The 461,373-nt window shown below is 36.4% G+C and carries 417 protein-coding genes, 16 tRNA genes, 3 rRNA genes, 1 other RNA gene, 13 pseudogenes, 5 riboswitches and 4 other annotated features (2 of these 459 only partly in view); of the genes and pseudogenes, 85 read left to right on the top strand and 365 right to left on the bottom strand.

Going from position 1 to position 461,373, the window contains the following annotated elements; all coding sequences use genetic code 11:
- On the bottom strand, window positions 1-612 hold the 5' portion of the coding sequence (locus IGJ34_RS07585; RefSeq protein ID WP_069653120.1) for a thiamine pyrophosphate-dependent dehydrogenase E1 component subunit alpha. The gene continues 387 nt to the left of window position 1, outside the view; the window shows 612 of its 999 coding nt (coding positions 1-612); its start codon is at window positions 610-612; the stop codon falls past the left edge of the window.
- Window positions 613-806: 194 nt separating this feature from the next.
- Here IGJ34_RS07585 and IGJ34_RS07580 point away from each other — a divergent pair, with 194 nt between their 5' ends.
- The 4 genes from IGJ34_RS07580 to yidA all read left to right on the top strand — a co-directional run bounded on the left by IGJ34_RS07580 (window position 807) and on the right by yidA (window position 4,334).
- Window positions 807-1,166 carry a hypothetical protein gene (locus IGJ34_RS07580; RefSeq protein WP_430598495.1) on the top strand — a complete coding sequence of 120 codons (360 nt, stop codon included), beginning with the start codon at window positions 807-809 and terminating at the stop codon, window positions 1,164-1,166.
- Window positions 1,159-2,007, top strand: a complete 849-nt coding sequence (locus IGJ34_RS07575; RefSeq protein WP_069653118.1) for a lipoate--protein ligase family protein — start codon at window positions 1,159-1,161, stop codon at window positions 2,005-2,007. Before IGJ34_RS07580 ends, IGJ34_RS07575 begins: the two co-directional genes overlap by 8 nt.
- Window positions 2,008-2,133: 126 nt before the next feature.
- Window positions 2,134-3,504, top strand: coding sequence for an HD domain-containing protein (locus IGJ34_RS07570; protein ID WP_069653117.1), 1,371 nt, complete (start codon window positions 2,134-2,136; stop codon window positions 3,502-3,504).
- Window positions 3,505-3,527: 23 nt separating this feature from the next.
- Window positions 3,528-4,334 carry a sugar-phosphatase gene (yidA, locus tag IGJ34_RS07565; RefSeq protein ID WP_430598494.1) on the top strand — a complete coding sequence of 269 codons (807 nt, stop codon included), beginning with the start codon at window positions 3,528-3,530 and terminating at the stop codon, window positions 4,332-4,334.
- Between the two features lie 73 nt (window positions 4,335-4,407).
- Here the strand turns inward: yidA and IGJ34_RS07560 are convergent, their stop codons facing one another.
- Together IGJ34_RS07560 and IGJ34_RS07555 are read right to left on the bottom strand one after the other, a co-directional pair.
- Entirely contained in the window at window positions 4,408-4,866 is a 459-nt protein-coding gene (locus IGJ34_RS07560; RefSeq protein WP_206838573.1) for a PTS sugar transporter subunit IIA, read from the bottom strand.
- Between the two features lie 381 nt (window positions 4,867-5,247).
- Complete coding sequence (locus IGJ34_RS07555; protein WP_206838571.1) at window positions 5,248-5,691, bottom strand: NUDIX hydrolase; 444 nt, start codon at window positions 5,689-5,691, stop codon at window positions 5,248-5,250.
- A gap of 174 nt (window positions 5,692-5,865) precedes the next feature.
- Between IGJ34_RS07555 and gloA the strand changes: the two genes are divergently transcribed.
- Both gloA and IGJ34_RS07545 read left to right on the top strand, forming a co-directional pair.
- The gene (gene gloA / locus IGJ34_RS07550; protein WP_111247214.1) at window positions 5,866-6,240 is read left to right on the top strand and encodes a lactoylglutathione lyase; all 375 of its coding nucleotides are present in this window, start codon (window positions 5,866-5,868) and stop codon (window positions 6,238-6,240) included.
- A 171-nt stretch (window positions 6,241-6,411) separates the two neighbouring features.
- Window positions 6,412-7,131: a gamma-glutamyl-gamma-aminobutyrate hydrolase family protein gene (locus IGJ34_RS07545; RefSeq protein WP_111247215.1), complete on the top strand. Its 720-nt coding sequence runs from the start codon at window positions 6,412-6,414 to the stop codon at window positions 7,129-7,131.
- Between the two features lie 48 nt (window positions 7,132-7,179).
- Here the strand turns inward: IGJ34_RS07545 and IGJ34_RS07540 are convergent, their stop codons facing one another.
- The 3 genes from IGJ34_RS07540 to IGJ34_RS07530 all read right to left on the bottom strand — a co-directional run bounded on the left by IGJ34_RS07540 (window position 7,180) and on the right by IGJ34_RS07530 (window position 10,312).
- Entirely contained in the window at window positions 7,180-8,004 is an 825-nt protein-coding gene (locus tag IGJ34_RS07540) for an aldo/keto reductase (RefSeq protein WP_111247216.1), read from the bottom strand.
- A 126-nt stretch (window positions 8,005-8,130) separates the two neighbouring features.
- Window positions 8,131-9,114 carry a glucosaminidase domain-containing protein gene (locus tag IGJ34_RS07535; RefSeq protein ID WP_430598493.1) on the bottom strand — a complete coding sequence of 328 codons (984 nt, stop codon included), beginning with the start codon at window positions 9,112-9,114 and terminating at the stop codon, window positions 8,131-8,133.
- A gap of 181 nt (window positions 9,115-9,295) precedes the next feature.
- On the bottom strand, window positions 9,296-10,312 hold the full coding sequence (locus IGJ34_RS07530; protein ID WP_206850607.1) for a branched-chain amino acid aminotransferase: 1,017 nt from the start codon (window positions 10,310-10,312) through the stop codon (window positions 9,296-9,298).
- A gap of 141 nt (window positions 10,313-10,453) precedes the next feature.
- Here IGJ34_RS07530 and IGJ34_RS07525 point away from each other — a divergent pair, with 141 nt between their 5' ends.
- Window positions 10,454-11,386, top strand: a complete 933-nt coding sequence (locus IGJ34_RS07525) for a mechanosensitive ion channel family protein (RefSeq protein ID WP_430598492.1) — start codon at window positions 10,454-10,456, stop codon at window positions 11,384-11,386.
- 234 nt (window positions 11,387-11,620) lie between these two features.
- Here IGJ34_RS07525 and IGJ34_RS07520 read toward each other — a convergent pair whose 3' ends face one another.
- From IGJ34_RS07520 to racE, 9 genes are all read right to left on the bottom strand, one after another.
- The gene (locus IGJ34_RS07520; protein ID WP_430598491.1) at window positions 11,621-12,748 is read right to left on the bottom strand and encodes an N-acetyldiaminopimelate deacetylase; all 1,128 of its coding nucleotides are present in this window, start codon (window positions 12,746-12,748) and stop codon (window positions 11,621-11,623) included.
- Between the two features lie 119 nt (window positions 12,749-12,867).
- Window positions 12,868-14,073, bottom strand: coding sequence for an ABC transporter permease (locus IGJ34_RS07515; protein WP_430598490.1), 1,206 nt, complete (start codon window positions 14,071-14,073; stop codon window positions 12,868-12,870).
- Window positions 14,070-14,750 (bottom strand): ABC transporter ATP-binding protein, encoded by a 681-nt coding sequence (locus IGJ34_RS07510; protein WP_111248675.1) that lies wholly within the window; start codon window positions 14,748-14,750, stop codon window positions 14,070-14,072. Before IGJ34_RS07510 ends, IGJ34_RS07515 begins: the two co-directional genes overlap by 4 nt.
- On the bottom strand, window positions 14,743-15,894 hold the full coding sequence (locus IGJ34_RS07505; protein ID WP_111248676.1) for an efflux RND transporter periplasmic adaptor subunit: 1,152 nt from the start codon (window positions 15,892-15,894) through the stop codon (window positions 14,743-14,745). Before IGJ34_RS07505 ends, IGJ34_RS07510 begins: the two co-directional genes overlap by 8 nt.
- Before the next feature lie 189 nt (window positions 15,895-16,083).
- On the bottom strand, window positions 16,084-16,785 hold the full coding sequence (dapD, locus tag IGJ34_RS07500; RefSeq protein ID WP_111248677.1) for a 2,3,4,5-tetrahydropyridine-2,6-dicarboxylate N-acetyltransferase: 702 nt from the start codon (window positions 16,783-16,785) through the stop codon (window positions 16,084-16,086).
- A 193-nt stretch (window positions 16,786-16,978) separates the two neighbouring features.
- The gene (gene cbpB, locus IGJ34_RS07495) at window positions 16,979-17,476 is read right to left on the bottom strand and encodes a cyclic-di-AMP-binding protein CbpB (protein WP_069653103.1); all 498 of its coding nucleotides are present in this window, start codon (window positions 17,474-17,476) and stop codon (window positions 16,979-16,981) included.
- Window positions 17,477-17,677: 201 nt separating this feature from the next.
- Entirely contained in the window at window positions 17,678-18,193 is a 516-nt protein-coding gene (locus IGJ34_RS07490) for a metallophosphoesterase (protein ID WP_069653102.1), read from the bottom strand.
- Window positions 18,194-18,203: 10 nt separating this feature from the next.
- Window positions 18,204-19,553 (bottom strand): ribonuclease PH, encoded by a 1,350-nt coding sequence (gene rph, locus IGJ34_RS07485; protein WP_430598489.1) that lies wholly within the window; start codon window positions 19,551-19,553, stop codon window positions 18,204-18,206.
- Window positions 19,554-20,381, bottom strand: coding sequence for a glutamate racemase (gene racE / locus IGJ34_RS07480; RefSeq protein ID WP_206837690.1), 828 nt, complete (start codon window positions 20,379-20,381; stop codon window positions 19,554-19,556).
- Between the two features lie 457 nt (window positions 20,382-20,838).
- Here racE and IGJ34_RS07475 point away from each other — a divergent pair, with 457 nt between their 5' ends.
- The 4 genes from IGJ34_RS07475 to IGJ34_RS07460 are packed head-to-tail and all read left to right on the top strand — an operon-like array spanning window position 20,839 to window position 23,839.
- A complete protein-coding gene (locus IGJ34_RS07475; protein ID WP_069653099.1) occupies window positions 20,839-21,567 on the top strand; it encodes an amino acid ABC transporter ATP-binding protein in 729 nt (242 codons plus the stop codon).
- A gap of 33 nt (window positions 21,568-21,600) precedes the next feature.
- Window positions 21,601-22,425 carry a transporter substrate-binding domain-containing protein gene (locus IGJ34_RS07470; protein ID WP_430598488.1) on the top strand — a complete coding sequence of 275 codons (825 nt, stop codon included), beginning with the start codon at window positions 21,601-21,603 and terminating at the stop codon, window positions 22,423-22,425.
- Between the two features lie 46 nt (window positions 22,426-22,471).
- Window positions 22,472-23,170: an amino acid ABC transporter permease gene (locus tag IGJ34_RS07465; protein WP_069653097.1), complete on the top strand. Its 699-nt coding sequence runs from the start codon at window positions 22,472-22,474 to the stop codon at window positions 23,168-23,170.
- Between the two features lie 12 nt (window positions 23,171-23,182).
- Entirely contained in the window at window positions 23,183-23,839 is a 657-nt protein-coding gene (locus IGJ34_RS07460; protein WP_206848640.1) for an amino acid ABC transporter permease, read from the top strand.
- 55 nt (window positions 23,840-23,894) lie between these two features.
- On the opposite strand, the gene pheT is transcribed toward IGJ34_RS07460, so the two are convergent.
- From pheT to lepB, 6 genes are all read right to left on the bottom strand, one after another.
- Window positions 23,895-26,318, bottom strand: a complete 2,424-nt coding sequence (gene pheT / locus IGJ34_RS07455; RefSeq protein ID WP_430598487.1) for a phenylalanine--tRNA ligase subunit beta — start codon at window positions 26,316-26,318, stop codon at window positions 23,895-23,897.
- Between the two features lie 6 nt (window positions 26,319-26,324).
- Complete coding sequence (gene pheS, locus IGJ34_RS07450) at window positions 26,325-27,371, bottom strand: phenylalanine--tRNA ligase subunit alpha (RefSeq protein WP_430598486.1); 1,047 nt, start codon at window positions 27,369-27,371, stop codon at window positions 26,325-26,327.
- A gap of 112 nt (window positions 27,372-27,483) precedes the next feature.
- Window positions 27,484-27,693 (bottom strand) — a binding site (T-box leader).
- Window positions 27,694-27,735: 42 nt separating this feature from the next.
- The gene (locus IGJ34_RS07445; protein ID WP_069653094.1) at window positions 27,736-28,080 is read right to left on the bottom strand and encodes a winged helix-turn-helix transcriptional regulator; all 345 of its coding nucleotides are present in this window, start codon (window positions 28,078-28,080) and stop codon (window positions 27,736-27,738) included.
- A 63-nt stretch (window positions 28,081-28,143) separates the two neighbouring features.
- A complete protein-coding gene (addA, locus tag IGJ34_RS07440; RefSeq protein WP_430598484.1) occupies window positions 28,144-31,941 on the bottom strand; it encodes a helicase-exonuclease AddAB subunit AddA in 3,798 nt (1,265 codons plus the stop codon).
- Entirely contained in the window at window positions 31,934-35,512 is a 3,579-nt protein-coding gene (locus IGJ34_RS07435) for a PD-(D/E)XK nuclease family protein (RefSeq protein ID WP_430598483.1), read from the bottom strand. The genes addA and IGJ34_RS07435 overlap by 8 nt, the downstream gene beginning before the upstream one ends.
- 138 nt (window positions 35,513-35,650) lie before the next feature.
- Entirely contained in the window at window positions 35,651-36,196 is a 546-nt protein-coding gene (gene lepB / locus IGJ34_RS07430) for a signal peptidase I (RefSeq protein ID WP_069653091.1), read from the bottom strand.
- Window positions 36,197-36,459: 263 nt separating this feature from the next.
- Between lepB and IGJ34_RS07425 the strand changes: the two genes are divergently transcribed.
- On the top strand, window positions 36,460-36,795 hold the full coding sequence (locus IGJ34_RS07425; protein WP_111248687.1) for a hypothetical protein: 336 nt from the start codon (window positions 36,460-36,462) through the stop codon (window positions 36,793-36,795).
- 65 nt (window positions 36,796-36,860) lie between these two features.
- On the opposite strand, the gene IGJ34_RS07420 is transcribed toward IGJ34_RS07425, so the two are convergent.
- Both IGJ34_RS07420 and gdhA read right to left on the bottom strand, forming a co-directional pair.
- The gene (locus IGJ34_RS07420) at window positions 36,861-38,210 is read right to left on the bottom strand and encodes a glucose-6-phosphate isomerase (protein WP_430598482.1); all 1,350 of its coding nucleotides are present in this window, start codon (window positions 38,208-38,210) and stop codon (window positions 36,861-36,863) included.
- 247 nt (window positions 38,211-38,457) lie between these two features.
- Window positions 38,458-39,804 carry an NADP-specific glutamate dehydrogenase gene (gdhA, locus tag IGJ34_RS07415; protein ID WP_069653088.1) on the bottom strand — a complete coding sequence of 449 codons (1,347 nt, stop codon included), beginning with the start codon at window positions 39,802-39,804 and terminating at the stop codon, window positions 38,458-38,460.
- 138 nt (window positions 39,805-39,942) lie between these two features.
- Between gdhA and IGJ34_RS07410 the strand changes: the two genes are divergently transcribed.
- Together IGJ34_RS07410 and IGJ34_RS07405 are read left to right on the top strand one after the other, a co-directional pair.
- Window positions 39,943-41,232 (top strand): NAD(P)/FAD-dependent oxidoreductase, encoded by a 1,290-nt coding sequence (locus IGJ34_RS07410; protein WP_430598481.1) that lies wholly within the window; start codon window positions 39,943-39,945, stop codon window positions 41,230-41,232.
- A gap of 156 nt (window positions 41,233-41,388) precedes the next feature.
- Window positions 41,389-41,826 (top strand): hypothetical protein, encoded by a 438-nt coding sequence (locus IGJ34_RS07405; protein WP_069653086.1) that lies wholly within the window; start codon window positions 41,389-41,391, stop codon window positions 41,824-41,826.
- A gap of 69 nt (window positions 41,827-41,895) precedes the next feature.
- On the opposite strand, the gene IGJ34_RS07400 is transcribed toward IGJ34_RS07405, so the two are convergent.
- Window positions 41,896-43,290: a 6-phospho-beta-glucosidase gene (locus tag IGJ34_RS07400; RefSeq protein ID WP_069653085.1), complete on the bottom strand. Its 1,395-nt coding sequence runs from the start codon at window positions 43,288-43,290 to the stop codon at window positions 41,896-41,898.
- Between the two features lie 161 nt (window positions 43,291-43,451).
- On the opposite strand from IGJ34_RS07400, the gene IGJ34_RS07395 reads away from it, so the two are divergent.
- Window positions 43,452-44,450, top strand: coding sequence for a LacI family DNA-binding transcriptional regulator (locus tag IGJ34_RS07395; RefSeq protein ID WP_069653084.1), 999 nt, complete (start codon window positions 43,452-43,454; stop codon window positions 44,448-44,450).
- Window positions 44,451-44,578: 128 nt separating this feature from the next.
- Here the strand turns inward: IGJ34_RS07395 and IGJ34_RS07390 are convergent, their stop codons facing one another.
- From IGJ34_RS07390 to IGJ34_RS07215, 36 genes are all read right to left on the bottom strand, one after another.
- Window positions 44,579-45,847, bottom strand: coding sequence for an ABC transporter permease (locus IGJ34_RS07390; protein WP_430598480.1), 1,269 nt, complete (start codon window positions 45,845-45,847; stop codon window positions 44,579-44,581).
- The gene (locus tag IGJ34_RS07385; protein ID WP_430598479.1) at window positions 45,840-46,739 is read right to left on the bottom strand and encodes an ABC transporter ATP-binding protein; all 900 of its coding nucleotides are present in this window, start codon (window positions 46,737-46,739) and stop codon (window positions 45,840-45,842) included. The genes IGJ34_RS07390 and IGJ34_RS07385 overlap by 8 nt, the downstream gene beginning before the upstream one ends.
- Window positions 46,740-46,857: 118 nt before the next feature.
- Window positions 46,858-47,469, bottom strand: a complete 612-nt coding sequence (locus IGJ34_RS07380; protein ID WP_430598478.1) for a DUF2812 domain-containing protein — start codon at window positions 47,467-47,469, stop codon at window positions 46,858-46,860.
- Window positions 47,470-47,525: 56 nt separating this feature from the next.
- Window positions 47,526-47,846 (bottom strand): PadR family transcriptional regulator, encoded by a 321-nt coding sequence (locus IGJ34_RS07375; RefSeq protein WP_430598477.1) that lies wholly within the window; start codon window positions 47,844-47,846, stop codon window positions 47,526-47,528.
- A 175-nt stretch (window positions 47,847-48,021) separates the two neighbouring features.
- Window positions 48,022-49,821: an excinuclease ABC subunit UvrC gene (gene uvrC / locus IGJ34_RS07370; RefSeq protein ID WP_430598476.1), complete on the bottom strand. Its 1,800-nt coding sequence runs from the start codon at window positions 49,819-49,821 to the stop codon at window positions 48,022-48,024.
- 101 nt (window positions 49,822-49,922) lie between these two features.
- Window positions 49,923-50,237: a thioredoxin gene (trxA, locus tag IGJ34_RS07365; RefSeq protein WP_430598475.1), complete on the bottom strand. Its 315-nt coding sequence runs from the start codon at window positions 50,235-50,237 to the stop codon at window positions 49,923-49,925.
- Between the two features lie 207 nt (window positions 50,238-50,444).
- The gene (locus tag IGJ34_RS07360; RefSeq protein WP_069653078.1) at window positions 50,445-52,811 is read right to left on the bottom strand and encodes an endonuclease MutS2; all 2,367 of its coding nucleotides are present in this window, start codon (window positions 52,809-52,811) and stop codon (window positions 50,445-50,447) included.
- A 42-nt stretch (window positions 52,812-52,853) separates the two neighbouring features.
- A complete protein-coding gene (locus tag IGJ34_RS07355; protein WP_111248696.1) occupies window positions 52,854-53,402 on the bottom strand; it encodes a CvpA family protein in 549 nt (182 codons plus the stop codon).
- Between the two features lie 17 nt (window positions 53,403-53,419).
- Complete coding sequence (zapA, locus tag IGJ34_RS07350) at window positions 53,420-53,863, bottom strand: cell division protein ZapA (protein WP_069653076.1); 444 nt, start codon at window positions 53,861-53,863, stop codon at window positions 53,420-53,422.
- Between the two features lie 501 nt (window positions 53,864-54,364).
- Window positions 54,365-58,336 (bottom strand): pectate lyase-like adhesive domain-containing protein, encoded by a 3,972-nt coding sequence (locus IGJ34_RS07345; RefSeq protein WP_430598474.1) that lies wholly within the window; start codon window positions 58,334-58,336, stop codon window positions 54,365-54,367.
- Window positions 58,337-58,354: 18 nt separating this feature from the next.
- Window positions 58,355-58,945 carry a hypothetical protein gene (locus IGJ34_RS07340; RefSeq protein WP_206837644.1) on the bottom strand — a complete coding sequence of 197 codons (591 nt, stop codon included), beginning with the start codon at window positions 58,943-58,945 and terminating at the stop codon, window positions 58,355-58,357.
- Window positions 58,946-59,581, bottom strand: coding sequence for a hypothetical protein (locus IGJ34_RS07335; protein WP_069653073.1), 636 nt, complete (start codon window positions 59,579-59,581; stop codon window positions 58,946-58,948). It lies immediately after the preceding gene.
- A gap of 6 nt (window positions 59,582-59,587) precedes the next feature.
- Window positions 59,588-60,628, bottom strand: coding sequence for a type IV pilus biogenesis protein PilM (pilM, locus tag IGJ34_RS07330; protein ID WP_430598473.1), 1,041 nt, complete (start codon window positions 60,626-60,628; stop codon window positions 59,588-59,590).
- 11 nt (window positions 60,629-60,639) lie between these two features.
- Complete coding sequence (locus IGJ34_RS07325; RefSeq protein ID WP_206837650.1) at window positions 60,640-61,443, bottom strand: prepilin peptidase; 804 nt, start codon at window positions 61,441-61,443, stop codon at window positions 60,640-60,642.
- 72 nt (window positions 61,444-61,515) lie between these two features.
- The gene (locus tag IGJ34_RS07320) at window positions 61,516-61,977 is read right to left on the bottom strand and encodes a type IV pilin protein (RefSeq protein WP_242596265.1); all 462 of its coding nucleotides are present in this window, start codon (window positions 61,975-61,977) and stop codon (window positions 61,516-61,518) included.
- An 85-nt stretch (window positions 61,978-62,062) separates the two neighbouring features.
- Window positions 62,063-63,274 carry a type II secretion system F family protein gene (locus tag IGJ34_RS07315; protein WP_430598472.1) on the bottom strand — a complete coding sequence of 404 codons (1,212 nt, stop codon included), beginning with the start codon at window positions 63,272-63,274 and terminating at the stop codon, window positions 62,063-62,065.
- A 2-nt stretch (window positions 63,275-63,276) separates the two neighbouring features.
- A complete protein-coding gene (locus IGJ34_RS07310) occupies window positions 63,277-64,407 on the bottom strand; it encodes a type IV pilus twitching motility protein PilT (protein WP_430598471.1) in 1,131 nt (376 codons plus the stop codon).
- Between the two features lie 24 nt (window positions 64,408-64,431).
- Window positions 64,432-66,189 (bottom strand): GspE/PulE family protein, encoded by a 1,758-nt coding sequence (locus IGJ34_RS07305; protein WP_083241706.1) that lies wholly within the window; start codon window positions 66,187-66,189, stop codon window positions 64,432-64,434.
- A 35-nt stretch (window positions 66,190-66,224) separates the two neighbouring features.
- Complete coding sequence (locus tag IGJ34_RS07300; protein ID WP_430598470.1) at window positions 66,225-68,258, bottom strand: hypothetical protein; 2,034 nt, start codon at window positions 68,256-68,258, stop codon at window positions 66,225-66,227.
- The gene (locus tag IGJ34_RS07295; RefSeq protein ID WP_069653067.1) at window positions 68,242-68,970 is read right to left on the bottom strand and encodes a prepilin-type N-terminal cleavage/methylation domain-containing protein; all 729 of its coding nucleotides are present in this window, start codon (window positions 68,968-68,970) and stop codon (window positions 68,242-68,244) included. Before IGJ34_RS07295 ends, IGJ34_RS07300 begins: the two co-directional genes overlap by 17 nt.
- Window positions 68,971-68,991: 21 nt before the next feature.
- Window positions 68,992-69,666 (bottom strand): type II secretion system protein, encoded by a 675-nt coding sequence (locus IGJ34_RS07290; RefSeq protein WP_069653066.1) that lies wholly within the window; start codon window positions 69,664-69,666, stop codon window positions 68,992-68,994.
- A gap of 560 nt (window positions 69,667-70,226) precedes the next feature.
- Entirely contained in the window at window positions 70,227-74,579 is a 4,353-nt protein-coding gene (locus IGJ34_RS07285) for a PolC-type DNA polymerase III (RefSeq protein WP_430598467.1), read from the bottom strand.
- Between the two features lie 470 nt (window positions 74,580-75,049).
- Window positions 75,050-76,762 (bottom strand): proline--tRNA ligase, encoded by a 1,713-nt coding sequence (locus IGJ34_RS07280; RefSeq protein WP_206838524.1) that lies wholly within the window; start codon window positions 76,760-76,762, stop codon window positions 75,050-75,052.
- Between the two features lie 72 nt (window positions 76,763-76,834).
- Entirely contained in the window at window positions 76,835-78,103 is a 1,269-nt protein-coding gene (rseP, locus tag IGJ34_RS07275) for an RIP metalloprotease RseP (RefSeq protein ID WP_069653063.1), read from the bottom strand.
- Window positions 78,100-79,260, bottom strand: a complete 1,161-nt coding sequence (locus IGJ34_RS07270) for a 1-deoxy-D-xylulose-5-phosphate reductoisomerase (protein WP_206838530.1) — start codon at window positions 79,258-79,260, stop codon at window positions 78,100-78,102. Before IGJ34_RS07270 ends, rseP begins: the two co-directional genes overlap by 4 nt.
- A 59-nt stretch (window positions 79,261-79,319) precedes the next feature.
- Window positions 79,320-80,120 carry a phosphatidate cytidylyltransferase gene (locus tag IGJ34_RS07265; RefSeq protein WP_111248709.1) on the bottom strand — a complete coding sequence of 267 codons (801 nt, stop codon included), beginning with the start codon at window positions 80,118-80,120 and terminating at the stop codon, window positions 79,320-79,322.
- Window positions 80,117-80,920, bottom strand: coding sequence for an isoprenyl transferase (locus IGJ34_RS07260; RefSeq protein ID WP_430598466.1), 804 nt, complete (start codon window positions 80,918-80,920; stop codon window positions 80,117-80,119). The genes IGJ34_RS07265 and IGJ34_RS07260 overlap by 4 nt, the downstream gene beginning before the upstream one ends.
- Window positions 80,921-81,165: 245 nt before the next feature.
- A complete protein-coding gene (locus IGJ34_RS07255; protein ID WP_430598465.1) occupies window positions 81,166-82,749 on the bottom strand; it encodes a PASTA domain-containing protein in 1,584 nt (527 codons plus the stop codon).
- Window positions 82,742-83,416 carry an ABC transporter ATP-binding protein gene (locus tag IGJ34_RS07250; protein WP_069653059.1) on the bottom strand — a complete coding sequence of 225 codons (675 nt, stop codon included), beginning with the start codon at window positions 83,414-83,416 and terminating at the stop codon, window positions 82,742-82,744. Before IGJ34_RS07250 ends, IGJ34_RS07255 begins: the two co-directional genes overlap by 8 nt.
- A 12-nt stretch (window positions 83,417-83,428) precedes the next feature.
- Window positions 83,429-84,895: an ABC transporter permease gene (locus tag IGJ34_RS07245; protein ID WP_430598464.1), complete on the bottom strand. Its 1,467-nt coding sequence runs from the start codon at window positions 84,893-84,895 to the stop codon at window positions 83,429-83,431.
- Between the two features lie 198 nt (window positions 84,896-85,093).
- On the bottom strand, window positions 85,094-85,651 hold the full coding sequence (gene frr / locus IGJ34_RS07240) for a ribosome recycling factor (protein ID WP_069653057.1): 558 nt from the start codon (window positions 85,649-85,651) through the stop codon (window positions 85,094-85,096).
- Between the two features lie 3 nt (window positions 85,652-85,654).
- Window positions 85,655-86,377, bottom strand: coding sequence for a UMP kinase (gene pyrH / locus IGJ34_RS07235; RefSeq protein WP_069653056.1), 723 nt, complete (start codon window positions 86,375-86,377; stop codon window positions 85,655-85,657).
- 135 nt (window positions 86,378-86,512) lie between these two features.
- Complete coding sequence (gene tsf / locus IGJ34_RS07230) at window positions 86,513-87,394, bottom strand: translation elongation factor Ts (RefSeq protein WP_069653055.1); 882 nt, start codon at window positions 87,392-87,394, stop codon at window positions 86,513-86,515.
- A 347-nt stretch (window positions 87,395-87,741) separates the two neighbouring features.
- On the bottom strand, window positions 87,742-88,530 hold the full coding sequence (rpsB, locus tag IGJ34_RS07225) for a 30S ribosomal protein S2 (protein WP_069653054.1): 789 nt from the start codon (window positions 88,528-88,530) through the stop codon (window positions 87,742-87,744).
- Between the two features lie 212 nt (window positions 88,531-88,742).
- The gene (locus tag IGJ34_RS07220; RefSeq protein ID WP_430598463.1) at window positions 88,743-89,504 is read right to left on the bottom strand and encodes a carbonic anhydrase; all 762 of its coding nucleotides are present in this window, start codon (window positions 89,502-89,504) and stop codon (window positions 88,743-88,745) included.
- A 224-nt stretch (window positions 89,505-89,728) separates the two neighbouring features.
- A complete protein-coding gene (locus IGJ34_RS07215) occupies window positions 89,729-90,502 on the bottom strand; it encodes a TrmH family RNA methyltransferase (protein WP_430598462.1) in 774 nt (257 codons plus the stop codon).
- Window positions 90,503-90,621: 119 nt separating this feature from the next.
- On the opposite strand from IGJ34_RS07215, the gene IGJ34_RS07210 reads away from it, so the two are divergent.
- Entirely contained in the window at window positions 90,622-90,897 is a 276-nt protein-coding gene (locus IGJ34_RS07210; RefSeq protein WP_206838545.1) for an acylphosphatase, read from the top strand.
- A gap of 119 nt (window positions 90,898-91,016) precedes the next feature.
- On the top strand, window positions 91,017-91,946 hold the full coding sequence (gene yidC / locus IGJ34_RS07205; RefSeq protein WP_069653050.1) for a membrane protein insertase YidC: 930 nt from the start codon (window positions 91,017-91,019) through the stop codon (window positions 91,944-91,946).
- Window positions 91,947-91,991: 45 nt separating this feature from the next.
- Here yidC and IGJ34_RS07200 read toward each other — a convergent pair whose 3' ends face one another.
- From IGJ34_RS07200 to IGJ34_RS07125, 16 genes and pseudogenes are all read right to left on the bottom strand, one after another.
- Entirely contained in the window at window positions 91,992-92,561 is a 570-nt protein-coding gene (locus tag IGJ34_RS07200) for a TetR/AcrR family transcriptional regulator (RefSeq protein WP_069653049.1), read from the bottom strand.
- Window positions 92,562-92,623: 62 nt separating this feature from the next.
- Window positions 92,624-93,430 carry a tryptophan-rich sensory protein gene (locus IGJ34_RS07195; RefSeq protein ID WP_430598461.1) on the bottom strand — a complete coding sequence of 269 codons (807 nt, stop codon included), beginning with the start codon at window positions 93,428-93,430 and terminating at the stop codon, window positions 92,624-92,626.
- A 210-nt stretch (window positions 93,431-93,640) separates the two neighbouring features.
- Window positions 93,641-93,763 (bottom strand): annotated as a pseudogene (locus tag IGJ34_RS07190) (DUF2177 family protein); the annotation flags it as partial.
- Between the two features lie 186 nt (window positions 93,764-93,949).
- Window positions 93,950-96,031 carry a glycine--tRNA ligase subunit beta gene (glyS, locus tag IGJ34_RS07185; RefSeq protein WP_430598460.1) on the bottom strand — a complete coding sequence of 694 codons (2,082 nt, stop codon included), beginning with the start codon at window positions 96,029-96,031 and terminating at the stop codon, window positions 93,950-93,952.
- A gap of 1 nt (window position 96,032) precedes the next feature.
- Window positions 96,033-96,941, bottom strand: a complete 909-nt coding sequence (gene glyQ, locus IGJ34_RS07180; protein ID WP_069653046.1) for a glycine--tRNA ligase subunit alpha — start codon at window positions 96,939-96,941, stop codon at window positions 96,033-96,035.
- Window positions 96,942-97,044: 103 nt separating this feature from the next.
- A complete protein-coding gene (locus IGJ34_RS07175; protein WP_069653045.1) occupies window positions 97,045-97,287 on the bottom strand; it encodes a hypothetical protein in 243 nt (80 codons plus the stop codon).
- Window positions 97,288-97,357: 70 nt separating this feature from the next.
- Window positions 97,358-97,524, bottom strand: a binding site (T-box leader).
- Between the two features lie 460 nt (window positions 97,525-97,984).
- Entirely contained in the window at window positions 97,985-98,776 is a 792-nt protein-coding gene (gene recO / locus IGJ34_RS07170) for a DNA repair protein RecO (protein ID WP_430598459.1), read from the bottom strand.
- Between the two features lie 92 nt (window positions 98,777-98,868).
- A complete protein-coding gene (gene era / locus IGJ34_RS07165) occupies window positions 98,869-99,771 on the bottom strand; it encodes a GTPase Era (RefSeq protein WP_069653043.1) in 903 nt (300 codons plus the stop codon).
- 12 nt (window positions 99,772-99,783) lie between these two features.
- Window positions 99,784-100,185, bottom strand: coding sequence for a diacylglycerol kinase family protein (locus IGJ34_RS07160; RefSeq protein WP_430598526.1), 402 nt, complete (start codon window positions 100,183-100,185; stop codon window positions 99,784-99,786).
- Window positions 100,169-100,645 carry an rRNA maturation RNase YbeY gene (gene ybeY, locus IGJ34_RS07155; RefSeq protein ID WP_069653041.1) on the bottom strand — a complete coding sequence of 159 codons (477 nt, stop codon included), beginning with the start codon at window positions 100,643-100,645 and terminating at the stop codon, window positions 100,169-100,171. The genes IGJ34_RS07160 and ybeY overlap by 17 nt, the downstream gene beginning before the upstream one ends.
- The gene (locus tag IGJ34_RS07150; RefSeq protein WP_069653040.1) at window positions 100,645-102,843 is read right to left on the bottom strand and encodes an HD family phosphohydrolase; all 2,199 of its coding nucleotides are present in this window, start codon (window positions 102,841-102,843) and stop codon (window positions 100,645-100,647) included. Before IGJ34_RS07150 ends, ybeY begins: the two co-directional genes overlap by 1 nt.
- 32 nt (window positions 102,844-102,875) lie before the next feature.
- On the bottom strand, window positions 102,876-103,844 hold the full coding sequence (locus IGJ34_RS07145; protein ID WP_069653201.1) for a PhoH family protein: 969 nt from the start codon (window positions 103,842-103,844) through the stop codon (window positions 102,876-102,878).
- A 57-nt stretch (window positions 103,845-103,901) separates the two neighbouring features.
- Window positions 103,902-104,027: a hypothetical protein gene (locus IGJ34_RS07140; RefSeq protein WP_258379373.1), complete on the bottom strand. Its 126-nt coding sequence runs from the start codon at window positions 104,025-104,027 to the stop codon at window positions 103,902-103,904.
- 5 nt (window positions 104,028-104,032) lie between these two features.
- Window positions 104,033-104,482 (bottom strand): GatB/YqeY domain-containing protein, encoded by a 450-nt coding sequence (locus IGJ34_RS07135; protein ID WP_069653039.1) that lies wholly within the window; start codon window positions 104,480-104,482, stop codon window positions 104,033-104,035.
- 25 nt (window positions 104,483-104,507) lie between these two features.
- Window positions 104,508-104,684: a 30S ribosomal protein S21 gene (gene rpsU, locus IGJ34_RS07130; RefSeq protein WP_002356740.1), complete on the bottom strand. Its 177-nt coding sequence runs from the start codon at window positions 104,682-104,684 to the stop codon at window positions 104,508-104,510.
- A 207-nt stretch (window positions 104,685-104,891) separates the two neighbouring features.
- Entirely contained in the window at window positions 104,892-105,320 is a 429-nt protein-coding gene (locus IGJ34_RS07125; protein WP_069653038.1) for a Fur family transcriptional regulator, read from the bottom strand.
- A 99-nt stretch (window positions 105,321-105,419) separates the two neighbouring features.
- Between IGJ34_RS07125 and IGJ34_RS07120 the strand changes: the two genes are divergently transcribed.
- Window positions 105,420-106,277: a pyruvate, water dikinase regulatory protein gene (locus IGJ34_RS07120; protein ID WP_069653037.1), complete on the top strand. Its 858-nt coding sequence runs from the start codon at window positions 105,420-105,422 to the stop codon at window positions 106,275-106,277.
- A gap of 60 nt (window positions 106,278-106,337) precedes the next feature.
- Here IGJ34_RS07120 and thrB read toward each other — a convergent pair whose 3' ends face one another.
- The 8 genes from thrB to IGJ34_RS07080 form a co-directional block, all read right to left on the bottom strand.
- A complete protein-coding gene (gene thrB, locus IGJ34_RS07115) occupies window positions 106,338-107,201 on the bottom strand; it encodes a homoserine kinase (RefSeq protein ID WP_069653036.1) in 864 nt (287 codons plus the stop codon).
- Complete coding sequence (thrC, locus tag IGJ34_RS07110; protein WP_111248719.1) at window positions 107,198-108,256, bottom strand: threonine synthase; 1,059 nt, start codon at window positions 108,254-108,256, stop codon at window positions 107,198-107,200. The genes thrB and thrC overlap by 4 nt, the downstream gene beginning before the upstream one ends.
- Before the next feature lie 3 nt (window positions 108,257-108,259).
- Window positions 108,260-109,549, bottom strand: coding sequence for a homoserine dehydrogenase (locus IGJ34_RS07105; RefSeq protein ID WP_430598458.1), 1,290 nt, complete (start codon window positions 109,547-109,549; stop codon window positions 108,260-108,262).
- 134 nt (window positions 109,550-109,683) lie between these two features.
- The gene (locus tag IGJ34_RS07100) at window positions 109,684-109,971 is read right to left on the bottom strand and encodes an ArsR/SmtB family transcription factor (protein ID WP_069653033.1); all 288 of its coding nucleotides are present in this window, start codon (window positions 109,969-109,971) and stop codon (window positions 109,684-109,686) included.
- A 143-nt stretch (window positions 109,972-110,114) separates the two neighbouring features.
- The gene (gene proC / locus IGJ34_RS07095) at window positions 110,115-110,891 is read right to left on the bottom strand and encodes a pyrroline-5-carboxylate reductase (protein ID WP_430598457.1); all 777 of its coding nucleotides are present in this window, start codon (window positions 110,889-110,891) and stop codon (window positions 110,115-110,117) included.
- A gap of 191 nt (window positions 110,892-111,082) precedes the next feature.
- Complete coding sequence (locus tag IGJ34_RS07090; RefSeq protein WP_430598456.1) at window positions 111,083-112,807, bottom strand: phospho-sugar mutase; 1,725 nt, start codon at window positions 112,805-112,807, stop codon at window positions 111,083-111,085.
- Window positions 112,808-112,924: 117 nt separating this feature from the next.
- Window positions 112,925-113,650, bottom strand: coding sequence for a nitroreductase family protein (locus tag IGJ34_RS07085; RefSeq protein WP_111248723.1), 726 nt, complete (start codon window positions 113,648-113,650; stop codon window positions 112,925-112,927).
- A 38-nt stretch (window positions 113,651-113,688) separates the two neighbouring features.
- Complete coding sequence (locus tag IGJ34_RS07080) at window positions 113,689-115,122, bottom strand: PLP-dependent aminotransferase family protein (RefSeq protein WP_430598455.1); 1,434 nt, start codon at window positions 115,120-115,122, stop codon at window positions 113,689-113,691.
- A gap of 459 nt (window positions 115,123-115,581) precedes the next feature.
- On the opposite strand from IGJ34_RS07080, the gene thiD reads away from it, so the two are divergent.
- Both thiD and IGJ34_RS07070 read left to right on the top strand, forming a co-directional pair.
- Window positions 115,582-116,412: a bifunctional hydroxymethylpyrimidine kinase/phosphomethylpyrimidine kinase gene (thiD, locus tag IGJ34_RS07075; RefSeq protein WP_111248725.1), complete on the top strand. Its 831-nt coding sequence runs from the start codon at window positions 115,582-115,584 to the stop codon at window positions 116,410-116,412.
- Between the two features lie 4 nt (window positions 116,413-116,416).
- A complete protein-coding gene (locus IGJ34_RS07070; protein ID WP_430598454.1) occupies window positions 116,417-116,965 on the top strand; it encodes an ECF transporter S component in 549 nt (182 codons plus the stop codon).
- A gap of 54 nt (window positions 116,966-117,019) precedes the next feature.
- On the opposite strand, the gene IGJ34_RS07065 is transcribed toward IGJ34_RS07070, so the two are convergent.
- The 6 genes from IGJ34_RS07065 to IGJ34_RS07040 all read right to left on the bottom strand — a co-directional run bounded on the left by IGJ34_RS07065 (window position 117,020) and on the right by IGJ34_RS07040 (window position 122,942).
- A complete protein-coding gene (locus IGJ34_RS07065; protein ID WP_206837475.1) occupies window positions 117,020-118,003 on the bottom strand; it encodes a permease prefix domain 1-containing protein in 984 nt (327 codons plus the stop codon).
- Window positions 118,003-118,332, bottom strand: coding sequence for a PadR family transcriptional regulator (locus tag IGJ34_RS07060; RefSeq protein ID WP_069653025.1), 330 nt, complete (start codon window positions 118,330-118,332; stop codon window positions 118,003-118,005). The genes IGJ34_RS07065 and IGJ34_RS07060 overlap by 1 nt, the downstream gene beginning before the upstream one ends.
- 140 nt (window positions 118,333-118,472) lie before the next feature.
- Window positions 118,473-119,450, bottom strand: coding sequence for a GMP reductase (gene guaC / locus IGJ34_RS07055; protein ID WP_069653024.1), 978 nt, complete (start codon window positions 119,448-119,450; stop codon window positions 118,473-118,475).
- A gap of 193 nt (window positions 119,451-119,643) precedes the next feature.
- Window positions 119,644-121,014, bottom strand: coding sequence for a uracil-xanthine permease family protein (locus IGJ34_RS07050; RefSeq protein WP_430598453.1), 1,371 nt, complete (start codon window positions 121,012-121,014; stop codon window positions 119,644-119,646).
- A gap of 1 nt (window position 121,015) precedes the next feature.
- On the bottom strand, window positions 121,016-122,392 hold the full coding sequence (gene guaD, locus IGJ34_RS07045) for a guanine deaminase (protein WP_430598452.1): 1,377 nt from the start codon (window positions 122,390-122,392) through the stop codon (window positions 121,016-121,018).
- Between the two features lie 190 nt (window positions 122,393-122,582).
- A complete protein-coding gene (locus tag IGJ34_RS07040) occupies window positions 122,583-122,942 on the bottom strand; it encodes a hypothetical protein (protein ID WP_083241704.1) in 360 nt (119 codons plus the stop codon).
- Window positions 122,943-123,156: 214 nt separating this feature from the next.
- On the opposite strand from IGJ34_RS07040, the gene IGJ34_RS07035 reads away from it, so the two are divergent.
- The 3 genes from IGJ34_RS07035 to IGJ34_RS07025 all read left to right on the top strand — a co-directional run bounded on the left by IGJ34_RS07035 (window position 123,157) and on the right by IGJ34_RS07025 (window position 124,811).
- Window positions 123,157-123,783: an MBL fold metallo-hydrolase gene (locus tag IGJ34_RS07035; protein ID WP_069653021.1), complete on the top strand. Its 627-nt coding sequence runs from the start codon at window positions 123,157-123,159 to the stop codon at window positions 123,781-123,783.
- Window positions 123,784-123,826: 43 nt separating this feature from the next.
- Window positions 123,827-124,528: a histidine phosphatase family protein gene (locus IGJ34_RS07030; RefSeq protein ID WP_430598451.1), complete on the top strand. Its 702-nt coding sequence runs from the start codon at window positions 123,827-123,829 to the stop codon at window positions 124,526-124,528.
- 88 nt (window positions 124,529-124,616) lie between these two features.
- A complete protein-coding gene (locus IGJ34_RS07025; RefSeq protein ID WP_141706515.1) occupies window positions 124,617-124,811 on the top strand; it encodes a transposase in 195 nt (64 codons plus the stop codon).
- Here IGJ34_RS07025 and IGJ34_RS07020 read toward each other — a convergent pair.
- From IGJ34_RS07020 to IGJ34_RS07005, 4 genes are all read right to left on the bottom strand, one after another.
- On the bottom strand, window positions 124,758-124,877 hold the full coding sequence (locus IGJ34_RS07020; protein WP_240485833.1) for a hypothetical protein: 120 nt from the start codon (window positions 124,875-124,877) through the stop codon (window positions 124,758-124,760). The genes IGJ34_RS07025 and IGJ34_RS07020 overlap by 54 nt on opposite strands.
- A gap of 174 nt (window positions 124,878-125,051) precedes the next feature.
- Window positions 125,052-125,297, bottom strand: coding sequence for a hypothetical protein (locus tag IGJ34_RS07015; RefSeq protein WP_069653019.1), 246 nt, complete (start codon window positions 125,295-125,297; stop codon window positions 125,052-125,054).
- A 111-nt stretch (window positions 125,298-125,408) separates the two neighbouring features.
- Window positions 125,409-125,564 carry a MupG family TIM beta-alpha barrel fold protein gene (locus IGJ34_RS07010; RefSeq protein ID WP_167351491.1) on the bottom strand — a complete coding sequence of 52 codons (156 nt, stop codon included), beginning with the start codon at window positions 125,562-125,564 and terminating at the stop codon, window positions 125,409-125,411.
- 209 nt (window positions 125,565-125,773) lie between these two features.
- Window positions 125,774-126,265 carry a PTS sugar transporter subunit IIA gene (locus IGJ34_RS07005; RefSeq protein ID WP_069653018.1) on the bottom strand — a complete coding sequence of 164 codons (492 nt, stop codon included), beginning with the start codon at window positions 126,263-126,265 and terminating at the stop codon, window positions 125,774-125,776.
- 178 nt (window positions 126,266-126,443) lie between these two features.
- Between IGJ34_RS07005 and IGJ34_RS07000 the strand changes: the two genes are divergently transcribed.
- Both IGJ34_RS07000 and IGJ34_RS06995 read left to right on the top strand, forming a co-directional pair.
- Complete coding sequence (locus tag IGJ34_RS07000) at window positions 126,444-127,274, top strand: undecaprenyl-diphosphate phosphatase (RefSeq protein ID WP_069653017.1); 831 nt, start codon at window positions 126,444-126,446, stop codon at window positions 127,272-127,274.
- A gap of 314 nt (window positions 127,275-127,588) precedes the next feature.
- Complete coding sequence (locus tag IGJ34_RS06995) at window positions 127,589-129,502, top strand: heavy metal translocating P-type ATPase (protein WP_430598450.1); 1,914 nt, start codon at window positions 127,589-127,591, stop codon at window positions 129,500-129,502.
- 52 nt (window positions 129,503-129,554) lie between these two features.
- Here IGJ34_RS06995 and IGJ34_RS06990 read toward each other — a convergent pair whose 3' ends face one another.
- The 3 genes from IGJ34_RS06990 to IGJ34_RS06980 all read right to left on the bottom strand — a co-directional run bounded on the left by IGJ34_RS06990 (window position 129,555) and on the right by IGJ34_RS06980 (window position 131,878).
- Window positions 129,555-130,193: an HD domain-containing protein gene (locus tag IGJ34_RS06990; RefSeq protein WP_430598449.1), complete on the bottom strand. Its 639-nt coding sequence runs from the start codon at window positions 130,191-130,193 to the stop codon at window positions 129,555-129,557.
- A 71-nt stretch (window positions 130,194-130,264) separates the two neighbouring features.
- Window positions 130,265-130,888: a DUF47 domain-containing protein gene (locus tag IGJ34_RS06985; protein WP_206833992.1), complete on the bottom strand. Its 624-nt coding sequence runs from the start codon at window positions 130,886-130,888 to the stop codon at window positions 130,265-130,267.
- A gap of 12 nt (window positions 130,889-130,900) precedes the next feature.
- Window positions 130,901-131,878 carry an inorganic phosphate transporter gene (locus tag IGJ34_RS06980; RefSeq protein WP_430598525.1) on the bottom strand — a complete coding sequence of 326 codons (978 nt, stop codon included), beginning with the start codon at window positions 131,876-131,878 and terminating at the stop codon, window positions 130,901-130,903.
- Between the two features lie 278 nt (window positions 131,879-132,156).
- Here IGJ34_RS06980 and rpsT point away from each other — a divergent pair, with 278 nt between their 5' ends.
- Window positions 132,157-132,411, top strand: coding sequence for a 30S ribosomal protein S20 (rpsT, locus tag IGJ34_RS06975; RefSeq protein WP_010764753.1), 255 nt, complete (start codon window positions 132,157-132,159; stop codon window positions 132,409-132,411).
- A 160-nt stretch (window positions 132,412-132,571) separates the two neighbouring features.
- Here the strand turns inward: rpsT and holA are convergent, their stop codons facing one another.
- The 17 genes from holA to dnaE all read right to left on the bottom strand — a co-directional run bounded on the left by holA (window position 132,572) and on the right by dnaE (window position 154,656).
- Window positions 132,572-133,603, bottom strand: a complete 1,032-nt coding sequence (holA, locus tag IGJ34_RS06970) for a DNA polymerase III subunit delta (protein ID WP_430598448.1) — start codon at window positions 133,601-133,603, stop codon at window positions 132,572-132,574.
- A 49-nt stretch (window positions 133,604-133,652) separates the two neighbouring features.
- On the bottom strand, window positions 133,653-135,929 hold the full coding sequence (locus IGJ34_RS06965; protein ID WP_430598524.1) for a DNA internalization-related competence protein ComEC/Rec2: 2,277 nt from the start codon (window positions 135,927-135,929) through the stop codon (window positions 133,653-133,655).
- A gap of 28 nt (window positions 135,930-135,957) precedes the next feature.
- The gene (locus IGJ34_RS06960; RefSeq protein ID WP_111248739.1) at window positions 135,958-136,467 is read right to left on the bottom strand and encodes a ComE operon protein 2; all 510 of its coding nucleotides are present in this window, start codon (window positions 136,465-136,467) and stop codon (window positions 135,958-135,960) included.
- Window positions 136,468-136,632: 165 nt separating this feature from the next.
- A complete protein-coding gene (locus IGJ34_RS06955) occupies window positions 136,633-137,256 on the bottom strand; it encodes a helix-hairpin-helix domain-containing protein (RefSeq protein ID WP_206833990.1) in 624 nt (207 codons plus the stop codon).
- A 149-nt stretch (window positions 137,257-137,405) separates the two neighbouring features.
- On the bottom strand, window positions 137,406-138,467 hold the full coding sequence (locus IGJ34_RS06950) for a SepM family pheromone-processing serine protease (RefSeq protein ID WP_069653008.1): 1,062 nt from the start codon (window positions 138,465-138,467) through the stop codon (window positions 137,406-137,408).
- Window positions 138,457-138,960 carry a pantetheine-phosphate adenylyltransferase gene (gene coaD, locus IGJ34_RS06945; RefSeq protein ID WP_430598447.1) on the bottom strand — a complete coding sequence of 168 codons (504 nt, stop codon included), beginning with the start codon at window positions 138,958-138,960 and terminating at the stop codon, window positions 138,457-138,459. The genes IGJ34_RS06950 and coaD overlap by 11 nt, the downstream gene beginning before the upstream one ends.
- Window positions 138,953-139,516 carry a 16S rRNA (guanine(966)-N(2))-methyltransferase RsmD gene (gene rsmD / locus IGJ34_RS06940; RefSeq protein ID WP_069653006.1) on the bottom strand — a complete coding sequence of 188 codons (564 nt, stop codon included), beginning with the start codon at window positions 139,514-139,516 and terminating at the stop codon, window positions 138,953-138,955. The genes coaD and rsmD overlap by 8 nt, the downstream gene beginning before the upstream one ends.
- 104 nt (window positions 139,517-139,620) lie before the next feature.
- Window positions 139,621-139,971 (bottom strand): YlbG family protein, encoded by a 351-nt coding sequence (locus tag IGJ34_RS06935; RefSeq protein ID WP_069653005.1) that lies wholly within the window; start codon window positions 139,969-139,971, stop codon window positions 139,621-139,623.
- Window positions 139,961-140,392: a YlbF family regulator gene (locus tag IGJ34_RS06930; protein WP_069653004.1), complete on the bottom strand. Its 432-nt coding sequence runs from the start codon at window positions 140,390-140,392 to the stop codon at window positions 139,961-139,963. Before IGJ34_RS06930 ends, IGJ34_RS06935 begins: the two co-directional genes overlap by 11 nt.
- A gap of 2 nt (window positions 140,393-140,394) precedes the next feature.
- The gene (locus IGJ34_RS06925) at window positions 140,395-141,516 is read right to left on the bottom strand and encodes a CAP-associated domain-containing protein (RefSeq protein ID WP_430598446.1); all 1,122 of its coding nucleotides are present in this window, start codon (window positions 141,514-141,516) and stop codon (window positions 140,395-140,397) included.
- Between the two features lie 19 nt (window positions 141,517-141,535).
- Window positions 141,536-144,964: a pyruvate carboxylase gene (locus IGJ34_RS06920; protein ID WP_430598445.1), complete on the bottom strand. Its 3,429-nt coding sequence runs from the start codon at window positions 144,962-144,964 to the stop codon at window positions 141,536-141,538.
- 36 nt (window positions 144,965-145,000) lie between these two features.
- Window positions 145,001-146,191 carry an FtsW/RodA/SpoVE family cell cycle protein gene (locus tag IGJ34_RS06915; protein ID WP_111248744.1) on the bottom strand — a complete coding sequence of 397 codons (1,191 nt, stop codon included), beginning with the start codon at window positions 146,189-146,191 and terminating at the stop codon, window positions 145,001-145,003.
- A 3-nt stretch (window positions 146,192-146,194) separates the two neighbouring features.
- Window positions 146,195-146,497, bottom strand: coding sequence for a YlaN family protein (locus tag IGJ34_RS06910; protein WP_069653000.1), 303 nt, complete (start codon window positions 146,495-146,497; stop codon window positions 146,195-146,197).
- 629 nt (window positions 146,498-147,126) lie between these two features.
- Complete coding sequence (gene adhP / locus IGJ34_RS06905) at window positions 147,127-148,146, bottom strand: alcohol dehydrogenase AdhP (RefSeq protein WP_069652999.1); 1,020 nt, start codon at window positions 148,144-148,146, stop codon at window positions 147,127-147,129.
- Between the two features lie 188 nt (window positions 148,147-148,334).
- A complete protein-coding gene (pyk, locus tag IGJ34_RS06900) occupies window positions 148,335-150,092 on the bottom strand; it encodes a pyruvate kinase (protein ID WP_430598444.1) in 1,758 nt (585 codons plus the stop codon).
- Window positions 150,093-150,189: 97 nt separating this feature from the next.
- Window positions 150,190-151,152, bottom strand: coding sequence for a 6-phosphofructokinase (gene pfkA, locus IGJ34_RS06895; RefSeq protein ID WP_069652997.1), 963 nt, complete (start codon window positions 151,150-151,152; stop codon window positions 150,190-150,192).
- 171 nt (window positions 151,153-151,323) lie between these two features.
- A complete protein-coding gene (gene dnaE, locus IGJ34_RS06890) occupies window positions 151,324-154,656 on the bottom strand; it encodes a DNA polymerase III subunit alpha (protein WP_430598442.1) in 3,333 nt (1,110 codons plus the stop codon).
- A gap of 108 nt (window positions 154,657-154,764) precedes the next feature.
- On the opposite strand from dnaE, the gene IGJ34_RS06885 reads away from it, so the two are divergent.
- A complete protein-coding gene (locus IGJ34_RS06885; RefSeq protein ID WP_069652995.1) occupies window positions 154,765-154,956 on the top strand; it encodes a YjzD family protein in 192 nt (63 codons plus the stop codon).
- A 128-nt stretch (window positions 154,957-155,084) separates the two neighbouring features.
- Here the strand turns inward: IGJ34_RS06885 and IGJ34_RS06880 are convergent, their stop codons facing one another.
- The 4 genes from IGJ34_RS06880 to IGJ34_RS06865 all read right to left on the bottom strand — a co-directional run bounded on the left by IGJ34_RS06880 (window position 155,085) and on the right by IGJ34_RS06865 (window position 161,046).
- A complete protein-coding gene (locus IGJ34_RS06880) occupies window positions 155,085-156,281 on the bottom strand; it encodes a multidrug efflux MFS transporter (protein WP_206833984.1) in 1,197 nt (398 codons plus the stop codon).
- Between the two features lie 135 nt (window positions 156,282-156,416).
- Window positions 156,417-157,823 carry an NCS2 family permease gene (locus IGJ34_RS06875; RefSeq protein WP_430598441.1) on the bottom strand — a complete coding sequence of 469 codons (1,407 nt, stop codon included), beginning with the start codon at window positions 157,821-157,823 and terminating at the stop codon, window positions 156,417-156,419.
- Between the two features lie 284 nt (window positions 157,824-158,107).
- Complete coding sequence (locus tag IGJ34_RS06870; protein WP_430598440.1) at window positions 158,108-160,372, bottom strand: 5'-nucleotidase C-terminal domain-containing protein; 2,265 nt, start codon at window positions 160,370-160,372, stop codon at window positions 158,108-158,110.
- An 80-nt stretch (window positions 160,373-160,452) separates the two neighbouring features.
- Entirely contained in the window at window positions 160,453-161,046 is a 594-nt protein-coding gene (locus tag IGJ34_RS06865; protein WP_430598523.1) for a DUF1361 domain-containing protein, read from the bottom strand.
- Between the two features lie 185 nt (window positions 161,047-161,231).
- Here IGJ34_RS06865 and IGJ34_RS06860 point away from each other — a divergent pair, with 185 nt between their 5' ends.
- From IGJ34_RS06860 to IGJ34_RS06850, 3 genes are all read left to right on the top strand, one after another.
- A complete protein-coding gene (locus tag IGJ34_RS06860; protein WP_430598439.1) occupies window positions 161,232-162,044 on the top strand; it encodes a Cof-type HAD-IIB family hydrolase in 813 nt (270 codons plus the stop codon).
- 131 nt (window positions 162,045-162,175) lie between these two features.
- Window positions 162,176-163,489, top strand: coding sequence for a putative DNA modification/repair radical SAM protein (locus IGJ34_RS06855; protein ID WP_430598438.1), 1,314 nt, complete (start codon window positions 162,176-162,178; stop codon window positions 163,487-163,489).
- A complete protein-coding gene (locus IGJ34_RS06850; RefSeq protein WP_069652989.1) occupies window positions 163,479-164,228 on the top strand; it encodes a TIGR03915 family putative DNA repair protein in 750 nt (249 codons plus the stop codon). The genes IGJ34_RS06855 and IGJ34_RS06850 overlap by 11 nt, the downstream gene beginning before the upstream one ends.
- 86 nt (window positions 164,229-164,314) lie before the next feature.
- Here the strand turns inward: IGJ34_RS06850 and IGJ34_RS06845 are convergent, their stop codons facing one another.
- The 3 genes from IGJ34_RS06845 to IGJ34_RS06835 all read right to left on the bottom strand — a co-directional run bounded on the left by IGJ34_RS06845 (window position 164,315) and on the right by IGJ34_RS06835 (window position 167,057).
- Window positions 164,315-164,809 (bottom strand): type II toxin-antitoxin system Phd/YefM family antitoxin, encoded by a 495-nt coding sequence (locus IGJ34_RS06845; protein WP_430598437.1) that lies wholly within the window; start codon window positions 164,807-164,809, stop codon window positions 164,315-164,317.
- Between the two features lie 168 nt (window positions 164,810-164,977).
- Window positions 164,978-166,126, bottom strand: a complete 1,149-nt coding sequence (nagA, locus tag IGJ34_RS06840) for an N-acetylglucosamine-6-phosphate deacetylase (RefSeq protein WP_430598436.1) — start codon at window positions 166,124-166,126, stop codon at window positions 164,978-164,980.
- Between the two features lie 103 nt (window positions 166,127-166,229).
- Window positions 166,230-167,057: a helix-turn-helix domain-containing protein gene (locus tag IGJ34_RS06835; protein WP_069652986.1), complete on the bottom strand. Its 828-nt coding sequence runs from the start codon at window positions 167,055-167,057 to the stop codon at window positions 166,230-166,232.
- Between the two features lie 195 nt (window positions 167,058-167,252).
- Between IGJ34_RS06835 and IGJ34_RS06830 the strand changes: the two genes are divergently transcribed.
- Window positions 167,253-167,429 (top strand): hypothetical protein, encoded by a 177-nt coding sequence (locus tag IGJ34_RS06830; protein ID WP_167351490.1) that lies wholly within the window; start codon window positions 167,253-167,255, stop codon window positions 167,427-167,429.
- Between the two features lie 104 nt (window positions 167,430-167,533).
- On the opposite strand, the gene IGJ34_RS06825 is transcribed toward IGJ34_RS06830, so the two are convergent.
- From IGJ34_RS06825 to IGJ34_RS06790, 8 genes and pseudogenes are all read right to left on the bottom strand, one after another.
- Entirely contained in the window at window positions 167,534-168,751 is a 1,218-nt protein-coding gene (locus IGJ34_RS06825; protein ID WP_111247743.1) for a pyridoxal phosphate-dependent aminotransferase, read from the bottom strand.
- Window positions 168,752-168,923: 172 nt separating this feature from the next.
- Window positions 168,924-169,492 (bottom strand): annotated as a pseudogene (locus IGJ34_RS06820) (hypothetical protein).
- A gap of 430 nt (window positions 169,493-169,922) precedes the next feature.
- A pseudogene (tnpA, locus tag IGJ34_RS06815) lies at window positions 169,923-170,396 on the bottom strand (IS200/IS605 family transposase).
- Between the two features lie 178 nt (window positions 170,397-170,574).
- A tRNA-Leu gene (locus IGJ34_RS06810) sits at window positions 170,575-170,657 on the bottom strand.
- Window positions 170,658-170,741: 84 nt separating this feature from the next.
- The gene (locus tag IGJ34_RS06805) at window positions 170,742-171,467 is read right to left on the bottom strand and encodes a YdcF family protein (RefSeq protein WP_206849508.1); all 726 of its coding nucleotides are present in this window, start codon (window positions 171,465-171,467) and stop codon (window positions 170,742-170,744) included.
- Between the two features lie 79 nt (window positions 171,468-171,546).
- Complete coding sequence (locus IGJ34_RS06800; protein WP_430598435.1) at window positions 171,547-172,044, bottom strand: SprT family protein; 498 nt, start codon at window positions 172,042-172,044, stop codon at window positions 171,547-171,549.
- A 2-nt stretch (window positions 172,045-172,046) separates the two neighbouring features.
- Window positions 172,047-174,239: a Tex family protein gene (locus IGJ34_RS06795; protein WP_430598434.1), complete on the bottom strand. Its 2,193-nt coding sequence runs from the start codon at window positions 174,237-174,239 to the stop codon at window positions 172,047-172,049.
- 116 nt (window positions 174,240-174,355) lie between these two features.
- Window positions 174,356-175,090, bottom strand: a complete 735-nt coding sequence (locus IGJ34_RS06790) for a metallophosphoesterase (protein ID WP_430598433.1) — start codon at window positions 175,088-175,090, stop codon at window positions 174,356-174,358.
- Window positions 175,091-175,297: 207 nt separating this feature from the next.
- Here IGJ34_RS06790 and IGJ34_RS06785 point away from each other — a divergent pair, with 207 nt between their 5' ends.
- The 3 genes from IGJ34_RS06785 to IGJ34_RS06775 are packed head-to-tail and all read left to right on the top strand — an operon-like array spanning window position 175,298 to window position 178,102.
- Entirely contained in the window at window positions 175,298-176,158 is an 861-nt protein-coding gene (locus tag IGJ34_RS06785) for an efflux RND transporter periplasmic adaptor subunit (protein ID WP_430598432.1), read from the top strand.
- A gap of 12 nt (window positions 176,159-176,170) precedes the next feature.
- Window positions 176,171-176,863, top strand: a complete 693-nt coding sequence (locus IGJ34_RS06780; RefSeq protein ID WP_069652979.1) for an ABC transporter ATP-binding protein — start codon at window positions 176,171-176,173, stop codon at window positions 176,861-176,863.
- A 15-nt stretch (window positions 176,864-176,878) separates the two neighbouring features.
- Window positions 176,879-178,102: an ABC transporter permease gene (locus IGJ34_RS06775; protein WP_430598431.1), complete on the top strand. Its 1,224-nt coding sequence runs from the start codon at window positions 176,879-176,881 to the stop codon at window positions 178,100-178,102.
- Between the two features lie 165 nt (window positions 178,103-178,267).
- Here IGJ34_RS06775 and IGJ34_RS06770 read toward each other — a convergent pair whose 3' ends face one another.
- The 22 genes and pseudogenes from IGJ34_RS06770 to rimP all read right to left on the bottom strand — a co-directional run bounded on the left by IGJ34_RS06770 (window position 178,268) and on the right by rimP (window position 202,502).
- The gene (locus tag IGJ34_RS06770; protein WP_430598430.1) at window positions 178,268-178,570 is read right to left on the bottom strand and encodes an EVE domain-containing protein; all 303 of its coding nucleotides are present in this window, start codon (window positions 178,568-178,570) and stop codon (window positions 178,268-178,270) included.
- A gap of 706 nt (window positions 178,571-179,276) precedes the next feature.
- The gene (locus tag IGJ34_RS06765) at window positions 179,277-179,651 is read right to left on the bottom strand and encodes a DUF4430 domain-containing protein (RefSeq protein ID WP_430598429.1); all 375 of its coding nucleotides are present in this window, start codon (window positions 179,649-179,651) and stop codon (window positions 179,277-179,279) included.
- A 24-nt stretch (window positions 179,652-179,675) separates the two neighbouring features.
- Window positions 179,676-180,362: an ECF transporter S component gene (locus IGJ34_RS06760; protein ID WP_430598428.1), complete on the bottom strand. Its 687-nt coding sequence runs from the start codon at window positions 180,360-180,362 to the stop codon at window positions 179,676-179,678.
- Window positions 180,355-182,031 carry an ABC transporter ATP-binding protein gene (locus IGJ34_RS06755; protein ID WP_430598427.1) on the bottom strand — a complete coding sequence of 559 codons (1,677 nt, stop codon included), beginning with the start codon at window positions 182,029-182,031 and terminating at the stop codon, window positions 180,355-180,357. Before IGJ34_RS06755 ends, IGJ34_RS06760 begins: the two co-directional genes overlap by 8 nt.
- Window positions 182,004-182,891, bottom strand: coding sequence for an energy-coupling factor transporter transmembrane component T (locus IGJ34_RS06750; RefSeq protein WP_111247067.1), 888 nt, complete (start codon window positions 182,889-182,891; stop codon window positions 182,004-182,006). Before IGJ34_RS06750 ends, IGJ34_RS06755 begins: the two co-directional genes overlap by 28 nt.
- A gap of 406 nt (window positions 182,892-183,297) precedes the next feature.
- Window positions 183,298-183,647: pseudogene (locus IGJ34_RS06745) on the bottom strand (ethanolamine utilization protein EutQ).
- Between the two features lie 79 nt (window positions 183,648-183,726).
- Window positions 183,727-183,822: pseudogene (locus IGJ34_RS06740) on the bottom strand (propanediol utilization protein); the annotation flags it as partial.
- Between the two features lie 848 nt (window positions 183,823-184,670).
- Window positions 184,671-185,837, bottom strand: a complete 1,167-nt coding sequence (gene dnaJ, locus IGJ34_RS06735) for a molecular chaperone DnaJ (protein ID WP_430598426.1) — start codon at window positions 185,835-185,837, stop codon at window positions 184,671-184,673.
- A 194-nt stretch (window positions 185,838-186,031) separates the two neighbouring features.
- Complete coding sequence (gene dnaK, locus IGJ34_RS06730) at window positions 186,032-187,861, bottom strand: molecular chaperone DnaK (RefSeq protein WP_430598425.1); 1,830 nt, start codon at window positions 187,859-187,861, stop codon at window positions 186,032-186,034.
- 66 nt (window positions 187,862-187,927) lie between these two features.
- Complete coding sequence (grpE, locus tag IGJ34_RS06725) at window positions 187,928-188,470, bottom strand: nucleotide exchange factor GrpE (protein ID WP_430598424.1); 543 nt, start codon at window positions 188,468-188,470, stop codon at window positions 187,928-187,930.
- A gap of 62 nt (window positions 188,471-188,532) precedes the next feature.
- Complete coding sequence (gene hrcA, locus IGJ34_RS06720; RefSeq protein WP_111247062.1) at window positions 188,533-189,576, bottom strand: heat-inducible transcriptional repressor HrcA; 1,044 nt, start codon at window positions 189,574-189,576, stop codon at window positions 188,533-188,535.
- A gap of 249 nt (window positions 189,577-189,825) precedes the next feature.
- A complete protein-coding gene (gene hemW / locus IGJ34_RS06715; RefSeq protein WP_206833946.1) occupies window positions 189,826-190,977 on the bottom strand; it encodes a radical SAM family heme chaperone HemW in 1,152 nt (383 codons plus the stop codon).
- Window positions 190,978-191,591: 614 nt separating this feature from the next.
- Window positions 191,592-193,382: a glycerophosphodiester phosphodiesterase family protein gene (locus IGJ34_RS06710; RefSeq protein WP_430598422.1), complete on the bottom strand. Its 1,791-nt coding sequence runs from the start codon at window positions 193,380-193,382 to the stop codon at window positions 191,592-191,594.
- A gap of 221 nt (window positions 193,383-193,603) precedes the next feature.
- On the bottom strand, window positions 193,604-194,551 hold the full coding sequence (ribF, locus tag IGJ34_RS06705; protein WP_206833944.1) for a riboflavin biosynthesis protein RibF: 948 nt from the start codon (window positions 194,549-194,551) through the stop codon (window positions 193,604-193,606).
- Window positions 194,552-194,568: 17 nt separating this feature from the next.
- Entirely contained in the window at window positions 194,569-195,489 is a 921-nt protein-coding gene (truB, locus tag IGJ34_RS06700) for a tRNA pseudouridine(55) synthase TruB (protein ID WP_430598421.1), read from the bottom strand.
- A 240-nt stretch (window positions 195,490-195,729) separates the two neighbouring features.
- Window positions 195,730-196,983 (bottom strand): PcsB-like coiled-coil domain-containing protein, encoded by a 1,254-nt coding sequence (locus tag IGJ34_RS06695; protein WP_430598420.1) that lies wholly within the window; start codon window positions 196,981-196,983, stop codon window positions 195,730-195,732.
- A 195-nt stretch (window positions 196,984-197,178) separates the two neighbouring features.
- On the bottom strand, window positions 197,179-197,529 hold the full coding sequence (gene rbfA / locus IGJ34_RS06690) for a 30S ribosome-binding factor RbfA (protein WP_069652965.1): 351 nt from the start codon (window positions 197,527-197,529) through the stop codon (window positions 197,179-197,181).
- A 33-nt stretch (window positions 197,530-197,562) separates the two neighbouring features.
- Entirely contained in the window at window positions 197,563-200,100 is a 2,538-nt protein-coding gene (gene infB, locus IGJ34_RS06685; protein WP_430598418.1) for a translation initiation factor IF-2, read from the bottom strand.
- Window positions 200,101-200,112: 12 nt separating this feature from the next.
- The gene (locus IGJ34_RS06680) at window positions 200,113-200,415 is read right to left on the bottom strand and encodes a YlxQ-related RNA-binding protein (RefSeq protein ID WP_069652963.1); all 303 of its coding nucleotides are present in this window, start codon (window positions 200,413-200,415) and stop codon (window positions 200,113-200,115) included.
- A complete protein-coding gene (gene rnpM / locus IGJ34_RS06675) occupies window positions 200,408-200,704 on the bottom strand; it encodes an RNase P modulator RnpM (protein ID WP_069652962.1) in 297 nt (98 codons plus the stop codon). Before rnpM ends, IGJ34_RS06680 begins: the two co-directional genes overlap by 8 nt.
- An 18-nt stretch (window positions 200,705-200,722) precedes the next feature.
- Window positions 200,723-201,904: a transcription termination factor NusA gene (gene nusA, locus IGJ34_RS06670; RefSeq protein ID WP_069652961.1), complete on the bottom strand. Its 1,182-nt coding sequence runs from the start codon at window positions 201,902-201,904 to the stop codon at window positions 200,723-200,725.
- 124 nt (window positions 201,905-202,028) lie between these two features.
- Window positions 202,029-202,502, bottom strand: coding sequence for a ribosome maturation factor RimP (gene rimP, locus IGJ34_RS06665; protein WP_206833941.1), 474 nt, complete (start codon window positions 202,500-202,502; stop codon window positions 202,029-202,031).
- A 358-nt stretch (window positions 202,503-202,860) separates the two neighbouring features.
- Here rimP and rnhC point away from each other — a divergent pair, with 358 nt between their 5' ends.
- Entirely contained in the window at window positions 202,861-203,799 is a 939-nt protein-coding gene (gene rnhC / locus IGJ34_RS06660; protein ID WP_206833940.1) for a ribonuclease HIII, read from the top strand.
- 100 nt (window positions 203,800-203,899) lie between these two features.
- On the opposite strand, the gene budA is transcribed toward rnhC, so the two are convergent.
- Window positions 203,900-204,613, bottom strand: a complete 714-nt coding sequence (gene budA, locus IGJ34_RS06655; RefSeq protein ID WP_430598417.1) for an acetolactate decarboxylase — start codon at window positions 204,611-204,613, stop codon at window positions 203,900-203,902.
- Window positions 204,614-204,626: 13 nt separating this feature from the next.
- On the bottom strand, window positions 204,627-206,288 hold the full coding sequence (gene alsS / locus IGJ34_RS06650) for an acetolactate synthase AlsS (protein WP_430598416.1): 1,662 nt from the start codon (window positions 206,286-206,288) through the stop codon (window positions 204,627-204,629).
- A gap of 446 nt (window positions 206,289-206,734) precedes the next feature.
- Window positions 206,735-206,904: riboswitch (M-box (ykoK) riboswitch) on the top strand.
- 291 nt (window positions 206,905-207,195) lie between these two features.
- Between alsS and IGJ34_RS06645 the strand changes: the two genes are divergently transcribed.
- The 3 genes from IGJ34_RS06645 to IGJ34_RS06635 are packed head-to-tail and all read left to right on the top strand — an operon-like array spanning window position 207,196 to window position 210,466.
- Window positions 207,196-208,122, top strand: coding sequence for an LCP family protein (locus IGJ34_RS06645; protein WP_206833938.1), 927 nt, complete (start codon window positions 207,196-207,198; stop codon window positions 208,120-208,122).
- A complete protein-coding gene (locus IGJ34_RS06640) occupies window positions 208,119-209,300 on the top strand; it encodes an FtsW/RodA/SpoVE family cell cycle protein (protein WP_430598415.1) in 1,182 nt (393 codons plus the stop codon). Before IGJ34_RS06645 ends, IGJ34_RS06640 begins: the two co-directional genes overlap by 4 nt.
- On the top strand, window positions 209,297-210,466 hold the full coding sequence (locus tag IGJ34_RS06635) for an FtsW/RodA/SpoVE family cell cycle protein (RefSeq protein WP_111247461.1): 1,170 nt from the start codon (window positions 209,297-209,299) through the stop codon (window positions 210,464-210,466). Before IGJ34_RS06640 ends, IGJ34_RS06635 begins: the two co-directional genes overlap by 4 nt.
- Window positions 210,467-210,545: 79 nt before the next feature.
- Here the strand turns inward: IGJ34_RS06635 and IGJ34_RS06630 are convergent, their stop codons facing one another.
- Complete coding sequence (locus IGJ34_RS06630) at window positions 210,546-211,013, bottom strand: hypothetical protein (RefSeq protein ID WP_430598414.1); 468 nt, start codon at window positions 211,011-211,013, stop codon at window positions 210,546-210,548.
- Window positions 211,014-211,602: 589 nt separating this feature from the next.
- Here IGJ34_RS06630 and IGJ34_RS06625 point away from each other — a divergent pair.
- Complete coding sequence (locus IGJ34_RS06625) at window positions 211,603-211,866, top strand: hypothetical protein (RefSeq protein ID WP_206833935.1); 264 nt, start codon at window positions 211,603-211,605, stop codon at window positions 211,864-211,866.
- 324 nt (window positions 211,867-212,190) lie between these two features.
- Here IGJ34_RS06625 and IGJ34_RS06620 read toward each other — a convergent pair.
- The 3 genes and pseudogenes from IGJ34_RS06620 to IGJ34_RS06610 form a co-directional block, all read right to left on the bottom strand.
- Window positions 212,191-212,856, bottom strand: a pseudogene (locus tag IGJ34_RS06620) (DUF6731 family protein).
- Window positions 212,857-213,035: 179 nt separating this feature from the next.
- Window positions 213,036-213,371 (bottom strand): SOS response-associated peptidase family protein, encoded by a 336-nt coding sequence (locus tag IGJ34_RS06615; protein ID WP_430598413.1) that lies wholly within the window; start codon window positions 213,369-213,371, stop codon window positions 213,036-213,038.
- 20 nt (window positions 213,372-213,391) lie between these two features.
- Window positions 213,392-213,598: a hypothetical protein gene (locus tag IGJ34_RS06610; protein ID WP_430598412.1), complete on the bottom strand. Its 207-nt coding sequence runs from the start codon at window positions 213,596-213,598 to the stop codon at window positions 213,392-213,394.
- Between the two features lie 173 nt (window positions 213,599-213,771).
- On the opposite strand from IGJ34_RS06610, the gene IGJ34_RS06605 reads away from it, so the two are divergent.
- The 3 genes and pseudogenes from IGJ34_RS06605 to IGJ34_RS06595 all read left to right on the top strand — a co-directional run bounded on the left by IGJ34_RS06605 (window position 213,772) and on the right by IGJ34_RS06595 (window position 215,872).
- Complete coding sequence (locus IGJ34_RS06605; RefSeq protein WP_430598411.1) at window positions 213,772-214,224, top strand: hypothetical protein; 453 nt, start codon at window positions 213,772-213,774, stop codon at window positions 214,222-214,224.
- 23 nt (window positions 214,225-214,247) lie between these two features.
- Entirely contained in the window at window positions 214,248-214,577 is a 330-nt protein-coding gene (locus tag IGJ34_RS06600; protein ID WP_111247467.1) for a hypothetical protein, read from the top strand.
- A 154-nt stretch (window positions 214,578-214,731) separates the two neighbouring features.
- Window positions 214,732-215,872, top strand: a pseudogene (locus tag IGJ34_RS06595) (tyrosine-type recombinase/integrase).
- A gap of 84 nt (window positions 215,873-215,956) precedes the next feature.
- Here the strand turns inward: IGJ34_RS06595 and IGJ34_RS06590 are convergent.
- The 9 genes from IGJ34_RS06590 to IGJ34_RS06550 form a co-directional block, all read right to left on the bottom strand.
- Window positions 215,957-216,265: a DUF1292 domain-containing protein gene (locus IGJ34_RS06590; protein WP_010760984.1), complete on the bottom strand. Its 309-nt coding sequence runs from the start codon at window positions 216,263-216,265 to the stop codon at window positions 215,957-215,959.
- A gap of 45 nt (window positions 216,266-216,310) precedes the next feature.
- Window positions 216,311-216,739 (bottom strand): Holliday junction resolvase RuvX, encoded by a 429-nt coding sequence (gene ruvX / locus IGJ34_RS06585; protein ID WP_069654418.1) that lies wholly within the window; start codon window positions 216,737-216,739, stop codon window positions 216,311-216,313.
- Window positions 216,736-217,005, bottom strand: coding sequence for an IreB family regulatory phosphoprotein (locus IGJ34_RS06580; RefSeq protein WP_069634732.1), 270 nt, complete (start codon window positions 217,003-217,005; stop codon window positions 216,736-216,738). Before IGJ34_RS06580 ends, ruvX begins: the two co-directional genes overlap by 4 nt.
- A gap of 244 nt (window positions 217,006-217,249) precedes the next feature.
- A complete protein-coding gene (gene argF, locus IGJ34_RS06575; RefSeq protein WP_069654419.1) occupies window positions 217,250-218,182 on the bottom strand; it encodes an ornithine carbamoyltransferase in 933 nt (310 codons plus the stop codon).
- A complete protein-coding gene (locus IGJ34_RS06570; RefSeq protein WP_430598410.1) occupies window positions 218,179-219,366 on the bottom strand; it encodes an acetylornithine transaminase in 1,188 nt (395 codons plus the stop codon). The genes argF and IGJ34_RS06570 overlap by 4 nt, the downstream gene beginning before the upstream one ends.
- Window positions 219,363-220,115, bottom strand: coding sequence for an acetylglutamate kinase (gene argB / locus IGJ34_RS06565; protein ID WP_430598409.1), 753 nt, complete (start codon window positions 220,113-220,115; stop codon window positions 219,363-219,365). The genes IGJ34_RS06570 and argB overlap by 4 nt, the downstream gene beginning before the upstream one ends.
- 52 nt (window positions 220,116-220,167) lie before the next feature.
- Window positions 220,168-221,199 carry an N-acetyl-gamma-glutamyl-phosphate reductase gene (argC, locus tag IGJ34_RS06560; RefSeq protein WP_069654434.1) on the bottom strand — a complete coding sequence of 344 codons (1,032 nt, stop codon included), beginning with the start codon at window positions 221,197-221,199 and terminating at the stop codon, window positions 220,168-220,170.
- 229 nt (window positions 221,200-221,428) lie between these two features.
- Window positions 221,429-221,818: a GyrI-like domain-containing protein gene (locus tag IGJ34_RS06555; protein WP_206833926.1), complete on the bottom strand. Its 390-nt coding sequence runs from the start codon at window positions 221,816-221,818 to the stop codon at window positions 221,429-221,431.
- A 97-nt stretch (window positions 221,819-221,915) separates the two neighbouring features.
- Window positions 221,916-222,614 carry a DUF554 domain-containing protein gene (locus IGJ34_RS06550; RefSeq protein ID WP_069654423.1) on the bottom strand — a complete coding sequence of 233 codons (699 nt, stop codon included), beginning with the start codon at window positions 222,612-222,614 and terminating at the stop codon, window positions 221,916-221,918.
- A 231-nt stretch (window positions 222,615-222,845) separates the two neighbouring features.
- On the opposite strand from IGJ34_RS06550, the gene IGJ34_RS06545 reads away from it, so the two are divergent.
- The 4 genes from IGJ34_RS06545 to IGJ34_RS06530 all read left to right on the top strand — a co-directional run bounded on the left by IGJ34_RS06545 (window position 222,846) and on the right by IGJ34_RS06530 (window position 226,004).
- Window positions 222,846-223,598 carry a threonine/serine exporter family protein gene (locus IGJ34_RS06545; protein ID WP_069654424.1) on the top strand — a complete coding sequence of 251 codons (753 nt, stop codon included), beginning with the start codon at window positions 222,846-222,848 and terminating at the stop codon, window positions 223,596-223,598.
- A 41-nt stretch (window positions 223,599-223,639) separates the two neighbouring features.
- Window positions 223,640-224,122 carry a threonine/serine exporter family protein gene (locus tag IGJ34_RS06540; protein WP_069654425.1) on the top strand — a complete coding sequence of 161 codons (483 nt, stop codon included), beginning with the start codon at window positions 223,640-223,642 and terminating at the stop codon, window positions 224,120-224,122.
- A 22-nt stretch (window positions 224,123-224,144) separates the two neighbouring features.
- A complete protein-coding gene (locus tag IGJ34_RS06535) occupies window positions 224,145-224,573 on the top strand; it encodes a GNAT family N-acetyltransferase (protein ID WP_069654426.1) in 429 nt (142 codons plus the stop codon).
- Between the two features lie 126 nt (window positions 224,574-224,699).
- Window positions 224,700-226,004, top strand: a complete 1,305-nt coding sequence (locus tag IGJ34_RS06530) for an ISL3 family transposase (protein ID WP_430598408.1) — start codon at window positions 224,700-224,702, stop codon at window positions 226,002-226,004.
- Between the two features lie 118 nt (window positions 226,005-226,122).
- Here the strand turns inward: IGJ34_RS06530 and IGJ34_RS06525 are convergent.
- The 22 genes from IGJ34_RS06525 to IGJ34_RS06420 all read right to left on the bottom strand — a co-directional run bounded on the left by IGJ34_RS06525 (window position 226,123) and on the right by IGJ34_RS06420 (window position 237,790).
- Window positions 226,123-226,206, bottom strand: a tRNA-Leu gene (locus IGJ34_RS06525).
- A 15-nt stretch (window positions 226,207-226,221) separates the two neighbouring features.
- Window positions 226,222-226,292: transfer RNA gene (locus IGJ34_RS06520), tRNA-Cys, on the bottom strand.
- A gap of 34 nt (window positions 226,293-226,326) precedes the next feature.
- Window positions 226,327-226,398, bottom strand: a tRNA-Gln gene (locus IGJ34_RS06515).
- A 21-nt stretch (window positions 226,399-226,419) separates the two neighbouring features.
- Window positions 226,420-226,492, bottom strand: a tRNA-His gene (locus IGJ34_RS06510).
- Between the two features lie 32 nt (window positions 226,493-226,524).
- A tRNA-His gene (locus tag IGJ34_RS06505) sits at window positions 226,525-226,597 on the bottom strand.
- 13 nt (window positions 226,598-226,610) lie between these two features.
- Window positions 226,611-226,681 (bottom strand) — tRNA-Trp (locus IGJ34_RS06500).
- 9 nt (window positions 226,682-226,690) lie between these two features.
- A tRNA-Tyr gene (locus IGJ34_RS06495) sits at window positions 226,691-226,771 on the bottom strand.
- A gap of 3 nt (window positions 226,772-226,774) precedes the next feature.
- Window positions 226,775-226,847: transfer RNA gene (locus IGJ34_RS06490), tRNA-Phe, on the bottom strand.
- Window positions 226,848-226,863: 16 nt separating this feature from the next.
- A tRNA-Asp gene (locus IGJ34_RS06485) sits at window positions 226,864-226,937 on the bottom strand.
- Between the two features lie 9 nt (window positions 226,938-226,946).
- Window positions 226,947-227,019, bottom strand: a tRNA-Val gene (locus IGJ34_RS06480).
- A 12-nt stretch (window positions 227,020-227,031) separates the two neighbouring features.
- Window positions 227,032-227,103: transfer RNA gene (locus IGJ34_RS06475), tRNA-Glu, on the bottom strand.
- Window positions 227,104-227,117: 14 nt separating this feature from the next.
- Window positions 227,118-227,206 (bottom strand) — tRNA-Ser (locus IGJ34_RS06470).
- Between the two features lie 47 nt (window positions 227,207-227,253).
- Window positions 227,254-227,327: transfer RNA gene (locus tag IGJ34_RS06465), tRNA-Asn, on the bottom strand.
- Window positions 227,328-227,334: 7 nt separating this feature from the next.
- A 5S ribosomal RNA gene (gene rrf, locus IGJ34_RS06460) occupies window positions 227,335-227,450 on the bottom strand.
- Window positions 227,451-227,545: 95 nt separating this feature from the next.
- Window positions 227,546-230,457 (bottom strand): 23S ribosomal RNA (locus IGJ34_RS06455).
- A gap of 185 nt (window positions 230,458-230,642) precedes the next feature.
- Window positions 230,643-230,715, bottom strand: a tRNA-Ala gene (locus IGJ34_RS06450).
- An 82-nt stretch (window positions 230,716-230,797) separates the two neighbouring features.
- Window positions 230,798-232,358 (bottom strand): 16S ribosomal RNA (locus IGJ34_RS06445).
- The 16S, 23S and 5S rRNA genes sit together here with 14 tRNA genes alongside, the layout of an rRNA operon.
- Before the next feature lie 617 nt (window positions 232,359-232,975).
- Complete coding sequence (locus IGJ34_RS06440; RefSeq protein WP_430598522.1) at window positions 232,976-234,475, bottom strand: HAMP domain-containing sensor histidine kinase; 1,500 nt, start codon at window positions 234,473-234,475, stop codon at window positions 232,976-232,978.
- Between the two features lie 5 nt (window positions 234,476-234,480).
- Complete coding sequence (locus IGJ34_RS06435) at window positions 234,481-235,167, bottom strand: response regulator transcription factor (RefSeq protein ID WP_010765234.1); 687 nt, start codon at window positions 235,165-235,167, stop codon at window positions 234,481-234,483.
- Between the two features lie 149 nt (window positions 235,168-235,316).
- The gene (gndA, locus tag IGJ34_RS06430; protein WP_069654470.1) at window positions 235,317-236,738 is read right to left on the bottom strand and encodes an NADP-dependent phosphogluconate dehydrogenase; all 1,422 of its coding nucleotides are present in this window, start codon (window positions 236,736-236,738) and stop codon (window positions 235,317-235,319) included.
- 246 nt (window positions 236,739-236,984) lie between these two features.
- On the bottom strand, window positions 236,985-237,164 hold the full coding sequence (rpmF, locus tag IGJ34_RS06425) for a 50S ribosomal protein L32 (protein WP_010763436.1): 180 nt from the start codon (window positions 237,162-237,164) through the stop codon (window positions 236,985-236,987).
- Between the two features lie 56 nt (window positions 237,165-237,220).
- The gene (locus IGJ34_RS06420; protein ID WP_430598407.1) at window positions 237,221-237,790 is read right to left on the bottom strand and encodes a YceD family protein; all 570 of its coding nucleotides are present in this window, start codon (window positions 237,788-237,790) and stop codon (window positions 237,221-237,223) included.
- A gap of 158 nt (window positions 237,791-237,948) precedes the next feature.
- Here IGJ34_RS06420 and IGJ34_RS06415 point away from each other — a divergent pair, with 158 nt between their 5' ends.
- On the top strand, window positions 237,949-238,728 hold the full coding sequence (locus tag IGJ34_RS06415; protein ID WP_430598406.1) for an ABC transporter ATP-binding protein: 780 nt from the start codon (window positions 237,949-237,951) through the stop codon (window positions 238,726-238,728).
- A gap of 53 nt (window positions 238,729-238,781) precedes the next feature.
- Here the strand turns inward: IGJ34_RS06415 and recQ are convergent, their stop codons facing one another.
- From recQ to IGJ34_RS06390, 5 genes are all read right to left on the bottom strand, one after another.
- On the bottom strand, window positions 238,782-240,569 hold the full coding sequence (gene recQ, locus IGJ34_RS06410; protein WP_206834274.1) for a DNA helicase RecQ: 1,788 nt from the start codon (window positions 240,567-240,569) through the stop codon (window positions 238,782-238,784).
- 253 nt (window positions 240,570-240,822) lie between these two features.
- Complete coding sequence (gene typA / locus IGJ34_RS06405) at window positions 240,823-242,649, bottom strand: translational GTPase TypA (protein ID WP_069654474.1); 1,827 nt, start codon at window positions 242,647-242,649, stop codon at window positions 240,823-240,825.
- Between the two features lie 222 nt (window positions 242,650-242,871).
- Entirely contained in the window at window positions 242,872-243,645 is a 774-nt protein-coding gene (locus IGJ34_RS06400) for an inositol monophosphatase family protein (protein ID WP_069654475.1), read from the bottom strand.
- Window position 243,646: 1 nt separating this feature from the next.
- The gene (locus tag IGJ34_RS06395; protein WP_069654476.1) at window positions 243,647-243,925 is read right to left on the bottom strand and encodes a UPF0223 family protein; all 279 of its coding nucleotides are present in this window, start codon (window positions 243,923-243,925) and stop codon (window positions 243,647-243,649) included.
- A 52-nt stretch (window positions 243,926-243,977) separates the two neighbouring features.
- Entirely contained in the window at window positions 243,978-245,249 is a 1,272-nt protein-coding gene (locus tag IGJ34_RS06390; RefSeq protein WP_069654477.1) for a voltage-gated chloride channel family protein, read from the bottom strand.
- A 317-nt stretch (window positions 245,250-245,566) separates the two neighbouring features.
- On the opposite strand from IGJ34_RS06390, the pseudogene IGJ34_RS06385 reads away from it, so the two are divergent.
- Window positions 245,567-246,935 (top strand): annotated as a pseudogene (locus IGJ34_RS06385) (MATE family efflux transporter).
- Window positions 246,936-246,989: 54 nt separating this feature from the next.
- Here the strand turns inward: IGJ34_RS06385 and IGJ34_RS06380 are convergent.
- Window positions 246,990-247,493: an HD domain-containing protein gene (locus tag IGJ34_RS06380; protein ID WP_069654479.1), complete on the bottom strand. Its 504-nt coding sequence runs from the start codon at window positions 247,491-247,493 to the stop codon at window positions 246,990-246,992.
- A gap of 140 nt (window positions 247,494-247,633) precedes the next feature.
- Window positions 247,634-248,593, bottom strand: coding sequence for an aromatic acid exporter family protein (locus tag IGJ34_RS06375; RefSeq protein ID WP_069654480.1), 960 nt, complete (start codon window positions 248,591-248,593; stop codon window positions 247,634-247,636).
- A gap of 115 nt (window positions 248,594-248,708) precedes the next feature.
- On the opposite strand from IGJ34_RS06375, the gene IGJ34_RS06370 reads away from it, so the two are divergent.
- Window positions 248,709-249,317: an FUSC family protein gene (locus tag IGJ34_RS06370; RefSeq protein ID WP_206834278.1), complete on the top strand. Its 609-nt coding sequence runs from the start codon at window positions 248,709-248,711 to the stop codon at window positions 249,315-249,317.
- 41 nt (window positions 249,318-249,358) lie between these two features.
- Here the strand turns inward: IGJ34_RS06370 and IGJ34_RS06365 are convergent, their stop codons facing one another.
- From IGJ34_RS06365 to IGJ34_RS06350, 4 genes are all read right to left on the bottom strand, one after another.
- Window positions 249,359-250,837, bottom strand: a complete 1,479-nt coding sequence (locus tag IGJ34_RS06365; RefSeq protein WP_069654482.1) for a flotillin family protein — start codon at window positions 250,835-250,837, stop codon at window positions 249,359-249,361.
- A 20-nt stretch (window positions 250,838-250,857) separates the two neighbouring features.
- On the bottom strand, window positions 250,858-251,382 hold the full coding sequence (locus tag IGJ34_RS06360) for a hypothetical protein (RefSeq protein WP_069654483.1): 525 nt from the start codon (window positions 251,380-251,382) through the stop codon (window positions 250,858-250,860).
- A 235-nt stretch (window positions 251,383-251,617) separates the two neighbouring features.
- A complete protein-coding gene (locus IGJ34_RS06355; RefSeq protein ID WP_430598405.1) occupies window positions 251,618-255,052 on the bottom strand; it encodes an FtsX-like permease family protein in 3,435 nt (1,144 codons plus the stop codon).
- On the bottom strand, window positions 255,053-255,754 hold the full coding sequence (locus IGJ34_RS06350) for an ABC transporter ATP-binding protein (RefSeq protein ID WP_069654485.1): 702 nt from the start codon (window positions 255,752-255,754) through the stop codon (window positions 255,053-255,055).
- Window positions 255,755-255,953: 199 nt separating this feature from the next.
- Here IGJ34_RS06350 and IGJ34_RS06345 point away from each other — a divergent pair, with 199 nt between their 5' ends.
- On the top strand, window positions 255,954-256,622 hold the full coding sequence (locus IGJ34_RS06345) for a DNA/RNA non-specific endonuclease (protein ID WP_430598404.1): 669 nt from the start codon (window positions 255,954-255,956) through the stop codon (window positions 256,620-256,622).
- Window positions 256,623-256,717: 95 nt separating this feature from the next.
- Window positions 256,718-257,101, top strand: a complete 384-nt coding sequence (locus IGJ34_RS06340; RefSeq protein WP_069654487.1) for a hypothetical protein — start codon at window positions 256,718-256,720, stop codon at window positions 257,099-257,101.
- 85 nt (window positions 257,102-257,186) lie between these two features.
- Here IGJ34_RS06340 and purD read toward each other — a convergent pair whose 3' ends face one another.
- From purD to purC, 9 genes are read right to left on the bottom strand one after another with little or no spacing between them, the layout of a single operon-like run.
- Entirely contained in the window at window positions 257,187-258,452 is a 1,266-nt protein-coding gene (purD, locus tag IGJ34_RS06335) for a phosphoribosylamine--glycine ligase (RefSeq protein ID WP_206834284.1), read from the bottom strand.
- Window positions 258,453-258,466: 14 nt separating this feature from the next.
- Window positions 258,467-260,008: a bifunctional phosphoribosylaminoimidazolecarboxamide formyltransferase/IMP cyclohydrolase gene (gene purH, locus IGJ34_RS06330; RefSeq protein WP_430598402.1), complete on the bottom strand. Its 1,542-nt coding sequence runs from the start codon at window positions 260,006-260,008 to the stop codon at window positions 258,467-258,469.
- Window positions 260,008-260,589 carry a phosphoribosylglycinamide formyltransferase gene (gene purN / locus IGJ34_RS06325; protein WP_111247439.1) on the bottom strand — a complete coding sequence of 194 codons (582 nt, stop codon included), beginning with the start codon at window positions 260,587-260,589 and terminating at the stop codon, window positions 260,008-260,010. Before purN ends, purH begins: the two co-directional genes overlap by 1 nt.
- 2 nt (window positions 260,590-260,591) lie before the next feature.
- Complete coding sequence (gene purM, locus IGJ34_RS06320; protein WP_430598401.1) at window positions 260,592-261,632, bottom strand: phosphoribosylformylglycinamidine cyclo-ligase; 1,041 nt, start codon at window positions 261,630-261,632, stop codon at window positions 260,592-260,594.
- A 47-nt stretch (window positions 261,633-261,679) separates the two neighbouring features.
- Window positions 261,680-263,128, bottom strand: coding sequence for an amidophosphoribosyltransferase (gene purF, locus IGJ34_RS06315; RefSeq protein WP_430598399.1), 1,449 nt, complete (start codon window positions 263,126-263,128; stop codon window positions 261,680-261,682).
- Window positions 263,113-265,335, bottom strand: a complete 2,223-nt coding sequence (purL, locus tag IGJ34_RS06310) for a phosphoribosylformylglycinamidine synthase subunit PurL (RefSeq protein WP_430598398.1) — start codon at window positions 265,333-265,335, stop codon at window positions 263,113-263,115. Before purL ends, purF begins: the two co-directional genes overlap by 16 nt.
- A complete protein-coding gene (gene purQ, locus IGJ34_RS06305) occupies window positions 265,332-266,015 on the bottom strand; it encodes a phosphoribosylformylglycinamidine synthase subunit PurQ (RefSeq protein ID WP_430598396.1) in 684 nt (227 codons plus the stop codon). Before purQ ends, purL begins: the two co-directional genes overlap by 4 nt.
- Before the next feature lies 1 nt (window position 266,016).
- Window positions 266,017-266,265, bottom strand: coding sequence for a phosphoribosylformylglycinamidine synthase subunit PurS (gene purS / locus IGJ34_RS06300; RefSeq protein WP_069654495.1), 249 nt, complete (start codon window positions 266,263-266,265; stop codon window positions 266,017-266,019).
- 17 nt (window positions 266,266-266,282) lie between these two features.
- Window positions 266,283-266,999: a phosphoribosylaminoimidazolesuccinocarboxamide synthase gene (gene purC / locus IGJ34_RS06295; protein WP_430598395.1), complete on the bottom strand. Its 717-nt coding sequence runs from the start codon at window positions 266,997-266,999 to the stop codon at window positions 266,283-266,285.
- Window positions 267,000-267,297: 298 nt separating this feature from the next.
- Between purC and IGJ34_RS06290 the strand changes: the two genes are divergently transcribed.
- A complete protein-coding gene (locus IGJ34_RS06290) occupies window positions 267,298-267,684 on the top strand; it encodes a hypothetical protein (RefSeq protein ID WP_430598394.1) in 387 nt (128 codons plus the stop codon).
- Between the two features lie 278 nt (window positions 267,685-267,962).
- On the opposite strand, the gene purB is transcribed toward IGJ34_RS06290, so the two are convergent.
- From purB to IGJ34_RS06235, 11 genes and pseudogenes are all read right to left on the bottom strand, one after another.
- A complete protein-coding gene (purB, locus tag IGJ34_RS06285; RefSeq protein ID WP_069654498.1) occupies window positions 267,963-269,258 on the bottom strand; it encodes an adenylosuccinate lyase in 1,296 nt (431 codons plus the stop codon).
- Window positions 269,259-269,276: 18 nt separating this feature from the next.
- Window positions 269,277-270,407, bottom strand: a complete 1,131-nt coding sequence (purK, locus tag IGJ34_RS06280; protein WP_206834297.1) for a 5-(carboxyamino)imidazole ribonucleotide synthase — start codon at window positions 270,405-270,407, stop codon at window positions 269,277-269,279.
- Window positions 270,391-270,879: a 5-(carboxyamino)imidazole ribonucleotide mutase gene (purE, locus tag IGJ34_RS06275; protein WP_430598393.1), complete on the bottom strand. Its 489-nt coding sequence runs from the start codon at window positions 270,877-270,879 to the stop codon at window positions 270,391-270,393. Before purE ends, purK begins: the two co-directional genes overlap by 17 nt.
- A 155-nt stretch (window positions 270,880-271,034) precedes the next feature.
- Window positions 271,035-272,363 (bottom strand): nucleobase:cation symporter-2 family protein, encoded by a 1,329-nt coding sequence (locus IGJ34_RS06270; protein ID WP_430598392.1) that lies wholly within the window; start codon window positions 272,361-272,363, stop codon window positions 271,035-271,037.
- A 2-nt stretch (window positions 272,364-272,365) separates the two neighbouring features.
- Window positions 272,366-272,947, bottom strand: a complete 582-nt coding sequence (locus tag IGJ34_RS06265) for a xanthine phosphoribosyltransferase (RefSeq protein ID WP_069654689.1) — start codon at window positions 272,945-272,947, stop codon at window positions 272,366-272,368.
- A gap of 83 nt (window positions 272,948-273,030) precedes the next feature.
- Window positions 273,031-273,128, bottom strand: a riboswitch (purine riboswitch).
- Window positions 273,129-273,243: 115 nt separating this feature from the next.
- Window positions 273,244-273,726 (bottom strand): hypothetical protein, encoded by a 483-nt coding sequence (locus IGJ34_RS06260; RefSeq protein WP_240485871.1) that lies wholly within the window; start codon window positions 273,724-273,726, stop codon window positions 273,244-273,246.
- Window positions 273,724-274,032: pseudogene (locus IGJ34_RS06255) on the bottom strand (C40 family peptidase); the annotation flags it as partial. The pseudogene IGJ34_RS06255 and the gene IGJ34_RS06260, both read right to left, overlap by 3 nt.
- Window positions 274,033-274,507: 475 nt before the next feature.
- Window positions 274,508-275,191: a hydrolase gene (locus IGJ34_RS06250; protein WP_206848825.1), complete on the bottom strand. Its 684-nt coding sequence runs from the start codon at window positions 275,189-275,191 to the stop codon at window positions 274,508-274,510.
- A 27-nt stretch (window positions 275,192-275,218) separates the two neighbouring features.
- Window positions 275,219-275,842, bottom strand: coding sequence for a glycoside hydrolase family 73 protein (locus tag IGJ34_RS06245; protein ID WP_111247429.1), 624 nt, complete (start codon window positions 275,840-275,842; stop codon window positions 275,219-275,221).
- Between the two features lie 92 nt (window positions 275,843-275,934).
- Window positions 275,935-276,135: a hypothetical protein gene (locus IGJ34_RS06240; protein ID WP_111247428.1), complete on the bottom strand. Its 201-nt coding sequence runs from the start codon at window positions 276,133-276,135 to the stop codon at window positions 275,935-275,937.
- 20 nt (window positions 276,136-276,155) lie between these two features.
- The gene (locus IGJ34_RS06235) at window positions 276,156-276,677 is read right to left on the bottom strand and encodes a hypothetical protein (protein WP_206834303.1); all 522 of its coding nucleotides are present in this window, start codon (window positions 276,675-276,677) and stop codon (window positions 276,156-276,158) included.
- 345 nt (window positions 276,678-277,022) lie between these two features.
- Here IGJ34_RS06235 and IGJ34_RS06230 point away from each other — a divergent pair, with 345 nt between their 5' ends.
- Window positions 277,023-277,976, top strand: a complete 954-nt coding sequence (locus IGJ34_RS06230) for a Gfo/Idh/MocA family protein (protein WP_430598391.1) — start codon at window positions 277,023-277,025, stop codon at window positions 277,974-277,976.
- 85 nt (window positions 277,977-278,061) lie between these two features.
- Here IGJ34_RS06230 and argS read toward each other — a convergent pair whose 3' ends face one another.
- The 6 genes and pseudogenes from argS to IGJ34_RS06200 all read right to left on the bottom strand — a co-directional run bounded on the left by argS (window position 278,062) and on the right by IGJ34_RS06200 (window position 285,209).
- On the bottom strand, window positions 278,062-279,753 hold the full coding sequence (gene argS, locus IGJ34_RS06225) for an arginine--tRNA ligase (protein WP_206834307.1): 1,692 nt from the start codon (window positions 279,751-279,753) through the stop codon (window positions 278,062-278,064).
- A 267-nt stretch (window positions 279,754-280,020) separates the two neighbouring features.
- Window positions 280,021-280,226 (bottom strand) — a binding site (T-box leader).
- A 66-nt stretch (window positions 280,227-280,292) separates the two neighbouring features.
- On the bottom strand, window positions 280,293-281,327 hold the full coding sequence (tsaD, locus tag IGJ34_RS06220) for a tRNA (adenosine(37)-N6)-threonylcarbamoyltransferase complex transferase subunit TsaD (protein ID WP_430598521.1): 1,035 nt from the start codon (window positions 281,325-281,327) through the stop codon (window positions 280,293-280,295).
- A 39-nt stretch (window positions 281,328-281,366) separates the two neighbouring features.
- Window positions 281,367-281,789: pseudogene (rimI, locus tag IGJ34_RS06215) on the bottom strand (ribosomal protein S18-alanine N-acetyltransferase); the annotation flags it as partial.
- Between the two features lie 4 nt (window positions 281,790-281,793).
- Window positions 281,794-282,342, bottom strand: a complete 549-nt coding sequence (rimI, locus tag IGJ34_RS06210; RefSeq protein WP_069654510.1) for a ribosomal protein S18-alanine N-acetyltransferase — start codon at window positions 282,340-282,342, stop codon at window positions 281,794-281,796.
- Window positions 282,326-283,045: a tRNA (adenosine(37)-N6)-threonylcarbamoyltransferase complex dimerization subunit type 1 TsaB gene (gene tsaB / locus IGJ34_RS06205; RefSeq protein ID WP_430598390.1), complete on the bottom strand. Its 720-nt coding sequence runs from the start codon at window positions 283,043-283,045 to the stop codon at window positions 282,326-282,328. The genes rimI (IGJ34_RS06210) and tsaB overlap by 17 nt, the downstream gene beginning before the upstream one ends.
- 127 nt (window positions 283,046-283,172) lie before the next feature.
- A complete protein-coding gene (locus IGJ34_RS06200; RefSeq protein ID WP_069654511.1) occupies window positions 283,173-285,209 on the bottom strand; it encodes a penicillin-binding transpeptidase domain-containing protein in 2,037 nt (678 codons plus the stop codon).
- A gap of 295 nt (window positions 285,210-285,504) precedes the next feature.
- Here IGJ34_RS06200 and IGJ34_RS06195 point away from each other — a divergent pair, with 295 nt between their 5' ends.
- The 4 genes from IGJ34_RS06195 to IGJ34_RS06180 all read left to right on the top strand — a co-directional run bounded on the left by IGJ34_RS06195 (window position 285,505) and on the right by IGJ34_RS06180 (window position 289,643).
- Entirely contained in the window at window positions 285,505-286,737 is a 1,233-nt protein-coding gene (locus IGJ34_RS06195) for an SPFH domain-containing protein (RefSeq protein ID WP_430598389.1), read from the top strand.
- A gap of 176 nt (window positions 286,738-286,913) precedes the next feature.
- The gene (locus IGJ34_RS06190) at window positions 286,914-288,086 is read left to right on the top strand and encodes a TFIIB-type zinc ribbon-containing protein (protein ID WP_430598388.1); all 1,173 of its coding nucleotides are present in this window, start codon (window positions 286,914-286,916) and stop codon (window positions 288,084-288,086) included.
- Complete coding sequence (locus tag IGJ34_RS06185) at window positions 288,083-288,883, top strand: TPM domain-containing protein (RefSeq protein WP_430598387.1); 801 nt, start codon at window positions 288,083-288,085, stop codon at window positions 288,881-288,883. Before IGJ34_RS06190 ends, IGJ34_RS06185 begins: the two co-directional genes overlap by 4 nt.
- A gap of 214 nt (window positions 288,884-289,097) precedes the next feature.
- Window positions 289,098-289,643, top strand: coding sequence for a DUF5067 domain-containing protein (locus tag IGJ34_RS06180; protein WP_206834348.1), 546 nt, complete (start codon window positions 289,098-289,100; stop codon window positions 289,641-289,643).
- 291 nt (window positions 289,644-289,934) lie between these two features.
- Here the strand turns inward: IGJ34_RS06180 and IGJ34_RS06175 are convergent, their stop codons facing one another.
- The 3 genes from IGJ34_RS06175 to tadA form a co-directional block, all read right to left on the bottom strand.
- Window positions 289,935-291,182: an acyltransferase family protein gene (locus tag IGJ34_RS06175; RefSeq protein ID WP_069654516.1), complete on the bottom strand. Its 1,248-nt coding sequence runs from the start codon at window positions 291,180-291,182 to the stop codon at window positions 289,935-289,937.
- 596 nt (window positions 291,183-291,778) lie between these two features.
- Window positions 291,779-291,865: signal recognition particle sRNA small type (gene ffs / locus IGJ34_RS06170), an RNA gene on the bottom strand.
- Window positions 291,866-291,904: 39 nt separating this feature from the next.
- Entirely contained in the window at window positions 291,905-292,417 is a 513-nt protein-coding gene (gene tadA / locus IGJ34_RS06165) for a tRNA adenosine(34) deaminase TadA (RefSeq protein ID WP_430598386.1), read from the bottom strand.
- 69 nt (window positions 292,418-292,486) lie between these two features.
- On the opposite strand from tadA, the gene IGJ34_RS06160 reads away from it, so the two are divergent.
- Window positions 292,487-293,341 carry a helix-turn-helix domain-containing protein gene (locus IGJ34_RS06160; RefSeq protein WP_430598385.1) on the top strand — a complete coding sequence of 285 codons (855 nt, stop codon included), beginning with the start codon at window positions 292,487-292,489 and terminating at the stop codon, window positions 293,339-293,341.
- Window positions 293,342-293,381: 40 nt separating this feature from the next.
- Here the strand turns inward: IGJ34_RS06160 and IGJ34_RS06155 are convergent, their stop codons facing one another.
- Both IGJ34_RS06155 and IGJ34_RS06150 read right to left on the bottom strand, forming a co-directional pair.
- A complete protein-coding gene (locus tag IGJ34_RS06155; protein WP_069654518.1) occupies window positions 293,382-293,717 on the bottom strand; it encodes a hypothetical protein in 336 nt (111 codons plus the stop codon).
- A gap of 81 nt (window positions 293,718-293,798) precedes the next feature.
- Window positions 293,799-294,503 (bottom strand): zinc metallopeptidase, encoded by a 705-nt coding sequence (locus IGJ34_RS06150; protein ID WP_430598384.1) that lies wholly within the window; start codon window positions 294,501-294,503, stop codon window positions 293,799-293,801.
- A 182-nt stretch (window positions 294,504-294,685) separates the two neighbouring features.
- Here IGJ34_RS06150 and IGJ34_RS06145 point away from each other — a divergent pair, with 182 nt between their 5' ends.
- Window positions 294,686-295,039, top strand: coding sequence for a YxeA family protein (locus IGJ34_RS06145; protein ID WP_069654520.1), 354 nt, complete (start codon window positions 294,686-294,688; stop codon window positions 295,037-295,039).
- A gap of 55 nt (window positions 295,040-295,094) precedes the next feature.
- On the opposite strand, the gene IGJ34_RS06140 is transcribed toward IGJ34_RS06145, so the two are convergent.
- Together IGJ34_RS06140 and treP are read right to left on the bottom strand one after the other, a co-directional pair.
- Window positions 295,095-296,099, bottom strand: coding sequence for a nucleoid-associated protein (locus IGJ34_RS06140; protein ID WP_010761098.1), 1,005 nt, complete (start codon window positions 296,097-296,099; stop codon window positions 295,095-295,097).
- Between the two features lie 191 nt (window positions 296,100-296,290).
- Window positions 296,291-297,757 carry a PTS system trehalose-specific EIIBC component gene (treP, locus tag IGJ34_RS06135; RefSeq protein WP_430598383.1) on the bottom strand — a complete coding sequence of 489 codons (1,467 nt, stop codon included), beginning with the start codon at window positions 297,755-297,757 and terminating at the stop codon, window positions 296,291-296,293.
- 271 nt (window positions 297,758-298,028) lie between these two features.
- On the opposite strand from treP, the gene IGJ34_RS06130 reads away from it, so the two are divergent.
- Window positions 298,029-299,393: a TrkH family potassium uptake protein gene (locus IGJ34_RS06130; protein ID WP_430598382.1), complete on the top strand. Its 1,365-nt coding sequence runs from the start codon at window positions 298,029-298,031 to the stop codon at window positions 299,391-299,393.
- Between the two features lie 565 nt (window positions 299,394-299,958).
- On the opposite strand, the gene IGJ34_RS06125 is transcribed toward IGJ34_RS06130, so the two are convergent.
- The 4 genes from IGJ34_RS06125 to IGJ34_RS06110 form a co-directional block, all read right to left on the bottom strand.
- Window positions 299,959-300,159, bottom strand: coding sequence for a cold-shock protein (locus IGJ34_RS06125; protein ID WP_010772775.1), 201 nt, complete (start codon window positions 300,157-300,159; stop codon window positions 299,959-299,961).
- Window positions 300,160-300,490: 331 nt separating this feature from the next.
- Window positions 300,491-301,468 carry a DUF3829 domain-containing protein gene (locus tag IGJ34_RS06120; protein WP_430598381.1) on the bottom strand — a complete coding sequence of 326 codons (978 nt, stop codon included), beginning with the start codon at window positions 301,466-301,468 and terminating at the stop codon, window positions 300,491-300,493.
- Window positions 301,469-301,522: 54 nt separating this feature from the next.
- Window positions 301,523-302,026, bottom strand: coding sequence for an LURP-one-related/scramblase family protein (locus tag IGJ34_RS06115; protein WP_069654524.1), 504 nt, complete (start codon window positions 302,024-302,026; stop codon window positions 301,523-301,525).
- Between the two features lie 40 nt (window positions 302,027-302,066).
- Window positions 302,067-302,972 (bottom strand): DUF5067 domain-containing protein, encoded by a 906-nt coding sequence (locus tag IGJ34_RS06110; RefSeq protein ID WP_430598380.1) that lies wholly within the window; start codon window positions 302,970-302,972, stop codon window positions 302,067-302,069.
- Between the two features lie 190 nt (window positions 302,973-303,162).
- Here IGJ34_RS06110 and IGJ34_RS06105 point away from each other — a divergent pair, with 190 nt between their 5' ends.
- Together IGJ34_RS06105 and IGJ34_RS06100 are read left to right on the top strand one after the other, a co-directional pair.
- Window positions 303,163-303,537 carry a BlaI/MecI/CopY family transcriptional regulator gene (locus IGJ34_RS06105; RefSeq protein ID WP_069654526.1) on the top strand — a complete coding sequence of 125 codons (375 nt, stop codon included), beginning with the start codon at window positions 303,163-303,165 and terminating at the stop codon, window positions 303,535-303,537.
- Entirely contained in the window at window positions 303,534-304,652 is a 1,119-nt protein-coding gene (locus tag IGJ34_RS06100) for a M56 family metallopeptidase (RefSeq protein WP_430598379.1), read from the top strand. The genes IGJ34_RS06105 and IGJ34_RS06100 overlap by 4 nt, the downstream gene beginning before the upstream one ends.
- A gap of 72 nt (window positions 304,653-304,724) precedes the next feature.
- Here the strand turns inward: IGJ34_RS06100 and lepA are convergent, their stop codons facing one another.
- Window positions 304,725-306,560 (bottom strand): translation elongation factor 4, encoded by a 1,836-nt coding sequence (lepA, locus tag IGJ34_RS06095; RefSeq protein WP_069654528.1) that lies wholly within the window; start codon window positions 306,558-306,560, stop codon window positions 304,725-304,727.
- Window positions 306,561-306,885: 325 nt separating this feature from the next.
- Here lepA and IGJ34_RS06090 point away from each other — a divergent pair, with 325 nt between their 5' ends.
- The 4 genes from IGJ34_RS06090 to IGJ34_RS06075 are packed head-to-tail and all read left to right on the top strand — an operon-like array spanning window position 306,886 to window position 309,583.
- Window positions 306,886-308,106, top strand: a complete 1,221-nt coding sequence (locus tag IGJ34_RS06090) for a GNAT family N-acetyltransferase (RefSeq protein ID WP_069654529.1) — start codon at window positions 306,886-306,888, stop codon at window positions 308,104-308,106.
- A gap of 35 nt (window positions 308,107-308,141) precedes the next feature.
- Window positions 308,142-308,378, top strand: a complete 237-nt coding sequence (locus IGJ34_RS06085; RefSeq protein ID WP_206848796.1) for a DUF7662 domain-containing protein — start codon at window positions 308,142-308,144, stop codon at window positions 308,376-308,378.
- Window positions 308,379-308,406: 28 nt separating this feature from the next.
- Complete coding sequence (locus IGJ34_RS06080; RefSeq protein WP_111247408.1) at window positions 308,407-308,886, top strand: nucleoside 2-deoxyribosyltransferase; 480 nt, start codon at window positions 308,407-308,409, stop codon at window positions 308,884-308,886.
- 19 nt (window positions 308,887-308,905) lie between these two features.
- Window positions 308,906-309,583: a hypothetical protein gene (locus IGJ34_RS06075; protein WP_430598378.1), complete on the top strand. Its 678-nt coding sequence runs from the start codon at window positions 308,906-308,908 to the stop codon at window positions 309,581-309,583.
- Between the two features lie 54 nt (window positions 309,584-309,637).
- On the opposite strand, the gene IGJ34_RS06070 is transcribed toward IGJ34_RS06075, so the two are convergent.
- From IGJ34_RS06070 to IGJ34_RS05980, 19 genes and pseudogenes are all read right to left on the bottom strand, one after another.
- Window positions 309,638-310,042, bottom strand: a complete 405-nt coding sequence (locus IGJ34_RS06070) for an organic hydroperoxide resistance protein (protein ID WP_069654533.1) — start codon at window positions 310,040-310,042, stop codon at window positions 309,638-309,640.
- Window positions 310,043-310,216: 174 nt separating this feature from the next.
- Window positions 310,217-310,657, bottom strand: a complete 441-nt coding sequence (locus tag IGJ34_RS06065) for a MarR family winged helix-turn-helix transcriptional regulator (protein WP_111247407.1) — start codon at window positions 310,655-310,657, stop codon at window positions 310,217-310,219.
- Between the two features lie 126 nt (window positions 310,658-310,783).
- Complete coding sequence (clpB, locus tag IGJ34_RS06060; RefSeq protein ID WP_430598377.1) at window positions 310,784-313,387, bottom strand: ATP-dependent chaperone ClpB; 2,604 nt, start codon at window positions 313,385-313,387, stop codon at window positions 310,784-310,786.
- 876 nt (window positions 313,388-314,263) lie between these two features.
- Window positions 314,264-316,924, bottom strand: a complete 2,661-nt coding sequence (gene mgtA / locus IGJ34_RS06055; protein ID WP_430598376.1) for a magnesium-translocating P-type ATPase — start codon at window positions 316,922-316,924, stop codon at window positions 314,264-314,266.
- A gap of 235 nt (window positions 316,925-317,159) precedes the next feature.
- On the bottom strand, window positions 317,160-317,660 hold the full coding sequence (locus IGJ34_RS06050) for a GNAT family N-acetyltransferase (protein WP_430598375.1): 501 nt from the start codon (window positions 317,658-317,660) through the stop codon (window positions 317,160-317,162).
- 29 nt (window positions 317,661-317,689) lie between these two features.
- Window positions 317,690-318,544 carry an MgtC/SapB family protein gene (locus IGJ34_RS06045; RefSeq protein ID WP_430598374.1) on the bottom strand — a complete coding sequence of 285 codons (855 nt, stop codon included), beginning with the start codon at window positions 318,542-318,544 and terminating at the stop codon, window positions 317,690-317,692.
- A 265-nt stretch (window positions 318,545-318,809) separates the two neighbouring features.
- Window positions 318,810-318,980, bottom strand: a riboswitch (M-box (ykoK) riboswitch).
- A 128-nt stretch (window positions 318,981-319,108) separates the two neighbouring features.
- A pseudogene (locus IGJ34_RS06040) lies at window positions 319,109-319,300 on the bottom strand (hypothetical protein).
- Window positions 319,301-319,321: 21 nt separating this feature from the next.
- On the bottom strand, window positions 319,322-319,792 hold the full coding sequence (locus IGJ34_RS06035; RefSeq protein WP_430598373.1) for a hypothetical protein: 471 nt from the start codon (window positions 319,790-319,792) through the stop codon (window positions 319,322-319,324).
- A 156-nt stretch (window positions 319,793-319,948) separates the two neighbouring features.
- Window positions 319,949-320,878, bottom strand: coding sequence for a primosomal protein DnaI (gene dnaI / locus IGJ34_RS06030; protein ID WP_111247323.1), 930 nt, complete (start codon window positions 320,876-320,878; stop codon window positions 319,949-319,951).
- Window positions 320,878-322,284 (bottom strand): replication initiation and membrane attachment family protein, encoded by a 1,407-nt coding sequence (locus IGJ34_RS06025; protein WP_430598372.1) that lies wholly within the window; start codon window positions 322,282-322,284, stop codon window positions 320,878-320,880. The genes dnaI and IGJ34_RS06025 overlap by 1 nt, the downstream gene beginning before the upstream one ends.
- A 12-nt stretch (window positions 322,285-322,296) precedes the next feature.
- Window positions 322,297-322,782, bottom strand: a complete 486-nt coding sequence (nrdR, locus tag IGJ34_RS06020; RefSeq protein WP_069654539.1) for a transcriptional regulator NrdR — start codon at window positions 322,780-322,782, stop codon at window positions 322,297-322,299.
- Window positions 322,783-323,072: 290 nt separating this feature from the next.
- Window positions 323,073-324,701, bottom strand: coding sequence for a glycosyltransferase (locus IGJ34_RS06015; protein WP_430598371.1), 1,629 nt, complete (start codon window positions 324,699-324,701; stop codon window positions 323,073-323,075).
- A gap of 50 nt (window positions 324,702-324,751) precedes the next feature.
- On the bottom strand, window positions 324,752-325,312 hold the full coding sequence (locus IGJ34_RS06010) for a pectate lyase-like adhesive domain-containing protein (RefSeq protein WP_069654541.1): 561 nt from the start codon (window positions 325,310-325,312) through the stop codon (window positions 324,752-324,754).
- Between the two features lie 46 nt (window positions 325,313-325,358).
- Window positions 325,359-326,588 carry a nucleotide sugar dehydrogenase gene (locus tag IGJ34_RS06005; RefSeq protein WP_069654542.1) on the bottom strand — a complete coding sequence of 410 codons (1,230 nt, stop codon included), beginning with the start codon at window positions 326,586-326,588 and terminating at the stop codon, window positions 325,359-325,361.
- Window positions 326,589-326,838: 250 nt separating this feature from the next.
- Window positions 326,839-327,435, bottom strand: a complete 597-nt coding sequence (gene coaE, locus IGJ34_RS06000; protein WP_111247320.1) for a dephospho-CoA kinase — start codon at window positions 327,433-327,435, stop codon at window positions 326,839-326,841.
- Window positions 327,436-327,438: 3 nt separating this feature from the next.
- Window positions 327,439-328,275, bottom strand: coding sequence for a DNA-formamidopyrimidine glycosylase (gene mutM / locus IGJ34_RS05995; protein WP_430598370.1), 837 nt, complete (start codon window positions 328,273-328,275; stop codon window positions 327,439-327,441).
- Window positions 328,276-328,373: 98 nt separating this feature from the next.
- Window positions 328,374-331,019, bottom strand: coding sequence for a DNA polymerase I (gene polA / locus IGJ34_RS05990; RefSeq protein WP_430598369.1), 2,646 nt, complete (start codon window positions 331,017-331,019; stop codon window positions 328,374-328,376).
- A 661-nt stretch (window positions 331,020-331,680) separates the two neighbouring features.
- Window positions 331,681-335,322, bottom strand: a complete 3,642-nt coding sequence (locus IGJ34_RS05985; protein ID WP_430598368.1) for a VaFE repeat-containing surface-anchored protein — start codon at window positions 335,320-335,322, stop codon at window positions 331,681-331,683.
- A 378-nt stretch (window positions 335,323-335,700) separates the two neighbouring features.
- Window positions 335,701-336,075 (bottom strand): hypothetical protein, encoded by a 375-nt coding sequence (locus IGJ34_RS05980; protein ID WP_069654546.1) that lies wholly within the window; start codon window positions 336,073-336,075, stop codon window positions 335,701-335,703.
- 738 nt (window positions 336,076-336,813) lie between these two features.
- Between IGJ34_RS05980 and IGJ34_RS05975 the strand changes: the two genes are divergently transcribed.
- On the top strand, window positions 336,814-337,704 hold the full coding sequence (locus IGJ34_RS05975) for a helix-turn-helix domain-containing protein (protein ID WP_206834492.1): 891 nt from the start codon (window positions 336,814-336,816) through the stop codon (window positions 337,702-337,704).
- 136 nt (window positions 337,705-337,840) lie between these two features.
- On the opposite strand, the gene IGJ34_RS05970 is transcribed toward IGJ34_RS05975, so the two are convergent.
- The 4 genes from IGJ34_RS05970 to IGJ34_RS05955 all read right to left on the bottom strand — a co-directional run bounded on the left by IGJ34_RS05970 (window position 337,841) and on the right by IGJ34_RS05955 (window position 343,227).
- A complete protein-coding gene (locus tag IGJ34_RS05970) occupies window positions 337,841-338,752 on the bottom strand; it encodes an aldo/keto reductase (RefSeq protein WP_069654548.1) in 912 nt (303 codons plus the stop codon).
- 60 nt (window positions 338,753-338,812) lie between these two features.
- A complete protein-coding gene (locus tag IGJ34_RS05965; RefSeq protein WP_430598366.1) occupies window positions 338,813-340,291 on the bottom strand; it encodes a helix-turn-helix domain-containing protein in 1,479 nt (492 codons plus the stop codon).
- A 120-nt stretch (window positions 340,292-340,411) separates the two neighbouring features.
- On the bottom strand, window positions 340,412-342,478 hold the full coding sequence (locus IGJ34_RS05960) for a heavy metal translocating P-type ATPase (RefSeq protein WP_430598365.1): 2,067 nt from the start codon (window positions 342,476-342,478) through the stop codon (window positions 340,412-340,414).
- 185 nt (window positions 342,479-342,663) lie between these two features.
- Window positions 342,664-343,227, bottom strand: coding sequence for a hypothetical protein (locus tag IGJ34_RS05955; RefSeq protein WP_111247316.1), 564 nt, complete (start codon window positions 343,225-343,227; stop codon window positions 342,664-342,666).
- Between the two features lie 348 nt (window positions 343,228-343,575).
- Here IGJ34_RS05955 and IGJ34_RS05950 point away from each other — a divergent pair, with 348 nt between their 5' ends.
- The 3 genes from IGJ34_RS05950 to IGJ34_RS05940 all read left to right on the top strand — a co-directional run bounded on the left by IGJ34_RS05950 (window position 343,576) and on the right by IGJ34_RS05940 (window position 346,573).
- Complete coding sequence (locus IGJ34_RS05950; RefSeq protein WP_206834509.1) at window positions 343,576-344,367, top strand: helix-turn-helix domain-containing protein; 792 nt, start codon at window positions 343,576-343,578, stop codon at window positions 344,365-344,367.
- 265 nt (window positions 344,368-344,632) lie between these two features.
- Window positions 344,633-345,919, top strand: coding sequence for a murein hydrolase activator EnvC family protein (locus IGJ34_RS05945; protein ID WP_430598364.1), 1,287 nt, complete (start codon window positions 344,633-344,635; stop codon window positions 345,917-345,919).
- Window positions 345,920-346,138: 219 nt separating this feature from the next.
- Window positions 346,139-346,573: a universal stress protein gene (locus tag IGJ34_RS05940; protein WP_206834513.1), complete on the top strand. Its 435-nt coding sequence runs from the start codon at window positions 346,139-346,141 to the stop codon at window positions 346,571-346,573.
- A 192-nt stretch (window positions 346,574-346,765) separates the two neighbouring features.
- Here the strand turns inward: IGJ34_RS05940 and IGJ34_RS05935 are convergent, their stop codons facing one another.
- The 12 genes from IGJ34_RS05935 to IGJ34_RS05880 form a co-directional block, all read right to left on the bottom strand.
- Window positions 346,766-348,037: a glycoside hydrolase family 125 protein gene (locus tag IGJ34_RS05935; protein WP_430598363.1), complete on the bottom strand. Its 1,272-nt coding sequence runs from the start codon at window positions 348,035-348,037 to the stop codon at window positions 346,766-346,768.
- 14 nt (window positions 348,038-348,051) lie between these two features.
- Window positions 348,052-348,849 carry a MurR/RpiR family transcriptional regulator gene (locus IGJ34_RS05930; RefSeq protein WP_430598362.1) on the bottom strand — a complete coding sequence of 266 codons (798 nt, stop codon included), beginning with the start codon at window positions 348,847-348,849 and terminating at the stop codon, window positions 348,052-348,054.
- A 338-nt stretch (window positions 348,850-349,187) separates the two neighbouring features.
- Window positions 349,188-350,510: a PTS sugar transporter subunit IIC gene (locus IGJ34_RS05925; RefSeq protein WP_206834517.1), complete on the bottom strand. Its 1,323-nt coding sequence runs from the start codon at window positions 350,508-350,510 to the stop codon at window positions 349,188-349,190.
- A gap of 21 nt (window positions 350,511-350,531) precedes the next feature.
- On the bottom strand, window positions 350,532-353,159 hold the full coding sequence (locus IGJ34_RS05920; RefSeq protein ID WP_430598361.1) for a glycoside hydrolase family 38 C-terminal domain-containing protein: 2,628 nt from the start codon (window positions 353,157-353,159) through the stop codon (window positions 350,532-350,534).
- Between the two features lie 182 nt (window positions 353,160-353,341).
- The gene (locus IGJ34_RS05915) at window positions 353,342-353,677 is read right to left on the bottom strand and encodes an antibiotic biosynthesis monooxygenase (RefSeq protein ID WP_430598360.1); all 336 of its coding nucleotides are present in this window, start codon (window positions 353,675-353,677) and stop codon (window positions 353,342-353,344) included.
- A gap of 13 nt (window positions 353,678-353,690) precedes the next feature.
- Window positions 353,691-355,118 (bottom strand): ABC transporter ATP-binding protein, encoded by a 1,428-nt coding sequence (locus IGJ34_RS05910; RefSeq protein ID WP_430598359.1) that lies wholly within the window; start codon window positions 355,116-355,118, stop codon window positions 353,691-353,693.
- Window positions 355,115-355,813 (bottom strand): energy-coupling factor transporter transmembrane component T, encoded by a 699-nt coding sequence (locus IGJ34_RS05905; RefSeq protein WP_206834524.1) that lies wholly within the window; start codon window positions 355,811-355,813, stop codon window positions 355,115-355,117. The genes IGJ34_RS05910 and IGJ34_RS05905 overlap by 4 nt, the downstream gene beginning before the upstream one ends.
- Window positions 355,788-356,405, bottom strand: a complete 618-nt coding sequence (locus IGJ34_RS05900; protein ID WP_111247305.1) for an MptD family putative ECF transporter S component — start codon at window positions 356,403-356,405, stop codon at window positions 355,788-355,790. The genes IGJ34_RS05905 and IGJ34_RS05900 overlap by 26 nt, the downstream gene beginning before the upstream one ends.
- A gap of 8 nt (window positions 356,406-356,413) precedes the next feature.
- The gene (locus IGJ34_RS05895; RefSeq protein ID WP_430598358.1) at window positions 356,414-357,574 is read right to left on the bottom strand and encodes a hypothetical protein; all 1,161 of its coding nucleotides are present in this window, start codon (window positions 357,572-357,574) and stop codon (window positions 356,414-356,416) included.
- Between the two features lie 173 nt (window positions 357,575-357,747).
- Window positions 357,748-358,392, bottom strand: a complete 645-nt coding sequence (gene pcp, locus IGJ34_RS05890; protein WP_069654564.1) for a pyroglutamyl-peptidase I — start codon at window positions 358,390-358,392, stop codon at window positions 357,748-357,750.
- A 112-nt stretch (window positions 358,393-358,504) separates the two neighbouring features.
- Window positions 358,505-359,449 carry a DUF979 domain-containing protein gene (locus IGJ34_RS05885; RefSeq protein WP_111247303.1) on the bottom strand — a complete coding sequence of 315 codons (945 nt, stop codon included), beginning with the start codon at window positions 359,447-359,449 and terminating at the stop codon, window positions 358,505-358,507.
- Window positions 359,450-359,451: 2 nt separating this feature from the next.
- Window positions 359,452-360,147, bottom strand: a complete 696-nt coding sequence (locus tag IGJ34_RS05880; protein ID WP_430598357.1) for a DUF969 domain-containing protein — start codon at window positions 360,145-360,147, stop codon at window positions 359,452-359,454.
- 544 nt (window positions 360,148-360,691) lie between these two features.
- On the opposite strand from IGJ34_RS05880, the gene IGJ34_RS05875 reads away from it, so the two are divergent.
- Window positions 360,692-361,969, top strand: coding sequence for an ISL3 family transposase (locus IGJ34_RS05875; RefSeq protein ID WP_430597274.1), 1,278 nt, complete (start codon window positions 360,692-360,694; stop codon window positions 361,967-361,969).
- Window positions 361,970-362,012: 43 nt separating this feature from the next.
- On the opposite strand, the gene IGJ34_RS05870 is transcribed toward IGJ34_RS05875, so the two are convergent.
- Window positions 362,013-363,554, bottom strand: coding sequence for an Lsa family ABC-F type ribosomal protection protein (locus IGJ34_RS05870; RefSeq protein ID WP_430598356.1), 1,542 nt, complete (start codon window positions 363,552-363,554; stop codon window positions 362,013-362,015).
- Window positions 363,555-364,107: 553 nt separating this feature from the next.
- On the opposite strand from IGJ34_RS05870, the gene IGJ34_RS05865 reads away from it, so the two are divergent.
- From IGJ34_RS05865 to IGJ34_RS05855, 3 genes are all read left to right on the top strand, one after another.
- Window positions 364,108-364,491, top strand: coding sequence for a VOC family protein (locus IGJ34_RS05865; protein WP_430598355.1), 384 nt, complete (start codon window positions 364,108-364,110; stop codon window positions 364,489-364,491).
- Window positions 364,492-364,517: 26 nt separating this feature from the next.
- A complete protein-coding gene (locus IGJ34_RS05860) occupies window positions 364,518-365,357 on the top strand; it encodes a Cof-type HAD-IIB family hydrolase (protein WP_430598354.1) in 840 nt (279 codons plus the stop codon).
- Between the two features lie 108 nt (window positions 365,358-365,465).
- On the top strand, window positions 365,466-366,308 hold the full coding sequence (locus tag IGJ34_RS05855; RefSeq protein ID WP_240485868.1) for a MurR/RpiR family transcriptional regulator: 843 nt from the start codon (window positions 365,466-365,468) through the stop codon (window positions 366,306-366,308).
- A 62-nt stretch (window positions 366,309-366,370) separates the two neighbouring features.
- On the opposite strand, the gene IGJ34_RS05850 is transcribed toward IGJ34_RS05855, so the two are convergent.
- The gene (locus IGJ34_RS05850; RefSeq protein WP_069654571.1) at window positions 366,371-367,567 is read right to left on the bottom strand and encodes a glycoside hydrolase family 3 protein; all 1,197 of its coding nucleotides are present in this window, start codon (window positions 367,565-367,567) and stop codon (window positions 366,371-366,373) included.
- 191 nt (window positions 367,568-367,758) lie between these two features.
- Here IGJ34_RS05850 and IGJ34_RS05845 point away from each other — a divergent pair, with 191 nt between their 5' ends.
- Entirely contained in the window at window positions 367,759-368,157 is a 399-nt protein-coding gene (locus tag IGJ34_RS05845; RefSeq protein WP_069654572.1) for a VOC family protein, read from the top strand.
- A 310-nt stretch (window positions 368,158-368,467) separates the two neighbouring features.
- Here IGJ34_RS05845 and thiT read toward each other — a convergent pair whose 3' ends face one another.
- Complete coding sequence (gene thiT / locus IGJ34_RS05840; RefSeq protein ID WP_206834561.1) at window positions 368,468-369,052, bottom strand: energy-coupled thiamine transporter ThiT; 585 nt, start codon at window positions 369,050-369,052, stop codon at window positions 368,468-368,470.
- A gap of 54 nt (window positions 369,053-369,106) precedes the next feature.
- Window positions 369,107-369,204: riboswitch (TPP riboswitch) on the bottom strand.
- A gap of 23 nt (window positions 369,205-369,227) precedes the next feature.
- Window positions 369,228-369,452, bottom strand: coding sequence for a hypothetical protein (locus tag IGJ34_RS05835; protein WP_430598353.1), 225 nt, complete (start codon window positions 369,450-369,452; stop codon window positions 369,228-369,230).
- 426 nt (window positions 369,453-369,878) lie between these two features.
- On the opposite strand from IGJ34_RS05835, the gene IGJ34_RS05830 reads away from it, so the two are divergent.
- Entirely contained in the window at window positions 369,879-370,280 is a 402-nt protein-coding gene (locus IGJ34_RS05830) for a DUF2871 domain-containing protein (RefSeq protein WP_069654575.1), read from the top strand.
- A 224-nt stretch (window positions 370,281-370,504) separates the two neighbouring features.
- Here the strand turns inward: IGJ34_RS05830 and IGJ34_RS05825 are convergent, their stop codons facing one another.
- The 29 genes from IGJ34_RS05825 to IGJ34_RS05685 form a co-directional block, all read right to left on the bottom strand.
- Window positions 370,505-372,067, bottom strand: coding sequence for a phosphatase PAP2/LCP family protein (locus IGJ34_RS05825; protein ID WP_069654576.1), 1,563 nt, complete (start codon window positions 372,065-372,067; stop codon window positions 370,505-370,507).
- A 165-nt stretch (window positions 372,068-372,232) separates the two neighbouring features.
- Window positions 372,233-372,400: riboswitch (M-box (ykoK) riboswitch) on the bottom strand.
- Between the two features lie 206 nt (window positions 372,401-372,606).
- Window positions 372,607-374,448 carry an ABC transporter ATP-binding protein gene (locus IGJ34_RS05820; protein ID WP_069654577.1) on the bottom strand — a complete coding sequence of 614 codons (1,842 nt, stop codon included), beginning with the start codon at window positions 374,446-374,448 and terminating at the stop codon, window positions 372,607-372,609.
- Between the two features lie 16 nt (window positions 374,449-374,464).
- A complete protein-coding gene (locus tag IGJ34_RS05815; protein ID WP_430598352.1) occupies window positions 374,465-376,846 on the bottom strand; it encodes an ATP-binding cassette domain-containing protein in 2,382 nt (793 codons plus the stop codon).
- Window positions 376,846-377,292 (bottom strand): MarR family winged helix-turn-helix transcriptional regulator, encoded by a 447-nt coding sequence (locus IGJ34_RS05810; RefSeq protein WP_069654579.1) that lies wholly within the window; start codon window positions 377,290-377,292, stop codon window positions 376,846-376,848. Before IGJ34_RS05810 ends, IGJ34_RS05815 begins: the two co-directional genes overlap by 1 nt.
- A gap of 375 nt (window positions 377,293-377,667) precedes the next feature.
- Entirely contained in the window at window positions 377,668-378,999 is a 1,332-nt protein-coding gene (nox, locus tag IGJ34_RS05805; RefSeq protein WP_430598351.1) for a H2O-forming NADH oxidase, read from the bottom strand.
- A gap of 78 nt (window positions 379,000-379,077) precedes the next feature.
- Window positions 379,078-379,359, bottom strand: a complete 282-nt coding sequence (eutM, locus tag IGJ34_RS05800; RefSeq protein WP_069654581.1) for an ethanolamine utilization microcompartment protein EutM — start codon at window positions 379,357-379,359, stop codon at window positions 379,078-379,080.
- 20 nt (window positions 379,360-379,379) lie between these two features.
- On the bottom strand, window positions 379,380-380,051 hold the full coding sequence (locus tag IGJ34_RS05795) for a phosphate propanoyltransferase (RefSeq protein ID WP_430598350.1): 672 nt from the start codon (window positions 380,049-380,051) through the stop codon (window positions 379,380-379,382).
- Window positions 380,052-380,062: 11 nt separating this feature from the next.
- Window positions 380,063-381,565, bottom strand: coding sequence for an acetaldehyde dehydrogenase (acetylating) (locus tag IGJ34_RS05790; protein ID WP_430598349.1), 1,503 nt, complete (start codon window positions 381,563-381,565; stop codon window positions 380,063-380,065).
- A gap of 10 nt (window positions 381,566-381,575) precedes the next feature.
- Window positions 381,576-382,100, bottom strand: a complete 525-nt coding sequence (locus tag IGJ34_RS05785) for a BMC domain-containing protein (RefSeq protein ID WP_430598348.1) — start codon at window positions 382,098-382,100, stop codon at window positions 381,576-381,578.
- A 3-nt stretch (window positions 382,101-382,103) separates the two neighbouring features.
- Window positions 382,104-382,712 carry a cupin domain-containing protein gene (locus IGJ34_RS05780; protein WP_206834590.1) on the bottom strand — a complete coding sequence of 203 codons (609 nt, stop codon included), beginning with the start codon at window positions 382,710-382,712 and terminating at the stop codon, window positions 382,104-382,106.
- A gap of 15 nt (window positions 382,713-382,727) precedes the next feature.
- Window positions 382,728-382,991 (bottom strand): EutN/CcmL family microcompartment protein, encoded by a 264-nt coding sequence (locus IGJ34_RS05775; protein WP_069654584.1) that lies wholly within the window; start codon window positions 382,989-382,991, stop codon window positions 382,728-382,730.
- Entirely contained in the window at window positions 382,985-383,278 is a 294-nt protein-coding gene (locus IGJ34_RS05770) for a BMC domain-containing protein (protein WP_010765381.1), read from the bottom strand. Before IGJ34_RS05770 ends, IGJ34_RS05775 begins: the two co-directional genes overlap by 7 nt.
- Window positions 383,279-383,593: 315 nt before the next feature.
- Window positions 383,594-384,433 carry an ethanolamine utilization protein EutJ gene (gene eutJ, locus IGJ34_RS05765; protein WP_430598347.1) on the bottom strand — a complete coding sequence of 280 codons (840 nt, stop codon included), beginning with the start codon at window positions 384,431-384,433 and terminating at the stop codon, window positions 383,594-383,596.
- Window positions 384,405-384,968 (bottom strand): hypothetical protein, encoded by a 564-nt coding sequence (locus tag IGJ34_RS05760; protein ID WP_430598346.1) that lies wholly within the window; start codon window positions 384,966-384,968, stop codon window positions 384,405-384,407. Before IGJ34_RS05760 ends, eutJ begins: the two co-directional genes overlap by 29 nt.
- On the bottom strand, window positions 384,968-386,110 hold the full coding sequence (locus tag IGJ34_RS05755; protein ID WP_430598345.1) for a 1-propanol dehydrogenase PduQ: 1,143 nt from the start codon (window positions 386,108-386,110) through the stop codon (window positions 384,968-384,970). Before IGJ34_RS05755 ends, IGJ34_RS05760 begins: the two co-directional genes overlap by 1 nt.
- A 2-nt stretch (window positions 386,111-386,112) precedes the next feature.
- A complete protein-coding gene (locus IGJ34_RS05750; RefSeq protein ID WP_206848756.1) occupies window positions 386,113-386,556 on the bottom strand; it encodes a EutP/PduV family microcompartment system protein in 444 nt (147 codons plus the stop codon).
- Window positions 386,553-386,897, bottom strand: coding sequence for a BMC domain-containing protein (locus tag IGJ34_RS05745; RefSeq protein ID WP_069654589.1), 345 nt, complete (start codon window positions 386,895-386,897; stop codon window positions 386,553-386,555). The genes IGJ34_RS05750 and IGJ34_RS05745 overlap by 4 nt, the downstream gene beginning before the upstream one ends.
- 15 nt (window positions 386,898-386,912) lie before the next feature.
- Window positions 386,913-387,863, bottom strand: a complete 951-nt coding sequence (gene cutD, locus IGJ34_RS05740; RefSeq protein WP_430598344.1) for a choline TMA-lyase-activating enzyme — start codon at window positions 387,861-387,863, stop codon at window positions 386,913-386,915.
- A 16-nt stretch (window positions 387,864-387,879) separates the two neighbouring features.
- Window positions 387,880-390,420: a choline trimethylamine-lyase gene (gene cutC / locus IGJ34_RS05735; RefSeq protein WP_430598343.1), complete on the bottom strand. Its 2,541-nt coding sequence runs from the start codon at window positions 390,418-390,420 to the stop codon at window positions 387,880-387,882.
- 25 nt (window positions 390,421-390,445) lie between these two features.
- Complete coding sequence (locus tag IGJ34_RS05730) at window positions 390,446-391,882, bottom strand: aldehyde dehydrogenase family protein (protein ID WP_430598342.1); 1,437 nt, start codon at window positions 391,880-391,882, stop codon at window positions 390,446-390,448.
- The gene (locus IGJ34_RS05725; protein WP_069654593.1) at window positions 391,883-392,206 is read right to left on the bottom strand and encodes a BMC domain-containing protein; all 324 of its coding nucleotides are present in this window, start codon (window positions 392,204-392,206) and stop codon (window positions 391,883-391,885) included.
- A 17-nt stretch (window positions 392,207-392,223) separates the two neighbouring features.
- On the bottom strand, window positions 392,224-392,520 hold the full coding sequence (locus tag IGJ34_RS05720) for a BMC domain-containing protein (protein ID WP_430598341.1): 297 nt from the start codon (window positions 392,518-392,520) through the stop codon (window positions 392,224-392,226).
- Between the two features lie 12 nt (window positions 392,521-392,532).
- Window positions 392,533-392,817, bottom strand: a complete 285-nt coding sequence (locus IGJ34_RS05715) for a hypothetical protein (protein ID WP_430598340.1) — start codon at window positions 392,815-392,817, stop codon at window positions 392,533-392,535.
- A gap of 1 nt (window position 392,818) precedes the next feature.
- The gene (locus tag IGJ34_RS05710) at window positions 392,819-393,823 is read right to left on the bottom strand and encodes a DMT family transporter (protein WP_069654596.1); all 1,005 of its coding nucleotides are present in this window, start codon (window positions 393,821-393,823) and stop codon (window positions 392,819-392,821) included.
- Window positions 393,824-393,852: 29 nt separating this feature from the next.
- Window positions 393,853-394,128 carry a BMC domain-containing protein gene (locus IGJ34_RS05705; protein ID WP_069654597.1) on the bottom strand — a complete coding sequence of 92 codons (276 nt, stop codon included), beginning with the start codon at window positions 394,126-394,128 and terminating at the stop codon, window positions 393,853-393,855.
- Window positions 394,129-394,638: 510 nt separating this feature from the next.
- Window positions 394,639-395,496 (bottom strand): MerR family transcriptional regulator, encoded by an 858-nt coding sequence (locus tag IGJ34_RS05700; RefSeq protein WP_430598339.1) that lies wholly within the window; start codon window positions 395,494-395,496, stop codon window positions 394,639-394,641.
- A 717-nt stretch (window positions 395,497-396,213) separates the two neighbouring features.
- Complete coding sequence (locus IGJ34_RS05695) at window positions 396,214-397,518, bottom strand: peptidoglycan amidohydrolase family protein (protein WP_430598338.1); 1,305 nt, start codon at window positions 397,516-397,518, stop codon at window positions 396,214-396,216.
- A 583-nt stretch (window positions 397,519-398,101) separates the two neighbouring features.
- On the bottom strand, window positions 398,102-398,632 hold the full coding sequence (locus IGJ34_RS05690) for an alpha/beta fold hydrolase (protein WP_430598337.1): 531 nt from the start codon (window positions 398,630-398,632) through the stop codon (window positions 398,102-398,104).
- Window positions 398,633-398,650: 18 nt separating this feature from the next.
- A complete protein-coding gene (locus IGJ34_RS05685) occupies window positions 398,651-399,109 on the bottom strand; it encodes a hypothetical protein (RefSeq protein ID WP_430598336.1) in 459 nt (152 codons plus the stop codon).
- 704 nt (window positions 399,110-399,813) lie between these two features.
- On the opposite strand from IGJ34_RS05685, the gene IGJ34_RS05680 reads away from it, so the two are divergent.
- Entirely contained in the window at window positions 399,814-400,338 is a 525-nt protein-coding gene (locus tag IGJ34_RS05680; RefSeq protein WP_430598335.1) for a hypothetical protein, read from the top strand.
- A 163-nt stretch (window positions 400,339-400,501) separates the two neighbouring features.
- Here IGJ34_RS05680 and IGJ34_RS05675 read toward each other — a convergent pair whose 3' ends face one another.
- The 16 genes from IGJ34_RS05675 to IGJ34_RS05600 all read right to left on the bottom strand — a co-directional run bounded on the left by IGJ34_RS05675 (window position 400,502) and on the right by IGJ34_RS05600 (window position 410,836).
- Window positions 400,502-402,460: a phage tail spike protein gene (locus IGJ34_RS05675; protein ID WP_430598334.1), complete on the bottom strand. Its 1,959-nt coding sequence runs from the start codon at window positions 402,458-402,460 to the stop codon at window positions 400,502-400,504.
- 16 nt (window positions 402,461-402,476) lie between these two features.
- Window positions 402,477-403,520 (bottom strand): hypothetical protein, encoded by a 1,044-nt coding sequence (locus IGJ34_RS05670; RefSeq protein ID WP_430598333.1) that lies wholly within the window; start codon window positions 403,518-403,520, stop codon window positions 402,477-402,479.
- 21 nt (window positions 403,521-403,541) lie between these two features.
- A complete protein-coding gene (locus tag IGJ34_RS05665; protein ID WP_430598332.1) occupies window positions 403,542-403,775 on the bottom strand; it encodes a hypothetical protein in 234 nt (77 codons plus the stop codon).
- Between the two features lie 75 nt (window positions 403,776-403,850).
- The gene (locus tag IGJ34_RS05660) at window positions 403,851-404,375 is read right to left on the bottom strand and encodes a hypothetical protein (protein WP_430598331.1); all 525 of its coding nucleotides are present in this window, start codon (window positions 404,373-404,375) and stop codon (window positions 403,851-403,853) included.
- Between the two features lie 227 nt (window positions 404,376-404,602).
- The gene (locus tag IGJ34_RS05655; protein WP_430598330.1) at window positions 404,603-404,869 is read right to left on the bottom strand and encodes a hypothetical protein; all 267 of its coding nucleotides are present in this window, start codon (window positions 404,867-404,869) and stop codon (window positions 404,603-404,605) included.
- 122 nt (window positions 404,870-404,991) lie between these two features.
- Window positions 404,992-405,138, bottom strand: a complete 147-nt coding sequence (locus IGJ34_RS05650; RefSeq protein WP_430598329.1) for a hypothetical protein — start codon at window positions 405,136-405,138, stop codon at window positions 404,992-404,994.
- 158 nt (window positions 405,139-405,296) lie between these two features.
- Window positions 405,297-405,623, bottom strand: a complete 327-nt coding sequence (locus IGJ34_RS05645; protein WP_430598328.1) for an HTH domain-containing protein — start codon at window positions 405,621-405,623, stop codon at window positions 405,297-405,299.
- Window positions 405,620-405,814, bottom strand: coding sequence for a hypothetical protein (locus IGJ34_RS05640; protein ID WP_430598327.1), 195 nt, complete (start codon window positions 405,812-405,814; stop codon window positions 405,620-405,622). The genes IGJ34_RS05645 and IGJ34_RS05640 overlap by 4 nt, the downstream gene beginning before the upstream one ends.
- Window positions 405,815-406,102: 288 nt before the next feature.
- Window positions 406,103-407,653 carry a DNA primase family protein gene (locus IGJ34_RS05635; RefSeq protein ID WP_430598326.1) on the bottom strand — a complete coding sequence of 517 codons (1,551 nt, stop codon included), beginning with the start codon at window positions 407,651-407,653 and terminating at the stop codon, window positions 406,103-406,105.
- Complete coding sequence (locus IGJ34_RS05630; RefSeq protein WP_430598325.1) at window positions 407,650-408,462, bottom strand: bifunctional DNA primase/polymerase; 813 nt, start codon at window positions 408,460-408,462, stop codon at window positions 407,650-407,652. Before IGJ34_RS05630 ends, IGJ34_RS05635 begins: the two co-directional genes overlap by 4 nt.
- The gene (locus tag IGJ34_RS05625) at window positions 408,459-408,680 is read right to left on the bottom strand and encodes a hypothetical protein (protein ID WP_430598324.1); all 222 of its coding nucleotides are present in this window, start codon (window positions 408,678-408,680) and stop codon (window positions 408,459-408,461) included. Before IGJ34_RS05625 ends, IGJ34_RS05630 begins: the two co-directional genes overlap by 4 nt.
- Before the next feature lie 150 nt (window positions 408,681-408,830).
- Window positions 408,831-409,418 carry a hypothetical protein gene (locus IGJ34_RS05620; RefSeq protein WP_430598323.1) on the bottom strand — a complete coding sequence of 196 codons (588 nt, stop codon included), beginning with the start codon at window positions 409,416-409,418 and terminating at the stop codon, window positions 408,831-408,833.
- A gap of 10 nt (window positions 409,419-409,428) precedes the next feature.
- Window positions 409,429-409,581 (bottom strand): hypothetical protein, encoded by a 153-nt coding sequence (locus tag IGJ34_RS05615; protein ID WP_430598322.1) that lies wholly within the window; start codon window positions 409,579-409,581, stop codon window positions 409,429-409,431.
- Window positions 409,578-410,267 carry a Rha family transcriptional regulator gene (locus IGJ34_RS05610; protein ID WP_430598321.1) on the bottom strand — a complete coding sequence of 230 codons (690 nt, stop codon included), beginning with the start codon at window positions 410,265-410,267 and terminating at the stop codon, window positions 409,578-409,580. The genes IGJ34_RS05615 and IGJ34_RS05610 overlap by 4 nt, the downstream gene beginning before the upstream one ends.
- Before the next feature lie 50 nt (window positions 410,268-410,317).
- Window positions 410,318-410,650, bottom strand: a complete 333-nt coding sequence (locus tag IGJ34_RS05605) for a hypothetical protein (RefSeq protein ID WP_430598320.1) — start codon at window positions 410,648-410,650, stop codon at window positions 410,318-410,320.
- Window positions 410,651-410,836, bottom strand: coding sequence for a hypothetical protein (locus tag IGJ34_RS05600; RefSeq protein WP_430598319.1), 186 nt, complete (start codon window positions 410,834-410,836; stop codon window positions 410,651-410,653).
- 129 nt (window positions 410,837-410,965) lie between these two features.
- On the opposite strand from IGJ34_RS05600, the gene IGJ34_RS05595 reads away from it, so the two are divergent.
- A complete protein-coding gene (locus IGJ34_RS05595) occupies window positions 410,966-411,586 on the top strand; it encodes a helix-turn-helix domain-containing protein (protein ID WP_430598318.1) in 621 nt (206 codons plus the stop codon).
- Between the two features lie 118 nt (window positions 411,587-411,704).
- Complete coding sequence (locus IGJ34_RS05590) at window positions 411,705-412,850, top strand: tyrosine-type recombinase/integrase (protein WP_430598317.1); 1,146 nt, start codon at window positions 411,705-411,707, stop codon at window positions 412,848-412,850.
- Window positions 412,851-412,947: 97 nt separating this feature from the next.
- Here IGJ34_RS05590 and sufB read toward each other — a convergent pair whose 3' ends face one another.
- The 11 genes from sufB to IGJ34_RS05535 form a co-directional block, all read right to left on the bottom strand.
- Entirely contained in the window at window positions 412,948-414,342 is a 1,395-nt protein-coding gene (gene sufB / locus IGJ34_RS05585; RefSeq protein ID WP_010772886.1) for a Fe-S cluster assembly protein SufB, read from the bottom strand.
- Window positions 414,343-414,537: 195 nt separating this feature from the next.
- The gene (sufU, locus tag IGJ34_RS05580; RefSeq protein ID WP_430598316.1) at window positions 414,538-415,005 is read right to left on the bottom strand and encodes a Fe-S cluster assembly sulfur transfer protein SufU; all 468 of its coding nucleotides are present in this window, start codon (window positions 415,003-415,005) and stop codon (window positions 414,538-414,540) included.
- Window positions 414,992-416,227 (bottom strand): cysteine desulfurase, encoded by a 1,236-nt coding sequence (locus tag IGJ34_RS05575; protein ID WP_430598315.1) that lies wholly within the window; start codon window positions 416,225-416,227, stop codon window positions 414,992-414,994. Before IGJ34_RS05575 ends, sufU begins: the two co-directional genes overlap by 14 nt.
- On the bottom strand, window positions 416,224-417,510 hold the full coding sequence (sufD, locus tag IGJ34_RS05570; protein ID WP_430598314.1) for a Fe-S cluster assembly protein SufD: 1,287 nt from the start codon (window positions 417,508-417,510) through the stop codon (window positions 416,224-416,226). Before sufD ends, IGJ34_RS05575 begins: the two co-directional genes overlap by 4 nt.
- A gap of 14 nt (window positions 417,511-417,524) precedes the next feature.
- Window positions 417,525-418,295, bottom strand: a complete 771-nt coding sequence (gene sufC / locus IGJ34_RS05565; RefSeq protein ID WP_069654614.1) for a Fe-S cluster assembly ATPase SufC — start codon at window positions 418,293-418,295, stop codon at window positions 417,525-417,527.
- A gap of 306 nt (window positions 418,296-418,601) precedes the next feature.
- Entirely contained in the window at window positions 418,602-419,453 is an 852-nt protein-coding gene (locus tag IGJ34_RS05560) for a MetQ/NlpA family ABC transporter substrate-binding protein (protein ID WP_069654615.1), read from the bottom strand.
- A 35-nt stretch (window positions 419,454-419,488) separates the two neighbouring features.
- Window positions 419,489-420,118, bottom strand: a complete 630-nt coding sequence (locus IGJ34_RS05555) for a methionine ABC transporter permease (protein ID WP_181429516.1) — start codon at window positions 420,116-420,118, stop codon at window positions 419,489-419,491.
- Between the two features lie 49 nt (window positions 420,119-420,167).
- Entirely contained in the window at window positions 420,168-421,205 is a 1,038-nt protein-coding gene (locus tag IGJ34_RS05550; RefSeq protein WP_430598313.1) for a methionine ABC transporter ATP-binding protein, read from the bottom strand.
- A gap of 634 nt (window positions 421,206-421,839) precedes the next feature.
- Window positions 421,840-422,084: a binding site (T-box leader), on the bottom strand.
- A gap of 45 nt (window positions 422,085-422,129) precedes the next feature.
- Window positions 422,130-422,465 (bottom strand): glycine cleavage system protein H, encoded by a 336-nt coding sequence (locus IGJ34_RS05545; protein WP_206836936.1) that lies wholly within the window; start codon window positions 422,463-422,465, stop codon window positions 422,130-422,132.
- Complete coding sequence (locus IGJ34_RS05540) at window positions 422,465-422,821, bottom strand: arsenate reductase family protein (protein ID WP_069654698.1); 357 nt, start codon at window positions 422,819-422,821, stop codon at window positions 422,465-422,467. Before IGJ34_RS05540 ends, IGJ34_RS05545 begins: the two co-directional genes overlap by 1 nt.
- Before the next feature lie 18 nt (window positions 422,822-422,839).
- Window positions 422,840-424,024, bottom strand: coding sequence for an FtsW/RodA/SpoVE family cell cycle protein (locus IGJ34_RS05535; RefSeq protein WP_069654618.1), 1,185 nt, complete (start codon window positions 424,022-424,024; stop codon window positions 422,840-422,842).
- Between the two features lie 236 nt (window positions 424,025-424,260).
- Between IGJ34_RS05535 and IGJ34_RS05530 the strand changes: the two genes are divergently transcribed.
- Window positions 424,261-425,010: a hypothetical protein gene (locus IGJ34_RS05530; RefSeq protein WP_069654619.1), complete on the top strand. Its 750-nt coding sequence runs from the start codon at window positions 424,261-424,263 to the stop codon at window positions 425,008-425,010.
- Window positions 425,011-425,149: 139 nt separating this feature from the next.
- On the opposite strand, the gene IGJ34_RS05525 is transcribed toward IGJ34_RS05530, so the two are convergent.
- Complete coding sequence (locus IGJ34_RS05525; protein ID WP_069654620.1) at window positions 425,150-425,335, bottom strand: hypothetical protein; 186 nt, start codon at window positions 425,333-425,335, stop codon at window positions 425,150-425,152.
- 143 nt (window positions 425,336-425,478) lie between these two features.
- Window positions 425,479-425,551 (bottom strand) — tRNA-Thr (locus IGJ34_RS05520).
- A 137-nt stretch (window positions 425,552-425,688) separates the two neighbouring features.
- On the opposite strand from IGJ34_RS05520, the gene IGJ34_RS05515 reads away from it, so the two are divergent.
- Window positions 425,689-425,955, top strand: a complete 267-nt coding sequence (locus IGJ34_RS05515) for a hypothetical protein (protein WP_430598312.1) — start codon at window positions 425,689-425,691, stop codon at window positions 425,953-425,955.
- A 75-nt stretch (window positions 425,956-426,030) separates the two neighbouring features.
- Here the strand turns inward: IGJ34_RS05515 and upp are convergent, their stop codons facing one another.
- From upp to IGJ34_RS05450, 13 genes and pseudogenes are all read right to left on the bottom strand, one after another.
- On the bottom strand, window positions 426,031-426,660 hold the full coding sequence (gene upp, locus IGJ34_RS05510) for a uracil phosphoribosyltransferase (RefSeq protein WP_069645130.1): 630 nt from the start codon (window positions 426,658-426,660) through the stop codon (window positions 426,031-426,033).
- Window positions 426,661-426,739: 79 nt separating this feature from the next.
- Window positions 426,740-427,978 carry a serine hydroxymethyltransferase gene (gene glyA, locus IGJ34_RS05505; protein ID WP_111248838.1) on the bottom strand — a complete coding sequence of 413 codons (1,239 nt, stop codon included), beginning with the start codon at window positions 427,976-427,978 and terminating at the stop codon, window positions 426,740-426,742.
- Between the two features lie 55 nt (window positions 427,979-428,033).
- The gene (locus tag IGJ34_RS05500; protein WP_206837539.1) at window positions 428,034-429,071 is read right to left on the bottom strand and encodes an L-threonylcarbamoyladenylate synthase; all 1,038 of its coding nucleotides are present in this window, start codon (window positions 429,069-429,071) and stop codon (window positions 428,034-428,036) included.
- A gap of 3 nt (window positions 429,072-429,074) precedes the next feature.
- Window positions 429,075-429,926, bottom strand: coding sequence for a peptide chain release factor N(5)-glutamine methyltransferase (gene prmC / locus IGJ34_RS05495; RefSeq protein ID WP_069654624.1), 852 nt, complete (start codon window positions 429,924-429,926; stop codon window positions 429,075-429,077).
- Entirely contained in the window at window positions 429,919-430,992 is a 1,074-nt protein-coding gene (gene prfA / locus IGJ34_RS05490; protein WP_069654625.1) for a peptide chain release factor 1, read from the bottom strand. The genes prmC and prfA overlap by 8 nt, the downstream gene beginning before the upstream one ends.
- 59 nt (window positions 430,993-431,051) lie before the next feature.
- Entirely contained in the window at window positions 431,052-431,645 is a 594-nt protein-coding gene (locus IGJ34_RS05485) for a thymidine kinase (RefSeq protein WP_069654626.1), read from the bottom strand.
- Between the two features lie 283 nt (window positions 431,646-431,928).
- Window positions 431,929-432,177: a hypothetical protein gene (locus IGJ34_RS05480; protein ID WP_141706557.1), complete on the bottom strand. Its 249-nt coding sequence runs from the start codon at window positions 432,175-432,177 to the stop codon at window positions 431,929-431,931.
- Window positions 432,178-432,205: 28 nt separating this feature from the next.
- Window positions 432,206-432,577 carry a hypothetical protein gene (locus IGJ34_RS05475; protein ID WP_430598311.1) on the bottom strand — a complete coding sequence of 124 codons (372 nt, stop codon included), beginning with the start codon at window positions 432,575-432,577 and terminating at the stop codon, window positions 432,206-432,208.
- A gap of 6 nt (window positions 432,578-432,583) precedes the next feature.
- On the bottom strand, window positions 432,584-432,931 hold the full coding sequence (locus IGJ34_RS05470; RefSeq protein ID WP_430598310.1) for a hypothetical protein: 348 nt from the start codon (window positions 432,929-432,931) through the stop codon (window positions 432,584-432,586).
- Window positions 432,932-433,261: 330 nt separating this feature from the next.
- Window positions 433,262-433,837, bottom strand: coding sequence for a hypothetical protein (locus IGJ34_RS05465; protein ID WP_430598309.1), 576 nt, complete (start codon window positions 433,835-433,837; stop codon window positions 433,262-433,264).
- The gene (locus IGJ34_RS05460; RefSeq protein ID WP_430598308.1) at window positions 433,830-434,591 is read right to left on the bottom strand and encodes a tandem-type lipoprotein; all 762 of its coding nucleotides are present in this window, start codon (window positions 434,589-434,591) and stop codon (window positions 433,830-433,832) included. Before IGJ34_RS05460 ends, IGJ34_RS05465 begins: the two co-directional genes overlap by 8 nt.
- Before the next feature lie 714 nt (window positions 434,592-435,305).
- A pseudogene (locus IGJ34_RS05455) lies at window positions 435,306-435,497 on the bottom strand (hypothetical protein).
- Between the two features lie 64 nt (window positions 435,498-435,561).
- A complete protein-coding gene (locus IGJ34_RS05450; RefSeq protein WP_430598307.1) occupies window positions 435,562-437,079 on the bottom strand; it encodes a flavocytochrome c in 1,518 nt (505 codons plus the stop codon).
- 313 nt (window positions 437,080-437,392) lie between these two features.
- On the opposite strand from IGJ34_RS05450, the gene IGJ34_RS05445 reads away from it, so the two are divergent.
- Entirely contained in the window at window positions 437,393-438,793 is a 1,401-nt protein-coding gene (locus IGJ34_RS05445; RefSeq protein WP_430598306.1) for a TrkH family potassium uptake protein, read from the top strand.
- Window positions 438,794-438,843: 50 nt separating this feature from the next.
- On the opposite strand, the gene IGJ34_RS05440 is transcribed toward IGJ34_RS05445, so the two are convergent.
- Window positions 438,844-440,118 carry an NCS2 family permease gene (locus IGJ34_RS05440; protein ID WP_430598305.1) on the bottom strand — a complete coding sequence of 425 codons (1,275 nt, stop codon included), beginning with the start codon at window positions 440,116-440,118 and terminating at the stop codon, window positions 438,844-438,846.
- A gap of 375 nt (window positions 440,119-440,493) precedes the next feature.
- Here IGJ34_RS05440 and IGJ34_RS05435 point away from each other — a divergent pair, with 375 nt between their 5' ends.
- Window positions 440,494-441,831 (top strand): Mur ligase family protein, encoded by a 1,338-nt coding sequence (locus IGJ34_RS05435; protein WP_206836148.1) that lies wholly within the window; start codon window positions 440,494-440,496, stop codon window positions 441,829-441,831.
- 104 nt (window positions 441,832-441,935) lie between these two features.
- Window positions 441,936-442,631: a type 1 glutamine amidotransferase gene (locus tag IGJ34_RS05430; RefSeq protein WP_430598304.1), complete on the top strand. Its 696-nt coding sequence runs from the start codon at window positions 441,936-441,938 to the stop codon at window positions 442,629-442,631.
- Window positions 442,632-442,792: 161 nt separating this feature from the next.
- On the opposite strand, the gene manA is transcribed toward IGJ34_RS05430, so the two are convergent.
- The 7 genes from manA to licT all read right to left on the bottom strand — a co-directional run bounded on the left by manA (window position 442,793) and on the right by licT (window position 451,477).
- Complete coding sequence (gene manA / locus IGJ34_RS05425) at window positions 442,793-443,767, bottom strand: mannose-6-phosphate isomerase, class I (protein WP_206836151.1); 975 nt, start codon at window positions 443,765-443,767, stop codon at window positions 442,793-442,795.
- Between the two features lie 42 nt (window positions 443,768-443,809).
- The gene (locus IGJ34_RS05420; RefSeq protein WP_206836154.1) at window positions 443,810-444,847 is read right to left on the bottom strand and encodes a serine hydrolase domain-containing protein; all 1,038 of its coding nucleotides are present in this window, start codon (window positions 444,845-444,847) and stop codon (window positions 443,810-443,812) included.
- A gap of 39 nt (window positions 444,848-444,886) precedes the next feature.
- Complete coding sequence (locus tag IGJ34_RS05415; RefSeq protein ID WP_206836158.1) at window positions 444,887-445,723, bottom strand: VOC family protein; 837 nt, start codon at window positions 445,721-445,723, stop codon at window positions 444,887-444,889.
- Between the two features lie 343 nt (window positions 445,724-446,066).
- Entirely contained in the window at window positions 446,067-446,648 is a 582-nt protein-coding gene (locus IGJ34_RS05410; RefSeq protein ID WP_430598303.1) for a guanylate kinase, read from the bottom strand.
- A gap of 155 nt (window positions 446,649-446,803) precedes the next feature.
- Entirely contained in the window at window positions 446,804-448,252 is a 1,449-nt protein-coding gene (locus tag IGJ34_RS05405) for a glycoside hydrolase family 1 protein (protein ID WP_430598302.1), read from the bottom strand.
- A gap of 335 nt (window positions 448,253-448,587) precedes the next feature.
- Window positions 448,588-450,456 (bottom strand): beta-glucoside-specific PTS transporter subunit IIABC, encoded by a 1,869-nt coding sequence (locus IGJ34_RS05400; RefSeq protein ID WP_206836168.1) that lies wholly within the window; start codon window positions 450,454-450,456, stop codon window positions 448,588-448,590.
- A gap of 178 nt (window positions 450,457-450,634) precedes the next feature.
- Window positions 450,635-451,477: a BglG family transcription antiterminator LicT gene (licT, locus tag IGJ34_RS05395; RefSeq protein ID WP_430598301.1), complete on the bottom strand. Its 843-nt coding sequence runs from the start codon at window positions 451,475-451,477 to the stop codon at window positions 450,635-450,637.
- Window positions 451,478-452,042: 565 nt separating this feature from the next.
- Between licT and IGJ34_RS05390 the strand changes: the two genes are divergently transcribed.
- On the top strand, window positions 452,043-452,663 hold the full coding sequence (locus tag IGJ34_RS05390; RefSeq protein WP_430598300.1) for an FMN-dependent NADH-azoreductase: 621 nt from the start codon (window positions 452,043-452,045) through the stop codon (window positions 452,661-452,663).
- Window positions 452,664-452,783: 120 nt separating this feature from the next.
- Here the strand turns inward: IGJ34_RS05390 and IGJ34_RS05385 are convergent, their stop codons facing one another.
- The 10 genes and pseudogenes from IGJ34_RS05385 to atpA all read right to left on the bottom strand — a co-directional run.
- On the bottom strand, window positions 452,784-453,950 hold the full coding sequence (locus IGJ34_RS05385; protein ID WP_069654645.1) for an AI-2E family transporter: 1,167 nt from the start codon (window positions 453,948-453,950) through the stop codon (window positions 452,784-452,786).
- A 4-nt stretch (window positions 453,951-453,954) separates the two neighbouring features.
- Window positions 453,955-454,317 (bottom strand): PTS glucitol/sorbitol transporter subunit IIA, encoded by a 363-nt coding sequence (locus tag IGJ34_RS05380; protein ID WP_069654646.1) that lies wholly within the window; start codon window positions 454,315-454,317, stop codon window positions 453,955-453,957.
- Between the two features lie 169 nt (window positions 454,318-454,486).
- A pseudogene (locus tag IGJ34_RS05375) lies at window positions 454,487-455,008 on the bottom strand (3D domain-containing protein).
- A 369-nt stretch (window positions 455,009-455,377) separates the two neighbouring features.
- Complete coding sequence (locus IGJ34_RS05370) at window positions 455,378-455,554, bottom strand: DNA-directed RNA polymerase subunit beta (RefSeq protein ID WP_069654647.1); 177 nt, start codon at window positions 455,552-455,554, stop codon at window positions 455,378-455,380.
- A 14-nt stretch (window positions 455,555-455,568) separates the two neighbouring features.
- A complete protein-coding gene (murA, locus tag IGJ34_RS05365; protein ID WP_069654648.1) occupies window positions 455,569-456,867 on the bottom strand; it encodes a UDP-N-acetylglucosamine 1-carboxyvinyltransferase in 1,299 nt (432 codons plus the stop codon).
- A gap of 106 nt (window positions 456,868-456,973) precedes the next feature.
- On the bottom strand, window positions 456,974-457,210 hold the full coding sequence (locus tag IGJ34_RS05360; protein WP_069654649.1) for a DUF1146 family protein: 237 nt from the start codon (window positions 457,208-457,210) through the stop codon (window positions 456,974-456,976).
- A 274-nt stretch (window positions 457,211-457,484) separates the two neighbouring features.
- Window positions 457,485-457,904 (bottom strand): F0F1 ATP synthase subunit epsilon, encoded by a 420-nt coding sequence (locus tag IGJ34_RS05355; RefSeq protein ID WP_069654650.1) that lies wholly within the window; start codon window positions 457,902-457,904, stop codon window positions 457,485-457,487.
- A 17-nt stretch (window positions 457,905-457,921) separates the two neighbouring features.
- The gene (atpD, locus tag IGJ34_RS05350; RefSeq protein ID WP_069654651.1) at window positions 457,922-459,328 is read right to left on the bottom strand and encodes a F0F1 ATP synthase subunit beta; all 1,407 of its coding nucleotides are present in this window, start codon (window positions 459,326-459,328) and stop codon (window positions 457,922-457,924) included.
- A gap of 142 nt (window positions 459,329-459,470) precedes the next feature.
- Window positions 459,471-460,391, bottom strand: a complete 921-nt coding sequence (locus IGJ34_RS05345) for a F0F1 ATP synthase subunit gamma (protein ID WP_069654652.1) — start codon at window positions 460,389-460,391, stop codon at window positions 459,471-459,473.
- Between the two features lie 15 nt (window positions 460,392-460,406).
- On the bottom strand, window positions 460,407-461,373 hold the 3' portion of the coding sequence (gene atpA / locus IGJ34_RS05340) for a F0F1 ATP synthase subunit alpha (RefSeq protein ID WP_111247974.1). It continues 590 nt past the right edge of the window; 967 of the gene's 1,557 nt are visible here — the last part of the coding sequence; its start codon lies off the right edge, out of view; it ends in the stop codon at window positions 460,407-460,409.

Below are 461,373 nucleotides of genomic sequence, written 5' to 3'. Positions count from 1 at the left end.
TTTGCTTCGATCAGAAAGCTTCTGGATGTTGACCATTTGTTCAATAGAACTACTCATTCCATACTGGTTATTTTCAATGAAATAAATAACTGGTAACTGCCAAATAGAAGCCAAGTTCAATGCTTCATGGAAACTGCCTTCATTGGTGGCACCGTCTCCAGCGTAACATAATACAACTTGCTTCGTTCCTTGCATTTGCGCACTTAAAGCAGCTCCAGCTGCAATTGGAAAGCCCGCTCCGACAATGCCGTTTGATCCCAGATTTCCCATATCCAAATCAGCAATGTGCATACTCCCACCTTTGCCTTCATTTGTTCCAGTTTTCTTTCCGAGCATTTCAGCAAACATACTTCTGATATCTGTTCCTTTTGCGATACAATGACCATGGTTTCTATGTGTCGAAACAATCCAGTCACTTTGGTCTAAAATGCCCGCTCCACCAACAGCCGTTGCTTCTTGTCCAATACAAAGGTGCATCGTACCATGCAATTCTCCTGCATCAAAAAGCTCTTGGATTGTTTCTTCAAAGATGCGAATTTCCCACATCTTTTTCAGAGCTTCTAGATCATCAATCACATTGAATTGTCGATACGCGCTCGTCTTTTGATTCATTTCCACACTCCCTTTTACATTTGTTCCGCTTCGTATCATATGTAAATATTCTATAGTTTTCTTAGATTGATAGCAAGATTTTCTCTCCGTTTTTTTGATTTACTTTAAAAATATCTACTTTCCTTGTTATTTCTACATGGATAAGCATGATTTTTTGTCTAAATCGTATATAATAGAATATGGAGGTGGAACAAATGTTATTTCACGATAAACAAGCAATGTTGTTTTGTATGCACTGCCAACAAGAAACACTCCACGACATTCAATATATGAATGACATTATTTCCAGTATAGAATGTACAGAGTGTCATAATCAGATGAGTATCGATATTGATGCAATGAATCAGTTTTATCATTATCTTTATGAGCGTTTGATTTCTAAGCCTGGTCGTTTAACTGAAGAAGCCAGACTAGATTTCAATAAATTTTTAGCCACCATGCCGATGAGGATTATCAGTAAACCTATGCGTTTTACGAGTGAATATAATCAAATGAATAAAGAAGTAAAGGATTACGTTTCCCGCGTAAAACAGGATGAAGACCAAGATGACTAATTTAAAACAACTATTTACAAAGAATACAGTCTTTTTATACGATCAACTCTGTTTGACCGAAAAAGACTACTTTCTTCCATTTGCTTTGACAGATACTTTCACCACTTTCTCTGGAATCAATCAACAGCCATTCATTCATTTCTGGCAGCTTGACCAAGCGATGATTCTTGGGATGAAAGATACGCGAGTTACTGATTTAAGCAAGGGATTAACGTCTTTACGACAAGATGGCTACAAGGTCGTGATCCGCAATGCTGGTGGACTTGGCGTAATTGCGGATGTCGGGGTACTGAACGTTTCATTGATTTTGCCCAATTTAGGCGATAAAAAAATGAGTATCGACGAAGCTTATACTTATATGTGGCAATGGATCAAGTGCGCATTTGAGGACTCTGATCATAAGATAGAAGCTTTCGAAATCACTGAATCTTATTGTCCCGGTACATTCGATTTAAGTATCCATGGAAAAAAATTTGCTGGCATTGCGCAACGTCGTGTGAAGGACGGCACAGCCATCATGATTTATTTGAGCATCAATGGGGATCAACAAAAACGTGGTGAAAGTGTCCGGCGTTTTTACGAAGCAAGTCTTCAAGAAGATTTCGGTAAAAATGGGTACCCTCCTGTTGATCCAACTGTTATGGCAAATTTAGAAGATCTCCTTCAAAAAAAAATAACAGTAGATGACGTGAAAAAACGATTAATTAGCGTATTATTAGATAACGCCCCAATTACTATGGATAGTCGAACAGTACCTGAATTATTAAATTCAAAATGGTTTACAACAGAAATAGAAAAGCAACGAAATAAAATGAAGCAACGAAATCAGTTATTAGATTAATTCCGCTTCAACAGAATAGTAAAGAACAGTATCCGTTCATGATTAAAGTGTTTAGCAGCAAAAGGAAAAATGTTGTTTTGCTTAAACACTAGAAACAACGAACCACTAATCAAAAGGAGTGAATCTATGTCAATCCCTTATAAATATCAAATTTTGCCAATTGAAAAAGTCTTTCGAGATCCTGTTCACAATTATATCCACGTACAACATCAAGTGATTTTGGATTTGATCAATTCAGCAGAAGTTCAAAGGCTTCGGAGAATCAAGCAATTAGGTACCTCTTCTTTTACTTTTCATGGGGCAGAACATAGCCGTTTTGCTCATTCTCTAGGTGTCTATGAAATAACACGGCGTATTTGCGATATTTTTCAACGCAATTATTCCAGTGAACATTTAGGTGACGAAGGCTGGAATGATAATGAGCGGTTAGTAACACTTTGTGCAGCTTTACTCCATGATGTCGGTCATGGACCTTATTCTCATACCTTTGAACATATTTTTAATACAGATCACGAAGCAATCACAGTGCAAATCATCACTTCACCAGAAACAGAAGTTTTTCAAATATTGAATCGTGTTTCTGCTGATTTTCCTGATAAGGTTGCAAGTGTCATTACGAAAGAATACCCTAATCCTCAGGTAGTCCAGATGATTTCTAGTCAAATTGACGCTGACCGTATGGATTATTTATTGCGCGATGCCTATTTTACTGGAACAGAATATGGAACTTTTGATTTAACTAGAATATTACGGGTGATCCGACCGTACAAAGATGGTTTAGCTTTTGCTATGAACGGAATGCATGCGGTAGAAGATTATATTGTAAGTCGATATCAAATGTATGTTCAAGTCTACTTCCACCCTGTTTCTCGTGGAATGGAAGTGATTTTGGATCACTTACTACACCGAGCAAAAGAATTATATGAACAACAACCAGAAGATTATCAATTACATTCTCAACTTTTAGTCCCCTTCTTCAAAGGGAATTTCTCATTACAGGAATATTTAAAATTAGATGATGGTGTATTAAATACCTATTTCACTCAATGGACTTCTTTACCAGATCCGATTCTTAATGATCTCGCAAATCGCTTTTTAATACGCAGACCCCTTAAATCTGCAACGTTCTCTGGCGATCGAGACTCTGTAACTATCCGTCATCTGCAAGCATTGATTGAAAAAGTAGGATATAATCCAAAATATTATACTGCTATCAATTCAAGTTACGACTTACCTTACGATTTTTATCGTCCAGAAAAAAATAGCCACCGTACGCAAATCGAGATCATGCAAAAAGATGGTACCTTGATCGAATTATCCAAAATCAGTCACCTAGTGGCGGCACTAGCTGGTCAAACACAGATCGATGAACGCTTTTATTTTCCCAAAGAAATGGTTGATCCGAAAAGACAGCAGCATTATGATCTCTTTGATGATACCTATCGAGAATTTGCAGCTTACATTCATAACGGTGCATTAGTCGAAGAGAAAAATTAAAGAAAAGATATTAGGAGGAACTTATGTCAGTCAAATTAGTTGCAATAGATATTGATGGAACATTACTTGATTCAAACAGAAAAATCAGCCCCAAAGTGAAAGACACTTTAAAAAGAGCCAACGAAAGTGGTATGTATATCGTTTTATGCACGGGGCGCCCTTTACCTGGTGTAAAAGAACAGTTAGCAGAGTTAGAGCTATATGGTGAAAATGACTATGTAATTACTTACAATGGTTCTTTGGTACAAGCAACCAAATCGAATGAAATCATTTCGCAATATACTTTTAGTTATAACGACTTTTTAGAAATCGAACTAATGGCCCGAAAAGTGGGAGCTCATCTACACACGATCGATGATAAAGCGATTTATACGGCTAATCGGGATATCGGTAAGTATACTGTGCATGAAGCTTATCTTGTTGATATGCCATTGAAATATCGTGCAGTTGATGAGATGACTCCAGATATGTCCATCATTAAAATGATGATGATCGATGAGCCAGACGTTTTGGACAACGCTATTCGACAACTTCCAAAAGAATTTAGTAATAAATATACAACAGTTAAAAGTACAGATTTTTACTACGAAATTTTAAACAAAGAAGCGAGTAAAGGCAATGCGCTCGCAAAACTTGCGGAACATTTAGGGATTTCTCAATCTGAGACAATGGCGATTGGAGATAACGAAAATGACCTTTCAATGATTGAATATGCTGGTATCGGTGTTGCTATGGGAAATGCTACTGAAAACGTCAAGCGTGCTGCAGATATTCAAACAACCAGTAATGATGAAGACGGTGTTGCTGAAGTATTGTTGAACTATATTTAATGGTGAAATTAAAAAGCAGTTTGCGAATTAGCTGCAAACTGCTTTTTAGCGTTTCGCCTACTAATTTCAACTTTCAACCTAATAATGTTTCTTTTACAGATAAATAATCATAAATCTCATTTGGATCTTGACTAGTATCTAGCAAATAGTAAAATTGAGGATCATCTAATAAGCATACTAACTCTGCCATGGCATTTAAATGACGATTATTTTCTGTTGCTGCCAAGCAAAATACATATTTAACTGGATCATTTTCTTTGCTACCAAATTCAATAGGGTTCTTTAATACGTTAATACTCATTCCCAATCTTTCCACACCATCAACTGGTCTTGCATGTGGCAACGCAACATGTTTGGTGATGACAATATATGGACCTAATTCTTTGGTTGTTTCAATCATTTTTTCGATATAACCAGAGGTGATTTTGCCACCTAGAAGTAAAGGTTCAGCAGATTGACGAATCGCATCTTCCCAATCGGTTACCTCAAGTTCAAGTTGAATAAATTCTTCTTTTATCATTTCACTTAACAATATGCAACACCCCTTTTAGATTTTTACCAAGCGTACGACTTGTTGGTTCCTTTTCAATATAATCTGTTTGTGAAACGTTTTCAATCTCTTTTGTCGCCTTATTTTGTCTACCTATTAAACAAAAAGTGGTCCTATAGAATCGGTGAAGTTCAACAAAAATCGCTCTCTGATAAAATGTTTTCAGAAAATGTAAAGTATCTAAATCAAATCGGTTTTTAATCCCATTTATTCATACCACTAAATGAATCGACAGCAAACAAATACTATACTAAACTCTTTGTTCCCAGGAAAACTAATGTAATTTCTTATGATTATTTCAATACTCATTCAGTCAATAAAAAAAAACAAATCATGTTCGATTTGCTTTCTTTGACTTTCTTTTTATTTATTGTCTCTCCATCTATGTACCGCCCACTTATGACTACCACGTTTCAATAAATTAACTCCCTCATCGATTGATACCCAACGAATTGTGTTCGTTTTTTCCAGAGGTTCACTTATTTCTCTCCAACTGTCTGCAACAAAGAAATAGCCTGGATTATGATAATCTGTATTTCGATGTCTTGAATGAAAATACTCATCCGCTTGCCCTAGATAGTCACCGATAACTACTTCAAAACCAAGTTCCTCGATCATTTCCCGATGAATCGCAGTTTCCTTCGTTTCTCCGAGTTCAATTTCTCCGCCTGGTAAAAAATATGCACCATTCGGCGCTTGAATTAGCACTATTTCTGTGCCATTATTTTTTGATATGATAATGTAAGCACCTAGTCTTTTCTTATAGACCAACATTTCCGATTTTTCACCGAATGACGGTGTTTCCATAAAAACAACTCCCTTTTCTTTTAAACTAATTTTACATGAGAATTTTCTCATGAACAAGTAATATCTAATCATTTCACTCACAATTCTGTTAAAGTCTATGCTACTATAAAAATGTCAGCAGTTTGTTGGATTCGATCTGCGATAATATTCACTTTTGAAAGGAAGATGACTCATATGAAAATGGCTCACACTTGTGTCCGTGTCAAAGATTTGGAAGCGTCGCTGGAATTTTATCAAAAGGCATTTAATTTTGAAGAAAGCCGCCGTCGTGATTTTCCAGAACATAAATTTACTTTAGTTTACCTAACATTACCTGGTGATGGTTATGAACTAGAGCTAACGTACAATTACGATCATGAAGCATACAACTTAGGCGATGGTTATGGCCATATTGCGATCAGCACAGACGAAATCGAAAAATTACATGAGGAACAAAAAAATGCTGGTTTTACTGTTACTGACATGAAAGGTTTACCAGGAACGCCACCATCTTATTACTTTATTACGGATCCAGATGGATATAAAATCGAAGTCATTCGTAATCGATAATAAAAAAATGCAGTTGATCACTTTTTAGGTCATACCTAATGTGTGATCAACTGTTTTTACTACTTTTTCTGAAAGTTTCTAGATTTAATTACAATTCAGCTCTTTTTATAACCTTATTTTATAAAAAAGTGATACACTGTTACTCTACCTATTAATCAAGGACGTGATCAAATGACAACGATTATCGGCATAGCTGGAAATCAAATTATTCAATCTGTTGATATTTTCAACGGTAACCATGTAAGTTATACACCTCAAGCATTCGTAACTGCAATTCAAAAAGCAGGCGGATTACCGATTGTTTTACCCATTGGTGAAGAAGAACATGCTGCGGCTTATGTTTCTCAAATCGATAAATTATTATTGGCAGGAGGACAAGATATTTCTCCTGATTATTTTGGTGAAGAACCTCATCCAAAACTTGAAGAAACAAATCGCAATCGTGATATTTTTGAACTGGCTTTAATCAAAGAAGCAATCAAGCAAAGTAAACCTATTTTTGCAGTTTGTCGTGGTATGCAGTTGCTTAATGTTGCTTTAGGAGGAACCTTATATCAAGATCTTTCTCTATATCCTGAGTGGAAAGTACAACATGGACAAGAGCCTACCCAACCACAATTTGCAACCCACGGAATTCAAATAGAAAAAGACAGTGCTCTGTACGACTTACTTGGAGAAACATATCGCGTTAATTCTTATCACCATCAAGCAATCAATACATTAGCATCTTCTTTGAAAATCACCGCTAAATCCACTGATGGAATTGTTGAAGCTATTGAATCAGCTGATAAAAGCCAAAATATATTAGGTGTCCAATGGCATCCTGAACTTCGTTTTGATGTCGATACAAAAGAATTTACATTATTTGACTATTTTGTGAATCAACTATAAAAATAGTAGGAAATTGGTTTTAACCAGTTTCCCACTATTTTTTTCTTATTAAAAATCAAAATTATCTGGATCTGGACCTAAACGTTCATTTGTATTTAGTTCATCAATTCGTTTGATATCGTCGTCTGTCAATTCAAAATCAAACACATCAAAATTTTGTTTGATACGTTCTTCATGAACTGATTTTGGAATAACGATGCTATCGCTTTGTAAATGCCAACGAATAATGACTTGTGCTGCTGTTTTGTTATATTTCTTTCCGATTTCAACTAAAATAGGCTCTTCTAAAATTTTACCTTGCCCTAACGGAGACCATGCTTCTACAGCAATTTTGTTAGCCGCTAAGAACTTACGTAATGGTTCTTGTGTCAACGTTGGATGAAGCTCGATTTGATCAACCATTGGTACGACTTTTGCTTCTTTTAATAAATCTTTAATATGATGTTCATGGAAGTTAGAAACCCCGATTGCTTTAGCACGACCACTTTGATAAATTTCTTCCATCGCACGCCAAGAATCTTTGTACTTCCCTTCAACTGGCCAATGGATCAAGTATAAATCAATATAATCTAAACCAAGTTTAGCTAAACTCTCATCAAATGCTTTTAGAGTTGAATCATATCCTTGATCCGCATTCCATAATTTAGTCGTAACAAAAATCTTTTCACGAGGCACGCCCGAAGCACGAATACCTTCGCCTACACTGGCTTCATTTTTATAAGCTGCCGCAGTGTCAATCAAACGATATCCAGCTTGTAGTGCCCACTTCACTGAATTAACTGCTTCCTCCCCATCTTGCACTTTCCAAACCCCTAAACCTAAACGAGGAATAATAGAACCATTCGCTAGCTCTTTTGTTTTTTCTAAAGACATATTTTTTCCATTCCTTTCTTTGAAAAGGTGAATACAATTTTAGTATACTCCTTAAAGTAGGAGATGGAAAATAACTGGATTGTCTATCGTTGCATTTCATTTTCGTCAGCTAATAAAGAAATCTACCTACTTATTTTCGAAGATTAGGATTCGTTTACCTATTTTTTCACTAATAGTATAAATTTTATCAATATAAGAAGTTACGTTTTCCACAAAATCTCTGATTCGTTTCTTCTTTGACTTATTCGTTACTAATCTTCGTACGTTTTTTATTTTTTTAACTGTCGCCATAGTTTCTTTCACGTTTCTATTTGACAGATTTTCTGGTTGAATAGTGTTGTTTTCTTGGAATTCATCATAAGCAGATAACTCATAAATAAAGATCAGCTGATCTAACTTTTCAGCATATTGACTATCCGTTGCGTACCTTCCAGTCAGAAAAGCTGTTGCTTCTTGATAATTCATAGTTTCACTCTTCCAAGCGCCTTTATAGAATTCAGGATTTCCCACTAACCCATTTTTTAATAAACAAGCATAATCTTCTAAGCACTCCTTAAGCGAAGAATATTTTCTGAATTCAGAATTAATAGTGTACAGCGCTCCTTCACCATCTTCTTCTTGTGTTTTCATCACAACTGTCATGCCGTTATAGTCTCCCTTAATGCCAAATAAATTATAATTAGGTGCTGTGGCTAGAGTACTACTGCCGGATGCAGACTCTAAAATAGCCTGTGCAATCATCACCGAAGCATATAAATCATAATCACATGCGATTTTTCGAGCTAACTCTCTAACTTCTTCGATGAAATTTTCTGTTGTTTGATTTTTTATGATCATCATCTCTTGTAAAATTGGAATGCTCCTATTTTGCTCTTCTTCAGAATTCTCAGATAGATCGTTTGCAGATTCTGAAATAGTCTGAGTATCTTCACGAGGTTGCAATGCCTCTTGTTTTTGGTTGATTTCTGAACTGTTTCTCTCAACCTTATCCTCTCTTGACTCTTCTCGTCGTTCGAAATCTATCAGTGATTCAGCCTTAGCTAACACTGGTGAAATCATTAAGCTAATCATTAATTCTATTACTATACTAACTAGTATCTTTTCTTTCATATAAATTATCTCCTTCTTGATCATTATTCCTATAATAGTAATACGCAATTATTTTAGTTTATGATCAAAAAGTTGTTAAAATAACGATTTTATACTCTATATAAAAGTAAAAAAGAAAACAACGAACCTTGTTCGTCATTTTCTTTATACTATGCTATTCGCCAATCTTCTTTTAATAATGTTATATTTTTATGTTTCTAATCCAGCCATTTGGTGCAGGTAAATCACCAAATTGAATCCCAGTTAGTTCATCATAAAGTTTTTGTGTTACCGGCCCAACTTCTGTTTCACTATAAAATACATGGAAATCATCATATGTTTGAATACCACCAATAGGTGAAATTACCGCTGCCGTTCCGCACGCTCCAGCCTCTTTAAATTGATCCAATGAATCAACGTAAACATCTTCTTCTACGGCTTCCATTCCAAGTTTATGCTCAGCTAAATGAAGCAGTGAATATTTCGTTATGCTTGGTAAAATTGATGGTGACAATGGTGTGACAAAACGATTATCCTTAGTGATCCCAAAGAAATTAGCGGAGCCAACCTCTTCGATTTTAGTATGTGTTGCTGGATCAAGATAAATACAATCAGAAAAGTGTTTCTCTTTGGCCTCTTCACCAGGTAATAAGCTCGCAGCGTAGTTTCCACCGACTTTAATTGCCCCTGTCCCCTGCGGTGCTGCACGATCATAATCAGAAACTATGAAGTTTGTCGGAGTTAATCCGCCTTTAAAGTACGCACCTACAGGCATACAAAAAACAGTAAACAGAAACTCTGGAGCTGAATGTACACCGATCCCTTCCCCAACACCGATCAGAAGTGGACGTATGTACAATGTACCACCACAACCATAAGGAGGAATAAATTCCGCATTCGCCTTTACCACTTCTTCAATTGCATGGATAAATTTGTCTTCTGGCACTTCGGCCATCAATAGTCGCTTAGCACTGCGATTCATTCGTTTAGAATTCTCATCGACTCTAAATAGATTAATCGATCCATCCTTACAACGATAAGCCTTCAAACCTTCAAAACATTGCTGTCCATAATGCAACGCTGCTGATCCTTCGTTGATATGCACTATATTATCTTCTGTTAGTTTACCCTCGTCCCAATGACCATCTTTCCAAGTAGAAATGTATCTAAATGGTGTCTTTATATAATCAAAACCTAAGTTATCCCAATCTATTGTCATACGATCACTCCTTATTTTCAGAATATTGTAACACATTTCAAATGAATTTGTTAAGCTTTTTATAGAAATAATGACATCTTTTTTCAAATTCTAGTATAATAATAAAGTAATCATAGATTAAAAAAGAAAGTTGGGATATGCTTGTTTATTCTTGGGCAACCACTATCCAGTAAAACACTTGAAAGCACAATGGATTCGACACTTGATTTAAAAACCGCTACAGAAAATAAAGTCAATGCTTTTCAGCGCTTTTGGAATGGCATTAATTGGGATCAGATCATTGCAACTTTAATTGAAAAAACGATTTATCTCTTATTTTTGATTCTTCTTTTCGCTTTTCTAAATCGTATAGGGAAAGCTCTTATCGATAAAACATACGGGAATTATAGCAAAAAACAATCGTTCAGTGAAAGTCGTTTAAAAACACTTCATACCTTGATTAACAACGCCTTTCAATATACACTTTTTTTCTTTTTTGTTTATTCTCTACTAACAGTTGTAGGCGTTCCAGTTGGCTCTCTTCTTGCGGGAGCTGGTATTGCGGGTGTCGCAATCGGTTTAGGTGCACAAGGCTTTATGAATGATATCATTACTGGTTTTTTCATTATTTTAGAACAACAAATGGATGTTGGGGACTATGTTCGTTTAACCGCTCTTGGTATTGAAGGAACCGTGACAGCAGTGGGGCTTAGAACCACTCAAATGAAAGCTTTAGATGGAACAATTCATTTTATCCCAAATAGAAATATCACAACGATAAGTAATCTTTCTCGCTCAAATATGCAAGTTTTGATCGACGTTCGGATCATTCCGGATGAAGGATACGACAAAATCATAGCTATCATTGATCAAGTCAATCTTGAATTGAAGGAAAAGTATTCAGAAAGTATTCAAACAGGACCAACATTTTTTGGCATGGTTGATCTTGGAAATGGAAATTTCGCTGTTCGCACAACAATGTACGTCTTGAATGGAAAACAAGCCCCTATCAGAGAAGAATTTTTGGCTCAATATGTTAAAAAATTATCTGAAGCGAACTTTACTATTCCAAATACCCCCATCACATTAACTTAAAAAAACGAGCCTGGGACATAACTAAAAAGGTTATGTTTCAGGCTCTTAGTAATCGAATAAACGGTGGGCGCAGAAGCAACTCCTTCGGAAATAAGCCGAAATTGCTGTAAAACACAACAAGGAACAAGTTGATGTTGCACAGTACCTACTTGGTCACAAAAAATTTGAAGAGCAATTTTCGTAAATTCCTTCTTATTTCTCGGAGTTAAACACTTTTGTCCCAACCTCGTTCTTTTAGTTATCTAATGATTTTAAAAAATTACTAACATGCTCTACAGCAAATGGAATCGCATCTTCTTTAGGCTCAAATTTTGCAGAATGTAATCCATACTTACTATCGACTCCTAACCAAAACATCGTTCCAGGTACTTTCGATAATAAATAGCCAAAATCTTCACCCGTCATAGCCACTTCTGCCTCTTCAAATAGAACATCTGCTTCATGTTCCATAAATGACATAAGGTTTTCTGTTGTTTGCTTATTATTAACGACAGGAACGTATCCTTTTTGATCTAAAGATACCTCTACCATACAATTAAATGACTTCGCGATCCCTTCACCGATTTCTCTGATTCTGATTTGCGTCAATTGATTCATCTCTTCTGTCAACGTTCGAATCGTACCCGAAATCGTTGCTTCTCCAGCAATTACATTTGTCGCGGACCCTGCATTAAATGTTCCAAACGTGACAACCGCCCCTTCAACTGGATTAACATTTCGGCTGACAATGGTTTGTGCTTGTTGTACAAGACTCATTCCAGCTACAATCATATCGTTAGACGCGTGAGGAAATGCTGCGTGTCCACCTTTACCCGTTAATCTGATTTGAACTTCGCAAGTCGCTGCAAAAAGAGTCCCTACTTTAGTTGTAATCTTACCAACAGGGAGCTCAGGATTTACATGAAGTCCGTAAAATTCATCCGGAAGCCAAGATCCAAATGCATCATCTTCATACATTAACATTCCACCTGCCTCGTTTTCTTCTGCAGGTTGAAACAAAAATAAATAGTTATTTTCAGGTTGTTCTTTGGTCATTTGATCCAACAAACCTAAGCCAATCGTCATATGAAAATCATGCCCACATGCATGCATATAGCCATTATGTATAGACTGAAAATCAGAAATGACTTCCTCTGTTATCGGTAACCCATCAATGTCAGCGCGCCAACCGATCGTTTTTTTAGGATTTTTCCCATGAACGAACACTAAAATCCCCGTCTGCCAGGTTTTATATTCTATAAAAACTTTATTGATCGATTGTATAATTTCTAATAAGTATTTTTGAGTTTTTACTTCTTCTAACCCAATTTCTGGTATTTGGTGCAGTTGTCTACGAATCTCAATTAACTGTTCTTTGATCACTATTCATCTGCCTCTTTTCTATTTCACTATATCTATTGTTGAATAAAAAGAGTCTTCTGTCAATCCTTCATCAAGAAAATTTTTGGATTTTCTGCAGTTCATGAAACAGATTACTTTTACTACTTCATAATATCGATTAAGTCTTTTTTAGACGCCGCTGATGCTGGCATATAGCTAAAGACAACTCCTATTAATACAGAAATACCTACAGCCAAACCAATTGTAAACAAATCTGGTCGTACCGAGAAAGGTAAAAATATAGAAGCAAGTAACCCAAGAATCATTCCTAATAAATAACCAATTAAACCGCCCAGTAATGTCAATGTCAGTCCTTCTGTTAAAAATTGCTTTCTAATATCTTTCTCTGTCGCCCCTAAGGCACGTCGGATTCCGATTTCTTTTGTCCGTTCTGAAACAGAAATATACATCATATTCATGACACCTACTCCAGCAATAAACAACGAGATACCTGCTACAGCCGAAATAAATAGTGTAAGATTATCCAAAATGCTTCCCATCTGCTCTATATCAGACTTTGGATTATAGGTTTCATATTCTCCAACATTTCTCATACTACCATTAAAATTAAGTTGTTTTAACACTTCTTTCAATATCTCTTCTTGATTTTCTCCCACTTCTGTTTCGATATTCAAGATTGATTGACTTTCAGCTTTATTGAAGTAATGATCGTAACTTTTTATTGGAAAGTAAGCCAATGCTGCTTGGTTTTCCATAGATAACGTCCCATTACTACTTGCGATAACGCCCACTACTGTAAAGAGTTCATTCATCACTTCGAATCCTTTTCCAACAGCTTTCTCAGGATCATCATAAAGTTTTTGTGCTAATATCTCATCAATGACAACCACTTTATTTAAGGTTTCGTTGTCATTGGGATCAATTTGACGCCCTACCAGCAAAGGTTCAGAGGTCTGTTCAACACGTTCTATTTTTTTTGTTAATTTTTTACCGCGAACATTTAATTCTACTTGCCGTTCGGTCAATTTTTGTTTTGGCTTATAAAAATCGACTTTCCTAATCCCTTTTAGATTCTTAATCAAGTCAAGGTCACTTTTTTTAAAAACGTCACTTTCGGTCAATGCATTAGACACATCATAGTAGTTAAACGTAATATTGCTAACATTTTCATTTGTATTTACCATTGACATTTTATCGATCATATCCCGTTTAAATCCGTTACCGATAGAAACAATCGTAATCACCGAGGCAATTCCAATAATGATACCAAACATTGTTAAAAAGCTGCGTTTTTTATTTTTTAAAATTGATTTTAGAGCGGTCTTCCAAATGACATAATTATTCATTTAATCAGCTCCTCTTCCACAATAACACCATCTTTAACGCGAATTAAACGTCCGCAATAATGGATCATATCTGGATTGTGAGTGACTAAAATAATCGTTACTCCTTCATCTTTATTTAAATCTTGGAATAATTGCATGATATCTTCCGACGTTTTCGAATCTAGAGCCCCTGTCGGTTCATCAGCAATGATAAAATTTGGTGCATTCACGATTGCTCTTGCTATAGCGACTCGCTGTTGCTGCCCACCAGAAAGTTGTTTTGGGTACTTGTTTCCTTTATCAACTAAGCCGACCTTTTCTAGTACTTCTTGTACTCTTGCCTTGGTATTTGTATAAGCTGAACCATTGTATAATAATGGCAACTCAACATTTTCAAAAACAGTATTATTTTCAATTAGACTAAAGTTTTGAAAAACAAAGCCGACTGATTTATTTCTAATAGCAGAAAGCTCCTGATCAGAAAAATCTGTAATCTCTTTACCTTCAAATAAGTATTTTCCGTCAAATTTTTTATCAATGAACCCTATTAGATTGATCAAGGTCGATTTTCCTGAACCAGATGGCCCCATCACCGCCACAAATTCTTTTTCTTTGATTTCAAAGTTAACATCTTTTAAAACATGGAGTTTTTCTTCTTCCAAAGAATAAAATTTGTTGATTTGTTCAAGTTTAATCATTTTCAACCACCTGCACTTCTGCATTATCTTTTAAGTTATCATCTGGATTTCCAATGATTTTTGTTCCTTTTGACACACCGGACTCCACATTTTTTGTTCCATTTACTTCTGAAACCTTAACAGTTGTTTTCGTTGCTCGACCGTTTTTATAAACATATACAAACGTTTCATTATCTCTTTTTACAATCGACTTATCTGGCAAGACTAATTGTGTTTGTGGTAATGAAACTTGAGTAGATGACCCGTACGCCCATGGGAAATCACCATCCACAATAAATTCATAAGTCGGAATCTCTGAATCATTCCCGCTTGTCGATTTAGGCAACTGGTTAATGCTGTTAATTTTCCCTTTAGCAGTTTGATTGGAACCAATTGAAGTCACACTGACTTCTTGGCCCGTTTTTAGTTTATTTAGATCATACTCTGTAACGATTCCTTTAATTTGCTTCGTCTTGCTTAACACTTGGATTATAGGTTGTTCCAATGATTTCTTTCCTGCTTCATTGACCATCGCTACCCCATCGATTGAAGCTTTAACAGATGACGTTACTTTTCCTTGTTCTGATTCTAAAGATGCAGATTCATCATTCACATCTACATAAGCTAAATCTAACGCTTGCTGCGCTTGGATCACTTCATTGTTAGTACTAATCGCCCCTGCTTTTAATTGTTCAACCCTTCCTTTTAACTCCTCTTTTTTCTCAGGATCTATTTCTTGATTATAGTCAGTATTTGCTTGATTAACGTTGGCTTGAGCCTCATTATAACGTGCTTGTGCCAAGCTTAAATTTTGAGCTGCCTGTTGCGCTGATAAGCTACTTTTATTTACAGATCGTTGTTGTTGGTCAACTCGCGTCTGCGCCTCACCATTTAAATAATTAAGTACAATATCTCCATTTTTGACTTCTTGTTCATTTTTTACTGGAATATTGTTAACTGTTCCTAAAGTCTGGTCATAAAAAATATCTTCTGTTTGAGATGCTTTAACTTCCCCTTTTAAAATAAGTGGGTCCATTGCTTTTAACGTAAACACATTATAACTTGGTTCAACCTTTTTTTTACCTGAAAAAAATAGCAAATAACTGCCCAAACAGACACCAATTAGAATACCACCAATAACCAATTTCTTTTTTTTGCTTTTCATAATACTTGTTCCTCCTATTTTATCTTATATACTCGATTATAAGCAGTAACAAACGATTAGAGAATTGAATAAGCAAACATTTATCTTACATATTTGAAAGTTTAATATAACAAAAAAATGAGGCTGGACATAACTCTGCGAGTTACATTCCAACCTCATTTTCCAAAATCAATTGTATTATGTTTTTGTTTATAATTTACGTAGCTCTTCCATCATGTTCGTTTTGCTTTTCGTTTTTGCATCTATATCTTTTATCTTTTTAGCTGGTACTCCTGCAACGACAGTATAAGGTGCAACATCATCAACTACAATAGCCCCAGCTGCAACAACAGCGCCTTCGCCTACTCGAATTCCTTCTAACACAACAGCATTTGCGCCGATCAAGACATTGTCTTCAATGACGACAGGTTCTGCACTCGGTGGTTCAATTACACCGGCTAAAACAGTTCCCGCACCAATATGACAATTTTTACCGACAGTTGCACGTCCACCTAAAATTGCACCCATATCGATCATTGTACCTTCACCAATCACAGCTCCGATATTAATAACGGCACCCATCATGATTACAGCATTGTCCCCAATTTCCACTTGATCTCTAATTGTTGTTCCTGGCTCGATTCGTGCGTTGATTTCTTTGATATCCAACATAGGTATCGCTGAATTGCGTGAATCATTTTCAATCACATAATCTATAATGTTCTCTTTATTATTTTCCAAAAATTCTTTGATTACTTTCCATTCACCAAATAAAGTCCCGGTTTTACAATTCGTGAATGCTTGAATTTCATCTGGAAAAGTTACTTCTTTCAGTTTCCCTTTCAAAGTAACTTTTACCGGTGTCTTTTTCTCAGCATTCCCGATATAATTAATAATTTCATATGCGTCCATCAAATTAACTCCCTTCAAATTAAGAGTGTTGCACAAAAGTATACGATTTGACCATTCTCAGCCTATTGCAACGTATCAACTATAAAATAGATACACTCCAAATTCGCTGTTCCTTTTGAACCACTATTTAAACTCTTTTCATTGTTTAGCTTATCAAATAATCAGATAAATGTGAATAGTTAATTTCAGATACTCAAATCACTTTCATTTCTATAGACTCTCCATCGGATTTAGGTAAAATAACATTTTTCCGTTCTAACTCATGAGCCATATGATTAATTGCTTTTAGGAGTTCTTTGCGTGTAATGATCCCTTTAAAGCATTGATTGTCATCTACTACAGGCAGAAATGCTGCATCGACTAACAAATGAAGAACATCCTCTAATTCCCACTGTTCACCAATCACTGGAATGTTGACTTCCATCACATCGGCTACCGTAAAACTAGTTAATTTTTCAAAATCAACAGAACTAATATCGAACATTTTATCCACTACATCAGATAAGCTGATCAATCCGACAAAACGATCACCTTTATCTAGAACAGGGATTTTTGAATATTTCACTTGGGATAGAACCAATAGAGCATGACTTAGCGGATTCAAACACATTACGTTTGCCACATTTTCCGCTGGTATTAAAAATGTTTCTTGTTTTTCTAATAATAATTCTTTTACAGCAGTTCCAATCATTGGAGTGCCTCCATTTCATTTTCTTTGCCACAACTATCATTGTACAGAAAACGGATGCAAATGTCTTCAAATTCAAACTTTTTTCATAACTCTTAAAAAAAATTAAGGTTTAAACTGATTTTCTTCACATTTAGCGATTAAACGGCGGGAGCAGAAGCAATCCCTTCGGAAATAAGTTTCTGTCCCAGCCTCATCTAAAAGCTATTTTTTATTAAAAATAAAATGCAGTTCTTTATACGGATTGTGATCCCGACCATAATACTGAACAATAAATTGATCTGGTGTGCTCTCAACAATTGCGTAAGATTTAAGTTGGATCGGCCCTCTAGGTAAACTGATACTCCCTGGATTCAAATAAAGAACATTTGCCCGGACTTCGCAACCAATCTCATGTGTATGACCAAATAATGCCACATTGGCTTTGGCTCCTTCAGCTTGCAATGCTAAACTTGTCAAACCTGAGCGGACATTGGCTAGATGACCATGTGTCATAAAAATAGTATCTGATCCACTTTTTTCAACGATTGTGTTGGGAAAATCAGGATCATAATCACAATTGCCTTTTACAACTATAAAATCATCCCACAACTCATCAGTAGGCGCTAATTCTGAATCCCCACAATGAAACATTTTATCCACTTTCCCTCGATAAGCTTGTGCTAAATCAACTAACACATCACGATCACCATGATTATCACTTACTACTAGATATTTCATGTACAACCTCCTAGTTTTCCAACCATTCTACCCATTGATTTTTTAGTTTTGCCACAGCTTGACCTCTATGACTGACTTCATTTTTTTGTTCATCTGAAAGTTCAGCCGCTGTTTTTTGCTCTTCTGGTACGAAAAACAAAGGATCATAGCCAAAGCCATTTTCGCCTCTTGGAATCGTTCCAATTTCTCCTGACCAATTCCCTTCAACAACTAAACTTTTTTTATTCGGGGCAGCGAACACGAGCGTACAATGAAAGGTAGCCGTTCGTTTTTCCTTCGGTACTCCCGTTAATTCATGTAGTAATTTAGCATTGTTCGCAGCATCATTCGTGGGCTCTCCAGCAAAACGTGCGGAGTAAATCCCTGGTCTGCCACCTAATGCATCAACAATCAATCCTGAATCATCCGCCAAAACTGGTTGTTTTAAATGATCCGCAATCGTTTCTGCTTTTAAACGAGCATTTTCTTCAAACGTCTTCCCAGTTTCTTCAACATCCGGTATTTCTGGGTAATCCAATAATGTTTTGACCTGATAGCCTTTTTCAGCAAACATTTTTTTGAATTCTTTCGCTTTTCCAGAATTTCTCGTCGCAATCACGATAGTTTGTTCTTCTGAAGTAAACGTTTTTTCATTTACTTGAGTCATTAACGCTTCTTTCTGATAGGCAATCAAATGTTCAATGCCGGTTTTGCCATAGAATAGGAGTGCATTCAACTCATCTCCTGAAAAAGTTGCTTCTTCTCCCGTTCCTTGGAGTTCAACAAAGTTACCAGATTCGGTCATTACTAAATTCATATCTACAGCAGCAGCAGAGTCTTCTAAATAATTTAAATCAAGAACACAATTTCCATCACTTAAAATCCCAGCACTAACAGCCGCTAAATACTCTTTGATTGGATTTTCTTGTAATTCTCCTCTTTTAATCATTTTATCTACTGCGATCTTCATAGCGACAAAAGCACCTGTAATACTAGCAGTTCTAGTTCCGCCATCTGCTTGTACAACATCACAATCCACGATGATACTTCTTTCTCCCAGTTTCTTTAAATCGATTACAGCACGTAATGAACGCCCAATCAAGCGTTGAATTTCCATTGTTCGTCCAGTCAACTTACCTTTAGCACTTTCACGGATATTTCTTGTGTTAGTGGCTCTTGGCAACATACTATACTCAGCTGTCACCCAACCAGTTCCTTCACCTCTTAAAAATGGTGGGACTTTTTCTTCCACCGTCGCAGAACAAATTACTTTTGTATCGCCAAACGAAATTACTACTGATCCTTCAGGATGTTTATAAACATTCGTCTCAATGGTAATTTTTCTTAATTCTTTCGCTTGTCTTCCATCATGTCTAATCATTTATCTTCCTCCACATGTCTTCGTCGATAATCGCACCTGCTCAACGTTTAATACCTCAATATCTAACCAGTCATTAGCAATCGAGTGAAACATTTTCGCAGAGCCCGTTGTATAAAATTCATTTGGTTCATTTTGGTGTTGTGGGGTATTCGCTATATCAAAGTAGTCCAATAGCATACTAACTTCACTCACTGTTTCGGCCCCAGAGTCAATCAATTTTACTTGGTCTCCCATAACGTTTTGAATCAAAGGGCGTAATAATGGATAATGAGTGCAACCTAATACTAAGGTATCTAAGTTCTTTAATTGTAATGGGTTTAACGTTTCTGATACAACTTTTTTTGCTACAGATGAGTGAAACTCATTACTTTCGACGATTGGAACAAACTTTGGGCAAGCCAAACTTGAAACAAATGTTTTGGGTGCTTTACTTAATAATGCCTCTTCATAAGCGCGACTTTTGATTGTTCCAACAGTGCCGATAATACCGATGCGACTATTTTTCGTTGCTTTTAATGCAGCCCTTGTTCCTGGCATAATCACACCTACAACAGGGATATCTAATTTCGCCTTGATTTCTTCTAATGCAACTGCTGTCGCAGTATTGCAGGCGATCACTAACATTTTAATATTTTTTTCTAAAAGAAAATTGGTCATTTCCCAAGTAAATTCGATTACTTGTTCAGCTGGTCTCGGCCCATAAGGACAGCGTGCTGTATCTCCAAGGTAAATCAAACGTTCATTTGGTAGTTGCCTTAATGCCTCTTTCACTACCGTCAGTCCTCCGACACCGGAATCTATAAAACCTATTGCTTCATGAATCTTCAAGTCAATCAAACCTTTACAGTATTTTTTCAACACTCTTATTCTCTACTTTTTACTACTTTTTTTCAAGCTTCAACATCAATTGCTTCTATTATATCATTCTTTATACGGGAATTTTATTTCTTGTGTGCTTTTTAAGGACTTTTATTTTTAAGTAAAAAAAACTAGCAATCTCATTTTCCATATGTTATAATTTCTAACATTAACGAATGAATAGATTTATGATGATAGGATTAAATAAAAAAGAAAACTGTTTTTATAAAAAGAACATTATATAACTACTGTGTTCCATACTATTCTTAACACATTGGATAAGTAGTTTTATAAAAGAATCTTACCGTATTCTCAGTTTAATATAATATCAATCGTTATTTTAAAGTATTCAATCATTTATTTGTTCACTATCGCATCGCTTATTTTAAAAATGATGTGACAATTCTATACATAAAGGAGAATGACCATGATTTCGTTGGAACATGTAAATAAGTTTTTTGGGGAACATCACGTATTAAAGGACGTTTCTTTAAAAGTCAACGAAGGAGAAAAGATCGTAATCATCGGCCCTTCCGGCTCTGGTAAAAGTACTTTGATTCGTTGTATCAATCGGTTAGAAAAAGTCACGGATGGACACATATTTGTTGATGGAATCGACATTACCGAACCGAAAGCTCCCGTTCAAAAGGTTCGCCAAAAAGTGGCCATGGTTTTTCAAAGTTTTAATCTGTATGCACACAAAACAATCATCCAAAACCTTACGCTAGCACCCATTAAAGTCAAAGGCGTTAGTAAAGAAGAAGCAACCAAGACTGGCATGGAATACTTAGAGAGAGTCGGGTTAGCTGATAAAGCGAATGCATACCCTGCTCAACTTTCTGGAGGACAACAGCAACGAGTAGCTATCGCACGAGCATTGAATATGCATCCAGAGATCATTCTATTCGATGAACCGACTTCGGCACTTGATCCTGAAATGATCCAAGAAGTTTTGGATGTTATGGTTGATTTATCCAAACAAAACATCACGATGATTTGTGTAACCCACGAAATGGGCTTTGCTCGCCAAGTAGCTGATAAAGTCATTTTCATGGATGACGGTCAAATTATCGAAACAGGAACACCCGAACATTTTTTCACTAATACTCAAAATGAACGTGCGAAAGAGTTCCTAAGCAAAATTATTCATAATTAATACACAAAATCAATTACAAGGAGGAATTTTAAAATGAAAAAGACAAAAAAATTAGTGGCAGCATTATCCCTTACTCTATTACTCGGTTTAATTGTAGGTTGTGGTAACAGTGGAGATGATAAGAATTCTGCTGATTCTGGCAGTAAAGGAACTACTACTCTTCAAAAAATCAAAGATGCTGGTGTTATTAAAGTTGGTGTAAAAGAAGATGTCCCTAATTTCGGCTATATGAATCCAGACACAAATAAAAACGAGGGAATGGAACCAGACATCGCTCGTCTAATCGCAAAAGAATTAACAGGCAGCGAGGATAATGTTGAGTTTGTTGGTGTAACAGCTAAAACTCGTGGTCCTTTATTAGATAATGGTGAATTGGATATGGTCATCGCGACGTTTACCATTACCGATGAGCGAAAAGAAACGTATAATTTCACAACACCTTATTATAAAGACGAAGTTGGTTTCTTAGTTAGAAAGGCAGATAAATTCACTGATACTGCTAGTTTAGATGGAAAAACTATTGGCGTCGTTCAATCAGCGACTACAAAAGAAGCCATTGAAAAACAAGCGAAAGAATTAGGTGTATCCTTTAAATACCAAGAACTTGGTTCTTATCCGGAACTAAAAACTGCCTTAACTTCAAAACGAATCGATGCTTTTTCAGTTGATAAATCGATTTTGACAGGATATGGCGACGCTAGTACAGAAATCCTTAAAGATGGTTTCTCACCACAAGAATATGGCATCGCAACGAAAAAAGCCAATACTGAATTGAATGATCAGTTGAATAAATCCATTGAAAAATGGGAAAAAGATGGTACCTTGGAAAAAATTTACAAAACGTGGAATCTAGACTAGCACTTCGCGGTTCTATGCAATTTATTAGAATTTAGGAGGAAAATACATGTTCATTATAGCGAATGCAGGTCCTTTTGCACTCTATCGTTGGGAAGCATTATTTAAAGACTGGAAACTTTTTGGCGATGCTTTCCTCTATACTATTTTATTGGCTATTGGCTCACTGATTGTTGCTATGCTATTAGGAATTTTTTTCGGTAGTCTATCCGCTATGCAGAATAAATTTTTAAATGTAATCAGTCGAATTTATGTTGAGTTTTTTCAAAATACCCCTTTGTTGATTCAATTTATCGTAGTCTATTATGGGTTTCCTTTAATTAGTCCGATGTTGACTTTTTCAACCACGACTATCGCTATTATTTGCGTTGGTCTATACCATGGTGCTTATATTTCAGAGGTTGTTCGCTCTGGAATTGGTGCTGTTCCAAAAGGTCAATTTGAAGCAGCTTATTCTCAAGGTTTTTCTTATGGAAAAACTATGCGCTACGTTGTCTTACCACAAGCATGGCGAATTATGTTACCACCGCTTACGAATCAAATCGTCAACTTGATAAAAAATACGTCGACCGTTGCGATTATATCCGGAGCAGATGTAATGTTCACTGCGAATAGTTGGTCTTCAATTAATTTGAATTATATTCCAGCGTTTACTGTAGCAGGATTACTTTACTTTATCCTTTGTTTCCCACTCGCTAATTTAGCTAGGAAACTTGAAGAAAATAACAAGAAAGCTTATACCAGATAGGAGGATGCAAACATGTCTTTTTCAGATCAAATGAGCCAACTTCTGACCGGCAATAATTTGCGCTTTTTATTCGATGGTTTGAAGCTTACTCTTTATATCTCTTTTGTTTCAATCGTTTTAAGTACAATCTTTGGAACCCTTTTAGCCGTATTGAGAAACAAAAAAAGTGGATTTCTAAAATTTTTAGCTAGTTTATATATCGAAATTGTCCGGAATATTCCTAATTTATTATGGATATATGTCATTTTCTTGATTTTTAAAATCAAATCTACTCCAGCTGGTATTGTCAGTTTCACTGTTTTCACTACTGCTGCATTAGCTGAAATTATCCGTGGTGGGTTGAACGGTGTAGATAAAGGACAAAAAGAAGCTGCCCGTTCACAAGGGTTTAGTAATATTCAAATTCTGTTGCATATCGTCTTACCTCAAGCGATTCGAAATGTATTGCCAGCTATCGTTTCTCAATTTGTGACCGTGATCAAAGATACTAGTTTCTTGTACTCGGTCATTGCATTACAAGAACTATTTGGTAAATCTTATATTTTAATGGGACGTTACGCGCAAACTGAACAAGTCTTTGCTATTTATGGTCTTGTGGCTTTAATGTATTTCGTCATCAACTTTTCAATTTCCCAATTTTCAAGATGGCTTTCGAGAAATTGGGCATAAAAATAAAAAGCGTATCGCAAAACTATTGATAGATTTGCGATACACTTTTATTTTTTTATCGAATCGTTACATCAAATTCCTCTACTAATGCTTTTTCCACTTTTTCCATTGAAAAAGTGATTTCTTCATCTACTAACGTTGCTTCTGCATTTACAAACGTTAAGCTATACGCCATTGATTTTTTTCCTTCAGCGATATTCTCTCCTTGGTAAACATCAAATAAATGAACAGATTGCAGGAATTTACCAGCATGTTTTGAAATGATGGCAACTAAGTCTTGGTTTGTAACAGTTTCATCCACTAATAACGCAATGTCTCTTGAAATTGCTGGGAATTTGGAAATTTGCTGATAAACTAACGCATCGTTTTCTTCTTCTATAAGTGCTTGAAGATTTAATTCAGCTGCATATGTTTCAGGAATCTCATATTCTTTCGCGACTGTTGGATGAACTTGTCCGATAAAACCGATCACTTTATCATTTAATTTTACTAAAGCACTTCTACCTGGATGTAAGTCTTGATTACCTTTTGTTGCTTCGTAAACGATCTTGTCAGAAATTCCTACAGAATCGAATAACACTTCAAGCATTCCCTTAATTGTATAAAAATCAACGGGCACTTCTTTTGTTTGCCAATCTTTCACTGCACTACTTCCTGATAATACGATCCCTAAATGATTTTCTTCATATGGTAATTCCTTTTTAGGGTCATTATCCTGATAGAACACTCGCCCAACGTCATAAAGAGCAACATTGTTGTTTTTACGTGCAACATTATAGGCTACATCGTCTAATAAACCTGAAATCAAATTCATTCTTAAAACAGACCGCTCTTCACTCATTGGCCATTGTAAACTTGTTGTTATACTTTCTCTCATCATAAATTGACGAGATTTTTCCTCGGTTGTTAAAGCATAACTGATGGCTTCACTGGCCCCACAGCCTTCTAACAAACTTTTGATTTTACGAATTGCTAGTTGACCGCTCGTTAAACTGCCAGCTACTGTTTCTCCTTTTGGTAACGTCGATGGCAAATTATCATAGCCATAAATACGTGCAACTTCTTCGATCAAGTCTGCTTCAATTGAAATATCCCAACGTCTTGGTGGAATTGTCACAATGTATTTATCTTGATCACGTTCGTACGAAAATCCTAACGCATCAAAAATTTCACTAACGGTTGCTTGATCCATTTCAGTACCTAGATATTCATTGATTCGTGAAATCGTGACACTTACTACTACATCTTCAAGAGTTAATTCAGAGCCAATCACTTTTCCAGAAACGACCGTCCCGCCCGCTAATTTAGCAATCATCGCTGCCGCTACATCACCAGCTTCGCCAATCGTTGCATGATTGATTCCTTTTTCAAATCTACTTGAAGATTCACTACGTAAATTAAACTCTTTTGATGTTTTACGGATAGATAGAGAATCAAATAACGCTGATTCTAAGGCAACAGTAGTTGTTCCATCAGTGATTTCTGAATTCGCACCACCCATTACACCAGCTAAAGCCACTGGAACTTTTCCGTTTGTAATGACGATATTTTCCTCAGATATTTTTCTTGTTTCACCATCCAAAGTAACAATTTCTTCGTTCAATTTGCCACGTCTTACTAAAATCGTTTGACTCTCTAACTTATCATAATCAAACGCATGTAACGGCTGACCAAATAGTAAAAGAATGTAGTTTGTTACATCCACTACGTTATTGATTGGACGAATGCCTTCATTCATCAAGCGCGTTTGCAACCACAATGGACTTTCAGCAATTTTTACATCTTTAATGATTCTGATCTGATACGCTGGTACATTTTTTTTATCTTCCACTTCAACAGAAAGATAGTTTTCTGCTGTTTCGCTAGTATCTTCATCTACATAATCATCATTGAATTTAGGTGTTTGGCGGTAAATAGCCCCTACTTCGTATGCAACGCCACGCATACTTAAAGCATCAGCACGGTTAGGTGTAATGGATAATTCGATAATCTGATCATCCATATCTAAATAAGAAAAGACATCCTCCCCGTTAACTGCATCTTCTGGCATATAATAAATTCCATCAGAATATGCTTTAGGAATCACATTATCAGAATAGCCTAATTCTTGTAATGAACAAATCATGCCATTTGATACTTCACCGCGCATTTTACCTTTTTTGATTTTTTGGTTCCCAGTGATACGAGAACCTGGTAAAGCTACGATCACTTTAATGCCCGTTTTGACATTTGGTGCACCACAAACGATTTGCGACAATTCTTCTTCACCGATGTCAACTTGACAGATCGATAAATGATCTGAATTTGGATGAGGTACACATTCTTTGACTTCACCCACGACAATTTTTTTCAAACCTTCTTCTGGTACTTCAACGCCTTCGACTTCGATTCCAGTCAAAGACATTTGATCAGATAATTCTTTTGCAGAAATTTTTGAAAGATCTAAATACTCACTTAACCATTTATAAGAAACTAACATCGTCGACTACTCCTTTACCTTGAACTGATTTAAGAAACGTAAATCATTTTGATAGAAATTACGAATATCATTAACACCGTAACGCAACATTGCTACACGATCTGGACCTATGCCAAAAGCAAAACCGGTATATTCATTTGGATCGATTCCTGACATTGATAAGACATCTGGATGAACCATCCCTGCACCTAAAATTTCGATCCAACCTGTTTGTTTGCAGACATTACAGCCAGCACCACCGCACTTAAAGCAACTAACATCAACTTCCACTGAAGGTTCAGTAAATGGGAAATAACTTGGACGTAGACGGATTTTACGATCTTCCCCAAACATTTTTTTCATAACAACTTCCAGTGTTCCTTTGAGGTCGCCCATTGTAATATTTTTATCGATAACTAAGCCTTCGATTTGATGGAATTGGTGACTATGTGTCGCATCATCAGTGTCTCTGCGGAATACTTTCCCTGGAGAAATCATACGCAATGCGCCTTTTGAAAAATCATGTTTTTCCATAGTTCTAGCTTGTACAGGTGATGTATGTGTACGAATCAAAATTTCGTCAGAAATATAAAATGTATCTTGCATGTCACGGGCTGGGTGATCTTTAGGTAAGTTCATACGCTCAAAATTGTAATGATCTGACTCAACTTCATATCCTTCTACAACTTGATACCCCATGCCAACGAAAATATCTTCGATTTCTTCCATTACTTGAGATAGCACATGACGAGTACCATGAGCCATTTGTTTACCAGGTAACGTTACATCGATTTTTTCTTGGTCTAAAGCTGCATTTAATGCCTCAGTCTCTAAAATTTCTTTCCGTGTTTCTAAAGCTTCAGTCAATAGATCACGAATTTCATTCGCAAAACTTCCAACTACTGGACGTTCTTCCGCTGATAGATCTTTCATCCCTCTCAACACTTCGGTGATGGGGCCTTTTTTCCCTAATGTTTCTACTCTGATTTGGTTTAGCGCTTTAAGATCAGTAACATGTTGGATATTATTCAATGTTTCATCTCGTAAAGCTTCTAATTGAGCTTTTAATGTCATGTCTCTATTCCTTTCTATTGTTTGATAATTGAACTGAGTTCCAGGCTGTAGACATTATGTACACATGCCTCTAAAGCATGAATCAAATAAAAAACGATAGCCCGCTCCTCTTAAAAGGAACGAGCTATCGTGTTACCATCCTACTTCATGACAAAAAATCATGCACTCAATTCTTATAACGGCTTTCACCGGTTTGTTCTCTTTGGAACAAACAAACTCCGGAAGTGAACTTCATTTTCCGATTACGCAACCTGTTTCCAGTCTATGACAGGTTTTCCCTTTCCGTATCTACAAAACTACTCTTTTCCATCACTGTTTTTTTGTTATTCAATTGATTACAGTTTACAAGAAATTAAGTCTAAGGTCAACAGCATTCTTCTGAAGTAACCCATTTTTCTGCCCAACTCTGAATTTGTTCCATTGCTTGTTGTAAGTCCTTGCCTTTATTCGTGAGAAAATACTCTAGACGGCTACTCTCATCACAGCGAACTGCTTTTGAGATAATTCCTTCGCCTTCCAATTCTTTTAAGCGCTCCACCAAAACCCGATCGCTTAGTTCAGGGATTTTTTGTCTTAACTCACCAAATCGTTGAGGACCGTTCTCCAACAAGACATCAATGATCAAACCGTTCCATTTTTTCCCTAAAATCGCAAATGCTTTCTCGAATTTAGGACATAATGAAAACTCGGTTGTTTTTACTTGCTCCATCTTCCTCACCTCGTGAACTGAGTATAGCATACAACTTACAATTTGTAAGTAGGTTTGCTTTCATTAATTCATTTTTTCAACAATCTCTTCTTTGTCCATATCAATAATAATTCTGGCAGACAATAATACGAGCAACACCTGCTTGACATCCTTATTAGTTGCTTGAGCTAATGCTTTTCGATATAAATTCAATTGGCCTCTATATCGCAAGATAATTTTTTTGATTTCTGCACTATTGTCAATGTCTTGAACAAAATCAGTTTTATAATCATAAAGAATACAGTTGTCCTCTTGTTCAAGATAGCCATCGATCATTCCATGAATCAATAAATCATCTTGGGTCTCCTTCGGATAATCTTTGATGAGTTCTTCCGCTTTCAACAACATTGAAAATGGTTGTTCACGAACAACTTTGTCCGGATTTTCTAATAATTGTTGACCTAAACTCGTTTGGTAGAATGAAAGAATTTCATCACTACTGATTTGTTTTGCCACATTATCTTGAATGATATTCGTTTCAACTAATTCATTGATCAATTGAACAATACTGTCTTTCGTCGGTTCTTCATTTAAATCCAAAAGCTGCAATAAATAGTGTGTTGCAGTACCAATTTCTGCTGCAGATGGTTTTCTAATCGTTTCAATAAATCTAGGTTTACCTAACTCGCCTTCACTCATTCGATGAACAATCATAGGTGTTGGCTGCATTGTATTTTTTTCGTCTACTTCAATTTTAGCGATTTCTTTATTATCTGGGTCCTCGAATACTCGTTTAATTTCAGATACTGATTGGTAATTCGTCGTTTTGGTTGACAATTGATATGGATAGTCATAATTTAATCGGCGAAGACCTTTTTCTATAATGTTTGAATCACTTTTTTCAATACATTCTCGTTTTTCAGAACTTGTCTCAACAAATTGGAGTGTGGCAAACTGTTCTTGGATGTCTTTTTCAGTCATAAACCCAATAGTAAAACCAGCAGAATGGTTGGTGATTCCAGGAATTTTCTCCACAACGAACTCCGTTTGAAATTCAGCCATTTTTTGATGGCGAATCAAACTCATCCCGACCCAGTTCATCAAGCTACTTTTTCCCTGTAAACGATTTTCACTAGGCAAGACTTTCGTCTGAACATCTCCCACTTTTAACCATTCTTTAAAAGCCGCTTCTTTGTTATTATATGATCCTACTAAATAAAGTTTTTGCTCTGCTCTGGTCAAAGCTACATATAATTTTCGCATTTCTTCTGATAGTAATTTTTTTAGTTTTGCCTGTTTGATTGCTAGAAATGGTAAAGTTTCATAAAGCATTCGATCTGTTTGGTCAAGATAACGTATTCCCACACCTAAACGATCATCGAAAATATAGCGTTCATTCAAGTCTCCAAGATTAAACTCTTTAGTCATATCTAGAATAAATACTACTGGAAATTCCAACCCTTTACTCGCGTGAATGGTCATCACTCGAACTGCATTTTCTTCGCTCAAAATCACAGGTTCAGCTAAGTCTTTATCTTTTTCCTGCATTTTTTCAATAAAACGAACAAATTGAAACAATCCTCGGAAGCTTGTTTGTTCATAACTGGCTGCTCGATCAACTAACGCGAATAAATTTGCCTGTCTTTGTTTACCAGCCGGCATGCCACCAACATAATCCAAATACGCAGTATCTTGATAAATTTGCCAAATCAATGTTGACAATTGGTTCCGTCTAGCAATTTCTCGCCATTGTTCTAACCAGTCAGCAAATTTCGTTGTTTTTCCTTTTAATATCTGTTGCTCTTTTTCAACAGCTTCGTTTTGATTAAATGTCAAAAACGCTTCGTAATACGAACTTTTTTTAGCTGCCAAACGGATCATCACTAACTCGTTTTCTTTCAACCCAACAATGGGCGAACGTAAAACGGCTGCTAGCGGTATATCTTGATACGGATTATCAATAATTTGCAAGAGTGCGACCATCGTCTGAACTTCTGTCGCTTGGAAATAATTTTGCGCATCATTCACTTGAATAGGGATTCCAGCTAGTTTGAATATTTCTAAAATCGTTAAATTGTTTTTCTTCGTTGGTGTCAACAACACTATATCTTTATAGGTCAGTGGTCGATTTTCTTTAGTCGATTTATCATAGATCAAAAATTTCTTGTCGATCAACTCTCTGATTTTCAGCGCTGTCATATGCAGTTCGCCTTCAGTTTTGTCTTCTAAAATCAATTGAGTATCATCTAGTTTAAATGTGTCTTCCAACTGCTCCGATTTCTTTTCATAAATCAATAGTTCTGTATCATAATTTTCAGCTTCAGCAAATTGGTCAAAACCATGTACAAGTTTTGCTGCCTCATCGTATGCAATTTGACCCACCCGTTCATCCATCAACTGTTCAAACACTAAGTTGGTAAAATCTAAAACATTTTTCCTAGAACGGAAATTCTCAGCTAAAACAATCCGTTTTCCATCCTTATTTTGCCCATATTGATTATATTTTTCAATAAATAGTGTTGGATCAGCTAAACGGAAAGAGTAAATTGATTGCTTCACATCACCAACCATAAACAGGTTGCCTTCCTCAGCAGTTGGTCGCCTTAACCAATAAAGAATCGTTTCTTGTAATCGATTGATATCTTGGTATTCATCGACTAATACTTCATCGAATTTCTCTCGATAATACTTAGATGCTTCCGTCGCAAGCCATGTGCCTGCTTCTTTTTTTGCTAAGATTGCCAATGTAAAATGTTCTAAATCATTGAAATCAACGAGACCTTTTCTTAATTTCTGTTTGCTGTATGTCTCTATAAATGCTTTTCCTACTTTAGCCATTTCTTGCACAAGCGGCTGTGATTGTTCTAAAATTTCCTTCATTTGTTCTGGAGACAACGTAAAGAGATTACTTAAAATGTCGTTGATAGCTTTTTTATTTTGCTCACGCAAGTTTTTCGCCTGGGCTGCTATTTCTTTCAACTCTTCATCACGCACTGTAGGATAACGGTCAAAGGTAATTGTTTTTGAAATGTCAAATCCTGACTCTAGATCATTATCTGCTAATTGACTAGTAAAGGTTTCAACGAACTCTTTTTCATTTCTAGCGAGAATAGCGATTTTTTCTAACTTTTCTTCGCCTTCCGACATACGAATCATCTCTTCATAACGATCCACACAACGCAATAGACTTTCCATAACTTGCGGTTTTAAATACTTTTGGAATAACGCTGAATCACCTAAACTTCCAACAACTTGATAACTATCTGCTAGATGAATCAGCCATTCGTCTGGATCTGGATTAGCACGTGCAAACTCGTATAGTGAAAAGATCAATTTCGTTAAACCATCATCACTACGATCATTAGAAAAATTACTCGTCAGCTGATAAAAAGTTTCTTCGTTTTCAGCATAGAATTTTTCTCTAAGTTCATCCCACACATCCTCTTTTAACAGTAACATTTCGGTCTCATCCGTCAACAATCGAAAGACAGGATCCATTTCGATCAAATAGTAAAAGCGTCGAATCACAGTTAAACAAAAAGCATGTAATGTACTGATATTCGCAGTCGGAAGTAAGGTCAATTGTCTCATAAAATGTTGTTTTCTATCTTGCTCACTTTCGTTTGTTATTGCCTTTTGTAAAGCGACTTGAATTCGCTCTTTCATTTCTTTTGCTGCCGCTTCCGTATACGTTACAATCAACATTCGATCAATATCAACGCCACTTTTGAGTTTTTCGATTACTCTACGAACAAGGACCGTTGTTTTTCCAGAACCAGCAGAAGCAGAGACTAAAATATTTTCATCTCCATCAAAAACAGCTTGCCATTGGTTATCGGTAAATTGTTCATTTTCTGGACGTAATGGAATAACTTTACTCATCACTCGTTTCTCCTTCCTGCTCGTTTTCAATCAACCGATCCATCACTTCTTTTTTAGATAAGGTTTCAATTCGATTATAATTGTTTTCCTTCAACATAACATCAAAATTACACACACTTCTAAATGGGCAAAAACGACATGCGATGCGTTCTTTTCCTTGATAGGCTGGATTTAAATCGATTTCACCACTCGTCACCTTGTTACCAGCCTCAATAAATTTACTACGGTTGTGAGTCAATAATACTTCCAATTCAGGTTCTGTTACAAATTTATCTTCTTGACGACGCCCAGGTTTGATCAATTCCTTGGCTGATTCCTCAATTGGGAAAATCAATGAACTTTGTTTGGCTTGCAAACTTCTATCTAGATTCTCAAGCAAGACTGGGTCATTCAATAACAAGCCATCAAATTGGAATTTCTTTAACAGCTGCTGCTCTTTTTTATCTTCGGTTTCATATGGAAGAATGGGATTGTGAACATGCAGATAGAATGATCCGGCTGCTTTAGCTGATTGACCAACCAAACTCACAGCATCCATCAAAGCAACATCTAAGTAGGTTAGCATCTGCATCGCTAAGCCATAATAAGCTTCTGTAATATTAAATTTCTTATGACTAGATTTATAATCAACGACTCCTAAGTATAGAGAATCTGGTGTCACTAACTGATCTAAACGATCGATTTTCCCCCGAACACTGATATTACCGCCATTTTTCAATGGTAATTCTAGGCCTCTAATTCCTTTTTGGCTTGCAATTTGTCCAAATAGAACTTCCGTTTGAATCGTCGTCATCCCACTACGTTCACTTTGACGTTTTAATGCCCAACTCACTTTTTTGATTGTTTGGCCAAGTTGATAACGGATATAATTCATTCGACTAGATGTATCAAGAATCGAAAATTTAATCTCACCAAATACAGTATTCAAGATTTGTTCTGTAAACTCATTCACTTCTCTATCTGTCAGCTCAGATAATTGCTTGTTCTGCATAATCAATAATTTAAAGAACTGATCTAATGCTTCATGGAAAAAGTCTCCAGTTGCAGCTGGCGATAAACCAAAAACATCTCTTTCTTTTAATCCTAATCCAAAACGTGAAAAATATTGATACTGACAACGATAGAAACTCTCCATTCTAGAGACTGACGTATAAATAGTCTTAGTATATAACTCATCTGCCAACTGTTCCTCTAGATTTTCTGGTAAATTTTGATGTCCAAGACTTTCAAAAACGTGGGTTGCCAGTGCTGCTTGTGACTGTTTCATTAATTCACGTTCTAATACAAGCCAGAAAGACAACATTCCTTCTTGCGTTTCCTTCTTTTGTCGTTTTAGATTGGTTAAATCACTGATTAATGTTCGGTATGTCCCGATATGTTCAAGACTGACTTGTTCATTATCTAAAATTGTGAGTCCATTTCTTTGTTGCATCCGAATCCCTAAGTCAATTTGAATATTGATTAAATAAGGTGATACTTTTACGTCTTTAGCGGTATCTTTCACAGTAGGATAAGAAAAATACAAACGATTCGTCGCCGACGTAAACATGATATACGCGTTAAAGGGTTCCTTGGCTATGCTTTTTCTCGTATCATTCAATAAAAATTGCCCATCGTCTAAATGTCCATTGACGTATTCTCTCTCCTCATCAGATAATAAGGTCTTATTATCAAATTTTTGCGGCAATACTTGATCCGTCAAACCAATAGCAAAAACAATTTTAGCTTGTCCTGGTCGAGCAAGATCCATTGATCGAACTTGTACCTGATCAATTGCAGTCGGAACTTTATTATAGCGTAGACCTTCTAAACCACTAGAAAAAATTTCTTCAAAAAGCGTTAAATCAAAGGAATCATTTCCGTAAATTGTCACATACTCATCTAGTAACGTCATTAATGCTTCCCACGTTTGTTCATGATTACGAGCGTCATCCAATTGACCTTTCTCGATTGCTTGATTGCGCCACATCATTAATTGTTTTTCGACCCCATTATTCACTAAAAAACGATAAAAATAGTCTGCTGCTTCGATTCCTGTTTTCGTTTCTTGAATTTGTTCAAAAAACGTTGGGACAGTTTGTTGGATCATATTTCGTACAGCATTCGAATCTTTTTCAATTAATTCAGTATCATCCTGCTGCTCTGTTTCGAAATCATAACGGATAAAGTGCCAATCCTTCTTTTTCACCCAATGATATCCTTCATATCCATAGGCTAAAACAACATTCTCAGCTACATCTATTTTACGACGCCATTCATTTCGCTGTATTTGCCAGTCTTCAACTGAGGTTTGATCCTCAATTGGAAAAAATAATTCTGTTCTTAAAAAACGCAATACATCACGGTAACGATAATGGTAGGCATGTATCGCAAACAAAGACTGAATAAATTCAACTAGAGGATGCTGTTCCATTGCCATATCACGATCCAAATAAACGGGAATTTCATGCATCGAAAATAACGGTTCGATCAGTGTTTCGTAACTATCCAGTTCTCTTGTTAACAGCTGAATATCTTTATACCGATAATGTTCTTCCACAACTAATCTTCTAATTTCTTTCGCAATGTGATTGAGTTCTTCCTTAGGATTTTCTGCACACCAAAATTGCACATGGTCATCCGTGATTCCTCGTTTGCCTTTTTTCGGATGACTTTCTTGAGCCTCGATCCAATACTTTTCAAGAGTTTGTAAACTACCGTTTGCAATCAATTTCTTCTTTTTTTCCACGTAATCCGGCAATATCGCTACATTGGCGTTTCTAGCTATTTGATACAATTTTTGATAGGTCGTCCCTGTCTCATAAAATAAGTTCATTGGCGATGGTAACTCATTCGGATATTTTTTATCCAACACTAAAGAAACTTTAACCTCGCCTCCGCGACGCATCAATGTTTCAATCAATTTCAATTCCCTTGCGGAAAAATTATGGTACCCATTGATTACGAATAAAACATTGTGTAAGTCTTTTGTTTCTAGATATTCTGTCAAATAATTAATAATTTCTGCTGATTTGATTCCGTATTGAGTCATTGTTTCTTCAAATTTTGAAAATACTAATTTAATATCTTGAATCTTTAATTGTAAATCCTGTTCTTTACTATCTGAATTTGTTCCCGATAATTGACCAAATAACTCATCTAAAACAATATTGCCTTCTTTCATTTCCTGATACAAGTCAAATAACTGCTGAATAAATCCTGATTTATTGACTTCCCCACGAAAGACTTTTAGTGATTCTTCATTTTCTGATAAGATCTTTCTGAAGACCATTGCGGCTCCTGCTTCAGAAAGGATTTCAGAGCCATAATATTGTGTATGCTGTAAAAAGTACCATGCCAATCGATAAAAACTAAACACTTGAAAGCGCATCGTTGCAATCGAATCACTATGATTCTCTTGGATTTCTTTTATTCGTTTAAGTGCATTGATCTCTTGCTCAAATTTCATGTGGTTCGGTACTAAATAAAAAACTTCATGTGACCCTTCATCAGATAACCACTGGACAGACGCTTGTAAAAGTGCTTCTTCTAAATCCATCTCAGCAGTTCCACGGATAAATTGTAGACTCATTTTTTTCACATCCTTTATAAATGTTTCCTCTTCTTAGTTTATCATAATTCCAGTGTGGATATCATTTTTACTATTTAACAAAAAAAGCCTCTTACTTAAAAGAGAACTTTCTTATATTGTCATTGAATGGTTATTTCATTAAATCGTTCCAAATCGATCAAGGGGCCACAAAACAAATTTCACATCCCCTAATATTTTATCCTTATTGATAAAACCGATCATGCGTCCGTCTTTGGAATTCCGACGATTATCACCCATTACAAAATATTCACCTTCTGGAACTTTCTTCTCACCAGTAACTTCCGACAGCGTAAAATCAAGAGTCAATGGTAATCCGTCTTTGACTTCTCCCTTGAATTCATCAAGGTAAGGTTCTTTCACTTCTTTATCGTTGATATACAACACATCATTCTTATACTCGATCGTGTCACCCGGCAAACCAATCACACGCTTGATGTAATTCTTATCAGGTTCATCTGGTGCTGGAAATGTTACAATATCGAAGCGTTTGATTTCCGTATTTTTTAAAGCAATTACTCTTTCACCATCTGCTAAAGTCGGATCCATCGAATGCCCTTTGACAACAACTGGCGTGAACACAAATTGTCTTAATAAAAATAGTAAAGCTGCTAAACCAACAAAAAATAATATTGTATGTAATAACTCTTTAGACTTCAAATTCATTCCTCCAAAAAACTTGCTTTCTACATTTTACCACAAACAATCCAATACCTACAGAATTCTTGTCTTTTTAAATAAATTTTTAAGTCATTGCTGGATTCTTTCTGTCTAACTGCTCCATTTTAAACATTTTCTCTATTTGTTATTTTCTATTCTACTACTATTCTGCTTCATTTTAATTATGAATATATAAGAAAATAGATGACTGTACGCGCAACATTTGATAAACTGAAGTGGAATAGGAAAGATAAAGGAGGTTTACCATCATGTTTATTTCATTTGGCATGTTTATTGGTTTAATTATAATAACAATTATAATGATTGCGTTGATTATTTATTTAACATTCACTGGTGGTAATCACAAATCACACCATGACAATACTCAAAAAGCAGTAGAAGCAGCGAAAGAACGGTTAGCACAGAATAATCTTACTGCCTCACAACCAGCAATCGATTCAACTCAAAACGAATCTGCTTATCCTAACGATTTTACACAAGAAACTGAAAATCATTATTATCAAGAATCAACTTATGAAGAAACTATCGAGGACGACTACTCCTTGCATGTTCTACCCTATCCGAAAGATGATAATTTTAAATGAATGTAACATTAAAAAACGCCAACAAGGAAGTTAAAATCCTGTTGACGCTTTTTTATTCATTTATATTACAGACGTGCATTCAATTCTTTCGCTAAATCTTCAAATCCTGGTTTACCAAGTAGGGCAAACATATTCTTTTTATACGCCTCCACACCTTCTTGGTCAAATGGATTTACACCATTTAAGTAACCTGAAATTCCTACGGCAATTTCAAAGAAGTACATAACATAACCTAAAGAATAAGCATCCATTGCTGGAATTTTAACAATCATATTTGGCACTCCACCATCTGTATGAGCCAATAATGTTCCTTCAAATGCTTTTGTATTCACAAAATCAATTTCTTTCCCTTGTAAATAGCCTAATCCATCTAAATCTTCAGCAAGCTCAGGGATAGAAACAACATGACGTGGCGTGTCTACTTTAACAACCGTTTCGAATAAGTTACGCATTCCATCTTGAACGTATTGACCCATTGAATGCAAATCAGTAGAGAAATCGGCTGCTGCAGGAAAAATTCCTTTTTGATCTTTTCCTTCTGATTCACCAAATAATTGTTTCCACCACTCTGAAAAATAGTGCATTCCTGGTTCGTAGTTAATCAACATTTCAGTCGTTTTACCTTTACGATATAAGATATTTCTTAATGCAGCATATTGATACGCTTGATTTTTGCTTAATTCAGTAGTTGTGGCATACTCTTTACGAGCATCATTAGCACCTGTCATCAAAGCATCAATATCGCCACCGCTAACGGCAATCGGTAATAACCCAACTGGTGTTAGAACAGTGAAACGTCCGCCAACATCATCAGGAATCACAAATGTTTCCCAACCTTCAGCATCTGCCTCAACTTTAACAGCACCTTTAACACGGTCAGTTGTTGCATAGATGCGCTTATTCGCTTCATCTTTACCATATTTTTTGATCAATAATTCTTTAAATACTCTAAAGGCAATTGCTGGTTCTGTTGTTGTACCTGATTTAGAGATCACATTTACTGAGAAGTCACGATCACCAATAACATTGATTAAATCAGCTAAGTATGTTGAGCTGATGCTATTTCCTGCAAAGAAAACTTGTGGAGCTTTTCTCTCATCTGCTGGCAATAAATTATTGAATGAATGATGTAAAAATTCAATTGCTGCTCTTGCACCTAAGTAAGAACCGCCAATTCCGATTACAACTAAAACCTCAGAATCAGATTGAATTTTTTCAGCCGCTTTTTTGATACGGGCAAATTCGTCTTTATCATAATTTTCTGGTAAATCGATCCAACCAGTAAAATCGCTACCTGCTCCAGTTCCTTCTCGTAATGCTTTGTCTACTGCAGTCACTTGTGTCTGCATGTATTCCAATTCATGATCAGCAACAAATGGTGTCAAATTGGAATAATCAAATTGAATGTGTGACATTCCTTCTCCTCCTTGAAATTAAACTTAATACACTAACTACTTTACGTTCTTTTTCTGCTTTTTTCAAGCAAATTATGACTGTCTGTACCACTTTTATTTTAAATCAGCTAAAAAGACTCGTTTACACCTCAAAAACAAAACATTTTGTTGGATTACCTAACCGTTCATGTGGCAAAAACCAGAAAAAAATGAAGTATGAATAGGATTAAAATCATCACTATCATTCTCCATTCTCTCGTTATTTGGACTAGACCAAACCTTGGCTTAGCATAGCTCGTGCGACTTTTTCAAATCCTGCAACATTCGCCCCTAAGACGAAATTATTTGCAGCATCATATTTGTTCGCCGTATCTCGACAAGTTTCATAAATATTTTTCATAATATCATCTAGCATACCATCTACTTTTTCAAACGACCATGATAGACGTTCTGAGTTTTGACTCATTTCTAAGGCAGATACGGCAACGCCACCAGCATTTGCTGCTTTACCAGGACAATACAATACCCCAGCTTTTTCAAGTACTGCTACGGCATCTAGCGTACAAGGCATATTAGCACCTTCAGCTACAATCTTTCCGCCATTTTTTACTAATAATTCAGCTTGCTTTTCGCTGATTTCATTTTGAGTGGCACAAGGTAAAGCGATATCGTAAGCTACTTCGAAGTCCCATACAGATTGACCATCGTAATACGTAGCATCAGAATGTGTCTCGACATATTTAGAAATACGTTCACGATTTTTCTCTTTTAGTTCCTTAACCAATTCAACATCAATACCGTTTGGATCGTAAATAAAACCGTTTGAATCTGAGCAAGTTAGAACAGTTGCACCTAATTCTTTCGCTTTTTCCATTGCATAGATTGAAACGTTACCGCTACCTGAAACGACGACTTTTTTCCCTTCAAATGAGTCATTTGAATCATTCAATAAATGTTTTACGAAATAGACACAGCCATAACCAGTAGCTTCCGTTCTAGCTTGACTTCCCCAGTAACCTAAAGGTTTTCCTGTTAGGACACCTGCATCATAATTTCTTAGGCGTTTATACATGCCAAATAAGTAACCGATCTCTCTTGCACCAACTCCAATATCTCCTGCGGGTACATCTGTACTTGGTCCAATATGTTTTTGTAATTCTGTCATGAAACTTTGACAAAAACGCATGACTTCAGCATCTGATTTTCCTTTAGGATCGAAATCACTTCCGCCTTTGCCTCCACCGATTGGTAAACCCGTCAAACTATTTTTAAAAATTTGTTCAAACGCTAAAAATTTCATCACACTTAAATTCACGCTAGGGTGAAAACGTAGGCCGCCTTTATATGGACCAATCGCAGAATTATATTGTACGCGATAACCACGATTGACTTGCCAATTTCCTTTGTCATCTTGCCATGGAACTCTAAACTGTAAAATTCTTTCTGGCTCAATCAAAACTCCTAAAATATTGGCTTCAATGAATGCTGGATTTTCTTTCAAAAATACTTCAACCGTTGGTAAAAATTCGTCGACAGCTTGCAAGTATTCCACTTGCCCTCGATCATTTTCATGAATCTTTTTTTGAATCTCTTCCACGTACTGTTTTGCTTCCATCTAATCACCCTCTCATTGTTATAATCCTATTTTAACCTAAATTCAGAAAATTTCCACAACTTTTTACTGTAAATTGAAAAAAACTTAGAAAATTTTTCCGAAATTGTGTTAAACTACCATTGAAATGGAGGAGAATTTATGAAATTATTTGATGTTATTGTCGTTGGAGCTGGCACTAGCGGTATGATGGCAGCTATTGCTGCTGCTAAATCTGGCAGTAATACATTATTGATAGAAAAAAATAAACGAGTTGGAAAAAAACTCTTATTAACTGGAGGCGGTCGTTGCAATGTCACAAACAATCGTCCAGCGGAAGAGATCATTGCTCATATTCCTGGAAATGGCAAATTTTTATATAGTGCTTTTTCGCAATTTACTAATTATGATATCATGGAGTTCTTCGAATCAAACGGAACTCATTTAAAAGAAGAAGACCACGGTCGGATGTTTCCAGTCACGGATCGCTCAAAAACAATTGTTGAAACGTTGTTTAATCAATTGGAACAATTGGGTGTTACGATTTATACGGAGGCGAAAGTTGAGAAAATTCTTTATAAAGATAAACAAGTGATTGGTGTCGCTTTGGAACATGAAAAATTGTATGCTCCTTGTGTTATTCTAACTACTGGCGGACGAACATATCCTTCTACCGGGTCTACTGGCGATGGTTATAAACTTGCAAAAAGAGTTGGACATACGATCAGTCCTTTATATGCAACGGAATCTCCTATCATTTCTAGCGAACCTTTTATTCAAGAAAAAACGTTGCAAGGTCTTTCTTTACAGGATGTTTCGCTTTCCGTTTTAAACAATCAAGGAAAAGTAGTCATTGAACATCAAATGGATCTTTTGTTTACGCATTTTGGTATTTCTGGCCCTGCTGCCTTAAGATGTTCCAGCTTTGTTAATCAAGAATTGACAAAAAATAATCAACAACCTGTCACACTTCGCCTAGATATATTTCCGCAAAAAAGTACACAAGAACTACGTGCTGAAATCACAAAAAGACTTTTAGAGCAAACAGCAAAATCATTAAAAAACGCTTTGAAAAACGTAGCTCCTGAACGACTACTTGATTTCGTCTTAAACGAGCTCGACCTTTCAGACGTCCAAGCGAAACAAGTCTCGGAAAAACAACTAGATCAACTTGTCCAACGCTTAAAGTCTTTTGATATAAAAGCAGATAAAACATTACCGATCGAAAAGTCTTTTGTAACTGGCGGGGGCGTATCTTTAAAAGAAATCCAACCAAAAACAATGGAAAGTAAACTACTTAATGGTTTATTTTTTGCAGGTGAGCTTTTAGACATTAATGGCTATACGGGGGGGTATAATGTTACTGCGGCCTTCGTAACTGGACATGTTGCTGGAACGCATGCTGCAACAATTGCCGAGTATACATATTTACCACCTTTAGATCAAGAATAAACTAGTTTTTATTCAGTAGAACTCTATATTTTCCGGAGTTCTTTTCTTTTCGCCTTAATAGGACTTTAGCAGGATAAAACTATCACTATAAATCAGTCTTTTGTTGGATTCTTTTTTATTCGATTTATGTGAAAATAGTTTTAAGAGGTGATCATAATGAAAATTAAGTTAAAAAGACAAACGACATGGGGATGCGTACGCCACTTTTCCGTCTATAAAAATGGTGTGTATCAAGGAAAATTATTCAATAATATTTCAATTGAACTAAATGTTACTGTTGGTGACATTCTAGAATTTCGAGAAGGACTTTTTCGCTTCTCCCAAAAAGTCAACATTACTCCAGACACCGAAGAAGTGACTATTACAACTACAAATCAGATTCAGCAATTATTTTCTCTATTCATTATCTTATTTTTAGCAATTTCTTTAGCTAGCCTTTCGATTGATTCATTAAACATTTTTCTGATGACGGAAGTCTCTGCTTTTGTCGTATTAAATCAATTATTTCGTTACCGTTCCTATCAATTTAACGTTGAGACCCATAATCCAATACGATCGTTTTTTAAAGAAGGCACAACAACGAAAACAATCTAACCTTTTTATTCAATGACTGATAAAAAGCCTGATTTTGCCAATCATCGACAAAATCAGGCTTTTTAAGTTTTAATTGCTTTTCATTAATTCAGTAACATAAGCCACTGTATCAGGTTGTTCTACTTCAATTTTAGAAATAGCTGCTGAAAAGTTTGGTAAATGATCTTTATGCGCAATCAACAATTCATCTAGTAACGTTTTTGCCATCGCTCCACCTGGAACAAGCGGATTGATTGTGAAGGCGTGTAACGCAGCACCGTAGTCTCCATCCATTGCCGCACGAATCACTGTTTCCTCCATTCCTTTCATCACTTGGATAATTCCACGCGCCGCTGGTGGAAATGCCCCCCAATTGTATGGCTCATGTCCGTGGGCAGTGACAGGACCTGAAACTTCAACGACACAATCATAAGGTAAATCTGTAATTGTGCCATTATTTTCAGTTGAAACGACCATATCTGTGCGTTTATCATTATGAATCGATGCGATCAATTCACATGCTGCATCACTGTAATGAGTCCCGCCTCGTTCTTCTAATTCTTTTGGCTTGTAATCCAGATTTGGATCTTTGTAAAGTTCAAATAAACGTGCTTCCGTTTCTTTTACTACTTGTGCTCTTGTTTCGCCTTTTTCAAACTCTTCAATCGAATGTTTTAGCATTTCATCTTCAATATAATAATACCGATGATAGCCACATGGTAACATCCCTAAATCTTTGATTTGTTCATAATGGAACGGTGCGTTGTGGATATTTTTCAAATGACTTTCAGAATCTTCTTGTGGTCCATAAATCAAGTCGATCAATTCTTGTGTTCGTTCAGTTCCTTGTTTATCCCAAACACGGTGCCAATGGAAATGATTGATTCCAGCAAATTTGAAGAATAGATCATCTTCTGGAATACCTAGTTTTTCAGCAGCTTGTTTTCTGTGGCCAATCGGTACATTACATAACCCTGCTGTTTTCTTCCACCCGCCATGTTTAATGGCAGCTTCTGTTACCATTCCTGCTGGATTCGTAAAATTAACAAGCCACGCATCTGGACAAAGTTCTTTCATGTCTTCGATAATCGCAAGGATTACTGGAATCGTGCGAAATGCCTTAAACATACCACCTGCGCCATTTGTTTCTTGGCCTAGCACACCATGTGATAAAGGAATACGTTCATCTTTAATACGAGCGTCAAGTAATCCTACACGGAATTGAGTCGATACAAAATCAGCATCTTTTAACGCTGCACGACGATCTAATGTTAAATGAACTTCCCAATCTAATCCCGCTGCTTTGACCATGCGTTTTGCCATAGCCCCAACCGTTTCTAATTTTTCTTTTCCTGCTTCAATATCAACTAACCAAATTTCTTTGATTGGCAATTCATCTTTTCTTTTAATATATCCCTCGATCAATTCTGGTGTATAACTTGACCCTCCACCAATTGTTGCGATTTTCAATGCATCTCTTGTCATGTGTTTCCCTCCTGATTTTTTGTTCAGAAAATGTTCTGACATCGTTTACATTTTTATCATAATATGTGGGAATGTTCCCATGTCAAGCTCTTTTTTCAACTATTTTATGTTATACTAAAAAGTGAAGAATATTTTTTTTATTTAATTAGCGAGGTGTCAACATGACTACAATTATTGATGTAGCAAAAAAAGCACAAGTCTCAAAATCCACTGTTTCTAGAGTTATTTCTGGGAATGGTTATGTTGGTCAAGAAAGTCGAAAAAAAGTTTTAGATGCAATGGAAGCGCTATCCTACTCTCCTAACTTGATTGCTCGAAATCTTCAAAGTGGTGAAACAAAGACGATTGGTTTTCTTGCACATGGATTTATAGATCCTTTGGGTATTTTTCTTGAAAGTTTTATTTCTATTGCCAAATCCTATAATTACTATGTCACACTTTATTTTACCGATGGAGATCAAAAGAAAGAGATTGATGCCCTGAATCAAATGAAATACAAACAGCTCGATGGTGTATTTATTTTAACTAGGTCAAATAAATGGGAAGTAATCGAACCTTACAGTCTTTATGGTCCGATTGCTACTTGGCATCGAATTGATTCTGAACGCGTCTATTCTTCTTATATCGATCATTATTCAGGATACTTACGTTCGCTAGATTACCTTTATCAGCGTGGATACCGTTCGATTGGTCATGTTTTAGGGAATTCTGTGAATCTAAATACTAAGGCACGTATAAGAGCCATTGATGATTTCCACAAGGAAAAAAATATTTCAATCAACGAGGAATGGATCTTTCGTGATGATGATAGAGTGGACAATGGACGTCATATTGCCCAATTATGGCATGAAATGAAAACTAAAACAGATGCCATGGCGTTTTACACCGATTCAGTTGCAGCAGGTTTTATTTCTGAACTTCAATCTTTAGGCTATTCTATTCCCGATGATGTAGCTGTCATTGGTTTTGATAATAGCGAGATCAGTCGGTTGATGCATATTACAACAGTTGATTATTCAATCAAACTGCAAGCAGAAAATTCATTTATTTATATTCATAACCAGCTCAACAAAGAAACTATTCCAGAACAAGAAATGAGCGTTCGCTTAATCGAAAGGGAAACCGTTCCAATACGAAAACATGAAGAGGCAGAGACATAACTCTATGAGTCCTATCTCTGCCTCAAGGAATTCAAATAAATAATGAGAGCTGAAGCAATTACTGCGCTTTGATTCGATCACATCAAATTCTAAGCGTTAAACACTTCTGTCCTAATTTCTTTTAATACCTATTTAACTATTTTTTTGCGTTCATTTTTCAGAATTGAAATCGATTGTTTCAATGATTTCAAAACGCCACCTTCGCTATAAACTAAAACGTTTGATTTATACAATTTAGCTGAAAACATCGTCAATAATAGACCGAACACAATCAAGATCCCTACAGAAATCAGCGCCCCTGCAGTAGTGACGGTTTCGCTAGCTAAACGAATCGGCATAATAAAAGATGAAATCAACGGAATGTAAGAAGATACTTTGATCACAATATTTTGTGGATCACTTGTTCCTAATGTAATCCCAATGAAATAGCCAATCATAGCAATGTAGATGATCGGTTGAACTGCTTTTGCCGTGTCTTCTGGTTTTGATACCAATGACCCACATAATGCTGCTAAGACTGAATAGACCAATACTCCTAACACAAAAAATGCTAAAGTGAAGAATAAAAAACTACCAAAAATAGTCGTGGAAGAAAGACCTTCTAGAAATCCTTTTACGATATCCATGTCTTTCAATTGTGTATACCCAATCCCGATTGCCGCTGCGTAAATCACAATTTGAGTAAGTGCAACCAAAATGACCCCAGTCAATTTTCCATAAAAATGCGTTTGGGCTTTCGTACTGGATAAAATAACTTCCATGATCCGGGTTCCTTTTTCAGAAGCAATTTCCTGAGCAATAATGGATGCATACGTGATAATAATCACCCAAAGAACAATCGTTATCACAAATGACATTGCTGATTGAATCGCTGTATTATCTTGTCCCGTTATCATTTTTCCATTATCGTCAAAGCGAACTTTAGTCTTCTCAAAATTCGCCGGTTGACTTAAACTTGCTAATTGTTCTGTGGTTAAATTAAGTTTACTTGCATTGAATGAAGATTGAAGACCGTTAAGCATTTGCCCCATCATCAATTCTGTCGTTGTTCCTAAAGAAGATTCTGCATATAATTTTCCATGAATCTGTTCTGATTTAGTTTCTAAAACAAGAAAAGCTTCAAGATTTTTCTCTTTTAATTGTTTCTCAGCTTCTTTTTGCGATTTCATTACTTTAAATGTATAATCATCTGTTTTTGACTGTGCTAATTGTTCTGCTAATGCTTGATTATCAGAAACAAGACCCACTTTCGTCTCCTCAGAAAAACCACCCGCCAAAGAACCAGCAATATAAATAATTCCCATGACAATAAAGGGTACAAGGATCATAATAATAAAGGAAAGAGATTTAACATTCTTTTTATATACATCTCTCGCTATAATCCAAAATTTACTCATTTGGTTCACCTGCTTTCATCTTGAATATTTCTTCTAAGGTAGGTGGTTGCTGATTGAACATCGGAATATAGCCGAACTGTGTAGCACGAGCAAAAATTTCTTGCCCTGTGTCTGGATCATTTAAGGTTACTTCAACAACACCATCTCCGCGTTTTACTGCAGACTGAACCCCGTCGATTGCTAAAACATCTTCAGGACTCAATGGCGATTCTAAGAAGACTTTCGTGCGGCCGAAACTTTCACGAATTTCATGAACTTTACCATTAAGAACCATTTTCCCACTTCTTAGCATAACAAGATGATCACAGATTTTTTCAACATTATCCATATTATGGCTGGAGAAAATCACACAGGACCCCTTCTCTTTTAATGCAATGATCCCATCTTTTAATAGCTCAGCATTCACTGGGTCTAGTCCACTAAAGGGTTCATCTAGAATCACTAATTTTGGTTCATGGATCAATGTGGCAATCAGTTGAACTTTTTGTTGATTTCCTTTTGAAAGTGATTTTACTTTATCCGTTTTTTTCCCTTTGACTTTGAACTTCTCCATCCATTCATCAATTTTCGGTTCAATTTCTTTTTTCGTTTTCCCTCTTAATTCAGCAAAGTAAATCAATTGCTCCTGAATAGAGACTTTTGGATACAAACCACGTTCTTCTGGTAAGTAACCAATATCGTTATAGTCTTTACCACTTAGCTGATGACCATTCCAAAGGACAACCCCACTATCTTGTGTCAAAAAGTCTAAAATCAAACGGAAAGTTGTCGTCTTCCCAGCACCGTTTTGACCAATTAGTCCCAGTATTTTTCCATCTGGAATTTCAAAAGACATGTTGTCAACAGCTGTATAATTTCCAAAAGTTTTAACCAAATTCTTTACTTCTAACATTATCCATCCTCCTATTTTCAAATTAAAATCTATTTTTTATTCAAAAGTACAGTTTCTATTTTATTCGTCAACATATTCTTTGACCTTTTAACAGATTGTACCATGTGCCCCAATTAGTTTAAAAAAAGGTCTTTAATAAAAGACTGAACAGCATTCCTACAATAGCACCTAAAATTGCTAAGACTATGGAATCTCTCAGAACTTTTTGTCGTTTGGCAAAACGTTCTGGATGATGATAATATTTTGTACGATCCCTATAAATAATCAATGAAAAGACAATTGTTACCGTTACTCCTAGCGGTAATACGGTGAGCATCGTCCCTAAAGATAGTAAAATACCTCTGACAAACACATTCCCTAAAATATCATTTTGAGATTCTTTTGTTAAGAACACAAGCATAAGGAAACAAATACCGATCGGTAAATAGATAAGCGCACGCAGGAATAACCATAGCCATTCTTTCTTCATACGAATCCGGTAACTGTCAGAATCTGAATAGATTGTCGGTGTCTCTCGTTCAGCTTTAAAATAATAATATTTATCTTTATAATTGCCTATATTTTTCCAACCAGCTTCTTTATAGATTACCAAATATTCAGATGATCCCTCAAAGAAATCGACTGAAAAATCCTTTTTTTCCGGATTTCCCTTTTCGAATACAAGAAAACCAGCTTGATTCATTTTTTCAAAGTGCCAGCCATCTTCTGCTTGTCTCTTTAAAAGTTGCATTTCTTTTTCTGGATAAAAAGTAATTCCCTTTGAAAAAATGTATTTCTTCCCCTGAATTATGATCCTTTTTTTCTCCTTTTTTCAGCTAATAGACGGTTTCCAGCTTGATAGAGAAGTTTCCTGCGCTCAATATCTAACTCTAAAATTGCGAGCCCTTTATCCGTAATTAAATACGTTTTCTTCCGTTCGTTACTTTCTTCTAGCGTGATCAACTCGCTCTTTTGTAACTTTTTTAAAATAGTGTACATACTCGCTGGACCAATGTCGACTTGGCCATTTGTTACTACTTTTACTTCTTTCATGATAGCGTATCCATGTTGCGGTTCTAGTAATGCTAACAGAATCAAATAAGTGGAATCCGTCAGTGTATCTTCCATGGTATCTTACTCCTTTATATCGTCAGATGATATATCACCTAACGATAGAGTATCGTGAATTTCTTCATATGTCAAACGTTTTTAAATGGGCTAAACCACTTTTTCTGTAATTATCGATTAAAATAAAAAACTAAACTCATAAAAATGAATTTAGCTTTTTTTAGTTAATCAGCCATCATACGTTTTCACCAGAATCAGTTTCATCCTGATGCAAGTGATCGTAGACATTTTTAGCAACATTCTTCGGCAAACCAGATGCATTTAGTTCTTCAATCGAAGCGGCCGTGATATTTTTTAAGGACTTAAATTGTTTGAGTAACTCTTTTTTCCTTTTTGGACCCAATCCTTCTATATTATCCAAGCGAGAAGCAAAGCTGTTTTTACTTCTTAATTGTCGATGGAAGGTAATAGCAAAGCGATGGACTTCATCTTGAATACGCTGTAATAAAAAGAACTCTTGCGAATTTCTTTCTAGAGGAACAACAGCCAAATTCGGTCCAAAAAGTAGTTCGCTCGTTTTGTGCTTATCATTTTTCGCCAATCCTGCAATCGGAATGTCCAAGCCTAATTGATTATCTAATACTTCTTTCGCTGCATCAATCTGCCCTTTTCCTCCATCGATTACAATCAGATCTGGAAATGGGAGGTTCTCTTTCAAAACTCTTGAATAGCGACGATAAATCACTTCACGCATTGAGGCATAATCATCTGGACCTTTCACCGTTTTTATTTTGTATTTACGGTATTCCTTCTTATCTGGTCGACCATCAATAAAAACAACCATCGCCGAAACTGGATCCGTCCCCATAATATTCGAGTTATCAAATGCTTCAATTCTGATAGGTGTCGGGATATTCATCGCGTTTCCTAACTTTTCGACTGCCCCAATTGTTCGTTCTTGTTTCCGTACAATCAAATCAAATTTTTCCTGTAAAGCGACCGTCGCATTTTTGCCCGCTAACTTAACTAATTTCTTCTTCTCCCCGCGTTGAGGTTGTAGTACTTTGGTTGAAAGCATCGCCTCTACACTCGCAATATCAATGTTATCTGGAATCAAGACTTCTCTAGGAATAAAGTGTTCATTTTCTTGATAGAACTGCCCGATAAAGGTTAAAAAATCTTCTTCTTCTTCATTGTAAAAAGGAAAAATTGAAACATCTCTCTCAATCAACTTACCTTGACGGATAAAGAACACCTGAACACACATCCAGCCCTTGTCAACTGAATACCCGAAGACATCACGATCGACCAAATCTGCATTCGTCATTTTTTGACGTGTCATGACCGTTTCGATCGCTTTGATTTGATCACGATATTCTGCTGCCTTTTCAAATTCCATATTTTCAGCAGCTTCATTCATTTTTCGTTGTATTTCTTCTTGAATAACTGGGTGTCCTCCGTTTAAAAAACTTTTGATTTCTGAAACCATTTCTGTATAAGTTGATTTAGGAATATCAAAAACACAAGGAGCTAAACACTGGTCCATGTGGTAATAAAGGCAAACTTCTTTGGGTAACACTCGGCATTTTCTTAATGGAAAAAGACGATCCAGCAATCGTTTCGTCTCATTTGCTGCACCAACATCTGGATATGGCCCAAAATAAAGAGCTTTGTCCTTTGAAACTTTTCTAGTAATCAACAAACGAGGATAATCTTCGTTTGTAATTTTAATAAAAGGATAGCTTTTATCGTCTTTCAACATGATATTGTACTTAGGATCATTTTTGTGGATCAAATTGATTTCAAGTAATAATGCTTCAATATTTGATTCAGTCACTATATATTCAAAATCTTCTATCTCGCTGACAAGCCGTTCTGTTTTTGTATCATGGCTACCGCTGAAATAAGAACGAACACGATTTTTTAACACTTTTGCTTTACCAACGTAAATGATTGTTCCATTTTTGTCTTTCATCAAGTAACAACCTGGTTGGTCAGGAAGCAATGCTAATTTGTTTTTGATTCTATCGTTCATAATACTTCCTTTCTTCTTCCTTGATACATTATATTATACCATTATCTTTATAGTAAGACATAAAAAATAGGATGAAGAACTTCCCCATCCTACGTTTGATTCTACAGATATTTTTCAATCATTGCACGTAACTGTTCTTTCGAATGAACACCTACTGCTTTTTCTACAACTTCACCGTCTTTTTTCAACAATAATGTTGGAATACTCATGATTCCAAATGAAGCGGGCGTTTCTGGATTTTCATCGACATCCATCTTCGCAATTTTCACTTCACTTTCATCATATTCTTCACTTAATTGCTCTAAAATCGGCGATTGCATACGACAAGGTCCACACCATGTTGCCCAAAAATCGATTAAAACAAGACCGCTATCTGTTTCAGTTGAAAATTCTTTATCTGTAATTGCTTGTGTCATATTATAGCCCTCCTACGTATTAAAGCTGAACAGGATTGTCTAACCTTGAAAGAAGAAGAAGAAAAATTGATTGAGATCCCTTTAACTTCACTCTATTCTTATCTCCGTTCCAAAAAGTAGCCTGCAAAGCTAGTTGATGATTTCTAAAGTAATTATAGCACTCGTCTGTTCATTCGACTAGTTTTCTGCTTACTAAAGGTAAGCAGATTAATTGAATTTTACGATTGTTGCGCCATTCCCACCTTGGTTACCTGGTGCGAATTCATAACTACTCACACTACGATGGTTTTTCAAGTAATCCGTAATACCTGTCCGTAAAGCGCCAGTTCCCTTACCATGTACAATCGTCACTTGAGGATAGCCCGCTAAAATCGCTGCATCTAAGTATTGATCGACTTCAGCCAACGCTTCTTCATACCGTTTTCCTCGTAAATCTAATTGGTTTGCCACATGACTACTTTCACTAGAACGAACTGCCGTCACTCTTTGCCTCGGTTCTTTTTCTGGGGCGACGGGTGTCATATCACTTTCGGCAACTGACATCTTTAATATGCCCAATTGAACTTGCCATTCATTATCGCTTGATTTACGAATCAACGTTCCACGTTGTCCATAAGTATTGACGATTACTTCATCACCTATTTTTAGTTTCTTTTGTTCTTTAGCTTTTTTTAGCACTTTATTTTTTTCTAGTTTTGCCTCTTCATGGTGAAGACTCGAAAGCTTAGATTTAGCATCGATTAATTGATGTTCTTTGATGCCACCTTGATTGCCACTGCTTAACTGCATTTTACGAATATCTGAAATAATACCAGCAGCTTCTTCCTCTGCTTGTGACACAAGTTCATTGGCTTTTTGGCGGGCTTTTGTCATTTCTTTTTCTCGCTCATCGAAAAAGTAACTATAGGCTTCTTTCAACTCATGATGCAAGCGCTCCGCTTCTTCTACATAATGACGAACTTCTAAATATTCCGTCTCAGCCATTTTACGACGATTTTCCAAATCAGCAATCATTTCATTAAGATCTTGGCTTTCACCGTCCATAATGTGTTTTGCCTCATCGATAATAGCTGTATCCAAACCAAGTCGTTTTGAAATTTCAAACGCATTACTACGTCCTGGAACGCCTATCAATAAGCGGTACGTTGGACTCAAGGTGTCTACGTCAAATTCCATACTAGCGTTAATCGTGCCTGTACGATTATATCCATAAACTTTTAATTCAGGATAATGGGTCGTTGCCATTACATAAGCACTTTTACTACCTAATGCATCTAAAATCGAAATCGCCAGAGCTGCACCTTCTTGCGGATCGGTTCCTGCACCTAACTCATCGAATAGGACTAAACTATGATTGTCTACTTTTTTCAAGACATCAACAATATTTGTCATGTGAGAAGAAAACGTACTTAAACTTTGTTCGATTGATTGTTCATCTCCGATATCAGCGAAAACTTCATCAAAAATACCCATTTGACTTTCTTCACCCGCAGGAATTGGTAAGCCAGATTGCCCCATCAGTTGAAGCAAACCAAGTGTTTTAAGGGTAATCGTCTTACCACCTGTATTTGGTCCTGTGATCACAACTGCCTGATATTCTTTTCCAATCGTGATATCGTTTGGAACAGCTTTTTCTTGATCTAATAACGGATGTCTGGCTTGCTTAAAGTAAATGTGGTTTTCTTCACTGATTTTTGGAACAACTGCATTTAGTTGTTTCCCGAATCGAGCTTTGGCATTTACAAAATCTAATTTACCAATAACGTATGCATTGTGCATGATATCATTTCGATGCGGTACTAGCTCGGCAGACAACTCAGATAAAATCCGCTCGATTTCGTTACGTTCTGCAATTTGATGTTGACGTAAACGATTGTTCAACTCAACGATTTGTTTCGGCTCTACAAACAATGTCTGACCTGAAGAACTTTGATCGTGAACAACTCCGCCAAACACACTCTTGTATTCTTGTTTAACTGGAATTACGTAACGTTCATTTCTCATCGTGACGATCGCATCACTTAAATATTTGGCATTTTTCCCTCTAACGATTCCATCTAATTGTTCGCGAATCGTCTGTTCTGTTCTACGAATATTATGCCGAATGATTTTCAATTCTGGTGAGGCTTCATCGGTTACTCGCCCCTCATCATCAATTGACTCTTTCAATCGTCGACTCAGTTCAGGTAAAACGACTAATTGATCGTTCCAAGCATAAAGTCTCAGTAGTTCGATCTCACTATCTTGTAAATCATCAAAGAAACGTATCATTTCAGAAGTTGTAGACAAGACACGTCCAATATGCGCCAATTCGATACCATTTAAATCAGCACCAATTTCAATTCGCTTCATATGCGGACGAATATTCTCTAACTTCGGAATTGGAATACCACCACGCAATCGCTGGACTTTCAAGCCATCTTCTGTTTCTCTTAACCAAGCCTGAATACTGGTCTCCTCATTTACTGGTACTAAATGTTCAACCTCTTCCAAGCCTTGAGCTGTAACAACAAATTGGGAAATTAGCTGTTTGACCTTATCAAAGCCTAACGTTGTTAAAATTCGTGTATTCATTTTTTCACCTTCTGTTCTTGTAGTGATTCTTAATGTTTTTTCTTATTTAATCATCTGCTCAATCCATAAATGGTAGATTTGTTTAGAAAAAATAGGGGTATCTTTTATGATAAAACTTGCTAATCCGCTGTTTTTAAATTGATTTTGGACTGAATCGACTGGCAACATCGATACAGTACTTAAAACTAAAAATACTCCGATATAAACGACGATCAAACTTATTAATCCGCCAGCTAGCCAATTTGCTTGTTTTAAGACTGGTACAAATACCAATCCATGCGCAAAAATCGCCAAAAATCGGACAACTAACCAACCTGCTGCTAAAATAAGCAAAAATGCTACCGCTCCGTAAAATGCTTGATCTAAATCAAGCGTAAGCTTTTGATTAAAGAAGACCAATTTAGTATCAGGTGTTGGTGATGGATACGGGATGAACAATTCTAGATGGGAAGCTAAACTTTTATAGTACGTTTTAGCTATAAAATAAGAACAAAAATAGCCAAATGTATATAACACTTGTAAAATCAATCCACGTCTAGCTCCTGTATAAAATCCAATGGCAAAAAGTAATAAAATAAGTAGTGTTAACATCCTGTCATCCTCTCAGATTATTGGTCTTGGGTGCTTTTACTTTGAATCTGTTGTTTTCGATTTTCATTTAAGATTTGCTGAGCTTCCATATGATTGTGTATTTCTACATCTTCTTGTCCATTTTTTTTCAGAACGACTCTTGCTTCTTCTTCTATTGCTTCGATGCGTTTGATTCGATTTTCTAGTTCAGCCAGTCTGATTGTACGTTTTTTTAGTTCTGCTACTTCTTGTTCTAAGTTAAGCACTTTTTCTTGTTTTTTTAACTGATCAGAAATGGCATTGATCGCTAATAAAACAGAGGCTTGTTCATCGTTTGTTTGTGGTGAGATATGTTTGATTTCAGCTAGTTGTTCATTGACTAATTTCGTTACTAAATCCATATGTTGTTTGCTTTCTTGTCCGATGATCGTATAGGTATGATCGGCAATCACAGCTTTATATCTAGTTTTTTCTTTGACCATGATAGTGTTCCCTCCTGTAGTGATCCATTACATGCTATTGTACCATGAAAGTTATTATTGTGCGTTCTCAAATAAACCCTTTCTTATTATATGCTACTAAATCAAAAAATTAAAGGTCTAGTGTTATTATTACAGCTTTTATTAGATTTTCACTTAAAAATACCTTTTTTAATACAAGTTATAAATTTTTCCAAAGAATCCCTAAACTAAATTATAAAAAACGAAATGAGGGTGGGACATGACTCTACGAGTCACATTCCACCCCCTAAAGAATTCAGATCAACGGTTGCTGTAGAAGCAAGCAGTACGCTTTGCATCTAGCACATCAAATTCAAAGAACTAAAGCACTAAGATAATTAAGTACTTCTTTCCCAACCTCACTACAGATTGTATAAAACTATTAAATAACACTTTCGACTAAATGTGCCATCGAGTCAAAAGGATATACAATATTTATCTATAAAATAAAATGGTTTTATTAACTCTTACCAGTGCCACTCGCTATTTTTCTGGATCTAGCGCATCATTTACATCCTTATTCCATTTCTTTTTGTTCCACGTTGTAACTGCTTTTAGCGAATTACTCGTATTTTGTGGATCTGGATAATAGTATTCAGCCGTAATATTTCGGCGATGCTGATCAATCGGTATGTCAAGTACAATCGACTTTTCAGCAGTTGATAGTTCCTGTAAACCAGATGTCTTATCAAATGATCGATAGGTATCACCATCGATTTTCACGACAATTTTTGTCACATTTCTATAATAAGCGGTTAAACGTTTATTGATTATAGATAGTCTCACATACGCTTTCCCATCTTCGATGATCGATTCAGTTTCATTTTCGCTTTCTTTTTTAGGCATTGGACTTGTCATCGTTGCTTCGTCTGTCAACGTTTTTTGATTCTCCAAAATAAAGTCGCCTGATATAAATGGCTCTTCATTTGGTGATTTCCCTTGCGCTTTTACAGTTAAACTAAACTCTGGTGAGCCTTCTGGAACATCCGTCACTTTAGTGGAAAAATTGAATGTAAGTACATCATCCTTGGTTAAAGTGTCAACATTGACGGACAATATCCTTGATGCCTGATCATACTGCCCAATAATTGGTTTCCCATTTTTTTCAAAAAAGAAGGTAAAACTACTTGATGAATCATCAAGATCAGCGGGAATCTCGGTAGTGAAGAGAACATTTCTAATCACTTTTTTTGATTCGGATGGATGATTGTTCGCACTTCTTATTTCGCCTGAATACGTCAATAAACTACCGATTCTAGTGATATCAACTTCTTTATTCGTTACAGGATCTTTTTCTTTCGTACTAGCTTCGACCTTCAAGTTTTCTAACGATAACTCTTCTGGCATTATATCTTCAACAGACATTAGTTTAGCGGGCTTAAATCGGTCATCTTGTTTGCCTGACTTAACTGCATCATGATAGCCTTTATAATGCCCATAACTGCTACTTGACGGCATACTATTGCCACCAATGCCATTAGGATCTTTACTATACGTATTTAATTGCTCTTTATCCTTTAAATCATCAAGAACGTTGCTATCTTTCGCGAAAATTTCGATTGTTTCATTGGATGCTATATATCTCGGTAAATTGATTGTCCAATTCACTTTAGAATCCGTGATACTTTTCCCTTCGCTCGTTACTTCTGTCAATGTACTCTCTAAAAATTGATTGTTTACTTTCGCAAAGATGTACATTTTTTCTGTTAATTGATTATCATATCGTTTATCATATAAATCGATCGTGCCTTTGATTTGTTTGCTTGCATTTGTGAGGGTATCTGACTTTCCGGAAATTGAATCTTTTTCTATTGTTAATTCCATTGGCGGTGTGACATCTACTGTTGTGACTGGTTTAACAAGAAGCGATGGAACTTCTAAACTGTCTCGATTTCTTCCACGAGTAGCACCGATAATTTCTACTTTATCACCAGTTTTAATAAAATCAGCTAACTCAACGACGACTATTCCACCTCGTGGTTTTTGCTCATCCCATTGCTGAACACCTGGAAGATTTTTTGCACCTTTGTATCCTTTTGTCAGAACTTCTTTTTCCATGAGTACAGTATTGCCTCTTGTAATTTTAACTTTCACTAGAACTTCCTTTTCCCAAGCATCTCGAATTTCTTCTCCATAACCGACTTTTACGCTAACATGCCCATAGATTTTTTTATCAGCATTCGTTGGAATTCTCAGCTCATCTACGATTGGGGCAGAACTATTACCACTCATACGAGCATAATGGTTAGCTCCTTTGTACGTACTTTGATTGAATTCATCTACATAATCGGTACTTACGATTGTTTCGAAATTCCGTCCTTTTAATGTATACGAAATCGGTGCCCAATAAGCATCTGGATCTTGATCTAAATCAAGGCCATTTTTGATTTCCCAAACAGAAAGATAAGATTTTTTCACTTTAAAGGTGCCATTATTAGAGCCATTTGAGAATACTTGTCCCCCATTTTTACGGTTGTTTCTTATGTCATAAAAACTCGGTTGATCTAATTCAAAATCGGCTTGACCTGCTGATTGAATCACCCCACTATTTTGAGAATAGGTGTGTCCTTCTGCTCGAAACACAGTATCTTTCCCTACTAAAAACCTAAGACTACCACTTTGCGTCCATAGCGCTGGGCCTAGAGATGCATTGATGTATACTTCACTTTCCTTTCCTTCAAGAGAAAAGATCGACGTCTTCCCAGAGCCATCTATTGGAAATTGAATCCCTTGTTTGCCACCTGTATCTGAACCATTTACCGGTCCACCATTATCAGATTTATCTGCCTGATTATTGATTTGAAGATAGCCACCGCTTTTTACAAAAAACTGATTGTTTTGTCCATACAAGCGAATACCGGATGCTGATCCATTCTTTTTGGTTATCGATACTTTCCCTTTATTAGTGAGAAGAAATGTTTGCCCTCCAACCAATCGGAAACGAAGGACCGCACCGATATTATTACTTTCCCCTTCTGAGGTTAAATTTAACTCGGAACCTTTTCCATCAACGTAAAAATTACCGTTTGTCACTTGATTGATCATTGCTGGCTGCGCTCTTTTTTTATTATTATTTAGACCTAAACTATGAATATTTACCTTTGCACCGCTGGTTACTTTTGTCGCTGATTTAGTTGCTTCAGAGCTATTATTAGATGAACCACATATAGAAATAGTCGCACCGTAATAATCTATTAACGCTCCGTTAGATGTTGCATTAAGGACGGTCCCCTCATCTCTCGCTTCAAAATGAACTTTATTTACGTACCCTTGGCTATTGGCATAAATGGCTTGACCTTCTCTACTATGCAATGCGAGCTTCGAGCCTTTTTCTATGACAAAAACTGTGTTGATTCTATTTCCCGGATGCATCCTAATTACGGATACTCTCCCTTGAATACGGATGTCAGCCTGTTCCGTTATCAAAATTTCCTTAGCATTTACAACATTGTTGCTTGTCGTACCAGAATTCCAATTCGTTTGACCTTTCATCACTAAATAGGACCTGGAGGCATCAATAAAAGTTCCAGCATTACTCGCATAAGTATTTTGAATATTTTCTGTTAAAATCGTCCAACCATCTTGCGTGCTACGGATCAGCCCACTGTTGTTTTTGCTATCGACATTCATATTTTTTACAACAAAGAAACGTTTAGCTGATCCTAATTGAAATGACCGATTATTTCCTGTGCCAGTAGTAAAAGTGAACCCCTTGCCATCAATCATTAACGAACGATTGACTTCTGGTAATGCAGTTGTTCCTGAAATATTTGCACCAAATTCAATATGGTCGGTGGAGTTATCTTTGATTGCGGCAATCAATTGCTGATAAGTCGTCACGATTCTTTTAGTGGATGACGGAGTATAGTTTTGAATTTGTAGGACAGAAGGTGAACTAAACATCTCATAACTGTTAGTTGAAGTAATCGAACCTGTCGTTGCATACATTTTGGGTTTGACAATCAACGAAGATGTTTTAGTTTTTTCTTTAGGAGAGGTGTAATTTATGTTCATTGTTTTAATTTTTCGCTTATGTCGGTAAATTTCAATTTTGTCTTTACTGTCTCGAACAATCGGCAAAGGTATTTTTAGCGTTGTTTTTTTGTCTGATTGTTTGATTTTAATCTTTACGCCGTTGTTTCCTGATGGTTGTGCTGTTACCATTTCCAGACTATCACTTTTTACTGCTTCTAAGGTTTCTGGAGTGATTAGTTGATTGTTTTTTGATTTTATCGTTATCGTTTCTTCTTTGGGATTCGTTATTGATAGTTCAATAATTATTCCAATTTTTTCCTTCATCTCTGGATGAATGTATTCTTCTATATTCAAACTGTACTTATTTTTTCCAAAATCATGAAAGAACCAATAAGCTTGATAACTCAAAAATGCCATAGTTAACATAAAAAATAGACTTCCTATCCCTATAACGATCCTTTTGGATTTCATTTGCTTCATGAATTTCCCCTCCTTTCTTTACTCTTTTGATTCCTCTTTGACATTTAAATAATACATATTAAATAACAAGGTAATATCAAATGTTGCGCCGCTTCCCTCTTCTGAGGAACTTTTATAGCTTAAATCAGTTACTTTAATAAAACGCTGATCATTTTCTAAAGTATAGATAAAATCAACAACTTCTTTTTTCCCTGTGGCACTAAATTCTAAAACAATGTTACTTGAATAAACTTTTTTGGTTTGATCGCTTGGGGAAGAAAAAAGTAAGGTATCTTCTGCTGTGATTTGTTTTAGTGTGATTCTATTTTTTGCCACTTTTTGTTCCAATCCTGTTAGATATTCCTTCATTTGAATTCCCTTGGAAAATCGTGGTAATTCATTCACAATCGCAGAATCGAGTAGATTTTTCTTTCCTTTCAACTCTTTCATAGAGTGTTGTAAAGCCTTTACTTCACTTTTTATTGTTGCGTTTTCTTGTTTGATTTTCCCAATTTCTTCTTGTTTAGGGGCAATTCCCATAGACCAACCTAAAACAATCAGGATGAGAGACAGGAATAAAAATACGATAAACATTACAATATGCTTTTTTGTAAAGATGACTGTCTTCATTTACTCTTTTCCTCCTCTATTGATTGAAGGTAATTTTTCCTTTAGCATTTGTAATTGGATAACTGATTCGAATTTATCACCAGAATCTTCTTCAAATGATGCAGACAAAAGCGTTGCTTGATTAATCCATTCGATTTCACTTAATACTTCAGTTAAAGCACCAATGTTAGATAATTTCGGCCCTTTGATCGTTAAATCAAGTTGAATCAATTCTTGTCCTGCTTCTGTTTTTAACCCTTCTTGAGAACTGACTGCACTGGCTTCATTCCCTGCAGTTTCAAGTAAAGGAATAACAATCTGATACGATTCGATGGTTTGGTTATATTTTATGACCATTTCATCTAAATTTTTTGCTATATCAGCAAATAGCACTTGCTTCCCTTTTAGCTCTGTCAAGTATTGCTGGACTTCTTCAGACTGTTCTTTTTTTAACTTTACAATCTGACCGGTCAATTGTGCCTGCTCCATCTTTTTTGTTTTTACCGATTTTTCTAACATTGTTGCTTCTTGCTGACTCACTAAATACATCATCGCAAGACCTGCAACACCGACGCCAATTAACACAAGAAAGAAGGTAATCAAAAAAAGAGAGGCTTGATTTTTATAAAATTTATCTGGCAATAGATTAATATTCATAAATGTTTACACTCCTTTCATAGCAAGTCCAGCTGCTAATAGGTATTTTGAAGGAATTGCATAACGTTTTTCGGTATTGATTGCAGCCACTGGAATCTCGATTCTCGTTTCCATTGACTTAATAACCTCTTTAAAAAGTAATGGATGCTCTCCTACCAAATAAATCTTGCTGATTTTTTTTCCAACAGCTAAAGTATTGCTATAATAGTAAAGAATATTTTTGGTCACATCCGCTAAATCAGATAAAGCATCCACTTCTTTGTCTTTATGAAATTCTGCTTTGTATTCTCCATTGTCGTCTTCAATATATTTCCAATTGGCTACATTGTATTCTTCGTACTGGCTGTATATTGGAATGTGGTTTTCAAATATTGTAAACGTCGCGACACCACAATCTACCTCAACCACTAACAAGACCTCTGACCATTTGATATTCCGGCTGATTGCACGTGAATAGGCTAGAGAATTCAGATCAACTGCACTAGGAATCCCACTTGCTTGCTGGATGCTATCTCCTAAACTGATCAGTGTCGGCTCAGAGGTTGCGACAAAATAAATTTCTCCATCCACAACCATACGATCGCGCCTCGTTGCTTTTACTTTTTGTTTTGCTGCTTTTTTTTGCACTTTCTTTTTTTGACGTGCTTTTTGTTTTTCAAATACTAATAAATCGAAAGTAGGCTGCTCGAAGGGAACAGAAATTGATTCACCCAATTCCAAAAACAAATATTTTTTTACTTCCTTATCATTCCGCATACCATTTTCTGGAATACTTCTGATCAATAATTCGTGATTACACGCTGAAAAAACCACATGCGGATTTTTGATTGCATGTTCTTTAAATAATTGCTTGATTCCTTCCATTAAAATTTGTTTGTTCGTTAATTTTCCATTTTTAAAAATACTGGATTTTAACCCAATTTCTCCTTTTTTATAAATAACCAACGGATTAGTACTTTTTAAGATCACAAAACGAATCATATTTTTTTTAATATCCAAACCAACAACGGTTTTCAATCCTTTTTTTAAAATGATCGTCTCCTCCATTTCTTTTTTATCTAAATTTTTGAACCAAAGAATAGTGAAAAAGCATCATTAAATTGCCCTGTTGCATAACAATAAACAAGCCAACTGCCAATGGCGATGAAGGGACCGAAAGGAATGTGCTTTCTTAATTTTTTTTTGATAATTAATTCGCCTATACTGTAAACCAATGCCAAAATACTGGCCAAGACTAGCGTGATCATTATATAGATTGGACCTAAAACTATACCTAGCACAGCAAATAATTTTATATCTCCACCAGCCATGCCACCTTTACTTAAAAGAGCTAATAGGAGCAGAACACCAAATCCAACAGCAAAGCCTGCAGGTGCAAACCACCATGGATTTAACTGCTGAACGGCGAAACGCTCAATGATTGCTAAGATACAGAATGGCAGTAAAATCTTATTAGGAATTTTTTGTGCAGTGATATCTGTTACGGTAATAATCAATAATAATGATAATAGCGTCCACGCAACCAAGGTTTCATTAGTCGTTTTTAATAAAAAGGCAGTGGATGTAAACAATATACCGGATAGACACTCAAAACCTATGTACACAAAACCGATTTTCTCATGACAATTGCGGCATTTTCCTTTTAAAAGAATATATGAAAATAGTGGAATCAATTCCCAAAAAGCTAAGGCGTGATTGCAATTTTCGCAATGGGACCGTTTCTTTACGATATCTTCACCTCGAGGGATTCGTTGACCGAGCAATAGAAAAAAAGAACCTAGACAAGTTCCTAAGATGAATATGTATATGTAAAAGAAAAGGTATTCGTATGTGGATGGTGTTGTAAAAAAAGTATTCTCCATTTATAATTTCACTCCTTTAATGATATTTAAACTAGAAATCAAGTATAATTTCTAGTTTAAATATATTGAAGACTACTTATCTATCCAAAAATCACCACGATTTAACTTAGCCACGTCACCTTCATTTATTTCTGGTTGAGCTTTATTTTGCTTATTTCCAGTTAAAAATGTTCCGAGTGGAATACTCATAACAATCTTATTGTCTTTCATTCCAAATACTATCCCTGTGATTTTTTCCTCTACAACTCCACCACCAATATTTGTAATAAAGTTTTCATCGAGTAAGTCTTTGGCATTAACGGCAGGAGCCTTTGTTCCAATAGCATTTTCATTCCCCTCGTTTGAAGCTTGATACATGTTTGCTGCGGACATTAAATTCTGTACTGTACTTATTCCAGCATCTTCTTTATTCTTCTGAATAACACCTGTAATCGCAACCGCTCCGATTCCCGCAATAATCGCCATAATTACTACAACTGCAAGTAACTCTACCAGTGAAAGTCCTCGCTCATCCTTCAACACTTTTTTTAACATATTTGTTTCTCCTCTCTTTGTACAATCCGTATGTACGTTTTTTATGATAAACATAAATAATCACTATTTATGTGTCATCCTTTGATTAGCCCTGTACCGCGTCATACATTGAAAACATCGGCAACAAGATTGCTGAAACAATCAACCCCACGATTACACAAATTACGATGATTGTTATGGGTTCCATGATCAACTTGATTCGCTCACCTAACATCTCTACTTCTTCTTCAAACATGTCACTTAACTTCTTCAACATGCTTTCAAGCGAACCTGTAGACTCACCTACTATCGTCATCTGAGTCACCAAAGGTGGAATGATTTTATCTTTGCTGAAAACGTCACTTAACGAACCACCTTTTTCAACTTCTGCTTGACATCGATGTATTAGTTGCTTGATATATAAATTGTCTACTGCATCAGCAGACATACCTAAAGCCTTAGATATAGAAACTGAACTTTCTAACAATGTTGATAGGGTGCTCAACATCATATTTAAATTGCTTTTTTGGATCAATTCGCCAAAAACTGGCATCCGTAAAGTTAGACTGTGCCATTTAAATTTCAGCTCAGCATTGCGCATCATCAACTTAAACGCAATAACAACTATGGCAATTACAACGAGCAACACCCAGCCTTTTGTTTGTAAAAATCCACTTAAACCAATCGTAATTTTTGTGATTGCTGGTAACTCAGCATCTAAACTTTCAAATACGGTTACGAACATAGGAACAATACTTACAATCAAGAAAATACCTACACAAAGTGATAAAACTAACATGATGATTGGATAAATCATTGCCGTAATCACACCACCACGTGCTTTAGCTTTTTTCTCGTAATACGTACTCATTCTCAACAATGTGGCATCTAACGCTCCAGACATTTCTGCTGCTCGCACGATGCTTATCAACATTGACGGAAAAGCATTAGGATGCTTGCTATAGCAAGTAGACAATGCATCTCCACCTTGAATTTCTTCACAAATTTCCGTCAATATTTTTTTAAAATTTTTATTCTGCTCTTGTTCTGCTAACATTTCACAAGCGGAGGTAATTGATATTCCACAATCGATCAACGTTGAAAACTTTTGTAGATATTCAGCAAGCAATTTGACACTGACTTTGTTGAACAACTGAATCTCTTTTGTGGCAAAAGTTTCTTCTTGTTCAATCAACAGTGTAGAACGTAATCCTCTTTTTTTGAGCGATTGCCCCGCTTCGTGCAAACTATCTGCCCGCAAACGGCCTTTTTTTATATTGCCTTGTATTGTTTGAGCCTCATAAGAATAGATTGCCATGGCTACTCCTCCTCGCCAAGTAGCGCTTCTGCCGCTTCAATATCCACTTTTCCAGAAGACATAAGCTGTTGAAGGCAACTTTCCATGGTATACATGCCATCACTCTTCCCAGTTTGAAGCATATTGCCGATTTGATGCGTTTTATTTCCTCGAATCAAATTTGCAATGGATTTATTGTTAACCAACATTTCGGTTGCAGCGACTCGTCCATTATTGCCACGATTAGGCAATAACCGCTGAGCTAAAATCCCTACTAATGCCCCCGCTAGCTGAGTCCGAACTTGAGACTGCTGTTCAGGAGAGAAAACATCTACGATTCGCTCAATCGTTGCAGCCGCACTGGTTGTATGAAGTGTTCCTAAGACTAAGTGACCTGTTTCAGCGGCTGTTAACGCGATTGAAATGGTATCAAAATCACGTAACTCCCCCACTAAAATAATATCTGGGTCTTGACGAAGCGATGCCCGCAAACCATTGGAAAAGGACTCTGTATCTACACCGATTTCCCGTTGGTCGATTACACTCATTTTATGATTGTGAACGTACTCTATTGGATCTTCCAAGGTAATGATATGTGTTTTTTTCGTTCGGTTTAGATAGTCGATCATAGATGCTAATGTTGTTGATTTACCCGATCCAGTAGGACCAGTAACTAAAAATAACCCTTGCTTTTTTTGAATCATCGTTTTTAAAACTGACGGAACACCTAACAATCCTAACTCAGGTATCTTAGTTGCAATAATCCGCAAAGCTATCGAAACGTTCCCTTTTTGTCTAAAGATGTTCACACGAAAACGACTAGCATTTTTAACTTCGTAAGCCAAATCGACTTCTCCATTCGATTTAAATTCAGCCCACTGTTCCCCGTTGCACATCACACGACCATACATAGAAATCGTTTTATTCGTCAATACATCTTCAGTGGTCACTTCTACTAATTCTCCATTCAAACGAAAAACAGGAGATAGACCAACAGTCAAATGAATATCTGAAACTTTTTTACGAACAGATTCTCTCAATAACGCATCAAATTCTTCTTTATATGGTCTTAATTTTGGATTAATTTTCCCAGGACGTTCTTCTTTCCGTCTTGCCGCTTGTTGTGCGAGTATTTCTATTTCTTCTTCATGCATTTTTGTTCTCCTTGATTTACCGATTTATTCATTGGTTGTAGCCTTCAATACTTCTGAAATGGTTGTAAAGCCTCTAACAACTTTGCTTAAGCCATCATCTAGCAATCTTTTCATTCCATTCCTTTTTGCTACAGCGAGCAACTCATTTGCCTCACCATTTCTGGAAATAACCAAACGTGCATCTGGAGTTATAATAAACAATTCCTGAATTGCTATTCGACCTTTAAAGCCAGTCATATTACACTTTTTACAGCCTGTTCCTTTGTAAAGATGGTCGACATACACATTATTTTTATCTAAAAATTCTATTTCTTCCATTGTTGCAGGTTCTTCAATTTTACAGTTAGGACAAATCGTTCGCACTAATCGTTGTGAAAGAACACCTGTTAAAGCATTTGCAACTAAAAATGAATCTACACCCATGTCAATCAACCTGCTGACTGTCGCAATCGAATCATTCGTATGCAATGTACTAAGTACCATATGACCTGTCATTGACGCTCGAATCGCAATTTCAGCTGTCTCCGCATCACGAATTTCTCCTACCATGACAACATTTGGATCTTGACGCAGAATCGAACGTAAACCGGCTGCGAAATCTAACCCAATGTCACTATTCACCAATACCTGATTCACACCGTCTAGCTGATACTCCACTGGGTCTTCTACTGTAATGATATTGACATTCGGCTGATTCAATTCATTCAGTGCCGCATATAAAGTCGATGATTTCCCTGAACCTGTGGGTCCTGTGACAAGAAAAATACCATGGGGTTGTTTTAATAATTCTTTAAGCCCATTTAGTACATCTTTGTCAAAGTTAAATTCATCCAGACCTCTTAATCCTGATGACATATCAATAATCCGAATAACAACTTTTTCTCCGTAAATCGTTGGTAAAACGGAAACCCGTAAATCGACCATTCGGCGCCCATTTTGGATTTGTGCACGTCCATCTTGGGGCAATCTTGTTTCAGTGATATCTAAAGAGGAAATAATTTTTAAACGTGATGTTACAGCCTGTTGAACATTTTTAGGGAGCTGATTTAGTTCAATTAATTCTCCATCTACCCGAATTCTGACATTCAAACTTTTTTTCTGCGGGTCAAAATGGATATCGCTGGCTTTTTTATCTACAGCAGCCTGAATAAGTGAATTGACTAATTTGATAATTGGCGAATCATCTTCTAATAATGTATTCGTTATCGGAGTTTCTCCTAGAACCGTATCATCTGTAGCATCCTGTAACCATTCTTCTAACATCAAATCTTCCGGATACTGTTCTGTGATCATCTGGCTAATGTCAGATGATGAGGCGAAATAAGGTAAAGCTGACATGCCTGTAATCAACCGTAATTCATTGATAACGTCATAAGCCATCGGATTGACCATTGCTACTACCAAACGTCCTTTTCGTTTTTTGACAGGAAACAGCTGATTTTTTTGAGCAAATTTTTTCGGAACTAAATCAAGAACTGCTGTTTCTCTTTCTACTGTAAATAAATCAATGATTCTAATTCCAGTCTGTATACTTTGAAGTTTCATCAGTTGATTTTCATCTACGTAATGCTCATCTAAAAGAATTTTTTCTACTGATCTTGTTGCAGTTATTTGTTCTTTTATTTCCTCTGCTTGTTGTTTCCTCAATAGTCCTTGTTTGACCGCAATTGCTAAAAGACCATTTTCATCTACAGTTCGATTTTTGGGAGATCGGCTAGGTTGTGGTTTTTCTCCTAAAATCGGCCGTATTTTTTTTCTTCTGCGTCCTTTTTTTTCTTCCATCCGTGCCTCTCTCCTTTGATTTGTAAATACCATGATTAATAGTTTACATTGTTGGTATAGTCAAATACTCTCTGTATGATCCAATGAGAATTATTTTCTGGCACTACGCCATGTGTCGGTTTAACGATTGTCACTACACCATTTTTTGCTTCGTTTGGATCGCCTTCTTCAATAGCTACTTCTTTTTCTAATTCTTGTATTAACAGATCGCCGTCTTCTTTTGTAGCGACTTCTATAATCAGTTTGCCATGAATTGTTTCTTTGCCTTTTTTCAATCCTTCTTTGATAAATGTTGTATCAAAAAGCTCCAGCTTAGGAAGAACTTTCATTGACATCACCGTATCTACTTGCGTTTCCAAGTTAAAAGGTTCGACTCCTGTAGTTCCTAATTCCAAATGACTATGGTCTTTTAAGCGAATAGTATTCCAGTATTTTTTATCGTTATAATACGTTGCTTTCATAGCATTTGAACTTCTTCTTTTTATTTTGGGCGCATCAATAAAACTTACACCATTTTCAACTGTCAGCGAACTTTGTTCCCCCTCTAACTCTAATAAAGATGGTGGTCGTGCTTTTGATGTATACGTACCTTTATCTGCATACGCAAATGTTTCTTCTCCCTGATTTAACAAAGACGCTGAAGTCAACATAAAATTCCCTTTTTTAACTAGAATCTTACGTTTGTCATTTTTTCCAGCAGACAGGGAAATTCCTTCAATGTTAATGTTATTTTTCGGAGGCGTTAGGTAAACATTTGAACCTGCAATCACAAAACCACCATCCAAAAACTGTTCCCAGTCCTTATTCATTGGATTATTGACTTTTGCATCACTGGCATATTCACTAAAATTAACCGACGGATTACCTGTTGGCTCTTGTTCTAGCACGACTTCTCCTTTAATCAAGAAAAAACCTTTATCCCTTTTACTTGATCCGGTGTTGTTGACCAATAAATTAGGTGTTTTTATCTCATAGAGGTCGTTATCTACATATAGACCTGCGTTTTTATTCGTTGATTTACTTACATCAATAGTGACGTATATTCCTACATCCGCTTTAATATTAAGATTTTTTATGGCATTTATCTCTTGGTTCGGATTTTCGTCATTACGAAGTGCAATAATATTTTTCGCGGTAATCGATTTTTTTCCGTTCAGCAAGACGCCGTTTTTTAGGAAAAAAGAGCCTGCAACGTTTAAATCTTTGTATATAACTGAATTGGGTCCTTTCCAAAAATTCAAAAAAGTCCCATCTTGAAGATCGACTAAAAAATTATTGGACCGTCCATAACTTGTTTCATAATGACTAAAATATTCTTTATATGGAAATAGTGGTTGATTTGATTGATAACGATAAATGTGATCCATTTTCCGAATCCAAGTATCAGCCGTAATCAGTTCTTCTCCGTCAGCAAGTGAGGGTTGGTAATACACATACCTCCAAGCATCTAATTTTGATGCTACTACTTTTTGTTGACCTTGCGTCCATTGAAACTCGTACACATAGTCTCCTTTAGAGGAGGCTTTTTTTATCTGTCCATTTTTCATCGTTTGCTCAACATTAATCTCTAATGTAAAGGTGGTGTTCGTGTTAATTATTCCATCTTTAGAGTCACTTGCTTCCATTGGTATCCAACCATTAGCACCGCTGTCCTCAGAAATAAATTTATATGGATTGATGATCGAAACAGTTGGTTCGGATACTTTCACGGTAAAAGAAAAATCTTGTTGTTTCCCAATACTCATTTTTTCAATTGGCTGATTTTGCAGCTCGTTCGTTACCTCAGACATTTTATTAGTTAATACTGTTTTATCTAGTCCTAATTGAGTGTTTCCAGATAGTTTTGATTCGATCGTTTGTTTTATCTTCATGGAAGCTTCCTGAAAAGCGTATTCTTTCACATCTTTCATTTTTGCTAATTGATCAACTGCACTTATCTGAAGAAAATTATTTCTAGCTCTTAAAAAAATTCCCATCATCACAAGACTTACAATCACGATTGCTCCTAATGCGTAGAGTAAGGCATAACCTGCTTCATCATTTTTCAGTTTTTTACCATCTACCTTCACCCGGAATCTCTCCTTTTGCCTTTAATTCATCACGATAAGTGAATTCTGCTTTTCGACTGTATAAAATCTTTGTACTCTCTTCTTCTTCAATACCACCTCTTCCAGACAGATTAATTTCACCATTTTTAATATAGTGACCAAAATCAATACTCCCTTTGTAAAAAAGAATCGTAACACTAGTTTGGATTGTAAAAGTATCTCGATAATTTGGTGTCCTAAATTGTGTTTTTAAGGATTCATTTTTATTTTTTTGCTGAAAAATTTTGATTTTATAGTCTTGATTTTTTAATTGATAAAAGCGCGCATTTGAATTTTTCCCGCTATCTTTTGTGGCATCTACTATATCAGTAAGTCCGATTTTATTTTTCCCTTGCTCTGATAAAGCGATTGGTTTTTGATTTGCCGCTTCAGAGTCGAAAACACTAATGATCTGATTCGTCTGCCACGGATTTTCTGAAGAAGTTGTTGCAGGAAATTTTCCCAAATATCCGGCTTTTTCATAAAGACCTTCTATTTTTGATAATTGGTTTATTTGAACGACTATGTCGTTTGCAGTTTGCTGAAACTCGATTTTTTCTCCTTGGATTGAAAATGCTTTACCAATACTACCGATAACCGCTCCAAAAAATAGAATCACGATTGAAAAAATGGCTAAAGTTGCAATCATCTCTATTAATGTTAATCCATCTTCATTTTTCAGAATCTTGCTCATGTTTTCTCCTTCAATTTACTGCTAATAAGTGATTACCCAATTAAATAACGTATCTGTCATTAATCGACCCGTACTTTCATCATAAATTTCTAAGAATACTTCTATACCATCCTTACGAGGATCATACTTTTTCGAAGTATTTTTAAAATGCACTTTACACAATACTAAATAATTATGCTGATTTGCTGTTCCAATATATCTGCCTAAGTAATTGCTTTCTTCTTTTTCTAACGTTCCTTCTTCTGCATCTTTCCATTTCTTGGGAAGTAACGTTCTTTTATCTGGGTAGCTATATTCAATTTTCCGTTCTTGTTGTTTATTCGTAGTTTCCACTCTTCCGGTCAAATCAACTTTTTGCTCACCGTAAATGGAGATATTTCCACCGTTCGTCTGAATCCCTGAATTATCGAGAATGAGATAATTTCTTCTTACCTTTTGACTAGTTGTCAAATGCTCATTGTTCTTGACACTAAAGACATACTGATTCAAACCAGCTAAGTCTTGTGTTTGCCCGCGATACCCCATCCATTCACGAAGTTCATCACGAATAGCTTGTGCTTCTTTTTTCTTTTCGTTCAATTCAATCATTTGTTGATTTCGAACCAACATTGATGCTAGTAACATAAATGACGTCCCCAATATAACTACCGCTACTAAAACTTCTATCAGGGTCAAACCATCTTCATTCCTTATCATTAAAGCGACCCATCCTTTATAAATAACGTATAAAATTTCAAACAAAATAATAAAATCCTTACAACTACAGAACTATACAACATTTTCAAGATTTTAACAATCCGTAAAATAACTTATTAAGTGATGACGAAATTACACATAAAAATTAAAATTAGCATTTTTTTAAAAAATTTGAATATAAAATAAACCAAATAAAAAACGAATTAAAAAACAAACAAAGCTTTCGTATCGCTTCTTAAAATTGTTTTAAAAATGGATAACGTCAAACAAACTATTAGGTAATCAAGATTGAGATCATTAATGAAAATTTCTTTTTTTTACAATTTAAAACATTAAATGAATTAAACTGAATTTAAAATCACCAAAAATTTTTTTTGATTTTTTCTGAGCTATTCCTTTAAAATTAAAGAACGATGAGAAAAAAGCAGTTGGAACAAAGCGCTCTTCGCTTTGTTCCAACTGCTAAAAAACAACAGAATCTTACGAGACTCTGTTGTTTTTAATATAAATAGTGCTATTTTCATCTAAAGTTTCAATTAATCCGTTGGACGCACCAATTTTTATAACATATCAAATAACGATAATTGATTCTCATCCGGTAAATCTTTTAACACGCCATTTTCTGTCATGTATTCAATCAAAGTTTTTGAGACTTTCCCTCGACTTGCAAGATCTTCTTTAGATAAGAATGGTTCTGTTCTTGCTTCTACAATTGATTTTGCCACATTCAATCCCAAACTAGGTACCGCTCTGAAAGGTGCGATCAAGGTATCTCCGTCAATCACAAAATTCTCAGCATCTGATTTATATAAATCAATCATACCAAATTTAAAGCCGCGTTCAATCATTTCATTAGCAAGTTCTAAAACCGTTAAAAGATTTTTTTCTTTTGTGGAAGCTTCCAATCCCTTATCTTGAATCTCTTTCATTCGCGCTTTCACTGCTTCTTTGCCTTGCGACATAGCAACCAAATCGAAATCATCTGCACGAACAGAGAAATAAGCACAATAGTATAGAATCGGGAAATACACTTTAAAGTACGCCACACGTAACGCCATCAAAACATAAGCAGCCGCATGGGCTTTTGGGAACATATACTTGATCTTGGAACAAGAATCAATATACCAGTCTGGCACATTGTTTTCTTTCATTGCGGTCAAATACTCTTCTCTTAATTCATCAGGGATTTTATTCCAAAGCCCTTTACGCACCGTCTCCATGATCTTAAAGGCCATACCACTGTCTAGTCCAGCATGAATCAAGTAAACCATGATATCATCACGACAACCAATAACCTCTGCGAGATTCGCTTCTCCTCGGCGAATCAATTCTTCAGCATTTCCTAACCAAACATCAGTCCCGTGAGACAGTCCAGATATTTGGAGTAACTCTGCAAAAGTTGACGGATGCGTCTCTTCTAACATTCCTCGTACGAAACGAGTACCAAACTCAGGTATTCCCAAAGTACCCGTTTTAGAATAAATTTGCTCTGCTGTCACACCTAATACTTCGGGTCCAGCAAAAATGCGCATCATTTCAGGATCATCCGTCGGAATCGTTTTAGGATCGATTCCTGATAAATCCTGCAGCATCCGAATAACAGTAGGATCATCATGGCCAAGAATATCAAGTTTCAAAATATTATCATGGATTGAATGGAAATCAAAGTGAGTCGTTTTCCATTCAGAATTTTGGTCATCTGCAGGGTATTGGATCGGTGTAAAATCGTAAACATCCATATAATCTGGGATAACGATAATCCCCCCAGGATGTTGTCCAGTCGTCCGTTTAACACCAGTAGAACCTTTTGCTAAGCGATCTACTTCTGCTCCCCTAAAATGAAGATTATGGTCGCGTTCATACCCTTTCACAAATCCATAAGCGGTCTTATCCGCAACCGTACCAATTGTTCCAGCACGATACACATATTCCTCACCGAACAATACTTTCGTGTAGTTGTGCGCTTCTGCTTGATAATCTCCCGAAAAGTTCAAATCGATATCGGGAACTTTATCCCCATGGAACCCTAAGAAGGTTTCAAACGGAATATCATGGCCATCTTTGAATAATCGTTGCCCACAGTTTGGACAGTTTTTCTCTGGCATATCAAACCCTGAACCATATGAGCCGTCTTCAAAAAATTCAGAATGCTTGCAGTTGATACAATGGTAATGTGGAGCTAGAGGATTGACCTCTGTAATCCCAGTCATCGTTGCAACGAAACTTGACCCTACGGATCCACGAGAACCTACTAGGTAACCATCTTCCATACTTTTATGCACTAATTTTTGTGAAATTAAATAGATAACTGAAAACCCATTTCCGATAATACTATCTAATTCTTTTTTTAATCGTTTTTCAACGATATCCGGCAATGGATCACCATAAAGTTCTTTTGCACGAGTGTAACTTAAATTTCTGATTTCATCTTCTGAACCTGGAATCTTTGGGGTATATAAATCATCTTTAACTGGTGTGATTTCTTCGCACATATCAGCGATAGCATTAGTATTTTCTACAACGATTCGATGTGCTGTCTCTTCGCCTAAAAATTGGAAGGCTGTCAACATCTCGTCCGTCGTTCTAAAATGAACAGCTGGTAAACTATGACGATTCAATGGATTAGCCCCGCCCATAGAACCTACTAAAATTTTACGATAAATGCTATCTTCTTCATTCAGATAATGAACGTTTCCAGTTGCTACAACAGGTTTTTCTAATTCATTTCCAATTTTTACTAAGTTCGTTATGATCTCTTCCAAATCTGCTTCACTTTTAACCAATTCCTGTTCAAGAAGTGGTGCGTAAACAGCTTTCGGCATAACCTCTATATAATCATAAAATTTTGCTCGATTTTTCGCCTCTTCTACACCCTTTTGCATCATCGCTTCAAAGATTTCACCATTGGAACATGCGGACCCAATGATCAATCCTTCTCGTAATTTACTTAACTGAGAGCGCGGAATTCGTGGAATTCTGAAAAAATAGTTGATATTAGACATTGAAATCAATTTAAACAGATTTTTTAAACCAGCTTGCGTTGTTGCTAAAATCGTTGCATGAAATGGTCTGGCACGTTTATATGAATCGCCTTCTCCAATATGCATATTCAATTCGTCATGATAATTCATCCCATGATTTTCTTTGGCATCTTTCAAAAAAATCCAGCATAAATGTCCCGTTGATTCGGAATCATAGATCGCTCTATGGTGTTGTTCTAAGTTAACGCCAAACTTCTTAGACAACGTATTCAACCGATGACTCTTGAATGTAGGATGTAAATAACGAGATAACTCCAACGTATCAATAACTGGATTTTCCGCTTCCGGAATATCATATTTTCCATAACTTGTGTTTAAGAATCCCATATCAAATGATGCATTGTGGGCTACAAGAATCGTATCTTTTGAAAATTCTCTAAATAAGCGAAGGACTTCTTCTTCTGATTTTGACCCTCTTACCATCTCATCCGTGATCCCAGTTAAATTGATTGTTGTTTGAGATAATGGATGACCAGGATCAATAAATTGCTCAAACGTGTCGATAATATTCCCTTTGTGCATTTTGACAGCAGCTAATTCAATGATTGTATCGTAGACGGCTGACAATCCAGTCGTTTCAACGTCAAATACGACATAGGTTGCATCGCTTAGTTCAATATGTGCTTCGTTATATGCAATTGGAACACCATCATCAACTACATTGGCTTCCACACCATATAAAATTTTGACTCCCGCTTTCTTCCCAGCACTATGAGCATCTGGAAAACCTTGAGCTCCACCGTGATCGGTAATCGCAATGGCTTTGTGACCCCATTTCCCTGCTTGGGCAACGTAGTCAGCAACATTGTTTGTGGCATCCATTGTACTCATATTGCTGTGTAAATGCAGTTCAACTCGTTTATCGCCTTCTGGTGCATAATCTTTACGAGGTGCATGTTTGACTTCCATCAAATCTTGACAATTCATCACTAAATCTCTCATAAAAGTATCTTCTTGAATACTTCCTCGAACTCGAACCCAACTATGTTTTTGGATTGCATCAAAAATTTGTTCGTCTTTTTCACCATTAGAGAATTTCTTAACGATAAAGGATGAGGTATAATCGGTGATTTTTAAAATCAAAATTTTCCGTTTAGAACGTAACTCTCGAACTTCTACATCAAAGACAAAACCTTCGATTGTCACACGGCGTTCTTCTTCTAAGATATTGCCCATCGGCATGATAGGTTCGTCATTGGGGATATTTCGCCCAAGCCGAATCGGTCCATCAAGGGCTGGCCCTTGTTGCTGCTGTTGTTTTTTCTTTTGTTCATGTTTTACCAATGATTCAGCTGCTTGTTGTTGGAACGCTGCGTCTTGTTCTTGTTTGCGTTCTTCAAATAATGCTAACACACGCTTAGCTTGTTGTTCATCCATCTTAGGTTCAATATGAAACTTTTGAAAACCGTAATGACTAAATAATTCTTCTATTATCGGTAAATATTGTTGTTTCAAATAGGGGATAACTGCATCATTATCAACTGGCAAAATAATTTTTTTATCTTCAATAATAGGAGTTTGCGATTTGATTACACGCTGAACTAATGGCGTATCACATTGACTATTCAACAATGCTAGTTGCCAATAATCCGTCAATTGTTCTTCTGTAAATTCATTTTTATCTGCTGAAATTTTGACAGATACACTTGCAATTTGCTGAAACGCAAGCTCTAATTGTTGCATAAATGATTGATATAGCATAACTGGTAATATTTCAGTGAATCCTAAATGAAATTCCCATAAGCGGCTTTGTTGATGAACCACAACTTTGTCAATTCTTCCTTGTTGAATAAGCGGATGCTGCCGCTCTTGTTCATTTAATTGAATCTGATCAATCAACTTTGCAAATAACTCTTGTGCCTTGTCTGCCACTAATGAACCTCCTTATTTTAAAAGCGAAATGGGCTCGTTTAGGTCTGAATAAAAAATAGCAAAAATTAACGGAGGCGCTTCTTGCCTCTTTTTATTTTTATCTTTTTTCCGAAGACCTAGCCCACGCAGCTAGATAGATAAAAGCGAAATGGGCTGGGTCCTTTCTGTTTAAAAAATCATCGATAGAAAATAACACTGTTTTCTTGCCCACATCTGATCTTTTTACAAAAAAATTAGCCCAAAAACGTACTATAATGAAACCGTCAGTCCTAGCTGACCAACTTGATAAGAAAGAGGCCCTTAGACATTTCTGCCAAGTGCCTCGCCACAATTAAGTATACTATTTTTTCCGTTGAAATTCAATGCAAACAAAACTTATGCGTTCTGATTTACTACCATTCTCCAATTAATCGTATCGAAAAATGTTTACGGAATCTGATTGAAGATTAATCCCGTAAACATTTTTAGCTTTATTCTTTATCTGCGTTCAATAAGATAGATAACGTACTTTCAAGTTCCTCTTTGCGAACCTCAACCATCTCTCCAGTTCGTTTGATTTTCACTTCAACTACACCATCTACTGCTTTCTTACCAACTGTGATACGAATTGGACAACCAATCAAGTCCGCATCAGCAAATTTCACTCCTGCTCGCTCATTACGATCATCAACTAGTACTTCATATCCTGCCGCTGACATTACTTCTTCTACTTCTTGTGCAAGTTTTGTCTGATATTCGTCTTTAATGTTCATTTGAACAACATGCAAATCAAATGGTGAAATGCCTGTCGGCCAGTTAATACCATTTTCATCAATATTTTGTTCAACGATCGCAGATAGTAAACGGCTAACGCCAATTCCGTAACAACCCATGATCACATGTTTTTCTCTACCGTTTTCGTCTAAAACAGTGGCACCCATTGCTTCACTATAACGAGTTCCAAGTTTAAAGATATGACCAATTTCGATTCCTTTAGTAAATTCTAAGACACCATTCCCATCAGGAGAAGGATCTCCTTCTTGTACAAAACGTAAATCTTCATAGCTGATCGGAGTAAAATCACGTCCTGGATTAACATTGCTATAATGGAAACCAGTCTCATTAGCACCTGTGATTGCATTCGCTAAATCTTGGACATGTAAATCAGCAAATAATCTCACTTCTTCAGAAAGCTCTACAGGACCAACAGATCCAAAATCAGCACCCAAATACTTACGTGCGTCTTCTTCTGTTGCTTCTTCTAAAAAGTCAACGCCTAAGAAGTTTTTCAGCTTAACATCATTCACTTCATGATCTCCACGAACTAAAATCAACACAGGTTCTGCATCAGCCATAAATAGGACTGATTTGATGATTCGTTGTGCTTCGACGTTGAAAAATGATGCAACTTGTTCGATTGAGCCAACATTTGGTGTTGCTACTTTTTCTAAGTCTAGCTGAGTTTCGTGTGACTTCTTAGGTGTATACAAGCTTGTTGCCATCTCTAAGTTTGCTGCATAATCACCATCTGTTGAGAAACAAATCGTATCTTCACCGATATCAGAAATAGCCATGAATTCTTTAGAATCTTTTCCACCCATTGCTCCGCCATCGCCAATGATTGCTCTAAAATTCAGCCCACAACGTTCAAAAATAGCTGAATAAGCTTTTTCATAATCACGGTATGATTGATCCAAACTTTCTTCATCAGCATGGAACGAATAGCCATCTTTCATGATAAATTCTCTGCCTCGTAATAACCCGAAACGCGGACGTTTTTCATCACGATATTTTGTTTGAATTTGGTAAAGATTTAATGGCAAACGTTTATATGAGTTCACCTCATCACGAATCAGTTCTGTAAACGTTTCTTCATGTGTTGGACCAAGAATATAATCACGATCATTACGGTCTTTTAAGCGATATAGATTTGGACCATACGTTTCATAACGACCAGATTCTTTCCACAATTCTGCTGGAAGCAATGCAGGCATCAACATTTCAATAGCATCGATCTTGTCGAATTCTTCTCGCATGATTTTTTTTAGTTTCTCAAGTACTCGATTTGCTAGTGGTAAATACGAATAAATTCCTGCTGAGACTTGGCGAATATACCCTGCTCTCAATAACATTTGATGACTTAACACTTCAGCATCATTTGGTACCTCACGTAAAGTTGGAATTAGCATTTTTGACTGTTTCATTAGAACTCTCCTTTGTTTAAACGAATTGTTGAATCTCCTCAAGTGATTCGTTCTATAAATCCAATTAATTATTTAAAAGAAAAAACGTTGAATATCGTTCCAAGTAACTAACACCATCAATAACATGATGAAACCAAAGCCTATCAGTGTTAGTATGCCTTCTTTTTCCTGACTTAAAGGTTTTCCTCTAAGCCCTTCAAAAATATTTAAAACGATTTTTCCACCATCTAAAGCAGGAATTGGCAATAAGTTGATGATCCCAAGGTTGACGGATAACATAGCCATCAACCAGATCACAGTGTTTAAACCAGCTTTGGATGCTTCTGCGGACATTTGGAACATCATTACTGGACCACCCAATTTATCTAAACTAAATCCAGTAAATAATGATTTAAGAGCTTTGAATATTTGCATAGAACTACTTAAAGTTGTTTCTACTCCGCCAAGCAGTTTATCTGCTAAGCCCGTTTTCTTCGGCGGTAAGATTCCAATCACACCAATTTCTTGTTTGCCAGATTTTTGACTTTTAGGTATTACATCAACTTCTCTAGTTTTTCCATCAGATTCTACCATTAGGTTCAATTCTTTATCAGGACTATCTTGAATTATTTTTGTGAAATCATTCCAGTCACTAACAGATGTGCCATTGATTGATACAATTTTATCATCTGCTTTTAAGCTAGCTTTTGCGGCTGGACTATCTGGTTGGACACCACCGATTAGATTAGTATTTGTATACGTCACACCACCTTGCATAAAGACATAAACTGTAAACAATACTAACGCGAGAATAAAATTGTTCATCGGTCCAGCGAAATTCGTCAACATCCGTTGCCAAAGTTTTGCGGATTGGAACTGTACATCGATCGGTGCAATTCTAACTTCCGTTCCATCTTGTTCAATGATCGTTGCATCGTGATTCACTTTATACGTAGTCTCTTCTGATTCATCTCCATTGACATAACCTTTGATGAATAGTTCTCTTTCCAAATCAGCCTCTAGCATTTCCATTGGAATACTATTTGTCAATTGAACTTTCTTACTTGTATTGATTTTTACGACTTCTTCCTGTTCATTCAACTCAACAGAAAGAGTCATTCCGGGGGCTAACTCCGTCTCGTCTTCACCCATCCCAGCCATGCGAACATAGCCACCTATCGGTAAAATACGAATTGTATAGGTTGTGCCATCTTTACCTTGATGGGCAAAAATCTTCGGACCCATACCAATCGCAAATTCACGTACCAATATTCCTGAACGCTTTGCGAAGAAAAAATGTCCAAATTCATGTACTAAGACAAGAATTCCAAAGACAATAATAAATGTAATGATTGTTTTCATAACAGACCTTCTTCCTTTATCCATCTTTCTACGATAGTTCTTGTTTGTTTATCGATTGCAATCACTTCTTCCAAAGTGACTTCCTTTGTTTCTGTATAATTCCAAATTGCTTTTTGGACAAATTCCTCAATTTGAAGATATGAAATTTTGCCATCAATAAATGCATTTGCCGCAATTTCGTTCGCCGCATTATAGACTGTTGGAAATGCTCCACCTTTTTCCCCAACAATATAAGCAAGTTCTAACATGGGAAAACGCTCAAAATCCATTGGCTTAAAATTTAATTGACTAATCTCAGTTAAATCGAATGCTTTTTCATCTTGAATCGGCAAACGGTTTGGATACGTCAATGCATATTGAATTGGTTCACGCATGTCACTTGGTCCAAGTTGAGCCAAGTATGCACCATCTTTTAAAACAATCATCGAATGAACTATACTTTCTTTATGTAAAACAACTTTTATTTTATCATAATCTGTACCAAATAACCAATGTGCTTCAATAACTTCTAAGCCTTTATTCATCATCGTTGATGAATCTACCGTAATCTTTCTACCCATAGACCAGTTTGGATGGTTCAATGCCTCTTCCAAAGTAACAGTTTTAAGCTCTTCACGAGTTAAATCTCTAAAGCTACCACCTGATGCTGTGATTACTAACTCTTTTAAATTATCTGATTTTTGTCCATCTAAACATTGAAAAATTGCTGAATGTTCACTGTCGACGGGTAAAATACGCACTTCATTTTTTCTTGCTTCTTCCATGACCCACTGCCCCGCCATAACTAACGTTTCTTTGTTTGCTAAAGCAATATCTTTCTTTGCTTTAATTGCAGCTAATGTAGGATTCAACCCCACACTGCCTGTAACCGCAGTTAATACGACGTCAACTGATTCAAGCGTTGCAGCTTTTATTAGCCCCTCTTCGCCTACTCCAAATTCAATTTCAGGGAAACGAGTAGTAAACTCTTTTTTCATTTGTTCTGTGCCTACACCCACATATTTCGGCTTTAACATTTTAATTAAATCCGCGCCTTTTTCACTATTTGAATGAAAGGTCAACGATTCGATTTGGAATAACTCAGGATACGCTGTAACAACAGCCACTGTGTTCGTGCCAATAGAACCTGTAGCACCTAATAATGCAATGTTTTTCATATTAAAAAGAAAAACCCTGAACATTCAGAGTTTTTCACCTTCCCTTCTTGTTTAGAAAATTAAAATAGTCCGAATAAATGCATAATTGGAAAAACAAAAAGTAAGCTGTCGAAACGATCTAATATACCGCCGTGCCCTGGTAAAATAGTGCCGGAATCTTTTACATCATAATGACGTTTGATGGATGATTCAACTAAATCTCCGAATTGTCCGACAATCGAAAAGACAACAGTGATAATTAGCATAGTTGGCAAGTTATAAACAAACAATTCTTTATTTGGTGTCAACAGCAAGAACAATAATGCCACAACGACTGCGCAGAGAATTCCGCCTAATGAGCCTTCAATCGTTTTGTTAGGTGAAACTTCTGGCCATAACTTTCTTTTCCCAAACTGTTTCCCAATAAAATAAGCCCCAATATCCGTTGCCCATACAACAAATAATGCATAAAGCAATACAACAAAACCAGTATGTCTAGCGCTCACAAAGTTTTGGAAGCCGACACCTACATACAAACTTGTGATAACTGGAAAACCAGCTTGAGAGATGGTATACATATTCTTGGAAGCAACTAAACCACCTAATAAAATCATAACTGTTAGGTAAAATAAAATAAAATTATCCGCTTTTTCTGGTAAAAAGAAAAACCAGCGATCTTTTGGCAAAACTAAAAATACTGCGCCTAAAGCTGAAAGTACACCTTCAAAACTAGCAATTTCTAGTCCTTTCATTCTAAATAATTCATAAACCCCTACAACTGCCAATATCGCTGCCGCAAGTTCAATCGCAAAGCCCCCGTACCAAATGATCGGTATAAATACTACTAATGCTACGGCAGCAGTAATAACGCGCTGTCTCATTTATCTTCCTCCTCTGTTTCCTTTAAGCCGCCAAAACGGCGATTTCTATTTTGAAACGATGCTAGCGCATTTTCTAATAGTTTATCATTAAAATCAGGCCACAAAGCATCTGTAAAAAACAATTCGCTGTACGCTATCTGCCAAAGCAAGAAATTACTGATTCTTTCTTCGCCACTTGTACGAATCAATAATTCTGGGTCCCTTAAGTCCTCGGATAAAAAGCTTGTCATCAAATGATCCTCAATTGTCTCCTCAGTAATCTCGTCAGTCGATAGTTGATTATTTGCGGCTTTTGCAGCTATTTCTTTTACCGCTGTCAGAATTTCAGCTCTTGAACCATAGTTTAAAGCAAAATTTAAAATCATACCAGTATTATTTTTTGTTTGTTCAATCGCTCGCTCTATTGCATCCTGTGTATGCGCTGGTAACAATTCTTTGTACCCCATTACTTGAACTTTTACATTTTCTTTGATCAACTCTGGTACAAAGGTATCAAAAAAATCGACTGGTAACTGCATTAGAAAACTTACTTCATCTGTTGGTCGTTTCCAATTTTCAGTTGAAAATGCATATAACGTTAGGACTTTGATCCCTAATTTACTAGCATGTTTCGTAATTTTTTTAACTGTGTTCATGCCTTCTTTATGCCCAGCAATTCGTGGCAAACGTCGATTTTGAGCCCACCGACCATTCCCGTCCATAATAACGGCTACGTGTCCTGGGATCGGACCTTCGCTATCAAAAGTAAATGTACTCTCTTTTTGTATGTATTTATTCTTTTGCGGAAAAAAACGTAACATATTTTTCCCTCCATTCCAAAAATCTGTCTAGACTATTATAGCAATATCTTTCAGAAATGCCTATGCAAATGGAAAGATTTCCACATTATTTAATAAATTTATGAGGGAATCCGCTTAATTCAGGCTAAACTTGCACTTAAAAATGGGTTCTGCCGTCTTTTTACTCATAAAATTTTCCATTAAATTAAAAAAGAAAGGAAGCAAAACTTAAAATCGTTTTGCTTCACTTCCCAAAAAAATGCATTTTAATCCATCTTTTCTTCTTTTTCTGAAGGTTTATTTTCTTCAGGCTTTAGATTCCCTTTGCTGACACCGATTTGAACAACAGAATTGATCGGAATAAATTCATTATATTGACTCATATTCACCACAGTCCCTTTAGTTACAGTTGAATCGACATAATAAACCTGATAGGTGATATTCGCACCTTTTGACTGATAATCATCGTAGAAAATCTTTTGAAGATCTCCTTCTAAAGTATTGTCGCGCAAATCTTTAATATAGGGTCTTCCTGAAGAATAAACGACTTGAATCACAGGCTTTTCATCTTTTTCTGTATATTTTTTCCCTATCTCTACGGATTGACTGATAAATTGACCGTATGGAACCTCATCATTAAATAATTGTTTCACTTGAACTTGTAATCCACTTGCTTTTGATTCTGCTTCTTCTACTGTAAATTGCGAAAAATCTGGGACAATTAACGCTTTACCTGTTGAAACGGTAATTGACATTGCTTCTTTTTTGGCAACCTTAGTGTCTTTCCCAACGCTTTGAGAAATAATTTTCCCAGTCTCTACCTTATCAGAGTCCGCTTCCTCGACTGTTAGTGTAATTTCATTTTTCTTAGCCCATTCAGTTGCTTCTTCTTTTGGCTTTCCAGCAAAATCAGGCATCGGAATATCTTTTTCAAAAACTTCTTTGCCTTTAGAAAAATAGACTTTGGCTTTGTCTTTACGTTTATAATTTTCGGCTTTTACATCTTTGTTTGTTATTTCGAATTTTAGATAGTCACCTGCTGCTACTTTATCACTGTATTCTTCAATGATAGCTAAATTATCTGCTTTTTGCTTGCTGATCCATTTTTTCGCATCTGCTGTTTTCATTGATTTGAAGTCTGGTAGTGAAATGGCTTCTTCTGGGTCCGCTCCAAGGCTAGCATCAACTACTAAAGTTTTACCTTTTTTGATTTTCTTGTTTTTCACTGTTTGTTGAATGATTACGTTTGCTTCTTTATCAAAATCGTATTTTTGCTCTACTTGAAGTTTTACGCCATTCTCAGTTGTCCATTCACGTACTTCAGACAATTCTTTTCCTTCAAAATTAGGGACTCTTACATGGGTCATTTGGTAATAGCCAAAATATAATAATAAAACTGCTGCCAAACTTCCTAGACCAATATAAAGATATTTTTTGATTTTCTCTTTTTTATAGTTTGGATCTGTTTCAATCACTTCTTCGGGATTCTTTGACTGATTCACTGGTATTGTAGTAGTTGGTTCAGTTTCTTTAACTGGTTCTTGTACCGACTCGTATTTTTTCTTTTTTGATCTTTTTTTAGAATATATCAAGCCCTCAGTATCACTTGATTCAATTTTTTTCTCTTTTGCAGCAGTAGGAGCATTACCCGGATTGTTTCGTGGTCCATACGATACTTCAGAGTGACTTTCTCCTTGTTTGACAGCCGAATCTTCTTTACCTATTGAATCCTTTTCAGACTTCGGTTTCTTGTCAGGTTCATTTTTACTTAATTTTTCTTTTTGTTCATTTTTTTTCTGGCGGGTTTTCTCATAATTATCTCCGCTGAAATTTGATAGAAAATCACTCATATTTTTTTAACACACCTTTTTTCAGGTAATAAGTCTCATCTGATTGCCCAGCAATATCATTAGAATGCGTCACAACAATTACACATTTGTTATGAACTTTTGCTAGATTTTGAAAAATATCTACAATCTCTTGCTCCATTCCTTCATCTAAATTCCCCGTTGGTTCATCCGCCAAAATAATGTCTACATTTGTTGCTAAAGCTCTGGCAATCGCAACACGTTGTTGTTCACCACCGGAAAGCTGATTTACGAGTCGATCCGCTTTTTCGCTTGTGATCCCGATGTAATCTAGTAAATTATACGCAACTTCTTTTTGATTTGGTGGTAGTTCATTGTCTGTGATCGACATTGCAACTAACACATTTTCCAATGCTGTCAGATAAGGAACTAAGTTGTAACTCTGGAAAATAATACTGATATCATCGCGACGATATTTCTCATATCCGATTGTTTTGATATCTTTTCCATTCAATAAAACTTGCCCCTCTTTAGGCGTATCCAAAGCACTGATCAGAGAAAGGAATGTTGTTTTTCCTGAACCAGATTGCCCCAAAATAGTATAAAATTTCCCCTGTTCAAAAGCAACATTGGTATTTTTTAATATAAAACGACGTTGATCTCCATCTTGGTAAAAATAACTGAGATCTTTTGTTTCTAAAATTGCCATTTTCCTTGCCTCCTACATCATGATTTTCTTTGGATTTAAACGAACGATGTACAGTAATGGTAAAATTGCTGACATTAGAACTGTACCTAATCCAACAACTAAATACGTAACGATATATCCTAATGAGAATTTCACTTCATAAGCGTTCATGATATCATCCGTTGTCAATTCTGTTGTACCTAGTCCATCAAAGCCCATAAACATGTTCATTTGGTCATTTGAATTATTTAATAGGTCGCTATTCAATAAAGATTCTGAAACCATTTTCCCTAAGAAATTCCCTGTAATCAAAGAAAGAATCAGTGCAATTCCACTTATGATCAACATCTCAATAATAATTTGTCCCATAACGTGGCTACGTTTATCACCTAATGAGAGATAAATTCCTAATTCATGTTTGCGATCACGCATAAACAATAAGACGACAAGTGAAATTATCAGTAACGTAGCAATGACCGCAATCATAACCACATAACCTGAAATTTGAGACATTTTTTTCATACTTCCACCGATTTGTTCATATTGATCCGTTGAAGCTTTCACAGTATACAGCTTAGGTAAAAGCGGCTGTGTTTCTTGTTTAAAGGCTTCCACCTCATCTGGACTTTTCAAAACATACACAGGTGTATAATATTCTTCTAGACTCTCTTCTGACAGATAGGGACTATCTGGATCAACTTTTTTTAGCTTTTCAATATTGTCTTTGCTAATTTCTAACACTGTTTTGTTTGGTAAATAAATTGTGTTGAGTTGTTGCATTGACATATATTGTTGATTCATATTTTGCTCTTCATTTTTTTTATTTTCTTTGTCTTTCATTTCTACTGTTGTAGGTTCAAAAATTCCGATAATTTGGATAGGGACATCCGTCTTGAATAATTCTTTTTCATCGCCATTCTCGTTATAATCATACGTTCTAGTATCCATGACCATCTGATCACCTACAGAAAGCCCATTTTCTTCTGCTACTTTTGAAGAAATCAAGCCGACATTTTTGCCATTGTCAATCTCTTCTTGAGTAAATACTTTACCTGCTACTATTTTTATATTTTTTTCTTCAACATCTAAAATTTTGTGATAGTTGGATCCTTTTAAGGTAAATCCTTCCATCATGCCTCCAGATTGCTCTGATTCTAATGAAGCACTTTTCAATTCCTTTGTCTGAACCATCGCTAAAGCGTTATAATCATAATATTTTACATATGGAGATTCCCCAACTTTTTTCATTAAATCAATTTTAAGTTGCTCAATTTTAAGGTCTTCTTTTGCAAATTCTTCTTGATTATTCTCATAATCGATTTGAATCGTAGCCGTACCACCTAATTGCTTCTTGACATTCTTTTCAACGTTCTGTGTAGACTGTTGAATCGCAATGGCTCCTGCAATAACGTTTCCCAACACAAAAATCACTGCAAATAAAATGAGTGATTTCCCCTTTTTTCTAGTAACACTGCATAATGCACGTTTGATAAAATTCACCTTTTCAGCTCCCTTTTGAAAATATAGTTAACATCATTATTCCATATCCCATGAGGTTTAACAAGATGTTTTTTCTTGCACTCGCTCGATCTTACAAAATCTATAGATTATATCTTTATAATCATTATTTTATATAAAAAAACAAGAAAATACACTATTCAAGTGGATTTTCTTGTTCTTTCATATTCAAATAACTTATTAAACTTCTAACAGTTCTTTTTCTTTCTCAGAAGTGATCGTATCAATATTTTTCACACTATCATCTGTTAATTTTTGGGCTTCTTTTTCTAAATTGCGCAACTCATCTTCAGTGATATCATTACTTTTTTGTTGTTTTTTTAACTCATCAATAGCATCACGACGAATATTACGAACAGCGATTTTCGCATTTTCAGCAGCTTTTTTTACATCTTTCGCTAATTCTTTACGACGCTCTTCCGTTAATTGTGGAATCACTAAGCGTATCACTGTACCGTCATTTGTTGGGCTGATGCCAATATCACTAGCTTGAATTGCTTTTTCAATATCTTCAAGTGAATTTTTATCAAAAGGTGTGATCATCAATACCCGGGCCTCTGGAATATTGATTCCAGCTAATTGATTCACAGGTGTTAGTGCACCATAGTAATCTACTTGAATACGGTCCAAAAGACTTGCATTAGCGCGTCCTGCACGGATTTGACCCAATTCACGTTGTAAACTTTGTTCTGCTTTACTCATTTTTTCTTTTGCTGTTTCTAATACCGTTCCACTCATTTGTTATTTCCCCCTTACGGTTGTTCCAATATTTTCACCTAGACATGCACGGCGAATATTGCCTGTTTCGTTTAAATTGAACACCACCAATGGAATATCATTATCCATACTTAGTGAACTTGCTGTTGAGTCCATTACTTGCAATCCTTTTGAAATCACATCTAAATGTGTTAGTTCTTCAAATTTAACTGCAGTTGCATCCAATTTAGGATCGGCAGAATATACACCATCAACATTATTCTTAGCCATTAAAATAACATCTGCATCGATCTCTGCCGCACGTAAAGCTGCAGTTGTATCAGTTGAAAAATATGGATTTCCTGTACCACCTGCAAAAATAACGATACGTCCTTTTTCTAAATGACGTTCTGCACGTCGACGAATATATGGTTCTGCAATTTGACGCATCTCGATTGATGTTTGAACGCGAGTAGGAACACCTAGATTTTCTAACGTATCTTGCAATGCCAAAGCGTTCATTACAGTTGCTAACATTCCCATGTAATCTGCTTGTGCACGTTCCATACCCATTTGGGCACCGATTTGTCCACGCCAGATGTTTCCACCACCGACAACGATTGCCATTTCAATTCCTAATTCATGAACTTCTTTGATTTCTTCTACAATCTCTTTGATTGTTGGAGGTTTAATTCCAAAACCTTCTTCTCCGGCCAAAGCTTCGCCACTTAACTTTAATACAACACGTTGATATTTAGGTTTTACCATTTTTGTTTTCCCTCCACCATTTGTCTAAGAACATTTTAACATACTCTAGGCATTCTGCCAGTTTATTTCTTTTGATTTGCCTAAAAAAAGGGAGCGCATCTCAATGCGTTCCCAACTGTTACCTAAGCAACAGATTTATTTTTTGATTTGGCTCATTACTTCGTCTGCAAAGTTATCTTCACGTTTTTCGATTCCTTCGCCAACTTCAAAGCGGATAAATGATTTAACCGTTGCACCCTTAGAAGCAACAAATTTTTCAACTGTCATATCTGGATCTTTAACGAATGGTTGATCTACTAATGAAATTTCAGCTTTAAATTTATTTAAGCGTCCAACAACCATTTTGTCAACAATATTCGCTGGTTTGCCTTCGTTTAATGCTTGTTCTGAAAGAATTGCTTTTTCATGCTCTAATTCTTCTTGCGGAATTTGAGATTCATTCACATAACGAGGGTTGATAGCTGCCACGTGCATTGCTACGTCTTTAGCAACTTCTTCATCAGTTGTTCCATCTAATACAGTCAATACTGCAATACGTCCACCCATGTGTAAATAAGCACCGAATGCGGCATTGTCATCTTTTTCTACTAGTTCAAAACGACGGAAGCTGATTTTTTCACCAATAACAGTTGTTGCTTCGATCAATTCAGTTTCTAATGTTCCTTTATCTGTTTTAAGTGCTAAAGCTTCTTCCATGTTCGCAGGTTTGTTTGTCGCAATTTCAGTCGCGATTTTTTTAACTAGGTCTTGGAACATTTCATTTTTAGAAACGAAGTCAGTTTCAGAGTTTACTTCTACGATTGCTGCAAAGTTACCGTTTGAAGCAACATTTGCTAAACCTTCAGCTGCTACACGATCATTTTTCTTAGCGGCTTTGGCCATTCCTTTTTCACGTAAGTAATCAACAGCGGCTTCCATGTTACCTTCTACTTCTACTAACGCTCTTTTCGCGTCCATCATACCAACACCAGTCATGTCGCGTAATTCTTTAACTAATTTTGCTGAAATATCTGCCATTTTTTGTTCCTCCTAAGTTTTAAAAGCGTAGTAGGCTCGTTTAGCCTTGACAGAAAAATAGGGAAACACGAGAGTGGTGCTTTTTGCCACAATCAGGTTCTGTCTTTTTCCTAAAGACTAGCCTACGAAGCTAGATAGTTTAAAAGCTGAATGAGATCGATTAGACTCGACTGAAAATATGGAAATATGATTGTGATGTTTTTGGTCACAGGTAGATTTCTTCTTTTTCTGAGAGTCTGACTCATGAAGCTAGATAATTTAAGTATAAAATTCGTTTTAAAAAAGCTATCTCAAAGGAGAATCAGGCTTTTTTCGCCTAGCCTTCGAGACAGCTCCGTTATTATTAATTATTCTGCTGAATCGTTGTTACCTTCAACAACGTCTACGATTTCTTCGATTGAAGTTGCAGCTTCTGGTGCTTCTTCAGTAAAGATTTCTTCTACAGCTTGATCTTCACCTTGGTTTCCTTCGATGAAAGCATCAGCCATTTTAGCAGTGATTAATTTAACCGCACGAATCGCATCATCATTAGATGGGATTACTACGTCGATTTCATCTGGATCACAGTTTGTATCAACCATCGCAACGATTGGGATGTTCAATTTATGTGCTTCTTGAACAGCAATACGTTCTTTACGAGGATCCACAATGTACATTACATCTGGAATTCTAGGCATATCAGCGATACCACCTAAGAATTTTTCAAGACGTTCACGTTGTTTGTTTAAACCAACAACTTCTTTTTTAGGAAGAACTTCAAAAGTTCCGTCTTCTTCCATTTTATTGATATCTTTCAAACGTTTGATACGTTTTTGGATTGTATCCCAGTTCGTTAATGTTCCACCTAACCAACGGTGGTTTACGAAGTATTGACCTGAACGAATTGCTTCGTCTTTGATCGCTTCTTGTGCTTGTTTTTTAGTTCCTACGAATAATGCAACGCCACCGTCTTCAGCAACATTTTTCATGTAATCGTAAGCAGCATCTACTAATTTAACTGTTTTTTGTAAGTCAATAATGTAGATTCCGTTTCTTTCTGTGAAGATATATTTCTTCATTTTTGGGTTCCAGCGACGAGTTTGGTGTCCAAAGTGTACGCCGGCTTCTAGTAATTGTTTCATAGAAATTACTGCCATTTTTTGTTTCCTCCAATTTGGTTTTTATTTGTTCCCTCTCCAGTTCTCATCTTTATAAAGAACTACTAGTAAGTAGCACCGCCTTACAAATCGAATCTGGATGTGGATTTAGTGTTTTAACACCGTTATCTAGTATACATGATTCTTTAAAATATTTCAACATACTATTTATACTTTTTTTATCTCTATCTTAACAAAGTAATCGAATTTGATTATTCATCATGTTCAAGAATTACTCGATCGTTCAGCGATTGACTATTTCTATTGTTATGCTCATAATATTCTTCAAACATTTCGATTTGTTTTTTTGAGACGTCAACTGGTGTTTTCAAAATATACCATTCCACATTTTCAGTTAACGGCGGTGTTGTTAACGAACCTAAATAATGATAGTAACTCTTATTTTCTGGAAACATTGATTCAATATCTATGATTTCTGTTTTTTTGCCATCGGACACATCCTCAAGTACTTCTTGAAATCCTTTATTTTCAGCACCTTCTGTAAAAAACACACCAATCACAGCTAAGCGTCCATCTTGGGCTTGATTGACAAAATGAGCTTCTAGAGGATAATATTGCCCATCTATTGTATGTTCACTTTGAGCGTGGAAATGGAATTGCGTTAAGGCGAATCTTCTGTGATTGATTGTCGCTGTGCCTGAATCAGTGACTTGAATACTATGTCTATTATTCTTAGCCTCACTTATTTTACGACTATAATCTAATTGGATTGCACCGCCATCTGCCATCTTTTCTACTAAAGAACTTGGAATGTCAATTGGTGATTGCATTTTGCCAGATACTTGTTTCCAACTTTTTTGATCATCATATTCAAAGTGACTCGCTTCTTTTTTTTGAGAACTTTCTTGCGTGTGTAAAACGTTTTCTACAGGCTCACTCTGTCTTTTTTGGGTACAAGCTGTTACGGGTATTAGCAATGAAAGCAATACTGAAATAAGCAGTTTCTTTTTCATACGTTCATCCTTCTTTCAATTTTTTGTTTGAATTTTGGGAAAGCTCACCTTTAGTTTAAAAATTAATTCGTCCTCCAATCCAAATGTAACTTATATAAATCTTTTTATAATTAATTTATTATATCTTATTTCAGAGAAATTTAGTAGAAAAATTTTCTTAAAATAAAAAAAGACTGAAAACGACATCGCACATGTATTTCGTTTCAGTCTCATAAAGAGTATATTTAGTTATCACTTTCAAAATGGTACATTAAAATCCCAGCTGCAATCGCTACATTTAATGATTCCGCTGCTCCTTTAATTGGAATGTAGATATTTTGATCAGTCTCCTCCAAAAATCTAGATGAAATCCCCTGTCCTTCATTTCCCATAATTAAAGCATAATTCTTAGTCCTGGGTATTTTTTGATAGATGATTGCCTCTGGATTTAGTTCAGTACCGTAAATAGGTATCTTTAATTTTTTGAACATATCAATTATATTATCCAAAGGCTTGAATATTACAGGTAAGTGGTAATTACTTCCTTGCATAGCCCTTAACACCTTCGTATTGTAAATATCGGAACAGCCTTCTCCTAAAATCACACCTGAAAGACCAGCTGCATCGGCAGTCCGAATCATCGTTCCCACATTTCCTGGATCTTGAACATTGTCTAAAAGAAGCCAGCCACCTGAAAATTGTATCGTATTCTCAAGTTCAGGCATCCTAATGATTGCGATCATGCCTTGAGGAGTAGGTAATTCTGAAAGAGATTCTAACACCTCATAAGAGACCTGAATCAATCTTTCTTGTGGCTGTTCGTCTAACCAATCCGACCACTCCGTACGTCCTCGCTGATTAAAAAGTACCCAATCAATTTGAGCGTTTGCTTTCTCAGCTTCTTCAATCAAATGAAATCCTTCAATTATATATTGTTGCTTTTCTTCTCGATACTTTTTTTTATGTAATTTTTTTAATTCCTTGATCATTGCATTTTTTGTCGATAAAATTTCTTTCATTTTCACACCTCACTCGACCATTATACCATGATTCTTTTTAATCAAACAGTCACTACTTTACTTGCCAGAAGATTGAAAAGTCGCTATCATGAATTTAAATAAAAGCGAGGTGTACAACAATGAGAAAAGTACGCATGAATGTGCAAGGTAGAGTCCAAGGTGTGGGATTTCGTTATATGACTAAGATGGTGGCTGATGAACTAGGAATTCACGGTACCGTCCGAAATGAAGAGGATGGATCCGTTTCAATCGAATCCGTAGGCACTGACGAAAAAATGAATCAGTTTATTCAAAAAATCAAAGATTCGCCCAGCCCGGCAGGACGTGTGACCTATATGGATATACAGGAAGATCCACTAATCGAAGAGCATACCACCTTTAAAGTAACAAACTAAATCAGTCCAGAAGAATCTTACTCAGTCTTGAGGCGGATTCTTCTAATTTTTATTGAAAAAAAACGCTTTTTCAAGTATAGTTAACCTTGTGCAAATTTTTTAGAAAAGGAAAGAATAAAATGAGAAAATTAAATAAGTGGCTCTTAAGTTCCGGTCTATTCTCTTTAGTGTTGTTTTTATCTGGATGTGTAAAAACAGGTTCTGACGGCCAGCCAACTGGTGAAGGCATCATCTATAATTTACTTGTAAAACCAATGAGTAGTGCTATTACATACCTCGTTGATAATTTCGATTGGAATTACGGTTGGGCAATCATCTTTATCACGATCATTGTTCGTCTTATTATTATGCCATTAGGATTGAATCAATCCAAAAAAAGCATGATCCAAACAGAAAAAATGCAAGCGATCAAGCCGCAAATCGATGCGGCGCAAGCAAAAGTAAAAGAAGCCACGACTCGTGAAGAACAAATGCAAGCTCAAGCTGAAATGCAACAAGTTTACAAGGAAAATAACATGAGTATGATGGGCGGTATCGGGTGTCTACCTCTATTGATTCAAATGCCAATCTTCTCTGCCTTATTCTTTGCGGCTCGATATACAAAAGGAATTGGCGATGCATCATTCTTTGGTGTTAACCTTGGTCAACCAAGTATTGTATTCGTTGTGTTAGCTGGTGTAGCATACTTACTTCAAGGATACCTTTCAACCATTGGTATTCCAGAAGAACAAAAGAAAACAATGAAATCAATGTTGATCGTGTCTCCGTTAATGATTGTATTCATGTCAATCAGCTCTCCAGCAGGTGTAACATTGTATTGGGTAGTTGGTGGTATTTTCAGTAGTATTCAAACATTGATTACCAATCAATTTTTAAAACCAAGAATCAAAGCTCAAGTAGCAGAGGAACTAAAACAAAATCCACCAAAACAAGTGATTGTCCCTCGTAAAGATGTCACACCAACAGAAGATAAAAATAAACAAAAACCTTCAGCTCCAAAAACTACTACTAAAAATGGTAGAAATGCTGGAAAACAAAATAGAAAATAAAAAAATGACCAACTGGAAGAGAAACTTGCAGTTGGTCATTTTTTATCATTTGGTTGCTGAAACGCCAAAAACGAAAAGGTCAACAACTCGAGTTATACTTAATGATGCGTTACTTTGTTCTGTTTTGATATACGGAGAGAGTGTATTAAGAAAATGAGTTGTAGCAATCTCCGGCGATAAGCCGTTTCGCATAGCAAAGTCACTTTCTTCGAAAAGATTCAACAACGGTGCTTTATAGGAACTGTTCCAAAGCGAAAATAATTTCATCTGGGTTTCTTCAGCTAAGTTCGTCCTGAAATCATGCATCATCAGATCAAAATCAAATGGATGCTTTGTTTTCAGACATTCAGCAAACTTTTGTAATTTACTAATAGTATCCAGACTTGGATTTCCAACAATTTTTACTAATTCTTTGTTTACATCACCTAACAAGCTTTCGATAACCCCTACATAAACTTCTTCTTTATTCTTAAAATGATGATACAAATTTGGTTGAGTCACCTCGGCCAACTGTGCAATTTGCCTTGTAGAGGTACTCTGATACCCGTTATCCATAAATAAACGTGTTGCGACTTGAATAATTTTGACTCGTGTATTTTTCGTTTCTTTTTCCATTACGTAGCCACCTAAAATAAATTTCATTATCATTTTAACAGAAGCTAACGCAGAAACCTAGATTAGATGACGTTCTTTTTTCTTTTAAAGAGTAAAAAGAGTTCATAAATACATACGATAACTAAAATAACTAAACAGATCATGACTGTTGTAATGATTGCTGGATAGGCACCGTCCCAACCATCTGTCGATTGATGTTTATTCAAAATGCCATAATAAGCCCAAATTGTAGCTAAACCATAAGCAACATCACGATTGTAAAGAATTGTTGCGGTAATTATTAGCAAGCCAACAATCAATATCGTAATCGTCCAAAACACTTGATTGTTTTGTAGAAAAGCAATGTTCTTATCAACTAAGAAGGCTGTGATATTAGCAATTGTCGCAATAGTGATCCAACCAAAATAAACGCTAAACGGTAATCTTACAAAGATATAATCCAGCTTCGTCAAATTGGTATTTGCCAAAAGATAATTTGTATATATCAGCACAATAAGCAACCCTAACATGATAACAACAGATAAATTAATTTGCAGATATTGCCATGCCACTAACCATACACTATTAAATATAGAAGAAATTACAAATAACACCCTTATTTTTTTACTAATTTGTTGGTCAGCTATTATCGACCGAGCTGCCGGTTTAAGCCACTGATACACTACAAAACCAGCTAACAGCAAATAAATTACGGACCATATAGCAAACGTCAAACCTGCTGGTGCAAACAAATTAGGATATGAATCCGAAACTTCCTGTGTCGTCATACCATTCATAGGCAATAAAATCGCGGCAGCATTTGTTGCAATCATGACAATATAAATAACAGTTACAAGCACTTTTGTTCCTAGAGATTGATTTTTACTCATTTTAATTCCTCCTTTATAATCCTTTTTTTCCATTATTTCCCTCAAATTAAAATACTGCGCTGCAAAAACGGGTATTCCGCATGTCGCAGCAATAACGAATCCTCCCAGACTAAATCAATCTTTGTGACAAATATTAACCAGTCCTCCCAGACTAAATCAATCTTTGTGACAAATATTAACCAGTCCTTGATTATCACCAAATTGGATAATTCATAGGTTCCCTAACATAGCACGCCGAGTAGAGCTTCTGTGTAAATACCCTAAATAGGCTTGATAAATTTTTTTAGCGATGAAAAGCAACCAGATGAAATCCAGTACTAAAAATGCCAAAGCAGCAACGCTAAAATTATTTCATATAATGTTTCACTTTAACTTCCTCCTCCAAAAATAAAAATAGGTACGATGACCTTATCAATCGATAAGTTTATCGTACCACGTTAAATTCATTTATGAAAAAATTTTGCTTTAAAAAAGGCGAGGATCATTTAGTCGATGATCCTCACCTTTTAAACTATATACTTATTTAACAATCAATAAGTCAAGACTTGCTAATGATAAAGCCATTTTAGTAATTCGATTCAATTCTTTCAATCGATTCGCTTTCACTTGTTCATTTTCCACCATAACCATTGTTTTTTCAAAATACTGCTCAATCAGTGGTCGTAAGTTTACTAATGCTTGGTAATTTTCAGACATTGTATTTTCATTAAAATTCTCTTCTACTTTATTCACTGCCTGATGCAATGCTTTTTCAGCATCATTTTCAAAAAGAGTCGCATCAACTTGACTTTCCTGATTTAATAACTCGCGCCCTTTTTTAGCTAAGTTGATTACGCGTGTCAATGCCTCCATTGATGGTTTGAAATCCTTATCCAACAGATGATTTTTTAGAATCGCTGCTGATGAAAATAATTTTGCCAAGTCTTTTTGCTCAGACGAAATCACTGCATCGATCACATCATGCCGAATATCTTTCGTGGTTAACAACTGGCGCAAACGTGCTTTCACAAAGTCAATAACTTCTTCTTGTCCACTTGTTAATTGAATGCCATATTTTTGACTATCCGCATTAACAGCCGCATCAATATCCGCCTGCAATTGAACTAGCGGGAATTGCCAGCCTTTGCTTTCAACGATGCGAATCACACCGTATGTTTGGCGACGTAAAGCGTAAGGATCATTAGAGCCGCTCGGAATCATCCCAACTGCAAAGAATGAAAATACGCTGTCTAATTTATCAGCAATCGCCAAAACAGATCCAATAGCAGAAACAGGTAATGCACCATCACTTGACGTTGGTAAATAATGTTCACGAATAGCCTGAGCAACAGCAGGTTTTTCGCCATGAAGCAAAGCATATTTTTCACCCATGATTCCTTGTAACTCTGGGAATTCACCCACCATATTCGTGACTAAATCAAACTTATAAATTTCAGAAGCTCGTTTCAAATCTGTTAACTCAGCATCTAATAAACCAACTTCCTTTCCGATAATCTGTCCAATAATGCCTACTCGCTGCATTTTTTCGTAAATCGTACCGATTTTCTCGTGGAAAGTAACATTTTTTAATTTATTAACACATTCGTCGATCGATAATTTTTTATCTTCATTGTAGAAAAATTCCGCATCTTCCAAACGAGCAATCAAAACTTTTTCGTTTCCTTTGATTACATTTTCAATATGGACGTTGTTTCCATTTCTGACAGAAATAAAATGTGGCAATAATAATCCTTGTTCATTCCGGACGTCAAAATAACGTTGGTGTTCTTTCATTGATGTAACCAATACCTCATCTGGAACTGAAAGATATTTTTCATCGAATCCGCCTACAAAAGCAGTTGGGTATTCAACTAAATTATTGACTTCTTCCAACAATTTCTCATCTAAGTCCAATTTCCAATTATTTTTATCCGCTAACTCATTCGCTTGATTTACAATCAGCGCTTTTCTTTCATTAGGATCTACAATAACAAATTGTTCTTTCATTTTTTCTTCGTATTCAGCTGAGTGATTGAACGTTACATCATCACCTAAGAAACGGTGTCCTCGAGAACTTTTATCAGTCGTTACATCGAGTACAGAAAAAGGAATAATTTCATCATCCAGTAAAGCTACGATCCAGTGAATCGGGCGAATATACTCAAAATCATAATCAGCCCAATGCATTGTAACAGGGAATGTTAAACTAGTAATCACATCTTTCAAACCAGTTAATACATCAATCGTTTTTTGACCTTGATTATGCTTTGTCACATAAACATATTCCACACCATTCAGTTCTTTAAATGTAATTGCATCCGTCGTCAAACCTTGACCTCTAACGAATCCTTCAGCTGCTTTACTCCAGTGACCTTCAGCATCTTGCGCAATTTTTCTAGCAGGACCTTTTACTTCTTCTTGTGTATCTTCTTGTTGCTCAGGTAATTTCGTCACACGAATCGCTAAACGACGAGGCGTCGAGAAACTTTGAACAGTTTCATACGTTAAGTTATTTTCGTCTAAGAATTTTACTATTTTGTTTTCCAATTGTAAACGACTTGGGCTGACAATATGAGCTGGCATTTCTTCCAAACCAATTTCAAGTAATAAATCTTTCGCCATATTATTTTGCCTCCTTAGTTGTTTGATTTTCTTTGTTTAAAAGTGGGAATCCTAATTTTTCACGTTCAGCGACGAAAATTTTTGCCACAGCTTTTGCTAAATTTCTGATGCGTGCTAAATATCCAGCACGCTCTGTCACTGAAACAGCCCCACGAGCATCTAATAAATTAAAAGTGTGACTACATTTCAAAATATAATCATACGCAGGATGAACTAAACTTTCATCAATACAACGTTTCGCTTCTTTTTCAAATTTATCAAAGTTTTCTAGTAACATATCTTGATTGCTAATTTCAAATGAATATTTGGAATGTTCATACTCTGGCTGATTGAAAATTTCTCCGTACTTAACACCTTGTGTCCATTCTAAATCGTAAACACTTTCTACTTCTTGAATATAAGACGCTAGTCGCTCGATTCCATAAGTGATTTCTGAAGTAACGGGATGGCAAGCTAGTCCGCCTACTTGCTGGAAATACGTAAACTGAGTAATTTCCATACCATCTAGCCAAACTTCCCACCCTAGACCAGCACACCCCATTGAAGGATTTTCCCAGTTATCTTCGACAAAACGGATATCATGCGCTAATGGGTCGATTCCTAGCAACTCTAGACTTTCTAAATACAACTCCTGAATGTTTTCAGGTGAAGGTTTCATCACAACTTGAAATTGATGATGTTGATACAAACGGTTAGGGTTTTCGCCATAACGTCCATCTGCTGGTCTTCTTGAAGGCTCTACATAAGCAGCATTCCATGGTTCTGGTCCAATTGCTCGTAAAAAAGTATATGGACTCATTGTACCTGCTCCTTTTTCTGTGTCATATGCTTGCATTAGCATACAACCATTTGATGACCAAAATTTTTGTAATGTTAAAATCATTTCTTGAACTGTCAGTTTTTTTTCCATTGTGATCCTCCTATTTTAAATACTAAAAAGCGTAGCTCGCTTTGACTAAAATTCAGTAAAATAAGCTATGAAGTTTTTTTCTACTCAAAACGAACCGATTTCTTTATAAAGCTGTGACAACTGGATAAAACTCAATGACTTCATTTGGCACAACAGATACTTCAACCTTCATTGTTGGCGTGAGTTCCGTATTAATTTTGTAACTCTTTTCGCTAGGATTCGTTTCAAATTCTTCGATGACTGTACCGTCACTTTCTTTGATTTGTACTGATAGTTTAACAAGTGATAACACGTTTAATCGATTCTCTGAAAAATCAGCAGGTAAAAATCGTACAGTGAAATCCATACTGCCCCTCCTTTTTTAGTAAAACATCCGTTTAGCGAGAAAACAAAAAAGTCCCTATGCCTCCATGAGACATAGGGACGAATAATCGCGGTTCCACCCTACTTCCGATATAACTACCGGCAGCTTCGTTTAATAATACTCAAAAGCGCCCTTCAAAAGTTGCTTGTATCTGGCTTACACTTTCCCAGATTCGCTCTAACAGCAGTTCTTTTTACTCTTCTTTTTCAACGTATTTATTTAATTACTCTTTATAATAATCGTTGATTGATTAGATGTCAAATCATTTTTCGAATTATCATAAGACACAAGCCATAAATTGCTTTCTCTCTGTCTCTTATGTACATGATAGGTATCTTGAGCTTTCAGAAAAAAACGATAATGCTACAACATTCGTATTGCCTTTTGATGATAAGTCCAGAAGTGGAACGTTCTGCTTTCAACTACGCTATCGTTCTGGCTAAAGAAAAAATGAAAAACAATCTTCGAAATTAAGTGAATCTGAATCCTCCACACCTAAAACTGCAATAGTTAAAAGGTTTACCACTTAAAAAAACTCTAATACAAATGGGAAGTTGGAAACAAAAGAAATTGTGACTAAACGGAATATTCGTCTACTTGATGATATTATAAGGATCTCGATAAAAATCAACTATACCTACTACTGCTTAACGATTTAAAGTTAAGATACAGTCTTGTCTCATTCTTCGTCCTTTATTTCTCGTTTTGGTAGTTTCAAAGTATCTTCCCAACTTTTCATTTGATCGATAAATTTCTTACTCTTTAGATTGATCCCAACATACTCATCATATAGTTCATCAATCGCTTGCCTGATTGCTGCCTTTGTTTCTGACTTAACATTGATATCCTGAACCTTATCATATGAAATCGCAGAAAAAAGACGAATGAAATGAATTGCTCGTGGATCGGCATGGTAACGATGGTTATCAAGATGCCAATGTCGCTCACAAAGAACCCCGCTATACTTCGAAGAATAGTCAAATTTCCCCCGCGTTTCTTCACAGACTGCACAATGTGTCCATTCAGGCGTAATACCAAAACGACTTAATAACTGGATTTCAAAGATGTTTGTGATAATCTCCGCATCTTTATCCTCGTTTAACAAACGCAATGCCTGCTGAACAAAATGATACAAGTTGGGATCGTAAGTCCGATCATCGATTGCCGCATCCACTAAATTTAAAATATAGGTTGCATAAGCGTTTATAAAAATGTCCCTCTGGATCATTCGAAATGCTTGGACTTCTTTGCTTCCATTCAAAAATGACAATCCCTCTAATCTAAAGTCCCCAATATATATGGCTTCTGTAAAAGGCAAAATAGCAGGACCAATCGGATTATTTTTGCGATGTGCTCCTTTGACAAAAAACATCAATTTACCAAAAGATTCCGTAAAAATTTTGACTAATTTATCTTTTTCTTTGTAGTCTTTGGTAAATAAAATAATCCCTTTCGTTTCCCCTAAAGTCATGTTTTCGCCTCCTATACGCTCTAGTCTATTTTAGCAGAGATAGACGCAAAAGAACAATTCCGTAATAATACAGAATTGTTCGCTCGTTCTTCCTAATAATCGTCTTTGCGATAACCAAAGTCTTGTAAATGTACTTTTTTATCACGCCAATCCTTTTGTACTTTTACCCAAAGCTCTAAGTAAACTTTATCGTCAAGTAAATGTTCAATATCTTGTCTGGCTTTTGTTCCGATTTGTTTAAGCATCTTACCGCCCTTACCGATGATAATTCCTTTTTGGCTATCTCGTTCAACGATAATCGTTGCTTGAATACGTACCTTATCATTCTCATCGCGTTTCATCGAATCAACTACGACAGCAACAGAATGAGGAATTTCATCTCTAGTAAGCAATAATACTTTCTCACGTACTAATTCCGAAACAATAAAGTACTCAGGATGATCTGTTATTTGGTCATCTGGAAAATACTGTGGGCCTTCCGGCATCTGATCAACTAAAACAGCCATCAAACGATCCACATTATTTCCTTCAGTAGCTGAAATCGGTACAACTTCTGCAAATTCCATTTGACTTGAGTAGTCTTCTATGATGCCTAAAAGCTGATCTGGATGAACTGTATCGATTTTGTTGATTACTAAATAAACAGGGCTCGTCATCGTTTTAAGGCGTTCAATGATAAAATCATCGCCTTTACCTCTTTTTTGGTCTGCACTGATCATAAATAAGGTTGCATCTACTTCTCGTAATGCGCTATAAGCTGTCTCAACCATAAAATCACCTAAACGATGTTTCGGCTTGTGAATACCGGGCGTATCAATAAAAACGATTTGTGCTTCTGGAACTGTATAAATTCCTTGTATTTTATTTCTAGTCGTTTGAGCTTTATCACTCATAATTGCAATTTTTTGTCCGACAATACGATTCAACAAAGTAGATTTCCCAACATTTGGTCTTCCTACGATCGCTACAAATCCGGATTTATGTGTTTCAGTCATTGTTTCTCTCCTCTATAAAAAATCTTGTATTATCTGCCAAATTTTCGGAACAAACAACAGTATTCCAACAACTACAGCAAATCCTGTCGTTAAAAGAACTGCGCCTGCAGCCATATCTTTTATTTTTTTACCAATTGGATGAAAATGGAAATCCGTCACCATATCTACGACATTTTCAAATACTGTATTAATAATCTCCATCAGTAATACTAGAAAGATTGCAAGTAACAACCACAACCATTCTGGTGTCGTCAATCGAAAGACAATACCAATAACAATTGCTACAATCCCCATTACAGTATGGGTCCGCATGTTCCGTTCTTCCTTGAATACTGTTTTGATTCCTTGAAGAGCAAACTCCAATGAGGCTATAAAATGTTTATTCTTCTGCGTCCGCTTATCTTTTGAGTCCATAGGCATCTAAGATCTCTTTCTGTAAACCAAACATTTCTTTCTCATCCTCAGGTTCCATATGATCGTAACCATTTAAATGTAAAAAACCATGCACAGCCAAAAAGCCTAATTCACGTTCAAAAGAATGACCGTATTCTTCTGCTTGTTCGGTCGCTCGCTCAGTCGATATCATGATATCGCCAAGATTTCTTGGAAAAGCTTCTGCAGAATCTTCAAAAATAATCGGCAATTCATCTTCGCCTTCTTCTTCTAACGCAAAACTGATCACATCAGTGGGAACATCTTTTCCGCGATACTCTCTATTGATTACCTGAATCCCTGCATTATCCATAAAGGATACGGACATTTCTGTATCTTCAGATATTTTCAGAAAATCAGCTGCGAATTGCAGCAGATTTTCAACTTCTTCTAAATTTTCTTTTGATAAACTAGTTGTTTCATCAATAAATGAAATATCCATTAGTCATCTCTCTTTTCTTGTTCAACTTTCATTTCTTCTGCTTCAGATTTCATTTTTGGGTACTTGATTCTAGAGTGGAACGTACTACATAACCCATTGACTAAAGATTTCTCGATGATCCGAATTTCTTTCATCGTTAAGCCACAATCATCCAATTGCCCATCTGAAATTCGATCCTGAATAACGTTATGAACAAACGCTTGGATTTTGTCGTTTGTTGGATGATCCATGGCGCGAACTGCAGCCTCGCATGTATCTGCAATACTAACGATTCCCGCTTCTCTTGTTTGAGGTTTTGGACCTGGATATCTGAAATCTGCTTCAGATATCTCAGAATTTCGCTCTTTTGCTTTTACATAGAAAAACTTCATTAACGTTGTTCCATGATGTTGACGACAAATGTCGATGACCATTTCAGGCATACGATACTCTTCTAATATTTTTGCTCCATCGATAACATGTCCAAATATAATTTGTTTGCTATCTTCTGGCAACAAGAAATTATGTGGATTTTCGGCTCCAGCCGGTAAGTTTTCAACGAAGAAATTAGCATGTTTAATCTTGCCGATATCATGATAATAACAAGCAACTCGAGTCAATAATGAACGCCCACCGATTTCAGCAACTGCATTCGCACTTAAACTTGCTACCATCATACTATGATGATATGTTCCAGGCGCTTCTTCAAGTAGTTGTTTTAACAGAGGGTGATTTGGGTTACTTAGCTCATTTAAGACAATCACACTGTCATCAGTTACAAGTAACTCAATATAAGGATGAAGCCCCATCGTCGCTAAGAAGGATAAGACGGTACCGGCTAAGGCACAAATCATCATTGTCCATGATTTACTGTCAAAAAAGCTCATCCCCTGGTAAACCATTAAAATAAAATCAACACATATTGGGAAAATAATGACCCAAAAAACTGCAACCAATCCTTGTTCAGCGATCCGTGTCCGTTTGACCACTGTTGCCAACAGACCAGAAAACATATAACTGACTAAAATAATAGTCAATGAGTTGGTTCCAATAGAATTATAAAATATAAATAGTGAAAAAATGACTTGGAAAACAGCTGCCAAGACGCCCGCTCTTCTACTTACAAAATAATTTAATACAAGTGGCGTAAATGCTGCCGGAAAGAACAATGAAATATACATCATTTGTTCTGTTTGGAAAATTTGGAAAAACTTCATCAATATGACACTTAAAGACATTGCCCCTACATAGAATAAAATAAAATGTCTACGTCTACCTTCTTCTGTCACTTGTTTCGTAAAGAAAATCAGAACGAATACTTGTAATACAATCGCTAATGCTAATGCTACCATCGGAAATAACGAGGTACTTTGATTTGTCATACCTAATATTTCCAATTTTTCCATTGCTTTGCTGTCAATCTGCGTTCCCTCACGAACGATAATTTCACCTTGATAGATCATCGCTGGCGGTACGGCATCCATAGCATTTTGACGCATTTCTTTTGTCTTTTTATCGTTTGCAAAATCATTCGCTACAATTCCTTGATTGACAATATAACGAATTTCTTGTTGCATCGTACTAGTAACATCAAGAAATTGGATTTTTTCAATTGCACTTTGCCGAATAGAATCCAAATCAGCTTCTCGAACATGATCCTTCATCTTTTCATCAACAATCTTCAAACTTTCATTTTTTACTTGCTGAATCTGACTTTCAGTCAATGAAAAAATGTTTTGATAAAATACATTCGGAAATTTTTGATAAAAAGCGACTTCGTCTTGATCTAACGATTCAAATTGAGACTTTAAATTTGCGATTCTTTCTTCAATTGTTGGTCTCGGAATCGTTTCATCTTTTTTAGCTTTCGCTTTTTTTTCTTCATATTCTTTTTCTGTCTTTTCATTTGCATTCACAATAAGCTTAAATAGCTTTTCGATTCGTTTGTGCTGAACATCTGCTGTTTCTTCCTGATAAATGTACTCAGGAGTAACAGCTTCAGCTGCTAACTTTTTCTTTTGTGCCGTTTCATAAGTGTTTTCAATATTTTTATTCGCTCGTATGGTATTCTCAGCAAGCTGACCTTCTTTTATTTCCACTCTTTTCTGATACACACTACCAAACATAATGATGAATAAAAAACTTGAAAAAACGAGTAAAAGTATAGGGATATAAGCCTTCCCTAATTTATCGCGTAATTTTAGTAACCAGTATTTCAACGGAATTTTCACTCCTTTCCGCAGTTTTTAACCTATTTTTGATTTTCTTTTTCATAGGCTCGAATAATTTGAGCAACAACTGGATGTCTTACAACATCTCCGGCATCAAAATGAACGAACGCTATTTTATCGATAGATTGTAATGTTTTTTCTGCATGAATCAGCCCGCTCGCTACACCCTTAGGCAAGTCGATCTGACTGGTATCTCCATTGACGATCATTCTTGAATTAAACCCTAACCTTGTCAAAAACATCTTCATTTGAGCAACGGTCGTATTTTGAGCTTCGTCAAGAATTACAAAAGCATCATCCAACGTTCGCCCTCTCATATAAGCCAATGGTGCAATTTCAATAACGCCACGCTCCATCAAACGGTTCGTATGTTCCATACCAAAAACTTGATATAACGCATCATAAACAGGTCGTAGATAAGGATCTACTTTTTCTTTTAAATCGCCTGGTAAAAAACCTAGACTTTCTCCTGCTTCAACAGCTGGGCGGGTCAGAATAATTTTTTGGACTTCTCCTTTTTTTAATGCTGACACAGCCATAACCACAGCTAAAAAGGTCTTACCCGTTCCTGCTGGACCGATTCCAAAAATAATATCACGTTTTCGTACGGCATCGATATATTTTTTTTGGCCAACATTTTTTATGCGAATCGCTCTACCATGGTGATCTTTTAGGATTTCTTCTTCGTACATTGTCACAAACGTATCCAAATCGCCACTTCTTGCCATTTTCAAAGCAGAAACAACATCTGCCGTACTGATTTTAATGCCACGCTTAATCAGTACTAAAAGTGTACGTAAAACAGATGCAATCAATTGAACTTCTGATTCTTCTCCAATTAATTGAATCATCTCACCTCGTGTGTTGATTGTAACTAGTGCATTTTCTTCTAAATATTTTATATGTTTGTCATGGGTTCCTAAAAGCATACTCACATCATCAGAATCGTTTAATTTCAATTCCAAAGATATTGACTGATTTTCTGTCAAAAAATGCCCATCTCCTTTATTTTTCATTCTTTATAATCATACCATATTATTTATTTATTAAAAAGAGAGTGGGCTAAAACTAGATACTTGTTTTTCTTTTTTCACAGAAGCATCCATACCGCCCACTTCTTGTTCTGCAATTTTTGAACAAAAAAACCAACGGAAATCCGTTGGTTTTTTCATTTTGACTAATTCTCTTGTAGTAATTCTTTTACAATTGCATTGACCTGATTGCCGTCTGCTTTACCTTTGACTTTAGGCATTACAGCACTCATAACTTTACCAAATTCCTTTGATGAAGACGCTTCGGTCTGATCAATTGCCGTCTGAACTATCTGACGAATTTCTTCGTCAGATAGTTGTTTTGGCATATATTTTTCAACAATTGCGATTTCGATTTTTACTTTGTCAGCAAGATCGTCACGCTCCGCATTTTCAAACTCTGATAAAGAATCTCTGCGTTGTTTCATCTCACGAGACAAAACTGTTAACTCTTCTTCTCCGTTCAAATCACGGCCAGTTTTAATCTGCTCATTTTGAATGGCTGCTTTCAGCATACGAAGTACGGATAATGTTTCTTTATCCTTTGACTTCATTGCTGCCTTGATATCGTCATTCAATATTGTTAGTAATGACATACAACCAACTCCAATTCATCGAAAACTAGAATTTTTTACGTTTTCTAGCTGCTTCAGATTTTTTCTTACGCTTTACACTTGGTTTTTCGTAGAATTCACGTTTACGAGATTCTTGTAAAGTACCCGCTTTTGAAACGGAACGTTTGAAGCGACGAAGAGCATCGTCAAGAGATTCGTTTTTACGAACGACAGTTTTTGACATGTTAATTCCCTCCCTCCGAGCTTAAAAAGTAACCGTTTTTTATATTTATGAATTGTTTACCATAAATAAATTACCGTTCTTTCCTTATTATATCGAATGGTTATTTTAACGTCAACCTTTGTATTGAAAAAATGCACAAAAAAGTTTCAAAATGAGTAAAGTTATACACACATATGTTATATTCATGATTTTTTCTGAAAAAAATACTCACTGGCACTCTTCACATCGACCAAAAATTTCAAATCGATGTCCTTCAATTTCACAACCACTTAATTGTTCTTTAAAAAAATCCATCGGGCACATGTGTATTTCCTTTGTTTTTCCGCAAACTGTGCAGATAAAATGGTGATGATGCCCAACTTCCTGACAACAATGAAAACGAAATTTTTTTTCTCCATTCAAGTCAGTTGTTTCTAACAGATCAAACGTTTCGAAATCGTGTAAATTTCGGTAAATAGTATCATAACTTACACCTTTATATTCTTGATTCATAAATTCATAAACTTCTCTAGCAGAAATATAACGATTCCTTCTAATTAGATACGTGATCATTGCTTCTCTTTTTTTTGTGTATTTTAAGCCATTTTTTTTCATCACTGCTAATGACTGCTCTACTTTTGAATTTGACTGTGTCATCATGGTAACCTCCAATTCTTAAATCAAAATCATTACGAATAAGATTCATGAAGGTATGGTATAATAAATCTATAAAAAAAGCAAGAGAGGAATCATACTATGACAACAAATGAACAAAAAAAATGTGTGACGATCTTCGTCATTTCTGATTCAGCAGGAGAAACAGCTTCAAAACTGGCAGCCGCTTCTATGGCCCAATACCCTACTGTGGACTTTTCACTATTTAGACGAACCTTTGCCAAAGAAGAAGATAAACTAAGAAAAGCACTTGAGGATGCCAAACGTGAAAATGCCATGGTTTTACATACGATTGTAAATGATCGTTTAGTAAAGATTGCGAATGATTTTTTTGAAGAACATGATTTATATCACTTTGATATCTTAACACCACCAGTAGCTGAAATCGAAAGATTGACCGGTGTAGCACCTACCAGAGAACCAGGGGCTTTGCATCATTTAAATGAAAATTACTTTAAACGAATCGAGGCAATGGAATTTGCTGTAAAATACGACGATGGTAAGGATCCGAGAGGTTTTTTAGAAGCGGATGTACTCTTATTAGGCGTTTCTAGAACATCTAAGACACCCCTTAGTCTATTTTTGGCCAATAAAAATTTAAAAGTAGCAAATTTACCGCTGATTCCTGAAGCGCATTTACCAAAACAATTGTGGGAAACGAATCCTAAAAAAATTGTTGGATTGACAAATGATCCAGATATCTTGAACGGTATCCGTAAAGAACGAATGAGAACTTATGGGCTGCCAGCCAATACTTCTTATTCAGATATTGAAAAGATCAGAAAAGAGTTAACGTTTGCGAATGATTTATACGAAAAATTAGGTTGTGTGGTAATCAATGTTGCTTCTTTATCAATTGAAGAGACGGCTTCAATGATTTTAAATGCGTTGAATTTAGAAGATCATAGTTATTATGCAACGGAATCGCCTGAGGTTTAAATTAGTAAAATAAAAAATAAGAGCATTGAGGTCAATAAACATCTCACTGCTCTTATTTTTTTAAAAGACTTGAATACCTTCTTTATCTACCGATAGCACATTGATGGTAGCTAAAAGAGGTAATTTTTCTAGTTCTTGAACCATTTGATCTGTTTTTTCTTCTGGAGACAAAATCAATACCGTCGGACCAGCCCCGCTTAAAAATGCACCATACGCCCCAACTTTATGACCTAGAGCTCGTATTTCATCTAAATGTGGAACAAGATTTTTACGATAAGATTCGTGCCAGCGATCTTTTTCCATCATTATACCAGCTAATGGTAAATTGCCGTTCAAGATTGCAGCAATCATTACGTTGGCAATAGAGCTTGCTTGAACCGCTTCTTTATACGGAATAGAAGAAGGAAGTACACTACGACTTTCAGCTGTCAATAGTTGAACATCTGGAATATATGCAATCACGTCACACATTGGAAAATGATGCTTTACAGAATGTACTTCGCCATCAATATAACTTGCCACAACAAAATCACCGTATATTGCTGGAGCAACATTATCTGGATGACCTTCAATCTCCGTTGCAATTTGTAATTTATCCTTTTGAGATAAGTTCAAATTCCCTAGACGATTGGCTAGCTCGATCCCTCCTACAATTACGCTCGAACTACTACCTAGACCTCTAGCCAAAGGAATATCTGACGTCATTTTTAATACTTTAGGTGAAAGTTCGGGAGCTAATTTTAATGCCGTTTGAATCAGTAGATTTGTTTCATCGGTTGGGATGTCTGTTCCTAAAGAATGGAGAATTTTCCATTCCTTCGTATTTTCCAACACTTCGATATGAAGATATTGCGATACAGCAATACCACATGAGTCAAAACCCGGACCTAGATTTGCGCTGGTTGCGGGAATTCTTATTTTCATAGTTCAGACACTCCGTTGCGTAAATATAGACGCATTTCTTCTAAATCACTCATTTTAGAGATTTTTACATCCGTTGCATTGATTGCTGTATCTGGATCTTTCAATCCATTACCAGTAAAAACCGTTACAACCGTTTCACCTGGTTTGATTTTCCCGTTTTTCACGTGTTGAATAACACCTGCTAAAGAGGCAGCAGAGCCTGGTTCAACAAATACACCATCTTGGGCCGCTACTTTGCGATAAGCATTCAGGATTTCCTCATCTGTAACAGAATCGATATGCCCTTTTGATTCATCACGAGCCGCTTCAGCTAACTTCCAGCTAGCTGGATTCCCGATACGGATCGCTGTTGCAATTGTTTCAGGTTGTTCGATCACTTCACCTTTCACGATAGCCGCAGCCCCCTCTGCTTCAAAGCCATGCATTCTTGGCAATAATGTGCCTTTTATATCATGCCATTCTTTGAATCCTTTCCAATAAGCAGAGATATTTCCTGCATTTCCAACTGGAATAGCCAACACATCAGGCGCTTTTCCTAGTTGCTCACACACTTCGAAAGCTGCAGTTTTTTGCCCTTCTAAACGATACGGATTCACCGAATTCACTAATGCAACTGCTTCAGTTTCAGCAATATTACGAACTGTTTTTAATGCTTCGTCAAAATTACCGGGAATTGAGATGATATCTGCACCATATATAATCGCTTGTGCTAATTTGCCCATTGCAATCTTACCATCTGGTATAACAACATACGCTTTGACACCTGCTCTAGTAGCATAGGCGGCTGCGGCTGCGCTTGTATTTCCAGTTGAGGCACAAACAATCGCTTTTGCTCCTTCTTCAACCGCTTTCGCTACAGCCATTACCATTCCACGGTCTTTGAATGAACCAGTTGGGTTTAGTCCTTCATATTTTCCATATAAATTGATTCCTAATTCTTTTGATAAGCTGTGTAAAGGAATCAAAGGTGTATTTCCTTCAGCCAATGAAATCATGGGTGTTTTGTCTGTGATTGGTAAATATTCCTTATATTGTTTTAATAATCCTTCATACATTGATTAATCCCCCAATACCTTAAATGTATTTAATAGTTCGAATCCATCAGTTGATCCGATTTCTTCTGTTACTTGTTTCATTTGTTTTTTTGAAATTGTGTGTGTGATTGCAACGATTCTAGCTCTAGTACCGTCAGACTTTTGCTGAACTAACTGGTCAAAGCTAACATTTGCTTCCGTCATTATCTGAGTTAACTTTAAGATTTGACCATGTTGATCCGGCACTTCAATTGAGAAATAATATTTTCCAGAGACTGTCTCATCTTTTGCCAGTTTTTTATCATGTTGATAAGAATTAAACATCTGTCCTGTTGTTCCTAGACGGATATTCTTAGCAATCGTGATAATATCGCTGACGACACTTGTTGCAGTCGGCTTCGCACCTGCACCGGGTCCATAATACATTGATTCACCAACGCCTGAGCTTTCAATAAAAACAGCATTAAATTCATTACGGACAGAAGCAATCGGATGTGATTTTGCCACCAGCATCGGCCCAACTTCTACTGCAATACTGCCTTCTTTGTTCTCCGAAGAACCAATCAATTTCACTTCATAGCCTAATTGAGCAGCCATTTCAACATCATCTAAGGATAGACCACGAATGCCACGTGTCTCAATTTGGTCCAACTGAATGTCCATCCCAAAAGCAAATTGAGTTAAAATAACCATTTTATAGGCAGCATCAATACCATCTACATCATTTGTTGGATCAGATTCAGCAAACCCTAATTCTTGCGCTTCTTTTAGTGCTTGATCATATGTTTTCTTTTCTGAAACCATCTGCGTCAACATATAGTTAGTTGTTCCATTGACAATTCCTAACACCTTTTGGATATTATCTGCAGCTAAACTATTGGCAATCGTCCGCAAAATAGGAATTCCACCAGCAACACTTGCTTCATAATATAAATCACAATGATTTTTTTGTGCTAGGGCTACTAGTTCGCTCCCATGTTGCGCTAAAAGATCTTTGTTCGCCGTCACGATATGTTTACCATTTTGAAGTGCTTTAGTAATGAAGGTTTTTGCTGGTTCTACTTTGCCTATTAATTCTACAATAATCTTGATTTCATCATCATTGATAATATCCTCAATAGTTGTTGTGAGTTGAATATCAAATTTCTCAGCTAAACGTCGTTTTTCTTCTTCATCACGAACTAAGGCTTTTGAAATTGAGACTTCCATACCCGTCACTTGCGAAATTTTTTCTTGATGTTCTTGTAAAATTGTTGGTACACCTGATCCGACTGTACCTAATCCAAGTAAACCAATTTTTAGTTTTTCCTTCATTCTTCTTCCTCCAACTATTAATTAGAAACATTTCATTTTTTTCTAATAAAACATGTTTCTAGTATACCTAACTGACGTAAAAAAAACTACCCTTTTCTTTGAATTTACCTTAGTAAACCTACAGAAAAGGCGAGTTATTGGTGTTTGATATGTTCGAATGTTTGATTAAGAATATCAATAACGTGATGATCATCCAGTGTATAATAGATTGTTTTTCCTTCACGTCTTGATTTCACTACATGGCTGTCTCTTAATAATTTTAATTGATGGGAAACTGCTGACTGTTCCATTGTCAGCTGAGCACTGATTGCTGTTACATTAAGCTCTCCCTTTTTTAATAGTAGTAAAATTCTTAACCTAGTTGGATCACTCAACACTTTGTATAGCTGACTAACTTTTTGAATCTCATCTATTTCTTTCATCGCTGAGCTTCCTTTCGTTTGTTCTCTTGCTTATTATAGCAAACTTTTTTTAAAAGAGGATAGAATTTTTCTTTCACATAGTTTAAAAAAAGACAATATAGGATAGCGAACTGATCCCAAATTGTCTTTCAACTTTATTCATGTTAACTATTCGCTTGTTTGACTGCATCAATCACAGCATATCTGAATCCATTTTTTTCTAACGCTGTAACGCCTTTGATTGTACTTCCTCCTGGAGATGTTACACCATCTTTTAACTCTCCAGGATGTTTTTTAGTTTCAATCGCAAGTTTGGCAGAGCCCAACATCATTTGTGCAATGATTTCATAAGAAAGAGCACGAGGCATGCCTTCCAATACAGCACCATCAGCCAATGCTTCCATAAAGATATCAACAAATGCTGGACTACATCCAGCAACAGTACCAAAGGTGCCTAGAATACTCTCACTAACTTCTTCGACTTTTCCTAACGTTTCCAAGACACGAGTTGCCTCAGCTTTTGATTCTGCAGGCATCTCATCTGAAAAAACAGTACCGATCATTCCTGCATTGACACTGACTGGCGTGTTAGGAATAGCATGAACAACATAAATTTCATCACCTAAAATGGCTTGGGCTTCTTCTACCGTATGTCCAGTTGCAACTGAAATAAGAATCGTCCCTTTGCTCAGACTTGGCGCTGCTTGTTTTAAAATATCTAGGACGATTTTTGCTCCTGTAGCGATAAAAATCACTTGGCAGTCTTTTAAAGCATCATAATCTTTGATTAATTTGAACCCAAGTTTTTTTTGTAACACTTCAGCTGTACCGCTTGAACCGCCTTTTACAAATAAATTTTCTGGCACTACAGTTTTAGCTTTTAAAAGACCTTCAATCATTGCGCTACCCATGTGACCAGCACCGATAAAGCCAATATTCATTTCTACCACTCCTTATATGTTTCTCATCATGAATTAGTAATTTCCTATCAACCCAAATAAGCGGCGAGAAGAAAGCATCTTCTGATTAAATAAGCTGAAATTCACAAAAAATCGACGTACAATTCCCGTGAATTTCTTCTTATTTATCGAAGCTTAATGCTTTTTATCTCAACCTCTAAATCTCGTTCTTTTTATTCTGTTAATGCATTAACAGCTTGTTCGAAATTCTTGATTTTTTGATCAGCTTCTGTTTGCGAAGCAGCTTTTGTAGCCAAATAAAATTTGATCTTGGGTTCAGTTCCAGACGGGCGTATCGCAATCCAGCTACCATCTTCCAAGAAATATTTTAATACATCCGAAGGTGGCGTTGATAATGCTTCGACTTTTCCATCAGTGAATGTTCTCGTTAATTCTTTGAAATCCTCTGTTTGTGTTACCTTGATATTAGCAAATGAGGTTGGTGCTTCTTCACGGAATTTTTTCATTAGTGCCTTGATTTTTTCACTGCCTTCAATTCCGCTTAAAGTGACTGAAATTGTTTTTTCTTCAAAATAACCATACTCTTCAAAGATATCTTGTAGCCCATCATAAAGGGTTTTTCCTTGTTTCTTGTAGAATGCTGCAACTTCGGCTAATAAGACAAGAGCTTGGATTGCATCTTTATCACGAACAAATGATTTTACTAAATAACCATAACTCTCTTCAAAACCAAACATAAATGATTGAGAATGGTCTTCCTCATACTGTTCGATTTTCTCAGCAATAAACTTAAATCCTGTTAAGACATCTACCATTTTTGTATTGTACTTCGCTGTGATCGCTGTGGCTAATTCACTGGAAACAATTGATTTCAAAACAACTGCATTTTCTGGTAAAGTTCCTGCTTGTTTATGTGCTTCTAAAATATATTGAATCATGATCGATCCCAATTGATTCCCTGTTAGAACCTGATAGCTTCCATTTGGTAAACGAACTGCTGCACCCAAACGATCAGCATCTGGATCAGTTGCAATCAATAGATCCGCATCTTCTTTTTCACCTAGACGGATAGCATATTCAAAAGCAGAGTGTTCTTCTGGATTTGGTGATTTAACCGTTGTAAAATCTGGATCTGCAATTGCCTGTTCTGGAACAAGTACAAATTTTTCAAATCCAGCTTGTTTCAACGCTTTTTCACCTAGCATTTTCCCAGTACCATGCAATGGCGTATAAACTAGTTTTAATTCTTTGCCCATATCATTGATCAACTCTTGATTGATCGTCACTGTCTTCACTTCTTTTAAGTAAGCAGTATCGACTTCTTCACCAATAATCGTAATCAAATCACTTTGTTTTGCTTGATCCTCTGATAACACTTCTACTTTTAATGGGTTTTCAACTTCGCGAACGTATTTCGTTAAAGCATCAGCGTCAGCTGGTGGCATTTGTCCGCCATCTGCCCCATAGACTTTATAACCATTGTAAGCTGCAGGATTGTGAGAAGCTGTGATCATGATCCCTGAAAAGGCATTTAAGTAACGAACTGCAAAAGACAATTCAGGTGTTGGTCGTAAACTTTCAAAAACGAATGCTGGAATACCGTGTTGTGCTAATGTTTTTGCCGCTTCCATTGCAAATTCCGGTGACATATGACGAGAATCATAGGCAATTGCGACTCCGCGTCTTTTTGTCTCTGCTCCTTCAGCATCCATAAATCGGGCTAATCCTTCGGTTGCTTGACGAATCGTAAAAATATTCATTCGATTGATACCAGCACCTAAAATACCGCGCATACCGGCAGTCCCAAACTCTAAAGGTGCATAAAAAGCATCTTCACATTTTTCAGGATCCTCTTTTAAATCTTGCAATTCTTTTTTTAAATTTTCTGGTATATTTTCTTCATTCATCCACTGTTCATAGACTTGTTCCCAAGACATGTTTAACACCTCTTTTAATCATTTATATTCTTTCCCAGTTTAAGTATATCATTCCGGAGCTTGAGAAGAAAGTGAAGTCACGTAAAAACAGCTTAACTTGTCAAGCAACTAGGAGTATTACTTTAATAGCCGTTGACATTGTAATAATTGGTCTGTCATCATCGTTGGCTTTGTTTCGAAATAATCCGCAAATTTTTGACTCCAGGGTTTCGTTTCTCTCGCTTCACCAAAGGCTTCCATTATTTGATTATATTGTTCGATCAAGGTGTATGCATAGGATTGATAACGATCATAGTGAATAACTGTTGGTTCAGGCAAGCGTGGTTTGATTTCCATCTCAACTGTCGGTTTCCCAATGCTCAAACCAAATAATGGAAAAGTATACTCTGGTAAGTTTAACAATTGGCTGATTTCCTTTCCATGTTTACGGATACTTCCTACAACAACTGAGCCTAATCCTAAACTTTCAACAGCTATCACTGCATTTTCAAGCGCCAAAGCAGCATCAGTCGTAGCTAAAAGAATCGGTTCAATGCTTTCGTCAATAGGATATAAAGTTTCGTGAGCTGTACTGACCATCTTTGTACGATGAAGATCTCCTATAAAGACCAAAAATACTGAGCTTTTTGCTATATGCGGATTGCCTGGATTCCACTGAACTAATTGTTCACGTAGTTCCTTTTGTTGAAGAACGATAATACTGTAAAATTGGCCATTCATCCAGCTCGGTGCCTGTCGAGCCGCATCTAGTATTGCTTGTAATTCTTCTTTAGAAATAGCATGATTCTCGTCAAAATCACGATAACTGCGTCGATTTTTCAAAATTTCAATCGTTTTATTCATGTAGATTCCCTCCATTTATCCTTATTTTATCATAGTGTTTAGGAATCCAAAGCAATTTTTTGTGTGACTGCTCGTAATTTTTCTTTCAATATCAGCAAATTGTTTTCATCAACTCTGGTAAAATTAATTCGTATACTATCTTGATTTTCACTAAAGAAAAAACTTGGTGCAATCAACAATCCTTCTTGTAAAAATATCGTCCAATCTTTTGGCCGAAGTTTTCCTTGTTTCCAAGTTGCCCAAATATAAAACCCTCCCTTAGGCATAGTTACATCCCACTCGACCATTTTGTCTAACACATCGAATACTGATTTGCCTCGTTGCTCTACAGTCTGTTTCAAGTGAGTGATTTTACTTGAAAACTCTTTATCTGTTAAGGCTAAATTCGCCAATAATTGTGGGAAAATACTCAACGAAAAATCCATCATCTTTCTTGCTTCTGCTAATTGCTGATTTACTGAAGTCGGTGCACTCAGCCATCCTATTTTAGTTGTCGATCCCAAGATTTTTGAAAGAGAACCGATATATAGGACATTTTCAGGGTCCAATTTTTTTAAAGGCAGGATTTGATCTGACGGAACAAAATTAAGGTTAGCAAAAACATCATCCTCTAAAATCGGAACTTGATAATTTTGACACAGTTTAACCAATGCTTGTCTTCGTTCCATTGACATTGTTTTCCCTGTCGGGTTTTGAAATGATGGATTGACCATGACCATTTTGACTCGATGTTGACGAATCATTTTTTCAAGCGCTTCAAGATTGATTCCTTCTTGATCCATTTTCACGCCATAAAGACGAATACCTGCTGCTTGAAAAATAGGAAGTGCATAAAGAAAAGAAGGATCTTCGATTGCTACACTATCACCGGATTGTAACAACACTTGTAAAATTAAAAATAACGCTTGCTGTGCGCCTGACGTAATCAATAAACTCTCTGAAGGAAGTGAGAACCCATAATCTTTTTCCGTTTGACGACTGATTGATTGCCTTAATGGCAGATAACCTAAGTCATTTTGTTGCTCTTCTTCCAAAAAATGTTTCCATGTCAAAGGTGGAAACGAAAAACTTGGAATCAAGTCCATTGGCAATTCTCCCGTATACAAATCCAAAACGTTTGTATCTGATTGCTTGATCAGCCTTTCAATTTGTTCTGTGAACGGATCAACCTTAGCGAAAGCATTTTGTTCTAGGTAAAGACGCCAATCTGTTCTTGGCGTTGTACTGATTCCCCACTTCCCTTCGTTGACGAATGTTCCACTCCCTTGTTTTCTAATGATCCAGCCTAAAGAAACAAGCTCATCTAACGCATGCACAACAGTGGAACGATTGACTTGAAAGTAAGTTGCTAATTTTCTTTCTGAAGGTAAATGTTCACCAGGTAAAAGATCACCATTTTTTATGTAGGAGAGAATCAATTCGATGATACTTACATACACTGGAACACCTTTTTCTTTTTTTAATGACCACATTTATTTTACCTCCCATTTTTTTGAAGTAGAGAATCATATCCTTTAGTCGAATCATTAAATTAAGAGAACTATTATAGTAAGATACGTTCTTATAAGGTTTAGTTGTTTACATATTTTTTACTAATTATGCTTGATTCATATTCAAGGTTCAACTCTCGCTTTGCTCGTCTTGTACTGCTCATCATCGAATCTCTTCGTTCTTCGTGATTCATAACGAAGGAGCAACTCTCGCTTTGCTCGTCTTGTACTGCTCATCATCGAATCTCTTCGTTCTTCGTGATTCATAACGAAGGAGCAACTCTCGCTTTGCTCGTCTTGTACTGCTCATCATCGAATCTCTTCGTTCTTCGTGATTCGCAGCAATTGGATGACCTGAAAATAACCCAATTGGCTGTTTTTGTCAACTTATGTTTGTTTTACAATATATATATTAAAATATTTTTGAATAGGGGTTAGACGATGATAAAAAAAGTATTAACAGTTGCTGGTTCGGATTCTAGTGGTGGCGCAGGGATTCAAGCTGATTTAAAAACGTTTGAAGAATATGGAACATTTGGTTTTTCAGCTTTAACTAGCATTGTGACTATGGACCCGGACGAGGGTTGGAGTCATACTGTTACACCGATTGAACCTGCATTAGTGGAAAAACAGTTAAAAACTATTTTTGCTGGTGGTCCACTCGATGCGATGAAAACAGGAATGCTTGGAACTATTGAAGCAATTGAAATAACACGAGGTTATATTGATAACTACAAAATGAGCAATATCGTAATTGATCCTGTAATGGCTTGTAAAGGTACAAATGAACTACTACAACCTGAAAATGTCGCCGCAATGACTCGCTTGTTATTGCCTACAGCGACGATAACAACACCCAATTTAGTAGAAGCCGGGATTTTATCTGGAATAGGTGAACTGACTTCTGTTGAACAAATGAAAGATGCAGCAAAAAAGATCATTGAGCTGGGACCTAAAAATGTTGTAATTAAAGGTGGTCACCGCTTAAAAACAGATAGGGCAGTCGATCTGTTTTATGATGGAAGTACGTTTACTGTTTTTGAGGATGAGTTATTTTCTACTGACTATAATCATGGAGCAGGTTGTACTTTCGCAGCAGCTGTAACTGCTGGTCTTGCTAAAGGCTATCCAGTCATTGATGCTGTTGCTCTTGCTAAAAAATTTGTATCCACCGCTATTAAAAACGGTCAAAAAATCAATCCTTTTCTCGGTCATGTTTGGCATGGTGCTTACAATCACGCCGAAGATCGAATGGGCAAAAAAGAGGAGTGATTTAATGAATCAGAAAAGTTCAACAACTTCAATTGTTTTAGTCGGCCTATTTGCGGCTTTGACGGTTTTAGGTACAATGATTAAAATTCCTATGCCTACTGGTGCTTTTGCTCACTTGGGTAATTCAGTTTTATTATTAGCCGTTCTTTTGATCGGCTACAAAAAAGGAGCTCTTGCTGGTGGTTTAGGTTTTGCTATTTTTGATATTTTAAATGGTTTTGCTGCTGAAGCTCCTTATTTTATTTTAGAAAGCTTTATCGTTGGCGGTGCAGCAGCTCTAACCATTTTATTTTTCCAGAAAAATATTGATACCGTATGGAAAGTTATTGTCGTAGCTGCTGTAAGTGGTATTGCCAAGATCATTATGACTCAATTAAAGAATACGGCAATGGGACTACTTGCAGGCGCAGACTTTAGCATCTCTTTTACAAGTGCCTTGTCAAAACTACCGGCTACTTTTATTAATGTCGCAACGACCATCGTTATTGTATCACTTGTCTATTTCCCGTTAAAAAAGACAATGACAATCATCTTCACAAGACAATCATTTTAGTTAGTTTTAAAAAAAAGACGAGACAAAACAGATCATTAGTTTTGCCTCGCCTTTTTATTCATTTTTACTAAAAATATTTTCCAGTATTCCAAAAGCAATCCCACCTATTGGAAAAATAATCCAATTTGTTCCCCAATTTCCTAAGAAGAAACCTTGGCACAAAAAGACAGCAACTATAATTGGCCAATAAATTTTTTCAAGCGTCTGGAACCAACTAGGTTTTTGACCATCTCGTTCAGCTTTCGCTTTTGGCCCTAATTCTCCTTCAACTGAAATAAAATAGGTCTGTTCAAGGATTTTACTAAAACTTCCCATGATGACACCACCAAAAATAAAGAAGAATACACCTAAAGATGCTAACAGAAACATGCAACCAACGCCAAATAATTCGTTCCCAACTGTTGGATCCATTAAAGAGAATAAGACTACAGGTATCACTGACAAAATGCACAATACTACTCCAGCTACCATACAAAAGACAAACGATCGTTGAAAGTCCTCTTTTCTTTTCTTAGCTTCTGTTTTTACTTGAGTGGGAATAAAACGATCGTCTAGCTTTCTAGTTGAGTTACCCATGCTTGTTCCGGCGATAATAAATAAAGGAACACCCACGGCTGCACCGAGAAAGAAAAATAGTAACCCAAAGCCTGTACCATACGTCCCGCCTGACACCCCCATAGATGTGAAGAAAGCTGCTGCACCTATCATAATTGTCATCACACCCAAACCAATGAATGTAGCGCCTTTACGTCGAATATTAAAAAAACGAATAGACTCGTCTAAAGTAATTCCATCTAACTCGAATCCTTTGTCATCGATAAACTCTTGTTTTATATTCATTTCTTCGACTAATTCATCAATTGATCCAAACTCTGAAATGACGTTACCAATTGCTTCATTTTCAGATTTGCCTTGTTTTTTTAAATCTTCATACCGATCTTCTGCACTTGCTAATAAATCTTCTTTTAATTGTTTGGTTTGACTAGTTTCGGTTATTCCTAAAAATAAACTGTCGATATAATCCTTAATAGTGTTCATTATTTTTCCTCCTTGATAAAACGTTCAACGACTTTTTTAGTTAATACCCATTCTGCGATTTTTTCTTCTAAATATTCTTTTCCAGATGATGTGATTTTATAATAAGTTCTTTTTTTACCGTGTGTGATTTGACCCGGAAAAGAATCGATAAAACCATTTTTTTCCAAACGGTTAAAGGCAGAATACAATGTTGTCTCTTTAATTGAATAATTATCTTCTGAAATTTCAGTAATTCTTTTGGAGATTGCGTAACCATATGAATCTCCTTCCTGCAATACAGATAAAATAAATGTATCGTTATACCCTCTGATTGCATCACTGCCGATCATTAAATCACCTCCAATTACTCTATCTGTCGTACTACGTCTGTCGTTGTAATAATAATAGCACAATTACTACGACAGGTAAAGTAAAAATAAAGAGGTTAGACTATTGCTCTATGCGCAATAGTCTAACCTCTTTATTTTTGTTAAATTGTATCACCATTAAAAATCGAATTTTTTACAATAACATAATCGACTTTACGAATTGCTTCAAGATCACGTCCGCCAGCATAAGAGATGGAAGATTGTAAATCTTGTTGCATTTCTGTTAGCGTATCTGCTAAGCTGCCCTTATGTTGAATCCAAATTTTCTTACCTTCAACATTTTTCTTTTCACCTTTTTGAAATTCCGAAGCACTACCGAAATATTCTTTATAGACTACACCATTTTCTACTTTGGTCTCACCTGGTGATTCTTCATGACCAGCAAATAATGACCCAATCATGACCATAGTTGCACCAAAACGAACTGATTTTGCCACATCTCCTGGTGTACGAATCCCACCATCTGCAATAATCGGTTTTCTTGCAGCTTTAGCACACCAACGTAGTGCAGCTAACTGCCACCCGCCAGTGCCAAAACCTGTTTTGATTTTCGTGATACAAACTTTCCCCGGCCCAATACCGACTTTCGTTGCATCCGCTCCGGCATTTTCTAATTCGCGCACAGCTTCAGGTGTCCCAACATTTCCAGCAATAACGAACGTATCTGGTAAATGTTTTTTCAGATGTTGAATCATATTGATCACTGCATTGGAATGCCCATGGGCAATATCAATCGTTACATAATCAGGAACTAAATTCCGCTCCGCTAATTCTTCTACAAAACCGTATTCAGCTTCTTTTACACCTACGCTTATAGATGTAATCAAGCCTTTCGCATTCATTTTTTCAATAAAAGGAATTCGAGCATTTTCATCAAAGCGATGCATGATATAAAAATAATCATTTTTTGCTAGAAACTCCGCAATATCTTCATCAATAATCGTCTGCATGTTCGCAGGTACGACAGGCATTTTAAAGGTATGTTTCCCTAGTTTCACGACTGTATCACATTCAGAACGACTGTTCACAATACACTTATTGGGAATTAATTGGACATCTTCGTAATCAAAAACTTTCATACTGTATTGCCTCCTAATAAATTCTAATAAAACACGCAAAAACACGAACATTAACTTGATAAAAGTTCGCATTTTCGAACACCTATGCTAATTTACACTATTCATCTGCAAAAGTCAAAGGTAAATAACGAAAAATGTAATAATATGAAGAACATTATTCGTGTTTTGATCGAAAATTTATTTTTCTGCTATTTTATATGGCTTTTTCACCTTCATGTTCAGTTATTGATTCCTCAATCTTTTCGTTAGGCAATAAGCAATTTAAAAGTATAGCAGCAATCGAAGCAGTGGCGACAGATGAGCTGAAAAGATATTGCAAAAATTGTGGTAATGATTGAATAAATTCTTTAGGGATCAACGTTAATGCAAGTGTTAAGATCATTGGTATCGCAATTACGTACATTTGTTTCTCATTGATATCAACTTCTTTCATTACTTTGAGTCCGCTTATTGAAATAATGCCACAAACAATGACAAAAACACCGCCAATCACTGGCGCAGGTATTGAAGATATCAGCGTTGACAGTTTACCCGATAAACCAAAAACGACAAACCAGGCACCTGCTGCTACGAATACTTTTTTACTAGCAACGCCTGTGATCGAAATGATTCCTGCATTGGTTGAGTATCCTGTAACTGGGGTTGTCCCTAGTAATGATGAAATCAAACAGCCCAATCCTTCTCCTACAACTCCTCTATTGATATTTTCATCAGTCAATGGCTCTTCGCAGACATTGCTTACTGCAAACCAAGTTCCTGTCGTTTCAGCCATCAGCACAATGTAAATAATAGCCATTGTTAAAATAGATGAAACATCAAATGAAAAATGAAAATCAACAAAAGGTAATTGCGGAACACTTATTAATGGTGCATTTCCAACTTGAGATACGTCAAGAATCCCCATAAATTGAGCTGCAAAACTCCCAATAATTAATGCCAAAATAACTGAAGAAATTCTAAAAATCCGACCTTTTCCAGTAAAACGCGATCCGATCATCGCGAAGAAAATGAGTGATACTGCCGCAATGATTGCAAGTAAAATGTTTTGACCTAAATCTCCTGAAGCATTAAAAACATTGTCATTTAACGCAACTGGCATCAACGAAAAACCAACAATAAAGATGATTGTCCCTCCAACAATCGGTGGTACAAAAGCTTTGATCAAACGATTAAAAATACCTGTTACACCTAAAATAATAACTAAAATTGCTCCAATTAAGCTTGCACCTAAGACAGTTCCCCATCCATTGCCATTTTGACTATTGGCAAAATAAATACCTGCAACGGCTCCAATCGGGATAAATGATGGACCTTGTGCCACAGGTAGTTTCATACAAAAATACGATTGAATAATCGTAGCAAGCCCTGCAGCTATAAAGGTTGATTGAATCAACGCCGAAGACTCTTTTGTTGTCAAACCAATAATTGACGCAATAATAAACGGTACGACATAAACATCCATCGCTAAAACATGCTGAATGCCTAAAAGGACTGATTGCCCGATTGATAAATCATCATTCGGACCAACCGTTAGTTTTGATGGTTTTGTTTTTGTTTCACCCATTTTATGCTTGCACCTCTACTTCCATCCTATTTCTATCATGAACTTTTTTTCCCTGAATCCAAACCTCATGGATATGTTCAGGGCGCGATAAGTAAAGAATCTTTTGGAAAATAGACAATAACGGTTCTTCGTCAGAAAAGATAGGTAATGTTTTACTATCCACAATTTGAACATCCCAAGCATAATCAACCGCTAACTTTCCTATTGGTAAGCTCAATGATTCCCCACCGCCTGCGGTTGCTAGATAAAAAGCTTCGTTTAAAGAAATACTAAAACCTGCAACACCACGCTTTTCACTGCAACATTCTTTATCGACCCCGTCTTCTAGCATTCGAGAAGATATTACTGCTTGTCTAATATTATCAAACAAACTAGGTGAAAACCCACCGGAAATATCACTACCTAATCCTGTTTCTATTTTATAATTGTTTAATAGTTTAGCAATTGGTGTAACGGCATTACCAAAATATGCATTGGAAATCGGACAATGCGCAACTGCCGTTCCTTTATCGGCAAATAATGCCATATCATCGTCTGACAGAAAACCACAATGTGCCATAATAGCTTTTTCTGTTAGTAATCCAAAATCATTTAATGCAAATGCATCATTTTTACCAAAACGCTCTTGAACAAATGAATGTGCCCAGTCACTTTCACTACAATGAGATTGAATATGAACATCATATTTAGCCGCCAAAGCACCCAAACCTTTTAAAGAATCATCTGTACAACTTGGAATAAAACGAGGCGTTACAACTGGATAGACTCCTTGAGGTGTTCGCTTATTTAATTCTAGTACCTCTTGAATGAATAGCTCTGTTTCCGCTAACGCTTCATTCGCTGTCGCATCTCGATAATATTCAGGGTTCTGTTCTGGATCGTCCATAACAACTTTACCAACTAAACCTCTCTGCCCTTTTTCGCTACAAATTTCTGCTAAACGCAAACTAGACTGACGATGCACTGTCGCAAAATATAAGGCTGTTGTAGTGCCATTTTTTATTAATTGGGAAACTAAATCTGAATAAACAGTCTCTGCAAAGTGCCTATCAGAAAATTTGGCTTCTAGCGGAAAAGTATACGTATTCAGCCAGTCATATAAAGGAAGATCCAACGCAGTTCCAGCTTGCGCCCATTGAGGTGCGTGGATATGAAGATCGATAAAACCAGGGAGAATAAACTGTCCCTGAGTTAATTCTTGAAATTTATTTTTTTCGGAATACTCTTTAATAAGTGCTTGATATTCCTTTTCTTCTGGAGAGATAATGGCGCCTACCGTACCTTCTTCTGAGATACAAAACAGACAGTTCTCGAATGCTTTTACATTTTTTGAGTCAATACTTGAAAATCCAGTTCCTTTTACAATAAATTTAAACAAAATAATTGCTCCTCTCATAACAATACAAACATCATTATATAGAATAATTCGTATTTATTCCACATTTTTTCTTAATCCCGTGTTGAAAATCTGCTAAAAATAACCAAAATACGAACATTTATCCTGTTCGAAGCAAAAAAAGTAAAACAAAACTTACAACGTTTTGTTTTACAAAGCAAACTATCATCCATTATTTTAGTTGTTTTTTCTCAGCCTCTAAATGATCGATTTTATCATGCAGTTCGGCAATCGTTTTTTGTAGCTCATCATGCATTTTATCGTGTTTCTTATGCAGTGTTGATAAGCTGTGATGGATAAGAGTACCACTTCCTGCGGCCAAAGAAGCACCTAAAGCACTCAAGACATTGGTGTAATTCCCTAAAATCAATTGAACATTAGCAGACGGTTGTACATTTTTCAATATAGGAATCCACATTGTTAGAACAGCGAAAACAACGAGATAGAAAAAAAGAAATAGGTAAATAAAAATAGAGACTTTACTAGATAATAGAGCTGGAATTTGTTTTAAAAACGCATTAACTTTTTTCATTTTCAATCGACTCCTTGTAACTGTCATTTTTTTACTCTTTCTCTATTATGATTGATTGGAAAATAAATGTACATTATTGATACTTCATCCATTGGCTCTATATTTCTCATCTAAGTTTTCATAATCTGCTAATAAGGATAGCGATGTTTTTTGATTCTGGCTATAATTGAGTTATACTGAAGTAGAAATCATATTTATTAGGAGGCAAATAACTATGCTTAAAATCGAACGAATCCAAACGGGTGTTATCCAGGAAAATTGTTACTTAATTTATAATGAAACGAATTTATTAATCATTGATCCAGGTGCTGAAGCAGAAAAAATAGCTGCATTAATTGAAAAGACAGGTAAAAAACCGATTGCTATTTTACTAACACATACTCATTATGATCACATCGGTGCAGTTGAGGAACTCCGCCACCAATACACTATTCCTGTTTATGTTAGCCCATTAGAACAAGAATGGTTATCTAACCCGGTCCTTAACTTATCTGGCTTGGGCCGCCATAATGACATTGCTGATATTATTGTACAACCTGCTGAAGTAGAATTTGAAATGACTGATTACAATTTAGGTGGTATGTCGTTTACTGTAGTACCAACACCTGGCCATTCAATTGGGAGTGTAAGTTTCGTGTTTGATGACTTTGTTGTTACAGGTGATGCGTTATTTAAAGGAAGCATTGGTAGAACTGATTTACACACTGGTGACATGCAGCAATTACTTCACAGTATCAAAACCTATCTTTTCACGTTACCTGATGAATTTCCAGCCTATTCTGGACACGGAGACGCAACGACTATCGAACACGAAAAGAAAACCAATCCATTTTTTAACTAAAAAGGATCAATCGTTATCGAGCTACTAAAGGAGGAACTAGGATATGAATGAACCAACAACACTCTACATCATCCGTCACGGTAAGACGATGTTCAATACAATAGGTCGAACCCAAGGCTGGTCAGATACCCCCTTGACTAGAGAGGGAGAAAAGACGATTCTCTATTTAGGTCTTGGTTTACGAGAGATCGATTTTAAAGAGGCATACTCTAGTGACAGCGGACGCGCAATGCAAACTGCGCGTATCATTTTACAAGAACATCAAAATGGCGCAAACATTCCTTACAATACCGATAGCCGCATTCGTGAATGGTGTTTTGGCTCTCTGGATGGAGGGTATGATGGCGAACTTTGGGGTGTTGTTCCTAGAATCTTAGCATATAAAAACTATGAGGATATGATGACAAATAGCATCAGCTATAAAGAATTGGCTGACGCTATCATCACTGCTGACACGGCAAACTGGGCAGAACCTTACGATAAAATCCGTGACCGAGTTTGGAGCGGATTTAAAGATATTGCCTACCATCGAGAGAAACATGGTGGTGGTAATGTCATGATTGTTTCTCATGGATTGACGATTTCATTCTTAATGTCATTGATCGATAATCGTTTACCTATGCAGATTGCTCTTGAAAATGGCAGTGTGACTAAATTAATCTATGAAAATGGTAAATTTACAATTGATACAGTCAATGATACCCACTATATCGACAAAGGACAAGCGATTTTCTCTACTACCTAAACTATCAAAAATAAGAGTGCGAGAAAAAACAAGTGAAGTGAGCCCCTTAAGTTAGACCAGAAAATCTAAATTGGGGGGGCTTTTTATAATGGTTAAATATGATTATGACTTTAAAAAATCAGTAGTTCAAGCGTATCAGAGGGGTGAAGTTGGGTATGTGACTCTAGCTCGCCGATACGGTATTCCAGCTGATTTAAATGTAAACAAATGGGTAAAGATTGTAGACAAATTAGGCTTCTTCTCCAATAGGTGTCAGCAACAGAATCGAACTTTTTCGTGCTAACGCTGAATTAGAGTTAGCGGTCAAACCAATTACCGCCAAGCCTTTCTCAATAGCAAGATCCGCCAAAGCATTTATTTCCTGATTTGTACCTGAATGTGAGATTCCAATAAAAATTCCTTTCGTTTATTTGTGCCAATTGCAGATGCAAACAAATGATGATCCATTGTGAATCTGTTTACTTTTATTAACCGCAATAATGAACAGTCCTCTAATACAAGTTGTGCAACGACATTGATTTTTTTATTTGAATTCCGCCCAGATCCCTTCCATAAAAAAATTATCAATTGTTACGCTATCGATTTTTCGCTTTAGTAATAATTCTGGCTGGATTATTTTTATCTTTTTGAAACGTGTATCCTCAATGCGAATCACATCAAGGACTTCGTCTATACAATTTTTGTGTTCGCCCAGATAAACATCATCGACCAGATAATTCTCACTTAAATCTAAAGGCGCTGAAAATGGATTATCATAGCGATTTTTCAAGAGTAGGCAACCTGTCTTTTATTGGTCCTCTTTACTATTTGTTTCCCAGAAAAAAAGCCACTATCTGAAAAATAACTATTTCAGATCACGTATAATATTTATGCTAAGGTTTCAAACTTTCAATTTCATCTCTGTATTTTTAGCAATTTGATCAAGTTCTTTCAACCGTCCCACAAATACTAATGCATCATCTTTTGGGATATGTAAGGAAGTAAATATTCCTTTAAAACTGATTTCGCTCATTTTTTGAATACATACGCATTTCATAAGTCCTCTCTTCACTTAAGGAATTCGACATTCCATACATCGTATCCACTCTTTTCTAATCTGCTTTCATCCATAGTTTTTATAAAATTATAGTTCAACTTAAGTGTATTTTTATATTTATTTCAACATTTATTTTCAATAAAAACTAAATAAGAGCAGAAAAACGGTTTAATGTTTTTCTGCCCTTTTGAGTCATCCTAACTACTTTCTTATGCTTTAGCAGTTCCTATTTCTTCACCTGCATTGACTTGTCCTGTCTTATTAAGATCGAAGCTTTTTACTGCATCCATATTCGTAATCACAACCACCATATCGATTGCTTTTTCAGCAGATATGATGCCTTGTAAATCAACTTCAGCAATTAACGTTCCTTGTGATATTTTAGACCCTTCACTTACTTTTATATTAAAAGGCTCTCCATTAAGCTCAACTGTATCGATACCCATATGAAGTAAAATTTCAAGCCCATTTGCCATTTTCATGCCCACAGCATGCTTTGTTTGAAAAACACTTAAGACAACTCCTTCAATTGGCGAATAAATTTCCCCTGTTTCCGGAATAATCGCAAAGCCATCCCCCATCATTTTTTGTGAAAAAACAGGATCATTGACTTCACTAATTGGGATCAAATTTCCCGTTGCTACTGCATATAGCGTTTCATTTAATTGAACTGGTTCTTTCTTTTTCAAAAATCCAAACATTTATTTTTCCTCCAATTTTTATGAATAGTACTAGTATAAAAAATTCTCAGAATAATTACAACACTGAAGTAGCTTGTTTCTAATTTTTTTTGCACGCATTAAAAGTTAGTTGGTTTTTCTGATACTAAAAGGTATACTATTAGTGATTTACTATTTTATGCTGGAAAGGATTGAACCTATGCTTTTATCAAATTTATGGAAAGCAATTATTCTAGGTATTATCGAGGGCGTAACTGAATGGCTTCCGATCAGTAGTACAGGACATTTGATCTTAGTCGATGAATTCATTAAAATGAACCTCAGCAAAGACTTTATGGAAATGTTTAATGTCGTGATTCAGCTTGGTGCGATTATGGCTGTCGTCGTTCTTTATTTCCACAAGTTAAACCCCTTCTCACCGCAAAAAAATGAAACAGAAAAGAAAGATACATGGATTCTCTGGTCAAAAGTTGTTGTTGCCTGTGCCCCAGCTGCTATCATTGGGATTCCGTTAGATGACTGGCTAGAAGCAAAATTCCATAACTTCTTTACCGTAGCATTGATGCTGATTATTTATGGGGTTGCTTTTGTAGTGATTGAAAAAAGAAATCGAGATCGTAAACCAAAATGTACTGATTTGAGAGACTTTACCTATAAAGCTGCCGCAATTGTCGGCTTTTTTCAAGTCTTATCATTGATTCCAGGTACCTCTCGTTCAGGTGCAACAATTCTTGGCGCTATCATTATCGGTGCATCACGATTTGTCGCAACAGAATTTTCATTTTTCCTTGGTATTCCTGTTATGTTCGGCGCAAGCTTCTTAAAAATTGTAAAGTTCGTCATGAAAGGAAATACATTTGGATTTAGTGAAATTCTTATTCTACTGACTGGTTCGATTGTAGCTTTTGTTGTTTCAATTATTGTGATCAAGTTCTTATTGAACTATCTAAAACGAAACGACTTTACTGCTTTTGGTTGGTATCGAATTGTACTTGGTGTATTACTCATCAGTTATTGGCTATTTTCATAATAACAATTGAGATTGAAGCAAAGCGTAGTAGTTGCTTCTTCTACCATCGTTTATCCTGATTCCTTAGGGGTGTGGGGTGTGACTTTTAGAGTCATGTCCCACACCCTTTTTTTATTTAGAAATTGATACATACTTTCTATTTTTGTTGATAATGATTATCAATATTAATTAGAATAAATATTCTTCAAAAATATATTAAAACACTTTTAAATAAGCATTTAAGCTAAATGATAATCACTATCATTCTCATTTAGGTATTATGATTATCAATTAGATTTATTTTATGCTATTCTTTTTTGTGAGGAGTGATAATCATGAAGTATTCAGAAGAAAAAAAAGCATTACTATCCACTATTTTATGTTTAGTATTTATGATCGTAGGATTTATTTTAGAAAAATCAGGAACAGCATTTTATCCGATTAGTTTCATTTTCGCAATCATATTTGGTGGATATAAACAAACAAAAGAAGGGATAGTTGATACGCTTGAACATAAACATCTAAATGTCGATTTACTTATGGCTTTAGCAGCAATTGGAGCGTGTATTATTGGTAATTGGTTCGAAGGCGCTATGCTGACTTTCATTTTCTGCCTTAGTGGTGCGCTAGAAGAATATACGACAACTAAAAGTAAAAAAGAAATAGCCAGTTTAATGAATCTACAGCCAGAAACAGCCTACTTACTAAATGATTTAGGTAAAACAACTGAGGTTGCTGTTACTCAATTAAAGATTGGTGATCATTTACTAGTCCCTAAAGGTGCAAGTATTCCAATCGACGGCATTTTAAGTAAAGGGACTTCCACTATTGACGAAGCGGCAATCACTGGAGAATCTGTTCCAGTTGAAAAACAACGCAATGACGAGTTGTTTGGTGGGACAATCAATCTAGGTGAGGCAATTACGATGATCGTTAGTAAAAATAGTGAAGATACTTTATTTGCTAAAATTATCAGACTCGTAAATGAGGCTCAAAATACACCTTCACAAACAGCTAGCTTTATTGAAAAACTGGAAAATCGCTATGTGAAAATCGTCTTGATTGCAATCCCATTAATGATTTTGATTCCTTATTTATTTTTAGGCTGGTCATGGAATGAAAGTTTTTATCGAGGCATGGTTTTATTAGTCGTTGCATCCCCTTGCGCCTTAGTCGCTTCAGCCACGCCTGCAACATTAGCTGCTATCTCTAATGGTGCAAGAAATGGTGTGCTGTTTAAAGGTGGCGTTTATTTAGAAAATTTAGCTTCTCTAAAAGCAATCGCTTTTGACAAAACTGGAACGTTAACTCGTGGCATTCCTGTAGTGACAGATGCCGTATTTTTAAAAAATAAGCAAGAAGGCTTAGATATACTTTTAGCGATGGAAAGACAATCAACTCATCCATTAGCACAAGCGCTTATTACCCGTTTTGATCATGATAATACAGAAGTCTATGGTCAAATCGATGTAAAAAATATTATCGGTTTCGGGATGGAGACAACGATTGATTCAACCGTTTGGCGAATTGGAAAAAGTGAATTCGATGATCAAACAAGAATAAATGAAGAAATACAACAAGAAATTGAACAACTGCAAATTGAAGGTAAAACGGTGATTTGTTTATTTAAAAATCAAGAAATCATTGCCTATTTTGGTCTTTTAGATGTTCCAAAACCAGAAGCAAAAAAAGTAATCAGTTATTTTAAACAATTGGGTATCCATACTACAATGATTACAGGAGATCACGATAAAACAGCAGCCGCTGTGGCAACTGAACTTGAGATAGATGAAATCCATGCAAATTGCTTGCCTGAAGATAAAACCATTATAATCAAGAAACAAAAAGAGCGTTATGGAATCAACGCAATGGTCGGAGATGGCATAAATGATGCACCTGCCTTAGCCAATGCTGCAATTGGTGTTGCCATGGGGCAAGGAACTGATATAGCGATGGATGTAGCAGATATGGTGTTAATGAAAAATGACTTAGAGAAGCTTCAAATGAGTCACCTTCTTTCAAAAAAATTAAAAAGAATCGTCACTCAAAATATTGTTTTTTCATCTGGAGTCATCGTATTGTTGATTCTATCTAATTTTTTTCAAATGATTAATTTGCCACTAGGCGTTATAGGGCATGAAGGAAGCACAATTCTTGTTATTTTAAATGGATTAAGAATGTTAAAAACGATCCCAAATGAACGTCACGTCTCTAAAAAATACCACACACAAAAAACGAAATTTGTATAAGCGTAAAAAAGGGCAACTGGATAACTGATAGCGTTATTTTCAGTTGCTTCTTTTAATTCCATTCTTCAAAAAATTCAGTTAAAAAACCTTCTAAAAATTCTTGGCGTTTTTGGCCTAATACTTTCGCATATTCTGTATTCAAGCTTTTATTAAGTAAAAGAATTTTTTCATAAAAATGATTGATGATCGTGCTTTCTTCTCGATATTCGGCTTTTGACTGAAGGGTTCTTGGTTTGATTTCAGGATTATAAATTGGATTTCCTCTGCGTGCGCCATAATAAATCGTCCGCATAATTCCAATTGCGCCCATAGCATCTAAGCGGTCAGCATCCTGCACGATTTGTCCTTCAATCGTTAGTTTTTCTGCTGTTCCGTTAATCTCTTGACTAAAAGAAAGGTTCATGATTATATGAGTTATTTGCTGAATTTGATCATTGGGAACGTTAATATCTTGTAAAAATTCTTCCATCTGTTGAAATGCTTGGTGCGAATCAGGCACTAATTTATCATCCACAGTATCATGAAGATAGGCTGCAGCTGTAACGATAAAATGATTACACGTTTCAGTTCCAGCGATTTTATCTGCTAAGCGAACAACTCTATTTATATGATCCAGACCATGACCTGTTTGATCTTTTTCCATTTTTGACAGGCTAAAACGTCTAATTTCATCAATGTATTTATTATCCATTCAATTCCTCCGACTAAATGTAGAGTATTAGGCTGAGATAAATTTTGATTTACCTCAACCTATTATCGTTATTAACTATTTTTTATGACTAAGCCACCAATTACATCTACAACTGATTCACTGGCATTTAAAAATTCTTCTAATTGATCATAGACATTTTTCCAGCGAATAACTTCAATGGGATTTTGCTCATTCGTAAACAAATCTTTTAACGCTTCACTGTATAATTTATCAGCTTTCCCCTCAATTTCACTTACTTCATTGATCATTGTATGCAATGTTTTTGAGTTTTTAAATTTTGCAAACTCTTTAGTTGCAGTTAATACACCTGCCGTAGCTTCTACTCCATATGTAATAAATACCATGGCATTATCATTTAGCTCTTTCACAACTAAGCTGCTAAGTAAGTAAGTAATACTGTTGATAGTATCAAGTACGTCATCTAGACATTGTGTAATTTCTACGATATCTTCACGATCAATAGGAGTAATAAACGAAATATATAATTCATTCATGATTTTTTGAACGATTTGATCCCCTGCACGTTCTAATAAATGAATTTTCTCTGCTTCATTCTCCAATGTTTCAAGTGAATAATTAAGCGCAATCATTTCTAATAATTCTGCTGCTTGATGCGCATTTTTTGCTAAATGCTCTAATTCACCAAAATAATCAAATTGCTTTTTTCTAGCCATTTTATTCTCTCCTTAAAATAGTGCTATAAATAATTTTGCCATAATAAAGGCAATAATCCCGCAACCTGGAAATGTCAAGATCCAAGCAATCAGCATTTCTTTTACAATACGCCAATCAACACTTGATACTCGTTTGGAAGCACCCACACCCATGATTGCAGTTGTTTTAGTGTGTGTAGTAGAAACAGGAATACCAAAGATTGAAGCCGCAAATAAACACACAGCTGTACTTAAATCAGCTGCAAATCCTTGATACCGTTCTAATTTTACCATGTCCATCCCAACTGATTTGATAATTCTCATACCACCTACAGATGTGCCAAACCCCATTGTGACAGAGCAAAGAATCATGACCCAAATTGGAATGATAAATCCTGAACCAGACTTTTCTGCAAAATTATTATAATAAAGTCCTAACATGAATACGCCCATGAATTTTTGACCATCTTGCGCACCATGCAAAAAGGCATTTGCAGCAGCACCAAATGCTTGTCCGTAGGTGAAAACTTTATTTGCTGTTCTTCTAGCTACACCTCTGAAAAGGATTACAATTAGCTTTGTGACAAGATAACCTCCACCAAAGCCCATGACTGTTGAGACGACTAGTCCAACAAGTACTTTCGACCATTCAGAACCATTAACTGCTCCGATTCCTCCTAAAGCCATTGCAGAACCTGTTAAGCCAGCAATCAACGCGTGACTCTCACTAGTTGGAATACCAAAATACCATGCTGCTACTGACCAGACCACGATTGAAAATAAAGATGCTGCTAAAGCCACTTGTGAAGCATTCCCTTGTGCATCAAAACTAACAATGTTACTGATCGTTTCTGCCACCTGTGCATTAAAATATGTCATCACCAACGCACCAAAAAAGTTCATTACGACAGCCATCCAAATCGCAACATTCGGCTTTAAAACGCGAGTTGAGACAGCGGTTGCAATTGCATTAGGCGCATCAGTCCAACCATTGACGAAAATAACGCCCATCACAAGGGTAATCGTTACAATTAGAGCAATATTCACATTGACACCACCATTTCATTTTACCCTGTTATGATAGCATATTTTTAAAAAAAAGTATCTAAATTTCCTATCAACCGTAAATTCAAAACGATTTCCATGCGATAAAATCAATATTTTTACTGTTAAGGAAAAAAACTTGTCATCTTTTATTGCAATGCCTGTTTGGATTAGGTATAATGATTAGTGTTGAATTACATATGGATTTTCCTGTGTAAGACCTTAATTTATCGGAGGTGAAAGAAATGCCAAATATTGAATCTGCAATTAAACGTGTACGTACTAATGCTAATAAGAATGCTCAAAATTCATCTCAAAAAAATGCAATGCGTACAGCTATCAAGAAATTTGAAGATGCTGTAGCTGCTGGCGCTGACAATGTTGATGCGTTATATACAGAAGCTATTAAAGCTGTTGATATGGCTGAAACAAAAGGATTAATCCATAAAAACAAAGCAGGCCGTGATAAATCACGTCTAAGCAAAAAATTAGCAAAATAAGGATTTTTAGAAGCTAACTTCGTGTTAGCTTCTTTTTTAGTGTAAAAAGTACGTAATCAACTCTAACAGATTTGATCACGTACTTCTTTTTTTGGTTTTAATTTCTTTTTTTATATAAACAGCGCTAGAGATATAGACGATTGGTTTATTCGCATTCCTGTTATCTGTTCACTTGCCCAGACAATTTAAGAATAAATAATTCAAATAGCAGCTCTTTATCCATTTTTCCTGTTTTCATTTTATAATCATTCTCAACTAGCTCATCGTAGATGGCCTCCAAACGATCTAGTTCAAATCGACGAACTTGCTGTAGAGCTAATTTAACACGATAAGGATGAATTTTAAGTGTTTCAGCGATATTCGCTTGTTGATATCCTACTTTTGCTAAAATTTTTGTTTGTAAAAATAAACGGATTTGATTTAATAAAATCGCATTTAATTTAATAGTTTCTTCACTTTGCAGTAATAAATCTTCATACAATTGAATTGCTTTTTCACCATTTCCAGTTAAAACATCATTGGTCAAATCAAATACATTATGTTCTAAGGATTTAGGTACAAGTTCCTTGACGCCATTTAACGAAATAATTTTGCTGTCAGAGGAATACAAAAACAATTTCTGTAGTTCTCCCATGACTTTGGATAAATTCAAATCCGTCAACTGCAGCAGTAAATCAAAAGCCTCTGGTCTAATCTCATAGCCTTCACCTTGAATCGTCTGCTCTACATATTGCCTTACTTCTCGTTCTCCCATTGGATTAACATCAATAACTTCAGCCTGTTTTTTTAGTGATTTCGTTACTTTTTTTCGTTCATCTAATTTTTCAACTTGTGCACTAAATACTAAAATTGTTGTGGGAGATGGTTGTTCTAAATAGTTGAGTAAGCTATCAATATCATGGTCTAATCCATTCATTTTTCTTTCAGCAGTTAAAAAATAAGGATTTTCGATAAAAACTAACCGATAGTCACCAAAAAAAGGAATAGTTTCAGCTTCTTCCATTGCTACAGATAACGGTACTTCTTCCATATCGAAGGAAGAATAATTAAATTGATCATCCTCTGTTTTAATTAATTGCTCCATCAATTCTGTTTTAAATAACTCATTTAAATACCCTTCTGTTCCTTGGATTAAATAAACAGAAGCAAACTGCTGTTGTCTGACTTGTTTTAATGCCTCTTGTAAGTTCATAAATTCCCTCATTTCTCTTTTCCATCCTATCATGGCACTATAAGAAATGCTAGTCTTCTTCCATGATTGTTTTAACTGATGACATTTTTGAAAATGGTGTCCATTCATAATAGATCATTCCGTTTTTATCTGTTTGAAATTGAACGATCTGCTCTTGCTCAAATGTGACAATCGTTTCTTCATGAGGATGATTAAATCGATTATTGCGTCCACAAGAAATAATTCCTTCTCTGGGTTTAATCTTCTTGATGAATAAAGAATCAGATGACGTCTTACTCCCATGATGCCCTACTTTTAATATATCTGCCCGCAAAGTTGGAAAACGCTGTATCAATTGTCGCTCCCCTTCTTTTTCTAAATCGCCTATAAATAAGAAGCGTTGACCAGAAACCTTTGTGTAAACAACCATAGAATCTTTATTTTCACCCGTTCCTGCAGTAGTTGGAGCCAGTATCTCTAAGGAAATCGAATGGCGAATAGATGCTCCTGCTAAAACTGGATAACATTTTATCCCTTTAGCCTTTAAACGATTTAGCGTTTGCTGAAAAGCAGATTTATTTTCTGTTCCTTCCGGGAAGTATAATGAACGAATCGGTATTTTTTCGTTGATCTTAAGTAAATCACCGAAGTGGTCCATATGACCATGAGTAATCAATACTTTGTCAAGATACTTTACTCCTTTGCTTTTCAAATATGGGATGACGGAATAATCAGCATTTATTGTTTGGTTGGTTTTAATTGCCCATTTTTCTTTGTCAAACGCTATTCTACCACCCGTATCAATCAAAATATTCTCTTGATGAAACGGCGTTTGGATAAAAATACTATCTCCCTGTCCAACATCGATAAAAGCAATCGTACCAATGAAAGAAAAATACTTATTATTCATCAACAATAGTAACCCTGCACCTAACAAATAAACTTTTTTTGAACGTTGATACATCAAGTGTAGCATTAAAAAAAGGACTATAACAATCAACAAAAAAAGAACTGGTGTAAAAACGCCCGTAACAATTGTAAAGGTGCTGTATCGACTTAACCACTCAAAAATGGATTGCTGCATGACGAAATATAGTTCTAGACTATCGATCACTAGTTTTATTTTATAAATGAATGATCCTAAAAAGCTAATCGTTAACAAGGGTAAGATAGCTCGCTCAAAAATGGGTAATAACAAAAACGTAAACAGGCTACTTGTTAACTGCCATTCAAAAAATGTTCGTCCGACTAACGGAATCATCGTAACTGTTAATAGAAGTGAAAAACAATACATCCGAATAAATCGCTTGTTAACCCGTTCTACAATAGGATGAACATATAAAATGAAAAAAGATAGGCCATAACTCAACTGACCGCCAGTTGAAAATAATACATAAGGTTGAAAAACCAAGTTAACGACAAATGACAAACTCCAACAATCCAACCCAGATAAGCGCCATTTAAATTCACGATTTCCAAGTGAAATCATACTTTGGATCAATGCTCGAACAACACTTATAGAGAAGCCAGTTAATCCTGCATAAATAATTGAGAACAACAATTGTAACCAAAATAACCTTTCAATCGTGATCCCACATCGTAAGAAGAAAGACCTGAAACTTCCAATAAAAAATGTCACATGCATTCCAGACAAACTAAACAAATGAAGTATTCCCAAGTTAGCTAACATGTCTTCTTTTTGAGAAAATTCACTAGATTTAAACCCAAAAATCAGTGTTTTAAGATGTAACGAGGTTTCTTTCAAAAACAGATTATCACAATGATCAATCGCTTTTTTTCTAAAACAACTTAACCAAGCAAAAACATCATACATCTTTGGATTTCCAGTTTCGATTTTGTAAATGTCTCTAATCGATAAGGTTTGATAGATGCCCTTCTCTTTTAAATACTTTCGATAATTAAATCCATTAAGGTTTGTTTGAGCTAACGGTACTTCAAATTCCCCCAAAAGAGTAATATCAATAGGCATATTTATTTTTTGCCAACTTTGTTTTTCCCGTTCTGAACGAAATCGATAAAAAGCGACCACTTTACGCTTTTCTTTTTTAGATATATAGAAGCTTCCTTCCATTTGAAGACTATCACCATCTATTGTATATTTATCAGGCAACACAGATAGATGGCCACCCACTTCGACTGCTTCTGGAAACTTTTTTTGGTGCTCCACGTTTAAGGTCAACCAGCAAGAAATAGCTAGAATAAACAGGCACAAAATACTGACGCTGATAATCGCCTTATTTCTTGTGCAAAGAATTCGACTAATAAAATAAAACCAAATAATACCATTTAAAAAGCTAGGTTCTAAAATTAAAAAAACTGTTCCTATACCTACAAGTACTGGAAAAATCCAGTAGTTATTGATCTGTTTGAGAAGCTTCTTCCAGTGAAGCAGTCTCTTCTTCTCCTAATTGTAATTCAGCAAAGTATTTTTTGGATAACGTTACTTGATCTACCGTTGCGCCAACTTGCTCAATCAAGGCCATTGCATATTGGTCATTCCGATAATCTTTTAAATAATGAATTTTTTTGATTCCTGCTTGTAGAATCATTTTCGTGCATTGCAAACAAGGAAAATGAGTCACATAAATTTCAGCTCCATCTGTCGGGATACCAAATTTGGCACACTGTAAAATAGCATTCATTTCAGCATGAATCGTGCGAACACAGTGTCCGTCAACCATATAACAGCCATCATCAATACAATGTACGTCTCCACTAACCGACCCATTGTATCCCCCTGCGATAATTCGTTTATCTCTCACAACTGTTGCCCCAACTTCCAAACGTGTACAAGTACTTCTTAATGATAATAACACGCTTTGTGCCATAAAATATTGATCCCAAGGAATTCGTTCTAATGTCATTTTATTCTCCTTTTTTATGTAGTTATTGTCCAATTTATTTTTGCTGATTCTTTTGAATTAGTAATAGGATATACAAATAGTAAATTATAGAAAAAGTCTCGTCAAGAACCGACACATGATATTTATAAAATTGTTGCATCTTATATCGATTAACTCTCGTCAATTCTATGAAGTAATAGCATCTTTTAATTTTTCAAATGTTTTTTCACCAAAACCTGAGATATTCTTTATCTCTTCTATTGTTTTAAATCCACCATTTTCTTCCCTATAACGAATGATCTCTTGAGCTTTCTTTTGACCAACACCAGGCAACGTTTGTAATTCAGCTTCACTGGCTTGATTTAGATTGATTTTATTTACGTCTTTACTTTGACTCTCCTCTGACTGGCTATTATTTTCGGCGCTTTGGGCTTCTTCACCTATCTCTGGTATGTAAATGACCATCTGATCGGCAATTCGTTCAGAAAAATTGACTCTTTTCGTATCCGCAATATCCTTCACCCCGCCAGCAAGCATCACAGCGTCCCAGACGCGCATATTCAGAGTTCCTTCATACAATCCTGGTTTTTCTACAGCGCCCTTTATATCCACGTATATTTGCGCTATAGTTGATTCTTGATCGCTCGATTGAAGTGAACTCACCGAATTTGGAACCAATTCGTCTTCTGGTAACGTATCTTGACGAGAGTTAACAAGAACGATGACAATAACACTGCAAGTAATACTAAACAAAATAATACCGCTGATAATATACTGTTTGTATTGTTGTATTAATTTACGATAATCCATGATTTTCCCCCCTTCTAAATAAAGATACGCATTACTTTTTTATTTTCATGATTAAAAATAAAAAAATTCTTTGATTTCCCGATATTTATTAGGCTTTTGCAATAAAACAAAAAATGAACAACGAAGTTAACACCTCGTTGTCCATTTTTTTATTTTTCATTCAATGTTTCAAGATAATTTAAAGCATCTTGTACATTTTTTACAGGTACAATTTTCATTTTTGTTCCTATTTTTTCAGCGGCTGCTTTTGCCTCTTCGTAGTTTGTTTTAATTTCTGGTTCAGCTTTTTTCATTTCTTTCGTGATTTCGTCATCCGGTGCAAAGAAAATTTCTGTTCCATTGTTACTAGCAGTAACAACTTTTTTGTCAATACCACCTATTCGCCCAACGACTCCTTGAGTATTGATTGTTCCTGTACCAGCAATCTTATGTCCTTTACGAATCCCTTTTTGTATTAGTTGCTCATATGTCTCTAAGGTAAACATTAAGCCTGCTGATGGACCACCGATATCACCTGCATCTATTTCAACCGGAACCGTAGACTCAATTTCAGTATGATCAGTCAATCCGATGCCAATACCTGCCTTTTTATCGGTTGGTAATTCAATCAATTTACCTTCTGCTTTCTTAGCCTTACCATCTTGTAAGTAGCTTACAGTCACTTTTTGCCCAATTTTTTGTTTTTTTACATAGTCTACAAATTCTTCACTGCTTTTAAATGTATGTCCATCGATTCCTGTAACAGTATCTCCAACAGAAATTTTTCCTTTAAAACTTGAATTATCTTCTATTGCTAAAACATATACACCTTTGAAATTCATTTTGTAGGGTACATCAGCGAGTTTTAACGCCTGCTCAATTGCAGCATTTTTCGACGAATTCATATAATATTGCTGAATTCGATCATATTCACTACTTGTACTTGATCCCATCAATTCTTCTTTGCTTACTAGTTCTTCAAAAGTTGAAAATTTTGCTTTTAAAGCAGAACCTACTGTTGCTTTACGAACGCCAACAGTTGTTAAATAAAACGCACCTGGTTCCGTATCTTTTTTATTATTCACAGTCACAAAATCTTTTAAATTCTCCGTTGTACCAGGCCCTTCAATGTAAAAAGGAATTGGAAAGATCATTATAATAATCAACACTATAACGATAATAAAAGGGAGCGTCGACTTGATTGATAATTTTTCTTCATGTTCATTCTTCATTTCGTTTCATCTCACGATTCTTTTGATTTAGTGCTCGATTGACAGATTGAGGAAGGTATTCAGAGACATCCCCGCCAAATTCCAGCACTTCCTTTAGTAAACTTGAACTGATGTGACCATAGGTTTCGTCAGCTAATAGAAAAACAGTTTCTAAATGAGGTGCTAAATGATGATTCATTCTCGCTATGTCTTTTTCATACTCATAGTCTTTGATATTTCTGATTCCACGAATTAAAAAGTTAGCACCTAATTCTTCAGCACTTTCAACAGTGAGTTTCTTTTCTTGAACGATAACTTCCACATTTTCTAAATGGGCAACAGCTTCCTTAATGAAGATAAGCTTTTCTTCTAAGGAAAAAAGAGCTGTTTTATTTGTATTGACAAAAACGCCTATAATGACTTTGTCGAACAACAGTATACTACGTTCAATCATATTTAAATGGCCATTCGTCAATGGGTCAAAACTTCCAGGAAAAAGAGCAATTTTACTCATCGCTTACCTCCTGTTTATAAATCGTTATTTGAGTGATACCGTAGGTTGTTTCACGAGATTTTACACATGTACCAATGATTTCTGGAAGCTTCACAGATTTATCCGTCTCACAAACAATGATACCCACTTCACTTAGTAAATCTTGAGCAAGCATTTGTTCTATTTGCTCTTCGATTTCCTGTTTGGCATACGGCGGATCAAGTAACACCAAATCGACCGTTATTTCTTCTTCTTTTAAAAATAATAATGCTTTATTAGCATCCATTTTTTTTACGATAAACTTGTTTGGTTCTTTTGTTACTTCAATATTTTCCTTAATAATTTTAATAGCAGAAAAGTTTTTTTCAATACAAATCCCTAGATCCATTCCTCTGGACACAGCTTCGATCGCTAAACCGCCGCTTCCTGCATATAAATCTAACACCGTTCCACCATCAAAATACGGTCCTATCATATTAAAAATCGATTCTTTTACCTTATCCGTTGTAGGGCGTGTATTATCACCAACTAATGCTTTTAAACGTCGTCCACCATATTCTCCAGATATAACCCGCATTCTTTAAACGCTCCTTATCACTTAATGTACTTTAATAGTATATCAACTATACAGAAAAAAGATGAAAAATGTTTGAAGTTCGTACACATTTTTCATCTCAATTTTTACACATTTTCAGCTAAACGAATTTGAGTACTTAATTCTTCGACCTCAAAGCCTTCTTCTTTCTCGTACTGATACGCCGCTTTTGTTCCGATTTTTTCAGCAAAATTCATTTCCACATCTGGACGATAAGACCGTTCTACTTTCCGTACAAAATGCAAACCATTGATTTTAGCTTCTGAGCTTTCAATATCTTCTTCATTCATATAAAGCACAACATATTTCATCCGACGTGAGACATAATGAATCAATCCATAGCGTTTCAATGTCTTTAATTGCTTTAAACTGTATACAAAAACAACTAAACAACGACGTTTTTGAATGGTAAATTCTTTTTCTTCCTTAACTTGCATGACAATTACCTCCACACCCCGAATGTTTTCCCTTTTCAAAAAATGGATTTCCAGCGTCTACTTTGATATCAGCTGAAATTGTTTTCGCTACTGCCATACCCACTAAATCTAATATCGTTTGAACACCAGTTTCAGAGAATCGAAACTCAGCAACTTCTTCACTCAGATCTAACGCACGCTTCGCTTGGCGAACTGCTCGTTGTTTAGTGCGGAAATCCGGCGCATGGTTTCCATAAGCTTCGATGCGCTCGAAGGAATCTTTTGCCTCTAAAAATGCTTTTTGCTTCTCTCGGACGTCCTTAGATCCATACATTGCTTGACGATTTATTTTATAAGATTCAATGGTCTCACTTGCTAAAATGGCTTGAACAAGTTTTTCTGTCTGATCTTCTATTTCAAAAAGTTTTTCTGTCACTATCATACTTATTCACTTTCCTCTGTTTGAGTTATTTCTTTTTCAGTCTCTTGTAATAAGACTAACATACTTGCTTTAGAGAAAGCAACGCCAATGTGTTCATTTTCTTGATGAGCAAATCGAGAATGATATAATGAATCAGAAAACCATGAGAGCACAGTGAAGGTTGGATCATAAACGGGTTCTGTATACATCCCTGTTGCTTTTTTCTTGTCTAATTGACCCGCTTTTAATAATTTTTGGTATTCATCATTGGTCAGTGTAAACATGGTCTCAGAAGTCATTTGTTCTTTGCTATATTGCCAATTTTCTACTCGTTCTGTTGAAAGAACATTTTTAGAATTTTTATTTAATGTATCAAAAAGCTTTTGAGCATTTTTTTGACTTTCAGTATTCACACGATATGCTGGTAATCCTTCTGCAAGTTTCAACAAATTGATTGTTCTGAGCACTTGATTACTTGTGACAGCATCAAATCCAGGAGGCTGTTCTTTTACCGGAAAAGGCACAAGTTCACCTTCTACTAATTGGTATGGCATTAAGGTTAATAATGTTTTTTTATCTAAATAAGTAACTGCTGAAAGCTTACCTGTGCCATGATTGAAAAATAAAATAGCGAATGTTTTATTATCAAATGCAATCAGAGGACGATAATTCATATCTTCTTCCATTAACTCCACATTGTAGTTGGTTTCTTTGTATGTAAAGGCAAAATTCGAATAAATGGTCATCAATTCTGAAACATCAGACAACTTCATACCAATAGAAAATGGTAACGTTTCTTTTGAGTCATTCAATGCTTTGATTGAAGAGATTTTTTCGTTTTGAACATTCACTTCTAGATAATCTGAATCTTTCACACCATATATCCATAACTCATATCCCATAACTGTCATTTTTTTTTCAAGCGGTTCACCAAACTCAGTAACGAAATCAGTTGCTTTTTTTCCTATGTACGTAGCATAACCCGAAGTTGGTATTTCTTCATAAGGTAAAGCAGTATGGGAGGCAACTTGTCTCCCATGATCTGCTTCTTGCTGCATTTTTTCAGCAGGGAAAAAGACTGGCTGCAAATAGCCCCCTACAACGACTATCAAGAAAACGCCTAAAAAAGCTAAAAATCGTTTCATCTTTTCCCCCACTTTTCGGTTAATTTTCTTTTACTTCTATCAACAGATCACCTGAACTAATCGGTTCTTCTTCAAATACATAAATATGTTCAACAATCCCATCAAAACGAGCTTCAATAGTGGTTTCCATCTTCATCGCTTCTGTTACCAACAAAGCATCTCCTTTTTTAACCTTGTCCCCTTTTTGAACTAAAACTTGGAGAACAGAGCCTGACATTGTAGCACCGATTTGCTCTTTATTTGTTGGTTCTGCTTTGCGTTTTGCTTGGACAGAGGATTTGATAGAGGTATCTTTAATAACTATTTCACGTCGTTGACCGTTTAAATTAAAGAATAATACCCGGTTTCCTTCAATATCAGGGTCACCGATTTCATCTAAACGAATAATCAACGTCTTACCCTTTTCGATTTGAACTTCTACTGATTCACCTTGCCGAATTCCTTGGAAGAAGGTTGGCGTATCTAATAACGTCACATCACCAAAATTTTGATAAGAAGTACGATAGTCCAAGAATACCTGAGGATACATTAAATAACTCAATACCTCTTCTAGTTTTGGTTCATAACCAATTTTTTCAGTTAATTCTGCTTTTACCTTATCAAATTTTACAGGCGCTGCCAAACTTCCAGGCCTTTCTGTGAAGGCTGGACGTCCTTTTAGAATAATTCTCTGTAACTCTTTAGGAAACCCACCTACTGGTTGACCTAAGTCCCCTTGGAAGAAGGTAACGACTGACTCTGGAAAACTCAAGTCTTCTCCATTGGCATAGATTTCCTCTTCTGTTAGATTATTTTGAACCATGAATAATGCCATATCCCCTACGACTTTTGAAGATGGCGTCACTTTAACAATATCGCCAAACATTAAGTTGACCGTATGATACATTTTTTTGATTTCATCCCATTGGTGACCCAAGCCGACAGCCTTAGCTTGTTGTTGTAAATTAGAATACTGTCCACCTGGCATTTCATGCATGTAAACTTCTGTTTGTGGTGCATTTAGGCCATTTTCGAATGATTGGTAATACATACGAACATCTTCCCAGTAATGGTTGATTTTTTGCGTATTATCGATGTTAACATTGGGGGTACGATCACCATTCACTAACGCATAATATAAACTGCTCATGCTAGGCTGACTTGTTGCCCCGCTCATTGCACTTGTAGCCACATCTACGATATCCACTCCAGCTTTAGTCGCAGCTGAATAGGTGATTATACCATTACCGCTTGTATCATGTGTATGCAAATGTATCGGTAAATCAGTCGTATCTTTTAACTCACTGATCAAACGATACGCTGCTTGTGGCTTTAATAAACCTGCCATATCTTTGATTGCAATAATATGAGCACCCATCTTTTCAAGTTCTTTGGCCATATTTTTGTAGTACTCAACATTGTATTTTGCTCTTGAAGGGTCATTGATATCCCCTGTATAACAAATAGCAGCTTCTGCAATCTTCCCGGTATCTCTAACGGTTTGAATACTTTTTTCCATCTGCGGTAACCAATTCAAACTATCAAAAATACGGAAAACATCAATTCCTTGTCTTGCTGACTCTTTAATAAATTCTTCGATTACATTGTCTGGATAATTTTGATAGCCAACCGCATTTGACCCTCTAAACAACATTTGTAATAATGTGTTCGGCATTAACTTACGAATTTTGCGTAGTCTTTGCCATGGATCTTCATTTAAGAAACGATATGCAACATCAAAAGTTGCACCGCCCCACATTTCACTCGAAAATAGCTCAGGCAACCCTTCGCCAGTTAAACGTGCGATTTCTTTGAAATCCTGTGTTCTTACTCGAGTAGCTAATAAACTTTGATGTGCATCGCGGAAAGTTGTATCTGTTAATAAAACATTTTCTTGTTTTTTGACCCATTCGATTACGCCTTGCGCTCCATCTGTATCTAAAACATTTTTTGCCGTTACATAATCATTACGTAACTCTAAATCAGTTGGTATACGCGGTGCATCAAAATATTTCTTCGTTGATTTTTCAATACCAGGAAATCCATTGACTGTAACTTCACCAATAAATTTCATTGTTTTATTCCCGCGATCTCTTAATTTAGGAAATTCGAATAATTGCGGTGTATTGTCGATAAAGGTAGTTTTTGCTTCCCCTGATTGAAATTCTGGATGGCCAATTACTTTGTGTAAAAATGGAATATTCGTCTTAACACCACGAATTCTAAATTCTCTCAAACTACGTTCCATCTTTTGAATCGCTTTTTCAAACGTAAAACCATGAGTACAAACTTTAACCAACAATGAATCAAAATAGGGCGTAACAACCGCACCTGAATAGGCATTTCCAACATCTAGACGGACGCCAAAACCACCTGGTGAACGATAAGTATCAATCTTACCAGTATCAGGCATGAAATGATTCAATGGATCTTCCGTTGTAATTCTGCATTGGATTGCAGCGCCATTTAGCGTAATATTTTCTTGTTGTGGAATTTTCATATCTTTATGAAGATCAAGACCTTGAGCAATCTGTAATTGTGAAACTACAATGTCTATATCTGTGACCATTTCAGTGATGGTATGCTCTACTTGAACACGTGGGTTCACTTCGATAAAATAAAATTGATCGCCCTCAACTAGAAATTCAACTGTCCCAGCATTTATATATTGAACGTGCTTCATTAATTGAACCGCAGCACCACAAATTTCTTTGCGTTTTTCTTCACTCATTGAAACACATGGAGCTACTTCCACAACTTTTTGATGACGGCGTTGAACAGAGCAATCACGTTCAAATAAATGAATCACATTCCCATGACTATCACCTAAAATTTGAACTTCAATATGTTTTGGATTGGAAATATATTTTTCAACATAGACTTCATCAGAACCAAAAGCTGCCTTAGCTTCACTTTTCGCTCGATCATACCCTTCTCTTGCTTCTTTTTCGTCATGAGCTACGCGCATGCCACGACCGCCACCACCAAGTGCCGCTTTGATCATAATCGGAAAACCATGTGTCCGACCAAAGTCCAAGACACCTTCTACTGTATCGACAGGACCATCTGAACCCGGTATCGAAGAAATCCCAGCAGCCACAGCGGCTTCTTTCGCTTTGATTTTATCGCCAAAAATGTCAAGATGATGCAGTGATGGCCCTACAAAAATAAGGCCTTCTTCTCTACAGCGACGGGCAAACTCCAAATTTTCAGAAAGAAAACCATAACCCGGATGTATAGCATCAGCACCAGATTGTTTTGCAATTCTGATTATGTCTTCCACGTCAAGGTAGGCTTCTATTGGTTTTTTTCCCTTACCAACTAAATAGGCTTCATCAGCTTTAAAACGATGAACTGAATATTCGTCTTCTGCTGCATAGATTGCCACTGTCCCGATGTGCATCTCTGTACAGGCTCTAAAAATACGAATTGCGATTTCTCCACGATTTGCGACTAAAACTTTTTTCATTCTTTCACTCCTACCTGTTTATTTGACCTTCATTTATTAATTACCAAGTAATTGGTATTCTTGGTCCATTTTTTGTTTTTTTTCATCTGCACTGATATTCAATACAAATGCAACTGCAATTGAAATAATCAATACACTGTTCCCTCCTTGGCTTAGGAAAGGAAATGTTACACCTGTTAAAGGAATCACTCCAGTAATTCCGCCCAAATTGATAAAAACCTGTAACAACAACATTGAACCAATACCAATACACATTAGTGAATTGAACGGTTTTTTTGAGCGTACGCCAACTAAAATGATTCGCGCAATCATAAACATTAAAATTGCTAGTATAATCAATGATACAAATAAGCCCAATTCTTCAATTGTTATAGCAAATATAAAATCTGAATGTGCTTCTGGTAAAAATCCTTTTTTCTGAATGCTATTTCCTAAACCTTTTCCAAACCAGCTACCATTATTGATCGCATAATAAGAATTTGCCAATTGATGACCCGCATTCCGTTCATCTTTGAATGGATTTAAGAAAATAGCGAAGCGTTGATACACGTATTGATATCTTTCTGGAATAATCTTTCCTCCAGTTAAAAGTAACGCTTGGATAACAGCAATACTACCCAAAATCCCAGCGCCACCCACTATATATGTATACATATAATTTACGCCACTAGAGAGTATCATAATAATAACCAATAAAGTCAAAATGGCTGCGTTTCCGAAATCCGGTTGGATCGCAACAAGGAAGATTAAACAGCCCACCAAAAGCATCGGTCTAAACACTGCTTTTTTAAATTCTTTATCGATATATTTCTGTCTTCGGCCTAAAATATAAGCAAGATACCAAATCACCATTATTTTTAGATATTCAGCCGGTTGCATTGAGAACGAACCAATTTGAATCCAACCTTTAGCACCATTGATTTCTGAACCTAATGTCGTAAATCGAACGGCTAACAGAAGAACCGAAATAACCACAATTGCAAACATAATAAAGCCTTTGACTTGAAAGACGCTTGTTTTCATCTTGTAAATAAAAAACATTGCTACTAAACTTAAAAGCCAAAATTGTAGTTGGGTGATAACCATTCCGGTCGGTGGCTTGCCTTGTGACACTAACAGCGAAGAAGTAGAACTGTAAACCATGATTAATCCCACTGCACTAAGAACCAAATAGGGAATCAAAATACTATAATCTAACAGATGCCTTTTTTTTATCTTGTTCGGCAAAGCTTAAACCTCCTTGCCAATCTCTTTTTTTTCTTGTGTTTCCTCATAAACGTCACTATATAATTGATTAAGTTCTTTTTCTAAATCACTTAGCATTTGATGTCCTTGTTTTGAACTTAAAATGCCTAGTCGAATGGCATAAGTCACTTGACGAGAAAAACCATACATTTGCGTGTCTACGACTTCTTCAAACGCCTTACACTGGGAAATGCATAGGCTATTTTTTTGATTACGAATCAACATCATAATCCTTTGTGCATCATCGTTTAACAGCTGAACGGCAAAATCTTTTGAAATGGATTCCATTTGCACTAAACCTCCCATCTTAATTATGTAATTATAGCATAATTTCTCCCTTGATTAACAGAAATTTTCTGAAAATCACTCGTTTAAAAATTTTTTTAATGTTTAGCAAACAGAAATAAATGGAAATCTCATTGTTATGACAGTCTATTTCAAAATTGATCCAAAAATCAACTCTTTTATACTAGTCAGCTCTAACTGCTCGCTATCAATTTACGCCATATACAATTACGTAATAGATTACATAAAACCAACTCAACGCCCCGTGAAACACTGCCCAAAGAATACTATGCCAATTTACATACGAGATGACTAATGCTCATGCACCTCCAAATGAAATACCTGCTTTTGCACTTTCCTTCATCTTTGTTCCTCCTAAAATTCCATAAAAATAAATGACATAGATTTGATTAGGGAATCGAACTCGTTCATTTAACTATTTTATTCTTGATAAATTTCCAATAAATTCTACTATCAATAGTAACAGAATCTATTTTAAGAAGCTATCAAAGTATCTAGAAAAGGCTACTATTCACTTGCTTGTTATAAAAAAAGACCCTACAAAGTTAGAATTTCAGCTCTTTCTTTTAGGGTCTTTGCTATTCTGTTTATTTATTTAATTTATAATTGTGTTATTTTTTTAAATCTACAACCATTCTACCCTTGATTTTTCCTTGTTCCATTTCTTCAAAGATGTCATTGACTTCATGTAAACAACGAGTTTCCACAACGGGTACAACTTTACCTTCTGCTCCAAATTGGAATGCTTCTTCAAGATCTTTGCGTGTTCCAACTAATGATCCTACGATTTGAATTCCATCTAAAACAGTCTTAACAATTGCTAGATCCATCGTTTCTGGCGGTAATCCAACTGCAACTACTTTACCAGCAGCCCTTACAGAATCTACGGCTTGATTAAACGCAACTTTCGAAACAGCCGTAACAACTGCTGCATGTGCTCCGCCGACTTTCTCTTGAATCCACGCTCCAGCATCACCATCTGTTAATGGATTGCAAACTAAATCAGCACCTAATTCTTTGGCAAATTCTAATTTATCATCATTGATGTCAACAGCAATGACTTTAGCATTAAACACATTTTTAGCATATTGAATCGCTAAATTTCCTAAGCCACCAATACCGTAGATAGCAACCCATTGCCCTGGTTTTACATCAGAAACTTTGATTGCTTTGTAACACGTAACCCCTGCACATGAAATACTGCTGGCTTGAGCTGGATCTAGGCCTTCTGGTACCTTAACAGCGTAGTCTGCTTTAACAATACATTGTTCAGCCATTGCACCATCCACTGAAAATCCAGCATTTTTTACTTGGCGGCAGAACGTTTCACGGCCTGTGATACAATATTCGCAAGTGCCACATCCTTCAAAGAACCAAGCGATACTTACTCGGTCTCCTACTTTTAAACTCTCGACACCTGGAGCAATTTCTTTAACGATCCCGATTCCTTCATGACCAATCACTCGCCCTGGAACTTCACCAAAATCTCCGTGAGCGACATGCAGGTCAGTATGACAAACACCACAATATTCAACATCCACTAAAGCTTCACCAGTTTCAAGCGGTCTGATATCTAATTCCTTGATCTCTACTTTTCCATTATTTTCTTTCGTTACAACAGCTGCTTTCATTCTATCACTCCTGTGTTTTTTAATATATGGTAACAATTATATTGTACCATGTATGAAATCGTTTTAAAAGTCTTTTTGAGAAGAATTTCACAAATAATAAAAATTCGTTTAACACACATAAAAAAGAACCGAAATGAATCACTTTTCCTGATTCATTCCGGTTCTTGTATAAGTTATAATTAAAAAATTTAGATTGCTGTTGTTGCTCCACGGTATACAATACCACGACGAGGATCAACAGTGATCAATTCATCATTAGAAATTAAGTTTGTTGCATCCGCCGCACCAACGATTACTGGAATATCTTTCGCAATTGCAACAACTGCTGCATGGGAAGTTAATCCACCTTCTTCAACAACCAACGCAATTGCTTTGTCGATTGCAGGCATATAATCTTTGTCAGTTGTTTTAACAACTAGAATAGAACCTTCTACTGCATTAGCAACTGCTTCTTCTGCTGTATTTGCTACAACTGCTTTAGCAATAACTGATGATTCACCGATTCCTTGACCTTGAACTAATTTTGATCCGATCATTTGGATCTTCATTAAGTTTGTTGTCCCTTTCTCACCTACTGGAACGCCTGCTGTGATAATGATTAAATCACCTTCACTTGCAAATCCTTCTTCTTGAGAAGTGCGTGTTGCTAAGTTGAACATTTCATCAGTACTTGATGGTTTGTCAGCAACGGTTGCATAAACACCCCAAGATAATGATAAGCTACGAGCTTTTTGTTCTGAGAAAGTAATCGCAACGATATGAGATTTTGGACGATATTTAGAAATCATACGAGCAGTGTGACCTGATTCAGTTGCTGCTACGATTGTTTGGATACCCAAGTTACGTGCAGTATGTCCAACTGATTGACCAATCGCTTCAGCCATATCCGTTTTGCTGTAAAGTTTTAATGCAAATGAATCTTGGTTGATCAATGCTTCTTCCGTACGGACTGCGATACGAGCCATTGTTTGAACAGCCTCTAATGGGTAATCCCCAGCAGCTGTTTCCCCAGAAAGCATTACTGCATCTGTTCCGTCATAGATTGCATTCGCAACGTCATTTGCTTCCGCACGTGTTGGGCGCGGGTTACGTTGCATAGAATCTAGCATTTGAGTTGCTGTGATAACTGGTTTACCTAAAGCATTACATTTTTTAATCAAGTCTTTTTGAACAACTGGAACGTCTTCTGTTGGAATTTCAACACCCATGTCGCCACGAGCAACCATTAAACCATCAGAAACTTTTAGGATTTCATCAATGTTATCGATACCTTCTTGGTTTTCGATTTTAGGAATGATTTGGATATGTGTTGCATTTTCTTCTTCCAAAATTTTCGTAATTTCTAAAACATCAGTTGCACGACGAACGAAACTTGCCGCGATAAAGTCAACGCCTTGTTCGATACCAAAACGGATATCAGCAGCATCTTTATCTGTAATACCAGGAAGGTTTACAGAAACGCCAGGTACGTTAACACCTTTTTTATTTTTTAGAACGCCTTCGTTTTTAACGAGCGTAACGATTTCGTTAGCTGTACGGTCGATATCTGTTACTTCTAAGTCAATCAGTCCATCATCTAAAAGAATATGAGAGCCAACATTTACATCGTTGATTAATTCTGGATAAGTGATTGAAAACTTTTCGTTTGTTCCTAAAACTTCTGTCATAGAAAGGCGCACTGAATCACCAGTTCTTAATGTGATTGCTCCATTTTCCATTTCGTTTGTACGAATTTCAGGTCCTTTTGTATCAAGCAAGATTGCTACGCGTTTTCCTGTGATTTTTGCAGCCTCACGAATATTTTTAATGCGGTTACCATGCTCTTCAAAATCACCGTGAGAGAAGTTCAAACGGCAAACATTCATTCCTGCATTCATTAAGTTTACTAGCATGTCAACAGTTTCACTAGCTGGTCCGATCGTACATACGATTTTCGTTTTTTTCATTACCAAACGCTCCTATTCCATTTTTGTTTATACGTCATAAAGATTATCTATTTTCCTCAAGGGATACCTAAGATAGCTGAAATTGCTCAGCATATCTTTAGAAAGAAATCTCTTGATTTAAATCATAAAGTGATAAGTCAGGTTTATGTTTGTGATTTTCCAATGTCTCAACGATATCTGCTGAGACAACTTGGTTATCCAGCATCCCGATACATTGTCCGCCAATTCCTGCTTTTAACAATTCAACTGCATACGAACCGAATTTACTTGCTAATACGCGGTCGCGAGCACTTGGTGAACCGCCACGGACAACATGTCCTAAAATAGAGACACGTGTGTGGAAATCGCCATGTTCAGAAAGTTTATCAGCAAATTCATTACCACCCATTACGCCTTCTGCTAGGATGATCAAGCAATGTTTCTTACCGCGATCGCGTCCTTCTCTGATGCGTTTAGCAACATTGACCATATCAAAGTCATGTTCTGGAATGATAATTTCGTCAGCTCCACCGGCAACACCTGACCAAAGGGCGATATCACCTGCACCACGTCCCATTACTTCAATAACGAAAGTACGCACATGTGATGTTGCTGTGTCACGGATACGGTCGATTGATTCTAACACTGTATTAATTGCTGTATCAAATCCAATCGTAAAATCGGTTCCTGGAATATCATTATCAATCGTTCCTGGAATACCTACAGCTGGGAAACCGCGTTTTGTTAGTGCCATCGCGCCATGGTATGAACCATCTCCACCAATAACAACTAAACCTTCAATCCCAAATTTTTTCAATTGTTCGATTCCTTTTAATTGCCCCTCTTCTGTTGCAAACTCTGGATAACGGGCAGAATATAAGAATGTTCCTCCACGTTGAATTTTGTCACCAACATCAGCAATGTCTAAACGGCGAATGTCACCTGCCACCAAACCTGCAAAACCATAGTTTATTCCATAAACCTCGATTCCGTCAAAAATCCCTTTACGTACCACTGCACGAATTGCAGCGTTCATTCCTGGGGCGTCTCCCCCACTGGTTAAAATACCGATACGTTTCATTCGTTCTTTCACCTCATATATTATACTTTTAAGCTGTAACAAATTTAGTCACAGTTATTCATTACTCAAAAATATTACGTCACTCATTTTACCATTAATAGTGCAAAATGTCTTGATTTAAGAAGAAATAATTGAAAAAAGATGAAAACAATTAGTATTTTTTACCGTAAATTATTTGAAAACAACATTTTGGTTCCCTAAAATCGCCTCTAATTGTTCTTTTACACTTAGCGTATCCGCTACCCAATTCTCTTCTCCTAAGACTACTTTTTTACCATTTTCTTCAAAGTAAATAATTACTGGCGTATTGCCTTTATTTTGTTGAATGACCTCGTGGACACTTTGCAACACTTCTTTTTGATCTTTCGCCGCAACAATTTTTAAATAACAAGTTGTTGCACTAATACTGTTTTCAATAGCACTAGCTTTTTCAATTTGATTTACCAATAATTGAAGTTCTTGATTGTAATTACTTTTTTCTACTTTGCCTTCTACAAAATAGACTTGATTTTTTTCAACAGTTTGACGAAGTGTTCTGAATACGGTCGGGAAAAGTGTTAAAGAGAGTGATCCAGTTAAATCATCACCTTCCACAAACGCCATTTGTTCGCCTTTTTTTGTACGGATCACTCGGCTATCTTTTACATAAATCAATAAACGTGCCATTTGATTTTCCACGACATCGCTAACTAACATCACTTGCTTAGCTAAACGCGTCTTCTTAAATTCCTCTGTAGGATGTCCTGATAAATAAACACCTAAATATTGTTCTTCCTGCTCCAGTTTCTCTTCCAACGTATAATCAGCAACTTCAACTTCTTTCAGTTTCAGCGTATCTTCTAAAAGATTCATACTGCCACCACTATAAATGATGTTTTGAATTTCACTGTCTAAACTAACCGCTAACTGACGACGATTTGCTTGTAGTTCATCGAAGGCCCCAATTGCAATGAGCGGTTGAATATTATCAGCTTTCAGCCACTTCCGATCGATACGTAGTAAAAATTGCTCAAACGATTTAAATGGACCACGTTCTTTACGCTCATCTATAATATTTTGGATAAAATCTCTCCGTATTCCTTTTAATGAGCTAAAACCAAACATGATTTGGTCATCATTATTTAAGTAAAAGCTGTATTGACTAGAATTGATAGACGGTTGTACAATCACCATTTTGTTTTTCCGTGCTTCTCCAATGTATTCTTTGATTTTAGTGGGGTTATGCCTTACTGAATGAAGAATCGCAGCATAAAAAGCCCCTGGAAAATGGACTTTTAAGTAGGCCATTTGGAATCCAATAAAAGAATAAGCAAACGCATGGGATCGATTAAAACCGTAGTTAGCAAATCGCTCAATATAATCGTAGATCGTCATTGCAATTTCCTTGCTGTGTCCTTGATTCATCGCCCCTTCAACGAAATGTTTTCGTTCTTCATCCAAGACATCTTTTTTCTTTTTACTAACGGCACGGCGTAAAATATCTGCTTGTCCTAAACTAAAGCCTGCCATTGTAGAAGCAACTTGAATAATTTGCTCCTGATACACAATAATACCGTACGTATTCTTTAAAATCGGCTCTAAAACAGCATCGGGATAATCAATTGGTTCTTGACCTTTTTTTCGACGGATAAACAAATCGATATTTTGCATCGGACCAGGACGATACAAGGCGTTGACAGCCGCAATATCTTCAATACTTGTTGGACCGAGTTTGCGGAGAACATTTCTGATACCAGCTGATTCAAATTGAAAAACGCCACTTGTTTCTCCTCGTCTAAATAAAGATAACGTCTTTTCATCATCTAAAGGAATTTGATTTAAAATCACTTCTTTTTTATAGACACGCTTGATTGACTTGATTGTGTTATCTATGATCGATAAATTTCTCAATCCTAAGAAGTCCATTTTTAATAGACCAATTTTCTCAACGTCATTCATAGTAAATTGTGTTAGAAAAATGTCATTTGAACCCGGTTGTAACGGGACGATATCTAAGAGGTCTATATCACTAATCACCACTCCAGCTGCATGGGTTGAAACATGTCGTGGCAACCCTTCTAAACGAATAGCCGTATCATATAACAAACGATTTGTCTCCGAAAAATTCACTAACTCAACAAGATTTTTTGACTCTGCATACGCTGTTTTCAAGGTCATTTTCAATGCACTTGGCACCGCGTTGGACCAACGATTTGATTCACTTTGAGATAGGCCAAAAACTCTGGCAACATCTCTTAAAACCATTTTTGCCGCCATCGTACCAAACGTAGCAATTTGTGCCATATGATAGTGTCCATATTTTTCACGAACATATTGCAACACTTCTTCACGACGATTATCTGGAATATCTAAATCTATATCGGGCATTGAATGTCGTTCTGGATTTAAGAACCGTTCAAATAGTAAGTCGTATTTAATGGGATCAACATCTGTGATTGATAATACATAAGATACTAAAGATCCTGCCGCAGAACCCCGCCCAGCCCCTGTCACAATTTTTTTGTCATGAGCAAATGCCATTACGTCCCAAACGATCAAGAAATAATCATCAAATCCCATTGTATGGATAATATCAAGCTCTTTTGCTAATCGTTCTTCATATTCAACCGTAACATCCGAAATTCGTTCAGGCAGTTTCTTCAAGCATAACTCTTTTAAAAATTCTCCTGCTTGTCTTCCTTCTGGAATCGGATAATGTGGTAGTAAACGTTGGTGCAACGGAATCTCCAAATTACAAGAATCAACAAGTTTTTTGGCGTTATGAAGGGCTTGTTCATTAATTTTCAAATGTAATTGTTCGGCAACATCTGCCTGATTTCTTAGATAAAATGGTCCTTCAAATTCAGTTTCTTCAGCATTTAATACCATTTGTTGTCCTTGATTAATGTGTGCTAATACGTTTAAGGCAAATCCATCTTCTCGATTTAAATAACGTGTTTCTTGCAAAGCAAGTAGTGATTGTTTTTTTGCTTCATAAAACTTAAAAAGTGCTGGATCAGTTTCCGGATTACAGGTAAATGAGGCCCCCGCAAAAAAAGAGTCTGGCTCAAATAATTGGATTAGCTGATCTAAACTTTCAGCCGCTTCTGTTTCACTTCTTTTTAGGGCAAAAGCCACTTCGCTTTTATCGGAGGGTATCACAGCAAATAAATGAGTGAAATATTCTTTGATTTCATCTAAATAGAACATTCTTTCGCTATTCATCTTTGCAGTTGAGATTCGCATTAAATGTTGATAGCCAACTAAATCTTTTGCATACAGTACAATCTGTGCTAGCTGTTCAGACTTTTGCGGGGTATATTCTAACGTCAATCCAATAATTGGTTTAATAGCTTCCTTTTTACAGGCTTCAAAAAATTCGATTGCCCCATGAAGTACATTGATATCCGTAATTCCTAAAGCTGTATACCCTAGTTTTTTTGCTTGTTTCACTAATTCTTGAATACGAATGGTACTGGAAAGTAATGAATAGGAAGTGATTGTATATAATTGTGGAAAGGGCATAGGACATCTCCTTTTACGTGTAATGGTATTAAAATAAAAATGAATCTTTCAATTTCTTTACATTTATAAAAATTGTGCTAAACTATAGCTAGAAAAGAGGTGCAATCCATGCGTTACATTCTTGTATTGTTGTGGTCCTTTTTACTAGGACAAGTGGTCGGCTATATCGGCGGTGCCTTAAACGGCGGAAGTTATGATTTTATGCTGACAACAATTATGTCATTGATTACCGGTGTGATTATCTTATTAATTGGTCAATTTGCATTACCAAAAAAAGAAACCACTAAAAGTGCTCAATAACTCTCAGACTACTGACTTAAGCTAATTTTTTATTCGCTTTTAGCTCACTGTCTATAACTTAACATCATGATTATGAAAAAACCAGTTACTACAAACATTGTAACTGGTTTTTTTATGTTTTCAACTGTTTATAGACTTTTATTTAAAATTTTTCGGAAATTGAACAATGATAGGCAAATATTCCCCAGTACAAAACAAGCTGTTACAATAAACACTGCGCTATACCCCATACCATGAGCCACGGTGGACCCAATCATTGGACCCAAAACTTGTCCGAAATTACTAAACATTTGGTTATAACTGTAAACACGACTAACTCCTTCAGATGGCGTAATTTTGCTGATCAGCGTGTTGATAGATGGCATTAATGCTCCCGTTGAAAATCCTAAGAAGAAACGTAATAATCCTAATTGAAAGGGAGTTTTAACAAACGCCATAGGAAGATAACAAATCATTGATAAAACCAAACCAGCTAATAAAACCTTATGATTACCGATCTTATCCCCTAATTTCCCTAAAACTGGCGAAGAAATCACAGCTGAAACACCAGCAACTGAAACAATTAAACCACTAATGAATAAGATATTGCCAGTATCGTGACTCAAAGAACGAATGTATAACGTTAAAATCGGACTAATACTCGTAACACCAATTTGTAAAATCAATGTTGTAATGAATAAACCAATTAAAATAGAAACATGGTCCATCTTTGCAAAAATCTCTTTCGTACTTAACAAGTCTTTCTTCTCAATTGGTTGGAAGTCTTCTTTTACCATAAAAATCGTTAGTAAGGTCGTAATCAACAACACTACTCCAGTAATGATAAACACATTTTCCATCCCAAACCATTGAGCGAGTGCCCCACCAATCGAAGGCCCAATCAAATTTCCAGCAATAGCTCCTGTTGATAAGGTTCCTAAAGCCCAACCACTTTTTTCTTTTGGTGCTTGTGATGCAATCATTGCAGTTGCGTTTGGAATATATCCAGATAGAATACCATTAAAAAAGCGCATAATCAAAAGCCAATAAACATTTGGTACAAATGCTAGAGATCCCATCGTGATCGTCATACCAGCTGCTGCTCGAATCATCATCAGCTTCCGACCTTTTCTATCTGCTAAATTCCCCCAAATAGGTGCCACAATCGCTGCGGCAAATGCAGTAACCGAAATAGCAAGTCCAGAAAATAGCTCGACCTGATTCTTAGGCGTTCCTAATTGTTCGACATAAACAGGAATAAAAGGCATGACTAAACTAATACTTGCCCCAGTAAAAAAGCATCCTAGCCAAGCAACCATCAAATTCTTTTTCCAATCAATTTTCATCTTAATGCACACCTCACAAGTTCTTCACTATTAACTATACTCCAAATATTCTAATCACTCAAAAAATTTTACGCAAGTCATTAAAAAAAGCCCAACTGTCTAAAAAACAGTTGGGCTTTATCAAGTAAAAGTAACTTATAAAATTGCCAAAATAATGAAGTTCAAGATAAATAAGGCATTAACTACCCAAAGAATCGGTGAAATTTCTCTGAATTTTCCTTTTGCAACCTTCACGATTGCATAAAAAATAAATCCAGCAGCAATACCATAAGAAATGCTATAACATAGTCCCATAAAAATAGAGGCAAAAAATGCTGGAATTGCTTCTTCTAAATCGGTCCATTCGATGTCTTTAAATGAAGCAAGCATCATTACACCCACTAAAATCAAAGCTGGAGCAGTTGCTTGTGCTGGCACAATCGCAATCAGTGGTGAAAGCAAACTGCTTAAAGCGAACATGGCCGCAACGACAACAGAAGTTAAACCAGTCCGCCCGCCAGCACCGATCCCTGCCGCACTTTCTACATAAGTCGTAGTATTAGATGTTCCAAAAACTGCACCGATCGATGTTGCAATCGCATCTGCAAATAAGGCTTTATCCATTTTTGTAGAAAAACCTTTACTGTCTTCCAATGCCAACTCGTCTTCTTTAGAAAATATTCCTGTACGACGACCTGTTCCAATAAAAGTACCGATCGTATCAAATGTATCTGACAAACTAAACGCAATAACCGTCATCAAAACTTGAGGAATTTTCGAAGCATCATTGAACAATGACTGCATTCCATCAGCACCAAATGCTGCACCAAAAGTCGTTCCTAATTCCCTGATAGAATTCCCTAAAGAATTTGCTTGCCAATCAATTGCTGACAAATCAACAACTCCTAGTGGGATTGCAATGATTGTTGTAGCTACAATACCAACCAAAATAGCGCCACGAACATTTAACACAACTAAGATCGTAGTTAAAACTAAACCGATAATTGCTAATATAATTTCTGGATTATTAAAGTTACCCAAAGCTGGAACAATACTATTGCCATTAACCATTCCTTTTGTAGGTTCTGCTTGAATTGTAAAGTCTAATAATTTTGCATTTTTAATTCCCACATACGCTACAAAAATTCCAATACCTCCACCGATTGCATGTTGCATACTTTCCGGTATGGCCTTGATGATCATTTTACGGATTTTAGTTACGGTGATCAGGACATTGATTAATCCGCAAATAAAAACCATTGCTAATGCTTGCTGCCACGTATAGCCTAAACCAAAAACGACTGTAAACGTAAAAAAAGCGTTTAACCCCATACCGGGTGCCTGAGCATATGGAACGTTTGCAAACAGACCCATGATCAAAGTTCCAATAATTGATGCAATAATTGTTGCTAAAAATACCGCTTGAAATGGCATTCCTGTTTGGGATAAGATTGATGGATTTACAAATAAAATATAGCTCATCGCAAAAAATGTCGTTACCCCTGCTACCATTTCAGTTGAAACAGTTGTGTTGTTTTCCTTTAATTTGAAAAACTTTTCCATGAAATTAACTCTCTCCCTTTAGACAAAATTTTATCAGGATGATTCGGTTCGCTCATTGAACAAATTATTTACTGAGCCAACTAATTGTAATGAATAAGTGCATTTTTCGATTCCCTGATGAATACTTTTAAAGTATAAGGTAGAGTGTGATTGATTTCAACAAATTATTAACTTTTATTCGGAATTTCGTATTAATCGTTCGCGTTTCTCCGCATTATTGTTGATAGCGTATAAAAAACCTTGCAGTAGCAGATTATGTATTGCGACTGTAAGGCTTTTTCATTCTATCGTTTTTTCCTTTTTAACATCATAATAACGCCCGCACTTATTGCCAGTGTTCTAAATAAAAATGGTAGGATTGTTTGTTTTTCACCCGTTTTAGGTAATTCTTTTTTAGCTTTCGTTTCAGAAATGTCAGTAGTATTAGTCGTTTCTAAAAGGATTTCTCTCTTAGGTAAAATTTCGATTGGAAAGGTTACTTGATTTTTAGCCTCATCCAATACTAGCGCAGTCAATTTCTTTTTGCCTAGGAGTTTTAATGAAGAAACGTTAATTTTAATTCGACCTTCTGGATCAGCTTGCCCTGTTAAATCGGCTTTTGGAAGCTCTGCTGTCCTTGTTTTCGCTTGGGGAAATTCACCATCGTAGAGTAAAATCGTCGCATTTGGCAATGTTACACCTCTCAAAAGTTCGTCATCTTCATATAATGGATCAAAAATGGTTGCTTTTTTGATTTTGTCTTCCGATTCATTTGAAATTTGATTTTCTGGTTCTGCTAATTTTTTACGATTTTCAACTGATGCTGAAATGAGTTCTCCAGCAGCTTCTTTACTTTCGATATAGTCAATAAATGTTTCTGTATCTGGCTTAATAGCATTGACTAAGTTGGCCTCAGTAAATCCTTTGAACCCATCACCACCACCATATAAAAAGTCATTGATTACAACAAGATACGTTTGATCTGCTTGAATCGGAGTACCATCTTTTTTAAGTATATCTTGAACTTTAAATGGGTGGTCTTTATTCTCTGTTGCTATATAAGTATAAGACAAACCAGAAATTTGTAGGAAATAACGTTCTTCTTCATCATACTGTTCATTCAGTACTTGCTCAACTTGGGCTCCCGTCATTTCGACCACTTGCATGATGTTCCCAAAGGGCTGTACTGCCTGTGCTGCCCCCCATGTAATATCACGATTTTCATTCACTACTAAGTCAGCACGAATACCACCGTTGTTTGTCATAGCAAAATCTGCATTGATTCCTTGAGCTTTAGCCATCTCAACTTGACCATCTGTGATTAAATTCCCTAGCGGTGATTCTTTTGATGCATTGAGTTCACGAGTGATTGCGCCATTTTCTTTAGCTGTTCCAATCTTCTTGTTCGTGACCTCTGCTACACGTTCTTCGGCATCCTTTACGATTGCCTCAACTTTTTTGTCAATTTTAGGCGCGTCTTTTGCAGCTGGATCAACTGGCATGACCTTCGCTTCAGGGGTTGCGACAAAATCATTGGTTCGAGGATCAAGGGTTCCTTGTAGGTCCACATAACCTTTTCCTTGTGCAGTAGACTGAACAACTCTTGTTTTATTGACTACACCATTTGTATATTGATGATTATGTGCTGCAAAAAAGGCATCTACACTATGCTCGGGATAAATTTTTTCAACTTTTTCTAGAATTACCGCAGCGTCCCCATTCACTTTATTCGCTTTACTTGTGGCAGGGATATGCCCCAAAACGATTATCGCATTCACGCCTTGTTCTTTCAGTATACTGGAATAGTAAGCAATTGTTTCTGCTTCATCTAAAAAATCATACGATTCATAATGTTCCTTTAGAACCAAATTAGGAATTTCGGTAGTGACCACACCAATAAATCCGACTTTTACTTTATTTTTTTCGGTTCCTACTTCTTTGATTGTATAAGGCTTCCAATCGAAAGGAATCTCTTGGGTCCCCTTTTTTACAACATTTCCGATCACAATCTCAGTTTTTGAAGCGGCTCTTGGATAAGCCATTAAAATACCGTAAGGATCATCTTTGGGATTTTCGCCTATCATAATCCGGTTAAACTCTTGAAGTCCTTCATCAAACTCATGATTCCCTATAGTCCCTACAGAAAAATTCATTTGATTCAATACTTTGACTGTCGGTTCATCTTGAAGAAGACCTGAACTTGCCGGACTTGCTCCAACCATATCTCCAGCCTGTACACGTATTGTTTGACCACCGTGATGAACAGTTTCAAACTGCTCCTGTGCACGATTCAAATAACCTGCCAACATTGGAGCTGTTCCTGTATTTGCTACTTTATTGTTTGCATCATCAAAGAATGAGCCCGTCGTATTAAGCGCCCCATGAAAATCATTGATTCCCAAAATTTGAAAAGGAATTTTTTCAGCTTGTGAATCTTTTGCAACCACTCGACTACTTTGCTCTATTTCATTAGCTGTTTGTGCACCAGCAATCGTGCTAGTCTCCAAAACAGTACTGATTCCCCCGATAGTACTTAAAATAGTGAACAAAGTGATTTGCCACTTTTTCATCTTTATAGCTCCTTTTTAGTTATTTCCAAACACACTTAGCTAAAGAGTAACAATTTTCTCACACGCTGTCAACATAGCGTTTACAACGTATCTATCGTTTTCATTTTGTTTATTCCTACTATGGTGGCCAATAAAATTAGTTGAAGCCCAGTGAATAAAAAGATAAACAGTAACTTATCAAAAGACCAATTAAAAAAAATAATCTTTAACGTTTGCACTGGTTTCGTAAATAGATGGATACTATGTAATCGGTCAAATCGTCCAACAAAAATTGCTACACTAGATAGTATAGTAACAAGGAACAAGAAGAAAAATTCTTGCCATTTTTTGTGCAAACTATTTCTTCGAATACATTCATTTAATGTTGTAAAGATTGTTGCCATCCCAAAAAGACCATATACACAAATTCCTATAGTCAATAGACTAAAAGAAAACCAATCAGACAGATTTAGAATAAAAACTTGGTTCATCCCCCGATAAATCGATAACTTTTCGAGATGAAAAAAATCGGTGAACAAATAAGGCGCATTAGGATAAAACAATAACCATAACATCCCTAGTAAGATAAAAAGACGATTACTGACCTGTTTAAAATGAAAACTTATCTCCAGTGGAATATAAGCCAACAAGACATTCAGTGCCATAAAATGATACATATTTGAAAAAAACAACATGTAGACACAATAGATGATTGTCGCTATTCGTAACGGCCAGCGATACGTTTGAGTCAAACTCCTCACACTCCTTTTTCCATTTAGTGTATCATAAAATAATTTTTTTCTAAAATTTTCTTGAAAACTTGTCATTCTTTTTTTTTATGCTAGACTAGGTTAAAGAAAGTTTTCCGGGAGGAACGATTTTGAAAAAATTAATTGCAATCGACTTAGATGGTACTACTTTAAATGCACAGTCATTGATCAGTCCTACAACTGAAAAAGCGTTAAAAAAAGCGATGAAGCATGGTCACTATGTCAGTATCGTCACTGGTCGTCCTTATCGAATGAGCGGTCAATTTTATCGCCAATTAGGCTTGACAACACCGATGGTCAATTTTAACGGAGCCCTAGTTCATATGCCTGAAAAAAAATGGGCAGATGAAAAAGAAACGGGAATCCAAAGAGACTTAGTTTTTGATATTTTGGCTCAAAAAAAGGCGTTGAATCTTGATTTTGTCGCTGCTGAAAATAAAGAAACATTTTACATTGATAGTTTGGATTACTTCGATTCAGCATTCTTTGCTTCAGAAGCTACTCCAAGCAATCTTTTAACTGCTAAAAATTTGATTACAGATCCAACTTCTATGATGGTTCGAACGTCCAAAGACCAAGCAGCATCTGTTTCTGATTCGCTAATAAAGCAATATGGAGATTATGTTGATGTTAGAACTTGGGGTGGGCCTACACCTATTTTAGAAATCGTTTCTAAGGGTATTCAAAAAGCAAAAGGTGTAGAACAAGTCGCGAATTATCTGGATGTGAAGCGATTAGACATCATTGCGTTCGGTGATGAACATAATGATGAAGAAATGCTAGACTACGTTGGTTGGGGCGTTGCAATGAAAAATGCAACAGATAAGATAAAATCCGTAGCAAATGATATTACTGAAAAAACCAATGATGAAGATGGTTTAGCCGATTATTTAGAGCGATATTTAGATTTAAACAATCAATAAAAGAGAATGACTGGAACGAGGCGTACGCTCTGTGTTCCGGTCATTTTATTTTTTCCCCTTTGACAAAAACAAAAGCTCTTGCTAAAATAAGAACATACGTTCTGTTCTTATTTAGAAATGAGGGATTAAACATGGAATTATCAAGAAAGATTGAAATTCTTACTGAATCAGCAAAATATGATGTTTCTTGTTCTAGCAGTGGTGTGACGAATAACACAAGAAAAGGCACAGTAGGCAGCACATCAACTGCCGGAATCTGCCATTCCTTCACAAGTGATGGCAGATGTGTGTCCCTATTAAAGCTATTATTTACGAATGCCTGTATCTTTGATTGTCATTATTGCATCAACAGAAAATCAAACTCAATTCCACGAGCCACCTTTACACCACAGGAAGTCGCAGATTTAACAATGGATTTTTATATGCGAAATTACATTGAGGGACTTTTTCTAAGCTCAGCTATCATAAAAAACGTTGATTACACTAGTGAACTATTAATTAAAACATTAAAAATTTTACGACATGAAAAAGGCTTCAAAGGCTATATCCATGTAAAAGCAATTCCTGGAGCAGACGAAAAATTGATTGAAGAATTAGGATTTTTAGCTGACCGAATGAGTGTTAATGTAGAATTGCCTTCAAGAGAAAGCTTAAAAATCTTAGCTCCTGATAAAGATCCATTTGCTTTATACAAACCCATGAAACTAATCACACATATGAAAAATGAAATGTCTCAAGTTCCTGCTTTACGAAACCCTGCACCCTTTGTTCCAGCTGGTCAATCGACACAAATGATTATCGGTGCTTCTCCTGAAAATGATCATGCAATCGTAAAAATTGCTGAAAACCTTTATAAAAAATATGAATTAAAGAGAGTTTATTACTCTGCTTACATTCCTGTAAATCAAGATTCCTTATTACCCGCAATCACAACGGATCCTCCTCTACTAAGAGAACATCGGTTGTATCAAGCAGATTGGCTAATGCGATTTTACCGTTTTTCCGCAGATGAAATTTTATCCGAGGATAAACCGAATTTTAATTTGTATCTAGACCCCAAAGCCAATTGGGCTGTTCAAAATTATGATCAATTTCCAATTGATGTTCAGACTGCTTCTTATGAACAGTTATTACGAATTCCAGGAATCGGCCCTAAAAGCGCACTTAATATTCTGAAGGCTAGAAACTATTATCAATTACACCTCTCTGATTTAAAAAAATTAGGCGTAGTGATCAAACGAGCTCAATATTTCGTTAGTTGTAACGGTGCGATTCAGCCTGGATTGATCCATGATCCAGAATGGGTCATTACTTCTTTAATTTCATCTCGTCAATATGAGACGTTAAAAAAGGTAAACAGCCAATCAAAACAAGAACAGTTATCTTTATTTGATGTCGAACGTTTTGAATCAGTAAAGCGAAAGGAATCTCGTTATGCACATTGAAGAAACCAACGAAATTTGGGAATATGATGGTAGTTTTTATGGATTTCTGACGATAGTTTACCAAGCCTTCATTAAAAAACAGTTTCCTGACATTATCTTAACTCAAGATATTGCTGTAGAAAACTTGTTTCTCAGTCGTTGGATAGATACAGATGAACCGCTGGCGAAAAAAATGTATGAACGTCTAAACAAACGTTTAAGAAAAGAAAATGTTCAGTTTATCATTGATGGTTTCAATTGTTCGTTAAAAGAAAAAGAACGATATTTGTTAGATGCAATTCAAATCGCATTGGAATCCAAAGATTTACTGACCAATCATTTAGGTCATCCTTCAATTTTAGCCTTAGAAAAATCTTTAAAATCTTTATTTAGAGAAGTTCACTTATTTACGGGTTTTATTCGTTTTGAATCAGTAGGAACATTACTGTATAGTACCATCACACCGAAACATTTTTCATTGCCCTACTTATGTCCTCATTTCGCACAAAGATATCCGCAAGAAAAGATCATGATTTACGATGAAACACATCGATTACTCGGAATTATAGAACAGGGACACATACATTTTATTGAGAATAGCGAGCCTCCAACAGTTGACAGTCAAGAATCTGAACAAATGATCCAAGAAAATTGGCGTACCTTTCTCAAAGCTGTTACGATCCAAGAGCGACATAATGAGCGAACTCAACTTTCTCATTTGCCTATGCGGTATCGGGGCAATATGATTGATTTCAACTAAATTGATTGGTAATTTCGACAAAAAAAGAGAATGTATACAAACTTTCTCAAGTTCTGTATACATCCTCTCGAATTCGAAGCACGATTTCAGTCTACTCTAAGATGGATTTTTTTCACTATCAATTTATCTGACAAATGAGATTGATTACTTTGTTCACCAATCACTTCCGCAAAAATAGTTGTACGGTCTTCTTTTTTCTGTAAACAATAGTCAATTTTTCCAGTTTCATTTAATTCATTCATCATTTCAATATAATCATCAGATTCATTTTTTCTAGTTATAAAGCCTAATGATACTAAATGATCGTCTAGATTTTTTGTTGATATCAACGAACCAAATGCAATTTTTTGACGAATTTCCTGATTTAATCGTGTTACTTTCATCTCTTGATCTTGCTCGATTGTTTTTTTCTTGATCAACGCTTCATATTGTTCAACAGTCAACATCACACCAGCAACTTTGTTTCTATTGTAAATATAAATACCTTTGTTTGTTTCTTTTGCCTTTTTAAAAATTGTCATAGGAGACTGTTTCACATCTGTCACTGAAAATGATGCGTTTTTCTTCTCTACATTTTTCATTCGTCAACTTCCCTTCCAAGTGATTATATCATACAGATTTTTGGTGTGAAGAATTTTTTAATATTAGTATTTTTTTGTAACTGAAATCCGAACAAAAAGGAGTGCTACAAAACGTAGCAACCGTTTTGTAGCACTCTTAAAATCAACGAACTATTTTTGTCTCTTTGATTATGCGCGGTAACGTTCTACCCCGTCTAAATAAGTTGCATCTAATTCCATATTTGGATTCAATACGATAAAGTCAGCATCGCGTCCTCTGGCGATCATACCGCATTTTTCATCGATTTTGCAACTCACTGCTGGCACTAAAGATGCCATCATAATGGCTTGTTCTGGTGTAGCAATTTCCCAATCAACAACATTTTTGATTGCTTCTTTTAATTTCAAGATACTACCCGCTAAGTTTCCAGATTCTAAACGAGCTGTCCCTTCTTTAACGACAACTGGGAATTCTCCTAGATTATAATTGCCATCTGGCATACCACCGGCCATCATACAATCTGTAATCAGAGCGACATGATCATGTCCAGCTTTTTCCATTAAAATATCAGCTGCATTGGGATGAACATGGTGTCCGTCACAAATTAATTCAGAAAAAACATGTTTCAATGACATTAATGCACCAACCATTCCAGGTTCACGATGATTCAATCCACGCATACCATTATATGCATGTACAAAAACACTAGCGCCAGATTCAACAGCCTCGGTTGCTTGCTCCAATGTTGCATCACTATGACCTAAAGCCACTACGACACCTTCATCTGTTACAGCTTTGACAAATTCTTTAACACCTTTACGTTCTGGTGCCAAAGCGATTTTCTTGATCAAACCACCTGAAGCTTCTTGCCAATCATTAAATATTTCTATATCTGGGTCACCAAAATAATTTGGATTTTGAGCTCCTTTGTGTTCTTCAGTAAAGAATGGACCTTCAAAATAGATTCCTTGTATTTTTGCCCCTGGGACTTCTTGATGTACTTCTCCGATTGTTTTAGCAACATCTTTTAAGCGTTCCTTACTTGAAGTTAAGGTTGTTGGTAAAAATGAAGTAACCCCACATGACAATAGCCCTTCAGACATCACTTTCAAGCCTTCTGTATCACTATCCATTACATCATGATTCATAAATCCATGAATATGAGTATCCACTAATCCTGGTGCAATCCATTTGCCTTCTTCTTTGATTATTTTTGCATCACTTTCAGGAACTTCTTTATAAAAGTCTCCAAATAGACCATCAGTGATTTCTAAATATCCAGGTCCTTTTACATCACTTTTTAAAAAGAACTTTTCAGCAAAGATAAACGTTCTCATTTTCATCCTTCTTTCTTTAATTTTCTACTCTAAACGTACTCTTAAAATCAGTTAAAGTCAAGAATGGTGTAGACCTTTTCTAGAAAAATTTACTTAACTTTCTTTAGATTTTAATTGTTTCGATACGTAGGATTTGTTCTGACAAAATCCTATATTCGTCTGCTTTATCTGGCTCTCCTTTTAATGCAAGCAATTGACTTTTCAACTGAAACAATTCACTCAAGTAATAGTAACTATTTTTATGTCTCGACCAAACAATTCCTTGGTCGATATATATTTGCGCTTCTTCAAGACGGTTTTGATCTGTTAAAAACTTAGAATAATTATAAAATATCTTTGTTAGTTCTGCGGTTACTCGTTCATTTGGTAATTTATGAAAATAATGAATACTTAATTTTAAATATTTTTCAGCATCGTCGATCTTTCCTATGCTGCTATACGTACTGCCAATGCAGCTAATTACTTGAATTTCAAAATCGGACAAATTTACTTTATTCGCTTGATAAGTGTAAGATAATCCTTTTTTTAAATCATGTATTGCTTGTTCATAATCATTACAAAGATAAAATTTACAACTACCTAGATAATAATAGTAACGTTGCCAATCCGTATCCAAATGAAGTCTTTCTTCAATTTTAGTATCATTCATATATGTCATTATTTTTCCATATTCTTTGTGTCGAAAATAATCAGCTATTTTTTCAAATATTTGCGTGATCAAACGAACTTCATCCGATTTGAATTGCATAATTTGATCCATCGTTACGCCTAAGCGCTGACAAATTTGCTGCATTACTACGACATTCGGTAATTCTTCATTATTTTCGATTCTACTTAATACACTTTGCGAACAAATATCTTCTGATAACATTTTTTGCGTTAGTTTTCTATTTTTACGAATTTCTTTAATAACTGCTCCAAAAGAATCCATTTTTTCACTCCTAAGCTACGTTAAAATTGAGCTATTTCTTGAAAAAAATCGTGTTAATCAAAAAAAGTTCAAAATATGCGAATTCGCATTATGCATTTATTGTACTTTAATGCATAATATACTGCAAGAACATTACCTAACAGTAAATGGAGACGATTTAAAATAATTTTGCTTTGCAAATAAGGGGTGTTATTTATGACACAAGAGAAAAGAATTAACTTCAGTTGGGACAAAAGTAGTTATAATGGCTATGTCGAGAAAGAATATGAGAATGCTTATTTGGTTGTTGTTTCGGATCCAAGTCCGGATATGGAGGAAAAATACACAAATCGTATGGTAATAAGTAAAAAAGATTGTCAAACTGCAGAGTAACGATCGTTTCTATTCGTCTCTTTGCAAAACACATTCTTAAAACAAGAGTGACTCAAAACTGATACAGTTTTGAGTCACTTTTTTTAGTTTCAAAAATCAACCTGTTATTTTTGTTTGTAAGTACTTAAAAACGCACGCATTTTTTCAGTTGTAAATTTTAAGTCTTCCATCTTCGGTAGATAAACAATTCTAAAATGATCTGGTTGAGTCCAATTGAAACCACCACCATGAACAAGCAAAATATGATGTTCATGAAGAAAATCAAGAACGAATTTCTCATCATCATAAATATTAAAACGGGCAGTATCGATTTTAGGAAATATATAAAAAGCAGCTTTAGGTTTTACAGCAGATAGACCTGGAATATCATTGATTGCATTGTAAATATATTCCCGTTGCTCATAAATTCTACCTCCTGGCAACAACAAATCATCAACACTTTGATAGCCACCTAAGGCAGTTTGGATAATTTGTTGAGATAGTACATTTGAACATAAACGCATCGAAGCTAACATATTCAATCCTTCTATATAGCCCTTAACGTGTTTTTTGTTTCCACTAAGTACCATCCAACCACAACGGAACCCTGCAACTCTATGTGATTTAGAAAGTCCATTTAAAGTAACTACAAATAAATCTGGTGCTAATGTTGCAATTGGAATATGTGTTAATCCATCCATCACTAAACGATCATAGATTTCATCTGAAAAAATGATCAAATCATTTTGTCTCGCAATCTCAACGATTTGTTCTAGGATTTCCTTAGGATATAAAGCCCCGGTTGGATTATTGGGATTGATCAACACAATTGCTTTTGTATTCGTCGTCACTTTTGATTTGATGTCATCGATATCTGGATACCATTCCGCTTGCTCATCACAAATATAATGAACAGGATTACCACCAGCTAAAGAAATTGACGCTGTCCATAGAGGATAATCAGGCATTGGAACTAAAACCTCATCTCCATTATTCAAAAGTCCTTGCATACACATCGAAATCAATTCACTAACACCATTACCTGTGTAAATATCATTGATCGTTACATTTGGGAAACCCTTCACTTGGCAATATTGTTCAATTGCTTTTCGTGCTGAAAAGATTCCTTTTGAATCAGAATAGCCTTCTGAATTACGAACATTCATAATCATATCGCGAACCACTTCATTCGGAGCATCAAAACCAAATGGGGCGGGATTACCAGTATTAAGTTTCAAAATACGAATGCCTTCTTCATGCATTCTGTCCGCTTCTTCTAAAACTGGACCACGTACATCATAACTGACTCCATCAAGTTTGTTAGATTTTTCAAAATTTCTCATACTGTATCCCTCATTTTCAAAATTTATATACTTAAAGTTACGCCACCTAGAAAAAAAAAGCAATGGAAAATTGCAAATTTTCAAAAAAAGAGTCTCACTATTCGATAGACGTATTTTTATTTGTCTGGAAAAACTTCCTATTAACCTTCTTACTAAAATAAAAAGCAGCCACTTATATATGTTTGAATACCCTTGCTTCATAAGGAAGAAAAATCGTGTGTTGGTGAATGATGTGATATTCAAACTATACAACTGTGAGTCCCTACTCTATCTGAACGTTTTTGGTAAGTCTGCTAAAGGGAATTCTTTGAAAAAATTGACGATAACCATAAAACACTCGTTCGTGAAACAAGAATCATAAACAAATAATTCTGGGGGTTTGGGTAAGTAAAGTTTGTAAGAACTATAGACCAATGCTTCATTCTCTATTCTTAGCTTGATCACTTCTTTGTAAAAAATTCAAACCGGAATTTGGATCTATTGATTTTGACTAATACATTGATCTATTGCTTATTTGGATTGATAACCATCCAGGGGTTTCTCTTTAAAAACAGCATATTCTTCTGCTGTCCATTTTATTGACTTGACCCAGATAAATCCAATACTTAATTCTTTGAGATAATCCAATTTTGAGCGGATTCCATTTATGTCCACAATCACGTCGTTACTTGTATCCATGAAACTTGCTAGATAGATTTGATAACCAACTGCTACTTTCCACCATACACGTTTGATTGTCATCTCTATCACCTCTAATTTTTTTCTTCTTTTGGCATAGAATAGTAATAGCTTTGTACAAACTTATCTTACCAAATTAAATTTAAATAGAAACTATTTTTAGAACCTAGTACTTTACTTAGATTATTCATATTTTTAAAAGACAACCAGTACTATAAACTGCTTTAGAATCCATCATATTAGTCTTCTTTTATTTTGAAATTTTCTACGATCCCTCTTCTCTACTGTTATCTATTTTATATGAAAATAAGTGGATCCTTACAGAATATATGCTTTGTCATAGGAATAGGTGGATAATCAAAACCTCCAGTGAGAACTGGAGGTTTGCTCTTCGGCTGAAAGCCTCTTTTACCGGCCACGACCTAAAAGGCCTTCTGATCGGGTCTCCCTCACGCACCACTTCTTCTCGCTGATTCTAAAAGAATTTCATTTTTTATTTTTTGCTATTTTTATTACCTGTGAACGGATCATACTCCTCAAACAACGTCAGCTGATCTGCTATATGATCTTCCTGAACTTGATTGCGTATATATTCTTCTATTTGTTTTTTGTTTCGGCCAACGGTATCGACATAATAGCCACGACACCAAAACTTACGATTGCCGTATCGATACTTTAAATTCGCATGTCTATCGAAAATCATTAAACTACTTTTTCCTTTTAGGTAACCGATAAAACCCGAGACACTTAATTTCGGTGGAATACTGACCAACAAATGAATGTGATCTCAACATGCATTTGCCTCGATGATGTCGACGCCTTTTCTTTCACATAAAAGTCGAATGATTTCTCCGATACTTTTCTTGTATTTGCCATAAATGATTTGGCGACGGTATTTTGGCGCAAAGACGATGTGATACTTACATTTCCATACGGTGTGTGATAAACTTTGATTGTCCTTTTTCATAAAGGAACCTCCTTTAATGTTGATGATACGGTCGGGAAACCTATATCAGTTTAACATTTTAGGGGGCTTTTTTATTACCTCGCTGGAAGCTCTATGGAACCACCCGCATAGCAGGTGGTTTTCAGAACACACAAAAAGAACCCTAAACCTATATATAACAAGGTTTAGGGTTGAACTATGCGGCCAAGAAGACTCGAACTTCCACGGGGTTGCCCCCACCAGCCCCTCAAGCTGGCGCGTCTGCCATTCCGCCATGACCGCATTTATATCATAACTAAGTATATGATAAAATATGCTTTAGCTTTTGTCAATCGTTCAAAATTTTACTTTTCCACAAATAGATGATCATCGTTTGTACCTATACTCGTATACCTGACAAAGCTTATCATATGATTTGCTCACTTTTTTAGGAATTTCAACTGATCCAATATAATTCATTCCTTTTGGTCCATATCCATTATCGTCATTTCTAAGTCGGGGAATTTCACCTAGAACTAATGAAAGAAAATAGTCTTTCGTCCACAATCCATTAAGTTGGTTTTCTTCAAAAATAATCTTGTCCTCAATTGACTTTATATAAGGAATAACTGGAACATAATTGGTGAAACTAGCTTTTGTCTCTTGCCATTCCTTTTCAAAAGTCGCTTTAATTCTTCTTTGTAAAATGGGGTCTTCCAATAATAACACAGACTTCGGCCTCAGCCCTTCCTTTTTCATCTTATTTAGTGAAAAGCGAGCATTTTCACCAGAATTAGTTGAGGTCGTCTCCGTTAAAAAGAGTTCCTTACCGAAGTGATACTTTTGTTTAAAATACTCTAGGTACATGTCAGTTTCACTTACCTCACTAACCTTGATACCGATATTTTTAAGATTTTTCTGTAAAAAGGGCGTCGCATGCCCAATACCGCCAACAATCATGAATTCAGAGGCTGTTCCTTGTTCATACAATTGAATAAACGCATCTGCCAAATAAGGCAAACTGTTGCCAGCTAAGATAGCAAGGTCATACTTTTCTGTTATTTGTTCTTGTGCAGCTAAGTAATCAATGACTGTATTCCAATGTTCGATCATCATGCTCCTCTATTCTTTTACTTGATTTAACACAATACCGCCTTTTCTATTAAAAAGAAAAAGCGGCATCATATCCTTTTTATATGCTCGAATTGATTTCTACTAGCCTACCATGACATTTTCCGCAAACATAGCGTTGAAGGTTGATTCTCCGTTTTCGTAAAATCAATGTTTGACATTTTTCACACTCATACTGGTGGTATGACTGTGGTTTTTGATCCACTAGAGGACGTACATAGCGACTTCCTCCAGTTTGTTTTAATAACAATTTAAATTCAGCATCTTTATGTTGATACCCTTTACCTTCTAAATGCAGATGATAATGGCATAACTCGTGTTTGATCACATTGATCAACTCTGTTTCCCCGTAAATCTCGAAAACTTTTGGATTAAAATCAATGTTATGCGAGTTTAAATGATATCGACCACCTGTTGTTCTCAGACGTCGGTTAAAAAAAGCGTGATGCTGAAACTTTTTGTCAAAAAATGCTAAAGAAATTGATTCCACCATTGCTTGCAGTTGGGTATCTGATAACTCTTGTTTTGTTGGTTTTCCTTCTTTAGGAAAAGGTTTCAACGTTATTCTTTCCTTTCAGCTTGCGGTAACATCGTTAAACTGATGCGCCCTTTCTTCTTGTCGACTGCTTCCACCCACACAGTCACAACATCTCCTACAGCAATAATATCTGTTGGGTGTTTAACAAATTTTGTACTAAGTTTTGAAATATGCACTAAACCATCTTGTTTCACACCGATATCAACAAAAGCACCAAAATCAATCACATTTCGGACTGTACCTTGAAGCTCCATACCAGGTTTTAGGTCTTCCATCGATAAGACATCTTTTCTTAAAAGAGGCGCTGGCATTTCATCACGCATATCTCTTCCTGGTTGAACTAATGCTGCAACGATATCTTTTAGGGTTTCACTCCCAACAGATAATTCCGTTTCTAATTGTTCCAATGACAATCCCTTGATCTGTTGAGCCGCTTGCCCCGAACCAAGCTCTCCTAATTGAACCTTGGCTTTTTCTAAAATTGCTTTGGCAACGTCATAGCTTTCCGGATGAATCCCTGTGTTATCCAAAATATTTTTTCCATTTGGAATCCGTAAGAATCCAATGGCTTGTTCGTAAGCTTTTGGTCCTAATCGAGGCACTTTTTTGACTTGATTACGAGCAGTAAATGCACCATTTTCGTCACGATAAGCCATTAAGTTTTGAGCAGTTGTTTTATTTAAACCAGAAATATGTTGTAACAGTTGCGGACTGGCAGTATTTACATCAACCCCAACTTGGTTAACAGCTGTTTCTACAACAAAATCCAATTGTTCTGCTAAACGTTTTTGTGAAACATCATGTTGATATTGACCGACACCAACCGCCTTAGGATCGATTTTTACAAGTTCAGCTAAGGGATCTTGTAACCGTCTAGCAATGCTGACCGCACTTCTTTCTTCTACTTGCAAATCAGGAAATTCGGCTCTAGCCACGTCACTTGCTGAATAGACAGATGCCCCCGCTTCATTCACAATCACATAGAAAACATCTCGTTTGATTTGTTTTAATTGTTCTGCAACAAATAACTCTGACTCACGACTGGCAGTTCCATTACCAATCGCTACCATTTCAACTTCGTATTCTTCTATCAACTTGGTAAACGTTGGTCCTGCTGCTGCGCGTTTTTCACCTGAAGCGGGCTTGTGTGGATAAATAACTTGAATAGCTAACACTTTACCCGTTGCATCTACAATCGCCAGTTTGCATCCCGTTCTGTAGGCCGGGTCAAAGCCTAGTACAACTTTGCCTTTCAAAGGTGGTTGCAATAAGAGATTACGTAGGTTCTCACCAAAAATCTTGATTGCTTGCTCATCTGCTTTTTCCGTTAACTCATTACGAATTTCACGCTCGATTGCTGGACCAATAAATCGTTTGTAGCTATCTAAATAAGCTGTTTCAACATAAATGGCAGTTGGAGATTGTTTGTTAATGCCAATCAACTGACGTTCTAAGTATGAATTAATTTTTTCTTCTTCTACTAAAAGAGCAACTTTTAAGATATCCTCTTTTTCGCCACGGTTTGTAGCTAAGACTCTGTGAGAAACAATTTTGCTAACAGGTTCAGAAAAATCATAGTACATTTCGTAAACCGCTTTTTCATCTTTTTCCTCATCTTTCACGGTGCTAACATATTGACCATGTTTAAAGGTAAAATCACGAATCCATGTACGGAATTTAGGCTCATCAGATACTCTTTCAGCAATGATCTCATGTGCTCCTTGCAATGCTTTTTCTGCTGTATCTATTTCTTTTTCAGCATCAATATATTTTTCTGCCTCAGCTACAACATCCGCTTGAATTGGAAAACTCATTAACCAGTCTGCTAAAGGTTCTAGTCCTTTTTCTTTAGCGATCGTTGCTTTAGTCCGGCGTTTTTGTTTGTATGGGCGATATAAATCTTCAACTTGCTGCATTTTTGCCGCTTTTTGAATTGATTTAGCCAACTCATCCGTCAGTTTTCCTTGTTCGTCGATTAAACGAAGAACCTCTTCTTTGCGCTTTTCTAAATTACCTAAATAAGTATAACGTTCTTCGATTTCACGAATTTGCACTTCATCTAAACTATCTGTCATCTCTTTACGATAACGAGCGATAAAAGGAACAGTGTTTCCTTCACTTAATAGAGTCAACACTGTTTTTATTTGTTTTGTACGATACTCCGACAATTCTTTCTGAAGTAAATCAACTACTTCTTGGTTATAAGCTTCTGCCATATTTACATACCTCTCTTCATTAACATACTGTTTCATTTTAGCATATTTTCTTGCTGAAATATAGGACGAGTCCAAAGCTTAGCTAGTCTTTACTCGTTCTGAAAAAATACAGTTGTTTAAAAATCAGGTTGCCAAGGGCCGTTTAAATTTTGATATTTAATATCTTGTACGATTCCATTTTTATCGAAAATCACACCATGAACAGAACCACCAAAAACTCCTCCTCCATCAATCCCGATCTTATTGTCCGATTGCCATAAATCAGTCGTTTCCATATCCCCGTGGAGCATAGGTGTGATGGTATGACCAAAAACGATTTTTTTCTCAGTATGATTTTTGCCTTGATGAAATGCTTCTCTTATCCAGATAAAATCATGGGGACTTGTTTCATGCCAATCTTTTTTCGTTAAATCGATACCGGCATGAACAAATAGATACTCTTCCCACTCAAAATACAGTGGTCGTTCCATTAAAAATTCAATCAACTCTTTATATCGGCTACGAATCAACATACTGATCTCTGTTGGAGAATATTCTTCTGTCGCGCCTTTGTGCAGCAAGCTTTCCATCGTCTCTTTGCCACCATTTCGAACATAACTAGTAAACCAATCTTCTGGTTTGTTTAAAAACTGAAGAAAGTACTCTTCATGATTTCCTCTAAGATAAACCGCTCCATATTTCTCGACTAACTTTTTTCCGAGTAAAAAACTCTCTTTAGTCTTTGGCCCGCGATCATTTAAGTCACCAATTAATACTAGTTGATGTATCTTCGGATCAAAGTATTGAATCAACTCATTGAACAACTCATATTCGCCATGGATATCACTGATGGCATAAATAAATTTTTTCATTATTTCAGCTCCTTCTCACCATTCATTTTCTCTAGTATAACGCAAGAAACACCTGGTACTTCAGATTATTGATCAAATAAGTCACGATTATTTTTTATTTAGAAATAATTTAAAAATTGAAATTAATTTTAGACTTTTCATGAAAAAAAGAGTAAAATTGCGTAAGTGACACTATGTCATAAAATTAGTAGGAAAGAGCTGAAATTTATGAAGAAAAAAACTATTTTCGGTATTCTTGCCGTTTTGGTTGTCGCCTTGATTATTTTCTTAGTTGTTCAAGGAAATTCAGGAAAATCAAACGCTGTTACTGTTAGAACTGGAGAAGTAAAAAAAGAAACAATCGTTGAAACACTTTCCACAACTGGAACCTTGATCCCAAATCAAACACAAGCACTTATTGGTACTGGCAATGTTGTGGATGTGCTTGTCAAAACTGGCGATAAGGTAACAAAAGAGAACGTTTTAGCAACATATGATAATGGACTTCAATTAATTGCTGGCTTTGATGGAACAATCACGCAAGTCAATATCAAGAATAACCAAGACGACACAAATGCTCAGCAAGGAAAACCATCGATTCAGTTAGATGATCTTTCTACGTTAAACGTTCAATTAGCTTTATCTAACTCTGAAGCCTCTTCAGTAGCTGTTGATCAGAAAGTAGAAATAACGAGCGGAAACCAAACATTTTCAGGAAAAGTCTCTGAAAAAGATCCGACTGCTCAAAGCACTCAATCCGCAACCGGTAACAGTGCGAGCCTTGGTGCTGTCGTAACGTTTGATCATGCACCAGAAAAACTCTTTTCTGGTTTTGATGTTGATGTAACGATCACTACGGACACCGTTGAAAATGTGCTTGCCCTACCAATTGAAGCCTTAACCTATAACGATAAAAACGAACCCATTACCTATATCGTGAAAGATGGTCTTGCTAAAGAGAAAAAAATCGAGATCGGCATTCAATCAGATAAATTGATTGAAGTCAAAAAAGGTCTAAAAGAAGGAGAAACGGTTATTCTTTCTCCAAGTTCTGATATTAAAAACAATGCTGAAGTAACCAAAGAATAGAAGGTGAAATGATTGATTGATTTAAAAGATGTCGTAAAAATTTATCGGACCGGAGGAGAAGAATTAGAAGCATTAAAACACGTTTCCTTACATATCGCAGAAGGAGAATTCACTTCAATCATGGGTCCTAGCGGTTCGGGTAAATCAACGATGATGAATATTCTTGGTTTATTGGATCGATTTGACGAAGGTTCTTATCACTTAAATGGACAAGATGTTACTAATTTGAGTAGTAATGAAAGTGCTCATGTCAGAAATAAGGAAATTGGTTTTGTTTTTCAATCCTTTAATTTAATGCCGAGAATGTCTTTACTAGATAACGTTGCCCTACCTATGGTTTATTCTGGTATTCCAACAAAGGAACGAAAAGAACGCGCACTAGAAGCATTGAGAAAAGTAGGTTTAGCTGACCGTGTCGCCCATAGACCAAATGCGATTTCTGGTGGACAAAAACAACGTGTCGCAATAGCTCGTGCTATCGTAAATGATCCAGCAGTTTTAATGGCTGATGAACCTACAGGAAATTTGGACTCAAAAACAACACTGGAAATCATGAAAATTTTCCAAGATTTAAATGATGCTGGTACAACTGTGGTCATGGTCACACATGAGCCCGATGTAGCTCAGTATACAAAGCGAATCGTTTCTTTTCGAGATGGAGAAATCATTGATGACCAATCTGTATTGGAACGAAGAACGCTATAGAAAGGAGTCATTTTCATGGGAATTATTGAGAGTTTCAAAATGGCGATCGATAGTATTTTAGCGAACAAAATGCGTTCATTTTTGACAATGCTTGGAATTATTATCGGCATTGCAGCAGTCATCGCCATACTTGCGGTTGGAAATGGTGCAACGAGTCAAATAACTGGTACTTTTAGTGATTTAGGTGCTTCTACGATTTCTGTTTCTACTAGCCGTGACGCAACTGACAATGAAAAAATTACCAGTAAAGATATCAAAGCATTAAAAGATGGCATCCCGCAAATTGACCATCTCTCCCCTGTTGTGTCGATCCAAGTTGTTGGTGCAGCAAATGAAAAATCAAAAGCAACATTGGTCATGGCGGGAACACCTGATTTACAATATACAAGCCAAACAATGGATAAAGACATCGTCTACGGACGCTATTTCAATACAACTGAATACTCTGAAGGCAGTAAAGTAGCGGTGATTAGCGTTGATACGGCTCGGTATTTTTTCAATGGACGTGAAAATGTCGTTGGCGAAAAAATCAATTTACGCGGGCAAAAAGGACAGATAAGTGCTCGAATCATCGGAGTAACCAAAAGTACCGTTGAAAAAATGGTTGGGGCATTTGATGAGGAAGAAATGATGGGTTATATTTCAATCCCACTGACTACAGCAGATAATTTGAATCCTGATGCAACTAAAATCACCAGTTTGACCGTTATTGCTAAATCCAAAGATGATATTGATTCAGTCTCTAAACAAATCGTAAATATTCTCTCTGTGCGTCACAATACAGTTGGTGAAAAAGTCTATACTGCAACAAATTTCTTGCAAGCACTTGATCAGGTGAATAACGTATTAGGTTTGTTTATCAACTTCATTGCGGCTGTTGCTGCAATTGCTTTGCTCGTTGGCGGCATTGGTGTGATGAATATCATGCTTGTCTCAGTCACTGAACGAACTAGAGAAATCGGAACAAGAAAAGCTCTGGGTGCAACAGATCGTAATATCCTATTTCAATTTCTAACAGAATCCGTTATTCTATGCTTGATTGGTGGACTGATTGGATTAACGTTAGGTGCGATCTTGGCTGTCACTATAGCAAGTGTCTTAGACATCACTGCGCAGTTTACACTAGGTTCAATTATAGCTGTACTCTTATTTTCAAGCGCTATCGGAATATTCTTTGGTGTTTATCCTGCTAGAAAAGCAGCGAAGCTTGATCCAATCGAAGCATTACGTTACGAATAAAATGTTTCATACTTCAAAAATAAAATCAGGACTAGAGTGATTTCTCTGTCCTGATTTTTTTATTCTTCTTTTTTCATTCCAGATGCAATCAAGTTGAACAACTCCTCTGGAATTTGAAATTGGCCAAATCTCAGGCGTGATCGATACTCCTGCCACAAAGGAAAATCAGCAATTGCTTGTAACGGAACGGATTGAGTATTTTTTTAAATCAATATCTCTTCTAACTGGAATAAAACCAGGAGCCATTTCTAATGAATAAGCTTTTCCAAGTAAAATCTGCCCAATGGCAATGAAATCCTGACAGGGTTCTTTGGTTTTAAAATGATGTTTTGGTGTATAATAAATCAACCAATCCCCAGACTTCATTCGATTTAATGGCGCTGATTTCCCATGACATAATTGACAAAAAACACCTGCAACCCCAATTTCTACATGATTTTTAGAGGCAACGCCAATCCACGAATTCAAGTTATATCCACTCTCCTTCATTTTTATAGATTGATTGTTTCTCTATTGTCCATCCCTAAAATCACAATTGCTTGGTTAAAATGAATCTCGACTAATTCCAGCATAGAACCAGCTTTCTTAATATTTTGTTCATAACTAGGAATTTTTCGAATCTATTGCTCTGCTACATCCTAAACTGTTAACTCACTTTTTTTATATCCGCATAGTGCACCCGAACATGATGTGTAGTAATAGATGGAATCGTTGTAAACGCAACTTTGGGATTCTTTTGAAATTCAGTCATTTTTCATTTCCTTTGAACATGGAAAAGAATAGACATTTTTAGCTTCATCATAAAAAAACTGACGATCCTAACATTTGGTACTCCTTAAACACTTGTAGCTAACGCAATTTCTGTCTGTTCACTCATACGCTTCAGTTGTTTTCCTAAATTCTTGCCTCCGTTATGTTCTTTCGTCTGACTGACAAGTTCAGTCTAACAAATAAAACCTGACAGTTGAATCGCGATTAAAATAATGATCCAAGACTCGTATAACACCTAAATACTTAAAACTGGCCACACTAAACCCTAAAATTGGATTAAAAATGACTGTCCTACAAAAACCGGGAGTGAATCAAAAACAATCGACCAGTTAATTTTTATTCAATGACAGATACTGCCATAAACAATACCGTTATTGTCAATCGCTTTGTCCTCTAGTCACTCCTATAGTTTATTCAACGTCCAAGTCACTGTATCGCCATCTTTTAAGAAGTACTCAACTGCACCTACTTCTGGTTGTTTGCCATTCACATCATATAGCCAATATTTACTTGCTTTTGCATCTTGGAGATGCCCATCGATACCGCTGATAAAATCTTTGTCCATCTCAACTTTAAAATTTGTTTCCATGACGGTTTGAAGCGATTCATCTTTTTTGACCTTGACTTCTTTTTTATCAAATTGTTTATCCTCTTCCTTTAAGATGATTGTTACCTTCATTCCGGCATCTTGCTCTTTTTTGTCATCATTTGTTTTCCCACATGCACCTAATAAAAAGATCACTGTTAAAACCATTGCTACTTTTAAAAATTTTTTCATCGTTCATTCCGCCTTTATCTCTATTTATTTTATATCGTATTTCGTTAAAATACGTTGAAGCTTTGTCTGGATTACTCTAAACAGCAAACACGAAAAGAATGCATTTGCAAAACAATATGAAACTGTATAAGGAACAGCTGTCAGTAATAAGGCTAAATACCTCTGCCAAGAAAATGTCCGGTCAATTGAAAAGACAGTCCAGACATCCATAAAAAAGGAAAAAAACAGACCCGCAAAAATACCATATAACGCTAAAAACCAATAATTTTTCCCTAGAACTTTTTGCATCAACGGTAACCCAGCAAGAAAACCGATCATCCCCCAAGAGAACATTTGAAAAGGAGTCCATGGCCCTTGCCCAAACAGCATATTAGATGTAATCGCTGAAAGCGAGCCAACCAAAAAGCCAACTTCCGAACCCAAACAAATCCCACAAATAATAATGATTGCCGTCATAGGAGTAATCGCTGGAACCATATAAAATAAGAATCGACCTAAAACAGCGATTGCCGTTACCACTGCAATCATTACTAGTTCTTTGATATTTAACTGCTTTTTCTCATAGCGATAATAAATTGGAATACACGCAACTATGACAAGCAGCATCGAAATAACTTGATACTGACTTGCTTGAAAAAGTGCAATTCCTATAAAGATCAAGATCCCCGCAAGAACACTTCTGATCACCATTGGATTTATCTTCTTATTCATTCGTCACTCCTTTAGCGGCAACATAAGCCGCAATCACTTCATCAGTTGTGATCAAATTTGAAAAAAATTCACGCGAAATTCGGCTAGCAGCTGTTGTATAAAAAGTATGTTGGCTAAAAAATTGAGCAGGTTTAGCCGTTGTCAATAAATCATTTTGGAAAAACAGTCCGCAACGATCCGATAATTCTGCCGCAAAATCCAAATCATGTGTCACCACTAAAATCGTTTTGCCTTTCATAGACAATTGTTTCAATAAGTCGATCAATTGTTTTTTTCCATAATTGTCGATCCCTTTTGTCGGCTCATCCAACAGTATTACTTTAGGATCTGTCAAAAGAAGCTTTCCAAGGGCTGCACGCTGACACTCGCCACCACTTAAATCCAATGGATGCTGTAACAAGATTTCGCTTAAATCAAGTAAATTGACAATCGAATCGATTCGCTTGCGCTTTTCTTGTTCACTCATTTTTTTGCTCTCTAGATAATTGTTGTAATCATCTAGTACTGAATCTCTACTAAACATCATTTGTGGTTCTTGTGGCAAATACCCCACTACCTGTTGATTTTTTTTGAGGGATTGATTGAAAAGCGTGATTTTGCCACGATAACACTCCTGAATACCCGCAATGACTTTAAGTAATGTTGTTTTCCCTGTACCATTGCCCCCAACTAGAGAGAAAATTTCTCCTTCAACTAAATCAAGGTCGACACCTGCTAAAATATCTCGACTATTTTTCTCATAACGAAACCAGCAATTTTTTAATTGAAGAATCACTTTTTCTTGCGTTTTGGTTTGATCTGGCACTCTTTTCTCTTCTATAACAGGTCTTTTAGGAAATTGTTGTGCTAAGAACCGCTTTCCTTCAATCACAGTGATTGGACTCGGTCCTGTCAAACCACTTGCATGGAAAAGTTGAACTGCACTTGGCAAACTAACTATAAAACGACTAAGCTCACGTTGATTACCTTTAATTTTTCTGACTATGTTCGCTGGTACATCAGAAAAAATCAATTTCCCTTTATCCAAAAGCACCACTTTATCCGCTAGTGAGAAAACCGATTCCAAGCCATGTTCAGCTAACACTATAGTTAAACCCATTTCTCTATTTAAACGAATCAAAACATCAATAAAATTCTGAGAAGCAATTGGATCAAGCTGAGTGGTAGGCTCATCCAAAATCAAAATATCAGGTCTCATCACTAAAACAGACGCTAAATTTAGTAGTTGTTTTTGTCCACCAGATAAATCTTTCGTTTGATAGTCTACTAGATCTTGAATCCCTAAAAAGTTGACCATTTCCGCAACACGACTTTTTATTTCAGAAGGTTCCAGTCCGATATTTTCTAAACCAAAAGCTAATTCATGCCAAGCGCTATCTGTGACGATTTGGTTTTCCGGATTTTGCATCACATAACCAATTTTACTCGTTGAAAAAACAGCTGGAATGACTGTGACTTTTTCATTGTTTAAATAAATGTCTCCCACCTGCTTACCAGCAGGTGTCAGTTGTGGTTTTAGCATTTTTAGCAATGTCGATTTACCACTTCCAGAAGCACCACATATCAACACAAAGTCGCCTTCTTCTATAGAGAGCGACACATTATTCAACACTAATTTTTCACTACCAGCATAACTAAAACTCAGATTTTGGATTTCAAGATAGTCCATACGATCACCTCCCGTATTCGATTCAAGGTTGGTATCAAAGCGAATACTAAAATCACTAGATAATCCAACCAACGTTGTTTTAACAGTAATAACAGATTTTCTTGATATGGATAAAAATTGAATTGATAGTTTCCCTGCATAACCAACATAATGAACAGACTACCCAAACTGATTATTATAACTAAAGAAAATGAATCCAAAATCCTCCAATGATAGACCGTCCGACTGCTTCTAGTCGTCACGCCGTATCCTCTTGCTTTCATCGAATTCGCTGTATCCATTGCGTTTTCCAGTGCCCAAGAAAATAAGTTGCCAAACAAGTCCAGTCCATAGGAAGTTTTTTCTCTAAAACTTCTTTTTTGCGTTCGCTGAATCGTTTTTTGTACCTGATTCAACTCTTGGTAATACGTTTTAAATAAAGGAATAAAACGAAAAACCATCGTCACTAGTAAGGCAGACTTAGGAAATCGTTTCCCAAAAAGATAAAAGAATTTTTCAGAATCCACTGACGTTTGAAAATTTTGAAATAAATAAATGACGGAAGCAATCATCATTCCCATAAAAAAGCCATAGACAAATGCCTCAAGTGTCATCGGTTTACCTAGAAAAAAGAATAAAATCGTACCGCCTCTATGTACAAACAAAGGATTTGTGATCGTGATCAAAATCAAAAAAATCAACGGAAAAATAATTGAATGCTTTTTCCCCTTTTTTAAATGTACTAATCGAAAAGATAGACTTCCAAAAAAACAGCTACCAATGATTAAGGGATTTGTAGTACTCATAGCAATCAATAACATCAGTAGATAATAGCTGGAAATGACTAACGGATGTCTTTGCCTAAAAAAATGTGGATTCATCTCAAACTCCTCTTCCTTGTTGGAACAATAAAAAAACAGCCGTCACTTTTGTATAAGTGTGCTGTCTGAATTGACTACTATAACGAAATGTTATTATGTCAGAACAGCAAACATCCTTTGTATACAAGGTGTCTTTATAAAAAGTACGGATATACGCACATAGATTCATGAGCCTTCCAGACACTTTCTATTTTTTATTTTTGCTATATCTTCATTGACATAATCATCTCTCGTTTTAAACAACTTCATTGTTGTTCAACCACTCTTATTATATAAAGTTATCCCTTTAAAGTCAATCACCATTAAAGGACTTCCTTTCTTAAAGCGGGATTTTTTTAATGCAAAAAAATAGTTCAAAAAATCAGCTGTCCTCTAACTTTAAAAACCATTTTTATTCATTGACTGATTACTTTTGCCAATCTGCAGGATATGTCACATAAATAAAGCGAGCATGTCCAAAACGGAGAACGTGATTGGACTTCCTTTACCTGCTGTAATTGTGCGTCCCTCGATAATCACATCTAAGCGACCTTGAATAATATAATCCACTTCTTCATATTCTAATAGCCATTCAAAGGTCGTATCGTCCATTACCATCAAACCACAGCCTAAACGTGGACTTTCTTTTAAAGTCACTAGGTCTTTACAGTATACTTTGTGCTCTGGATTTCCTGTATCTAAACAATCTTCTTCTGACACATTTCACAAAGGTAGCTTAATAGACAAAATACCGCGCGGATCTCTGTCTTTCATCATTTGAAACATTGGAATACTATTGGCTAAAGTAGCCACCATTAAGCGTAATTGTTCAGATACAAATTGCATTGGTTTCCACATCCATCAATCCTAATTTTTCATAAATTTCTAGATTAGGATTTGCAATAATATGCGCTAATGTTATTTGTTTTCCAGGAACATATTCTTGAATCATCCGTTGTTTTTCAGTCAATAGGCTCACCTCTTTTTCTTCTCTGATCTACATGTCACATTATATGATTGATTAAACTCAATTTATTTAACATTGTCCAAAATTTGTTCGATTTCTGCTTTTTTGTAGGGACCCTAGGATTCGTTTGGGTACATCCATCAAGCAAAGAGACTTCGGTAATTTCTCGTTTGAATTGTTCAAAAACCTCCGAGCTTACTCCAGGCTATTTGGCATTGCTAGTTGTTTTTTCGACTGCTCTATTCCTCGAATCAAATGCTTAATCCCTAATTTTGTCGTTGCTTTCTCATAGCCAAGTAATTTAGCTAAATAGCATACTTCTCTGTAGTTTGCTCATTATAAGAGTGATTGAAATGATCTCATCCTGTATTATATTGAATTACTTCACTCAATAGTAGTACATTCAATCGTCCATGAGGAACGTGTAATTTTGCTCCCGTAGCATGTGCGAGACCATGATTGAGACCAAGAGAGGTTAAATTAAAAGCCACGCCTGCCATACAAGAACAACAACTCTCTCTCATAAAGTATCAGAAAACACGTTGGTTTTAGTCGAAACATAGGCTTCAAGCGCACGTGTTAGAACGTCCATCCCTGTATCAGCAGTACTATTTCTTGGCGCACTTATCACCAATTCAGATGCTAAGTAAGCTTCATTTGGTTGGATTTTAGATTAGACTTTGGAGATCAATGTGCATGCCTTTATCCATCTCATGTTAGAGCCGAATTAAAAAAAGTATCGAACAGTACTCGAACTTTACCACTAATCAGACTAGCAAAAAAACTACTCAACTTGTACCGATTTCAGTACAGGTTGAGTAGCTTTACTATTTTTATTTCTTTTTCTTACCGCCAAAAGCGTCCTTCATCTTATCAAAGAACCCTTCTTCTTGCTGTTCACTGACGGTTTGACCGCCAGCTTTAGCAAAAGTGCGTAAGGCTTCTTTTTGTTCTTCGTTTAAGTTTTTAGGTGTGATGAGTTTAACTTTCACGTGCTGATCACCATTAGCTCCGCCACGTAAACGTGGTGCGCCCTTGCCTCGTAAACGGAAATTCGTTTCAGTTTGAGTACCTGCAGGGATTTTTAATTTTACATCCCCATGAACAGTTGGTACTTTGATTTCATCACCAAGTGCCGCTTGAACAAAGCTTAATGGCAAATCATAATAGATTTCTGAGCCTTCTCGGTCAAAAATATCGCTTTCTTCTACGCTAAATACTACATACAAATCACCATATGGTCCACCGTTCATGCCAGCTTCCCCTTGATTCGCTAAACGCATTTGTTGTCCGTCTTCCACTCCAGCAGGAACGTTGACTTTCACTTTGTGCGCTTTTTTCTCATGTCCTGTTCCATGACAAGTTGGACACGGTTCTTTGATTTCTTTCCCTGTTCCATGACAAACATCACACGTTTGACGACTCATTACACGGCCAAGTGGTGTTTGACGTTCCACATTAATGGAACCTGATCCATGACATTTATGACACGTTTCAGGATGTGTCCCTGGTTTGGCACCATTTCCACCACAAGTGGCACAATTGTCTTCACGATTGTACTTGATTTCCTTTTCCACGCCGAAAATAGCTTCTTCAAACTTCAAATTCACCGTATATTGCAAATCAGCACCTTGTCTTGGCGCAGTTGGATCTACACTACGAGATCCGCCACCAAAGAATGAATCGAAAATATCTTCAAATCCACCAAAACCGCTGCTAGAGAATCCTCCACCGCCAAAGCCGCCAAAACCACCAGCACCTCCGCCGTAATTTGTATCTGTCCCTGCGTGACCATATTGATCATAAGCCGCTTTCTTTTGAGGATCGCTCAATACTTCATATGCTTCAGAAACTTCTTTGAATTTATCTTCTGCATCCGCTTCTTTATTGATATCCGGATGGTATTGCTTGGAAAGCTTACGGTAAGCTTTTTTTATTTCATCATCTGAAGCGCCTTTTGCTAAACCTAGGACTTCATAATAATCTCTTTTCGTAGCCATTAGTTTCCCTCCAACTATTATTCCATTTATTAAAAAAAGGATCGACACCAACTTATTTGTATAAAAACATCGTTGTAATCATACCACATATTAAGTAAAAGAAAAACCGCTTCACTTAATTTTCCCTATAAATAAAGATAGGCAAAGACCAAAGCGATGACTTTGGTCTTTGCCAGCTTGTTAACGATCAAGGATTAATTGTCGTCGCCTTCTACTTCTTCAAAGTCAGCATCTACAACATCATCTGCTCCACCTTGTGCAGCTTCAGGATTTTCTGCTGCTTGTTGTTGCGCTGCTTGTTCGTAAAGTTTTACTGTTAAGTTTTGAACGATTTCGTTTAATGAATCGCGTTTTTCTTTCATTTGTTCGATATCATTCGCTTCAACAGCTGCTTTCAACTCATCACGAGCATCTTCTGCTTTTTTCACTTCATCAGCATCAACTTTGCCTTCTAATTCTTTCAATGTTTTGTCAACAGTGAACAATAAAGCGTCAACGTCGTTACGTAAATCAACTTCTTCTTTACGAGCTTTATCAGCTTCAGCATTTGATTCAGCATCTTTAACCATACGTTCGATTTCATCGTCTGATAAACCTGAAGAAGATTTGATTGTGATTGTTTGCTCTTTTTGCGTTCCTAAATCTTTTGCACGTACGTTTACGATACCATTTTTATCGATATCAAAACTTACTTCGATTTGAGGCACACCACGAGGAGCCGCTGGAATATCTGTTAATTGGAAACGTCCTAATGTTTTATTGTCAGCAGCCATTGGACGTTCACCTTGTAACACGTGAATATCTACAGCTGGTTGATTGTCTGCTGCTGTTGAGAACACTTGTGATTTACTTGTTGGGATCGTTGTATTACGATCGATCAATTTAGTAAATACGCCACCCATAGTTTCGATACCTAATGATAATGGTGTTACGTCTAATAATACGACATCTTTCACATCACCAGTGATAACGCCACCTTGGATCGCAGCTCCCATAGCTACTACTTCATCTGGGTTAACTGATTTGTTTGGTTCTTTGTTCGTTTCTTTACGTACAGCTTCAACAACAGCTGGAATACGTGTAGATCCACCAACTAAAATAACTTCATCGATTTCTGATGGATTTAAACCAGCATCTTTCAACGCTTGGCGTACTGGAGTTTTTGTACGTTCTACTAAATCACTTGTTAATTCATCGAATTTCGCACGAGTTAAGTTCATTTCTAAGTGCAATGGACCAGCGTCTCCTGCTGTGATAAATGGTAAGCTGATTTGTGTTGATGTTACACCTGATAAATCTTTTTTCGCTTTTTCAGCAGCATCTTTCAAACGTTGAACAGCCATTTTATCTTTAGATAAGTCAACACCGTTTTCTTTTTTGAATTCTGCTACCATATAGTCGATGATTTTATTGTCAAAGTCATCTCCACCTAATTCATTATCGCCGGCAGTTGATAATACGTCGAATACGCCATCCCCTAATTCAAGGATCGATACGTCAAATGTACCACCACCAAGGTCAAATACTAATACTTTTTCGTCTTTATCTGTTTTGTCTAAACCATATGCTAATGCAGCAGCTGTTGGTTCGTTAACGATACGTTCTACTTCTAGACCAGCGATTTTACCAGCGTCTTTTGTTGCTTGACGTTGTGCATCGTTGAAGTAAGCAGGAACAGTGATAACTGCTTTGTCTACTTTTTCACCAAGATAATCTTCTGCGAACCCTTTTAAATATTGCAAGATCATTGCAGAAATTTCTTGTGGTGTATAAGATTTGCCATCAGCTTCTACTTTATAGCCAGCTTCGCCCATATGACGTTTGATTGATGAAATTGTGTGTGGGTTTGTTACTGCTTGACGTTTTGCGACTTCACCGACTTGGATTTCTCCATTTTTAAATGATACCACTGAAGGTGTTGTACGGTTACCTTCTGGATTCGCAATGATTTTTGCTTCTCCGCCTTCTAATACTGCCACTGCTGAGTTTGTTGTTCCTAAGTCAATACCAATAATTTTACTCATAATTAATGATCTCCTATCTTCTATTTTAATTTTTTTCAATTTATATTATACAACCATCGCTTGCTGTTATTGTGCAACAACAACCATGCTTGCTCGTAAAACGCGGTCATGTAACTTGTACCCTTTTTGTAACACTTCGACGATTGTATCAGCAGGGACTTCGTCACTTGCTGGAATCGTTTGAACTGCTTGATGTAAATTAGGATCAAACACTTCACCCATTGTCGGGATTTCTTCGATACCTTCATCTTTTAATGCCGCTTGTAACCCTTCAAGAACCATTGAGATCCCTTTTTTCAAGCTAGCACCTTGTTCATCATCGACTTCGATTGCCATCGCACGTTCCAAATTATCGATCGAAGGTAGCAATTTTTTTCCTAAGTCTTGTGAACGATAACGAACAAGCAATTCACGCTCATTTTTGAAACGATTGCTCATATTGGCAATTTCAGCACGAGCTCTTAAAAACTTGTCTTCCATTTCTGATAATTCAGCATTGGCACTTTCAAGTTCTGTCATTTCTGTTTCTTCTTCTGAAACACCAGTTTCATCGATAGCATCCATGTGTTCCTCTTGTAATTCTTCATTCGTTTCTTCTTTATTACTCACTCTGGCAACTTCCCTTCTCATTTACGTAGAATTATTAGAATTCTATATTTTCAACTCATCACTTACTCATCAAGAAAACGGTAGTAAGCACCGAGTTTTGAAGCTAATTCATGGCGAAATACATCTACCAGACCAAACATTTTTGAATAGGGCATGCTTGTAGGGCCTAATAACGCAATGGTTCCCTTACCGTGACCAGAAACTTCATAAGTCGCAGTGATCATGCTCATATTATCAAGTAAATCGTTTCCTATTTCTGAACCGATACGGATCGCTATTTGCGTATCTGTCTCTTCATCAGACGTCAACAAGTGGGTGATTGCGTCTGTATTTTTCATAAAGGAATACACAGATTTTAGTTGATTGATATCTTCTTGTACACCAAAATCTAATAGGTTCATGCGCCCACTGACAAACACTTTTTCTTCAAAAGCGTGTCCCAGCATCGCATCAAATAGGTTCATCATGCCGTCAGGTGTTTGGAAATAGCGATGTAAAATCATCGGAATTTCGGTGCGTAAACGATGATAGACCGTCAGCAATGGTTGTCCGACCAATTTATCATTGATGATTTGCGTCATCTTTTCCAAGTCTTGGCTTGAAACAGATGCTGGAATCGCAAATACTTGGCTTTCCACATTGCCTTTATCCGTCACTATGATCGCTATGATCTGACGTTCATTTAATGGAACAATTCGAAAACCAGTCAATCGTCTTTCTTTCACTTCTGGACCTAACGAAAAAGCAGTATAGCTTGTTAAATCAGAAAGGATTTCAGCTGATTGTTCAATAATATCATTGATCTCATGAAATTCTTTCCCAAATGAATGACGAATCGTTTCTAATTCATCACGTTCGATTTCAGCTGGACTCAATAAATGATCCACATAATAGCGATAACCATCCATTGAAGGAATCCTGCCAGAAGACGAATGTGTCTTCAATAATAGTCCGTGCTCTTCTAGAGCCTTCATATCATTACGAATCGTTGCAGAACTTGACTTAATTCCTTCTTCCATTAATTTCTTTGATCCTACAGGGTTACCTGTATTCGTATATTCTTGGATGATAAGTCGCAAAATATTCTTTTGTCTTTCCGTTATCATAATTACCACCCTTCATTAGCACTCATGACATTCAAGTGCTAATACAATTATTAATATAGCAAGTTCTTCTTGAATTGTCAAGAGAAAAACTCACTTTTTTAGCACTCATTGCATCAGAGTGCTAAAATGTACAAAAAAAGGCTAAGACATAGCCCCAAGAGCCATATCTTAGCCTAACGGAATCCTAGTGAACGGTGGGAATTGAACACTTCTTTCCCAATCTCACTCTTATTGTTGTACTGTGCACGTTTATTCTTGGTCAATAAGAAATGCTTCAAAAACATCATTCCCAACAAAAAGACCTTGTTCAGTAAGTTGGATATGTGTTTCATTTTCGCTTATCAATCCTTTTTGAATCAAGTTCGGGATTGTTTCTCTATATACCTGATTTAACGGTAAATTGAACTTCTCTTCGAATCGTTTTTTCGAAACACCCCCCATCTTCCTTAACCCAAGAAAGAGTTCTTCTTCCATTTGATTATTGACGGTCAAAATCTCTGTTTCAACAGTTGGTAATTGGTTATCTCTTAAAGGGTTTAGATAATGTTGAATCGGACCATGATTTCGATATCGAGTATGTCCTAAATAACCACTCGCACCGGCGCCAAATCCATAATAGTGATCGTTGTTCCAATAAACCAAATTATGTTGACTTTCTTGCCCTTTTAGCGCGAAGTTACTAACCTCATATTGGTGACGTCCAGCCTTTTCCATTGCACTAATTGTTTCCTCAAACATTAACGCTTCAACTTCTTGATCTGGCAATTGTAATCGACCTTGACGTACCCAGTTCATAAACATTGTTTTGTTTTCTAAAATCAACGAATATAAAGAGTAATGCGGTAAATCAAGTTCAATCGCACGTTTCAGTGTATCTCTAAACCCCTCCAGCGTTTGACCAGGCAAAGCATAAATCAAATCGATACTAACATTTAGGAAATCTTCTTTTTCTAAGAATTTCATCGTTTCATAGACATCTTCTGCCGTATGTTTGCGTCCAATTTTTTTTAATAATTGGTTGTCGAATGTCTGAACACCCATAGATAAGCGATTTACACCATATTCTTTCATTACTTGTAGTTTCTCTTGCGTTAGATCGCCTGGATTCGCTTCTACTGTAAATTCGTTTTTATCATCAAACGGCAATAACTCGCGTACCCCTTTTAACAGAACAGCTAATTGCTTAGCTGAAAGCGAAGTAGGCGTGCCCCCTCCGATATATATTGTCTCTGTATCTTTGCTTGGATACTGCTCTTTTGTCAAACGAATTTCTGTCAAAAGACTTTGGATATATTCATCTACTGGCTGCCCTTCTAAAAAGACTTTATTAAAGTCGCAGTAGTAACAAATGTGCTCACAAAAAGGGATATGTATATAGGCTGATGTTTTATCGTTTTTCATTTTCTTCCTCCAGTTTAAACGAAGTTGCTACAGATTTTATTATAGGAAGCTTACCAAAGTATTTCACTTCTATTTTAAGATTTCATTGTATCAACTTATTTGTTCCAAAACTTGTAATTCATTTGGGACACGTCTCTTATCTTAACATATCCCCTACTAAAATTGTCTAGTTTACTCTCTTGAATATTTTTAAGCTTCTATAATGACCAACTAACGAATAGTTGAACAGACTAAATCATATCGCTTTCTTGCTTAACTACGAGCTAGTAAAAAACTCTTTCTCGCTGTAAATAAAACTCTGAATAAAATGAGAATCGGGAATTATCCTGTTTAGAAATAAAAACAAGTCCAAGAAATTTTCTCTCCGAACTTGTTTATGTTTTATTTCTACTTTTAACCTATAAATGCTCTTTGTACTTGCCAATTCACATTTTTTAATAACGGTTACTAGAAGCAAATTTGAAGAAGTACTCCTTCTTTTGACTTGAGAGAAAGAACATCCTTCAAATTTACTTTTATTCATTTCCGTATTTTTCCCATGTCCTATATGACAGAATAAAGAGTATGCATCATTCTAAATCATTGATAACATTATTCCTTTCAAAAAAGAAAGCTTAATCATAGTCAGTAGTTAGATTATTAATGCCTAATGCTTCCATCTTCTTAAACTCACTTTGAGGAACCCCCCATAAATTAACGGTTAAACCTTTACTTTGAGCTTTGGCAATCAAGTCTGCTCGACCTAAAACACTTTCATACTTAATAGCTAACCCAGCATTCCCACCAAGATTGCTAACCTGATCAATCATTTGTTCATCTAAAGTTTTCGCTAGAAACTGAACCTGCGTTTCAGGAAGACGCTTTTTCATTTCGACCAAATTCGTAAAATCAAATGAAATGATTATAGCCTTATTCGTTATACCAAATGAACTAATTATATTGGCTAAATCATCGTAATCACTTGGTTCAAGATTTTTAGCTTTCATTTCGATAAACGGAATACTTTTTTTACTACTCATAATTGTAAGAAACTCTTCCAATGTTGGAATAATTAATTGTTCTTGAGAATATTTTTCTTTATTGGATCCTTGATCGATGCGCAAAGCCCTTATTTGATCTAATGTTAAATCACTTATTTTTCCTTTTCCATTTGTCATGCGGTCAACTGTCTTGTCATGCATGATGACCCATTTTTTATCTTTAGTAAGCCAAATATCTGTCTCGATCCCCCAACTATCCGATTGCTGAAAAGAAGGGATTGAATTTTCAGGTGCCACCTTGTGATTGCCACGATGTGCGACATAACGAATATCATCCATCATTTCACTAATTTCTATATTCTCAGCAGAAATGTATCCTTCAGTCGTTCGATACACTTTTTTGTCAGAGTTAAAGACGATTCCTTTGACGTAGGCCATGCTATTCGCTGGCAACAGTCCGACAATTTTTGATAAATTTCTATCTTTAAAAAGAGATGTTTCTTGCATAAGCCGAATTCGAACAGGACGTCTAAGCGCAATTTCTACTGTACCTGCGTCACATTTAGCTTTTAAACCATTCTTAGCAATTAGTTCTGCATTTGCGTGATAAAGTCCATTCCTATAATCAAAGTCTTCATAATCAACGTGAACTTTATAAGAATTATCAGCTTGTCGGATTCCTTCGTATATTTTTTTATCACTTTGATCTTCTTTTGACCAAACTGGAACGTTTATTTTTTCGATATCAGCGATGCTTTTCGTTCTCACCTTTACATCGAACTGACCTTTCCCAATTTGAGCATTATCTACTTCAGCTTCTATTGTTGGTTGATCAACGTTAAATTCACCAAAATCAGCTAGTTCCGTTTTTCCATTTTCTTTGGTTATTAGGATTTTTATCTGATAACGTCCAGCTTCTTGGTGTTTTTTTACTAAAATATCCGATTCCCATGTGCTACTTTTAGGATAATAAACCCCTTGGTATACTTGTAAATCATTCGATCCGTTTAACTCCCCAAATGCTGGAAATTCAACTTTTGCTATATGCTTCACACTTGATAAATCAGCTTTTACTCGATATACAGTCTGTTTATTATCCATATTCACTAGCCGAAAAATAGGCCTTGTTGCCGGGTATTTCACTCCATCGTTTTTTATTTTAGCGTTGATCTCTAAGTCTTCAAATTCAGGATTTACATGATTGTCTTTCTGGAGGCTACCCTCTTTAAAAAATTTAGTAGCGGTCATGTCGAAGCTTACTGGTGAAACGCGATAACCATCATAAGAGGGATTAGAGTTATCTTGATAATCAATAGTGATATAAAACCAAATGAAAACAGCGGCTCCTCCTGATATAAGAGCTATAAATAAAGTCAGAAGACTAAAAATTCTACTTTTTTTTACATCTTTTTCTTTTTTCTTCATATATTTCCCCTTGAAATAACATTACTTTTCATTTAGATAGTGTACTTCTATTATACCAATTTATTTTTACCTGATGTTGGAATAATTCATTTTTTTGTATAAACTTTGTATTTTATTTTTATATCTTGTTAAAAGAATAAACTGCATGAACAGACTCTTAAACAGATGCTGTTATGCAGTTTAATGATTCGTTACTAATGAGCATTCTTCTAAAGCGAGTATTAGTGATTCATTTCTAAAAAATAATCTGCTGTATCTTGTTCATCTTGTTTTAGTTGCACGATTAAATTTTCTGCCCCGTCAAACTTGACTTGATCGCGCAAATAATGATTCCAACGTACTGTTACTTGTTCACCATATATATCTTGATGGAAATCTAAAATATAAACTTCCACTGTCAAGTCACGACCATCACCAAAAGTATCATTATGACCTATAGAGCCCATACCGATGTACCATTTATTTCCGACCTTGATTTTCACAGCATAAACACCGATTCTAGGTAAACGAACCGTACTTTTTACTTTGATATTGGCCGTAGGGAAGCCTAACAAGCGTCCTCGGGCATCCCCGTGAACAACCGTTCCATCTGTTTCATATACATAACCGAGCAATACAGTAACGTCTTCCATTCGTCCTTGTTCCATCAATTCGCGAATCCTTGTAGAGCTAATTTTCGCTCCATCTAATTCTTCCTTGCTTACTGTAACAACCTCAAATCGCTCCTTAGCATAGCCTGGTAAGTGCGCAACATCCGCTATATCTTTAGGTCCATATGTGTAATCAAACCCTGAAACCGCCGCTTTAGCATGTAATCCGACAATATATTGGTCCACAAATTCCTGCGGGGTTAAACAAGCAAACGCTGAAGTAAACTCGATGACATACAAAATATCTACCCCCAGCTTTTCCATCAATTGTTCTTTTTGTTCTAGGGTATTCAAATATTTCATATTTTCAGGTAAAACTTTTTGAAACACAATAGAAGGGTGTTGATTAAATGTCATTACTGCTAATTTTAAGCCTTTTTCTTCCGCAAATGCTTTACCTGTTTCGATTACTTTCTGATGTCCTCGATGAACACCATCAAAAAAACCTAAGACCATCGCAACATCATCTGATGGGATTTGTTCTGGATTATAAGGATGACGAATTGGAATAATTTGCATGATAAAACTTCTTTCTATTAATTATTTCGTAATACTTTACTAGGTTTCAATACATTGAGTTTCGTTGGATGAGCCATATATAAACTCACGACTTGACCTTGATAAAATAAAGCCACTAAGTCTTGAGGCATTTCGCTTAAAGTCAATTCAGCTGGGCTTAATCGCATTCCGTTTTTGACTTTCTGATAAAGTTCATCAGATAAATCGATTCGTTGAAATCGTTCAACAGCCGTTTCAATCGGTAATAGCATGTCATTCAGTTGATTTTGTGTCATTTTTTCCGCTACTTGTGCTAGAGTCAAACATTGCTTAGCCTTTAAGCCACCGCTTGCCGTACGTGTTAAATCGGACATGTGCGCTGGAACGCCTAAAGCAAGACCTGTATCAACTGATAATGTCCTAACATAAGTTCCTTTGCCGCACACTACCCTATAACGCCAACTTTGTGTGCCTTGTACTTGATCAAATGTAGGCTCACTTATTCGATCAAAAGAATAAATCATCGCTTTTCTAACCGGACGTTCCACCTGTTCGCCATTTCGAGCATATTCGTAAAGGCGTTTGCCATTAACTTTTACTGCTGAAAACATCGGCGGAATTTGAGTGATAACACCTGTCATTTGCTCCATAGCGCCATCGATTTCATCGTTTGAAAAAGGGTGTGATAATGTTGTTTTTTCAACAATCTCTCCGCTTGCATCTTCTGTTGTCGTAGAAAAACCAAGAGTAATTTCTCCTTCATATGTCTTACCAGAATCAACCATATATTCAATAACTTTTGTCCCTTTTCCGATGCAAATCGGCAAAACCCCAGATACATCAGGATCTAAAGTACCACCGTGACCAATTTTTTTCGTATGTAAAATTTTCCTTAGTTTAAAAACACAGTCATGACTTGTCATGCCAGTTTCTTTCCATAAAGGTAAAATACCATCCATTTAATCGTTCCTCCAAAATTTAAGTATCAACTGATTTATTATAGCATAGAAGAGAATAGAAATTCATTTAAAAAAAATGGGGTTTTCATAAAACACCTGATTCTCACTTAAATCGTTGCGCCCGTTTCAAGATTATATAGTACTGTGAAACGCTTTAGCCTCAATACAATCTTAAAAAAAAGCGTAAAACAAAACGCTTAGCTAGTTTTGTTTTACGCTCAAGAGTTTATTGTATTAACGTTAAGCAGAGTGTCCTACAATCACATCGCCAGCATAACCAAATCCAACGCGTGTCATACTAGGGTTCATTTCCCAATCTCTGTGTCCTGTTCCAGATGGTGATTGCATGTTTGTCTCATTATACCAAGCCATGATTACGGAGTTACCAGGAGCAAACATGAATGCAATCACTTCGTCTCCTCGATTCCAATGGTCAGATGGGACTTGAAAATTCTGCATCGTTGCTGCTCTTCCACTAGCTGATGCTGCAAGACCAGCATCCCAACTCACTGGATTCAACCCGTTCGCCGTACGTAATGCATTTAAAGCTTGAAATGTTGCGTCAGCTGAAGTTGCTGGTGGTGTTACTGGTTTTTCAGGAGTTTCAGGTAATTCAACATTCCCTTGATTATTTGAATTATTTTCGTTGTTATTCTCCTCAGGCTTACTTGAATTTCCCCCGTTAGATTCTGCTGTCTCTGCTGGAACAGTAGCTGTTTCAGTAGTGCTTTCGCTTTGAGTAGATGGTTTATCTGTTTTTTTAGGTGTCTCGGCTTTTTTTACGTCTTTCTTTTTCGCTTCATTTGCGAGTTGCGTTTTTAACGCTTCTTGTTGCTCTTTTAATAATTTACTTTTTGAGCTTTCCGCACCCGATGTTTCAGAATCTACTTCTGCTTTTAAAACATTCAAGTCTGCTTGTTTTGCAACAAGATTTTGTTTTTCTTTTTCAAGCTGAGTCTTTGCTTTTTCTACATTAGCTAAGTTCGTTTGGATATCTGATTTTTTACTTTCAACCAGTGCTTTATCTACTTTTTGTTGTTTAATTAAATCATTGTTTGCTGTCATAATGGAAGAAATTGCTTGAACTCGTCCGACTGCATCTGTGATTGATTCTGAATTTAAAATCATATCAAGAATTTGAGTTCCTTGTCCGTTAACTTGAACATTTCTTCCTTGTTTTTGAATCGCTTCAGTTCGTTTGTTGATTCGCACGTCTAATGCAGCAATATCTTTTTTTAATTGTTCAGATTCTTTGATTAATGCTGTTTTTTGTTTGTTTAAAGTTATTCCTTCATCAATAATTGAAGAAATTTCATCTTCTAAAGAGGCAATTTGCGCAACTACATCTTTTTGCTTTTCTTTTAATGCTGAAATTTCTTTGTCTTGTTGCTCTATTTTTTTATCAGTTGTCTCTGCTAACGAACTAATCGGTAAGATTGTCCCTGCAACTGTAACCATACTAACTATTAATAATGACAAATTCTTTTTCTTCACTATTAACCCTCCATTTTCTTTAACCATATCTTCACTAAAACTTACACTATAAATAATAGCATAAATCATGTTAATTTAATCGATAAAAATATTACAGTTCTTTTCAATATAGTTACAAAAAGCAGTTCTGTGACAAATTTAATGTAAAAAAAACCGAAAAGGATCACTTCCTTTCGGCTTTTTTACATTATTTTTCTAGTTCCCTTGATTCAATTTACGAATCAACTCATCGATGTGATTCCCATATTGAACCGATTCATCTTTTTCAAAAATCAGTTCCGGTGTTTTGTATAATGTCAACCGTTGTCCTAATTCTTTACGGATCAATCCTTTTGCTTTATCTAATCCTTGTTGCGCTTTTTGGTGATCAGAAGCTAGATCAGATAACAAACTGTAATAAATCGTCGCTTGTTGCAGATCGCCAGTTACTCGAACATCGGTAATTGTAATATCTTGCACACGTGGATCTCTGACACGTTTTCTCAATATATCATTGATTTCACGCATGATTTCTTGACCTACTCGGCGGTCACGATAATTTGCCATACTGTTTCTCCTTCTTTCTTACTTTATTTGGTGTTATTGTTTGATTTCTTCCATAACAAAGCCTTCAATTACATCGTCAACTTTAAGATCATTGAAGTTTTCAACCATCGCACCACATTCAAAGCCAAGTTTCACTTCTTTGGCATCATCTTTGAAGCGTTTCAAGCTAGAAAGTTTGCCTTCAAAGATAACGATTCCGTCACGAATCACACGAACACCACTATCACGACGGATAGAGCCTTCTGTTACGTAACAACCAGCAATCGTTCCAACTTTAGATACTTTGTAAAGTTCACGAACCGTCATTTGACCCGTAATTTTTTCTTCAAATTCTGGATCTAGCATCCCTTTCATTGCTGTTTCGATTTCTTCAATTGCTTTGTAAATGATACGGTGTAAACGGATATCTACTTCTTCTTGATCTGATTGTTGTTTTGCTTGTGGTGTTGGGCGAACGTTAAACCCAATGATAATCGCATTACTTGCTGCGGCAAGTGTTACATCACTTTCGTTGATTGCTCCAACAGCCGAGTGAACGATTTTCACGCGGACACCCGCAACTTCGATTTTTTGTAAGCTTGCTGCAAGAGCTTCCGCGGTCCCTTGTACATCTGCTTTGATAATGACGTTAACATCTTTTAATTCGCCTTCTTTTAGACTTTCAAACAAATTATCTAAGGTTACACGATTAGTAGATGAACGTTGCTCAAGTTGTGCACGTTTGCCACGTTCTTCACCTGCTTGACGCGCTGTTTTTTCATCTTCAAAGACCACGAAACGATCGCCTGCTTGTGGTACATCATTTAATCCAGTAATTTCAACTGGTGTTGCTGGACCTACAGCTTTGTCACGACGTCCAAGATCATTCGTCATAACACGAACACGTCCAAATGTATTCCCAACAACGATTGGGTCCCCAACGCGTAATGAACCTTGCTGAACAAGCAGTGTCGCAACTGGACCTTTCCCTTTATCCAAACGTGCTTCGATTACTGTACCGATTGCGCGTTGTGTTGGGTCTGCTTTTAAATCTTCTACTTCAGCGATCAAAAGAATGTTTTCAAGTAATTCATCAATATTTTGATTGAATTTTGCTGAAATGTTTACGAAGATTGTTTCTCCGCCCCATTCTTCTGGAATCAAACCATGTTCGCTCAATTCTTGTTTTACGTGATCAGGATTAGCACCTGGTTTATCAACTTTGTTTACAGCTACGATAATTGGCACTTCTGCCGCTTTCGCATGGTTGATTGCTTCGACTGTTTGCGGCATTACACCGTCATCTGCTGCAACGACCAAGATTGTAATATCTGTTATACCTGCTCCACGCGCACGCATACTCGTAAAGGCAGCATGTCCTGGTGTATCTAAGAATGTAATTGGTTTTCCATCAATATCGATTTGGTAGGCACCGATGTGTTGAGTGATACCGCCCGCTTCACCTGAGGTTACACGCGAATTACGTAACGTATCAAGCAATGTTGTTTTACCATGGTCAACGTGTCCCATGATTGTTACAACCGGAGGACGTGTCACAAGATTTTCTTCAACTAGTGCTTCTGGTTCGAAGAATTTATCGATATCTGCGACATCAACTTGAACTTTTTCTTGTGGTTCCATTCCGTAATCTACTGCCAACAATTCAATCGTTTCTTTATCTAGGGATTGGTTTTGATTGACCATGACACCCATCATAAATAGTTTTTTGATGATCTCAGCTGGCTCACGGTGAATTTTCTTCGCGATATCTGCTACGTTCATTCCTTCTGTGTATTCTAGTACATCAGGCAATTCACGGAATTTACGTGCTGGAACTGCTGGTTTTGTTGATTCTTGGTATTTGCCTTTTTTGCCTTTTTTATTGAATCTATTACGGTTTTGGTTATTGTAACCATTACGGTTACGGTTTTGACCGCCGCCTCCACCGAAACTATTGTTGCGGTTTCCAGTGTTCGTATTGTTTCGGTTTTGATTTCCTTGCGTGTTGCTGTTATTTTGTCCTTGTTGTGGACGATTTTGTTGACCTGATTGTGTTGCAGCAGGACGGTTTTGGTTAGTGTTTTGAGTATTTCCTTGCGTGCTGCGGTTTTGTGTATTGTTACGATTTTGGTTGTTTTGTTGCGGACGATTTTGCTGTCCTTGATTCGTACGGTTTTGAGTCATATTTTGGCTGCTTCCTTGCATGTTTCGATTTTTGTTGTTACGGTTTTGATTATTTTGTTGTCCTGGACGATTTTGGTTATTTTGCTGTGGACGATTTTGTTGTCCATTTGGTTGTTGCGGTCTAGTTTGATTTTGGTTTGGTCTATTTCCATTTTGGTTAGCTGGCTTTTGATTTGCTGGTTTTGTTTGCCCTTGACCACTTTGCGCTTGTGGTTTCGCAGCGGGTTTTTGTTGTGTATTTGCAGGTTTATTTCCTCCAAATGAGTTGCGAAGCTTTGATTCGTCCTCAGAAGAAATTGCGCCCATATGGTTTTTCACATCCATACCTAGAGCATGTGCTTTTTCGACAACATCTTTACTCGATTGATTCATCTCTTTTGCTAGTTCATAAATTCTTTTTTTCCCCATGCAATCACCTTCCTAACCTTTGATTAGTTCCTTGAATTTCGTCGCAAAGCCCTGATCATTGATTCCAATCACCATACGCGTTCTACCGATTGCGTGACTTAATTCTGAATGTAAAAACGACTCACTGCAAGGAACGTTATAATAAGAACATTTGTCCTTGATTTTTTTTCTTGTATTCTCACTAGCATCGCCAGCAACAAAAACGAATTTCGCTTTATTACTGCGGATATCACCGATTGTTAACTCTTCACCGGTCACTAGTTTTCCAGCTCTCATAGCCAAACCTAATAAATTCAGTACCTTTTCTTTAGCCATTGCCGAACAACTCATTACGTGCTTTTTGGTGTTCAACATAATCCAATAATTCTTGGTAGAAATCATCTGTCAACTTCGTTTCCAAGACACGGTCTAAAATGTGCTTGTCCCAAGCTTCTTGGACTTCTTTGGGCTCGAGTGAAACGTAAGCCCCTCGTCCAGGCAATTTCCCTGTAGGGTCGATTGCGACTTCGCCATCTTTCGAACGCGTGATTCGAACCAATTCTTTTTTCGGTTTCATTTCGCCTGAAACAACAGATTTACGCATCGGGATTTTTCTTTTTTTCATTTGATTCCCTCCAAATCGTTAAACTTGTTCTTCGTCTTCGGCTGTTTTTTCTTCAAACTCGATATTTTCGTACTCATCAGCTGTTAAATCAGATGCGACAATCGCCTCATCATGTACTTCTTCTTCAGGAGTTTCTTCGTTTTCTGCATGTTCTGCATAGTAACTCTCCATTTCAGATTCAGGTTTGATATCAATTTTAAAGCCAGTCAATTTTGCAGCTAAACGTGCATTTTGTCCTCTTTTACCGATAGCCAGTGATAATTGATAATCTGGAACGACTACAGTACAAGCTTTATTGTTATTCGGGTCGAAAATAACATCTACTACTTGGGCTGGATTCAATGCGTTGCTGATGAAAACTGCTGGGTCTTCACTCCATTCAACGATATCCATATTCTCCCCTTTTAATTCGTTAACGATGGCTTGAACACGTTGGCCTTTTGGTCCTACACATGTCCCAACAGGATCGATATTCGAATCAGTTGAACGAACAGAAACTTTTGAACGATCTCCTGCTTCACGAGCAATGCTCACAATCTCTACTATTCCATCATACACTTCTGGGATTTCTTGTTCAAATAATCGCTTCAATAAATCTGGATGGCTACGGCTTACGAAAACTTGCGGGCCTTTTGAGGTATTTTCAACTCTCGAAACGTAAACTTTAATACGATCATGAGGCTGATAAAACTCGTTTGGCATTTGATCTTGCTTTGATAAAACAGCTTCAATCTTTCCTAAGTTCACATAGATGTAGCGGCGGTCTTGTCTTTCAACGATTCCTTGCATAATGTCATTTTCATACGCACTGAATTCATTATAGATAATGTTTCGTTCTGCTTCTCGAACACGTTGCAAAATAACTTGTTTTGCTGTTTGAGCTGCAATACGACCGAAATCTTTTGGTGTTACTTCAAAACGGATTTTATCACCCATTTCGTATGCTTTATTCACTTCCATCGCTTCTTTTAATGAAACTTCTAGTTGTGAATCAAAGACTTCTTCCGTTACTTCTTTAACAGCATAAACATGGATATTCCCTTTTTTACCGTCAAATTCAACTTCAACGTTTTGGGCTTGTCCATAATGTCTTTTGTATGCGGAAACTAATGCTGCTTCCAATGCATCAATCACAATCTCTTTAGAAATACCTTTTTCAGCTTCTAATGCATCTAGTGCATTTAACATTTCTTTGCTCATTTTTTTATCATTTCCTCCTACTGTCTAAATGAAAGGCGAACGGAGCTGCTCGACTTTTATCAAGTCGCTTATTGCATCTCGTGATAAGTCAAAACTGGAACGTTCTGCTTCGTGTTTTACTCAATTAAAACTGAATTGCTAAACGAGCTTTTGCAATGTTTTTTCGTTCAAATGTATAGTCTTTGACTCTTGTTTTGATTTTGACTGTCAAGGTCAACTGATCTTTGTCTATTGTTTTTAAAATACCTTCAAACTGTTTTTCACCATCGATTGTTTGATAGAGTGAAACATGAATGTATTCTCCAACTGCTTTTTCATAGTCGCTTTCTTTCTTCAACGGACGTTCAGCTCCCGGTGAGGACACTTCCAGGAAGTACGCTTGGGGAATCGGATCAGGATTCATAGCATCAAGCTTTTCATCTAGCTGCTCACTCACAAGTGCACAGTCTAAGATATCAATACCGCCTTCTTTATCAATAAAGACGCGGAGAAACCAGTCTCTTCCTTCCTTGACAAACTCTACTTCTACAAGTTCAAAATTTTGTTTTTCTAAGATTGGTGTGACTAACTCGGTAACAGTTTCCACAACACTACTCAAAATTTTCGCCTCCTTCGAGATTTATGTAACGTACTAGATTTTTAGCAAGCCTGATTCGTATAGCTAAATCATAGAAAGTGTCGATTGATACAACCAGACAACAAAAGTCAAGCAAATCGACGTTTTATCATACTTTCTTTCTATGTTATTCCATTAAAAAGAGTGAGCAGAAATCCGCTCACTCAAACTAGTATCATTACTTATAAGCTATTCTACCATAGATTTTCTGAAAACTCAAATCTACGTTATTACACCGCTATTATCTTTGCTTTATTTTTGTGTTTCACTCAAAGAAACATACTTCACTTTTCCATTCTTTTGTTTTACTATGAATAAGAAGATTTGAAAGGAGCTCCCTATGTCACAAACACAAGTAATCAAAGTAAACAAAGATACAATGAAAAAAATGCATGTCTATTATGAGAAAAAACGTTTAAATAAAACTGTGCCTTACACTGATTTCGTTGCCAGAGTTGGAAATACAACGATTACAGCTTATACCTCTGGTAAAGTCGTATTTCAAGGGGGGGATGCCGAAAAGATAGCAGCAAAATGGGGCAGTTCACTTGAAAGTAAAGGAACAAGTCGATCGACATCAAAAAAAGCAACAGCGTTACCTGCTAATTTCAGTCAACTTTCAGTCTTAGGTAGTGATGAAGTTGGCAATGGTAGTTATTTTGGCCCCGTAACAGTTTGCGCTGCTTACGTCGACAAAACGATGGTGGCAAAACTAAAAGCACTTGGCGTACGAGATTCCAAGGAACTGACTGATCCGCAAATAGTACAACTTTCAGCAGTCATCAAAGAACTGGTTCCTTATAGACTATTGATTGTTGAGCCAGAAAAATACAATCAGATCCAGCCAAAATATAATGCGGTTCATATGAAAGTCGCCTTACATAATCAAGCAATCCATTTATTATTGAACGACATCGCACCAACGAAACCAGACGGTATTTTGATCGATCAATTTACACCTGAAGCCAATTATAAAAAGTATGTACGAAGTGAACAAAATCAAGTCAATGAAAAATTATTCTTCATTACAAAAGGTGAGCAATATCATGTAGCAGTAGCAGCGGCTTCAATCATTAGCCGAGCGGCTTTTTTAGAAGAACTAGATAAAGAATCCAAAGAATTAGGAATGAAAGTTCCTTCTGGTGCGGGCGCTGTTTCTGATAAAGTTGCAGCGAAAGTGTTGGCTAAAGGTGGGATGACATTACTAAGTAAATATGTGAAACTTCATTTTGCAAATACAGAAAAAGCGAAAAAATTGCTTCAAAATGAAAGAGCCTGAGACAGAAGCTTATTTCCCAAGGGATTGCTTCTGCTCTCGCCTTTTATTCGCAACTAGGGTGTGAAACAAAAGTGATTTTTACTTTTGTCCCACACCCTTTCTATTCCGCTTCTTGAATTTCTTTATCTAAATCAGCATAATCAATGGCTGTATGAATAAATGTTTCATCATATTTGGGAAAATGTTGAAATAATGAGTCCATGGGTTCAATCTCAATCACCCCTGATTCCAATTCAAAATCTATCAGGTGTCCGCCAAACGTTTGCTTGTCGTCTATAAAATGCAAATGAAACTCTGCTGCTGCAACACCTTGAAATAGTTCCGGTGTGAAGAAGCCAAGTATAGTGCCAGTAACCATTTCTTTTTCAAACTCAGGCTGTTCTTTGGATACTTCAACCAATCGTTTATAAGGTTTTTGCTGTTTGGGCATCACTCGAATATGGACTGTTTTAAATTTCCCATGAATTTTGATTGCATGAAAAAGGTTTTCGCTCTTTAAATGTTCGCTGATTAATTTATTTGTTTTTGAATAATCTATAGGACCAGCCACTGGAAAAGTGATTGTTGGTTTAAATGTAGTCACAGCTGCATAAGGTGTTTCTTGTTTGCCATCTAGTGCAACCAAGGCCCCATCTTCCCTTCCTTGAAAAGCTTTCCCCTCTAAAATGATTAACTCCCCATCTAAACCGGATAAAGTACCGATCCCAAAATCACCTTTTTTTAAAATATTAGTGATTGTTTCAGTCCCATCCATCAAGCCTGCCATTAAAGCTCCTAAAGTTCCGTGCTGATATAAGACTGTTTCTTTTGTCATTGTTATCACCTTTCTAATAAAATTGATCTGGCAAAATCGTTTCGCCAAGTTTTTCGTTATCTTGGTAATCAATTGGAATATCGATCACAACAGGTCCTTCTGTTTCAATTCCTTTTAAAATTGCTGCTTTTAATTCTTGAACATTCTCAGCGCGTAATCCTTTGGCTCCAAAAGCCTCAGCATATTTCACAAAATCGACGGGTCCAAAGTCCACACCAGAAATTCGATGATATTTAAGTTGCTCTTGAAATTCAACCATGTTATAACGTCCGTCATTCCAAATCAAATGAATGATATTTAATTTTTTTCGGACTGCCGTCTCAAGATCCTGAGCAGAAAACAAAAAGCCACCATCCCCTGAAATTGATAGTATTTGCGTGTTTGGTCGAACCAATGCTGCTGAAATCGCCCAAGGAAGAGCAACACCTAATGTCTGCATCCCATTACTAAAAAGTAAATGTCTCGGCTCATAACTTCTAAAATGACGAGCCATCCAAATATAATGACTCCCTACATCAACAGTGACTGTCATATCGTCTGTTACTATATTTTGCAATGTTTCGATCACTTCTAGAGGGTGAATCAATCCTTTTGTTGTCCTCTCTTTCACATCGTCTCGTTTAACCAGTTTTTCATGCAATAAATCCAAATATCCTATCGCTTTATCAGATAATCCTTTCGCTTCAATACTTGGTAAAAGAACGGTTAATGTCTCAGCAATGTCGCCGATCAGTTCTCGTTCCGGTTGGAAATATTGGTCGATTTCAGCCGGTGTATCATCAATTACTATAATCGCCGAATCTCCTTCTGCATTCCAATTTCTAGCCTCATATTCTATTGGATCATAGCCGACCGCAATCACCAAATCACTGCGTTTTAATAGCATATCACCTGGTTGATTGCGAAACAAACCGATTCGTCCGAAGAAGTGGTCTTCTAATTTTCGAGAAATCACTCCTGCAGCTTGGAACGTTTCAACGACTGGAATGTTCGTTTTCTCAACGATTGCGCGAATTGCCTTTGCTTCTTTATCTGTAGAGGCACGCATCCCGACCAATAACACAGGCAGCTCAGCCGCTTGAATCCGTTGTGAAAGGTAGTCGATATCTTTTGATGAAGCAGAGCCGATTTTCGGATCACTCAATGGTTTTATGCCGACAGATTCTACTGGAGCATCAACTACATCTTGCGGAATACTGATAAAACTAGCTCCTTTTTTTGACGACTTTGCCAATCGATAAGCATTTGCTAAGACTTCAGAAATGGTCTCTGGATCTTGAATTTCTGCACTGTACTTCGTGATTGGCTCGAATAAAGCTGCATTGTTCATACTTTGGTGGGTTAATTTTAATAAGTCTCTTCGTTTTACTTGACCACCGATCGCCAGTACAGGATCGCCTTCTGCTGTAGCCGTTACTAACCCTGTAGCGAGATTACTCGCACCTGGACCACTCGTTGCAACAACTACACCTGGATTTCCAGTCAAGCGACCAACGGCAGCTGCCATAAAGGCTGCATTTTGTTCATGACGCGTTACGATCAATTCTGGGCCATCATCGACTAACGCATTAAACAGACCATCAATCTTTGCTCCTGGAATTCCAAAGACATAATCGACTTGATGATTTTTCAAACTCTCAACAATCACTTCGGCACCATTTCTGCTTTTATCCATTACGTGTTACACCCTTTCTGAAATCATGTTTCATTAAACCAATTCCCTTATACAAAAAAGAATATAAAGAATCTACATTAAGGAAAACCGTATTTTATAGTACAGTTACAAACCCTGTATCAATTTCAATTATAGCATGTTGCCTATTATTTGTTTAATCATTTGATCCCAAAAATAAGAGAACATCGAAACATAAAGGTTCATACTTTCCGATATTCTTTCTAAATCATTAGATAGCAATTATTTGAGGCTATGTTTAAGAAAGAGTAAAGAAAATAGTACGTAGTCATTTTCCACTCTTTTCAACTCGACCGCTATACCCCTCTAGAAAACGGAATTTTCTACTTTAAATAACAAGTATATCCGTTTCAGATCGACATATTATAAAAAAATTAATATTTACTTTATTGACTTTAACGAAGATATTCACTATATTTAGGGCGATCTGAATAACTTGTTAGGTGAGGCTCCTATGGAAACACAGGCTACTGCTCAAAAATGTCGAAAGACAGGAATGGGTAGGACAGGAATTGTCGAATTAAGGCTTTTCACAAAGTAGCTAAAAGCTCTGCTTTTTACGTTTCATAGTGCTAAAACTCAACGATGAGAATGATGAAAAGCTCTTTTTGTGCTGAAATCAATCCACCTTCGCTGAGTTATTCTAAGCGAAGGTTTTTTGTTTTGATAGATAATGTTGACAGAATTTTATTTCCAGGAGGTGGATATACAAATCGAAGGAGAAAACATCTCTTCATTGTGATTTAATGGTTTAGAGATACTTCTTTTAATTTTGACTTACTGTGATTCATTATTTTAGTATAAAGATCTTTTTGTCCCCCATCTAAATCAATTCCTAATGCCAAACTTTATTTGATGATCAATTAAAATGATTAGCGAGGAATAAACTATGAAAACTGGAATAAAATGGTTAATTTGTATAATTCTTTTTGTTCTCTTGATTTTTACAGGAATTGGGAGTTACACCGCAATAAATTTTCATAATGGAAAAAAAATGGCTCAATCCCAAGTGAATAAGAGCAAGAATACTAACTTCTCTGGTGATCAACAGACAAATCTGAAAGAGATCACGATTATGTTAATTGGTGATGACGGTCGTGAAGATGATGAAGATGGCGGACGTGCTGATACATTAATGGTCGCCCACTATAACAGTGAAACAAAACAACCAAAATTAATATCAATCATGAGAGATTCTTATGTGTCAATACCTGGACATGGGTTAGAGAAAATCAATGCTGCTTACGCGTACGGCGGAGCCGAATTAACACGAAAGGTCCTCAATGACTCATTTGGTTTGCCAATCAATTATTATATTTCGGCAGATTTTACTCATTTTGTTCAATTAATCAATGAACTTTATCCAAAAGGGATTGAAATCGATGCAGAAAAAGATATCAACCTAGACAATGTCGACATCAAAAAAGGCAAACAACTCATGGATGGTAACACGTTATTACAGTATGCTCGTTTTCGAATGGATGAAGAGGGCGATTTTGGTCGAGTAAGAAGACAACAACAAGTTATGGACGCACTGGCAAAACAATCTAAAGATGCTGTCTCCTTCTTACAACTTCCGAAAATAGCGGGCGAAGCGGTCGGTTACTTAGATACGAATATCCCCACTGATCTTCTTATAGATTTAGCAAAAGATTTTCTATCAGGCAATGTCAAAACGCTTGAAACTTTATCTGTACCAGTTAAAGGGAGCTGGGCATTTAACGATTATACTGATGCTGGAAGTGTCTTAGAAATAGACGAGAAACAAAATGAAGAAGCTATTCATAGCTTTTTGGATGATGGGGCAGCGAAATGAAACAATCCAAAAGATTCTCTAAGATGCATTATTTAGATTTTTATGTTTTGGTCCCTTATTTTATTTTGTCAATCATAGGTATTTTAATGGTCTATAGTTCAAGTTCCTATCAATTATTAGATAGTGACCTTGGAACGTCGAGTAAAGCAATCAAACAAACGATGTATTTTCTTTTTAGTATCGTGTGTATGAGTTTTGTTTATCGGATTAACTTGTCCGTTCTTCGTAAACCTAAAATGATGTATGTTATTTTGGCGATGACGTTCTTATCTATTGTTGCTTTGCCCTTTATTGGAACAAGTGTTGGTGGTGCTAAGCGCTGGATCAATCTAGGCGTACTTTTGTTTCAACCATCTGAGTTAGTTCCTTTAGTACTCGTTCTTTATTTAGCTGCAAACTTGGCTAAAACAGACACGCTCGTTCCTTTTAGGTTCAAAGATCATAAACGTTCTTTATTTGTGGCTATGTTCTTTATGTTTTTTGTAGCTTTACAACCAAATATTGCTGGAGCGTCAATGATTTTTATCCTTGTTTTAGTCTTGTTTTTATCCAGCGGACTATCTCCTTTATTTATGTCGATAGCTTTAATTGGTTTCGTTGCGATAAAACGTTTAGGAACCGTTCTTTTATTGTCGATTCCAACAAATTGGATGCCTGAAAAATTCGGGTATTTAGTAACTCGTTTCGAAGTGATGCAAAATCCTTTCATTGATCCGACTGGCAAAGGGTTTCAAACGTCAAATGCTTATTATGCCATGCATAATGGTGGTTTTTGGGGCTTAGGTTTAGGCAATAGTATTCAAAAAAAGGGGTTCCTGCCAGCTGCTGATACAGATTTTATTTTTGCCATTTGTATCGAAGAGCTGGGATTGATTGCTTCTTTAGGGATTTTATTTTTAGTATTCTTTATGGTTGCTCGTTTATTTTTACTTGCGATAAGATCAAAAATCCTTTATTACTCCTATCTTTATATTGGTTGTGGGATGTTACTTTTACTTCAAGTATCCGTAAACGTAGGGAGCTTGTTAGGGTTTATCCCTATGACAGGATTGACATTCCCTTTCATCAGTTATGGTGGATCTAGTTTGCTGATATTGAGCATTACACTTGGTATTGCATTGAATGCCCGTGCGACGGAAATGAGAGAAATAGGGAAGCAACAAGGAGAACTGGCATGAGACAAAACGTAAATCCAAATAGTGAACCTGTGAATTATGCGCTTCTTTTACCTGTTTTTCTTTTGATAGTTGTCGGCTTTATTGCCCAGTATGGCGCATTTTATGCAGATCCGTCAGTTGAATCAATTACTCCTTTGATGATAAAACAACTTCTATGGACTATCTTAGGCATTGTGGCAATGTTTATCACGATGTTTATTCCAATTAAATATTTGTGGAAATTTACTCCTACACTTTATGGTTTATCGCTGTTACTAATGAGTTTGCTGATAAAATTTCACGACCCAGTTATGGCCGCCGCAACTGGTACCAAACGTTGGATTCGACTAGGACCACTCTCATTTCAGCCATCAGAATTCATGAAACTTGGCTATATTTTGATGTTGGCCTATGTCGTGACAAGAAGACGGCAGAAGGCCTCAAATCCTTCTACTTTGAAAGAAGATTTCCGATTATTAGGGGAATTATCCCTTGTCAGTCTACCTGTTTTTGCTTTGATGTTTTATCAAAAAGATTTTGGTACAAGTTTAGTATTTATTTCGATATTTCTTGGTGTGGTGCTTGTTTCTGGTTGTTCTTGGAAAATTTTAACGGTTGGATTTGGGATTTTAAGTGTGATTGGTGTTAGCGGTATTTTGTTAGTTTTAACGGAACGAGGCCAAGCTATCCTTTCCTATCTTCATTTTCAGCCCTATCAGTTTAATCGAATCCATGCTTGGCTGAATCCTTTCGAATATGCAGACTCCATTTCATTTCAACAAGCTCGTGGGTTAACTGCTATCGGATCTGGAGAGATGTTGGGAAAAGGACTGACCGATCTACAAATTTATGTTCCTGTTAGAGAGTCCGATATGATTTTCACTGTGATTGGTGAAGCCTATGGTTTTATAGGAACTTGTACCTTGATTTTGCTGTTCTTTTATCTCATTTATCAAATGCTGATCTGTACGCTCAATGCAAAACGAGAGTTTTATGCGTATATTACGACTGGTGTGATTATGTATTTCTTATTTCACATATTAGAAAATATTGGCTCTAATATTGGTTTACTTCCTTTGACTGGGATTCCTTTACCCTTTATTAGTCAAGGTGGTACAGCTTATTTGGCTAATTTTATTGGGGTTGGGTTGATTCTTTCGATGTATTATCAGAAAGAAAAAAACTAGTCTGTTGTTTTAACTCTATAGTGAGAAGTGTACATGATACAAAACAAGGAGGTCGCGATTATGCTCCCTCCTTCTTCTGTTACAATTTAAAATCTATATCATTATAATTTACCCCTTCCTGCGACTTTACATGAATCCCAGAAGCTAATCCTACTTTTATTTTAAGAGTTGTCGCAGATACATTCATTACTCTGATTCTTTCTTTTCCAATAAGGTTCTCTCCTCTAGGTAAATCCTTAGGTATAACAAAATCAATAGTTCCATACGTGCCATATTCCGCAAAAGAACTGTAACGTTGATGACGCCCATTATATAAACCAAATCTGTCAACAACAATTGTTTCAGGTTCACATGATTCAATTTTAAATTTCACTTTAAATTTAGAAGCTAGTTGATTACTAAAAAATCCTCCAACATTAAACTCAACATACTCTCCTACTTTAAGTTCGGCTTCTTGTACAAGTGGCAATGCGCGTACAACAGCATAGTTTAATTTTTCTGTTGGTTTTTCTTCGGCTTTTGCTAAATCAGATAGCCCAAACAACATTTTGCTCGAAACAAAGTTAATACTTAAGTTTGAATCTGAAACGACACAATATTCAGGTGATGGAACTGAATTTTTTGAATTTGTAAACTATTCTGTATCTCCTTTAAAAATAAAAATTGGCTATACTTCAGGCATGCATATCGGCAACAATCCATGTGTTGATTATAATGATATTGATTTTAAATTAAACTAAAACAAATACATTGCTAGCGATCCAATGGTTTGATTCCATCCATTTATCCTTCAATAATAAATATTTAAAATTATCTATCAAAAAAGCTGAACTCTTATCCATCAAGGGTTCAGCTATCTTTTAAACTCTATTCTTCTTCTTCCGCCATGAATGACGATCGTATTTCATAGACTTTTATCTAACGTCATTTAATACTTTTTAAGGAGATAACAAATATACTGTATCAACTAATTTCAAACAATCGAATGTGAGTCGTATTCAATATCGTATTCACCAATTCTCATTAGCGTGGGGCGCTATACATAGAAAACGAACTATTTACAATGATAAATTGATTGCTTATTATTAAGTTGTATAAACTTATACGTAGCTAGATAAAAGAAAGGAGTAAGTTCAATGAACAATCCAAACGTGGACAATGTTTTTTCTAACTGGTTTGAAAACTCGTTACTTAATTTACTTGAAAAGTATTTTGACAAGTTTACTGAACTAGCTGAGGCACGAGTGAATAAACCGAGGTTCATTAAACAAAAAAATGCACTAAAATATTATGACGGTATCAATGCAGCAACGTTGAAAAAGTACGAGTCATTAGGCTTGAAACGTTGCGAACCAATTGAAGGCGGCGTCGTATATTATCAAACATCCGAATTAGATTGATTTATGTTAAGTAATCAAAATTAAAGCAAAATAGGCGTTGCGAGATGTGAAAAGTTGCTGATAATCAGTAGCTTTTTTATTATTTACAACTATTATACAATTTTACTTGTATTTAACAACCGCATTTACTTATTGCAACTATTTTACAAGTTTAGTCATTTTTTACAACTAACCATACGCCATGTTAACACTATGCCTTTTTATGAGAATAATGTTGACAGATAAGTGTCTCAACCAAAGTGCAATTTCTTCTAATTATTTTCAACTAGAAAATAATTTTCTCCCCTCCTTGCGTATATTATCGTAAGAAGCTTTTTATATGGATCAGATAATTATATAAGATGGTAACGTTGTAGGATTGGTTTGTGATAGTGGTAAGGCTCGTTGGGAGTTGTATAGGTTGGTGGTGTTGAGCGTGGATGTTGAGGATAGGATTGCGGAAATAGAATGTTTGAAAACGCCTGTTTTCTTTATATTTGAAACATCTGCAAATCTAACATTTATATTTCTACAAGATTCAGCATTTCTTACTTTACTAAAAGCAGAAGGATCTAAAACTCTTCTGAAAGACAAAATCTCATTACCGCTCCAAGTGACGCCTATATAAGTCTCGACACCTACAGGAGATACACTATGTAGATTTTTTTGTATCATAATCACACTATTAGATGGATCATATAAACAAGTAACATCTTCGCTGACATATTTATCGCCAAGTTCTAAGAAATCACTCTGAGAATCTTCTGTACACAAGGAAGGATTGTCATTGCTTCTGATTCTTAGAAATCTTAGAAATCACACTTTGTATATCTTGCTATATTTTATGTTTTCTATTCTCATCTTGTCTCCATAATATCCTCGACTGTTTTTTTGATACAGAGAAACATCAATCTTTTTTATCCATCTTTCTAGATCAAACATCTTTTCTCTACCTTTAGTTTTTGCTTCCACAATTTGATAATATTCGCATTTTACCTTTTTGATTGTCATGAAAATACCTTCAGATATTTATTAGTTACTATATGCTAACTACATTAAACCAGAAGAAAGTTAACAAGACAATAGTTTCATTAACTTTCATAGCATATATAATAAACTTGAGGTCAAATTATTATTTTAACACAGACTAAACAAGAACGCTAGTTCCCGTTATCTTTTTCCTAAAATTTTTATATTCTCTGAATAACCAATTGCGGCATTCCTTGTTCTGTAAAAGACTCTTCAAATTCCTCGTCCAATATCCATTGATCGATAGATTCTCTAGGTAAAATTACAGGCATACGATCATGAATCATCCGCATAGATTCATTTGCGCCAGTTGTTAAAATAATACTCCGATTACCATCCTCAAATCTTTTATAAAATCCAGCCAAGTAAACAGCCTTAGAATCTTGCTCAGTAAACAGAAACTTCTCTTTATTTGCCTCCCATTCATAAAATCCCGTGGTTGGAAATACGCAACGTGTGCTTTTAAATGCTTTCGCAAACGTCTTTTTCTCAGTCACGGTTTCAGATCGTGCATTGATCAGCAACTGTCCTTTTTTAAAACCGTGAAATCCCCATGTCCTAGCATCATAATCAATATCATCAGAATCTGACTATAAATCACTGGTACATCATTAGATGGATAAATCTCACCCGTTTTGATTGCTTTATGTTTTTCTTCCACAGCTCTAACGATATCCCATATTTCTTTTGACTCGTCAGGTTTTAAAGAAAATCGACCACACATATGCATTCCCTCCTATCTATTCTTCGTTTAAGTTTAACAGGAGGGTAAATTCTAAGCTAAAGAAATGAATTTTCTGCAAAGTAACCAAAAACAAATTTACAACTTTTAGGAAACAATTTATTATATATAGTATCTCAATAGCGATGAGTAAAAAATGAAAGAAGGTTTATTGTATGAGATTAAAAAAATTTTTAATTAGTTTGTCGGTATTTACTTTATTGAGTTCTTGTTTTGCACCTAGTTTAGCTTTTGCTAATAATGCAGAGCCAACTGAATCTGCAGCAGAATTACTACCTACTCCAAAAGAATCAGACTATTTTAGAGGTCATCAATCCCGTAGTGTTGCAACTGTAATTATCAAAGGAGCTATAAAATTTATTGTTAAAAATAAAACTCTAGCAACAAATGTAGTAAGGTCTGTTGCAGGTAAGACCGTAGCTAATAACTTTGCAAAACATTACGCAAAAATTTGCGCAAGTCTTAATCCTTTGCTAAAATGGGCAGATATTCCTTATCAAGCAGTTTATGATGCGGTATACAGAGCTTTAGTTAACTCTGGCGTAGCAAAAGGTACCGCATCTCAGATTGCGCTAGCTATTAAAGAAGGAATTAGCTGGTTCTTCTAATTTAATTTTAAAGGAGATTTAAAATGGAGAAAGATAAAGAACAACTATTTTATGACGCACTTTGTGAAATTGCTGACCATGTCGGTGACAGTTTGGAAAAACCCATATCACTTAGTTTGTTGTGTTTAACTCATGGTATATCCAATGATCAAAAGGGAAAACTTTTCATAGGTTTTAATCAGGTATTAAATAATAACTCGTACGACGATTTGGTTCTAGAACAATTTATAGAGAAAGCTCATAAAATAGCCCCACAAACTACTGAGTTTGATAAAAAAGTATTTGTTGCGTTTATTAAAGCTTTCTCCATTAATTTAATTCCTGAATTATATCCATTTTCGCAAACTCTCTAAATACATTTAAGCCCTCCTTTTTTCAGGAGGGCTATTTTATTTAATTAAAAAATCCTCTCCCATCACGCAACGCCTGTAAAGATTGATAAACGGAATGAGAACCTATAATATTTCCCTTACCAAGCGCCCCACGCTAGCAACGGAGAGAAAGTAAATGGCAACAATAAAACAATATAAAAAAAAAGACGGCTCTAAGCTGTGGATGTTCCAAACCTATCTAGGTATCAACCAAGCGACTGGAAAAGAAATACGTACAACCAGGCGAGGTTTTGGCACAAAAAAAGAAGCCCAACTAGAATTGAATAGGCTTCTAGTCAACCTCGAGAAAAACGGACTTGAAAAGAATAATAACGAAACATTTAAAGAAATTTTTGAATTGTGGTTTGAATCATATTCAACCACTGTAAAAGAAGTAACGCTTCTGAAAAATGAAATCAAGTTCAAGAAATGGATTTTGCCAGTTTATGGTGAAATGAGGATCAAAGAAGTTACAGTTAAGCACGCACAAAAGATTGTCAATAAATGGGCGAGAAAAACGGATCAATACAGAGTGCTACACTCTTCAGCAGGTCGTATTTTTAATTACGCTATGAACCTAGGAACGATCGACAGAAACCCTTTAGAAAGAGTTATTATGCTAAGCGTGAGAAATCAAATAAAGAAGCGATTAAGGTATATTCTAAAGTGGAATTGAAACGGCTATTTGATTACTTAAATAGCAAAGAAGGTTCATACATAAGCGATTACGATAAAACGTTGATGCGTTTCATGATTTATAGCGGTGTAAGAATCAGTGAAGCTTTAGTCTTGAACTGGAATGATATTGATTTTCAAAACAACATTGTAAATATTGATAAAACATTAAGCCAAACAAAACATGGCTATATAATTTCTGATCCTAAGACTAATTCTAGTTCTGCAAAGCTTACTCTTGATGACACAACGATAAAAACTCTTAAAAAATGGCAAATTAACCAACGTAAGTATATGCTAACCATTGGTATAACTGATCCTAAACTTATTTTCTGTGGTATCTACAATCAAGTAGTTTCTCACCACAGCATCTATAAAAGATTGCAGACAATCACAGAAAAATGCGGTATACCGTTTTTAGGTGTTCACATCACAAGGCATACGCATGCTAGTTTATTGTTAGAATCTGGCGCAAGTATGAAAGAAGTACAAGAAAGACTGCGCCATGCTTCAATAAAAATGACTATGGACACCTATAGCCACTTGTCACAAGAATCAAAAAAAAAACAGTTGAAAAACTGGTAAAACACTTAAATTTTTAACAAACCGTATTTAAAAACGCATTCACTAAAACAAAAGAAAAAGCTAAGTCCTTATGTATCAAGGGCTTAGCTCACTTTTTAACTCTATTCTTCTTCTTCCGCCATGAATGTATTGAAAACTTCTTCAATCATATCCCACTCAGCGTCTGTTTCAATTTGTTGTAACTCGCCTTCTGTTCCTTCGTTGTTTTCAATGTAAGCATATGCTTGCAATTCAACGTCTTCTTCTTCTGGAACACCAGCTGGGTATAGAAGTACGTAATTTTTACCAAATTCTTCTTGTCCATCAACTGTTAAAAGAATTTCGTATAATGTTTCATTTCCTTGTTCATCAACTAAAGTGATGTGTTCATGTCCTTCATGATCGTGATCATGGTTATGCTCTTCTGCCATTATTTTGCTCTCCTTTTATCTTACACTTGCTTTATTACAAGTCGATTAAATTTTATTACTAGCACCGTCTAAATAGTTTTGTAAAATCATGACAGCAGCTACTTTATCTATTACTTTTTTTCTTTTTGCTCTGGATGTATTTGCTTGCTCAACTAACATCCGTTCTGCTTGAACCGTGGTCAAACGCTCATCTTGATACGTAACAGGAATCTGGAACATCTCTTCGATTGTCTTGCCGTAGGCCATTGATGCTTCGGCTCTAGGACCAATCGAATTATTCATATTTTTTGGTAAACCCACTACGAAGCGAGTTACTTCATATTCTTTGACTAATTCCGCTAAACGTTCAAAACCAAATTCTTCTTTCTCTTCATTGATTCGAATGATTTCCACGCCTTGAGCCGTCCAACCAAACGGATCGCTGACAGCAATTCCTACTGTCTTAGAGCCAACATCAAGTCCCATTACTCTCATCGAATAGTGATTCCATGATTAGATAAGTAATATTTAACCAGCTCTTCCATGATCTCATCTCGTTCATGACGACGAATCAAATTTCGAGCGTCTTGGTAACGAGGAATGTAGGCCGGGTCTCCAGAAAGCAAATAGCCCACAATCTGATTGATTGGATTGTATCCTTTTTCCTCTAAAGCCTTGTATACAGTAGCCAGAGTCTCACTTACTTCCTTCTTACGGCTGTCATCAAAATCAAAACGTACAGTTTCATCTGTAAAACCCATTTATCTACACCTCACTTCTATTCTATTCATACAGTTTCATTCTACTAAAAACAAGCAGAAACTACAAACAAAACTTAACATTTTCTGCTATATATTAAAGATTTTCTTTAAATTTGAGGAATTTAGCTGATTATAGGATAAATAAAGACATTTTCCCTTTCATTTCATTTGTCTATCTGATTGTATAACGGTATAAACAAAAAAATGACACCCAACGAAAAATCGTCGAGAGTCGTTTTATTCGTTATAGGTTTGCCATGAGTTTGACCATCAGCGCTTTTTGAGCGTGGAGACGATTCTCAGCTTCTTGGTAAATAGCAGAGTGAATCCCATCAATAATGTCGGCTGACACTTCCTCTCCTCTATGGGCAGGTAGACAATGTAAAAACAAGTAATCTTTTTTTGCTTGAACAGCTAATCGGTTATTGACCTGAAACGTTTTGAAAATTTCTTCTCGTTCCTTTTGCTCGGATTCATCTCCCATACTTGCCCAGACATCCGTTATTAAAACATCCGCATTTTTTGCCGCTTGTTCAGGGTCATGGGTAATGTGGATCTTACTACCACTTATTTCTGCATTCTTTTTGGCGACCTCTACAAATTCTGCTTTCGGTCCATATCCTTTAGGTGTTGCAATTGTAACATCCATTCCCACCAAACTTCCACCAATCAAAAATGAATGAGCCATATTATTTCCATCACCAATGTAAGTTAAGCGAATCCCTTCTAGCTTCCCTTTTTGTTCATAAATCGTTTGAAAATCAGCTAGTATTTGGCAAGGATGATGGTCATCTGTTAGGCCGTTAATAACCGGAATGGATGCTTCTGCTGCTAGTTCAGCTACCATTTTGTCTGAATAGGTTCGAATCATGATAGCATCGACATAACTAGATAATACGTTTGCTGTATCTTTGACAGGCTCACCTCTGCCCATTTGCGTGCTTTTAGAATCTAAAACAATCGCTTGACCACCAAGCTGAATGATTCCAGCCTCAAAAGAAACCCGCGTTCTTGTGCTGTTTTTTTCAAAGATCATCGCGATTATTTTTCCAGCTAAAATTCCCCGGTAAGATTCTGGATTCGCTTTTATCGCTACAGCTAGTTCAATAGTTGATAGAAATTCTTCTTTAGTTAACTCTGTTAGATTTAAAATACTTTTACCGTACATGGTATTCATTCGTTATCGATCTCCTTTTTTGAAAGCAATGTTCGGGAGGCTAAATTGTTTAAAACATGTTCAATGATCATTACCCCTTCATCTATTTCTGTTTCTGTGACGGTTAATGGTGGTAATAAACGTAACACCGTTTGACCGGCTTTTAATGCAAGTAATCCTTCTATTTCTAATTGATCTAAGATCACATTTAACGTCTCTTGATCCGAAAATTCAAGCCCAAGCATCAATCCTTTGCCACGAACCGCTTTGATCAGCTTATTTTTTTCTGCTAATTGATTTAAACCAGTAAATAGTTGTTGACTTCTATTCTGAACCTCTTGCAAAAAATCTGGGTGATTGATACGCTCAACAACTATACTGGCAACACTCATTGCTAAATTGTTTCCACCGAATGTTGACCCGTGACTACCAGGTCCAAAAAACGCTGCTAAGTTAGCTTTACCAACCATTGCCCCAACAGGAATCCCATTCCCCAAGCCTTTCGCCAAAGTAAAAATGTCTGGCTCGATCTGATAATATCCATGTGCATAAAAATTACCTGTGCGGCCGATCCCAGTTTGAATTTCATCAATAATTAGTAAGACTCCATATTCTTTACAAAGAGACTGTACCGCTTGAATCCAAGACTCATCCGCTGGTAAGACACCGCCCTCTCCTTGAATCAATTCCAACATGACTGCAGCAGTGTGTGGATCGATTTCATTTTTTAATGGCTCGATTTCATTGAAGGGTAGATAAACAAAATCAGGAACTAACGGTTCAAAACCAGTATGAATACTCTTTTGACCTGTCGCACTCATGGCACCGTATGTGCGACCATGAAATGAATTTATAAAAGTAATGATTTTACTTTTTCCAGTTGCTTTACGGGCTAATTTGATGGCTGCTTCATTCGCTTCTGCGCCACTATTACAAAAGTAGCTAACATATTCTTTTCCATTTGCTAACTTCTTAGCTACTTCTTCCTGTAGCTGATTCTCATATAAATTTGGTGTATGCCATAGTAGCTTGGTTTGCTCGACTAATACTTGATTTAGTTTAGGATCATTATACCCTAAATTCGCAACGCCAATACCACTAGTAAAATCAAGATAATTTTTTCCAGATTGATCAGTCAGCCTATTTTTATCCCCTTTGATCAACGCCAACTCTTTTCTTTTGTAGTTTGGAAATAAATGGCTCATGCAACGACCTCCTTGGACTTGATAATAGTTCCAGCATGTTGAATTTGATTTGTGATATGAACTTCTTTAACGCCACCTTTAATTGCCGTTAGTGCACTTTCTAATTTTGGGAGCATTCCGCCTTTGATGATTTTAGCTGTTTTAAGGGTAGCAATTTCGTTGGTAAAAAGTTCTTTTAGCCACTGGTTTTCTTTTTTCACACCTGGGACATCTGTTAATAAATACAATTTTTCAGCTTGTAGTTCTTCCGCTACTTTACAGGCTACATGATCTGCATTGATATTTAACCATTCGCCTTTTTTTGTCAATCCTAAAGGCGCAATGATTGGAATATGCTTGGTTGCAAGTAGATGCTCTAATAATTCCGTTTCTATTTGTTCAACTTTCCCAACTGATCCCAATGTATTTTTATCCAAGAATGTACCTGTAATAATTTGACCACAAGAAGCATTCAATCCAACGACCGAAAAGCCTTCTTGTTGAAAGTGACTGGTAATCGTCGGTTGTACCTGACCTATCAACACCATTTGGGTAATTTTCAATGTCTCTTCCGTTGTTACCCGCAGACCATCTTGCATCACTACTGGCACATTTAAGCGTTGCATCATATCGGAGATATAATGCCCACCGCCGTGAATGATCACAACTTTATTTCCATCTTTTTGCCATTGATCGACTTGCTCAAAAAATGATTTTGTTAAATTATCACTGGCTACTCCACCCATCTTGATAACAATGACTTTTTTCATAATTGCCGCTCCCCCTATTTTTTTAACCTTCATTTTATTTAGTACTCAATTTTTATGGATAAATCGGTAACAACTCTAGACCGCATTGCTCATCAAATCCTGCGTAAATATTTAAATTTTGGATTGCTTGTCCAGCTGCACCTTTCCCTAAATTATCAATCACTGTTACAATCGTGATCATGTTCATTTTGGGATTATAGGCAAGCCCAATATCACAATAATTCGAGCCAATTACTTGTTTAAGTACAGGATAATGACCGACCTCTTGAATCCGTATAAACGGCTTTTTTTCGAAATGTGTTTGATATATCTGAACTAACTTCTCGTCAGAAATCGGTTCTTTCAATTTAGCGTATGCCGTTAAGAAAATACCTCTAGTTACTGGAATCAACGAAGTTGAAAATTGAATTGCCGAAAGAGCTGGTGCCCATTTTTTTAACTGTTGGACAATTTCTGGAATGTGTTGATGGCGATTCATTTTATACAGAGACATATTGTCATGTGTTTCAGAAAAATGAGTTGTTTGAGATAGCCCTTTCCCTGCGCCTGAAACACCAGATTTGGCATCTATAACGATAGAATCCAAAATCAACCTATTCTCTTTTAATAATGGAGCCAAAGATAATTCTGCCGCCGTAGCATAACATCCAGGATTAGCGATCCATTTTGCTTGTGGCTTTTCTCGATATTCAGCCAAACCGTAATCAAATTTTTGGATACTCTCGATTGATGCTGCGCCAGCTCCATACCAAGTGTTATATTCCCCAACTTCTTTTAACCGAAAATCTCCTGATAAATCAATCACAGGAAAATCAGCTTCGATAAAAGGGATCGCTATCTCTTTTGATATCCCTGAAGGAGTTGCTAAAAACACTAACTCACTTTTTCTCATAATGTCATCTGGATCAATTTTTTCTAATGGTAAAGAAATAAGTTGTTTCAAATGAGGGATGATTTCCTCTAAAGTTTTTTTATTTACTGAATGACTATGGATAGAACTTACTTCAACAAACGGATGTTGCTTAAGATATCGTAAAAGCTCTAACCCACTATACCCTGTCACACCAATAATTGAGACCTTCACTTGCTTCACATCTTTTCTTTTATTTTTATCCAACAAGTACTGTTTTTCATATTATATGGGTTCCTGATAAACAAGTCAATGGTTTTTTATTAAATTATTGAATAAAATTAAATAATTATGCACAAAAATGACGATGTATTCATTTTTTGTTGAATAAAAAAGTCTGGAAAGTAGCTTTTTCAGCTTTTCTCCAGACTTTAAAAAACCTTTTTGGCCTTCTTTTGTAGCATTATACAGAAAGATAAATCGCAATTGTTCCATCTGCTTTGTAGTGTTCTGCATCTGACAAATACGTACGCCTTTTTTCTAACGCTTCGTCTTTCCAAATCTTCTGCCAGGCTTCTCCTACCCCCTTTGGACTGGACTCTTTTACAGGTATTGCCACGTACTGACCCGTAAAGATAATCGAACTTTCAGGAAAATTAGCTCTCTCACTTCCTATCAATAAATCATAATCTCCTTCGAAATTGCTTTCATAGTTTGAATAAACAGCAAAAAATTCTCCTTCTAACTGCATCTCTGGAACCTTATTCCATAAAGTAATGATTTCGTCTAAACGATGATTATTGGTGCGGATTTTCTTGCCTTTGATTATTTTTTCTGCTAATTGAATCGTCATTTCTTTCACTCCTCTACATTTGTAAAATGAGCGTAACACAAAAATGCTGACAACTGTCTGTCAACATTTCATTCAACTTTTAAAATTTCTATGCTGATCACAGATAGTACTGTACTGTGATAATGCCAATTAAAATAAGAATTCCTGGCAAATAATTGGATACTCTGATTTTACAGATACCAGTGATATTTAAACCAATTGCAAAAATCATCAAGCCACCAATCGCACTTATTTCCCCCATCAACAAATCCAGTAGCTCTTTTGGAATATACCGCATCAAAACACTGGCAGATACAGCAATCACCCCTTGATAAAGAAAAACAGGCACTGCAGAAAAAAGAACACCCACACCTAATGTAGCAGTCAGCATAATCGACATAAAACCGTCCATTACAGCTTTTGTAAACAATGTTTGATGGTTATTTGCGACACCACTTTCAATTGCCCCAATAATCCCCATCGAGCCAATTAGGAAAATGAGCGATGCAGTCACAAACCCCTCGGCAAAATTGCTACCGGGTTTTGCATAGCGTTTTTCTAGCTTCAAACCAAAATCGTTCATCTTATCCTCAATCCCTATCGCTTCACCCAACATTGCACCCAAACACAAGCTGATGATGATCACGATGAAAGAAGAAGTCTTAAAAGCCATTTGAATACCTAATACTAAAACCCCTAGACCAATCCCTTTCGTTACAGTATCTTTCATTTGTTCCGAAATATTACGTAAAACAGCACCAAGTATACTTCCAAAAACTATCGCTATCCCATTGACTAAAGATCCTAATAAAATCATTTTCTTTCATCCCAATCATTCTTTATTTCTACACATTTATTATTATACGATAAGAAAGGGAAAAGTGATATTATACTATCTAACTATTCTTACAATAGCGAGGCTTTTTTGTATTTGTGCAATCTGCTTGATAGAGAAGGATCTTTTTATCGTTCCATGCTATTTTTTCTAAGCAGAATCAACTATACTAATCATATAGAAGTGAATAGAACATAAAAGTGAGGAAAATAAATGGCAACGATAGACATAGAGAAAGTCTTAGAAACGTGTTTGCTAGCTGGGAAAATCATGCTAGAAAGTGATGCTGAAATGTATCGTGTAGAAGATACAATGAGCCGAATTGCTTTAGCATCAGGAGATTATCGCCTTGTTAGCTACGTCACCCAAACAGGCCTTTTCGTTGGGTTAGATGGCACATCAACCATTCGAATGGTCCAAATTTTAAATCGGTCGATCAATTTAGAGAAAGTATCTAGAATCAATCAACTTTCCAGAGAGTATGTTACTGGGCTTTATACGCTGGATGAACTTTTAGAACAACTAAAATGCTTAGAACAAGAACGAAAGTTTTTTCCTTTGTGGATAAGATTTGTTAGTGCGGCCGTTGTCAGTGGAACGATCATGATTTTATTTGGCGGCGTCTGGAATGACTTGCCTTTGACTTGCTTGATTGGAGGTTTTGGTTATATGCTTTATTACTCCAGCTTAAAAGTTTTGCGCATCAAATTTCTTTCTGAATTTTTAGCTGCTTTCTTTATCGGCTGTGCGGCTCTTTTTAGCAGTAAAATCGGGTTAGGTATCAATCAGGATATGATTATTATCGGTTGTGTCATGCCACTTGTTCCTGGAGTACAAATGACAAATGCCCTGCGTGACTTGCTTGCTGGCCATTATCTTTCAGGCGTTTCGAGAGGGACAGAGGCAATGATGACGGCTTCTATGATTGGTTTTGCGATTGCTTTCGTTTTTCAATTATTTTATTAAGCATCATCGTCATATAATGTTAAGAATTTGGAGGATCTTAAATGACCACTTTACTGGTTCAGTTTTCATTTAGTTTTTTAGCTTCGGCTGCTTATGCTATTATCACGAATGTACCTAGACGTTCTTTGATTGCTTGTGGTCTATCTGGGGCATCAGGTTGGATGTTTTATTGGTTTTCCACTCAACTAGGTGCTAATGCTGCTTTAGGCTCTTTATTGGGTGCCTTAAGTGTTGCTGCCGTTAGCTTTATTTGTTCACGAAAACTAAAATTGCCTGTTACTATTTTTAATATCCCAGGCATGGTTCCTTTAGTTCCCGGAGGACTTGCTTATCAGGCCGTAAGGAATTTAGTTATTGGAAACTACGAAACGGCTGTTTATTCTAGTGTGCAAGCAATCATGATTGCAGGTGCAATTGCTTTAGGATTAGTTTTATCTGAGGTATTGAATCATAATATTCGCAACTTTAGAGAAAAACGTGAAATAGTCAGTTTGATCAGAAAAAAAGAAGAAAAGAAACAGTAGTATCAACTAGGAGGAATCAAAAATGATCAAAAAAATCGACACACTAACAGCTATTGAATTAGAAAATATATTAAAAATTTGGTTAACTGCTAATTGTGATGCACACCCTTTTATTCCAGAAGCATACTGGCAAGGTAATCTTGCGTTCGTAAGAGAACAACTGCCTCAAGCTGATCTTTATGTTTATTGTGAAAACAATGAAATTATTGCGTTTCTAGGGATGAATGCACATTATATTGCTGGAATTTTCGTGAAAAATGGCTATCGTAGTAGAGGCATCGGACAGAAGCTACTAAACGAAGCGAAACATGCTCACGATACGTTAAGCCTTTCCGTCTATGCCAAAAATCAGAATGCTGTGACATTTTATGAAAAACAAGGATTTAAACAACTGAATCAGCAAATAGACGAGCATAATGAGTTGGAGTATCAGCTTGTGTGGAAAAAATAAAGGCTCTATACTTTCTGATGTTGGTGAACAATCACCGACATCTTTTTTAATGCAAAATACTAGAAAAGACACCCTGATATCCTTTAGAATTAAGTCGACGAAAACCAATCAAAAGGGGAAATCAAGATGTCCTATACAAATCTTATCAAAAATACCTTAGATATTCTAGACTTAAACATTACTTTTAATGAAAACTCTTTAAAAAAAGAACGCATCAAAGGACGGATCTGCCAGGTATTTTCGGGTACACTGGACTATTTAGCCCACTCCTGTCCTCATTGTGGTGCCAAAGAAGACGGATCGATTATTCGTTGGAGCTTTACAACCTGTCAGATTTTAGTGAATGATGTTTCTGAATACCAAACATACTTACGGTTGAAGAAACGCCGTTTCTTCTGTCATTCTTGTGAAAGAACCTTTGTCGCTGAAACAAATCTTATCGAAAAGTGTTGTTCGATCTCGAAAAAAGTGAAGCTCTCAATTGCCGATCGTTTAAGAAACACCACATCTATGAGCGAAATTGCCCGTCAAAAGAAGGTCTCCGTTTCTTCTGTTTATCGCGTATTGAAACAATTTTACGAACCAAAAAAAATCAATCGGCTCACCTTGCCAGAAGTCCTTTGTTTTGATGAATTCAAATCAGTGAAACAAGTCGCTGCTTCTATGAGCTTTATCATGATGGATGGGCAAACAAAACAGTTAATGGATGTCGTTGAAAATCGACAACTTCCTTTTTTAGAACGCTATTTCTCACGATTTTCTTTGGCAGTTCGTGAAGGTGTAAAGTACATTGTTTGCGATATGTATACGCCTTATTTTTCTTTAATTAAGAAACTATTTCCCATGGCTCAGATTGTTCTTGACCGCTTTCATATTGTGCAACACATTGGGCGAACGTTCTTAAAACACCGCATTCAGCGAATGAATACTTTTCTCCATCAAGGACCTGTAGAAACAAAAAAATACCGTCACTTGAAGAAATACTGGAAACTGCTTCAAAAGAATCAATCGAAGCTTAATTTTGAAAAACGCCAATGGCGTCCTTCCTTCCGTACCTATTTAACAGAAACAGAACTTGTGGATCGATTACTTGCCTATGATGAAGAATTGAAAGCTGGCTATACCTGTTATCAGGAGTTTCTCTATGCCATACAAACAAGAGATTACACACGGTTTCACGCGCTATTAGAACAAGATTATTCTAGGTTTCCAGCTTATTATCAAACAACAATTACTACCTTTAAAAAAGTTCAAACGGGCATTAAAAATGCGTTGAATTTGCCTTATTCCAACGGACCATTAGAATGCTTGAATAACCATATAAAAGTATTAAAGAGAAACGCCTATGACTTCCGTAACTTCTATAATTTTAAATTGAGAATTACTTTATGCTTTGGCACTGTTCTTTTTCAATCAAATAGAAAAACCTAGAGGAATTTCCCTCTAGGCTTCATTAGTGATTTAATTCTTTGGATTTCTTCACCAACATTAGTTGACAAAGAGCCAAAAAAGCACCAACGAATCGCTATAAATGTTGGTGCTACTAGTATACCGGCGGCCGGGGTCGAACCGGCACGCCCTCGCGGGCACTGGATTTTGAGTCCAGCGCGTCTGCCAATTCCGCCACGCCGGCATTAAATGATTTGCAAGGCGGTAACCGGATTTGAACCGGTGATGAAGGTTTTGCAGACCTCTGCCTTACCACTTGGCTATACCGCCATATTACAATTTACAGATTCTCTAAAAGAGAAAACTGGGGTAGCTGGATTCGAACCAACGCATGACAGGATCAAAACCTGTTGCCTTACCGCTTGGCTATACCCCAATAATAAAATTTAAAGCTAAGGGCGACTGATGGGAATCGAACCCACGCGTGGCGGAACCACAATCCGCTGTGTTAACCACTTCACCACAATCGCCATAATATACATAATATAAAATTTAGAGCAAGGGCGACTGATGGGGATCGAACCCACGCATGGCGGAACCACAATCCGCTGTGTTAACCACTTCACCACAATCGCCATAATATATTAACAGGGATAGTAGGAATCGAACCCACAATGACGGTTTTGGAGACCGTAGTTATACCGTTTAACTATATCCCTACTATGTAATGGAGGAAAGTGGATTCGAACCACTGAACCCTAAGGAACGGATTTACAGTCCGTCGCGTTTAGCCACTTCGCTATTCCTCCAAATGGCGCAAGACAGAATCGAACTGCCGACACACGGAGCTTCAATCCGTTGCTCTACCAACTGAGCTACTGCGCCAAAACTATAATACTAACGGTCTGGACGGGACTCGAACCCGCGACCTCCTGCGTGACAGGCAGGCATTCTAACCAGCTGAACTACCAAACCGTAATTTAATGGAGGTTGACGGGATCGAACCGCCGACCCCCTGCTTGTAAGGCAGGTGCTCTCCCAGCTGAGCTAAACCTCCAATAAATATAAATGACCCGTACGGGAATCGAACCCGTGATACCGCCGTGAAAGGGCGGTGTCTTAACCGCTTGACCAACGGGCCAATAAAACTTAATACGGAGAGTAAGGGATTCGAACCCTTGAGACAGCGTTAACCGTCTACATGATTTCCAATCATGCTCCTTCGGCCACTCGGACAACTCTCCAAAGTTAAAAAGAAGCAAACATTACTCATAAGTCCTGTATTAAGGAACTCCGGCAGTAGGACTCGAACCTACGACATCATGATTAACAGTCATGCGCTACTACCAACTGAGCTATGCCGGAATAATTAGCGTGGCGACGTCCTACTCTCACAAAGGGAAACCCTTCACTACAATCGGCGCTAAGAAGCTTAACTTCTGTGTTCGGCATGGGAACAGGTGTATCCTTCTCGCTATCGCCACCACACTGGGTGTTGTTGCTATTTAGTTGAGTGATTATTCACTCAAAACTGGATTGAAGTAGTAATCAAACATTCCGAAACTCTTTTTTATTTCGTTTCTTTGGTTAAGTCCTCGACCGATTAGTATTGGTCCGCTCCGTACATCACTGCACTTCCACTTCCAACCTATCTACCTGATCATCTCTCAGGGGTCTTACTTTCTTAAAGAAATGGGAAATCTCATCTTGAGGTGGGCTTCACACTTAGATGCTTTCAGCGTTTATCCCTTCCCTACATAGCTACCCAGCAATGCCCTTGGCAGAACAACTGGTACACCAGCGGTAAGTCCATCCCGGTCCTCTCGTACTAAGGACAGCTCCTCTCAAATTTCCAACGCCCGCGACGGATAGGGACCGAACTGTCTCACGACGTTCTGAACCCAGCTCGCGTGCCGCTTTAATGGGCGAACAGCCCAACCCTTGGGACCGACTACAGCCCCAGGATGCGACGAGCCGACATCGAGGTGCCAAACCTCCCCGTCGATGTGGACTCTTGGGGGAGATAAGCCTGTTATCCCCAGGGTAGCTTTTATCCGTTGAGCGATGGCCCTTCCATGCGGAACCACCGGATCACTAAGCCCGACTTTCGTCCCTGCTCGACTTGTAAGTCTCGCAGTCAAGCTCCCTTCTGCCTTTACACTCTGCGAATGATTTCCAACCATTCTGAGGGAACCTTTGGGCGCCTCCGTTACTCTTTAGGAGGCGACCGCCCCAGTCAAACTGCCCACCTGACACTGTCTCCCACCACGATAAGTGGTGCGGGTTAGAGGGTTCATAACACAAGGGTAGTATCCCACCAGCGCCTCCACCGAAACTAGCGTTCCGGGTTCATCGGCTCCTACCTATCCTGTACATGTGGTACAAACACTCAATATCAAGCTACAGTAAAGCTCCATGGGGTCTTTCCGTCCTGTCGCGGGTAACCTGCATCTTCACAGGTACTAAAATTTCACCGAGTCTCTCGTTGAGACAGTGCCCAAATCGTTACGCCTTTCGTGCGGGTCGGAACTTACCCGACAAGGAATTTCGCTACCTTAGGACCGTTATAGTTACGGCCGCCGTTTACTGGGGCTTCAATTCTGAGCTTCGCCGAAGCTAACCCATCCTCTTAACCTTCCAGCACCGGGCAGGCGTCAGCCCCTATACTTCATCTTTCGATTTTGCAGAGACCTGTGTTTTTGATAAACAGTCGCTTGGGCCTATTCACTGCGGCTGACCGAAGTCAGCACCCCTTCTCCCGAAGTTACGGGGTCATTTTGCCGAGTTCCTTAACGAGAGTTCGCTCGCTCACCTTAGGATACTCTCCTCGACTACCTGTGTCGGTTTACGGTACGGGCAGTTGTTTTCTCACTAGAAGCTTTTCTTGACAGTGTGACATCAGGAACTTCGGTACTATTATTTCCCTCCCCATCACAGCTTGTCCGTATAGAGTAAAGCATTTGACTCTACTCAAGACTTACTGCTTGGACATGCACTTCCAGTCGCATGCATTCCTTAGCCTCCTGCGTCCCTCCATTGCTCAAACAAAAACAACTGGTACAGGAATATCAACCTGTTGTCCATCGCCTACGCCTATCGGCCTCGGCTTAGGTCCCGACTAACCCTGGGCGGACGAGCCTTCCCCAGGAAACCTTAGTCATACGGTGGACGGGATTCTCACCCGTCTTTCGCTACTCATACCGGCATTCTCACTTCTAAGCGCTCCAGCCGTCCTCACGATCGACCTTCAACGCCCTTAGAACGCTCTCCTACCATTACACCAGAGGTGTAATCCACAGCTTCGGTAATATGTTTAGCCCCGGTACATTTTCGGCGCAGGGTCACTCGACTAGTGAGCTATTACGCACTCTTTAAATGGTGGCTGCTTCTGAGCCAACATCCTAGTTGTCTGTGCAACCCCACATCCTTTTCCACTTAACATATATTTTGGGACCTTAGCTGGTGGTCTGGGCTGTTTCCCTTTCGACTACGGATCTTATCACTCGCAGTCTGACTCCCGGATATAAATGAATGGCATTCGGAGTTTATCTGAATTCGGTAACCCGAGATGGGCCCCTAGTCCAAACAGTGCTCTACCTCCATCATTCTTAATTCCGAGGCTAGCCCTAAAGCTATTTCGGAGAGAACCAGCTATCTCCAAGTTCGTTTGGAATTTCTCCGCTACCCACAGCTCATCCCCGCACTTTTCAACGTACGTGGGTTCGGTCCTCCAGTGCGTTTTACCACACCTTCAACCTGGCCATGGGTAGATCACATGGTTTCGGGTCTACGACTACATACTCATTCGCCCTATTCAGACTCGCTTTCGCTACGGCTCCGGCTCTTCACCTTAACCTCGCATGCAATCGTAACTCGCCGGTTCATTCTACAAAAGGCACGCCATCACCCATTAACGGGCTTTGACTTGTTGTAGGCACACGGTTTCAGGATCTATTTCACTCCCCTTCCGGGGTGCTTTTCACCTTTCCCTCACGGTACTGGTTCACTATCGGTCATTAGGGAGTATTTAGCCTTGCGGGATGGTCCCCGCGGATTCCGACGGAATTTCTCGTGTTCCGCCGTACTCAGGATACTCCTAGGTGTTGCCAACATTTCGTCTACGGGGCTATTACCCACTTTGGCGAACCTTTCCAGGTTCTTCGACTATCTTGACAGACTACCACATCGGAGTCCTACAACCCCAACAAGCAAGCTTGTTGGTTTGGGCTCTTCCCGTTTCGCTCGCCGCTACTCAGGGAATCGAATTTTCTTTCTCTTCCTGCAGGTACTTAGATGTTTCAGTTCTCTGCGTCTACCTCTAACCAGCTATGTATTCACTGGAAAGTAACATCCTATAAAAGATGCTGGGTTTCCCCATTCGGAAATCTCTGGATCATAGCTCACTTACAGCTCCCCAAAGCATATCGGTGTTAGTCCCGTCCTTCATCGGCTCCTAATGCCAAGGCATCCACCGTGCGCCCTTATTCACTTAACCTGATGACCTTGCGGTCAATTGTTTGGTTCGTTTCTCTAGCGATAGAGGCGTCACCAATAAAATAAGCTTCGAACTATTTTACTTAAAAAACTCATTCAACGCGGTGTTCTCGGTTTGTTTTGATTACTTTTTTACTTCAATATCCAGTTTTCAATGAACAATATTAGTAACCTAGTGGTTACTAATGGAGCCTAGCGGGATCGAACCGCTGACCTCCTGCGTGCAAAGCAGGCGCTCTCCCATCTGAGCTAAGGCCCCATGGCGCTATTAACTTGAGAGTAAACCTCTCAAAACTGAACAAAGTATCGACGAATGTGTAAGTTTCCGTAATATTCCTTAGAAAGGAGGTGATCCAGCCGCACCTTCCGATACGGCTACCTTGTTACGACTTCACCCCAATCATCTATCCCACCTTAGGCGGCTGGCTCCACAAGGGTTACCTCACCGACTTCGGGTGTTACAAACTTTCGTGGTGTGACGGGCGGTGTGTACAAGGCCCGGGAACGTATTCACCGCGGCGTGCTGATCCGCGATTACTAGCGATTCCGGCTTCATGTAGGCGAGTTGCAGCCTACAATCCGAACTGAGAGAAGCTTTAAGAGATTTGCATGACCTCGCGGCCTAGCGACTCGTTGTACTTCCCATTGTAGCACGTGTGTAGCCCAGGTCATAAGGGGCATGATGATTTGACGTCATCCCCACCTTCCTCCGGTTTGTCACCGGCAGTCTCGCTAGAGTGCCCAACTGAATGATGGCAACTAACAATAAGGGTTGCGCTCGTTGCGGGACTTAACCCAACATCTCACGACACGAGCTGACGACAACCATGCACCACCTGTCACTTTGTCCCCGAAGGGAAAGCTCTATCTCTAGAGTGGTCAAAGGATGTCAAGACCTGGTAAGGTTCTTCGCGTTGCTTCGAATTAAACCACATGCTCCACCGCTTGTGCGGGCCCCCGTCAATTCCTTTGAGTTTCAACCTTGCGGTCGTACTCCCCAGGCGGAGTGCTTAATGCGTTAGCTGCAGCACTGAAGGGCGGAAACCCTCCAACACTTAGCACTCATCGTTTACGGCGTGGACTACCAGGGTATCTAATCCTGTTTGCTCCCCACGCTTTCGAGCCTCAGCGTCAGTTACAGACCAGAGAGTCGCCTTCGCCACTGGTGTTCCTCCATATATCTACGCATTTCACCGCTACACATGGAATTCCACTCTCCTCTTCTGCACTCAAGTCTCCCAGTTTCCAATGACCCTCCCCGGTTGAGCCGGGGGCTTTCACATCAGACTTAAGAAACCGCCTGCGCTCGCTTTACGCCCAATAAATCCGGACAACGCTTGCCACCTACGTATTACCGCGGCTGCTGGCACGTAGTTAGCCGTGGCTTTCTGGTTAGATACCGTCAAGGTAAGAGCAGTTACTCTCCTACTTGTTCTTCTCTAACAACAGAGTTTTACGATCCGAAAACCTTCTTCACTCACGCGGCGTTGCTCGGTCAGACTTTCGTCCATTGCCGAAGATTCCCTACTGCTGCCTCCCGTAGGAGTCTGGGCCGTGTCTCAGTCCCAGTGTGGCCGATCACCCTCTCAGGTCGGCTATACATCATGGCCTTGGTGAGCCGTTACCTCACCAACTAGCTAATGCACCGCGGGTCCATCCATCAGTGACACCCGAAAGCGTCTTTCAAATCAACACCATGCGGTGTCGATTATTATGCGGTATTAGCACCTGTTTCCAAGTGTTATCCCCCTCTGATGGGTAGGTTACCCACGTGTTACTCACCCGTCCGCCACTCCTCTTTTCAAATGAGTGCAAGCACTCGGTAGAAAAGAAGCGTTCGACTTGCATGTATTAGGCACGCCGCCAGCGTTCGTCCTGAGCCAGGATCAAACTCTCATAATAAAAGTTGAACACAATCCGAAGATTGTTAAGCTCATTTGTTTGCTAGCATATTGCTTCGCTTTGTTAAAAATTGTTGTTTGTTTTTACCGTTGTAAAAACAAACTACACGTTTGGTTCGTCTTACTTTGTTCAGTTTTCAAAGGTCTACTGTGTTACCTCGCAGCAACTTTTATATCATATCAAATCTTCGATTCGATGTCAACACTTTTTTTAAAAAGTTTCAAAGTTTTTTCTGCTCAATGTTATCGAATGTTTCGTGACAACTTCATTAGTTTACCAGGTTGTTTGTTATTTGTCAACAACTTTCTTCCTGATTTTTCAAGTTTTTTTGTCGTTTTGACTTAACAACTTTGTTATTCTATCATGATTATATTCTTTTCGTCAAGCAGAAAAAAAATTATTTTTTCGCTTTAACTCAAGCAATGAGTTATCATCAGAACATTAATAAATATAACAATACTTATTGTAAAATGCAACTAGAAAATGTCTATTTTACATTCTTTTTTTTCTTAGCGAACAAACAGCCTATAGTTCGCTTGAGTATTCGCTTTTCCTGTAACATTTTTTTATTATAAATGATCTATTATTCGTCAAAATAAAAATAAAAGAGTAAGAGTTTAGCCTCCTACTCTTTTATTTACGATTGGAATATAGATTCTAAATATCGTTCCTTGGTGAACAACACTTTCCGCATCTATTCTTCCTTTGTAATTTTCTACAAGTTGCTTAGCAATTGATAATCCTAATCCATTTCCGCCTTTATTGCGTGCTCTTGCTTTATCCACTCGGTAAAAACGGTTGAAAATTTTCTCTAAATCTTCTTCTGGAATTCCTTCACCAAAATCTTGAATCGCAATTTCGAATTCATTTAATGTTTTTGAGATTGAAATGTGAACTTCTTTACGAGATGTTGAATACTTTACAGCGTTATCCAAAATGATGATTAGAAGCTGTTCAAAGTGATTCCGATAAATACCTAAGGTCACTTCGTGTAATAAGTCATCATCTAAAGTAATAACAAAATCTGGGTATAAAATTTTAAAATTGTTAAAGACCTGGTACACCACTTGTTTAGCATTTGATGTATGATTTGAATATTGAACGTCTACCTGCTCAGCACGCGATAGATCTAACATTTCTTGTACTAAACTCTTCATCCTTACAATCTCTTGTAGACTAGCTTCCAAAGATTCATCCAATATTTCTGGATCCTCTTTCCCCCAGCGATTCAACAGATTCAAATGACCTTCGATAATTGCAACAGGTGTACGTAACTCATGAGAAACATCTTCAACGAATTGTTCTTGTTGTTCAATGTATCGTCTCATGCGGTCTAACATCTCATTAAAGATCTCCGCAAGGTCTGCCAATTCATCATTAGAATGAATATCCGGCATATGAATATCCGACTGTGGATCTTTTCTAATCGTGTCCATTGTATCTCGTAAAACTTTCAAGGGTTTTAAGAAATAGGAAGACAAAATAAAACCAAGTATACTACTTAATATGAATGAAATGATCTCTAAAACGACTAACGTCAATAATAAACGGTTTCTAATATCATAAAAAGAAGACAACTCATAAAAAGCCTGAATGAACCCGATCTGTTCTCTATTCTCTTTTGAATAGACAGGTTGAATAATCAAAAAACCCGTTCTATCATCTAAGGTTTTGATTTCAGGCTCTAGTTTCTGTTTTTTTTGCAACTGACTTTGAACTTTTTGAGTCTCAAATACTAATGTGCCATTTGTATCGTAAACAGACAAAAACAATGCTGGTTGTCCCAATTCAGAAAGCATTGTGTCCATTTCCATCAATGACCCCTCTACAGAGACTTTTTTGCTATCTAACTCATTTTCATCTACGGTAGGTGTTTTTAGTTTCTCGTAAACATCCGATATAGTTAAATTCCCATCTGAATTGGCTAAACGATTGCCTACTTCTGAAATCGTCCTTTCTACATTTTCACGTTCCTTTTCAACGATAAGCTTAACAGAAGATTTATAAGTGATCACTGCAAATATAGTAAATACAACAAATATGAAGAAAGAACTTGCAGAAGCCCACTTGATTGTCAAAGAAGGCCCCTTCAGTTCTTTTTTTGTTGCTTTTTTTATTATTTTCACGAGCGCATCACATAACCTGTTCCACGAACAGTTTGAATGTAACTCTCCTCGCCTGGAACATCAATTTTATTACGTAGATAACGGATATAAACATCTACCACATTGGTTTCAACTTCTGTTTCATAACCCCAAACTTTATTTAATAAGACATCACGGGCTAATACGACATTGACATTCTCCATCAAAGTTAATAATAATTCATATTCACGTTTCGTTAATTCAATCATTTCCGAATTACGGCGAACAACGCGATTTTCTTTTTCGATTGTTAAATCACGATACGTAATCGTTGTTTGTTTTGCTACATTTTTGTCACCTTCGATATCGATTCGGCGAAGCAAGGCACGTAAACGTGCTAGCAACTCTTCTATAGCAAATGGTTTTACAATATAATCATCCGCCCCATGATCTAAACCAGATACTCGATCAATAACAGAATCTCTTGCCGTCATCATGATAATTGGTGTATTTTTGACTTGGCGTACACGGCGACAAACTTCAAGCCCATTCAATTCAGGCAACATCAAATCTAAAAGGATAGCATCCCAATCATTATTCAAAGCCGCTTCTAAACCAGTACGTCCATTGTAGTGAACCTCCGTAGTGTAACCTTCATGTTTCAGCTCCAATTCTACAAAACGTGCTAAGTTCTTTTCATCTTCAATAATTAGAATATTACTCATTGGTTATTTGTCCTTTCTCTTTAAAAGCTATCTTAAAGCCTACCCATTATACCCACTTTTACTCCAAAAAGCTAGTAACAACCTATTTCCCTCTTGTAGCAGAGAGAAAACCATGAGAAGCCTTTGAATCCCATGGTTTTCCATCCTATTTATTGTTCGTTATACCAACTATAGTGGTAAGTACCTTCTTTATCAATACGTTGATACGTATGTGCACCGAAATAATCTCTTTGCGCTTGAATCAGATTTGCTGGTAAACGCTCAGAACGATAAGAATCATAATAAGCAATTGCAGAAGCAAATGTCGGTACTGGAACGCCTGCTTGAACAGCGATCGACACAACATCACGAACTGATTGTTGATATTTTTTCGTGATATCAATAAAATACTCATCTAATAGTAGGTTTTCGATTGTTGGGTTCTTATCATACGCATCTGTGATTTTTTGTAAAAATTGAGCACGAATGATACATCCTGCACGCCAGATCTTGGCAATCTCACCAAATGGTAAGTCCCAATCATAATCTTCTGAAGCTACGCGCAATTGAGCAAATCCTTGTGCGTAGCTCATGATTTTACTAAAGTAAAGAGCTTCACGAATTTTTTCAATTAATTCTTTCTTGTCCCCTTGGTAAGCAGGTGCTTCAGGCTTAGCTAGAACTTTGCTTGCTTTCACACGTTCATCCTTATAAGCAGAAATGAAGCGAGCAAAAACAGATTCAGTGATCAATGGTAGTGGAACACCTAAATCTAAAGCACTTTGGCTAGTCCACTTACCTGTTCCTTTATTACCAGCAGCATCCATGATCACATCCACGATTGGTTTTCCTGTTCCTTCGTCATCTTTACGAGTTAAGATATCTGCTGTGATTTCTACAAGATAGCTATCTAGTTCACCTTGGTTCCATTCTTTGAAAATCTCGGCCATCTCATCAACAGATACACCAAGAATATTTTTCATTAAATCATATGATTCAGCAATCAGTTGCATGTCTCCGTATTCGATTCCGTTATGCACCATTTTAACATAATGACCTGCACCATTTGGACCAATATATGTCACACATGGTTCACCGTCTTCTGCTTTAGCTGAAATTTTTTCTAGAATTGGCGCAACTAGTTCATACGCTTCTTTTTGACCACCGGGCATGATTGAAGGTCCTTTTAACGCGCCCTCTTCACCGCCAGATACACCAGTACCGATAAAGTTGATTCCTGAATTAGCTAGTTCTTCGTTTCGACGAATCGTATCCTTAAAGAATGTATTCCCGCCATCAATCAAAATATCTCCTTTATCTAAATGAGGTAACAGTTCTTGAATTGTCGCATCTGTTGCAAAACCAGCTTGAACCATTAACATAATACGACGCGGTTTTTCAATAGAGTCTACAAACTCTTCAATTGTATAAGTCGCTTTGAAATTTTTATCAGGATGTTCTTCAACGACATCCGTTGTTTTTGAACCTGTACGATTAAATAGAGCTACTGAGTATCCTCTACTTTCGATATTCAAGGCTAAATTTTTTCCCATTACGGCCATTCCGACTACGCCAAATTGTTGTTTTGTCATCTTGTATCCTCCCACTATCTTTGAAAAAAATTCATTAGAATTTTCTTATAATCTACATCATTATAACGTAGAATGCTTGATATGAAAACAAAATAGTTCGATTAATTTGATTTATTCTTGTTAATTTTTTTAGAATCTAGACATTTAAAGAAAATTGTCGATCAAATCTGTTATTCTTAAGCAAAATAAATCCCCTAGGCTCCATGGTTAGCCTAGGGGATTTTAACATTTTCAAAAAAATGTTTTTTATGCTTCTTTAGAGATTACGTCTTTTCCATCGTAATGACCACATGCTGGACATACGTGATGGCTTTTTCTCATTTCACCACAGTTTGAACATGCGTTCAAGCCTTTAATCGTTAATTTGTAATGAGTACGGCGTTTGCCCTTTTTAGCTTTTGAAGTTCTTCTAGCTGGTACTGCCATTGGTGTTCCACCTCCTTGTAAAGATGTGTGCATAAAATGCACGATATATTCCAATCTTACTGCTTATCGTCTTCATCAGATGTTTCACTGAACAATTCGGATAATTTAGCAAGACGAGGATCCATAGTTTGTTGTGCTTCTTCTTGTCTTTTTTGTGCATACTCTTCTTCTGAGAGAACTTCCCAGTCATTGCCCTTCGGCATATCTTGGCTTCTTTGTTCTTCTTCTGATAACACTTGAATTGGAATAGACAAAAGAATGTTATCTTCGACTGATTCATCTAAATCAATTGTTGGTTTTTCCAACAAGATGATTTCTTCATCCGCCAAACGTTCATCTCTTTGCTGATATTGTTCCAGAGTCATAAATACCTCATCAATATCAATCGAAAGTGTAAGAGGAACAGGTGCTAAAGAACGTGAAGATGGAACTGTTACAATAACATCGATTTTATAGTGAAGCAAGTACTCTTCTTTTCCTACATTTAGTATCCCGGTTGCTTTGACGGGACTAACATCTAGAATAAGATTATCTCTTTTCATCAAAGACGCTTTTAAATCAAGTGTCTCCGAAAATTCACAGGGTTCGTCTTTGTATTTGTTTAGTTCTAGTAAAGACCATTTCATATTCATCACCTCATAACGCAACAAAAGCAATTATACAAGGCTTTGAAAGCTTTGTCAATGAAATTTTCTTGACAGTGTTTTCTTCTTTCAATTTTTTTCAGCTCCTACTATTCTATTCATCATTCTTAGTGGTAAAATAAGGCAAAGGAGGAGTTAGCATGAAAGCTTTTGAATTTAAAAACGTCTCATTTATTCGGGATAAACAGATGTTGTTACATAACGTGAATTGGTCTATTGAAACATCCGAAAATTGGGCTATCATTGGATTAAATGGCGCGGGAAAGACCTTGCTTTTGCAATTGATCTGTGGGTATTTATGGCCAACTAAGGGGCAACTGGTGGTTCTAGACCAAGTATTCGGCGAGGCCTCCATACCCGAGCTACAGCGAAGAATCGGCTGGGTCAGTACTGCCTTGCAGTATCGCATGAAAACTGGCGAGACAGCAGAGAAAATTGTTCTATCTGGTAAATTCGCTAGTATTGGTATTTACCAAGACTATACGAATAAAGAGCTAGAGCAAGCCAAAATGATTTTAAAAAATGCTGGCGGTGAATCGCTTATCGGAAAAAAATACGCTGTTTTATCTCAAGGAGAACGGCAATTGGTTTTGATTTCTAGAGCTTTGATGGCAAACCCAGAATTATTGATCCTAGATGAACCTTGTAATGGCTTAGATTTATTTGCTAGAGAAAAACTTTTATCTCAAATACAGCATATATCTGAACAAGAAAATCGCCCTACATTGCTTTATGTTACCCATCATACTGAGGAAATTCTGCCATGTTTCAATCACCTGATGCTGTTGAAAGATGGCGAAATCTTTGCTAAAGGAACACAATCTGAACTATTCAATGAAGAAAATTTCGCTAATTTTTATGCTGAACCGATCCAAATTATTCCTTTAAAGGATAAACGTTTTGCTGTTTATCCTAAATAATAGAAATGGAGGCTAAAAAAGTTAGAGCTTCGCTCTAACTTTTTACTCCAATTTCACAACGTCGTAATATCTTTTGTTTCAGTCAGTTTAAATGACTCTATTGCTGCTAAGAATTTTTCTCCGTACTTCTCTAACTTATTTTGTCCTACACCTTTGACTTGCAATAATTGAATTGAACTTTTAGGTAACTTTTCACACATTTCTTTCAAGGTGCTGTCGGAAAAAATTAGATATGGCGGCACACTTGCTTCTTGTGCTAAATCCATACGTAATTCTCTTAGTGTTTCGAAAAGCCCATCATTCACAACAACTTTGCGAACACGTTGATCTTCTTTTCTAAAGACTGTCTGTTTACCTAGTAAAACTTGAATCCCTATTGGCGAAACGGATAACAGGGGATATTGTCCATCAGAGGGATTTAAATATCTTTCGGCTGTTAAATAATCGATTAATTGATTCACTTCTTTTTGTGTTCGATCCTTCATTAAACCGTAAGTAGGCAAACGATCAAAATGCCACTGGTCGATTTTTTGATCTTTAGAACCCGTCAGAACTTTTCCTACTAATCCCTTACCAAACTTTTCGCCCATTCGTTTCACACAAGAAAGAACTTTTTGAACATCTACTGTGATATCGACTAATTCACGTTCATCTAAACAATTAGAGCAGCGACCACAATCAGAACCTTTCTCCCCAAAATAACGTAAAATGAACTTTTGCAAACACATTTGTGCATTTGCATATTGAGACATTTCTCTTAATTTCATGTATTCCTTTTGCTTATAATCGATCGTCATTTCTGATTGGTCGATAAAATATTGCTGAATTTGAAGATCTTGAGGTGCGTAAAGTAATATAGCATCACTCGGGAGCCCATCTCTACCAGCTCGTCCAGCTTCTTGATAATATGACTCGATGTTTCCGGGAATTTGCGCATGAATCACAAAGCGAACATTGCTTTTGTTGATGCCCATACCAAAAGCATTTGTAGCAACCATCACTTGAATTTTATCAAATAAAAACTCTTCTTGATTGTGGTTTCGGTCTCCTTCGTTCATGCCGCCATGGTACATACCTACTGCTACTTTTTTACTGTGTAGTAAGTGGTAAATCCGTTCAACTTCTTTTCGAGTGCTTGCATAGACAATACCTGATTGTCCTTGGTTCAACTTTAAGTACTCTAAAAGAAATACATCTCGATTTTGATCTTTAACAACTTGAAAAGATAGATTCTCACGCGCAAAACCAGTCTGTACCTGATTATCTTTTGGGATGTGTAGTTGATCAAGAATATCTTCTGCTACTTGAGGTGTAGCAGTTGCTGTAAGGGCAATTACTGAAGGTTGTTGTTGAAACTCTTCAATAATCGCTGCTAAGCGTAAATAACTTGGACGAAAGTCATGTCCCCATTGAGAAATACAATGCGCTTCATCTACTGCCAATAAATCGATTGGCACATGTAATAATAATTGCTGAAAATCAAATGATTCCAGTCGTTCAGGAGCTACATATAAAAGCTTGACCTCACGATTAACTGCCATTTGAACCCGCTTATTCATCTCTTGTTGCGTAATTGTACTGTTAATGAATGTTGCAGGGATTCCCATCATATTCAACGCATCCACTTGATCTTTCATTAATGAAATCAACGGCGAAATAACCAACGTCAGATTTTCTAGTAAGAGTGCAGGCAATTGGTAACAAATAGACTTCCCCCCACCAGTTGGCATAATACCTAAAACATTCTCTTTATGTAAAACATGATTGATGATTTCTTCTTGTCCTTGACGAAACTCGTCATATCCAAATTTTTCTTTTAGTAAGCCTTTGATGTCAATCATGAAATTCTCTCCGTTCTTTGTGTCTGGTTGTTATTTTAGCACGCACTATTAGGCAATTCAAGGAAGGATTTCCTTAATTCGTGAAACAATTCGGGTTGTGTGAAACATAGTGCTAGTTTCCTTAAAATTAAAAACGGCTAGTTAACAAGGGCTCTGCAATAGCATACGCATTTTTTTACGTTATTCATTAAAAGTTATCCACAAAAAAGGACAAAACTGATTAAGTTCTGTCCTTTCTTTATATGATTAAAACTTATTTTTTCTTTTTACTTGCCTTTTCACGTTCATTTTTATTAAGAATTTGTTTTCTCAAACGAATGCTTTCTGGCGTTACTTCACAATATTCATCTTCATTCAAGAATTCTAAAGATTCTTCTAATGTAAGAATTTTTGCTTTTTTGATTACAGATGTTTGGTCTTTATTAGCAGAACGAACGTTAGTCATTTGTTTTGCTCTTGTAATATTTACAGTCAAGTCATTATCACGGTTATTTTCACCGATGATCATTCCTTCGTATACGTCAGTTGTAGGTTCTACAAAGACTGTTCCACGTTCTTCAATGCTCATAATACTGTAAGTCGTTGCTTTACCAGTATCAATTGAAACCAACGCACCTTGATGACGTCCACCAATTGTTCCTTGAATCATTGGTAGATATTGGTCAAATGTATGATGCATGATACCATATCCGCGAGTCATTGATAAGAACTCAGTTGTGTACCCAATCAAACCGCGAGCTGGCGCTAAGAAAATCAAACGAATTTGACCATTACCAGTGTGGATCATATCTTGCATCTCGCCTTTACGGAGGCTTAATGATTCGATAACACTACCCATGTATTCTTCAGGAGTATCAATTTGAACACGTTCAAACGGTTCGCATTTTACGCCTTCAATTTCACGTTCAATAACTTCAGGACGAGATACTTGTAATTCATATCCTTCACGACGCATATTTTCAATCAAAATTGATAAATGCAATTCACCACGACCAGATACCGTCCATGAATCCGGACCGATTGGCTCTACGCGCAATGATACGTCTGTTTGTAATTCTGCCATTAATCGCTCTTCAATTTTACGTGAAGTGACATATTTACCTTCACGACCAGCAAATGGAGAGTTATTAACTAAGAATGTCATTTGTAATGTTGGTTCGTCAATGTGTAGAATTGGCAATGCTTCTTGATTTGCAACATCAGCAACAGTTTCACCAACGAAAATATCTTCCATACCAGAAACAGCAATCAAATCGCCTGCTTTTGCTTCATTGATTTCAACACGTTGCAAGCCAAAGAAACCAAAGATTTTAGTAACACGGAAATTCTTCACGCTACCATCCAATTTCATTAAGGCAACTTGATCGCCGACTTTCATTGTTCCACGGAACACACGGCCGATACCGATACGTCCAACATAATCATTATAGTCTAATAATGATACTTGGAATTGTAATGGTTCATCTGAATTATCAATTGGAGCTGGCACATGTTCGATGATTTGATCAAAGATTGGAGCCATTGTTGGTTCTTGGTCTTCTGGGTTGTCAGAATCACTTGAAGTTCCATTTAATGCGGATGCATAAATAACTGGGAAATCTAATTGCTCATCATCTGCCCCTAATTCGATAAATAATTCTAAGACTTCATCAACAACATGTTCAGGACGTGCTGAAGGTTTATCTATTTTATTTACAACAACGATTGGTGTAACTTTTTGTTCTAATGCTTTTTTCAATACGAAACGAGTTTGAGGCATTGTTCCTTCATAGGCATCAACAACTAAAACTACACCGTCAACCATTTTCATGATACGCTCTACTTCACCACCGAAGTCCGCGTGTCCAGGTGTATCTAAAATGTTGATCCGAGTGCCTTTGTAATCAACTGCTGTATTTTTAGCTAAAATCGTGATTCCACGTTCGCTTTCAATCGCATTCGAATCCATTGCACGTTCTTGTAATTGCGTGTGTCCATCTAAAGTATCTGATTGTTTTAAAAGTTCATCTACTAATGTTGTTTTACCGTGATCGACGTGGGCGATGATTGCCACGTTTCTAATATCTTCTCTGTATTTCAATGTAATTGCTCCTTATCCTTTTGCCTTACGTCACTTGTTCATTAAATCCGACTGTTTATTATACCAAATTTTTTTCATGAAATATAGTCTAAAGCTTTCAAAAGTTCTGAAAACTTCATATTTTATTGCCTTTTTTTGAAAAAATACCATATTTACTGAAAAAAAGCAATGTTTTCTGTGGAAATAGTATCTCTTTTCTTCGACATAATGAAAACCTATTATTTATTTATGAATAAATTTTTCCTGCATTTCGGTATAAGCTTTGGGTGTTGCTGCTATAAAATACTCTCGTTTATCAAATGCTAAGGGATTTCCTTCTATATTAGAGTAACTAAATCCAAATTCATTTATCAACACCAGTCCTGCGGCATAATCCCATGGACTCAAATTGGAGATATACCCGATATGATTGCCTTTAAGTATAGCAATCAACTCTACTCCTGCACAACCACTAACTCTGATTCCCATACTTGCATGCCCGATTTCTCCAGCAGAGTATATATTTTTACGATACATATATGCATTCATCCCAATTAACCCTTCTGACAAAGCTGCATCTTTTGGTTGTGGTAACCTTCTATCATTCTGGAAGACGCCGTGATCTTTTTCTCCCCAATATAACTCATCTTTCATCACATCATAAATAAAACCTAATTGTCCAACACCATCTTGATAAACGGCGATCATAATACAAAAATTTTCATGCTCCATCACGAAATTCATCGTACCGTCAATTGGATCAATGATCCAAACACGACCATTTAAAGAATCGAGGCTATTAAACCCTTTTTCTTCGGCTAATATTCGATCGTTTGGATAATGCTGATTTATTTTTTTGATAAGAAATAATTGCGTCTCTTCATCAATATTGGTTACTAAGTCAGTTCTGCCTGATTTTTGTGAAACGTCGAGTTCATTAGTTAAGTTAACTCGAATATAGTCTGCTGCCTCTTTTAACCATTCTTTGATTTCAATGATCATTTTTTCGTTTGTCATTTTAATCAGCTCCTAGTTTCAATCTGCCTGACTCTTGTTTTTTTGCTTGTTGAAGTGTTCGATATAACGAGTATCCGGATGCTTTTTGAAATTCGTTGCCTAACCGTTTTTCTTCTCCAATACTTCTAACTACTGTTTTAAATTCTTTGTACGTTTTCAAAAAAACTTTAGTGTCGATTCCGGTTTCGTTCGCTTGTTCTACCGCAGACCACAAGTTGGTCACAATTACCATTTCGTTTGTTGTCCAGTCTAAATCTAATGGGTATTGATAATCTTTCATGCTTTCACCTCATTTTCTAGTTTATCATAGGCTAAGAATATTTTTCTACAGTTCATTCGTTTCTTTTCTTATTTCGCCAATTTGTCCATATAGGCAAGAACAAAACACCTTTTTCTACCTCTACTCTTTGAGCTGAGTAAATCCCAGCATTCCCTGAACACATGTAGCTGATCAAACAAATCATAAAGAAATATAAGGCGGCTTCACTCCCAAAAAGTTCGATTCCCATGATAAAACAAGCAATCGGCGTATTCGTTGCACCTGAAAAAACACCAATAAAACCTAATCCAGCCAAAAATGGAATCGACAAGTGCAGAATTAAAGCTAAACTACTGCCTAGTGTTGCGCCAATTTCAAATAAAGGTGTCACTTCTCCACCTTGGTACCCTGCCCCTAATGACAACACTGTAAAAAATAGTTTCCCAATAAAATCAAACCAGTGATTCTCTCCATAAAAGGCGTCTTTCAATAATGGTAAACTTAACCCAAGATAACGCTGTGTCTTAAAAATAAAAACAGCAACCACTACAATAATTCCTCCGATGAAGTTTCGTAAAACAACATTTGCGAACCACTTCGTATAGATTGTTTTAACCCAGACTATCGAACGACTAAAAAGCCAACCGACTAAGCCAAAACAAATACCAGCAACTATTATTTTGGTAAATATCAATAATGACCATTCTGGAATCGGTCCCATAGCATAATGTGTATGCGTTATACCCAGCGACTCAGTTACAAAATTTGCAAAAATAGCAGCAAAAAAACTCGGAAAAAGTCCATCTGATCTTAGACGCCCAATCACTAAAACCTCTAGCCCAAAAAGTGTCCCGGCTAAAGGTGTCCCAAAAACAGAACTAAATCCAGCACTGATGCCACTGATAATGACAATTTCCCGTTCAATTTTATTTAGTTTAAAGAGACGCCCGATTGTATCTGCTACCGTCCCCCCCATCTGTACAGCAGTTCCTTCACGACCAACTGACCCACCAAATAAATGGGTTGTGATTGTACCAAATAGCGTCAATGGAATGAGGCGTAAGGGAATATTTTCCTGTTCCCCATTTGCTTGATCAATCACAAGATTATTTCCTCTTATTGAATTCCCTCCAAATTTCTTATAAAGAAACGCAAAAATTGCCCCACTGACTGGCAGTAAAAATAATAGCCAAGAATTATCTACTCTAATTTGCGTCACAATATCTAAACTTTTTAAGAAAAATGCTGATAACGTACCCATTACTAATCCAATCAAAGAAGCAATCATTAACCATTTAACCATATAAATGCTCACTTTTAGAGGCATGTTTAATTCCTTTTTCATTCGATCACTCCTTATAAAATACATTAACTTCCCATGCTGTCACTACTTAGAACCACGCTGATTAATTATAACAATTTTTATAAAAAGAAACGAGAAAAAAATTATGAGTTTATCCTATAAAGGTCAAAAAAGACTCATTTGAACGAAATTTGACTTTCCCCTATAAAGCACTTGCAATACCTCAATATTATGCTACTATAAAAAAGAAAATTTAATCGTTTTACTTTATTTACTCTATACATTATTGTTGTCTTCGAAAAAAAATGTAGAGAAAGTCGACAAACGGATTGTTCTCTCAAAATGAAAGGATGTTTTCATTGAAAGAATTAACACATGGCAATCCTGCAAAATTGATTTTTTTCTTTACGATTCCATTATTGATCGGAAATATTTTCCAACAGTTTTACAATATGGCGGATATGATCATCGTTGGGCAAACGTTAGGAAAAGATGCTCTAGCGGCAGTTGGTTCAACTGGTAGTATTACTTTTTTGATCATTGGTTTTGCGCAAGGTTTGACAGCTGGTCTTTCCATTTTAACGTCACAGCGTTTTGGCGCACAAGACTACCGAGGGGTAAAGAAGAGTTTTGCTACTGGAATCATCATTAGCGGGGTCGTAACGATTGTTTTAACTATTTTGAGCTTGGTTTTTGTTCGACCAATGCTTCATCTTATGCAAACACCACCCGAAATCATTGATGATGCCCAAACCTTTATCTCAATTATTTTTATCGGTATTTTTGCTGCAATGGCATTCAATCTATTATCAAATGTGATTCGAGCCCTAGGAGATAGTCGTACGCCCCTTTTATTTTTGATCATTGCTAGTGTTATCAATGTTGTACTAGATTTGATGCTGATTCTTACCTTTCATATGGGGGTCGCAGGAGCCGGAATTGCAACTGTTACAGCTCAAATTGTATCTAGTCTACTATGTATTATCTATATTCGCTGGAAAATTCCTAATCTTCAATTACGAAAAAAAGATTTTTCGATAGATAAACATGAGTTTCGAGCTCATTTGAATATTGCTTTACCTATGGCTTTTCAGTCTTCGATCATTGCTATTGGCGCGATCATTTTACAAGCGGCTTTAAATAGTTTAGGAACTGATGTTGTCGCTGCACAAGCTGCTTCAGGGAAAATCGAACAATTTGCAACACAACCTATGATGTCCTTTGGAATCGCAATGGCGACCTTTACTGCCCAAAACTATGGAGCAAAAAAATACAAACGAATTTTACAAGGGGTTAATCAGTGTCTGGTGATGAGTATTGGTTTTAGCCTACTTGCGGGTGGAATCGTGATTCTCTTTGGTCAAAATTTAATGACTCTTTTCGTCAGTTCAAAAGAAACAGAGGTACTCAATCTTTCACAAATTTATTTTAATGTCAACGGTAGTATGTATTGGCTTTTAGCCATCTTATTTATTATTCGCTATACATTGCAAGGTCTTGGCCAAAGTGTGATTCCAACGCTAGCTGGTATTATGGAGTTGGTCATGCGTTCTTTTGCCGCCATTATTTTAACTGCTTCATTAGGTTTTGTCGGTGCAGCACTAGCATCTCCACTAGCTTGGGCAGGTTCTGTAATTGTGTTACTTGCTTCTTATTTTTAAAGCAATCAAGCGATTAAAAAAATTAGAACATAAACAATTAATTGAAACTAAACTAAAGTCTTCATAAGTGATCTTAAAAAAAACGACCGATTCTCAAAAGAAAATCGATCGTTTTTTTATGCTATACAGATTGTTTTCTAGGGAAATAGTGACGCCATTTCGCTTTAACTGAGTTAGTCATTGGTTCAGAGGCTTCTTTAACCGCGCAATATTTATCAACCATTGTAACAATATAGCTTTCTTTGTATTTTGGAGGAGCAATTGTTGCGCCCCACATATGTTTAATAATGATGTCGCGTTCTAAGTCTGAAAGTTCTGTTAGTTTCTCAGCATTTTTCACTGCAATTCTTGGATGCATATAAGCATGAGTTCCTTCGTCGAACTTCGTTGTACGCCAATCATAATAGAATAGGTCGTGCAACAATCCAGCACGAGCTGTTGCTCTAGCATCACCATTCCACTTTTTAGCTAATTTATAACTATAATAAGAAACACTGATTGAATGATCTAAACGAGTTGAGTGAACATGCTGCGTGTAATTTCCTAAACGCTGTACTTCTTCCGTTTCCAACAAATCTTCCACATAAGACATATATTCTTGATCTTCACGCCATTTTTCAGTCATTAATTCTGGTTCCACCTTTTTAGAGACTTAAAGTTTCTGTTTTTTTTACTTGCTGAAAGTATAGCACCTTGTTTTTCTAAATACTAGGTTTTTTCAATGGCGTAACGAAACTTTAATATTTACTTTATAAATATACTTCTTTATTTGCCATTTTGCTGTTTCGAAAATTCAGCTTTGATTTCTATAAACGATTGAAATACCCGTAAAAATTGAAACAGCTGAGCACGATTTTCGAACTCTTCTCTAGTTTTAGGTAATTCTTTTTTTCGATAAACTTCATATACTTGGTCGATTCGGTCTAAAATATCTTGTCCATCATTATTTTCTGCAAATGTTTCAGCTGTATATTGCAACAATTCTTGAATATTTCCAACTTGTTCAGGTTCAACTGTAATGTTTTCTAAAATCCGCAACATATCTTTCAAGCTATTACTTTGCAACCGTCGCATCGTAAAATACTCTATATAATAATGATTCGAAGAAATCAGCTGATTTTCTGAATGATTTTTCGCCCAATTTTCTCCTGTTCGAATAAACGCCTTTAAGTCATTGCATTTTTCGAATAAATCCCGTTCTTTAACATGCTGATTCAAGTAGGATGCCATATTATTTAATATTTTACGAAACATCGTTTCAATCACTTCTTGATCTTCTTTCAATCGTTTTTCTGTATCTGGCATGTATAAATTCATCACTAAAGCAAATCCAACACCTATCGTCATTAATAAAAACTCATTTCCGATGATCGACCAAGATAAATCTTGTTCGACAAGATATTGCGTCACTAAAACAGAACTTACTACGATACCATCTGAAAGCTTAAAGTAAACAGCTCCTGGAATAAATAAAAGCAAATAAACGCCAAATGCTAAAGCATTAAATCCTAAAATAGAAAAGCATAAATAGGCAATTACAGTAGCTAGTGCTAATGAAAGTAGGCGATAAATTCCCGTTAACAATGACGTTTTTTTCGTGTTTGTGACGCTCAATACAGAAATGATTCCAGCAGAAGCTGGATATAATAAGCCTAAACTTTCTGCAACGATCATTGACAACATCGCACTTACTGCTGTTTTGATTGTTCGTAATCCAATTTTCATTTGACCGCTCCTCAAAAATTGTTTAATCTTTTGTTTTATACTAGTAATTTTACCTCTATTTCGGTTATCATGAAATAGAAAACTGATTAAATGTTGATTATAGGAGAGAAAGCTCATGGAAGTCGGTCCTTTTCGTTTAGGTATGCGGACATTGAAAACAGCATTAGCTGTGATGATATGTATTATTTTATTTAAAGTATTAGATAGGGGTGCACCGATGATTGCGGCTCTAGCAGCTGTTTTTTCCCTTCGACAAGATTTAACAACTAGTCTGACTTTTGGTAAATCTAGAATTTTAGGAAATACTTTAGGTGGCGGGTTAGCGATTCTTTACTTTTTAGTGAAGGATCTTTTTTCAAATGATTTCATGGTAGAATTATTTTTCCTGCCACTCTTAGTGATAATCGTGATTGTTGTCTCTGACGGTATGAATAATAATTCTGGGATAATCTCGGCAATTGCTACATTGTTACTGATTTCTTTAAGCATACCTCAAGGGGAATCCTTTTATTTCGCTCTATCTCGAGTGATCGATACGTTTATTGGAACATTTATTGGTATCGGGCTGAATTTCTTTTTCAAACCCAAACCAATCGAAGAAAAGCATGAAATTGAGGAAGATTTAGCCGAATTGGCAAAGAAAGAAGAAGAATTGGAAGAACTCAAAAAGAAAGTACAAGATCGCGTTAATGCCGAAAAAGAACACGATGAGATTGAAAAATAGAAAAAGCGACTAAAATCATATCCGATTTTAGTCGCTTTTTATTATTCTTTATCACCTGATGCCTCTTCGCCATAGAAATTCACATTGCTGTTTGTTCCTTTTTTTGAAAAGTTTTCAATCAATTCTTTAACATCTAAACCTGTTGTTTCTTTTAATGTTTCTTGTGTTCCAGCTAATAAATTCGTTGCATAATTAGTGATACGGTTAGCACCCGCATTTTCACCACCGCCACCTGTATCGACGACAGAAATTTTATCAATGTTGCTAAGTGGTTGAGCAGCTTCTTTCATTAACTGCGGTAACATTTCCATTACCATACTTAAAACAGCAGCTTCTCCGTATTCCTTGAAGGCATCCGCAATTTTTTGTTTTGCTTCAGCTTCAGCAGCTCCACGAGCTAAAATAGATTCGGCTTCCGCTTGCCCTGCCAAGCGAGTTTGATTGGCTTCGGCTTCGGCTAATGATTCCACACGGAAACGTTCGGCTTCCGCTTCGGCTACTTCACGAGCTTTTTGCGCTAAAGCCTCTTGCTCTTTGGCATAACGATCAGCATCCGCTTTTTTCTTCACTTCTGAATCATATTGTTTCTCGCGACGAACAATTTCTTTTTCTTCCAACTCGATTTGTTTTTGACGCTCGATGACTTTAACTTCCATCTCTTGGGCAATAACTTCTTGTTGGGCTTTAGCTGTTTCCAAATTGTAGGCTTGGTCAGCTTTGGCTTTTGCAATATCTTGGGCTTCTTTATAAGTTGCTAGTTTTAATTCTTTTTCTTTTGACGCTTCTGCGATTTCAGTTTGTCGTTGTAACTCAGCTTGTTGAGATTCTTTTTCTGCTTCTGCTTTTTTGATACGTGTTTCCTTCCAAGCTTCAGCTTCAGCAATATCTGCATCTCGTTTAACTTGTGCGATTCTTGGTTTCCCTAGAGAATCCAGATAGCCATTTTTATCGCGAACTTCTTTAATGGTAAATGATACGATAATTAAGCCCATCTTTGCTAAATCCACACTGGCAACTTCCTGCACACTTTGACTGAATTTATCACGGTTTTGATAAATTTCTTCTACCGTCATTGACCCTAAAATGGAACGCAAATGTCCTTCTAATACTTCACGTGCTTCATTTTCAAGTTCTTCACGTGTTTTTCCTAAAAATTGTTCTGCTGCAGTCGCAATTTCTTCAACTGACGATCCGATCTTAATGATCGATGTTCCGTCACACATTACTGGAACCCCTTGTTCAGTGTAAACTTCTGGAGTGGATACATCTAATTTACTTGATAATAAACTAATTCTGTTTGATCGTTGGAAGACTGGTAGTACAAAAGCCCCGCCGCCGCGCACGATTTTTATCTTATTTCCGCTTTCATCGGCATGAACATTCTTACTTCCTAAGTAACTCCCACTAATAATCAATGCCTCATCCGGTTTGGCTGTTTGATATTTTGAAATAAACACAATCAATAACATCAGTAAAATAAAAACAACCAGAACAATTGGTCCTAAAATCCCTAATTCCATTTTCTTCTACTCCTTCTTTTTTATAATTGTAAACTTCCTTCATAAGGAACCACGTAGCATACACGCTCTCTAATTTCAATGATCAGTACTTGCGCTCCTCGTTCGGTCGGTTGATCTTGCGGAGCGTAGAAAGCGGCTGGTCGGCTGATTGATCCAGTGACACTTTTCAATTGGATCTCTCCCATTCCACCAACTGGTATCGGAGTGATAACGGTTGCTATATTCCCTTCCATGTCTTTTTCTGAAATCGAAAGGGTCGATTCCGCATTTTTCATCGGCACCAATACATAAAAATTCAAGAAAAATACTAGAATTGACGCCACTGCTCCACTCACTAGAAATACCATCAGATGATCCCAACCAAGCAATCGCTCTCCTAAGTACCCAAATAATGAAGTAAATGCCAACCACGGAATTGCCAACATTGGATCGATTGGCCCGTCAAAATCAAAGATGTCTCCAAAAATCACTAATAAAACAGCAATTCCTGCACAAACAATCAAGGTATAAAGATAAATTGTTTCAATTGGAACTCCTCGTATCACATTCTCACTCCTTTCTTTTTTCTTTGGCGTTTTTTTCTCCTTATTCTTTTAACAACCTCTCCCATTTTCTCCCGACGTTCGCATGAAGATACTTATATTTTACCAATACTTTGTACAAAATGACAGCTAATCTTATAAAATCATACAAAAGACGTAGATGTTTCAATTAATGAAAAGAGACCGAGAAATAACTCTAAGAGTCACATCCCAGCCTTTTTTCATTTTTTTAACTACTTTATTCATTTGATTTCAATGCCTCAATCATATCGACTTTCTTCAGTTTTCTATGCATAAAGAACATGACCAGTAATGTAAAGAACAGAGTGATCAACGCTGAATACATATAGCTAAGCCAATGAATCGTTGGCGAGAACATCAGCATATCAACTTCGACTGTTGTCAATACATAACTGTGAACAAGCTTTCCAAAGAAACAGCCGATGAAAATCCCGATCATAGTTAAAATAATATTTTCCCGATACACATACATCGTAACTTCTTTATCGTAAAACCCTAAGACTTTGATTGTTGAAAGTTCCCTGATTCGTTCAGAAATATTGATATTCGTTAAATTGTATAAAACTATGAATGCCAATAAGCCAGAAACTGTAATCAAGACCCAAACGACAATATTTAAACTATGAATTGTATCGTCTAAAGCATCACTTGAAATTGATAAAAATGAAACATTTAAAACGTTTTGATTTTCCATCAATTCCTTCCCGATTTTGTTTTCTACTTTTTCACTAGGCGCTTTGTCAAAGAGTAAAAAGTCCGTATTGTAGCTAGGGGATTTTTTAAAGATTTTTTCATAATAGTCCGGAGACATGTACGCAAAGTGTCCTGTATAATTTTCAGCAATAGCACTGATTTTAAGCTTATATTCCTGATTGTCACTATTTTTCAAAACAAGTGTGTCACCCATTTTATAATGGAACAGATTCGCCAATTTTTCGTTAATGATCACGCCATCATCAGTTAGCTGGTATTTTTCAGCTGATTGTCGATTATTGAATAAAATGAATTGATCGATTTCTTTCGGCTTCTCAGGTACATAGATAGAAACATCTTGTTTAGCACTAGACTTTTTCGTTGTTTTTAAAGATTCAGTGTATAACGGCATCGTCTCTTTCAAGCCATCGACTTTATCCAATACAGCTTGGTAGTTCTGCTCATCTTTTTCGGATTTATCTCCTTTAAACGTCACAATTGCCTGATAGTGCCAAATTTTATTAAATTGGACATCTACGATATCTGAAATGGAATCTTTTAAACCAAAACCAGTGATGATCAATGCCATACAGCCGGCTATTCCTAAAACGGTCATTAACATTCGTTGTTTATAACGGAACAAATTTCGTGCCGTAACTTTTTGTATAAAACTTAATCGATTCCATATGGGTTTAATCCGCTCTAGCCAAATTCTTTGTCCGGCTTTAGGTGCCTTAGGACGGAGTAAAATCGCTGGAGTGCTAAATAAGTCGATTCGTAAAACCACCATCGCAGCACCTGCCGTACATAAAACAGCCACTAATATGCCAATCAGACTATAGCTTAAATACCATGGCGTAACAAAGTCTGGAATGTTATATAATTGTCCATACGCATCAAAGATAATCGTTGGGAATAAATAATAACCGACGAACAACCCTAAAACAGCACCACATAGACTTGCGATTGCTGCATAAACTAAAAATTTAAACGCAATTTCTCCATTGCGATACCCCAATGCTTTTAGACTCCCAATTTCCATCCGTTTTTCCTCAACCATTCGCGTCATCGTTGTTAAACTCACTAATGCTGCGATCAAGAAAAAGAATATTGGAAAAACAGTTGATAAGGAAGAAATCCGATTGGCGTTATCTTCATATTCAGAATAACCAGGATTGTCATCTCTTGTAAAATAATAATAATCAGCCGCTTTTAGGTCTGCTAATTCTTTTTGTTTTTTTTCTAATTCTTTTTTGGCGTCATTTAGTTTTGTTGACGTTTCTGTCTTTTTCTTTTGAAACTCTGCCAACCCTTCTTCGTAGGCTTTTTGCCCTTCATCTATTTTTGCTTGCGCCTCGTTTAATTTTGCTTGACCGTCAATTTTGGACTGTTCCAATTGCGCCCGCCCAGCTGCTAGTTGTTCTTTTCCGGAAGCTAACTGCGCTTCGGCTTGATTGATTTGCGTTTCAGCTGCTACAAGTTGTTGTTGCCCTTCTGTATATTGTGCAATCGATTGATTGATCATATTGATATTTTGGTCAAGGGTTTGTATACCTTGAGTAATCTGAGCTTGTTGTGCCGACAGATTGGCTAAAGCACCATTGATTGTTCCCATAACAACAGCAATATTGGCTCTTTCAGGTTGAGAGAGCAATTGATTTGTCGCGGCAGTGATCTCTTCTGGCGACCCTAAAGCTTGTACAGCTGCTTGTATTTGTGGTGCTGCATCTGCAATACTTTCTGCTAATGTATCATCTGGCACTCGATCTAAAAGAGCAACAGTGGAGGCTAAACTTTGGTAACCATTGACTAACTGATTTAATGATTCGCCCGATCCAGCTAACTCGTTCCGTTGCTGTTGTAATCCTGGTAAAGCATTTTGACCTTGCGCAACTTGAGTTTGGGCTTGCGCTAATTCATTTTGCTTTTGTTCAAGTACACTTTTTTGCGAAGCAAGTTCATTTTCACCCGTTGTGATTGTTGCTTGATTTGCTATGAGTTTGTTCTCTGCGGCTGTGATTTGTTCCGTGTAGGTCGCTTGCGCTTGTGCTAGTTCTTGCTTTCCTGCTGCTAATTCCTGTTCGCTCGTGTTAAGGTTATTTTCAGCATCTTTCAGCGCGTTTTCGCCATCAGAAATTTCTTTTTGCGCTTTTTCAACTGACGTTTTTGATTCTTGACGAATTTCTTCTGCTCGTTGTTCTGGACGATTTTTTAGTGCTTGTTTGACTGATGTGAGTGCTTTATCTCGTTTATCTTTGTACTCACTAGAATAGCTGTCTAAATCATCTAGACCTTTAAACGATAAAAGAATCTCAGTATAGGTGGAAAGAGCCATGTCTTCTTTAGGCACCACTGCAAAAAAATCTAGTGATCCTTTGCCAATTGTCGTATTTCCTCGAGAGGTATTCTCGATATATTCCGGTGATTGCACAAAGCCAACGATTTTAAAGGTTTGTTTTTTTAGTGACTTGTCTTTGTCATCTTCCTTTGAAAGTGTCAGTGTTTCACCTAATTTATAGTGTCCTCGCAATTGAGCTAGATCATCTAAGGCGATTTCGCCACTCTTTTTGGGCATCCGACCTTCAATCACTCGATAATCGATCGTTGGTTGCTTTTCATCTAAGTCATAACTAACAAATTTTACTGCTACGTTTCGCTCACTGATGGCAATATCTTTTGTGTATCTAGGAGAAACAATTGCCACATCTTTGTCTTGCTTAGCTTGTTCAACATCTTTTTCAGTTAACCCCAGTGTAGAGACAATTCGAGCATCCGGTAGTTTTTGGTTTTGATAATAGTTTGATGCAGTTTGGGTCATGTCTGGTCCTGTTGCTTTTAGTCCGACAAAAACCATGACACCAAGAAAAATGATGCCCATAATTGATATAAAACGGGTTTTTGATTGCTTGATTTCACGAAAACTTGTTTTAAGTAACGCAGTTTTTTTCAATACAGCCACCTACCATTCTATCTCAGATACAGGTTTTGGTTCATCGTTAATTGTCACACTTCGAACTTTAGCATCATTGATACGGATTACGCGGTCCGCCATTGGGGCAATTGCTGAATTATGTGTGATAATGATGACAGTAGTTCCTGTTTTACGAGCAGTATCTTGTAAGATCGTTAGGATTTGTTTTCCAGTTTCATAGTCCAATGCTCCTGTAGGTTCATCGCACAGTAATAATTTAGGCCGTTTAGCAATCGCTCTAGCAATCGTTACCCGTTGCTGTTCCCCACCAGATAATTGGGCTGGAAAGTTATCTAATCTAGCACCTAAACCAACTGATTGCAGCACTTCCTCAGGATTCAATGCATCAGAAACGATTTGAGATGCTAATTCAACATTTTCTTTGGTCGTCAAATTCGGTACTAAGTTGTAAAATTGAAAAACAAAGCCAACGTCATTTCTACGATAGGTGGTCAATTGTTTTTCATTGAATTTTGCAATGTCGGTCCCATCGATTACGATTTGCCCTTCGTCACACGAATCCATTCCACCTAAAATATTCAGCACAGTTGATTTACCTGCACCACTTGGTCCTAAAATAACGGCAACTTCGCCTTTTTCTACTGAAAAACTAATCCCATCATTTGCAGCAATCGTCGTATCACCCATATGATATCGTTTATATTCATTTATTACGTCAATATACGCCATTTAATTCAATCCCCTCTCAAAAGAATTTTATCATAAGTAGACAAACAAGTCCTCTGACAAGTCAAAAGCGTTTTGATTTTTTATATTTTTTTCGTATAATGTATGGATGAGATTAAATCAACGAAAGGATGAGTCTGAAAATTTTACTCAGTAAATAACTTTTCTTTCTCAATCTCTGATAGTAGTTAGGAGAAAAAACATGGCAAGAAAAAAACAAAAACCCCCATTTAGCCCAGCAGTGATGCTTGTGGCGGTTTTAATTATTTTGGTGTTGGGCGTCTTTGGCGTTCAAGTTCCAGATACTATTCAAGAAATATTCGGCATTCACACTCAAGAGAAAACCGAACCAAGTACAACAAAACCTGTAAGTTCAACAAATCCTGGACCAAAAGAATTAGGGCCTGCAACCTTTTCAGCTACTGAATTAGCTGATAAAAAAAATGGCTGGATTGATTACCACTCTTTAGACTCACTCGGACGAGCAACTGGCGCTGACGCCTTATTGAAACCCACGATGGTCAATACAGGAACTTCTGCGAATAAAGACATTCGTCCCCCTGGTTTTGTGTCTGGTTTAGAACCAACGAATCATTCTAGGGGTCATTTAATTGGACGTCAACTTGGCGGTTCAGGTGATGATGCAAGAAACCTCACCACTCTGTATCAAACACCCGTCAATACGCCTTTTATGACTAAATATGAAAACCAGGTTCGTCAAGCGTTAGATAAAGGTGAAACCATTCGTTATCGTGTTACACCTGTTTACGAAGGAACAAAATTATTATGCAAGGAAATTGAATTGGAAGCAAAAGGACTAAACAAAAATACAACGGTTGATTTTCGAGTGACGATATTAAACGAGCGCTAGGTACTATGGATTCGAATTGCGCAAATATCACCTATTAACATTCTTATATTAAAGCGAAACGAGCCTGTTTCACGTTTAAACTAGGAGGTACCCTAATGGATTTTCAACTAATCAAAGACCAACTTACTGTATGTGACCCGCAACAATTTTTAAGCGTGGTGTTAGAAAATCAACAAGATGAAGAAAGTACGATTATTTTTAGTCAAACTATAGAAGAACAGTTTGAGCAAAACGTACAGTATCTTTCTTCTGATGAAACGGTTGATTTAGATGATATTACACGTTGGAAAGAACTTGGATTTCTAGTCGTGGCTCAAACGATTGATGGCGATTATATTGCTGGTACAACTGAACAAACTTTTGTCATTCCTGTTTCACTTTATACATCGGATATTGAAACATATGAGCTTGTCTTAGCAGATTTCTTTATTGCCTATACAAATGGAGCAATTCATTCTAACATCTTACCTTCAAATTAAATATGCAGTAAAAAATAGACAAATGTAAACCCTGAAACGTTTTACATTCGTCTATTTTTTATTTTTCCTCTAGACTTAAAACCAATTAGTCAAACGCTTTAAATCCAATATCTTTACGATAAAAAGTACCTGTTGTATCTGTATTATTCAACACGTTATATACAGCCTCTTGAGCCTCTACTAGTGATTTACCGCTGGCTTCAATAAGGTAAACACGTCCGCCATTTGAGACTAGTTGTCCTGCAACTTCCTTCACTCCCGCATAATAGACTTGTTCTGACTCTAAATAGGAAAAGTTTGGGAGCGGATTCCCTTTTTTATAGTCGTTTGGATAACCCTCGGCTGCAACAACTACACCCAAACTGTACCCTTCTTTTTTCCACTGAATATCTGGCTGTTTCCCTTTTAGTAAATCATCAATAATTTGAGCAAAATCACTTTCTAACCGTTGTAAGACGACTTGTGTTTCTGGATCACCGAAACGAGCATTAAACTCAATCACTTTTGGCCCCGTTTTTGTAGCAATCAATCCTGTATACAAAATCCCGGTAAATGATCGGTTTTCTGCTGCCATTCCTCTTACAGTAGGTTTTACAATTGTTTCAACTGCTTCTTTGACTAAACGATCAGGTACTTGTGGTACTGGGCTATAGGCACCCATACCTCCCGTATTTGGACCCAAGTCATTATCATACGAACGTTTGTGATCTTGTGCAATCACCATTGGATAAACTTCTTGACCTCGAACAAATGCGAGCAAAGAAAATTCTTCTCCCGAAAGAAACTCTTCGATTACAACTTTAGCACCACTTGATCCAAATTTATTTTCTTTGAGCATCTCTTTCAATGCATCAATTGCCTCATCAGTAGTCTCAGCTACAATTACCCCTTTTCCTGCAGCTAGCCCGTCCGCTTTGATAACAATTGGCGCCCCCTTTTCAATCACATAATCTCGTGCGTCATTAAAATCAAAAAAGGTTTGATGATTTGCTGTCGGTATTTTGTATTTCTTCATGATTTTCTTCGCAAAATCTTTAGATCCTTCAATGAATGCTGCCTCTTTAAGTGGCCCGAAAGCCAATAGACCAGCGGCTGCAAAATCATCTACGATTCCATTTAACAATGGAATTTCAGGTCCGATGAATGTCCAATCGACTCCTTTTTCTTTAGCAAATTTGATTAATCCGGAATGATCGTTTTCTGCAAGATCTACTAATTGTATCCCATCTTTTTTCATTCCATCGTTTCCTTTAGCGCAATAAACAGTCTTTACAATAGGACTCTGCAGTAATTTTTGTGCAATCACATGCTCCCTACCACCGCTTCCAATGACTAAAATTGTTAATCCCATTAGTATGTCTCCTTTTAATGTCTAAAGTGTCTGATATCTGTAAATACCATGGCGATTCCATACTTATCTGCCATTTCGATTGACTCTTGATCTTTGATACTGCCACCTGGTTGAATGATCGCCTTAATTCCATTTTCCCCAGCGTATTCGACACTATCTCCCATCGGGAAAAAAGCATCGCTGGCTAGGACTGCCTCGCTGACCTTTCCACCTGCTTGTTCGATTGCAATTTGTACGGACCCTACTCGATTCATTTGACCTGCGCCAATGCCTAAAGTTTGGTGATTATTTGTCACCACAATAGCATTGCTCTTAACATGTTTGACCGTTTTCCATGCAAATTCTAGCGCTTTTAATTCTTCCTCTGTCGGTTGTCGTTTCGTAACGACATGCCAGTTTTCCACTTTTTCTTCGACAATATCTTGATTTTGAACAAGCAGTCCACCTAAAACTGACACTTTCTCATCTTCTCGCGCTTGATCCTTTTTAGAGAAATCTAACGTCATCAGGCGAAGATTCTTTTTGCTACTTAAAATTTTGAATGCTTCTTCTGAAAAACTTGGTGCAATAATTATTTCAAGAAACAGTTGATGCATTTTTTCAGCTATTTCGCTATCCACTTCACGGTTTAACACAATGATTCCACCAAAAATAGAGACTGGATCTGCTTCATATGCATATTGATATGCCGCTTTGATTGTTGCCCCAATACCGATTCCACAAGGATTCATATGTTTGACTGCTACGACAGCTGGTTGATCAAACTCTCTAGAAATACGAATCGCCGCATCTGCATCTTTGATATTATTGTAAGAGAGTTCTTTACCATGTAGTTGCTTCGCATTCGCAATTGAAAATGAAACGGGTAATGCAGTTTGATAAAACACAGCTTGCTGGTGACTATTTTCTCCGTAGCGTAATATTTGTTTTAAATCATAAGTCAAAGTTAATGTTTCAGGGTCTTTTTCATCAACACTATCAGTCAAATATTCTGCGATCAACGCATCATAAGCTGCAGTATGTCGAAACACTTTAGCTGCTAATTTTTGTCTTGTTGGCAGAGTTGTTTCTCCTATTTTTGAAACCTCAGTTAAAACTTGCGTATAGTCTTTTGGGTCGACCACAACCGTCACAAATTCATGGTTTTTTGCAGCACTTCTCAACATACTTGGTCCACCAATATCAATATTTTCGATTGCTTGCTCTTTCGTTACTCCTTCTTGTAAAATTGTTTCTTTAAATGGATATAAGTTTACACACACAATATCAATTGGCTGAATTCCATGTACTTCCATCGCTTCCATATGACTAGTCAAATCACGGCGACCTAATAACCCTCCATGAATTTTTGGATGTAATGTTTTAACTCGACCATCCATCATCTCTGGAAAATCGGTTACCTCCTCTATAGGAATTGTGGGAATTCCTTCTTGTTCAAGAGTTGCTTTTGTTCCTCCTGTAGATATAATCTCAATCCCTTGGGCTACTAATCCTCTCGCAAACGCGATTATTCCCGTTTTATCTGAAACACTGATCAATGCTCTTCTTTTTATCATCAAATGCGCTCTCCTTGCTGCGTTTTTATAAGTTCTGCTAAAACCGCAGGAAATAATTTATGCTCCACTTTGTGGATTTTTTCTTCTAGAGAAACAAGTGTGTCTGTCGCGTCAATTGTTACTTTTTCTTGAGCAATTATTGGTCCAGTATCTATGCCGTTATCCACATAATGAATCGTTACACCTGTCTCACGTACATTTCCATAAAAAGCATCCCTAATGCCATGGAGACCAGGAAAATCTGGTAATAATGAAGGGTGAATATTGATTATACGATTTGAAAATTCTTCTAACAATGTCGGCCCAATGATTCTCATATATCCAGCTAAAACCACCAAGTCAATTTGCTCCTCTTCCAAAAGATGGAGGATTTCTCCTTCATATAATGCTTTTGATTCAAAATCTTTTGGTGAAAATGACACAACTGGAATTGACATTGATCGTGCTCGCTGGACAACATAGGCATCTTTTCTATCACAAAACAACAAAGTAAGCTCTGCATTGATTGTTCCGACCGCAACAGCTTCGGCAATTGCCTGAAAGTTGCTTCCATTTCCTGAGGCAAACACGGCTAATTTCATTTCTACACCTCTTTAAAGGTAATACTTTGTTTCTCTTTAGTAATGACATTTCCAATAATATAACTTGGTTCGTTACATTCGTTTAGAATCCCCTGAACATCGTCGATTTTTTCAGGTGAAACAGCTAAAACCATTCCAATCCCCATATTGAAAATCTCGTACATTTCCATTGGTGGAATTTGACCGTATTTTTCCAATATTGAGAAAATCGGCAATGTCGGCCAGCTATCTAAATGGATTTCCGCTGATAAATTTTTTGGGAGCATCCTGGGGATATTTTCCACAAAACCGCCCCCAGTGATATGCGCAATCCCATTCACTAATTCCTGTTTAATTAACGGTAGTAGCATCTTTGCATAAATTTTGGTTGGAATCAACAGTTCCTCCCTTAATTGTTTTCCATCAAGTTCTGGAATCACTGCATTTCCAGTCATTTGATGCATCTCAAAAAAAATTTTACGAACAAGAGAGTACCCGTTTGAATGTATTCCGCTAGATGCTAATCCCAAAAGAACGTCTCCTTCTCGAATATTTTCACCTGTGACTAATTGCCTTTTCTCTGCAATGCCCACTGTGAATCCTGCCAAATCATAGTCATTATCGTTATACATACCCGGCATTTCAGCTGTCTCACCACCAATTAATGCGGCTCCAGCCTGAAGACACCCTTCCGCTACACCTGCTACCACTTGCTCCAAGTGCTCTGGTCTGTTTTTCCCTGTAGCAATATAATCGAGGAAATAGAGGGGTTCTGCTCCCTGTGCAACGATATCATTGACGCACATCGCCACACAATCAATCCCAATCGTGTCATGTTTGTTTTCTTCAATCGCGATCATTAATTTTGTTCCAACACCATCTGTTCCCGAAATCAAGATAGGTTCCTTCACTTCCACCGTACTTAAATCAAAACAACCACCGAAACCACCAAGTGCACCCATCACACCCATTCGTTCAGTACGTTTAACATGTTTCTTGATTCTTTCTACCACTTCATAACCTGCTTCAACATCAACGCCCGCTTTTGTATAAGCATTTCCCAATATGGTTTCCTCCTAACGATTTATGAACGATATTCTTTTTTAGCTTTTTAGTTTATTGTGGCAAAATTGATTTTATCCTTCAATGTTGCTTGATATTTTTCTTCATAATCATATAAAGGTGTCGGATAATCACCATTAAAATAAGCCATACACAACCCAGAATAAGGTGCCTCATAGTTAAGACCAATGGCATCGATCAACCCTTGCTCACTTAAAAAGCACAAGGAGTCTGCTTTGATCAACTGTTCGATTTCAGCTACTGAGTGATTCGCAGCAATTAATTCTTTTCTTGTTTGAATATCGATTCCATAAAAGCAAGGAAATCTTAGAGGAGGTGACGCAATACGTACATGGACTTCTTTTGCACCCGCATCTTTAAGCAATTGTACGATGCGACGACTAGTCGTTCCGCGTACAATTGAGTCATCCACCATGATGACACGCTTCCCTTCGACTACGCCACGAACAGCAGAAAGTTTCATCCGAACTCCTTGTTCTCGCAATTCTTGTGTGGGTTGAATAAAGGTTCTAGCGATATATTGATTTTTTACCAAGCCCATTTCGTAGGGAATACCACTCGCTTCTGCATAACCACTCGCTGCTGAAAGAGAAGAGTTTGGTACTCCGACTACCATATCTGCTTCAATTGGTGCTTCTTTTGCTAACCGTTTGCCCATATTTTTGCGAGCTGTATGCACGTTGACACCAGCTATATTAGAATCTGGTCTAGCAAAATAAATATATTCCATTGAGCATATCGCATATTGAGTGTCTTGAGTGTAACGCTCGATTTTATAGCCAGTATCATCAATGATGATTACTTCACCCGGTCCTACATCACGAACAAATGCAGCACCAATAACTTCTAATGCGCACGTTTCGCTGGCAATCACATACGCCCCATTTTTCATTTGACCGATGGATAAAGGTCGAAAAGCATTAGGATCGAGCGTCGCAATCATTGCTGTCTCTGTCATTAAAAGATAAGCGAAACCACCTTTGATAGTCTGCAGGCTTTCTTTTAGCTGTTCAATAAAGGTCGATTGTTTGCTGCGCCGAATCAAATGCATCAAAATTTCGGTATCCGAATTGGAATGAAATATCGCGCCGTCTTGCTCTAGCTCTTTTCGTAAGCTTTTTGCATTCGTTAAATTACCGTTATGTGCTAAGCCACAGGCACCATCATAAAATTTAAATAGAAACGGTTGAATATTATCTACACTACCATTTCCTGCAGTAGCATACCGCACATGACCAATCGCTGAATTTCCACTCAAAGAAGTTAAAGTCCGATTCTCTTTAAATACTTCTGAGAGTAAGCCTAATCCTCGGTATCCATTTAATTTGCCATCATTATTCGAAACAATCCCAGCACCTTCTTGTCCTCTATGTTGCAAGCTATGGAGTCCAAAATAAGTCACACGAGCCGCATCAGGATGTCCCCAAATACCAAAAATACCACATTCTTCATTTAAACTTTTCACTTCATAAGACATGGAATCGCTTCCTCCCACAGCCCTTTAGCTGTTTGTGTTATCACTTCGATTTTTTGATCTTTCGTTTGAATACTGATTTTCCCGCTAACCGTTACTTTTCCAATCAACACAGCTTTTTCTTGCATCATTTCTTCAAACATTTGTTGGTTTTCTGGCCTGACTGACACTATAAATCGTGACTGGGATTCTGAAAAGAGGAATGAGACTGGCATAGCCAAATCTACTTCTATGCCTAATTCATTTTTAAAAGCCGACTCTGCTAATGCAATTGCTAGTCCACCTTCCGAACAATCATGAGCGCTTTCGAGCATTCCGGCTTTAATAGCTTTCAGCACTAGCTGTTGAATTTCTTTTTCAATAGCTAAATCAAAGTCCATTATTTTTCCTTCAATGAAGCCAAGCATCATCTTTTGTAATTCACTGCCATTAAAATCATCTTTTGTCTCGCCAAGAACGTAAATCAAATCATCAGCCATTTTAAAATCTTGGGTGGTAATATGCGATAAATCTTCTATCAAACCAACCATTCCAATCACTGGCGTTGGATAAATGGCCTGTCCGTTTGTTTCATTGTATAAAGAAACATTTCCAGAAATCACTGGTGTTTCCAAAACTTCACAGGCTTTAGCGATGCCGTCTGCTGAGGTCCAAAGTTCCCAAAATCCTTCTGGTTTATCTGGCGATCCGTAATTTAAACAATCGGTAATGGCAAGTGGTTGGCCGCCACTTGCCACAATATTTCTCGCAGCCTCCGCTACGGCGATCTGACCACCGATTTCCGGGTTAAGATAAAGATAACGAGCATTACAATCTGTTGTCATTGCTAATGCTTTTTTCGTTCCACGGACACGCAAAACAGCGGCGTCACTTCCCGGCAACACAACTGTATTCGTTTGTACCTGAGAATCATAGGTTGCATAAATCCTTTTTTTAGAGGCAATCGTTGGTTGTTGCAATAAATCCATCATCGTCTTTGTTCCGTCGATAATATGGGGGTGGAAATTCTTTAATGCTTCAAATTTTTTGATTCTCGCTGGTTCTTTTCGTTCTTTATTATAAACAGGTGCATCTTCTGCCAATGCATCGACCGGTAAATTCGCTACCTCGACACCTTTATGGTACAAACGATACAATCCATCCTCTGTTACTTTCCCAATCGTTACAGCGTCTAATTCATATTTTTGAAAAAGTTCAACAACTTTTGCTTCATGTCCTTTTTTAACACAGATCAACATTCGCTCTTGAGACTCTGATAACATCATTTCATATGGTGTCATTCCCGTTTCACGCTGAGGCACGTCATCTAAATCTAAAATCAAGCCAGTTCCTGCTTTGGATGCCATTTCGGCACTTGAAGAAACTAGTCCAGCGGCACCCATATCCTGAATTCCTATTAAAATATCAGCATGCTCTAGAATCAATTCCAAACAAGCTTCAAGCAATAATTTTTCCATAAACGGATCTCCAACTTGAACAGCTGAGCGTTGTTGGTCTTCTCCTTCAACAAACTCTTCTGAAGCAAAAGTTGCGCCATGTATGCCGTCGCGTCCTGTTTTCGCTCCAACATACATAATGGCATTCCCAATTCCTTTGGCCTGACCTTTTTGAATATCTTTATGATCGATCAACCCAACACACATCGCATTTACTAACGGATTTCCTTCATAACATGAGTCAAACGCTACTTCTCCACCAACCGTTGGAATACCAATACAGTTTCCATATCCACTGATACCAGCTACCACTTCCTCTAGAAGATATTTAGTCCGTTCATTGGACAATTCACCAAAGCGCAATGAATCCAAAAGTGCAATCGGACGAGCACCCATACTAAAAATATCTCTGATGATTCCACCCACTCCTGTTGCAGCTCCTTCATATGGCTCAACAGCCGATGGATGATTGTGACTTTCCGCCTTGAACACGACAGCTTGACCATCACCAATATCGACGATCCCAGCTCCTTCACCTGGTCCTTGCAAAACGCGTGATCCCTTTGTGGGAAATTTTCTTAATACGGGTTTTGAGTTTTTATATGAGCAGTGTTCACTCCACATCACAGAAAATAGTCCCGTTTCGGTGTAGTTTGGCATACGTCCTAGAATATCTTTTTCGATCATGTGATATTCTTCATCCGTTAGCCCCCATTCCGAATAGATCCGTTGACTTTTAATTTCCTGTGCTGTAGGTTCTTTCACTTCCATCATGTATTCGCCCTAACCTTTCCATAGTTTTTAACGATTGATTTGAAGAAACGTAAACCGTCCTCCGATCCTAATAAACTTTCTACAGCCCGTTCTGGGTGTGGCATCATCCCTAGGACATTGCCGTTCTTATTGATAATTCCTGCGATATTAGCAAGACTTCCATTTGGATTTTCATCCGCATATGTAAAGACAATTTGCTGATTCTCTTTTAACTGTTCCAAGGTTGAGTCGTCACAATAATAGTTTCCCTCACCGTGCGCTATAGGTAACTTGATCACTTCATTTTTTTGATATTCTGAGGTAAACGCGGTTTGATTATTTACTACTTTTAAGGAAATTGTCTTACATACAAAATGCAATGATTCATTTCGAAGTAAGACACCAGGCAAAAGCCCAGCTTCTGTTAATATTTGAAACCCATTACAAGTGCCAAAAACCGGTTTGCCTTCATCTGCCAGCCGAATCACTTCATGAATGATTTTAGAGAAACGAGCAATTGCACCACACCTTAAATAATCTCCATATGAAAAGCCTCCAGGAATTAAAACACCATCAAATCCCGCTAAACTTTCTTCATCATGACGGACATATTCGGCTTCTTCGCCTAAAATATCTTTGACTGCCCATAAGAGATCCATGTCACAGTTCGATCCAGGAAAAACAATCACTGCAAATTTCATCTCATACTTCCTCCTCGATCTCATAACGATAGGTTTCCATATTAACGTTAGCTAGTAATTTGTCACAAATTTCTTCAATGACTCTTTCGATAGGTTGCGTTGTTTTACTAACTCTGATTTCGAAAAATTTTCCTATTCGTATTTCATCGATTTCACTGAAACCAAGTCGATGAACTGCGCCTTTCACGGCTTCCCCTTGAGGATCTAAAACTGAATTTTTATACGTAACATATACTTTTACATCATACATTCTATATCACTCCTTTTTTAATTGAATGTTTGTTCTAATCGATGCAATACTTCTTGATATACGGGAACGATATCTCCTATATTTCTACGATAAACATCTTTGTCTAAATGATCGTTTGTTTTTTTATCCCATAGACGACAAGTATCTGGCGTGATTTCATCTGCTAATAGAATAGTGCCATCTTCTCTACGACCAAACTCTATTTTAAAATCAATCAAACGAATATTGATTTTTTCAAACAACTCAATAAGCAATTGGTTTATCTTGTGTGCCTCATTTTTTATAGTAGTCATTTCTTCTTCCGTTGCAATCTTTAAAATCTTAATATGATCACCATTAATGATCGGGTCATCGAGAGAATCATCTTTGTAATAAAACTCCAAAATTGGAAATTCAAGTTCTTGGCCTTCAGGGATCGCTAATCGCTTTGCAAAACTACCCGCTGAAACATTCCTCACGACAACTTCTAACGGAATAATTTCAACCTCTTCAACTAATTGTTCGCGTTTAGATATCAATCTAATAAAATGATTATGGATACCTTTCAACTCTAATTGCTCAAAAACTAGAGCTGTAATTTGATTATTTAATATAGACTTCCCAATTACAGTGTCTTTTCTAATGCCATTTAATGCAGTTGTTTGGTCTAAATATTCTACTCTTAACGTTTTTAATTCATTGGTTTTAAACAATTTCTTAGCTTTTCCTTCATATAATAACTTACTTTCTTCCACAGTCCTCCACACTCCCATTTACGTATCATTTATGATTACAAACTAATTTAAGTTCGTCTTTCTATTTGTTTACAGTTTAACAAGATGATTCTCCACAGTCAAACATTTATTAACATTCAACATATTATATCTTCATATTGTTCGTTTTTTCATTTAATCTTAGTTTTAGATATTAAGAAAATCTTGTAAGCATTTACAGCTATTAAGAAAAATGGTATGCTAATCGAAAGTAATTCTTTAAAAAATCTACTATCATGTTTTCGTGATTCGGGATAATTTTTTAGGAGGGAACACAAGGATGACTAGCGGTTATGACAGTTTAGCAAAAGATTTTTTGGCAGAATTAATCCCTGAAGAAAGAACAAAATTATACAATGATTTACTTGCCTTAGAGGAAGTCCACAAGTTAAATCAAGGGTGTACTTACTATACATTTAAGAATTTGAAACGAGCATTTCATCGGCATTCAGAAAGACGTAAACGAACCTTCCGTTATATGAATAGTCTGAATAACGAATTGACCATACATCAAATACATGAACAACACTATTTTAAAAACTACTACTGTATACATGTCTATTTCAACGAACAAGAATGTACATATCTTTTTATAGAGCAGTTGCTTTCTATTCTAAAAACACCCGAGGTTGCACGGTTACGTAGCTTCGAAAAAGTGATGGTTTAGTACTAAAACACAAAAAGACAAAACTTCTCAACAGTTTTGTCTTTTTCGTATCTAAGTATTGATAACCAAATAAGATGGCTCTTTAGACCAAATGGGACTACAATCATTAAAAAAGTAGAGACTAAGTCATATCTCAGCCTCACGAAATCTGAATAAACGGTGGCGAACCAGAAGTAACCTCTTCAGAAATAAGCTGAAATCTACAAAAATTCGAAGAGCAACTTTCATGGATTTCAGCTTATTTCTCAGAGTTCCAAATTCTACTTTTATCGGTTATTTTATACCAATCCTACACGTTTAAAAATAAGATCAACATTTTTCAAATGGTACTGATAATCAAAAGCATCATCTAATTCTTCTTTTGATAAAATTGAAGTAATGTTTTCATCCGCATCTAATAGTGGTCTAAATGCTGTTTGATTATCCCACGCATAGGCTGTTTTGGGCTGTACTAAATCATATGCTACTTCCCGAGACATACCATGATCGATCAATTTTAACAACACACGTTGGCTATAAATCAAACCATAAGTAGCGTCCATATTACGTTTCATATTTTCAGGAAAGACCGTTAAATTTTTTACAATAGTAGAAAAACGGTTCAACATATAGTCTAGTAAAATAGTTGTATCTGGTATAATGATTCGTTCTGCAGAAGAATGAGAAATGTCTCTTTCATGCCACAATGTAACATTTTCATACGCTGTGACCATATGACCACGAATAACCCGAGCAAGACCTGTCATATTCTCAGAACCAATTGGATTGCGTTTATGTGGCATTGCTGAAGACCCTTTTTGACCTTTCGCAAAATACTCTTCAACTTCTCTTGTTTCAGATTTTTGTAATCCACGAATTTCAGTTGCAAACTTCTCAATACTTGTTGCGATCAAGGCCATCGAAGATACATATTCCGCATGTAAATCCCGAGGTAATACTTGAGTTGAAATTTCTTGGGCTCTAATGCCCAAATGTTCACACACATATTCTTCAACAAAAGGAGAAATATTTGCAAAAGTCCCTACTGCTCCACTGATTTTTCCAGCTTCTACACCTTTTGCAGCATGTTCAAAACGTTCAACATTCCGTTTCATTTCTGAATACCATAACGCTAACTTTAATCCAAATGTTGTCGGTTCAGCATGTACACCATGTGTCCGGCCCATCATAACTGTATGTTGATGTTCCTTCGCTTTTTCCCCAATGATTGCTGTAAATTTCTTTAAATCTGCTCGTAAAATATCATTTGCTTGTTTCAATAAATAGCCGTACGCAGTATCAACGACATCTGTACTGGTCAGGCCATAATGAACCCACTTACGTTCTTCACCTAATGTTTCAGACACCGCACGTGTAAAAGCAACTACATCGTGTCTCGTTTCCGCTTCGATTTCTAAAATGCGTGCTACATCAAATGATGCATTATCACGAATTTTTTGTACATCTTCTTTTGGGATATCTCCCAATTCAGCCCATGCTTCATCCGCTAAAATTTCTACTTCTAACCACGCATTGTAACGATTTTCATCTGTCCAAATTGCACCCATTTCAGGTCGTGTGTAACGATCGATCATTCGTTTGTTTGCTCCTTTTTAATCCCAAATATTGGTTTGATATATATCTTCTAAAGTTTCAAAAATATCTTCTGTTAAAATCGTGATGTGCCCCATTTTTCTATCTCTTTTTGCTTCTGCTTTGCCATAATAATGAAAATGCCAATCAGGTTTCTCAGAAATCACATCCATTGTTTCGTATATTTCATCTCCTAAAATATTGACCATTACAGCTTCTGATAAAAGCTCAACTTCTGGCAGTGGCCAGCTACAAATACCACGAATGTGCGCATCAAATTGACTCATCGAACAAGCTTCAATCGAATAATGGCCCGAGTTGTGTGGTCTAGGAGCCAGTTCATTTACATAAATGCCACCATCATTTGTTAAAAACATCTCAACAGCCAAAGTCCCCGCTAAATCAACAGCTTCTGCAATAACACGGGCAATTCGTTGCGCTTCTTCAACAACTTCTTCAGTCACTCTTGCCGGAGCAATCGTTTCATGTAAAATATTATTTCGATGGATATTTTCAACTACAGGAAAAACGGTGAACTCTCCTTGTCCATTTCCACTTACTAATACTGATATTTCTTTTTCATATGGAATCCAAGCTTCTAATACACAAGTTCCTTCTCTTAGAATATTCATTGAAGGTGCTAGATCGGACGTACTGTACAAAACAAATTGTCCTTTCCCATCATAGCCACCACGTGTTGTTTTTAAGACACATGGATAGCCGATTCCGTCAATGGCATCTTGGATATCTGTCGGACTTACGATTGTGGCAAATGGAGCGATAACAATATTGTTCGCTTCTAAAAATGATTTTTCGAGTAAACGATCTTGTGTAATAGCTAAAAGATCTGTTCCTTGCGGGATATTCACCAAATCTTGAACGTGCATCAATGCTCCAACGTCAACATTTTCAAACTCGTAGGTCAAGACTTGTGAGCGCTTTGCCAGCTCTTCTAAAGCTTCTATGTCATCATAATCAGCTAATAAATGCCAATCAGCGACTTGAGCAGCAGGACAATCAACAGTTGGATCTAAAATACCCACACGGAAACCCATTTCCCGTGCGCTGAGCGCCATCATTCTTCCTAATTGCCCGCCACCGATAATACCGATCATTTGTCCCGGTAATAAAGGTTTATTCAAGTTCATCACTACTTTCCATCACAGTTTTTTCAAGAAATTTACGCTTGGCGTCTAATTTCCCTGCTAACTCTACATCATACATGGAAAGCATCTGAACTGCAAGCAGTCCGGCATTCTTCGCCCCGGATTCTCCAATTGCAGTAGTCGCTACAGGGATACCAGCAGGCATTTGGACGATTGATAACAATGAATCAAGCCCATTCAATGCTTTTGATTGAACTGGAACACCAACTACTGGTAACGTTGTTTTGGATGCAATCATCCCAGGTAAATGAGCCGCACCTCCAGCTCCAGCAATGATTACTTTGATGCCACGCTCACGCGCTTGCCCAGCAAATTCAAACATAAGATCTGGTGTACGATGCGCCGATATCACTTTTTTTTCATAAGAAATGTTAAATTCTTCCAAACAATCGCACGCATGCTTCATTGTTACCCAATCCGACGTACTTCCCATAACTACTGAAACCATGATAGACATACCATTCCTCTTTTCTTTCTCTATTCTTTTACATTTTATCAACGGAAATCTTATGTGTCAAAATAAAATCGAATATTAAAGTTTTTTTTAATATTATTGTTCGTATTGGACGGATAAAAAAAGAAAAACCGGAGGAACATCCGGTTTTTTCACTATCATAATGGTTCAGTTCGATCCTCATTTTTAAGACCGTTAAACAATACATTTAAAATAATTGCTGTCAAACTACTCATGACAATACCATTCCCTGTAAACATCCTTACTGTTTCAGGCATTTGTTGGAATAAAGTGGGCAGCATATTAAATCCTAATCCAAACCCAATTGAGATTGCAATGATCAATAAGTTTTTATCATTATTGTAATCAACTTTTGATAACATACGCATGCCTTGCACAGCGACCATACCAAACATCACTAACATCCCACCACCTAACACAGGTTCAGGGATAATTTGAGCAACTGCTCCAACTTTTGGCAATAATCCTAGAGCAATCAGGAAAAATGCTGAGTAATAAATCGGTCGTCTTGTTTTGATTCCGGAAAGTTGGACCAACCCAACGTTTTGAGAAAAACCAGTATATGGGAATGTGTTAAAAATCCCACCTAAAATAACCGCTAAACCTTCCGCACGATACCCTTTTTTTAATTCTTTTTCGCCGATTTGCTTTCCTGTTATATCGCCTAAAGCAAAATAAACTCCTGTCGATTCAACCATACTGACAATCGAAATAATGATCATCAACACGATTGAAGAGATATCAAACGTTGGCTTACCGAAATAAAAAGGCTGTGGAAAATGGAACCATGTCGCTTCCCCAACTGGTGTCAAGTTCACTTGACCTAGAACTGCTGCAAGAACAGTCCCACCGATTAAACCAACTAAAACGGCAATCGATTTGAAGAATCCTCTACCCCAAATTTGGACAACAATGATCAAACCAATTGTTACAAAAGCCAGAAGTAAATTGGTCCCGTCACCAAAATTCGTAGCTGTAGCGAGACCTCCCCCCATTTTTTCCACTGCAACTGGAATCAACGTCAACCCAATGACCGTGATTACAGTTCCCGTTACTAAAAGTGGAAATAGCTTTTTGATTTTAGAAAAAATTCCCGAGACTAATACAACAAAAATACCAGAAGCAATGATTGAACCATAAATTGCACCTACACCTTTATCGCTACCAATCATAATCAATGGCGCTACCGCTTGAATTGCGCAGCCAAGCACTACAGGTAAGCCAATTCCAAAAAATCGATTCACTGTCAATTGCAACAACGTCGCAATGCCACACATAAAAATATCAATTGAAATTAAATAGGTCATCTGCTCTGAATTAAAATTCAAACCCGTCCCGATCAATAAAGGTACGGCTACAGCTCCTGCATACATCGCCAATAAATGCTGAAGACCCAAGACTGCCGCTTTGCCATTTTCAGTTTCTGGTTGATTGTTAACTTCTTTTGTATTTACTTTACTCTCCAAGTTTATGCATCCCCCTCAAGAAATTCAACTTCACCATTTTTCAAAGAGTCAATACGAGCTAAAGAAATAACACGCATACCCATTTCTTCTAATAAAGCTCGTCCATCTTGGAAAGATTTTTCGATGACAATACCAATTCCATCCACAGTTGCCCCTGCTTGTTGACACAATTCGACTAATCCCTTTGCAGCTTGACCATTCGCTAAAAAATCATCAATAATCAATACTTTATCGTCACTTGACAAAAATTTTCTTGAAATAGATATTTGGCTTGTCACTTGTTTAGTAAACGAATATACAGAAGCTGTCAGTAGTTCTTCATCCATCGTTAAGCTTTTTGCTTTACGAGCAAAAATCATTGGTACCTCCAGTTTTTTCGCTGCAAAAAGAGCAGGTGCGATTCCTGAAGCCTCGATTGTAACAACCTTTGTGATGCCAGCATCTGCAAATACTTCAGCGAAACGATAGCCAATCGCCTCCATTAAATTAGGATCGACTTGGTGGGTAACGAAGCTGTCTACTTTTAACACACCTTCCCCTAAAACACGACCATCCTCTTTGATTCGTTGTACTAATTCTTCCATTTTTTCCGACTCCTCCATCACATTTTCTACGCAACTCTTCTTATACAAACAAAAAGACCCTTTTTGCATAAGCAAAAAAGGGTCTGAGACTCTTTTTCACTTATAGACCAACATTTACGGTGTTGGGTAGAGACGATCATCCTTATTATGATCATATATAAGCTTCTTGTTATTAGTATACAATAGTACAAAACTCTGTAAATTTCAATGAAAATAATTGTTTTTTCATTGAAATTTTACAGAGTCACTTATTGTTTCTATGGATCGTTTTTATCTCTTTTTCAGTTGTTCCTTATTTATTTTTTGATAAACGCAGGTTTTCCACCTGATGGTAATGCTGTATTTTTAGGAACTAATTTTATCTCGATTGCTTCTAAACGTTTTGCTAAGCCTTGTGTTCCAGCAGATTGACCATTTTTAGTCCACGCTTGCCATCCATAATCTTGAGAGTGAACGCGATACTGAACATCATATTTGGTAGCAGCCGCACCGCTTAATTTAATTTGAATTGCTTCTAACCTTTTTTTCTTACCAGTCGTTCCGCTTAATGCATTGTTCGACTTAAACCCTTGCCAGCCGATATCTTGAATATGAGTCTTATATTGAATATTTCCACTCACTGAAGGATCAAGCTTAACCTGTATTCCTTCTAGGCGTTTTGATTTACCCACTGAACCACTGGTTTGACCAGATTGTACATAGTTTCCCCAACCAAAATCTTGGAGGTGAGTTCTGTAACTAACTAGATTCGCATTATTGTTGGTATTCTTTTTTATCACCCTAACAGCAAAACTAGGCTTAAAATACGTAGTTGAATTAATCTTCACCACTTCTTTTTCATTTGGCGCATGGATATATTGACCATTCCCAATAGCAATTGCTACATGATAGGTATTTCCTTTTGCTCCCCAAAAATAGAGATCTCCTGGTTCAGCCTGAGCAACACTGATTTGTTCTCCAGCTTTTTCTTGCGGTATCGTATAATCACCGATATTTTTTCCAGTAACTTGTAAAAATACGTAACGAGTCAATCCTGAACAATCAAATACATTCGGTCCTTTTCCACCCCAGGCATATGGTTTACCTAAATGTCTTTTAGCTTCAGAAACTACTTGATTTTTTTGAGTGGCTGAAAATACAACAGCACTTCTAGCTGCCGGTTCTTCTTGAATATTTTCTAAAGAAAAATCAGGCATTTCTTGAATCTGTTGAATCTGTTCAGGTGTAAATCCTGATTCAATTGCCGCTTGGTAGCTTTCTTCACTTACTGTTTCAGTCGCTTCGGTAGTACTAGCCATTCCAAAAATCGTAAAAAGTGTAACGGCCGCGCCAACCACGTAACAATATTTTTTCATCAATTCCCAACTCCTAAACCATTTTCATCCATCATAACATAAAATAAATTAAATTCACCTTGATAAAAACATTCTATTTATAATAGAATGTTTTTATCAATTAATCCTCAGCAATTGCTGAAGGCAAATAAATAATCAACGGCTAAATAAACGAAAATATGCCCTTGATTATCGTTTGTTACAGTAAAAATTTGCTCTGTATAGGTTAAACATCATTCTCTTTTTCTAAATGTCTATATTTATTCATTTTTTGACTAAAAAGTTCACCGTTGCTAGGCGGTGTATATGTAATCGCATTGGCTCCAGCTTCAATCGTTTCTGTAATTGATTCATCTGTTGGCCCACCTGTTGCAATAATTGGTAATTCAGGGTATTTATCTCGGAAAAACTTAACCGTCTTAGCTGTATCTTTACCAGCACTGATATTGATCATCGTAACCCCTGCTGCTATTTTTGCATCGATTGGTGTATGGATAGAAGTTACCGTGCTAACGACTGGAATATCAACAGCTTCACAAACCATTTCAACTGTTTCAACTGGTGTTGGACCATTTAATACGACACCGATCGATCCTTGAGCTTCCGCGAACAAGCTCATGTAAGCCGAGCGTTGACCTTGAGTTAAGCCACCGCCAACTCCTGAAAATACAGGAATATCCGCTGCTTCAATAATACTTTTTGTAATGGCTGGATGAGGTGTAAAAGGATATACAGCAATTACTGCATTTGCATCTGTATTTCTAATTATTGCAATATCTGTCGTAAAAATAATTGACTTAATTTTTTTTCCAAAAATTCGGATTCCGCTCGCTTGCGCAATTACTTTCGGCACTTGAACGATATCTTGTTTTAAAGGTGTTACAATTTCAGGCACCCATTTTTCATTCATTAAATTTACTCCCCTTTACTCCATCTATTAGTGATCATATTGATTAAGATCGTAGCTTTCGATGACATGAATCACTTTATCTGCATATGTTGGATCTGTAGCATAACCAGCATCTTGTAAAGCTTGAGCCGCTTGTTTATAATTTTTTGCCAGAAGAACACGTTCGTATAAACGTGGATTCCATGTTACACCGTTAACAAATAGACGTGTGTGATCATCCATTGACTCTTCCCACGTATCATACACTCTAAAATCCCCTTGGATAACGATCCATTCTTCATTGATATATTCACGTGTTTCAAGGTTGACTTTTTTTTGTTCCCCATAGGCTTTGATTCCAAATAAATTATTATACTTTGAAGCAAGCGTACTCTGTCCCCAATTTGATTCTAATATCCCTTGCCCTATTATGATACTAGGTAACACACCATAAGATGCTTGTAATTCTTTTGCATAAGGACTGATTCTATCAATAAACTGTTCCTTTGTTACTTGCTCTTTTTGTTGAGCTGACTCTTCTTCTGTTTTCGAACTGTCTGACAATACATTGATTGAAAAGATAAACGCTACACCAACAATCAACAAACCCGCAAAAAGCATCGGTAAATTCGTTTTTCTCACTTTTTTCTTCTTATACCTTGGACTATTCATACATTCCCTACTTTGTTTTGTATTCGTTCCTGTACTAACTTTTTTTATTTAGGATAATAGCTGACTGATTATATCAGTTTTTCCCTAGACAATCAATCAACTGCTGTTGTAGTCATAGTTGTCGATGTATTCGTTTGTTTTTCAGACGTGGTTGGCGGTGCCGTGGTGCTTGTTGTTTGTGTTTCCTCACTGCTCGTTTTTGTTTTTTCTTTTGGTGTTGAATGACCAAAAAGGACAAAAATTACAGCACCTAATACGATGATGACGGATAAGATTCCTAAAATTTGTTTCACAAAAAAACTCCCTTACTTACTTATTCACCAACGTAAGTACCCATCAAATTTTCATTTACCCAATCTAGTAATTCTACTTTTGATTCTTTTAATTGACCTTGTAGAGTTGCCGGCAATCTGAACGTGACAATATCATCAAACCCCCATTCATCATAAGAAACCGTTACTTTTAGATCAATAAATGCCTGTTCTTTTTCGTCGCGGTTTGCTTTTGACGGTATCAATTCAGCAACACCTGCTCCTGATTTTAACCATTTTTTAGCGATTATTGTTTTTAGGCGTTTGTATTCTGAAACGGCAATATTTCTTTTTTCTGGAAATAGAATGGTTTGACGTAATATTTTTTGTGTCAGCATCCATTCGTAATCAGAAAATAAGTTTTTTATTTTTTGCATCTCTTCACTTGTTAAATTAATTCTACCTTTTTTCCAATTTGTCCAATTTTCTTCTGTAATTTGGAGATAGTCAGTATAGAAGTGCTCTTCCGTTTCAAATTGTTCTATAATTGCATCGATAAGAATATCTATATACATTTGGTGCATGACTTTCGCCTCCTTTTCCCATTTTACTGAAATTAGTAAAAAAATGCATCTTTTTGAATCATTTATTTCTGTATTTTTAAGAAACACGCCACTTGTTTCTATAAATAATAAGACAATTCAACATATCTGTCCAAAATAATCCATTATTTTGCATTTCTCATGTATAATAAAAATAGAGCTTTTTAATTACTTAATGCGTCAGAAAAAGTGCAGAAGCTCTTTCAACTTTTGTTATTATTGAGTTATGTGGGCTGTTTTCTTAAAGCCGTAAGAGTTTCTCACTCTTGATTTTTTCTTTTATAGAAATGATAACGCCCCATTGCTCTATTATTAAGGAGGATATATATGAAATACTACAATTGGGGAATCATCGGTCTTGGAGAAATTGCAACTAGTTTTACTAACAGCTTTCAACAAGAAAATAGTCAAATAACAGCCGTTGCTTCTAGAACATTAAGTAAAGCTGTAGCATTTGCAAACGAACACGATATCCCCAAAGCTTATGGTTCATTTGAAGCGTTGTTAGCCGATCAAGCGATCGATATCGTCTATATCGCCGTTCCCAATCGTCAACATATCGAACATATTTTAAAAGCTCTGGCAGCAGGTAAACATGTACTTTGTGAAAAAGCGATTACGATGAATAGCGCAGAACTAACGCAAGCTATGACGCTAGCTGAAGAAAAAGGCCTGATATTAGCTGAAGCAATGACTATTTTCAACATGCCCTTATACCAAGAATTACGTGGTCAAATCGACTCCAATCGTTTTGGAAAATTAAAAATGATTCAAGCGCCTTTCGGTAGTTACAAAGAACCTGATCCGTCGAATCGATTCTTTAATCCTGATTTAGCTGGCGGCGCTTTATTGGATATTGGAACTTATGCGGTTTCTTTTGCTCGCTGGTTTTTTACTTCGCAACCCAAAGTTATTGCATCCGTTATGCAGCCATTCTCAACTGGTGTAGACGAACAATCAGCGACGATCTTACAAAACGATGTACAAGAAATGGCGACAGTTTCCTTAAGTTTCCAAGCAAAAATGCCCAAACAAGGAGTTGTCGCTTTTGAAGATGCTTATATTGTGATCAACGAGTATCCACGAGCAGATGAAGCAAAAATTTTCTTTAATGACGGAACTGTGGAAACAATTGTTTCTGGGGATAGTACTCAAGCCTTAAACTACGAAATCACTAATATGATTAAAATGATCGAAGGAGAAATATCCAATCGTTCTCTCTTTTTAACAAAAGACGTTATCGATCTTTTGGACCAAATGCAACAAAATTGGACTAATTAAATAATGCCAGAAAAGTAGGTTTTTTAGTTAAAAAAAGCTGAGTCAAAAAGGAATTACTGTCCTTTTGCCTCAGCTTTTTTGCTCGTTACATTTCATTCGGCGCATGTAGACCAAGTAAGCGTAAATCTTCTTTAATAATCGTTGCCATCGCATACACTAACGCTAAACGCGCTTCTTTTTGCTCATCTTCAGCTAAAATTTTGACATGTGCATAGTATTTATTGAAGGCTTGAGCAACTTGGATCGCATGTTTTGCAATAACTGATGGTTCGTATTTTTCAGCAGCTTGCATGACAACTTCTGGGAATTTTTGCAATAGTTTCACAACTTCCCAGCTATCTTTATCATCTAAGGCATACTCTTTCGTCTCATCGATTGTGAAATCAGCTTTTCTTAAAATACTCATTGCACGTGCATGTGTATATTGTACATACGGACCTGTTTCACCTTCAAAACGAACAACTTCTTCTAAAACAAAATCAAAGTTATTCAAACGATCATTTTTTAAATCGTGGAAAATAACAGAACCAATTCCAACTTGTCTCGCCACTTCTTCTCGATTCGGTAAATCAGGGTTTTTCTCCATAATTTGGTTATTCGCCAGTTCAACTGCTTCGTTCAACACTTCTTCAAGCAAAACGATTTTCCCTTTACGCGTTGATAGTTTTTTGCCACCTTGTGTAATCAAACCGAATGGTACGTGATGCATCTCTTTGGACCAGTCAAATCCAAGCTCATTTAAAACAGCTTTTAATTGCTTGAAATGATTGCTTTGTTCATTTCCGACAACGTAAATCGCTTTGGCAAAATCATAATTACGTTTACGGTAAACAGCCGCCGCTAAATCACGTGTGATATAAAGCGTTGCACCGTCTGATTTTTTGATTAGCGCTGGATTTAGGTCATATGCAGATAAATCAACGATTTCAGCTCCTTCATTTTCTTGCAATAGATGTTTTTCTTCTAGCATTGTTACAATTTCGTCCATTTTATCGTTGTAGAAAGCTTCTCCGTTGTATGAATCAAAGGAAACTTCTAGCATTGCATAGATTTTGTCGAATTCTTTTAGTGATTCTGTACGGAACCATTTCCATAATTCAGTGGCTTCAGCATCGCCTTCTTCTAGTTTTTTAAACCAAGCGCGTGCTTCTTCTTCTAGTTCAGGTTGTGTTTCAGCTTCTTCATGAAATTGAACATACAGACGTAATAATTCAGTGATTGGCGCCGATTTGACTCCGTCTTCTGAACCCCATTTTTTATAAGCCACAATCAATTTACCGAATTGAGTGCCCCAATCCCCTAAGTGATTGATACGAATAGGTGTATAACCACTCTTTTCAAGAATAAACGCAATTGAATTCCCAATAACTGTTGAACGCAAATGCCCCATTGAAATTGGTTTCGCGATGTTAGGTGAAGACATATCGATTGGTACATTGCCTTTGTTACCGATCGAGCTATCTCCGTAGTGTCCTTTTTCTTTTGCAATTTGACCGATGACTGTTTGACTTACCATTTTTTTATTCATGAAAAAGTTCAGGTAAGGTCCAACCACTTCGATTTTTTCAAAGTCTGTTCCAGCAATTTTCTCAGCTAAATCAGCTGCAATTTGTTGCGGTGCTTTACGGTAGACTTTCGCCAATGAGAAAGCTGGAAACGCTACATCTCCGTGATCAACTGACTTAGGATTTTCCAATAATTGGGTAACGGTTTCTAATGATAAATCTTCTTTTACCACTTCATAAATGGCTTTTGCTACGATTTCTTTGTTATTCATAGTTATCCTCCTAATAGGTGATTTGAATTATTTATTCTAGCTGCATTATCATTGATTTTGAGAAATGGGTCCTACTTTTTTAAATCAAAGTGGATTGGTGATTCAATAGTTTACCAGAGTTAAACTTAGTGATTCATTTCTTAAAATATAAGCAAAGCAACCTGACTTTCTGACACATTATAAAATGATTCTTTTCTACTTGATTTGCATCAACGATATCAAAACGAAGTGGCGTGATAAACAAAAAAATCCCTAGTGTTAAAAAACACCAGAGACGAGATTTTCCCGCGGTACCACTCTAATTGTTCGTCCTCTATAAAGACCAACCCACTTAATCTATTAACGGTAGATAGCCGTCTGCCTTGGCAGATTCTCAAAAGTGCGCTTCCTTCATTTGATTATTTTCGGCTTGCACCTTCCCGAAATCGCTTGAATAATAGCTAATGAAGTACTCTCTTTATCGATGAATCATTATTAAACTTGGTTCATTATAACAAATATTTTTCTCTATGCCTAGTCTTGTCTGTTGATTTTAATGTTTAGATGGTCGTAAAGGATAAACTAGGATCCGCGTTTAAGTGGTAATCAGCAAAATGAGCTTTTTCAGCTTCGACAAATGCAGCAGCACCAATCATCGCTGCATTGTCACCGCATAGTCTAAGTGGTGGCACGATAAATGTTACGCCTTGCAGTTCTTCCGTCACTTCTTTGCTTAAACGATCACGCAAACCTATATTTGCGGCAACACCACCTGCCATCACTAATTGTTTGACAGGATATTCTTTGCAAGCTCGAATCGTTTTATCGGCTAAAACATCGATAACACTCGCTTGAAAACTTGCGGCTAAATCTTTTACTATCAATTCTTCACTGCGTTGTTCAGCATTATGAACCGTATTGATAAATGAGCTTTTTAAACCACTAAAACTAAAATCATAATTGTCTTCTTTCATCATAGCTCGTGGAAAATGGTACGTATCTTCTCCAAGGTGGGCCAGTTCATCGATCTCTTTACCGCTTGGATAGGTTAGACCTAAAACTCTGCCGACTTTATCATATGCTTCACCTGCAGCATCATCTCTTGTTTCACCGATGATTTCAAAAGAACCTGTCTCTCTCATGTAAACTAATTCCGTATGACCACCACTCACTAATAATGCCATTAACGGAAACTGCAAAGGTTCTACAAAATGAGCCGCATAAATATGCCCAGCCATATGATTGACTGGAATCAGCGGTAAATCATGTGCCCAAGCAAATGCCTTAGCAGCGGAGATACCGATTAATAAAGCCCCTACCAAACCAGGACCATACGTAACGCCTACTGCACCTAAGTCATCTGGTTTTACATCTGCTTCAGCTAGAGCATCTTCAATACATAACGTAATTTCTTCTACATGATGACGACTCGCAACTTCTGGTACAACACCTCCAAAACGTTGATGGCTCTTCACTTGAGAAGCCACAACGTTAGATAAAATTGTATCGCCATTTTCAATAACAGCAACACTGGTTTCGTCACAACTACTTTCAATAGCCAGTATCAATTTTCTTTTTTTATTAAAAAAAATCATTTGTTTCACTTCCTTAACAGTTAAACACATCACAATTCCGTCTTCTTGTGGATTACTATAATATTTTTTTCGACGATTGATCGCGTTGAATCCTTTTCTTTCATATAAATTTTGTGCATATACATTCGATGTTCGAACTTCTAAAAACACTTGACAAGCATCTTGTTCGTTTACTCGTTGAATCAACTGATCGATCAATTGACTGCCATAACCTTTTTGCTGACATTCCTTACGAATCACAACATGCGTAATTTCAACTTCATCTAATACTAAATGATAGCTGACAAAACCAATCCACTTGCCTTCTTTAATTAAGACAAGATAGTGACTTGTTTCTTGTGCTAAATCAACGTCAAATTGTTTTTCTGTCCAGGGTGATCCATGGTCATATGAATGGTCACATATCCGCCAAAGTTTCTTAGCAGCCTGTTTTGTTGGCAACTCTTCTTTTGAATAATACATCGCTTCACTCTTCTTTTAAAGATAATATCATTTCTAATGCATCTTCTTTATTTTCAGTATAATAATGTGGCTTAATGGTATTGGATACAAATCCAAGTTGTCGATAGACCCGCTGTGCATTTTTATTGCTGATTCGGACTTCTAACGAGATCTTCTCACAATTGTTGATTCTTGCAAACTGCTGAACCTCTCTTATCAAGAAACTCCCAATTCCTTTTCCTTGATTTTGCATTGCAACGGCAACATTTGTAATATGAGCATCCTTATCAAAAATACGGCATCCAATAAACCCAATTGTTTTTCCTTCTTTTTGAATAAGTAAGTATAAATGAGGTTCTGCTGCTTGAAGTTCAACTAAAAAAGCCGTTTTTGTCCAAGGTAATTCTCCAGCATATACTTCCCTTTCAATTGAAAGTAAATCTTTGATATCATCGAGTGTGATCCCACGAACATAATACTCTTGTTCTGAGATTTTTACAGTCTTCTCATCATATGGGCGATTCTTAAAAAAAATGCCCAAAATACTATGAAAAAGATTAAATTTTTTCAACATAATTATCTACCTCAGATACATGATCTTTTAACCAGTTCTCTTCTGCTTCTACTCGTTTTAAATAATTAGGTAAAAAGTGATGGATATCCGCTTCAGGTTCACTTACTCTACCCAATTCTGCTAAGGCTGCACCGTTTGGAATTTGCCATTCTGAACTAGCACAAATTTCAGCATTAGGGAGAGTGGCTTCAATCAGTGAGCGGAATTTTTCAACATCTTCTCCAACAAAGTAAACAGAATCAATGTCTTTTAGCTGACCAAGCCAATCTTCCATCGCTATATGCCGGTCCTCTATGACATTTGTCAAAACACCGTTAACATACTGATATGCTCCGGTATAAACATTATTTCTTCTCGCATCAAAAATCGGTATGATTGTTCCTTTTACCTTAACACAATTTGCGGCTAACGTTTTTAAACTAGACACACCTACTAATTCTTTATTTAATGTGTAAGCCAATGTTTTGGCCGTTGTTACACCTATTCTTAATCCTGTATATGAACCTGGACCTTGAGCCACAACAATTCGATCAATGTCCTTAGGTTTCATCCCAACATCTTTCACCAATTGTGTGATTGCTGGCATCAACGTTAAGCTATGGTTTCTTTTTACAGTGATTGTATATTGTCCTATTATTTTCTTGTCTTCACAAACAGCAATGGTCAATGTTTGATTTGACGTATCGATCGCTAAAATCCGCACAAAAAATCCCTTTCTTTCATCATGTAGTTGGTTCATTGTAGCATATTTTTGTACGTTCGTAAAAAAACGTGGCAATAACATAAAAAGGGGCGAAAACGCCTCAAGCGCTTCGCTCCTTTTTATGTTATTATTTGATATTTGCTTCTAAATAATCGATTAACGTTTTACTGATATTTGTTGCTGTATCATTTTTTCTTGAATCTTCCACCATGATCATCGCTGAAAATTTGTTGTTGCTTCGATCCATTGCTAAAAGAAAACTATTTTCTTTTCCAAGCGTGTCCTGTTTTTCCTTGATTTCAGCAGTTCCTGTTTTCGCCGCTAATGAAAATTCTGGATTGTACATATTGTGGACATACCCCGTTTCATCTTCAACACTACCAAGCAAATCTGTCACAATCGTATTCGCGGCATTCGAACTAATGACATTATCTTTTGTTTTAGTTTCTTTGTTTAGCTCGATTTTTGGATAAACAAGTTTGCCTTCATTTTGAAATACCGTATACATTGCGGCTTGCTGAATAGGCGTTACCAACAGTTGTCCCTGACCATATCCTGTATCGGCTAGTAAGATTTCTGAATTGAACTTGTCTTCATTCGAAATTTGCGCTGGATTCATTGGGATAGATAAATCTAATTTCTCTCCAAAAATAAATTTATCCAGTCCTTTTCTAAATTTATCTTCTCCCATTCGCAATGTTTGTTGAGCGAAATAAATATTGTCAGAATTAACCAACGCTGTTCTTAGGTTTACAGGACTAGCTTCTTTCACACGCGTCACAAAATAATCTCCCCAAGAGGCATCTTTTTGCCATTTCAACCCATCGATAGCGATTTCTTCTTCTGGCTTCAATGTGCCTGCATCTAACCCAATTCCCCCCGTGATTGTCTTAAAGGTCGAACCTGGAGCGTAGCCAGTCGCAAATCTAGCTGTAAATGGTAAATTCTCATTATTCGCATAGCCATCATATTCTTTTTGAGAAATACCATTAGCCATCTTATTCGGATCAAACGACGGAGAACTCGCTGCCGCTAATAAATCCCCTTGTTGCGGATCCATGATGACCGCACTCCCTGGGCGATTATTAAAGATATCGTATGCTTGCGATTGAACATTCTTATCAAGCGTTAATTGAATTTTTTCGCCATCTCTTTTATCTACTTTTTGCAGGACACTTTTTGCATCCCCTTGTGCGTCAGTGATTGTGATATTTCCACCGTCTTGTCCGCGTAACTGTTTATCAAAAGCCTGCTCTAAGCCGACTTTGCCTATCACACCAGTACTACTAAGTGTAGGATCTTTCTCGATATCTTCAGCAGTAATCGTGCCGACATATCCGACTAATTGAGCAGCAGATTCTTTTAAAGGATAGTAACGAACAACCGTATCCTGAGAAGCAGCTCCTTGAGGTAATGTTGTCACTGGATCAAAAGAAACCGTCAAAGGTACAAAAGCATCTGGTTTGACCCAATCTTGTTTGAGTTTTTGCTCAATTTCATCAACAGATACATTGAATTGATCACTGAATGCTTTGATATTATCTGTCTTTTCTTGGCCTTCTCCAAGCTTACCAGGTACGATTCCTACCTGATCAAAAGCTTGATTAACAGCTAATCCTTCTCCATTACGATCAACGATTTCTCCTCTATTCGCCGCATCGATACCAATTGAAATTTTATCCTGGCCTGACATTTCTGGAAAAATCAAATTGGGAGCCCAATTGATTTTATACTGTTGATCTACTTTTTTGATAGTCGTTTTATAAGATAAATCATTTAATTTCCCTAAAGGTGTTGTCATATCTAATTTGTAGGTAAATGTATATTCTCCTTCTTTTTCTTGTTTCACCTTTACTTCTTTACTTTTGATTCCTTCAGCTTGAATACCAGAAAAAATGGTTTGATATTTTTCTATGACCTGCTTGTTCTCATAACCGCTATCCTTTACTGATGGTTCATCTAATAAATCTGAGAATTGATCAAACTCTTGTTTTGAAAGGTTGTTTAGAAAAGCCTTAGCAGATTTTTCTGCTTTATTTAATTCCTGCTTCTTCTGCCAAGTACCATAAACAACATAGCCTCCGACAGCCGCTGCCAGTATCACCACGCCACTTATTGCTAAAATAATTGTTTTGTTTGATTTTTTCTTACTTCTTCTTTCCAATTTCTCATCCCCCAAGTCCTTGTTTCGACGTTCTTTTCTTTATTATACCTTAACTTATAAAATCTAAGATAGAAAAAAGGAAGTTTTATAAAAAAAGAAAAATTTTTGATTATCGCGCTGCTTTTTTGTGATTGAATTGCCTTTATAATCAGGCTTTGGTGCTGTTTTTCTTACACCAACCTATGGTATACTATTTTTACTTACTACTTTCTTATCTAGCTTCTTGAGCTAGTATTCAAAAGAAGGTATAGATGAATCAAGCGAAATACGGCTTTAAATTTAGGAGGAATTTCAGATGGGAATTATTAAAGCAGCAACAAGTGCAATCGGTGGCGGTTTAGCGGACCAATGGATCGAAGTTATTGAACCCGATAACATGAGTGATACAACCGTTATGACAAAAGGGGTTTTTGTTCGTAAAAATGATAAAAGAGGGTCAAATCGCAAAGGAACAGAAGATGTTTTGACTGATGGTTCTGTTATTCATGTTTATCCGAATATGATGATGATTTTAGTCGATGGCGGAAAGATCATTGATTATACGGCTGAAGAAGGATATTATACTGTGAAAAATGATTCCGCACCTTCTGCTTTTAATGGCTCATTGAAAGATGCGATTTCTGAAACATTCGACCGTTTTAAATTTGGTGGCGTAACACCTCAAAAACAACAAGTTTTTTACATCAACCTACAAGAAATCAAAGGTATCAAATTTGGGACATCTTCACCGATTAATTATTTTGATAATTTTTACAATGCTGAACTGTTTCTACGTGCACATGGGAATTACTCAATCAAAATTACAGATCCTTTATTATTCTTTTCAAATGCAATTCCTAGAAATAAATCCCAAGTTGATATTAATGATATCAACGAACAATATTTAGCTGAATTTTTAACGGCACTACAGGCAGCAATCAACAAAATGTCAGCAGATGGCGAACGCATTTCTTATGTACCATCTAAAAGCTTAGAATTAAGTAAATATATGGGGCAAGTACTAGATGATGAATGGCGCTCACTACGAGGAATGGAAATCGTCTCTGTTGCGGTAGCAAGCATCTCTTATACAGATGATTCTACTAAATTGATCAATATGCGCAATCAAGGTGCCATGCTTAGTGATGCTGGAGTTCGTGAAGGCTATGTACAAGGCGCAATGGCTCGTGGCATGGAAGCTGCCGGAAGTAATGAAGGTGGAGCAATGAATGGTTTTATGGGCGTTGGAATGGGCATGAATACAAGTGGTAATTACTTTGCTCAAGCGTCTCAAACCAATCAACAACAAATACAAGAAAAACAAAATCAACAAAATGCGCAAGGATCTGATAGTACCTGGACCTGTCCGCAATGTGGAACTGAAAATAGCGGCAAGTTCTGTTCAAACTGTGGAACACCAAAACCAACAAATGAAAAACCAAAATTAGAAATGAAATGCAGCGAATGCAGTGAAATCGTTGATTTATCTACTGGTATTCCAAAATTCTGTCCACATTGTGGCAAACCATTTCAAGGAATTCCTTTATAAGCCGAAGAAATTGGGTGTGGGACAAAAGTAAAAATCACTTTTGTATCACACCCTAAATGCAAATAAACGGTTGGAGCAGAAGTAATCCTAGCTTCTTTTTCTTCTAATCAACACTCAACTATTTGTAAAAGCGCTTTTCACTTATATTAATTCGCTACTCAAAGAAAGGAACAATTATGACGGATACCTTTACACACAAATGCCCAAACTGTGGCGGTCCCTTATTATTTGATCCGAAAGATCAAATGTTTCATTGTGAATACTGTCTCAGTGTCTATACAGAAGCTGAAGTAACCTCTTATGAATCCTCACAACGAGAAGCACATCTAGAAGATGAGCAGAAGCAATATATTGAACCTGAGTTAACATTTACAGCCGAATCGCAGAAAGAGGACATGACTCCTGAAGATACGGCTACTTTTAAAGAAGCAACTGGTTCAGATGGTTTGACAAATAATACCTTAGAAGGAGCAATGGAATTATTCAATTGTCCAAGCTGTGGTGCGCAAATCGTTACTGAAGCAACAACTGCGGCTACATATTGCTATTATTGTCATAATCCGGTTGTTTTATCTGGAAGATTGAGTGGTAATTTTCTTCCTGAAAAAGTCTTGCCTTTTGCTATTGAAAAAGAAGAAGCGATTGAAAAGTTTTTAGCTTGGACAAAGAAAAAATGGTTTATTCCAAAAGACTTTTTTAATAAACAACAAATTGATCTGATGACAGGTGTCTATTTCCCCTATTGGGTCGTAGATGCTCAAATCGATGGTCAACTAAATGGGACGGGAACTGCGATTCGTATATGGCGTGTTGGTGATATTGAATACACTGAAACGAAACAATTCGATGTCGAACGACAAGGGAAGATTTCTTTTACGGAATTGATCAAAAATGCTCTTTCTAAAAATGTACAGCAAAAAATGGTAGAAGCAGTTCAGCCCTTTTTAATAGACAAAGCTGTTTCCTTTAAAAGTCAATATTTGGCGGGATTTCAGGCTGAAAAAAGAGACATTGAATATGAAACGATCCAAAATGCTATTCAAAATGAACTAAAAGATTATTCTGAATCGTTACTAAGAGATACGGCTTCTGGCTATACTACTTTAACCAACTTACGAACAGATATTTCTTTAAACAGCGAAAAAAATCACTATATGTTGTTGCCGATTTGGGTCGTAACATATCGGAGTAACAGTCAGTCAAAAAAAGTATATTACTACGCTATGAATGGACAGACTGGGAAAGTAAGTGGGATTTTACCAGTTAGTTATAAGCGTTTAGGGTTATTTACATTTGGCATTTTTGCTGCAATTTTAGCTATTTTCTTGATTGGAGGCTGGTTTATATGAGAAAGATCCCTTTTACTCTGTTCGTTGTTCTTTTTCTACTATTTGGGTTTTCGTTAAAAGCCCAAGCGGCAGATGATTCCATCGATGACCAAGCTTCTCTTTTCAGCTCTGAACAAATTACTCAATTGAAAGAAGCGATTGGCCCAATTGAGGCAAAAATGAAAGCACGAATTTTTATTGTGAGCAATACGGATAATGATTCAGACTCTACTCGGTTCGCAGACTATTATATGCTTGACCGCATTGGTAAAAATCAAAATGGTATCACTTTTTATGTTGATATGAATCAAAGAAAGTTTAGAATTTCAACTTCTGGAAATATGATTGATTACATGACAGATAAGCGAATTAACCAAACACTAGATGATATTGAACCCAGCATGAGAAGCGGAAATTATTTTCAAGCAGCACAAACTTTTCTAGAAAATATAGGTTACTACTTTGATCAAGGTGTTCCTGGTGGACATTATCGAGTCGACACTGAAACAGGAAAAATTACTCGTTTCAAAACGTTGACTACCACTGAAATCATCATTGCCTTTGTAGCAGCAATTGTTTTAAGTGGTATCTTCTTTGCTATTAGTGTATCCAAATATCAATTAAAATTTGGTACCTACAAATACCCTTTTAGAGAAAAATCAACGCTTAACTTGACGCGAAGAAACGATGTGCTAATCAATTCATTTATCACGACCCGTCGAATCCCTAGAAATAATTCCAATGGCGGTTCAGGCGGCGGAAGCAGTACTCACTCCACAGGTGGCGGAACATTTGGCGGTGGTGGTCGTAGCTTTTAATCCCCTAAAAAAATAAAACATCGTCTCGTATTATAGTGTGTTCCTCGAATTTTGTTCGTTTCTGCAATTAATTATATTACGAGCAAAAGTCACCTTGTTATTTAGTAAAATACAAGGTAGTATAGAAACAAATCCTTTTTTTAAATAAGTAAATTTAATTTGAATCTTATTAGGGATTTTTATCACCATTATTTTATAAAGCGAGGATATATCGATGAAAAAATTATTAAGTTTAGGTGTGTTAACGTTGTGTAGTATAACGTTGGTTGCTTGTGGAGGCAATAGTAAATCTACCGATACCAAAAAAAATGAAATGACTTCAACTTCCCCCAAAAAAACAGAAGATGTCTCTTTTAAAGACGATACATTAAAAATTGAAATGGCTACTCTTAAACTATTATCAACTGAAGTTTTACCTGCTGACGAAAATCTCCTAAGAGAAAAACCACAGTTAGCAATTACTTATGAAGTAACGAACAATAGTGAAGAGCTGATTTCAGCTGCTACAGTTTGGATTGCTTGTATGGGATTAACACAAGAAAGTAAAGATACGATCAATAAACTAACCGTTGGTATGACGCCTCAAGATGAAAAATTTGCAGAATACACGGAACATCAACTGGATGATATTAAACCTGGAGGTACAGTGAAAGCTATTATTTCTTATGACTTAGATGACACAGAAACGCCAGTTATTTTGAAAGCGACTCAAGGAATGGCTGGAAAAGAACTTGGGCAAAAAACCATTAACTTAAAATAATCCTCGCTTTTCAGATATTCATTTGAAAAATGGAATAGCAATCATGAAATTTATGATTGCTATTCCATTTTTTTCTCTAAATTTAACAGTTGCGTGTTAAACAGAAATAACTTCATTGACAGCTATGTACTTTTTCTCGTTTGATTTATTTTAAGTAATCAACTTATTATACACCCCTATATAATAATACTATTTACCTCTTAAAATAAACTAAAATTGATTAAAAACGAGACTATCAGAAATCAAATCACATTAGAAGAATCACTAAAGATTGTGTTTCTAGTTATCCCCTCATTCCAAACTCTTTTTCATTTCTTTAAAATCACTATAAAAAATACTCTTGAATAGTTTATTAATAAACTTGATAATAAGCTCGAAAAAAATACCTACTGTGAATATCGCTACCGTTAGCATCATCATGTAAAACAACCCCAGTTTAACTCCTCTATCTTGAAAAACTTGACTAATATTTAGAAAATCTTGTAGATTAATCCAATCTTCTGCATTATCAATTGGAACTGTAGATCCTTTCATTAGATCGCTATCCATGATTTTTGTTGAAACTTCTTTTAATATGCCTAATCTGTTTGGTAATGGAATTCCTTTTATTTGTATCTTTCTGAAGAAATAAGACTCATGAAAAAGATACACAGTAAACGTCGCAGCAGATACACTGTTTATCAATCTAATGCTTCCTATCTTTAAGCGACTAAACAACTCAAAAATACTTACACTACAAATCATAAATAATATACTTGGGGACCATAGGACATTTATAAAAGGTGATTTAACGAATAACGCACTAGGTTCCTTATAAAATTCGTTCAAATTTGTATTCAAATTTACTTTATACTGAATAATTTGAATCGCAACAAAGGAAACAATACATAACAACAAATTAATTGTCTTCACTTTTTGTAATGGGTTATACAAACGAATGAATCCACCAATAGAATAGACTAGAATTCCAATTACAAAGTTTTGTATTTTTAGATTTGTAAGAACATTGAAGATTTCCATAAAACTTAACAAGAATGTCATAATTAAAATGAAATTTAGATAACTTTTTTTATCTAACCTGTCAAGAAAATCATTGAGAACATACTTGGCAAAGATAATAATAAAAATATAATATCCGATGAACCACCAACCCTTGAGCGCCATATGTATATCCGAATTTGACGAAAGCGGTATTTGAAATTTCCCAAATAAATAAGAGACCCCCATTAAAATAATCGCTAACAAATAAGAACGATTTAATAACTTAACTCCTGGTTTCAATACGTTAATATTTTTCTTGCCAATCAAAAAATATCCAGTTATTAAAATGAATAAGGTATTTCCGATTTGCCCAAAAGTATACATGATTTGAATTGTTTCTAAATGATAAAAATTCGATTTTCCATCTAGATTAACTAATGCAAATCTATTGTAATCTGAATGGTGAATGACTAAATGGTACACAATGATGCCCAGCATAGCTAATATTCTTAAAAGTTCAAAATTCGATTCCCTTTTTTTTGTTATTTTTTCTTTCATAAGTCTCTCCTCCTGTAGTACAAAAAAACATAAATCAATATTACCACAAGAGAACTATTAAGTCTATTTAGTTTGAAAAACCATTCTTTTTATGTAAAAATAATTAATAAATAGAATATAATTACATTTTAATTGTTATTTTATTTTTTCTAACATTATAAATATTTCCCTTAATTATTAGTTATATTATGTAGTTAACATACTTGATTCGTAAAACTCTATTGTATTCTTATTAGGTCAAACCTTATACGAAGATAAAACCAATCCTTTTCCTTTATCTTGATGCATTATCCAATTGTAAATAAACTTCGCATTAATTAGGATAAAATAACATTTTTCGAAAAATAAATAATATTAAAATAATGAAGAAGCACTTGAAGTGAATAAAAAAATTTGATGAAAAGATATTTTTTAGATCTTTCATTACTAAAAAAATGTTCAGTCTGTTTTAGATATGAAATTTTAGTTTATGCTAAAAATGAAGAAATATAATGTCATGAAGAAACTAGATTTTGAAGAGTTATCCGTTTATTTTTCTTATTCTATTCACGTTTGAGCAAATAAAAAAAACAGACCTAAAAGTCTGTTGTTACGCTTTATCAATCAGACACATGGCGGCACCTACTTAGTGCTGCTTCCTTCCGGATCTGACACGCTTCGTAAGCCCACCATTGTCCTAGCCTTTCGGCAAGATTTAGTATACCGCATTTTTTGATGCTTGGCTAGTCTTTCTGTCGATTTTTTAAAAGTTTCTTTTCTTCCCTTAGTTTTCTAAAAAAATTTGAGAGTAAATCGCCGCATTCTTGCTCCAAAACTCCAGCTTCAACATAGGCTACATGATTGAATCGTTGATCTTCCAGTAAGTTCATCAAGGTTCCTGCTGTTCCGCCTTTTGGGTCTTTTGCACCATAATAAACTTCATTGACTCTTGAAAGAATCATTGCACCACTACACATTGGACAAGGCTCTAACGTAACAAATAATTGAGCACGTTCTAAACGCCAATTGTCGATTGCTGTACACGCCTCTTTGATTGCATACATTTCTGCATGGGCTGTTGCATCTTGACTTGCTTCTCTAAGATTATGTCCACGTCCAATGATTTTTCCGTCTAAAACAACAATAGCCCCAATTGGTACTTCTTTTATTGCTTCTGCTTTTTTTGCTTCTTTGATAGCGTGCAGCATAAACGTTTCTTTTTCTTCTATCGTTAGACTGCTTGTCTTTTCATTCAAGCGATTTCCGCCTCTCGTTCTTTATACTTTTATCTTATTCATGGTACAATAAATCAGTGAGGTGTGTCTATGACTATTGAAGAATTAATTACATTATATCCTAACGGAAAAATCCAGCAAGCCAAGGGCACAAACAATGCTCTATCATTGCCGATTGATGGAAAATACTTTGTCCTTGATAAAGCACTGTTACGAGAAACTGAAATTCATTTATTAAAATCATTGTTCCCTGAAAATGAATATTTTATTGATCAAAACAAACATCCTTGGTTTGGCTATCTATTCGATCGAACACCCCTTAACCTAGAAGGAACATTTCGTATCATACAATTTCAATTAAAAAAACCAAAAGCCTTTTTACAATCTGAATGGGAAACTAGCATTGAAGAAATCTTCCCAAATCTTGATGATTTCTTTTTTATCAGCGAGAATGATGGCGCTTTAATTGAAAAATATGAAAAAAACTATTATAAATTAGAAGAATTACAAAGTATATTTTTAACTTTGGACGCTGATTTCGATTCTTCTACGACAGCTTTTATTGGTAATTTTTTCCCAGCCAATGAACACTTACCTGCATTATTTAAAGAAGAACAACAGATATTTCAAACCGAAGCGGATCCTATTCGCGGGAAATCGACCTTTTCCTTACCTGATGTGGTATTACATTATTTTACGAAGGACGCGATGAATCAAAGCCAGATCGTTCAGACGTTTGCTAAACAACTAGTTTTGACAAGTGAGATACAACAAATTATCCTTGCTCTTTGGCGGAACCAAGGGAATATTAGTTCTACTTCCAAAGATTTATACATGCATCGTAATACACTGCATTATCGCTTAGAAAAGTTTTATGAGCAAACAGGCCTTTCTTTAAAACGGATGGATGACCTAGTATTTTGCTATTTATTGATTACAAAATAAAATAGTAGGCAACCACTGCGAAAGTGGTTTGCCTACTATTTTACATCATTTCTTCCACAAAACTAACGAAACGATCTTTCAAATTCTCTGTATTGTCTTTTAAAGACTCACCATAAGAAGAGATTTTTTTTCGACCGTCTTTGACTTTACCTAAAACGTTCATCATAGAATCAAGCTCATCATCAGATAAATCATCTACAATTCCTAGCAATTTTTCGTTGCCACCAAATTTATCATTTACGAATTTTTTTGCTTTAAATCGATTCGATACGTGGTAAACTTTCTTGACGATTTTCTCAGATGCAATTACCGCTACTGATACACCTGCTACCGCAGCAATACCTAAACCAATACTAATTTTTGTTGATGTTTTCATTCTTTTCAGCTCCTTCTTACTATCTATCTTTATGATAACACACTCTCAAAATTTGAGGTAACAAAACAGAATATACCATTCTTAATCTCTACGATTGTTTCCGCCAAATAAAATGATCAGGCGCAGTAATTGTAAAAATGTGGCTAAAGCAGCGGCGACATAGGTCAATGCTGCTGCAAATAATACTTTCCTTGCCATCGGTACTTCTTCTTCTGTCAAAATATTGCCATCTGATAGAATTTTTAACGCTCTACGAGACGCATTAAACTCTACTGGTAAAGTCACTAATTGGAAAAGTAATGCCAAAGAAAACGCCAAAATCCCAATATTGATCAATGTTTGGTTCCAACTAAGTAGTACGCCGACTAGAATAATTGGAAATGACAGCGCGGAGCCAAAATTGGCTACTGGAACGATTGCAGCACGAATTTTCAATGGGCTATACCCGGTATGATCTTGCACGGCATGCCCACATTCATGCGCTGCTACTCCAATTGCTGCAACAGATGTTGACTGAGCCGTCGCTTCTGATAAACTTAATATCTTGTTGCCAGAATTATAATTGTCAGTCAAATCTCCTGCAATTTGTTGCACACCGACATCATTGATCTGTTCTTTTTGCAAAATGTATTGAGCGGCTTTTGTGCCGGTTACATTGTTTCGGCTTTGAATTTTGTTATATTTTCTAAACGTACTATTTACGTAAGCTGACGCAGCCATTGAAATCAACAATCCTACAATCACTAAGATATAGGTTGGATCAAATAGTGCATAAAAAGGCATCATTTTTTCATTCCTCCTGTTCTTTACTTCATTGTATCATGAGTTTCTAAAAAAAGTATAACTATACCTTGACGAATTTATGAACTCTAAAAATGTTTCTCTAACAAAATTGTCACATTATTTTAAGATAATCCGATGGCAAATTTCCTCAAAAACAGGCATACTAGGCATAAGAGGTGACGACAATGAAAAAATTTTTATTTTTTATCTTACCATTCATCCTTTTAACAGCAGGTGTTTGGTTTGGCTATGATTATTATTTTGGTGGCAAGGATTATTATACTCGTGTTGGAGAACCAGTTGAGGTAAGTACTGGAAAGTTTTCAAACGGTGAGAAATATACAGAGTATGACTATGAGCACACCGCATTTGATGAAAAAGGCGAAAAAACAGTTCAAAAAACATACGAAGTTAGAGCAAAACCATTGCGAATCAATGCTTATTTAAAATTAAAAATCAATCCTAGAAAAGGTGTTCTCAGCTGGGAAGAAGTTCCTGAAAAAGATGTTCCTAAAAAAGCGTTAGAAAAATTAAACTAAGACTAAAAAGAGGGTGGAACGTGACTCGTAGAGTCATGTCCTACCCCTTTTTTAGTTACAGTTGATTACTAATTTTTTCAATATTTTTCAACACAATCGATACGGTACCATCTGGGTTGTTCACAAATTCGATTAGATCGCCATTTCGATAAACTTCTATCGGTACGATCAATTCGATTCCATTGCTCATTTTTAATTTTTGCTTCCCAAATTTTTTCTCTGAAATTTCTCTAGCTTCTCGAACTGGAGGTGTTTTATCAACAAATTTTGATTCATTGACTTCATCTTGATACGCCATCCGTGCTGAAATATTTTCTTTAAAAACTAACTCAGCCACTTGTTCATTGTCGATCGTTCCAGTTTCTTCAATACTTTCATACACGGCTTCTTTCACAGAAGCAATCAACTCAAATTCATCTTCATTAAATTTTTTACCAATTCGTTTCACCGCTTTTTTGATTTCTTTCATATTTTCTTCTATAGAAGGAGCTGGCTGTGATTCAATCACTTTTTCTGAAAAATACCACACTTTTTCCCCTGAAAACTCATAACGTTTTTCTAGGAGCTCGTATGCTAAAGTATCTAGGTTGACGGTCATTCCTTCATCAGGCTTTTGTGATTTCGAAGGTAAAATAGCTCGATTGATGATCAATTTGTTATAAACAGCCTCATCTTCATAATCCACATAATGAGTGTAGCTTTCTTTATAGTTTAATTTGATCATTGCTAAATGCATCACCGTATCTAATTCGTATAAGATGAAAAGAACATCTGCACTCGGCGCATCTTCACTACCAGAATACACATCATACCAGTGTTGAGCCAACTGTTGACTTTTTTGAATAAAATCATTAGGAATTCCTCTCATTTTATCAACAAAAGAACTTTCCTCTGCTAAAATACCTGTTTTTGTTTGAGCCGTCGAAAGCTTTGTTATCTTACTTGTTAGATAAACACGAATATACTCTGTGGTTAAATCTAATTCCTTTGCTGAAAATACTGGTGTTCCTGTTTCACGATCAATAATGTGTAAAATTGCACTTTTTAAATAAATATCCATCTGTCATTCTCCCTTTTTTTAAGCCCTATTTAGTCTACCCGAAAGAACAAAAAAAACCAACTATTTTTAGTATGAAAAATAGAATAACTTGTCTCATCTAACTAAAAATAAAACGAGCAAAAGATCGTTCCCACGAAAAAAAGGCTAGGACATCACTCTACAGGTCCCAACCTCTTTTTACGCACTTCTTATTATTTTTCTTCAGCAAACAAGTTTCCCGTCGCTTCATCGACAGGATCAAGTTTGTTAAAAATACCTTTTGTTCTGAAAATATACGTTAAAATAAATGGAATGATGACTGCAATCAACATTGCGCCGAAAAATGGTACGTAGTATTGAGGAACGATAGATAAAATTCCAGGTAATCCACCAACCCCAATACTGATTGCCTTCACATCAAACAATGTGGAAAATAGTCCTGCACAAGCAGAGCCGATCATACCTGCAACAAAAGGGTAAACATACTTCAAATTAATCCCAAACATTGCCGGTTCTGTAACACCTAAGTAACAAGAAATCATCGCTGGAATCGAAACTTGCTCTTCTTCTTTATTTCCTCTGTGCATAAAGACTACAGCTAATACAGCAGATCCTTGAGCAATATTTGATAATGCAATCATCGGCCATAAATTGGTTGATTGAAAATCAGCAATCAATTGTAAATCAATCGCATTCGTCATATGATGCAGTCCTGTAATAACTAGCGGAGCATACATAAAACCAAATACGGCGCCAAACAACCAGTTAAGAGATGAGGTCAACCCAGCATTCACGATATCTGAAATCCAGCTTCCAATTGCCCAACCAATAGGACCTAAGATCACGTGAGCGGCAATGACTGTTGGAACGAGTGCAAATAGTGGTACAAAAATCATGGAAACTGCTTGTGGTATAACTTTTCTGAAGAAGATTTCTAAATACGCCAATAAAAATCCTGCTAACATAGCTGGAATAACTTGAGCTTGGTACCCAATCATATTTACTTGAGCAAAACCAAAATCCCAAAAAGGGATATCTGCGGCGGCTGTACTTGCAACAGAATATGCATTTAGTAATTGTGGTGATACTAACGTAATCCCTAAAACAATCCCCAGAATTTGAGTTGTGCCCATTTTTTTAGTAATACTCCACGTAATACCTACTGGTAAGAATTGGAAAATCGCTTCACCAATCAGCCATAAAAATGAATTGACGCCACTCCAAAATTGGGATACTTCAACTATTTTCTGACCCTCTAAAAAACCAAATGGGATCCCTTCCAATACATTGCGAAAACCTAGAATCAATCCCCCAATAACCAAAGCTGGAATCAACGGTGTAAAAATTTCCGCTAAAACTGAGATTGCTCGTTGAACAGGATTAAGATTTTGTTTTGCCGCTGCCTTCCCTTGCTCTTTGGAAACGCCTTCAAGTCCTGAAATAGTAGAAAATTCATTATAAAATTGCGGTACCTCATTGCCTATAATGACCTGAAATTGCCCTGCATTTGTAAATGTTCCTTTGACAGACGGAATCTTCTCAATCGCTGCAGTGTCTGCTTTATTCGGATCGTTTAGAACAAATCGCATCCGCGTTGCACAATGTGAAACAGCTGCAATATTTTCTTTTCCCCCTACATCTTCTAACAGTTTTTTTGCGTCTTCTTGAAACTTACCCATTTCCTTTGCTCCCCTCTTTAACTTGTATATACAATTAAGTTGTATTTGTATAATACTTTATTATTTGATTTTTTACAAGCGTTTTCTTTTTTTAAATGAAAACTTTTTTTGCATTATTTTTCGTCATAGGAACAAAGACTTACATCACAAAACAAAAGCGATGATTTTACTTTTTCAAATTACTGGAAATTATTCCATTAAATGGTACACTTGGATTTACCAAATAAAAATAAAAAAACTGTTTATAACATTAGTAATGACCGGAGGAAAGATGAAAAAAAATAAACTTGCTACTAAATTAAAAAAACGCTTATCAGCTGTTCAAGTTTTAGCTTTGGGTTTTATTGTCTTAATTTTTGTTGGCGGAATACTTTTGACTTTCCCAATATTTTCGCGCAGTGGAAATGCCACGCCATTCATTGACGCTTTATTTACAGCCGTATCTGCGGTTTGTGTCACTGGTTTAACAACACTTAATACTGCTTTACATTGGAACGCCTATGGACAATTGATCATTATGGTTCTAATTGAAATTGGTGGCTTGGGCTTTATGACGATGCCTGTACTTCTCTATTTTGTCTTACGAAAAAAAATAACCTTAAGTACACGAATGTTATTAAGGGAAGCTTTGAATTTAGATGACATGTCTGGTGCATTTCGTTTGATGATATACGTTGTTAAATTTGCTGCTGTAATTCAACTAGTTGGTGCTGCACTCCTTTCAATTGAATTTGTACCCGAGTTTGGTTGGAAAAAAGGGCTTTTCTACGGTCTCTTCCATTCTATCTCTAGTTTTTGTAATGCTGGTTTTGATTTATTAGGGGACAGCTTAACCCCGTATCAAACAAAGCCATATGTTTTGCTCGTCATTGCTATTCTGATTATTTCTGGCGGTCTTGGTTTTATTGTATGGCAGGATTTGTTGCGCTTTAAAAAGAAACGAAAGTTTTCTTTACATACAAAAATTGCTTTGATTACAACGGGGGCTTTACTGCTCGGGGGCTTTATCCTATTTTTTATTACAGAACACAATGCAAGCAATTTAACAACTGGTACAACCTTTTTTGAGCGTCTAGCCAATACATTCTTTATGTCGGTTACGCCAAGAACAGCAGGCTATTATTCCATCGATTATATGCAAATGACAAACGCTGGATTAATTACAACTATTTTTCTGATGTATGTGGGCGGAACGTCTGGATCAACTGCTGGTGGCCTAAAAACGACAACATTTGCTGTACTGGTCATTCAAATCGTTTCAATCTTCAAGGGGCGCACACGAGCTGAATTTAATGGGCGTACGATTCGAGACAGCACCGTCTTTCGTGCTTTAACCTTATTCTTTATCACATTGACATTATGCGTCATTTCAATCATGATTTTAACCATCACTGAAACGATTCCGGAGTCTTCTGGTATTGAGTATGTGGCATTTGAAGTCTTTTCTGCCTTTGGTACTGTCGGACTAACCATGGGTTTGACTCCTGATTTAACAGTTGCTGGAAAAATCATGATTATGTTACTGATGTATATTGGCCGAGTAGGAATTTATACGGTTGGTTTTTCACTTCTAACAAGAGGACAAAAACAACAAGCTAAGTTTAAATACCCTGATGAAAGCGTAATGATTGGATAATAAAAAAGACACACAAAGAATTTTTTCTTTATGTGTCTTTTTTGTTTCTTTTTTCAATTATTTTTATGTTAATCATCGCTTATTTAAAATAAAAAATCCCACCCTCTAAAGAAGGTGGGAAAAGGAGTTTTACTCTAAAGAGTAAAATGAAAAAATAAAAAGGGTTGTTGTTGGTATGAATTTATAATACTATTTTTTCAAATTAATATCAACTAATAACTCTCGTATACGATAAAAAATTTCAAAAATCGATCAAAAGGGTTTCTTTTTTCATATATTAAAAAAATTTTCCGCTTCTCTTTCGTGATAAAACTGTCCTATATGGCTCTATTGATAAGTGATAGTAATAAAAAACATCCCATCTCCATTAGAAGATGGGAAAAAGAGTTTTTACTCTAAAAGAGTAAAATGAAAAAATAAAAAGGGTTGTTGTTGGTATAAGTGTATAATACTCGGCAATAAATAATTTTGCAAACAATATACTTCTACATTAATGACCGATTTCCATCTTTTCAAATACAAAAAAACGATCCAACTATCGTTGAATCGTTCTAAAAGGTTTAAATTAGTTTTTTACGATGTTTGTTGCTTGTGGTCCACGTTGACCTTCTTCGATATCAAATGATACGCTTTGACCTTCGTCTAAAGATTTAAATCCGTCACCTTGGATTGCTGAAAAGTGAGCGAATAAATCTGTTCCGTTATCTTGAGTAATAAAGCCAAAACCTTTATCTGCGTTAAACCATTTCACTGTACCTGTATTCATAAATGTGTTCCTCCTAGTGCTTTTAGCACGATTAATTTTGCAATACCTTTGTGATAAAAAAAAGAGGAATTAAAACACCCTTACGAATGAAATGACCTATTAATTTAAATTACAATTATACTACATTTATTATTATACGACGAAATTAGGTAAAAGTATACATTTGATTTCATTTATGAGAAAAAACTCATTTAACTTATTACCTTCTTCATCTTCATCCCTTTTACTTAGTAAAATCCCACCTCAAATGAGGTGGGATAAGGATAGTTATTTGTTAAGGTATTGATTTTTCAGACTTGTTCAGTTTACTACATAATGACCGCTCATGCAATCATATTTTATTATAAACATCAATTAACTCTGAATAGCCATTTGATAGTTTCTCCATCACGTCAATCAGTGCTTCTTCTTCTCCCCCAAAACTTGCTGCTAGTTCGTTTGATAGACTCTTGAACTCTGAGGCTTTTTCTATAAATCGATCAATATAGATACTAGAAGTGGCTGAAGAAAATCCTTCTTTTTCTATATCTTTTGAATCTGTGGGTATTTTTTTTAACTCATCCAAAGCTTTAGAAACGTCAATGTTCACTCCAACATAGTTCTCAGTTGTTAAATCAATCCTACCCTCTTCAGCTATGCTGTTACTAACAACATCTCTGGCTTCTTTCGCTGTATCAAGAAACTCTAACATTCCTAATGAAATTTTATTGCCTTCTTTTTTATAAGCTTCTCGCTCTTTCTTCTCTGTTTCACTCATGAACGTTCGCATATTATCGGAGAAATTCTTTATCGGGTCGTTCATTTCTTTAGTGATCGATACTAATTTACTATTTAGCTCTTTTCCTTTTTCATCATGATCATTTAAAAAATCTTTTTCCTGATAATAACTCTCAATTTCTTCTAAAATCAATACTTCTTTTTTTAGGACTGTCAATAAAGGTTTTACATCCTCATCAATCGCCATTTTGGGTTTAGTCGAGAGTCTTTTTTCCGCTTCTTCTATCGCTCGTTGAACTGAACCAATTACTCCTATATACCCGAGTGCAGTTTTATCATCTGTCGGCACAAACTGACCGTCTCCATCCATATGTTTCTGTGCATAAGAATGTTCAATTTTTGCTAATTCACCTGACAAAACATTGAACAAGTCAACATAGGCATTATACTTATCTTTTTCTTCTATCTTAGAAGAATAAGAATCGTCATTCGCAAAATTTTCTTTTGCCTTTTCAAGCTTATTACAACCAGTCATAACAAAGACCACATTCAATACCAACAAGACCACAAACACGTTACTCTTATTTTTCATTTTAGTCTAATCCCTTTATTTAGTTATGTCGTAATCGCTTTCGTTATCAACAGATTATCGCTTCGTATAATAGATGCGATCCAACGCAATAGTTGTTAATAAAAACGCTTTTTGATCATGTGCATCATCAATCTCGATATGATATTCATCTCCACCTAAAGTCAGTTTTCTTTTATCAATATCACAAATAATTTTATCCTGCATCGTAAACTGATGGCTGCCTGTCATTCCATAGCCTAATTTTACTTCTCCAATAGGTGAGTCAATCGTAAATTTATAGCTGAAAATATTTAACGAACGCGCCATAGAAACAATTTTTTGATCATCCACTAAAATATGATATTTTTTGAAATTGTAACTTAAAAATGACCCAATGATACTTAAGAAATTGACATCGGTTTCACATTTCGCCAATGTTTGACCGTCTAAATCTGTAATTTCAAATTTTTCTCTTCCTAAAAAACTTCCTTTTACTTTATATAGTGGATTTCCTGAACCGTCTAAAATCTCATAGGTTGGTTTTAATGCAACTAATTTTTGTTTGATAATATATTTCATCATAAAACTCCTTTTTTTACTCTTTTTTTATACATCCTTTTTATTTCTTTGCAGTGACTGCTATTTCCAATGTGTTGAGTAAGTGATATTCATCGTCATATACTTCCAAATTTACTGGTATCTCTTCGTTAGGAAGTTTAAAGATTTCGTAATATAACATCTCTCCATTTGGCTCTAAAGTGTCTTTATTAAGTGCTTTTGGATTAAGTTTGTCCAATTCGCCTAAAATCGTGGACTTTAGGTATTCGCCATTTTGACGAAAGAAAAAATAGGTTCTAAGTGGTGGGATCGACGTAATGTCTTTTTTATTTTTAAAGTTATAGTAAATGACCAGCGTTGGTTCATCGAAAACATCTCGCAGAATATCTGTCTCCGTGATTTCAACTTTGTATTGATCGGTTTCAATCGTATCACTTTTAGTTACATCTTTACTATCATACGATATTATTTCTAGCTTTTTTGCCTTGATATCCAACATATCAACTCGTTCATTTTTATAACTCGTATAAAGATAGCCTATCGGCGTTCCCTTAATTCGAAGGATATCACCACTTTTGGGCCAATTTTCTTTTTTTATACTAGACAAATTTAAATAAATCGGCGTATTCCGATTTCTCATCAAAAAGATTGATCCATACCATTGTCCATCTAAAGTATCATCCTTGGATTCAACTTGCTTAGGGTCGCCTTCCATTTTAGCCACAAAACTGATATCTTGCTCAAATTGCGTGGAATGTTCGACTAGCTTAGGCAAATTTGCATTCCTGGACAATTCATTGTATAGTTCTTCTTTTTCTTTTACTGAAGTGCTAGACGAAGTTGAAGGCATCGTTTGATCTGAGTAATGCCTCTCAGCTTCTGATTTTGTCTTATTCATCATTGAGCAAGCTGTTGTACTTCCAATCCCAATTAAAAAAATTATCCATAACAACCCTTTTTGTTTCACGTTACCGCTCCTTTGCTTTTAGTATTTTGATATTGATAAATTAATCGTTGGAATTGAGTGATAAGATTTTTCTTTATACCTACATCTTGTAGTTATATTATCATGCACTTTTCTATTTTGTCAATAGTCGTGTTATAATTGGATTGTTAGAACGAACGGATACATTTATTTATGAAAAAAGGAGAACCCTATGGCACTGAAAATATCTGATTCAGAATTAGAAATACTACGAATAATTTGGGCGCATGACGGGCGCATGATGTTTTCTGAAATTGTTGATGCATTGCATGCTAAAGAATTTGAATGGAAAAATAATACTATTTTGACATTTCTAGCCCGTTTAACTGAAAAAAAGGTGTTACAGATTCAAAAAAAAGGTAGAAGAAATGAATATATTGTCTTGTTGACAGAAAAGGACTATGTCGAAAATGAAACAAAAGAATTTGTTGGAAAAGTGTATGAGGGTGAAGTTAAAGGCTTGATCGCTACGTTGGTTGAAAATGACTTAATTTCAAATCAAGAAATAGAAGATTTAAAAGACTATTGGGAAAAAAATAAAGAATGATTGCTGAAAAACTATTGAACTTACTTATTTCCCTCAGTATTTCAGGTTCAATTCTATTTGGCGCTTGGCTTATAGTTCACGCATTTTTGCAAAAAAAAATGTCAAGACGTTCTCACTATTATTTATTATTGATTGTTCTTTTGCGCTTTATTCTTCCTTTTTCTGCCGACCAGAGTTTTGTGGGTAGGTTCTTTTCGTCATTCGAAACCACTCCTTTTTATGAAACGCTCTATGGGTCTGCCATTCAAAGAAAACCTTCTGTTTTCATTGGAGAAAATGTTATTTTTAAGGACAATATCATTTTGGGAAGTAAAGAACAACCTTTCGCACCGTATATCTTATATTTTTGGCTGGCGATTTCTTTTTGTCTGCTGATACATAAAATCACTAAATACCAAAGCTTTGCGAAGTACATCAAATCGGATTGGCAACCCGTAGATAATCCAGATATTCTAGATATCCTAAGTGAAATTTGTGAAGAGAAAAAAATTACTTCTCCTATCGATCTGTTTACGACACCATTAGTCTCTTCTCCTTTACTGTTGGGTGTTACAAAAAATTATATTGTGTTGCCTCATGAAAAGTTGAGCAAAGAACAGCTTTACAATATCTTATCCCATGAAATAACGCATTATTCAAGTAAAGACATCTATTACAAATGGTTCATGCAATTCATTATATGTATTCATTGGTTTAATCCAGTCGTTTATTTTATTGGAAAAGTTATGAATCAAGAATGTGAGTACGCTTGTGATGAGGGGACTACACGTCATTTTACAAAAGAAGAATTTTATCAGTACGGCGCTACACTGATTGAAATGGCAAAACATCCTGGAAGGTACAATGAGAAAGTAGGTCCGGTCACACTTTATGAAAATACTAACGAAATCAAAAAACGTTTAGACTCAATGCTAATTGCTCAAAAAAGAAAAAAAAACCGTCAATCAATTACGTTTTTGACATTTGCTGGACTGATTGGTTTTGCCTTTAGCTTAGGTGCCTATACAACAAGGTCGACACCTGTCGAGGATACATTAGAAGAACAAACTACAGAAACTAGTTCCACTGAAACAGATACAACAAATAGCAAACCTTTGGGTCGGCATTTTTCGTAATAACATTTTTTATCCAACGTAATCTATACAAAAAAATCCGCTCTGAATGTTCAGTTAGCGGATTTTTTGTTCTTATTTTTTCGGTTCATCCTCGTCCATTTTCAAAACTGCCATGAAGGCTTCTTGTGGTACTTCAACAGAACCAACTTGTTTCATTCGTTTTTTACCATCTTTTTGTTTCTCTAACAACTTACGTTTACGTGAAATATCCCCACCATAACACTTAGCCAAAACGTTTTTACGCAGTGCTTTGATGGTTGAACGGGCAGTGATTTTTTGACCAATGGCTGCCTGAACTGGTACTTCAAATTGTTGTCTAGGGATTAGCTTTTTCAATTTCTCAACAATGACTTTCCCACGTTCGAAAGCGAAATCTTTATGCACAATAAAACTTAGCGCATCAACTTTTTCTGAATTTAATAAGATATCCATCTTAGATAAATTACTCTTACGGTAGCCAATCATTTCATAGTCTAATGAAGCGTATCCTTTTGTTCCTGATTTCAAACGGTCGAAGAAATCATAAACGATTTCTGATAAAGGCATATCATAAATAACATTCACTCGGTATTCATCCAAGTAATCCATCGTCACAAATTCTCCACGTTTTCGCTGAGAGATTTCCATTACAGCACCAACATATTCATTTGGTACCATAATCGTTGCTTTGACATATGGTTCTTCTACAAAATCTACTGTACTTTGATCTGGAAATTCAGCTGGATTATCCACAACGATTTTTGTACCGTCTGTTTTAGTGACATGATAGATTACGGATGGCGCTGTTGTAATCAAATCAAGATTGAATTCTCGTTCTAAACGTTCTTGGATAACATCCATATGCAGCAAGCCTAAGAATCCACAGCGATAACCGAAGCCTAAAGCTTGAGAAGATTCTGCTTCAAATTGCAAAGCAGCATCATTTAATTGTAGTTTCTCCAAAGCTTCACGTAATTCTACATAACGTGAATTGTCGATTGGATACAATCCACAATAGACCATCGGATTCATTTTACGATACCCTGCTAATGGTTCTTTTGCAGGATTATCCGCTAAAGTTACAGTGTCCCCTACTTGCGTATCTTGAACCGTTTTGATTGCTGCTGTAATGTAACCAACATCGCCCACCATTAAAAAGTCACGACTGATTGGTTTCGGTGAAAAAATACCCACATCGGTCACTTCGAAGGTTTTATTATTATTCATCATCATGATTTTATCGCCAGGTTTTACTACCCCGTCCATAATGCGAACATTTAAAATAACACCACGATAACTATCATAAACTGAATCAAAGATCAGTGCTTTTAATGGTGCTTCGAGATCCCCTGTTGGCGCCGGAACAAGATCTACGATTTGTTCTAAAATATCTTCGATTCCAATACCTGCTTTGGCACTAGCCAAAACAGCTTCACTCGCATCGATTCCGATCACATCTTCGATTTCGGTACGAACTCTTTCTGGATCTGCCGCTGGTAAATCGATTTTATTGATAACTGGAATAATTTCCAAGTCATTATCCAAAGCCAAATAAACATTCGCCAATGTCTGTGCTTCGATTCCTTGCGCCGCATCCACAACTAAAATAGCCCCTTCACAGGCTGCTAAGCTTCTTGATACTTCATACGTAAAATCGACATGTCCAGGCGTATCGATCAAGTGGAAGATATAGTCTTCTCCGTCTTTTGCCGTATAGGTCAATTCAACTGCATTTAGTTTGATTGTAATACCACGTTCACGCTCTAAATCCATCGCATCTAGCAATTGATCTTGCATTTCGCGATCTGACACAGTTTCCGTCTTTTGTAAGATTCGATCAGCAAGCGTTGATTTCCCATGGTCAATGTGAGCAATAATGGAAAAGTTACGAATTTTTTCTTGTCTTTGCTTCATTTCATTTATATTCATTCATAGTCCTCATTTCTTTTATGAAAAGCTGAATGAGCTTGTGATTTTGTTCAATCAAATCGTACTGGCTCATCGCTCAGATCATTTTCAATCAGCACTTTTCATTATAACAAGATTTCCATCAGAATTAAAGAACTTTCCCGCGTTTCCCTATTATGCTTATAAATCGATTGATAGCTTATAAAAGACTTCGTGATTTGCTCTATCATCTTGAAGCCTTTATTTCACAAAAAAATCTTTCTTTATCTTTTTTTAGTGATTAATACTCTATTTATTCCCCTTTTTTTGATATACTGGGAATAGAAAAACAATTGGAGATGGAAAAATGGACCAAAAAGAGTTCAGAGAACATTTAGAATTAAAAGCGGTAGATGAGAAATATGTGGATCAGTTTAATGAATTGTTAAGCTATGTCTTTCAATTTACGGAAGCTGATTTAGAAGAAAGTGGCTATGAAAGTAAAAAAGAATTAATAAAATCAAAACAGCCAATTTTAGAGCAATCAAAAGTATTCGGCTGGTTTCATGAGGATCAATTGATTTCACAAATTGCCATTTACCCCTGTGAAGTAAACATTCATGGGAAACTTTTCAAAATGGGCGGTATAACGGGTGTCGGTACTTATCCTGAATATGCGAACCATGGCTTGATGCAGGATCTGATTCATCTTGCTCTTAAAAATATGCGGGAAGATCAACAATGGATTTCTTATCTTTATCCATACAGTATTCCTTACTATCGCAGAAAAGGCTGGGAAATCATGTCAGATAAATTATCTTTCAAGATTCGTGATACCCAATTGCCTAAACAAGTCAATGTTCCTGGAATGATCGAACGCGTGAGTGTTGATCATGAGGATGTCTTTACTGTGTATGCAAAATTTGCTCGTCAAAATCATGGCGCCTTAATCCGTAGTGAGTTTAACTGGGAAGAATACTGGCGATTTGAAAATGAAGACGAACGTACAGCTGCAATTTATTACGGGGCAAATCAAGAACCTTTAGGTGTGTTATTTTACTGGGTAGCTGAAGATGTGTTTCATATCAAGGAAATGTTTTACATCAACCAAGAAGCGCGAAATGCTTTGTGGAATTTCATTTCGGCTCATTTCTCAATGATTGATTGGGCTGAAGGCGATATTTATAAAAACGAGCCCCTAGCCTTTTTGTTAGACGACAGCCAAATCAAAGAAACAATTGAGCCTTATTATATGGCTAGAATCGTGGATGTAAAAGAAATGTTGCTAGCATATCCCTATTCCAGTACCGCAAAACCGTTTCATTTTGTCGTTAGCGATCCAGTTGCTGAATGGAATAATGGGGTGTTTAGTTTATTATGGGATGAAGAAGATCAAGTATCTGTAACAGATGAACCTCTGGGGCAGCCTGTACACATTGATATTCAAACGTTAACTTGTTTATTGATGAATTACCGTCGACCAACTTATCTCCATCGAATCGAACGGTTAACTACGGATAAAGAAACATTGCATTCATTAGAGCGAATTTTGCCTGATCAAGAAGCTTATTTTAGCGATTATTTTTGATCCTATTAAAAAAATGCTCAACAAAGGATGATTTTATGAAGGACTATCTTGTTATTCCAACTTTGCTAGCCAATACTACTAGCATGACATTATCATTTGCAGAAATAGAGGCAAAAATGATAGACAAGCACGGATTGCCTGAACTAGCTAAAACGTATAGCGCATGGTGGACAAAAAAAGAGCATTCGTTTTCAAGTGCATGGGCTGCTTATGGCTATCGTGTGGATAAGGTTGATTTAGTAAATCAACTTGTCTGTTTCTCAAAAAAATAAAAGGATACACTAACTTAGAGGTGAAAAAATGAATATATATTTTGCAGGACCAATGTTTGCCAAAGCAGACCTTCTTTATAATGAATATTTAGTAAAAAAAATTCGTGAATTAGATGATTCAATCGAGGTTTATTTACCACAAGAAAATGAAGGGATCAATGATAAGACAGCCTATGCTGACAGTAAGATGATAGCTCTAGCTGATACTGAAAAAGTACTTGAAAGTGATTTACTTGTTGCTATTTTAGACGGAATTACAATCGATGCTGGGGTGGCTTCTGAAATTGGTGTGGCCTACGCTAAAAATATTCCAATGATCGGTCTTTATACCGATACACGCCAACAAGGTGCCAATAATCAAAAGAAATTAGCAGCCTTAGGCGATATTGCTGAAAATCAATTCCATTATCTAAACCTATATACAATTGGTTTGGTAAAATTAAATGGAGCCGTCGTCAGTGATGAGCAATCATTTTTGGATTCAATCAAACAAACGTTAAACAAATAAACACATCGGAGGCTTTTCTATGAAGTTAGAATTTGAGGATAAACAAGAAAAAAATGCATTTTATTTGTTACTTGTGTTCGGTATTATCACATTGATCGTCAATATCGTGAAGACATTTGTCGTTCAACCAACAGAACAATATATGCTGTTGACATTTGAAATGATTGCAGGGATTGCTGTGATTTTTGTCCCTTTTATTTTCACAAAATTTACAGGTTTGGTTTTCCCTAAAATGGTCCGCCTGTATTATTGGTTTTTTATCTGGATCGCCGTTTTTCTTGGCACCGGTTTGCGCTTGATCATTATCGTGCCCTTTTGGGATAAAATTCTTCATGCCGTTAGTCCTATTTTGTTAGTGGCTGTGGGGTATGCGATCATTGGGTATTGTTTACGTGAGTCAGATTTTTCAAAAATCAGTCCTTGGCTATTCATTATCATGGGGTTTGCATTCGCTGGATTATGCGGCGTTTTCTGGGAGTTCTGGGAATTCCTATGTGATTCGCTGGGAAATATGAACTTACAACGTTACATGACAGAAGCTGGACAGCCATATATCGGTCGCGAAGCCTTGATGGATACCATGGATGACTTACTTACCAATACGATTGGTGCTTTGATTTTAACGGTTTATAGTTTTACTCAACGACATAAACCAGACTATTTTAAAGCTTATGCATTTAGAAAAGTAACTAAATAAAAATAAGCTCAGAACTAAACGACTTTTTCGTTTTATTCTGAGCTTTTCTTGCTATTATTCTACTTCTAACTCAACTGAAATATTCCCTCTTGTTGCTTTTGAATAAGGACATACTTCATGGGCAGCCTTCACTAACGCTTCAGCCGTTTCACGATCGACATCATCGATTTTCACTGACAGAACCACGCCAACTTGGAATCCAGATTCTTCATCACTGAATAAAGAAACGGTAGCTTTTACTGTGCTTTTTGATGTGATTTTTTGATTAGCCATTACAAGTTCTAATGCACTGTTGAAACAAGAGCTATACGCTGCTGCAAATAATTGTTCTGGATTCGTTTTATTTTCTTGATGAGGTCCAGGCGAAGTTACTTGATAACTGAATGATTTATCTGGTGAAAAGACTTCCCCTTCTCTTCCGCCAGTATTGATGATTGTTGTTGAATAGATTTTTTTCATGATTCATTCCTCCAATTCTTATTATCATAGCTCTATCGTACAATTAAATTGTACACAATATTTATACAGATGTACATTAGTTTGCTTCAACTGTAGTGATTTTTTTAATAAAAAGACTGCAAAAAGTGTACGCTTAATCGCTCATTGCTTCTTGAAATCTTGATAATCTATCTGTTATTGGTCGATACTGCCAATTTGCTTGCTTAAAGAGTTGACTTGTTCGATCAAAGCAAAATACTCTTTTTCATTAAAATCCAGCTGAGTCAGGCATCCCTCTACTTGATCATAAATTGCAGTCTCTAACTGAATTGCTTTTTCAGAAAGTGAAATGATCACAATGCGTTCATCTTCAGGTAATCTATTTCGATTAATGTACCCATTTTTTTCCATTCTTTTCAACATCGGTGTCAATGTTCCTGTATCCAGCGCAAGTTTTTCTCCAATGTCTGAAATCCGCTGATCTGAATATTCCCATAAAACTAGTAACACCAAGTATTGAGGATAGGTTAACTGAAATGGTTTTAATGCTTTCGCATACATCCTATTAAATTGCTTTGAAGCCGTTTGTAATGAAAAACACAATTGCTCTTCTAGTCGTCTGTTTTTTTTAGCCACTGGATCCCTCTTTTAATTGCTTAATATAATAGTTAGATTCTACACAATATCGTTTTTAAAATCAATATTTTATACTTACGCGAAAAAATGAGACAGCCGCTTAAACAGGCTATCTCATTTTTGATTTTATTCTTCTATCGGTTCATTTTTGAAAACTAATTGTTCACCTAACAAGCTGATTGTTACTTTGGTTTTAGGTAAGACTTTGCCCGACACAATCTCTTTTGCCAATGGTGTTTCGACTTCTTTTGTAATAAAACGTTTCAATGGACGTGCACCATAAGCTGGGTCATAGCCACTTTCTGCGATCCATGTTTTAGCTTCATCAGAAATGACTAATTCGATCTCTTGATGTTCTAAACGTCTTGCCAATTGAGCAGTCATTTTTCCGATAATGCCTTTGACATTTTCTAAGCTTAGCGGTGTAAACAGGATTGTGTCATCAATTCTATTTAGGAATTCTGGTTTAAAATTGCCGCGTAAAATGGTCATTACTTGTTCTTCCACTTCTTCTGGAATCGTTCCTTCTGAGGTCACACCTTCAAGCAAAAGTTGAGAACCGATATTACTTGTCATGATCAAGACCGTATTTTTGAAATCAACTACTCGTCCTTTCGAGTCAGTCAAACGACCGTCATCTAAGACTTGTAGTAAAATATTGAACACATCTGGATGTGCTTTTTCGATTTCATCTAATAAGACGATCGTATATGGATTGCGGCGAACAGCTTCCGTTAATTGACCACCTTCTTCATAGCCGATATAGCCTGGAGGTGCTCCAACTAAACGAGACACACTATGTTTCTCCATATACTCACTCATATCGATTCGGACCATGTGGTCTTCTGAATCGAATAGGTCTTCTGCTAATGCTTTAGCAAGTTCAGTCTTCCCAACACCTGTTGGCCCTAAGAATAAGAATGAACCTAACGGACGATTTGGGTCTTGCAAACCAGCGCGTGAACGTATTACTGCATCACTTACAGCATCTACGGCTTCATCTTGACCAATGACACGTTTATGAAGTGTTTCATTCAATTTCATTAGTTTTTCACGTTCACCTTCAACTAGTTTTGTTACAGGAATCCCTGTTAAACGACCCACAACTTGTGCAATTTCATTTTCAGTCACGGCTTCTTGAACCATCCGGACATTGTCTTTAGCATTTTTTTCTTCAAGTTGTTTTAGCTCTTCTTCTAATTTAGGAATCGTACCATGACGTAAAACAGCTGCTCGTTCTAAGTCATAATTGTTTTCAGCATCTTCTAATTCATGTTTTGCCTTGTCGATTTCACCACGTTTATTGCTGACAGCATTCACTTCTTCTTTTTCTGTTTCCCATTGCATCTTCATGGCATTCGCTTCTTCACGAAGATCTGCCAGTTCTTCTTGCAATGCATTTAGACGTTTTTTACTAGCATCATCGGATTCTTTTTTCAAGGCAGCTTCTTCGATCTCTAATTGCATCAATCGACGTGTTACTTGGTCAAGCTCGGTCGGCATTGAATTCATTTCAACTCGAATCGTTGCGCTCGCTTCATCGACCAAATCGATAGCTTTATCTGGCAAGAAACGATCCGTGATGTAGCGGTCAGATAACGTTGCTGCAGCAACTAAAGCATTGTCATGGATGTTCACGCTATGATGAATTTCAAATCGTTCTTTTAAGCCACGTAAAATACTGATTGTATCTTCAACAGTTGGTTCTTTAACTAAAACTTTTTGGAAACGACGTTCTAAGGCTTTGTCTTTTTCCATATATTGGCGATATTCATCTAGTGTTGTTGCTCCAATCAAATGCAATTCACCTCGGGCCAACATAGGTTTTAATAGATTGCCAGCGTCCATACTACCTTCTGTTTTACCGGCACCAACAATATTGTGAATTTCATCAATGAAAAGAATGATACGTCCTTCACTTTTTTTCACTTCTTTTAAAACTGCTTTCAAGCGTTCTTCAAATTCACCGCGGAATTTAGCACCAGCAATCAATGCACCCATATCTAATGAAAAGATAGTTTTGTCTTTTAAATTTTCAGGTACATCTTTGCGAACGATTCGTTGGGCTAACCCTTCGATAATTGCTGTTTTCCCAACGCCTGGTTCACCAATCAGCACAGGATTATTTTTTGTCTTCCGCGAAAGAATACGAATCACATCTCGAATCTCTTCATCACGGCCGATTATGGGATCTTGATTGCCGCTTTTCACTTGTTGTACTAAATCTACCCCATATTTTTCTAAAGCTTTGTATTGTTCTTCTTGATTTTGAGAAGTCACACGATCTCCCCCTCTCATGTCTTCTATATTTTTACGTAATTTTTTTTCTGTGATTCCCTGACTTGTTAAATAGCTTGTTAAACGGTAGTTTTTCAATTTCATCAACGCTAAAATCACGATTTCAGTTGCTAAAAATTCATCTTGGAATGACTCTCTAAGTTTATCTGCTTCACCTAATAAATTAAACAAATTTTGGCTCATACTTTGACCATATTGAATGTTGCTACCCTGAATAATTGGGTATTCATCGATTGCTTTATCGATTTCTCGTTCAAAAGCGTCTACATCAACGCCTGCATCTGTATAAAAATTACGCCCAAAATGATTAGGTTGCAAAAAAATCTTCCATAGGTGCGCAATATCTATTTCCTGATGATGACGAGTAACGGCTACTTGTTGCGCCTCTGCAATTGCCTCTTGTAATGTCGTTGTCATTTTTTCGATGTTCATAGAATTACCTCCTAAATTTAAAAGCGGAACAAATCGATTTATCCTGTAGAAAATCAGGAAATTAACATTGAAACGTTCTTTATTTCATTGGTAATTTGTCTATTTTCATAAGGATTGATTTGTGCAGCTAGATAATTGTTAAAGCGGAGCGGGCTCGTACAGCTCTGACAGAAAAATAGGAAAATCTGACTGAGGTGCTTTTTGCCTCATTTAGATTTTATCTTTTTTCCGAAGAGCTAGCCCGCGTAGCTAGATAATGTAAAGCGAAGCGGGCTCGTACAGCTCTGACAGAAAAATAGGAAAATCTGACTGAGGTGCTTGTTGCCTCATTTAGATTTTATCTTTTTTCCGAAGAGCTAGCCCGCGTAGCTAGATAATGTAAAGCGAAGCGGGCTCGTACAGCTCTGACAGAAAAATAGGAAAATCTGACTGAGGTGCTTGTTGCCTCATTTAGATTTTATCTTTTTTCCGAAGAACTAGCCTGCGTAGCTAGATAATGTTAAAGCGGAGCGGGCTCGTACAGCTCTGACAGAAAAATAGGAAAATCTGACTGAGGTGCTTGTTGCCTCATTTAGATTTTATCTTTTTTCCGAAGAGCTAGCCTGCGTAGCTAAATAATTGTTAAAGCTGAATAAGCTCTTTAATTTCTACTATATAAATAGTACTTTTAACTTATAAAAAAGCATAAGGTCTGATTAATTTTGACCTTATATCGTTATTATACTCATTTAGTCAGTAAAGGTCAAACAAAAAACACTCTTTTTTATTTTCCTTCTCTTTATGATAACGCAACGTTTTATTTTAGCAAAAGATATGCGGCTAATCAGAAAAAAGATTGAGATCCAAAATCAATTGGACTCAATCTTTTACTCAATCTTATAGTAATTCCCCAAATCGTTTGACATAGAATTTTTTTACGATCATGACTAGGAATAAATAGGACACTATTGTTAAACCTAACCAAGCAAAGTAATTTAACGGCAGCTCAGCTAATCCTAAACTTTGTCCAAAACTTGTAAACGGTAAAATCGTTCCAACCGCAATTCCTAAAGACGTAATAGTCGTTAAAATAAACGACGCTCTGCTTTGGATAAACGGAATTTTAGGTGTTCGCAATGTATGAATCACCAACGTTTGTGACCAAAGAGATTCTATAAACCAACCAGCGTGAAAAATCGCAATAAAAGTCGCTTGTTGTGCTGGATCTAAATCATGGTAGTTTCCTCCAACTAGTTGAGGACAAATGACAAAATACATTAACAAATAAGTCGTAATGTCAAAAACTGAACTTGTAGGGCCCAACCATTTCATAAATGAACCAATCTTTGAAGCGTTCCATTTTTTAGGTTGCTCTAGGTACTCATCGTCTACATGATCCCAAGGAATTGACATACATGAAATATCATAAATCAAATTTAAAAAGAGTAGTTGTAACGGTAACATAGGTAGAAACGGTAAAAAGATACTTGCTACTACAACTGAAAACATATTACCAAAATTAGAACTCGCCGTCATTTTGACATACTTCATGATATTACCAAAAGTCGTTCTTCCTGCTAATAGCCCTCGTTCCAAGACCATCAAGTCTTTTTCAAGTAAAATAACATCTGCCGATTCCTTTGCAATATCAACCGCCGTATCGACAGAAATACCAACATCAGCTTCTTTCATTGCTGGGGCATCATTGATCCCATCTCCCATAAAACCAACGGTATGGCCAGCTTCTCTTAATATTTGAACGATCCGCGTTTTTTGTTGAGGTGTCAATTTCACAAAAATATTATACTTTTCAGCAATCGTTTTTAGTTCAAAATCATTCATTTTAGTAATTTCATTCCCTGTAATCAGTTCTTCATTTGCTAGTCCAACTTGTTTACAAACTGATTTCGTCACCAGAGCATTATCACCAGTCAATACTTTGACCCCAACCCCATGTTTTTTCAACGCTTCCAATGCAGCTTTTGTTGTTTCTTTTGGCGGATCAAGGAATGCAAGATACCCAATTAAAACCATTTCATTTTCATCTGAGACAGAAAACTCATCAATGGTCGCTGGGTTTGTTTTTTGAGAAACAGCTAACACACGTAGCCCGTCTTCATTCAATTCTTCAACGGTTTTCAAAATTTCTTTTTTAAGTGATTCTGTTAAAGGCGTCACGGTTCCTTGATAGTCTACAAAACTTGAAATTTCTAACATTTCTTCGACGGCACCTTTTGTAATCATTTGCGTTTTGCCAGATGTATCTTCGATCACAACACTCATACGACGTCGTTTAAAATCAAAAGGAATTTCATCTACTTTTTTGTATTTAGAAGAATCGATCGATAATTCTTCTTTTGCGGCGTCAATAATTGCGACATCCATTAAATTTTTCAAGCCTGTTTGATAATAACTATTAAAGAATGCATGGCGCAACACTCGGCTATCTTCCTTGCCATCACAATCTAAATGATACTCTAAAATAATCTTATCTTGAGTCAATGTACCTGTCTTATCTGTACATAAAACGTCAATTGCACCAAAATTTTGAATCGCGTTTAGATTTTTGATAATTGTGCCTTTTTTAGCCATACTTGAAGCGCCTTTAACAAGATTCGTCGTCACGATCATCGGCAGCATTTCAGGTGTTAGCCCCACCGCTACAGACAACCCGAAAAGAAACGCTTCAAACCAATCACCTTTTGTTAATCCGTTAATTAAAAATACTGCTGGCGCCATGACTAACATAAATCGAATCAACAACCATGAAGTTTTGCTGATGCCGACTTCAAAATTTGTTTGAGGGTTTTTGTCTGAAACATCTTGTGCTACTTTTCCAAAAAGAGTGTTATCTCCTACTGAAACAACAATTCCTTCTGCACTACCGCTAATAACATTACTGCCCATAAAAACAATATTTTCATATTCTGTTTCCACGCTGTTTCCTTTTAACTTGTAATCTGCTCTTTTTTCAACTGGATAACTTTCGCCCGTCATTGCAGATTGAGACACAAATAAGTCTTTTGTTTTGGTTAAACGGATATCAGCTGGAATCATATCACCTGCAGATAATTTTATGATATCGCCACAGACGATTTCTTCTATTGGAAGTTCTACTTCTTTTTTTCTACGGACAACGGTTGCCGTAATCTTTACCATGTTATTCAATTTTTCTGCTGCTTGATTTGATTTAACCGATTGAATCAATGTCATTGTACCGCTGATCAACACCATCGCCATGATGATAAGTACACCTATAAGATCACGATCTGCTGGTGGTGCAATAACATAATCTGTTATAAAGGAAATAATAGCAAGTGCGATCAAAACAATTGTAAATGGCGTAAAATAAGCTTTGATTATTTCAACGAATAGCGGTGTTTTTTTGCCGTGAGTAATTGTATTTTCACCAAATTCCTCTCTTGATAAAACCGCTTGTTGGTTTGATAGTCCTATTTTGGAAGAGTTGAAAAAGGTAATGATATTTTCGGCTGAGTTCCGTGCAAAATATTCATATGACTGATTATTTTTTTCAGTTAATGCTGTTCTTTTATCCATGTATTTCTCCTTCTTTCTAAAACTCTGATTAATGAAATGTAGGATAGTCTAATACAAACGATCATCCTTTACAATCTCATTGTGTTCTCTCTATTTTAGGAATCGGACTGATAGATAAAAGAAAATCTGTTAGCGGAGGAAATTGCTTTTTTGCCCTAGAAACAAATAGACAATAATAATTATAATTTCTTCAACAGATTTCTTTATCCATGAGCCCTTAATCATCTGACTACTGTCATCCATTTGTTTCCATCTCCTTTAGCGTGATATGTTTGATAATACCGAAATTCCGAGTGTTCTTTTTTGTGCAAAGATTTTTCTTAAATTTTTTTAAGATCACATCCCCATCTGAGTATGCGCTACTTATACGTTGGTAACCAAAATGATCATAAAAGCCCCAAGCTTGTTTACGACCAGTTAAAAATACAGATTGAAAGTTCATCAGCTCTGCTATTTTTTCTGCAAATTCAAGTAATTGTTTTCCTATCCCAAATCCTTGGTACAACTCATCAATCGCAACTTGCTTGATCTGAGCCATCGTGCGGCTTCTTTTTGAAAGAAGTAACGTCCCTACAACTTCCCCGTCAATCATAGCAGCTATATGGAGGTCGTATTTTTCATGAATAGGCAATTCTTTGATCCATTCCTTTCCAGCACTGGTTTTAAGTAGCTTGTTTCTTAAAAAAATACCTCTCCAATATTCTTCACTATTCCAATTAATTACGTTGACCTTCACTGTTTTACCATTTTGATTCCTCCATTCTTTTAATTGCTCATTTGATTGATTTCTATGATTTCTGATAGTTGAGACAATTCTGAAATAATCGTATTGACTGCTAATACGCCATTTCTTGTCGCTTCGATTTCTAAGAATAGTCTTACTTTTTGTCCTGCTAAATCGGTACAAGAGAATTTAGTAAAGGTTAAACAATATTTATCGAGTAACTGAATAATTTCAGTTCTAAGCATGACTTCACTTGTATTACTAGCAATAACCGAAAGATAGTGAATCGACTCTACTTGTTCGTCTTCTTTTTGGACAGCCAAGTTGTCCATTTTAAACGATAGATTCCTCAGCAAAATATTAACGAGCATCAAAGCAACTGCGCAACTTATTCCTTCGATCACAAACCCCGCTCCGATCAAACTTCCAACAGCAGCTGAACACCATAAGGTCGCGGCAGTATTGATACCTGTTACGCTAAAGCCTTCTCGCAAAATTACGCCTCCAGCAAGGAATCCGATACCACTGACTACTTGAGCGGCTATTCTTGTAGGACTGCTATCATCCTGAATCAAAGTGGATAAAGAAACGAATTGACATGCACCAAATGTTACCAAGGTCATTGTTCTCATTCCAGCTAGTTTTTTTCGCCATTGCCGTTCTGCTCCAATAATCATTCCTGCAAAAATGCTGGACATAATGTTGATTAAAAATTCATAAGCTTGCTCCTTTCTTAGATTTGTTGTTAGTGTTTGGTATGCTCGAAATGACATGATGTGATTCAGTATTTTGGTTACTTCTCTCTCTTCGTTCGCCAAGTACTGTTCATCATCTACTCTGTCTTTCCTTTTTATACTTTGGCTTTTAAGTCCAGAGATGGGGGATCGATATGCCATGATTCAGTATTTCGGTTACTTCTCTCTTCGTTCGCCAAGTACTGTTCATCATCTACTCTGTCTTTTCTTTTTATACTTTGGTTTTTAGGACCAGAGATGGGGGATCGATATGCCATGATTCAGTATTTCGGTTACTTCTCTCTCTTCGTTCGCCAAGTACTGTTCATCATCTACTCTGTCCTTTGGCCAATCGTAGTGATTCACAGCAAAAAACCTTCCGCCAAAACTCAGCGGAAGGTCATAAATAAGCGCACAAAAAAAAGCCTGTATGATCTAGTCGTTGAGTTTTGGCACTATACAACGTAAAAAGCAGAGCTTTTAGCTACCTTATGAAAAGCCTTGTAATCGACAATCCCTGTTCTACCCATTGGCATCTCTCGATGTTTTTGGGCAGTAGCCTGTGTTTGTATAGGAGCCTCACCTAACAAATCTATTTAGTTATCTTACAGGTGAAACTATACCATCGTTATAAAACAAATGTCAATGCTTTTTTTGAAAAAATAATTATTTACTCTATAAAAAACAAAAATGACGAGCCTGGGACATAACTAAAAACGTTATGTTTCAGGCTCTTAGTAACCGAATAAACGGTGGGCGCAGAAGCAACTCCTTCGGAAATAAGCCGAAATTGCTGTAAAACACAACAAGGAACAAGTTGATGTTGTACAGTACCTACTTGGTCACAAAAATTTGAAGAGCAATTTTCGTAAATTCCTTCTTATTTCTCGGAGTTAAACACTTCTGTACCAACCTCAAACATTATCGACTTCAAAATGATTAAATTTTTTCAACTTTTATTACTGAATTCCCAACAACTTGTGGTGGAATCGACATAGTCATTGCTGGTAAACCGACTAATGTAAATTGGATTTTATCACCAGTCTTTAAACTACTTTCTGTGAGTCCATCTGCTAATTGTTCCGTTGTGACATTCAAAATAACACCATCATTTTTCATCATACCAATCATTTTTTCTGGATCTTCCACTGCTTCGACTTCTTTTAGAACCAAACGAGTCGATTGATCTACTGTATCATTTTTTTTAGCATCTTCAACTAAAATAGCTGTAAAAATGGATTGAGATTTTTCTTGATCTTTCATAGTTGAGGTTTCATCGATCATTTGGTCTTTCTCACTACTCATTGACGTTTTTTCACTTACTTTTGACGAGTCGGTTTTATTTTGTGTGCATGCGGCTAAAGAAATCAATGCAATAACCGTTACAAATGTTATAGTAATTTTTTTCATAGACACGCCTCCATTGTTGATACTTTATTATAAACGCTAGACTCTTGCATAGTCCATTACGAGCATTTAGTATTAAGAAAAATTAAAAAAGCAACTGAAGTATCACACACTTCAGTCACCTATACTCAACCTATACAGCAGTCGGAAAAGTCAGCTCTATCCATTTCTTCGATCATTACCAGACATTGTAATTTCTTGAGCCAAGTAACGGATTCGTTCCATGATACGACGAGCTTTTAAGGGTTCTTGTTCTCCACGCTGGGTCACGGATAAATGTTTCTCTAGCTCTTTTAAATCAAGGTTCGATGAAAAGAACGTTACCAATTGTTCTTGCATACGATATTGTAAAATAACGCTTAATACATCATCTCGAATCCAAGAAGTCATTGATTCTGCCCCTAGATCATCAATCATCAAAACAGGTGATTTCTTGACAGCGTCCAACTTAGGTCCAACCATATCTTTACCAATTGCCTGTTTCATTTCAACTGTAAAGGTCGGAAAATGGACAATGGTTGTTACAAAACCACGCTCAGCTAAACTATTCGCAATTGCACCTAATAAGAACGATTTCCCTACACCGAAAGTACCTTGAAGATACAAGCCTTTATGGAATTCTTTTGGATTTGTTGTATACTCGTTTAAAAATTTCATAGTTTCAGCCATTGCTTGAGCACGACCTTGAGATGCCGTATCAAATCTATTCAAACTAGCTTCTCGGACATCTTTAGGCATATCCATTGCTCGGACGCGTTTGCGAATTTCATCTTCTTTTTGCTTCGCGATCAACGCTTCTGTAGGTACATAAGTCACATCGATGTAATGGAAATTCAAGGTTAGTTGAGGCTCATATCCAGGAGCAATCATCGTTGGGTCATTTAATTGATATTTACGTTTTTCTTGAACAAACTCATAAAGTTTCGAATAGCTTTTTCGAATATCATCGTCCGTCAATCGTTCACGATTTTCTTTGATGAACTGCTGTACATCAGTATCTTTAAGGACAACTTCAACCAGTTCATTATATCGTTCACTCATATCTCTGTTTTGAATGATTTTTGACATTTCTTTCCCTACATCTTCCATTAATTGCCGCCTCCTTTACTCAAGAAATCTTGAATTTCTTTGTCTAGTCGTGCTTGTTCTTCTTTAGATAGTTTCTGCTCTTCAACCGGATTATCTACCCAATCTGGTAATGTTTCTTGACGAATCGGTCGATTATTTTGTCCATATCTCTGCCTAGTTTGTTTTTGTTCTTTGCCTTTTTTAGCTAACTCGCGTACATGATCGATGGCTTTCTCTGGTGAAAAAATACCGCTTTGAGCCCATTCATTAGCAATTCGATTCACATAATCAGCTTTCAACGTAGGTTGCTTTTGAATATTATAAACATAATTGATTAATACATTGATTACACTGTTCGGTAGTCCTGATTTACTTACTAAATATTTAACCAGTGAACGTTCTTGCGGGGTTGTATACCCACCACGTTCATTTTTTAGTGCTTCTAAATAATTTAACGGAAAATTCTTCTCACTATCCATGATCATCTGAATGTCTTGTGTAGAGAATCCGTTCATTTTCAATGAGTTATACCGATATGTCTGCTGATCTTCTGCAGACAACTCAACCGAATCATTTCGTTGAAATTCACTTGGTCTTTGCTTTTTATCAGGATCATAGGTTCTATAGACTACTCGCTCAAAGTCCTTTACATCGATCTTACTTGTATAATAATCAAATGATTTAGAACAAAAATCGATCATGTCTAATTCTGTAATGCCAAATAAGTTATGGAAAACAAATACTTCTTCTTTGAATCCTACACTATTATCTGGCAACTTGATTCCAAGTTTTTCTATCCCTTGCACAAAATATGCCCAATCAAAGCTTTCATTGACTGCACTTGGCTTTTGTGCTGGTCTTGGATCGTTAAAAGATCGTTTCATTTGGCTTAATAGCTTACTTTGAGAAATGATTTGTTCTTCTTTGAATTGATACACCTCTTTAAAGCTTGCTGAAACTTCTGCAAAACCAGTCAAATTAATAAATTTTGGTTTAAAGCGGTCAAATAATTTGTCCAATTTTCTTTGTCCTACGATGTTTAGAAGGGTTAACGATAATACTTCATCTTTAAAAAAACGTTCAGCTGTTTCAGGATGATTCAACCTGTATAAAAAATGTGCGCCAAGTTCAGAATCGTCTTTGACAAACGTTCCTAGTAACCCGATTCCTTCTAATTTCTTTCTAGCTGTTTGAATTTGTTTGATACTCATGTCCATCATCGTAATCAAATCAGCATGAAAAAGTGACTCACTGACACCAGACTCTTCCACTTCGGATAGGAGTGTCAAGTATAAACTAAAAGCTTCGGCACCAATAATTGGTTGATATAAAAGTGTCAATACTGCTTGTTCTTGATTGGATAACGGATACGATAGTGCTACTTGAAAAATACTTTTAGGATGGACTTCTTTCCAATTCTCTTTCAAGGAAAGACCTCCTTAATCATTGGTTGTGTCTGGATTTGAAGATTTTGCTTTGTCTACGATTCCTTGTAATTCTTTTAAGAACACACTCATATCTTTGAATTGACGGTAGACACTGGCAAAGCGAATATAGGCGATTTCATCTAAGTTCACTAAATCTTCCATTACATATTCGCCAACTAGAGTAGTTGAAATCTCATTTTCGCCTAAGCTACGTACTCTATTTTCGACATTGTCAACGATTTGCTCCATTTGTTCCATAGCAACTGGGCGTTTCTCAGCTGATCGGATCAAACCACGTAAAATCTTCTCTCTGTTAAATTCTTCTCGGTCACCATTTTTCTTGATGACTAACAATGGCGCTGCTTCAATTCGTTCAAATGTTGTAAAACGGTAATTGCAATTTTCACATTCTCTTCGACGACGGATTGCACGTCCATCGTCTGCTTGTCGACTATCAATTACGCGAGAATTATTATGATGACATCTTGGACAACGCATAGTGTTCACCTCATTTTATCTAATAATATCTATGTTTAACGTTTCGTTTTAATATACTTCCTATATTATAACATGAAATGCTTGAGAAACCAGCCATTAACGTTTACTTCTTAACCATTTTTTTCTTATTGTTGCGTTCTAATTTTAGAACGATTTTCTGCTTTTAAAAAAAATATAGGTGTAGTACAAAAGTAAAAATCACTTTTGTATCACACCCTAAATACGAATAAACGGTGGGAGTAGAAGCAAACCCTTCGGAAATAAGCTTCTGTCCCAGCCTCATTGTCATCTTATAGTTCTATTTTGTCTCGCGTTCCCCATCCTGTATTCCTATGGGTGATGTACCCCCAAATTCGAACAGGCGATAATACGAAGATTGCCCATAACACAGTAAAAGGAAACGCAAAGAACACAATCCATTTGTCCCTTTTTGCTAAATCGTTCCTTGGAATTGAAAGATATGCCAAGGAATAAACCGCACTAAAAGCTAAAGGAGCAATTAAAATTAATGGAAAATCGCTCATTACGAAAAATACCCAATAAATCAATTGATATTTAATAACATTCATCGCTGCAAACATCGCCCAGCCAAATGACTGTCTAAAAAAGACAAAACTACTAACAGGAAACAGAGCTAAACGCCAAAAACCTCGAATAAAACTTCCTCTGCTCCAACGGAGATGTTGTCTAACATGATGGCTCAGTTTATTTGGTAAATCAGTGTATGAAACGGCTGTCATTTGAGCAACAGTTCGCCCCAACAGCATCGCTGATAAAGTCAAGAAACTATCATCTGAAAATTCTACTCTAACACGACCAAATGTTTCATTTTTATATCCTAATTTTTTCGCTAAATTTAAAACCTCTGCTCTATAAAATGCAATTGGCCCACTATTAACGGCTACGCTGCCGAACATAGAATTCATTGAGCGTTCTATCAGCACCATGTGTCCAATCACCAATAAATCTGTGATCACAGTCAAAAGATTATCCGTAACATTTCTAGTCACGATCACACCCGCAACAGAGTATACACGTTCATCTTCAAACGGAATGATTCCTTGTTCTATCGCATGTTCATCAAAAACAGTATCACTATCGATCGTTAAAATAATCTCATTGTGAAAATCGGAAATTTCTAAATGGTTATACGCATTTAACTGAGCTGCTCGCTTTCCACTATTTTTTTGTTTAATAAACTGAAAAGAAACACCTTTTTCAGCAAAAATTTTCCGATATTCTTCTGCAACCTCTGAATAATCAACAAGTGAACTGCCATCATCAACAGCTACTAATTCAGTTGGCAGGAGACTTTGATTTAGGATAGATTCAAACGAGTTTTTAATGTTTTCGATTGGTTCATTATACATAGGCATTAATATATATATTTTTCGATGACTAACTTTTTCATATGCATATGGCGTATATAGAGTACTTAAAATAAGCGTAGCTAATGCAATCCCTCCACTCATTGTAAAAAAAGGCGCAACCCCACTCAACGAATGACGATAGCCACTCGGCAATCTAAATTGAAACCATACAACTCCTAAAGAAAGAATCGAAGTAAGCGTAAATAGTAACAAAAGACCATTTTTATTATATAGTGTATGCTTGATCTTCTGGCTTCGAGTATTTGCCCAAAAGCCTATTTTATAGCGTCTAACTTGCGGTTTGATTCCTAATTCACGTAATAATTTTCTCTGTTGGGGTTTAAACCTAAAATGAATAATGAGTTCTAGTATAAAAACAATCAACATGACCAATAACGGAAGCTTTCCTGATAGAATAAAACTTTCAATTGACGGGTGAAAAAAATGAAGCAACTCATATACTGCAATATATGATATGGAGATAATAGGAATTAAATACAAAAAAATTATGCCTAAGAATTCTAATAAAAAGAAAAATCCTTTTCTCATCAAAACATCCTTTCAAAAAACAATTGTACAATGGTTCTAATATGTTTCGTCTAATAACGATAACTCCTTATTAACTTTATCTCTTTGAATTCAAGGTCTAACCCTTTAGGCAAATCTAATTCTACATTGCCCAACTCAATGCTTCGTTTTTCACCACTTATCAACACTTTTCTATTGAGATCACGCTTGAGTACACTTACCATCAATATTGTCTGCTTTCGCTCTTTTTTTAAGGTATCATCATAGCGAAAAACCTGCTCTTCACGGACTTTTGTTAATTTATTTAATGTCAGTTGCTTTTGAGATTGAGGAAATTTAATATCTTTTTTAATATTGATCTCAGTCAATTCTTTATTTGAAATAGCCGCTATTAACTCTTCCCATGTATAAATGTCAGCGTATTTCTTTTCCTTAACGACCACAAAATCTTCTTGCTCATTTGACGTATCATTTAAAAACAGATCATCTGATTTATTTTTACCATAAATTAGGAAAATTATCGCAAGTAGAAGTAACAATGGTAATAGCACTATTTTTAATAGTTGCGTTGAGCGATTCTTTTCAACGTGTTGTTTTTCTTTACGTCTGATTTTTCTTGAACTATCATTCATTATTTTTCTTACCTCCTACTTGAACAATCCATGATCAATGGAGTCATTAAACTGTTGTTAAATCATAAAATAATTGGCTCTTATCTATAATAATATTTTTCTTGTCTTCATAGATATCGTGATCGACAGCATAAATTACTAGATCATATTGTGTCAGTTGTTGATAATCCGGTTCTAATGTGACAATTGTTTCATCGGTCGACACACTATACGGATGCATCACATCATCATAAGCAACAACGGTTATATTTTTCTCTTTTAATTTTTTTATCAAGGAAATAACCGAAGACATTCGAATATCTGCAACATTTTTCTTGTATGTTACACCAATAACAGCAACAATCATCTCTGTAAATTCTTTTTTGCTCTTAGACGCAAGATGGTTAATTTTCTCTAAATAATAATCAAGCATTGAATCATTGATTTTTCCAGCTGTATCAATTAGTGGTGTTTCAACTCCCCGATCTGCCATCAGCCAAGTCAGATAATAAGGGTCTACAGGAATACAATGCCCACCGATACCTAAATTAGGCGTAAATTTCATAAATCCAAAAGGTTTAGTTGCTGCTGCTTCCAACACTTCTCCTACTTTGATATCTAAGTTATCCGAAATTTTTTGAAGTTCATCTGCTAAAGCGATATTCACTAATCGAAATGTATTTTCATATAGTTTAGCGAGTTCAGCTGTTTTTAAGTTGGGAACGGATGACACATGGCTTCCAAAAAACTCTTTCACTTCAGCTAAGCACTTATCTGTATGGCCCGCAACGATTCTTGGGATCTTTGCACTAAGGGATTGGGTATTTCCTGGATCAATTCTTTCTGGGGAATAGGCGATGAAAAGATCGACTCCGATTTGGTAATCGAGGTTTGAAAACTCTGCAACGAGGTAGTCTTCTGTCGTTCCAGGATACGTTGTACTTTCTAAAATAATCAATGACCCTTTTTTTACTTTATTTTTAATCAAATCAACTGCCGATTTGATATAACTTAAATCTGGAATTTTATTTTTATCAATTGGTGTTGGCACGTCAATAATGTAAACATCTTTCGCGACGATCTGTTGCGCATCATACGTAAAAATCGTTCCTTTTTCTTGTAGCATTTGAACCGTTTCGTTTGATACTGTATCAAGAGGACTTATTCCCTTATTCAGCATGTCCACTTTTCGTTTATCAACATCAAATCCAATTACTTTATGTCTTTTTTTTACATGATTGATGACACTTGGTAATCCAACATACCCTAACCCAATAACTACTACTTCTTTTTTCATTTCACTTTCCACAATCCTTTTCTGCAATCTTTTCACTCACAAAAGATAACACACACTCAGCACAATTGTCTATGCTACTACCAACAAAAATGTTATTTTATTATATGTATAAAAATGTCCGTTTTACAGTTCAACAATAGGGTTAAAAGAAAATAACGCGTAATAAACATTGTTTATTACGCGTTATTTTCATCTTGTTTTTCATTATTTTTAAAATAACATAAAAAAACAAAAAATAAATTACATTATTTTATCCAAAAATATTTTTCGTCACCCATTTTTGTACGTTATTTTTTGTCTCTAGAATACTGTTTTGATTATCGAATATGATATTTGCTTTTTGTTTTTTTTCCTCTATAGGTAATTGACTATCGATTCGTAGTTGCGCTTGCTCTTCGGATAAATTATCACGTTTCATCAAACGAACTAGCTGAATTTCTTCTGGTACATACACCACAGCTACTTTATCGACAAACACATCATAACCGCCTTCATACAATAACGGGATATCCACAATAACTAATGGTGCTTGATCTTTTTTGTCATTAATCTCAGTTAAAATTGCTTCTTTCAAAAATGGTGAGAGTACTTCATTAAGCTTTTTTCTTTTTTTTTCATCAGAAAAAATAATCTCACCTAATTTTTTTCGATTTAATGCCCCTTCTCTATTCAAGATTTCTGAACCAAAAACAGCCACTACTTTTTTTAGTGCTGGCTTCCCAACTTCAACGATTTCCCGCGCAATGATATCGGCATCGACAATCGGAAAATTCAGACTCCTAAATACAGATACAACCGTACTTTTCCCCGTTGCAATACCACCTGTCAGTCCTAACACCATGCCCATTGGTTAATTCCTCACTTTCAATGTTTGACACTTTGGACAAAAATGTGTACCCCGTTGCGCCACTTTGATTTTTTTTATAGATGTTGTACATCTTGGACAAGGTTTCTCTGTTTGACCGTAAACGTTTAGTGAAATTTGAAATGTTCCAGCTTCTCCTAAGGCATTTAAATAAGTCCGAATCGTTGTTCCACCTGCTTCAACTGCACGGCCTAGAACATCAATAATTGCATAATATAATTGTTCGACTTCTTTTGGCTTTAGTGTGTTTGCGAGTTGTTCGGGATGAATTTTTGCTTCCCATAACGCTTCATCCACATAGATATTGCCTAATCCTGTTACCAAACGCTGATCCAACAGTAACGGTTTAATTGCTTTATGATGTTTTTTTAACCCTGTTCGAAATTCTGACAAACTAAATTCAGATGGAATCGGTTCAGGTCCCAATGCTAAAATCCCTTTGTAATTTTGCCCTTGATCCTTTGGTAATAGGACCATACGACCAAATTTCCGAACATCCAGATAGCGTAATTCACTCCCATCGGTAAAAGTGAAAATCACATGTGTATGCTTGTTCCGCTCTTCTTCTGGTTTATGTGTTTCATATTTCCCTTCCATTCGTAGATGAGAAATCAGATCGTAGTTTGTTAACTTAAAAATCAAGAATTTACCGCGACGTTCCATTTTTTCTATTTTTTGACCCATCAACTGGTTCGCAAAAACTTCTGATTCTGGTGACTCGATGATTCTTGGCCATAAAATCGTCACTTCATCGATCGTCTTTCCAACAACTAATTTTTCTAACCCTTTTCTGACTGTTTCAACTTCAGGTAATTCAGGCAATTTCCTTCTCTCCTTAGAAGAAAAAGACCGAAACGAACACATCAAAGTTTTTTAAACTTTTTCGTTTGCCCAGTCTTTTCTTTGATTATTTTAGTTCATTATTTTGCTTCATACCAAGTTTTGCCCCAACTGCTGTCTGTCAGCAATGGTACATGTAAAGCAACAGCATTTTCCATTACATCTTTAACTAATGCGTTTAGTTTTTCTAATTCAGATTCTGGCACTTCAAAAACAAGTTCATCATGTACTTGTAGTAACATTGTTGCTTGCATGCTTTCTTCCTTTAGCCGTGCTTGCATGTTGATCATCGCTATTTTCAAAATATCTGCAGCACTTCCTTGGATTGGTGTATTGATTGCAGTTCGTTCCGCAAAAGAGCGCAGATTAAAATTACGTGAATTGATATCTGGCAAATAACGGCGGCGGTTGTAAAGTGTTTCTACAAATCCTTTATCTTTTGCATCACGAACGATATCTTCCATGTATTTTTTAACCCCAGGATATTTCTCAAAATAAGTATCAATATATTCTTGCGCTTGTTTTCTAGTAATGCCCAAGTTTTGTGACAAACCATAATCACTGATACCATAAACGATCCCAAAATTTACAGCTTTTGCTTGACGACGCATATTCGGTGTCACATCTTCAGGTTTTTCAATACCAAATACACGCATGGCTGTGCTTGAGTGGATATCTTGACCTTCAATAAATGCTTCTTTCAAATGTTGATCATCTGAAATATGAGCTAAAACACGTAACTCAATTTGAGAGTAATCTGAAGAAAAAATCATCCAGTCTTTTTCTCTTGGCACAAAGGCTTGACGGATTTTCCGTCCTTCTTCTAAACGAATCGGAATATTTTGTAAGTTAGGATCCACTGAGCTTAGACGACCCGTTTGAGTCAATGTTTGCACATATCGTGTATGAATTTTATCGTCTGGCTGAATCACTTTTAGCAATCCTTCAACATAGGTCGATTGAATTTTGGCAATTTGACGGTAAACTAAAATGTCTTCTACGATCGGAGCTTGTTCTTTCAATTGCTCTAATACGTCCACAGCAGTTGAATAGCCCGTCTTTGTTTTTTTAATAACAGGTAATCCCATTTTTTCAAATAAAATCACGCCTAATTGTTTTGGCGAATTCAAATTGAACTCTTCGCCAGCTTCCGCATATATTTTTTGTTCGATTTCACGTAATCGATCTGAAAATTCAATTCGCATTTCTTTTAATCGATTCGCATCCACACGAATACCTGTAATTTCCATATCGCCTAAAATTTTCGAAAGTGGTAATTCCATTTTGTAGAATAGATCTGCTTGATTCTTTTCTACTAATTCTGCATCTAGTTTTTCAGATAGAAAATGAATGGCATTGACTTTTCGTGCAAGATGGCTGAAAAAAGCTTCATCATCTTCTGGCAAGCCTTTTTTCGCTCCTTTTCCATAAACGGATTCATCAGAATGGATATCTGTATACCCATAGTGCTGCGCTACACCCTCAATATCTGCGTTGTTATCATTTGTATCTAATAAATAAGCAGCTAATAAGACATCAAACGTAATGCCTTGAGGTTTCCCAACATATCGGTTAAGAGACACATAGGTGCGTTTTGCATCGTACACTATTTTTTTATGTTTTTCTGATAACAACCACTCAACAAATGGTTTGCTTTCAAACAGTTCTAAACTGTTTGTTGTGTAAACTTTTTTCTTGGTTCCCCACGCAACACCTACGATCGGTGAAGTATGGTAATTATCTTCCAACATTTCAACGTATAAGGCCATATCATCGGTAAACATTTCTTCTGTGAATGTATCTACCACATCAAAGTGAACATCTTCTAGCTCAACTACTTCTTCTTCAACATTCAATTTGCTTAGCATTTGTTTGAATTCCATTTCTTTATAAAAAGGAATCAATTTTTCTAAGTCTTTTCCTTCATATTTAAGTTCATCAATCTCGATTTCAACTGGAGAGTCTACATTGATCGTTGCTAGGCGTTTGGACAGAAAGGCTTGTTCTTTATCGTTGATTAAATTTTCTTTCATCTTGCTTTGCTTCAAGCTGTCGATATTTTCGTACACACCTTCGACTGAACCAAATTCTTTCAATAATTTGATTGCGGTCTTCTCACCAATTTTTGTTACCCCAGGGATATTATCTGAAGTATCTCCGGCTAGACCTTTCATGTCAATGATTTGATTTGGCGTTAAACCATCGTATTTTTCAGCTACGTGTTCAGGTGTATAGGATTCTAGATCACTAACACCTTTGATCGTAATATCCACTTTGACAGAGTCTGTCGCTAATTGTGTTAAATCTCGATCTCCAGACAACACAACAACATCAAATTCGTCTTTTGGAACTTTAGTAGCAAGCGTTCCAATGATATCATCTGCTTCATAATTATCTAACTCATAATATTTAACACCTAAACCAGTCAGTAATTCACGAATGTAAGGCATTTGTTCTTTAAATTCTCCTGGTGTTTTCGAACGGCCTGCTTTGTATTCGGGGTAAAATTCGGTTCTAAAGGTTGTTTTTCCTGCATCGAAAGCGACTAATACATGTGTTGGATTTTCTTTGGTCATAACGTTTTCAAACATATTGTTAAACGCATAGACAGCATTTGTGTGTAACCCATTTTTATTTTTAAAACGTTCTAAGGAATTGTGTAAAGCAAAAAACGCTCGAAAGGCTACACTGTTTCCATCAACTAATAGTAATTTCTTTTTTGTCATCTTTTTTCTCCTCATCTTCAGCAAACTGGTTTCCTTCTTATTCTAACAAAAATCCGTCAACTTTGCAGTAGGAAGGAACTAAAGTTCGCAAAGCTTCATTGAAAACAAATAAGACCCGCTCTGCACACTCAGAGCGGATCAATAGGAGTTCACACAAATGAAATTGATTGCCTTTAACAATTGTCTTTCTTTTATGTTTTTATAGTACAAGGAAATTGTGAATATTGTGTGAACGAATAATTGTCAAAATGTAATTTTTTTCAGGATGATAATTGATTTTCAGTTTATATTAGCTAAACATCTAAACCTTCCTAAGACCATTTTGAAGCTTAGATACATTATTGTACACTTCTACTTTTCTATCCAAATAACAAATGTTGATTTTTAGTGTATTGACTTATAGAAGGTATTCATTTATTTGGGGATCATCATTAAGAAGCATTGTATCTATTTTATTATGATGCTGGAACACAATACTAAGAGTTCACCTCTTAACCTCAACAAATCTGAAGAAACAGTAAGAGCAGATGAAGCGGCTCACAATTGTTTTGTCCTGATAAGATGCAAAGAGTTAATGTACTCGTTTAGAAGAGTTGAAAAAAAATTGATTTTGTTTCAATCTTCATTTGTTTTTTTTTAAGGAAGTGCGAACTTTTACTATTTAGTAGAATTTATTTTGCTTAAAATTCAACCAAACTACACCTGAAAATACGATTATAAACAGACCTAGCCAAAGAATGATTTGAGATACTCTTTCTCCTGTACTTGGAAAAGCAGATTTTGGTCCAGGCACAATACTGCTCGTAACCGGTTTGAAACGAACTGTTTGTTGTTCATTTTTCAAATCGAAATGTTTGCCAATAATCTCATTTTTTGTTTCTAGTGTTTCTGTAAATACGATGCCATCATTGGAAAATTGCTTTCCGTCAACTTTAAATTCGAATTGCATAGTCATCTCAGTTTTTTCAGCAATAAAGTTTTTTTGATCACCTATACCATTAATGATCGAACCATCTGACAGGCGATGCGCGGTTACTTTCACTGTATATTGATTTCCTATAACTAGACCAGTGATTTTAGCTGATTCTATGATAATTACTTCAGAAGCTGCTTCGAAGATTTTTTCACCATACAAACCTTGAGCAATTGTAGTAATAGTAGGATCATTAAAATGAACGGTTTGGTCTTTATTATTTAGATCGTCATGGGTGGCAATAATTTCAGTATCATGACTTAGCGTTTCAGTAAAGACAATGCCATCACCGCGTAATTCTCTACCTTCTAGCATAAAGTCGAATTCAACTGTTTTTTCTTTTTTATCTGCAGTAAATGTATATTCTTCATGAACTTTTTCATAAACTTCTCCTGTAGATAAACGATGCCCTTGAACTACAACAGTATATTCATTGCCAATAATCAAGTCTTTGATTTGAGCTGTTTCTTTTACTGATACTTTTTGTAGTGGATCGAGCATTTGATTTTGTTCGTCACCAAAAGCTTTCGTTTTGATTTTAGGATCAGTAAAGGTAATCGTTTGCTTTTTGTTGGATAAATCCTTATGCTCAGCGATTGTCTCCTTGTTGAATGATAAAGTTTCAGTAAAGACAATACTGTCACCAGCTAAATCTTTCCCGTCAAGAATAAAATCAAAGGATTGTTCCATTTCCGTTTCAGTTGCCGTAAATACCAATTCCTCTTTTACTTTTTCATAAGGCTTGCCTGTCGATAGACGATAGCCTTGAACCGTTACTTTGTATTCGTCACCAATAATTAAATCAGTTAATACAGCTGTTTCTTTCACCGGTACTTTTGCATGAGGATCAAACAGTTGTAGCTCATTTTTGCCTTGTGCTTTAGTCACGATTTTCGGGTCAGTGAATTGAACCGTTTGTTCTTCATTTGATAAGTCTAAATGGATTGCCATCTCTTCGCTTTCGTAGAAAAGTCTTTCTGTAAAGACGATGCCGTTTCCTTGAAGTTCTTTTCCATCCAATTCAAATTCAAAAGTCATTTCCATATTTGGATTAGTCGCGATAAATGTTTTTGTTAAAGAGGCATTCTCATAGGCTGTTTCATCGCTCAATTTATATCCTTGAACGGTTGTTGTATATTTGTGACCTGCAACTAAATCAGTAAAAGTTACAGTTTCGTTTACCGTTACTTTTTTCAGTGGATTAAATAATTGGCGACCATCCTCTCCTTGTGCTTTGGTTTCAATTTTTGGATCATTGACTTTGATTGTTTGGCCAGAGTCATTGATTTCTTCATGTTTTGCGACTTCTTTTTTGCTGACAGTATCATAGATATACTCATAAAATACAAGTGATCTGCCGCGGTATTTATGTCCATCAACCTTTACCTTGACTACATGAGAGCCTTCATATGCAAGCGGAATAAATGAACCTGTGAACGTTTCTAATACTTCAGCCGTTGCTTGATCGATAATTCTTGTTGCATAAAGATAGGTTCTACCAGTAAAAAGCCATTTGTACTGTATCGTATCTTCCAACTCGAGTTCTTTTGTTGGATCAACAAATTTTTCACCGTTTTTGCCTGTTGCTGTGGTATTGATAATTGGATGTTTCGGCTCGTTATCTACATCTACAATCAATAGCTGACCATCATTTTCTGGCGTTACTTTGAAAGCATAATCATTTTCATTTGGTAAAAATCCATGTAGCGGTTCTAGTTCTTTAAAGATATATCCATCTTTATTATAGATTAAGCTTTCAATATTAATTTCGCCGTTTTCATCAGTTTTAAACTCATCAATTTGAACTTTAGTTACACCTGTAACTTTGTATAATGCAAACGGAACTCCTTTTAACGGTCTATTGGCATCTTTTTCTCGTTTGATCAGTTTGATTGGCTGACGTGCCCAACGGTTAATGAATTGTTTGGTGATCAATTGATTAACCTCTACTATTGCTTTTTGCGGTGTACTATCGATAACTCTACCATCTGGTGCTTTAATTTCAGTTATCGTTACTTCTGTTCCCATTAAGATATCATCAAGTCGAGCAATTCCATCTTGATCAGTCACGCGCTCTTCAACAATTCCCGAATGCTCAAACCTGAATGTAGCATCTGTTAATGGAAGTCCTTCTTCGTCTATCTTGCGAGCAGCTATAGAACCAGTTTTGATAATATTTACGCGTATTTTGGCTTGAGTTGATTCTAACTCACCAGCTGTTACCATCGTTTGTTTTCCTTCCATAACCCAGAAGTACTGAGCACCAGAATTGGGAGCATCTCTTTGAAAGTTAATCTCTCCATTGTTCGAAACTGCTGAAGGAGTGATTCTTAATGTATTCCCTTGCTTACTGATACTTGTATTTGTTCCGTTATTTACTTCACGATAGTGCGTAAATACTCCTCTACTATCATTGATTTCTAGCGTTTCACCAGCAATGATTGTAAATTCTTGTCCATCAAATGATGGTTTTGTTCGATGATTGTTTGCATTTGCATCAATTTGAGCTTTATATGCTGCATAATTAGTTAAATCACTTTGAACGGTATATCCTAAAGATTCCCAAACATAAAATTGGGTAGCAATATAAAATTCGTTAGAATCCGCTCCATTAGAGCCAAAATTAACAATGCTATTAACTAGTTTTTTTTGAGATTCAGAAATAAAACCAACAGATGGATGTGGAACATAGCCCTCTCCTTCATTAAATGGAACACCGGGCTGTACACAATAAGCTATTTTTCCATCAATTCTAAATTTTTCTATTTTTGAAACTTTGATAAGCCACGTATCACCTAAACTAACAGAATAATTCATTGGCATTAATTCCATTGAGCCGACTGCATACGTTTGATAAAACGGAATATCGATTACGTTACCTTTATCATTTGTTACATATATTTTTGCTGTTGGATTTGAATTTACGTAATCACCGTACATATACTGTGCTAATGAAATTATTTCCTCATCGCTCAACCCCTGTACATCATATGGGTCTATTCTCGAAGCCAACTCTTTCGCTGAACGCTGATCTGTTGATTCTTTTGTCATTTTATTTTCATTCTCAATTTCTATATTGTCTGTTTCTAATTCTACAGAAGAATCCGTCGATTGATCAAACGACGCTGAACTATCTTCCGAACTATTTTCTAACGGTTCATTCTCTCTTGATTCTACTGTTTCTACATTTGGTCGCTGTTCAATTTTTTCACTTACAGAAGTCTCATTTTCTGCATATGCAACAACTGGTTGTAACATAGGCAAAAAATTTGATGTTAAGGTAAATAAAAGAGCCAAGTAGGTCATTATTTTTTTTAGTTTTAGTTTCATCGTTTTCCCCTCACTGAATCATTTTCTGTTATTTTGATTACTCTCTCAAACAGGTGGTGAACGGATAGTCATCGCTATTCCTCCTTTTTGGGTACAAAAAAAGACGACATTAATAGTCGTCTTGCTCAAGCTTTATTCCATTATTGTTCGTTTGTCATCAAAATAATTCTTTAACTTTTGCAGCACAAATACACTTTTTTCATAAAACTCGTGTCCAAACGTGAAGTTTATAGCAATCGTAACTTCAAACTCTATGAGAGTGGAATACTTAAAAAAGTCTCTCAATGATACAGCAATACCTTTTTCGGTTCTAATCTTTCGCCCTAAGCTGTACTGATAACGAAAGCGGTGGACCCACCGGATATTTTAATGTTATTATTATTGGTTGAATCGATATGTTTTTCCATGTATTTTCAATTTTTGATTATAAGCTAACCGCTGACAAATTTCTTTATAGGCCTCTCCCCTGCCCGTGAACTTCAATGCCGCGCCTCGATGTGGTCTTTTGCCAATCATTGTCTTCTTATGGTCAAATACCAACTGAATTTCTTGATAAATATCCTTTAAATCAACTGAATCAAATCCTTTATACTGTTTCCCTAGTTGTCCTTCTTCAAAATACATGATACGTCGTTCTATACTTTTTTCCTTTTTCTTGATATACCAATCTTCTGAACGATTAAACAACTTGACATATTTTGCGTAGGTCAGAATATCTTCCTTTGCTATTTTTACTGTATCTTTTCTTCCCATAATGCAACCCCCACTTTCTATTTATTAAAATGACAGTAAAGGTTAAAAAGAAGAAGCTAACCCAAAAAGGCTAGGGCACGCCACTATTTTTAGTGTAACGCGCCCTAGCCTAAATAAACACACAAACAAAAAACAAGTATGAACAAAACGGAATTTAATTCTTACTATACACAGAAAAAAATAAAATTTACTTCTATTTTACTCTGTTAATAATGTAAAAACTTTGCTATACTCTAGATTGTGGCTTGCTTCAGTAAGCTACAGGGGTGCATTCCACGTAAAACAGTCCAAAGCTGTCTTATGGTGGACTAGTATTATGCTGACCTGGGCCTGAGAAACCCGGAGAGTGATACTAGTGCATCTCTATTTTTTTATATTAGCTTCTTCTTCTTAAACTTCAATACCACTTAAAATTACCATGATTTTAAAAATAAAACAACCATTTTTTAATTTTTTGTCTATCAATTTGGCAATTTAAATTAAATTACTAATACAAATTAAGCTATTTAGCCACTTTCTTTATTATTTTTCTATTTGTGTTTTCTTACCTTTTAATTATAGTTTCACAAGACCAGGATTACCACTAGCTGACGAGAAAAGAGCTTTTTTTAGATAAATTAACTAATAAAATTGAAAAATTCTATAAATTAGAGCAATTAATGAACAACTAACATTAATTTTTTTTAATGGGTCATTTACAATCTTTTCTTGTAATCTATAATAAAGGAGAATAATAAGATGCAGTCATTAACGGATGGAGAAACTTTAAAGAAATTACGAAAGCTAAGAAGATTAAATCAAAAAGAATGTTGTCAAGGTATCATTTCAAGACATACATACTCTAGAATCGAGCGCAATCAAACCAGCATACAGTTCCATGTTCTCTTAGAACTACTTGAGCGGCTAAATGTTAGTTTTGAAGATTTTTTATTTTTCAAAAAAGAGATGAACCCTCCAATATTTTCTCGAAAGAAGTTATTTGATTTAACTATCGAGACCTTCCAAGAAAGCGAAGGAGTAGAACTTTATTCTTATTTGGAGCAGAATAAACAAAAGAATATGCAAAACTTTCATCACTACTTACTATATAAACAAAAAATGGAACAATTAGATTTTGAAAATAGCGAGAAAATTAACCTTCACGATTTAAATATTTTAAACTCATACATCACAAAATTAAGTTTTTTTTCTATTTTAGATTTAACTTTATTTTCAGATATGTGTAGCTATTTAACGTACGATATAATGAAAACCGCTAGCCTAAAAATCGTTAAACAGATCAAGAATATAATGAATCGGCCAGATACCAAACTTATTTATCAACAGAAACTCCATCTAACGCTTTATACTATTACCTCTGTTGCATTGGAAAATGAAGATTATAATTTTGTCAAACATCTATTGGGAATAACGAGAGACTTTTTAGATTGCTTTCCTAATCATCATTATTTAGTATTTTTGCACTGTAATACACATACTCTAAATTATAAATTAACTACAAATAACTATTATCTCTCAAAATTATTTCTATTAAAAGATTACATGAAAGAAGTCGAAGATTATCAAACTGTTGATAAAATTGAAAAACAAATAAAATTACTAATTCAGCATACCGCTTCAATTCCTTAAAGTGTTATAATTTCATAATTATTTTACTATGTAAAAAGACGTCCATTCTATGCACTCAGAATGGACGTCTGATATTATTTAGTAGACACAAATAAACTTTTTTCCCTACTAATTCATCTTACCAATAATGTGTAGACTAAGGTAGAATATTCCCAGCCGCACAATAAATTTCATACCATTCTTCTCTACTTAATTCAATAGTAGATGCTTTTGCAATCTCTTTGATTCGTTCTTTATTCATACTCCCTGCGATCACTTGCATTTTCGCTGGATGTCTTAAAATCCATGCAGTAGCCAAACCAGTTGACGTACAATTGTGACGTTCCGCAATTTGATCTAACGCTGTATTTAATTCTGAAAATTTGGCATTTCCAATAAATGCACCTTCAAAGAAACCATATTGATAAGGAGACCAGGCCTGGATAGTCATGTCATTTAAACGAGAGTAATCTAAAATGCTTCCATCTCGCTCAATACTTGCATCATCCATCATATTTACATGAATTCCTTGGTCAACCATACCAGTATGTTTGATCCCAAATTGCAGCTGATTTGCTAAGAGTGGCTGTTTCACTGTTTTTTTCAACAATTCGATTTGCATGGGCTTTTGATTACTAACACCAAAATGGTTTACTTTTCCTTGTGATTCAAGCTGGTCAAAAGCTGCCGCTACCTCTTCAGGTTCAACAAGTGTATCTGGGCGGTGAAGTAATAAAGCATCTACATAATCAACACCTAGACGTTTTAAACTTCCTTCAACAGATGAAACAATATGCTCTTTTGAAAAATCAAACATTCCTTTGCGAATACCACATTTCGTCTGGATGATGATATCTTCTCTTTTGATCGATGTTTCTTTCAATGCTTTACCAAAAATGGTTTCACATTCGCCGCCGCCATAAATGTCTGCATGATCAAAAAAGTCAATGCCATGCTCATAGGCTGTTTCAATAATTTCCGTGGGGTTTTCACTTCCGTTCATTCTCATGCAACCAAGAATAACGGATGCTACTTGTAAATCGCTTGTCCCAAATTGAATTTTTTTCACTGAAAGACCTCCTAAAATTGTATTCACGTTTATAGTTTAACATAAAATGATGAAAGGGCTTCATTTTACAACTTTTTTAATAATTTTTTCAATTTGGAAAATTACTTTTTCTGAAAAATATGGTTCCACGAGCAAAACCATCTGGGCGTTTTTCGAATTTAAGGATTGATAGATGACGTTAGTCAAAATAATATCAGCATATAAAATAGCATTCGATGTTCTGGCGTAAGCTACAACTAGATTAAACTTGCCTCTAAAAAAGGTACTGATCCGTTGACCAAGTTCTATTTCTTTTTCAAGTGGTAAGTCCGTTAGCAAACAAATATAAATTCTTTTCTCACTATAAACTGGTGAAATAAGTGAACTTAAAATCATGAAGTAACGATAAGTTAACGCATCTTTCGGTATTCGTTGATAAATTGAATTTTCTTGAATCAACTCACATAATCCTACCTCCAGCTTTTCCATAAAGCCTGGATAATTCTCTTGCAAAGTTCTTCCTGATTGATTTTTTTCAAATTTAAAACCTGAAACCAACTCATAATATAAATGGAATCCTAAAAAGGCTACAACACTTGCTATCGAATGACAGAATTTTGTATCCCAAAAAACTTTTTTTAATTTGTTCGTTGCAACCAACGTATTTGAAAAACAACTTGTTTTCTTCAAATAATGCTCTTCAATGATATACGCTTGCATGCTGGCCCCAAAATAGGGTAAAAAATGGGCTTGAATAATTAAATAGAGATAAGATAGCTCTTCAAAATCCCAGTTTAGAGCAACTTCGTCTACTTTCATAACGGTTACAAACTTAGAGAAAATCAAACTATTCTCTATATACTGTTTCCACTCCTCTTTTATCCAAATTTTTTTTCCTTTCTGATAACGCCACCCAGCAATCTGGATGATTCGAAATAGTGTTTCTTTCTGTATATCATTGATTTGCATCTGAAAAAATTGAATAAACTGATTTGTTAATCGTTTGTTTCTTTCTTTTTTCAATAGTAAAAATTTACTTTCTGTTCCTTGGTATGTAAACCAGTAAAACTGCAAGATAAAAGCACGAATTTGTTCCTCCTCTCCAACAAGTTCATAGGTGCCACGTTTTAAATAAATATCAAATTTTTTAATCCATTCGTTAATTTTTTTTACTCGTCTTCTCATACTCGATTCACTGATCAACAAATTTTCAGCCAGCTGTTTTGCTTGAATATCTTCTTCTTCAATAATCGCTTTTAAAAAAGTAACTTCTGGTAAATCGCTGAAATACTGTACTAAAAAATATTCAACATATATATCGTTGTCTCTTTTTAAATAAATTTGGTTCTTTGATCCATTGCAAATCGCTAAATGTTCTTCTAACTGATACTGTTTAAAAAGCGTATTTATTTTTTTCATAGATCTGATAATCGTCTTCGTATTAATCCCTAATTCAGCTGAAAGTTTTTCTAATGAACGATTATTATTCGTTGATTTTAGTAAATTAAACAACTTAAGCAGCTTGCTTGATTCAAAATCAAGTATCTCTTTATATTCCATTTCAACCCTCCACATTAAAAATAAACACTCATTATATCAATTGAACAAAAAAAAAATAATGAATAGGCATATAAAGTATACGCACTATTCATTAATTTTCATTTTTTATTTTTTATTTCTTTAATTTTGAATACGTAATGTCACGGCATTTGCTGCAACAATCACAGTACTTAGAGACATTAAAATCGCTCCGACAGCAGGATTCAGTATGATTCCCCAGGGTGCTAGAACTCCTGCTGCAAGTGGGATTGCAATGATGTTATAGCCTGCTCCCCACCAAAGATTTTGAATCATTTTACGTCGTGTTTGTTTCGCTAAATCTAGAAAACGAAGAATATCTTTTGGATCACTATCGGTCAAAACTACGTCTGCTGAATCTATTGCGACATCTGTACCGGCGCCGATAGCAACACCGATTGTTGCTCTGACTAAACTTGGTGCATCATTGATGCCATCGCCAACCATCATGACTTTTTTATCTTCGTTCACGTACGTTTGAATGATCTTTTCTTTCTCTTCAGGCAATAATTCACTATGAAATTCCTCGACTCCTAAGTAATGAGCAACTGATTCAGCAGCTATTTTATTATCACCTGTCAACATCACGGGACTAATTCCTTGTGCTTTTATATCAGAGATGAATTGTTTAGCATCTGGTTTTACGACATCACCTAGTGCAATCATGGCAACTAATTGATCTTCGATGATTAAGTAGCTTAATGTATTTCCCTGTTCTTGATAGCTTTGTTTCAATGAGCGGTCAAAAGAAAGATGCAAGCGTTCGACCTCTTTTTCATTGACGATTTTAATTACTTTTCCATTTACACTACCAATGAGCCCAATCCCAGAAATACTTTGAAGATTTTCTGCTTGATACGGAGAAATTTCTTTTTCTTTTAGATAATTCATGATACCAATTGCTAAGGGATGATTCGCATTATTTTCTAGAGCCCCTATCATTTTTAATGCTTCTTTTTGAGTAAGCTCATTTGTAGTCATTTCAATTCCCGTAACAGTGAATTTTCCTTCGGTCAAAGTACCTGTTTTGTCTAACATAATATATTGCATATCGTTTGCTTGTTCTAATGCATTTCGATTTTTTAATAACAAGCCATGCTTGGCAGCAATCGAAGTAGACCGTGCTATAACTAGAGGAATCGCTAATCCTAAAGCATGCGGGCAGGCAATAATAAAAACAGTGACCGTTCGTTCGAATGCAATACTGACATCTTTATCAACAATAAACCAGGTAACAAATGCTAATATCCCCGCTCCAAGAGCTATATAAAATAGCCATTTAGCAACTTGATCGGAGATAGATTCTAATTTTGATTTCTCAGTCTGGGCCTTTTTGACCATATCCATAACTTTAGAAAGATATCCTGTCTCACCCGTTCCTGTGACGCTTATTTCTATCGTTCCACTACCGTTAACAGAACCACCTATTACTTTGTCTTTTTTAGTCTTTTCAACCGTTTTGGATTCACCTGTTACCATTGATTCATCAACTGTAGTACTCCCTTTAATGATTATGCCGTCCGCAGGTATTTTATCCCCTGAACGAACAACCAAGTGATCATTTGCTCTAACATCCTGTAAGGGTACGACTTCTTCACTGCCGTCTTTATTTAGTCGTTTCACTTGATCTGGCAATAGCTCCGCCATTTTCTGTACTGCATCGCTAGCATTGGAAATAGCATTCATCTCGATCCAATGTCCTAAAAGCATAATAACAATTAAAGTAGCTAGTTCCCAGAAAAAATCCATCACGTGATTCTGCGGCATCAATTTATTCATCACAAATGCATAAACACTATAAAAATAAGACACTGAAATCCCCATTGCAATCAGCGTCATCATCGCTGGACTCTTTTGCTTCAGCTCCATTTTAGCGCCACTTAAAAATGGTTCTCCACCATAAAAGAATAAGATAGAAGCCAGTCCTAAGACCAACCATTCTGAACCTGGAAATGTAAATTGAAAAGGTAAATCAACACCCATCATTGGGGATAGAAAAATAATTGGAATGGCAAGAATCAGCGAGAGCCAAAATTTTTGTTTGAAATTTCCCATATGCATGGAATGATCCATACCAGACATCTGCTCATGAGCCATCATTGAGTTATGATCCATTTTATCCATTTTGTGTGTGGGGTTCTCTGTATGTTTTTTTTCACTGCTATTCATTAAATATCCTTCTTTCTCTATTTAAGATTTGCTTTTACAGGAATCTGGTTTTTGAACAATTCTTTATGAAAAAAAAGTAATCTCTTTATTTAAAGCATAGCACAACAACTCTTTTGGGAAAAATAAAGTTACTTAATACATGGAAATATTGTTTCTTTGCGTATATTGTCTATAAGCGATCTTATTCAATGCCACGTATAACTTTTTAGCAACCAAAGTGCGTAAGCTTTTTTCTCTTTTAGCTTATTTCGCCTCCTATTATATGAATCCTTGAAGTATCGATAACTACTTTTCTTTGATTTTTCCTTTATTTCACTGTACATTCGTTTGATTGCTTTTCGGTTCGCTTTGTACTTTTTTCGATTTCCGCCAGTAAATCCATAAAATATATCGATCCCTTCAGAAGCTTTGTTAAGGGGGGAATGCAAGAATAGTTCATTTTGAACCTTCTTTAATTTTCTTAGCAATGCTTCAGTTACTTCTCTTTCAAACCCTTGTTTTATAATCATTTTACAAAGTCGTTTATATTCGATTTTAACAACATGATTGTAGACCTGACTGGCATAATCTACCCCTTTATATAAGATATTTGCGCTAAAAGACATGTTAACCAACAACCTATACTGATGTACGCAACTATCTTCTATTTTCTGATTGTTCTCTTGATGGGGAATCTCTTTATTCAGTCTTTCTAAAAATTGATATAAAAGATCATTTTTTTGTTCCTCAACACTAGGTATTTTTTTCATTTTTTCTTATCCTCCTCAAAATAATGAATAATTTTCGGCAATTTTCATTTGACTCTCTAAAAGAAATAAGTACATTGTATCTAGTCTATTTTTCTATCGCTGAAAGTAGAAACACTCACTTAAAAGTAACCCTATAGTCAACTAAAAACAATGTACACTTCAAAATACCAAGAACCAAACAAAATGTATGTATTTCGGTACAAATAATATAACATGATACAACAGTCATTACAAGAACAAAATGAAAAAAAAACGGTACACCTATTCTGAAATTAATGATATAGTAGAAGAAAAAGTGTTTAAACACTAAATGAGTTTAATTAGCTTTTAATTTAAGGAGGTATTATTTTGGAAATAAATTTAAAAGAAGCTGGCGATAGAATTAAATCCATTAGGAAACACCATAACTATTCAATGGCTCTTTTTTCTAATCTGATTGGAAATTCTAGTGCAAGTACAGTGAACAATTGGGAAAAAGGAAATAACCTGCCCAAAGCAGATAGGCTAGAAAAAATAGCTATACTTGGAAATACAACCGCTGATTGGATCCGCTATGGAGCATTTACAGAGTATGTACAGAAGTTACTGAAAGAAGCAAATTTAAGGAGAAACCTTGATGAGACGCAATTTAGAGAGTTAGTCCAAGTACTGAAAAAGCAAAAGATCACTTATTCTCAAGATTTGAAAATTCTAACCACGGCAAATGAGTTGTTTCCAGATTTATTTGAAACCAGTTATCAATCACAAGTTTCTGAACAAAATACGCTACTGATAGCTGAAGATTCTACGACCTATAGAATTGAACGAAATGATCGTTATAGATCCGACTTTTTACCTATGATCGAAGTATTATTACATGATTCTAGCCAAAGAGAAATCAACGCCTCCGTTATATTTCTGATATTTGATCTGTTAAAGCATACTGAAAAAAGTGAAAATTTCTTAACCGTCTCTCAAATTTTTACTATGCTTTCTGACATACTTACTAATAACATAGCCTATAGAGATACTCTGTCACCAAAAGTACGATATGATGATAATTCCCTATCAGAGCAAACGCTGAAAAAAAAATACGAACAAACAAAAAAAGAGTTAATCCTTTTACTAGACGCATTTTATTCAGAATATAATGAGTCTTAATCTTTCTTGACGATTAGGATAGCATTGGATTATTTGTTACAACTATTTTTCCTTATTAATAGTAAGTATCTTTTATTACAATTAGATGATCCCTTTATTTCTAGAGTTTAAAATTCACCAATTTCTATTAATCTTCCCCTCAAGACAGTATTATTGTTCAGCGATTATGGTATACTTAATTTTGTCTTATTGAAAAACAATGACGATGACTTTTTTTAGAAAAGCCATTGATTTAAACTGATTAATATAAAGCGAGGAACGCCACTTGAAGAAAAAATTACTGGTTACACTTTCATTGATGTTATTGGTAAGTACTGCACCAATGACCGTATTAGCAGATGATATCGATCAAAAAATCGAAAATCAAACAAAGAAAATTGAAGATATCATAAAAAATGAAAAAGATGCCAAAGAATACTTGTCTTCTCTAGAAAATGAGATCACAATAATTGAAACAGAGTATCAAAAAGTGCTCTCTGAAAAACAAAAACATGAAAAAGAAATGAACAAACTAAATAAAGATATTGCTAATTTAGAAACTAAAATCAAAAAAAGAAATCAACAGTTGCAAGCTCAAGCTAGAACGACTCAAACGAATCATGAACAAGAATCGATGTTGACAGTATTATTAAGTGCTGAATCGATCTCAGATGCTATTTCAAAAGCGTTAGCTGTCAATACATTAGTCACTGCAAATAATGATATTTTAACTGCTCAAAAACAGGACAAAAAAGAACTTGATACATTAAAGATTTCACTAACAGAAACCTTAAAAACTCTTGAGAAAAAGACCGCAGAACTTGAAGAAAAAGAAGCAGCCTTGGCAGAAGCCAAACTTGAACAGAATGTTAAAATCAACGAAATTGCCGCAAGTCTAGCCAGCGAAAAAGCTGAAAAAGATAAGTTTGTCAAACAAAAAGAAGAGGCTATCAAAAGAAAAGAAGCTCAATTAAAAGCAAATGCTGAAGAAAAGAAAAAAGAAGCAGAAGCGAAAGCAATTGCTGAAAAACAAGCGAAAGAACAAGCGAAAGTAAAACAAGCAGCTCCTACACAAACGGCTGAACAAGAAAAAGTCGTCAGTCTTCCTGAAACGGAAACTAGTAATAACGACGTTCCTGAAAATAGTCAACAAGCTCCTACTCCACCAGTATCTTCTGGCGGTTGGTCTGCTCCAGTAGCAAATTTAACGGTCACTAGTGGATTTGGAGGTCGTGAAGATCCTACTGGAATTTCTGGAAGCTTTCACGACGGGATTGATTTTGGTGGTGCAAGCGGTACGCCGATCATGGCTGCTCGATCAGGTGAAGTCGTCAGTGCTAATTATGGTGGGATGGCAGGAAACCATGTTGTAATCAAACACGATAATGGCTATTATTCATACTATTTACACATGAGTAGTTTAACTGTATCAGCTGGACAAAGTGTTAGTGCTGGACAAAATCTAGGCGGAATGGGAACAACCGGAAATTCTACTGGAGTTCATCTACATTTTAGTATTTCGACAGGATTATGGAGCGGATTTGTTAATCCCGCACCCTTCCTTGGTTTATAATAGACAGTCAAAGAAGCAGAGGCAGAAGCTTATTTCGGAAGGGATTGCATCTTTTACTACCTTTTATTCGTATTCAGGGTGTGAAACAAAAGTGATTTTTTCTTTTGTCCCACACCCTTTTTATTATCAGCTCATTCATTTTCTCTTCTTATCAATTCGTTTAACCTCTACTCACGAACGTGGTATAATAAAAATAGATAAAGAAAGGTGCTGATTAAAATGATCAATAACTACTCAAACATCTTAGTTGCCGTTGATGGATCTAAAAATGCCGAGTCAGCTCTCCAACATGGTGTTGCTATCGCAAAAGAAAAAGATGCTACCTTATATTTATTATCTGTTGTTGACGAAAATGCAATCAGTCATAGTTCTTACGCCTATTCAAAAGTCCTTGCAGAAGAAAAAGAAGCGATCGAAAAAGAACTGTTAAAAAATATCTATTATGCAACTGAACAAGGTTTAGATAATGTGATACCGATTGTTGAAATCGGCAATCCAAAAGAAATGATTTCATCTGTTGTTCCCACTAATCAAGCGATTGATTTGATTATTATCGGGGCTACGGGTAAAGGCATGATTCAGTCCCATCAACTTGGTACTACAACGAGTTATGTTGTGCAATATGCTCCTTGTAATGTGTTGGTCGTTAAATAAGTACTTGGTTTTAGTTTAGATATAAAAAAGCGTACAGACAGCTGGTTGAAAGTAGTCTGTACGCTTTTTATACTGCTCTATTCCTTTTTACATTATTTAATTTCAACGTAACTCAACGTATTTTGATTGAGAAAGGAACAAAGATCAAAACTACCATAATAAATACTATAGAAATCTTTTCATTATTTTTTATTATTTGCTTATTCTTAAGTAATCTAAAAGCAACTCGCAAAACATCATATTCGCCCATGAAAACCATTCACGAGTGTACTGACTTGAATCATTTACATTAATTCCTTCATGCATATGATTCGTATTGGCATCTGTTTTGACTAATGTATCCAACAGTTTGGCTTTCTCAAGTTGATTATCTGTCGTTAATCCCTGGATACATAAGGCAATTGGCCAAACATAGTCTTTTGGTGTATGCTCACTTCCCACACCTTTCAACTCGATTCCTTCATAATAATAGGGATTTTCATCAGACAAAATTAACGCGCGGGTGTTTTGATAGATCATGTTATCGAAAGCACAATAGCCTAAATAAGGAGCTGCTAATAAACTAGGTACATTCGCATCATCCATCAAAAGATAGTTGCCTAATCCATCGACTTCATAGGCATATACCTTTTGTCCATTATGTTCAACGATTCCCCATTGAGAGATGCCTTGATCGATGTCTTTTTTCAGCCGATTTGCCTTTTCAGCAAGTAGATTGTCATTGTAAATCTCATTAGAAATTGCTTCCATGTAGCCTAAAATGACAACCGCAAACATATTAGCTGGAATTAAATAATTATATGTACAACTGTCATCACTGGGACGAAATCCAGACCAAGTCATGCCTGTATAGTTACAAGGTTCACCTAACCCGTTATTTGAAAGCGTATCTTCCGGTCTTTCACCAAAACGCTCAAAGCGATACACCGAATTTTCATGTTGTTGTTCGGTTCTAAAAACACCAATGATTGTTTCAAGAGCATGCTTAAAGTCATTCGTGAAATGACCAGTTTCGCCTGTTTTTTTCCATAGTAAATAAGCTAATTCGACTGGATAACATAAAGAATCCACTTCATATTTTCGTTCCCAAATCCAGCCATTCATTTCTGTGATATCTTGATGATAGCAATGACCATTTTCAGTTTCATTAAACGCATTGGCATAAGGATCAATCAATATGCACTTGACTTGGCGATCGACTAAACTACGAATAAGTTGTTTGATTCCTTCATCTTCATTTGCCACAGCTAAGTAGGGTTTGATTTGAGCAGATGAATCTCGAAGCCACATCGCTGGAATATCACCAGTAATCACAAATATATCGTCAACTGTTCTCCTAACTGTTGTTTCTAATGTATTATCAAAACAATTTGAAAATACTTCACTCCATCTAGGGTTAGCTGATCGCTCAGCAACTTCTTTTTTTATCTTTTCGATTACTGATTTTGAATAGTTTGCACTCATGCTGATTCCCCTTTTTACTTTCCTTTTAAGATTACTTCTGACTTGATCCAAGATTTTATTGTGTCTTCATGATACATTGCCAAAATTTCTGTATACAGAATGTCAATCACTGTTAATACGGGAATTTGAGGTGATATACTCCCCATATCTTTTTTTCCCATAGAACTAGTTAAGCAAAAAGCATCGGAAAATGCTTGATAGGAACTTTTTTCGTTTGCGGTAATGACAATCACTTTAGCTTTTTTTTCAAATACAATTTTTACTGCTTCTTGAACCGTTTGATTGTCACCCGAAATTGAGGATACTACTACAAGATCTCCTTGTTGTACGCCATGAGCCATCATCGCAATCGAGTGCTCGTCTTTGATTACATTGATAATTTTGCCGAGTCTTGAAAATTTAAATTGAAAATCTTCTCCGCAAAAAGCATTGTAACCAGTTCCCCAAAAATGAATGATTCGTCCCCCATCAATCATTAATGCTGCTTTTTTAACTTCTTCTTTGTCCAGTTTCTCGATAATATCATTCAATAACAACGAATAATTTAGATTTACATAACTGATGCTTGAATCGCTTTGTTTTTTTGCTCCTTTATTGGAATATTTATATAAATAAATCAGTTCTTTGTAGTTTGCTAAACCGATTTTTTTACAAAAACGAGTAATCGACGAATTAGACACGCTAAGCTTCTTTGCTAACGCTTGAATTCCTAATTCTTTATTTCCATTAAGAAAATACTCTGCAATCACTCGTTCCACTTCCGTAAACTTCTTTTGGTTTGCCTGTATGATCAGTTCAATGTAACTTTCCATGCTTGATTACTCCTTTCTTTATCATAAATAAAACAAGAGAAGGCTAGGACAGAAGCGTTTAATCCCGAGAACCACGTAGGTACTGTGCAACATCAACTCATACTTCGCTGTGTTTTACAGCAATAAGAAGGAATTCACGAAAATTGTTTCTCAAATTTTTGTGAATTTCAGCTTATTTCCGAAGCCTTCAAATCTTAGTGTTTTAGCACTTAGAATTTGATGTGATCGAAGCGTAGTGATTGCTTCTGCTCCCACCGTTTATTCGTATCTGGGGTGTGAAACAAAAGTGATTTTAATTTTGTCCCATGCCCTTCTCTCTGGTTAGCAAGAAATACCTACTAATTTTGGGCGTTGAGTAATTGACTTTCATCAAATTTCATGTTCATACGGACAAATGGTGCATAAATAAAGATGTCTAACACCACCAAAACCGCTGTTAAAATTACAGGACTAAAATGGAAGGCGCCTAAAATCCAAGTACTGATAAAAATTGGTTCATTTCCTGAATTTAGTACGACCAGTGGCACGACCCAGCCAATTTTAGTGACAATATAGGCTACAATAGCATTGAAAACGGGTACAAATACAAACGGGATAAACATCAATGGATTAAGCACGATTGGGAATCCAAATATAATGGGTTCGTTGATACCGAATAGTCCAGGAATAAAAGAAAGCTTGGCTACCTCACGACCACTGTATGTTTTCGGGGTAAAAATCAAAATAGCTAAAATCAAGCCGAATGTCGCACCAGAGCCACCAATCATTGCATAAACATTGGTCATCGTATTAGGTGCTACAGAGATATCCGTGAAACTTTTCGTTTCGGCAAATTTTGCAACATTTTCTAAAAAAATAGGTAACCACAATGCTGAAACAACGCCCCAAACAATGTTAAACCCATGTAATCCTAAAAACCACAAGATTTGTTCTAATAAAATAACAACTATAATTGCTGGTAAACCCGTTCCAACAGAAGTTAACGGTTGTACAAATAATTGACTGACTAAATCCATAAAAGAATTAAAATCAAAGGCTTCTATGACAACCTTTATTATAGAACAAGCTATTAATACAATCGAAATAGGAATCAACGCAAAGAAAGAATCAAACACATTGGGTGGAACATTTCCTGGTAGTTTAATGGCAATTTTACGTTTTGCCAAAATCGAATAAAGAAAGACTGCCAATAAACCGACAATCAATGCTGTAAACATTCCTTCATAACTGAAGAAATTATTGGCATACCCTTGGACGATATCAGCAGAACTATCCGCAAAATTCACATTATTGGGTACCATTACAAAATAAGCAGCAAACGCTAATAATGTGGCTAATAATGGATTGATATTGGCCTCAGGATGTTTTTTCATCAATTCTTTTGCATAATTATATGCTGTCGAAAAAACAATCAATAACGCAACGATCCCAAGTGTTCCTAGGTAGACATTTCCAAAAATCGCAGAGGCGCTTTGACCGATTGCTGTTTCCCCAAAAAATGCGTCGATCTGCATCTTGATCAAATTAGAAAATGAGCCAACAACTGTAAATGGAATACTACTGATAAAAGCATTTTTGATTGCTTGTAACACACTGTTATTATCTACTTTATTGGCAATTTTTAATAATGGTTCTTGAATTTTCTCGATATTCATTTTCATCTTCACTCGACCTTTCTTGTGTTATCTTTCAATTGAAATGGTTTTGATTTCTCCTGGTTGAAATGTTCCTAAAGAAACTTCTTTTAACTGCCCTAATAATTCAAGTGTGTCACCATTCAAATCAACAAAACGACAATTTGTCTCAGTTGCTAAAGTTATTTTTTCATTAGAAATTGTTTTTATCAAAGATGGATTGTACAAACGGATATTGATCCATTGGCCATTACGGCTTAATTCTAGTGCACTAAATACCAAGCTTACGTTACTTAAATCAGTAAATTCCTTTAGATCATTCAATTGGTCTACTTTATTACTTTGGAAATATTGAATTGGGTTAGTAAAACGATTCAATGTTTGAATTTGATAATATGGACTTGTAACAGAGTATCTTTGGTATTCTTTTTGAATCATTACTGGGTCGAATTCATCCGCTATGATCAACGATAACGCCATTTCCAGCTTTCCTAACAATTGACTATCTGGAGTAGGAATAGAGCGGTATTGATTACCTGAAGCATCTCCAGGCCTTCTTAATAACTCTGGTCTACCTAAAAATCCTACGCCTCTGAAGAGGGTAATATACAAACTGCTATCTATTACTTGATATTCTTTGATTCCTTTGCTCATGATCGTCCAACTCGAAACGTCATCATGCAGATTTAAATAGTGAATCATCGGATAAATTTCAGTTGGCTCTTCTTTCCATCCAAGCTTTTGCCAATCCTGTATGTGAGGATCTTGGTTCTTTCGTTCCGCAATTCCAAATAACGTATCTGCATAGCTAACTTGACTTTCAACTGGTGTTTTTACAACTAAGCGCATACGATGGTCCATCACTTGATTGTTTAGTTTGATGTTCATATCGATCCGCTTAGAATTTTTGCTTAATGAGACTGTAAAGGTATAGTCTACTTGGGCATTTAATTCACCAGTTTTTCTGGCTTGGAGATCTTTTGGTAATAACCAATAGCCTTTCAAAGTCATCGTAGAAAGAAATGCACCCGATTCCACAATAACATTGGTCGTATCAAAGTTTAATTGATGGATTTTATCGTGATAGGCTGGTGAATAATCATACGTATCGCCTTCGTCTCCTGACTCTTCCACATAAAGACAATCCTCATATGTTTTATCTTGATTTTTTGCTAAAATAGAAAACTTTCCTTGGGAAAAGAGAATTTCGTAGTAATCGTTTTCTATAAGTTTTTCTTCAGTGTTAAAAGATATAGCGCTATCATTTGAGTTCACTTCTTCTTTCACCGTGATGATCGTGTAACCAAGTGGTCTTGTTTTTTTAATAAAACTTACTTTGTGAATATAATAGTATTTTGCTTCATCATACTCACGTTCTGAGCGTCTGACTTCCCCTGCATATACTTTTTCTGTAGACAAAATTTGGCTGCCTATTTCATTGTTTGCCTGATCAAAAAGTTTGATATCCGCGTATTTTGTACTTACTTCTAGCACATATGGATCTGTTCGTGTATAAGGTAGTGTGTTAAATAAAATCAGATCATTTTCTTTGATTTCTTTTATTGATTCAGAAATTTTTCTCACTAGATAGTCTATTGTCGAATATGATAATTGATCTGCTTCTTTGTATCTCGCTAAAATCATTTCATTTGTTTTGTCAGTATTACATCCACCAATACTATCATGAGCATGATTTTTTAATAATAACTTCCAAATGTAATTTAGTAGTTCTCGTTTAAACGGAATTCCTAAATCATCTGCCATCAACATCAATGGTTCTAATTGAAAAATCAAACGATTTTCGATTGTATCATTTAACTTCTTCAAGTCATATCTTGACGAATAAATTGAGCGATGGATCTTTGAGACACTGCCACTTATAAATTCACCTTGAACAGTTGGTAATTCAGTTGTTTTTTCTCTTAATAAGTTAAAAATATGAGGATAATTGCTTTCTTCTATTTGATATTCAGCACCAAATTCTTTGTTCACTTTTTGAATAACTGCTTTTAAATCTCGATCAACTGCACGCTGATCACCACCAACTGGTAATGTTACGATGTCTGTTGCGCTATCTTCAGAGACAATATCTAGCATCGCTTTTTTCTGATAAAGCTCTCCTTCGACTAGTGCCACTCCTGCATAATACCCATTACGAATATTGATCGTTAATACTTTTGAGCCATCTTCTGCTGTCCAGTAAAACTCCCGACTATTCGTTACTTCATTCGGCATACCTCGCCAAAATACCGCATCTGAGATACCAAAACCATTGTAAATTTTCGGCATATCCTTGCCTTGACCAAATGAATCAGGTAGATACCCTAATGCAGTGTGACCACCTAAACGTTTCGACATATCGATCCCAATTTGTAAATTCTTGACCACTGATTCACCAGCCACTACAAATTCATCCATTTGTGTATACCACGGACCGATAAATAATTGATTTGCTTCTACCAACGCTTTGATTTTTGCTTCTTTTTCTGGATAAACTTTTAAGTAATCATCAATAATACTTAATTGCCCATCCAAATAATAGTAATCTAATTCGTTATTTTCCAAGGCATAAATCACTTCATCCATATGATAGGAAAATTGGATAAACGCTTCGTTATCAGAAAAGTACCACTCACGATCCCAATGGGTGTGTACGACGACATGGATCTTTTTCATTTCATCTTCTCCTTCCATCTTTGTTCTTGTTTAATATACTCTGGATTTTATGAAAAGAAAACGATTTCGGTAATACTTTCAACTATTTTCTTATTTCTGTTCATTTTATGAAAATAGTATCAATTTGTATCAAAAAAAAAGACTTTTATCTGGAAAATCGGATAAAAATCTTATTCGTTCAGTTAGGTTAATACTTCATATTCAGCGATTGTACTTGAAATAATACCAGGACGTTTTTTTTCACCTGTTGCCTCATCTTTTGGTTCTTTTCTCTGATGCATTTTTTTGAATGCTTGGCTGTTTACCCAATTTTTTTGATGTTCTTTTGACGTCCAACGACTTAAAACAACTAATTCGGTCACTTGTGGATCGTCTGGTAACATCCGATGCATTAATTGGAAATTCAAGAATCCATCCACCGCTTCCATACTTTCTTTTGTATGTCCTGCAGTGAATTGCTGAATGATTTTATGAGAGTCGTCTGTTTCTGTTTGAATCGTATTCGTCACAATGTACATGTCGTTTCCTCCATTATTCTTTTTTCGTTGATTCAATAAAATAATCTTCAATGATTGTTCCATGATCGAAATGAAGCACTCTCTGACAGGTTTGACTGAGAAACTCTTTGTCGTGGGTAATCACTAAAACTAAAATATTTTCTTGGTGCAACCAGCGGATTGTATCGCTGACTTCTTCCATATGCATCAAATCCAAGCCGCTTGTCGGTTCGTCAAAAATGATGATTTTTTTTCCTGACAATAGAGCACTTGCAATCGCAACACGCTGTTTTTCACCACCCGATAGTGTTTGCGGATGACGAAATAGAAGTGGCTCTAAGTTCAGCATAGCGACAATTTTATCAAAGTCGTTGGTATTTTTAGCATTCAAGCTGATCTCTTTTTCAACAGTTTCAAAAAACAATTGTAAATTGACATCTTGCATCACAACAAAACTTTCTTTGATCAACTCTTTCGGGCGCATAACCCGTTGATTTAACTTAATAACACCAGCTTTAGGCTTGATCAACCCAGATAAAAGTTTTGAGAACGTTGATTTTCCCGCCCCGTTATGCCCTATAATGCCCGTGATACAGGAGCTAGTCAAGGTTAGTGAGGGAATTTTCAACACAGATGGTTGTTTACGGTAATGAAAATCTAGGTCCAGGCACGTTAAACTTAAGTTATCTTCTGTTTTAAACGGCTCGATCCCTTTTGTAAAAGACGTCTGATCCAAAGAGCGTAATCCCATTTCCTGAATATCTGTTGAAGATTTTGCCCTCATTTCTTGACTTGTATACCATTCAACAATACGCCCTTTATCCATCACCAAATATCGATCTACCAAATCCGTCAAGTAATATAAACGATGTTCAGACACAATAATGGTCATGCCTTGATTTTTTAATACCTGAAGATAGTCTTTTAAATGCTCGATTGTTTCCTCATCCAGATTACTTGAAGGTTCATCTAATAAAAATAAATGGTGTTTCAACATAGTAGCTGAAGCGAAAGCAATCAATTGTTTTTGGCCACCAGATAAATGAAACATACTTCGTTCTAAAAATGCTTCTAACGAGAATAAACGGGTTATTTCATCGATTCGATTAATCATTTCATCTCTTGGAACACCATAATTTTCCATTGCAAATGCCAACTCAGAATAAACATCGCTGGTAAAAAACTGCGTCTTAGGATTTTGAAAAACAACGCCAATATCGCGAACATAGGCATTAAATTCTTTCGCCAACAACTCTTGATCTAAAATCAAACCTGTTCCAGTTAATTCCCCAGGATACAATTCCGGAATCAATCCATTTAAGATTCTCAGTAATGTAGATTTGCCGCAACCACTCTTCCCGCATAACACGATAAATTCACCAGGGTTAACCTGTAAATCTACTTGTTGAATGATCGTTTCCTGATCCTCATAAGCAAATGTCACATCATGTAAATCAATCATCCAATCATCCTCCCAAATATTCCACTAACAATCAGAATACCAATCAATAAATAATCTTGAACCTTTAAATGAATCTCATAGACGCTAGTGTGTGATTTAGGATTCCCTAATCCACGAACTAAAGCTGCCGAAGATAAATCTAAGGAAGTATTTTCGGCCGACATTAAAATCGGGACAATGATGTACTCCATTGTTTGAAATGGATGAAGAAACAAGTCGATAGTAGAAATAGCGATCCCACGATATTTCATTGCATTACGAATACTTTTAAAATCTTGAAAAAGCGTAGGGAAGAATCGAAACAGCACAGTGAGCGGAATAATTAGCCCAAATGGCACGTGGCACTTCTTTAACGCTGCGATCCATTCACTTATTTTTGTCCGATTCATAGCAAATGCCGACGCCATGATCGTTGGCAACATCCGGCGATTTCCTACGAATAGAAAATCAAAGAATGCAGCGATGCCATTATCGATATAAGGAAACAATAAATAATCGCCTAAAACAAGTAACCAAAAAAGACTATAAAAAATCAGCCCTTTTTTTAGACTACCGTTTAGAATAAACAATACAAATAAGAGCGTTACAAACAAAATTTCAGCCTTAAATGGTAAAGGAAACATCAACAAAAAACTGGCAAATAAAATCGTACAAAGTTTACTTCTGGGATCAAACGTTACGTATGTTTTTTCCATAATTTTTTCCTTTTGCTTTATCAAAGTGTTTCTCATAAATCTTTTGTCCAATGATTATACCCAAAATACTGCAGATAATGACTGTTGCAACACAAACATAAAAACTGGTCGTTGTGATCGGCGCAAAGACTTTGTCGATATATACGGCATCTTTCCCACGAGCTACCAAAGAATCAATATAAGCGTTTTTCATAAACCATAATGGTAATACAGGTCCCATTAGACCAAAACTAAACACAGTATAACTAATCATTGTTCTGAGTTTTTCGGATAATTTGGTACGATACTGGATCCAATCAGCTGCTACCGCACAGAGGATATTTGGCAAAAATGACAACGGAAAATGACCAGAGACTAAAAAGAATAGACCCATCACACTTCCCATGATCGTAATCGCCCCAAAACGCGGAATACGGTTTATTACCAACAAATAGACGATTCCTGCAAAAAGTGCTGTAGCACTAGGAATAAGAATTGAATTAAAGGCTGGAATCGTGAAACGTAAAATAACCATTGCAATCGTTACGACTAAAAAATAAATAGCGGTATAAATACCAATAGAAATAAAATCCTGAATTTTTAACTTTTTCATTCTTTTTATTACCCTTCTTGTTTTATTGTAAATAGAAATGATAGCTGCCCGTACACATCACTAGTAATTTTCAACTGATAACGACCTGTTTTTTCAAATTGTGCACTTGGCATCATTAATTGATTTTCCATTAACTGATACTCTAATGTATAAGCATTTTCTGAAGTTTTTTTCGTTTTAAACCATTCAAATGTAGCTTCTTGTTTGGCTAACTCTTCAATTACGCCTGTATCAATCGACAGACAAATCATCTCACCTTGCGTATAGTCTGATTTAGATAATTTTGGTGGAAATGCCATAGGTTGTTTTAGATGCGTCTCAAATCGAACATCTTCAAATCCATCCGCCAAGAGTTCAATTGTGATGGGGTCATTCGCTTTCCATTCATCAAAAAGTTGATACCTCGGTTGTTCTGTATTCGCTAAAAGACCGAACTCTAAATGATTCTCTGGCTTGTGATATAAGTAATCAGGCCAAAGAAGTGGTATCGTTTTGCCATTTTTAGTGACTGTAAAACTATACACGAATTTTCCGTACGCTTCATGAAACTGATCATAGGTGGTAATGTCATACTCAGGTAAAAATTGAACCATTGCGGCATAATTATAATGTGCAAAATAATACATCTCATTCACATATTCTAATTTCTCTTGAATAGCTTGAACATTTGTTTCCTGAACGTTTTCAAGTAATTCTCTAGAACCGTATGTACCATCTAAAAATAGACGCTTTCTTTTATAACTACTAACGGATTCTGCCGCATCTTCATTAATAGGTATTAATGACTGAACTGTTGCCAATTTTTCTCTGAACGTTGTGTATGCTTCGGGCTTACTCAAAGCTAAAATATAGTCTTTCACATGAATGTATACTGGCACTTGTTTAATACTATAGCTGTCGTGCTCGTTTAATGCAATTTTTTTTTGATTTGTATGAGGAAATCTTCCGATAATTTGCTGAAATTTTTCAGATAATAGATAATCACTTTCTTGAAAATCAGGGCTATCTGCATGATAGAAATCAAAAAATGTCATCGTTGTTTCACCAATAAAATAACGTGGCAATGGCTTGTCCTTGATATAAAGTTGTTCATCAAGCATTACGTTACACTGCTCTGTTTGTACATTATCATAATAAATTGAAAATCCTTTTACTTGTACTTCTTTCATTGAAACACTCCCTCCCCTAGTTGTTTAGTATATCACAACAAAATGATAATGAGAATCATTATCATTAAATTAACTATTTTCTCTTTCATTGTATTTAATAACCAAAATAGAAGAGTTTGAGCCAAAAGGATCTCTCTTAGCTCAAACTCTTCCACTTCTACTCAACAATCATTCTAATGTGTTGTTCCCGTGTTTTCTTCAATATCGACATCCGTTGTCACTGCTGCTTCAATGGCATAATGTAGTGAATCCGCAATTGTTTGGATTGGCATTGAAGGTGTTCCGACTGGACGATTGATTACTTGAGTTGGTTCAAACGGCACGTGGATAAAACCACCCTTCACACCTGTAAATTCTTTCTCGATCATATATAACAAGCGATACATGATATCATTACAGACAAATGTGCCTGCTGTATAAGAAATGTAAGCTGGCAAGCCATGTTCCTGCACGTTTTTCATCATTGCTTTGATTGGTAACGTGGTAAAATAAGCAGTTGCTCCATCTTCTTCCAATTTTGAACCGATTGGTTGGTTACCTTTGTTATCAGGAATTCTTGCTTCTGCCAAATTGATTGCTACCCGTTCAAATGAAACAGCGCTTCGCCCACCAGCTTGTCCCACACATATCACAATATCTGGTTTATGTTCATTGATTGCAGCTTCTAATACTTCACCGCTTTCTTTAAAAACTGTCGGTATCTCTAATTTGATTACTTTGGCTCCTGCCACTTCATTGGGAATCATTTTCACTGCCTCATATGCAGGATTAACAGAATCTCCACCAAATGGATCAAAACCTGTGACTAATACTTTCATTGTAACTCTCCTCCTAATTTAGACTCATACTCTATTTGATAACACCTATAATTGTACCAATCAGCGTTCACTCATGAATTGTAGCATGTTTCTCCATAAAACTACGTCAACTTTATTTAAACAAAATCATATAAACGACTTGGAATACAAACATAAAAATTGCTATAAACCATTGATTTTTAATCACACCGTATTTATCTTTCATCTCTAGCATTGCGACTGGAACTACATTAAAGTTCGCAGCCATCGGTGTCAATAACGTACCGCAATACCCACATGTCAATGCCAACATACCGATCAAAGCTGGATTTGCACCATAAGCGAAAACGAAAGGTGCGCCGATTCCTACCGTCATCACAGTAATCGCGGCAAAAGCATTTCCCATAATAATCGTAAATAGCATCATACCAAACGCGTAGATAATAATTCCGACTGCAACATTTCCTTCAGGCACAATAGTTCCAACTGCAGAAGAAATCACTGTCCCAACACCGGCACTTGTGAATACCGCTCCTAGCGATGCCAAGAGCATCGGCAGCATACTCAAAGGACCCACAGTGCCAAGCATGTCAGCTGCATCATCTAAAAATGTAGTTGGTTTATTGTTTTTAGAATAAAGCATCAAGATTATAATTGCTACTAAAACACCTACCCCAACACCAACCAAGGCACCAAGATTTGTAAATAAAGCAAAGATGATAGCAAAAACGCCAATACTTAATGCCGGAACAAAAATTTTCATCCCTAACTTATCTGACATTTTTTGCATATATTCTTTAGAGGGTAACTTACTATTTCCTTTACTGACTTTTTTTAAGATGGCAGGTATCGTCATAGAAAAAATCAAAATGCCACTGATTATCGCCGGAATAAAGCGACCACCTCCGATTACGATTCCTAATGCACACCAAAAATAACCTGTTCCGTAACGATGAGGGTTACTTTTATCGAACAAATTCTTGATTCCCGTATAAAGTAATATCAAGCCCATCACGATATATAAAATTTCTAATAATTTCTCCCCAAGTAGTATTTCAGAATTCATAAAATAGCTCATGACTAGTCTCCTTTCTTCGCAATATTACCGTAATATTTTTTCATTAAGCGACGGTCTTTCGAATAGAAATAAATGCTGGCCGTAATTAATGCCACCAATGCAACAGGAATTTCCACAGCCGCTAATTGCACTAGTGTCACTTCATACCCTAACTCTTTTAATGTCGATTGAACTAACAAACCGCCCGAACCTCCAATAAATAATACTTGTCCAAAGAACCAACATATATTCTCCATCGCCGAAGCCATTCCTTTAAGCTCTTCTTCGTATTCTTTGTTTAATTCTATATTTTGAGATTCCACAGCTCCGATTGACATTGGTAAAATAATTGGACGAACAAATCCAGCAACACCACCGAAGCTGACATTGAACGCGGCAAAAATCATCCGGAAAACACCGTAAATATCAATGATTAAACCAGCTGAAACTTTTTTAAAACGACGAATCAATGATGCCGCTGATTCCTTTAATCCATTTCTTTCTAATGTTCCTGTAGCCAGCATAATAATAATAAAAATTGCCATTCCTCGATTGCTTACAAAACTCGTGCCTAAAATCTCTAACATTCCTTCAACCCCAATTCCTCCGACAAGTGCCGTCACAACTAAGGCAATCATTACGATCAAAATCGAATCCAATTTCATCGCAAACCCGACGATAACGATTAGAACGCCTAATAAACTAAGAATATTCTCCATTTCTCACACTTCTTTCCTTTTTAGTTAAATTATAATTTAAAAATCAATAACCTCTTTATTATACACAAATTTTGTTTTATTTTTCATCTTTTTCATAAAAATGAGTTAAAAAAAATCATCTGCTTTAAATGATACACAGAAAGTTACAACTGAAATTTAAACGTTCTCAGCCATAACTTTCTTGAATTTAAGTTAATAAACAATTCGTACCTACTTATCAGTATTTTTAGGTCTTCAGCGATTGATTTTGATGAAGGTAATGTGTCCCTGAAAGTTCGGCTACCTCTCCTTTTTTCACAGAATACACTTTATTATACAGTCTGTCAGTGAAGAAAAACGATGAAAAAACCTGCCAACGACTCCAGTGTATGAATCGTGTGACAGGCTAACTTTAAGTATTTTGGCTCTATAATATATTGTGTTGGTGGAAATCAAAAAAGATTTTCTACCAGCACTTTTTTGAGCATTTAAATACAAAAAAGGAACAACTAACTGATAAAATGAAATCGACAAAAACCACAAATCATCAGAAAGGTTGTTCCCTATGGATAAGAATACCAGATTATTGCTCGGACTTACAGACAAAAACCTCCGGTTTGAAGAAAATTGGTTGGAACAAAGACCAGTAAAAGGAGTGCAAGCTCAAGTGATTAAAGCCAAGCTGACCTATTCACCTACTCATTGCGAGAAATGTGGGCGCCTCAATCATGGACAAATCATCAAAAATGGCAGTCATACAACAACAGCTCAATTGCCTGTTTTTAATGAGCGCTTCACTCTATTAGAACTAAAACGGACACGTTTTCTTTGTCATGAATGTGGTGCTACTTTCCACGCTCATACAGAGCTGATTGAAGAACATCATCACTTATCTAAACAGCTTCAATACCAAATTATGCTTGACTTGAAAAAGAATGTTTCAAGAAAAATGATTGCTCAAAAACACTTTGTTTCAGACATAACAGTCCTTAGAATGATGGAGAGACTATCAAAAAATTATCGAACAAACTGGAACTTCCTCCCTAAAATTCTATGTATCGATGAATTTAAATCCATGAAATCTTGCCAAGGAAGTATGAGCTTTATTTGTGTGGATGGAGAACGGAATCAGTTGTTAGAAGTGCTGGAAGATAGACGACTATACAAATTGACCGCTCATTTCATGCGCTTTACACGTGAAGCTCGGCTACATGTAGCGTATCTCGTAACCGATATGAACGCTAGTTACCATCAACTTCTTCGAACGGTTTTTCCGAATGCTCAATTAGTGACGGATCGCTTTCATATCGTCCAACAAATGAATCGTACGTTGAACCAACTGCGAATTCAAACGATGAACCGTTTGAAAAGTTCTGAACCAAAACAATACCGTCGTTTAAAACGCTATTGGAAGCTACTATTGAAAGATTCCGATAAATTAGATATAAACTGTCGAGCTTATCAGCCCTTATTTAAACGGCCATTAAGTCAACAAGATATTGTCGATGAACTGTTGCACTATGATGATGTCCTACGAACAGGCTATGATACGGTTCAATATTTAAAATATGCTTTTTCTCATCGAGAACATACGCTCTTTTTTGAGTATCTTCAACAGCTAGATAATCAGCTACCACACTGGTTCAAAAAGAAATTACTCTTCTTTAACAAATATAAAGAAGGCATTAAGAATTCGTTTCGCTTCCCTTATTCTAATGGTATTACTGAAGGCTTAAACAATAAACTTAAGGTAATCAAACGGGTAGCCTATGGCTATCGAAACTTTTATCATTTTCGTTCACGTATTTATATTATTCAAGGTCTTATTTTTTCACAACAATAAAAAAGCCTGATAAGAATGTTCTATCCTTACCAGACTTTGATTTCTATTCAGTTTTTTGTTCACCAACACAATTTGACGTAGAACCAGTATTTTTTGATAAGGTCATCATTTGCGTTGCTATTTTTTCTAAGAATGCTCGATCATGTTCTACAATCAGCATTGTTGGTTTTACTGATAAAATCAGCATTTCTAATTGTTCTTGGTTGAATACATCCAAATAATTCAACGGCTCATCCCAAATATACAACTCAGCTGGCTGGGCTAACGATTTTGCTAATTCGACTTTCTTTCGTTGCCCCATACTCATTTGTTCAATACGATTTTGAAAGACTTCTCTTTCCATCCCTAATTTGTGCAAGTTATTGAGAAATTCTTGATGATCAAGACCATGTTCTTCTGAAAATGTGAGTAAAGTTCCATGGTTATCTTCATAATTTTGACGAACATAACTAATAGTTAGCTTCTCTGGTCGTAAGATTTCTCCGTCGCTTTCACCCTCAAAATAGCCAAGTAAATACCGAATGATCGAGGATTTCCCCGAACCATTTTGTCCTGCTAGAGCCAGCCGTTGCCCTTGATTTAATTCAAAAGACAATGGACTAAATAACGTTTCATTCTGGTAACCTAAGACTAGATTTTCAACCGTTAGTAGTCGTTTATGATGCACTGGCTGATAGTTCATGGTCAATGGATCAATATACTCGATATCTTTTAAAAGACTGGCTTTTTCAGATAATTGGGTGTTCATCCGATGTTCGATCGTCTTAGCACGTTTCATTGTACGTGCGGCTCTCGCCCCAACAAAACCAGTATCGTAGATTGCACCACTACCCTTTTTAGAGGCTTTTCCATATTTATCTTGCTCTTTAGACCGAGACCATTCTGCTTTTTCAGCTGCTGTTCTTTTCAAACGACTAACTTCTTTTTTTAGTTTTTCATTTTGAGCAAATTCAAATTCATCTTTGATTTTTTTCTGTTCTTCATATACAGAGAAATTTCCTTGATACAATTCTAATTGGCTTTTTTCAATTGATAAGACATGATCGACCACTTCGTCTACAAACGAACGGTCATGACTAACTACGATAAAGCCTTGACGTTTCTTTTTCAAATACTCAGCGACTTGTTTACGTCCTGTACTATCTAAATGATTGGTTGGTTCATCAATCAAAGGAAAATGCTCGCCCTCAATAAACAACAGCGCTAAAAGTACTTTAGTCTGTTCCCCACCAGAAAGTGTCTCAAAATCACGCCATAGAATTTCTGGATCAACCTGCAACAGGTTTAACTCTCGCTCAATTTCCCATTGGTCAAAATCACTGATTTCTTGCAAGACATAATAGGTCAGTTGTTGCTTGTTTTTAATCGGCTGGGGGAAATAGAGAAAATTCAGTTGATGAGTAATTTCACCGCTGTAAGCTAACTGATTCTGCAAAATTTTAAGTAAGGTCGTTTTTCCACGACCATTTCTGCCAATCAAGCCTAATTTCCATTGCGTGTCAACATTTAAATTTGCTTGATCAAATAGTAACGTCCCTTGGGTATCATACCCAAAAGTTACATTTTTAATTTCAATTTTTGACATAGTTTCTTTCACCTCATTAAGAAAAGCGGAAGGACTCTCTTTTATTCCTTCTGTTCTTTTCAGAATCGGCAATAGGTCTACGCGTACACAAAAAGACCCCTTCGTTGAAAAAATCAATGCCAATCCTGAAAATCTGCACACTGCTCCCTTGAAACTTCTCAAGTTACAGTCTGAATGCAGCTTCAACAAATTGACTTAATTTTTCAACGCATGGATCCCTCACTTCGTTTTTTATTGCACTCACTATATCATGCTCATTCAAATTTTGTCAACAACCATGGATCTTCACTAGAGGCCTTCAGCACCCCTCTTACAACTACTTCTTATAGCTAGAATAAAATAATCAAGCAATCGAAACTAGGCATTTTTTGAACAACCATTTTCAGATTTAGGCATTGTTTGTGATTCTTTTTGACAAAATACTTTCAACCTTGTTCGTGCTCCTTTTTTCTCTTTCCTTTTCGTTTATACTGTAATCAAACAAAAAATAATGGCGTGACTTTACTGGTTGCACACAAATGCAGGCTGTGTTTACAGCAAAGGAGATCATACAATGAAAATAGAACATATTGGTTTATGGGTCAGAGATTTAGAACGTATGCGTCATTTTTATGAAACATATTTCGATGCAACAGCTTCTGAACTATACCACAATACAAAAACAAGTTTCCATTCTTATTTTTTAACTTTTTCTGATGGCGCTAGACTTGAAATCATGCAACGAAATGACATTGTTGAACATAATATTGGCAATGAAATGCTTGGTTTTGCTCATTTAGCGATTTCTTTAGGAAGTAAAGAACAGGTTGATGCTCTCACAACTATATTGGTTATGGAGGGATATCCATTATTAAGCCCAACTCGTACAACTGGAGATGGGTATTATGAATCTGTTGTAGCGGATCCAGAAGGCAATCGTTTAGAATTGACAGTTTAACATTGAGAATCGAAGGAGGAAATACTATGGACATAAAAGCGATTGTTTTGGATATTGACGGCACACTTTTAAATGATGAAAAACAATTGACGGCGCAAACAAAAGAAGCGTTGATAGCGGCTCAAAAGAATGGAATCAAAATAATTCTAGCCTCAGGTAGACCTACTTCTGGGATGCTAGGATATGCGGATGAACTTCAAATGGATCAGCACAATGGATTAGTGATTTCCTATAATGGTGCACATGTTCTTGATGTCAGTACACAAAAAGAATTATTCAGTCAACCTCTTTCAATTGAACAGAGTAAAACTATTTTAAACCATCTCAAACAGTTTGACGTTAAACCTATGATTGCAAAAGACAATTATATGTATGTCAATGATGTATTTGATGGTCTGCTGGATTTAACGTTCCATGAGGGTCCATTCAACATTATCGAATACGAATCACGTGGTGGAAACTTCCAATTATGCGAAAAAGATGATTTAGCTACTTTTGTTGATTTCCCTTTGCATAAAATTCTCGTTGCAGCTCAACCAGATTATTTGCAAGAAAATTGGCAGAAACTTTATGCCCCTTTTGAACAATCCGTCAACGGCGTATTCTCAGCACCAATGTACTTTGAATTTACAGATAAAGGAATTGATAAAGCCAATGCCTTAGAACAGACATTAAAACCACTAGGTATTGACCGAGAACATATTATTTCTTTCGGTGATGGCCACAATGATCTATCCTTGATTCATTATGCTGGCGTGGGCATTGCAATGGGAAATGCTGTTGAAGAGTTGAAAAGTGCTGCCGATAAAATTACTTCATCTAATAATGAAGATGGTATTGCCGAAGCACTATCCGAGTTATTGTAGAAAATAGAGTGCGGATCCAAAATCCCACTCTATTTTTTATTTCTCACATAATCCGTTATAATTCATTTATACAAAACGAACTGGAAGGTGTTTGCTGAGATGAATTTAATGCTGAAATTAAAAAGCCTAGACAAACTGACAACAAGTGAAGAAGTACTCATTACCTATATTTTGGATTTTCCAGAAAAAGTCATTCATTTTTCTCCAAAAGAACTGGCTGAGCATTCGTATGTGTCGATTTCAACAATTTACCGTTTGATTAATAAATTAGACCTTGAGGGATTGAATGATCTTAAATTTGCCTTGGTCAATTATTTAAATGAGCATACAACCGAACAAATTATCGACATTGATTACCCTATCTCCGCAGAAGACAATCATTATGCTATCACCCAAAAGTTAAAATCGGTTTATAATCAAACCGTTCAGTCAACTATTGATACAAACAATCTCGATACTATAGCTTTCAATGGAAATTTACTCAAACAGGCAGAATTTATTGATGTGTACGCCACATCTGCTAATATCTATTTTGCACAAAACTTCCAATTTCAACTGCAGGAAATCGGTAAACAAGTAAACGTTCCAATCGATGATTTTATGCAAAACCTATCTGCAGCAAACAGTACGCCAAAGCATTTGGCAATCGTTGTTTCTTATGGTGGCCGTAGCTCTAGTGTTAAAAAAATCCTAGAAATTTTAAAGAAAAATAAGAGTAAAATTCTGTTGGTCACTTCAAAGGATAGTCCTTTACTCAACGAAACTGTGGATGGTGTTTTTCTTTTCTCTTCACTGGAAAACCATTACAACAAAATTTCTTCCTTTTCAACACGGATGTCTTTAATGTATATTTTTGATAGTTTATATCTTAGTTTCTTCAACCAAGACTATGATAGAAATTTGGCTTATAAACTGGATAATTATCAAAAGATGAATCCTAAATTGATATAATTTTTTCACTCATCAAAAAGACAGTTCAGCTTCGATTAACGCTGAACTGTCTTTTTGATGTATTAGTGATTTAACAAGCCTAAATCACTTTTCATCTTCAATACACGATAAACAGATTGATTTAACGCTTCTTCTGAATAACTCCCTTGTTCAATAGCTTGGATGACATAGGGAATCTGAACTTGAAATGAAGAAGATAAAATCAGATCATTCCCAGATTTCAACGCAGCGAGTCCTGCTTCTTCTTGCGTTATAAAATCAGCTAATCCTGCCATATCCATATCATCAGTCATAATGACGCCTTGAAAGCCTAATTCATTTCGTAATAAATCATGAACAGGTTGAGAAATTGAAGCCGGCATTGTATCATCAATACTCGTCACGATATTATGAGAAACCATGATACTATCTGTTCCTGCTGCGATTCCAGCTTTAAATGGTAAAAAATCATTCCCGCGTAACGTCTCAAGACTTCTCGTATCATACACAATCTCTACGTGTGAATCGCGATTATCCCCATAACCTGGAAAATGTTTCAATGTTGACGCAATCTGTTGTTTCTTTAATGCCTCCACACTTGCCTTAACATATTCACTTGTTTTTTCAGCATCTACACCGATTGTTCGATCATAAATAAATGCTTCGGGATCTGTTGCAACATCCGCATCTGGAAATAGCCCAACTTGAATACCATAGGATCGTAGAACGGCTGATTTTTGTTGAATATCCGAACGAATCCCTGTTAACCCAGCCTCTTGGTATATTTCCATTGGTGATTTAAATGGTTCTGTTACTAAACCATTTCCCCCACTTAAGCGTGAAACCGTTCCGCCTTCTTCGTCAGATGCTATGAAAAGAGGAATCTTACTGACTTCTTGGTAAGAGGAAATTTTTTCTTTTAACGAATTCGGTGTCTCATTTTCCATATCTCGTCCAAACAAAAGGTAGCCCCCTAAATGGTACTCTTGAAGGCTTTCCTGTTGGGCTTCAATCGGTACACGAGCTAAAAAAAGTTGACCCACTTTTTCTTCCAGGCTCATTGATTTCATTAAATCATTTATTTTCTTTTCCTGCTCCTTTAAAGAAGGGTCCTGATTAGGTTGTGAGGTTTGGCTCTCTTCTACTACTTCTGTACTTGTATGTTTCGTTTCTTCTATTGGTTTTGTTTGTACAGTATTATTACTTTTATTCACTAACCACATAATGCTAAAACTAATCCCAAAAATCAGCAGTAAAATACCAACTGCACTCGTTATCATCGCTTTATTATTGATTGTCGTTCCTCCTTGCTCATTTCGCTGATCTTTATCAGTGTGCTTATATTATAAGTAGGTTTTATCAAAACAGTCAATTTTTTTCACCTGCATGCGCCTTATATTTTTGACAAAAAAACGTTACCATGAGATGCTCTTCTCGTAATCAATACAAAAAGAAAGAAGGTTGGATTTTTATGGCAACAATGGTGTTTGTAAATTTTCCAGTCACAGATGTAAAGCATTCTACAGCATTTTATGAAAAATTAGGTTTCAAGAAAAATGAAGAATTTTCTACTGACGAGACAAGTTCAATGGTTTGGGATGATCATTTTTGGATTATGCTGTTAAATCACGATTTTTATAGTAAATTCATCAAAGATAAAAATATTGCAGATACGAAAACGACGAGTGGTGCTCTGATTGCATTTAGTATGGACAGTGCCGATGCTGTGAAGAAATTTGCTGAAACAGCTAAAGCAAATGGTGGTGATTATTATAAAGTGGATATGGGGATTCCTGAAGATATGATGTTTGGACTTGAAGTGCAAGACCCAGATGGAAATTCTTTGGAACCTAATTGGATGAAGATGTAAATTTTCATTTATTGTTTAAGAAGTTGAGATGTAACTCGTAGCGATATGTCTCGATTTCTTCTTTGCAAAAAAATGTTGGGCCAGGAATGTTTAATCCCGAGAAATAAGAAGGAATTTACGACAATTGATCTTCAAATTTTTGTGACCAAGTAGGTTTTGTACAACATCAGCTTATTTCCGAAGGGATTGCTCCTGATCCCACCATTTATACGGATTCCATGTGAGTGGGATATGACTCAAAGAGTTGTGTCCCACTTACCAAAATAGTTACCTTTTATACAATCCAATCCTGTTATTCAGCACTATTATTCTATTGTCCCATTCGTGTACTATTTGTAGGAGTAAACAAATGAGGATTGATTTTGAGAAGTAATAGTAAAACAATAGACGTCGCAATTGCTGTAGCCACACCACTTAACCCATTCATCACGAGAGAAAACAACCAAGGATTCATTCCCCACAGGGCAAAACTTCCCCAGAATAGAACGCCTGCAATAAAATGCCAGAAATAACGCATCAGTGTGCCAAAAAAAGACGCATATAGAATGATTCGACCACTCTTTGTGTAGTCTTTCTCTCCGATTGCTTGTTGTAGTTTCCCGCTATAAACTCCAGCAAATCCAGCAAATCCAAAAGCTAAAATATACTCAATAATCACTTGTGCAGGCATTAAATAATACACTTGCGCCAATGGAAAATGCAGCAATCCCCAGATAAACGCAGAAAAGAATCCAGCCTTTGTTCCTCTTCTCAACGCATAAAGAGTCAAAGGAATCATTCCCAGTGAGATAGAAAAACTACTCCCAATATTTGTTGGAATAAGGGATAAAACCATTGCAATTGCAGCTACAATCGTTCCCTCAATCCAAACGCGTAATTCTGATGTTCTTTGCATAAAAAAAATCCTCCCTTTAGAACGACCAATTCACAAAGGAGGAGTAAAAGTATTTATTTACTCCATCACAATTCCTACGCTCGTACTAACGAACAGGTTCAAGGGTTTAGAGTGGTTACTCATTCTCAGCCATGGCTCCCCTTTGTGATGGGTTCTATTTAATTTTTAGTGGTTATCATAGGATTGACAACATCAGAATCGTACCATGCTCCTCTTTAAAAGTAAAGGAATTAGGCATTTCAATCTTATCAGACCACTTGAACCCAACAACGTGTTTGCGGCTTTCTTCTGGTGGGTACATCCTATTGACAGTTCCCCCCTCTTTATAGAAAATATAGGCCATCTCGATATCGTCTACTTCAAAACTAGATACCTCTAATGGATTATACGGAAACTTCATATCTCGTTCACATAAACTTTTTTTCGATCCATGCCAATTTTTTTATCTTTTCTGTAGCTTAGATCGTTTCAAATTCGCTTTTAGAGACCTATTTAAACTCTACTTTACAAACCATTTTATGCTCCTCTTTTCTGTTTGATATAGATTATTATTACGGGAGAAGTTTTTAACAACAACGAATATAAATGAAACGATTTTTTCACAAAGTACTTGGAATCCGGAAGAGCGAAAACGCCTTCATTAGACTTCGGTAGAAACGAATGTTTCATTAATTAACGATGCAAATCTCTCCATTTCGCTCATCAAAGCGTTCAGGATCGCATCTTCTTTGGATTTTTCACATTTATTTAGCAATAAATACCTAGAAAATGGCGATGTAGTTTGCTATAGTGAAGATGTTTGAAAAATATAAATTAGAGGTGGACAATGAAAAAATTAGTTAGAGTTAGTATGGTTTATATGATAGTTGGATTGTTAGCGGGTATTTTTTATCGTGAATTTACAAAATGGAATGACTTTACTGGCGAAACACAACTTAGTGTTCTACACACACATATTTTGATTTTAGGTATGTTCTTTTTCCTGATTGTTTTACTTTTGGAAAAAAACTTCCAATTGAGTAACGAGAAAAACTACAAAAAATTCTATATGATTTATAATATGGGGCTCGGTATCACTTTATTGATGATGATCGTTCGCGGTAGTTTACAAGTATTGGATTATCCAGAATCTGCAGCAATAGCTGGAATAGCTGGATTAGGACATATTATAATCACCGTCGGATTAGCTTATTTCTTCCAAGTTTTATTTCAAGCAGTCAAAGAGTAAGTTGATACGATATACAACTCTTTAAAAAATTTATGTTCTCACTGTATGGTCATTCGTTTAACCGTATAGAACATATTAAAAAGTACGCCCCTAAAGATAGAACAAAAAAATCTACCTTTAGGGGCGTACCCTATTTTTTTTCTTTGGAAACAATAAGGTCTTAAAAGATCCATCCAATGTTGTAACTAACAATTGACTAATGGACACTTGATGCTACACACATACTATTCTAAATTTAATTGTTTCTTCAATGCCAATGTAACTTTTTCTTTTTCTGTTTCAGGAATAATTTGATAAGAAATACCTTCCTCACCCGTATAACCATCACCAGTAAAGTCTTCGCCTTGCATTTGATAGCTTTCAATGTTCTCTAGTGCCTTTTGATAATTTTTCATCAACAGCATCATTTGATCTAATGTCATATCTGTCTGGCCATTTTCACCAATAACATCTAACAACTCTTGATAACGAAATACACTTTTCATCGACAGTAATTCTTTAGTCAACTGAATCGTCACTTCTCGCTGTCTTTTTTGTCTACCGTAATCCCCTAGCGGATCTTCATAACGCATCCTTGCGTACTGTAAGGTTTCCCAACCACCTAGATGCTGTTCCCCTTTAGGATAATGGATTCCTTCGGCGTCAAAGGCAAAATCATTATTAACAGTGACGCCTCCGACAGCATCACTTAATGCAGCTAATCCATCCATATTGATCACAAAATAATGATTGATTGGGATGTCTAAATAATGCTCGATCGTATCAATCATCATTTCCTCACCACCAAAAGAATGCGCATGATTGATTTTATCGTATGCCCCTTCTTTTCCAATAATTTCTACGTAGGCATCTCTAGGTATGCTTGTAATCGTTGTTTTCTTTAATTGATCATTAACTGTCACGACCATGATCGTATTTGCTCGAAAATCTGTTTGACGCTTTGAGTCATTTGCAATGCCTAGAAGTAAAAAACTTACGGGTTCACTATTGTTCAGTTCTACTGGCTTGGTGTTTCGATTCAGTGGTTGATATATTTTATCTGCTGTTTTTTGCACATTCTTAAACACAGTCGCGCCATATGCAGATGCACCTGCAACAGCCAATAACACAAGTGTTAAAGCGCCTAAAATCGTTTTTTGCACAAAACGTTTTTTATCATCTGACGTTGAAAATGTCCTGTTAAGGAACATTCTTTGAAGGCAAACGTACGAAAGATTTACCCATGAAAAACTTAAAAGAAATCCACCAATAACATCACTCGGATAATGGACTCTCAAATAAATTCGACTTATTCCAATCAAAACAACATAGAGGATCAACATCGTTTTTAAAAGTTTGTCTTTTCTTTTCTGTGTCACTAACAAAATTGAGCATACCAAGCACATAGCTAAAAGTGAATGACCACTTGGAAAACTGTATGACGAACGCTCAGCTAACTGCGACACATCAGGTCTTGCCCTTGCAACAATATGCTTTAAGATAAACCCCAAAGCACTAACAACCAAAACGTTACTACTCAGCCAAAATGCCAATAATGGTTGTTTTTTCCGCCAAAGTAAAAATGAACTAATTAAGCTTACACTAAAAATTGGTACAATGGTTGCCGTCTTAGCAAACAGATTCACACTGCTCGTAATCATCTCGTTTGGTTTCCAATTAAATTGATAAATCGCTGAATCAATCTGATGAAACCACGAGACATTCTGAACAACTAAAAAGGTCAGCACCACAAATAATATGGTACTTAAAATTGCGGGGGTAAACTTTTTTTCTTTATACGTATTCATGTTTAAAATCCCTTCATTTCGTAAATTAAATAACATCACTTACACATTGTCAGTATTCCTAAAAAAACACAAGTAGGCCCAATAACATTGCACGATCAGTCAATACATTCATTATTCGCCAAAAGAAAAAAGCCAAACATTTTTTTCCTAAGACGTTTGACTTTCAATCAATCTCATCGTCTGAGTTTTAGCACTATACAACGTAAAGAAACATTCTTAGCTATTTTATGAAAAGCCTTAATTCGACCATTCCTGTTTTACACATTGGCGTCTTTCGACGTTTCTGCGCAATAGCCTATGTTTGTATAGGAGCCTCACCTAACAAGGTTATTTATCTATTTATTTTTTTAAGAATACCGTTGACAAAGTTTTTTTTCAAGTTATTTTAAGGGACTTTATTTTTTCTTAATCAATATTAAGGAAGTTTTTTTTAGAAAAAAGAAAAGACTGAGACATCACTCTATGAGTCATATCTCAGTCTCAAAGAATCCGAAAAACCGGTAGGAGCAGAAACAACTCCCTCTTCTTTCAACTATTGTTTATTGATCTAGCTCTTCAAATTGAGAATTATAAAGCGATGCATAGTAGCCACCAGCAGCAAGCAACTCTTCATGTGTTCCTTGTTCTTTGATATCTCCGTCTTGCATATAAAGGATTTTATCTGCATCTTTAATTGTTGACAAACGGTGAGCGATAACGAACGATGTGCGGCCAGCCATCAAGTTATTCATGGCGCCTTGAATCAAGCCTTCTGTCCTTGTATCAACAGAAGACGTTGCTTCGTCAAGAATCAAAATCGGTTTGTCCGCTAAAATAGCGCGAGCAATGGTTAATAATTGTTTTTGACCTTGAGAAATATTAGAAGATTCTTCATTTAATTCCATATTATAACCACCTGGTAAGGTTTGGATAAAATGATGAACATGGGCAGCTTTTGCCGCTTCATAAACTTCTTCATCTGTTGCATCTAACCGACCATAACGTAGATTTTCCATGATAGTTCCTTTAAATAGCCATGTATCTTGTAAAACCATTCCGATATTTTTGCGTAAATCTGCACGGTTAAAGTCTTTGATATTGTATCCATCGATTTTGATCGCACCAGATGTTACATCGTAAAATCGCATCAATAGTTTGACCATTGTTGTTTTACCTGCACCAGTCGGCCCAACGATTGCCACTGTTTGACCAGGATCAACGTGTGAACTGAAATCATTGATGATGATTTTGTCTGGCGTGTAGCCAAAACGAACATGTTCAAAGTCGACCATTCCTTTGGCTTTGTCAAGTTTAACTGGGTTTGGTACTGTTTGTGCTTCTTCATCTTCTTCTAAGAATTCAAAGACACGTTCAGCTGATGCTGCCATTGATTGAAGTAAGTTTGAAACTTGCGCCAATTGAGCAATAGGTTGTGTCAAGTTACGAACGTATTGGATAAAGGCTTGGATATCTCCAACTGTGATTGTACCGTTATAGGCTAAAATCCCACCAAAAATCGCTACAGCAACATAGCCTAGGTTTCCTACAAAATTCATAATAGGTTGCATTAAACCAGAAAGAAATTGTGATTTCCAAGCTGATTTGAATAAAACGTCATTTTGCGTTTTGAATTCTTCAAGAGAGTTTTCTTCATCATTGAATAGACGTACGATGTTGTATCCACCGATTGTTTCTTCGACTTTACCATTGATAACCCCAAGATATTCTTGTTGTGTTTTAAAGTATTTTTGCGAATTTTTCACAACAATTAAAATCAAGATCATTGAAATCGGTACAATCAAAATAGCAATACCGGTCATTTGAACAGAAATCGATAGCATCATGACAATAACCCCAATGATGGTAAAGACTGATGTGATCAACTGAGTGATGGATTGGTTTAATGACTGTCCTAAAGTATCTACGTCATTGGTGATCCGAGATAATACTTCACCCGTTGTACGACTTTCAAAATAATTCATTGGCATGCGATTGATTTTTTCTGAAATTTCTTTACGCATCCGATACGTTATCTTTTGCGAAATCGTTGACATGATCCAGCCTTGAACAATCCCGAAAACAGATGCCACTAAGTAAAGTCCTAACATAAAGAGTAAGATTCCACCAATTTTATTGAAATCAATACCACCGGTTCCTTGATATTTTTTAATCAAGCCATTAAATAATTCTGTGATTGCTTGTGATAAGATTTTTGGACCCCAAATGTTAAATACAGTTGAAGCAATTGCAAAGATCATTACAAAGAAAACGGGTATTTTATAAGCACCAATATAGGAGATTAATTTTTTTAGTGTTCCTTTAAAATCTTTGGCTTTTTCCACTGGAGCGCCTTGTCCAGGTCCGCGTCCGCCACGAGGGCGATTTTGTGTTTGTTCTGCCATTATTATTCGCTCCTCCCTACTCTGCTTCTTCTATGCCTAATTCAGCATTGCTCAATTGTGATTGGGCAATTTCTTGATAGACAGTGGATGATTTCATTAGTTCATCGTGTGTTCCATGACCTACAACACGACCTTCGTTCAATACGATAATATTATCTGCATGAAGAATCGTAGAAATTTTTTGTGCAACAATGATTTGAGTTGCCCCTTTTATATTTTCAGATAGCGCTTTTCGTAACGCTACATCCGTTTTATTATCTAGTGCTGAGAATGAATCATCGAAAATCAAGATTTTAGGATTTTTCGCTAAGGCACGTGCAATGGATAGACGTTGTTTTTGTCCACCAGAAACATTATTTCCGCCTTGAGAAATTTCTCGGCTATAGCCTTTTTCATTTGAATCGATAAATTCTTCTGCTTGGGCTATTTCAGCAGCTTTTCTCATTTGTTCATCTGAGATATTTGCATCGCCAAACTTGATATTTGATGCAATATCACCTGAGAACAAGATTCCTTTTTGCGGCACAAATCCAATAATTTCATGTAATTTGTGTAAGCTCAATTCACGAATGTCTATTCCATCAATCGTGATTCGACCACCTGTTACATCAAACAAACGCGGAATCAGATTCACAATTGTTGATTTACCTGAACCAGTTGAACCGATAATTGCCGTTGTTTGCCCTGGTTTGGCTGTAAAGTTAATGTGGTGCAACACATCTTCATCGGCATCTCCGTAACGGAATTCTACACCTTCGAATTTCACTTCGCCTTTAAAGTCATGATCATCTTTAGGATGTTCTGGATCTTTGATTGTTGGTTCTGTTTCAAGTACTTCTTCCACACGACCAGCAGCTACGTTAGCACGAGGTAGAATAATTGAAACCATTGACAACATCATAAAGGCCATAACGATTTGCATCGTATACGTGATGAACGCCATCATATCCCCAACTTGAAGTTGACCGTTATTCATGTTATGTCCGCCGACCCATACGATCAGCACAGAAATACCATTCATCAAAAGCATCATTACAGGCATCATGATCGACATTGCGCGGTTTACAAATAATTGTGTCTTCATTAAATTCGTATTCGCAACATCAAAACGTTTTTCTTCAAATTTCTCACGAGAAAAAGCTCGGATAACAGGAAGTCCTGTAATGATTTCACGTGATACTAAGTTCACTCTGTCGACTAAATTTTGTAACGCTTTAAACTTAGGCATGGTTGTTAATAATAGGCTTAAGACTAACACTAGAACAGCCGCAACAGCGACACCTACGATCCATCCCATACCTGTTCCTGTTTGGTAGACATTATAGATACCGCCTATCCCTAAGATCGGTGCATACAAAACAATTCGCATGATCATCACGATTCCCATTTGCATTTGTTGGATGTCATTGGTATTCCGTGTAATCAATGAAGCTGGAGAGAATTTCTCCATTTCAGTGTTCGAAAATTGCAATGTTCGTTCATATTGACCAACACGCAAATTTCGCCCAACAGATGCGGCCACGAGTGAGGCAATCAACCCAACAATAATCGCAGCAACCGCTGAAATCAAGGTTAGAAGAACCATTTTCGTTCCTGTTTTGACCATGTAATCTGTTTGGATCTGTTTCGTATTCATGTCTAATGCTTTATATTCACTAAGGGTCAATTGGATCCCCACAGTTTTCATTGAGTCTTCGCCTAGGTCACCTAAGCTCTTCTTCGTTTCGTTACGAGCTGACTCGACTTTGGCTGGCATAGCATCCGTTGTCGTTTTGATTGAATCAGCTAAGGCTTTTGCTTCAGCACCTTTTGCTTGTGCTTTGGCTGCTAATTCTTGTGCTTCAACACCTTTTTCAGTTGCAGTCGCAACATCTGTAGCAGCAGCTGCCTCGGCACCCGCTGATTTAGCTTGTTCGCCTAAAGCGGTCGCTTCTTCACCAAGTTGTTTTGCTTTAGCAGCATCTTCTCCAACTTTTTTATAGTCTTCAATGATTGCTTTTGCCTCACTTGCATTTGATGAGTCTTTTGATTGAGATGACGCTAACATCATCATTGGTAAATTAAAGATGTCTGCTAATTTAGCTTCAGTCATGCCATCTTGAAGGTTTAATTTATAGACTTCAACCTCTTTGCCATCGATTTTTTCAGTTGTTAGCTTATAGTTATCTTCTATTATTTTTTTCTCGTCATCCGTCATGAACATTTCAATTCCTTGAAGGGATGTTTTCCTGATTTTTTCAGGTGTGGAATATTCAAGCCCTCCTTGTTGAATACCGACATCGACGATACCCGATGTTAATTTTGGTAAGCTTAAATCACTATTTGCCTGTACAACTAAAAGCACAAGAACTGCGATGACCGCATACCAGTATTTGCCGAGATGTTTGAAAATCTTCACTATTGGTCACCTTCCTCTTTCTGGGAAATTTGTTGGGAGTAGTCTACGAATTTCGCCGTTAGCTCGATGAACTGATTCGTATCTTGTTCTCCCATTAGTTTAAAAATCTGAACGATCTTATCACGCATCTCTTTCTTTTGTAACTTAGCTGCTTTTTTACCGCACTCCGTTAATGTAACATTGATACGACGGCGATCATCAGGATCCATCTTACGTTCGATTTGACCCTTTTTTTCTAAACTTCCAAGAACGACCGCAATACGAGCGCTTGATAGGTTCAGTGATTCAGCTAGATGTTTTGGACTAGTTGGTTCACCGTAACGTGCCAAAAATTTGATCACGATACTTTCACCTTGGTTACTTTTTTCTAGTCTGCTAAATGCACTATGTCGATTTTGAACCATTAAACGCATAAGCTCTTGTTCGGCTTCTTCTGCGAATGACATATGACTCCTCCTTTTTTCAAAATAATTACTTCCTCCATTAATAGCTAACAGTGTTAGTAACTAATGCTGTTTGATATTAACGCAAATAGGTTTTAATGTCAATAGTATTGGTTTAAAAATATAAATGAATACGGTTTTATTCCAAAATATTAAGAAATTGTTCTCAATTTCATATGATTTATTTGGGTGAAATGATAAAAAAGGTGGGATATGACTCTACGAGTCACACCCCACCTCTAAGGAATCCAGATAAACGGAGAGAATAGAAGCAACGACTACGCTTTGCTTCCGTCTCCATCTCTTTTTAATTACCCCTATTGATCAAAAAGCAATTATCGTTGATATTTCCCTTCTTTACTAGACTAAATACTAGTCTTATTCCGCATTCAACGCAGCCATCGTAATATAGTTATAAGGTTGATTAAAATGTGGTAAAAAGAATAAATCAAGTAACTTTAATTCATCAATAGTCATTTGCTTTTGTATAGCAAGTGAGAATAGATGGATCGCCATTGAAATATCTGCTCTTGATGACATTTGCGCACCGATAATTCGTCGTGATCCTTTTTCATACACAATACGAATCGAAACTGAGTCGTTTGAGGTCATAAATGCTGGTTTTTGCAAATCTGTATAGTCAGTGAATAAAACGTCTAGTTGATGTTTTTTTGCTGCTTCTAAGGATAGACCTGTGGAAACCATATTTAAACCAAAAATAGAAATACCATTTGACCCTTGAACACCAATTGATGCAAGACTTGTGCCACCAACATTGTGACCTGCGACGATTCCAGAACGTACGGCGTTCGTTGCCAACGCAATATAGGTCGTTTTTCTTAACGCATTGGAGTATAGAGTAGCACAATCTCCTACTGCATAAACTGAAGGATCACTAGTTTGCTGATTTTCATCAACAAGATAGGCACCATTTTCAAATAATTCCAACTGTTCCTTGCCTAACTCATTATTAGGTAAAAAACCAATAGCATTGATAACGAGATCAACCGGATACTCCCCTTTATTCGTTACGATGGCTTCTACTTGTTTTGAGCCCTTATAGGCAGTAGCGATTTCACCAAAATGTAGTTCAATACCGTTCCCAGATAAATTACGATCCATTTCATCTGTAAACTCTGGGTCATAATAGTTCGACAACGAGCGTGGTGCACCATCAAAAAGCAATACCTGCTTCCCACGGCGCTTGATGGCTTCAGCGATTTCAACCCCAATATAGCCAGCGCCGATAACGGCGACTTTTCTGACCGAAGTCAATCCCACTAAGTCATCGACTGCTTGTCCATCTTGAAACTTTTTTAAAAAATGAATATTTTGTAAGGTATTGCCTGGTATTTTTGGGGCTATCGGAACAGAACCTGTCGCTAATATCAACTTATCATATTCCTTGCAAAAGGTTGTTCCATCACTGGCTTTACAATAGACCTTTTTAGCGTAAAAATCAATTTTTTCAACTGCTGTTTCTAAATAAATGGTCGCACCTTTCGCTTCAAATTCTTCCTTAGTCGCATAAAATAGCTGATCCGATGAGTCAATTTGTCTACCTACCCAAAGTGCCGTTCCACACCCTAAATAACTAAGATTCGAATTTTTATCAATCATTGTCACATCTTGGTCTGGATAATGATCTAGTAAAGCGTTAGCTGCCGCGATTCCGGCATGGTTTGAACCAATAATAATCGTTTTTTTCATTTGTTACCTCCATTTTTTTGAATAAAGAAGCGAAACACATAAGCTTTAGCAGTGCTTCGCCTTTTCAGATTTTAGTTATTATGCTTGTGTAATCGGTAAAATAGTTTCAACTTCTGAATGCGGACGTGGAATCACGTGAACAGATAATAATTCACCTACACGTTGCGCTGCTGCTGCGCCTGCATCTGTAGCTGCTTTTACAGCGCCAACATCTCCGCGTACCATAACAGTCACGATGCCACCTCCAACTAATTCTTTTCCTACAAGCGATACGTTAGCCGCCTTAACCATTGCGTCTGCTGCCTCAATTGAACCGATTAACCCTTTCGTTTCGACCATTCCTAGTGCATCTGATTTCATTATAATTTCCTCCTAAGATTCTATCTATTATTTTTTTTGATCACAATTTCAGTATTGGGCGTTAACCCCAGTGCATTTGCTTCTTCTGTATCAATGTGGCATTCTAAGCCGGAATTTTCGACCGCTCGAATGATAACATTCGCTAAACTGCCACCTCGTTCACCTGGTAATTCAATCGTTACAGACTCACCGTCATGCACACCGAATTGAATTGCCTCATTTGGCAACATGTGAATGTGACGTTTTGCGACAATCACACCTTCAATAATTTCGGCAGATCCTTTAGGACCAATTAATGTGATGCTCCCCGCCCCAGTTAAATCGCCAGATAAACGTAAAGGAGCTTTTACTCCTAATTTAAAGGAATCACTTTGTAAAATTTCTACTTGAGTTTGTTTCCTCACAGGACCTAGAATGCGTACTTTTTCTATTGCACCTTTTGGTCCGCAGATCATCACTGTTTCTTTACACGCAAATTGTCCCGGTTGAGACAGATCCTTCAATTTTGTTAACTGATAATCGTAACCAAATAATTTTTCCACATCTTTTTGAGATAAGTGGATATGGCGATTGGAGATACCTACTGGAATCCGTCGAGGTTCCGACGTTATTGCTGTTTGAGTTTGGTTTGTTTCAGCCAATTTCTCTAGCAATGTTCCCAGTAACTCTTCATAATTATCCAACTTCATCATTCCTTTTCCAGTTAATTCATACTCGCTAAGACTTGACGAACAACATTTGCTAATTTTTCTACATCCGTATCATTGATTGTCTTGTTCTCTGTCGGCAATGATGTTGTTGCAGTGGCTTCTGTTTTTCCATAAGTAAAGGTTGGATCATCTTGCACTAATGTAGTAATCTCTTTTAATCCGTATGCAACTTTTTTGATGTTTAATAGATGTTTTGGGCCAACGTTTTCTGAAACTGAACTACCACCAAAAGTCCCACAACCTAAGGTAAACGAAATCGGTAATCCTGTACTGATACCAGTTCCACCTTGGCTACCTCCTGTGTTTACTAAAATTCGTGAGGCAGGTTTAGCGGCAAATTTTAGTACGATAGCCCGATCATTGGTATGGAGACTCATTGTATGACCAATCCCATTTTGCAACAATTGAATACTTAAGTCACACGCTTCTTCCCAGTTATTGACAACATAAAACGCTAAAACCGTTGTAAGTTTTTCAAATGATAAAGGATAGCCTTGACCAACTCCACCTTGCGCGCCAATCAGGACTTTCGTTTCTGCTGGGACGCTAATTCCTGCAGCTTCAGCGATAACGGTCGCTGCTCTTCCCACAAATTTCGCATTCATTGCATACCCATTTTTGAAAAGTAATTTGCAGACTTTATCCGTTTCTTCTTCTGACATAAAGTAGCCACCTTGTGCTTTTAATTCTCGAATAACAGCTTCTTTGTTGACTTCTTCACAGATTATCGATTGTTCTGACGCGCAAATTGTGCCATTGTCAAATGTTTTAGACGCTATGATTTTGGCTACTGCACTTTTTACATCTGCTGTTCGTTCGATATAGGCTGGTGAATTACCAGCACCTACACCTAGGGCTGGTTTTCCTGAACTATAAGCGGCTTTAACCATTCCAGGACCACCTGTTGCAATGATCAAGCTGACTTCTTTAGCATGTAGTAATTCGTTAGTGCCAGCCATTGTTGGAATAGACAAGCAACTAATGATTCCATCTGGCGCTCCTGCTGCTACCGCAGCACGATTTAATAAGTCGGCCGCTTTTTTAGTACATCCAACCGCTGTCGGATGTGGTGGAAAAACAATCGCATTTCGTGATTTCAAAGCAATCATTGCTTTAAAAATAACTGTTGAGGTGGGATTCGTTGAAGGAATGATTCCTAAAACTAATCCAACCGGTTCAGCCACATCAAAGGTACCTTTTTCAGGATTTTCTGATATGATCCCGATGGTTTTCTCGTTTTTGATTTCATCATAGAGTAACTGGGATGCCGCATGATTTTTGTAAGTTTTGTCTATCACCTTACCAAAGCCTGTTTCTTCGACCGCTCGTTCAGCTAAACCAAGGGCATATTTACTCGCGGCTGTCTTCATATTTTGTAAAATTTGGTCAATTTGTTCTTCTGAAAAAGTAGCGATTTTATCTGCGGCTTCTTTCCCTTTACGTGTCAAATCGCGGGCTTCTTGAACAGAACGTAAATCTTTATCGAACATTTCCATTTGTATTCCTCTATTCGTTAATTATTAAACTATCCATTAGCGCTTTGATCAGTTTTTCTTTGTTTGCACGATGGATATTTTTTTGTGGGATGCTAAAATTAGGCTGCTCTTTTGCTAATTTTCTAAGTTCAGTTACTTTCATTTGCTGCAATTCATTCAGTACTTTTTCTTTTGGCTCTTGTTCAACCATTTCCTTTACTTCTACTATTTCTATTCGCTCTTCTTCCGGTTCAGGTGCCTTTATCTCTTCTATTTTAGTGACTTCTTCCACGAAAGAGAATGCATCGATATCTGGACGTGGAATGACATGAGAACCAGCTAAAAGTCCTTCTCCTAAATACAGAACACTTGCAATTGCCGCTTGTATAGCTGTTTCGACTGCTGCGACATCGCCTGTGATCAGCACCGTATTTAGACCACCACCAACCTGTTTTTTACCTAAACAATGAACTTCGGAAGATTTCAACATGGCATCTGTGGCTTCGATCAAAGCCAATAATCCTCTAGTTTCAATCATGCCGATTGCTTGATTCATTTTCTACACCCCACTTTTTAATTTTCCAGATAAAATCGTTACTTTTTCTGTCGTAGACCACTGAATAGCCGAGTGTTGTGGAACATAAATAACGTCCCCTTTGTTTGCAGCGAAAACGGCCCCTTCGATCGTCACGTGAAGGTCACCTTCCACCACATAGTTTACTGACTCAAACGTGTCTTCTTCGTTAAAATGACCCGTCTCAATTTCTAAAAGTCCAAGGTTAAAATGACCTGCCCCTGCTGTTACAATTTCTCTATACCTGACATTTTCAACGTCATCATTTAGAGGTGAAAGTTTGATTGTAGAGCCCCGAATAATTTTTAATCCACTCGAGTGTTCTTGATAGTCAAATGGACGATCCTGGAACTCACTCATGCCAGTTTCAATCAGCAGTTTTTTTAATAAGGACACGAACTGATCTTTCGTAATATCTTGAGTATCAGACATTGAATGATCATTTTCTGGTTTAGTTTCTTTAAACGTCATGTGGTATTCTTCTGCTAAATCTTTGGCAGAAGGGGTGATAATCGTTTGTTTATCAGTCAAAACAAGTTGAGTTCCTTCACTATGAAGTATTTCTATATCTTTTGCACAAATCAGTTTCTTCATTTTGTCACACTTTCTTTAGACAGATTCACAACTTTCATCGATGATCCCAATTACTGCAGCATCTACAGGAATAGCATCATCTTCTAACATACGTCTGGCTGCTGATCCTGTCGCGATGATCACTCGATCGCCTATACCTGCGCCTATCACATCACAGACAATCATGCGTTCACCCTCTCTAGAACCTCCAGAAACTTCTGCAAGCATCAGCTTGAGACCATTTAACTTTTCTGATTTTCGGGTCGCCCAAATCGTATCCATCAGTTTTGCGGTTACCATAGGCGATCATTTTCTTTTTTCTTGATTTCTTCCATGGCTGCGATAACGGAAGCGGTATCCCCAAAAATAGCCAATAAAATCATATTTTGTGGGCAACTGCCTCGAATGTCCTCTACTGTGACTCCAACGGCTTTTTCAGCAATATCTGCGGCACAAACCATCTCAATTAATTTACCTTGAACTAATCCTACAGCATCCGGAATACCTAAATTATCTTTTGATCCTCGTCGACGATTTAAAATGGCCAATGTCCCTTCGCCAGGTGTCTTGATAATACGACAATCCATTTTGATTCCTCCTCGTATAAAAGCGTAGCGGGCTCGTCCAGTCTCGATAGAAAAAGAGGAAAAAGAGATTGAGACGCTTTTTGTCTCACTCTATTTTTATCTTTTTTCCGAGAGACTAGCCCGCGAAGCTAGATATGGTAACAACGTTCCGCTTCACCTTGTACTTTTCAACATCAGTTTACTTCGTTCGCTGTGTTTCAAAGCAAAAGCAAAACAAATCGCTTAATCCTTTAGAAAATTAGGAAACTGCCATTGAAACGTTCTTTGTTTCACTGACGATTTGTCTATTTTATAAGGATTGATTTGTATAGCTAGCTATGTTAAAACTTGATTGGTACAGCTTATGGCAATTCCTAAGGGCGTCACAAACATTGGATTCGAAGGTTTGTACGTTGGAATTCCTGTCACTTTTTCAATGATTGTTTCAATATTTTTGAGACAAGCAGTGCCACCGACTAAATAGATTCCTTCAACATGGTATCCTTGTGTTTGCTGGATGATAATAGAAGAAATTTTCTCAATGACTGGTTTTAAACTAGGTAACAGCTCATCGTGGTTCTTTTCATTTCGCTTGTATGTTTCAGCCGCTTCGAATGGAAACTTATAAGCCCCAGCAATCACTAAAGATAAATGTGTACCGCCTGTCGCCTCATCCGCTACTTTGACCACTTGTCCATTTTCTACAATTGAAATTCCGGTTGTTCCACCACCGATGTCTACAACTGCGCCATCTGTTATGTTCAATAATTGATTTGCAGCTGTTGGTTCATCCAACAAGTTTGTCAATTCAAACCCTGCGCTTTGTATCACATTTTTGATTGCTCCACCATCTAATTCATCTGTACCAGGGGGCAATGAGGCTGCGGCATAAACTAATTCTGTCTCTAATTTTCGTTCTACTTCTTCTTTAAGCTCTCTAACCAGTTCAACTGCCCCAATGTAATCCACGACCATACCATCACGCACAACATCCGCATATCGATAAGCACCTGCTACTGGTTTATAGTTTTCATCTAAAACAGCTAACACCACACAGGCTGTCCCTAAATCAATGCCAGTATAATAGGTTTTCGAATCATGTCTTTTGGGCTTTTTTATGACTTTTTCAAACTCCGCAACAAATTGATTACACGCTTTCATTGATTGTCTTTTCATCTGTTTCTCCTACTAATTGTTTCTTTAGTTCAATGATTGTTTGACTCGCTTTTATAAGTAACTGACTATATTGGGGATAGTCAACTTGAATCAGATGGATAATACCATAAACTCTCTTTAATTTGATCAATAACAACCCTTGCTCACTAAACATATGGACCGCTTCCAATCGAAATTCTTCTATTTCTTTTAAAATAGGTTCGCTATCAGAACTGTCTTTCCCTAAAGAAAGCATCAGTATTTTTTCTAAGTCGATGATTTTTTGACTGACACTCAATTGCTGTTTCATCGCTATTAAAGCCGCTTCTAAGAGTTCAGAGGATAATACTTCTTTATAACCATTTAATGACGTTAATGATTGTTTGGCTGCCTCCGTATTCTCTTTCCATTCAGCTTCTGAGACAATTCGAATTTTTTTATCCAAAAGAAATTGCTTTGCTCCAGGTGTTAATCGTACTTGATCCTTTAAACAAAATTGCGTAAATGCCTCTTTTTGATATGTTGTTCTGAGTTCATGTTCCGTCACAAAGTGCATTAGTAACCACCTCTTAACAACCTCTTATATAATTGTTCTAACTCTTGGAGACTTGGTTTTCTTGGATTGGTGATCGTACATTTATCATCCATTGCTTTTGCTGCCATTTCTGGGATTGCCGCTAAAAATTCCTCTGAATCAATGCCATGATCCGTTATCAAAGGTGATATTTCTAATTGTTTCAATTGTCGATTCACACCGTTGATCATGGCATGAACGGTAGCTTTAGCAGTTCCAGCTTGAAATCCTAAGCTTTTCGCAATTCTTTGATAAGTAACTAAACTAGGAATTTCATTTTCTAATTCTAAACCAGCGTTGTATCGAATGACGTGAGGCAGTAACAGAGCATTTGCTCGACCATGTGGGATATGAAACTGGCCGCCTAGCGCATGTGCTAAACTATGACAAATTCCCAGTGATGCTTCACTAAACGCAATACCAGCCAAACAAGATGCATTGTGGACTTGTTCTCGAAGAGCTAGGTTTTCTCCATCATTGACGACAGGAACTAAGTCCTTCCAAATCATTTGCAAGGCTTTTTCACTAACCGCATCTGTAAAATCAGTCGCATCTGTTGACGCTAACGCTTCCATGCAGTGAGTAAATACATCAAAGCCTGTGTCTGTCGTAACATCCTTAGGCACACTCACCGTCAATACTGGATCTAGGATCGCTAAATCGGGTACCATTTGCTCATCTACTAGCGCATATTTACTATTTTTTTTTGGATCAGAAATGACTGCAAAAGACGTTACTTCACTACCGGTACCACTTGTAGTCGGGATACAAATAAGTTGTACTGAGGCATCCTTTTCAGCAGTTCGATACATATGACGAATCACTTTCGCCGCATCCATCGCTGAACCACCACCTAACGCAATGATCCCGTCAGGACTTAGATTAATAGCTGCTAATAAGCCTTTGGTCACCACGTCAATTGTTGGATCAGGTATAATTTCTGAAAAAATGGTACAGCCAACATTCTTATCTTTTAACAACTGTTCTATTTTTTGGGCTAAACCATTTTCTAACATGAATGGGTCACAAATAATCAAAACACTTTTGAGGGATAGTGTTTGAATTGTTGACAATGCATCAATCCCTGTAATGATTTTTGTACCCATTTTAAACTGTTTTAACATTTTCAGTCCTCCTTTCCGCTAATTTCTTCGACAAACGTCTCTATTTCTTCTTGATTTAAATGGAGGAAAAACTGCTGATTCGTACACCCGATTTCTTCCAATATTTTTTCAGCAGTTCCTCGTTCCTCCAATTTGTTTTCGTTCGTTTCATAGAGTGCAACACCTATGACAGGCACTCTTAGCACACAAGCAAAGTTAGGTGGATACGTCTTTTTTATACTTGGAATTGGAACTAAAAAGAGCGCTTTGCTTGCTTTTTGCTGTAACGAAATAATATGTTTGTGCATCCACGGGCTTTCCAGATAAGCACTTGGAACAATAATCGTTTCATCCGTAAAAGAGATATTTGCGACTTTGCGAATCGGCTGATTAGGTTGTTCAATGGCTTCAGCAATCAGAATATTATGTTTTTGATTAGGTCCAATAATGAGAATTCGTTTTTTCATGTTTTACTCACTGAAACAATGTCATAATTCAATTTTTCTTTCAAAATTGTGACAACGGCTTTTAAAGCGACTTCCACACTTTGAACATCTCCACTAAGCAAAACAGATCCCGTAAATCGATCCAAAAATCCAACCTCAACGCCAGCGCTTTTCCCAGCAACATCAGCGGCAATAATTGCTGCTTCCACTGGTGAAATCGTTAAAATGCCAATCGCCCCTTGCGCGTCAATCCCTAATGATTCATAGATTTCTGGAATTGGTGATGCAATAACATGTGCTAGTGTTACTTGTTTTCCAGGAACTGACTCTTCAATCACTCGTTTAGGCGCATTCTCTTCCATACTAGGACATCCTTTCTAATGACGGACAACTCGAACAGGAAATGCATACTCTTTGATCCAGCCTTCAATACGATCTAAGTCAGTCTCTGAAAGAGAAGGATCACCCTCTACTGGATAGTCCATCCCCAATTGTCCATATTTATTCACACCCAATTTATGATAGGGTAATAAATCAATCCCTAAAAAATTGGGATACTCTTTGTATGGAAGTAAAAAATCAATGATTTGTTTAATTTCCTCATAGCTATCGTTAATCATTTTTAGCATTGGCATCCGAATCTGAACTTGGTAGCCAGCTTTTAACACTTCTTGTAGGTTTTCTAAAATTTTTTCATTGCTGATCCCCGTTAACTCATTGTGTCGAACAGGGTCCATATGTTTCAAATCAAATAAAAACAAATTGATATATTCAGCCATCTGCATTAAGCGATCCATTCGGGAATGACCGCATGTCTCAACAGCGGTATTGATACCATCAGCGCGACATGCCTTTAGTAAGGCTAAAGCCGCTTCTGGTTGTGCTGTACATTCGCCACCACTGAGTGTTACACCGCCGCCTGATTGTTCATAAAATGCATCGTCTTCATGAATGACTTCCATCAATTCAGAAATGGTTTTGATTTCACCCGTAATATTTAGAGCAGCCATTGGACAAACATCCACGCACGCGCGACAGCCATTACAGGCAATATCGCGACGTACTTGATGATGATCATTCTCATCCATGTAATGAATTCCCATCGGACAAACTTCTACACACGCACGACAATCACTACAAACGCTCTCTTTATACATTACTTGAAATTTGCGTTCAAGCCCTTCTGGATTGGCACACCATTGACAACGCAATGGACAGCCTTTGAAGAACACAATCGTACGAATACCTGGTCCATCATATAAACTATATTTTTGTACATTAAAAATCATCGCTTGTCGTTCAATTGTCGTTGCGTTTTGGGTCATCATTTTTCATCTCCTGCTCTTAAAACTTCGTTAACATTGTTCGGCTGATGATTTCATCTTGAACATCCTGACATAATTCAACAAAGAAGGCACTATAGCCTGCTACTCTAACGATTAAATCACGATATTGTTCAGGGTGTCTTTGCGCTTCTAACAATGTTTCATTATCTAAATAGTTAAACTGCATTTCACCATTGCCTAAAATGCTGGCTGTTTTTAACAGCGTAATCAAACTTTCTTCGCCTTCTGGTGTATCCAATAATCCGTTCATAATCTTGAAATTATGCACCATTCCCATGTTCATCGTATCGTTTGCCATTTTGGAAATAGATTTCACGATGGCAGTTGGGCCTTTAAAATCAGCTCCTTGCGATGGGCTAATACCATCTGACAATGGAATCCATGCTTTTCGTCCATTTGCCGAAGCACCTGTCATTTGACCAAGTGGCGTATTATTTGAAATCGATAATGTCCCGTGACATAGCTCTGAATATAACGTTTTATATTGACGGTGTTCTGCTTCGGTAAAGTGGATCAACTCTGCCGCAATTAAATCGGCATAATCATCGTCGTTCCCATATTTTGGTGCATTTAAACAATCCGTACGAATTTGCTCATAGCCAACAAAGTCAGCTTTTAATGCGCGATTTAATTCTTCTAATGTGTATTTTTTTTCATCGAAAACGAGTTTTTTGATTGCTGCCATTGAGTCTGCATACGTAGCTAAACCTGACCAAACAACTCCTGGTCCAAAGTTATACATTGCTCCGCCACTTGAAACGTCTTTACCACTTTCCATACAGCCCTCATACATCAATGACATTAATGGTTTCGGTGCTAAATCACGATGGACTCGTTGTGTAATGACCGTTGCAACTGATGACCATTTCGTAATATATTTGATTTGTTCTTTAACGGCTTCTTCAAATTGCTCATATGTTTTAAATTGAGCAATATCACCCAGGTCTGGACAAACTTCTTTGCCATACCATAGAGGAACACCGCGGTTCAAGACTAGTTCGATACAAATCGGCCATTGCGTGTAAGCAGTTGAAGTCCATTGGTACAAACGACCTGCTTTTTGTGGCTCAACACATCCCATTAAGCAATAATCACGTGCATCTTCGATCGATACCCCTTTTGCCAACATCATTTTGATATGAGTATCGTCAAAGTGACAAGCTGGGAAACCAATCCCGGCACGTACCACCTCTACAATTTTTTTCAAGTACTCTCTTGATGAGCGGTTATGGATCCGACAAGCTAATGATGGCTGATAAACTTTTACATGACGAACTGCATCCATTAATAGATACGTTAATTTATTGGTTGCGTCATGCCCTTCACGTGTCACACCACCAACACACATATTTACGAACGGTTGGTAACCAGCAAAGAATTTAGAACCTCCTTCACTTGTGATCCACATCATTTCAGACATTTTAATCAGCATGCAACCTGCTAATTCGAACGCTTCAAATTCATTCATTTTTCCTTTTTCTAAATCATTTTTGAAAAATGGATACATGTATTGATCGACACGTCCAATTGACATGCCCGTTTGGTTTTCTTCCACTACTAGTAAAGATTCAATCGTCCAGACCGCTTGAATCGCTTCCCAGAATGTTTCAGGTTTATGTGCTGGTACTTTTGCATTGATTTCAGAAATTTTTTGCAATTCTGCTTTTCGTTTTGGATTCGTTTCTTTTTGAGCCAATTGAGCAGCGTATTCAGACATCCGACGTGCGTAAATCATGACCCCTTCTGTCGTATCGATCAATGATTTATAGAAATAGATTTTTTGAATATCATCGGGATTTTCGTAGTTTAGTTTTTCTAAATGTTCTTTGGCTTCTTTTTGAATATCCAGCATGCCTTTTTTCATTAAAATGACATCATATCCTGGATTGGAGTCGCCACCGCCATTTAGCTGGTGATAAGAACAGTCGGAAACAAAAGACTCTCCAGATAATTCCCAAACACCTGCTTCACGGAATTGGTCCTCACAATATTCATCAATTGATTTCCCTTTCCAAAACGGAAACAGTTCTTCACGCATAATTTTTTTGTCTTCATCTGAAATAAAGAACGGATCTTGCGGACGACTTGAAATTGTTTCAATTTCTTCTTCCATCCAACGCCAAGCAATATCAGGTGAAAAGGCGCCGGCACGTGGTGCGCCGTTTGGTGCGCCTACGATCAACTCATTATCTTGGATAACAAGTGGTGCTGTTTCACAGCAACGTTTAAATGATTTTGCTCTTAAAACATTTTTGGGCATCCCTGGATTTTCTCTTGCGAGTTCAGTGATCACTCTCGCACGATGTGTTGTGATTGTAGGAATTTGTGTTAGGTAATTTTTCTTTAAAGCATCTAAACGAGTTGTGATCCCATTTGGAATAGTAGAATCATTATCTGCTGCAAAGCCACCGCTGGTTGAGCTAGTACTTGTTGTATCATCTGCGACCGTTGCAAACATCTTCATTAAGGCAGTACGTTCTTCTGAACTTAACTCTTTTGTCGCTTCGGCTAATTTTTCCGAAAATTCTTTAATATCCATTTTAATTCCCTCACTTTACAACAATTTATTTTTCCATTATTTTTTTTAAGATTTTTTCTAACGCTTCTGTCTCTAAGTTTACGTCTGGTTCATTTGTTCTATCTTCAATAATTCCATCAAGTGGGTAGCTGATTTCTCGAATATATGTTAAATCTTTAGCCGTAATATTTTTTGCACTGATCCCTTTACCCGTTGTAAAACCACCCAGAATAACTGATACAGGTAAAGTTGATTCCAATCCCATACTTGCCCTAGTCGCCGCCGCATTCACTATCATACGACCAACAGGTTTCTTTAAGGCAAATTCTTTCAGCACTGACTTATTATGAGAATGGATCGCTAACGTATGCCCATTATTTTTTTCCTTCAATAACCGAATCGATTTTTCACAAGCATGCATCCAATCCGGTTCTAAATAAAAGGCTAAAACTGGACACTTCATTTCATTAGCAAAAGGGTCTTCGTCGTGCATATACTGTTGCTCCGAAACCAATAGTTTTGTTGTGGGTGCTACATTTATTTTTGCTTCTTTGGCTAGCCAAAGGGCATCTTTGCCAATACACAAAGGATTTATTTGATTATTTTTTGGCTGTAACAATGCTAGCAAATGCGCTTCTTCTTCTTTTAATAAAAAATGTGCACCATACTGCTGTAACAATTCTTTCACTTCAGATGCGATGACACCTTCGGCAATTAAATACTGTTCTGCTGCAGGTAATAATCCACAATCATAGGAACGACTCTCTATGATTGCTTTGACAGCTTGTGTTAGGTTTGCTGAACGTTCGATAAAAACAGGTATAGCACCCGATCCGCCATAAATGACCGGCTGTTGGTAATTGGCTGCGTTGATATAGTTTTGATTACCAATAGCTAAAATCATTGAACTATGCGGACTCGTTAATAATTCCTTTACTCCATTTTCTGTAATAGAACTGAGGCATGCCAAACATCCTTTTGGTAACCCATTTTGTTCACAAATCTCTCTGACCTTTTGAAAAACGAGCTGTGTTGTTTTTTGAGACTTCGCATGTGGAATAAGTATCATTGCATTCCCTGATTTTATTCCAATCGTTAAACTGTAGAGCGTATTTAAGGTCGCGCTTTCGGCTGGTAATAGAACTGGGATCACCCCTAATGGGACCCCGACTTGTAGAATATTCCCCGCTGAATCTTCTACACTATTTCCAACACAAACCTGCTGATCCAACTCTTTAGATAACGCTCTCATAAATTCAACGATCAATCGTTCTTTATCGTTGTAATTCCCCATACCGGTTTCTTCTATTTCGCTTGCCAAAAATCGACTAATGTCAGGTTCAATCTCTTTAAGAAGTTGATTGACGATTTTATCAAGATTTTTTTGCTCATATTCTTTTATTAGCTGTTGTGCATCACGAGCTGTTTCAGCTAAAATTCGTGCTTCTTGGATGGATAGCAAATCTTCATCTACGTAGTGCATCTATCCTGCATCTCCCTCCTCAATCGGTAAAAGATTACTTAATTGATAACGATCGATCATTTTATTTAAATCCCCGTGAGGGCTTGCAATCACAACTGAGCTGTAGACTTTCGCCCCTAATTTCTCGACAGCTGTAATCCCCGCTTCAACAGCGGACTGACATGCCGAAACATCTCCTTGCACAATGACAGAAATGTATCCTGAGGCAACATTTTCATACCCAACCAACTCAACATTTGCAGCTTTGCACATTGCATCACAAGCCTCTAGTACAAAAACTAAGCCAAATGTTTCAATTGCACCAATTGCTTCATACGTCTTCACTTCTCTTCCTCCTTATACTAGCTATCTATATCATGAACTGAAACAATATCACCAACATATGAAATTGGTCGAGGCATCACATTATGTGCTGTTAAATTGCCAATCTCCTCCGCCGCCTTAGCTCCTGCTGCAACAGAGGCTTCAACAGCCGCTATATCTCCTTTGATCATGATTGTAACTAAAGTAGAGCCAATATTTTCATAAGAAATCAGTTCGACATTTGCAGCTTTTAACATCTCATCAGCAGCTTTTAATGCTGGAACAAGTCCAATCGTTTCAACTAATCCTAACGCCTCTTCGCCACGATATCTCAATGTATTTCCTCCTTATACTGAACGATATTTTTTATCGACATATTTATCAACGGTTGTCATACCATCGTTTGTAATTTTGTAATAAATAACCAATTTGTCATTGTCATCTAAATCATAGCTCGTTAATTCGACTAACCCATTGGCCTCCAAAGCCATCATATGTTCTAAATACAATTTCTCATTAAACTGTTTTTCATGCCCATATTGTGCTTTTAGTTTCTCCATGATTTGAGTAACATCTCTCTCTTTTTGATCATACATTTGATTTAAAACAGCCGTTCTACTAGGCAAAAGCATCCTACTCTTCCCCCTTTTTAAATAAGTCCAATGGATTCATCGTTACTAAGATCGCACCGATCACAATAATAACTGAACCTATCACCATTGTTGGTGTTAATGTCTGTCCTAAGAAAATAACACTAAACAGCACACCCCAAAAGGCATACGTAACATTCAAAGACATGCCAATCGCTGTACCAACCATCGCATTGGCTTTGTACCATGTTAAAAACGAAACTGCAGCGCTTAATCCTGATAAAACTAACCACAAGACAGGTGTTACGGCTGCTAGAGTGCCAAATAGTAAATTAAATGCACCAACAGCTGGAACAACAATGATCAAAACAACGAGCCCTGAGATCAATTGACGTAAATTGACAGCAACATCCGTATCGATCATCGCTCCCCCAAAACTTGAAAAGACACCTTCTAACCCCCAAGCAATCGCTGCAATAAGTGCACAGATAATTCCTAATGTAAAATTGGGTGCTCCTTCTGGTTTCACTAAATTAATAGTGATAGCCCCAGCTACGACAACGACCATTCCTAATACGATTCGTGCCGTTGGTTTTTGCTTAAGAAAAATCCAAGAAAATAAAGCGCCAAACAAACTACATGTCGCTGAAATAGGAATCGCATACGCTCCAGCCATTGCTAATCCAACAAGATAGGCACCATTAGCAATTGGTCCTCCCAAAAGAAAACCAATCACTAACAATTTACCTGGCTTAGTCTGAAGTGTTCTCGTTAGTTCTTTCAATCTGCCGTGTTTTGCGTTATAAAATAAAAGAAATATTCCTGCAAAAAAATCATTTAAACCAGAACAGACAAACGGTGCCGCTAAAAATCCTGCTGCACTAATAAGTGGGTCATAACCACTTGCTACAACAACAAGTGTTGAATAGATGCCATACGTAATCCCTGAAATAATCCCATTACTGATTCCTTTCACTCGAAATCCCTTTTTAGCGTCCTCCATCTTAACATCTGCACTTACACAAGAAATATTTTTTCCACTTTCCATGTCTATTTCCCCTTAATCATTATTTTCAATTATCTATTTGGTAGAATACCTTCTACTTCACTATGTGGACGCGGGATTACATGAACTGATAATAATTCACCAACACGTTCTGCAGCTGCCGCCCCGGCATCCGTTGCGGCTTTAACAGCACCTACATCGCCTCTAACCATTACAGTTACAATGCCGCCACCCACAAATTCTTTTCCGATCAGTGAAACATTTGCTGCTTTTACCATCGCATCTGCCGCTTCGATTGATCCGATCATTCCTTTTGTTTCCACCATTCCTAATGCATCATGTTTCATGTTGTTCTTCCTCTCATTTTTGATTTAAAAAACGCTTTCTTTTTGACAAATTTATACTATTGGATACCCCTAAGGGCGTAGTCAATCTATTTTTTATTTTTTTTTTGGTATGTAACACAGTTTACTCTGTACTAGTACAGAAGGGATTCTTAATTGGATTTTCTAATTGAGAATCATTGAGAAAAACAGCGCTAAATTGGCTCTTTAATAAGAGCTGATAATTATTATTATTCTAATTCGTACTTTTAGTAAGCATTTTTTTGTAATACACTACATGATCATTTTTTCACATGAAGAAACACTTGCTGTTCTCCAATCATGCCATTACGTACTCTCTTTCGAATAGACTGAAAAATAAATAACGATTCCATGTATTGAAAAACCACTATTGAAAGCTTTATTGAATCTTTTAATAACGCCTAAAAAGGTTCCCCTTTAGGGGAACCTTTTGTATTTCCTTACAAAAAAAAGGAGTCACAATCCAAATGGATCGCTTACTCCTCCTCTAGCCTAACATCTAATTTTTTCGGCTGGTATCAATAGTTCAACAACAAACTTATCGACATTCATAGTCGACCAATAATCAATGACATACCGTTGAAACACTTCGTTTTTACAGCGGTAATGATTTGCTTTTGCCCACGCTTTCATTTTTTTATATTGTTGACCGATATTGGCCAAATCACCGATATGATAGCTAGATAAAAACATCTGTCCACCAATCATTCTCTTTGGCATATTCATATTTTGCGCATGAATTGGCTTTTGCATGATCATCATTTTTGAACAGTGAAAGTCCTCTTCTCCACAATCTTCAAACCGTAAAATAACTGGTCCTGTGATTGCACATTGTTGTTCTTCTAAATAGTTTACCCAAGGAATATTGATGACGGCATCCATATAATTTTGACTAAATTCTTGCTCTAAAAATACATAGTTTTCTTGCTCGAAGTATTTAACATTGACACTTCGCATGCTATTTTCGCTCGCAATCGTTCCTTCTCTAATCAAACCCAACCAATCTGATACAGCAGTAAAACTATCAAAAATTCGTTGCTCTTCAAGTTTTAGTTCTTCTAGCTTCGTCAAAAACATCGTTTCGTGATAAAAATAATCCCCTGACTGTTGAACCCCTTTCATTTCCTGTAATTTAAACCCCATTTGTTTATAATACTTGATTACAGGTATGCTGTTCATTGTTTCTTCCGTATAGTACCGATAACCATTATCCAGACTGACATGATCCGGTTTCAACAAGCCTAGTTGCTCATAAAAACGTAACGTTTTGCGGGAAACATTACATAATTTAGCAACTTCACCAATAGAGTACATTTGATTAGTCTTTTTAGATAGTTTAGTAGTATTCATTAGACATCTCCATTACTCGCAACCACTTATATTATTGAGAATATCTACACAATTGTCAAGTGAATTTCAAGGTTATTGGTGTTTTCTTTTTTATAAACTCATCATCACTATCGTTAATTGTACTGATACAATTTGTGAAACTAGCCTATTTAGTTAATGTAAAAAAGATATAGCTATTGACGATCCCATATCTATTCCTTTCTTTCACTCTTTTTAGATACGTAATGTGCTACTAATAAAAAAATCAATCGATTGATAGGGACGCCTAAGTAGATAATTTCCTTTTCCGCCAATCCGTGTTAAGAACGACATAGCAGTTTCTTTATAGGTCATCACTTTTTCTCCTTCATAATTAGCCAAATTCTAAGCAAAAGATAGACAGAAACTAAATAAACACTCATCAGAATTAAACTCCATCTGTTGAAAAATGCTTTATTTAGGTCCTGCCTGCATTAACAGTCACATGCCTATTATTAATTATTCTAAAGATATTATTTTTTGGGGAAACGTAACCATATAAAGTAATTTACACTCTAATTATATACTTATAAACACATTGATTCAGATTATTCAAATGTACAACACATAATTCAAATCTTAATTCAACGAGGTCTTGCCAAGTAAGCTGCTAAAACCTCGTTAAATTGATCACTAAAAAATAATTTAGTTATTTTAAATAGTTATTCAATATTTTCTTATAAATATATGTTATTATTTTCACTTCGTAACATCCCAGTCATAAACCCAGGTTTGCCATCCATTTGCAGCTTCCGAATAAACTAACAATGTATTCCCATTTCTCGTTTTGACTAAAAATGATCGAGTTGTTTTATTCTCAATAACGATTGCATCACCATTTACCCAATGCGTAGCAGATGCTTTAAGTTTTACATAATCGCCTCGTTTGAATTGATTATTTGGAGCTTTCTCGGCTTCTGAAACTTTGATCCAACCATGAATTGTTGCATCTTCTTGTGATTGGATGCGAATTGTATTGTCCCTATTTCTTTGTAAAACATTATATACGCTATTGTATTCATTCAACTTGATCGTCACGTTTGAACTGACTCCTTTGTAATTTTTCCATTTCGTTGCAAATTGTCCAAACGTGACTTTTTCATTTGCTTGAATATTATTTGGATTACCATACGAGCCCGTTTTACTTACTTTAAATTTACTTACTAAAATACAGTCCCAATCATATGTCCAAACTTCCCATCCACCTGCAGAATCAGCGTATAAAAGCAATTGGTTCCCTTTACGTGCTTTTACATGGAATGTACGTGTCGTTTTGTTATCAATATTGATCGCATTTCCATTGACCCAATGACTTGCTTGTGGGCGAAGTTTTACAACATCATTTCGTTCAATACTGTTGTTTGAAGAAAGTTGAATATCTCGTTCATAAACATTTCCCCCCCATGAATTATCCATCATGCGAATATAAATTGTACCATCATCATTTAAGCGATTTACTCGGAAATTTCGAACCATACTGAAAAAACCAATTTTTGTACCACCTACCCAATTCGTTGCGATGTTAGTAAAGGTCACAATTTCCCCTATCTTAAATTTTTTAGAAGGTGTTGGTTTTGGTGGGCGTGTGGCAGTTGCTGATCTGTATACTGTAATCGGTGGTTGACCATTCGTAATCCAAATATTATTATGCGGATTTGTTGTAATACCGTTATATCCAAAGTTACAGTGAAGAATATTTGCTGAACTATCAACAAAAATCCCAGTATGTCCGTATTCCCCACCAGATGCTCCCCGAGTTCCCCAAATAAAAATATCTCCTCTTTGCACTTCAAAAACACCATTTGTCTTTGGAATTTGTTTCCAATTATTTCGTTCTAAATCACCAAACAAGGTATCTGTATTTCCCATACTTCCATCAGGTAAAAAACCACCAGCTCTTAGCGAAAAGTAAACTGCTGAACTACAATCATAACTATTCGGTCCTAGACGACTGGTCATACTGTAAGAAACCTTTCCTTCTCTATCTTTCATCCATTTAATCATTGTTTCAATATTTCACATTATTAATTCCTCCTGTTTCAAATTAGTTAACGGCGCCATTAACTCGATTACATTTTAACGAACTTAAAGAGTTAAAAACCATCCATTTACTCCTAAACATCTGTCTAAATACTTTCTTATTACTTTTTTGAATTTTTAAATCTTAAAAAGTAAATGAATATAAAAAAGAGCTAATCAATCATGAAAATTTCACAACAATTGATCCAGCTCAAACAGCAACATTCAACTTTATCGAGGCATATAAAAAGACAAAACTCTACTACATTTCAGTTATAAAAAAATGATCTACAAACTTAATGCCAGCAAAAACTGGAAGTACAACAAATCCACCAAATGTTTGAAATAAAACTAGTTCTAAAAAACTAATTAGCTCTGAACCGAGATTCAAAACATATAACGCTGTAAGAGTGTCTAAAAATCGCACGTCTCGATGGACTCACATGTTAAATTTTGAAGGAAATATATTTAAACTGTTCAGTGTCTTCTTTCGATTTAAAAATGTCTGGACGACGTCAGCGAATAGATAATAGATACCTGATTGACTTAATAACTTAACTACCCAACCTTAATTATCGTCCACTCCACCTTGGTCGGGAAAACTACTATCAATCCCAATAAAGCTTTTCACTTCATTTGGATACTCATTGATATAAGCAAGTGAATAAACACCAGAAATAGAATGTCCTACTAAGTGATACGAGCTGATATTCAACTGCTTCAACGCCTGATGAAGCTCACTCGTTACATTCTCAATTGAACGTACTTTATCCGTATCATCACTTAACCCATAGCCGAAGGGTTCCACCACCACGACCTGATATACTTTTGATAACTCATTCACTAGTGGTTGAAAATCAAGTACAGGAGAAGCTGTTAGATAACCTGGCAGTAATACCATTGTTTCTTCACCTTTTCCAGTCACTTGAACACGTAAAGATTTGTTATCTACTTTCACTTCTTGACCATAAGGAATAATTTTTTTAGATTCTTTTTTTAGTTGGATTTTATTGTTTGCGTAAATTCCGATAAAAACAAGAAGCACGATTACTACTAAACTTCCGACTAAAATACCGAAAATCTTCACTATTTTTTTCATCTACATTCCTCAAATCTGTTAGTTTTTCAAAAAATTGCTTGTTTCTTTTACGATTGTTTCCATTTGTGTGTGGTGTAAATAATGAGCACCTGATAGTTGAATCAATTCGCCTTTATCTAAACCATTCACTTGATCTTGATGCATCTCAAGCCATTTTTTTTGATTCCTATCATTATCTGCCACAAATAATAAAACTGGCATATTTTTAGGATAGGTTAAGCCACGAGAATCCGAGAAGCTGTTACTTAATTCTTGAAGCTCATCTTTCATCGCAGGACTACTCATGTTCTTCATTGTCAATAACTTGATCTGTTCAAAGTCAGGATTATCTTGACTCACGCCTAACCCCTTCTCTGGATTAACTTTAATTAATGCTCGAAAGACGCCTGCTGTTTTTAAGAAGTCAAAGACGGTCATATCAATACCAGGCCACGGCTGTTCTGGTGTACTGGAATCAATTCCCACAAAACCTTCCATTTAAAATACTACTTTTATATAGATTATGATAAGATAAGTTAGCCTTGCCATTAAAAGGTTTCTACTCAAATTTATTAATATAAATACACATAGTATTATTTACAAATACAGACAAATGCACAGACAAAAACCACCATGCCATATAGATGATTTTTTCAACAAACTAAGTCGAAATTTTCTACCTAGCTCTATTCATCAATAAACGGACTTTTCCGCCAATCAAACTCAACTCACTGACTATTTGTCATGCAGTTATCCGAACCTCGTTACTAATAGTAACTTGCCTAAAGTAACGAATCGTGACTTTTGACGAGACCTCTTTTCATGCCCTGGCGTTTCGTTAGGTCGCCGTTTCAAAGCAACAAGGTAACATTTTGATACTCTGTTTATAAGGTCTGTCCAATTCTGGACACATCTTTTCTAGCACAAGGGAAAAGTCCCTTAACCTAATCAATAGGCTTAAAACTCAATTTATTATCATAGTATCCACTCAACCAAATTTTTGGCCAAGTGATTAATCAGCCGACTTTTCGGCTCATTAAGTTTTACTCTATTTTTTTTAAACATGTTTCATTTGTAAATTCGGTAATTGATACTTTTAAAAATCAGTATAATTTTAAATGTTAACACATTATGAGCTTTCGGTTTAATGTTTACGTTTTGTTTGATATACTTATTTAGAAATTTAATTTAGGAGGATCGACATGAAAAAAGTGGTTTACGGGTTCATTTTTATTGCTGTATTCGGACTTACAGCGTGTGGAAATGATAAAAAAGAAACTTCTTCTAGTAGTAAAGTAGAACAATCGGAATCTAGAGTAAAGAATTCGGAAAGTTCATCTAGTGCAGAAGTGGAAGAAAGCTCAAAAAAAGAAGTAAAGGTTTCCGGTACGTCTCATGAGAAAACTGTTATAGTCTCTGAAAATATTGATCCTGCGGAATATGTTGATGGCAATAAAAACAATGGGTTACAATCTTCTGATTTTTATTCAAATTTTAAAAATTTAAATATATCTTCTACTGACCCAAAAATTAAGGAAATCGCAAAAATCGTAGCAGATGATATGGTAGAAAGTGCAACTATGAGCATAGGAAATACTTCACCATTTACTATAAAAGTATTTGCTAGCGACAATTCCGAGACCCCTGTTTGTGAAATTAGTGGAAATTTGAATGATTTCGATCCTAGTGAAGTTACGTCAGTAACCTATCCTCTTTTGAACGAATAAATAATAAGCGGAAACCTAGAATAATTCTGGTTTTTTTCTTTTTTAAGGTGTCAGAGTTTTCTTTATCCCCTTTATAAATATGGAAGATTTCTTGTCTTTATAGCTTCGAATTGCACTAACTCCAATAAAAAAGGTAGCCGAATTTTCGACTACCCTCGAATATTTAAAACTGACCGCCCAATTGACTTTGAATGAATACACGACAGATAACTTGTGCTTCAATCCGTGCAAGTCTGTTCGGTTTTATTTGGATTGTATGGTTTCCTCTGGCAATCTTACCATTACTGGTCTTGCGTAAATGATCTACTAAATTAAGCCTTTGTTGAGTTGTATCGTGTTGAGGAAGTACTTTCCCATCTACAATGATATCAACACTGCTTGCACTATTCGGAGCTTCGTATATCCCCCATTCGAGAGGATGTGTATGGTCTGGTAACGTGACTTGATGCGTATGTGCTGGAATAGTTACCTTATGCGAATGTTTTGGAATATTAATACTAAAGTTGTGAGTATGGTTTGGTATATTCACGTTATGAGAATGAGCTGGTGTTGATACTGTGTGTGAATGTTCCCCACTCTCTTCTTTAGTATAAATAGGTCGATTCGAACCATCTAATTGTAAAAGTGCACCGCTTCCAGCCTCATATCGAACATTTGGCTGAATTGGTCCAGATGCATTAGACGGTGTAAACATTAGATGTCTATGCTTTCCACCAGCACTACTTGTTTGCGTACTTTTACCATCTACCGTACTTGTCGCTGTGCTTCCGCCTCCACCAGAAGTAGTTGAACCCGTAGAATAATTACCGCCATCAGTACTCGTTTGAGTGCCAGCACCACCAGCAGAAGTAGACTGTACTCTTGCACCTCCGCCTTTGACAGCTTTAGTGTATCCTCGATATCTTTTCGTTTTAAACGTCAATTCAACCGTGTTCACATGAAATACATCGTCATCCAAGTAAAACTCTATAATCGCTGGATATGCTGACTCACAATTATCTTGATAGCTGTAGTTCAGAATATTAGTGGCACCTTGAGAATAGGTTTCGTTGATTTCTTGTTTCCTACCAAGATCAGACATGGTCGTGTTGATATCACCTTTTAAATTACCGATTTCTAAGTCAAGTTTTTGAGGTTGACCAAATACATCAGATTTCGCTTCTTTTTTTATTCTTAAATTAACGGAACCATAGTCATTTGTATTAATCATAACTACTGATCCTTGGCGTAGTTTATCAATTTCGAGGGGTTTATCTGTCAGTTTGATTAAATCCGCAGCGGTTACTGACCAGCTAACTTTAGGTTCTCCCCATTTTTTCAGCATGGCTTGAGCGTTGTCTTTTAGAGCCTGAGGAATAGTAAACCGTTGATCTACCCATACATATTCGACTAGACCATATTTTTGAATGGAAGCTTTATCCTCCACATAAGACACGTTGTTATTAACTGATTTTATATTAATTTGATTTACACCTTCGCCAGAACCTAATGGATACACACGATTGACAAGACTGTTAGGATCCACCTTGATTTCAAAGCCTTCCATATTATACCCTTCTTGTATCCGACAGATTGGCTCTGTTTTTGGTCTGACCAGTGATAACTCAAAGGGGTAAACTTGGGTGTTCCATTCCCATATATAATCTTCATCAAAGGCTTTTGGAATACTAAATAGAGCATCGGCTAGTCCATTTTCATTTTCCCAAGCGTATGAGAAATAGCGAGTAAACTCACATTTTTTTAATACCCAATGCTTTACTTTTTGTTGTGCTAATACGTAATTGATCACATCAACAGTCTTTTTATTGACTAATTCATGGTAACCAAAAAGGACGCTATCGAGAAGTGTCCCTAAAACATGATAAGCAGTGTAGTGGATCGTATAGTTACTTCGGTCCTTCTTTATTTCAGAAGGCATGATTCTATACAAACCAATGTATTCATTTTCGTTGTCCGTAAGCTCTACCCATTGCAACGCTTGAATTTGTTCGTTTTTCGGATCATCAATCGGCATTGTAAATTCAATACTCCCGATCTCATTCTCTATTTTCTCATAACTAACTTTTGTTGCATTTTCTAGAATAGCAGTGTATTCACGTTTTAAATCCATTGTCATTAGCATCTATTTTCCCCCTCTCCTATTCGTATTCCTCTTGTGATTTTTCAGCCTTTTCAGTTAAAGCTTTGTCCAATTCATCAACCTGTTGGTTATATTTTGCCGAAAATTCTTCATCAGACTTCATTTTTTTGTCGTGTTGTGCTTCTAACCATTTCAAATGCAGCATGATGTCATAATCACCACGAGTGGCATTAAAGCGATCATTCGTATTATCGTTATAACGTTCTCTTAAGTATTTAAAACGGTGAGTGATATCATAATCGGGGCTATTTGGAATAACTCGGCTATCAAAATCAGTATACGTATAGCTTTCATTCTTTTGCTGTTTATGAACGTCCTGCAACTGATCCATAGCTTGACTTGATGTTTGCGTTCTGACTAAGCCGTCCATTTCTTTTACCGCTTCATTTAAGTCTGCTTGCAGTTCAATGGTATCTGCTTTTAGTTCTGCAGCTCTGCCAACTCTGGAAAGACCCAACGTTGTATATCCGCTATTGTTATCACTTGGAACATATAACAATGTGCTAGCTGGTAAAGGCTTATCAATTAATTGTAATTGTGCCAGTTCGCTAACCGCTTCTTGATAGGCTACATCGTTTGTGTACGGTTCTTTAACAGTTGTTAGGATAGCTTTAGCCCTGGACTTGATGGAACTATCGTTCCATTTATGCGACATGATCTTCTTTAATTCGTATTCAGTGAACTCACGATCTTTCTCTTGAAGCATCGCCTTAACTTGCAATTCGCCTAAATTAGATAGAGACATGTCGAAATCTTGTCGTCTAAGAATTTCTTCTTGTGGGTTTTCATATTTATTTCGTGTCTTTTTATATGAACTCTTGATTTTTTCCATTTGGGAGTTGAGACGCTTTTTCTCTGTTTCGACAAATGATTGCAATTTAACGAACGTTGCTTCCGCCATTAGGTTTGCAGTATCTCGAATCCGTTCTTCCTTAGAATCGAACCTATGCAATATTTTTACTTGCTCTAGCCCATCTGCTAATTCTTTAATAATTTTTTTATACTCTGGTTGGTACATAAATGAAAATGTTCTTTTCTTCATTGTCAATTCTCCTTTAGTTAATTATTTGAATAGATGCATGTTCTCTTTAATCATTTGTTGGCGCTTGTTTGAATCTTTGATTTTCATAATACTTTTTTTAGTAACCTGTTCGTCCTCTGTACCATAATTAGTAAAAAAGCCTAGTTCTTCTTTCAACTGATTGTTTTCAGTCTCGGCTTGCTCTAATTCTTGTAGCCTGTTCTTTAAGCTTTGGTTTTCTTCTAATAGATTAAAATTTTCATCAGTTAATGACATATCGTTATATCCTTTCTGTTTTTTTGTTACAACGTTACGATTGAAAAGGAGCGTTACCATTGAAACATTGATAAATCAACAAAAATCCGTGTCTTGTTTCGTGTTGTTTCGTGTTTGTTTTGAAATTCGTAACAACTCTATTTCTCTAAACGCTTTACCTAGAATCGCTCGTTCTTCAAAGCTATCTAGTTTATCAAGCGTGATTTTTTTCAGCTTATCAAGGTTGCTTTTAGCTTCCTCTTGTTCTATTTGGTCGTGGTAGTCAAGGACAAACGCTCCTAGCTTTCGCTCTATCCGCTTCAATTCGTTCTGCACAACGTCTACAGGTCGATTGAATATTTTCGCTACCTCTTCAAACGGAACGGGCTTAAACGTGCTGTAATCGCCTAACAGCTCGTCAAAGTTACACCCCTGTGTTGATTTGTAATACCGTTCAGCTAACCAGTTTACTTCCTCTGGTTCTAATTGCTTTAGTCCTTTGAAAAAGGTTAATGCTGACACTTTGGCATAATGCTGTAGCTCCTGGATATGACTCTCATAATAGCGCCAATGTCTAAGCTTGAATTTAGCTCGTTGCAACTCTCTTTGATACCTCACCATGATTACACCCCCACCGCTTTAAGTAATCGATCAATATTGCCCATGAAGTCATTCTCAACTAGTTCAACAGGTTCTACATATTCCGTTTTCGTACAAAAGCACATTACTATAGCTTGGCTTATTTCCTCTATTTCTTCAGTGGCCAATTGGTCCAGCCTATCGTTTATGCAAACACGACCTTTTATATATTTATCGTGAAAATACTTCCGTTCCTCTGTAGTCAGTGACTAAAGAAACTTATTCCAAAAGCCTTGCTTCATTTTCAATATCTCTATGTGGTGATCGATCATTCTTAGTGTTTCGTCTAGTCTTTCGATTGCCTTATCTGCTTTGATTGATTGGCTTATAATCTCGTAACCAGTGTAAGCAATTGAGGTATAAAAAGATTGCTGGTAAAATTCCCAATGTTTATAAGCCTTCTTCTGTTTTAGATTCTCAATACGCTTTTCGATCGTCATGTACTGACTAATAACAAACTCGTCTAAACTTTTCATACATCCACCACTTTTTTATTTTTAGATAGGTACACGCCACTCTCCTCCTTTGTCAAAATAAAAAGAGGACACAAGCCTACTTAGATTAGTAAACTCATGCCCTCTGGTTCTTCCAGTCAAGCTTATTCGATTTTTAGACTTTCTTCTGCTGTTGCATGCACAACTGTTCCATTTTTAACTTTTATGGTCACACTACAGAAACTAGATAACTTTTTATCTATGAAAGTTTTTTTGCCATTTAAGATGATGTAAATACCGTCTTTTTCCATATGTCTTCACCTCTCTATTATACCATTTTTTCGTTGATATTACTACGTCTAACGTTGTTTTCCAATGCTTTTTCATGTCAACATTTGTCAACATTAAATGTTAGGTTTTGTAAGGTTATACTTTTTTGTCAATAATCGAATGTGGGGCTTTGTAAGGTTTAACGCTCAATATTTTTACGCCATGTTTTTAAGTCGATCTCATACAAACATCCGATACGATCAACCATATCTTTTGCTTGTTCTTTATATGCTTGTGTCCCCTCTGCTAACTCGTCTGTGTTCGTAGCAATATAATACCCTCTTTCGCTTCCGTTACGACTAGCCACTACTGGAACGCCTTTCTTAACAAGATTACTTACGACTTGATAAATTGTCCGCTCATTGACATTTAACAACCTACTAATATCTTTCAACGGCATCTTGCGCTCGTTTCCTGTTGGCAATAAGTCGAGTACATCACTTTCTAGTGTGTTTAATTGGCTCATACTTGTTCACGCTCCTTTGTTCTATAAAGTACCGTTATAGCCAGATGAACATTTACCGCTTCTGCATCTGGATCAATTGATTGTTTAACATCTATTAACTGATGGTCATTGTCTGATAGGTATTCGAGAAATTCGTTTACTCTTTCTTCTACACTCGATAGCTTGCCGTAGAATGTTTTTATTTTATTCATTTTCACCATTCCTTTTGATTTTTGAGTTAACCAACAAAAAACTTGTTGGTGCCAACATATGAATATTTATATTGTTGGTCGTTGCATCCCTTGTGGCTCTATGCATCAAAAATTCTAACAACAAACCAACAATAAAAAGCTAAATTATTTATATATTTATTTTTATACATAAAAACATGTATTTTTTTATTTTCGCTTATAATTTATTAAAATATTGTTGGTTTGTTGTTCTGAATCAAGAAAATCAAGTTATATCAATGGTTATAGCTACCAACAAGTTATATTTTCTTATTGTTGGCTTTTCCTTTTTTTGTCGGTTTGTTGTTTTTCTATAAGCGGCTGGTATTTTGTCACATCAATATCCACTCTATATTTATAATGGATGTCCAAAGCGTTGAGATATTCCTCATCACGTTTATTGAAAAAAGAAAGTGGCGCTAAATTATTCCGACTATAAAGCCAGCCGTGCTTCTCTGCAATTCCTTTGACCTCTTTTGTAAAGGTGTTTTGTTTCATTTTGGTAGGTTGGTTCTCATAATCGCTCCATGCTTGAAATACTTTGAATAAAAATTTCATTGGTAGGCGTTCACTTTCCAACTCTTGAAACGGATCATCGAAAAATGCCAGCACTGCACTATTTTCTAAAATTAACTCATGGATCGCTTCTTGACTTTCTGCAGTATCTTCCACCTCTAAGAAATCCATATCAATGACCTTCGTTAAAATGAACTCTAGCAGCCGTTTATCGTGAATGTACCTTTCTTTAATGTTACGATTGTTATTGTTCCCTTTGTAACTATGATTGAATAAAATGATCCTCAATCGTCTTTGTAGCCCGTCCGATATATCTTTAAAACGTGGTAGCCCATTCATTGACTGGACAACGAAAGGTGTTAAAACTGTTGAAAATGGTTCTCTCCCTTTTGGATTGAGTAAAACAGTGTCACCAGTAATCACACTTTTAAAGTTTTCACTGGTTTCGTTAAAGTCTTTAGGGTTGTTATCATCACCAACGATTAGCGATCGACCATAAGCACTAGCAAGCTTAAAATCACTCTCAAACTCTTTTATTTTAAGACTAGTGGCGTTTTGTTTCCCAACTAAATTAATAAGCAACTGCTGAAAGGTTGATTTACCAGTTCGCCCCTGTTCACTTAGGAAGAAAACAGCTATTTCAGAAATATAATTCGAGTTGACAGCTATAGCGAACAATTGCCATAATAATTTTTCTTTACTTGCGTTGCCGTCTGACAGTTCAGCAATCCATTTACTAAAATTCCAATCTTTAAACCACGGTTCTTTTGCGTTTTGAATATAGTTCGTATCAATCTTGTTCACAAATACATACTTACTACTAAACGGCATGAGTTTGTGCTTTTTCCGATTGTAGACACCATTATTTACAACGATTAAATTTTTATCTGTGGTTCGTTCTCGCTCGTTGCTCTCAACGGTCAAATAATGAATAATTGTTTTACACTGGTGTTCTGTGAGATTATATTGTACTTGCATACATAATCGGTAAATGAAACGTGTCCCTTTTTGATAGATGCCATTGTCCAGGTCATATACTGCCAACGGTGATAATTCTGGATTGTCTTCACCAATTAAAATGAATGTACAATTCGCCTTTAAATAATTTGCAACCTGTCGAGGTGGTACGTCTGGTATTTTTTTTATCTCTCCTGTACTTTTATCAGTCGTAACATTCGCCATTCGCCACTTTTCACCTAATTCACTTAGACGAAAATATAACTCTTTCATTGTCTTAGGTGGTTCTTTTTCCTTAGCTTCAACTCTGACTTGCTCCAGTTCCTCTAATTCTTGTTCAATACTCAAGTAGTCCTTATCTCCCTTTTACAAATACTTAAAAATGTAGTCTCTAATTCTCGTTGATCGAGTGGTTCGGCTGAATTACCATTCATGAACTGGATCAGTTCCCACGCTAATGGAATTTTCACACCATAGGTTAATAATTGCCCTGTCGTTCGTGCGATGGTATCGTTTCTAGCGCCTGTATCTGCTCCTAGTACTAATCTTTCTAATAAGTCAGTTGTTCTAGTCCGATAACGATTAGAACGGCTAGAATCAATCGTGAAACCTTGTGACTGCTTTGGCTCGTTTCGCAAAATGTAATCAATTAACCATTTTGGACACTCAGCCATCGGATGTTTATCTTTTACTTGATAGCTGCCTATCGTTCCGTCACTTCGCTTAATCTCGCTAGGTGGTGCCACAACATAATTATTCGGATGTGCCTTAATATCGATACCTTTCATAAAAGCTATTTTTTGCGGTAAATGAACGCCTTTAGGTTTCAATAGATAAATATGTGCGCCACCGTTCGCCGTGGCGATTACGGACGTTTCTGGTAGTTCTCCGAACGTATCTATTAATGTTGTCATGCTTTTGAATCCGTCATTCGCTTTGTCGTGAACATCAATATCTAATACAAGAAATTTATCTGTGACTAGTCCTATATTTGCCTGTGGTGTAGTTGTCCACCATTGTTGAATAATAGATAAATCAGTTGTCGCCTCTTTGCTTCCTTGTGTACCTTTCATCGGTATCTTAGAAAGTGGTGTTAGTGGGAATACTTTATACCCTAATTTTGCGTAGTTTTTAGCTGTTTCAATTAATTTTGTCATTCTCGATCACACTCAATACAATATTGTTCCAATTCATCAGCGTGTTTAGAAGCTATGCAATGAATAGAAGCGATCAAGCCTTTTAGTTCGTTAATATCATCAAGCTTCATGCCTTTCATACTTATAAGATCATAAGAGAATCGTTCTAACGCTGAAATAGCGTGTTTTATATTGCCTGCATCTACTAAAACATTGTCTATATCAATTGTTTTCTCCATTTATTTTTCCTCATTTCCATTTTTATATAATTTATGGTAAACTTGAGGTACACAAACACCGATATTACAGTGTTCTGGTTGTCTTTCCTGTTTTACTTTGGCGAGTAAGGAAAGGCTTTTTTTGTACGCTCATGTCCATTGTGATTGCTCCTATTCTTTTTCTGATAAACTGTCAATTGATCTATACAACGCCTCTGCATCTAAGTCTATTTCTCCATTGTCAGCACGTCTTGCCAAGTCCTTTAGAACAGATAGAGAAATAAATACATTTCCATCCACAACTTGAAATAACGAATCGTCATACTGTGTATACCACGGATGGAACACGCCTTTCATTTCGGCAATACTTCCGTGCGGATCAATATAATTTCTAAAATTAAAATACGCTTGAAGTTGTTGTTCTTCCTTGCATCCCAATCTGTTGGCGTTTACTTTATCGACAATCTCGCTTAAAACTTTTTGTGATACGTACCAAATGCCAGCTTGTTTGGTAAATTCATTAAATCCGTAATGTTTAAAAATAGGATATTCTTCTTTAAACTGCTTTAGTGTGTCGTGTTTCTGTTGATAACTCGATACTAAACCTTCGTTTAACGCTTCCTCTGTCGGTTCTCCTGTTTCTGTAATAAGCCCTTGTTCAACTTGCATACGGTACACTTCATCTTTCGTGACGTTCAATCCTTGATCGATTGCCCACTGATACGCTTGTTCTACTAATGGTGGGTAGATGATATTCATTGTTTTCCTCCTAAACATTTATTTTCTTTTCGTCGTAGCTCATTAGCCAAACGAGAACCAACGGTACAGCGATACATAATTTTGCACCGATTGATAAACTTGATAGGCTCATTCCAGAAACGAAAGCAATCAAGATGCTTCTTTTGATTTTTAAGTTTCTCATACTGCAGTACCTTCTTTCACTGGTAATTGTAAGGTGGTTTGATAGAGAACTACACCAACATTCAAAATCAATTTGATATCGTCATAGGATTTACCTAGCAAAATTAAACCTGTTGTAAGTTCTTCAATCTGATTCACTGCTTTTTGTTCTTCGCTTGTTAAATAATCAAGTGGCGTAGCGTTTTTCTTTGCTCCCCGTGCATCCCTCAACTGTTTAGCATTGAATCCGAGTGCCTTTTTGTATACCAAATTAGTGAAATGCTTGTAAAAGTGGCTAGAAAAACCATGCTGCTTAATCGCATCCGTTAATGATAATCGTTTCGCTTTTCCTTTTTCACGTTCCATTCTACGAGCGAATAACTCGTGTTCCATATCATAAAATTGTCTGACAAGCTCTTTTTTAAATACTCTTACTTGTTCCGTGTTATCAAGGTACGTGATAAGCAACGTAGCTTGTTCTCGGTTTAGGTGGTAAATCTTTTGAGGTCTTCCGCCTTTTGTCCCTTTGTTAGGTTTAGCCTTTTCAAATCGCAAAACCCCGAACTCTTCTAAATCATTTTTATATTGTCTAATAAGATTTTTTACGGATTTCAAAATATTACCCGAATACTCCGCAATCAATTCATCAGTGGTAAACGGATCCTCATTCATATTTTCTGATTCAATAAAAACTAACTGATTTAACATTTTATTCCTCCTGTTCTGTAATATTTTCTATGTGCTACTAATTAAAATGGTTACTCCATTGGCATGGTGGAATTTTCTTCATTTTCGAGCAACCATCGTTTTACAGCAATCTTACTAAAACATATTTTTCTTTCCGATAACGTCCTACCTTGTGGCAACCCTTTTGCTAACAGTTCCTCTAAATAATTTGCTGACATATTATCTAAGAATCTGCATAACGCTGCTTTTGAATACAACATATCGTTATCAATTTCAGAATCCCTACGAGCATCTTTAATCGCTTGTAGCGTTGTTGAGTATACCGTTTGATAGATACCCTCTAACTGATCTCTGGCGAGCGTGTGAGACACTTCAACCTTGATTGGTGTTTCATGCTGGTTCATTTAGTCACCTTCTTTGCTTAACAATTCATCAATAGCATTTTCAACTCGTTTCTTACGATCTTCACGCATTTCAGTACGGAGCCATACAGATAGGTTGCTCTGTGCAATGCCGACTTTTTCCGCCACCTCCCAATATAAAATACGATTTGATTCAATCTTGTTTCTGATTTCTTGATTTGCTTTCATGTTTCCATCTCCCATTTAAAAAGTAATATAACCAAGTTATTTATATAACCTAGTTATAAACTAACAAATTATATTGTTGTTGTCAACAGTTATATTACTATGTTATATTTATGGTGAAGGAGAGATTTTATGATTAGTGTAGGAGACTTACTCAAAAGATTAAGAATAAACATGCATGACGATGTCACTTTAACTACTTTGTCAAAATATACTGGGCTTTCGCAACCATATCTATCTATGATAGAAACTGGTAAAAAAAAACCAACTGTGGAAACTTTTTTTAAAATTATAGAAGCACTTTCGTTGTTTGGAGAAAATCTGTTACTTGAACCTTTTTCTGGTGCCGAAGATGCAAATGAAAATCGACTAATTTGGATTGAAAACATGTTAGATGAATTTTTAGAGGAATTTGGATATCAAGATGATAGTAAAACTTGGGTAGCTTCTAAAAAATTAAATGAAAATGAGAATGCAATATTTGAAGCTACTGCTAATTACCGAAAAAAAGAGCGACAAGAATATCCTAGTGAATACTTCAAGCAACTAAAAGATTCATTTTCTAATGAACATGAGGTAGGAAATTTAAATAGTTTGATAACCTTCATACCTTATTCTTTAGATTTAAAATTACTATATGATAAAAATTCAATAAAAAATTTGAAACTATTTCTTGACGATATTCCAATTTCAGAAGCTGATTTAGATTTTATAAAAAATACATTAGACGGTATCAGATTTAATAGAAAATAATCTCCCGTTCAGCTTTAAAATCTAGTATTGAAAAATCTAGTTACAATAAATAATAAGAAAATATCAATTTCCAAACCTCTCTACATACTATTGGCATGGTGGTAGATAGGAGAAAACAATGACACAAATTAAACCGTATAAGAACAAAGACAACGTCACACGCTACTATTTCAATGCCTACGTGGGCAGAAACCCAAAGACAGGCAAAAACGTCTATCGTAAGCGACAAGGTTTTAAAACAAAGAAACACGCTCAAATAGCGCTTGCTGAACTCTTGAAAGAGATTGAAGCAAACGGACTTGATCCAGCATCAAAGGAAATGACGTTCAAAGAATTATATGATATGTGGTTAAAGCAGCATAGAATGAATGTAAAGCCGTCCACGATTGCAACAAATAGGCGCTTTGTAGAAAGTCATGTATTGCCTTATTTTGGTACCTTAGAGCTTTCAGAAATAACAGTGGTCTATTGTCAGCAAATCGTTAACAAATGGCATGAACAAGGCTATAAACAGTATTCATACTTTAGGAAAGTAACGGCTCAAATTATGAGGTATGCAGAAGCAATGGAACTAATGAAAAACAATCCAATGAGTAAGACTATTCTTCCCAGGAAACACGAAGAAGAAAAGAAGCTGCAGTTTTACACCAAAGAAGAAATGGCGCATTTTTTTGAATGCTTAAAGTCACACGGCAACTATATGCAGTTAACATTTTTCAGACTTTTAGCTTTTACTGGTGTTCGAAAAAGTGAAGCTTTGTCTCTTCAGTGGAAAGACATTGATTTATTCAATAAAAACGTGTTTATAGGTAAAACGCTTGCTATTGATGAGAATACTCAAGTGATTGTTCAAAGTCCTAAAACGTCCACTAGTACACGACAAATAAGCCTTGATGATGAAACGCTCAAAATACTTTCTAACTGGCGATCGTTTCAGCGACAAGACTATTTCAAAGCTGGTTATAACACAACTAGTGAGGATCAATATGTTTTCACTAATTCAAGAAATGAATTGTATTATCCGCAAGTTGTGAATGATTGGTTGAACTACTTAATCAAAAAATATAAACTACCTAGAATTACGCCACATCATTTCAGACACTCTCACGCTAGTTTATTATTACAAGCTGGTGTTCCAGTAAAAGAAGTTAGTGAACGTCTAGGACACAAAGACATCAAAATAACGCTAGAAATTTATTCTCATGTAATGCCTAAGGAAGCAGAAAAAACAGCTTCTAAGTTTGCGAATTTTGTTGGTTTTTGATTAAAGCACAGACAAAAGCACAGACCTTTAATAATTTTAGCAAAATAAAAAGGCTAGGAATACTGAAATAACAGTGTTCCTAGCACATATCAAAAGGTTAGCCTACAGACCCTTCCATCTCATAACTAATCAATCGATTCAACTCAACCGCATACTCCATCGGCAATTCCTTCGTAAACGGCTCTACAAATCCCATAACGATCATCTCAGTCGCCTCAACCTCAGTCAAGCCACGACTCATCAAGTAATAAAGCTGTTCTTCCGAAATCTTCGAAACCTTCGCCTCATGCTCCAACGCCACTTGACTGTTATGAATCTCATTAAAAGGAATCGTATCCGATTTCGATTTATCATCCATAATGATCGTATCACACTCAATATGTGAAATCGATCCAGCACTATCTTTCCCAAAGGTTACTTGACCACGGTAATTCACTTCACCGCCATCTTTCGCAATTGATTTAGAAACGATCGAACTTGAAGTATTTGGCGCATTATGAATCATTTTCGCCCCTGTATCTTGGATTTGGTTTTCTCCAGCAAATGCAATTGAAAGCATTGTACCACGAGCGCCTTTTCCATCAAGATACACACTTGGGTATTTCATCGTTGTTTTGGCACCTAAGTTTCCATCGATCCACTCAACAGTGGCACCTTCGTAAGCTTTGGCACGTTTTGTTACCAAGTTATAAACGTTATCAGACCAGTTTTGGATGGTTGTATAACGTGTATACGCATCTTTATGGGTAAAGATCTCAACGATCGCAGCGTGTAAGCTATTGCTTGTATACGTAGGCGCTGTACAGCCTTCTACGTAATGAACACTTGCGCCCTCATCAACAATAATCAGCGTACGTTCAAATTGTCCTGTGTTTTCCGCATTGATTCGGAAGTATGTTTGTAACGGTACATCCACACGAACTCCTTTTGGTACATAGATAAACGTTCCACCAGACCAAACCGCTGAGTTTAGTGCGGCTAATTTGTTATCTGTTGGTGGGACTAATTTTGCGAAGTATTTTTTGAATATATCTGGGTATTCTTTCAACGCTGAATCGGTATCTGTAAAGATGATTCCTAATTTTTGGAATTCTTCTTTCATATTGTGGTAAACCACTTCTGATTCATATTGCGCTGAAGCTCCAGCTAGATACGCACGTTCGGCTTCTGGAATCCCGATTCTTTCAAAGGTTTCTTTGATTTTATCTGGTACATCATCCCAGTCACGAGCAGGTTTGTCGCTGGCTCTTTGGAAATATTTGATTTTTTCAAAATCGATATCAGATAAATCTGGTCCCCATTCTTGCATAGCCATTTTGTTGAATTGTTCCAATGATTTCAAGCGGAACTCTAACATCCATTCTGGTTCTTCTTTTTTACGTGAAATTTCTCTAACAACTTCCTCTGTTAGTCCATTTCCCGTACTGAAAATTGGTTTCACATCATCATGAAAACCAAATTGATATTCTTCTAACTCAGGTACAGTACTCAAATTATCTCACGCTCACTTTCTTAGGTTGAGAATCAAGCGTTTAGGTTCGAGCTGTTGGACTAAAATAAGCACAATCCGCTTTTTGGATTTTGATTATTTTAGGAAACAGCCGAGAACCTGCTTGACTTCTCACTGATTAATTTAGGTTGAGAATCAAACGTTTAGTTTCGAGTTATTTGATTTCTCACTAATTTTCTATTCTTCGCAGTGTAATTGTCCTGCGGTTCCTTGTCCGTCATTTTCAACTGCTTGTTCTAATGCTTTCCAAGCTAATGTTGCACATTTAATCCGTGCGGGGAATTTCGCTACACCGCTAAGCATCGCTGCATCACCTAGTTTTTCTTCTTCCGTCACATCATTTCCTTGTACCAATTGAGAAAAATCTTCAGCCAACTGTTCTGCTTCGGCTAATGTCTTACCAATCACCGCATCTGTCATCATACTAGCACTTGCCGTACTAATCGAACAACCACTTCCGCTGAAAGCAATATCTTTAATGATATTGTCTTGGATAGCCACTTGCAATTCAATCACATCGCCACAAGTTGGGTTATTCATTTCGATTTTCTTGCTTGATTCTGCCAATGTCCCATGATGATGAGGATGACTTGAATGATCTAAAATCACTTGACGATATAAATTATCTAATTTAGATAGAGCCATGTTGGAAAAACTCCTTTGTCGCTAAAATTGCTTCAATCAATCGATCAGCATCTTCCTTGGTATTATAAAGATAGAAGCTTGCACGAGCTGTCGCTGGAACGTCTAAATATTTCAGTAATGGCTGCGCACAATGATGTCCTGCACGAACTGCCACACCTTCCATATCCAAAGCTGTCGCCGTGTCATGTGGGTGTAAGCCATCTAAATTAAATGCCAAAACCCCTGTATGATGAGCTGGATCTTGTGGTCCGTAAACCGTCAGACCTTCGATCGCCAATAGTTTTGGCAACACATACGCCACTAATTCCGCTTCATGTTGATGAATGCCTTCTAAACCAATCTCCGTTAGAAAATCGATTGCCGCACCTAGAGCAATTGCTCCAGCAATATTTGGGGTTCCTGCCTCAAATTTCCAAGGCAATTCTTTCCAGGTACTATCATACAAATTCACGAAATCGATCATTTCCCCACCAAATTCTACGGGTTCCATTCGATCTAGTAATTCACGTTTTCCATATAATACACCAATTCCAGTTGGACCACACATTTTATGCCCACTGAATGCGTAAAAATCAGCATCGATTGCTTGAACATCCACCGGCATATGCGGTACAGCTTGGGCACCATCGACAACTAAAACAGCACCGTGACTATGAGCAAGCTCTGCCAACTCTGCTAGTGGATTGATCACGCCTAAAACATTGGATACATGAGCGATAGAAACAATCTTGGTTTTATCCGTGATTTGATGTTTCGCACTTTCCATATCTAAAAAGCCATCTGCTGTGATTTCGATATATTTTAACGTTGCGCCTTTGCGTTCAGCTAATTGTTGCCAAGGGATAATATTGGAGTGATGTTCCATGTAGGAAATCACGATTTCATCCCCTGCTTCAACCGCTAAATCACCATAGCTTTTTGCGACCCAATTTAGACTCGTCGTTGTGCCTCGGGTAAAGAGCGTTTCGGCTGTTTCTTTGGCATTGATAAAGGCTCTAACTTTTTCACGAGCTTCTTCATACTCTTTCGTGGCACGTTCTGCTAAGGTATGCACACCACGGTGGACATTAGCATTATCGTGTTCGTAATAATAAGTCAGTTTATCCAAAACTGCTTTAGGCTTTTGAGTTGTTGCTGCATTATCCAGATAAACAAGCGGCTCGTCATTGACTTCTTGAAACAAGATGGGAAACTGCTGCCGAATCTTATCTGCGTTTATCATGCATTCAACTTCCCTTCAATTACGTCTACAAATTCTTTTTGTACTTCTTTTACAGGAATCGCTGTAATCACTGAACCTAAGAAACCACGGATAACCAAACGTTCTGCATCATCTTTACGTAACCCACGACTCATTAAGTAGTACATTTCTTCTGGATCGACACGGCCAACACTGGCTGCATGTCCTGCGGTTACTTCATTTTCATCGATCAACAAAATCGGGTTGGCATCGCCACGGGCTTTATCAGAAAGCATTAAGACACGACTTTCTTGTTGAGCATCCGCCCCTTTAGCACCTTTTAGAATATGACCAATTCCGTTGAATGTTAGCGTACCACGTTCACGGATAACTCCGTGTTGTAAAATATGGCCCACAGAGTGAGAGGCTTTGTTGGTTACACGAGTGTCAATTCCTTGTGTTTGCTTGCCAGCACTGATTGCTACAACTTTGACTTCTGAATGAGAACCTTCACCCACTAAATCTGAATCAAAATCAGCAACCACGTCACCATCGTTCATCACGCCAAGCGCCCAATCAATAGACGCATCGCGCATAATATGCCCACGACGGTTCATGTACGTTGAAACATTTACGCCTAACTGGTCGACAGCTGAATATTTCACTTTTGCGCCAGCTTTTGCGATCACTTCAACGACAATATTCGCTGATACTTTAATTTTTTGCTCCCCAATTGTTTGGAATCGTTCTAAATAGCTGAACTCACTATGTTCTTCCGCTACAATCAAGACATGTTTGAAGAATGATTCTTCACTCGCTGAATCTTGGATAAAGATTGCTTCGATCGGTTCTTCGATAACAACATTTTTCGGTACGTATAAGAACACACCACTATTCATAAAGGCTGTATGGAACGCTGTTAATTTATCTTCATCCATTTCAACCGCTTTATTCATATAATATTCTTTGACTAAATCACCATGCTCTTGCAAGGCTGTAAACATGTCAGTGAAAATCACCCCTTGATCGGCTAATTTCGCTGAAAGCTGTTCAAATGCTGTGATCGATCCTTGTTGCACGATCACAGGATTGTCTTTCATTGCGTCAAAGCTTGGAATGTTCATTGTTTCAGGTGCATACTCTTCAGTATTCACATTAAACAAAGGCCAACGGTGAAATTTCACACGCTCGATCTTTGGTAATTCTAAGTTTTCAGCTTTTTCTAAAGCCGCTACACGTAAGTCGGTCATCCAAGTAGGTTCTTCGTTACGGGCTGAAAAAGCGTTGATGTCGTCAAGATAATTCGCTGTTGTTATTTCTTTCATTTATCTTGTCCTCCTTATGCTTCTTCTTTGTATTCGATACCTAATTCTTGGCTGATGCCAGCATAGCCTTCTGCTTCTAAACGTTTCGCAAGTTCAGCACCGCCAGTTTTCACGACACGGCCTTCCATCATGATATGCACCACATCAGGTGTGATGTAGTTCAATAGACGTTGGTAGTGAGTGATGATCAAAGCGCCAAAGTTCTCGCCACGCATTTCGTTTACGCCTTTTGAGACAACTTTCAACGCATCGATATCTAAACCAGAATCGATTTCATCTAAGATTGCAAATGTTGGTTCTAACATCAATAATTGTAGGATTTCGTTCCGTTTCTTTTCTCCACCAGAGAAGCCTTCGTTTAAGTAACGTTCAGCCATTTCTTCTGGCATATTTAAAAGGTCCATTTTTTTGTCTAATTTTTTGATGAATTCCATTACTGAAATTTTATCGTCTTCATCACGTTTAGCATTGATTGCGGCACGCATAAATTCAGCATTTGTGATTCCTGGAATTTCACTTGGGTATTGCATTGCAAGGAATAATCCTAGACGGGCACGTTCGTCCACTTCAAGATCTAATACATTTTCGCCATCAAACAAGATTTCGCCTTCTGTGACTTCATAATTAGGATTTCCCATGATCGCAGCAGATAAGGTTGATTTACCTGTTCCGTTTGGCCCCATGATTGCGTGGATTTCACCTGTTTTCATGGTCAGGTTAACCCCTTTTAAAATCTTTTTATCTTCGATTGATACGTGCAAATTTTTAATTTCTAAAACGGACATGTACAATTCCCTCCAACTTAAAATTATTGTTTTATCGTTCTCATTCATTTTATCCTAATTGAGAATGATAAGCAATCTCTTTACTAGAATAATTCTTATTTAGTCTAGCTTTTCTTTGTGAAAAAATAGACTTAATTAGAATCTTTCTAAAATGGCTATCTATACTTTCATTAAAAATTACTTTTTTCCTTTTTACATGAAAACAGCCACAAAATTGAACAAAAAATCTATTTCATTTCGATATTATTTCAACTCGAACAAAAAATCTGAAACAAGCAGTTTAAGCACTTGTTTCAGATTTCATTTTTATTTATTTACTGGTTTTACTGATCCATCCCATTTTTTAAGAATCCAATCTTGAACTTCTTTACTGTGCAATGCATCTACTAATTTTTTGATTTTATCACTATCTTTGTCTTCTGAACGAACAGCCACAATATTTACATAGGGTGAGTTATCTTTTTCAAGTAACACTGAATCTTTCAAAGGGTTTAAACCTGCACTATATGCAAAGTTTGCATTGATTGCGACAAGATCTGCTTCGTCATTATTATATGTTGTTGTTAGAACTTCTGGATTGATATTATGGATAAACTTCAAGTTTTTAGGATTTTTATCGATATCTTCAAACGTTGCTGTTTCTAAATCAACCCCATCTTTGACCGTTACTAAATCAGCATCTTGTAAAATTGTAATGATACGACCCCAGTCAGATTCTGAATTTGAGGTAATGACTGTTGCCCCCTCTTTTAAGTCTTTGATATCTTTGATTCGTTTTGAATAAAGACCCATTGGCTCGATATGAATACCACCAGCATTTGCGAAATCATAGTTGTTTTCTTTAACTTGTAAATTAAAGTAAGGGATATGTTGGAAGTAATTTGCATCGATATCGCCTTCAGCTAGGTTTTTATTTGGCAAAATATAATCATCGAATTGAACGATTTCTAAATCAATGCCTTCTTTCTTAAGAATGGGTTTTACTTGTTCTAAAATTTCTGCATGGGGGGAAGCAGATGCGCCAACTTTTAGAACAGAAGATTCTTTTTCAGATCCAGCTGATTGACTATCATCTGTTTTGTCTTTTGATCCACCACAAGCGACTAAGCCAAACGCCACAACTGCTAATGTTGCTAAACCGAATAATTTCTTTTTCATATTTACTTCCTCCAATTGTTTTCTATTTTGATTGTTTATCGTTTGTCAGAACGTTTCACTAATTGATCACCGACAAATTGAATGATAAACACAATAACTAAGATTAAAACAGTAGCTATCAACGTAACGGTATTATTGTTACGGCTGAACCCTTCTTGATATGCTAAGCCACCAAGTCCACCACCGCCAATGATTCCCGCCATTGCAGTAAAACCAATCATCGTAATTGTTGTAAGCGTCACACCAGATAGTAGTGCTGGGGTACTTTCGGGAATGAGTACTTTAAAGATTTTTTGGATTCTAGAAGCACCCATTGCATCTGCCGCTTCCAACACCCCACTGTCAACTTCACGAAACGCAATTTCAACTAAGCGAGCATAAAATGGTGCTGCTGATACGATTAATGAAGGAATTGCTGCTGTTGCGCCGATTCCTGTCCCAACTAGTTTTCTTGAGAAATCCATCAATAAGATAATCAAAACAATATACGGAATCGATCGAAAAATATTACTAACAACTGACAAAATGCTGTAACATACCTTTGCATATGGTGATTTATTACGACTTAAGCTATACAGTAATAGCCCTAACAAAAATCCAATAATAATAACAAAAATCATCGCAACAATCGTCATGAATAATGTATCAATTGCGGCTTGTTTCATTGATTCTGGATTCACCCGACTAAAATTTAAATACTTCTCTACAAATGTTTCATTCGCCACGGTGAATCACCTCCAAACCTACTTCTTTTTCTTTGAAGAACGTTACTGCTTTTTCTACTTCAATCGATGACCCAGTGATCATGACTGTAAGTGTGCCAAATGCACCTTCTTTAGCCTGTTGCACTTGTCCTTGAACCACATTGATATCTACAGCAAACTTTCGAATTGCTTGTGAAATGACCGGCTCATTTGCATTGTCTCCACTGAATTGAAGTGTCGCTACAAGTCCCGCTGGATTTTCCTGAATCAGCTCTTGTAATAACTCCTCTGTGTCTTCTTTAGGTTCTAATTCTTGTTGGACAAAGCGTTTTGTAACAGCTTGTTTAGGATCTCTAAAGACTTCTAAAACGTCACCTTCTTCTACAATTTGTCCTAATTCCATCACGGCAACTTTATTGCAAATCTTGCGAATCACATGCATCTCGTGGGTAATCAATACAATCGTTAAATTCAATGTTTTGTTGATTTCTAACAGTAGATCCAATACTTCATCCGTCGTTTGCGGATCTAGTGCACTCGTTGCTTCGTCACAAAGCAAGATTTCAGGATTATTCGCTAACGCTCTAGCAATCCCTACACGCTGCTTTTGCCCACCAGATAATTGGCTTGGGTAAGCATCCCCACGACCTTCTAATCCAACTAAACTTAAAAGTTCCTGGGCCCGTTCTTTTCTCACGTTCTTTGGAACATTGGCAAGTTCTAAAGGGAGCATGATGTTTTCTAGAATCGTTCTTGACCATAATAAATTAAAATGTTGAAAGATCATCCCAATTTTTTTTCGAAATTGACGTAGTTCACGGTTCGCCATTTGTGCAATATTTTGCCCTTGGACAACGACTTCACCTTGCGTTGGCAATTCTAAACCGTTTAATAAACGAACCAATGTACTTTTACCGGCACCAGAATAGCCGACGATGCCATAAATATCTCCTCGATCGACTGTCAATGAAACATCACTCACAGCTGTTACTTGTCCACTTTTACCAGAAAATTCTTTTTTTACGTGTTGTAATTCAATTAGAGGCATTTTTTCCCCTCCGCTTTCTTTGGTTTTGCTTCTTTTTTATTATACTACATGCTTTGCGCTGTGTTGTGAAATAATAGACAGATTAATTATCTTATTTTTCATTGGGCACGCTTACTTCTTGTGCCACTCGTCTACCTTTTTTGACGTAGTAACTTGATGGTGATTCACTAGTAAGGAAACTTCTCTCACTTCGTTCGCCAAGTATTGTTCATCATCTACTCTGGTACGCTTACTTCTTGTACCACTCGTCTACCTTTTTTGACGTAGTAACTTGATGGTGATTCACTAGTAAGGGAACTTCTCTCACTTCGTTCGCCAAGTATTGTTCATCATCTACTCTGGTACGCTTACTTCTTGTGACACTCGTCTACCTTTTTTGACGTAGTAACTTGATGGTGATTCACTAGTAAGGAAACTTCTCTCACTTCGTTCGCCAAGTATTGTTCATCATCTACTCTGGTACGCTTACTTCTTGTGACACTCGTCTACCTTTTTTGACGTAGTAACTTGATGGTGATTCACTAGTAAGGAAACTTCTCTCACTTCGTTCGCCAAGTATTGTTCATCATCTACTCTGGCAAAGCCAGTCGTAGTGATTCACAATAAAAAGCCTCCGTCCCTGTCATTAATCTGACATAAGGACGAAAGCTTGTCTTTCGTGTTACCACCTTGATTTACTATTATTTCACAATAATAGCCTTATACAGTACTTGAACTCGTATACTGTCGTGCTATAACGGGCACTCCCGTAATAAGTTCACATCTGCTCACTTATTCCGCTCAAAGACCATCTTCCATCTCAACTATGTTGCCTATTTTCAGCAATCAAGGCTCTCTTCAAACACGTTTGACATGTACTCTTCTTTTCAAAGCTTTTACTTTTATTGATGAAATTATAGCAATATACAAATAGCTTGTCAATTATTATACTTGGGTTAATTCTGATTCATCAATGTCCGTGAGAATAGCAATCCAGGCATTTTTTTGTTCTGCATCATCTAACACACTAGGGTCTTGCGCAGCTGCTTCATTAATCGCTGCGATCGTTCCGCTAATGGGACTACTAAATTCACTGACAGCTTTTTCAGCTTCCAATTCAATCAGCGAATCCCCTTTTTCCAACGATTGACCAACTTTAGGCATTGTTGCAAAAGTGATGTTTCCTAGGTCTTCTTGTGCTTCATTCGTTAAACCAATCTTATAGCCAGCATCTGTTTTTAAAACCCATAAACTATCGATTATTTTCAATTCTTCAGCCATTAGTCAATAGCTCCTTCATAGTCAGATTCTTTAAACCCGTTTGCTAAAAATTGATCTCCTTTAACAAAAATCGGGCGTTTGATCAACATACCATCGGTTGCCAGTAATTCACTTGCTTCTTTGATTGAAAAGTCATTGACTTTATCTTTCAGTCCTTGTTCTCTATAACGAATACCGCTTGTATTAAAGAAACGGCGGACTGGTAAATCACTTTGTTCCATCCAACTTGCTATTTGTTTAGCTGTAGGTGGATGTTCGATCATATCAATCGTTTCGTATTTTACCTGCTGTTGATCTAACCAAGCTTTTGCTTTCTTACAAGTCGAACATTTTGGATACCAGAAAAATGTGTACATTTCAACGCCTTCTTTCATTTAATAGTCTTCAATCGTTGCTTCTTTTTGATATTTCATTGACATAATCAATCCTACACCTAACATATTTCCTAAAATCGAGGAACCACCTTGGCTAATAAATGGTAACGGAATCCCTGTTAATGGTAGAAGTCCGATATTCGCTCCTATATTTTCAAATACGTGGAATAGAATCATCATGATGATTCCAGTTGCAATGTAGGCGTAAAATTCATTATTTGTGTCAAAACACACACGAATCATGCGATAAATCAAGATAAAGTAGAGCAAAATAATAAAGCAACCGCCAATGAAACCAAAGTTCTCACCTACAACAGTAAAAATCATATCTGACTCTCTAACCGGTACATAAACATCACTGACATTAAATCCTTTGCCAAGTAAACCGCCAGAACCAATTGCAGTGATTGCTAAAGCTGGCTGGAATGAACGGTCTGGATCATGATGGAAAGGATTCATCCATAAATCGATTCGATCAAACTGATACGGTTTAAATCCAACAGAATAAAGAAATTCCCGTCCAGTTGTTGTCGTTACTAAGTAAATCGTTCCTGCTCCAACTAGTAACGCGGCCAAAAAAGTCGGCAAGATAATTTTCCAAGAAATTCCCGACATCAGAAATACTCCGCCAAAAATGGCTAGAAAGACTAGCATCGTCCCAAAATCATCTTGGAGTAAAATCAAGATAATCACCGGCATCGTAACCAACAACATTTTGCCAATCAGCCAAAAATCAGATTTTACTGTCCGATTGACATTCTTCACATTGTGCATCGTCACTACATAAGCCAGCATCAAAATGAATGCTACCTTCATTAATTCCGAAGGTTGAAAAGTCGTTCCGCCAATACTGATCCAGTTTTTAGAGCCTGTTTGCGCCTCTAGATACGGATCATAAAATTTTAGAAGCAAACCCATCATGATCAACCCAATCACATAAAACACCGGGGTCAATCGCCAGAGGAGCTTAGAACTGAAATGCATGACGATCACAATACTAACACCACCAACCAAATACCATAATCCTTGCTTCATGAGCATATTGCCGATTTCTGGTCGATTTGGATCATTGCTCAATGCTACATAAAGTGACAGTATTCCGATGATTGAAAGAAGGAATACCGGTAAGATCACACCATAATCGATTCTATTATCTAAATTACGCATTAGTTTATTTTTATTCATTCGTCATCCCTTTTCCTTAAATCATACGCCTTTTATTATAACTTTCTATAGGAAGAAAAGAAAGTATAGTCTTGATGATTTTTGAAAAACTTTAAAGTACAAATTGAGTCGTTATAATTGTATTTTTTTATTTTGACAAATGTGACGTTCAATAAACGCATAAATATCAATTTAGTTATACATTGCATTGTTCCTCAGCAAAACTATATAATAACATTTAAAGGAGATGAATAACGTTGAAAAAGATTTACGTGTTGGGAATTAGTCTGCTTCTATTATCACTTGGTGGCTGTGGGAAGCCTACTGATAAAGAAAACAAATCTCAAGATTCAGATGAACCTTGGATCACGCTCGACAAAGATACGATTGAATCAGATGAAAATGGCCAATTTCAACTTACTGGAAAAGCCAAATACAGCAGTTTTTCTGCTAGTATCATCCAAAATAAGAATGGCCTCAGTTTACAAGAACCACGAGGTGTGCTCAAAATTGAGAAAGACGGTTCATTTATTTGGAAAAATATTTTTATAAATGGACAGGCACCTACAACAGATGTTTCTTTTTCAACTTATAAAGAAAAAGAAAAGATTCAATACCAAGTTAACGTTGATTATAGTAAATTCGTAGCTAAACAGGAAGAAAATAGGTTGATAGAAGAAGAAATCAACGCTACAATGCCTGCACTATTAGAAGAAATTATTGCTTCTTCTGAAAGTATGATTATCAATATTGACAAAAAATATCATAGTTATCGGAGCTTGCTAGTAACAGTACCTTTAGATGTAAAGTATGAACGTAATGGTATGAAGAAGAAATATATGGATACAATCGGCTTTCTAATTCAAGATAAAACGGCCAGTACATTATATCCAGATAAAAAGCAGATTCCTTATATCACATTCCGATATGACAAAACAAATGAAGTTTTAGGCGCTACTGATTTAATTAATCGAAGAAAATTCATTCTTTATGATGAAAGCAACTAGTGAGAATATACGTAAATGAAATAGTATTTCTATTGAATTTAAATGAAAAAAATAGGGGTGTGGGATTAAATGCTTCTGTCCCAGACTCCTATTCAAATTCACCCTTTATATAGTCTACTAAGTTATTACGAGAATCAAATTATTCTACAAAATCTAAGACTTCTTCATAAGCTTCGATTTGCGCATACAAACGTTGGATCTGCAGTTCATTTTCAATGTAATTGATAGAGTTCCCAAGATTTTCTTGACGTTTGTCTTCTAAGCGTTCGACTTTTTTCTTTGCTTCATTGACTAATTTAGTGATTTTATCAACATTTTCTGACATGATGCATTCCTCCTATATACTTACTTCTTATTTAAGTGTAGGCTTATTTTTGCAAATATACAAAGATTATCTACGAATTTATTACACTTCTTTATAAAAAGGCTCAACATCTTTAATTAACAAGATGTTGAGCCTTTATTTTATGCCAGCTGTAGGAATCGAACCTACGACCTACGCGTTACGAGTGCGTTGCTCTACCGACTGAGCTAAGCTGGCAATACAATGAAAATTATAGAACTAAACTTATTTTTTGTAAAGACAAAAACCTGTCTTTTTTTAAATAAATTTAGTTTTCTGAAATTTTTCTTTAAATGTGGTATAATAAAAGAAGTTAAGAAAGGAAGTTTTTTTGAATGTCTAATTTCGGTAACTTTAATCGTCCTGTTGAGCCTTCTTCTGAAGGGGATTTATTCACTGTTGATACTCAGGTCACTTTCTTGATGCATGGTCAACCACAGACTGGGATTATCACGAAACAATTAAATAATTCTGCTGTAGTGGAAATTGATGAGAAATCTGATAACACTGATTTAATGGTCAAAAGTAATGGTGTGATTGTCATCAATTACAAAAAATTACAAAAAATTACAAAAAGTATAGACTCTTCCATCCATTATTAGTGGATGGATTTTTTAATTAAAAAAATAGCTGAGTAGAGAGAGTTCATCTCTCTACTCAGCTATTTTGTCGTTTACTTATTTGGTTCCAAACAAACGGTCACCAGCATCGCCAAGACCTGGAACGATGTAGCCATCTTTATCTAGATACTCATCTAATGCTGCAGTATAAATATCGATATCAGGATGTGCTTCTTGTAATGCTTTCACACCTTCTGGCGCTGCGACTAGACAAACAAATTTAATATTGCTACCGCCGCGTGCTTTCAACGCATCAATTGCCATGATTGCTGATCCGCCTGTAGCAAGCATTGGATCCACTACAAATAATTGACGTGCGTCAATATCTTCTGGCATCTTCACAAAGTATTCAACTGGTTCTAATGTATCATGATCACGGTATAACCCGATATGTCCAACCTTCGCTGCTGGAATCAATTCCAAAATACCATCTACCATTCCAATACCTGCACGTAAAATCGGCACGATTGCAACCTTTTTACCAGATAATGTTTTTTGTGTTGTTTCACAGATCGGTGTCTCGATCACAACGTCTTCTAACGGCATATCTCTTGAAACTTCGTATGCCATTAGCATTGCAATTTCATTCACGACTTCACGAAAAACCTTTGTTCCACAATCTTTATCTCTAATGATTGTTAATTTGTGTTGGATCAGTGGATGATCAATAACTTGGAATTTTCCCATGCTCATTCTCCTTCAATAATTTATTCCTTCCTATTGTAAAACAAAATCGAGCGATTGACTAGTCAATCACTCGAATCTTTTACTTATAAAGTGGATATTTTTTTGTAAGCTCACTAACTGCAGCCCGAACTTCAGAAAGAGTCGTTTCATTCTCATGATTTTTTAACACTTTAACGATCAATTTTGCGACTTCAACACAATCATCCTCTTTGAAGCCTCGAGTTGTGATCGCAGGAGTACCAATCCGAATACCACTCGTTTTAAATGGACTAAGCTGTTCAAATGGAATTGAATTTTTGTTCGCTGTAATATTCACACTGTCTAGAATCGCTTCTGCTTCTTTTCCATTTAAACCAAAACCACTAACATCGATCAATAACAAATGATTATCAGTTGATCCGCTTACTAAACGCGCTTCAGGTGTTTGATTGATAACTTTCGTCATCGCTTTCGCATTTTCGATCACTTGTTCACTGTATTCTTTAAAGGTAATATCTAATGCTTCTTTAAAAGCAACTGCTTTACCAGCAATCACGTGTTCTAATGGTCCGCCCTGAATACCAGGGAAGATATTGCTATTGATTTTTTTCGCTAACTCTTCATTATTAGTTAAAATAAGCCCACCACGAGGCCCACGTAATGTTTTATGTGTTGTTGATGTTGTGATATCTGCAAAAGGAACTGGATTTGGATGTAAACCAGCTGCTACAAGTCCTGCAATATGCGCCATATCTACCATTAATTTTGCACCAATTTCATCCGCAATTTCACGGAATTTTTCGAAGTCGATGGTACGAGAATACGCGCTGGCACCCGCTACGATCAATTTTGGTTGATGCTCACGTGCCAAAATACGCACGACATTATAATCGATTACTTCTGTTGTTGGATCAACGCCGTAACTTACAAAGTTATACGTTTTGCCACTAAAGTTTACTGGTGATCCATGAGTTAAATGTCCTCCCGCAGACAAATCCATCCCTAAAACAGTATCGCCTGGTTCGATCAATGAAAGATAAGCGGCTGTATTCGCTTGTGACCCAGAATGTGGTTGTACATTTGCGAATTTAGCTCCAAATAATTCTTTCGCACGATCAATTGCTAAGTCTTCAACGATATCAATGAATTCACAGCCACCATAATAGCGTTTGCCAGGATATCCCTCCGCATATTTGTTTGTAAGAATACTTCCTTGCGCAGCCATCACACCTTTCGAAACAACGTTCTCCGATGCAATCAGCTCCAAGTTGTTTTCTTGACGTTCGTTCTCTTTTTCAATAGCATCCCATAAATCCGGATCAACTGTTTTATAATCCATTAAACAAGCCTCCATTTCATTTGTTTGTACCGATTGTATCATACTTAAAAGCTCTCTACTCGAAAATAGAATCAATTTTCAATATTTTTTGATTTGCTGCTTTTTTTAGACGATTCATATAAGCGATCCCTAACTCTGATTCTGGGAAAGCTTGGGCAAAAATAACATCGATATTCTGTTCATCTAAACTTCTGAGACCAGCAAATAACAGTTTAGTCCCTTGTTCCACTGTATCTTCCCCAAAAGAAAAAATAGCTGTTACCTCAGTTGAAAATGCTGATGTGATACGATCACTTGCAAATAGCCCGATTCGTTGATTTTTACTTTTGGCCCAATTGATCGCTTTGTCAAATACATCTTTATCGCCGTCTATGATCCAGACTGGAACATCAGGAGAATAATGCTTATACTTCATTCCTGGCGCCTTAGGAGCTTCCTTTTCAGTGATTAAATGCTGATCCAACGTCACTTTTCCTACTACCTGTTCCAACTGCTCTTTCGTAATAGCACCTGGCCTTAATACGACGGGAACTCCATTTTTTGTAGTCAAATCTAGAACGGTTGATTCTACTCCAATTTGTGTTGGTCCATCATCTAAAATACCAGCGATCTTACCATGTAAATCATGGTAGACATGCTTCGCGGTTGTTGGGCTAGGTTTGCCAGAAGTATTTGCACTTGGCCCAACCAAAGGAACATTTGCTTCTTTTATCAATTCAATTGTTTTCAGATTATTAGGCATCCGAAAAGCAACCGTATTTAAACCACCCGTAACTGTAGTAGAAAACGTAGTAGGTTTCACATCGAAAATCAAGGTCAAAGGACCAGGCCAAAAAGCATCGACAAGTGCCTTTGTATGTTTAGGAAAATCCGTCACATAGTGTGTGACCATTTCAAAATCACTGACATGTACAATCAAAGGATTGTCGCTAGGTCGTCCTTTTACAGTGTACACTTGCTTTACTGCCTGTTCATCCAAAGCGTTTGCGCCAAGTCCATATACTGTTTCAGTCGGGAAAGCTATCAGTTCTCCTTGACGGATCAACTCTGCTGCTTCACCAATTTCGTCTGTTGTAAATTGTTTTGTTTCCACTTTTTATCCCTCCTCTTTTTTAGTTGAAACAATCACCATTCGATCATTTCCTGATAAGTCTTGGGCAACTTCTACTTGTTTTTGAGGGAATGCTTGCTGGAAAAGTTCTTTAACGGCCTCTCCTTGCTGAAAACCGATTTCCAAATAAATTTTTCCTTCTGGATTCAGTTTATCTTTTGCTTCGTCAGCTAATCGCTGATAAATAGCTAATCCATCATTTTCCGCAAATAATGCTGTTTTTGGTTCGTATGTCCGAACGCTTTCATCCATTAATGCCCATTCAGCATTACTAATATAGGGAGGATTTGAAATCAAGATATCAATCCTTTTGTTTTTTATCGGTTTTAGCGCATCGCCGTGAATAAACTCAATTTCAGCCTCTAGTTGTTGTGCATTTTTCTTTGCGACTTTCAATGCTTCTTCGGAAATATCGATGGCTGTCACTTGCCAGTTTGGACGAGCTAATTTTAAACTGATTGCAATCGCCCCCGTCCCAGTCCCTACATCAACAACAGTTAGAGATTGGTTGGGATTTTCTTTTAAACAACGGTCTACTAATTCTTCGGTTTCAGGTCTAGGAATCAAGGTATGCTCGTTGACTAGAAAACGTTGTTCATAAAAATCACCGTAACCCAATAGATACTGTGGCGGATAATTATTAGCTAGTTGCTTCAAGTCCTCATTGATTTGTTGTTCATCTGCACATGTTATTTCATCTTTTAAATGGAGTAGCCAATCCGTCTTCGTCCACCCCTTTCTTTCTAGAAAAACAAAGAGGATACTGTATCCTTCTTTCCCATGTTTTTCTAAAAAAGAAGAAGCCCGTTCAAGGACTTCAAAATAACGGTTACCCATTTTGCATCTCTTCTAATTTTGATGTTTGATCGTATAACACTAAAGCATCGACGATTTCATCTAATTTTCCAGCTAAAATTTGATCTAGTTTTTGAATCGTTAACCCAATACGGTGATCGGTCACACGGTTTTGCGGAAAATTATAAGTACGAATTCGTTCAGAACGATCTCCAGTACCAACAGCGGATTTACGATTCGCATCGTATTCGCTTTGTGCTTCTTGCTGCATTTGGTCATAGACTCTCGCACGTAAAATTTTCATCGCTTTCTCACGGTTTTTGATTTGTGAACGTTCATCTTGCATCGCTACAGCAATTCCTGTTGGAATATGGGTCAAACGAACGGCAGAAGCTGTCTTATTGACGTGCTGACCACCGGCTCCACTTGCATGGTAGATATCGGTACGGATATCTTTATCCGCAAGATCCAATTCTACTTCTTCTGCTTCTGGTAATACAACGACTGTTGCAGTAGATGTATGAATACGGCCTTGAGATTCTGTTGAAGGAACACGTTGCACACGGTGTGCGCCGCTTTCGTATTTTAATTTAGAGAAGACATTGTCTCCTGAAATCATCATGATTACTTCTTTATATCCGCCAATCCCAGTGATGCTAGCTTCCAAGACATCTGTCTTCCAGCCTTGAGATTCCGCATATTTTTGGTACATCCCGAATAGATCTCCTGCAAATAAAGCTGCTTCATCTCCACCTGCTGCACCACGGATCTCCATAATGATATTCTTATCGTCATTTGGATCTGTCGGCAATAGTAAAATTTTGATTCGTTCTTCAAGAACGTCTTTTTCTTTTTTTAATTCTGATAGTTCTTCTTTCGCCATTTCTGCCATTTCAGCATCTAATTTTTCGCCTAACAGTTCTTCTGTGTCGCTGATTCCTTCTACTACTTGTTTATAGCGGCGATAAACGTCTACTGTTTCGCGAGTATTCGCTTCCTCTTTAGATAATTGCATAAAGCGTTTCGTATCACTAATCACTTCTGGGTCGCTTAATAATTCGCCTAGCTCTTCATAGCGATCTTCGATTGATTGTAACTGATCGTACATAGTTGGTTGCTCCTTTTTCGTTAAGTCACTGTTTTTTATTTTTCCTCTTTTTTACGGAGTTACTTATTTGCTACTTGTTCACCGTCAATTGGCGGATGAAAATAGTGATTTCGACACACTGGATAATAGGCTTCGTTGCCTCCAATTTGAACTTGGGTTCCTTCGTAAACGGGTCGACCATCAATGTAATGTAAATTCATTGTGGCTTTTTTGTGGCAGAACCAGCAGATTGTTTTGAGTTCTTCTAATTTGTCAGCATATAGCATCAAATATTTTGAGCCTTCAAATAGTTCATTACGGAAATCATTCTTCAAACCGAAAGCCATAACAGGAATATTAAGTTCATCTACCACTCTAGCAAATTCAATCACATGTTGTTTTCCTAGAAATTGAGATTCGTCTACTAATATACAGTAAGGTTTATACTCTAGCTTTTGGATTAATTCATAAACATTTGTTTCTTTAAAAATGGGAATGGCTTCTCTTCTAAGGCCAATACGGCTTGAAACGACACCTACGCCATCTCTAGTATCAAGTCCACTTGTCATGATCACAACAGGCTTGTCTTGTTCTTCATAGTTGTGTGCTACTTTTAAGATCTCAATGGTTTTCCCACTGTTCATTGCGCCATATTTAAAAAATAATTGTGCCATTCCTTCGTCGTCACCTCTCGTTTAGTTCCTCTCGTATTTTACTATAAAATCGAAGTTTTTTACAGTGGTAAATTTAAGGCTTATGTAGCAAGGGGGTTTTTTGTCAGGAATTTCCATTTTTGATATCATCCTAAATTGTTTGTTCTGTTATTTTAAACAGACCTTAACGCTACCAGAATAGTTTTTAGAGTTTTAAAATTCAATTTGGCAAAATTTATTCAAACTTTTAAAACGCTCCATAGATTAACAGAACATACAAAAAATGATGAACTTTGGAAGCCCATCATTTTCCCTCTGCTGTAATAGTTGTTAGTTTTTTAGAAGTATTCTCAAATGTTGTCTTTGCTTTTGTTACCCATGCACCTTTTGCGGAAGACTGAAAGTTTGAAATATAGTTTGCACTACTACTTTTTAATCGTTCTACTCGAGCTTGTCCCATACTTTTAACCAGTTGCTTTTTCGTTTCTGCCGTTTGAACACATGGCGGAGCAACCATGCCTCGTATCAAAGCTTTTTCCAATTCTTTTCGCAATCTTTTTAACTCCAGTTTCATTTTTTCACTACTCATTTTCTTTTTTTCTCTCCTTCTCTTTTAAAAGAGTAAGTTCATCTTCTATTAATCGAGTTTGATTCTTATAATGAATCGTATTTTCTTCTTGTTTATTTTCTAATTCTTTCATTGTTTGATTAACAACCCTATCCCCATCATCTTTACATTGTTCTAATAAATGATAAACTCTGCTCATATTTATTGGTTCACTGTATTCAGCTTGCTGATAATGATAGCGATAATTTTCTGAAAGATTTTCTAACGTACGACCAAATTTTTGCTTTTCATAAAAGGCTTCTTCTAACTCTTCTTCAATCTTTCTTTGGTTCTTTTCATACTCTGATTCTAACTCTGTTAATTTATTTACATATGTTCTCTCCATGAGAGGTTATCCCCCTATTTGTCTCGCTAACTCTTGGTCTGTTTCTACTTGTTTATTTATGGATGATTGTATTTGACCAATTAATTCATGGTATTCTTGTTGTATCAAAGATAATTCTGATATTTTTTGTTCATATTCTTCTTTTGGTTCTATTCGAACAATTGGCTCTGTTGCACCACCACCATTTAAAGAATCTAATACTTCTCCTTGATGTAATGTTGAGCCTATGGAGTCGGCTGTTTTTACAGTGTCTGTCCATAACTTATCTGAATCTTTCTTTGCTTCCCGATATATTTTTTTAATATCATCTATTTCTATTTGAAGGGTTTTACTCATTCCTTGTGTTAAAATCAATGCTTCGGACGCATCTAAATAAATTTCTTCTGAAGCAGATAATCCTCCACCACTTTTTAGAAATTTTGCTCGGAGTAATTCCAGTCCAATTAGTTTTTTTGTTGTATCAGTTTGAACCTTTTTTTGAGCAACATAAATTTTATTTAAATCAAGGGTATGTTGACGAATAAAATCCTGTTCTTCCTTTGTTAAAAAACCAGTAATGTCATGCTCTTTTCCGTTTTTTATGATGATAATTTTTCCTGGATAGATACTTCCAGGAACTCCACTCGCAGCTTTATTTAATGGGTCATTTTCAGATACAAAATAAATAATATTTCCACTATATCGTCAAAATAAATCGGATAATTCTTGTTGATTTGACTTCTTTAAATTTCCTAATAAATTCATCAATGGAGCTGAATTATAAAGTATAATATTCGGTATATTGTGTTCCATACCCATAATAGTTCCATTTCTTCCACCTAAAGAGTGCCCTGTAACTGTATCAATATCATAACCATTTGCTTTTAAATCGTTCATAAACTTGTTACTAGCATCAAAATATGCCGAGGAAGGGCCATCTCCTTTAAATGCTATATTCACCCATTGACCTATGTCTTTTGCGCTTTCTAATATACCATTGTCAAGGTTAGTACCAGTAAAGCCAACTACAACTTTTCCTGTGTTGTTATCCAAAAACGCTACGCCACTTGAACTTGTTTTAGGGTCGTAGAATGCATCTACTAATTGAAGGTTAGAAGGGAATTTCCCCTTTTCTTGTAATGTATCAATTTGCCCTTGAACCTCTTTTAAAGGTATATTATTAACTAATGCATTTTCTACTTCATAAGAAATTGTTGATACCGCACTGGTTGCCTCACTATCTTTTTTTATACCTTTATCTTTGACTTCATATTTACTCACTTACTAAATCCTCCTCAGATAGAGGTTGAAAATCAATAGAATCTGTGAAAAATATGCTTAATTTTTTATCAAATCTAAATTCTAACTGTTTATAACCAACCGAGTTACCTTCTAAGTCCCCAGTCCCTTTCAACAATAACATAGGTGATTTATCTGTAACAATATCATATTTGCTTCTCAATGCTTGGACATTGGAATCTTCATTTGTTAATTGATATTCTAATTCATACATTGGAACTTCTGGATTATACATTTTTTTTATATTTTTATATTTATCTAATATATCAAAGTTTCCATACTGAACAAAGAACTTAAATTTTTCAACCTTCTTTTTAATTTCTTCTCCTTGTACATCTCCTAATAAATGAAAACCACTATCATCATATATAACTGGATACTTTTCTTTCTCAATAGGCTTACTTAAATCATTAGAAGTCTTTCTAGTATAATAAAATCCTTTTGCTTTTCTTGTATTTCTATTGATTCTTAGTAACATACCTTCTGTAAATAAATCTCCTTCTTCTGTTTTACTCATTGAAAAGTCAGAATTTAACACCCAAACCCCCTTATCATCCTTATCAAACTCATTATCTCGATAGCCTTCCATATCGTAGAAACTTTCTAGATTTGGTGTTGGATACATTGCTAATACCTTATCAAAACTTTGTTCAATTTCTGCTTTATTTTTTGTTTCACATCCAGTTAATCCACTCATTATCATTAGTCCTCCTATAAATAAATATAATTTTTTCAAAATATTTTCTCCTCCTAAACAGGATGAAATTTATTTACACCTTAATCAATATTTATTTTACCAAAAGTAAGATGAAATAGATAGTTATATATTACATTTTCGTTATTTAATTTTAAATAATGTTACTGATTTATTGATAAAAAAAAGAGATAGTATGCTTTTAGCTTACTATCCCTCTACTTAGTATTATTATATTAAACTAAATTATTAATTGCCTGTTGCAATGCTAGTGTAGCATTATCAATATCTAATTGGTTAGCATTAAAATCATCATGTGTATTTGGCATCATCTAATTTAACTATTAGCGTTGACTATTAATGTACACTGTAATTTAATTCTCCCAATGTTATTACTTTATTAGCTAAGAAAATTTTTCTATTCTGTTTCCAATCACATTCGTTCTTTTCGCAACACTCGTAGAAATATCGACGCTATTTAATGTGCTTGTAAGTTTACTGATGAACGCGATACATTCCCAGAAATAGACTTACTATTTTAACTTCCATTCTTTAATTCCTTTCTAGTTTTATAAATATGACTTATTTCACTACTTATTATCCAATTAAAATCATTTAACTGTTTTTACGTTTTTTATTGTCATTATCACGAATTATTATAACTTGTTTAGAATCGCTGTGTACTACTGCACTAGGTTCTCTTTTTACTCTTGTAAAAAAAAGATGAGCCTGGGACATAACTAAAAAGGGTATGTTTCAGGCTCTTAGTAACCGAATAAACGGTGGGCGCAGAAGCAACTCCTTCGGAAATAAGCCGAAATTGCTGTAAAACACAACAAGGAACAAGTTGATGTTGCACAGTACCTACTTGGTCGCAAAAATTTGAAGAGCAATTTTCGTAAATTCCTTCTTATTTCTCGGAGTTAAACACTTCTGTCCCAACCTCACGTTTGATTATTCTAAACCAATAGATAAATGAAAACGTTCGATCTATTGGTTTTCTAAGTTTATTTTATTTTTGAGTAGCAACAAAATTTGCAGCTTCTGTTCCAGATTGACGTCCAAAAATGATGATGTCCGCCACAGCGTTTCCGCCGATACGGTTTGCACCATGTAACCCACCAGTTACTTCACCAGCGGCATACAAGCCTTTGATTGGAGCACCATCTTCTTTTAAGACTTCTGTCTTCGTATTGATTTTCACACCACCCATTGTATGATGGATTCCTGGTGCGATTTTGATTGCGTAAAATGGTCCAGTTGATAAATCATGATCCATTCCTGTTGTACGATTGTATTGAGTATCCGATTTCGTTTGAACCTCTTTGTTCCATTGTTCTACGGTTTCTTTTAGTTTTGCTTCAGGCATATCGATTTTTTTGGCTAATTCTTCGATTGTTTTTCCTTCGACTACAAAACCTTGTTCATTATAAAAATCGATTGCTTTCGCTCGATCACGAACACCTTGGTCAAAGACTAAGTAAGCTGATTTTTCTGGTAACGCAGTAATAGCAGCAGAAACTTTATCACGGGTATCCATTTCATTAACAAAACGCGTTCCTTCTTGCGATGCTAGAATAGCTCCTTCACCGCGAACTACTTCACCAATCAAAAATGATTTGTCTTGTTGCACGGTTGGATGGATTTGAATTTCTTGCATATCCACTGTGGCACCACCAAGTTTTTCGATCATCTTGATTCCATCACCAGTTGTACCTTCTTGATTTGTCGTTACGTAATCTTTTAATTTGGGATCGTATTTTTCAAGCATTTCTTTATTTGCACCAAATCCACCTGTTGTGACGATTACCGCATTTGATTTGATTTCTTTTGTTTCTTTGTCATTTAATTTCACTTTGACACCGTTCACTTGACCATCTTTTTCAGTGATTTCAGTGACATTTGCATTGACGAATAACGGAACTTTTTCTTCTTTGACATTCCGAACAAGTCCATCCACTAAGTAACCACCAATTGCAGAACCATCTGCTGGACGATGTGTACGCTTTTCGCTCATTCCACCAGTGATTGTCAGGTTGCTAAGTTCGATGCCTTTTGTATCTAACCAATCAATTGCATCGGCTGAATGGTCTACAAAAAAGCGTAATAATTCTTTGTCGTTCGTCCCTTTTCCGCCTTTTAGTGTTTCTTCAAAAAATTTATCATTACTATCTGTGATCCCTTCGACTTTTTGGTATTTTGTTTCTGATGCATTCATACCTGAAGACGACTTGATTGTATTTCCACCCGCAACGGGCATTTTTTCTAGAATTGCTGGATTCATTCCCGCTTCTTTGGCTTGTAATGCCGCAGTCATACCCGCTCCCCCAGCACCAATGATCACGATATCATATTGATCCTTCAATTCGCTTAAATCCGTATAACCATTGGCCGATGCTCCAGAAGTAACTTCTGTGCTTTCTTTAGATTCTTTCCTTTTCTTCGCTGTTTTTTCTTGATCACTAGTACAGCCCACAGCAATTCCAGCAAACAAACTCAACGATAGTAAACTTATGATGACTTTTTTCATTTTTTCCCCACCTCGGTAAATTTTATCCAATCAACCCTGATTATTTCATTATAGAAAAAGCCGCTAAAATGTGATTTAATTCACATTCATTTCAAGAAAAAAGTAGCTGGTGCAACTTATTTCACTCCTTTTAAAAAAATAAGAAACAAAACAATGTTACTTCTATCACAATTAAAATAGCATGTTCTTGTTCATTTGTGCTAGATTCTTATTTTTTTTAATCAATTTCTTATTTCTTCTAAGCATTTATTCTTTGTTTGCCCATCATTTATTTTCTGCTATACTTGTTTTAACGATGTTCAGGAGGTCCATTATGAATCGATTTCGGCTTTTATGGCTGGCACAGCGCAAAGGAAGGCGTTTTATTTCTAATAATTTATCATCTATCCAAATCATTGTTTCATATTATATTATTATGACCGTCGTTTCTTACTTATTATTTTGTTTACCATTTTTTAGAGAACCAGGCTCTCAAGTTGGTTTCATTGATATGCTCTTTATGGCGATTAGTACAGTGAGTGTTACGGGGTTGTCTACCTTTGATATTGACTCCGTTTTTAATGACCGTGGTGTATTGCTATTGGAAGTGTTATTTCAAGTTGGTGGACTAGGGATCATGATGATTTCCACAGCATTTATTATCCTTTCAAAACGCAGGATTTCTTTAAAACAGCGGCAATTGATCATGACTGATATGAATCAGCCTAAGTTAAGTGGCATTGTTCGGTTAATTCGCATCACGTTTACAATCATTTTATGGTTCCAACTAATTTTTGGTACATTTTTCTCTATTTATTTTTATTTTTCTGGCTATTATACAACCTGGTCAAAAGCTATTTTCTTCGGTTTTTACCAATCGATTTCAGCTGTGACCAACTCTGGCTTTGATGTGACTGGTGATTCGATTATGCCTTTTGCTAACGATTATTTATTCTTGATTTTGATCATGTTTTTGATTTTTGTTGGCGGGATTGGTTTTCCAGTACTGATGGAAGTTCGTGAGTGGTTATTTTTTAAAAAGAAAAAACGTGGTTTACCTTTCCGCTTTTCATTATTTAGCAAGATTGCATTATTGGCGTTTGTGATTTTGTTTGTGGGTGGAACGATTTTGATTTATTTATTAGAGAAAGACCATTTATTTGTAGGGATGGGAGAAATTCAGCGTTGGATTACTTCTATGTTTTATTCTATGACCACACGAAATGCAGGTTTGCAGATCAATGACTTAGGTGATTTTCAGATTACGACATTAATTGTTTTTTCTTTACTGATGTTTATCGGTTGTAGTCCCAGTTCTGTTGGTGGCGGGATTCGAACGACGACCGTTGCTATTATCGGCTTGTACTTGTACGCCTTTTTGAAAAGTGAAGATAAAATCAATGTGTTTGGACGACGAATCGATGACGATGATGTTAAGAAATCAATCGTTGTCTTTATGCTTTCAATGATCATGTGTTTCTTTGCCGTTTTATTTTTAACTGCTACTGAGGATCATCCATTGATTGCAATTATTGTTGAAGTTTCTTCAGCTTTTGGTACGACTGGATTGTCTTTGGGCATTACTTCAGATTTAACAACGGTCGGTAAGGTGATGATTGCACTTTTGATGTTTATCGGGCGTATCGGCATGCTGTATACATTGATGTTATTTGTACCAAAAGAAACACGAGATATTGGTTATGAGTATCCCTCTGAAAAAATTATTATTGGTTAAAAAACCTTGCTCGACATCACTTCTGATGGGTTGAGCAAGGTTTTTTTCGCTTAAATCAACACATTAACAATCAAATAGAGTAAGAATAAGCCTGAAATCAACCACATTGGTAAAGAGAGTTCCGATTTTTTCCCCCCAACCCATTTCGTCAGAGGATATGCTACAAATCCAAATGCCATTCCATCAGAAATATTCATTGTAAAAGGAATCAGTACGATCATAAGTATCGCAGGAAAGTAGTCACTAAAATCGCTAAAATGTACAGTCTTGATTTGTTGGATCATCAAGAATCCTGTTATGATAATTGCTGGTGCTAATGCCGAATCGGGAATATATGAAAGTAAAGGCAGTGCTAGTAAAGCAAGAAGAAAACAAATACCACTCGTAATCGAGGTGATCCCAGTTTCTCCCCCCTCCTCAATACCTGTTGCACTCTCAGCGGCGGCTACTGTGGGGCTTGTTCCCAAAATACTGGATAATAATGTGATAAACCCTGTGACACGATAGGCACGTAAATATTTCTTTTCATCCGCATCTGGCATCAACCCTTTCAGTAAGCCCATTGACTCAAAGATTAAAATCATGGATAAGGCAAAGACGCCCAATAAAAAGCTTTTAGAAAAAAATGCACTGAAATCTAATTGTAAAAATATGCGAGAATAGTTCCCTATCCCACTCAATGAAAAATGTTCTACAGGTTGTACCATTCCGAAGAAATTTGCACTGATTGTCACTACAACTATCCCAATAAAAAAACTTCCTTGCACGCCTTTTATAAAAAGAATCACAGTCAAGATCAATGAAAATAAAGTCAATAAGGTTAAACCGTTATCTAAAGGGGCTAGTTGTAAAAAGGTATGTTCTCCTCTTACTATCAAATGGCCTTTTTCCAGTCCAATCAATACAAGAAAAAATCCAATTCCTACAGTGATACCCGTTTTCAATGATTCAGGCACAACTTCTGCAAACAATTTACTTAACTTGGTAAACGCAACTAGTAAATAGACAATACCTGCACAAAAACTAACGGCTAATGCCTGCTGCCAAGTCAAACCTAAGGAAAGAACCAATGTATACGTAAAAAATGAATTGACCCCCATCCCCGTAGTTAAAACAATTGGAGCATCTGCCACAAGTCCAATCAAAATAGAGCCGAGAATCGAAATAAATATCGTACCGAAAATCGTTAATTCTTTTGGCAATCCAGCCTCCGCTAAAATCACTGTATTCACCATAATAATATAAGAAATAGCGAAAAATGATGTTGTTCCTGCTAAGACTTCTCGTTTTATATCTTCTTTTTTAAGTTTTTTCCAATAAAACATGAAAATCATCCTCCTAATAAAAAACGGCCTAGGTTCTGCTAATTCTAAATAAAAAACTTTTATGTAATAAAATTATTTTTTACTTAAATTAAGACAATGTAAGAATACCACATTGTAAGCGCTCTTCAAAATTTTTGAAAAACTTTTTCATTTATATATACAGTAATCAGCATAATTTGAAGAACGATTTAATCTCACATCCTTTTTTGTAAGATTCATGGTTTCTCCTCATCTCAGTCGTACATCTAACGGTATAAAATTAATAATAGTAAGAAAGAGTAAAAGGAATTAATTTTTTTTTTCAACTGTGGTATTATAGATTGAGTTTATTATTGAATGGCATAACGATAGTTGATATAAATTGGAGGGCACTTTATGGGAATCAGAAGTCATGTAGCAATCGCCGCTGGTAAAACTTCTCAATGGGTATTACAAACTTTCTTCAAAGGTGGGAGTAGCTACCCTGGAAAATTAGCATTAAAAATCGATCCAAAAATTTTGGATACCTTAGCTAAAGATTATGAAATTGTGGTTGTCACGGGTACAAATGGAAAAACATTGACGACTGCTTTAACAGTAAATATTTTAAGACAAGAATTTGATCACGTACTGACCAATCCGACTGGTGCCAATATGGAGCAAGGAATCGTTTCAACCTTCTTATCTGCTAAAAATAAAGGGGCTAAAAAGAAATTTGCAGTACTCGAAATCGATGAAGCAAGTTTAAGCCGCGTCACAAAGTATATTGAACCAAAATTATTTTTATTTACCAATATTTTTCGAGACCAAATGGATCGCTACGGTGAAATTTACACCACCTACAAATTAATCGTTGATGGTGCTGCTGCAGCTCCTAATGCACCGATTCTTTGTAATGGCGATTCACCGATTTTCAATTCAGTTGAAACGATCAATCCGCGAAAATATTATGGCTTTAATCACAAAGCAGATGAAGAACAGATGGCTCATTACAATACGGACGGCTTACTTTGTCCTAAGTGTCACCATATTTTACATTATAAAATGATTACTTACGCTAATCTCGGGAAATATTATTGTCCTAATTGTAGTTTTCATCGCCCTGAGCTAGACGTACAATTAACGCAAATGGTGGCGATGGATAATACTTCTGCTGATTTCGTAATCGATGGAGCAGAGTACAGCATCGCAGTTGGCGGTATGTATAATGTATATAATGCTTTAGCAGCGACCTCTGTTGCTGAACACTACGGTGTTTCTCCTGAAAAAATCAGAGCTGGACTAAGCTATGATGAAAAAGTTTTTGGCCGTCAAGAAACAATCAACATAGAAGGTAAATTATGTACATTAATTTTAGTTAAAAATCCTGTGGGCTTAAATCAAGTTATTGATATGATGGCTCTTGCACCTTACTCTTTCTCACTTGTCTCTTTACTAAATGCAAATTATGCGGATGGAATCGATGTTAGCTGGATCTGGGATGGTGATCATGAGGCGTTTGCCCAAATGAATATTCCTGAAGTCATCGCAGGTGGTGACCGTCATCAAGATATGGCTTTACGCCTAAAAGTTGCAGGTATTTCTGAAGAGAAATTAAAAGAAGTTCCAAACTTAGACGACGTGATCACAGCAATCAAAGAATTGCCGACAGAACATGTATATATTTTAGCTACGTATACAGCAGTATTGCAATTGCGCAAATCGTTGGCTGCACAAGGCTATATTACCAGCTAAAAAGACTATTTAATAGCTTATATTCTTTCGCTATTAAATAGTCAATCAAATACGAGGTTACGTAAGACAAAACCTTGTTATCTATATATGAGGAGGAACAAACAGTGCCTAAAGAATTAGTTGTGTGTCATTTATATGGAAATCTGTTAAACACTTACGGCGACAATGGTAATTTACTGATGTTAAAATATTTGTCTGAAAAAATGAATGTAACCTTTCGCTCTGAAATTGTTAGTATTCACGAGCCATTTGAAGCGACTAAATATGATTTAGTCTTTGTAGGTGGCGGACAAGATTTCGAACAGTTGATCATTTCAGATGATATCCAGACAAAAAAAGAATCCTTGACTGAATATATTGAAAATGACGGAGTTATGCTCGCAATTTGTGGTGGGTATCAATTATTGGGCCATTATTACATGGGGGCTAAAGGTGAAAAAATTCACGGCATTGGTGCGCTTGATCACTATACGTTAAGCCAAGATAATAACCGTTACATCGGTGATATCGTGATTCATAATGAAGAATTTAATGAAACCTATTATGGGTTTGAAAATCATAACGGTCGAACTTTTTTAGGTAAAGGTGAACGCCCGCTAGGCAATGTTGTTAAAGGTAAAGGCAACAATAGTGAAGATGGTTCTGAAGGCGTTATTTACAAAAATGTTTTTGGCTCTTATTTCCATGGTCCCATTCTTGCACGCAATGAAAATTTAGGGATTCGGTTGATTAAAACTGCTTTAGAGAAAAAATACAATGAACCTTTCACCGTACCACAAGAAATGCAGACTACAGAATAAATAAAGAGTGTGGTACAAAAGTAAAAAATCACTTTTGTATCACACCCTAATGCGAAAAAACAGTGGGAGAAGGAGTAACCCTTTCGGTAACAAGCTGAAAGGGTTACTTCTTATTTCTCGGGATTAAACGCTTCTAATCCAGTCTCTTTTTATTTTAACTTTTACGCGTCAATTCCCGGTTCAGACGCAATAATCGTAAGATTGCCTTCAATGCGCCATTTGGCAATATCGGTCGGTAAAATGAAGCTTGTCCCTTTAGCCAATTCATAACGGTCAGTCTTCATTGATTCTGTGTCTTCAATAATTAAGTGACCGATGCCGTCAATAACGGTTGCTAATGTATAGGGCGCATTTTTCTTTAAATTCAATATCCCTTGGACTTGCCATTCATACACATTGAAAAATGGTGTTTTCAAATACGTAATAATGCTTGATTGTCCTTGGTTTTGTTGTTGAATCGATAATTGTGCATTTTTTGCCGGAACTGTCGTCACATCAACAGATTGTTGAATATGCAGTTCTCTTGTACGACCTTGATCATCCTTTCGATCATAGTCGTACACACGATAAGTGGTATCACTGCTTTGTTGTGTTTCTAAAATCATGATTCCTTTACCAATAGCATGAATCGTGCCACTTGGTACATAGAAAAAGTCGCCTTTTTTTACTGGGACTTTCTTGAGCAAGTCATCCCAGCGTTCTTCTTTGATCATCGCTTCAAGTTCTTCTCGGCTCTGGGCATTATGTCCGTAAATGATGGTTGATCCTGGTTCAGCGTCAATAATATACCAACACTCCGTTTTCCCAAGTTCGCCTTCATGAGCCATTCCATAAGTATCATCTGGATGTACTTGTACAGACAAATCATCTTCAGCATCTAAAATTTTCGTCAATAAAGGAAAAACAGCTCCCTTAGCATTGCCGAATAATTCACGATGATTCGTCCAAAGTTCATCTAGTTTTTGACCAGAAAATTCCCCATTTTCTACCTTACTTACCCCATGAGGATGAGCACTGATTGCCCAATCTTCTCCAATTTTATTGCTTGGTAGGTCAAAACCGAATACAGTCTGTAGCCGATCCCCACCCCAAATTTTTTCTTGAAAAACTGGCTTTAAAAATAAAGGTTCCTGCATAGTTTAGAGACTCCCTTCCATTAACACTCGTCAATTATACCACTAAAAAGAAAGCGATTCATCTTTGAGTGTTCTTTTTTCTTTTAAATAAATTTCAATAAGCTCATCTCTTTTTTGGATATACTCTTTCCGATTATCTACTGGATGAACACGATTAGAAAGGAAGATAAATCCCTCTTTTTCCAGAAGATCAATCATCAAAAAAGTGCCAGTATAACCTGTATGAAACAACAATGGTCGTCCTGTTAAATCATCTTTCAGATCCCATCCTAATGAGCGATGTCCTTTTCCACTAGGTGTTTGATCCTTTAATAGCGAGCGAACTGTATCTTTTTCCACTATTCTGGTTGTCTGATACAGCCCTTCATTCATGTACATTGACGTGAATTTTTTTAGATCATTCAAATTAGTGAAGAGTCCGGCATTTCCAGCATGTTCAGCTAAAACAAACGCTTTTGGATCATGCGTTTGTCCCTGAATCAATCCTCTGATAGGATGATTTTCAGTTGGCACGACTTTAGAAAAATCCTTAGGTAAAAAACTACTTTCGGTCATTTCCATTGGTTGCAGCACTCGTTCTTTAAAAATTTCTATAACATCTTTCCCTAATAATTCTTCCAACATAAAACCAAGTAAAATTGTTCCCGTATCTGTATACATTACCTTGTTCCCTATCTCTATACCTGGCCGAACCTGATTGTAAGCGGCTATTAATTCATCTTTTGACAAGGCATCTCGATTTTCGATAAAACTTTGAATATCAGATGTATGCGTCAAGAGGTGGCGAATCGTTATATTTCCATCTTCAAAAGCTGAGTAATAGGTGTTAAATGGTGCATCAATGTCAATCTGTCCTGCCTCCATCAACTGTAACACGACCGTTGTCGTACAAACGACCTTCGTTAAGGAGGCAACATCAAAAAGTAATGACGGCTTCAATGGTTCGATTTTAGGGATTATTTGAGCGTTCCCTATAGTGTAATCTTCAGATTCTCCTCTTGTTATAAACGAAAAACTGGCACCAGGAAAAACCTTCTCATCTACCAACTCTTCTATTTTTTGTTTTGTTTTTTTATACATGATTTATTTTCCTCATTGTTTGTGTTCAATTTTTATTCGTTAATTTCTAACAAACCACCATTCGATCTGACTAGGATCGTAAATCGTTAAAATCGTTAATTTTTTATCGACAAAAAATTCTTGTTTCTGTTCTTCTAAATGTTGTTTTAGATGCTCCATTTCTGTTTCATCATTTAAGGTTACAACAAAAAAATCTACTCCCAGCGATTTTTCTAAGGTAGCTTTTTGACTATTTTGTTCGACTGAATCGTCTAAAAAAATCCAAAAGTTTCTATTATTCATTGTTAACTTATCGTCTGTGTTATTTTCAGGTACCATTCCTAAAATGTCTTGATAAAACGAATGGTGTGCTATTTTATCACTTACATGCAGTTTAAGTCGATCAATTCTTACACCTGCCGAAAGGCTCGAATACAAAACGTTACTTTGATCAATCAACGATTGTATATCCAGTGTTTCAACTGTTTCTTTCATTTGACCTGTTGCGCCTTGATAACTAATTTCAAGTTCATTTCCTTCTGGATCTTCTAAAAATACACTTTGGCGATTTCCATCTTGTACTGATTTCTTGATTGGATAATTATGCGCTGTAATTCTTCGTAAAAGACTACCAAACTCTCCCACTGTTGGAATCAACAAAGAAAAGCAGACAGATTTTTCAAAAGATTCTATTTGTCCTTCTTCAGAAGCCGTTTCCTCTAATATCAGTAATCGACTATCTCTTTTTTGTGAACCAAATATTGATAAATTATTTTCCTCTAGCTTTAAAATAAACCCCAATACATTTTTATAAAAGTCAACCATTCTCTCTACATCGTTGATACGAATTGCAACCGTTTTCACATATACATCTTCAGCTAATTGAAACTTTCCCATTCGTCTTCCCCCTCCGAATGTCTCCATCTATTTATTCTAAACATGTCTACTGATTTCAGCAAGTAAATGCTCTTTTCAAAAAAAATGTCACTAGGAGAGCATTTTGATAAATAGGGGGCTTGCTCCTATACCAATCTAGGGATTCGATCATCTTTTTAACCATTTAGTTACTCTATACCAATTTAAAAAAACAGAGTTTAAATAACAGCTATACGTTCATACTTTAAAAATAATGAAAGTTCTTTGTGAATAAAAAATAATTGAACGCTAACTCTTGGAGTCAGTTCTCAATCATCTAGAAACTCAGAACGCCTAGCCTGCCTGTGTTAATTTACAGCTCATCTTAACTTGGTTTTAGGGTCTCATTTACCACTTGCTTTACATCGTTCACCACGTTTTCGAATGGCTGATTCGCATTGATTATGTAGCTGTTTGTGTATTCGATCACTTTACTTTTATTCTTTATTTCTTGATCATATAGAGCGCCGCGTTGTAATATGATTTTTGTATCCTCATCTCTCGTTTGTAACCTAGCTAAAACATTTTCTTTAGATACTTCTAAAAAAATTGGAATCACCATGTTGCCGAATTGGTTTTCGATTGCTTGAAATCCTTTAATTGTTAAAACGTCGTAAGCATAATGATCTGATGTTTTTTCAATCAACTCGGCTCTTCCAACGCCATATTGATACCCATGATATGTATCATGTTCTGCTAACGCGCCTGTAGTAAGTAGCTTCTCAAATCGGTCCTCTGATTCAAAGTAATAATCTATCTCATCTGTTTCCTCTTTTCTGATGGGTCTTGTTGTGTGAGAAATCACCTTGTACGATGCTGGAAAAACAGCTTCAGCTACCTTGGTTTTTCCTGAACCACTAGGACCTATCACAACAAAAAATGGATGCTTTAATTCGGTTCTTTTCACTGATCACTCCTCCTAATATATTGACTATACAATAACTAAAGTTTCCCTTCAATGAAAAAGAAAAGCCAAATGTTCTTCTAGTTGGTATCTTTGACTATTAAGAAAACCAGAGCATAAATCAGATGTTGTCTGACCTATTCCTCTGGTTTTATTCATTATTTCAACTCTTGTCCATTCGTTTCGATTACTTGTTTGTACCAATTAAATGATTTTTTCTCATAGCGATTCATGGTACCTTCGCCATTATCATCTAGATCCACATAGATAAAACCATAGCGTTTGCTCATTTCACCTGTTGAAGCACTCACTAAATCAATACAGCCCCACGGTGTGTACCCTATTAAATCAACGCCATCTTTAATTGCATCTGACATAGCTTCAATGTGACGACGTAAATAATCAATTCGATAATCATCTTCTACATAAAAGTTTTCATCTACTTTATCGATTGCACCTAAGCCGTTTTCAACGATAAATAAAGGTTTTTGGTAACGATCATATAATTCATTCAATGCAATTCTTAAGCCTTCAGGGTCGATCTGCCAGCCCCATTCACTCGCTTCTAAGAATGGATTGCGTACGCCACCTAATAAGTTTCCAACTACAGTATCATCCTCTTCAACTGTTTCATTAACTGCTGAGGACATGTAGTAACTAAAGCCAATATAATCTACTGAATATGTTTTCATTAACTCTAAATCATCTGCACCGATTTCTAATTCTGAAACACCATATTTATCAAACATACGTTGTTGGTAAGCAGGATATTCACCGCGAACTTGAGCATCTGTACAATAGAAATTGAATTCTTGATTTTGAGCCAATGTCGCCATTTGATTCACTGGATTTGCATCGATACTATAAGTTGTTGCGTAAATGATCATACAACCAATTTGCATATCAGGATTGATGCCATGACCAATTTTCACAGCTTTAGCACTAGCCACAAATTGATTATGCCATGCTTGGAAAACATTTTGATAATCGCCTGCACCTGTTGCTTTGACCATTCCTTGACTTAGTGCTGGAAAATGAAACGCTGAATTGATTTCATTAAATGTCATCCAGTAGGTTACTTTTTTGCCATAGCGTGTTAAGACAACTGTTGCGTAATTTTCAAAGAAATCAATCATTTTACGATTTTTCCAACCACCATACTCTTTAGCTAAATGCAAAGGCATTTCATAGTGAGAAATCGTAATTACTGGTTCAATACCATGTTTCAAGCACTCATCGATTACTTGATCATAAAATTTCAGGCCTGCTTCATTGGGTGTAGTCTCATCTCCTTTAGGAAAGATTCTAGACCAAGCAATTGAAAAACGGTAACATTTAAAGCCCATTTTTGCAAATAATGCAATATCTTCTTTAAAGCGATGATAATGATCGATCCCGCGATGATTCGGATAAATGAATTTATCCGAATCGATTTCCCAATTAAATGTATCACTACCTAAAATTTGGAAACGTTGCTTGCCACCAGGCATTGCATCCGCAACTGATAAACCTTTACCATCTGAGCGATACGCACCCTCTAATTGATTCGCTGCCGTTGCACCACCCCATAAAAATCCATCTGGAAATACTGTTGTTTTAGTTGACATATCAATTCCTCCTTATTCTAAAAGCATTGAGGGCTCTATTCCCAAAACACTAGCCCTCTCAGCAAGTTAACCTAATAGTAAGTTGAGTCGCTTAGTATCGTCGAAAAATAGGAAAATAAGATGGTGACGATTTTAGTCACAGGCTGATTTTATCTTTTTTCCGAGATACTGACTCATGAAGCTAAATAACCGTAAAAGCGTAATGAGTCGCTTAGTATCGTCGAAAAATAGGAAAATAAGATGGTGACGATTTTAGTCACAAGCTGATTTTATCTTTTTTCCGAGATACTGACTCATGAAGCTAGATAACCGTAAAAGCGATTAAGTGAATTCAATTAACGTACAATCGCCAAGAAATCTTCACCATGTAAAACATCTGTTTGATCCATATCTAATACATCCAAATAATCACCACTATTTGTAACAACGATTGGTGTTACCACAGGATGTCCAGCTGCTTTGATTTTTTCAATATCAAATTTCACTAGCAAATCACCTTGTTTTACTTTGTCACCTTGTTTCACTACTAATTCGAATCCATCCCCATCCATTTCAACGGTATCCATCCCGATATGCATCAAAACTTCTGCACCATCTTCCGTTGTGATTCCAACTGCGTGTCCTGTTGGAAATAAGGTTGTGATTTCACCGTTAGCGGGAGCGTAAAGTTCGCCTACTGTTGGTTCGATGGCGATTCCTTTACCTAGAGCTCCTGATGAGAATACTTGGTCTTCGACTTTCTCTAAAGGAACAATCGTACCTGTAATTGGACTTGTTAAAACAATTCTATCATTATTATTTTGCGCTTTTGAGTTCGTTTCTTTTGGAGTTTCACTACCTGCTTCTGGTTTATCGTCAAATTTTAAAATAAATGTTAAAACAAAACCAATTACAAAAGCGATCACCGTTCCAATAACTGCTGCAACTAGACCAGAAGTATCTTTAGTATCTTGGGGAATAAATCCTGGTAAACTCAATAAGCTGATCAACCCAAAGACATAGTTTTGAACATGACTGAAACCGATAAAAGCGCCACCAACTGCACCACCGATACATGCAGCAATAAATGGTTTTTTAAGTGGTAATGTCACACCATAAACGGTTGGTTCTGTAATCCCAAAGATCGACGTAATTGTTGAAGACAACGCTAATCCTTTTAGTTTTACATTTTTTGTCATAAAGAATACAGCTAATGCCGCTCCTCCTTGTGATAATACAGCTGGTAAAAGCATTGGTGCCATTGTATCTATACCTGTAGCTGAAAGATTTAATAGCATGATTGGAACAAAGCCCCAATGCATACCAAACATAACGAACACTTGCCATAAACCACCCATAACTGCACCCGCAATAATTGGGCTAAATCCATAAATTCCATCATACCCTTTACCAAGCAAATCACCTAAAATGGTTCCGATTGGGCCAATTGCAATAAACGTAACAGGTGCCATCACAAGAAAAACAGCTAAAGGAACACAAATGATTTGTAAGAAAGATGGAATAACTTTCTTGAAGAAACGTTCAACATAACTTTGAACATATACTGCTAAAATAATTGGAATAACAGATGATGTATACGCACTTGCGCCGATAATCACTGGAATTCCAGCAAAACTTAGGGTTTGTCCAGCTAAAGCAGTAATACTAGGATGAACAAGTGCCATTGCAAGACAGACCGCTAAGAATTGGTTTGTTTTGAATTTCTTCGCAGCAGTAAACGCTAAAATAATCGGTAAGAAGGTAAAAATTCCGTCTGCAATCGCAAAGAGGACTACATAGATACCCGATTCGGCTGTTAGCCAGTTCAATGTTACTGCTAACGTCAAGAATCCTTTTAAAACCCCAGCTCCTGCCATCGCACCTAAGAAAGGTGTGAATATAGAAGAAATAATATCAATTAACTGGTTGAAAACATTTCCTTTAGGTCCTTCATTTTTTTCAGTATCATCCTCACCTAAACCACTATGTGCCATCAACTCTTTATACACATCACTTACATGGCTGCCGATAACGACTTGATATTGTCCGCCACTTCTAACAACTTGAATCACATCAGGATCTTGATTCAATTTTTCTGTTTCTGCTTTATCCTCATCTTTTAAGTTAAAACGTAGACGAGTTGCACAATGGACAACACTATTCACATTTTCTTCTCCACCAACTAGCGTTAAGACGCGCTCGGCGATTTCTTGATTTTTACTCATTTTATATGCCTCTTTTCTTTGATTTTTTATATAAAAAAACCTAAACTGAAAAAACAATAATCTACTATACTTACAAAGACGTAACTATAGATGAATCTCTTGTTTTTTCAATCTAGGTTTTGCCTGCTAAACAGTAACAATCCGCTTCGATTGAATGCTAATTTTTTATAAATCGATGTTACACTTTTTTTTCACCAGCAACGCGTTGGATATGGATCGTCAAATAAATTTGTTCTGCTTTGTCAACTGGCTTTTGATATTTTTGGACTAAATAATCATTGATTCTTTGTACTGATTGAAAGGCTTTAGGGTATTTGCTTTGAATCAACTCATAAAGAAAGTCATCTTCTTCATCGTGTGCTTCGTTTTGCAAGTACCGTTGAGCAAAATATTGTAAGTGGGTAACGATTCGTTGATAGTTCAATGAATCTTCATCAAATGGTTTCCCAAAATAACGACTAATGATCGTTAGAATATCTCTTACCATTTCAGTCGCAGACATTGTCACTTCTATATTTCCATTTGCCTGTTCACTGTTCACGATGTGAAAAGCAATAAAACCTGCTTCGCTTTCAGAGAAATCAATGTTCAGTTTTTCTTTAATCAGCGCTACGCCTTTTTTTGCAATAGCATATTCTTTAGGATAAAACTTTTTTGTTTCAAACATCAATGGATTCGGCATCTCTATTCCTTCTTTTGCCCTCATGATCGCGTAATGTACGTGATCAGTCAATGTCAAATAAATATTCGAAGAAAGTTCGATACCCAGTTCTTCTTCTGCCATATCCACGATTTTTTTAACAAGCTCTACTTCTTCTAACGGAATATCCGCAAATAATTGTTGGAACTGACCTGAAGTAATAGAATCTTTCAGAACAAATTCCTTTTCAATAAAAGTCGGATCGATCACATCGCCAATTTTTTTTTGAAAGGCTAGTCCTCGGCCCATGCAGACTATTTCTTCACCTGATTCATTTTTTGTCATAACGACATTGTTATTTAAAATTTTTTCAATATGCATGATGAACCTCACTTTTACAATTACAAACGAAAAAAACCTAGAATCCACCCCAACAAAATAATATGGAAGATTCAGGTTTTGCCTGCCGAACAGTAACAATCCTTATTACATGATTAGCATACCATCTTTCTACTTTATTTGCAACCCTTTTCAAAAACGAAATTTAAATGTATTTTTCATGAAACTTATCAAGAGTTGTCGAACTGTTTTCTAAATCACTTTTAAAAGCATTACAATCTATCCCGTAGTTTTAAAAAAAATTTAAAGGATTCGTTGTATGTCTAAATCCCTTTCTACTCCTGATTCTCAATCGCTTTACACTAAAAATAATCTACTACGTCAAAGCAGCTTAATAAAGTAAAAACATATCCTATCATTCGTTACAGCGGGCGGCATGAAACAACTTTCTAGGGCTTATTAGTAGCATAAAAACAGGTGTTCTACTACTGAATACTAGTTTTTTTATAGAAATTAAATAAAAACATTGATTTTCTTACTTTTTATTAGTAAAATAGTTTTTGTTTATAAATAATAATGATACTTAGGTATTTAAAGGAGACTTTACATGTCAAAATTACTTGTTGTTAAAGCGCACCCACTTACTAAAGAAGAATCTCGTTCTGTCCGCGCGTTAGAAACCTTTTTAGAAAGTTATCAAGCTCAAAATCCAGCTGATGAAATCGATGTACTTGATGTCTATGCTGATTTCGTTCCTGAAATAGATGAAGAGTTACTTTCCGGATGGGGTGCATTACGCACTGGTACTGAATTTACAGCTTTAAATGAAAGCCAACAAACAAAAGTTGCTCGCTTCAATGAATTAACGGATCAATTTTTAGGAGCTGACAAAGTAGTTATCGCAAACGCTCTATGGAATTTAAATGTTCCAACTCGCTTAAAAGCATGGGTTGATACAATCAATGTGGCTGGAAAAACATTTAAATATACTGAAGAAGGACCTAAACCTTTAACTACTGGTAAAAAAGCTTTACACATTCAATCGAATGGTGGCTTTTATGAAGGACAAGATTTTGCTTCCCAATATGTAAAAGGAATTTTAAACTTCATCGGTGTGGCTGAAGTTGATCAATTGTTTATCGAAGGAATCGATCACCATCCAGAAAAAGCTGAAGAATTATTAAGTGCAGCAATGGACCAAGCAACAACTTTAGGTAAAACATTCTAATAACAAAAAAGGGTGTGGCAAAAGGAAAAATCACTTTTGTTTCACACCTTAAAAATGAAAAAAAGAGGGTGGGATAGAAGCAATGCTTTCGGAAATAAGCTTCTATCCCGCCCTCTTTTTTCATTCTAATTTATTAAGTTCTTCTTCTTCGTGATATAAACTTGATACATCTTTATACCATTCGAATATATGCGTAATTATGACCTTAGCTGCGGCATAAACAGGTATTCCCAGAATGACTCCTACGACACCGAATAATTTCCCAGACGTCAACAGCACGACTAGAATCGTCACTGGATGGATATCTAACTGGCTACCTAATACTAACGGTGAGATTAGACGGCCTTCGATTGTCTGTTCAATAATAAAAACAACTAAAACTTTAGCCAATAATACTGGTCCGCCCACAATTCCTAAAAATACAGCTGGTACCATCGCTAGAAATGAACCTAGATATGGAATCAAATTCAAAAATCCAGCTGTTATTCCTAGCGTAATCGCATAATCGAGTCCGATAAATGAAAAACCTAGAATAAACATTACAGCAACTGCAAATGCTACTGTTAATTGCCCGCGTATATAAGAAGAAACTTGTGAGTTCACTTCACCTAATACTTTTAATGTGGGTTTTCGCATTTTATTCGGTAAAAACTTCATCAAATAAGGCGCTAATTGCTTCCCATCTTTTAAAAGGTAAAACAAAATAAATGGCATCGTGATAATCGCTACTACGATAGTCGCAACAGCTCCGACAAAGCTTCCTAATCCTTGGACCGTAAACGTAGAAATATTACGAATAATATCCCCTAAAGAACTGACCAGCTTATCGCCCATATCTTCTAACTGACTACGAAACTGCGCAAAGAAAGGTTCACTTAAAATTTCTTGCATTTTTTGATCGATCGTATCAATATATTGAGGAAAATGATTACCAAAACTAACAGTCTGTTCTTGAATTTTAGGAACAATCACTACAAGTCCCCAAATAATCAACGCTACGACGATGATAAACAGTCCGATAATACTCCAAATACGGGGTACTCGTTTTAGTTCAAGATAGTCGACGACAGGATTCATTAAATAATATAAAATGCCCGCCATGATCAATGGCAAGCCAACAACGCCAATAAACTGCCAAACTGGTTCAAATAAGTATGATACTTTTGTAAATACTAATAAAATTAGCAAAATCAATAGCACGATCAATAAGGTGGTTACAACTTGATTATTTAAAAACCAACGCCAAAACCAAGATAATCGTTTCTCTTTATTTTTCTCTTGTTCCATTCACTTACACTCCACGAGATATATATTCTATTGTTGAACCAACCTTGAGTGTTGGAAAGACTTTAGGCGTGAGGTATACCCCATTAACAATTGCATCCTCTTTTGGTACATCCGCAAAAACCAAGGTTACATGAGCAATGCTTTTTAAGTTATTATTTGCAAAAGATCCAACATAATCAATCGTGTACTCTTGGTCATCGATCTTTAGTAAATCCCCTTTTTTTACTTCTAAAGATTGATCTTCTTGAAATTTTTGAATCACAGAATATTCTTTTAAAGCCTCTGTGGCGCTCTCACCAAAAAGTATGATCATCGGTTCTTTTTCATCTAATGCTCGACTACCAATTTCAGTAATTACAGCTTTCATATATTTATCGCTCCTTCTTTCATTAATCAATCTTTATTATAACATATAACTTTTTTCTTATTCTATAATTCGGACTTTGAGCACCATGAAAAAAGACAAACAAGAATTCAAACATTCTGTCCATCTTTTGATCGTTGTAGAGAACTATAGTTAAAATGTGTTTAGATCTTTAAGAAAAAATCGTTACAGCTACTTGTCTTCTCCACCAGTTGATACATTGAGATACATCTGAAAAATGTAGATCGATGATATTCCCTTTGATTGCACCACCAGTATCACTTGCAATAGCCTCTCCATCCCCCTCGACATATAATTTTGTACCCAGTGGAATCACACTGGGTTCAACAGCAATTGCCCTTGGATCTACACGTAAATCTTGAGCTGTAGCAGTTAAATTGCCTCACCCTATAATCCTTCATTACTTGAATAAGCTGCGGCTTCCATCATCATGATTTGTCCCTCTGGTTTAACAGTTTCAGCTTCTGCTTTTTCCATGTTTAAAGGCTTTGTTTTCTGTTATTGAATAAATCAATGAACCCGATAAATTTTGTGCTGACTCTTCTGACACAACTGTGTAACTATCTAAGCTCTTGATTTCATTATTTTTATTCTCTGCAGCATAGACAGGAATGAGTGAGCCGTTAACAAAACAGGAACTGATAAATAAAATTGGTAACCATCGTTTCTTCATTCATTAGATCCTCCCTAAAATTCATACTAGAGCTATGATACCATGTCGTTGATCTTTGATGGCTACTATTCAATTAAGGATACGTTACAATCTGTTGGAAAGCGCTCCAAAACATGTTTTAAGAGAAATAGTTAAATTTTGTATCAATCAGGCCTGATATGACGGACTTTCTATTTTCTTTTTAGAAATGATATGAAATTTTTATTTAGCCTTATTTGTTATATTTTCAATAATAACGTATGTAAACGTTCTTAAAAGCCTTTATATTACAAAAATGTTGAAAGGAATTTATAGAACATCCATTATTTTAAACTGAGCAAAAAAAGCAACCCAAACAAATGTACGGTTTGGATTGCTTTTTAATATGGTCTACTTAAAAAAATCTAGAATATGAGTCCAAATTTCTTCTTTGAACACATCTTTTGGATTTCCTCCACCGACTACTCCGTAACCGATCATGGTGCCGGCTACAAATAAAATAATCACTAAAGAAATCACTACTAAAACTTTCAACAAAGTCACTATAATATAGCGTGTCGAACTCATATCTATTTCCCCTTTTAGCTAACTGTTGACAGTGTCTTTTCTGTCGCTTTTTCGTCGTTTACTCGTTCCACTTTTGCTCCTAATTTTTGAAGCTTTTCGTGGAATTTATAGTATCCGCGATCTAAATATTCTAGATGTGATACACGTGTAATACCTTGGGCACGTAATCCTACTAAGATCAACGCAGCAGCAGCACGTAAGTCAGTTGCTTCTACAGCAGCACCTTGTAATGCTTGACTACCATTAATAATAGCGATATTGCCGTCCATTTTCACATCAGCATTCATTCGCTGCATTTCTTCTAAGTGTTGGAAACGATTCTCAAAAACAGTCTCTGTTACAACACTTGAACCATCTGCAACCATTTGAATCGCAGTCATTTGTGCTTGCATATCTGTTGGAAAACCAGGATGCGGTAGTGTTTTAATATCAGTTGGTTTGATCACTTTAGGACCAATAACGCGTAAACCGCCTCTTTCTTCACGGATAACAGCGCCCATTTCGGTTAATTTAGAAATAAGTGGACGATTATGTTCAGGAATTGCTTCTTCGATCAAAACATCTCCTTCGGTCATCGCAGCTGCAACCATGAATGTACCGGCTTCAATACGATCTTGAACAATTGAATGTTCAACGGCATGAAGTTTATTCACCCCTTCGATACGCATCATTTCAGTACCCGCACCGACGATTTTGGCACCCATTTTATTTAGGATGTTCGCTAAATCTACGATTTCGGGTTCTCTCGCGACATTCTCAATCACGGTCGTACCTTTGGCTTTAACAGCCGCCATCATGATATTTTGAGTCGCCCCAACACTTGGGAAATCTAAATAAATCGTATTTCCGATCAATTCATCAGCAATCGCTTCAATGTAGCCATTTTTCTGAATGATCTTCGCACCTAACGCTTGGAAGCCTTTTAAGTGTAAATCGATTGGTCGCTTACCAATCGCACATCCACCAGGCATAGCAACTTTAGCATGGCCGTTGCGAGCCAATAAAGGACCCATGACAACAATCGATGCTCTCATTTGACTAACATACTCATAATTTGCTTCGATGCCTAAAGGTTGCGTTGCATCTATAGTGACTTGGTTATTTTCTTCATTAAATTCGATATCTACATTTAAGTGTTTGATTACTTGGTTCATTGTAAAGACATCAGAAAGAATCGGCACATTCGTTAATGTTGTTGTTCCTTCTTCTGCTAAAAGGGTAGCTGCTAAAATTGGTAATACTGCATTTTTAGCCCCTTCGATTTTCACAGTTCCTTTTAATTGGTTACCACCATGAACAATGATCTGTTCCATTTTGTTCCCCCCAAAAAAGTTAGAATTGGATGCTTCGACCCAAAATCTTTTCTATTATACCACTATTTAACAACAAATTGTATCTTTTCTTTTTATTTGTCAATCCTCATGGAAAAAATACACTAAATAAGTTACGGCATAACGCTAGAAACTCTAAGAAAAATGAGCTTACAGTGAAGCCGATAACTATTGAAAATAATACGATCAGTAAGCGTACTTGAGAGGTTTGATGTGTCTTAAAAAACTGCTCTATTCTGATAGATTGCATCGCCCAAAAGCTAACATAAATAAACATCATATGGCAGATGATTCGAATCACTGCATCAACACCAAAAAATTGCATAACTTTCTCCTTAATTAAAAAAAGTAGTGGGCTCATCTAACTTCGACTGAAAAAACAAAAACAGACTTGTGACGTTTTGGTCACAGGGATAGTTGCTATTTTTCTGAACGATTTCTTAAGCCTCATTAAGTAATATAAAGATAGTTTATCATAGATTGTCTCAAACAAAAAATAAAGATTCTTAACTTTTATATAAATAACATATGTATACTGTTTTTTTACTATAAGAGATGGCTGAGACAGCTCATTTTCGTTGTCTCAGCCAACCATAAATTTACGTATGTTTTGACACATTGATCCGATTGATTGCTCGGTGAAGTGCAACTGTTGCACGGCGTAATTCATCTGTGTTAGCATTTTCCTTCGCTTTTTCAATCATACGTTCAGCTCGTTGTTTAGCACGTTCTGCACGGCTTACATCGATATCTCTTTCACGTTCTGCACTATCGGCAATGATCGAAACGACATTATCACGAACTTCCATAATGCCGCCATTAACAGCAATCCAATCGACATGTGTATCAGAATCAGTTCTTTTTACGCGAACTTCATCAATCGCTAAAGGAACGATGATCGGTGCATGTTTAGGTAAGATACCAATTTCGCCATCTGTTGTTTTTGCAACAACAATCGCTGCATGATGATCATAAACTAATCCATCAGGAGTCACCACATTGACAGTTAAATAATCCATTTCTGTGTCTCCTCCTTTTAGTAGTTCAACGTTTTAGCTTTTTCTATAACATCTTCAATTCTACCAACGCTACGGAAAGCTTCTTCCGGTAAATCATCATATTTTCCATCAAGAATTTCTCTAAATCCTTTGACTGTATCAGCAACCGGAACGTACGATCCTGGTTGTCCTGTAAATTGTTCAGCTACGTTAAAGTTTTGTGATAAGAAGAACTGAATGCGACGGGCACGACCAACCAAGATTTTTTCTTGGTCAGACAATTCGTCCATCCCTAAAATGGCAATGATATCTTGTAATTCACGGTAACGTTGCAATACGTGCTGGACTTCTGTCGCTACAGCATAATGCTCGTCTCCCACAACTTCTGGTGCTAAAGCACTTGAAGAGGAGGCCAACGGATCCACCGCTGGGTAAATACCCATTTCAGTCAATCGACGTTCCAAGTTAGTTGTTGCATCTAAATGAGCGAATGCTGTTGCAGGAGCAGGGTCAGTATAGTCATCGGCTGGCACATAGATTGCTTGAATCGAAGTGATGGAGCCTTTTTTAGTAGACGTGATCCGCTCTTGTAATTGCCCCATCTCAGTTGCAAGTGTTGGTTGGTACCCAACCGCTGAAGGCATACGGCCTAATAAGGCAGAAACCTCAGAACCAGCTTGCGTGAAACGGAAAATATTATCAATGAACAATAACACATCTTGACCTTCAACATCACGGAAATATTCTGCAATTGTCAAACCAGTTAAAGCTACACGCATACGTGCACCAGGAGGTTCATTCATTTGTCCAAAAACCATGGCTGTTTTTTCAATAACACCAGAGTCTTTCATTTCAAAATAAAGGTCATTCCCCTCACGCGTTCTTTCACCAACACCGGTAAACACAGAGATACCACCATGTTCTTGGGCAATATTATGAATCAATTCTTGAATCAAAACGGTTTTACCAACACCGGCACCACCGAAAAGCCCAACTTTACCACCTTTTAAATAAGGTGCTAGTAAGTCGATCACTTTGATTCCTGTTTCTAAAATTTCATTACTTGTGCTTAATTCGTCGAAAGCTGGGGCTTTCTTATGGATACCGCTACGGACTGCATCTTCTGGAAATGGAGCTTCTAAGTCGATCGTATCACCCAAAACGTTGAATACACGACCCAATGTTTCTTTCCCAACTGGGACAGAGATCGGTTTTCCAGTATCGATAACTTCCATTCCTCGTTGAAGACCATCTGTGGACTCCATTGCGATTGAACGGATAATACCGTCACCTAATTCTAAAGCTACTTCTAAAACGACTTTTTGTTTTTCTTCGCCATTTTTGTAAACGACTAATGCATTGTTTATATCTGGTAAGGATTGATCTAGTGAAAATTCCACGTCAACAACGGGACCGATTACTTCAACAATCTTTCCTGAACTCATGTGTCTTTCCTCCATTTCGTTTGAAGAGGTATAAAAGTGTCGGGCTTTCGACATTTTATGCCCTAACGAGGTCGTGATAAAAACCTGTCTCCTTCTATTACTTCGTAAGAACTTCTTGCCCTATAGGCTCAAGTCTTGATTATTACTCTAACGCAGCTGCGCCAGCTACAATTTCGGTGATTTCTTGTGTAATCGCGCCTTGACGAGCTCGGTTATAAGAAATCGTCAAGTCACTAATAATATTTTGTGCATTATCAGTGGCGGTTTTCATTGCGGTCATCCCAGCAGCATGTTCTGCTGTTTTCGCATCAATTATTGCGCCATAGATCAAGCTTTCTGCATATTGAGGCAATAAATTATCTAAAATCGCTTCTTCTGAAGGTTCTAAAATATATTCCTGCTCATAGGTTGTTGCTTCGTCTGGATCTAAATCAGAAATCGGTAGCATTTTCTCTACACGAAATTGACTTGTTAGTGAATTGATATGGTGATTATAACAAACATACAACTCATCAAACACTTCATTTTCATACATACTTGTTGCTGTTGAAACAATTTTTCTAACTTCATCAAAACTTGGTTGATCACTTAAACCACGAAGTTCATATGCAACATTTATTCCACGTGCTTTAAAAAAATCTGCGCCAGTTCCGCCGATTGCAACCAAAACATACTCATCTTGCGATTCATGATCATCTGCCATCATTTTCATCGTTTGTTTCAAAATTGAACTATTATATCCGCCGACCAATCCTTTATCAGAGGTGATGACGATATAACCGGTTCTTTTAACTGGACGTGATGTCAGCATCATATGAAAGTTGCCATTTTCTGATGCTTCCCCAGAATTATATGAATCCAATTCTTCCAGATCACTTAATTGAGCAGCAACAAGATGCGTAACGATAGAACGGATTTTTGAGGCGTATTCTTGAAAGCTTCTAGAAGCCGCTTCTGATTTTGTCAATTTAGCACCAGAGACCATCTGCATGGCATTAGTAATTTGACTTGTTTTTTTAGTTGAAGCAATGCGTTGTTTGATTTCATTTAATGAAGCACCCAATTCTTGTCACCTCTCTTACGCATTTTGAATTGATTCAAGTGTATCTTTAGCTGTTGATCCTGTTAAATTAGCAGCATCAAAAATTTCTTTAAATTCGTTGATTGCAGCATCTAGGTCTTCTGATTTTGGCAAGTCTTTCGTTGTGCGGATCGTTTCAAATAATTCAGGATGTTTTCCATCTAAGAAGTCGAATAATTCTGATTCAAAATCCAGAATTTTAGCAACACTGATACTATCTAAAAATCCATGAGTTAACGCATATAAAATCACAACTTGTTTTTCTACAGCGAGTGGTGCGTGTAATTTTTGTTTTAAAATTTCAACTGTACGACGGCCTCGGTTTAATTTGGCTTGTGTTGCCGCATCTAAATCCGAACCAAATTGAGTAAATGCTTCTAATTCACGGTAGCTTGCTAAATCTAAACGAAGCGTACCTGCTACTTTTTTCATTGCTTTGATTTGAGCTGAACCACCAACACGTGATACTGAAAGACCGGCATCAACAGCTGGACGAGTCCCTGCATAAAACAAATCACTTTCTAAGAAAATTTGTCCATCAGTGATTGAAATAACGTTTGTTGGAATATAAGCTGAAATATCTCCGGCTTGGGTTTCAACAAATGGTAGGGCCGTCATTGAACCGCCACCTAATTCGTCACTTAATTTTGCCGCACGTTCTAGCAAACGAGAATGTAGATAGAACACGTCACCTGGGTAGGCTTCACGACCTGGAGGACGGCGTAATAGTAATGATAGTTCACGATAAGCTACCGCTTGTTTTGATAAATCATCAAAGATAATCAAAACATGTTTGCCGTTATACATGAATTCTTCACCCATCGCAGCTCCTGCATAAGGGGCAATGTATAGTAATGGCGCTGGTTGAGAGGCTCCTGCATTTACGATGATTGTATAATCAAGTGCACCATACGCTCTTAAAGTTTCAACTTGGTTACGTACAGTTGATTCTTTTTGACCAATC

The sequence above is a fragment of the Enterococcus sp. AZ177 genome (assembly GCF_050544585.1).
GTDB lineage: Bacteria > Bacillota > Bacilli > Lactobacillales > Enterococcaceae > Enterococcus_L > Enterococcus_L plantarum.
The sequence above is the reverse complement of the archived record's forward strand: the minus strand, read 5'-3'. Positions and strand labels throughout refer to the sequence as shown.

Bases quoted from the DNA above. Each gene is read 5' to 3' on its own strand.
- IGJ34_RS07580 (WP_430598495.1), top strand. From the start codon at position 807: ATGTTATTTCACGATAAACAAGCAATGTTGTTTTGTATGCACTGCCAA.
- IGJ34_RS07575 (WP_069653118.1), top strand. From the start codon at position 1,159: ATGACTAATTTAAAACAACTATTTACAAAGAATACAGTCTTTTTATAC.
- IGJ34_RS07570 (WP_069653117.1), top strand. From the start codon at position 2,134: ATGTCAATCCCTTATAAATATCAAATTTTGCCAATTGAAAAAGTCTTT.
- yidA (WP_430598494.1), top strand. From the start codon at position 3,528: ATGTCAGTCAAATTAGTTGCAATAGATATTGATGGAACATTACTTGAT.
- IGJ34_RS07555 (WP_206838571.1), bottom strand. From the start codon at position 5,691: ATGGAAACACCGTCATTCGGTGAAAAATCGGAAATGTTGGTCTATAAG.
- gloA (WP_111247214.1), top strand. From the start codon at position 5,866: ATGAAAATGGCTCACACTTGTGTCCGTGTCAAAGATTTGGAAGCGTCG.
- IGJ34_RS07545 (WP_111247215.1), top strand. From the start codon at position 6,412: ATGACAACGATTATCGGCATAGCTGGAAATCAAATTATTCAATCTGTT.
- IGJ34_RS07540 (WP_111247216.1), bottom strand. From the start codon at position 8,004: ATGTCTTTAGAAAAAACAAAAGAGCTAGCGAATGGTTCTATTATTCCT.
- IGJ34_RS07535 (WP_430598493.1), bottom strand. From the start codon at position 9,114: ATGAAAGAAAAGATACTAGTTAGTATAGTAATAGAATTAATGATTAGC.
- IGJ34_RS07530 (WP_206850607.1), bottom strand. From the start codon at position 10,312: ATGACAATAGATTGGGATAACTTAGGTTTTGATTATATAAAGACACCA.
- IGJ34_RS07515 (WP_430598490.1), bottom strand. From the start codon at position 14,073: ATGAATAATTATGTCATTTGGAAGACCGCTCTAAAATCAATTTTAAAA.
- IGJ34_RS07510 (WP_111248675.1), bottom strand. From the start codon at position 14,750: ATGATTAAACTTGAACAAATCAACAAATTTTATTCTTTGGAAGAAGAA.
- IGJ34_RS07505 (WP_111248676.1), bottom strand. From the start codon at position 15,894: ATGAAAAGCAAAAAAAAGAAATTGGTTATTGGTGGTATTCTAATTGGT.
- dapD (WP_111248677.1), bottom strand. From the start codon at position 16,785: ATGGACGCATATGAAATTATTAATTATATCGGGAATGCTGAGAAAAAG.
- cbpB (WP_069653103.1), bottom strand. From the start codon at position 17,476: ATGATTGGAACTGCTGTAAAAGAATTATTATTAGAAAAACAAGAAACA.
- IGJ34_RS07490 (WP_069653102.1), bottom strand. From the start codon at position 18,193: ATGAAATATCTAGTAGTAAGTGATAATCATGGTGATCGTGATGTGTTA.
- rph (WP_430598489.1), bottom strand. From the start codon at position 19,553: ATGATTAGACATGATGGAAGACAAGCGAAAGAATTAAGAAAAATTACC.
- IGJ34_RS07475 (WP_069653099.1), top strand. From the start codon at position 20,839: ATGATTTCGTTGGAACATGTAAATAAGTTTTTTGGGGAACATCACGTA.
- IGJ34_RS07470 (WP_430598488.1), top strand. From the start codon at position 21,601: ATGAAAAAGACAAAAAAATTAGTGGCAGCATTATCCCTTACTCTATTA.
- IGJ34_RS07465 (WP_069653097.1), top strand. From the start codon at position 22,472: ATGTTCATTATAGCGAATGCAGGTCCTTTTGCACTCTATCGTTGGGAA.
- IGJ34_RS07460 (WP_206848640.1), top strand. From the start codon at position 23,183: ATGTCTTTTTCAGATCAAATGAGCCAACTTCTGACCGGCAATAATTTG.
- pheT (WP_430598487.1), bottom strand. From the start codon at position 26,318: ATGTTAGTTTCTTATAAATGGTTAAGTGAGTATTTAGATCTTTCAAAA.
- pheS (WP_430598486.1), bottom strand. From the start codon at position 27,371: ATGACATTAAAAGCTCAATTAGAAGCTTTACGAGATGAAACATTGAAT.
- IGJ34_RS07445 (WP_069653094.1), bottom strand. From the start codon at position 28,080: ATGGAGCAAGTAAAAACAACCGAGTTTTCATTATGTCCTAAATTCGAG.
- addA (WP_430598484.1), bottom strand. From the start codon at position 31,941: ATGAGTAAAGTTATTCCATTACGTCCAGAAAATGAACAATTTACCGAT.
- IGJ34_RS07435 (WP_430598483.1), bottom strand. From the start codon at position 35,512: ATGAGTCTACAATTTATCCGTGGAACTGCTGAGATGGATTTAGAAGAA.
- lepB (WP_069653091.1), bottom strand. From the start codon at position 36,196: ATGAATTTGAAGTCTAAAGAGTTATTACATACAATATTATTTTTTGTT.
- IGJ34_RS07425 (WP_111248687.1), top strand. From the start codon at position 36,460: ATGTTTATTTCATTTGGCATGTTTATTGGTTTAATTATAATAACAATT.
- IGJ34_RS07420 (WP_430598482.1), bottom strand. From the start codon at position 38,210: ATGTCACACATTCAATTTGATTATTCCAATTTGACACCATTTGTTGCT.
- gdhA (WP_069653088.1), bottom strand. From the start codon at position 39,804: ATGGAAGCAAAACAGTACGTGGAAGAGATTCAAAAAAAGATTCATGAA.
- IGJ34_RS07410 (WP_430598481.1), top strand. From the start codon at position 39,943: ATGAAATTATTTGATGTTATTGTCGTTGGAGCTGGCACTAGCGGTATG.
- IGJ34_RS07405 (WP_069653086.1), top strand. From the start codon at position 41,389: ATGAAAATTAAGTTAAAAAGACAAACGACATGGGGATGCGTACGCCAC.
- IGJ34_RS07400 (WP_069653085.1), bottom strand. From the start codon at position 43,290: ATGACAAGAGATGCATTGAAAATCGCAACAATTGGTGGAGGGTCAAGT.
- IGJ34_RS07395 (WP_069653084.1), top strand. From the start codon at position 43,452: ATGACTACAATTATTGATGTAGCAAAAAAAGCACAAGTCTCAAAATCC.
- IGJ34_RS07390 (WP_430598480.1), bottom strand. From the start codon at position 45,847: ATGAGTAAATTTTGGATTATAGCGAGAGATGTATATAAAAAGAATGTT.
- IGJ34_RS07385 (WP_430598479.1), bottom strand. From the start codon at position 46,739: ATGTTAGAAGTAAAGAATTTGGTTAAAACTTTTGGAAATTATACAGCT.
- IGJ34_RS07380 (WP_430598478.1), bottom strand. From the start codon at position 47,469: ATGCAACTTTTAAAGAGACAAGCAGAAGATGGCTGGCACTTTGAAAAA.
- IGJ34_RS07375 (WP_430598477.1), bottom strand. From the start codon at position 47,846: ATGGAAGATACACTGACGGATTCCACTTATTTGATTCTGTTAGCATTA.
- uvrC (WP_430598476.1), bottom strand. From the start codon at position 49,821: ATGAACGATAGAATCAAAAACAAATTAGCATTGCTTCCTGACCAACCA.
- trxA (WP_430598475.1), bottom strand. From the start codon at position 50,237: ATGACACAAGCAATTACAGATAAAGAATTTTCAACTGAAACAGATAGC.
- IGJ34_RS07360 (WP_069653078.1), bottom strand. From the start codon at position 52,811: ATGAATACACGAATTTTAACAACGTTAGGCTTTGATAAGGTCAAACAG.
- IGJ34_RS07355 (WP_111248696.1), bottom strand. From the start codon at position 53,402: ATGTTAACACTACTTATTTTATTACTTTTTGCCATTGGATTTTATACA.
- zapA (WP_069653076.1), bottom strand. From the start codon at position 53,863: ATGGTCAAAGAAAAAACTAGATATAAAGCTGTGATTGCCGATCATACC.
- IGJ34_RS07345 (WP_430598474.1), bottom strand. From the start codon at position 58,336: ATGAAGCAAATGAAATCCAAAAGGATCGTTATAGGGATAGGAAGTCTA.
- IGJ34_RS07340 (WP_206837644.1), bottom strand. From the start codon at position 58,945: ATGAAGACAGTCATCTTTACAAAAAAGCATATTGTAATGTTTATCGTA.
- IGJ34_RS07335 (WP_069653073.1), bottom strand. From the start codon at position 59,581: ATGAATATTAATCTATTGCCAGATAAATTTTATAAAAATCAAGCCTCT.
- pilM (WP_430598473.1), bottom strand. From the start codon at position 60,628: ATGGAGGAGACGATCATTTTAAAAAAAGGATTGAAAACCGTTGTTGGT.
- IGJ34_RS07325 (WP_206837650.1), bottom strand. From the start codon at position 61,443: ATGGAGAATACTTTTTTTACAACACCATCCACATACGAATACCTTTTC.
- IGJ34_RS07320 (WP_242596265.1), bottom strand. From the start codon at position 61,977: ATGTTAAAAAAAGTGTTGAAGGATGAGCGAGGACTTTCACTGGTAGAG.
- IGJ34_RS07315 (WP_430598472.1), bottom strand. From the start codon at position 63,274: ATGGCAATCTATTCTTATGAGGCTCAAACAATACAAGGCAATATAAAA.
- IGJ34_RS07310 (WP_430598471.1), bottom strand. From the start codon at position 64,407: ATGCATGAAGAAGAAATAGAAATACTCGCACAACAAGCGGCAAGACGG.
- IGJ34_RS07305 (WP_083241706.1), bottom strand. From the start codon at position 66,189: ATGGAAGAAAAAAAAGGACGCAGAAGAAAAAAAATACGGCCGATTTTA.
- IGJ34_RS07295 (WP_069653067.1), bottom strand. From the start codon at position 68,970: ATGAGCAAGATTCTGAAAAATGAAGATGGATTAACATTAATAGAGATG.
- IGJ34_RS07290 (WP_069653066.1), bottom strand. From the start codon at position 69,666: ATGATAAGGAATGAAGATGGTTTGACCCTGATAGAAGTTTTAGTAGCG.
- IGJ34_RS07280 (WP_206838524.1), bottom strand. From the start codon at position 76,762: ATGAAACAGTCAAAAATGCTAATTCCAACTTTACGTGAGGTACCAAAT.
- rseP (WP_069653063.1), bottom strand. From the start codon at position 78,103: ATGAAAACAATCATTACATTTATTATTGTCTTTGGAATTCTTGTCTTA.
- IGJ34_RS07270 (WP_206838530.1), bottom strand. From the start codon at position 79,260: ATGAAAAACATTGCATTATTAGGTGCTACAGGTTCTATTGGCACGAAC.
- IGJ34_RS07265 (WP_111248709.1), bottom strand. From the start codon at position 80,120: ATGAGACAGCGCGTTATTACTGCTGCCGTAGCATTAGTAGTATTTATA.
- IGJ34_RS07260 (WP_430598466.1), bottom strand. From the start codon at position 80,920: ATGTTACGTTTTTTTCCGCAAAAGAATAAATACATACAAAAAGAGAGT.
- IGJ34_RS07255 (WP_430598465.1), bottom strand. From the start codon at position 82,749: ATGAGTGATTTTCTATCAAATTTCAGCGGAGATAATTATGAGAAAACC.
- IGJ34_RS07250 (WP_069653059.1), bottom strand. From the start codon at position 83,416: ATGGCAATTTTAGAAACAAAAGATCTCAGTTATTTTTACCAAGATGGA.
- frr (WP_069653057.1), bottom strand. From the start codon at position 85,651: ATGAGTGGAACGGTATTAGAAACAGCAAAAGAAAAAATGAGTAAAGCA.
- pyrH (WP_069653056.1), bottom strand. From the start codon at position 86,377: ATGGTAAAACCTAAATATCAACGTGTTGTATTAAAGTTAAGTGGCGAA.
- tsf (WP_069653055.1), bottom strand. From the start codon at position 87,394: ATGGCAGATATTTCAGCAAAATTAGTTAAAGAATTACGCGACATGACT.
- rpsB (WP_069653054.1), bottom strand. From the start codon at position 88,530: ATGGCAGTAATTTCTATGAAACAATTACTAGAAGCCGGCGTACACTTT.
- IGJ34_RS07220 (WP_430598463.1), bottom strand. From the start codon at position 89,504: ATGAAAAAGAAACTGCTTATTTCAGTATTGCTTTCATTGCTAATACCC.
- IGJ34_RS07215 (WP_430598462.1), bottom strand. From the start codon at position 90,502: ATGAAAGAAATTTTATCGACAAAAAATGCAATGATCAAGGAATTAAAA.
- IGJ34_RS07210 (WP_206838545.1), top strand. From the start codon at position 90,622: ATGAGAAAAGTACGCATGAATGTGCAAGGTAGAGTCCAAGGTGTGGGA.
- yidC (WP_069653050.1), top strand. From the start codon at position 91,017: ATGAGAAAATTAAATAAGTGGCTCTTAAGTTCCGGTCTATTCTCTTTA.
- IGJ34_RS07200 (WP_069653049.1), bottom strand. From the start codon at position 92,561: ATGGAAAAAGAAACGAAAAATACACGAGTCAAAATTATTCAAGTCGCA.
- IGJ34_RS07195 (WP_430598461.1), bottom strand. From the start codon at position 93,430: ATGAGTAAAAATCAATCTCTAGGAACAAAAGTGCTTGTAACTGTTATT.
- glyS (WP_430598460.1), bottom strand. From the start codon at position 96,031: ATGGCGAAAGATTTATTACTTGAAATTGGTTTGGAAGAAATGCCAGCT.
- glyQ (WP_069653046.1), bottom strand. From the start codon at position 96,941: ATGGAAAAAAAACTGACAGTTCAAGAAATGATTTTAACATTACAAAAA.
- IGJ34_RS07175 (WP_069653045.1), bottom strand. From the start codon at position 97,287: ATGGATTTCACTGTACGATTTTTACCTGCTGATTTTTCAGAGAATCGA.
- recO (WP_430598459.1), bottom strand. From the start codon at position 98,776: ATGACTTTAGGGGAAACGAAAGGGATTATTTTATTTACCAAAGACTAC.
- era (WP_069653043.1), bottom strand. From the start codon at position 99,771: ATGACTGAAACACATAAATCCGGATTTGTAGCGATCGTAGGAAGACCA.
- IGJ34_RS07160 (WP_430598526.1), bottom strand. From the start codon at position 100,185: ATGGACTCAAAAGATAAGCGGACGCAGAAGAATAAACATTTTATAGCC.
- ybeY (WP_069653041.1), bottom strand. From the start codon at position 100,645: ATGGATATTTCATTTATTGATGAAACAACTAGTTTATCAAAAGAAAAT.
- IGJ34_RS07140 (WP_258379373.1), bottom strand. From the start codon at position 104,027: ATGAAAAAACCAACGGATTTCCGTTGGTTTTTTTGTTCAAAAATTGCA.
- IGJ34_RS07135 (WP_069653039.1), bottom strand. From the start codon at position 104,482: ATGTCATTACTAACAATATTGAATGACGATATCAAGGCAGCAATGAAG.
- rpsU (WP_002356740.1), bottom strand. From the start codon at position 104,684: ATGTCAAAAACTGTCGTTCGTAAAAACGAATCTCTTGACGATGCTCTT.
- IGJ34_RS07125 (WP_069653038.1), bottom strand. From the start codon at position 105,320: ATGACACAGTCAAATTCAAAAGTAGAGCAGTCATTAGCAGTGATGAAA.
- IGJ34_RS07120 (WP_069653037.1), top strand. From the start codon at position 105,420: ATGACAACAAATGAACAAAAAAAATGTGTGACGATCTTCGTCATTTCT.
- thrB (WP_069653036.1), bottom strand. From the start codon at position 107,201: ATGAAAATAAGAATTCCCGCAACCAGCGCAAATCTAGGTCCGGGTTTT.
- thrC (WP_111248719.1), bottom strand. From the start codon at position 108,256: ATGTATGAAGGATTATTAAAACAATATAAGGAATATTTACCAATCACA.
- IGJ34_RS07105 (WP_430598458.1), bottom strand. From the start codon at position 109,549: ATGAAGGAAAAACTAAAAATTGGTTTACTTGGATTAGGTACAGTCGGA.
- IGJ34_RS07100 (WP_069653033.1), bottom strand. From the start codon at position 109,971: ATGAAAGAAATAGATGAGATTCAAAAAGTTAGTCAGCTATACAAAGTG.
- proC (WP_430598457.1), bottom strand. From the start codon at position 110,891: ATGAATATTGGCTTTATCGGTGCTGGTCACATGGGTAGCGCAATGATT.
- IGJ34_RS07090 (WP_430598456.1), bottom strand. From the start codon at position 112,807: ATGTCTTGGGAACAAGTCTATGAACAGTGGATGAATGAAGAAAATATA.
- IGJ34_RS07085 (WP_111248723.1), bottom strand. From the start codon at position 113,650: ATGAATAAAACGATTGAAATTTTGAAAAATCGACGCAGTTATCGTGAT.
- IGJ34_RS07080 (WP_430598455.1), bottom strand. From the start codon at position 115,122: ATGTGGTCATTAAAAAAAGAAAAAGGTGTTCCAGTGTATGTAAGTATC.
- thiD (WP_111248725.1), top strand. From the start codon at position 115,582: ATGATAAAAAAAGTATTAACAGTTGCTGGTTCGGATTCTAGTGGTGGC.
- IGJ34_RS07070 (WP_430598454.1), top strand. From the start codon at position 116,417: ATGAATCAGAAAAGTTCAACAACTTCAATTGTTTTAGTCGGCCTATTT.
- IGJ34_RS07065 (WP_206837475.1), bottom strand. From the start codon at position 118,003: ATGAACACTATTAAGGATTATATCGACAGTTTATTTTTAGGAATAACC.
- IGJ34_RS07060 (WP_069653025.1), bottom strand. From the start codon at position 118,332: ATGATCGGCAGTGATGCAATCAGAGGGTATAACGATACATTTATTTTA.
- guaC (WP_069653024.1), bottom strand. From the start codon at position 119,450: ATGAAAGTTTTTGATTACGAAGATGTCCAATTAATTCCCAATAAGTGT.
- IGJ34_RS07050 (WP_430598453.1), bottom strand. From the start codon at position 121,014: ATGGGTGAAACAAAAACAAAACCATCAAAACTAACGGTTGGTCCGAAT.
- IGJ34_RS07040 (WP_083241704.1), bottom strand. From the start codon at position 122,942: ATGAAAAAAGTTAATGCGTTTTTAAAACAAATTCCAGCTCTATTATCT.
- IGJ34_RS07035 (WP_069653021.1), top strand. From the start codon at position 123,157: ATGCTTAAAATCGAACGAATCCAAACGGGTGTTATCCAGGAAAATTGT.
- IGJ34_RS07030 (WP_430598451.1), top strand. From the start codon at position 123,827: ATGAATGAACCAACAACACTCTACATCATCCGTCACGGTAAGACGATG.
- IGJ34_RS07025 (WP_141706515.1), top strand. From the start codon at position 124,617: ATGGTTAAATATGATTATGACTTTAAAAAATCAGTAGTTCAAGCGTAT.
- IGJ34_RS07010 (WP_167351491.1), bottom strand. From the start codon at position 125,564: ATGAAATGCGTATGTATTCAAAAAATGAGCGAAATCAGTTTTAAAGGA.
- IGJ34_RS07005 (WP_069653018.1), bottom strand. From the start codon at position 126,265: ATGTTTGGATTTTTGAAAAAGAAAGAACCAGTTCAATTAAATGAAACG.
- IGJ34_RS07000 (WP_069653017.1), top strand. From the start codon at position 126,444: ATGCTTTTATCAAATTTATGGAAAGCAATTATTCTAGGTATTATCGAG.
- IGJ34_RS06995 (WP_430598450.1), top strand. From the start codon at position 127,589: ATGAAGTATTCAGAAGAAAAAAAAGCATTACTATCCACTATTTTATGT.
- IGJ34_RS06990 (WP_430598449.1), bottom strand. From the start codon at position 130,193: ATGGATAATAAATACATTGATGAAATTAGACGTTTTAGCCTGTCAAAA.
- IGJ34_RS06985 (WP_206833992.1), bottom strand. From the start codon at position 130,888: ATGGCTAGAAAAAAGCAATTTGATTATTTTGGTGAATTAGAGCATTTA.
- IGJ34_RS06980 (WP_430598525.1), bottom strand. From the start codon at position 131,878: ATGGGCGTTATTTTCGTCAATGGTTGGACTGATGCGCCTAATGCAATT.
- rpsT (WP_010764753.1), top strand. From the start codon at position 132,157: ATGCCAAATATTGAATCTGCAATTAAACGTGTACGTACTAATGCTAAT.
- holA (WP_430598448.1), bottom strand. From the start codon at position 133,603: ATGAACTTACAAGAGGCATTAAAACAAGTCAGACAACAGCAGTTTGCT.
- IGJ34_RS06960 (WP_111248739.1), bottom strand. From the start codon at position 136,467: ATGACATTAGAACGAATTCCTTGGGATCAATATTTTATGGCACAAAGC.
- IGJ34_RS06955 (WP_206833990.1), bottom strand. From the start codon at position 137,256: ATGGATTATCGTAAATTAATACAACAATACAAACAGTATATTATCAGC.
- IGJ34_RS06950 (WP_069653008.1), bottom strand. From the start codon at position 138,467: ATGAAGAATGAACATGAAGAAAAATTATCAATCAAGTCGACGCTCCCT.
- coaD (WP_430598447.1), bottom strand. From the start codon at position 138,960: ATGAGTAAAATTGCTCTTTTTCCTGGAAGTTTTGACCCATTGACGAAT.
- rsmD (WP_069653006.1), bottom strand. From the start codon at position 139,516: ATGCGGGTTATATCTGGAGAATATGGTGGACGACGTTTAAAAGCATTA.
- IGJ34_RS06935 (WP_069653005.1), bottom strand. From the start codon at position 139,971: ATGCAAGTTAAGGAAGAAAAAGAATTTACCATTCAAAAACGTCGTTGT.
- IGJ34_RS06930 (WP_069653004.1), bottom strand. From the start codon at position 140,392: ATGATAGTGACAGAAAAACTTTTTGAAATAGAAGATCAGACAGAAAAA.
- IGJ34_RS06925 (WP_430598446.1), bottom strand. From the start codon at position 141,516: ATGAAACGATTTTTAGCTTTTTTAGGCGTTTTCTTGATAGTCGTTGTA.
- IGJ34_RS06920 (WP_430598445.1), bottom strand. From the start codon at position 144,964: ATGAAAAAAGTTTTAGTCGCAAATCGTGGAGAAATCGCAATTCGTATT.
- IGJ34_RS06910 (WP_069653000.1), bottom strand. From the start codon at position 146,497: ATGGAATCCATTTCAAAAGATTTTGCCGTTCAGCTGTTAAACGATGAT.
- adhP (WP_069652999.1), bottom strand. From the start codon at position 148,146: ATGAAAGCAGCTGTTGTAACGAAAGAAAATAATGGAAAAGTAGAGATC.
- pyk (WP_430598444.1), bottom strand. From the start codon at position 150,092: ATGAAAAAAACGAAAATCGTATGTACGATCGGACCAGCTAGTGAAACT.
- pfkA (WP_069652997.1), bottom strand. From the start codon at position 151,152: ATGAAACGTATCGGTATTTTAACCAGTGGGGGAGACGCCCCAGGAATG.
- dnaE (WP_430598442.1), bottom strand. From the start codon at position 154,656: ATGCCCTTTCCACAATTATATACAATCACTTCCTATTCATTACTTTCC.
- IGJ34_RS06885 (WP_069652995.1), top strand. From the start codon at position 154,765: ATGCGTTACATTCTTGTATTGTTGTGGTCCTTTTTACTAGGACAAGTG.
- IGJ34_RS06880 (WP_206833984.1), bottom strand. From the start codon at position 156,281: ATGAAAATTGATTGGAAAAAGAATTTGATGGTTGCTTGGCTAGGATGC.
- IGJ34_RS06875 (WP_430598441.1), bottom strand. From the start codon at position 157,823: ATGGAAAAGTTTTTCAAATTAAAGGAAAACAACACAACTGTTTCAACT.
- IGJ34_RS06870 (WP_430598440.1), bottom strand. From the start codon at position 160,372: ATGAAAAAGTGGCAAATCACTTTGTTCACTATTTTAAGTACTATCGGG.
- IGJ34_RS06865 (WP_430598523.1), bottom strand. From the start codon at position 161,046: ATGTTGTTTTTTTCAAATATGTATCATTTTATGGCACTGAATGTCTTG.
- IGJ34_RS06855 (WP_430598438.1), top strand. From the start codon at position 162,176: ATGGAATTATCAAGAAAGATTGAAATTCTTACTGAATCAGCAAAATAT.
- IGJ34_RS06850 (WP_069652989.1), top strand. From the start codon at position 163,479: ATGCACATTGAAGAAACCAACGAAATTTGGGAATATGATGGTAGTTTT.
- IGJ34_RS06845 (WP_430598437.1), bottom strand. From the start codon at position 164,809: ATGAAAAATGTAGAGAAGAAAAACGCATCATTTTCAGTGACAGATGTG.
- nagA (WP_430598436.1), bottom strand. From the start codon at position 166,126: ATGAGAACGTTTATCTTTGCTGAAAAGTTCTTTTTAAAAAGTGATGTA.
- IGJ34_RS06835 (WP_069652986.1), bottom strand. From the start codon at position 167,057: ATGGATTCTTTTGGAGCAGTTATTAAAGAAATTCGTAAAAATAGAAAA.
- IGJ34_RS06830 (WP_167351490.1), top strand. From the start codon at position 167,253: ATGACACAAGAGAAAAGAATTAACTTCAGTTGGGACAAAAGTAGTTAT.
- IGJ34_RS06825 (WP_111247743.1), bottom strand. From the start codon at position 168,751: ATGAGAAATTTTGAAAAATCTAACAAACTTGATGGAGTCAGTTATGAT.
- IGJ34_RS06805 (WP_206849508.1), bottom strand. From the start codon at position 171,467: ATGATCGAACATTGGAATACAGTCATTGATTACTTAGCTGCACAAGAA.
- IGJ34_RS06795 (WP_430598434.1), bottom strand. From the start codon at position 174,239: ATGGCAGAAGCTTATAACCAAGAAGTAGTTGATTTACTTCAGAAAGAA.
- IGJ34_RS06790 (WP_430598433.1), bottom strand. From the start codon at position 175,090: ATGAAAAAATTTATTTATGCCATCAGTGATATCCATGGCGAATATGAG.
- IGJ34_RS06785 (WP_430598432.1), top strand. From the start codon at position 175,298: ATGAAGAAAAAAACTATTTTCGGTATTCTTGCCGTTTTGGTTGTCGCC.
- IGJ34_RS06775 (WP_430598431.1), top strand. From the start codon at position 176,879: ATGGGAATTATTGAGAGTTTCAAAATGGCGATCGATAGTATTTTAGCG.
- IGJ34_RS06765 (WP_430598429.1), bottom strand. From the start codon at position 179,651: ATGAAAAAATTTTTAAAAGTAGCAATGGTTTTAACAGTGATCTTTTTA.
- IGJ34_RS06760 (WP_430598428.1), bottom strand. From the start codon at position 180,362: ATGAATAAGAAGATAAATCCAATGGTGATCAGAAGTGTTCTTGCGGGG.
- IGJ34_RS06755 (WP_430598427.1), bottom strand. From the start codon at position 182,031: ATGGACTATCTTGAAATCCAAAATCTGAGTTTTAGTTATGCTGGTAGT.
- IGJ34_RS06750 (WP_111247067.1), bottom strand. From the start codon at position 182,891: ATGAATCCACATTTTTTTAGGCAAAGACATCCGTTAGTCATTTCCAGC.
- dnaJ (WP_430598426.1), bottom strand. From the start codon at position 185,837: ATGGCTACGAAAAGAGATTATTATGAAGTCCTAGGTTTAGCAAAAGGC.
- dnaK (WP_430598425.1), bottom strand. From the start codon at position 187,861: ATGAGTAAAATTATTGGTATTGACTTAGGAACAACAAACTCAGCAGTG.
- hrcA (WP_111247062.1), bottom strand. From the start codon at position 189,576: ATGATAACGGAAAGACAAAAGAATATTTTGCGACTTATCATCCAAGAA.
- hemW (WP_206833946.1), bottom strand. From the start codon at position 190,977: ATGAAAAACGATAAAACATCAGCCTATATACATATCCCTTTTTGTGAG.
- IGJ34_RS06710 (WP_430598422.1), bottom strand. From the start codon at position 193,382: ATGAAGAAAAAAGAAAAAGATGTAAAAAAAAGTAGAATTTTTAGTCTT.
- ribF (WP_206833944.1), bottom strand. From the start codon at position 194,551: ATGCAAATTATTCCAATTCGTCATCCTTATAATCCAGAACAAATCCCA.
- truB (WP_430598421.1), bottom strand. From the start codon at position 195,489: ATGGATGGTATTTTACCTTTATGGAAAGAAACTGGCATGACAAGTCAT.
- rbfA (WP_069652965.1), bottom strand. From the start codon at position 197,529: ATGGCAAATTATCGTGACCGCCGAGTAGGTCAAGAAATCATGCGTGAA.
- infB (WP_430598418.1), bottom strand. From the start codon at position 200,100: ATGGGGAAAAAAAGAATTTATGAACTAGCAAAAGAGATGAATCAATCG.
- IGJ34_RS06680 (WP_069652963.1), bottom strand. From the start codon at position 200,415: ATGGCTAAAGAAAAGGTACTGAATTTATTAGGTTTGGCTATGAGAGCT.
- rnpM (WP_069652962.1), bottom strand. From the start codon at position 200,704: ATGAAAAAAAGAAAAATCCCGATGCGTAAATCTGTTGTTTCAGGCGAA.
- nusA (WP_069652961.1), bottom strand. From the start codon at position 201,904: ATGAGCAAAGAAATGTTAAATGCACTAGATGCATTAGAAGCTGAAAAA.
- rnhC (WP_206833940.1), top strand. From the start codon at position 202,861: ATGTCACAAACACAAGTAATCAAAGTAAACAAAGATACAATGAAAAAA.
- budA (WP_430598417.1), bottom strand. From the start codon at position 204,613: ATGACAAAAGAAACAGTCTTATATCAGCACGGAACTTTAGGAGCTTTA.
- alsS (WP_430598416.1), bottom strand. From the start codon at position 206,288: ATGGATAAAAGCAGAAATGGTGCCGAAGTGATTGTTGAGAGTTTGAAA.
- IGJ34_RS06645 (WP_206833938.1), top strand. From the start codon at position 207,196: ATGAAAACTGGAATAAAATGGTTAATTTGTATAATTCTTTTTGTTCTC.
- IGJ34_RS06640 (WP_430598415.1), top strand. From the start codon at position 208,119: ATGAAACAATCCAAAAGATTCTCTAAGATGCATTATTTAGATTTTTAT.
- IGJ34_RS06635 (WP_111247461.1), top strand. From the start codon at position 209,297: ATGAGACAAAACGTAAATCCAAATAGTGAACCTGTGAATTATGCGCTT.
- IGJ34_RS06630 (WP_430598414.1), bottom strand. From the start codon at position 211,013: ATGTTGTTTGGGCTATCTGATTTAGCAAAAGCCGAAGAAAAACCAACA.
- IGJ34_RS06625 (WP_206833935.1), top strand. From the start codon at position 211,603: ATGAACAATCCAAACGTGGACAATGTTTTTTCTAACTGGTTTGAAAAC.
- IGJ34_RS06610 (WP_430598412.1), bottom strand. From the start codon at position 213,598: ATGTGTGGTCGATTTTCTTTAAAACCTGACGAGTCAAAAGAAATATGG.
- IGJ34_RS06605 (WP_430598411.1), top strand. From the start codon at position 213,772: ATGAGATTAAAAAAATTTTTAATTAGTTTGTCGGTATTTACTTTATTG.
- IGJ34_RS06600 (WP_111247467.1), top strand. From the start codon at position 214,248: ATGGAGAAAGATAAAGAACAACTATTTTATGACGCACTTTGTGAAATT.
- IGJ34_RS06590 (WP_010760984.1), bottom strand. From the start codon at position 216,265: ATGGCAGAAGAGCATAACCATGATCACGATCATGAAGGACATGAACAC.
- ruvX (WP_069654418.1), bottom strand. From the start codon at position 216,739: ATGAGAGTAATGGGACTTGATGTTGGCTCTAAGACAGTAGGAATTGCT.
- IGJ34_RS06580 (WP_069634732.1), bottom strand. From the start codon at position 217,005: ATGGGTTTTACAGATGAAACTGTACGTTTTGATTTTGATGACAGCCGT.
- argF (WP_069654419.1), bottom strand. From the start codon at position 218,182: ATGAATACCATGTACGGTAAAAGTATTTTAAATCTAACAGAGTTAACT.
- IGJ34_RS06570 (WP_430598410.1), bottom strand. From the start codon at position 219,366: ATGAGCCATTTATTTCCAAACTACAAAAGAAAAGAGTTGGCGTTGATC.
- argB (WP_430598409.1), bottom strand. From the start codon at position 220,115: ATGAAAAAAGTCATTGTTATCAAGATGGGTGGAGTAGCCAGTGATAAT.
- IGJ34_RS06555 (WP_206833926.1), bottom strand. From the start codon at position 221,818: ATGACGATTCAATTAGCAGAAAAAATAATCAAAGGCAAGAAAATCCGC.
- IGJ34_RS06550 (WP_069654423.1), bottom strand. From the start codon at position 222,614: ATGATTTTATTAGGATCTTTAGTCAATGGGATAGCGATAGTTTTTGGA.
- IGJ34_RS06545 (WP_069654424.1), top strand. From the start codon at position 222,846: ATGGCAACGATAGACATAGAGAAAGTCTTAGAAACGTGTTTGCTAGCT.
- IGJ34_RS06540 (WP_069654425.1), top strand. From the start codon at position 223,640: ATGACCACTTTACTGGTTCAGTTTTCATTTAGTTTTTTAGCTTCGGCT.
- IGJ34_RS06535 (WP_069654426.1), top strand. From the start codon at position 224,145: ATGATCAAAAAAATCGACACACTAACAGCTATTGAATTAGAAAATATA.
- IGJ34_RS06530 (WP_430598408.1), top strand. From the start codon at position 224,700: ATGTCCTATACAAATCTTATCAAAAATACCTTAGATATTCTAGACTTA.
- IGJ34_RS06435 (WP_010765234.1), bottom strand. From the start codon at position 235,167: ATGAGTAATATTCTAATTATTGAAGATGAAAAGAACTTAGCACGTTTT.
- gndA (WP_069654470.1), bottom strand. From the start codon at position 236,738: ATGACAAAACAACAATTTGGCGTAGTCGGAATGGCCGTAATGGGAAAA.
- rpmF (WP_010763436.1), bottom strand. From the start codon at position 237,164: ATGGCAGTACCAGCTAGAAGAACTTCAAAAGCTAAAAAGGGCAAACGC.
- IGJ34_RS06420 (WP_430598407.1), bottom strand. From the start codon at position 237,790: ATGAAATGGTCTTTACTAGAACTAAACAAATACAAAGACGAACCCTGT.
- IGJ34_RS06415 (WP_430598406.1), top strand. From the start codon at position 237,949: ATGAAAGCTTTTGAATTTAAAAACGTCTCATTTATTCGGGATAAACAG.
- recQ (WP_206834274.1), bottom strand. From the start codon at position 240,569: ATGATTGACATCAAAGGCTTACTAAAAGAAAAATTTGGATATGACGAG.
- IGJ34_RS06400 (WP_069654475.1), bottom strand. From the start codon at position 243,645: ATGACAAACGAAAAAATGATCATTGAAATCAAAGAATGGTTAAAAGAG.
- IGJ34_RS06395 (WP_069654476.1), bottom strand. From the start codon at position 243,925: ATGAAAGATTATCAATACCCATTAGATTTAGACTGGACAACAAACGAA.
- IGJ34_RS06390 (WP_069654477.1), bottom strand. From the start codon at position 245,249: ATGAAAAAGGAATTAAACATGCCTCTAAAAGTGAGCATTTATATGGTT.
- IGJ34_RS06380 (WP_069654479.1), bottom strand. From the start codon at position 247,493: ATGACTGAAAAATGGCGTGAAGATCAAGAATATATGTCTTATGTGGAA.
- IGJ34_RS06375 (WP_069654480.1), bottom strand. From the start codon at position 248,593: ATGAAAATTGGATTACGAACAATCAAAACAGCAGTAAGTGCGATGTTG.
- IGJ34_RS06370 (WP_206834278.1), top strand. From the start codon at position 248,709: ATGGAAGTCGGTCCTTTTCGTTTAGGTATGCGGACATTGAAAACAGCA.
- IGJ34_RS06365 (WP_069654482.1), bottom strand. From the start codon at position 250,837: ATGGAATTAGGGATTTTAGGACCAATTGTTCTGGTTGTTTTTATTTTA.
- IGJ34_RS06350 (WP_069654485.1), bottom strand. From the start codon at position 255,754: ATGGCGTATATTGACGTAATAAATGAATATAAACGATATCATATGGGT.
- IGJ34_RS06345 (WP_430598404.1), top strand. From the start codon at position 255,954: ATGGCAAGAAAAAAACAAAAACCCCCATTTAGCCCAGCAGTGATGCTT.
- IGJ34_RS06340 (WP_069654487.1), top strand. From the start codon at position 256,718: ATGGATTTTCAACTAATCAAAGACCAACTTACTGTATGTGACCCGCAA.
- purD (WP_206834284.1), bottom strand. From the start codon at position 258,452: ATGGGATTAACAATTTTAGTCATTGGAAGCGGTGGTAGGGAGCATGTG.
- purH (WP_430598402.1), bottom strand. From the start codon at position 260,008: ATGATAAAAAGAAGAGCATTGATCAGTGTTTCAGATAAAACGGGAATA.
- purN (WP_111247439.1), bottom strand. From the start codon at position 260,589: ATGAAATTAGCCGTGTTTGCCTCAGGAAATGGAAGCAACTTTCAGGCA.
- purF (WP_430598399.1), bottom strand. From the start codon at position 263,128: ATGTCTTATGAAGTGAAAAGTTTAAATGAAGAATGTGGTATTTTTGGT.
- purL (WP_430598398.1), bottom strand. From the start codon at position 265,335: ATGATGGAAGTGAAAGAACCTACAGCACAGGAAATTAAAAGTCAACGG.
- purQ (WP_430598396.1), bottom strand. From the start codon at position 266,015: ATGAAATTTGCAGTGATTGTTTTTCCTGGATCGAACTGTGACATGGAT.
- purS (WP_069654495.1), bottom strand. From the start codon at position 266,265: ATGTATGATGTAAAAGTATATGTTACGTATAAAAATTCAGTTTTAGAT.
- IGJ34_RS06290 (WP_430598394.1), top strand. From the start codon at position 267,298: ATGACTAGCGGTTATGACAGTTTAGCAAAAGATTTTTTGGCAGAATTA.
- purB (WP_069654498.1), bottom strand. From the start codon at position 269,258: ATGATCGATCGTTACACACGACCTGAAATGGGTGCAATTTGGACAGAT.
- purE (WP_430598393.1), bottom strand. From the start codon at position 270,879: ATGTCTATCATGGTTTCAGTAGTTATGGGAAGTACGTCGGATTGGGTA.
- IGJ34_RS06265 (WP_069654689.1), bottom strand. From the start codon at position 272,947: ATGGAAGAATTAGTACAACGAATCAAAGAGGATGGTCGTGTTTTAGGG.
- IGJ34_RS06250 (WP_206848825.1), bottom strand. From the start codon at position 275,191: ATGAATGAAAAATGGGTGCCTGAAATTGTAACACCTTTAAAACAAGAT.
- IGJ34_RS06245 (WP_111247429.1), bottom strand. From the start codon at position 275,842: ATGAATAGTCCAAGGTATAAGAAGAAAAAAGTGAGAAAAACGAATTTA.
- IGJ34_RS06235 (WP_206834303.1), bottom strand. From the start codon at position 276,677: ATGCACCAAATGTATATAGATATTCTTATCGATGCAATTATAGAACAA.
- IGJ34_RS06230 (WP_430598391.1), top strand. From the start codon at position 277,023: ATGAAATACTACAATTGGGGAATCATCGGTCTTGGAGAAATTGCAACT.
- argS (WP_206834307.1), bottom strand. From the start codon at position 279,753: ATGAATAACAAAGAAATCGTAGCAAAAGCCATTTATGAAGTGGTAAAA.
- tsaD (WP_430598521.1), bottom strand. From the start codon at position 281,327: ATGATTTTTTTTAATAAAAAAAGAAAATTGATACTGGCTATTGAAAGT.
- rimI (WP_069654510.1), bottom strand. From the start codon at position 282,342: ATGTTGAAAAAATTTAATCTTTTTCATAGTATTTTGGGCATTTTTTTT.
- IGJ34_RS06195 (WP_430598389.1), top strand. From the start codon at position 285,505: ATGGGAATTATTAAAGCAGCAACAAGTGCAATCGGTGGCGGTTTAGCG.
- IGJ34_RS06190 (WP_430598388.1), top strand. From the start codon at position 286,914: ATGACGGATACCTTTACACACAAATGCCCAAACTGTGGCGGTCCCTTA.
- IGJ34_RS06185 (WP_430598387.1), top strand. From the start codon at position 288,083: ATGAGAAAGATCCCTTTTACTCTGTTCGTTGTTCTTTTTCTACTATTT.
- IGJ34_RS06180 (WP_206834348.1), top strand. From the start codon at position 289,098: ATGAAAAAATTATTAAGTTTAGGTGTGTTAACGTTGTGTAGTATAACG.
- IGJ34_RS06175 (WP_069654516.1), bottom strand. From the start codon at position 291,182: ATGAAAGAAAAAATAACAAAAAAAAGGGAATCGAATTTTGAACTTTTA.
- IGJ34_RS06160 (WP_430598385.1), top strand. From the start codon at position 292,487: ATGACTATTGAAGAATTAATTACATTATATCCTAACGGAAAAATCCAG.
- IGJ34_RS06155 (WP_069654518.1), bottom strand. From the start codon at position 293,717: ATGAAAACATCAACAAAAATTAGTATTGGTTTAGGTATTGCTGCGGTA.
- IGJ34_RS06150 (WP_430598384.1), bottom strand. From the start codon at position 294,503: ATGATGCCTTTTTATGCACTATTTGATCCAACCTATATCTTAGTGATT.
- IGJ34_RS06145 (WP_069654520.1), top strand. From the start codon at position 294,686: ATGAAAAAATTTTTATTTTTTATCTTACCATTCATCCTTTTAACAGCA.
- IGJ34_RS06140 (WP_010761098.1), bottom strand. From the start codon at position 296,099: ATGGATATTTATTTAAAAAGTGCAATTTTACACATTATTGATCGTGAA.
- treP (WP_430598383.1), bottom strand. From the start codon at position 297,757: ATGGGTAAGTTTCAAGAAGACGCAAAAAAACTGTTAGAAGATGTAGGG.
- IGJ34_RS06130 (WP_430598382.1), top strand. From the start codon at position 298,029: ATGAAAAAAAATAAACTTGCTACTAAATTAAAAAAACGCTTATCAGCT.
- IGJ34_RS06125 (WP_010772775.1), bottom strand. From the start codon at position 300,159: ATGAATACAGGTACAGTGAAATGGTTTAACGCAGATAAAGGTTTTGGC.
- IGJ34_RS06120 (WP_430598381.1), bottom strand. From the start codon at position 301,468: ATGAAAAATAAGAGTAACGTGTTTGTGGTCTTGTTGGTATTGAATGTG.
- IGJ34_RS06115 (WP_069654524.1), bottom strand. From the start codon at position 302,026: ATGAAATATATTATCAAACAAAAATTAGTTGCATTAAAACCAACCTAT.
- IGJ34_RS06105 (WP_069654526.1), top strand. From the start codon at position 303,163: ATGGCACTGAAAATATCTGATTCAGAATTAGAAATACTACGAATAATT.
- IGJ34_RS06100 (WP_430598379.1), top strand. From the start codon at position 303,534: ATGATTGCTGAAAAACTATTGAACTTACTTATTTCCCTCAGTATTTCA.
- lepA (WP_069654528.1), bottom strand. From the start codon at position 306,560: ATGAATATAAATGAAATGAAGCAAAGACAAGAAAAAATTCGTAACTTT.
- IGJ34_RS06090 (WP_069654529.1), top strand. From the start codon at position 306,886: ATGGACCAAAAAGAGTTCAGAGAACATTTAGAATTAAAAGCGGTAGAT.
- IGJ34_RS06085 (WP_206848796.1), top strand. From the start codon at position 308,142: ATGAAGGACTATCTTGTTATTCCAACTTTGCTAGCCAATACTACTAGC.
- IGJ34_RS06080 (WP_111247408.1), top strand. From the start codon at position 308,407: ATGAATATATATTTTGCAGGACCAATGTTTGCCAAAGCAGACCTTCTT.
- IGJ34_RS06075 (WP_430598378.1), top strand. From the start codon at position 308,906: ATGAAGTTAGAATTTGAGGATAAACAAGAAAAAAATGCATTTTATTTG.
- IGJ34_RS06070 (WP_069654533.1), bottom strand. From the start codon at position 310,042: ATGAAAAAAATCTATTCAACAACAATCATCAATACTGGCGGAAGAGAA.
- clpB (WP_430598377.1), bottom strand. From the start codon at position 313,387: ATGAACATCGAAAAAATGACAACGACATTACAAGAGGCAATTGCAGAG.
- mgtA (WP_430598376.1), bottom strand. From the start codon at position 316,924: ATGGATAAAAGAACAGCATTAACTGAAAAAAATAATCAGTCATATGAA.
- IGJ34_RS06045 (WP_430598374.1), bottom strand. From the start codon at position 318,544: ATGGCATATCGATCCCCCATCTCTGGACTTAAAAGCCAAAGTATAAAA.
- IGJ34_RS06035 (WP_430598373.1), bottom strand. From the start codon at position 319,792: ATGAAAAAAATTACTATAACATTTGTAACGGTTATTGCATTGATTTCT.
- dnaI (WP_111247323.1), bottom strand. From the start codon at position 320,878: ATGGAAGATGTAGGGAAAGAAATGTCAAAAATCATTCAAAACAGAGAT.
- nrdR (WP_069654539.1), bottom strand. From the start codon at position 322,782: ATGCGTTGTCCAAGATGTCATCATAATAATTCTCGCGTAATTGATAGT.
- IGJ34_RS06015 (WP_430598371.1), bottom strand. From the start codon at position 324,701: ATGAGAAAAGGATTTTTCTTTTTATTAGAATTCTTAGGCATAATTTTT.
- IGJ34_RS06010 (WP_069654541.1), bottom strand. From the start codon at position 325,312: ATGAATGATAGTTCAAGAAAAATCAGACGTAAAGAAAAACAACACGTT.
- IGJ34_RS06005 (WP_069654542.1), bottom strand. From the start codon at position 326,588: ATGAAAAAAGAAGTAGTAGTTATTGGGTTAGGGTATGTTGGATTACCA.
- coaE (WP_111247320.1), bottom strand. From the start codon at position 327,435: ATGGGCATGGTGTTAGGACTGACAGGTGGTATTGCAACGGGGAAAAGT.
- polA (WP_430598369.1), bottom strand. From the start codon at position 331,019: ATGACAAAAAAGAAATTACTATTAGTTGATGGAAACAGTGTAGCCTTT.
- IGJ34_RS05985 (WP_430598368.1), bottom strand. From the start codon at position 335,322: ATGAAACTAAAACTAAAAAAAATAATGACCTACTTGGCTCTTTTATTT.
- IGJ34_RS05980 (WP_069654546.1), bottom strand. From the start codon at position 336,075: ATGGGAAGAAAAGATACAGTAAAAATAGCAAAGGAAGATATTCTGACC.
- IGJ34_RS05975 (WP_206834492.1), top strand. From the start codon at position 336,814: ATGCAGTCATTAACGGATGGAGAAACTTTAAAGAAATTACGAAAGCTA.
- IGJ34_RS05965 (WP_430598366.1), bottom strand. From the start codon at position 340,291: ATGGAATATAAAGAGATACTTGATTTTGAATCAAGCAAGCTGCTTAAG.
- IGJ34_RS05960 (WP_430598365.1), bottom strand. From the start codon at position 342,478: ATGAATAGCAGTGAAAAAAAACATACAGAGAACCCCACACACAAAATG.
- IGJ34_RS05955 (WP_111247316.1), bottom strand. From the start codon at position 343,227: ATGAAAAAAATACCTAGTGTTGAGGAACAAAAAAATGATCTTTTATAT.
- IGJ34_RS05940 (WP_206834513.1), top strand. From the start codon at position 346,139: ATGATCAATAACTACTCAAACATCTTAGTTGCCGTTGATGGATCTAAA.
- IGJ34_RS05935 (WP_430598363.1), bottom strand. From the start codon at position 348,037: ATGAGTGCAAACTATTCAAAATCAGTAATCGAAAAGATAAAAAAAGAA.
- IGJ34_RS05930 (WP_430598362.1), bottom strand. From the start codon at position 348,849: ATGGAAAGTTACATTGAACTGATCATACAGGCAAACCAAAAGAAGTTT.
- IGJ34_RS05925 (WP_206834517.1), bottom strand. From the start codon at position 350,510: ATGAAAATGAATATCGAGAAAATTCAAGAACCATTATTAAAAATTGCC.
- IGJ34_RS05920 (WP_430598361.1), bottom strand. From the start codon at position 353,159: ATGAAAAAGATCCATGTCGTCGTACACACCCATTGGGATCGTGAGTGG.
- IGJ34_RS05915 (WP_430598360.1), bottom strand. From the start codon at position 353,677: ATGTACATTGTGACGAATACGATTCAAACAGAAACAGACGACTCTCAT.
- IGJ34_RS05910 (WP_430598359.1), bottom strand. From the start codon at position 355,118: ATGATTGATTTACATGATGTGACATTTGCTTATGAGGATCAGGAAACG.
- IGJ34_RS05905 (WP_206834524.1), bottom strand. From the start codon at position 355,813: ATGGAAAAAACATACGTAACGTTTGATCCCAGAAGTAAACTTTGTACG.
- IGJ34_RS05900 (WP_111247305.1), bottom strand. From the start codon at position 356,405: ATGAAAAAGTTAAAAATTCAGGATTTTATTTCTATTGGTATTTATACC.
- IGJ34_RS05895 (WP_430598358.1), bottom strand. From the start codon at position 357,574: ATGAAAGAAGTACAAGTAAAAGGATTTTCAATTTATTATGATAATGTA.
- pcp (WP_069654564.1), bottom strand. From the start codon at position 358,392: ATGAAAGTATTAGTCACAGGTTTTGATCCATTTGGTGGAGATTCTGTT.
- IGJ34_RS05885 (WP_111247303.1), bottom strand. From the start codon at position 359,449: ATGAGCTATTTTATGAATTCTGAAATACTACTTGGGGAGAAATTATTA.
- IGJ34_RS05880 (WP_430598357.1), bottom strand. From the start codon at position 360,147: ATGGAGAATATTCTTAGTTTATTAGGCGTTCTAATCGTTATCGTCGGG.
- IGJ34_RS05875 (WP_430597274.1), top strand. From the start codon at position 360,692: ATGGATAAGAATACCAGATTATTGCTCGGACTTACAGACAAAAACCTC.
- IGJ34_RS05870 (WP_430598356.1), bottom strand. From the start codon at position 363,554: ATGTCAAAAATTGAAATTAAAAATGTAACTTTTGGGTATGATACCCAA.
- IGJ34_RS05865 (WP_430598355.1), top strand. From the start codon at position 364,108: ATGAAAATAGAACATATTGGTTTATGGGTCAGAGATTTAGAACGTATG.
- IGJ34_RS05860 (WP_430598354.1), top strand. From the start codon at position 364,518: ATGGACATAAAAGCGATTGTTTTGGATATTGACGGCACACTTTTAAAT.
- IGJ34_RS05855 (WP_240485868.1), top strand. From the start codon at position 365,466: ATGCTGAAATTAAAAAGCCTAGACAAACTGACAACAAGTGAAGAAGTA.
- IGJ34_RS05850 (WP_069654571.1), bottom strand. From the start codon at position 367,567: ATGATAACGAGTGCAGTTGGTATTTTACTGCTGATTTTTGGGATTAGT.
- IGJ34_RS05845 (WP_069654572.1), top strand. From the start codon at position 367,759: ATGGCAACAATGGTGTTTGTAAATTTTCCAGTCACAGATGTAAAGCAT.
- thiT (WP_206834561.1), bottom strand. From the start codon at position 369,052: ATGCAAAGAACATCAGAATTACGCGTTTGGATTGAGGGAACGATTGTA.
- IGJ34_RS05835 (WP_430598353.1), bottom strand. From the start codon at position 369,452: ATGAAGTTTCCGTATAATCCATTAGAGGTATCTAGTTTTGAAGTAGAC.
- IGJ34_RS05830 (WP_069654575.1), top strand. From the start codon at position 369,879: ATGAAAAAATTAGTTAGAGTTAGTATGGTTTATATGATAGTTGGATTG.
- IGJ34_RS05825 (WP_069654576.1), bottom strand. From the start codon at position 372,067: ATGAATACGTATAAAGAAAAAAAGTTTACCCCCGCAATTTTAAGTACC.
- IGJ34_RS05820 (WP_069654577.1), bottom strand. From the start codon at position 374,448: ATGGCAGAACAAACACAAAATCGCCCTCGTGGCGGACGCGGACCTGGA.
- IGJ34_RS05810 (WP_069654579.1), bottom strand. From the start codon at position 377,292: ATGTCATTCGCAGAAGAAGCCGAACAAGAGCTTATGCGTTTAATGGTT.
- nox (WP_430598351.1), bottom strand. From the start codon at position 378,999: ATGAAAAAAACGATTATTATTGGTTCAAACCATGCCGGAATCGCGGCA.
- eutM (WP_069654581.1), bottom strand. From the start codon at position 379,359: ATGAAATCAGATGCACTAGGAATGGTCGAAACGAAAGGGTTAATCGGT.
- IGJ34_RS05795 (WP_430598350.1), bottom strand. From the start codon at position 380,051: ATGATGAAGTTGGATAATTATGAAGAGTTACTGGGAACATTGCTAGAG.
- IGJ34_RS05790 (WP_430598349.1), bottom strand. From the start codon at position 381,565: ATGGAAATGTTCGATAAAGATTTACGTTCTGTTCAAGAAGCCCGCGAT.
- IGJ34_RS05785 (WP_430598348.1), bottom strand. From the start codon at position 382,100: ATGAATCAAGCAATCGGCATGATTGAAACTAGAGGATTATTGGCTTTG.
- IGJ34_RS05780 (WP_206834590.1), bottom strand. From the start codon at position 382,712: ATGAAGAAACTGATTTGTGCAAAAGATATAGAAATACTTCATAGTGAA.
- IGJ34_RS05775 (WP_069654584.1), bottom strand. From the start codon at position 382,991: ATGGTAACCGCAAAACTGATGGATACGATTTGGGCGACCCGAAAATCA.
- IGJ34_RS05770 (WP_010765381.1), bottom strand. From the start codon at position 383,278: ATGGATTGTCGTATTATCAAGACACCTGGCGAAGGGACATTGGCCATT.
- eutJ (WP_430598347.1), bottom strand. From the start codon at position 384,433: ATGAAAAGACAATCAATGAAAGCGTGTAATCAATTTGTTGCGGAGTTT.
- IGJ34_RS05760 (WP_430598346.1), bottom strand. From the start codon at position 384,968: ATGCACTTTGTGACGGAACATGAACTCAGAACAACATATCAAAAAGAG.
- IGJ34_RS05755 (WP_430598345.1), bottom strand. From the start codon at position 386,110: ATGTTAAAACAGTTTAAAATGGGTACAAAAATCATTACAGGGATTGAT.
- IGJ34_RS05750 (WP_206848756.1), bottom strand. From the start codon at position 386,556: ATGAAAAAACGAATTCTCATTATTGGACCTAATCAAAAACATAATATT.
- IGJ34_RS05745 (WP_069654589.1), bottom strand. From the start codon at position 386,897: ATGGAAGAGAATGCGCCTAAACGAGTGATTGAAGAGTCAGTTCCTGGA.
- cutD (WP_430598344.1), bottom strand. From the start codon at position 387,863: ATGATGACCCAAAACGCAACGACAATTGAACGACAAGCGATGATTTTT.
- cutC (WP_430598343.1), bottom strand. From the start codon at position 390,420: ATGGATATTAAAGAATTTTCGGAAAAATTAGCCGAAGCGACAAAAGAG.
- IGJ34_RS05730 (WP_430598342.1), bottom strand. From the start codon at position 391,882: ATGCACTACGTAGATGAAGATTTGCTATCCATCCAAGAAGCACGAATT.
- IGJ34_RS05715 (WP_430598340.1), bottom strand. From the start codon at position 392,817: ATGCTTTTGCCTAGTAGAACGGCTGTTTTAAATCAAATGTATGATCAA.
- IGJ34_RS05710 (WP_069654596.1), bottom strand. From the start codon at position 393,823: ATGGAAAGTGGAAAAAATATTTCTTGTGTAAGTGCAGATGTTAAGATG.
- IGJ34_RS05705 (WP_069654597.1), bottom strand. From the start codon at position 394,128: ATGAAACATGATGCATTAGGAATGGTGGAAACAAAAGGAATGATCGGA.
- IGJ34_RS05700 (WP_430598339.1), bottom strand. From the start codon at position 395,496: ATGAATACTACTAAACTATCTAAAAAGACTAATCAAATGTACTCTATT.
- IGJ34_RS05695 (WP_430598338.1), bottom strand. From the start codon at position 397,518: ATGATTAAATGGATGAAAGATAGAGAAGGAAAGGTTTCTTACAGTATG.
- IGJ34_RS05690 (WP_430598337.1), bottom strand. From the start codon at position 398,632: ATGAAAAAAATAGTGAAGATTTTCGGTATTTTAGTCGGAAGTTTAGTA.
- IGJ34_RS05685 (WP_430598336.1), bottom strand. From the start codon at position 399,109: ATGGAAGGTTTTGTGGGAATTGATTCCAGTACACCAGAACAGCCGTGG.
- IGJ34_RS05680 (WP_430598335.1), top strand. From the start codon at position 399,814: ATGAAAAAAGTGGTTTACGGGTTCATTTTTATTGCTGTATTCGGACTT.
- IGJ34_RS05675 (WP_430598334.1), bottom strand. From the start codon at position 402,460: ATGCTAATGACAATGGATTTAAAACGTGAATACACTGCTATTCTAGAA.
- IGJ34_RS05670 (WP_430598333.1), bottom strand. From the start codon at position 403,520: ATGAAGAAAAGAACATTTTCATTTATGTACCAACCAGAGTATAAAAAA.
- IGJ34_RS05665 (WP_430598332.1), bottom strand. From the start codon at position 403,775: ATGTCATTAACTGATGAAAATTTTAATCTATTAGAAGAAAACCAAAGC.
- IGJ34_RS05660 (WP_430598331.1), bottom strand. From the start codon at position 404,375: ATGGTGAGGTATCAAAGAGAGTTGCAACGAGCTAAATTCAAGCTTAGA.
- IGJ34_RS05655 (WP_430598330.1), bottom strand. From the start codon at position 404,869: ATGAAAAGTTTAGACGAGTTTGTTATTAGTCAGTACATGACGATCGAA.
- IGJ34_RS05650 (WP_430598329.1), bottom strand. From the start codon at position 405,138: ATGGAAAAAGACGGTATTTACATCATCTTAAATGGCAAAAAAACTTTC.
- IGJ34_RS05645 (WP_430598328.1), bottom strand. From the start codon at position 405,623: ATGAGCCAATTAAACACACTAGAAAGTGATGTACTCGACTTATTGCCA.
- IGJ34_RS05640 (WP_430598327.1), bottom strand. From the start codon at position 405,814: ATGAATAAAATAAAAACATTCTACGGCAAGCTATCGAGTGTAGAAGAA.
- IGJ34_RS05630 (WP_430598325.1), bottom strand. From the start codon at position 408,462: ATGACAAAATTAATTGAAACAGCTAAAAACTACGCAAAATTAGGGTAT.
- IGJ34_RS05625 (WP_430598324.1), bottom strand. From the start codon at position 408,680: ATGGAGAAAACAATTGATATAGACAATGTTTTAGTAGATGCAGGCAAT.
- IGJ34_RS05620 (WP_430598323.1), bottom strand. From the start codon at position 409,418: ATGAATATCATCTACCCACCATTAGTAGAACAAGCGTATCAGTGGGCA.
- IGJ34_RS05615 (WP_430598322.1), bottom strand. From the start codon at position 409,581: ATGAGAAACTTAAAAATCAAAAGAAGCATCTTGATTGCTTTCGTTTCT.
- IGJ34_RS05610 (WP_430598321.1), bottom strand. From the start codon at position 410,267: ATGTTAAATCAGTTAGTTTTTATTGAATCAGAAAATATGAATGAGGAT.
- IGJ34_RS05605 (WP_430598320.1), bottom strand. From the start codon at position 410,650: ATGAACCAGCATGAAACACCAATCAAGGTTGAAGTGTCTCACACGCTC.
- IGJ34_RS05600 (WP_430598319.1), bottom strand. From the start codon at position 410,836: ATGAAAGCAAATCAAGAAATCAGAAACAAGATTGAATCAAATCGTATT.
- IGJ34_RS05595 (WP_430598318.1), top strand. From the start codon at position 410,966: ATGATTAGTGTAGGAGACTTACTCAAAAGATTAAGAATAAACATGCAT.
- IGJ34_RS05590 (WP_430598317.1), top strand. From the start codon at position 411,705: ATGACACAAATTAAACCGTATAAGAACAAAGACAACGTCACACGCTAC.
- sufU (WP_430598316.1), bottom strand. From the start codon at position 415,005: ATGGCTCTATCTAAATTAGATAATTTATATCGTCAAGTGATTTTAGAT.
- IGJ34_RS05575 (WP_430598315.1), bottom strand. From the start codon at position 416,227: ATGATAAACGCAGATAAGATTCGGCAGCAGTTTCCCATCTTGTTTCAA.
- sufD (WP_430598314.1), bottom strand. From the start codon at position 417,510: ATGAAAGAAATAACAACAGCGAATTATCTTGACGACATCAACGCTTTT.
- sufC (WP_069654614.1), bottom strand. From the start codon at position 418,295: ATGTCCGTTTTAGAAATTAAAAATTTGCACGTATCAATCGAAGATAAA.
- IGJ34_RS05560 (WP_069654615.1), bottom strand. From the start codon at position 419,453: ATGAAAAAGAAATTATTCGGTTTAGCAACATTAGCAGTTGTGGCGTTT.
- IGJ34_RS05555 (WP_181429516.1), bottom strand. From the start codon at position 420,118: ATGAAACAAGCCGCAATTGATACATTATTCATGACGATTGTTGCGATG.
- IGJ34_RS05550 (WP_430598313.1), bottom strand. From the start codon at position 421,205: ATGCCTCTAATTGAATTACAACACGTAAAAAAAGAATTTTCTGGTAAA.
- IGJ34_RS05545 (WP_206836936.1), bottom strand. From the start codon at position 422,465: ATGGCTGAAGAATTGAAAATAATCGATAGTTTATGGGTTTTAAAAACA.
- IGJ34_RS05540 (WP_069654698.1), bottom strand. From the start codon at position 422,821: ATGTACACATTTTTCTGGTATCCAAAATGTTCGACTTGTAAGAAAGCA.
- IGJ34_RS05535 (WP_069654618.1), bottom strand. From the start codon at position 424,024: ATGAATAAAAATAAACTAATGCGTAATTTAGATAATAGAATCGATTAT.
- IGJ34_RS05525 (WP_069654620.1), bottom strand. From the start codon at position 425,335: ATGTCAGAAAATGTTGATAAAATCACTAAATTAGTCAATGAAGCAAAG.
- IGJ34_RS05515 (WP_430598312.1), top strand. From the start codon at position 425,689: ATGTCTAATTTCGGTAACTTTAATCGTCCTGTTGAGCCTTCTTCTGAA.
- upp (WP_069645130.1), bottom strand. From the start codon at position 426,660: ATGGGAAAATTCCAAGTTATTGATCATCCACTGATCCAACACAAATTA.
- glyA (WP_111248838.1), bottom strand. From the start codon at position 427,978: ATGGATTATAAAACAGTTGATCCGGATTTATGGGATGCTATTGAAAAA.
- prmC (WP_069654624.1), bottom strand. From the start codon at position 429,926: ATGGGTAACCGTTATTTTGAAGTCCTTGAACGGGCTTCTTCTTTTTTA.
- prfA (WP_069654625.1), bottom strand. From the start codon at position 430,992: ATGTACGATCAGTTACAATCAATCGAAGATCGCTATGAAGAGCTAGGC.
- IGJ34_RS05485 (WP_069654626.1), bottom strand. From the start codon at position 431,645: ATGGCACAATTATTTTTTAAATATGGCGCAATGAACAGTGGGAAAACC.
- IGJ34_RS05475 (WP_430598311.1), bottom strand. From the start codon at position 432,577: ATGGAGAGAACATATGTAAATAAATTAACAGAGTTAGAATCAGAGTAT.
- IGJ34_RS05450 (WP_430598307.1), bottom strand. From the start codon at position 437,079: ATGAAAAAAGTCATCATAAGTTTACTATCGTTGAGTTTGTTTGCTGGA.
- IGJ34_RS05445 (WP_430598306.1), top strand. From the start codon at position 437,393: ATGAATCGATTTCGGCTTTTATGGCTGGCACAGCGCAAAGGAAGGCGT.
- IGJ34_RS05440 (WP_430598305.1), bottom strand. From the start codon at position 440,118: ATGTTTTATTGGAAAAAACTTAAAAAAGAAGATATAAAACGAGAAGTC.
- IGJ34_RS05435 (WP_206836148.1), top strand. From the start codon at position 440,494: ATGGGAATCAGAAGTCATGTAGCAATCGCCGCTGGTAAAACTTCTCAA.
- manA (WP_206836151.1), bottom strand. From the start codon at position 443,767: ATGCAGGAACCTTTATTTTTAAAGCCAGTTTTTCAAGAAAAAATTTGG.
- IGJ34_RS05420 (WP_206836154.1), bottom strand. From the start codon at position 444,847: ATGTATAAAAAAACAAAACAAAAAATAGAAGAGTTGGTAGATGAGAAG.
- IGJ34_RS05415 (WP_206836158.1), bottom strand. From the start codon at position 445,723: ATGGGAAAGTTTCAATTAGCTGAAGATGTATATGTGAAAACGGTTGCA.
- IGJ34_RS05405 (WP_430598302.1), bottom strand. From the start codon at position 448,252: ATGTCAACTAAAACAACAGTATTTCCAGATGGATTTTTATGGGGTGGT.
- IGJ34_RS05400 (WP_206836168.1), bottom strand. From the start codon at position 450,456: ATGAGTAAAAATCAAGAAATCGCCGAGCGCGTCTTAACGCTAGTTGGT.
- licT (WP_430598301.1), bottom strand. From the start codon at position 451,477: ATGCATATTGAAAAAATTTTAAATAACAATGTCGTTATGACAAAAAAT.
- IGJ34_RS05390 (WP_430598300.1), top strand. From the start codon at position 452,043: ATGTCAAAATTACTTGTTGTTAAAGCGCACCCACTTACTAAAGAAGAA.
- IGJ34_RS05385 (WP_069654645.1), bottom strand. From the start codon at position 453,950: ATGGAACAAGAGAAAAATAAAGAGAAACGATTATCTTGGTTTTGGCGT.
- IGJ34_RS05380 (WP_069654646.1), bottom strand. From the start codon at position 454,317: ATGAAAGCTGTAATTACTGAAATTGGTAGTCGAGCATTAGATGAAAAA.
- IGJ34_RS05370 (WP_069654647.1), bottom strand. From the start codon at position 455,554: ATGAGTTCGACACGCTATATTATAGTGACTTTGTTGAAAGTTTTAGTA.
- murA (WP_069654648.1), bottom strand. From the start codon at position 456,867: ATGGAACAGATCATTGTTCATGGTGGTAACCAATTAAAAGGAACTGTG.
- IGJ34_RS05360 (WP_069654649.1), bottom strand. From the start codon at position 457,210: ATGCAATTTTTTGGTGTTGATGCAGTGATTCGAATCATCTGCCATATG.
- IGJ34_RS05355 (WP_069654650.1), bottom strand. From the start codon at position 457,904: ATGGATTATTTAACTGTCAATGTGGTGACTCCTGATGGATTAGTTTAT.
- atpD (WP_069654651.1), bottom strand. From the start codon at position 459,328: ATGAGTTCAGGAAAGATTGTTGAAGTAATCGGTCCCGTTGTTGACGTG.